Source organism: Leucobacter komagatae (assembly GCF_006716085.1).
Classification (GTDB): domain Bacteria; phylum Actinomycetota; class Actinomycetes; order Actinomycetales; family Microbacteriaceae; genus Leucobacter; species Leucobacter komagatae.
Genome location: NZ_VFON01000001.1, coordinates 2,527,635 through 2,989,007, shown reverse-complemented (window position 1 = coordinate 2,989,007; position 461,373 = coordinate 2,527,635). Strand labels below are relative to the sequence as shown.

The window sequence follows — 461,373 nt, the reverse complement described above, 5'->3', positions numbered from 1 at the left end:
GGCGAGCTAATCACAGCTTACTTTGTCAAATGTTCCACCCATGAGCGGGTACGCATCACACGATCGGTGATGAACGCCCCAATTCTGCAACCACACAGTGGTTGAGTGCTCCTTAGAAAGGAGGTGATCCAGCCGCACCTTCCGGTACGGCTACCTTGTTACGACTTAGTCCTAATCACCAGTCCCACCTTCGACGGCTCCCTCCACAAGGGTTAGGCCACCGGCTTCGGGTGTTACCGACTTTCATGACTTGACGGGCGGTGTGTACAAGGCCCGGGAACGTATTCACCGCAGCGTTGCTGATCTGCGATTACTAGCGACTCCGACTTCATGGGGTCGAGTTGCAGACCCCAATCCGAACTGAGACCGACTTTTTGGGATTCGCTCCACCTCGCGGTATCGCAGCCCTTTGTATCGGCCATTGTAGCATGCGTGAAGCCCAAGACATAAGGGGCATGATGATTTGACGTCATCCCCACCTTCCTCCGTGTTGACCACGGCAGTATCCCATGAGTTCCCACCATAACGTGCTGGCAACATAGGACGAGGGTTGCGCTCGTTGCCGGACTTAACCGAACATCTCACGACACGAGCTGACGACAACCATGCACCACCTGTATACGAGTGTCCAAAGAGTTGACGATCTCTCGCCCGTTCTCGTATATGTCAAGCCTTGGTAAGGTTCTTCGCGTTGCATCGAATTAATCCGCATGCTCCGCCGCTTGTGCGGGCCCCCGTCAATTCCTTTGAGTTTTAGCCTTGCGGCCGTACTCCCCAGGCGGGGAACTTAATGCGTTAGCTACGACACAGAACCCGTGGAACAGGCCCTACATCTAGTTCCCAACGTTTACGGCATGGACTACCAGGGTATCTAATCCTGTTCGCTCCCCATGCTTTCGCTCCTCAGCGTCAGTAGCGGCCCAGAGATCTGCCTTCGCCATCGGTGTTCCTCCTGATATCTGCGCATTCCACCGCTACACCAGGAATTCCAATCTCCCCTACCGCACTCTAGCCTGCCCGTACCCACTGCAGGCCCGGGGTTGAGCCCCGGGTTTTCACAGCAGACGCGACAAGCCGCCTACGAGCTCTTTACGCCCAATAATTCCGGACAACGCTTGCACCCTACGTATTACCGCGGCTGCTGGCACGTAGTTAGCCGGTGCTTTTTCTGCAGGTACCGTCACTTTCGCTTCTTCCCTACTAAAAGAGGTTTACAACCCGAAGGCCGTCATCCCTCACGCGGCGTTGCTGCATCAGGCTTGCGCCCATTGTGCAATATTCCCCACTGCTGCCTCCCGTAGGAGTCTGGGCCGTGTCTCAGTCCCAGTGTGGCCGGTCACCCTCTCAGGCCGGCTACCCGTCGTCGCCATGGTGAGCCATTACCTCACCATCTAGCTGATAGGCCGCGAGTCCATCCAGAACCGATAAATCTTTCCACCCACACACCATGCGGTGATAGGTCGTATCCAGTATTAGACACCGTTTCCAGTGCTTATCCCAGAGTTCAGGGCAGGTTACTCACGTGTTACTCACCCGTTCGCCACTCTTCCACCCAGCAAGCTGGGCTTCATCGTTCGACTTGCATGTGTTAAGCACGCCGCCAGCGTTCGTCCTGAGCCAGGATCAAACTCTCCGTAAAAAACGAATAGCAGCCAGCCACCGGAATAAGGTAGACCAGACTGCGAGTTCAACCTGGACAGAAACCATCATCTGACGATTTCGTTATCCATAAAAAAGGAATCTCCAACACCAAACCAAAAGGCTCGATGCCGGGGATAATAAATTGGCATTTGACAATTTAAGTGCACACTATTGAGTTCTCAAGATCCAGACACCCACCGTACTCACCCTGAGGCTTTCCGAAGAGCAACTTTTCTATCTTAGACCACCACGACGCTTTCACGCAAATCCAGGACCGGAAGCATTTCTGCCACCCACCCGAACCAGCCAGACACACCCTCTTGGAGCATGTCACCTCGCGGTGAAGATGAATCCCATTTTCCCTACCCGCTTTACAAACCAAACTGCGGTTCAAGTGGGGGTGTTGTGTGAGAGATTCTCGCGGCCTGCCCGTTTCCGTGCTGGCCAACAGATGAAAACATTACGCGGAAACACGGCACCACACAAATCGGCGCAGCACCGCATCGCGCGATCCCAATGGTGGTCGCGTTTTTGCTCGCCCGCCGGGCGTGTCCACAATGAGGTCGAGTTGCCACCCCTAGGCCGGCGACGCCCCCGCTCCCCGCACGGTGAGCCTGTCGCCCTCGCCGTATTGCTCCTTCAGCACCCGGAGGTTCGCCCAGCTCTCAACCGCGGTAATCGCGGGCTCGGCCCGCAGTCTGTCGGTCACCGCGATCAGCTCCTCCGCCGACTCCCGAGAGAACGTGGCGAGGAAGTTGTAGCTGCCGATCGCGACGGCGAGGAACTCGGGTTCGAGGCCGCGCAGCAGTTCGAGCGCTTCCGGTGTCGCGAGCCTGGTCCGGATCCCCATACCGATGGAGGGCGTCTCACGCTGATGGTCACGGACGGGCATCGCGACGACCTTGACGACCCCCGCACGCTTGAGCCGCTCGAAGCGGAGGCGCGCACCGCCCGCGGAGAGGCCCGCCGCTTCCCCGAGCTCGCGATAGCTCGCCCGGCCATCTCGCTGGAGGTGGGCAATGACCGCGCGATCCTGCTCGTCGACTTTGAAGTCGGTGTGTCCGGTGCGCAGGGGTGAGTAACGGTTGACCTCGATGCTCTCGTACAGGTGCGTGCGCAGGCTGCGCACGCCCGGAATCTGCTGGATGGCAGCGAGCAGCTCCCCCAGGTGTGGGTCGGCGCCAACCCGCACCTCAACATCGATGGGGAACACCCCGGCGACGTCGGCGACGAAGCTCGACTCTGGCAGGTCGATCAGCGCCCGCCTGACGGGCTCGACAGGCCCCTCAACCGCAACCTGCAGGTAAGCGAAACGCTCGAGGCCCAGCAGGTCGGGGCTGATCGACACCGTGAGTCGCAGCTCGTTGGACTCGACGGCCTGCTGCACGATCTGCGTCACGAGCCGACGGGGCACGCCAAGGTCAGCGGCGATGCGCGAGTAGCTCGCTCGGCCGTCTTCCTGCAGCGCGCGCAGTACTTCCCTGCGCACCTGCAGGGCAGGATCACCCATCGCGTTCACGCCCGAAGCACCCCATTTCAGTCAACCGTCGTCGTGCAAATACTTATCCAGACCAGCTCAGAACACATATTGAGTGAGATTTATGGCAAGGAATTCGACAAATAGTCACCAACAACTTTCCTATGCTGCATTTTCGTTCGCAACTCCACGCATCCCGACGTAGGCTACGAAGTCGTCCGCAGTCGCGGCAGCCAGAGAAGGGACCGTCATGGCGTTGGTGGCATGCAGCCAGTTCACCCCCGTACTCGGGGCAGTGAGCGAGAACGTTGATCGCTCGCTCGAACTGATCAGGGAGGCCGCGAGCCGCGGCGCCAAGGTTGTCGTGCTTCCCGAGCTCGCGAGTTCGGGCTACGCCTTCGCCAACTCCGCGGAGGCCGCGGCGGCGAGCGAGCCGGCAACCGGCAGCGCGGTCTCTAGGTGGAGCGAGGCGGCAAGCGAGCTTGGCATCGTCATCGTGGCCGGCTTCGCCGAGACCAACCCCGCGGGCGCCCCGTTCAACAGCGCGGCCCTGCTCGCGCCCGACGCCGAGCCCGTGATCTACCGCAAGGCGCACCTGTGGGACAGGGAGCGGCTGATGTTCACCCCGGGGAACGACCTCCCGCCAGTCGTCGAAACGCCTGTCGGGCGCATCGGCGTCATGATCTGCTACGACCTCGAATTCCCCGAGTGGGTGCGGATCGCGGCGCTTCAGGGGGCCGACCTCATCTGCGCGCCGGTGAACTGGCCCGTCGTGCAGCGCCCCGCCGGGGAACGGCCCGGCGAGGTCGTGCGAGTGCAGGCGGAGGCGTCGATGAACCGCGTCGCTATCGCCGCGTGCGACCGCGGCGGCAACGAGCGCGGCGTCGAGTGGTCGGGCGCCTCGGTGATCGTGGACGCTGACGGCTGGCCACTCGCGCTCACCGATCAGGCGGCGGATCGCCTGCGGCCGGAGCCCCCGACCGTTCCAGGCGCAAGCGGCGAAGCAGCAGCTGCGGGAACAGCATCGGATCGACTGGACCCGGCGACCACGATCATCGCCGAGATCGACCTTCAGGCAAGCCGCACGAAGCGGATCGCTGAGTACAGCGACGTGATGGCGGACCGCCGTGCGGACCTGTACGAACGCTTCACCGAGTAGCCACTCTTCACCGCCCCTGGCGTCACCACTCCCCAGGGGAATCACACACTTTCCGCAACGACCGCGGGAACCTGATAGTTAAGGATAATGATGTCTGCAGACACTTCATCGCCGCGCACCGGCGTGATCGAGACCCGCTCGATCGACGTCGTGCCCATGGCGGAGCGCCACGGAAAGGTGTGGCACCAGGGGCCGTTCTGGTTCACCGGAAACTTCGTGCTCACGACGATGGTCGTCGGGTTCACGGGACCGAGCCTCGGGCTGAGCGTCTGGTGGACGGTACTCGCTGTCGTGCTCGGCGCGGGCTTCGGCACGTTCTTCATGGCCTTCCACGCGAACCAGGGCCCGACTATGGGTCTCGCTCAGATGATTCAGTCGCGCGCACAGTTCGGTAGCCGCGGCGCCGTCGTGCCGTTCATCGCGACGGTCTTTGTCTACATCGGGTTCCTCGTGTTCGACACGATCCTCGTCACCCAGGGCATCGGCGTCTACTCCGAAGCGACGTGGTTCTGGTACCCGATCATCATCGCCGTCTCGATCGTGATTGCGGTCGTCGGCCACGACCTCCTGCACTTCATCCAGCGGTGGCTCACCTACGCGCTCGTCGCGGTCTTCGCGATCATCACCGTGTTCGCAATCGTCCACTTCACGCAGGCACCCATCGACCCGGCTGCCGCCGTCGCGACCGCGGGGTGGAGCACCTCCGCGTTCCTGATCCAGTTCTCGCTCTCCGCCGGGTACAACATCAGCTACTCCGTGTACGTGTCTGACTACACGCGCTACCTGCCAGTGACGTCGTCGGCGCCGAAGCTCATCTCGTCCGTCTACGCAGGCGCCGGGCTCTCCGCGATCTGGCTCATGTCGCTCGGCGCGGTGCTCGCGAGCTACATCCCCGGCGCAGATCCGATTGGCACTCTCCGAGAGGTCGGCGACATGATCGTGCCCGGCTTCGGCACCGTTGCGGTGCTCGTCTCAGTGCTCGCGCTCGTCTCGATCATGGGCGTGAACGCGTACGGCGCAATGCTCACCGGCGCGAGCGCGATCGACGGGTTCACCCCGGTGAAGCCCACCGTGAAGATGCGCGTGATCGCGCTCACGATCGTCGGCATCGTGACACTCGCCATCGCACTCGCGATTCCCGAGAACTACGTCGACAGCTTCAACAGCTTCGTCGGCCTCATGCTGTACTTCCTCGTGCCGTGGTCGGCCGTCAACCTTGTCGACTTCTACCTCGTCCGTAAGGGCCGCTACGCCCTCACCGACATCGTGAACCCGCGCGGCGGCGTGTACGGCAAGTGGGCTTGGCGCGGCATCGCGGCGTACGCGCTTGGCTTTGTCGCGATGATCCCGTTCTTCTCGCTGTCGTTCTACACCGGGCCAGTGGCCGAGGCGCTCGACGGTGCAGACTTCGCGTTCGCCGTGGGCCTCGTGGTCTCTGGAGTCTCGTACTACCTCTTCTCGCGGGGCCGCGATACCGCGGCCGAGGAACGGGCGATCGCTCGAAGCGAAGAGGTCTTCGGCACCTGGCACCGCTAGGCCGAGACCGAGGATTTCCCGAAGAGGGGCGCGCACGATTCCCGTGCGCGCCCCTCTTTCGTCGTGGTGGGAAGCGCCAGCCGGCGTCGGTATATTGGTGCGATGGCAACCGAAAGCGCCGCGCGCGCGAGTCTCTGGATCGCCTCGGGAACGCTGCTGTCGCGGGTGCTCGGCCTCGCCCGCAGCATGGTGCTCGTCGCCGCAATCGGCGCGACCGGGGTCGCCGCAAACGCGTTCAGCACCGCCAGCCAGGTGACCAATGTGGTGTACACGCTCGTCGCGACGGGGGTGCTCACCTCGGTGCTTGTGCCCCAGCTCACCCGTGCTCGGCTGCGGAAGGACGGCGGCGCCGACTACGTCAACAGGCTGATCACGCTCGCGCTCTGTGGCTCGCTCGCGGTCTGCGCCCTGGTCGCCGCGCTGCTCCCCGCGCTCATGGGAGTGCTCGGAGCGAACTGGCGCGATCCAGGCCAGCTCGCGCTCGCCACCGGCTTCGCGTTTTGGCTGCTCCCGCAGATCGTGTTCTTCACGCTGTACACAGTGCTCGGGGAAGTGCTGAACTCCCGAAGCCACTTCGGCCCGTACGCGTGGACGCCCGTGCTCAACAACGTCGTGTCGATCGCTGGCCTCGCGGTGTTCATCTGGCTACTCGGCGCCGATTCTGACGGCCAACGGATCGCGGCCGAATGGCCCGCCGGGGGCACGGCCCTCCTCGCGGGCACGACGACGCTTGGGGTCGCGATGCAGGCGTTGGCCCTCTTCCTATTCCTCCGCAGAGCCGGAGTCTCGTACCGCCCCGACTTCCGCTTCCGCGGCACGGGCCTCGGGGCCACTGCGAAGCTCGGCGGCTGGACGTTCCTCGGCGTGCTCGTCTCGCAGGTCGTCGCGCTGGCGCTCAACCAGGCGATGAACCGCGCAGCGGGCAACGAGGCGGGCATCGCGGCGTGGCAGCTCGCGTCGCTCGTCACCGTGCTGCCACACTCGATCATCGTGATGTCGCTCGTCGCCTCCCGCTTTACCCGCATGAGCGTTGCTGCCGAGCGCGGCGACACGGGAGCGATCAGGGCCGACCTGTCGCTTGTCTCGCGGCTCACCGTCGTCGCGATCACGCTCATCGCCGCCGTGATTGCGGTGCTCGCGGGGCCGATTACCCGGATCTTGATGGCGAACTCGAGCGTCGAGCAGCTCTACCCGGTGATGGCTGTGCTGCTCTGCCACGTTACCGGGGCGGTGGCATTCAGCGTGCTGTTCGTGCTGAACCGCGGCTTCTACGCGTACAGCGACACCCGCTCCCCGTTCATCATTCAGGCGGCTATCGCGGTGTGCTCGCTCGCCGCGATAGCCGCGAGCTTCGCCGTGCCGTCCGAGGCGGCGACCGCCTTCATCACGCTCGCCACGAACCTCTTGTTTTGGGTGCAGCTCGCGGTCACGTTCTTCGTGCTGCGGCGCCGACTCGGCGGCGTCGGCGGTAGGGCCATCGGGCGCGCCTGGTGGCAGAGCGCCGTCGCCGCTGCCGTAGCGATGGTGCCCGGCGTATGGGCGCTGGCCTCGTTCGGCGGGATCTTGCTCGAGAGCTGGGCGCTCAGCGGGGTGGGTGCGGCGGTGCTGACCTGTGTCGTGGTCGCCGCGCTCATGACCGTCGTCTACGCCGGAGGCCTGCTGCTCGTGCGGAACGCGGAGGTCAAGCAGGCCTGGGGTCTTGTCGCGGCGCGCCTCGGCCGCAGGTAGCCCGGCTCCGGGCTCCCTGCGGCCGGGCTCCCTGCGGCCGGGATTCCCGCGTCGGGGCTTTCCCCGCGTCGGGGCTATCCCTGCGACCGGGGATAGCCCCGGCCGGCTACTCCCCGGCGGGAAGCAGCGGCTCGGTGTCGCGGCCGGGCACCGCCGCCCGCGCAGCGGTTCCGGTACGCAGCCAGTCGAGCACGTTTCGCGCGGGGTCGAGCGTGTAGTGCTCGAGCGAGCCGTCTGAAAGAAACGCGACGTGCGGGGTCACGATCACGCGCGGATCGTTCCTGAGCGGGTGGTCGACGGCCGGGGGCTCGCCGTGCAGCACGTCGACCGCGGCGCCTCGCAGCTGCCCCGAGTTGAGCGCTGCGGTGAGCGCCTCGGGGTCGACGAGCTCGCCGCGGGACACGTTCACGAGGCTCGAGCCCGGCCGCATCGCCGCGAACGCGGCCCCGTCGATCGCGCCGTGGGTGTCGGCAGTGAGCGGCAGGTGCAGCGACAGTACGTCCGACTGAGCGATGAGCGCGTCGCGGTCAACGAGTTCGACGCCGTGCACGGGAGCCGTCACGAACGGGTCGTGCGCGATGACCCGGGCGAAGCTCGGGCCCGCCACCTCGGCGAACCGCTGCGCGATACGCCCGAACCCGAACAGGCCAAGCGTGAGCCCGCTGAGCCGGCGCGGCACCGCGGTCACGTCGTCGGTCCAGCCCCCGGCCGCCGTGACCGCGACGCTGCCGCGCAGGTCGCGTTCGAGCGCGAGCATGAGCGTGAGCGCGTGCGCGGCGACCTCTTCGGTCGCGGCGTCAGTGAGGTTCACGACCCAGATGCCGCGCGCCTCGGCCGCGGCGCGGTCGATCATGTCGAAGCCCGCGCTCATCGTCGCGATGAACCCGACGTTCGGCAGCCGCTCGAGCAGGGCCTCGTCGATCCTGGCGTAGCCGACCACAAGCGCGACTGCCCGCTCAGCGCCCGCGGGAAGCGCCTGCGGCTCACCCGCGCGCGACGGGAGCTCAGCGAGGAGGGTCTCACAGCCCGCGACCTCGAGCAGCTGGCGCCCGGGGGCCGGGTCGAGGTCAGTCTCGTCGGTGAAAAGGACAAGCGGCCGGGTCATGCTGCCGCTCCGTTCGCGCCGGGGAGCCGGTCGAGGTGTGTTGGGGCGAACAGCTCGAGCACTGCGGGCAGCACGACGACCCGAGGACCACCTGCGGCCAGGGCACGGGCGACGGTCGCGGGGGCGTCCGCGAGCGTCGTCTGCTCGGCGGGGATGCCGAACGACTCGGCGAGCGCGACGTAGTTCGGGCGGGTGAGCTCGGTCGCGGTGGCCGCGCCGAACGCGCCCTCCATGTACTCGCGCAGCACGCCGTAGCCGCCGTCGTCGACGATGAGCCACACGACCGGCAGGTCGTGCTGGGCCGCGACCGCGAGCTCGGCGATGCCGTAGAGCGCGCCGCCGTCGCCGGAGACCGCGAGCACGGATCCCGTCTCGCCCAGGATCCTGCGCCCGAACGCCGCGCCCAGCGCAGCGGGGAAGCCGTATCCGAGCCCGCCGGCGCCCTGCGCCGAGGCGAACTCGGCGCCGCGCGCATCCCACGCCGACCACGCCCAGTAGGCGAGGATCGTCATGTCCCAGTACACCTTCGTGTCGTCCGCGATCGCCTCCCGCAGCCCGCGGACGAGCGCGATCTCGGCCTCGCGGCCCTGGCCCTCGACGCGGTCGAGCACCGTGCCGAGGAGCGTTTCGATGCTCCCGGTCGCCGCCGCGCGGCGCTCGGGCGTCGAGGCACGACCGGCCGCGGTGACCGCGGCCTCAAGCTCCGCGAGCGCGATTTTCGCGTCGGCGTGGATCCCGATGCCCGGGTGGTTTGAGCCGAGCTTCCCGAGATCGGCCTCGATCTGGATCACGCGACCGTGCGGGCGGAACGTGTGGTAGTTGCTGGAGAGCTCACCGACACCGCTGCCGACGATGACGAGCACGTCGGCGTTCTCAAGGAACTCGGTCGTCGCGATGTCCTCGATCCACCCCTGCGCGGAGAGCGGGTGCCCCCAGGGCATTGCGGTCTTGCCGCTGAACGTCGTGACGACTGGCGCATCGAGGCGCTCAGCGAGCGCGGCGAGCTCGCGCTCGGCGCCGGCGCGCACGACCCCACCGCCGGCGAAGATCACCGGGCGCTCGGCCCCGGCGAGAGCGGCCGCGGCGTGTTGGACGGTCTCCGCGACGGGAGCGAGCGGCGCGGGCGTCTTCGCGAGGGTCGCGCCCGTGAGTACGGGGACGTCGTGCGCGGAGGCGAGCAGGATGTCCTGCGGCACCTCGACAAGCACGGGGCCCTGCGGCGCGGCCGCCGCGACGCGCCAGGCCTCAGCCATCGCGGTCGGGATCTGTGCCATCGTGCGCACGGTCACGACGTGCTTCACGACGCCGCGGAACGAGGCCGACTGGTCGGGCAGTTCGTGTAGGTAGCCGTGGCGGCCGCCGCCGAGCCCTGCGACGGGGATCTGCGCGCTGATCGCGAGGACAGGGATCGAGGAGGCCGCGGCCTCCTGCAGCGCGGCGAGCGAGGTGAGCGCTCCGGGGCCCGTCGACAGCAGCAGCGGCGCGACATCGCCGGTCACGCGGGCGAGACCGTCGGCCATGAACCCGGCGTTGTTCTCGACGCGAGCGCTGAGGTAGGCGAGGTCAGAGCGGCGCAGCGCGTCAAACAGGCCGAGCGCGTGCTGGCCGGGGAGCCCGACGACGCCGCGCGCGCCGAGCGCGAGCAGCGTCTCGAGCACGACGTCGCCGCCGATGCGCTGGCCGGTGTCTGGTGTCTGAGTGGTCATTGGTTCCTCCGTAAGAACTGGTTTCGTTCAGGCACTCAGGGGGAATGGGCCGGTCCCGCGGGCGTGCCCTCCGCGGGACCGGTGAGGTGGGTGGTGCTGTTAGCGCTCGATGTCGGTGTAGACGACGTCGTTGACCGCGGTGCGGTCATCGAGGCTGAGCCTGTGGGTCCACTCGTCGAGCACCTGCGGCGCGACGGGCTTCGTGCAGAGGCTCACGACGACGTAGGTGACGAGGCTCGCGAGCAGGCTGAAGTAGATCGGCTCGTTCGCGAGGATGCCCCAGATGAACATCGAGACGACGACGGTGACGGTGCCGACGAGCATGCTCGCGAGAGCCCCGGCACGGGTGCCGCGCTTCCAGAACAACCCGCCGACGATCGCGACGAGCAGGCCGCCGACCAGGATGTCGTATGCGATGGTGAGCGCCGCGACAACGTCGGTGACGAGCGTCGAGATGAACATCGTGATGCCTGCCAGCACGAAGATCGTGACCCGGTAGCTCACCAGGCTGTCGCCCGCAACGTGGCCGTCTTCGAGCTTCGCCTGCTTCGGCTTCATGCCGAGCACGCGCCGCATGGCCGGCATGAGGTCAGAGGTGAACACCGTCGCCGAGGCGATGAGCGCGCCGCTCGCGGTCGACATCATCGCCGAGAGTGCCGCGGCGAGAACGATACCGCGGACGCCGGGCGGCAGCATCTCCTGCGCCATGAACGCGAACGCGTCGTCGCGGTTCGGCATGTCGGGGAAGAGCACACGCGCCGCCATACCGATGAGGGCACCGGCGAACGCGTAGAGCAGGCAGTACACGCCCGAGGCAATGCCGCCCCACTTCGCGACGCGCGGGGTGCGGGCCGTGACGACGCGCTGCCAGATGTCTTGCCCGATGAGCAGGCCGAGGGTGTACACGATGACGTAGGTGACGATGGTCATGCCGCCGATCGACCACGGCGAGAAGAACGAGTCGCCGAGGCGCTCACGTATACCGGCCCAGCCGCCGGCCTCGTCCGAGGCGGTCATGAGGGCGATCGGAAGCAGCAGCAGGAACATGCCGACGGTCTTAATGACGAACTGCACGACGTCGGTCATGGTGATCGACCACATGCCGCCCATGATCGAGTAGACGGCGACGATCGAGCCACCGATGACGACGCCCCACACGTTCGAAATGCCGAACAGTACGTGGAAGATCGTCGCGTAGGCGAGCGTCGAGGTCACGGTGAGCATGAGCGTGTACAGGAACATCACGATGCCCGAGATGAGTCCGTTCGAGCCGCCGTACCGCAGGTCGAGCATCTCGGTGACGGTCGTGACCTTGAGCTTCACGATGCGCTTCGCGAGGAACGCGCTCAGCACGAGGATGCCGAGGCCGATGCAGGTGACGAGCCAGGCGCCCGAGATGCCGTACTCCCAGCCGAGGCCGATGCCACCAACGGTCGAAGCGCCGCCGAGCACGATGGCGCTCATCGCGCCCGAGTACATGAAGCCGCCGAGCCTGCGGCCTGCGACGAGGTAGTCGCTCTTCGACTTGGAGCGCTTCATGCCCCAGTAGCCGACGCCGAGGATGCCGACGAGATACGCGGCAATGATGATGTAGTCCAGGACCACAGTGTCCTCCTTGATCCGGTGGTGTGGATCGACACCGATCCGTGGTGTCGACGCCGACTGCGTGTTTCTTCTAGGGAAGGTACTCAGGATTCGCGAGGAATACGACGACGATTTATCCTAGATTGAATTCACAATGGGATGAATCATCTTTTGAGCGGAGGCGGCGTGCACGACGGACCCGAGTATCTTGACCGGGCGACGGTGCCGCTCGCGACGCTGCTCGACGAGCCATCACTGCAGGCTGAGCTTGCCTCGCCCTCCCCCGGAGTGCTCGCCGCCGACCCGGGCCTCGCCGCGCAAATCCGCAGCACCCCGGTCGCCGCGGCGATCGTGATCGAGCTCGAGGACCCGGGCCAGTACATGCTGCCCGGTGACCTCCTCATGGTGACCGGGCTCGCCTTCGCCGACGACGCCGAGCACGACCGCGACTACATCGCGCGGCTACGAGCGAGCGGGGTCTCGGCGCTCGTGTTCGGGCTCGAACCCGTGCACGCCGAAATCCCGGCGACGCTCCTCGCGGCCTGCCGCGAGGCAAACTTCCCGCTCATCGTGCTGCCGCCCCCGATCTACTTTGCGGCGGTCACGAGCATCGTCAACCGCGCCCTCGAGACCGAGCGCACCCGCGCGCTCGAGCACATGAACACGCTCGCCAGGCACCTCACCGAGGCCGTGCTGCAGCACCGGCCGGCGCAGCGACTCGTCGAGCGGCTCGCGACGGAGCGTGGCAGTTGGGCCGCGCTCCGCATCGGAGACGAGCTGTACCTCGGGGGCGACCTGCCGCAGGAGCTCGCTCTGACGGAGATGTTCGCCGAGTTTGACGAGCGCCTCCGCCGGCCCCGCGGAGCAAAGGGCGGGCCGTCCACGGCCTTCACGACCGTGCGCGCGGGAGGCGTCGACTACGAGGTCGCCGCGCACGAGGCGACGCCGCGCACCTCACGGAACCGGGGCGTCGACGGCAGCGCGATCCTTTCCATCGGACGCACCCCGCGCCTCACGCGCATCGACCTCACCGCGCTCCAGCTCGCGGCAAACCTCGTCGGGCTGCTGCTCCAGCTGCCCGCGGCGCAGTCAATGGCCGTCGACCAACTGCTCATGCAGTTGCTCATGGAGCGGCACGGCTCCCAGATCCTCGGCGCCGAGCGCGATCGGTTCGCGCGGCTCCTCGCCAATTCACTCGGCGGGGGCGCGCGGACGGCGCACGCGGTGATCGCGATGCGAGATCCTAATGTGGCGACCGCGGGTGACCCGGTTCCCGCCGGCGAAACCGTCGCCTCCGACACCAACTGGCTTCGCCAGCTGCTGCACACCCCGCTCGTCGAGCACCGCGCGAAGCAACTGCGCGCGTTCGTCGCGAGCGCGCCGACGCTCAGCGAGCTCGAACACGCGGGGCAGCTCGGGTGGCTCCTCGCCGTGAGCAGGCCGCACCCGCTGCTTGAGCTTCCGAGCGCGATGCAGGAGGCCGAGGAGCTCGCGCGGGCGGCGCTCCACATTGGCACCCACGTCGACGGTACGGCGCCTCCGTCCGAGGCGAGCTGGCCACTCGGGGCGGCAGCGGATCCGGCCGTCGCGCGCGCCGCCGCCGCGCAGTGGCTCGCGCCGATCCTCACCGCCGACACGGTGGAGCAGCGCGGGGCGCTCACGAGCTGGTTGCGTCAACACGGCTCGTGGGATCGCAGCGCTCGCGAACTCGGGCTACACCGAAACACCGTGAGGCGGCTCGTTGGCGAGGCCCAGGTGCGGCTCGGGCGCGACCTCGACGACCCGCTCGAGCGTGCTCGGGTGCTACTCGCGCTCACGGCGCTCGAGGCCGAACCGATCCCCGGGGTCGTTCCGGCGAAGCGCCCCGGGTAGCTCAGGCAGAGTCACCTGCGGGTACGCGTAGGGCGCCCGGGAAATCCCGGGCGCCCTGAGCTGTGTCGTGCGCTGCGGCGTGCGGACGCGATATTAGTCGCGCGCCGCCATTGCGCTCACGAGCTCGTAGACCACGTGGCTCGCCGCGACAGCGGTGATCTGCGCGTGGTCGTACGCGGGCGCAACCTCAACGACGTCGGCACCCACGATGTGCAGGTCTGCGAGGCCGCGGATGAGGCGAAGCATCTCGCGGCTCGTCAGGCCGCCAGCCTCGGGCGTGCCGGTGCCGGGAGCGTGCGACGGGTCGAGCACGTCGATGTCGATCGAGATGTACAGGGGCTTGTCACCGACGCGCCCCCGGATCTTCTCGAGGGCCGCGGGAATCCCGTGCTCTTCGATGAACTCGCTCGTCACGATCTGGAAGCCGAGCATTGCGTCGTCCTCGAGATCCTGCTTGCCGTAGAGCGGCCCGCGGGTGCCACCGTGCATCGACGCGGTCATGTCGATGAGGCCCTCCTCGGACGCGCGGCGGAACGGGGTGCCGTGTGTCGTGGGCGCGCCGAAGTAGGTGTCCCACGTGTCGAGGTGCGCGTCGAAGTGGAGCACGGCAACCGGGCCGTGCTTCTTGTTGATTGCGCGAAGGAGCGGGAGGGCGATCGTGTGGTCGCCGCCAATCGTGACGATCTTGTCGACCTTTTCGCCGAGCTCGGTCGCTGCGGCTTCGACCTGGTCGACGGCCTCGTCGAGGTTGAACGGGTTCGCGACGATGTCGCCTGCGTCAACAACCTGCTTGATGTAGAACGGCGAGACGTCCTGTGCGGGGTTGTACGGGCGCAGGAGGCGCGATGCCTCACGGACGTGGGCGGGGCCGAAGCGTGCGCCCGGGCGGAAGCTCACACCGGTGTCGAAGGGGACTCCGACGACGGCGATGTCGGCCGCGGGTACGTCTTCGATACGGGGCAGCTTGGCGAACGTGGCGATGCCGGCGTAGCGGGGGGTCAGACTTGCGTCGACCGGGCCCTGTGGGGTGTGTTCGGTCACAGGTTCTCTCTCCTAACGTGTTGCCTAACAGTAAACTCTTGAATACTATTAGTGAACTTGAGACCAGCATAGACTGAGAGCGCTGGAGCGTCAACGCGCTCACTTCTCCCCTGTCTCCCTGACGAAAGAGGCCACGCCGTGCGACCGATCCACCCCACCGCGGCCGAGACTCAGGTGCAGATCGGCGCAAAGCTCCGTAGCTCGCGCCAGGCCCAGGGGCTCACGCTCGAACAGCTCGCCGCGGCCTCGGATCTCACCAAGGGCTTCATCAGCCGCATCGAGCGCGACGAGACGATGCCGAGCGTGCCGACGCTGGTGCAGCTCTGCCAGGCGCTCTCGCTGCCGATCGGGTCGTTGTTCGAGGAGCCCAACGTGCAGCTTGTCGAACTCGCGGGTGCGCCCCGCATCAACATGGGCGGCATCGGGGCCGACGAACGCCTCGTCACGCCTCGGGCGGAAGAACGCGTCCAGGTGCTCCGCTCGAGTGTCGAGCCCGGCGGCTCGGGCGGCGACGAGCTCTACACCGTCAGCTGCGACGTGGAGTCGCTGCACGTCGTCGCCGGTGTGGTCGAGGTGCGGTTCTCGGACCGCGAGGTGACGCTCGCCCCGGGAGACACGCTCACGTTCCCCGGGCGCACGCCGCACACGTGGCGTGCGGGCGAGGCCGGGGCCGAGATCGTCTGGATCTTGGTGCCCGCCGCTTGGAGCGGCTCGCGCTAGGCGCGCGGCCGCCCCGGCCCCCGGCCACCAGCCACCAGCCACCGGCCACCGGCCACCGGCCACCGGCCACCGGCCACCGGCCCTCATTTTCGCGAAAACACCCCGAATTTCACAGGAATTTGGGGAGCTTTCGCGAAAGTGATGTGCGCGACCGGTCAACGGGTGTTGGCCCGAGCGAGTTTGCCCGGGCTCGCGAGATCGCAGGCTCCCGGGATCGCTGACGCCCGGGATCGCTGGCTGTCGCCCCTGACGCTAGTTAGCGGGCAGGGTCTCCGCGAGCACCCGAATCGTGTTGCCACCCATGATCGCGTGGATATCGTCTTCGTCGTACCCACGGTTCATGAGTTCCTGCGTGATGATCGCGAGGTGGCTCGTGTCCCAAGCGACCTCGGTCGATCCGTCGTAGTCGCTGCCGAGGGCCGCGGTCTCGATGCCTCCGACCTTCACAACGTGGTCGATCGCGTCAACAACCGCCTGTGGGGTGAGCTCGCAGACCGCGGCATCCCAGTACCCGATCCCGATCACACCGCGCGTCTCCGATACACCGCGGATCTCCTCGTCAGTGAGGTTGCGGTTCACGTCGCAGGTCGCCTGAACCCCGCCGTGGCTCGCGACGACGGGCTTCTGCGCCATCTCGAGCACCTCCGCGATGGTCTGGTGGCTCGCGTGAGCAATGTCCACGACGATACCGAGGTCTTCCATCTTCGAGATCGCCTCGCGCCCCATGTCCGTGAGACCGCCCTTGCCGACGCCGTGCATGGAGTCGGCGAGCTCGTTGTCGAAGAAGTGCGTGAGGCCAGCCATGCGCATCCCGTCAGCGAACAGCACGTCGAGGTTCGCGAGGTCACCCTCAAGGTTCTGCAGGCCTTCGACCGAGAACAGCGCTCCGATCACGGGGGCGCCCTCCGACCGGTCGACAAGCAGCTGTTCGAGCTCGGCCCGCGTCGTGATCACGCGCAGCGCGCCGCCCGAAGCCTCGGCGTCACGGGTGAGCTTCGCGGCGTGGTACCGCGACCGCTCAACCAATGAGAACCAGGTCTTCGGGGGTTGCAGCTGCGCGAACGAGAGCAGCGTGATGTTGTCAGTGTCTCCCGTGTTCGAGTCGTAGTTCTGCCCCTTCGGCGACTTCGACACCGACGAAAACACCTGCAGGGCGACATTGCCCTCCTCCAGCCTGGGCACGTCGACGTGGCCGCGGCCAGCACGGGTGTTCAGCGAACGATCCCACATCAGCGTGTCAGAGTGGAGGTCTGCGACCGCGAGTTTCGAGTGCAGCGCGGCGGCTTCGGCCGAGACCTCGGGAATCGGATCCCCGGTGACCTCGTTCATGCTCCGCTCTGCGATTCCCGGCGCGAGCGCAAAGAACGCGGTTGCGGCGAGCGCGAGGACGAGCACGGTTCCGATAATGGTTCGCCGGACCCAGCGACGACGGTGTCGAGTTGTCATAGCGAAAACGTAGCAGCGCCGAACGTGGCGTCCCGAACGCTTTGCGCAATCCTCACAATCAAAGGCCGGGGAGCATCACCGCTTCTGGTGATCCTCCCCGGCCTGATTCGGGGTTCGCGAGCGCTACGCGCGCACCGCCGCGAGCGTCTTCTTCCCGCGGCGCAGCACGGCGAACTTCCCGTGCAGCAGATCCGCCGTCGCAAGCTCTGCGTCTTCGGACTCGACCTTCGCGTTGTTGACGTACACGCCGCCCTGTGCGATCGCGCGGCGAGCCTCGCCGAGACTCTTCACGAGCCCAGCGTCGACGAGCAACTGCGCAACGCTCGCGCCTGCCGCGCCCGAGGCCGCGGGCAGCTCAGACACCGCGCCAGCGAGCGAGGCCTCGTCGAGGTCGGAGAGCTCGCCCTGTCCAAAAAGCGCCGCCGACGCGTCGATCGCGCCCTGAGTCGCCTTCGCGCCGTGCACGAGGGTCGTGACCTCGAGCGCGAGGCGCTTCTGAGCCGCACGCTTGAACGGCTCCTCCGCAACCCGCGTCGCGTAGTCCTCGATCTCGGCACGGGTGAGGAACGTGAACACCTTCAGGCGATCCACGACGTCAGCATCGGCCTGGTTCAGCCAGAACTGGTAAAACGCGTAGGGCGAGCACATCTCGGGGTTCAGCCAGATCGCGTTGCCCTCGCTCTTGCCGAACTTCGTACCGTCAGCGTTCGTGATGAGCGGGGTGCCGATCGCGTGCACGCTCGCGCCCTCGGCTTTACGAATGAGCTCGGTGCCGCTCGTGAGGTTGCCCCACTGATCAGAACCGCCCGACTGCAGCTTGCAGTCGTACTGCCGGTACAGCTCGAGGTAGTCGAGACCCTGCAGAATCTGGTAGCTGAACTCGGTGTAGCTGATGCCCTCATCAGAGTCGAGGCGCTTCGCGACGATGTCTTTCTTGATCATCGTGCCGACGCGGAAGTACTTGCCGATCTCGCGCAGGAAATCGATCGCTGACAGCGGCGCGGTCCAGTCGAGGTTGTTCACCAGGCGCGCAGCGTTGTCGCCCTCGAAGCTCAGGTACTTCGAGACCTGCTCGCCGAGCGAATCCACCCACTGCGCGACCGTCTCACGCGAGTTCAGGGTGCGCTCGCTCGTGGGGCGCGGGTCGCCGATGAGGCCGGTCGAGCCGCCGACGAGGCCGAGCGGGAGGTGGCCCTTCAGCTGCAGGCGGCGCATGAGCAGCAGCTGCACGAGGTGCCCGAGGTGCAGGCTCGACGCCGTCGGATCAAAGCCGCAATAGTACGCGAACGGTTCGCCCTCAAGCAGTTCAGACAGCGCTTCAGCGTCAGTCGATACGTGGATCAGCCCGCGCCACTCCAGCTCCTCCCACAGGGTGGGGAAGCTGTCGTCAATGCGCTGGTTGGCCATGAGCTCGGTGCGTTCGTTCATTTCAGACACGCCTCGCAGTTTACCCGGTTTGCCGGGGCCTCTGGGCGCTGAGGGTTGGGCACTCGGGCCTGGCCCTGGGGCGTGGGTGGGCACTCGCCCCAGGGCCCGGCCCCGGCCCCGGCCCCGGCCCCGGCGCCACACTACCGGTGTCCCGGGTACCCCGGTACTATTCCGGCGGCACCCGGGGCCGATCCACAAGCCCACGCGGCGCGGAAGCATGGGAACCATGACACACGTGATCCTCCAGGCGGACCGCCTCACGCAGCAGTACGGCAGTACCCGCGCCCTCGATTCCCTCTCTCTCGCGATCGCCGAGGGCACTTCAACGGCCATCATGGGCGCATCAGGCTCTGGCAAGACCACCCTGCTGCACATGCTGGCCGGCATCCTCACCCCTGACTCGGGTTCGGTGACGTATGCAGGGCAGGCGATCAGCGGGCTCGCCGACGCCGAACGCAGCAGGCTGCGGCGCGAGCAGTTCGGGTTCGTGTTTCAGCAGGGCCTCCTGATCCCAGAGCTCACCGCGGTCGAGAACGTCGCGCTCGCGCCGATGCTCAACGGCGCAAAGAAGAGCGAGGCGATCGGGCCAGCGGCGCAGTGGTTGCACGCGCTCGGACTCGCGGGAATGGAGGATCGCCGCATCGGGCAACTCTCCGGCGGACAGGCGCAGCGCGTTGCCATCGCCCGGGCCCAGGTCACTGGTGCCCGCGTGATCTTTGCTGACGAGCCGACGGGCGCGCTCGACTCGAACACTTCCCAGGACGTCATGAACGCGCTGCTCTCGAGCACCTCGGGCAACGGCCGTACGCTCGTGGTCGTGACCCACGACCCGAACGTGGCGGCCCGGTGCCAGCGAGTGGTGACCCTCTCGGACGGGCGCATCGTCGCCGACACCGCGCACGCCCCCGGCGCGAGCGGAGCCCAGTCATGATTTTGCGTGTTCTGCCGCTGCTATCGCGGCCCAGCCTCCAGGGTGCCGCCGGTCTCTTACTCCCGGGCATCGCTTTCGCGAGCGTCACCGCCCTCCTCGCCATCGTGCTCGGCGGCGCGCAGTCGTTTTGGGGTTTCGACGACGAGATGGCCTACTTCTACGGCTTCCTCGCTGGGCTCGCCCTCGCGCTGATGGTGCCACCTCTGCTCTCGCTCGGGTCGGCTGCGGCGAGGCTTTCGGCTCGACGCCGCGACGACCGGCTCGCGGTGCTCCGCCTGCTCGGGGCGACTGGCCGAAGCACTGCTGGGCTCGCAATCTTCGAGTCTGCGGCGGTCGCGTTCGTCGGCGCAGTCGCGGGCGTGCTCATCTCGTACGTCGTTTCTCCGTTGATCGGCATGATCCACTTCCGAGGTGCCGCGATCGGAGTGAGCCAGGCTGCGCTCCCGCTCGCTTGGGCTGGCCTGCTCATCGTCGGCGTCGTTGTCATCGCCGCGCTCAGCGCGACGGTTGGGCTACGAAAGGTCATCATCTCGCCGCTCGGGGTCGCAATGAAGCAATCAGCTCCAAAGATGCCCTGGGTCCAGGGTCTCGTCGCTGTCGCGGCAATCGTTGTCGCGAGCATGACGGTGTCTGGGCTGTCGCAGGCTGACGGCGATACGGGTCTTGCGGTGATGTTGATCGGGGTGCTCATCGCGTTTGCGGTCGCGCTGCTCGCAATCGACCTCATCGGCGCGTGGGTGCTCTCGCTGTTTGGAAGGGCGCGCTTGCGTCGAGCCCAGTCGCCGGTCGATCTCATCTCGGCGAGGCTCGTTCTTGAGTCGCCCCGGGCCGCCTGGCGTCAGGTCTCGGGAGTCGCGATGTCCAGTTTCATGGCGGTGTTTGCTGGTTCGGGGATCGCCCTGCTCGGGGAGGCTTCTGGGGCTGAGGGGGAGCTCACGGGCGCCGAGCAGTTCCTCATGGACGACATGCGCACGGGGCTCGCGATCGTCGTGATCGGCACCTTCATCATGGTCGCGTGCTCGGTCGGGGTGAACCAGGCGGCGCAGATTCTTGACCGTCGCGACGTACACCGGTCACTCGCGATCATGGGCACCCCCCTGTCGGTACAAGACGGCGCGCGGCGTAAGGCAGCAACGTTGCCGCTCGCCGTTGCTTCGGTCGGTTCTGCTGCAGTCGCGGCGATACTCTTGTTCCCGCTCTTGGGCGCCGCGCTGATCTTTGCTCCGTTGTCACTCATCACGATGCTCTCGATGATCGTGCTTGGCTACCTGATTGTCATCGGGACGCTTCTGGGTACGCGTCCGCTGTTGCGGGAGGCGGCGCGGGTCGAGGAACGGGCCGAGGTTGCGCCGGGCGGGCGGGGCTAGCCTCTGCGTTGACCTTTGCCCGCAGGCTCACAATCGGATGGTCCTGGGACTCGACTCGCACGTCTCCTCGTGGAGACGCGCGAGTCGAGTGCGGTTTGCCAAGTCGGCATCGGCGCTGATTTACCTAGGGTCGATCGCGCTTTCGAGGTCGTCAATCCGACTGCTGAGTGCGCCGGCAACCTCGGTGAGCCGAGCTGCGTCTTCAGCTCGGCCCTCGTTGATCTTGGATTCAAGCGCGGCTCTCCCCTCTTCGACGTTGGTAATGACCTCGCCACGCAACCGGTCGATGCTGTCGTGAAGCCCGTCACCACGAGCCGTCGCAGAGTCGAAGCGGATCTCGACCCGAGAGTGAAGCGCGTCGAACCGGTTGAGCACATCGGCGGCTCCGGCATCCAACTGGATTTTCAGCCTGTCGAGGCGTGCTTCTGTTCGCGCGTTGAAAGCATCCGCGCGATCCTCAAAACGGTCAAAACGCGACTCGAATCGAGCAAGTCGCCCCTCTGAACGCGCCTCGGCCTCGTGGAACCGGATATCCATGCCAGACTGCATCGAGTCGAACCGAGCATCCACACCATCAAACCTCGCGTCCATACCAGACTGCATCAACTCAAACCGAGCATCCACACCATCAAACCTCGCGTCCATACCAGACTGCATCAACTCAAACCGAGCATCCACACCATCAAACCTCGCGTCCATACCAGACTGCATCAACTCGAACCGGGCATCCATACCAGACTGCATCGAGTCGAACCGAGCATCCATCTTGTCAGAGCGCTCGTCCATCTTGTCGAACCGGCGGTCCATGCCGTCCATCCGCTCGCTGAGCGTTACCTTCACGTCCCGCGTGCTCCAGAGCACAACCGAGATGATCCCTGCGACGCTTGCAAGCACTGCGAGAAATTCCACGAGCCCCATACGCCACCTCCCTAATAGACGTCAGTCGTTGCGCAAGTGACTCCACACTACGTCGGTAATCGCTGGTTTGGACGAAATGAGGGATATCTGTGGACAAGTGGCACCAGGAAGTACAAAAGCCGGCCTGTGAGCGAAGCTCCACAGGCCGGCCGAGGCGGGTGCCGCCGGTCGGGCACCGCACGGCGGGACAGCCGTTGCAAGGCGGGCGCCGCCGGACGGACAAACACCGCAAGGCGGGCGGACAGACCCCGCCATACAGGCAGTCCGCTAGTTACGCGCCAAACTCCGTGAGGCGCTCGGCAAGCTTCGCGAGCTGCTCGGTGACGCGCACCTGCGCCGTCCCACCAGCGCCGACGCGCGAGTTCACAGACCCCTCGATGGTCAGCACATCCCGCACGCCGGGAAGCAGGTGCTCAGACACGCTGAGCAACTCTTCGTCGCTCGGCTCGTGCAGCTCAAGCCCCCGCTCCTCGCAGTACCGAACGAGTTCGCCTGAGATCTCGTGCGCATCGCGGAAGATCACGCCCTGCTTCACGAGCCACTCTGCGACGTCGGTTGCGAGCGAGAAGCCCTGCGGGGCAAGCTCGGCCATCCGGTCGGTGTCAAACCGCATCGTCGCGACCATGCCGGTGAACGCGGGCAGCAGTACCTCGAGCTGCTCGACCGAGTCGAAGACCGGCTCCTTGTCCTCCTGCAGGTCGCGGTTGTACGCGAGCGGCATCGCCTTGAGCGTCGCGAGCAAGCCCGTGAGGTTACCGATCAGCCGCCCGGACTTACCGCGCGCAAGCTCAGCGATGTCGGGGTTCTTCTTCTGCGGCATGATGCTCGACCCCGTCGAGTAACCGTCGTGCAGGCGAACGAAGCCGAACTCCTTGGTGTTCCAGAGGATGATCTCTTCGCTCAACCGCGACAGGTCGATCCCGATCTGCGCCGTGATGAACGCGAACTCAGCGACGACGTCGCGCGCCGCTGTGCCGTCGATCGAGTTCTCGAGCGGGTCGCCGAGACCGAGCTCGGTGGCGACGAGGCGCGGATCCAGACCGAGCGATGAGCCCGCAAGCGCGCCGCCGCCGTAGGGCGATGCGCTCGCGCGCCGCGCCCAGTCGCGCAGCCGCTCAAGATCGCGGACGATCGGCCACGCGTGCGCGGCGAGCTGGTGCGCGAGCAGCACCGGCTGCGCGTGCTGGAGGTGCGTGCGGCCGGGCAGGATCGCGCCCACGTGCGCAACAGCCTGCGCGTGAATGGCGCCCGCGAGCTCGACGAGCATCTCGCCGATGACGGCGGCGTGATCGAGCAGGTACATGCGCACCAGGGTCGCGATCTGGTCGTTGCGGCTGCGGCCCGCGCGAAGCTTGCCGCCGAGCTGTACTCCCGTGATCTCGATGAGACCGCGCTCAAGCGCCGAGTGCACGTCCTCGTCTGCCTCGGCGGCGACGAAGCGACCGTCAGCCACGCGGGCCGAGAGCTCGTCTAGGGCGGCGCGCATGTCGGCGAGCTCCGTCTCCGAGAGGTAACCGGCAGCGGCGAGCGCGCTCGCGTGCGCCTTCGATCCGCGGATGTCGTACTGCGCGAGTACCCAGTCGAACTGGGTCGACTTGCTGAGCTTCAGAAGCTCGGGCGAGGGGCCGCTCGCGAACCGGCCGCCCCAGAGGGCACCGTCTTCCGCCGCGCGGTTGCTGTTCTCGGCGCCGTTGCGCGTTTCCTCAGTCACTTGCTCTCCTTCAGCAGCCATGCCATCAGCGCCTTCTGCGCGTGCAATCTGTTTTCCGCCTCGTCCCAGACGACGCTCTGCGGTCCATCGATGACCTCGGGCGCGACCTCGTACTCGCGGTATGCGGGGAGGCAGTGCAGGAAGATAGCGTCGCCCTTCGCCCCAGCCATCAGCTCAGAGGTGACTCGGTACGCCCCGAAGGTGGCAATGCGCTCGGCCTTCTCGGCCTCCTGCCCCATCGAAACCCAGGTGTCGGTGATGACAGCGTCGGCTCCGGCCACTGCTTCAGCGGGGTCGGTCAGCACGGTCACGCTGCCGCCGGTCTCCGCCGCGATCTTCTCGGCGTCAGCGATGATGTCGGCGCGGGGGTGGAAGCCCTCGGGCCCAGCAACCCGAATGTGCATTCCAGCGGTCGCGAAGCCGAGCAGGTACGAGTGCCCCATGTTGTTCGCGGCATCGCCGAGATAGGTCGCGGTGAGGCCCTGCAGTTCGCCCTTCTGCTCACGGATCGTCTGCAGGTCGGCCAGGATCTGGCACGGATGGAAGTCATCCGACAGCGAGTTGATAACGGGAACGGTCGCGTTCTCGGCCATCTCTTCGAGCCCCGCGTGCGCGTGCGTGCGCCACACGATGAGCGACACCATGCGCGAGAGCACCTTCGCGGTGTCAGAGATCGACTCCTTCGCGCCGAGCTGGGCCTCGCCCGGGTTGACGATAATCGGGTTGCCGCCGAGATCGGCGACGCCCGCGGCAAAGCTGAACCGGGTACGCGTCGAGGTCTTGTCGAAGAAGATTGCGGCAGACTGCGGGCCCTCAAGGGGTCGCTCCGAGAATCGGTCCTGCTTCATTCGCGCGGCGAGGTCGAGCACCTCGCGCTGCTCGGATGGGCTCAGGTCGTCGTCTCTCAGAAAGTGCCTAGTCACCCGCCCAGCTTACTCGCCCGCCTCGCCCGCTAGAGAACCGGTCATCACTGCCGCGCCTGCCGTTTCCACGCCGCTGTGGGAGAATCGGGCTATGTCTGTCCCCCGCCTTGTCGCGTTCGATCTTGACGATACGCTTGCGCCTTCAAAGTCCCCCGTCCCACAGCGCATGCTTGACGTGTTCGCCCGACTGCTCGATCAGACCACCGTCGCGGTCATTTCTGGCGGCAACTTCGAGCAGTTCGAGTCGCAGCTCGTCTCGCAGCTCGACGGCGCCGACTCGGTGTCGGAGACCGCGCTCGAGCGCCTGCATCTGCTGCCCACATGCGGCACGCGCTACGAGCGGCGTGAGGCAAGGGCCTGGCACACCGTCTACCGCGAGCACCTCTCCGAGGAGGAACGCGACGGTGCCCTCACGGCGCTCCGTGAAGAGGCGCAGCGGCTTGGCCTGTGGGAGGCGGAGCCGTGGGGCGAGATCCTGGAAGACCGCGGGTCGCAGGTCACCTTTTCCGCGCTCGGTCAGCGCGCCCCCGTCGATGCGAAACACGCGTGGGATCCCACGGGAGAGAAGAAGAACACGCTGCGGGCGGCCGTGGCCGCGCGGCTCCCCGACCTCGAGGTGCGCAGCGGCGGGTCGACGTCCGTCGATATCACGCGGCGTGGGATCGACAAGGCCTACGGCATGCGCAAACTCGAGGAGCACACCGGGATCTCGCTCGACGAGATGCTCTTCATCGGCGACAGGCTGGACCCGGACGGGAATGATTACCCGGTCAAGGCCATGGGCGTGAAGTGCCACGCAGTCTCGGGCTGGGAAGACACTGCCGCCTACCTCGAGGAAATGCTCGGCGCGTAGTGCTGGGGTGGAGCCAGCGCGCTAGCGCGCCAGCACCCGCCCCACCAGCACCACCGTCTGGAATCTGCAGAAGATATTGCGGTTCGGCGGGGTTTTGGCATGCGAACGGCCGATCTCAGGCCCAAGCGTCGGGCCGGCGCCCGCCAGCCCAAGCCCAAGCCCAGGCCCAAGCCCAAGCCCAAGAATGCCCGTGACCCCACGAATGGGGCCACGGGCATTAGTACGGGCTCAGGACCCGTGAAAGCTAGGCTTCGACAGCCTCGGCAGGAGCGTCAACGCCGAGCTGCAGCACGCGGGTGGTGCGCTCGAGCGACGCCTTCGCGGCCTCCGGGCGGCCGTTGAGGCCCTGGCCGAGGGCAGGGACCTGCTCCTTGAAGACTTTCTCCCACTCCGACGTGTAGTCGTCGGGGAAGCAGGTCTTCAGCACGCCGAGCATCGCGTGGACGGCGGTGGAGGCTCCGGGAGAAGCGCCGAGCAGGCCGGCGATCGATCCCTCTGCGCCGGTGATGACCTCGGTACCGAACTGCAGGATGCCGCCGAGCTTCGGGTCCTTCTTCATGACCTGCACGCGCTGGCCCGCCGTGACCATCTCCCAATCTTCGGTGCGCGCGCTCGGCAGGTACTGGCGCAGGGTTTCCATCTGCTTCTCGCGGCTCGCGAGGAGCTCGGAGACGAGGTACTTCTCGAGCGAGAACTCGGTCAGGCCGACCTTGATCATCGGGCCGAGGTTGTGCGCGCGGATGGAACCGGGGAGGTCCCACCACGAGCCCTTCTTCAGGAAGTTCGGGCTGAAGCCCGCGTACGGCCCGAAGAGGATGCTCTTCTTGCCGTCGATGATGCGGGTGTCGAGGTGAGGCACCGACATCGGGGGCGCACCAACCGCCGCCTTGCCGTAAACCTTCGCGTTGTGCTGTTCGACGATCTCGGGGTTCGAAGTCTTCAGGAACTTACCGCTGATGGGGAAGCCGCCGAAGCCCTTGATCTCGGGGATGCCCGACGACTGCAGCAGCGGGAGCGCCCCGCCGCCCGCGCCAACGAACACGAACTTCGCGTTCGTCACGGTCGTGCCGTAGCCGTTGCGGCTGCGTACGTGCACGTTCCACGTGCCGTCGGCCTTGCGCTTGAGCTTCTGCACCTCGGTCTCGAGGTGCATCTTGGCGCCCTCGCGCTCGAGGTACGCGAACAGTTGGCGAGTGAGCGCGCCGAAGTCGACGTCGGTGCCCGACTCCGACCGCGTCGCGGCGACAACGTCGCTCTTCGCGCGGCGATCGATGACGAGCGGCACCCACTCGGCGATCTTCTCGGGGTCGTCGCTGAACTCCATGTCCGAGAACAGCGGCTCGGTCTTCAGCAGCTCGTACCGGCGACGCAGGTAGTCGACGTTGTCCTCGCCGCGCACGAAGGTCATGTGCGGGGTTGGGTTGATGAAGCTCGTCGGCTCCGACAGGATTCCGCGCTCAACGAGGGTGGACCACCACTCGCGCGAGAGCTGGAACTGCTCGTTGATGTTGATCGCCTTGTCGGCGGAGAGGCTGCCATCCTTGCCCTCGGGCATGTAGTTCAGCTCGCAGAGCGCGGCGTGGCCCGTGCCCGCGTTGTTCCACCCGTTGCTGCTTTCGGTCGCGACTTCGCTGCGGGACTCGAAAACCTCAATGGTCCAGTCCGGGCGCACCTGTTTGATCAGGGTTCCGAGCGTTGCGCTCATCACGCCGCCGCCGATTAGTACGACATCTACCGTGTTTGTGCTCACGATCTTGTAGTGTACCTCGGTTACCGGGGTGCCCGGGCCGAAGGCCGCTCAGGGCGGCCGGTTTATTCGATCGCCGTGCGCCTTGCCTCCGCGAGCGTTTCGGCCCTTGAGTCCACGACTCGCGTGTATCCGAGGCGTTCTGCCTCCGCCAGGCGTTGCGGCCCGGACGTGACAGCGCGAATCTCACCGGCCAGTGAAATTTCACCGAAGGCCGCGAATTCGAGGGCGAGCGGCTTGTCGGCGACCGCAGAAATCACGGCGAGCGCGATCGCGAGGTCTGCCGCCGGTTCGGTGAGCTTCACGCCGCCTACCGTCGACACGTACACGTCTTGGTCGTGGAGCCGAACGCGTGCGCGGCGTTCGAGCACCGCAAGGATCATTGCCACACGGGAAGGGTCGACGCCACTCGTCACCCGCCGCGGGTTTGGGGTCGCACTCGACGCAACAAGCGCTTGGATCTCCACTGGCAGCGCCCGGCGGCCCTCCATTGCAATCGTCGCGCACGTCCCGCTCACCGGCACGGTGCCCCGGCTCAGAAACAGCCCGCTCGGGTCACTCACCTCGGCGATGCCGCCGCCCGTCATCTCGAAGCAGCCAACCTCGTCGGTCGGGCCGAAGCGGTTCTTCAGCGTGCGCAGGAACCGCAGTGCCGTGTTGCGGTCACCCTCGAAGTGACAGACCACGTCGACGAGGTGCTCGAGCAGCCTGGGCCCGGCAACTGACCCGTCTTTCGTGACGTGGCCGACGAGGATGACGGGCGTCCCGCGATCCTTCGCGACCCTGATGAGCGCGGCGGCGACCTCCCGAACCTGCGATGGGCCGCCCGCGATGCCCTCGACCTGATCGCTCGCGAGCGTCTGCACGGAGTCGATGATGATGAGCCCCGGATCGACCATTTCAATGTGCCCGAGCACCGAGCTCAGGTCGGTCTCCGCGGCAAGATAGAGCGTGTCGACGAGCGCGTCGGTGCGCTCCGCCCGCATGCGGATCTGCCCCGTCGACTCCTCGCCGCTCACGTAGAGCACGCGCGCGCCGTGCCTGGCGATGCGCGAGGCGACGTCGAGCAGCAACGTCGACTTGCCGACGCCCGGTTCGCCAGAGAAGAGGATCGCGGCACCCGGCACAATGCCACCGCCGAGCACGCGATCAAGCTCGGTGATACCGGTCTGCCGGTGCTTGACCGAGACGCCCGAGAGTTCGGTGATCGGCCTGGCCTCGCGGCCGGCCTCGGGCGCTGTGGCCTTCGTGGTGCGCGCGAGCGACGCCTTCGCCGCGCCGCGCAACTCGACAGTGCCCCACTGCTGGCATTCGCCGCAGCGGCCAACCCATTTCGCGGCCTGCCAACCGCACTCGGTGCAGGCATACGCGCTACTCGTTTTCGCCATGTGTCGAGACTAGCGCCGGCCTCCGACACTCCGGCGCGCCCGCGAGTTTTACCCCGATTAGGTTCTGCAGACACTTTCCCGTAAGCTTTTCCGCGGTGACGTGTCCGAGCGGCCGAAGGTGCAACACTCGAAATGTTGTGTAGGCAACCCCTACCGCGGGTTCAAATCCCGCCGTCACCGCCACAAGAAAACCCCCGCTAGATCGAATGGAAGCATTCTGGTCGCGGGGGTTTTCTGCGTTTGCGCCCGGGCCCGGGCCCGCACGCCGGCCTATAGGACAAAAAGTGTGTAAACCGTTGGGCGTGTCAGGTCCGCCCTCCCCATCCTTTGCGTAGCCAGAGGCCTTCGCTGGCGTCAAGGCCGGTGCCGTAGAGCTCGGGGCTCGGGTCTGGTTCCGTGAACCGGGGGCGTGGGTTCACTGGCGGGTTGATCACTTCGTGCGTGATGAACGAGTGCGCGGTCTGGAGCAGTCCTGCTTGTTTTAGAGCGAACCATTCCGCGACGCGTTTCTGATGGACGGTGGGCATTCCGCGATGGAATCGGAGGAGTGTTTTCAGGACCGAGTTGAAGGCTCCCTCGAGGCCGCTCGTGGTTCTGGGGATATCGATCTGAACGAAAGTGAACAGGTGTCCGCGGCGTTGGATCTCGGTGAGGAGCCGGTACGCCTTCCGAAGCCGGTCGTGGGTGTACCACCACTGTTTCCCGGTGGGTGAGTCCCATGACCCGTCCTTGAGTCTGCGCCTCGCGTACGAGCGTTCACGAGTGAGGCGTCCGTAGATCGAATGCCAGGCGTTCAACCGCTTGAGCCAGCCGAGAGCGTCCTCTGGCGTTTGTACTTGTGAAAGCTGTTTTGTGAGCGCGAGGAGCGTCTGCCCAGCAACGGTGCGGGGTCTCCAGGTGAGATGGGTGCGTATGTTCATCAGGACGTGGAAGATGCAACGCTGCACGCGCGTATCCGGCCACACTGTTTTGAGTGCCGCGTTCAGGCCTGGCCCGCCATCACACACCACCACGAGTGGGGCAGGGATCTGCGCGAACAACGCACCCCACGCGGCCTGGGTTTCGGTCGAGCACCACTGGAACGCGAGCGGGGTGAGGTCCTCATCGAGCGCGACCAGGAGACACCATCCACCAACGTACGTTCCGTCCACGATCACGCACCTCGGCGGTATCGTCACGGTCGGGAGCGTTGGCCTGATTTGCCAGCACCATTCGATCTCCCGGCGGAAGGTTCGGTCTGAGACTCGTTCCGCGGCTTCGGCTTGTGAGTCCTTGCCCAGGAGCCAGGACAGGAACCGGTCGAGGGTGTGCCGGCGGGTGAGGTCTGCCCGTTTCCTGGTTGAGGAGCTGCCGCAGTTCAGGCATCTCCAGCGCCTGGTTCCCGCGCTCGTGAAACCGTTCTTCACGAGCGCGTTGCCGCATACCAGACAGGTGGACGAGTTGGTTGTTTTCGGCACGGTTAATGGTGCCGGGGTATAGCGAACCTCGTACTACGGCATGCTGGTGCGGGTAGATCGGGATTCGTTACACACTTTTTGTCCTATAGCCCCGCACGCCCCTTCGCGAGACAGACCTTTCCTGGCAGAACAGCCCCCTACAAACCGTTGGAGAGGTCCTCTCTTGCAGGAGACGTGCTCTCCGGCGAACCCGGCCACCCCGGATCGCCCCTCCAGACCTTTCCGCCGAGACAACACGCTGCTACTCTCGGCACCATGAGAGGCAAATCCATTGCGGCACTATTGCTGTCGCTGAGCGCTCTCACAGCATTCACGGGGTGCGCGCAGGTGCTTCCCCTTGCCCCTCCCTCACCCAAGCCAAGCACCGCGACGCCGACGACCCCACCGCCGTCACCGACCCCGACGCCCGAGCCCTCACCCGAGCCGTCGCCTGAGCAGCCCAAACTGCCCCCACCGCCCACGCCACCTGAGGGGTGGGAGCAGGGAAGCTTTGCGTTCGACCAAGCGACATTCTGGGCGCCTCCAGGTGCCGAGATCAACCGTTTCGACTTTGACTGGTCGGGCAGCGCCCCCAGGTGGGCTGGCGGCTCCGTCGGAATTTTCCCGTCCTCCAGGCTCCCCATGGGGTTCAGGTACCACCCGGAGGGCAGCGTTACCTGGATGAACGACATCATCTGCGGCGACACAGTTCTGGGCACCTTTGACGGCGCCCGCGCGATCTCGAGCACGAACAAGATCTGGTTCACCACTACCGTCGTCGGCGACTACCGGTACCTGCTCCTGCGCATGGCCGACACCGCACCGACTGGGGCCGATTGCGTCAACGCCTTCGACGTTCCGACAGGCGATGGCTGGGCGGTCTACGCCGACATGCAGCACACCCTCCCAGCGTCGTCCACGGAGGACGAAGCGCGCGCCTGGGTCGAGGGGCCCGAGGCCCAGACCGCGATCAGCGTGATGCAGAGCTTGTCCGTCGCGTAGCCTGCAGCTCCGCACGCTCGAGCACCTCGGCGACGAACGCCGTCACGCGCTCGGAAAGCTCGGCCCTGCGCTCAGCAACCATCACCCCGGCGGGCGGGTCGAGAGGCCCCATCGGCTTCAGCGCGTTCACCCGAGCGTTGCAGTCGAGGTCAATGCACAGGTACGTCCCGAACGTCGAACTGTCCTTCTGCTTCGGCGACGTCGGTGCCGTGAACAGCACGACCTGGTCAAACCGTCGCGGGATCCGGCAGAACTCGCACATCACGGCCCGCCGCACTGAGTTACGCGTGCGCGTTGTCGTGACCATCACCCCCTGCAGGCCCCGATCGCCCTCGATAAAGAGGTAGCCGCGCTGCGGGGCACTCGGGTCACGCCAGCCGAGGTAGTCGCGATCCTCCACCGCGGGGGTGAAGCCGTCGCGCGGCATCCTCGCGGTCTTCCGCGTTGACGCGTCGACGTTCCCCAGTGCGTTGCGCAGGGTTGTGAGCGCGTGGGGGCGCATGATGTCTCCTTTTCAAATCTTAAGTTCACATAACTTCGAATTTGTACACGTGTACAAATTACTCGGATAGACTACACGGAGTTCATGAGAAATGAGGATCGATGGCCTACCTGCCACGAGAAGCGCGCCGCGCGGCGATCATCGAGGCGACCGTCCGGGTCATGCTTGCGGGCGGTTTCGAAGGTGTCTCGGCGCGATCCGTCGCGGCGGCAGTCGAAGGATCGCCGGGCCTCATTCACCAGCACTTTGAGAGCGTCCCTGAGCTCATCGCAAGCGCCTGGCAGAGGTTCGTGGCCGACAGCCTGGCCGAGTTCGACGAGGCCGTGTTCGCGGACGGAGAGGACCCGATCCGCGAGTTCTTCGGCAACCACGTCGACCCGGAACGCGCGGCAGAGGTCGGCCTGTGGGTGAGCGCATGGGCCTACGCACTCCGCTCCCCCGAGTTCGGCCCCGTCTACGCAGAGACCCTCAGCCAGCTGACCGCGGCCCTGCGCGGTGCGTCGCCGGAGGTCACGGAGCTCGCAGCCGAACGCACCGTGCTGCTCGGCGTCGCGCTCGCGGGGATGCAGCGCATCGCGCCCGAGCGGTACGGCGCTGCCCACCTCGAAGACATCATCGCGGGCTGACCCGACGCCCCGCTGCGCACCTCCCACTCGGCCGAGGCCTCACGCACCGGTTGACGTCGTCGCGCCCCTGCTGTGGACTAGGAGTATGGTTCTCCTCGCATGGGCTGTCGCGATTGCAGGACTCGGTCTGCTCTTTACCTCCGTGAGGATCGCGCTGCGGGCCCGCCAGCACGAACATATCCCGCTCACCGGACGGCTCGATCCGATGCCGCCCCACGCAGAGTGGACCTACACCGCTGGTCTCCTCCTCACGATGTCAAGTGGGCTCCTCAATTCTCGCGACGTTGCCCCGTGGAACATCGTCCTCTTCTTTGCCGCCGTCATTGCCGCAGCCCTCGGCTTCTCACTGCACAATCGCAGGATCGACCGCCTCAATGCCACTGGGAGCGAAGGCGACGAACCTTAGACCACCACGCAGGCAGGCTTGGCTGGCCCGACTGGCCCGTGCCGGCTTCCCGCCCGATCGACGTCACACCACCCAGGAGGAACGCATGCCGCCCACAAGCCCCACAAACCTCACCAACCTCTCGAAGCAACACCCCGCCGTCTACGAGCAGCTGTCGGCGTTCAGCGCGGCAGCTGAGGAGGCCGCCGCTGACGCTGGGATCGGCGCGAAGCTCGTCGAGCTCATCAAGATCCGGGTCTCACAGCTCAACGGCTGCGCGTTCTGCACGAGGCTACACAGCCGCGACGCAGTGAAGCTCGGTGAGACAAACGACCGCCTCGCGGTGCTGCCCGCCTGGTGGGAGTCGCAGTACTTCTCGGACATCGAGGCGGCAGCGCTCGGCCTCGCAGAGGAGGTGACCAGGCTCTCGGTCCCGCAGCGCACCGAGTGGGATACGGGTGCGCTCAACCCCGCGCAGATCTCAGCGGTGAGCTGGCTCGCGCTCGTCATGGGGGCGTGGAACCGGGTCGCGATCAGAAGCGGTTACCGGGTCGCTCCGTAGCGACGGGCGCGGCGCGCGCGGTCAGGATCCCGGCCCCACCCGTCCCGCACCCCGACGCGCCCGAAAACTCAGACAGTGATACGGTTTTCTGTGACCCCGATTGACGGGGCGCGGTACGAACGGCACTGGCAGCCGGTGTACAGCGCGCACCGGCGGGGTCTTTTCTGTCGTTTTTGATTTCCCGCAGTGGTGCGCCCTCGCCAGCGCTGCGAGGGAACACTGCGCGCGGTATACCCCAGGGGAGAACCCGTGTCATCACCCACTACGCAGCCCGATAATACGGCGCCGGCGAGTCAGTCACAGCCGCAGAAGGGTGGCTTCTTCGGCCACCCCTGGGGGCTCGCGAACCTCGCGGGCGTCGAGATGTGGGAGCGGTTCAGCTTCTACGGCATGCAGGCGCTCCTCGCCTTCTACATCTACTACTCGGTCACCGACGGTGGCCTCGGAATGTCGCAGGCGGCCGCAACGTCAATCGTCGGCGCCTACGGTGGCCTCGTGTACCTCTCGGCGGTGCTCGGCGGGTGGGTCGCTGACCGCGTGCTCGGCGCCGAGCGCACACTGCTGACGGCCGCGTGCCTCATCATGGCCGGCCACCTCGCGCTCGCGCTTGTTCCGGGCATGCTCGGCCTCGCGATCGGCCTCGTCGGCGTCGCGCTCGGCTCGGGGTCTCTGAAGACCACCACGTCGACCGTGCTCGGCGACCTCTACGAGAAGGGTGACCAGCGCCGCGACGCCGCGTTCTCCATCTACTACATGGGCGTGAACATCGGCGGTTTCGCCGGGCCGCTGCTCACGAGCGCGCTCTGGGGCTGGAAGGGCTTCCACTGGGGCTTCGGCCTCGCCGCGATCGGCATGGCGGTAGGCCTCACTCAGTACCTCGCGATGCGAAAGCACACCGTGAGCGAGTCGAGCAGAAAGCCCGCGAACCCGCTGTCGACGAGCCAGAAGCGCATCTGGTCGGTCGTGTTCCTCGCCGCGATCACGGTCATCGCGCTCGCGCTCTCGTTCGGGATCATCACCGCCGAGAACCTGTCGACCGTCGTCGTGGTACTCATCGTGATCGCCGTGGTCGTGCTGTTCACCGTCATTCTCACGAGCCACCAGGTCTCGGCGCCCGAGCGCCGCCAGGTGTTCTCGTTCATCCCGCTGTTCCTCGCCTCGGCCGTGTTCTGGTCGCTGTCGCAGCAGCAGTTCACGGTGCTCGCGATCTACGCCGACCAGCGGCTGAACCGCAACATCTTCGGGTGGGAGATGCCCCCGAGCATGGTGCAGTCGATCAACCCGGTCTTCATTATCATCCTCGCCGGTGTCTTCGCCGCCATGTGGGTAAAGCTTGGCGACAGGCAGCCGAGCACGCCGGTGAAGTTCGCGATCGGCACGGCCCTCATGGGCGTTGCATTCCTGTGCTTCATCCCCTTTGCGGGCGGCGCGAACGGCACCGTGCCGTTCCTCGCCTACGTGGTCATTATTCTGCTGCTCACGCTCGCCGAGCTCAGCATCTCGCCCGTCGGGCAATCGCTCGCGACGAAGCTCGCACCTCGCGCGTTCCACTCGCAGATGGTTGCGCTGTTCTTCCTGTCGATCTCGCTCGGCTCGGCAGCCTCAGGTTCGCTCTCGCACTTCTACACCCCCGAGAATGAGGTCCCGTACTTCCTCGCGCTCGGCGGTGCGTCGATCGCGGTCGGCGCGATCCTGTTCCTCCTCCGCAAGCCGGTGCTGCGCCTCATGGGCGGCATCCGCTAGCTCGGCGGGCACGCGCACGATCGATCAGGGTCGGCACGCCGGAGGGGCCGGACACAGCTTCTGCTGATGTCCGGCCCTTCTTGCGTCGCAGCGGGTTACATGGGGCGCACGTCGAGAGGATTCAAGGGGGAAGCTTCGACGCCCCGCTGCGGGCCTGTGGATGCCTTAGTTCGTCACGCTCCGCTTCTTCCGCCAGAGGAGCAGTACGCCGCCGAGCAGGAGGAGGCCGCCCGCGACCCCGCCGATGCTCCCGAGCTGCGCGCCCGTGACCGGCAGGCCCCACAGCAGCACCGTGGCGCTGTCGGAGTCTCGGCCCGAGTCGTCTGGGTCTCCGAAGGTGTGGTAGTCCACGGTCGCGGTGTTCGTGACATCCGTCCGGCTAGATCCGGCGTTCACAGTCACGCCGAGGGTGATCTCGGGTGCCTCAGAGGCGCCCTCGGTCGATCCCTTCGGCTGCAGCGGCCCGAAGAGCTCGCAGCGGAGTGTTCCGCCGTAACCCCTCGAGTCCTTGCCCGTCACATCGCACTCACGCCAGTTCGGGAACGTGTTCGCGTCGCCCTGACCTGCCCAGGCCACCGAGTCGACCTTGAGGTCGGCAGGGATCTGGTCGGTGACAACGACGCCCTCGGCGGCACTGTCATCGCTCAGGTTCTTCACCGCGAGGGTGTAGTCGAACGTCTTGCCTGACTGGGTGCGGGTGACACTCGCGTCCTTCTCGATCTCGACCTGCGAGTGGCGCGCGACGCCACAGCCAGCGGTTGCCGGCGGGTAGCTCGCGTTGAACGTCAGCTCGGGGTTCACCGAGAACTGGATCGTCGTGTTGCCGCGCCACGAGAAGTCGAGCTCGCTCGGGTCAAGGATGAGCCCGTTGAACACGAACTCGGCCTGTTGCGCGGGCGTCATGACCGTCGAGGTACCCGGGAGCAGGTAGCCCCCACCAGCGGCCATGTCGGACGCCTTGAGTGCGCGCCAGCCCGGGTAGTCGATGCTGATACCCGATGGCGTGAACGCTGACCCTGGCCAGGCCTGCGTCGCAGTCCAGGCGCTCGAGCCACCCGGCTCTGTGAGTGTCACCTCTGCCGGTACGGTGCCCGAGGTCCCCTCGTCAGGAGTCCACCGGAAGTTCACCGGCTTGTCCTTGAGCAGCGCTGACTTCGACACCGACCACCCGAGCATGGGCGCGTCTGCCACACAGAGCGTGTAGACGGTTGCCGTAAGGTCGCGCACTGGCACCTCGGCCGCGTCGCAGTTGTTGTCGGCGTTCGAGTCGCCCGCCATCTCGACGCACGCCTTGTTGGTGAGTTCGTCGAGCGCTGCGGGCGCCGCTGGCGCCGGGGATCCCGAGAGGATCGGCTCGGCCTGCAGGTTCTGGGCGGGGAGGAACTCCACGCCGACCCGCACGTCGACGGACTCGCCGACGCCGATCTCGCCGATCGTCAGCTCGACCTTGTTGCCCACGTAGCCGGGGGCCTCGGTCCAGGCGACGTCTGGGTCGACAGTCAGGCCGGTGATCTTCAGCCGCTCATTGATGTCGGCGTCTGTCACCTTCACATCCTTCGCGGGGCCGGTGCCGTGGTTCGTTACGGTGAGCACGTACTCGAACGTGTCGCCCGGCTGCACCGAAGTGCCACCCTCTGCGAGCACCGCCTGCTTCTCGATGCCCACGTCGCTGAAGTTCACGGTGACGCAGCCGCTATCCTGTGCGGCGAAACCGCCCGAGGTGAGCCGCCCGAGGTTCGGCACGACGATGCCGGTCGCGTCAGTATCCTCGCAGACCGCAGGCTCCGGCGCCTTGGTCGGGTCGACCTTCACGGTCGCCTTCACGAGGTACTCGAAGTTAGGCACGGGAGTATCGCGATTCTCGGGAGTGTACTGGGCACCCTCGATGATCTGCCACTCGCCCGTTGCCGGGCGTCGGGGCTGCTGCGGCGCGGGGGTGTGACTGTTTGCTGCTTCCGCAGACCAGCCGCCGACCGTTTCGACCCCAGCTGGCAGCTGCGGGCTATCCGAAAGCGAGAAGCCAACACCCACCGGGTAGCGCGTCTCTGCGGCCGGGTACTTCACCGTAATGCGGTACTCGATGTCGAAGGTGCCGTCACCGTTGTCCACGGAGGAGGTGCCGGTCTTCTCGATGGTCGGGAAGACCGGTTCCGCGCAGGCCGTGACCCGGGTGGTGTCTCCACCCGAGTTGAGCTCAGCGGTGTTCAGGAACCCGCCGCCCTCACCCTCGGCCGCGCAAGCCGTCGAACCACCCTCGACTGCCGAGGCAGTCACGTCGGCAATCACCGAGACCCGGTACTCGTGCGTCGCGCCCGCTGCGATAGCGGCGCCCTTCACAATGTCCGCGCTCCACGTCGCCTCGGCGAAGTCACCCTTCGCGCCCGCCGGGCCCGTCCACGAGGCCGACTTCACGTCGATCCCGTCTCCGAACGCCAGCGCGTCGCTGAGGTCGTACTTCGAGGTCAGCCCGTCGGGGTTGCTCTCGCCCTTTGCGGAGAGCGCAACCACGAGGTTGTAGTCGATCTTCCACATGCCGTCAGCGTTCTGGACCGCCTTCTCCACGGTCTTCGTGACATGCGGGGCCACCCCTGCAGGCACGGGCACGCAAGCGGTGTCGTCACCGATGACGATGTCGCCCTGGCTGAGCGCCGCGGTGTTGAAGAACCCTGTTCCGGGGCCTTCGCAGACAGCCGCGGTGGGCTCCCCGACCCGGGCTTCCCAGGTGACCAGCCACGTGTGTGCGGCGTCGCCGGCCTTGATCTGCACCGGTTCCTCGCTGAACGCCTTGCCAGCCTCGATTCCGAACGCGGCCCCGGCGGGGTCGGTGTCGGTGCGCTGCGCGGTGCCGTCACCGAGCGTCACGCCAACGGAGAACTCCGGGGTGTCGCTCAGCGTGTACGACGAGTCGTAGCTGCTCGGGGTCACGGTGAGCTCGTAGCTCACGTGCCAGAGGTCAGGGTCGGTCGCGTCCTGCTCAGCCCCGATCGCGGTCTTCGTGATCGTCGGCAGGTCGGGCTCGGCGCACGCTTCGACCGGGGTGGTGACCCCGCCCGAGACGAGCTCCGCGGTGTTGAGGAAGCCGCCGGCGTCGCCGCCGGTGAGGCACTCGCCCGCGCCCTCCTCGAGGGCTCCGACTGGCACGTCGGCGGTAACGCTCACCCTGTAGGTGTGCGTGCTGCCCGCCTTGATGCCCTGGCCGGCCGCGATGTTCGCGTTCCAGCCGGTGGAATCGAAGTCACCCTCCGCACCTGCGGGCCCGGTCCACGAGGCTGACTGCACGGTGATGCCGCCACCGAACGCGAGCGCGTCGGTGAGGTCGTACTTCGCCGACAGGCCCTGCGGGTTCGCCTCGCCCTTTTCAGCGAGGGTCACGACGAGGTCGTAGTCGATCGTCCAGCTGCCGTCGGGCCGCTGCGCGGTCTGCGCCACGGTCTTCGTGACCTGCGGGTAGACCCGATCCTCCACGTGCGCGCACGCGGTGTCGTCGCTGACGACGGTATCGCCCTGCTTCAGTTCCGCGGTGTTGAAGAACCCGGTGCCGGGGCCTTCACACTCGTTCAGTTCGCCCGAAACGTCGTTCCCAACGCGTGCCTCCCACGTGACGAGCCACGTGTGGGGCGCGTCGTCGGCGCCGATCGCTACGGGGCCGCCGCTGAACGGCTGGCCCGACGAGATCGCGAATGCCTCGCCTGCCGGGTCAGTGTCGGTGCGCTGCGCGGTGCCGTCGCCGGGCTGAATGCCCTGCGCGAAGTCCGGCGTATCGGTCAGCGTGTACGAGGCGTCAAAGCCGCTCGGGGTCACGGTGAGCAGGTAGCTCACGCGCCAGACCTCGGGGTCGGCCTCGTCCTGCACCGCGCCGACCGCGGTCTTCGTGATCGTCGGCAGCTTGGGCTCGGCGCACGCTTCAACCGGGGTCGTCTGCCCGCCAGAGACAAGCTTCGCGGTATTGAGGAAGCCGCCGGCCTCGCCCTCGGTGCCGCACTCGGCCGTCCCGTTCTCGACTGCTTCGCCGGTCACGCGTGCGACCGCGGTCACCTTGTAGGTGAGGGTGTCGCCCGCGGCGATCGACGTGCCAGTAGCGAGGTTCGCCGACCAGGTCGCCGCGTCGAAGTCGCCCGAGGCGCCGGCAGGGCCGGTCCACGACGCCGACTGCACGGAGATTCCCGCGCCGTAGGCGAGCGTGTCGCTGAGGTCGTACTTCGCCGAGAGCCCGTTGGGGTTTGTCTCGCCCTTGGCGGGGAGCTTCACCGTGAGGTCGTAGACGACGTTCCAGTCACCGTTCGGCTGCTGGCTCGCGCCCGTGACAGTCTTCTCGACCGTCGGCTGCGCCGGCTGGGGAACGGGGATGCAGGCGTCGCTCTCGCCGACGACGTCGTCGCCCTGCACGAGCGCCGCTGAGTTAAAGAAGCCCGAGCCGGGTTCGCCGCACGCCGCGTCATCCGCGGCGGCGGCACCGAGGCGCGCCTCCCAGCTCACGAGCCACGTGTGCGGCTTGTCGCTGGCACCGATCGCGACGGGGTCGGCCGCAAACTTCGCGCCGCTCGTGATCGCGATCTCGTCGCCCACCGGCTCCGTGTCGGTTCGCTGCGCGCGTCCGTCACCGAGGGTCACTCCCCCGGCGAACGCCGGCGTATCGGTGAGCGAGTAGAAGGAGGCCGACGATCCCGGGGTGACTGTCAGCGTGTAGTTCACGTGCCAGAGCTCTGGGTCCGTCGCGTCCTGCTCCGCGCCGACCGGGGTCTTCGTGATCGTCGGCAGGTCGGGCTCGGCGCACGCGCTCGCGTCGGAGGTCGCCCCGGCGACGGCGATCGTCGCCGTGTTGAGGAACCCGCCGGCGCCGCCCTCTGCGTCACACTCGAGCGTCGACTGCTCGGCAGTCCAGGCCGCGGGGTCGATCGTTGCGAGCGCGGTCACCGTGAAGTTGTCGGTGGCGCCCGCCGCAAGGGTGCGGTTCGTCGCCAGCGTCGCCGTGCCGTTTGTGAAGGTTCCCGTCGTCGCCGCCGGGCCGGTCCACTGCGCCGAGGTCACCTCGACGTCGCCGCCGAAGTTCAGCGTGTCGGTCAGCGAGTAGATCGCCGCGATCGGGCCGAGCGGGTTCTTTGCGGTCACCGCATAGACGATCAGCCAGGTGCCGTCGGCGAGCTGAGTCTTGCTCGTCACCGTCTTCGTCACCTGAGCCGTCGCCGTCGGGATCTCAGCGCACGCGCTCGACTCGTCGGTTCCGACGCCGTTCGTCACAACTGCCGTGTTCCACAGTCCATCCTCGCCGCCGGTGTCGCACATGAGCGTCTCGGGGTCCACGGCCGTCGTCACGGTGAACACGCCCGTGATCGTGTACGTGCGAGTTTCGCTTGGGGCGAGCACGCTAGTGGTCACGACACCCTGGCCGTTGGCCAACCAGTCGCCCGACACGGTGCCGGTGCTCGGCGTGATCGAGGTCCAGGCAATCGACGTACCAGCGGGCGCTGCCTTCGGGATGTCGGAGAGCGTGAAGGCGAGCGGGATGCTCGATGGGTTCGTAACCTTCAGCTCGTAGCTGATGCCCCACGTTCCGTCGGTGTTCTGTGTCGGGGCGACCGCTGTCTTCACCACTGTCGGGCTCGCGGGCTCGCCGCAACCGGTGTCGGTCGCGGTGCCGCCCGGGAACGCCACGGTTGCGGAGTTGAAGAACGCGCCGCCCGTCTCCGGGTCGCACGTGAGCGACGGGGATTCTGTCGCCTCGTCGAAGCTCGCGATCACCCTGTAGATGTAGCTGTGCTCAGCGCCCGCGGCGATCGCGGTGTCTGCGGCGGGTGCGGGAATCTCGGTATCGGGATCCGCGGCGTCGCGCCACGACCCACCCTCGACGGCGAACCCTGCGCCGAGCGCCGGGGTGTCCGTGAGCGTGTAGCTGCTACCAACCTGACCGCTATTCTTCACGGCGATCGTGTAGTCGATCTGCCAGGTGCCGTCGGCGAGCTGGGCGACGTTTCCGTCGCTCTTCTCGATGGTGAGCGGCGACGGAAGCGCGGTATTCACGATCGTGCATACCGCGTTGTCGCCGGCGCCGAGCTGCAGCCTCTGGTTAGAGTCAACCGCGATGAGCTTCGGCTCGTCATCATTCACGACGCACGAGAAGGCTGTGCCATTCTCGAAGCCAGCTTTCGCCGCCGACTCAGTCAGCGAGTATTGGCCGGGCAGCACCTCGGTCGCTGCGACGCCGCCTGGCCCCGAGAGCGCCTCCTGGATGCCCGGGTACGGGGTAATCGCCGCGTCGTCGTTGCCGATCGCTACCGGCGCCGTCCAGCTCGCGCCGAGCGTCCAGCGATCGTCGCCGACCGGTACGGTTTCGAGCTCGTCATCGATCTGCACCTGCTTGACGAGTTGCAGCGTTGGCTTCTGTTCGTTGACCGCAGTGCACTTCAGCCATTCACCAGGGGCAACGGACACTCCGCCATCCTTACCGGCCTCGACTGAGTCACCCCAGGTTGGAACGCCATTGTCGACCGCCCGTGCGGCGACACACTGCCATGATCCCGTGGCACCAAGCTCGTGGTTCGCCGCCCAAGCCGCCTGTGAGGTCGGGTTCCAACGCTGCGTGTATCCGCCAGCAGCGGGCGAGAGCGCATGCTCAGCGAGCGCATAGTTGACGCTAGGCGTCACCTGCGCAGTTGCATGCTGGCTGCTGGTTTTGCCGTTCGGTCCCTCCGCGGCCCCGCTTGGAGCAATAGCGCGAAGATTCCAGTCAGTTGCGGGAGTGTCGCCACCGTCGACATACTTCTCAAGGGTGAGCTTGCTCTCACACTTCACAACGTTCGTGACGCGGACAATGTTTGTGCCGTCCTTGCTCGTTTTCGTGAGCTTCGTTGATCCGTCGACGAGCCCTGGCTCAAACGTTGCCGTGTTCGTACACAGCGGCGGCAGCCCCCGCACGGTCTCCGACACGCCGACCATCGAGTTCACCGCAAGGTTTGAGACCGTCTGTCCGAAGTTCAAGCCACCGGCCGGCAGCCCCGCGTTCCCGGTCAGCTGCAGCGTCGCGCTGAGGCCTGGGATTGCAGTCGGAGCTGTGTTTGGCTCGGTCGTTTCCTCAAACGCGCCGTCGCCATCAGCATCAATCTTCCATACCTTGTCAACCCGGAGCTTTGCAGAGAGGTCCCGAGCCTCGTTATACACCACGCATGACACAGTCGCCTTCTCTACCGGGTCGACGATGAAGCCCGGGTTCGATGCCGTGCCCGTGTTTGTTACCTCAACTCGGTCACCGGTCGTGGTGTTGGTACACACCGCGTTTTTGCCATTCTGCGGTGCAATCGAGAACTGGTTGGTGACAGATTCGGTGATGGTTAGCTTCCTGTCGGCTGGCGACGTCGCCTCAAACTTTGACCGGAAACCGAGCGCACCAGTCTGACCCGTAACAGCAGAGGCTGTCGTGCTGAAGCTGCTACCCGCGACATCGTTTCGGACCGTCGCGCCCTGCGCGGACGCCGTAAAGCCCCAGTTCGCGCGGGGCTCGGCATCAGCAACGGTGCCACCCACCGGAATAACCTGCTTCACAACGTTGACGGTGCCCTCGCAGTTCTTCGAGGCGAGCTTCTTCATTTGCGCGGCAAGATCCTTCCAGTCCGAGACCTGGAAGTAATCGCTGTTCTGAGCCGGCCCCGAGATCGCGCGCAGGTTTGGAGCGCCCCCGGAGATCCCGCTTCCCACGCCGACGGCAATGACCTTGACGTTGTGGCTCTTGATGGCGTTTGCCGAAGCCATGGCGTGTTCAACTCGCGCGAAGTTTGTTGTGTTGCCGCCATCGGTTCCATCGCCGAACGTTGTTGGCAGCCCGTCAGTGATCATGATGACCAGATCCAGCTGCCCACTGCTCGCAAGCGAATTGAGCGTCCAAAATCCACGATCCCAGTTTGTTGCCTGGTCGAGTGGCACAGCGAGCCCGGCGATCTTGTTAAGCACGGCGTTTGCGTCTGCCTGGGTTGCAACACTCGTCAACGGCATGAAGGCGTTGTTCGATCCGCTCGTATTCACTGCGGGGGAGTTCGTGCCAAACGTTTGGATCGCAACCTTTGAGGGCGTTCCCGTGAGGGCACTTACGACTGACCTCGACGCGTCTCGCAGCTGAATGGCCGCCGATGCGGTCACTGAACTAGAGAGGTCGTGTACCAGGGCGACGTTCACTCCGCACACGTCGTTCAGCTGCGGGTTGACCCGAGTGCTGAGGGCCTGACCCATACTGTTTCGGTAGTCCATCCCTCTGGTCCTGGGCACCGCAATCGTACGGTTGGCCTGGTTGTAGTTTGCGTCCGCAGGCCCCGTGTAAAAAGCGTAGTTCGCCGCGGAATTGCCGGTGATTGTGAGTGTGTCAGCCGACTGCCAGCCGGCGGGCACAGACTCTTGCTTGACCAGGTATCCGGGCGCCTCATCAAAGAACCAATCAGTCGGACGCGTGGGGGCCTTCATCCAGCACTTACCCGCGCTATCAGTCGTACACGTCGCGACGGGAGTGGAGCTCGTCTGGTTCGTGAAGCTGGTCGCCGGATAGGCGCTGAACGTCACACCGCCCAGCCCGGCGACAACGGAATCACTCGAGCGGTCGCCACCTGTTCTCACGTTGATGACGATTTCCCTCTTGGCAGGTTTGCCCCCCTCGCCTTCACCCCCGTTGAGCGCCGTGCCCGCGAGTGGAGCAGCGAGCGGCTGCGCCGCCTGGTCCGGAAGAGCCTCCTGTTCGGCAGGCTGATCGCCCGCGTCAGGTGCTTCCTCCGTGGGTTCGACAGGATCCACGATGGGACCCGCGGGCTCCTCCGTTGGAGCCTCGCTACCTGGCTGCGGCTCTTCCGTGCCGGGCTCCGTCACAGTGTTCGGATCAGCTCCCTCAATGGGCTCCGTAATTGACGGCGTAGGCTCGACAGCCGCGTACGCAGCCTTGGGTAAGCCGGCATAGACCACGGCCCCCGCAAGAATCATCGCGAGGAGGCGGCCGACGCCCCAGCGACCAGCGCTGTGCGTCGTGCCCCTCGTGAACCTACGTTGCTGCCCCCGTCGTGACATACGTTTCCCCATCCCCAGTGATGACGCCGTGATACTCGAACCCAAGGGAGTCCGAAGCGTACTCGACGACGATAAGCGCCATCCTTGAGGAAATCAAGTTGCTTCATAGGTTTTGTAAAGTGAACATCCATCGAACACTCTGCACAACATCCGTCGCAGTACACACTTTTACGCCAGATTCACAAACGCTACATACTTGACCAGATCAGGAGTTTTAACCACCATCAAGATAGTTTTACTGGGCGGAACTAAATATTCGCGTTCACTGGTTCCGCAGCATGGAACCACCTCGAAAAGTCTCTCCGCAATCGCATAGCGTGTCAAGATCGTTATCATTGGCGCGCTGGGGAGTTTCCCACCAAGCTCCGGCAGGATGGGAGCACTATGAGCCCGAGAAATCTGTTCCGCCTGTTCGCTACCGCGGAAGTCATCACCTGGGCGGGGCTCATTGCCGCGCTCATCCTCCGCGCAACAGGCGTAACCGCCGCCGCCGTGTCCATCGCGGGCGGCATCCACGGATTCGTGTTCCTCGCGTACTGCGTCACCACGGTCTTCGTATGGATCAACCAGCGGTGGAAGCCGGGCCTCGGTATCCTCGGCCTCGCGCTCGCCATCGTGCCGTTCGCCACTTACCCCTTTGAGCGCGCAGTCGACAAGCGAGGCCTACTCGAAGGGCCCTGGCGACTGGCACCCGGCGGAGACGCGCCGCGCGGCTTCGTCGAGCACGTCCAAGCCTGGATCCTGCGCCGTCCGTTCCTGTCGATCGCACTCATCGCTGTCCTTGTCGCGATCGTGTTCGTCGTGCTGCTCTGGTTGGGCCCGCCGGTGCCCAAGGGTTAGGATCTCCGAAAGGAGCAAATACCATGAGCAATCTTGAGTCACAGCCCGAAGAAACACTCTGCGCCGCCGGCCCGGGGAGGGCTGGGGAGGTCGAGATTCTTGAGCCGCGCGAGGTGCCGCTCGGCGGCCTTCGCGGGATGCCCGTGCGACGCACGCTCCCGCAGCGCGGCCGCAGCTTGATCGGCGCCTGGTGCTTCCTCGACCACTATGGCCCCGATGACGTCGCCGAGACCGGCGGCATGCAGGTGCGGGCCCATCCGCACACGGGACTGCAGACCGCGAGCTGGCTCTTCACGGGCACGATCGAGCACCGCGACAGCGCTGGCAATCACGCGATGGTGCGGCCCGGGGAGCTGAACCTCATGACCGCGGGCTCAGGCATCAGCCACTCAGAGCGCTCAACGCAAGACACCTCGGTGCTCCACGGCGCCCAGCTCTGGATCGCGCTGCCCAAGCGCGCCCGGGGCATCGCCAAACGCTTTGACCACTACGTGCCCCCGGTCGCCACCGGCGACGGGTACGCAGCCAGGGTGTTCCTCGGCTCACTGCTCGGTGAACACTCCCCCGTGGAGACGCACACGCCCCTTGTCGGGGCCGAGCTGACCCTCGAGCCGCACTCGGCACTCAGCCTCACGGTCGATCCGGCGCACGAACACGGTGTGCTCGTCGACACCGGCGCGGTCACCTTCGCCCCCGGCGGCTCCGCGGGAACCGAGCTTGTGGCTGAGGATCTCGGCTTCGCCGCGGCCGGGTGCTCCGAGTTCCTCCTCACGGCCGGCCCCGAGGGCGCCCGAGTCTTGCTCATCGGCGGGGAACCGTTCGAGGATGAGCTCGTCATGTGGTGGAACTTTATTGGGGGTTCTCACGAAGAGGTCGCAGCGGCGCGTGACGCCTGGCAAGCGACGATCGCATCCTCCGAATCGGGCACAGTCGCCGCCGATGACCGCTACGGGCTCCCCGATGATGAGCCCGAGCCGCCGCTGCCGGCGCCCGTGTTACCCACCGCTCGGCTCCTTCCCCGCAGCAAGCTCGGGCCGCTCCCAGCGACAACGGACACGCTCGCGACGACAGCAAGCGCCGGGCCCATAAGCCCTCGTTCATCAACCCCTTCATTTGAGGAGGCCACAGTGTCTGAAGCATCCGAACAGATCAGAGTTGTTCACGAGCCAGAGGCTCCGAGATACGCGATCTACGTTGGCGACACCCTCGCTGGATTCGCCGACTACCGGGTCACCGCTCGCGGCGATTCACGCGCGTTCGTGCACACCGAGGTCGATCCCGAGTTCGGCGGGCGCGGCCTCGCCGGTACGCTGGTGACCGAGGCCCTGGCCGACACGCGCGCCGCGGGAATGCGAATCGTGCCCTACTGCCCCTACGTGTCGGCGTGGCTGAAGAAGCACCCCGAATACGAGGAGATCGTCGATTGGCCCAACGTGTAGCCGACCCCATTCGCGTCAGCGCTGTCGTAGTACGCGACCCCGAGGGCCGGGTCCTCAACGTGAGAAAGCGCGGCACCCAGTCGCTCATGCTTCCGGGCGGCAAGCCCGAGCCCGGTGAGGATCCGCGGGACACCGCCATCCGCGAGTTCCGGGAAGAGCTCGGCATCGAGCTCGACCCGCTCCGCCTGCGGGGGCTCGGCGAGTTCCGAGCCCCCGCGGCGAACGAGCCTGAGCGCGACGTCATCGCGCAGGTCTTTGAGCACCCCTACGTCGCCGTGGATCGGCCGCTCGCAGAGATCGAGCACCTTGAGTGGGCCGATCCCGGCGCCGAGAACCCCGCGATGGCGCCCCTCAACACCGAGCAGGTGTTTCCGGCGCTGGCCACCGCCGCAAGGCCGCCGCAGCGCCTCGCCGTGTTCACGGGCTCTGCGTTTGGCAATTCGCCCTCGTTCGCCTCGGGCGCGCGGGCGTTCGGCAACGCGATGGGCGAGGCCGGTATTGACCTCGTGTACGGCGGCGGCAAGGTCGGGCTCATGGGCACCGTCGCGGACGCCGTGCTCGAGTCGGGTGGCAGCGCGTTCGGCGTCATCACCGAGGCCCTCCTTGACGGCGAGACCGGCCACACCGGGCTCACCCGCCTCGAAGTCGTCGCCACAATGCCTGAGCGCAAGCGCCGGATGGCAGAGCTCACCGACGCGTTCGTCGCGCTGCCCGGCGGCCCCGGCACGCTCGAGGAGATCTTCGAGGTCTGGACCTGGGTGACGCTCGGCATCCACACCAAGCCCGTCGCGCTGTACGACATCGACGGCTACTGGCAGCCACTCATCGGCGCGATCGATGCGATGGTCGACGCCGGATTCTCAAAGCCAGAGGCACGCGCCGCCCTCATCGTCGCGACGGAACCTGAGGAGCTCTTCACAAAAATCAGCGCTTGGGAGCCCCCGCGGCCCAAGTGGTCGTAGCGCCGCGTCGACTACGCTAGGCCCATGGAGAATGCCGAGTCACCGCCCACTGCTCGGAGCACGATGCCCCCCTCGCTCGTGGTGCTGCTCGGGCTCGCGGCGTCCGTCGTCGTACTCGCCGGCGTCTCCTTCGCACGAGAGGTGATCGGCCCGCTCGCACTCGCGGCGGTCATCGTGATCATCTGCAACCCGATCAGGCGCCCGCTCGATCGGCGGGGCTGGCCAAGCTGGATCTCGACGACGCTCGTCGTCGGGCTGTCGTGGGCGATCTTGCTCGTGCTCGCCGGCATGCTCGCCTTCGCCACGGCGGAGTTCACGCAGCTCGTCATCGCGTACAGCGCCGACCTGCGTCAGACTGCCGACAACCTGTTCGAGTTCTTCACGTCACTGGGGCTGAGCGACCAGTTCACCGACGCGATCACCTCGGTACTCACGCCGTCGACGATCGTGCAGTACGCGACCTCGCTCGGAAGCAGCATCCTTGGGATCGTCACGGCACTGTTCTTCATCTTCGCCTACGCCATCTTCATGGCGGCAGACGCGGGCAGGTTCGCGAAGGCGACGCGAGAGTTCGGGCCGTCCGCAGCTCCGCGGGTGCGGCGGTTCGCCGAGTTCAACAGCAACGTGCGCCGCTACTACGTCGTGAACGCCGCGTTCGGCCTCCTCGTCGCGGTCGTCGACGGCCTCGCGCTCTGGGCCCTCGGGGTCCCGGCGCCGCTCGTCTGGGCGATCCTGTCGTTCGTCACCAACTTCGTGCCGAACATTGGTTTCGTGCTCGGCCTCGTCCCGCCCGCGGTCCTCGCGCTCGTCGTCGGCGGCTGGCCGCTCATGCTCGCCGTGATCGCCGTCTACGCCGTCGCGAACGTGCTGCTGCAGGTGCTCATCCAACCCAAGTTCGTGAGTGACGCCGTCAGCCTGAGCCTCACGCTTAGCTTCGTCTCCGTGCTCTTCTGGACGTTCATCATTGGGCCGCTCGGCGCGATCCTCGCGATCCCGCTCACTCTCCTCGTGCGCGCGCTGATCCTCGAGCGAGACCCGGGCATGAGCTGGCTCCGGTGGCTTTCCGGCGACAACGCAGCGACCGACGGCGGCCGACCGGCTTCGTGGTAGCTTCCCGTCCGGCTCACGCCCGGGCGCGGTGGCGGCGCACCGCGGCACGGTTTGCGCACCGCACTGAGCAGAACCGCTGCCGCCCGTTCCTCGTCACGTCGACGACAACGTTTTCGCACGGCGCCGCCTCGCATCGGCCGAGCCGCGTGACGCCGCGGGTCGTCAGGTGCAGCGCGGTGCCGACAGGGATCACCGACCGGAGCACGCCCGGCAGCGACTCCCTGTCGTCGCGGTAGTGCAGGTGCCAGCCCTCGCCGTCGTGGTTGACGAGCTGCGGAAAGGCGGCGGCGTCGGCCATCTGGCGGTTGAGAATCTCGGCTCGCCGCTCGGGGTCGGCTGCGTCCACCACGCGCAGCCACTCGTCGATGACCGCGCGCACCCCGGCATGATCATCGTCGTGGCGGGCGAAGCGCATGGTCATGCCGAACTCGCGGGTGCGCTCCTCGATTCCGTCACGATCGTGGGGCCAGTCGTTGGCGAGCGATGCCGCAAGCTGCACCGCGTACGTTCCGTAAGGGTTGAGATGCATAAGGGCATTACATCACGCTTGTCTTATGAGCACCACAGCACTCGCCACCGCACCCCAGGCACCCATCGCATCCCGCCCACACACGCATGCGTGGCGCATCGATTCGAGCCACCCAACGTCCGAGGGCGTCGTCAGCTACGTCCGGTGCCGGAGGTGCGGCGCGCTCCAAGTGCAGCTCCGTCGGCTGGCCGCAGCCGCCACACCGGTCGCCGAGGCCCGGCAGGTGGCAAGGTCCGGCGAGGCCCGGAGAAGCCGCTAGTGACGGGTCGCTCTTGAGCGCTCGAACGGTTTAGCGCAGGCGGTCCTCCCAGAACGCGCGCAGCTGGCGGCTCTTCGCAAACACGATCTCATCCCACTCCGCGTCCGTGGTCGAGCTGTCGGCAAAGTCCGACGGCACCTTAAACACCTGCAGCGGCACGCCGAACCGCGCGCAGAGCGTCGCGTACGCGTAGCCCTCCATATCGACGAGCTGGGCCCCAAGGCCAGCGATGTGGGTGCGCTGCGCGTCGTCCTTCACGAACTGGTCACCGGTAGCCATCGTGGCCGTCTCCGCGAGCAGCACGTCACCCGAGGGCTCGACCGCCTCCGAGGGCAGCGAAAAGTCGTGCTGCACGAGCGCCGTCACCTGGTAGACGGTGTCGAGCGAGAGCCGATCCTCCCCCTCGCCAACGACGCCGGCGGTGCCAAGCACGATGACCCGCTCCACATCGCCCGCGCGCAGCGCCTCCGCGAGCGAGACCGCGGCGTTGATCTTGCCGACGCCCGTCACCAGGTGCGGCACGTCGGCGAACGCTGACGCCTCGTCGCCGTGCGCGAATACAAGCAGGGTGCGGCTCTCGGTCATGAAATCTCCTCAAAGTCTGGGTGACTGGGTGGCCGGGCGATAGTGCGGGTTGGCGCCGTTGGAGCCGTGATGCGGTGGGGCCATCCCGTTCGGCCGCGTGCGCGACTCTTGGGCGCACCGCCGCGACCTGTCACTGTCAAGGCTACCGTGCGGCAAGATTCGCGGCCCCACCCGCGCCCGACACGCACGTTCGAACCAACGCTGGTGTTTTTCGAAGACTTGTTCTATAATATTCAACAGAGCTTGCAAGCGACCGCGATTTCGTCCAGTGCAGGGCCAATCTTCATTCCAGCGAAGTGCGCAGCAGCTCACCTGATCCAGTTGGATCCACGCCTCATACGAGGCCAAGCACGCACGGTGTCTGCACTCAGCACAGCGAGCTCATTACCGCCGCACATCACGATGATGGTGCGGCTTCGAAAGGACCTATTCATATGCATACCCAGAACATCACCCCGATCCGGCCCGCTCCCCGCACCCCCTACCACTCGCTTGGTGAGGACGCGAAGATGCGGATTCCCGAGTGGGCACAGCACCGTTCGGTGTACCGCAGCGCGGGCCGCACGCTGTACGTCGTGGAGACCGACACTCTCGCTGACGCGCGACGCGACCTCGCCCGACTCGACAGCGCTGGCTGGAACGTGGCGGTACAGTCCGAGGGCGCGTCCGCGCGCATCGCACTGAGCCGCGCGGCCTAGCGTTCAGCTGAGCGGCCTAGCGTTCAGCTGAACGACCCCGCGCCGCGCCCCGCACCCGAGCCCCGTCGCCCATGTTTGGGCAGGCGGGGCTCTTCTGCGCCCACTCCCACTCCCCCTCCCACTCCCACTCCCACTCCCCCTCAAATTTTCCTCAACACCCCAAATGCCCGGGGTATTTGAAGTGGAATCGAGTATTTGGGGGCGGGCGGGGCGGATGGGCCGCAAGCCCCGGGCGTAGCGACGCGTCACATTCGGCCGCGAGCAGTGAACGCGCGGCTACACTGGCGGCATGAGTGACGTAGAGCTTGCCGCAGTTGAGAGTTTCGCCCTGGATCACACGAAGGTGCTCGCGCCATATGTCAGGCTCATTGGCGTTGAGCACGGCCCAAAGGGCGACGCGATCTCAAACTTTGATATCCGCCTCGTGCAGCCCAACGAGGGCGAGATTCCGACGGCGGGCCTCCACACGATCGAGCACACGATCGCGGCCCTGCTGCGCACGCGGTTCGATGGCCTCATCGACATCTCGCCGTTCGGGTGCCGCACTGGCTTCCACATGATCGTGTGGGGCGAGCCGACCTCGTCCGAGGTAGCGGAGGCCATCAAGTCCTCGCTCACCGACCTTGTCGAGCGGGTCGAGTGGGACGACGTCCCCGGTACGACGGCAGAGAGCTGCGGCAACTATCGCGACCACAGTCTGCACTCCGCCAAGGAGTGGTCGAAGCAGGTGCTCGCGCAGGGCATTAGCATCGACGCGTTCGACCGCAGCGTCATCGCGTAGCCGCCCGGCGCCGCACCGACAGAGCAATACGCCCGACCCGATCAAGCCGCCCAAGCCCACAACCTGAATCGGCCACCGCCCCGCCTAGGCGACGAGCCTGGCCCGCGCCTCGCGCGCCCGCGCCTTGACCGCGTCAGCGTCGAGCGTGAGGTGCTCACCGTCCGCGTAGACGTGCCTGCCGCCAATGAACACGTGGCGCACGTCGCGCCCGGTCGCGCCGTACACGAGGTGCGCGACGAGCGATTCGGGGGCGAGCGGAGCGGCGGCGGTGCCCCGGAGATCCACCGCGACGACGTCGGCGAACTTCCCGGCGGCGAGCGCACCGGACTCGGGGAACCCGATCGCGGCGGCCCCGCCGCGGGTCGCAATGTCGAGCACCTGGGGCCCGAGCACCGCCGCCGCATCCTGGCGGGCGCCGCGGTGCAGGATCGTGGCGTGCTTCAGCTCTTCGAACAGGTCGAGCGAGTTGTTGCTCGCGACCGAGTCGGTGCCGATCGCAAGCTCGAGGCCCGCGCCGATCATCTCGGGGAACGGCGCGATGCCGTTCCCGAGCTTGAGGTTCGAGACCGGGTTGTGGCTAATTGAGGTGCCGGTCTCGGCAAAGGTCGAGATCTCGCCGGCGGTGAGGTGCACGCAGTGCGCCGCGTGTACGTCGGCGTCGAAGAAGTCGAGCGACGCGAGGTGCTCCCCCGGCGTCTTCCCGTACTGCTCACGGATCTGCGCGACCTCCGCCGCCGACTCCGAGACGTGGGTGTGGATCGGGATGCCACCGGCGAGCGCGCGCGAACGCACCTCGCGCAGGAACTCGGGGGTGCAGGTGTACGGCGCGTGCGGCCCGAAGCCGACACGCACGAGCGGGTCTTCCCGGTAGTGCGCTGCGAGCCGCTCGACCTCGTCGAGCACCTCGGCGCCGGTCATCGGCGATACCGTCGGGTAGGCAACGTGGTCGGTCGCGCTGCAGGCGAGCGCCGCGAACACGCGCATCCCCGCAGAGCGCACCCGTTCGATGAGCGCCTCGTCCCAGTAGTACATGTCGGCAAACGCCACCGTGCCGGTCTCGATCATCTCGAGCAGTGCGAGCTCGAGACCCGCCACGAGGTCGTCGTGAGTGAGTCGCTGCTCGATGCCCTGCACCGTCGCGAGCCACTGCATGAAGCTCTCGTCGTCGGAGACGCCCCGCTGCAGGGTCATCGCCGAGTGAGTGTGGCCGTTCGTGAGGCCCGGCATGAGCGCGTGACCGGCGAGGTCGTGGGTCACGACGCTCTCAGGGCGCGGGGCCCCGGCGTAGGTGATGCGGCCAGTCTCGTCGAACGCGAGTTCAGCCGGCGCCACCGTTCCGGCCGGCGTGAGCATGGAGTCGGCGCGAAGCACTGTCTCAATCGTCATGCGCCCAGGTTACCGGGCAGTCGGCGAGAGCGGCAGCAGCTTAGCCCCCGAGCCGCCGCTGCCTTGACGAGTAGTCGCGGATCGCGCGGAGGAAGTCGACCTCGCGAAGATCGGGGTACAGCGCCTCAACGAAGTAGAACTCGGAGTGCGCGGACTGCCAGATCATGAAATCCGAGATGCGCTGCTCGCCAGACGTGCGAATGACGAGATCAGGATCAGCCTGCCCGCGCGTCCACAGATGCTCGCCGATCTTGTCGGGGGTGAGCGTCTCAGCGAGGTTTTCGAGCGTGCCGCCCGCTTCCTGGTGCGCCTCGATCACGCTGCGCACGGCCGCCGCGATCTCGCTGCGCCCGCCGTAGCCGACGGCGAGGTTGACGTGCAGGCCCGTGTTGCCTCGGGTGCGCTCCTCAGCGGCGGCGAGCGATTCGGCAAGCTCGGGGGCGAGGCCATCGCACGAGCCGACGTGCTGCACCCGCCACTCCGGGTTGCGGGCGAGCTCTGTCGCGAGCTCCCCAATGATGCCAAACAGGTCTTTGAGTTCGTCACTGCCGCGCGCGCCAAGGTTGTCGGCAGAAAGCAGGTACAGCGTCACGACCTTCACGCCCGCGTTCTCGCACCAGCCAAGAAACTCGGGAACCTTCCGCGCGCCGGCGCGGTGCCCGAATGAGGCCCGCTCCTGCAGCCGCTGCTTCGCCCACCGCCGGTTTCCGTCGACAATGACTGCCACGTGGTGCGGCACCCGAGCGTCCACGATCTCTCGGCGCAGCCGCTGCTGGTACAGGCGGTACAGCAGGCCTGTGCGCGGCGGTTTGGGCTGGGAACTCACCTGGGTAGTCTAGCGATTCGTGGCACGCTGCTCCCGGGTATTTACCCAGGCGCTCTCGCGGAAACCTGGGGAAGCTCTACACATATGCCCGGGCAGTTCTGTCGAGAACATACACTCGGGGCATGACCGGTTCCGATGCCAACCAGGCCGACAGCGACCGCTTCGCGCTCCCGCTGCTCGACGACGCGCTCGACCACAAAGCTGAGCACGGCGGCGAGCCCGAGGGCGAAAGCGCTCAGGCAGAGGTCAAGCCGCTCTGGCGAGGGTGGATCCACGCCGGCACCTTCCCGATCGCGGTCGCTGGCGGCATCGTGCTCATCGCCCTCGCGCACGGTGCGCTCGCGAAGTGGGCGTCCGCGGTCTTCATGCTCACAAGCATGCTGCTCTTCGGCGTCTCGGCGCTGTACCACCGCATCAATTGGAAGCCCGAGACGAAGCAGCTGTTCCGCAGGCTCGACCACGCGAACATCTTCCTCTTGATCGCGGGCACGTACACCCCGATCGCGCTGCTCGCGCTCCCGCCATCGAAGGGGATTCTGCTGCTCGTGCTCGTGTGGGCCGGCGCGCTACTCGGGATCGGGTTCAGGGTGTTCTGGATCGGCGCCCCGCGCTGGCTCTACGTACCGCTGTACGTGCTGCTCGGCTGGGCGGCGATGATGTACATCGTCGACATCGCGCACGCGAACCTCGCGGCGATGGTGCTCGTGATCGTCGGGGGTCTGCTCTACACGGCGGGCTCGGTCGTGTACGGCTTCAAGAAACCGAACCCCGTTCCCGGAGTGTTCGGGTTTCACGAGATCTTCCACTCGCTCACGGTGATCGCGTTCCTGTGCCACTGGACCGCGGCGCTGCTGCTCGCGCTCGACCCGGTCTATCTCCGGTAGGCGCCGCCGCAGCTTCCTCGGGAAACCACCGCCTACTCGGCGGCGAGCACCCTGAGCACGGCCTCGCCATAGCGCTCGAGCTTCACCTGGCCGATGCCCGAGATCGCGAGCAGCCCCTCGTCAGTCGTCGGCTGGTGCACCGCGAGCGCGGCGAGCGTCGCGTCGCCAAACACGACGTAGCCCGGCACGCCCTGCTCCTTCGCCTCCACGGCGCGCCACGCGCGCAGCCTGTCGAACACCTCGGCCTGCTCGGCGGAGAGGTCCGCCGCGGCGGCGGAGCGCTTCGACCCGCCGCCGGAGGATCGCGAAGACGTCGCCCGCGAGATCACCTCCTCGCGCATGAGCACCTGCTCCTCGCCGCGCAGCACCGGCTTCGCTGCCTCGCTCGGCCAGAGCACACCCCACTCGCCCCGCGCTTCGAGTAGCCCGACGGCGACAAGGTGGCGCACGACGCCGCGCCACTGCGCGACGCTCCAGTCGGTGCCAATGCCCCAGGTCGAGAGCTCGTCGAGCCGCATCTGCGACACACGGTCAGACCCCACCCCTCGCAGCACGTCGATGTGCTGGCCAGCGGCGTAGGTGCGGCCTCGCTCATTCTGCGTGCGGATGACGGTGGAGAGCAGCATCTGCGCCGGGATCGTCGCGTCCCACAGCCTCGGCGGGTCGAGGCAGACGTCACAGTTGCCGCAGTTCTCGGGGGCATCGAACTGGCCGAAGTAGTTCAGCAGGTAGCGGCGCCTGCAGGTGACGCTCTCGCACAGCGCGAGCATGTGGTCGAGGTGCCTGGTCTGGTTCGCTCGGGTCGCCTGGTCGCCGTCGCCCGAATCAATGAACTGGCGCTGCTGCACCACATCAGCGAGGCCGTAGGCGAGCCACGCCTCCGATGGTGCACCGTCGCGGCCGGCCCGGCCGGTCTCCTGGTAGTAGCCCTCGACCGATTTCGGCAGGTCGATGTGGGCGACGAACCGCACGTCGGGCTTGTCGATCCCCATCCCGAACGCGATCGTCGCGACGACGACAACGCCGTCCTCGCGCAGGAAGCGGGTTTGGGCATCGAGTCGCACGTCGGCGGGCAGGCCCGCGTGGTACGCGACCGCGTCGATCCCTGCGTCTCGCAGCGCCGCGGCCGTCTGCTCGACGCGCTTGCGACTCAGCGCGTAGACGATCCCTGCTTCGCCCTGGTGCTCGCCCCGAATGAACGCGAGCAGCTGCGCGCGCACGTTCTGCTTCGGCACGATCTGGTAGCGAATGTTCGCGCGGTCGAAGCTCGACACGAAGTGGCGGGCATTGCCGAGGAACAGCCGTTCCGTGATCTCGCGGTGCGTCTCGGGGGTCGCGGTCGCGGTGAGCGCGATCCGGGGCACGTCGGGCCACTCGGTCGCGAGGCCGCCGAGCCTCAGGTAGTCGGGGCGGAAGTCGTGGCCCCACTGCGACACACAGTGCGCCTCGTCGATCGCGAACAGCGCGACGCGGCCGCGCTTCAGAAACTCGACGGTGCCGGGAACGGCGAGCTGCTCGGGCGCGAGGTAGAGCACGTCGAGCTCGCCGTTCAGGTAGTCGGCCTCGACAGCTCGGCGCTCTTCCGGCGCGAGCGACGAGTTCAGGGCGGCAGCGCGCACGCCCGCGAGGCGCAGCGCCATAACCTGGTCGTGCATGAGCGCGACAAGCGGCGACAGCACGATGCCCGTGCCCTCGCGCGCGATCGCGGGGATCTGGTAGCAGAGCGACTTGCCGCCGCCCGTGGGCATGAGCACGACCGCGTCCCCGCCGGCGACGACGTGGCGGATGATCGCCTCCTGCTCGCCACGGAACTCGCTGTACCCGAAGACCTCAGAGAGGATCTCCTGGGGGTCGCGCTCTACGCCCGTCATGCAGTCAGGCTCCCGCGGGGCGGGATCCACCGTCCTCGGACGCCTCGTCCGTGGCAGCGAGCTCGGCCGCGATATCCTCACGGATCTCGTGGCGGTAGCTGTTGCGACGGATGCGCTTCACGAGCAGGAAGCCGAGCAGAATCACGGCGACGGCGAACACCGCCGTCGCGATGAACCCCTCGGGGCCCGGGGTGACCTTGTCGGCGTTGAACTCTTCGCCCTCGCGAGCGGCGATCGCGATCACCGTCTCAGCGATGACCGACTGGGCGGCGTTCGCCACGCTCATCACAACACTCATCGTGCGTTCTCCTCAATTCCCTCAAACAGGTCTGCTTCAAATTCGTTGGTCGCCACTCGCGTGCCCGCGAGCCGGTAGTCCTCGAACGGCCACGCCTGCAACTGGACCTCGTTCGGCCAGAAGAAGAACGAGCTGTCGGGCGAGACCTGGCTCGCGTGCGCGCGGAGCGCATCGTCGCGCTTGTCGAGGAACGGGCCGACGTCGACGCGGGCGGTGCCGTTGTAGCCGCGGCGCAGCAGCCACTCGCTCATCTCGTCGATGCGCGCGAGCACGGGCGACTCGGGGTCGTTCTCGACGAGCCAGGCCCGGATCGCCTTGACGCGCTCAGAGTTGAAGATGTCTTCGTAGTACATCTTCGCGATTTCCCACGGCTCCCCCGCCTCGGGGTAGGCGCTCGCGTCGCCCGACAGCTGCCACGCGATCATACTGATCTCGTGGGTACGGATGTGGTCGGGGTGCGGGTAGCCGCCCTGCTCGTTGTACGTGATCATGACGTGCGGCTTGAACTCGCGGATCACGCGCACGAGCGCCTCCGCGGAGACTTCCTTCGGCACGTCGGCGAAGGATCCCGAAGGGATTTCTTCCCCCTCGCCGGGAAGGCCTGAGTCTTCGTACCCGAGCCACGTGTGGTCGAAGCCGATGATCTCCTGCGCTCGCGCCATCTCGCTGCGGCGCAGGCCCGCGAGGTCGCGCCGGCTTCGCGGGTCGCGCGCGGCGAGCTCGTTCAGCACGTCCCCGCGCTCGCCACCCGTGCAGCTCACGATGAGCACCTCAACGCCCCGCTCAAGGTAGTGGGCGTAGGTGCCCGCGCCCTTGCTCGATTCGTCGTCGGGATGCGCGTGTACGGCGATCAGTCTGAGCGTCATGGGCGTCCTTTCACATGCAGCGATCATGCGATCCCGATACGCTGGCACGGGACTAGTCTAGCCAGCACACACCGGAGGTTCCCCGTGACCGAAACCGCCAGCGACGCCGTAGCCGACCGCTACGACGCGAGCCGCTCCAAGCGGTGGGATCGCCGCCTTGGGTGGACGCTCGCCTCGGTTGCGATCGCCGTCGGGCTGCTCGTGGTTGTCTTTGGCAACTGGAGGCAGAGCACGACCGAGTTCAAGAACATCGGCTTCACGCTGCAGAACGAGCCCTCCGAGGGCCACACCTACAGCGCGACGACAAAGTTCGAGGTCAACGCAGACCCCGGGGTGTCGGTCAGCTGCGCCGTCGAGGCGCTCAACACGTCAAAGGCGACCGTCGGCTGGAAGATTGTCGACCTGCCCGCGATCGACAGCCGCTCGCAGACGGTGAACGTCGAGATCGTCACGCTCGGCCCGGCGACCGCGGCGCACGCGAAGGGATGCTGGCCGGTCAATCCGTAGCCTGCTTAGACCACACTGCTACCCTGGAGACGACGCCCTGCCTGACGGGGCGTTCGTCTTAGATCAGCGGCTTTGCTCACCATCGGCGAGCACACCCGCCCCCAAGAAACGAGGACACCATGGCCGAGACCACGCAGACCTGGCTCACGCAGGAGGCATTCGACCGCCTGCAGTCTGAGCTCGACGCTCTCTCTGGCGCTGGCCGCAAGGACATCGCAGCGCGCATCGAGGCGGCTCGCGAGGAGGGTGATCTCAAGGAGAACGGCGGCTACCACGCCGCGAAAGACGAGCAGGGCAAGATGGAGGCGCGCATCCGCGACCTCACCGAGCTGCTGAAGCACTCCACCGTTGGCGAAGCGCCCGAGGCGAACGGCGTCGTCGTCGTCGGTACCGTCGTCACGGCAGAGGTTTTCGGCGATGAAGAGCGCTTCCTGCTCGGCAACCGCAACCTCGCTGACGGCTCAGACCTCGACGTGTACAGCGCCGAGAGCCCGCTCGGCGCCGCTATCCTCGGCCTGAAGGTCGGCGAAGAGGCGAGCTACACCGCGCCGAACGGCAAGGAGATTCCGGTGAAGGTGATCGCGGTCGACACCTACGCCTAACTCGCCGCAGGCGATTAACCAGCAGGGGCCCGCGAGCCGTTCAGTGTGAACGACTCCCGGGCCCCTCGCTTTCGGCCGCGCTAGTAGCGCTCGCCGACGCGCACCTCGTAGCCCTGGTCGCGGAGCGCCTGAGCGACGGCCTCGCCGTGCTCGGGGCCGCGGGTCTCGATGTGCAGCTCAAGCTCGACCTCGCTGACGGGCAGCTCGGTCGCGTGGCGCGTATGGATCACCTCGACCACGTTCGCGTTCTGCTCGGCGACGATCGTCGCGGTTCGCACGAGCTGGCCCGGCACGTCGGGCAGCAGGATGCGCAGCTTCGTGTAGCGCGCCGACGCCGCGAGGCCGTGGCCGATGACGCGCTGCAGAAGCAGCGGGTCGATGTTGCCGCCGGAGAGGATCACGGAGGTCGGGCCGGTGAGCTCGACTTTGCCCGCGATGATCGCCGCTACGCCCGAGGCGCCGGCCGGCTCAACAACAAGCTTTGCGCGCTCAAGCAGCAGCACGATCGCGCGGGCGATGTCGTCGTCGCTCACGGTGACGATCTCGTCGACGTACTCGCGCACCGCCTCAAAGTTTCGCGACCCCGGCCTGGCGACCGCGATACCGTCGGCGATCGTGGGCGACGTCTTCACCGTGACGGGCTCGCCAGCCTCGAGCGAGACGGGGAATGGCGCAGCGTTCTCGGCTTGCACGCCGATAATGCGCATCGGCTTGCCCTGCTTCGCGGCCCACTGCTTCGCGGCGGCGGCGACGCCCGAGATGAGGCCGCCGCCGCCGATCGGCACGATGATCGTCTCGACGTCGGGCGCGCTCTCGAGAATCTCGAGTGCGACAGTGCCCTGGCCCTCGATCACCGCGTGGTCGTCGAATGGCGCGATGAAGACTGCCCCGGTCTCGCGGACGAACTCCTGAGCGGCGACCGCCGTCTCGTCGAAGATGTCGCCCGCGAGCTGCACCTCAGCGCCGTAGTTGCGGGTCGCCTGTAGCTTCGGCAGGGCGACGCCCTTTGGCATGAAGATCGTTGCCTTGATCCCGAGCTCGCGCGCCGCGAAGGCGACGCCCTGCGCGTGGTTCCCAGCCGAGGCGGCGACGACGCCGCGCGCCCGTTCCTCCTCCGTGAGCTGGAGCAGCCGGTTGTACGCTCCGCGGAGCTTGTAGGCGCCGGTGCGCTGCAGGTTCTCGCACTTCAGGTAGACCTGCGGGGCGCCGCTAATGCCGGCGAGGAAACGTGAGGTCTCAAGCGGCGTGCGCTGCGTAATTCGGTGCACCCGCTCAAGGGCTCGCTCAAAGTCTTCAAGCGTTGGTGCCGTGTAGGCCTCGCTCATGCGATGTTTCCTTTCCGCGCGTGTTTCGCTACTTGTTTCGCGCGCGATTTCGCGACGCGATGGACCTGGTCTCTTCGATGAAAATCTGCCGCCGGGTCGAGGCCCGTCTCCCACTGCCGCTTCGCGAAGACGCCGACGATCGTGTTGGCGGCCGCCGCGATGGGCACCGCGAACAGGGCGCCCGGGATGCCAGCGAGCAGCGTGCCCGTCGTCACCGCGAGCACGACGCCGAGCGGGTGCACGCGAACGGCGTTGCCCATCACGAGCGGCTGCAGCACGTGGCCCTCGATCTGGTTCACGAGCACCACGACCCCGAGCATGATGAGCGCGGTCACCGGGCCGTTGTACACGAGCGCGATGAACGCCGCGAGGGCGCCCGTCACGATCGCGCCGAGGAACGGAATGAACGAGCCGAGGAAGACGAGGATCGCGACAGGGATCGCAAAGGGCACGCCGAGAATCGCCGCCCCGAGCCCGATACCCACAGCGTCAACGAAGGCGACGAAGATCTGCACGCGCACGTACTGCCCGACCGAGACCCACCCGGCCCGGCCCGCGGCGTCGAACGCGGCGTGGGCGCGCGCGGGCGTGAAGCCGACGACCCAGTACCAAATCCGCTTGCCGTCGATGAGCAGGAAGATGAGCGAGAAGATCGTGAGCAGCGCGCCGGTCGCGACCTGCGTGGCCGTGGTTGCGACGCCGAGCGCGCCGGTCCAGAGTGTGCCCTGGTTGTTCTCGAGCAGCTGCATCGCCTGGGTCATCAGGTCGTCGAGCTGGTCGACGGGGATGCCGAGCGTGTTGTGCTGCACCCAGTCGAGAATCTCGTTCCACACCTCGACCGAGCGCTTCGAGAAGTCACCGAAGCCGTCGCGCAGCTGCGTAACGATGAGCCAGATGAGCACCCAGAGGGCCGCCACCAACACGCCGAGGGCACCGACGACGCCCGACCAGCGCGGCAGCCCGCGGCGGATGAACCAGTCGACGACGGGGTTCAGCAGCGCCGTGAGCAGGATCGCGATGAGCAGCGGGATCACGATGATCCTCACCTGCACGATGCCCCAGATCAGGGCGCCGACCGCGATCGCGATGATGATGAGTCGCCAGGACCACGCCGCGGCAACGCGCATACCCAGGGGCAGCTCTTCCTCGGCGCGTTTTACGGGCGACACCCTGTCGGGGGTCTTGTTCGGCTCTTCCACGTGCACAGTCTACTGAGGGGCATATGCGGCTTCGTGGTAACGCAGCCAGGTTCGGGGGCTCGCGCCGCCGCCAGTGCGCCTACAGCAGCTTGCGCAGCCACTTCCTCGCGATGCCGTCCTTTGCGGCCGTGTAGGGCGGCATCACCGTTGCGGCGAGCGTGTCTGGGCGCAGTGGCTTCGCAAGCACGGCCTTCTCGTGGCTGAAGACTCGGAATGAGAGTTCGCCGTGGTACGCCCCCATCCCGCTCTCACCGACTCCGCCGAACGGCAGCTCGGGGGCGGTGAGGTGCATGACCGGCACGCCGAACGCGAGCGCACCCGAGCTCGTCTCGCGTTCCCAGCGCGCCCGCACGGCCGGGTCGTCACTGAAGACGTAAGCGGCGAGCGGCTTGTCGCGGCCCACGACAAAGCTCAGCGCGTCGTCGAGGTCGTCAACCTCGACGAGCGGGAGGATCGGGCCGAAGATCTCCTCCTGCATCACCCGTGCTTCACGTGAAACCCCCGCGAGCACCGTCGGGTCGATGTGCAGCGCGCTCTCGTCGAACCCGCCACCCACGACCGGATCGCCGTCGCCGAGGTAGCCGACGAGGCGGTCGAACTGTGCGCGGTTCACCACCCGGCCGTAGTCGGGGTTCTGCTGCGAGGCCGAACCGTACAGCTCGTGCACCGCATCGCCGAGCAGCGGCGCGAGCCTCGCCAGCACCGACCGAGTTCCGAGTACGTAGTCGGGGGCGACGCAGGTCTGGCCGGCGTTCATGAACTTGCCCCACACGAGGCGCTTTGCGGCCTCTTCAAGGGGCACCGTCTCGTCGACGTACGCGGGCGACTTGCCGCCGAGCTCAAGCGTGATCGGGGTGAGGTGCTCGGCAGCGGCGCGCGCGACGATGCGGCCCACCTTGCCGTTGCCGGTGTAGAAGATGTGGTCGAACCGCTCGGTGAGGAGCGCGGTCGTCTCGGGAACGGCCCCCTCGACGACGGCGATCGCGCGCCTGTCAAGCGTGTCGGGGACGAGCTTCGCGATGAGCGACGCGGTCGCTGGCGCGAGTTCGCTCGGCTTGATCACGACGGCGTTACCCGCCGCAATCGCACCGATCACGGGCGAGAGCGCGAGCATGAGCGGGTAGTTCCACGGCGCGATCACGAGCGCGACCCCGAGGGGCTCAGGCACAACCTTCCCCGAGGCCGGCTGCAACGCGAGCGGCAGGCCCACCCGCCTGGGGCGCATCCAGCCGCTGAGGCTCGCCAGCGCGTGGTCGATCTCGGCGACGAGGAACCCGATTTCGGTGAGCTGCGCCTCCGTTGGCGCCTTGCCAAGGTCGTCGCCGAGCGCGCGTTCGAACTCCGGGCCCCGGTCAAGCAGCAGGTCGCGCAGCCGCGTCAGCTGCTCGCGACGCCACGACTCAGGCCTCGTCACGCCCTGGTCGAACGAGTAGCGAAGCCCGGCGACGATCCCGGGGATGCGATCAATTGCGGTAAAGCCCATGCGCCCAGAATAGTCTGCGCCCCTGGGCCTGAACAGGCCCAGGGGCGCAGCCCGAGGTGTACGTGCGTGCCGTGCGGCACGACCATGGAGTCTTAGCCGTGCAGCGCGGGCACGATCAGGTAGATGCCGACGAGCACGGCGATCGCCGAGAGGCCGAAGCAGACGTTCGCCGCGATTGTCGCCCACAGCGGGCGCCCAGCCTCCTCGTCGATGTCGTCGTCCTCGTCATCGCGATCCGGGCCGACAGGCTCGATTGACCCATCGGGCCTTCGGGCCGGCCTGGGCGGGGTCGCAAGGAACCTGATCCCGAGCGAGTACAGCGCGACGACGAACACGGCGGAGAACAGTGCCGCGCCGAACACGGTCAGGAACGCCATCCAGTTGATCTCGCTCATGCGTTGCCTCCCTCGCGCTGCTTCGCGGCAGCCTGCTTCGCCGCGGCTTTCTTCGCTGCCTTCTGGGCGGCTTTCTCGGCCTCGCGGCGGGCCTTCTCAGCCTCTCGTCGAGCCTTCTCGGCCTCGCGCTTCGCCTTGTCAGACCGGACGGCCGACTGCGCGACCGGGGTGAGCGGCGGAACGGTGCCTGTCTTCGTCGGCACCTTCTTCACGCGGCCCTTGCCCATGCGCACGGCATAGCCAGACTCGGCGACGTCGGGCACGGCGATCGCATTACCGGCGTCGACCTTGTTGCGGCGCGAGCGCCAGAAGATGAAGAGGATGAAGAAGAGGCCGAGCACCGCGTCAACGATGATGCCCCACGTGCCGAGGTGGGCGATGAGTGCTGCGATCGCGCCAACGATGCCCGCTGCGGGCAGCGTGAACAGCCAGCCCGACGCGATGCGACCGACGGTGCGCCAGCGAACGGTGGAGCCCTTGCGGCCGAGGCCGGAGCCGATGACCGATCCCGACGCGACCTGCGTGGTCGAGAGGGCGAAGCCGAGGTGGCTCGAGGCAAGGATCGTTGCTGCTGTCGAGGTCTCAGCCGCGAAGCCCTGGGCTGGCTTGACGTCGGTGAGGCCCGCCCCGAGGGTGCGGATGATGCGCCAACCGCCCGAGTAGGTACCGAGCGCGATCGCGACGGCGCAGGCCGCGATAACCCAGAAGTGCGGGTTGGTGCCCGGCTCCTGCATGTCGGCGGCCACGAGCGTGAGCGTGATGACACCCATCGTCTTCTGCGCGTCGTTCGTGCCGTGCGCGAGCGCGATGAGCGATGACGAAGCGATCTGCGCGTAGCGGAAGCGGCCGCGGCCGTCCTTGCGACCGTCGTGGCGGCGCGTGATCGCGTAGGCGACGCGGGTCGCAGCGAACGCAACGAGGCCGGCCGTGAGCGGGGCCGCGAGCGCGGGGAGCAGGATCTTCGAGAGGAAGACGCCCCCGTCAATCGCGGAGAACCCGGCGCCAACAACGGCCGCGCCGATGAGACCGCCGAAGAGGGCGTGCGAGGAGCTCGAGGGAAGGCCGTAGAGCCAGGTCACGAGGTTCCAGACGATCGCGCCGATGAGGCCCGCAAAGACCATCTCGGGGCTGATGAGCACCCCGCCGTCGCCGCCCTCGCGGATCAACCCGCCAGAGATCGTCTTCGCGACCTCCGTGGACAGGAAAGCCCCGACGAGGTTCAGGATGGCCGCGAGCAGCACGGCGGTCTTCGGCTTGAGCGCGCCGGTGGCGATGGGCGTGGCCATCGCGTTGGCCGTGTCATGAAAGCCGTTCGTGAAGTCAAAGAAGAGTGCTAGCGCAATGACCAGCAGCACGATGAGGGTGAATTCCACCGTCGCCTTCCGTTCGGCGTAATAAATTGATGAGGTTCATCGCGTGCTCGCTCACACGGATGTACCACCCGTTCACGCGCGCGCTATCTAAATGTTTGCATCTCGCCATGCTTCGGTCAAGCTGCGGTCACCCCGTTCACCTCCCGTTCACTTTGCGTGTCCCGACCCCTGGAATACCCGCGGCACAGCGTATGTTGGGTGGGGTGAGCGAGGCCACTCGCGCACGGCATTCAGGAGGATGTAATGAGCACGGCACAGATTTCAGATTTCACCCCGGCCGCGGGCGCAATCACCATGTTTTCCACCGAGTGGTGCGGCTACTGCAAGCGCCTCAAGACGATGCTCAAGGCGACGGGCATCGACTTCACCGAGGTCGACATCGAGAATACCCCCGGTACGCCCGAGCTCGTGGAGCAGGTCAACGGCGGCAACCAGACCGTACCAACGGTCGTCTACCCCGACGGCACGACGGCGACGAACCCGTCGCTGAACGACGTGAAGGCGAAGCTCGGCCTCTAGCGGGGTTTGCTCGGGGCGGGGCCTGCTCGGCCCACAGGGAGCGCATGCCTGGGCTACCCGCTCCGCACCTGTGGATAGTCGCCGTTCGACAGCGGTAGCGCCCAGGCTCAGGCCATGACCTCAGCCTTCCCCGCCCACCCGGCAATCGGTGAACTCGTCGCCTCGTCCGGGCTGTACAGTTCAGGGCTCACCAGGCGTGAGCTCGCGGTCGCGGTGCGGGCTGGCGCGCTCGTTCGCGTCCGCTACGGCTGGTACGTCAGCCGCGAGGTCTGGGAGCAGCTGCCTGCCGCAGACCGTCACCTGCTCACTGTTCTCGCGGCGAACCGGAGCGCCCTCGAAGCCCCGACCTTCTCCCACCGAAGCGCGGCCACACTTCACGGGCTGCCGGTCTGGTCGCCGTGGCTCCACGCTGCGGGCAGTCACGGCGCCCGCAGTGCCGGGAGCGCCGGCTCTCGTCGGCAACGTGCTTCGGCCAGCGGGCCTGACCCGAGCATTGCCCACACCACCGTCTCACCCCCGGGCAGGGTCTCGTCGAGCCGCGCGCTCGTCCGGCACTCGTCAGCGCTCCCCGACGCCGATGTCGAGGCATGGGATGAGCTCGGCAGGCAAGAGTTGTCGCGCCCACTTCGGCTCACCACCGCAGACCGTACCCTCGCAGACCTCGCCGCGACCGCGCCCTTCACCGTCGCCCTCGCTTGCGCCGACCATTACCTTCGCGAGATCGCCCGGGTGGGGCGACAGATCGACGTCGCGACCGTCGCAGAGTGGCGGGATGCAATGCTGCACCGGAGCGCTTTGAAGCGAGGCCGCCCCGGCAGCCTCGCGTTGTTCGCGGTGGCGCTGCTCGCGGACCCGCGCGCCGACTCCCCACTCGAAACCCTGTCGCGGCTGCGCTTCGCACAGCTCGGGGTCGACGTTGAGCTGCAGGTGCCCGTCCACGGGCGCGACGGCCGAAGTTCGTTCTTCCTAGACTTCGAGCTCAGCGGGCGCGGTTTTTGGGGCGAGGCCGATGGCAAGCAGAAGTATGTTGGCGCTGAGACGCGTCGGGGTCGAAGCGCCGATGAGGTCGTCTACGCGGAGAAGCGCCGGGCCGAGTGGATCGCCGGGTCAACGGGCCTCAAGCCAATCAGGTGGGGCGCGTCCGAGGTCCTCACGCTTGCGGGGTTCTCCTCACACCTCGAAGCCCACGGCGTCCAGGTTCCCGGAACCCCGAGTTTGCGGTGGGGCCCGGGGGTCGCGGGGTTTCTGCGGGGCCTCCCTTAGGGCCCCGGGCGTCAGGGCCCTAAGGGAGGCCCGGCTCTTCCGGCCCCGGCCCTTCCAGCCCCGGCCCGCCGGGCCCCGCCTCCCGGCCCGCCGGGCCCCGCCTCCCGGCCCGTCCGCCCCGGCCACTTCACCCGCTCTGCACCGTTTCACCCGCAATTTACGTGTATTTTGCGGGTACATCGGTGCGAAGCGGGTGTATCGGCCGACGGCCTGCCGGGAATGGACGGCCGCAGCCCCATCGGCCGACGGCCTGCCGGGAAAGGACGGCCGACGGCCAGGGGCCGCAGCTACAGCGGTGACTCAGCCGAAGTTGAGGCGCACCTCCGCGTAGCGCTCCTCTGGGACGGTCTTCAACTTGCCGACCGCCTCAGCGAACGGCACCATCTCAATCCTGTCGCCGTGGAGGCCGGCCATGTTGCCCCACTCCCCCGACAGCACCGCGTCAGCCCCAGCAATGCCGGTGCGGGTCGCGAGTACGCGATCAAACGCCGTCGGCGACCCACCCCGCTGCACGTGCCCGAGCACCGTCGACCGGGTCTCGATACCCGTGCGCTCCTCGATCAGGGGGGCCAGCATGTCGGCAACACCCCCGAGGCGCGGGCGACCGAAGCCGTCGAGGCCCTCGCGGGTCACGGCGTCATCCGAGCCCTCAAGCTTGAAGCCCTCCGCGACGACGATGAGCGCCGAGCGCCCGCGGTCGCGCACGTTTGCGACCCACTCGCACACCTGCTCGATACTCTCGGGGAACTCGGGCAGCAGCATCGCCTGGGCGCCACCGGCCATTCCGGCGTGCAGCGCGATCCAGCCCGCGTCGCGGCCCATCACCTCGAGCACCATGCAGCGGCGATGGGAGTCGCCCGTCGTGCGGAGCCTGTCGATCGCCTCAGACGCGATCGAGACCGCGGTATCGAAGCCGAACGTGTAGTCGGTGCCGGCGAGATCATTGTCGATCGTCTTCGGGAGGCCGACGACGTTGATGCCCGCGTCCCACAGGATCGAGGAGACCGTCTGGGTTCCGTTGCCCCCGATGAGCATCAGCCCGTCGAGGCCATACGACGTCATCTTTGCGCGCAGCGCGTCAAGAGATTCGGGGGTGACTGGGGCTTCCCACGGCGGCACCCGGCTCGTGCCGATGAAGACACCGCCGAGCGGCGAGAGGCCGCGCACCGTCGGCCTGTCGAGCTCGATGAACTCGCCATCGTGGAAGCCTCGCCAGCCGTCGATGAAGCCGATCATCTCGAAGCCGTGGACGTCAACGCCACGCAGCACCGCGCCGCGGATAGCGGCATTCATGCCCGGGCTATCGCCGCCCGAGCAGAGAACTCCAATACGCATGAGCACAATGCTAGTGGTGGCGCGAATGCTACTGACACATCGAATCGCGCCATTTTGGCGCGCGGAACCGCCAGGCCCCGCGCACCCAGCAGGCTAGCGGCCGGATGCGTCGGCGACGGCGCGGGTCAGCACGCCAATCAGCGCGAGCAGCTGCACCGGATCGGCGTCCTCCTCGGCGGCGGGAGCCCCGTCGAGCGCGCGCGCCGCGAGGCCCGCCTTGCCGTCGATGAGCTCGGCGATGCGAGCGTCGATCGTCTGCGCCGCAATGATGCGCCACGCGGTCACGGGTTCTTCCTGACCGATGCGGTGTACGCGGTCGATCGCCTGCGTCTGCTCTGCGTCAGTCCAGCTGAGCTCGGCGAGCACGACGTTCGACGCGGCCTGCAGGTTCACGCCGACGCCCGCAGCGGTCAGCGAGCACACCGCGACCGAGACCTCGGGGTCGGTGTTGAACGCGTCAATCTGCGTCTGGCGGAACGTGGCGGTCTGCTCGCCCCTGATCGAGACCGTCTTGAGCCCGGCCTCGGCGAGCTGCGCCTCCGCACGGTCCATGACGTCGATGTGCTTCGCAAAGAACACGACCTTGCCGACCGAGCGCGCGAGCTGGGCGGTGTAGTCGACGGCGAGGCCGGCCTTGGCCACGCCAATTTCGCGCACCATCGTAAACACATTGAAGCCGTCGGCGGAGGCGTTCGACTCCTCGAGCTCCTGGGCGGCAACCATGCGGATGATCGCCTCGTCCGAGAGCTTCTCGCCGAGCTTGCCCGACTTGACCGCGGTGAAACGGTCGTAGAGCTTCTGCGCGAGCTTCGCCTCGGCGGCGCGGATACCGCGGCCGAGCTCGTCGTCAAGCTGCACGGGCAGGTCAACAACGCGCTTCGCGGGCAGGTCGGCGGCCACGTCGATCTTGCGGCGGCGCACGATGCCCATCTCGATGACGCTCTGGCGCGCCTCGGGGTAGAACGGCGGGTCTGCGGGCGTCCAACCGTTGTTCTCAAGCTTGGCCATGAGCTCGGGCCCGGGCTTGTCTGCGTCGGTCCAGCCGAGGAACCGCCAGATGGCGCGGAAGTCGTCAACCTCGTTGATGAGCGGCGTACCGGTCAGCGCGACGAGCAGCGGCTGCGAACCGCGGGTGCGCTCGCGAATGCTCTCGGCGATCGTGAGCACGTTGCGCGAGCGCTGCGACTGCGTGTTCTTGATCATGTGCGCCTCGTCGACGACCATGCTCTTGAACCCAAAGCGCGAGATCCAGCTCAGGTGCCTGTCGAGGATGTCGTAGTTCACGACGAACACGTCGGCAAACGCGTCCATAGACTCACCGTCACCGTGAATGACAGTAACGGTGCGCTGCGGCGTCCACCGCTCGACCTCGCGCGCCCAGTTCATCTTCACGACGTTGGGCACGACGACGAGCATCGGGTAGGCGTCAGCGACGGAGGCCGCGAGCACCGACTGCGCGGTCTTCCCGAGGCCCGGCTCGTCGGCGAGCAGGAAGCTGCGGTGCCCGTCGCGCACGCTCGCGAGGAAGCGGGCCTGGTGCGGCATGAGCTCGAGCCCGCGGGGCGCGAGCCTGTCGGGAACCGGCGCCTCTGGCAGGTCCATGCAGGCCGCCCCGCCACCGCCCTGCTCGAACGACTTCAAGAGCGGGTTGAGCAGCTCCCAGTTCGCGAGGCGAACGACGGGAGTCGGCTGCTTCGGAGTCTCGAGCGACGGCGCGAGGAAGGGGTTCGCGAGCATTCGCGAGTGGATCCGCGCGGGCTCGACCTGGCGCTCGGCGAGCTCCGGCGGCACGAGGGTCTTGGCGGGCTCGGCCTCGGCCGGGGCTTCCTCAGGAACGTCGATGCCAGCCTGCACGAGCATCTTCCGTTTGAGCTGCCTAGTCGCCTCGGTGATCGTCGCGCCCGGTTCGAGCAGCGTAATGAGGCTCGTGTCGCGCGCCGCGGTCTTCGCGAGGATCGCGGCGACACCGTCGAGGCGCTTCAGGGTCTCGGCACGTTCGCTGTCACTCACGCCCTCCTCGGTCTTCACGCGGGCGCGCTCCTCGCGCATGAGCAGCGCGATGACCTGGAATTTGGTGCGGTTCTGGGGGCTCGCCTTGCCGCGCTGGGCGGAGGCCTCAACCTCGCGAACGGCGCGAGCGAGCAGAGGGATGATGCCCTCGTTGTGCGCGTGTTTACGCGTTCCGCCCGAGCGCTGACGCTTCGCTGGCTGGCGGGTGGCAGTGCTGCTTGCCAATTGCTCTCCTGGAGGATCTTTGCGTGACACACCGAATTTGGGTGACACGTAGCATGCGCGCCCCTACCAAAATTCGGGGCGAAGCCGGTCGAGCGTCAAGAATCTGAGCCGCACGCTGTACGGGATTCGAGTTACACGTCTCTCGACTATGCGTCGATCTTACCACCCGATACTTGGGGGCGCGCCCGGGATGCGCGAACTTGGGCTCGAAGTCAGCCTTCACGCACCTCGGCGAGGATCGCGCGCGTCTCTGCAACGTCCTCGTGCATTCGCGCGATGAGCGCCTCAACCGAGCTGAAGGGCAGCATCTCGCGAATGCGCTTCGCGAAGCGCACCTCCATCTGCTTGCCGTACAGGTCGCCCGCGAAGTCGAGCACGAACGCCTCGACGCGGGGCTCCCCCTCGGGCTCGAAGGTGAGGTTCACACCGACCGAGATCGCGGCGTCGTGCTCAACACCGTCGATCACGACTGACCCGGCGTAGACGCCGTGAGCGGGCACGAGCCCCTCAACGGTGCCGCCGAGGTTCGCCGTCGGAAACCCGAGTTCGCGACCGCGCGCGTCGCCGTGCACGACCTCACCGCGCACCGAGTGGCACCTGCCGAGCATGGCCCGGGCAGTGACGAGGTCGCCGGCGAGCACCGCGTCACGGATCATCGTCGACGACACTGCCTCATCCTCGTCGTCGCCAACGCTCGCGACGACCTCGACGGTGAAGCCGAGCTTCGGCCCAAGCTCGCGAAGGAGCGCGGCGTCGCCGAGGCCGCGGTGGCCGAAGTGGAAGTCCTCGCCGAGCAGCACGTGGCGCACATTCAGGTTGCCTACGAGCACACGCTCGACGAACTCGGTCGCCGGGATCGCGGCGAACGCCTCATCGAACTGCACCATGACGCAGGTGTCGACGCCCGCGTTCTCGACCAGCTCAAGTCGCTGCGCACGGCTCGCGAGCGGCTGCGGGCAGAGCTCGGGGCGCAGCAGGCTGAGGGGGTTATTCGCGAACGTGAACACGACGGAGTGGAGGTTCTCAGCGCGCGCCTTCCGCAGCAGCGACGAAATGATGGCCTGGTGCCCCCGGTGCACGCCGTCGAACTTGCCAACGGCGACGACGGAGCCAGCATCGAAGCGGGCCGGGTCGAGCTCGTCGATCGCGGTAAAGAGTTGCATCAGACCGTCTTCTTTTCCTTGGAAAGCCAGATCAGGCCGAGAATCGGCAACACGAGCGGGATGTAGCCGTAGCCCTGGCCGAAGAACGACCACACCGACGGGTGCGCGAAGAGCTGCGGCATCGTGATACTGAGCGTACCGACGACGAGCACGCCGACGAGTTCGAACAGCAGTGCCGCCCACGCGATGGGGCGCCAGACGCCACGGCCGCGGCGGATCAGCGCGATCGTCGCGACGATGTACACGACACCCGACACCGCGGAGAGGATGTAGGCGAGCGGCGCCTCATCGAACTTCGTGAGGATCTGATAGACGGAGCGGAACGTCGCCGCCATCGCGAGGATGATGTAGACGGTGATCAGCACCCGCCCGAGCCCGCTCATCTTCTCGCTGCGCTGCTCTGTCTCTGTACCTGTTCCCACGTTGCTCACCCCCCGAGTCTACTCTTCCGCTAGCCCCAGATCACGAGCATGCGGTACGTCATGACCGCGACCGACAGCCCGACGACGGCGAGCACGAGGTTCGCGAAGCGGGTGCGGTCGATGAGCGCCCAGAAGCCCGCACCGATGGGCAGCGCGAGCGCGACGATGAGGTACATCCAGAACTCGAGCGCGTCGCCAACGGGCGCGTTCCCCGCGAGCGGCGCAATGATCGAGATCACGACCTGCACGACGAGCAGCACGGCGACGAGTGCCGTCGCGCCCATCGTGTAGTCGTTCGGGGCCTGCTTGCGAAGCCCCTGCACCGCGCACATCACAGCGGCGATCAGCGCGACCGCGATCGTGACGTAGCCGAACCATGCGATCATGCTGCCCCTCCGGGATCAAGTGACGGGAAATTTGCGAGGACGTGGGTGCGGCCGCTCTTGACGACGACCAACCCGACGAGCCTGTCAGCAGGCGAGCCCGGAAGCACCGCTGCGACGACCGGAGCCGGTGGCTGCCGTTCGGGGTCGATCGAGAGGCGCTTGCCGTCTGCGAGGTCTTTCGCCTCCGCCGCATCAAGTTCGAGGACGGGAAACAGCTCGCGCGCGATGGTGGCGGGCGGGTACAGCGTTCCCGGATCCCCCGCCGATGTGCCGTCACCCACGAGCTGGGCGTGCGGCGTCGCCGCGTCGACCGAGAACGGACCGACGGCGGTGCGTCGCAGCGCCGTGAGGTGGCCGCCGACGCCGAGGGCCTCGCCCAGGTCGCGTGCGAGCGCGCGAATGTACGTTCCGGTCGAGCAGCGCACGACAGCGTCGATGTCGATGACATCGACGGGCTCGCCGTCGGGCCCCGGGACGCTGAGGATCCGCGGCTCACCAATTTCAAACCCGTGGATCGTGACCGGACGCTTCTTCAGCACGACCTCCTCGCCGGCGCGCACGCGGTCGTAGGCCCGCTTGCCGTCGACCCTGATCGCACTCACCGCGCTCGGTGCCTGCTCAATCGGGCCGGTGAGGGCCGCGACGCCGGCCGCGATGCGATCCTGATTCGCGAACACCTCGGCGACGAGGCCAGCGGGCGCCGCCGCGGTGACGTCGCCCTCGCGGTCGTCAGTGACTGTCGCGAGCCCGAGCCGGATCGTCGTCGTGTACGTCTTGTCGAGACCGACGAGGTACGTGAGCAGCCGGGTCGCCGGGCCAGCCCCGAGCACGAGCAGCCCGGTCGCCATCGGATCGAGCGTGCCGGCGTGCCCGACCTTCTTCGTGCCGAGCGCGCGGCGTGACTTCGCGACGACGTCGTGACTCGTCCAGCCCTCAACCTTGTCGACAAGGAGGATCGCGCCCTGCGGCATATCTGCAAACTTCACCCCACAAGCCTAACGCTGAGAGACGTCGCGGGGTCGCGGCGGCTCGTAGACTCGTGGGGTGGCAGACGATCGGCAGGTAGGCTTCGACCCTTCGGCGATGAGCGGCGCGCTCATCGATTGGTTTCGGCACGCGGCGAGGGATCTGCCCTGGCGAGCACCGGAGACCACTGCCTGGGGCATCCTCGTTTCCGAGTTCATGTCGCAGCAGACGCAGGTCGAGCGCGTCATCCCCCACTGGCTCGAGTGGATGGCGCGCTGGCCCGTGCCGTCAGCGCTCGCAGCGGAGGAGCCCGGCGAGGCCGTCCGGGCGTGGAAGCGGCTCGGGTACCCGCGGCGGGCACTCTGGCTGCACCGGGCTGCCGTAGAGATCGCCGAGCGGCACGGCGACGAGGTGCCTGCCGACGTCGACGCGCTACTTGCGCTCACCGGGATTGGGCCCTACACGGCGCGGGCGGTCGCGGTATTTGCGTTCGGCGACACGCACCCGGTCGTCGACACCAACACGCGCCGCGTTATCGCGCGCGCCGTGCACGGCAGGGCGGCGGCGGGTATGCCCGCCCCGCGCGACCTCGACGACATGACCGCGCTGCTCCCCTCCGACCGCGAGGCGGCGGCTGTGTTCAACGCGGCGGCGATGGAGCTTGGCGCGACCGTGTGCACGGCCCGGGCGCCGAAGTGCGGCGACTGCCCCATCGCCGAGCTCTGCGAGTGGCGAGGCGCGGGGTACCCCGAGAACGCTCCCGAGAAGCGGCCGCGGCAGGCAGCGTTCGAGGGCAGCGACAGGCAGGCGCGCGGCAAGATCATGCAGTTGCTGCGAGCTGCCGCAGGGGCCGTCGACCCCGCGGAGGCGCTCGCGGCAGCGGCCGAGGGCCGGGCTGCTGGCCGGGCTGCGGCTCAGGCGCGCGACGCGTCCCAGCCGCAGCGTGCCCTCGACTCGCTCATTGCCGACGGGCTCATCGTCGAGTTCGAGGGGCGACTCAGGCTGCCATAGGCCGCGCCCGGCTGTCGCTGCTTGTGCCTGCCGGCGTTTCCTTACGCTTACCTGCGCCTCCTTGTGCTTGCCGGCGCGCGCCGCTCGCACGGGTGAACCGGGAGTGAAGCAGAATTCATGACACCGTCATGCGGCCGTCGAGTAGCGGCCACGCTGTATAGACAACTTGGATACCTGGGCGCCTCACGCGGCGCACGAAAGAGAGGAATCCATGTCAATCGGCAGAATTGCGGGAATAGCGCTCGCGGGCGTCGCGCTGCTTGGAGCGCAGGCCGCGCTTCCCCCGTCGACCGCCGCGGCGGCGGTCACCCAGAGCGAGGTCGCGGCGCCAGCGGCGAGCCTTGAGAGCGGGCGCTACGTCGGGCCGCAGACGATCACCTTCACGGCCCAGCCCGGCGCCGAGATCAGGTACACGCTCGACGGCACCCACCCCACCAGGCAGAGTCCACTCGCGAGCGGGCCGATTTCCGTCGAGCGCACCGCGAACGTCACCGCCGTCGCGTTCACTGACCGGAGCGAGAGCCTGCCGACGATCCGCGGCATCCTCGTAAAGACTGCCGAGGAGCCCCTCTCGCAGTTCGCCGTCATGAGCGACATCCACCTCTCGACGGGCACCGGCCCGGCGTGGGATAAGTGGGCGGGGTACTTCGACACACTGAAGCGCATTATGCCGAGCCCCGACGCGATCATCTCCAACGGCGACCAGATCAACGACAACAACTTCAACACCGCATCAGACCACCAGTACCCGCGCACGATGCTCGAGCAGAACCTCGCGCGCACCGGCATGACCGACACCAAGGTCATGATGTCGTTCGGCAACCACGACGACCGCGTGTACCGGATGGCTGAGCAGTACCCCGATGCTTGGTTCCCCGGCGAGACCGGATACTACGAGTCCGAGATCAACGGCTTCCCAGCGTTCGTCGTGAACACGGAAGCGTGGAACTCGACGCAGGCGAGCTGGCTGTACGGCAGGCTCGATGCGATCTCGAAGGACCCTGCGACGCAGGGCCAGCCGATCTTCGTGTTCGGCCACCGTCCCATCCCGGCCACCGTCTGGGACGGCGCGCAGGCGTCGAACTCAGGCCTCAAGCAGAACCTCAGCGCGTTCCCGCAGGTGGTGTATTTCTCGGGGCACTCCCACTTGAACATCACTGACGAACGCTCGATCCACCAGCAAGACTTCACGTCGGTGAACGAGGGCTCGATGTCGTACGGCGAGAACGACGGCAAGTTCCAGGCGTTCGGCGCGGGCCTGGCGCGCGACGCGACCATTCCGACGGCGCAGTCCGTCGTCGTTGACGTGTACGCGGATCGCATCGAGATCGACAGAATCAACTATGCTGCCGACCCGGGCCGCACCTACACGGACGAGGGCGTCTGGAGTTTCCAAGAGAAGCCGCCGTTCAACTCCTCGGGTTCGCTCGCCGGCCCGACCTGGACGGTTGCGCGCGGCGCCACCCCCGCTGAGACCAAGGCGAAGTTCGCCTACACCCAAGCGAACCGAAACGCGGTCGCGCCTTCGTGGGGCGAGGCGCAGCCGACGGTCAGGCAGACCGAAACCGGGCCCGTACTGCGGCTCCCCCAGGCCGGCGACGACCAGTTCACATCCGAATACACGCTCGTCGTGAAGGACGCTCAGACAGGGGCGACAACCACGCTCGTGCCAGCGAACGGCAGAATCTACTCCGACTACGTGGTCGCCCCGAAGCCGGCCGTACTCGATATCCCCCTCGCGGTGCGCGCCGGCGACAGGGTCGGCCAGCCCATCGACCGTGCTCTCGAGCTGGGTCGCAGCTATGAGGCGACGCTAACCGCGTACGACTCCTACGGCAACAAGAGCGCCCCGCATACCTTCACTTTCACCGCTGGCGACGTCGATCGCAGCGCCATCGATGAGGCCGAGACCGCCGCGACGCCGGTCCTTGACCGCGTCGAACGCGTGCTCGGGCTGCAGTCTCCGGCTGAACCGGAAGACTTCGGCTACGCGGTCGCAGACGTCGCCGCGGCGACGGCCGCTGCGGCCGAACTCCGGGAACTCTTTGAAGCGAAGCCCGCGACGCAGGACGCGGCAGACAGCACCGCCTGGGCAGCCACCGATGCCGCCGGCGCGCTCGATGCCATGCTTACACCGGTGAACCGCGCCGACCTGGCGGCCGCAATCACCGAGGCACGCACGGCGCTCGGCTTGCCTGCCAGCGCCGAGAGCGAGGCTCGCGACGCGGCTGCAGAAACGGCTGGCGCTGCAGAGAAGGCTGGCGCCGCGGCTGAGAAGGCGTTGCGCGCCGAACTCGGCGAGGCCGAGGAGCTGCAGCAGACGCTGAACGTGGCCCAGGGGGCGATTGATGCTGCTGCAGCTGAGCTTCGAGAGGCGCTCAGGGTGTGGAGGAACGCCGCGGAAGAGGGCGAGCCGGGCACCACAGAACCGGGGGCTTCCGGGCCGGGCGCTTCCGGACCGGGCACAGAGGGGTCAACGACCGCCCCGGGCAAGGGCTCGGGCAACGACCCGCTCGCGAACACCGGAGCGACGGTGTTCGCTGGCGTTGGCGCTCTCGCCGTCGTCGCGCTCGGCGCGGGTGGTGCCCTGCTGGCGGCGCGCCGCCTCCGCCGCGACTAGCCTCACCAAACGCAAGGGGCCCGGCCTGGGCGTGCTGATCGCACGCCCAGGCCGGGCCCTTTGAGGTCGAATCGAGCGCTACGCGCGCTCCTCGTCGTCCTCGAGCTCTTCCTCGTCGAGGCCGTCTTCGTCTTCCTCGTCAAAGTCGTCGTCGAGTTCTTCGTCGAGGTCGTCGTCGAGATCCTCTTCGTCAGCGTCGTCAGCGTCGTCCGACTCCTCGGCGCGTTCGTCGCGCGCCTTCGAGTACGGATCAGCGTCGCCGGCGTAGTTCGCGCCGGTCGCAAGCGCCCGAGCCTCTTCGTCGCGCCGCTTCGCTTCCGCGAGCAGCTCGTTCATGTGCTCGGCCGTCGACGGCAGCTCATCGTGGATGAACTCGAGCGTCGGCGTAAGCCTGGTGCCGAGCTGCTTGCCCACCTCGGTGCGCAGCATGCCCGTGGCGGCCTTCAGCGCGGCCGCGGTGTCTGCCTGCGAGACCTCGTCACCGTAGACGGTGTAGAAGATGCTCGCGCTCTGCAGATCGCCTGTGACGCGCACCTCGGTGATCGTCACGAAGCCCAGACGCGGGTCGCGAAGGCCCTTGTCGAGTCGGCGGGCAACAATCTGGTGGATGCGCTCGGCAACTTTTCCTGCACGTGGATTACTCATGACACCAGCCTACTCTCGGTGAGGCCCCCGTGGAACGCAGGAAGGCCGAGGGGGCGAACCCCCTCGGCCTTCCTGCTGATCACCTCGCGTTAGCCGCGGGGCTTCTCGACCATCTCGGTGGTCTCGATCTCGTCGCCGGGCTGAATGTCGTTGAACTTGCCGAGGCCGATACCAGCCTCGAAGTCCGTCTTGACCTCAGTGACGTCGTCCTTGAAACGACGCAGCGACTCGATGGCGAGGCCATCGGCGATGACGACGCCCTCGCGGATGACGCGTGCCTTCGCGTTTCGGGTAATGGTGCCCGAGCGCACGATAACACCGGCGATGTTGCCGAACTTCGAGGAGCGGAAGACCTCGCGGATCTCCGCGACGCCCGACTGGACCTCTTCGTATTCCGGCTTGAGCATGCCCGTGAGCGATGCCTCAATGTCATCAAGCGCGTTGTAGATGACGTTGTAGAAGCGGATGTCGATGCCCTCGCGGGCAGCGCGCTCGCGAGCCTTGACGTCGGGGCGCACGTTGAAGCCGATGACGATCGCGTTGTCGATCGTGGCAAGATCCACGTCCGACTCGGTGATCGCGCCGACGCCGCGGTGCAGGATGCGGAGCTGGACCGAATCGTCCACCTCGATCTTCATGAGCGATTCCTCGAGCGCCTCGACGGCACCCGACACGTCACCCTTGATGATGAGGTTGAGCGACTCAACCTTGCCATCCTCAAGCGCCTTCGTGAACTCTTCGAGGCTGATGCGCTTGCGAGCCTTCGCGAGCATCGCGTTGCGCTCCGCTGCCTCACGCTTCTCAGCGATCTGACGCGCGGTACGGTCCTCGGAGGTGACGAGGAAGGTATCGCCGGCGCGCGGCACGGACGAGAGGCCCTGCACCGAAACCGGGCGAGACGGGAGCGCTTCGAGCACGGGCTCGCCGTTCTCATCGTGCATCGCGCGGACGCGGCCGTACGCGGTGCCAGCGACGATCGCGTCGCCGACGCGGAGCGTACCGGACTGGATGAGCACGGTAGCAACCGAGCCGCGGCCCTTGTCGAGCTTCGCCTCAATCGCGACGCCGCGGGCTTCCTTGTTCGGGTTTGCACGGAGGTCGAGGCCTGCGTCTGCGGTGAGGAGCACTGCCTCAAGCAGATCGTCGATACCCATGTTGTTCTTCGCCGAGACGTTGACGAACATGACGTCGCCACCCCACTCCTCAGAGACGAGACCGAACTCGGTGAGCTGCTGGCGAACCTTATCGGGGTTCGCGCCCTCCTTATCGATCTTGTTCACCGCGACAACGATCGGCACGTTGGCCGACTGTGCGTGGTTCAGCGCCTCAATGGTCTGCGGCATGATGCCGTCGTCAGCCGCGACCACGAGGATCGCGATGTCGGTGACCTGCGCACCACGGGCACGCATGGCGGTGAACGCCTCGTGACCCGGGGTATCGATGAAGGTCAGCGCACGCTCGACGCCGTCGTGCTCGGTGTGCACCTGGTACGCACCGATGTGCTGCGTGATGCCGCCGGCCTCGCCAGCGCCGACGTCTGCCTTACGGACAGCGTCGAGCAGACTGGTCTTACCGTGGTCAACGTGACCCATGACGGTGACAACGGGCGGACGCGCCTCAAGCACGTCGTCGCCCTCTTCTTCAAGCTCAGCCTCGATGTCAATGTCGAAGGCCTCGAGGAGCTCGCGATCCTCGTCCTCGGGCGAGACGATCTGGATCTTGTAGCCCAGCTCTTCGCCGAGGATCTCGAAGGTCGCCTGGTCGAGCGACTCCGTCGCCGTCGCCATTTCACCGAGGTGGAACAGCACGGTCACGAGGTTCGATGCGCTCGTATCGATCTTGTCCGCGAAGTCAGACAGCGACGCGCCACGGCGCAGTCGGATCGGCGTCGAGCCGTTGCCGCGAGGTACGCTGACGCCGCCAAGCGACGGCGCCTCGCGCATCTCGAATTCTGCCCGCTTCGCCCGCTTCGACTTGCGTGCCTTGCTCTTGGAGCCGCCGCGACCGAACGCGCCAGCCGTACCAGCGCCGCGGCCACCACGGCCACGACCTGCGAAGCCGCCTGCGGGGCGCGGTGCGCCGAAGCCACCACCGGGGCCGCCTGCGCCGCCGGGGCGGTTAAAGCCGCCGCCACCGCCGGGACGCGGAGCGCCGCCGGGACGCGGAGCGCCACCCGGGCGCGGACCGCCTGGACGACCACCGGGCGCGCCGGGGCCACCCGGGCGCGGTGCCGCGGGGCGCGGGATGTTGCCGGGGTTCGGGCGGTTACGCCCCATGCCCTGGTTTGCAGCGAACGGGTTGTTGCCCGGACGCGGCGGGCGGGGAATGCCCATGCCCTGGCTTGAAGCAAACGGGTTGTTTCCGGGGCGCGGGCCATCGGCCTTCGGAGCGCCGGGCTTCGCAGCGCCGCCGGGCTTCGGTGCACCGGGCTTTGCGGCGCCGGGCTTCGCAGCGCCGGGCTTCGCCGGAGCGTCGGCCTTGGGCGCCTCAGCCGGGGCGGCCGGTGCTGCGGGAGCAGCGGGCGCCGGAGCAGCCTTCGGGGCTGCCGGAGTCGCGGGAGCGGCCGGAGCCTCTGCCGCGGGGGCAGCCGGAGCGGGTGCGCCGGGCTTCGGGCCGGGGCGACCCGGCTTCGGAGCGGCGCCTGGCTTCTTCGGAGTCGCAGCCTTCGCGGGGGCAGCCTCAGCGGCGCCCTCCTCAGCCTTGACGAGCTCCGGGTGGTCCTTGACGAACGCCTCGAGCTTGCGCACCGTTGGCGGCATGATCGTCGAGGACGGGGTCTTGACGAACTCGTTGAGTTCGTCGTTCAAAATTTCGACTGCCTTCTTGCTCTCGATACCGAGCTTCTTGGCAATCTCGCTTACGCGTGGGTTAGCCACTTTTCTCCTGTCTGGGTTCACGCCAGACAGGCGAGAACCAAAATTAACGGACGGGTCTCATCGTGAGCCGCTCATTACTTGTCCATCAGCGTTTTCAGCCTGTTCTCTAGTGATTGACCATCGAGTTTCCCCGACGCTCTGAGTGCCCGCGTGAAGGTCCCACGCTGCACTGCAAGATTCATACACTCTGCGGTCTCGTGCACCCAGGCACCTCGTCCTGGCAGCACCGCACGCTCATCAACAATCAGATGACCGTCACGCACCACCACTCGAAGGAGTTCCGCGCGCGCCGCCCGTGTCCTACAGGCAACGCAAGTCCGAATCGGATCCATCTTACCAGCTTCCCGCCGCACGTTTCCCCAGGAGGGCAGCTTTTCGGCCACCCACCTGGGGACACGCTGAGTTTTGTCGGCGCGGGGCCTAGTCGTTCATGATCGAGTCGGGCTGAATGTCGATCTTCGCGCCCGTCAGCTTCGCGGCGAGGCGCGCGTTCTGGCCCTCCTTGCCGATCGCGAGCGACAGCTGAAAGTCGGGCACGAGTGCGCGAACCTGCTTGAGTGACTCGTTGATCATGAACACGTCGGTCACCTTCGCGGGCGACAGCGCGTTCGCGACGAACTTCGGCAGCTCGGGCGAGTAGTCAACGATGTCGATCTTCTCTTCGCCGAGCTCGCTCATGACGGCGCGCACGCGGCTACCCATCTCACCGATGCAGGTGCCCTTCGCGTTAATCCCAGCTTGCTTCGCGCGCACGGCGACCTTTGAGCGGTGACCTGCCTCGCGGGCGAGCGAAACGATCTCGACGAGGCCCTCACCGAGCTCGGGAACCTCACGTTCGAACAGCTTCCGCACGAGGCCCGGGTGGGTGCGCGAGAGCACGATCTGCGGACCCTTCAGGCCCTTGGACACGCTCGTGACGTAGACCCTGACGCGGCTGCCGTGGGGGTATTCCTCGCCGGGAATCTGCTCCTCGGGCGGGATGATGCCCTCAACCTCACCGAGGTCAACGTGCACCATGCGGGGGTTCGGCCCCTGCTGGATGACGCCCGAGACAACCTGCCCCTCTTTGTCCTTAAACTGGCCGAGCACTGCGTCGTCCGATAGGTCGCGGAGACGCTGGTTGATGACCTGTTTTGCCGCGCTCGACGCGACGCGACCGAACTCGTCGGTTGTGACGTACGCCTCACCAATGGTGTTGCCCTCGTCGTCGTGCTCGGGCACGAGCACGGAGATCTCGCCGTTCTTTCGGTCGAGGGTGACGCGAACGTCTTCGGTTGCGGGTACCGGGAGCGCCTGGTTCTCGGCGTGCCGCACATACGCAGTCTGGATCGCCTGCTCGATGATCTCGGCGAGCTCCTCGAAGGGAATCTCCCTCTCGCGCTCGAGCCCTCGCAGCATGGCAAGATCGATCTTCACGGTGTCCTCCTGGGTATTGAGATGTCTATTCAGATGTTCCGGCGCCATAGGCGCTTCGGGAGTCTACAAGAATAGCCCACCGGGCCCGATACCACCTCCCGGTACGCTTACAGCATGATGAGCGTCGCGGAACACGAGCCGGTTTCGAGCCACCCGCACGAGCTGGCGAGGCTCGGCGTCGTGCTCGTCGCAGCGGGCAGGGGCGAACGCCTCGGGGCGGGCAAGCCGAAGGCCTTCGTCGAGCTCGCGGGCGAAACGCTGATTGAGCGCTGCGCGAGAACGATCACGTCGCTTCCGGGCGGCGGCCACCTCGTCGTCGTCGTGCCCGAGGAACTCGCGGGCGAGACGCTCGCGCTCCTCGCTCAGTTCACCGATGCGGGATCCTTGTGGGAGCTGTCGGTGACGCCCGGCGGCCGCGAGCGCCACGAATCCGTGCGATTCGGCGTCGACGCCCTCCCCGAGTACGCCGACGTCGTGCTCGTGCACGACGCGGCCCGCCCGCTCACCCCCGCGGCGCTCTTCGAGCGGGTCGCCACCGAGGTGCGGCGCACCGCCGCATCCGTGATCCCGGCGCTGCCCGTCGTCGACACGCTCAAGCGCGTCGACGCTAACGGCGTCGTCCACGAGACAGTGGATCGCGCGCCGCTTGTCGCCGTGCAGACACCGCAGGGCTTTCCGCGCGAGCTGCTCGCCGCAGCGCACGACAGATTAGGATCCGTGAGCGCACCCGTGGGGGCCGAGCAACCGACTGACGACGCCGAGGTCGTGCAGCGCGCCGGCGGCACCGTGCTCACTGTTCCGGGCGAGGCGCTCGCTCACAAACTCACCACGCCGGGCGACCTCACGCTCTTGCTAGCGCTGCTCAACGCACAGGGCCCAGGTACACAGAGCCCAGGCACACAGGATGGAGCTTCACGATGACCACACTCCCCGACATCCGCGTTGGCACGGGGTTTGACGTGCACGCCTACGATGAGACCGCTCCCCTGCAGCTCGCCGGCCTCCACTGGCCCGGAGAGCCAGGACTCTCCGGGCACAGCGACGGCGACGCGGTTTGTCACGCGGTGGTCGACGCGCTCTTGAGCGCCGCGGGCCTCGGTGACATCGGCGGCCTCGTCGGCGTTGACCAACCCGAGACCGAGGGAGCCGCGAGCACCGGGTTCGTGGTGCTCGCGCTCGCAAAGCTCGGAGCCGAGGGCTTCCGTCCGGTGAACGTCTCAGTTCAGATCGTTGGGAACCGGCCGAAGTTCGCCCCGCGCCGCGAAGAGGCCCAGCGGGTCATGACGGCGCTCGTGGGCGCGCCGGTGTCGCTCAGCGCGACGACGACAGACAGGCTCGGCTTCACGGGCCGCGGCGAGGGTATCGCCGCGATCGCGACTGCGCTCATCGCGCGTTAAAACTGCTGCCCCTCGGGCTGAGCCGGGGCCAGCGTGTATGCGCGGGTCGAAGCCTCATCAGCGTCGTCGTCGGCGTCTTCCTTGCTGAACCGCGCGAGGTCGCGCACGTTCTTCTGCACGGCAACCGAGGCGAACAGGCTCATCGCGAAGCCGAGCCCGTAGAAGCCCTTCTCGCTCGGGACGAGGCTGCCCGCGTTCCACAGGCCGATCGCGAGCAGCGCGAGCGCGAGGACGAGCGAGAACCAGGCGATGCCGTAGTAGATCGCCGTCGTCGGGATGCCCTCAGACCGGTCTCGCACGGTCTTCTGCAGCGACACCGCCGCGAAGAGACCGAACATGAGCACGGCGAAGTAGTAGCCCTTCTCGTTAAGCTCCATCGTCGAGTTGAACAGGCCAACCAGATAGGTGCCGAGCCCGATGAGCAGCGCGAGCCAGGAGGCCCCGATGAACGCGGGTGTGGGTTTCTGCGGTGCTTCAGTGCTGTCGGTCATGCGAGTTTCTCCTTCGTCGGCGTGAATTACACATGGCGGCGGCGGAATGTAGCTGCCTACGGACAACGTAGTTCGAACCGCATGCCGAATCTCGCACGTGACCCGGCAGCTTCCCCGGAAACGCAAAAGCTGGGCCCGGGCCGAAGCCCGAGCCCCGCTTGCAGCGGATGCGCTAGTTCTTGTAGCTGCCGACGAGGCGAACGGCGCCGCCGTCAACGCCCTTCGCGCCCTGCTCGAACCCGGTGAAGTCGCGCGCGGCCGTCGAGACGGTGCCGACGACCCACGGGTCGAGGCCCTCTGCGGTGAGCGCGGTTGCGACGAGCGGCGCCTTGTCAGCCGCGACGACAGCGAACATGCCGACGCCGAGGTTCCATGCGCCCTCAAGCGACTCGAGAGTGTGCCCTCCGAGGTCTGCGAGGTGGCGGAACACTGGAAGCGGCGACCAGCTCGCGCGGTCGACCTCGACCCACGAGCCGACGGGCAGCACGCGCGCGAGGTTCGCCGCGATGCCGCCACCGGTGACGTGGCTGAGCGAGTGGATCGCGCCTGCGGTCGCGGGGTCGTCGAGCACGCGCAACAGCGGCGCTGTGTACAGCGCGGTCGGCGTGAGGAGCGCCTCGCCGTAGGTAGCGCCAAGCTCTGCCGAGTGCTGCTCGTAGCCGATGCCCTTGTCGGTCAGAATGTGGCGCACGAGCGAGAAGCCGTTGGAGTGGAGGCCCGACGCCGCCATGGCGATGACCACGTCGCCGTCCTGGACGAGGCCGGGGTGCAGCATGCGGTCTGCCTCGACGACGCCGGTCGCGGCGCCCGCAACGTCGTAGTCGTCTGGGCCGAGCAGGCCGGGGTGCTCGGCGGTCTCGCCGCCGACAAGCGCGGTGCCGGTGGCCTCGCAGGCCTCGGCGATGCCGCGCACGATGTCTGCGATGCGCTCGGGGACAACCTTGCCGCAGGCGATGTAGTCGGTCATGAAGAGCGGCTTCGCTCCGACAACGACGATGTCGTCGACGACCATCGCGACGAGGTCTTGCCCGATCGTGTCGTGCTTGTCGATCGCCTGAGCGAGCGCGACCTTCGTGCCGACGCCATCGGTCGACGAGGCGAGCAGGGGCCGCTTGTAGCCGGTCAGCGCCGAGGCGTCGAACATGCCGGCGAAGCCACCGACCCCGCCAAGCACCTCCGGCCCGTGGGTGCGCTGAACGGCCGACTTCATGAGTTCGACGGCGAGGTCTCCGGCGGCAGTGTCAACACCGGACTGGGCATAGATCGACGAGTTTTCGCTCACGCTCTAAGGGTACCCTGCCGCGAGCACGCGTTTCGCCCCGGTACCGTTCACCCATCGTTTACAGGGCGCAAGGTGTGGGAAACTATTAGCTGCGTCGCTTGGCGCCAACCCCTACCCAGTGGAGCGAACTCGCAACATGTGCGGCATCGTCGGTATCGTCTCGTCCGAACCCGTCAACCAGCAAATCTATGACAGCCTGCTGCTGCTGCAGCACCGTGGTCAGGACTCGACAGGCATCGCCACCCTGGAAGGTGACTTCTTCCACATGGCGAAAATGAAGGGCCAGGTACGCGAGGGCTACCGCACCCGCGACATGCGCCAGCTCATGGGCAACGTCGGCCTCGGTCACGTCCGCTACGCGACGAAGGGTGACGCAGCCCGCGAAGAAGAGGCGCAGCCCTTCTACGTCGGGGCGCCCTACGGCATCATCCTCGTGCACAACGGCAACCTCACGAACACCCGCGAGCTCACCGCCGAGCTGTACAACGTGGATCGTCGCCACCTGAACACCCACTCCGACACCGAGCTGCTGCTCAACGTACTCGCCAACGAGCTGCAGACGAGCATCAAGGGGCTCTCGCTCGACGCCGAGCAGGTGTTCGAAGCCGTAACCAGGCTGCACGAGCGCGTTGATGGCTCGTACGCGGCCATCGCACTCATCGCCGGCTACGGGCTCATCGCGTTCCGCGACCCCAAGGGCATCCGCCCCCTCGTGCTCGGCCACCGGCTCTCCGAGGCCGGCACCGACGAGTGGGTCGTCGCATCCGAGTCGCTCGTGCTCGAGTCGGGCGGCTACGAAATCGTCCGCGACGTTGAACCGGGCGAAGCGATCCTCATCCGCGCTGACGGCACCATGGCCTCGCAGCAGTGCGCACCGAACACGAGCCTCGTGCCGTGCGCGTTCGAGTACATCTACCTCGCGCGCCCCGACTCCGTGCTCAGCGGTATCTCGGTGTACGACGCGCGGTTGCGCATGGGCGACGTGCTCGCTGAGCGGATCCGTGAGGAGCTGCCGGGCGTGAACATCGACGTCGTCATGCCGATCCCTGACTCGGGCCGCCCCGCTGCCATGCAGCTCGCGCGCAACCTCGGTATCGAGTACCGCGAGGGCTTCTTCAAGAACCGCTACGTCGGCCGCACCTTCATCATGCCCGGCCAGGCGGTGCGTAAGCGCAGCGTGCGCCAGAAGCTCAACGCGATGCACATCGAGTTCAAGGGCAAGGACGTGCTGCTCGTCGACGACTCGATCGTGCGCGGTACAACCTCGCGTGAGATCGTCGAGATGGCCCGCGCCGCCGGCGCCCGCTCCGTGATCTTCGCCTCGGCCGCGCCCCCCGTGCTCTTCCCGCACGTGTACGGCATCAACATGCCGTCGCGCGACGAGCTCATCGCCCACGGCCGCACTCCGGCCGAGATCGCGGCCGAGCTCGGCGCCGACCACCTCATCTACCAGACAGTCGAGGGCATGAACCGCGCTATCCTCGCGGGCCAGGACACCGTCACGAAGCTCGAGGAGAGCTGCTTCACTGGCGAGTACATCGCCGGCAACATCGACGAGGAGTACCTCGCTTGGGTTGAGGCGACGCAGACGAGCTAGCGCGACGCCAACACAGTGCGAAGGGGGTGCCGGGGCTAAAGCCCCGGCACCCCCTTCGCACTCGACACCTATGCCGCGCGCACGGTCATGCCGCCGTCGACTACCAGGTCGGCCCCCGTAACGAACTTTGCGCGCGGGCCAGCGAGGAAGAGCGCGGCCTCAGCAACGTCCCACGGTTCGCCCATATGACCGAGCGGAACCTGGCGGTCGCGCTCAGCCCACATCTTCTCGACACTGTCAGCGCCGTACGCATTCGCGAGGCCTGCGGTATTCGCGACCATCGGCGTCTTGATGAGGCCCGGGGAAACCGTGTTCACGCGGACCCCGGCCGCCGCGAACTCAAGCGCCGTTGTCCTGCTCAGGTGGGTGAGCGCGGCCTTCGAGGTGTAGTAAGTCGCATACGCGGTTCCACCCCACCGAAGCGCCGCGATCGAGGAGATGTTTACGATGGCCCCTGCCCCCTGCCGAACCATGTGCGGGATGACGTACTTCATCGCGTTGACCGCGGTTTTGAGATTCACCGCGAGCACACGATCCCAGTCTTCCGCGGAGGCCTCTGTGACCCCGCCGAGCAGGCTGATCCCGACGTTGTTGTCGAGCACATCGATGCGACCGTGGGCGCGAATCACCGAGCCCACGAGGCCCGCGACGGCCGCCTCGTCGGTCGCGTCGACCCCGAAGCTCTCCGCTGCCCCGCCCCCGTCGGCGATCATGTCAGCGGTGCGGCGCGCTGACCGCTCATCGCGGTCGACGCACACGACGTGCGCGCCGTGCCTCGCCATGAGGAGCGCGGTCGCGCGCCCGTTGCCAATCTCGTCGCCGATCGTTCCGGCGCCAACGACGAGCGCGATCTTGCCCTCAAGCTCTCGCATGTGCGTCTCCGTTCTGCCGCGCGCTGATGCCCTCAGCGTCAATGGAACTGGCCCTGAGGCCGGCTGCGGCGTCTGCGATCCATTCGCCCGCGCCGCGGAGTTCCTTCTTCAGCACCTTGCCGTTCGCGCTCCGTGGGAGCTCAGTGAAGTACACCCGCTTCGGCGTGCGCACCCCGCCGAGCTGCTCTCGGCAGTAGGCGCGCAGCTCGGCCTCGGACGCGTGCCCGCCGGGCTGTAGCTCGACGACGGCGGTCACCTGCTCGCCCCAGTCGGGGTGTGGCACCCCAATTACCGCGCAGTCGAGCACGGCCGGGTGGCCCCACAGCGCCTGCTCGACCTCGCTGGGATAGACGTTGAAGCCGCCGGAAATGATGAGGTCTTTCGACCTGTCGGTGATGAACAGGTAGCCCGCGGCGTCGAGATGGCCGAGGTCGCCCGTGCGAAGCCAACCGTCGACGATGGTCTCGGCGGTCTTCTCCGGCTCCTCGTAATAGCCCTTCATTACGAGGTCGCCGCGCACACAGATCTCGCCCGTTGCCCCCGCGGGCAGTTCTTCGAACGTGAGCGGGTCGCGGACGGTGACTTCGATTAGCGGGCCCGGGCGCCCGCACGAGGCGAGGTGCTCGGCGTCAGCGATCTCCCCGGTTGCCGTGAGGTGATCTTGTGGCAGCTTGAAGCTGATCGCCGCGACGGCCTCCATCTGCCCGTAGACCTCGAGGAACACCGGCCCGAGCAGCTCGAGGCCGCGCCGCAGCTTCTCGGTCGACATCGGGGCCGCGCCGTACAGCAGGTAGCGCAGGGACGAGAGATCACGCTGCTCGTCTTCAAGGCGGTCGAGCAGCCGGTAGATGACAGTCGGAGGGAGGAACAGCTCGGTGACGCCGTGAGTCTCGATCGCGTCGAGCACCGCGTCGGTCGATGCCCGCGGGATGATCACTGTCGTTCCGCCCCGCGCTGACGCCTGCAGGGAGGAGAACCCCGAGGAGTGCGTCATCGGCGCCGCAGCGAGATTTACCTGTCTGTCGTGCGGCCCGTACTGCATCGCGAGCATCTGGTGCGCGACCATCACCGACACGTTACGGTGGGTGTTCATCACGCCCTTTGGGAGCCCCGTCGTGCCGCCCGTCGGCGCGATCACGGCGACATCGTCGGCGCCCACTTCGTAGGCGGGGGCAGTATCGGGAAGGGTCGCGGCCCGGGCGGTCAGGTCGATGTCGCCGCCGTGTGCGTCGCCACGGACTGGCCCGAGCGACACCAGGTGCTTCACGCCCGGCGCCGCCCCGCGAATCTCGGCCACCTGCTCGCCGAGCTCCGGGTGGTAGATGAGCACGTCGACGCCGAAACGCGTGAGCAGCTGCGCGGTCTCGTCGCTTGGGTGGTCGGGGTTCAGCGGCACCCAAACGGCGCCGATGCGCCAGGCCGCGAGCACGCACAGCCATGCCAGGGGCGCGTTCGGGGAAAGCACCCCGACCTTTCCGCCCTGAGCGATGCCGAGCTCGGCAAGGCTGCGCGCGATCTGATTCGACGTGCGCCTCGCCTCGTCGAAGGTCCAGGATTCACCCGCCGACACGTAGGCGAGCTCGTCTGGGTTGATCCGCCAGCCGCGGTCAAAGAACGATACTGCGGTGACCATGGCTACTGCGCTCCCAACATGACGACCGAGGCAACTGCCTCTTCGCCGCGGTGGAACCCGCCACCGTTCTCGGCGAGCGCGACCCGTGCGCTCGAAACCTGGCGCGCTCCTGCGCGACCTCTGAGCTGCTCCGTGAGCTCGAAGATCTGCCCCAGCCCGGTCGCGGCGAGCGGGTGGCCCTTGGAGACGAGGCCGCCCGACGGGTTCACGGGAAGTGCACCGCCGATACTCGTCGCGCCGCGCTCACCCGCGGCCGCCGCCTCCCCCGGCCCGAACAGCCCGAGCACCTCGAGCTGCAGCAGCTCACCGAAGGCCGTCGCGTCGTGCACCTCGGCGACGTCGACGGCTTCAGGCCCGAGCCCTGCCTGCTCGTAGGCGCGGCGAGCGGCGACTCCGCTCACGTGACCCTCGAACGTCGTGAAGTCGCGGTCGCTGCCGGTCGCAAGCGCCGACGCGAGCACGCGCACACTGGCCGTGCTCCCCAGTCGGGCCAGGCCGCGCTCTGAGCAGACGAGCACGGCGGCGGCGCCGTCAGTGATGGGGGCGCACATCGGCACCGTAAGGGGGAAGGCGAGCGCACGCGCCGCCAGCACCTCGTCAGCGTTCATCGGCTTCCTGTAGTGCGCCCGGTGGTTGTCGACCGAGTGGCGGTGGTTCTTTTCGGCGATCACCGCGAGCTGCCGCTGGGTTGTGCCGTAGGTGTCCATGTGGTTTCGCGCCATTGCCGCGTAGATATCCATGAAGCTCGAGCTCGGCCCGGCCGGCCTGTCGGCCTCGCCTCCGAGGTGTCGAAGCACGCGCGCGAGCTCCTCTGGCGCGCTCACGTCGTAGGCGCCATCAAAGACCGACATCGCGAGCGCCCGGTCTTCCACGTTCATCTTCTCGGCCCCGACCGCGAGCACGACGTCTGCAGCCCCTGAGCGCACATACGCGACCGCGAGGTGGAACGCGGAGGCGCCACTGGCGCACGCGTTCTCAACGTTGACGACCGGGACACCCTGGATGCCCAGCTCGCGCACCGCGATCTGCCCCGGCACCATGTGCTGCCCCTCGAGCGGCGACTGGGTCGTGTTCGCGAAGAACACAGCTTCAACGTCCTTCGTCGTCGCCGAGGCGTCAGCGAGCGCCTCGCGCACAGCCTGAGCTGTGAGCTGTTTTACTGTCAGGTCGCGGTGGATGCCGAACGGGGTCATCCCCGCGCCGGCGATCCACACTGGGGCGAGCGCCATTAGTCGAGCTCCTTCTTGTGGGTTTCAGGGACAAAGCACATGATGATGAGCGAGACCAGGCTGATCCCGGCGACGTACCAGGCGAAGGCGCCGATGTTGCCCTGCGAGGCCATCCACGTCGCGACGTACGGCGCGGTGCCGCCGAAGAGCGCGACGGAGACCGCGTACGGAAACCCGATGCCCGCCGACCGCATCTTGCGCGGGAAAAGCTCGCTGAACACGGCCTGCACGATCGAGGTCGCGGCGGCGATGAACGTGAGCCCCAGCAGCTGCACGGCAAGGAAGCTCAAGAACGAGTCGTTGAGGGCGCCGAGCAGCGGCACCGTCGCGACGGTGAAGAACACGCCGAACGCGATGAGGAACGGCTTGCGGCCGAAGCGGTCAGACAGCGCGCCCATGACGGGCTGCAAGAGCAGGAACCAGGTGAGGGAGATGAGGCTCGCCGTGAGACCCTGCTTCACGTCGAACCCGACAGCGATGTTTGCGTAGGTCGGGAGGAAGCCCGTCCAAATGTAGAAGACGATCGCAGACGAGGCTGTCATCCCGAAGACGAAGAAGACGCTCTTCGGGTGGTGTCTGAGGAACGAGAAGAGCCGAATTCGCTCGGCGTCGCCGCGCGCGTGAGCCGCCGACGCGAGCTGGTCTTCGTGCAGCGTCTCCGCGGCGTGCGACCTCACCCAGAGCGCGATCAGAGCCGCGACCGCGCCGATAACGAACGGGACGCGCCATCCCCACGAGCGCATGTCGTCGGCGGGCAGCAGGTTCGTGAGGAGCGCCGCGATGCCGATCGCGAGCAGGTTCGCCGCGGTCGCGCTGATGTAGAAGAAGCTCGAATAGAACCCCCGCTTCCCGGTCGGGGCCGATTCGACGAGAAAGGCCGAGCTCGCGGCGTACTCGCCGCCGGCAGAAAGCCCCTGCAGTAGCCGCGCGATGACCAGGATGAGGGGCGCGAACACGCCGATTTGGGCGTAGGTCGGCGAGAACGCGATCATGAGCGAGCCAACGCCCATGCCGAGCACCGTGAGCACCAGGATCCGCTTGCGACCGAACCTGTCGGCGAGGTAGCCGATGAGTAGGCCGCCGAGCGGCCGCGCGAAGAACCCCACCGCGAAGACGGCCATGGTTCCGAGCAGTGGCACGAGGCTGCTATCGGCGTCGGCGGGGAAGAACTGTGTCGAGAAGTAGATCGCCAGGATCGAGTAGATATACCAGTCGAACCACTCGACGGCGTTTCCGACGGACGCAGCGAGCAGCTGCTTCGGGCCGTTGATCAGTCTCGGTTCAGCGGTCGTACCCTCGCTGGGCAGCAGTGAGTCTGTGTGTGCGGTCAACGCCAACCTCCTTGTTGTAGCCGAAGAGCACCTGCCGGGTGGCGGCCTGCTTGGCTATGCGCTTCACTCAGAAACGAGTCTGGCGTTGTCGAAAGTTCCAAGCAATGGCTAGAATTCCAAGAGATTTACAGAATGGCCATGCTTTTTTCCAACGAGAATCGAGGGTGCCGATGACGACACCAGACTCCCCGGAGGCTCCGTCCGCCCCGCCCGCCGGCGTAGCCGCGGCTTACGCCACGCGGTTCGACGCGATCCTCGACGAACTCTCGCGCGACGACTCCATCGCGGATGCCGTGATCGAGCGCGGCAGGGCCCAGTTTCCCGCCTACGCCAGCGTGCCTGCCGCAGACCTGATCGAGGCGGTCGGCCGCAACCGGGCGCTCGCGATCCAGACGCTCCGCTCGGGCGTCATCCCTCCGCCCGACCAGATTTGGGAGGCCGCGCTCTCGACACACGAGCGGCTCGCCCAGGGACTGTCCATCACCGACATCATGGGAGGGTTTCGCGAGTCACTCCGGGTGATCCAAAATCGCGTGATCGCGCTCACCAACGAGAGCGGGCTCGACCCGCTCGTCGCACTTCGCGCGTCGACACTGCTGTGGGACTTAGGCGACACCTTCTCGGCGCGGATCTCGCTCGCGTATCGCGAGATTCAGATCGCAGACGAGGTCGCGCGGAAACAGGCGCAAGAGCAGTGGATCCGGCGCCTGCTCGCAGGCGACCTCACCGAGGCAGAGCACGGGGCCGCGGGAGCGCGGCTCACCGGGGCGGGGCCCTTCCGCGCGATCGTCACGGAGCCGCTCCCGGTCCCCCTCCCCACCCCGCTTCCCGACACGCTCGTTATGGAGCAGGGCCGGGCGATCGGGTACCTCGCGGCCGACGAAATGCTACCCGCAACAGTGGGTTACTCCGAGGGATCGCTTGGCGAGTGGCACTCGCTGCCGGAGTCGTACCGACTCGCCCAGCAGCTGCAGGCGGCGGCCGAGCTGGTGGGCGAATCGGGCCGCATCACGCTCGCCGGGATGAGCTGGCGGATCGGCGTTCCCGCATCGCCCGCCCTCAACGAGTTTCTGCGGCGCAGCTACATCGACCCCGTGCTCGCGGAGGGCGAGTTTGGCGCGCTCATCCTCGACTCGATTCGAGCCTTCATTGGTCACGGCCTGCGCGTTGACGCCGCCGCGAAGAGCCTGCCGGTGCACCCGAACACGCTGCGGTATCGGATGCAGAAGTTCGAGGAGCTCACGGACTCCTCCCTGGGCGAGTTCGACACCCTCGTTGAGATCGCCTGGGCGCTGGCCGCCGCGGGCGGGCCGGGAGCCCAGCGATTGGACTGAGCAGAAACGACAAGGCCGCCGTGTTCACGGTGAACACGGCGGCCTCGAAAACTCTTGGGCGGGTACGCTATTCGCTCTTCTTCGGCGCTTCCGGGGCCTCGCCCTTGTCGGGGTCGTCGGTCTTGCTCGTCGTGTCGTCGTCCGAGCGAACTTCCTTCTTCAGGATCTTCATCGACTGGCCCAGGCTCTTCGCGAGCGCGGGCAGCTTCGGCGCACCGAACAAGAGCAGCACAATGAAGACAATGACGATGAGGGTGGGGCCACCCATGTTGCCGATCATGATTAACGCACTCCTCGCTGTTCAACGCTTGCATCAAAACTACCGCAGTTCGCGAAATGGCGCGCGGAGAAGCCTGAGAAGAACCGGGAGGCCTCTCAGGTGAGCTGCTGCGGGCGGAGGCTCAGCGCCTCACGCGCGGAGCACTAGTTCGTGCCCGCGGTACCGCTCGGCTTGGTGGGCTCGGACGCCGGCGCAGCGGCGTCGGTGTCGACCGGGTCATCGCTCGAGACCTCGCGCTTCAAGATCTTGGCCGACTGGCCCAGGCTCTTCGCGAGCGCGGGCAGCTTCGGCGCGCCAAACAGCAGCACGATGATGAAGACGATGACAATGAGGTGCGGTCCGCTCAGTCCCTGAATCATGACGAGCCCCTTTCAATAAGAACTGGCTGATTATTGCACAGCCTGCTGCGCTTCAGCCGCGTTCACTACTCAGCTTTTGTGGCGCCTGCGGCCTCGTCGGCTGCGGGCGCGGGCTGAGCCTCGGTCGCGGGCTGCGCCTCAGTCTCAGCCTCGGGCGCTGCCACTTCGACGCCTTCGCCGACGACGGTGGTGTGCTGCAGCACCCCGGTGCCGCGCTTACGCTTCGCGACGGCGTTCAGGATCAGCGCGAGCAGTCCACCAAGCGTGAGGCCGACGGCGCCGCCGATGAGCAGCATAAACCCGGCGATCTGCCCCACCGTGTACAGGGCCCCCTCAGGCACCTTGAACATCAGCGTGACGAGCGCACCGACGATTGCGCCCGCGATCGCACCGACGAGCAACAGCCGGCCAATACGCACCGATCGCTGAAGTTCGACAGACTGCTGAGTTTCGCTTGACATGAGGCTATTCTCTCAGGTTTCAAATGTGGGTGTCGCCTCAGCGCCTGCGAACGACAGGCAGCAGCCCGTCGAGGTTCGCACGCGACCCCGACGCGAGCACACGCGCGGAGGCGACCGCTTCGTCCCAGGCGAGCCGGCCGGTCGCGATCCCGATCCATGTTTCCGCGTCCGTCTCGATCACGTTCGGCGGCGTGCCACGCGTGTGGGTGAGGCCCCCCACGCACTGCACCGCCCCGTAGGGCGGCACGCGCACCTCGACGGATTTGCCCGGCGCGAGCTCCGCGAGTTCCTCGAGAAGGAACCGCACCGAGGTCGCGATGTCGGTTCGCTCAGTGCTTCCCGCTTCAACTGCGGCGAGCGCGGCGAGCCCGTCTGCCGCTTGGATCCTGCGTCTGGCCATCTGCCCAGACTATCCTTGAGGGGTGAAGATTCTCGTCCTGGGGCCGGGTGCCCGCGAACACGCCATCGTCCTGTCCCTGCTCTCCGAAGACGCTGAGCACAGCATCGTCTGCGCCCCCGGCAACGCCGGCATCGCGGCGAGCGGCGTCGAGACCGTCGACCTCGCCTTCACCGACCCCGACGCGGTCACGAAGTTCGTCTCAGATCGCGGCTTCGACCTCGTGATCGTCGGCCCCGAAGCGCCGCTCGTTGCTGGGGTTGCAGACCCGCTGCGCGCTGGCGGCGTTCCGGTCTTCGGGCCGAACGCTGACGCCGCACAGCTCGAGGGCTCGAAGGCGTTCGCGAAGCGCATTATGGACGAGGCTGGCGTACCCACGGGCCGCGCGGCGAAGGTCGCGAGCGCCGCAGAGGCCGGCGCGGTGCTCGACGAGTTCGGCGCGCCCTACGTTGTGAAGGCCGACGGCCTCGCCGCGGGCAAGGGGGTACTCGTCACTGAAGATCGTGACGCCGCAATCGATCACATCGCGACCTGGGCCCCGCACGGTGAGGTGCTCGTCGAGGAGTTCCTTGACGGCCAGGAGGTCTCACTGTTCTTCTTCGCCGACGGCCACGACGTCGTCGCGCTCACCCCCGCGCAAGACTACAAGCGCATCTTCGACGGCGACCAGGGCCCGAACACCGGTGGCATGGGCGCGTACTCGCCGCTGCCGTGGCTGCCGGGTGGCACCGAGGCGTTCATTGAGGAGATCAAGCGCGACGTTGCTATCCCGACCGTGCGCCAGCTCGAGTCCGAGGGCACCCCGTTCATCGGGCTGCTGTACTGCGGCCTCATCGTCACGTCCAAGGGCGTGAAGGTCATCGAGTTCAACGCCCGCTTCGGCGACCCCGAGACGCAGGTCGTGCTCGCCCGGCTCGAGTCGCCGCTCTCGGCGTACCTCCTCGCCTCGGCGAACGGCGAGCTCGCTTCGCTTCCCGCCCCCACGTTCTCGGACGAGCCCGCGGTGATCGTTGTGCTGGCGAGCGAGGGCTACCCGGGTGACGTCGCAACCGGCCGTGAGATCACCGGGCTTGAGGCCGCTGAGGCCGTCACCGGGGTGCACCTCGTGCACGCCGCCACCGCGCGTACGCAGACCGGCGGCTGGATCGCGACGGGCGGGCGCGTGCTCGGCGTCGTGTCGCGCGGGCAGAGCTTTGCCGAGGCGCGGGCCCGCGCGTACTCGGCCCTGAACGAGATTGATCTCGAGGGCGGCCAGTTCCGCACCGACATCGCGGAGCGCGTGGCGTAGTCGCCCTGGGGTGCTTGGGCTGAGCGCTACACCCGGCTCACTCCGGGCTCGCCCCGGGCTCGACTCACCCCGGGCCGGGCTCACCCCATCCACCTGCTTTCTGCGGTTCGTATGCCAGTTTCCTAGGATTTGGGCAGACGGACCGCAGTTTGCATATGTAGGGTCCGCGGTTCAGGGCTCGGCGACAGGTTTCGTGGCTCGGGCAGCCGTCTCTTGCCCCCGGAGCCTCAATCTACGACCGAGCTAGGCCTTATCCCCGACATCGCCTCGGATAAGGCTGTCGAAGTCTGGGGCCTCGTCTTCGGGCTCCTCGTCAGCTTGCTGAGCATCGACATTGGAGGGCTCGGGGGCATCCGTGTCGGGGGCCTCGTCTGCCTCGAATACCTCCTCGAGGTCGCTCAGCTCGTCGGATTCAACGTCGTCAGCGGGTTCGGACTCGACGGCTTCAGTGGCGTCAGCCTGGTCGTTCTCAGCGGCTTCGACTTCAACCGCTTCAGCGGCCTCAACCACCTCAGCAGCCTCAGTCTCAATACCCCCAGCGACCTCAGCCTCAACCGGCGCGGCTTCACGGAGGACGGCGACGTAATCGGTGAGCAGGTCGATCCAGCTCTGTTGCGCGTCGGCGGTGCGCTCGAACGCGTCGGGGAAGACCCCGAAGCCCGTCTCGGTGACCATGATGTCGGTCTCGTCGCCCTGCGAGCGGAAGGTGACGAGCACGGCGGTCTCGTGCTCGTCGCTCCCGTCGCGCCAGCGGAAGCCAAGGGCGTGCCCCTCGATGAGCACGTCGACGGCGCCGACCGCGTTCCGGCTCGCGGACTCGCCGTTCTCGGCCGTCCAGCGCTCCGCAACCGTGCCGCCGAACACCACGTCGAGTTCCGCGTCGGGCCACCACGAAGCCCGGAGGGCACCGTCAGCAAGATAGTTCCACGCGACCTCTCGGGGCGCCCTCGCTCGCATGCGCGCAATCACCGGTCCGACAACCGCCATGGCCCTCACCCTCCAGTTCTGTTCCCCTCATCATATTCGCGGTTCTGGCCTCTCACCCGGACAGGGGCGAGAGCGTGCGCGTTCAAGTGGGAGAATGGGAGGCGTGAACGCTCTTCCCACTCCTCTCGCGCTGCCCGGCTGGTCACACACCTACTCAGGGAAGGTGCGCGACCTGTATGTTCCGGAGGGCGCTGACGCCGCGACCTCACCGTACCTGCTCGTGGTCGCGAGCAACCGCGTGAGCGCGTTCGACTTTGTACTCGAGCCGCCGATTCCCGGGAAGGGCGCGCTGCTCACCGCGCTGTCGAACTGGTGGTTCTCACGGATCCCGCTTGCGAACCACCTCGCGATCGGCGAAGGATCCCCGGCCGTGCCCGAGGCCGTCGCCGACCGAGCGGTCGTGTCGCGCCGCCTCGACATGTATCCGGTCGAGTGCGTTGTGCGCGGAGCGCTCACCGGGTCGGGCTTCGTTGAGTACCAGCAGACCGGCGCGGTGTGCGGGATCGAGCTGCCCGCCGGGCTGAAAGACGGCGATCTGCTCGACGAGCCGATCTACACCCCAGCGTACAAGGCTCCCTTCGGCGAGCACGACGAGAACATCACGTTCGAGCGCTCTGCGGAGCTCGTGGGCCAAGACGTCGCCGAGGCGCTCCGGGACGCGTCGCTCAAGATCTTCACCGAGGCCCGCGAGCTCGCCGCCGAGCACGGCGTCGTGCTCGCGGACACGAAGTTCGAGTTCGGGAAGGATCCCGTGACCGGTGAACTAGTGCTCGCCGACGAAGTGCTCACGAGCGACTCGTCACGCTACTGGGACGCGTCAACGTACTTCGACGAGACCCTCTCGGGGCCCGAGCGCCTCGCCTCGTTCGACAAGCAGATCGTGCGCAACTGGCTCGCCGCGAACTGGGACAAGCAGGGTGTTCCGCCAGTGCTTCCCGAAGAGATCGTCGAGCAGACGTACGCGCGCTACCGCGACCTGTACGTACGCCTCACCGGGGAAGAGCCCCCGTTCGCCCGAGCGTAGTGGGCTAAAGCCCCGCGGTCAGCCGCGCGATCGTCTGCGCGACCGGCTCCGCCTTTGCGGCACGGTACCCCGTACCCGCCCACAGGTGCAGCCTGTCGGCGTCGCCCGCGGCGCCGGCCCGCGCACGCAGCTCGCGGGTGAGGTGGTGCACGGCGGGGTAGGCAGTGATCTCCTCGTGCGCATGCCGGTCGACGAACCCGTTGCGGAGTGCGCGGGCCGGGCGCCCCGTGAAAACGCGCGTCACCACGGTCTCGTCGAACTCGTCGGAGGCGAGGGCGCGCCTGTGCGTCTCCGATGTACCTGCCTCGTCCGTGCGAAGCAGCAGCGTTCCGACGGCCACCGCCTCTGCCCCGCCACTGAGGAGGCCGCGCACGGCGTCAGCACCGTCAACTCCGCCCGCGGCGATGAGTGGCAGCCGGGAGACAGCCGCCACCGCGGCAAGGGTGTCGGCGGTCGAGCCGTCGGTGATCCTTCGCTGCGCGTCCCAGGTCGCGGAGTGGCCTCCCGCTGCCGGGCCCTGCACGATGAGCGCGTCGACGCCGGCCTCGTCGGCGGCGCGAGCCTCGTCGGCGGTGGTCACGGTCGCGACGATGGCCGATCCCGCGCGTTTGAGGAGGGCGATATCGCTCGTCGGCGGCAGCCCGAATGTGAGCGAGACGACGGGCACTGGATCCTCGCGCAGCACCTGCAGCTTCGCGCCCCACGCGTCGTCGTCTTCCGCAGGAACCCGGCCAAGCTTCAGGCCGTACGCCCCGAGCTCGTCAGAGATCGCGGCCGCATACGCCGCGAACCCCACGACGTCGACTTCGCCTCTTCCCGGGACAAACAGGTTCACGCCAAAGTCGCCGGTGCGCCCGCGCAGCGCGGCGACCTCATCGCGGAGCGCCTCGGGAGCCTTGTACCCGGCTGCGAGGAACGGGAAGGCTCCGCCCTCAGCGGCTGCTGCTGCGAGGGCAACCGTTGTCGCACCTCCCGCCATCGGGGCGGCGACGATTGGGAGTCGGCTGGTCAGGAAAGTCTGAGTCACGTGGCCCCTCCAAGGGTTCGGCAACGGCGGCAGCGCCCGGCGAGCGCACCGTGTACAGCCAGGGTAGACTGATTCGGTACGCATCCCGTTTATTTCGCGAACCTGGAGGCACTCCTTGCCCACGATTGTTGTTGATGTCATGCCCAAGGCCGAACTCCTCGACCCCCAGGGTAAGGCGACGACGGGAGCGCTTGAGCGCCTCGGTCACGGCAAGTTTGAGAACGTCCGCATCGGAAAGCGCTTCGAGCTGACCGTGCAGGGCGAGGTCACCGAAGACGTGCTCGCAGAGGTTCGCCAGATGGCAGACGAGATCCTCTCGAACTCGGTCATCGAGGACGTTGTCGCGATCTCGGTTGACGGCGTCGCTGTCGAGGCGCGCTAATGGCGACCCGCATCGGTGTAGTCACCTTCCCCGGCTCGCTCGACGACCGCGACGCGCAGCGCGCTGTTCGCCTCATCGGCGCCGAGCCCGTCGCGCTCTGGCACGCTGACCACGACCTGCAGGATGTCGACGCGATCATCCTCCCCGGCGGGTTCAGCTACGGCGACTACCTGCGCCCCGGCGCGATCGCGGCGCTCGCCCCGATCATGACCGAGGTTATCGACGCCGCTGGCAAGGGTATGCCCGTGCTCGGCATCTGCAACGGCTTCCAGATGCTCGTCGAGGCGCACCTGCTGCCCGGCGGCCTGATCCGCAACGCGCACCAGCAGTTCATCCGCCGCGACCAGCGCCTCGTCGTTGAGAACGCGTCGACCGCTTGGACCAGCTCGTTCACGCAGGGCCAGGAGATCGTCATCCCGCTGAAGAACGGCGACGGCGGCTACATCGCGAGCGACGAGACCCTGAAGCAGCTCGAGGGCGACGGCCTCGTCGCGTTCCGTTACGCGGGCATCAACCCGAACGGTTCGCTGAACGATATTGCTGGCCTCACCAACGAGCGTGGCAACGTCGTCGGCCTCATGCCGCACCCCGAGCACGCGATCGAGGCTGGCTTCGGGCCCGACACCTCGGCAGCGATGCGCTCGGGCGTCGACGGCCTCGCGTTCTTCGAGAGCGCACTGAACGCGATCGCGGCGCGCGTCTAACGCGGCCCGATACGGGCTCACGCGGAGAGGGCGGGTGGAACTTCGGTTCCACCCGCCCTGTGCTGTTTCTGGCGCTCGTTCCGGTAGGCGAGCCCGCCAGCGAGGTAGTTCCTTGCAAGACCCTGCCTTACCTACCGCCGGGTACGGGGTGTCCCGCAGAGATGGGGCTCTCTGGCGGGCCGGGGGTGGCCGGGTGCGAGCCGGTGCGGGCCGGGGGTGGCCAGGCGAGGGCCCGGGCTGGCCAGGCTCACACCCGGGGCGGGTCAGTCCACCCGGTAGTAGATAGCCACCTTGTTGCCGGCGTGCTCGATGACCTCAACCTCGGTCCCGAAGACGCGTTCGAGCACCTCGGGCGTCATGATCTCGTCTGGCGTGCCCGACGCGACGAGCTCGCCGTCAGCAAGGGCGATGATCCGATCGGCGTACGCGGAGGCGAAGTTCACGTCGTGCACGACGAGCACGATCGTCTTCCCGAGGGCGTCGGCCGCGGCGCGCAGCTGCCGCATCATGCCCGCCGCGTGCCGCATGTCGAGGCCCGTGAGCGGTTCGTCGAGCAGCACGTAGTCGGTATCCTGCGCGAGCACCATCGCGACGAACGCGCGCTGGCGCTGGCCGCCAGAGAGCTCGTCGATGAAGCGATCTTCCATCCCCGCGAGGTCGAGGAACGCGATTGCCGCGTGGATCGCGCGCCGGTCGGCCTCGGTCGTGCGCCCGGCCGAGTGCGGGAACCGTCCGAAGGTCACGAGTTGGCGCACCGTGAGGCGGGCCATGAAGTGGTTCTCCTGGCGCAGGATCGACACGACCTTCGCCAGTTCTTTCGGCTTCGCCTGCGTCACGTCGAGGCCACCAACCGTTACGGTGCCCGCGTCGGCCCCGAGGAGCCTGCCGATGATCGTGAGCATCGTCGATTTACCGGCGCCGTTCGGCCCGATGAGCGCGGTGATGCCGCCCGGCTCGATGGTGAGGTCGATCGGGCCGAGCACGCGCTTGCCGGCGTAGTCTTTGCCGACGGAGGTGAGCTGGATCAACGCAGCCCCTTTCTGAGCAGGACGATGAGGAAGAGCAGGCCGCCAGCGAACTCGATGATCACGGTCACGAGGCCGCCCGCCGAGAAGATGTGTTTCAGTACGAACGTCGCCCCGAGCAGGGTGACGAGGCCGATGCCGATCGCGAGCGGAATGATCTCGGCGTGCGAGTCGTTTCGCGCAAACTGGTAGGCGAGCGTGGCGACGAGGAAGCCGTAGAAGGTCATCGGGCCGACCATCGTGACCGAGACGGAGACGAGTACGGCGACGAGCACGAGGATCGTCACCACCTCGCGCCTGTAGTTCACGCCGAGGCTCACCGCCGCGTCACGGCCGAGCGCGACGACGTCGTAGACCCTGCGGCGGCGCCACACGAACACGAGGATGCCGAGGGCGATGGTTGCCGCGAACGGAAGGTACTCGATGTTGCCGTTGCCGATGCTGCCGAACAATCGCGCGCTGAGCACGTCGAACTCGCTCGGCGTGAGCATCCGCTGCATGAACGTTGAGACGGAGCCAAAGCCGATGCCGAGCACGACGCCAACGAGCAGCAGCAGGTGCAGGTTCGCTCGCTTGCCCGAGAAGAGCCAGCCGTAGAGCGCCGTCGCGAAGATAACCATGAGCCCGCTCTGGGCGAGAATCTTCGGGATGCCCTCGAGCCCGGTCGCGGCCGTTCCAAACACGTACACGAGCGCCGTCTGGGTGAGCACGTAGAGCGCATCGAAGCCGAGGATCGACGGGGTCAGGATCCGGTTCGACGTCGCCGTGTGAAAGAGCACCGTCGCGACTGCCTGGCAGACCGCGACGAGCGCGATCGTGCCGAGCGAGGCCGCTCGCGACCGAACGATCACCCAGAAGCCAGCGCTGCCAGGCTGCGCCGGGTTCGCGTAGGTGAGGATCGCGATCGCGAACAGAATTGCGACCACGAAGACGATAGCGATCGGCAGGAGCTGACGCCAGCGCGGAAGCGCAGGCTCGGGTGGGATGGGGAGCTCGCCCTCGGGGCTGAGCTGGATGGGTTCACGCACGCGACCGCCCCCGCATCAGGATCGTGATGAAAACAACGGCGCCGACCATGCCGAGCACCATCGAGACAGGGATCTCAAACGGCATTCGAATCGTGCGCCCGATGATGTCGCAGACCGTGACGAGGGCGATGCCACCCAGGCACACCCACGGGAGGTTGCTGCGGACGTTGTCGCCGCGAAGCGTCGCGACGACGTTGGGAACGACAAGGCCTAGGAACGGGAGGAAACCGACGACGACCGTCGTGACACCGGCGGCAACGGCGACGAGCGCGGTACCGGCGATGAGGATCGTTTCGTACCGCATGCCGACGCTCGTTGCGACCTCACGCCCGAGGCCCGCGACAGTAATGCGATCGGCGAGGAGGAAGACGAGTAGCGTGACGATCGCGACGATCCAGAGCACCTCGTAGCGGCCGCGGACGACGCTCGTGAAGCTGCCCATGAACCAGGTGCCGACCATCTGCAGCAGGTTGAACTGCACTGCGAGGAACGTCGTGAGGGCGCTGATGACCGCGCCGAGCATGATGCCGATGAGCGGCACGACGAGCGTCGAGCGGATGACGATGCGGCGGAGGATGAGCATGAACGCCATCGCGCCGATAAATGCGAAGAGGCTCGACACGACCATGCGGCCGACGAGCCCGACGCTCGGGGCGACGATGGCGGTGAGGAGGAGGCCGAGCGACGCCCACTCGGTGGTGCCCGAAGTGGTCGCGTCGACGAAGCGGTTCTGCGTGAGCATCTGCATCACGAGGCCGCTCGCAGCCATCGCGGCGCCAGCGAGCATGAGGGCGACGGTGCGCGGGACGCGCGTGATCCACATCATTTCGGCGCCGAGGTCACCGTCGGTGATGTCGTAGACGCCGATGAACAGCGACGCCGCGAGCAGCCCGACGACGACGAGCGTCGCGAGTGCGAGCGGCCACACCCTGGCGCGCTTTTCCGGCGCGATCTCGTCGCCGGCGTCGGGCAGCGCTGAGTCGATGCTCGCCCGCGGTGTAACCGGGCGAACGCGGGGACGCCCGCTCTCTCGAGCGGGCGTCCCTTCACCGCCGTTGCCGGCGGACGTGCTGTTCACGTTCATGCTGCTGCGAATGCCGCCTGGATCTGCTCGAACAGCTCGGTGTACGCGTGGATGTCCTCGGTGAGGTAGAAGTTCGCGTCGAGGTAGATGATGTTGCCCTTGGTCACGGCGGGCACGTTCTTCAGCGCCTCCGAGCCGGCGATGAGCTCTGCCGCGGGTGCCGAGCCCTCTTCGCGCTCTTCGGGAGCGAACGAAGCGTCACGGTCGAGCGCGATGATCCACTCGGGGTTCGACGCGGCGATGGCCTCTACCGAGATGTCGTCGCCCTGGTGGTCGCTCGAAGCGCCCTCCACCTCGAGCGCGGGCACGAGGCCGAGCGCACCGAACACGGGGCCGACCGAGCGGCCAACTCCGGGAGCGAGGTAGCCGATCTTGCCACCCGAGGTGTTCACGGCCATGACGGTATCGGTGCCGTTGTAGGCCTTCTTCGCGCCGGCGATTGCATCGTCGAGCTTCTCGTTGGTCGCCTCTGCCTCGTCCTCGTGGTCGAAGATCTGGCCGAGGATCGTGTTGCCACGCTTGAGCTCGGTCATGAGGTCTTCACCCTCGCGCGGGGCGATATCGATGACGACCGAGTCGGGGTTCTGCTTCTTGATGTCCTCGTACGAGTCACCGAAGCGGTAGCCGGCGATGATGAGGTCGGGCTGTGCCGCGACGATCGCCTCGAGGTTCGGCTCGCGGTGCGAGCCGATGTCGACGACATCCTCGTTGTCGGTGTAGCCCGGCCAGACCGACCCCATGATGCCCTTCGGAGCGGCAGCAAGCTTGACGTCCCACTCGGTGAGCGTCTCGAAGACGTGGTTGTCGAGCGCGACAACGGTCTTGGGGTTCACGGGCACGTCGACGGTGCCGTAGTTGTCGGTGATCGAGACGGTCGAGCCTGCCTCGGGCTTCGCCTCGGCGTCTTCGGCGGGCGACGAGCTGCAGGCGGAGAGCACGAGGGCGGCGCTGGCGGCGATTGCCGCGAGGCCGAGCAGGCGCGGCTTGCGAGAGGTGCGGAGAGTCACGGTAATGAATTCCTTAGGACGGGGGTTCGGGTCTTGGCGCGCCGGCTTCCGGGCGGAAGCGAGAAGGGTTCCACGTTGCACCCCGTGCACGGGGATGTGCCCAACGTTGGAACCCACTTAGGTAACCCTAACCTCGAATTCATCTGATGTTCAAGCCTTGCGGCGTTTTATCACCCTGATCTGCGGTTTCTTGGACACTCTTGAGGACAGGTTAGGCGGTCTCCCCCGTCGCGTGCGCGTACGTGAGCAGCCGCAGTTCATCACCGCTCGCGAGTGTGATGGCGCGATCGCGCTCGGAAAGCCGCTCGAACCCGAGCCGCTCGTACAGCCGCCAGGCGGCCTCCATGAGCGGGCTCGTCTCGAGCACGAGCCTGTCGATGCCCCTGATCCTCGCGAGCCGCATGCTGTGCTTCGTCAGCAGCTCCCCGATGCCGCGGCCGCGTGCGCTCTGCGAGACTCCGAGCAGCCTGATGTCCATCTCCCCGGGCACTGACACCTCGGTGAGCAGCTCGCGATGTCGCGGCGTCGTGACGGTGCCAAGCAGCTCACCAGTCTTCACATCCTCGGCGACCCACACGAGGTGCGCCTCGGCCCGCGCCGCCACGTCCGCGATCTGGGCGAGATACCCGGGGTCGAGGTGCGCGTAGTCGTCGCGGTAGGCGGCGAGCACCAGCGCACTCACGGCCGGAACTTCCTCGGCCCGGATGAGGCGCACTCGCACGTCAGTGCGCTCTTGCAGGGCATAGCGGTAGGTGAGCGAATCGCCGTAGCCGGTGCTCGTGCGCTGCGCGTCGAGCTCGGCGGTGTGCTTGAACCCCAGGCGTGCGTAGAGGCGCTGCGCCGGGTTGCGTACCCCGGTATCGAGGCGGAGGGCAGACCGGCCCCACCCGAGCGCAACCTCGAGCCCCGCGCGCACGAGCGCTTCACCGATCCCTCGCCCCTGCGCGCCGGGGTCGACGGCGACGAGCCTGAGCTCTGCCTCCCCCTCGCCCGCGAGCTTCGCGTGCGAGGTGCCTGGCCGCAGCACCGAGGCCGCGCCGAGCAGCTTGCCGCTCTCCTCGATGACGATGACCTGGCCGTCTGCGTCGCGCCCCGCGGTGTCGTTCACCGAGCGCTCCCACTCGGGGTCGCCGTCGAGGTCGGCCGCATACGGGCCAGCGCTGTAGGCGGCGTTCAGCAGCGCGACCTCAGCGGGGTACTCAGCGGCCAGGATCGGGCGAATCAGTGGGTTGGAAGCAGCATTCACCCAGTCAGTCTAGGGCCGCCTCGGCCCGAAGAGCGCCGCTAGAACTGCGGGGGCAGCGGCGCTCCGGGAACCGAGAAATCTGGCTGGCCGTCAGGCCGGGCCGGGATCGGGCGGCCATCCGCGAACGTCGGCCACGGAAGCAGAATCTCGGTCGGCTGCTGAGGCTGCTGAGGCTGCTGAGCCTGCTGCGGCGCGACAGGCGATCCGGCCTCTGCGGGCGCGTGACCGGGCTCCGCCGCCGCACCGGCGAGAGGTGCTGCAACCGCAGCGGCCTCGCCTGCGGGAGCGTGCGCAGCGTCAACCGGGAGCGCCGGAGACGCCGGAGACAGCGGCGCGAAAGGCGTTCCGAGAGCGCCCGCCTCGCGAGCGGCCTTGTCTGCCGCGCGCTTCGCGGCGCGCTCGTCGGAGTTGTTCGCCCACCGCAGCAGCAGCGTCACCGAGAGGCCCAGCGCCGTGAGAATGAGCACGGCGGTCGCGATCTTCCAGTAGAGATCGGGGATGTGGAGGCGGAACGCCTCGATCCCGACGGGCGCGGTGAAGAGGATCCCGGAGAGCACAGCGAGCACGCTCGTAACAAAGGCGAACCGGTTGCCAGCCTCGTCGCCCTCGCGGCCGGTGCGCAAGAGCAGCTCACAGCAGAGGATCACGAGTCGCGTGACGAGGATCACGAGGAACGACTTCCAGAAGATCTGGAACATCAGCGAGAACGAGTCGTACGGCGTCATCCAGATCACAACGAGCAGCAACCCCAGGATGTACGTGTTCGCGATGAGAGCCACGGGAGCGTACCACTCGTTCGCGCGGTCGCGGCTCGTGTCGATCGCGGTGAGCACGACGAACACCGCGAACAGCGCGAACGTCGAGAAGATGCGCTCGAAGCGCCCCTCGAAGTCACCAATGAACAGCAGCGAGATCGATGCGAGGGTGAGGCCAATGAGCAGCACGATGCTCACCCGAAGGAACATCGACAGCTTCTTCGTGCCCGGCGCGGCGACCTGTGGCGCCGGGGCGCCCTGGCCTGCGTGGAGGTCGACACCCTGCGGAGTTTGCTGTGGGGCTTGCTGTTCGGTCATACCCCCAGTCTGACACCTGCGGCCCAAGAACACCCAGAGCGTTCCCTAAGAACCCGGAAATCGGCGCGCGCCGGGCGGCCGCGCACCCCTCGTTTCCCCACCCCCGGCGGGGCCGCCCTCGCGGGGGCAAAGCTGTGCCCGAAAGCCGCGTAGACTGAGGGGGTGACTGACTTCGCTGCCTCTACCATTCGCCCCGATACGGTCGCCGACGCGGCTGCCACCCCCGAGAAGGAACAGCCGTACGCGGCCCTCGGGCTCAAGCCAGACGAGTACGACAAGATCCGCGAGATTCTTGGCCGCCGCCCCACCTCGGGCGAGCTGGCGATGTACTCCGTCATGTGGTCCGAGCACTGCTCGTACAAGTCCTCGAAGATCTACCTGCGCCAGTTCGGCAAGAAGGTCAACGACAAGATGCGCGAGCGCCTGCTCGTCGGCATGGGCGAGAACGCAGGCGTCATCGACGTTGGCGAGGGTCTCGCCGTCACGTTCAAGGTGGAGAGCCACAACCACCCCTCATACATTGAGCCGTTCCAGGGCGCCGCGACCGGCGTCGGCGGCATCATCCGCGACATCATCTCGATGGGCGCCCGCCCCGTCGCGGTCATGGACCAGCTGCGGTTCGGCGCGATTGACGACCCCGACACCGCGCGCGTCGTGCACGGCGTCGTCTCGGGCATCTCGTCGTACGCGAACTGCCTCGGCCTTCCGAACCTCGGCGGCGAGACCGTGTTCGACGGCGTCTACCAACAGAACCCGCTCGTGAACGCACTCGGCGTCGGCGTGCTCCGCCACGAAGACCTCCACACCGCGAACGCCTCCGGCCTCGGCAACAAGGTTGTGCTCTTCGGCGCCCGCACCGGCGGCGACGGCATCGGCGGCGCGTCGATCCTCGCCTCCGATTCGTTCGATGAGGGCGGCCCCACGAAGCGCCCCGCCGTGCAGGTCGGCGATCCCTTCGCTGAGAAGGTACTCATCGAGTGCTGCCTCGAACTGTTCCAGGGCGAGCTCGTCGAGGGTATTCAGGATCTCGGCGCGGCCGGCATCTCGTGCGCGACAAGCGAGCTCGCGGCGAACGGTGACGGCGGCATGTTCATCGAGCTCGACAGCGTACTGCTGCGCGACCCGTCGCTCACGGCCGAGGAGATCCTCATGTCGGAGAGCCAGGAGCGCATGATGGCGATCGTCGCGCCCGAGAAGCTCGACGAGTTCCTCGCGGTGACCGCGAAGTGGGACGTTGAGACGAGCGTGCTCGGTGAGGTCACCGACACGAACCGCCTCGTCATCAACTGGCGCGGCGAGGAGATCGTGAACGTCGACCCCTCGACCGTCGCCGTTGACGGCCCCGTCTACGAGCGCCCCGTCGCCTACCCGACGTGGATCGACGCCCTTCAGGCAGACTCGGTCAACGCCGCGGGCCTCGCACGCGACGAAGACGGCGACGCGCTCCGCGCGCAGCTGCTCGCGGTCTCGTCGTCGCCGAACCAGGCTGACGTGTCGTGGGTCACGAACCAGTACGACTACTACGTCGGTGGCAACACCGCCCTGTCGTTCCCCGACGGCGCCGGCATGATTCGCGTGAACGAAGAGACCGGCCTCGGCGTCGCGATCTCGACCGACGCGAACGGCCGCTACTGCCAGCTCGACCCGTACGCTGGCGCGCAGCTCGCGCTCGGCGAGGCGTACCGCAACGTCGCCACCTCGGGCGCCGTGCCGACCGCAGTCACCGACTGCCTGAACTTCGGCAGCCCCGAGAACCCCGAGGTCATGTGGCAGTTCTCGCAGGCCGTTGAGGGCCTGTCTGACGCCTGCCTCGAGCTCGAGGTTCCCGTCACCGGCGGCAACGTGTCGTTCTACAACCAGACGGGCGATACCCCGATCCACCCGACTCCCGTTGTTGGCGTGCTCGGCATCATCGACGACGTCGCGCGCCGCATCCCCTCGGGCTGGCAGGATCAGGGCGAGAACCTCTACCTGCTCGGCGTGACCCGCGACGAGCTCGACGGCTCGGCCTGGGCTGAGGCCGTGCACTCGCACCTCGGCGGGCTTCCCCCGAAGGCTGACCTCGATGCTGAGCGCACGCTGGCCGAGCTGCTCCACGCGGCGAGTCAGGGCGGCCTGCTCTCGGCAGCGGTCGACCTGTCAGAGGGTGGCCTCGCGCAGGCCGTCGTCGACGGCGCACTCCGCTTCGGCATCGGCGCTCGCGTCTGGATCACCGAGATCATGGAGCGCGACGGCGTCGACGCTGTTGCCGCGCTCTTCTCGGAGTCGCAGGGCCGCGTGCTCGTCGCCGTTCCCCACGAGGAGGACGTGAAGTTCCGTGGCCTCTGCGAGGGGCGGAACTACCCCGTGCTCAAGGTCGGCGTCACCGACCTCGCGGGCGCGGACGCTGCGATCGAGGTTCAGGATCGCTTCACGCTCCCCCTCGCCGAGCTGCGTGCGTCGGTTGAGGCGACGCTGCCCGCGGCCTTCGGCCCGGTTATCGCGGAGTAATCCATTGCACTGAGCCCTAAGGCTCAGAACGGGGAGGGCCCATTCCGGTGGTGCCCTCCCCGTTTGTGTACTCGGGGCCTGTTCGTGCCCGCCCCGGCCCAGCCCAGCCAGCCCGACTCGACCAACCCGGCCCGGCCAGCCTTCCCAATGCTTTCTGCAGTTCACATGCCGAACCTTGTGCGCACGGGCAGATCTTCTGCATATCCCAGGCCGTGCGGCTGAGCGCCGGGACGACACCCGAGGCACACCCGCCTCACGCCCCGCTCAGACCAAACAGAGCCGATGCTTTCTGCACTTCACATGCCGAACCTCGTGCATAGTGGCAGATCTATCGCAGATCCCAGGGCGTGTGGCCGACCGTCCCAAACCGTGCAGCCGGCCACCAACCAGTAGAGCCCTATGCCGCAGCCGCAGCCCGAGCCGCAGCCGGCAGCGCCCCCGCGATCCTTCCGATGACCCTGTCGTCGTGCGCGGCGCTCACGAACCAAGCCTCGAAGGCGCTCGGCGGCAGGTTCACGCCGGCCTCGAGCATCGAGTGGAAGAACGCCCGGTGCTTCGCGGTGTCTTGCCCGAGCACGTCGTCGTAGGTGGCGGGGGCCACTGGGTAGTCGCCGAAGAGCACGCTGAGCAGCGTGCCCGCCCGCTGCACCCTGTGGGCGACACCGGCGGCAGTGAGCGCATCGTCGAGTTCGACTGCGAGCGCGTCTGCGGCGGCCGCAAGCCGCTCGTAGACCGCATCGTCTGCGTTCCGCAGCGTCGCGAGCCCTGCGGCAACGGCGAGCGGGTTCCCCGAGAGCGTGCCACCCTGGTAGACGGGCCCGAGAGGCGCGAGCTGCTCCATGAGGTCGCGCCTGCCGCCGAGCGCGGCGAGCGGCAGCCCGCCTCCGACGACCTTGCCGAAGGTGAAGAGGTCGGGCTGCAGGCCGTCGGGCATGCCCTCACGCTCGATGCCCCAGTAGCCGGAAGCGCTCGCGCGGAACCCGGTGAGTACCTCGTCGGTGATGACGAGCGCGCCGTGCGCGTGGGCGAGGCGGATGAGCCCCTCGGTGAAGCCGGGGTCGGGCGGCAGTATCCCCATGTTCGCCGCGGCGGACTCCGTGATGACGGCGGCGATCTCGCCGGGGTGCGTCTCGAACGCGTGCTCGAGCGCGGCGAGGTTGTTGTAGGGCAGCACGAGGGTCTGCCCAGCGGTCTCGGCCGTGACTCCGGCGGACCCAGGAAGCCCAAAGGTCGCGAGCCCCGAGCCCGCGGCCGCGAGCAGCCCGTCTGAGTGCCCGTGGTAGTGCCCCGCAAACTTAATGATGAGCGGACGCCCGGTCGCACCACGGGCGACGCGAATCGCGGTCATCGTCGCCTCCGTGCCAGTCGACACGAGACGCACGAGATCGACCTCGGGCATGCGCGCGATGATCTCTTCCGCGAGTTCGTACTCACCGGGCACGGACGCGCCGAACCCGAGGCCCCGAGCGGCCGCCTGCTGCACGGCCTCGACAACCGCGGGGTGGGCGTGGCCGAGGAGGGCGGGGCCCCAAGCACCGACGAGGTCGACGTACTCGCGGCCGTCGGCGTCGGTGACCGTCGCACCGCTCCCGCTGACGAAGAACCTGGGCGTGCCTCCGACCGAGCCAAACGCGCGCACCGGCGAGTTCACGCCGCCGGGGATGAGCCTTGCGGCCCGCGCAGCGAACTCGGCGTTCGCCCCGGCACCAGCGGCAGCCCCGGCACCAGCGCTCATCGGAGCCACCCCGCAAGCTCGGTCGCGAAGTAGCTCAGGATCGCATCAGCCCCTGCCCGCTTGATCCCAAGCACAGATTCCTCAATGGCCCGCCGCCTGTCGATCCAGCCGTTCTGGGCCGCAGCCTCGATCATCGCGGCCTCGCCCGACACCTGGTACGCCCAGACGGGCACGGGGCTCACCGCGGAGACGTCGGCGAGCACATCGAGGTAGCTCATCGCGGGCTTCACCATGACGATGTCGGCGCCCTCGATTACGTCGAGCTCGGCCTCGCGGAGCCCCTCGCGGCGGTTCGCCGGGTCCATCTGATAGCCCTTCCGGTCGCCGGTGAGCTGCGAGTCCACAGCCTCGCGGAACGGCCCGTAGAACGCCGACGCGTACTTCGCCGAGTAGGCGAGCAGCGCGGTATCCGGGTGCCCAGCGTCGTCGAGCGCCTCGCGCACGGCAGCGACCTGGCCGTCCATCATCCCTGACAGGCCGAGGAGCTCCGACCCGGCCTCCGCCTGGGCGACCGCCATCGCGCGGTACCGATCGAGCGTCGCATCGTTGTCGACGGCGGCGGCGTCGGCGGTGAGCACGCCGCAGTGCCCGTGGTCGGTGAACTCGTCGAGGCACAGGTCGGTCTGCACGACGAGCGCGTCGCCGGCCTCGGCGCGCACGGCGGCCGTCGCGACGTTGAGGATGCCAGCGGGGTCGTCCGCGGCGCTCCCTCGAGCGTCGCGCACGGCCGGGATCCCGAACAGCATGACGCCCCCAATCCCGGCAGCGGCCGCCTCCGCGACCGCCCCGCGGAGGGAGTCGAGGGTGTGCTGCACGACGCCGGGCATCGAGCCAATCGGAAGCGGCGCGTCGATCCCCTCGCGCACGAACATCGGGAGGATGAGGTCGCGCGGGTGCACGCGCGTCTCGGCGGCGAGGCCGCGCATCGCTGGCGTCGCGCGGAGCCGCCTGGGGCGAACGGTGGGGGTCATACTTCGGTTCCTTCTCGGTTGGGGGTTTCGGTGAAAGCAATGGGGCCGGAGCGCAGGCGTGCGCAGTGCTCGGCGAGCGCCCGTACGGTACCCGCCGCGGTGTGCTCGGCGGCGATGACCGCCGCGGGGATGCCGAGCCGAGCGAGTTCGCGGGCGGTCGGTTCGCCGATCGCGGCGACGAGCGCCCCGGGCGGGAGCGGGGCGAAGCGGCCAGCGAGCGCCCGCGCGCCTGACGAACTGAAGACGAGCACGGCACCGAGCCGCGGCCGGAGTTCGGCGTCGGCGCGCCCCGCCGCTGCGGCTACGGTCCGGTAGGCCGTGACGCGCTCGGGTTCGAAGCCCGCCGCGCGGAGCCCCCTCTCGACGGTCTCGTCGGCGAGGTCGGAGAGCGGGAGGAGCACGCGGCCTGAGAGATCAGGATCCCCCGCCGCGCCGCCCGCCCCGCCCTCGCGCTGGGCGGCCAGTCGCTCTGCCAGCCGCGCGCCCGTGAACTCGTCGGGGATGAGGTCGACGTCGAACCCGGCGGCCTCCAGGCGCTCCGCTGTCGCGGGCCCGACGGCCGCGATCCGGGCTCGACCAGGGAGCGCCTCGCCCGTGATGAGCGCGTCGGCGCCGTGCACGCTCGTGACGGCGACCCAGCCATACTGCCCGGCGTTCACGCGCGCGATCGCGGCGCGGAGGGCCGCTCCGTCGTGTGGGGGCAGCTGTTCGATGAGCGGGACGAGAACCGCCTCGCCGCCGAGGGCGCGCACGTCGTCGGCGGTCCGCTCTCCCCGTTCGCCCCCGCGCGGCACGAGCACGAGACGCCCGCCGAGTGACGGCGGGGCAGCCAGATTCGCGAGGGTCACCTCGTGCCGCCCAGTGGCGCGAGGTGCTCCGCCCCGCGGGCAAGCAGCTCCTCCGCCACGCGGCGCCCGAGTTCCGTCGGCGCGGCGGCATCCGGCATGGCGGGCTCCCAGGGCGCGCTCGCGGTCGCGGTGAGCTGCTCGCTGCCGTCGAGCCTGTAGACGGTTGCCGAGAGCGTCAGGGTGCCGCCCTCGACCGCCGCGGTCGCCCCGATCGGTGCGGCGCACCCGGCTTCGAGTGTGCCGAGCAGCGCGCGCTCCGCGATCGCCTCGGCCCGCGCCCACGGGTCGTTCAGCGCGGCGAGCGCCCGGCGCATCACCGGCAGTTCTACATCAGTCGAGCGCACCTCGATCGCGAGGGCGCCCTGGCCCGGCGCTGGCGGCGCGGCGTGAAAGGGAAAGCGTTCGGAGATCGCGTCGCCCCGGCCGATCCTGTCGAGGCCAGCCGCGGCGAGCACGACCGCGTCGAGGTCGTCGGAGATCCTGCCAAGCCGGGTGTCGACGTTGCCGCGGATGTCCGACACCTGCAGGTCCGGCCGACGGGCGAGCAACTGCGCGGCGCGCCTCGGCGACCCGGTGCCAACCTTCGCGCCCGCGGGAAGCGTCGCAAGCGTCATGCCGTCGCGCGCGCAGAGCGCGTCTCGCGGGTCGGCCCGCACGGGGACCGCGCCGAGGGTGATCCCTTCGCACGGGCCCGTGGGCAGGTCCTTCAACGAGTGCACCGCGAGGTCGCACTCCCCAGCCACGAGGGCCTCACGCAGCGCGCTCACGAAGACGCCGGTTCCTCCGAGCTGCGCGAGCGGGGCGCGCGACACGTCGCCGTGGGTGGTGATGATCACGAGCACAACATCGACTCCCGTCGCGCGCGCGATCGCCTCGGCGACCGTCGTCGTCTGCGAGACCGCGAGCGCGCTGCCGCGCGTGCCGATGCGAAGGAGCCCAGGTGCGGCCGCGACCGCACCGTCGGCGCGAGTTACGGAGCCGGGGGTGGCGGCGCCTGCGGGTACGGGCGATGCGGGTGCTGGAGTTTCGGTCATGCTGACGGTACCGAGCTTTCGTTCGTTGGAGTGAGGTGTTCAAGGAGGCGGGCCGCCGCCGCGCGGGCGCCGGGAACCACGGAGGCGAGCCCAGTGCCGCTCACCCAGTCCCCCGCGAGTTCGACGCCCGGGGGCGGCGCGAGCCGCGGTGCCGACCCGGGCGGGGCGCCAACCTTCCACGGCTGGCGCGTCCACTCGCGCACCGCGGCGGGGGCAATGGGCACTCCGAGAATCAGTGAGGCGTCGCGGCAGGCGAGGGCGAGGGCTTCGTCGTCGGAGAGCCCCGCCGTCTCTGGGGCGGCGCCCGCTCGGCCGTACGAGAGCCGGATCACGTGCGTGCCCGCGGGCACCGACGCAGCCCGGTCCGGCCATTTCGCCGTCGCGTGGGTGAGCGCCTTCGCAGCGATGCCCGCGCCCTCCGCGACGAGTGCCCCGGTGCCGCGCGGGGCGGCGTCGAGTCGGGGCTCTGCGACCGCGAGCGCGACAACCTCTATGTCGTGCTCGGGCGGCGGGGGCGTTCGCTCGGCGAGCAGCGCGGCCGCCACGCTCTCTGGCACGGCGAGCAGCACCGCATCGCATCGGAGGATCGTCTTGCCCGCGCCGTCGCGCAGCGTCCACTGGGCTCCGGAGGGCCGGCCAGGCGCCGCGGCGTGCTCCGAGACACCGCGCGTAATCTCGACCACCCGGGTGCCCGTGCGGATCGCGCTCCCCCGGTCTTCGGCGTCGGAAGCGAGCGCGTCGACGAGCGCCGTCATCCCGCCCGCGAGCGCGGCGACGGCGCCGCCCGCGGCCACACTCGCGTCGCGGAGCTGCCTCGCCGCCCGCACGAGCGAGCCGGTCCGGGCGTACGCATCGGCGAGGCCGGGCACCGCCTGGACCTCGAGTCGATCCGGAACCGTGGAGTACACGCCGAGCGCGATCGGCCGCACGAGCCTGTCAAGTGCGCGGTCCCCGAGACGGCGCCGGACGAGGGCGCCGAGCGTCTCTGCCGTTCCCCCCGCGGACGCCCCCGCGCCCGCGACGTCGCGGCGCAGCAACGGTTCGACAGCGACCCGCAGGGCACCGCGGAGCCCGAGGTGCGCCCGGACCGCTGCGGCGAGGGGCCTCGCGGGGATACCGACGGCGCCGCCCGGGGGCAGCGGGAGGGCACCGTTTGCCGTCACGACCCAGGACCCGAGCTGCGCCGGGTGCACGATGCGATCCGAGAGCCCGAGGTCGGCCATGAGCGCGGCGACGGCTCCCCCGCGGGTGGCGAACGCCTCGGCGCCGACGTCGAACGTCGCGCCTTCGAGCTTGGCCCCGCGCACCCTGCCCCCGAGCGTGGTGTCGCGCTCGACGAGCGTGACAGTCGCCCCGCCCCGCGCGAGCTCGCGGGCCGCGACGAGCCCGGAGACTCCGCCGCCGACGACGGCGACGTGCGGCCCGCCGCGGGTGCTAGCGTGCATGCGCGAGCTGCACGATGCGGGTGAGCACGTCGGGGTTTGTCTCTGGCGGCACGCCGTGGCCAAGGTTCAGGATGTGCGCGGGGGCACGCTCCCCGCGAGCGAGAACATCGGCGACGTGCGCTTCGAGCGCGGCCGCGGGGGCCCCGAGGAATGCGGGGTCAATGTTTCCCTGCAGCGGCATCCCCTGGCCCAGGCGGGCGCTCGCCTCGTCGAGCGGCGTGCGCCAGTCGACGCCGACCGCATCCGGGTCGAGTGCGGTGAGTTCCTCGAGCAGGTGCCCGGAGCCCACCGCGAAGTGGATCACCGGGACCCGTGCCCGGGCGCCCGCCTCCCACGGGTGCGGGTACGAGAGCTCCCGCGCGAGGCTGAGCGCCTGCCGTGACGCCGGGGCCACGTGCTCGCGGTAGTCGGCGGCGCTCAGCGAGCCCGCCCACGAGTCAAACAGCTGCACCGCGCTCGCCCCGGCCTCGATCTGCGCCTCAAGAAAGACGGCGCTGAGGTCGGCCGTCCACGCGAGCAGCTCGCGCCAGGTCTCGGGATCGGACTGCATGAGCGTCCGCGCGCGCAGGTGCTCGCGCGACGGCCGCCCCTCCACGAGGTAGGCAGCGAGCGTGAAGGGCGCGCCGGCGAAGCCGATGAGCGGCGTCTCCCCGAGCTCGGCGACTGTGAGCGCTACGGCCTCCCGGATCGGGCCGAGCGCCGCCCGCAGCCGCTCGGGAGTGTACTCCGCGCGGCACCGCGCGACGTCCTCGGCGGTGCGCACGGGCTCCGCGAAGACCGGCCCGACCCCGGCGACGAGGTCAACGTCGACGCCCGCGAGAAGCAGCGGAACCACGATGTCGCTAAAGAACACCGCGGCATCGACGCCGTGCCGGCGCACCGGCTGCAGCGTGATCTCGCTCGCGAGTTCAGGGTTGAGACAGGCGTCGAGCATACGATGCTCGGAGCGCAGGGCCCGATACTCGGGCAGCGAACGGCCCGCCTGCCGCATGAACCACACGGGTACGCGTTCGGGCCGCTCAGCCCTGAGGGCGCGAACGAGCGGGGAGTTGCTGGTGCGCCCAGTAACGAGCGGGTGGGTTTCGCTGAGAAGTTTCATCGCCGAGATAGTAACCCATAGATCTGATGTGATAAATCTGATGTGCTCAGGTTCGCGTGATTTGCTTGCTTTTCGTCAGCCAGATCACCCTCACGATCACAGAAACGCGCATGCTTCTTTCCCTTTCTTTCAGCCTCGAACGCGCGCCGTTCGAGCTCCTTGAGACCCTCTCGAAGCGGTCCGAGGACATCGCGGCGGGGCTCGACGACCCCACTCTCACCGTCGGCTCGGTGGTGCTTGCGACCTGCAATCGCTTCGAGGTCTACGCCGAGACGGGCCAGAGCCGGCCCGAGCCTGTGCTCGCGCGCGTGGCAGCGGTCGCTGGGATCGACGTGACCGAGCTCGAAGCTGCCGCGAGCAGCGCCACCGACCACGACACCGCGACGCACCTGTTCGCCGTCGCCGCCGGCCTGCAGTCGGCGGTCGTTGGGGAGAGCGAAATCGCCGGGCAGGTCAGGCGTGCCCACGACGACGCGCGGGCACGCGGCACGCTCACCCACGATCTCGAACACCTCTTCCGCACCGCGACGCGCACCTCGCGAGAGGTGGGGCACCGCACCGACATCCGCTCGGCCGGCCGATCGCTCGTGCGCCTCGCGCTGCGGATGGCCGAGGCCCGCGTGGCCGACTGGGGCACAGCAAACGTGCTGCTCATCGGCACGGGCGCCTACGCCGGTGCTACGGTGGCGGCGCTTCGGGCGCGCGGAGCCGAGACAGTCCGGGTGTACTCCCCCTCGGGCAGGGCCGAGACCTACGCCGCCGAGCACGACCTCGTCGTCGTGCCGCAGGGTGGGCTTGCGGAGGCGCTCAACGCCGCCGACGTCGTCATCGCCTGCACACGGGCGGAGGAGCCAGTGCTCACGGCTGAGCTGCTGCGGGCTGACGCACACGAGACGAACGAGCGCCTGCTCATCGACCTCGGGATGCCCAGGAACATCGAGCACGCGGTCTCCGAGCTTCCTGGGATCGAGCTCCTTGACCTTGAGACGGTCTCGAAGCACGCCCCGGTCGAGGAGCTCAGTGCCGCGGCCGAGGCTCATGAGATCGTGCGGGAGGCCGCCGACGAGTTCTCCGCGTCCAGGGCCGAGCGCGACGCGCTGCCCGCCCTGCTCGCGCTGCGGACGCACGTGATGGGCATCCTCGAAGACGAGCTCTGCCGGGCACGGGCCGCTTCTCAGTCGGCGGGCCCCGCCACCTCAAGCCCCGAATACACCGCCGTCTCGGCAGACTACGAAGCCGCCCTGCGGCGCTTCACGGGCAAGCTGCTGCACACGCCGATGACCCGCATCCGCACTCTGGGTCGCGAGGGCCGCGTGCCCGCCGCAGCTGAGGCGCTCGAGACGCTCTTCGGGATCGAGACACAGGCCGGCGGCCACACCCACTCCGAGTGAGCGCGGCGCCACCTCACCCGCCCCACCGCACAGCCCCTTCCCCGCCAAACCGCCCCTTCAATACCGCGATAACGGGGCTTTCTTATGGGGAAGCGGCTCGTGCGCGCTAGGTCGCGTCAGCGGGCGGCGAGGCGCTCGGCGACCCGGGCACGCACGATGGCGTGGATCTCCTCCGGGGTACCCGAGGCGTCGACGACAAGGAACCGCTCGGGCGATGCCACAGCGAGCCCGTGGTACGCGGCGCGAACAGCCTCGTGGAACTCCTGCCGCTCGGCCTCAAGCCTGTCGTCGTCACGCGACGAACGCCGGGCAGCGGCGATCTCGGGCGCGAGGTCGAACAGCACCGTGACGTCTGGCCACAGCCCCCCGACCGCCCACTCGCTGATGCGGCGGACCTCGTCAACGTCGAGGACCCGGCCGGCGCCCTGATAGGCGAGGGACGAGTCGATATACCGATCCTGCACGACGACCGCACCCCGCTCGATCGCGGGCCGAACGACCTTCGCGATGTGCTGCGCGCGGTCCGCCGCGTACAGCAGCGCCTCGGCGCGCGGGTCGACGGCCCCGATCTCGTCGCCGCCGTGCAGCAGCAGCCTGCGCACCTCGACGCCGAGCGGCGTGCCACCCGGCTCGCGGGTGCGCACGACCTCACGGCCCTCGCCTGTCAGCCATTCCTCGAGCATCCCCGCCTGCGTGGTCTTGCCGACGCTATCCCCGCCTTCGAGGGTGATGAACACGCGCGGCCTACTCTGCGGTCTCGGCCGCGGCAGCAGCCTCGGCGGCCTTCTTCGCAGCGTTGGCCTTGCGCGTCTCGGCGGCCTTCTTCGCGGCGGCCGACCGTGCCGGGTCGACCTCCTTCTTCGCTGCCGTGGACTTCTTGGCTGCCGGCTTCTTCGCTGCCGGCTTCTTGGCGGGAGCCTTTTTCTTCGCCGGCGCCTTCTTCTTGGCTGGGCCCTTCGCGCGCTTGATGGCGAGCAGGTCGATCGCGCGCTCGAACGTGATCTCCTCGACCGAGTCGCCGCGCGGGATCGTCGCGTTGGTCTCGCCGTCGGTGACGTACGGGCCGAAGCGGCCGTCCTTCACCTTCACGGGCTTACCGCTCACGGGGTCGGCGTCGAACTCCTTCAGCGCCGAGCTCGCCTTGCGGGCACCGTACTTCGGCTGCGCGAGCACCTCGAGCGCGCCAGGGAGGTCGATCGAGAAGATCGAGTCCTCGCTCGGCAGCGTGCGAGTCTCCGTACCCTTCTTGAGGTACGGGCCGTAGCGGCCGTTCTGCGCGGTGATCGGGTCGCCGGACTCGGGATCATTGCCAACGACACGGGGCAGGTCGAGGAGGGCCACGGCCGTATCAAGATCGACCGTCGCGGGGTCCATCGACTTGAAGAGCGACGCGGTGCGGGGCTTCTCGCCCTTCGGGAGTTCCTCGTCCTCGTTCGGCAGCTCCTGCACGTACGGACCGAAGCGACCGTTCTTTGCGATGACGCGCTTTCCGGTGACCGGGTGCAGGCCGACAACACGATCCTCTGCGGGCTCGGCGTCGGCGAGCTCGTGGGCGCGCTCGGGGGTGAGCTCGTCAGGAGCCATCCCGTCAGGGATGTTCACACTGCGCGGCTTGAGCTCGCCGTTCTCGTCGACCTCGCTCTTCTCGTCGAAGACCTCGAGGTAGGGGCCATACTTGCCGTTGCGGAGCGAAATCTGGTCATCGATCCGGATCGTGTTGATCGCGCGCGCATCGATCTCGCCGAGATTATCAACAACGCCGCGGAGACCGGGGTGGTTGTCGGTACCGAAGTAGAACTCCTTGAGCCACTCGGAGCGGTCGGTCTGGCCGGCCGCGATCTCATCGAGGTCGCTCTCCATTTCAGCCGTAAAGTCGTAGTCGACAAGCGCCGCAAAGTGCTCTTCGAGCAGGCGCACCACGGAGAACGCGATCCAGCTCGGCACGAGGGCCTGGCCCTGCTTCGAAACGTAACCGCGATCCATGATCGTGGAGATCGTGGACGAGTAGGTCGACGGGCGTCCGATCCCGAGCTCTTCGAAACGCTTCGTGAGGCTCGCCTCGGTGTAGCGCGGCGGCGGGCTCGTCTCGTGCTGCTTTGCGAGCGGCTCCGTGATCCCGAGCGCCTGGCCCTCCGTCAGCTGCGGGAGCGAGACGTTGTTCTTCTCGGCGTCGCCGCGCTTCTCGTCCTTGCCCTCTTCGTAGGCGAGGAGGAAGCCGGGGAAGGTGATGACCGTGCCACTCGCGGTGAACTCAGCATCGGTGGTTGCCGACCCCTCGGTGACCGTCACGCCGAGCGTGACCGTGGCGGTCGAGCCCTTCGCGTCCGCCATCTGGCTCGCGACGGTGCGCTTCCAAATCAGGTCGTACAACGAGAACTCACCCTGGGTGAGCTTTCCCTTCAGCTCGCTCGGGCGCACGAAGGTATCGCCTGCGGGGCGGATCGCCTCGTGCGCCTCCTGCGCACCCTTCGCCTTGCCGGTGTACACGCGCGGCTTGTCGGGCACGGTCTCGGCGCCGTAGAGCGAGGCCGCCTGGCTGCGCGCCGCCTCGAGCGCCTGCTTCGAGAGCGTCGGCGAGTCGGTACGCATATAGGTGATGTAGCCGTTCTCGTAGAGCGACTGCGCGAACGACATCGTCTGGCGCGAGCTGAAGCGGAGCTTTCGCGAGGCCTCCTGCTGCAGCGTCGACGTCGTGAACGGCGCTGCCGGGCGGCGCGTGTGCGGCTTCGTCTCGAGCGTGCGCACGAGCGCCGAAGGGCCCTCGCCGAGGGCGGCGGCGATCGCGTCCGCGCGGGTGCCGTCGAGCGCGATAACTCCGGCGCCGGTCGCCTTCGCGGTCAGCTTGCCGGTGTCGTCGAAGTCGCCGCCCGACGCGACGCGGTTCCCGTCGAGCCGCACGAGCTTGGCCTCGAACGGCACGCGGTCTGGCGCGTCCTCCGCCGGGTTGAAGCGCGCGGCGATGCTCCAGTACTCGGCGGCGCGGAACGCGAGGCGCTCGCGCTCGCGGTCGACGACGAGTCGGGTGGCTGCGGACTGCACGCGGCCGGCCGAGAGCTTGGGCGCGACCTTGCGCCAGAGCACCGGAGAAATATCGTAGCCGTAGAGCCTGTCGAGAATGCGCCGGGTCTCCTGCGCGTCGACGAGCGCGGTGTCGAGCTCGCGGGTGTTTCGCTGCGCCTCGGCGATCGCGTCCTTGGTGATCTCGTGGAACACCATGCGGTGTACTGGAACCTTCGGCTTCAGCACCTCAAGGAGGTGCCACGCGATGGCCTCACCCTCGCGGTCCTCATCAGTTGCGAGGAAGAGTTCGTCGGCGCCCTTGAGCGCTCGCTTCAGCTCGGCGACGGTCTTCTTCTTATTGTCGTTGACGACGTAGTAGGGGGCGAAGCCATTCTCGACGTCGACGCCGAACTTGCCGAACGGCCCCTTCTTCAGCTCGGCGGGGAGCTCCGACGGCTCGGCGAGGTCGCGGACGTGCCCGACCGAAGACAGCACCTCGTAGTCATCACCGAGGTAACCACCAATCGTGCGCGCCTTTGTCGGCGACTCCACGATGACCAGCTTTTTCCCCACGGCACTCCAATTCTCGCCTTTTATCCCGTACACGCGATTCGTCGCGCAGGGCTCCCTGCACCGCAACGATACACACAGTCACGTGAGAATCTGTCATTACTAGCGACTTCTGGTTGCCGCGCAGGTTTCGCTCCCCTCACGGGTTATCCTGATTCTCAATTCGTTCCCCTTACATAGAGGCACCACACGTGAGCGCTAGTTTCTTCGCCCTGCTTGATGACATCGCCGTGCTCGCCCGAGCCGCAGCCGCATCGATCGACGATGTCGTTGCCGGGGCCGCGAAGGCTTCCGCGAAGGCCGCGGGCGTCGTCATCGACGACGCGGCCGTCTCACCCCAGTACGTACAGGGCCTCACCCCGAGGCGTGAGCTGCCCGTGGTGTGGAAGATCACGCGCGGCTCGCTCATGAACAAGGCGATCATCATCGCGGGCATCATGGTGCTGAGCGCGTGGGCGCCGTGGATCTTCCCGTGGCTCCTCATCCTCGGTGGCACCTACCTCGCGTACGAAGGCGCTGAAAAAGTGTGGCACTGGATTCGTCCGAGCCACGCTGACCCCGCCGGTGTCGAGCAGGTCGTCGAGCGCACCGAGACCGACGAGAAGCAAATGGTGTCGAGTGCGGTGCGCACCGACCTCGTACTGAGCATCGAGATCATGCTCATCTCGCTCGCAAACATCGAAGCCTCGTCGTGGGGCATCCGGCTCGCGACGCTCGTCGTCGTCGGGCTGCTCATGACCGTGGCCGTCTACGGCACCGTCGCGCTGCTTATCAGGATGGACGACGTCGGGTTCTGGCTCATCAAGCGACCCGTCGCGTGGTTGCAGGCGGTCGGCCGCGGGCTCGTGAAGGCGATGCCGTGGGTGTTTCGCCTTCTCACCGTCGTTGGGGCGCTCGCGATGCTCTGGGTCGGCGGCCACATCCTCCTGGTCAACCTGGCCGAGGTGGGCTTGAGCGCCCCCTACGACCTCGTGAGCGGCATCGTCCACTCCGTCACGGTTCCAGGAATCATCACCTGGCTCATGGATTCCGGGCTCTCCGCGGTCTTCGGGTTCGCCTGGGGCGCGGTTGTCATGCTCGTGCTCGGCGTCATTGCCAGGCTCCGCTTCAAGAAGCCCGTATCGCACTGAACGGCGAGGTGAACTCATGAAGGCACAGGTACTCGTCATTCACGGCTGCCCGAGCGCCGGGCCGGCGACCGAAAACCTGCGCGCGGCCCTTGCCGTCGTCGGCACACCGGAAACCCCGATCGAGACGGTGACGATCTCGTCGAACGCCGACGCTGAGGGCGTCTCGTTTTCGGGTTCCCCAACGATCCTCATCGATGGCGAAGACCTCTTCGCAGGCGCGACCCGCACCCGCGAGCTCTCGTGCAGGGTCTACGCGACTGCGGGTGGGCTCTCGGGGTGGCCTTCCATCGAGGCGATCGCCGCCGCGCTCCGAGAGCGGCGGCCGCGCAAATAGGCGGCTTGGCGACGGGCCAGTGCGGGCCCGTCAGCGGGCCGGGCAAGGCGAAACCCTAGCAAAACGGTACGAAGTTTATGGGTTCTCACAGTCGGCACGCGATGCTCCCTCGATAAGGTTGAATGCATGGCTAGCAGCGAAAAGACCGCCGCGCAGCGTTCCCGACCCCGCGACCGCAAGCAGCAGATTGAGAAGGCGGCCGCCGAGGCCTTCGCGCGGAGCGGGTACCACCCCGTGAGCATGCAGGACATCGCCGACACCGTCGGCATCACCGCCACTGCGCTGTACCGGCACTTCCCGAACAAGTACGCGCTGTTCGCTCACACGGCTTTCGCGTTTGCGGACCGTCTGCTTTCCGCGACTGAGGAGGCTTCCTCGCGGGAGGTTCTGTCGCGGCAGGAGGCACGCCTCGTCATCGAAGAGTTGATCGACGCTGTCGCCGGTGAATTTGTCGCTGACCGTTCCATCAACGGCATCTACCGCTGGGAAGGGCGCCACCTCAAGGGCGACGACCGGGCTAAGCTCAATAGGAAGCTGGCTGTAGTGGGCTCACGGCTCACGATTCCATACGCCGTCTACCGACCAGACGTTCCCGAACACGAACGCACCATCATCCTCATCGCGGCTTTCAGCGTTCTTTCGAGTGTCACGATGCACACGACCCGCATCGCGAAGCCACGGCTGAGGGCACGTCTCAACGAGTTGGCTTGGAGACTTCTAGACATCGACGTGGGTGCCTACGCAGATGGAAGCGTTCGCAGAACACCCTTTCCTGATTGGGAAGCAGAAGAAGGGCCGAGTGCCCAGGGGTCCCCCCGTCGCGAGCAACTCCTTCAAGCGGGCATCAAGCTTTTCGCTGAACACGGGTACAACGACGCTACGATCGAGGACCTCGCGGCGGCGGTTTCGCTCACCCCCTCAGGCGTGTACAGGCACTTCGCTGGAAAGAGTGAACTCCTGACCGCCGCATACGATCGTGCCTCCGCCTGGCTCGACAAGGCCGGGGAGGCTGCCCGGGCCCAGTCACAGAGCCCTGCAGAAGAGCTGCGATTGCTTTGCGGCTATTACGTCGACCATTCGTTCCGCAGCGCCGACCTCATGCGCGTATATTTCTCCGAGCAAGGCAACCTTGACCCATCCGATCTCAAGCATTTCGTACAAATGCAGCGCGATCATGTTGCCCGCTGGACCGCGCTCTTTCATGAGGTCCACCCTGATCTGAGCGCCAGAGACGCACCCGTGCCGCTTTACGCCTTTTTCAGCATCATCGGGGACCAGATGACATTTCTGCCGGAGTACGATGACTTTGCGAGCTCCCGACTCCTCGCCTTCTCGGACGTCCTGCTCGACATGCCGGTCGACGACCCAGTATCTGCCCAGTGAGCTGCCACAGCTCGGCCGGTTCCCTCGCGAATGGCTCAGTCAGCTAGACCTGCCCGAGCTGACCGGGTGATGGCGACGAGCCCAGCCCACCGGCGCACGGTCACACGCACTTCGGCAATGCCCGGCCCAAGGTCGCAGGTCACGGTCGCCGCTCCGTTCGCGTCGGCGACGGCCTGAGCGACCACGCACGGCGCGGATTCGCCGTCGCCGAGGAGCCCGAGCTCGGCGTCGGCTGCGGCGAGCGCGGCCGCATCGGCTGCGTTCGTCGCCTCCGCACCGGCAACGATCACCTGCGAGGCGACCATGACCGGAAGCGCGAGTGCCACGGCACCACCGCTGATCGCGACGACGACGGGGACGCTCACGTCACCGGCCTGTCAGTGTCACCTGGGCCGTCTCGCGCGAACGCCCCTTCCGCGGTAATGGCAGCGCAGCCTCGACCGGTCACGCGGATGCCCGCGAGCAACCCCGCTCTCGGGGAGCTCGTCGCGGCAACGCACAGGATTCCACCAGCCGTGCTCCTAGAGAGCAAGGGACTTCCGGCGTGCTCGGAGATCCGTGCCGCCGCGAGACGATCGTCACCCCGCGCCTCAAGCCGTGCAACGTCACCGGCGAGGGCAGTGAGCGCGACACGCTGCGCTGAGAGCTGGACCGCGCCGATCGCAAGCCCGAGGACAATGAGCATCGCCGGAATCGCGACTGCGAACTCCGCCGTCACCGCCCCGCGCCTGTCAGCCCACAGGGCTCGCAGCGCAGCGAACATCGCGCCCATTCGACTAACCCGCGCTGCCGAGTGCGCCCTGCACGAGCGAGAGCAGCATCGCGCGCACCTCTTCCGAGCGCATAATCACAATGAGGAGGCCGGCGAACGCGACCGCCGCCATGATGACGAGCGCGTATTCTGCCGTGACCGCCCCACGCTCGTCTGCGCCAAGCCCGCCGCCTCTCGCTCGCGCGGAGCCGGCCGAGGGTGACCTGCGCACGGGTTCGTGTCCGTCGGCCTCTAAGTGACGGGTTCCGGTCACGCGAGGTGCTTCCGGCTCAGCTGGAAACCCCATGCCTTTGAGAACTTTCTTCTCTTCGCGCACTCGCCCGACGCGACCGCGCCGTTGCTGCTGCACGCTCTGTTGCTGCTGGGTCTGCTGCGTACTGTTCATCGTGTCCTCCCTATCATTGCGGGCCTCGGCGGAGTCTCACCGCTGCGGGCCCTGGTCGTGCTTCGATCCTCGCTGCGGCAAACAGATCATTGTGAGGTGCGCCGAGGATTGTGGAGGCAGCGCCGCGATCGCCCGCGGAACCGCGGTTGTGGACGAAGCCGCGTGGAGAGCTCATCGCGGCAGCACATCGCCGAGCAGCGTGAAGACGACGGGGAGCACCCCGACCGCGATGAACGCCGGCAGTTGGCAGGAGGCGAGGGGAAAGAGTATCCGGATCCCGAGCCGCTCGGCCTCGCGCTCGATCGCGGCCTGGCCCCGCGCACGGATTTGGGTCGCCTCGTCGAGCAGCATCGCTGACGCGGGAACGCCCGCCTCCGCCGAGACCTCGAGCACGCGCGAGAGCGGCCGCCCCGCACGCAAGCTGTCAAACGTGACCCACTCGGCCCGCGTCTCGGACACGGCATCTGCAACCCGCCTGAGGGCGAGGCCGGGCGGCGCTCCGCCCGCAAGCGCCACCCACATGAGCTCGCATTCGAGCCCCGCTACCCGGTCTTCTCGTTCGACGCGGCCGGTGAGGGCGGCGCTCCACCGGACCCCGATGAGCTGGAGGACCAGGCCAGTGACGAGCAGTAGCGCCCCGATGGGGGTGATGAACAGCGGGAACGGGTTGAAGCCGAGTAGAAAGCTCACTGCTATGGAGGCAAGCGGGAGCCAACCGACGAGGGTCGCCGTCATTTTCGGGCCAGCGAGCAACACGGACCTCCGCCGGTTCGCCTCAGAAATGCTGTTGAGCGCGGCGGCGATGCGATCCAGCGCCGGGGCGAGTGCGGCCCCGCTCTCCTCAGCGAGCAACCAGGCCGCCCCGAGCACCCGCCACTCGGGCCCGTCGAGCCGGGAGAGCGCGGCTCCGACGGAGGTTCCGCGATCCACCTCAGCGATGAGGTCGCGCGTCTCGGGGCGCTGGATCTCCTCGCCCACCGAGCGCACCGCCTGCGCGGAGGACATTCCGCCGCGCAGAAGCGCCGCGGACCGGGCGGCCACCGCCGCGGGCACCGATCCTAATTCCGCTTCGCTGTCCTCTCCTCGACGGGAGCTACGCGGCCGCGGCAAGGGCGCTCACCTCCAGCGTTCCGTTCTTCCCGATGCGCATCCGGCCGAGCTGCGCGATGCGGTGCCTGCCGTTCGCGCGGGTGACGTGGACGACGAGGTCGAGCACGGTGGCCTGCCGCGCGAGCGTTTGCGGGTCGAGCCCCGCGAGCATCCCGAGGGCTTCAAGCCGCGCCGGCACATCTGCGATCCGGTTCGCGTGCAGCGTGCCCGCACCGCCCTCGTGGCCCGTGTTCAGCGCTGAAAGCAGCGTCGCAATCTCGGCACCGCGGCACTCCCCGAGCACGATCCGGTCGGGCCGCATGCGCAGCGTCTCGCGCAGCAACCGGTCGAGCCCAATTTCGCCGACGCCCTCGATGTTCGCCTGCCGGGCCTCGAGCGCGATGTGGTGCGGGTGCTCCGGGCGCAGTTCGGCGACGTCCTCGATCGTCACGATCCGCTCGGTCGCGGGTACGAGCGCGAGCAGGGCGCTGAGCAGTGTCGTCTTGCCGCTCCCCGCGCCTCCCGTGATGAGCAGGTTGCGCCGCTTCGCGACGCTATCGGTCAAGAAAGCAGCGGCCTCGCGCGAGCAGAGCCCTCCGGCGACGAGACCCCCGAACGTCCTCGCGCGCGGCGCAGGAAGCCGGATCGACAGCGCCGCCCCCGCGACCGCGACGGGGTCGAGCAGGGCGTGCACCCGGATACCGTCTCCGATCCGCACGTCAGCGACGGGGTTCAACTCGTCGAGGTGCCTGCCGCCCGCCGCAATGAGCTGGATCGCGAGCTTGCGTACCTCCGCAGCGGGTGCGGCCCAGCCCGCAACCTGTTCAATGCCGCTCCCGCGGTCAACCCACAACCGCCCCGCGCCCCCACTGGCAGCGAGGAGGATGTCGCGCGCCGTGGGGTCATCAACCAGCGGCACGAGGCCGCCGAGCGCGCGCCGCACATCGCCGGTGAGGGCGTGAGACCGGCGCTGCTCCTGCTGAGACGCTCCCGAGATCATGCGCACCAGCACAGTCGCTTTGGGCCCTATCGGCAAGGCCCCGCCTGGGCCTGGGGAGAGCGAGCGGTCACCCCCTCTTTCGGGGGGCCTGGGGGCGAAGCTCTCGGGTCTAACATTGAGCGAGACAATGACGTTTTCAGATTGAAAGGGTAGCCATGAGCGACGATCACGGCACTATCGAAAGTCTTTCTTCCCTCGCGCACGACGACGGAGAGAGCTACCCCCCTTCCGCGGAGTTCCGCGAACAGGCGAACCAGCGCTCCCCCGAGGTGTACCTGCGCGCGGCGGCAGACCCCGAGGCCTACTGGGCAGAGCAGGCGCAGAATCGCCTGACGTGGAAGAAGCCGTTCACCGAGATCCTTGACTGGACGAACCCGCCGTTCGCGAAATGGTTCGCCGACGGCGAGCTAAACGTCGCGGAGAACTGCCTCGACCGGCACGTTGCGAACGGGCTTGGCGACCGAGTGGCGATCCACTTTGAGGGCGAGCCCGGCGACACCCGCACGCTCACCTACGCCGAGCTCACTCACGAGGTCAAGCGCGCCGCAAACATGCTCACCAGCCTTGGAGTCACCGCGGGTGACCGCGTCGCCATCTACATGCCGATGATCCCGGAGACCGTGATCTCGATGCTCGCCGTCGCGAGGCTTGGCGCCGCGCACTCCGTCGTGTTCGGCGGGTTCAGCGCCGAAAGCCTGCGCGCGCGCATCGACGACGTCGAGGCCGAGCTCGTCATCACCGCCGACGGCGGCTACCGCAAGGGGCGCGTTTCGCCCCTCAAGCCCGTCGTCGACCAGGCACTCGAGCTCGACGACGCCGACGGCAAACCGAGCACGGTGAAGCACGTGCTCGTGGTGAAGCGCGGCGGCAACGACATCGAAATGACCGAGGGCCGCGACCTGTGGTGGCATGAGGAGATCACGTCGTACGACGGCGAGCACACTCCGAAGGGCTTCCCCGCTGAGAACCCGCTCTTCATCCTCTACACGTCGGGCACGACGGGCAAGCCAAAGGGCATCCTGCACACCTCGGGCGGCTACCTCACCCAGGCGACGACAACCTTCAGCGACGTGTTCGACATCAAGCCCGAGAGCGACGTGTTCTGGTGCACGGCTGACGTCGGTTGGGTGACCGGGCACTCCTACATCGTCTACGGACCGCTCTCAAACGGCGCGACCCAGGTGATGTACGAGGGCACCCCGGATACGCCCGATTGGGGCCGCTGGTGGCAGATCATCGAGAAGTACAAGGTGTCGATCTTCTACACCGCGCCGACCGCCATTCGCTCGTGCATGAAGGTCGGCCGCCAGGTTCCCGAGCAGTACGACCTCTCGAGCCTGCGCCTCCTCGGCAGCGTCGGCGAGCCCATCAACCCCGAGGCGTGGCGCTGGTACCGCGACGTCATCGGAGCGGGCAAGACGCCGATCGTCGACACCTGGTGGCAGACCGAGACCGGCGCCATGATGGTCGCCCCGCTCCCGGGGCTCACCTCACTGAAGCCCGGCAGCTCACAGATCGCGCAGCCCGGCATCTCGATCGCCGTTGTCGACGACGACGGCAACCCCGTCGAGAACGGTCAGGGCGGGCTCCTCGTCGTTGAACGCCCGTGGCCCGCGATGGTGCGCAACGTGTGGGGAGACCCGCAGCGGTTCATCGACACCTACTGGGATAAGTTCGGTGACAAGTACTTCGCCGGCGACGGCGCCCGCCTCGACGAGGATGGCGACATCTGGTTCCTGGGCCGCGTCGACGACGTCATGAACGTCTCGGGGCACCGGCTGTCGACCACCGAGATCGAGTCGGCACTCGTCGGGCACCACGCGGTCGCCGAGGCAGCGGTCGTCGGAGCCGACGACGAGACCACGGGCCAGGCGGTTGTCGCCTTCGTCATTCTGAAGTCGCAGCAGCACCTCATCACCGAGGCTGAAGCGGAGCAGGAGCTCCGAGCGCACGTCGCGTCGCACATCGGCGCGATCGCCCGCCCCCGCAACGTCTACGTTGTGAACGAGCTGCCGAAGACGCGCTCCGGCAAGATCATGCGCCGCCTTTTGAAGGACGCGGCCGAGGGCCGCAAGATCGGCGACACGACGACGCTCGCAGACACGATGGTGATGCAGCTCATCTCCGATCGCGTCGTCGCGGAGCGCGGCGCCAAGTAGGGCGCGCACGCGAAAGGGGGCGGCGGATCCGGGTGTGGATCCGCCGCCCCCTTTGACGTGACGTGAGGTAAGCTCGCGAGCCGCGAGCGTTAGTCGCGGACGCGGAAGATGAACTCGACCTCGACCGGAGCGTCGAGCGGCAGCACCGCGACGCCGACCGCCGAGCGGGCGTGGATGCCCTGGTCTGCGAAGACCTTGCCGAGGAACACCGAGGCACCGTTGGCGACAACCGGCTGGCCGGTGAACTCGGGAGCGGAGGCGACGAAGGCGGTGACCTTTACGACCTGCTCGACTTTGTCGAGGGAACCGAGGACGCCGCGAACCGCAGCGAGCGCGTTCAGCGCGCACAGCTGCGCGAGATCCTGCGCCTGCTCGGGGCTCACGAGCCCCTCGCCCTCGCCGACCTTGCCCGTCGCGACGAGCGCGCCGTTCGCGATGGGCAGCTGGCCCGACGTGTAGACGTAGTCACCGTCGCGCACCGCGGGAACGTACGCCGCGACAGCGGGCACGATCTCGGGGATTTCGAATCCGAGCTCGCTGATGCGCTCTTCGATAACTGATGACATGTCAGGCCCTTCTCTTGAGATAAGCGACGTTTCCACCGGCGGGGCCCTCGATGATCTGCACGAGTTCCCAGCCCTGCGCTCCCCAGTTGTTGAGGATCTGAGCTTCATTGTGCAGCAGGAGCGGGGTCACAAAGTACTCCCACTTCGGTGCTTCTGGAGCATCACTCATGTGAGCCTCCTTCTTGAAAATAGCGGGTGAAAACGCCTGGATTTGGCGCGAGCGGCGCTGATTGCCAGCTTTTATCGCCTACCCTTGAGTCTATGACCCCAAAGGCCTCAAAGTCTTCGCGCGTGCCCACAGCCAAACCTCGTTCGGTTGGTGGCGTAGTCGGCGGCATCCTCGGTGCGGTAGCAATGAGCGCTATCGCAGGCATCCTCGTCACCGCGGCGGTGACCCCCGTCGTGGCCCTCTCGGGCGCAGCGGCGACGTCAGCCGTGAGCATCTTCGAGAACCTCCCCAGCAATCTCAAGCCCGGCCAGCTGGCCGAGCCGAGCACTATCTGGGCGAAGAACGGTGACGAGAACGTCAAGATTGCTGAGTTCTACGAGCAAGATCGTATTCCCGTCGGCTGGGACGACATCTCCCCGTACGTGAAGGACGCCCTGGTCTCCATTGAGGACCCGCGCTTCTACACTCACGGCGGCGTTGATGCTCTCGCGGCTGGCCGCGCCGTGCTGCAGAACGCCGGCGGCGACAGCGGTAAGTCTGGCGCCTCGACGATCACTATGCAGTACGTGCGCAACGTGCTCGTGCAGGAGTCGACGGCTGTGCCCGACCCCGAGGAGCAGAAGGCCGCCTACAAGGAGGCCATGCAGCAGACCATGGATCGCAAGCTTAAGGAGATGAAGCTTGCGATCGGTGTCGAGAAGAAGTTCACCAAGGACGAGATTCTCACCGGCTACCTGAACATCGCCCTGTTCGGCCGCCAGGTCTACGGCATCGAGTCGGCCGCGCACTACTACTACGGCAAGACCGCGAAGGACCTGACGCTGCCCGAGGCCGCAAGCCTCGTCGGCATCGTGAACCAGCCGGTCGCGTACCAGCTCGACATCGAGGAGAACATCCCGGCGAACAAGGAACGTCGCGACCTCATCCTCGGCCAGATGCTCAAGCACGGCAAGATCACCCAGCAGCAGCACGACGAGGCTGTCGCGACGCCCGTCGAGCCGAAGATCACCCCCCGCGTGCAGGGCTGCGCGGCCGCCGAGGCAACCTACGGCCTCGGCCACTTCTGCGACTTCGTCCAGAACCAGATGAAGAAGGATGAGTCGTTCGGCCCCGATGCTGAGACCCGCGACTTCAACATGCGCCGCGGCGGCTACGACATCTACACGACGATTGATCTCGACCTGCAGCGCGCCGCGACCGACGCGGTTCGCAACGAGGTGCCTCAGACTATGGAGGGCATCGACGTTGGCGGCGCAACCGTGAGCACCGAAGTCGGCACCGGCCGCGTGCTCGCAATGGCGCAGAACCGCCCCTACAGCAACGACGAGACGCTCTCGAGCCAGGGCTACACGGCGATCAACTACAGCACTGATCAGAGCGACGGCGGCTCTTCCGGCTTCCAGGTCGGCTCGACGTTCAAGGCGATCACGCTCGCCGAGTGGATCCGTTCGGGCCACTCCGTGCGCGACGTCGTCAATGTGAACGGCCGCACCGTGCAACTGCAGAGCTTCCGCGCGAGCTGCATGGACGGCGGCGTCTACGGATACGGCCCGTGGCAGTTCAACAACGACAACCTCGGCGTGCGCGGCAACCAGTCGGTACTCACCGCGGTAGCGCAGTCGCTCAACGGCGGCCTCGTGTCGATGCAGCAGCAGATGGATCTCTGCGATACCTTCGCGCTCGCGAAGAAGCTCGGCCTGCACCGCGCGTCGCCGGCGACCCACCCCGACTTCCCGAACAACGGGACCCTTGAGCTGACGATGAACCCGTCGAACACCTTCGGTGGTACCGACGAGATGTCGCCCCTCACCATGGCGACCGCGTTCGGCGCGTTCGCGGGCAAGGGCCAGGTCTGCACCCCGGTCGCGATCGACTCGATCGTCGGCCCGAACGGCGAGGCGGTGCCATTCAAGAAGAGCGAGTGTTCTGAGGCGCTCTCTCCAGAGGTCGCGGCGGGCGTCGCGTACGCGCTCGAGTACACGATCAACAACGGCATCGCGGGCCACGCCCGCTCGCAGTTCGGGGTGCCTCACCTCGCGAAGACCGGAACGACCGACGAGTACATCGATAACTGGACGGTTGGCGCCTCGAGCAAGGTCGCGACCGCGACCTGGGTCGGCAACGTCGGCCCGAACCCGCAGTGCCTCGGTCAGCCCGATTGTTCACGCGTCGACACCCGTAACTTCGGCGGCTACCAGGGCCTCACCGCCGCGGACAGCCGTATCTGGCCAGCAGTGATGTACGTCGCCGACGAGAAGTTCGGCGGCGAGGGCTTCGGCGACCCGGCAGCCACCGCGCTGCGTCAGACCATGGTCAACGTCCCCGACGTTCGCGGTAAGTCCTTCGACGAGGCAGCAGGCATCCTAGAGAACGCCCGCTTCGCCTACCGTGACGGTGGCGAGGTCGACTCCTCCGTCCCGAAGGGCATGGTCGCACGCACTGATCCTGAGGCAGGCGCTGCTTCAGGCCTCGGCACCGAGGTCACCATCTACCGCTCGCGCGGCAACGCCGGGAAGGTGCCCGATGGGCTCGACGGTAAGAGCGCGAAGGACGCCGAGAGCGCGCTGAAGTCCGCGGGCTTCACCTCGGTCAGCATGACGTGCTCCGGTGACGGCAAGGTCAACGCCGGCAAGGACAAGGTCACGTCCGTCTCGCCCGGCTCTGGCGAAGAGGTCGCGCTGAACACGCGCGTCACGCTGACCGTCGACTGCTCGGATTAGCCCTCGATGGCGCGAAACTCTCGCTGTTGCACCCCCGCTGCGGCCCTCGGATGGGCCGCAGCGGGCGTGCTGCTCTGGTCGACCGTCGTCGAACGTCGGCTGTTCACCATCCGCAGGCACGAACTCCCGATCCTCCCGTCGGAGGCGGCGCCCGTGCGCGTGCTACAGCTCTCGGACCTGCACCTTGCTCCCTGGCAGACGAACAAGATCAACTGGGTGCGCTCGCTCGCCGAGCTGAAGCCAGACCTCGTTGTTCTCACCGGCGACCTCATGGGTCATGTTGGGGCTCGGCCCGCCCTGCTCCACGCGCTCAGCGCGTTCGAGGGCGTTCCGACGGTCTTCGTGCACGGCTCGAACGACTACTACGGGCCGAAGTTCAAGAACCCGCTGAAGTACCTGCGCGAGCCCAGCCGCCTGAGCACGCGCGAGCAAGACATCGACAACGCGGCTCTCACCTCGGGGCTCACCGCGCTAGGGTTTACGGACCTCAACAACTCGGCGACCTCGATCACGCTCCGCGGTACGGAGATCGAGTTCTTCGGCCTGAACGACCCGCACATCAGGTTTGACGACCCCGATGAGATGCGGGCCTCGATGGGCGCTGCCGGCGTTGCACAGGCAAAGCCCGGGACCCCCCGCATTGGTGTCGTGCACGCCCCGTACCAGTCTGCGCTCGGCGCGCTGCTGGGCGAGGGGGCTGACGCTATTCTCGCGGGCCACACTCACGGCGGCCAGGTCCGCGTTCCGGGCATTGGCGCGCTGACGTCAAACAGCGACCTGCCGCCGAGCCAGGCCCGGGGCCTCAGCGTCTGGTACGACGCGCACCGTGCGGCGTACCTCAACGTGAGCGCGGGGCTCGGCAACTCGATCTACGCGCCCGTGCGGTTTGCGTGCCGCCCAGAGGCGAGCCTGCTCACGCTCACTCCCCCAACTGCTTAGGCCGTTCCTCTGCCTCTGTCGATTCCAAGATCTGGTTTCGGCGTTCGGTATCCCGCTCTGCCGGGGTTTCTTCATTCACTCTGCAGATCACATACGTTCGGCAGGCCGAGGCCAGCTAGGCCGCGCCGGGGCCAAGGCAGGCCGAGGCCAGCTAGACCGGGGCCAGCCAGGCCCAGGCCGGGTAGCGCCCCTCCCAGCCAAACAGCCCCGGGGCCTACACGAGTGTGGGTATGAGCCGCGCGAGGCGCTCAGCGGCCTCCTGCGTCGCCTCAGCGGTGTTGAAGGCGCTCAGTCTGAAGTGCCCCGCGCCCGTCGGGCCGAACCCGACCCCGGGGGTGCCAACGATCTGAGCCCGCTCAAGGAGTGCGTCGAAGAACGCCCACGAGTCCATGCCGCCCGGGCACCTGAACCACACGTACGGCGAGTGCTCCCCGCCAACCGCGTTGAGCCCGGCCGCCTCAAGCGTCGATCGGATGAGCCGCGCATTCGCGAGGTAGTAGTCGACGTCGGCCTGCACCTGCGCGCTACCCGCCGCGCTGTAGACGGCCTCGGCGGCTCGCTGCACAATGTACGGGGTGCCGTTGAACTTCGTCGACTGCCTACGCAGCCACATGGCGTTGAGCGAGGCTCCGTCGCGCCGCAGCTTCTTGGGCACGACCGTCCACGAGCACCGAAGCCCCGTAAACCCTGCTGTCTTCGAGAAGGAGCCGAGCTCGATCGCGACCTCGTCAGCACCGGGGATCTCGTAGATCGAGCGCGGCACCTCGTCGCCCGTGATGAACGCGCGGTAGGCGACATCGAAGAGGATCACCGCGCCCGTCTCGCGCGCGTACGCCACCCAGGTCTCGAGCTCTGTGCGCGACATGGTCGTGCCTGTCGGGTTGTTCGGCGAGCACAGATAGATAAGCTCGACAGGCGCTGCGGGCAGGGCCGGCCTGTAGCCGTTGCCGTCGTCGCAGGGAAGGTACGTGAGGCCGGTCCAGCGCTCGCCGTCGAACGTGCCGAGGCGCCCCGCCATCGCGTTCGAGTCAACGTAGACCGGGTAGACCGGGTCCGTGACGGCGACCTTGGCGCTCAGCGAGAAGAGCTCTTGAACGTTCGCGGAGTCAGACTTCGAGCCATCACCGATAAACACCTCATCGGCGGAAACGTCAACGCCGATCGAGCCGTACTCGCCCGCCGCGATCGCCTCGCGCAGGAAGGCATACCCGGCCTCGGGGCCGTAGCCCTGAAAGCTCGACGCCGTCGCCTGCTCGTCAACAGCGGCGTGTAGCGCGTCGATAATCGCGGGAGCGAGTGGCCTCGTCACGTCTCCGATCCCGAGCCGCAGCACCGCGGCGTCTGGGTGCTGCGCCTCGTAGCGGCGAACCCGCTCCGCGACCTCACTGAAAAGGTACGACTGGGGAATCTCCCCGAAGTGTGTGTTGATGATCATCGGGGAGATCCTGTTCGTTCCGTGTGTTAGGCGGTGAGCTTGGCCGCAACAACCTCGGCGAGCTGCACCGTGTTCAGTGCAGCGCCCTTGCGCAGGTTGTCGTTCGAGACGAAGAACACGAGACCGCGCCCCTCGGGTGCGGACTGGTCTTCGCGGATGCGGCCAACGTAGCTGGGGTCGTTGCCCGCAGCTTCGAGGGGCGTGGGGACGTCGCTCAGTGCGACGCCGGGAGCTGCGGCAAGCAGCTCGCGCGCGCGATCCGGCGTGATCGGGTTCGCGAACTCGGCGTGAATCGCGAGCGAGTGACCGGTAAAGACGGGAACGCGCACGCAGGTGCCGGCGACGAGCAGGTCGGGCAGGCCGAGAATCTTGCGGCTCTCGTTGCGCAGCTTCTTCTCTTCGTCGGTTTCGCCCTCGCCGTCTTCGACGATCGAGCCGGCGAGCGGGATCACGTCGAAGGCGATCGTCTTTGCGTAGACGGCAGGCTCGACGAACTCGACCGCCCGGCCGCTGTGCACGAGGCCCTCGATGTTTCCGGTCTCAACCGCGGCGGTCACCTGACCAGCGAGCTCGGCAACCCCGGCGAGGCCGGATCCGGACACCGCCTGGAAGGTCGTGACCTTCATGCGCTCGAGACCAGCCTCGGCGTCGAGCACCTTCATGACCGGCATCGCGGCCATAGTCGTGCAGTTCGGGTTCGCGACGATGCCCTTGCGCGCGGCGACCGTGCTGTCGAGTGCCTCCGGGTTCACCTCGCTCACAACGAGGGGAATCGCGGGGTCCATGCGCCAGGCGCTTGAGTTGTCGATGACGATCGCGCCAGCGTCCGCGAACTCGGGCGCGTACTGCTTCGAAGCAGCGCCGCCAGCGGAGAAGAGCACGATGTCGAGGCCGCTCTTATCGGCGGTCGCGACGTCTTCGACGGTGATGTCGGCGCCGCGGAACTTGAGCGTGCTGCCCGCGGAGCGCGCGCTCGAGAAGAGCCGCAGCGACGCGACCGGGAAGTCACGCTCGTCGAGAAGCGTGCGGATAACAGCGCCAACCTGTCCCGTGGCGCCGACGATGGCGACTGCGAAACCCTGCTGTTCGGTCATGAGAGTGGATCCTGTCCTTGTGCTTGAGCTGTGTGTTGCCCGCTCGCGCGGGGAGTGTGGGAGGCCTAGCGGCCCGTGCCCGCGTAGACCGTCGCGGTCTCTTCGGCGTCAAGGCCGAACGCGGTGTGCAGCACCCGCACTGCCTTCTCCATGAGGTCAGCGCGCGTGACGACCGAGATGCGAATTTCGGAGGTCGAGATCATCTCAATGTTGATGCCGGCCTCGTACAGGGCGCGGAACAGCTGCGCCGAAACCCCCGAGCTCGTGCGCATCCCCGCGCCTACAACGGCGATCTTGGCGATCTGGTCGTCGTACAGGAGGGTCTCGAAGCCGAGCTCTTCCCGGGCCGCTTCGAGGGCCTCGGTGACCTTGCGGCCCTCGCCCATCGGCACCGTGAAGGAAATGTCGGTGCGGTTGGTGTCGGCGGCCGAAATGTTCTGAACAATGATGTCGATGTTCGCGTTCGTCTTCGCGACGACCTCGAAGATCTGCGCGGCCTTGCCCGGAATGTCGGGGACGCCGCCGACAGTAATCTTCGCTTCGCTCGCCTCGGCTGCGACGCCAGTGATGACCGAGTCTTCCACAAGATCTCCCTTCGGGTGCCCTGTCTTGGGCGTGTACACAACAGTTCCTGGCTCGCCTGAGAACGACGAGCGCACGTGCAGCTCGACGCCGTGCCGACGGGCGTATTCGACAGCGCGCAGGTGCAAAACCTTGGCGCCGGAGGCCGCGAGCTCGAGCATCTCTTCCGAAGAGATCGCGTCGATCTTCTTCGCGAGGGGTGCGACCCGGGGGTCGGTCGTGAAGACCCCGTCGACGTCGGTGTAGATTTCGCAGCGGTCTGCGTCGAGGGCGGCAGCAAGGGCAACCGCGGTCGTGTCTGAGCCACCGCGCCCGAGGGTCGTGATGTCGCGCGAATCACGGCTGAAGCCTTGGAAGCCCGCGACGATCGCGACAGCGCCCTCATCGAGCGCCTCGCGGACGCGGCCCGGGGTCACGTCGACGATCTTCGCCGAGCCGTGGTCGGGCGTCGTGATCATGCCCGCCTGGCTGCCGGTGAACGAGAGGGCCTCAACGCCCATGCCTTTGATGGTCATGGCGAGCAGCGCCATCGAGATGCGCTCACCCGAAGTGAGGAGCATGTCGAGTTCGCGCGGCGCCGGGATGGGCGTGCAATCCGCGGCGAGGTCAAGGAGCTCGTCGGTCGTGTCACCCATCGCGCTGACGACGACAACGACGTCGTTTCCGGTGCGGCGGGTCTCAACGATACGCTTCGCGACGCGCTTAATGCTCTCCGCGTCTGCGACAGACGACCCCCCGAATTTCTGCACGATCAATGCCACGAGGGTCCTCCTTGGTTCTGGGCCAGCTTCCAGTCTAGCGCGCGGCACATACCCGAGCGTTTCTGGGGCCCAGCGTTACGCCGCGCTACTCGACGACCCTGCGACCCTCGAACGCGCGCCCGAGGGTGACCTCGTCGGCGAATTCGAGGTCGCCGCCGACCGGAAGGCCTGATGCGAGGCGAGAAACGGGCACGTCAATGCTCGTGAGCAGCCGAGACAGGTAGGCGGCGGTGGCCTCCCCCTCAAGGTTCGGGTCGGTCGCGATGATGACCTCCCTGATCCTGTCATCTCCGGTCGCTTCGCCGAGGCGCCGCATGAGCGCAGGGATGCTCAGATCGTCAGGGCCAATGCCGTCGATCGGGCTGATCGCGCCGCCGAGCACGTGATAGAGGCCACGGAACTGGCGGGTGCGCTCGATCGCGACGACGTCCTTCGGCTCCTCGACGACGCAGATGAGGGTGTGGTCACGACGCAGGTCGGAGCAGATGCTGCAGCGGGTCTGCTCGGTGATATTGCCGCAGACCTCGCAGAAGCGAACGCGCTCGCGCACCTCGGTGAGCAGCTCGGCAAGCTTCGACACGTCGAAGCTTTGGGTTTGCAGGATGTGGAACGCAATCCGCTGCGCAGACTTCGGCCCGATGCCGGGGAGCCGACCAAACTCGTCGATCAGGTCCTGCACGATTCCGTCGTACATCGACTACCTCCTGGGCTCGGGGAGCGGGCGCTCCTCAATGAATACGGCACCGAGCACCTCGCGGACTACCGCCTCGCCGTAGCGAGTGAACTTGGGGGCGGCCTTCGACTGCGGAGCTGCGCTCGCTGAGTCGGGCTCGGGGGCAGGGACGGGGGCAGGATCAACGCCGCCTACTGGAGCCGGTGTGGCGCCTGGCTGGCTCCCCGGCCGGGCAACGGCTTGAGCGTTCGCTGGCACCGCTGGGGCCGCTGATGTCACTGCCTGCGGTGCGCCCGGGGCGGGGGTGCTCGGCGCCGGAACGGATGGCGCCGGCGCGCTCGGTGCCGGCGTGCTTTGCGGCTGACCTGCTCGGGCATACGGGTCGCTGTCGGGGTAGCCGTAGTCGTCGTCGCTGTAGCTTGGGCCGTCGCCGTATGGCGAGTTCTCCCCGTACCCATCGTCGCTGTAGTCCGGGCGCCCAGTCTTCGCAACGGGTGCCGGGCGGGCGGGCTGCGCGGGGCCGGGCCCGGCAGGGGCGGCCGCTGGTGGGGCTGATGAAGCCGGAGGCGTCGCTGGGGTCGCCGGCGCTATTACTGCGGGCGCGGAGTTTGGCGTGGCTGCAGTCGGGGCAGCGTTCGCCGACGCAGGAGCAACCGGCGCGGGCGTCGCAGGTGCAGGCGTCGCAGGTGCAGGCGTTTCAGGTGTCTCAGTAGCCGATGCCTCAGTTGAGGTCTTCTCGGCAGGGGGTTGTGCGGGGGTCGCCGCTGGCGCGGGGGGCTGCTGATCAGGGATCGGGTCAGCCCAGGCGGGCGCCGCGAGCTTCGGGCCGAGCGAGCTCAGGCGCGCTGCCGCCCGCTCCGCGAGGTCGTCTACCGGGGGCGCCGGCTGCTTCGCAGGGCCTCGGTGAGGCTCCTCTGAGTCGGCGGTGCCGACGGGAGGCTGCGGTTGCTCCTGCGATTCGCGCGCGGTCGTCACCTGTCGCGGCGCATAGCGTACCCGGATACCGGTTGCCTCGAGGATGGTCTCGCGCAGCGGGCCGGCGCCGGCAGTCTTGAACGCTTCAAGGTCCGAGCGGTTGGCGACACCAACGAGCAGCAGGTCGCCCTCGAGGCCGAGCGGCTCGACCGCGCGTACGGCGTTCCAAGCGTCGCGATTCGACTCGAGCAGCTCCTCGAGCAGGTCAGGCCACATCTCCCGCAAGTCTTCGAAGCCTGCGGCCTCGGCGTCACTCTGCTCGGCGTCGGTGTTACCTTCGTCGGCCTGGCCGGCCCCTGCCGTACCCGTCGCAGCAGCGGCAACCTGCTGCGGCGCTGAGTCCGTAGTCGCTTCGACCGCAGGCTGCGCCTGAGCCGGGGCGACGGTCTCGGGGGCCTGCTGCACGGGCGCGGGCGTCGTGGGCTCGTTACCGATAGACGCGATCTGCGCTGCGCTCAATACGTCAGAGATCGGGCGGCCGAAGCCGGCTGCGCCCTCATTGGGGTGCGTCTCGCGCTCGGAACCGGCCGCGTCCTCGCCCCGTTCGGGCTGAGCCGCGGGGGCCTGCGCGGGCGCGGGCTGAGCAGGTGTCGGCTGCTGCTGCGCGGGTGCAGCCTGCTGTGCAGGCCCAGCTTGCTGAGCAGGCGCGGGCGCGGAAGGGGCCGCCGCACCAGCATCGTCGTTCCGCAGGAACTCGCGGATCGACGCCGCGGTTTCAGCTGCGTTCGCTACCCGCTCGGGCTGCGAGTCAGTCGGAGGTGCCGCGAGCGCGCCCGGGGCTGCCTGCGACGCGGGGCCTCCCTGGGGCTGGGGCCCCGAGGGGGCTGCGGCGGGCACAGGCTGTTGAGCGGGCGCAGTTGGCTGACCATGCGGCGACTGCTGAGCAGGCGCGGGAGTCGTCTGGGGGCGCTGCGCCGGCCGTTGCGCTTGGGCCGCCGCCGGCTGCTGGGCGCCACCAAAAGCGGGCGCGGCGGCGGCCTCTGCGCCGCCCGCGAGCTCAACGAGCGCGCGGGCAATCATGAGCTCGAGGTGAAGGCGCGGCGGAGTCGCACCCGTCATCTGGTCGAGCGCCTCACTGACAGTGTCGGCGGTGCGTGAGAGCTCACGCGCGCCAAACGCGCGGGCCTGCTCAAACATCCGGTCGAGCTGGTCTTGTGGGACACCGCGGAGCACAGCCGCGGCGCCGTCAATCGACGTCGCGTTCACGATAATGAGGTCGCGCAGCCGCTCAAGTAGGTCTTCGACAAACCTCCGCGGATCCTGCCCTGTCTGAATCACCCTGTCGGTCGCGGTGAACGCCGCCGCCGGGTCACCGGAGCCGAGCGCCGCCACAACATCGTCCAGTAGCTCCGTGTGGGTGAACCCGAGGAGGCCGGCGGCACGTTCAGCTGAGACGCTGTTGCCCTCGGAACCCGCGATGAGCTGGTCAAGGATCGAGAGCGTGTCACGCGCCGACCCGCCACCCGAGCGCACAACGAGCGGCAGTACGCCGGGCTCGACCGCGACGCCCTCGCTATCGCACAGCTGCTGCACGTAGTCGATGAGGGCGGCCGGCGGGATGAGCCGGAACGGGTAGTGGTGAGTGCGCGAACGGATCGTACCGATGACCTTTTCGGGCTCTGTCGTCGCGAAGATGAATTTCACGTGCGGCGGCGGCTCTTCCACGATCTTCAGCAGGGCATTGAAGCCGCCCGCCGTGACCATGTGGGCCTCATCGATGATGAAGATCTTGAAGCGGTCGCGTGCCGGCGCGAACACCGCGCGCTCGCGCAGGTCGCGCGCGTCGTCGACGCCACCGTGGCTCGCGGCATCGATCTCAACGACGTCGAGCGAACCGCCGCCGGTGCGGCTGAGCTCAACGCAGCTCGGGCACGTGCCGCAGGGAGTGTCGGTGGGGCCCTCGGCGCAGTTCAGGCAGCGCGCGAGAATTCGGGCGCTCGTCGTCTTGCCGCAGCCGCGGGGGCCGCTGAACAGGTAGGCGTGGCCAACTCGGCCCGTGCGCAGCGCCGTCATGAGTGGATCGGTCACCTGAGACTGCCCAATCATCTCCGAGAATGACTCTGGCCGATACCGCCGATACAGTGCTGCTACCACGACACCCATGCTACCCGCGAGCACCGACATTTACGTGGGCGTCGCCCAGACTGGGGATAACTCAGGCGAGTTCGTAGGCGAGCGCGATGCGCCGGTTCTCGAGCGCCGGCAGTACCCCACGCGCGCGGTCGACCACGGCCGGGTCCACATCGGCAAGCACGATGCCCTCGCCTCGCGGGCCGAGGCCCGCGACGACCTCACCGAGCGGGTCGACAATGCGGCTCAGCCCGGTCGTCGCCGCGTCACGCGAGCCGCCGCCAACGGCAGCGCTCGCAACAAGCCAGCTCACGCTCTCGAGCGCACGCGCGCGGGTGAGGATCGACCAGTGGTCTTCCTTCCCGGGGCCGGAGGCCCACGCCGCCACGACGGCCACTGCGTTCGCTCCGCGGTCCACCAGCGAGCGGAAGAGCTCGGGGAAGCGGATGTCGTAGCAGTTGGCGAGGCCAAACCGGAGCGCCTCACCGTCGACCTCGACGTCGAACACCGGCGGCAGTTCGTCGCCCGCACGGGTGTGCTCAAACTCGCTCTGCGCGAAGGCCTTGTAGAGGTGCAGCTTGCGATAGCGGGCAAGCTCCTCGCCGCCGGGCCCGACCGCAATGACGGTGTTGTACGGAAGCCCATCCGTCGACGGCTCGAAACCAGCCGAGATGACGACGGCGTCGTGCTGCACGGCGAGCTCGGCCGTCAGCGCGACGAACCGCTCCCACCACTCGGCGGCGATGCCGGTCAGCGCATCGACGGTCACAGACTGCAGCAGCACCATCGCCTGCTCGGGGAAGACGATCACCCGGGCGCCCTCGGCCGCAGCCTCGGCAGCGCGCAACCGCATCGCTTCGAAGTTCTCGCCCGGCTCGACTGACGGGGTCATCTGAATGGCTGCGATCTTCACGGTTCGTCTCCTGTCTGCGTCTGCGCCTTAAGCACTAGCTGGACGCTACCAGCGCGATCGACTGCTGCGCGATCTCCGCTTCCTCGTCGGCCGGTACGACGAGCACCGTAATCTCCGAGTCGTCGGCGCTAATGACTCGCGCTCCGCTCCCCGGGGCCTCGTTCTTCGCCTGGTCGAGGCGCAGCCCGCACCACTCGAAGCCGGCGCAGATGAGCGCGCGGAGGTCGGGCCCGTTCTCGCCGAGCCCCGCCGTGAACACGACGGTGTCTGCGCCGCCGAGCACCGCGAGGTAGGCCCCGAGGTAGTGGCGAGCCCGGTGCACGTACACGTCGATCGCGAGCGTCGCAGCCTCGTCGCCGGCGGCCGCCGCGGCGCGCACGTCACGGAAGTCGTTCGAACCCGTCATGCCGAGGAAGCCGGCACGCTTATTGAGCTCGCGGTCGACGTCGTCAATGCTCACCCCGCGGCGCAACAGGTGCAGGATCGCGCCGGCGTCGATGTTCCCGGAGCGCGTGCCCATCACGAGCCCCTCGAGCGGGGTCAGACCCATCGAGGTGTCGACCGAGCGGCCGCCGTCGATCGCACACACGGAGGCACCGTTGCCCAGGTGCAGCACGATCTGCCTGAGCGATTCGAGCGGCCTGTCAAGATGGGTCGCCGCACGGCGCGACACCACCTGGTGCGAGATCCCGTGGAAGCCGTAGCGCCGGATCCCGTGCTCAGCCGCCAAACCACGGTCAAGCGCGTAGGTATATGCGCTCTCGGGCATGGTCTGGTGGAAGGCGGTATCGAAGACCGCCACGTGCGGCAGATCAGGGAACACCGCGCGGGCGGCGACGATCGCCGCGTAGTGGCCGGGGTTGTGGAGGGGAGCGAGCTCCGCGAGATCGAGGATCCGCTGCGCGACCGCGTCGTCGATCATCGTTGGCGCGATAAAGTCGCTGCCACCGTGCACGACACGGTGGCCGACGGCGACGATACCGAGGCTGTCGATCGGTGTGCCAGCGGCCCTAAACTCCTCAACGATGGCCGCGAACCCCGCCGAATGGTCGGGAATGTCCTGCTCCGTGACGGCCTCGCCCGCTGCGCTGCGGTAGACGACGCGGCCGGCCCCACGCTCGCCGATGCGCTCGACGAGTCCCTGCGCCAACCGGTCGCCGCTTCGCTCGTCAATGACCTGGTACTTGATGGATGACGAACCGGAGTTCACCACGAGCACGGCGTTCATCGCTCACCCGCCTGAACCGCGGTGATCGCGACGGTGTTCAGGATGTCCTGCACCGTTGCCCCGCGCGAGAGATCGTTGACGGGCTTGTTGAGCCCCTGCAAGACGGGCCCAACGGCGACAGCGCCCGCCGACCGCTGCACGGCCTTGTAGGTGTTGTTTCCCGTATTCAAATCCGGGAATATGAAGACCGTTGCGTGACCCGCGACCTGCGAGCCCGGCAGTTTCGAGGCGCCTGTCTCGGGGTCGATCGCCGCGTCATACTGCAGCGGCCCCTCAACCAGCAGGTTGGGGTGAGCTGCGCGCACGAGCGCCGTCGCCTCGCGCACCTTGTCGACCTCCGCGCCCGATCCTGATTCCCCCGTCGAGTACGAAAGCATTGCGATCCTGGGGTCCACACCGAACTGCGCCGCCGTCTCCGCCGACGACGCGGCGATGTCGGCGAGCTGCGCGGCGTTCGGGTCGGGGTTGACCGCGCAGTCGCCGTAGACGAGCACGCGGTCTGCGAGCGCCATAAAGAACACGCTCGACACAACCGAGACGCCGGGCTTCGTCTTGATGAACTCAAGGCTCGGACGAATGGTGTGGGCCGTCGTGTTCGCGGCGCCCGACACCATGCCGTCGGCGAGGCCCAAGTGCACGAGCATCGTGCCGAAGTAGCTCACGTCGGTCATCCGATCCCTCGCGTCCTCGAGCGAGACCCCCTTGTGCGCGCGGAGCCTCGCGTACTCGGCGGCGAACTCCTCGCGGAGCGGCGAGGTCGCCGGGTCTATGACCGCGGCCCCCTCGATCGCGAGGCCGAGCTCGGCTCCGCGCTTGCGAATCGCGCTCTCCTCGCCGAGGAGCGTGAGCCGGGCGACACCGCGGGCAAGCAACGTGCTTGTCGCGCGCAGGATCCTGTCGTCATTCCCCTCCGGGAGCACGATGTGCGCGTTCGCCTGAGCGGCCCGAGCGAACAGGTCGTACGCAAACATCGCCGGCGTGCGCACGCTGCCGCGGTGCAGGCGCAGCCGTTCGCGCAGGTCTGCCTTGTCGACGTGCTCGTGGAAGAGCGCGAGGGCGGTATCGAACTTCACCGGCGATTCTTCGGTGAGCAACCCGCGCGCGTGCATGACGCGCTGCGCCGTCTCAAACGTGCCGTGCGACGTGCTGATGACCGGAAGCACCGCGCCGACGCCGTCGAGCAGGCGCTCAACATCGGCTGATACCTCGAAGTCACCGTTCAGCACGATCGCGCCGAGCGTCGGGAAGCCCTCAGCCTCGTGCGCAATCGAGACCGCGAGCAGCGTCTCGGCGCGGTCAGCGGCGATGATCACGACGGCGCCCTCAAGGAGGCGAGGCAGCACGTTCGTCATTGACATGCCCGCAACGACGATCTGGCTGACCTCGCGGCTCAACAGCTCCTCGCTGCCGCGAACGAGTCGGCCGTCGACTGCACGCATCACCTCGGCGACGGGCGGGGCGACGAGCATCGGCTCCTCTGGGATCGCCCAGACCGCGCTCCCTTCGGGCACGACGGCCGAGACCGCGGTGACGATCGCGTCGAGCGTGTCGGGGTCTGAGTCGGCCCGGTTCACGAGCGTTGCGAGCACGCTCGCGTGCTCCTCGTGCAGCTCTGCGAGGCTCAACTCCACGACCTTCGCGAGCTCCGCAGCCGAGCGCGCACTCGATTGCCCAAGCACCTCCTGCTCGGCCATGTCGCGCCCACCGACAACGAGCAGCACGGGCGAGTCAAGGTTCGCCGCGATGCGGGCGTTCGTTGCGAGCTCTGTCGGCGCCGCGATGTCGGTGTAGTCGGAGCCAACGACGACGATCGCGTCGCACTGCTCGCGGAGCGCTTGGTACGCGCTCACGATGCTCGCCATCGCTTCCTCGGCGTTCCGAGAGAGTTCCTCGTACGTCACGCCAATGCAGTCGTCGTACGTCGCCGGTGAGGTCGCTCGGCCACGGAGCAACTCGAGCACCCGATCTCGCTCATCGCGTGAGCGAATCACCGGGCGGAACACCCCGACGCGGGGCACGTCGGCCTTCAACGTGTCAAGCACTCCGAGCGCCACAGCACTCTTGCCTGAGCGACCTTCGGGGGACGTGAGGTAGATACTGGCTGCCACACCCTCAGTGTATTCCTCGGCCGCCCGGCCCGCGCTGGCCGAGGCGAGAATCCGTAGGAAGCTCTCGGGAATACGGCGGAGGGCCGGCCTCCCCTGCGGGGAAGCCGGCCCTTCGGTCATCTGAGTCGGCGATATCTGCGTGCGGGGGCTCAGGGGCCCGCCGACGCTCGGGCGCTCGCGGCTCGGACCGCGTTAGGCGCGAGAGCGCGCAGCAGCGAATCCCGCTGCAAAGCCACGTTCGAACCCACGTCCGCGATTGTGATTGTGATTGTGGCTGTGGCTGTGCCCCCAGTCTGGGCGCTGGCCCTCGAAGTGGCCCTGCCGGTCGCAACCGTGACCGTGACCGTGGCCGTGGCCGTGGCCGTGGCCGTGGCCGTGACGACGCTGCCAGCCCGCGCGAGATCCGCCCGGGCCACGTCGGCCGCGATGCAGCCGCATCTCCTCGGTCCAGCCGAGCTCTTCAGCGATGGTCTTGAGTGAATCGGCCGTGGTCGCAAATGCCTCCTCCGACACGGCCCCCTCGACCTGCTCGCGCACTGACTGCGCGATCTGCTGCAGCCGCTCGAGCGCAGCCTCGCCCGCCGTGGTCAGCTCCCAGCCGGCTTGCGCCAGCGGAGCCTGAGGCTCGTTGCGCTGCGTGGAACGCACGATCCACCCGCGGTCGGCAAGCGCCCAGAGGCGGTTGGCGTGCCGCTCCAAGCGGGCGCGCTTCTTCTCAGGAAGCTCGTCACCTGCTGCGAGCATCGTCAGCATCCGCAGGTCGCGCCGCGAGGCTCCGGCCTCGGCGAACCGAGCGTCAAGCTCGCGGGCAATCAGCGTGTCAACGGCGCGCAGCCAGTAGCGCATCGAGCGGAGCGAGTTGGCCCCCTGCTGGGGCGCATTCGGCGCCGCCTCGGTGGGCTCTCCCGTAACCGAGCTGTTGGAGTGTTCGTTGTTGAAGTCTTGAGTGTTACTCATGTTGAAGTCCTTTCGTGCGGGATGAGACCCGCTCCGCATGCCTCGTTCGTGAGCCGCAACTTTCCATGTCACCTTGCATGCATATGTATAGTGACATGCAATTGGATCCATGTCAAGAGACATGTAAACTTTTTTCATGAACATCTCCCCCAACCCCACGCAGGCCGCTCAGCCGCAGCCGCCGGCCTCACCGAGCACGGACGACGCCGACGCGCTGCTCGAGGCGCTCGCCCGCCTGCGCGGGAGGCGCGGGCGGCGCGGCCCCCATGGCCACGGCGACGAACACTTTGGCCGGGGTCGTGGCGACCACGGTCAGGGTCGTGGTGACCGCGGCTGGGGCCCGCACGGGGGCTGGGGCGACCGAGGCGGAGGGCCCGCGCAGGGCGAGCACCCCGGCTTCGGCGGACACGGCGGACCCGGTGGCCTAGGTGAGCGCGGTGGCCACGGCGGACCCGGAGGGCACGGCGGTCGCGGTTCCATAGGGGGCCCCGCCCTGATGCGCATGCTGGGCGTACTCGCCCGCTCCCCCGAACCGCTTTCGGTGAGCGAGCTCGCCGAGCACATCGGCGTCGACCAGCCCCGCGCTTCCAGGCTCGTCCAGCAGGCAGTCGCACTCGGGCACGCTGAGCGACAAGCTGATCCGGCAGATGCCCGACGCACGAGAGTGCGCCTCACAGAGTCAGGCGAGCAGCTCGTGCACGGCGTGCGCAACCGACAGCGCGACGAAGCCTCGACTGCCCTCGAAGCACTGGACTCAAACGAACGATCCGAGTTGCTGCGGTTGATCAGGAAGCTCGCGGACGCCTGGCCCACCGGCTCCTAGCGACATCCCCACGCTCGCCAGACAGTAACTTGCCCGCAAGAGCCCCCCTTCCCAACTGTAGTTAAGGGGCGGTTCTGCAGGGAAGGGTCTCATCGGCGAGGGCCAGGGGCAGGGCCAGGGCCAGGGCCAGGCGAGGCCGAAGGGCCGGGCCAGGGGCAAACCCAGAACCACGCCAGCGGCCCGGGAAACGAAAGCGCCCCCCACGCACCCGATAGAGCTCCGCTACCCTTGCTCCGTTTCCGGCCTGGGGGAGTTCACAAAGATATCGCCACGTGAGGGGCACCAACTAGTCTAGCGGATTACGAAGCACCCTTCGCGCCACCGTCAGCTGCCGCGTCACCATCCGCAGGCTCTCCGGGGGTCACGTCAGCCTCGGCCACACCCGCAACCGGGATAGCTCCCGTCGCCGCAACGGGTTCACCCGTGAGCAGCTCCTCGGCGTGTTCCTCATCCACCTCGCCAGCGAACTGGGCCTGGTAGAGGTCGTAGTACGCGCCGCGCCTCGCCAGCAGCTCCTCGTGCGAACCCTGCTCAACGATACGCCCCGCCTCCATCATGAGGATGGTGTCAGCGTCGCGGATCGTCGAGAGGCGGTGCGCGATCACGAACGAGGTGCGATCGCTGCGGAGCGCGCGCATCGCCTGCTGCACGAGCACCTCGGTGCGGGTATCCACAGACGAGGTGGCCTCGTCGAGGATCAGCAGCGACGGGTTCGCGATGAACGCTCGCGCGATCGTGAGCAGCTGCCGCTCACCGGCCGACAGCGACGACGCGTTCTCCGAGATCACGGTGTCGTAGCCCTCGGGGAGCTGCCTGACGAAGCGGTCGACCATCGTGGCCTTCGCCGCTTCGACGACTTCCTCGTCGGTCGCGTCGAGCCTGCCGTAGCGGATGTTCTCGCGGATGGTGCCGTCGAACAGCCACGCGTCCTGCAGCACCATGCCGACGTGAGAGCGGAGCTCCTCACGCGACAGCTTGGTGATGTCGGCGTCGTCGAGCAAGATCCGGCCACCGTCAAGCTCGTAGAACCGCATGATGAGGTTCACGAGCGTCGTCTTGCCCGCGCCCGTCGGGCCGACGATCGCGATCGTGTGGCCGGGCCGCGCCTCAAGCGAGAGGTCCTCGATGAGTGGCTTCTCGGCGTCGTAGCTGAACGAGACCTTGTCGAAGCGGACGTGGCCGTCGGTGCGGTCGGGCAAGTCGAGCTCTGCGTTCTCGGGCTCCTGCTCCTCAGCGTCCAGCAGCTCGAACGTGCGCTCTGCCGACGCGACGCCAGACTGCAGCATGTTCGCCATGCCAGCAATCTCGCCAACCGGCTGGGCGAACTCGCGCGAGTACTGGATGAACGCCGTCACGTCGCCGAGCGTCATCTGGCCGGCGGTCACTCGAAGCGCGCCGACAACAGCGATGAGCACGTAGATGAGCGACTGGACGAAGTTCATCGACGGCATGATCGCGCCCGACAGGGCCTGGGCCTTGAACGAGGCGCCAAAGAGGCCCTCGTTGCGGCGGTCAAACTCTTCGGTCATCTCGGCGTCGCGGTTGAAGATGCGCACTAGCTCGTGGCCCGTGAACGACTCCTCAATGTGGCCGTTGAGCTCGCCCGTGTGCTTCCACTGGGCCGCGAACAGCTTCTGCGCGCGCACGCCGACGATACCGACGACGATGCCCGAGAGCGGCAGGGTGATGAGCGCGATGAGCGCGAGCTGCCACGAAACCACGAACATCATGACCATCACGCCGACGATCATCAGGAACGACTGCACGAGCTGCGAGAAGGCCTGTTGCAGGGCCTGCTGAATGTTGTCAACGTCGTTCGTGACGCGCGAGAGCACATCACCGCGCTGCTTGCCGTCGAAGTACGACAGCGGCAGGCGGTTGATCTTCGCCTCGATGTCGGCGCGGAGCTTGTAGACGACGCGCATCACCATGCGGTTGAGGATGAAGCCCTCGAGCCACATGAGCAGCGACGAGCCAAGGTAGAGCCCGATCACCGCGAGGATGAGCAGGCCGAGCAGCCCGAAGTCGATGCCCTGACCCGGAACGATGTCCGCGCCCTGCAGCATGTCTGCGAACTGGGTGTTGCCCTCAGCACGCAGCTGGGCGATGATCTGGTCGAGCGGCACCCCGGCGGGAAGCTGCTTGCCGAGCACGCCGTTGAAGATCACGTCGGTCGCGCGACCGAGGACCTTGGGCGCAATCACCGCGAGCAGCACGGAGAAGATGACGAGCACGACGACGAACGCGAACTTGCCCTTCTCAGGCCCGAGCAGCCCAACGAGGCGCTTCGCCGACGGCCAGAACGCCTTCGCCTTGCGCGGCGGCGCGCCCTCGCCGAACATGTCGCCGCCATTTCCGGGCTCGAACTTGTCCCAGTCCTCCTCGATCTCTTCGACCGGGGTGTTCTTAGCCTTCACGGCTTTCTCTCGCTTTGCCATTAGGCTGCCTCCGCTTCCTCGAGCTGCGAGCGGACGATTTCTTGGTAGACCTCGTTCGTGGCGAGGAGCTCGTCGTGCGTTCCGCGGCCGACGATCTCACCGCCCTCCATGACGAGGATCTGGTCTGCCTCGGTGATCGTCGAGACGCGCTGCGCCACGATGATGGTGGTTGCGCCCTCGGTCGCGTCGGGCAGTGCGGCCCGCAGCCGAGCGTCGGTCGCGACGTCGAGTGCCGAGAACGAGTCGTCGAAGAGGTAGACGAGCGGCTTCGCGACGAGCGCCCGCGCAATCGACAGGCGCTGGCGCTGGCCGCCGGAGACGTTCGTGCCGCCCTGCGACACTGGCTCCTCGAGGCCGAGCTCCTTCTCACGCACGAAGTCCTCGCCCTGGGCGACGCGCAGCGCTTCCCACAGCTCAGCGTCGTTCGCGTCGGTGCGGCCGAATCGCAGGTTCGACGCGATCGTGCCGCCGAACAGGTACGGGCGCTGCGGCACAAGACTCACGGTCCGCGCGAGCTGCGCGCGGGTAAGCGCGTCAACGGGGGCGCCGTCGATCGTGATCGACCCCTCCTGCGGGTCGTAGAGCCGAAGCATGAGGTTCAGCAGCACGGTCTTGCCCGCGCCCGTCGACCCGATGATCGCGGTCGTCTTGCCCGGCTCGGCAACGAAGCTCGCGTCGGCGATCACCGGCTTCTCGGCACCGGGGAACCCGAAGGTGACGTTTTCGAACTTGATCTGGCCAGCGGCGGGCGATGCCACGGTCTCGCTGTCCGGGAAGGACTGCGATGACTCGGTATCGAGCAGCTCGCGGATGCGCTCGGCACAGACAACCGCGCGCGGAATCATCATCGTCATGAAAACGCCCATCATGACCGCCATCAGGATCTGCATGAGGTACTGCAGGAACGCCGTCAGCGAGCCGACCTGAATGTCGCCCGCCTCGACCCGGTAACCGCCGAACCAGAGCACGGCTGCCGTTGCGAGGTGCAGCACCATCATGATGATGGGGAACATCATCACGAAGATGTTGCCGACCTTCAGCGAGACGTCGGTGATCTCGCGGTTTGCGACGTCGTAGCGCTTCGTTTCGAACGGTTCGCGCACGAACGCGCGCACGACGCGGATGCCCATGATCTGCTCGCGCAGCACACCGTTGATCGCGTCGACCTTGTCTTGCATGACGCGGAAGAGCGGCAGCAGTCGCCACACGAGCAGGCTGACAATCACCGCGAGCACGGCAACCGACACCCAGACGAGCCACGACAGGCCCGCGTCTTCGCGGAGGGCCATCACGATGCCGCCGATCATCATGATCGGCGCAGACACCATGAAGTTCAGGGTCATGAGCACGAGCATCTGCACCTGCTGCACGTCGTTCGTGCCACGGGTGATGAGCGTGCCTGCGCCGAACTTGGTGGCTTCGAGGGTCGAGAGCGAGTCGACCTTGCGGTAGACCTCGCGGCGGAGGTCGCGGCCAACGCCCATTGCGGTGCGGGCGCCGAAGTACACGGCGCCGACGGCGACAATCAGCTGGCCGAACGCGGCGAGCAGCATGATGCCGCCCGTGCGCCAAATGAAGTCAGTGTCACCGACGGCGATGCCCTTGTCGATGATCTGCGCGTTCAGGCTGGGAAGCCAGAGCGTTGCGATCGTTGAGAGTAGTTGCAGCACGAGCACCGCGACGATAAATGTCCAGTACTTCTTCGCGTGTTTTAGGGTCAAAGAAATGAGGGCCATGGGCATCCTTCTTATGCGACGACGAGTGATCTGATGAGCGAGCCTGCATGCCCCCGACCACGCACAGCCAACCGGCTAATGGTACAAGACTACTCGGACATTTAAGCCACACCGTGGTTTGCAGGAGGTATCTCAGGGATGCAGTAGCCGCGAGACAGGATCGCGGTGAGAACCGGCCGGGCTAGAAGTTCTCGCCGAACTCATGTACTACTTGAAAGGTCAGGTAGTTCGCATGCGCCGGTCTGAACGGTCAGGTCAGAGTGCTGCGCAGCCAGACATTCGTTGTGCGCCGTCACGCTTCATGTTTCGGCGACCCCGCACCCGGGCAACACAGACGTTCCGCGGCCGCGGGGAGCACGAGTACTCGAAAGGACTGAGCCCTATCTCCACCCCGAAACGCTTTGGCGCAGCACAACCCCTCGCGCGCACGACTTCTTCCTCCCCCTTCCACCTCTTCCGCTTCCCCACCTAGCTGCTTTCTTCCGCATTCGGTCCACCGGCACCCGCCGATCCGCAATTTGAAAGGAAGCACCCATGCAAGACCAGCTCCAGCAGCTTTCGGGCCCCATCGTTGTCGCCCTTTTCCTCGCGTTCTTTGGAGCGAGTCTCATCATTTCCCTCCGTATCAGCCAGAAGCGTGAGAACGCCGACGGCTACATGACGGGAGGGGGCCGCGTCGGGTTCGGCATCTCCGCCGCGTCAATGACGGCCACCTGGATTTGGGCGGCGTCCATGTACGCCTCCGCCACCTCCGGGTACACCTACGGCCTCTCCGGCCCGATCCACTACGGGCTCTGGGGAGCCCTCATGATCTTGCTCATCTACCCGTTCGGGCGGAGGATCAGGCAGGTCGCGCCCCGCGCGCACACCATCGCCGAGGTCATGTTCGCGCGACACGGCCGTTCGAGCCAGCTCATGCTCGCCGGCTCGAACGTGCTCGGCTCAATCATCAGCCTGACCTCGAACCTCATCGCGGGCGGCGCCCTCATCTCGATGCTGTCGCCATTCACCTTCGGACAGGGCGTGCTCGCGATCGGCGCCGGCGTGCTGCTCTACACGCTCTGGTCGGGGTTCAGGGCATCGGTGCTCACCGATTTCATGCAGGTGCTCTTCATGCTCGGCGCGGTGATCATCATCATCCCGGTCGTGTTCTTCGCGGCCGGCGGCCCCGACCTGTTTGTGACGGGCGCACACAACCTCACGCCGCAGCAGTCGAACTTCTTCTCTTCCGACGCGTTCTTCAATCAGGGCGCGCCCTACATCGCAGCGGTGCTCGCCTACGCGATCGGCAACCAGACCATCGCGCAGCGCCTGTTCGCGGTGCGCGAGGACCTCATCAAGAAGACGTTCGTCACCGCCACCTTCGGGTACGGCGCGACGATCATCGGGATCGGCATGCTCGGCGTCATCGCCCTGTACGCCGGGATCGAGCCGATCGGCGGCGACGTGAACAACCTCATCCCGCAGATGGCGGCGACGTATCTGCCGCCGGCGCTGCTCGCGCTGTTCTTCATCATGATTATCGGCTCGCTGTCTTCAACGGCCGATGCCGACCTCACCGCGCTCTCCTCCATCGTGATGGCCGATATCTACGGCCAGAACATCGCGAAGGGGAAGCCGAACCCGCGCACGATGGTGCTCGTCGGGCGCATCACGATGATCGTCGCGATGACGGCGGGCATGTATTTCGCCGGCTCCCACCTGAACATCCTCGACCTGCTCGTCTTCGTCGGCGCGCTCTGGGGCGCCCTCGTGTTCCCAGTGATCGCGAGCTTCTACTGGAACCGGGTCACGAACGCGGCGTTCAGCGTCTCGGTCGTCGTCGCGCTCGCTGCCTTCCTCCCGGTGCGGTTCGAGTGGATCCCGATGACGGGCTGGGTGGCGATCGTGTTCGACGTGCTCGCAACGATCGGTATCGGCGTGGTGCTCGGGCTCATGGCGTTCGGTTTCTTCGGGAAGCGCGTCGCGTTCTGGGTTGGAGGTATCGCGACCGTCGCGGCGGCCCCCTTCGCGATCGGCTTTCTCCACACCTACCCCGTGCTCTCTGGCTCGCTCGTCGCGTACTCCGTCTCGACGATCCTGTGCACGCTTATCACGCTCGGTTCGAACAAGCGCTTCGACTTCGACCTCATCAAGCTGCGAACGGGCGACTTCGACCCGGTCGAGGAGATTGCGTCGCAGCACACTGAATCACCGCGCTCAGCAGTAAAGGAGTAATCATGAACTGGGAAGTTGTTCTGTTGACGGCGTACGTGCTCGTCTGGCCCGTCATCGTGACGGGGGCGCTGTTCGTCATCGTGCGCGCGTTCATCAAGGATTCGCGCGAGGCGAAGCGTGAGGGGCGCCAGATCATTTAGCGCCTGTGGTGCGGGCGCGGCCCGCTCGCATAGCATCCACGGGAGATACCCCTCGCGCGTGCACGCGCGTTGCACAACTGCATCATTCCCTTTTTCCGGTTCATCGGGCAAGGTAGGGGCTAAGGATCCCGCGGGAGTTTCCCTCCGGGGTTCTCCGAGGTGGGGCGCGAACCCGCAGCCCCGCGACAACGTTGAAGGGGGATCGCCCATGCACACCGATATTCCGCTCCGTTCAGAGATCGAACAGCTCGCCCACACCGAGCGCCCGAATCTCATCACCATCGTGCAGCGAACGTCGCCCGTGACTACCGACGCCGAGGCCAACCGAATAACCTTCGGCAACCTCGTGGGCGAAGCGGTCGCGGAGCACACGAAGCACGGTGGCGACGCTGCGGAAATCGCTGCAACCGAGGCGGGCCTGCGCGCACTCGTCGACGACACCCAGCTCTGGCGGTACCTGTCGCACAGCCTCGTGGTGTTCGCGGGCCCCGAGCGCACAGTCGCCTACCGCCTCCCGAACGAGCTCGAGACTGAGTGGTTCGCCGGCAACCACTTCCGCGTCGTACCGCTCCTGCGCACGATCACCTTCGCGCACGACGCGACGGTGCTCGCACTCAGCCAGAAGGGCGTCCGCCTCATCGTGATCGGGCCGGATCACCGGGGCTCCGAGCTCCCGGTACCCGAGCTCCCGAGCGACCTCCTCGACACGTTCAATGTTGAGGATCCCGGGGTCGATTCCCACAGGCGCCGCCTGCACGGGCCCGAGGGGCACGACGCGCGGCTCCTCGGCTACGCGCGCGCCGTTGACCGGGCGATCGCGCCCGTCCTGCGGAGCACCCGGGGGCCGCTGATTCTCGCGTCGGCGCAGCCCCTCGACTCGGTCTTCCGCTCCGTCACACGCAACGCGAAGCTTCTCGACGCCGGTATCTCGGGCAACCCCGATAACCTCAGCTCGACCGAGATCGACGCGGCAGCCCGCGAGATCCTCGACGCGTACTACGCCGATGAGCTCGCCGAGCGGCAGGAGGAGTTCGGTAACCTTCAGGCCGCGGGCCGCGCCGTGACCGATCTGTCCGATATCGCCCGCGCGGCGGTGGCCGGCGCGATCTCGACGCTCTACGTCGACCTGGACGCTCACCCAGAGGGCACGCTCGACGATCAGGCCGGCGGCCTGGTGGCGGAGAGCACACCGGGCTACAGCCTCGTCGACCAGCTCGCTTCGAAGGTGCTCGCCGGTGGCGGGCGCGTGCTCGCGCTCCGCGGGAGCGAGGTGCCTGGAGGCACGCAGCTCGCAGCCGAGGTGCGCTTCTCGGTCTAGCACCCCTGAAACGCAAAGGTGGGCCGCCCCTTTCGGGACGGCCCACCTTTCGTTCGCTAGAGCGAGAACTTACGCAAGCTTTACGCCAGCGCCAGCTTCCTCGAGCTTAGCCTTTGCCTCTTCAGCTGCGTCCTTCTTTGCAGCCTCGAGAACGGTCTTCGGTGCCTCTTCGACGAGAGCCTTAGCCTCGCCGAGGCCCAGGCCGGTGAGCTCGCGCACAACCTTGATGACCTGGATCTTCTTGTCGCCAGCCGACTCGAGGACGACGTCGAACTCGTCCTTCTCCTCGACAGCCTCAGCTGCGCCAGCAGCCGGAGCAGCAGCAACTGCAACCGGAGCAGCAGCCGAAACGTCGAACTCTTCCTCGAACGCCTTGACGAACTCCGAGAGCTCGATGAGGGTCAGGCCCTTGAACTGCTCAAGCAGCTCTTCAGTCGAAAGCTTAGCCATGATGATTCTCCTTGATGTTTGCCCTGCACATCGCGCAGGAACAGATTGTTTGCGGTCGGCGGGTGCCGATCCTTAAGCGTTCTGCTTCTCCTGCAGCGCACCGAAGCCGCGAGCGGCCTTGGCGGGCAGAGCGTTGAACAGCTGTGCAGCACCGATCAGCGAAGCCTTCATTGCGCCAGCAGCCTTAGCCAGCAGCACCTCACGGCTCTCGAGATCGGCAAGCTTGCCTACCTCAGCGGCGGTCAGAGGCTTGCCATCGAAGTAGCCAGCCTTGATCACCAAAAGAGGGTTTGCCTTGGCGAAGTCACGCAGTGCCTTGGCAACGGCGACAGTGTCACCGTGCACGAACGCGAGTGCAGACGGGCCAGCGAGCTCGTCGTCAAACGCGGTGATTCCGGCCTTGTTAGCCGCAATCTTGGTCAGCGTGTTCTTCGCCACAGCGTAAGTCGCGTGCTCGCGGATGCTGTTGCGGAGTTCCTGCAACTGAGCAACCGTGAGACCGCGGTACTCAGTCAGCAGAACGGCGCCCGAATCTTCAAACTGCTTCTGAAGATCGGCGACCGTAGCGTCCTTCGTAGCCATGGCGCTCCCTTGATTGTCGTAACCGTGTAGCGAATGCATCACGGGTGGCCGCGCCGCACGAAGCGGTTCCCAAAAATGGAAAAAGCTCCGGCGCGCACGCACGGAGCTTCAGATTCATGGAACGAATTCGCATGTCAAGGAGTTCTGTACCTGCGCTGGTCCTCACATTCACCATTACTGGATTCCGTGAGCGTTCTGAAGTTCTTGCGAACTTTACCGGCGGTCTTGGGCCAGATAGAAGAATAGCACACTCACCGAGCGCGAGAAAATTCGCACGCGAACCGTACTCCCAGGTTGTCGGGCGAGTGTGGAGGTGGCGCGCATGCCGGTGCGCCCTCCCCCGAAGCAAAGGAGCTTCCCCATGTCACCGCAGCCAGGCAGTCAGTCAGGTAGCGCCGTCATCGTGGACGTTGACGGCGCGGTCGCAACCCTCACCCTCAATCGCCCAGAGAGGCGCAACTCGTTCAGCGACGAGCTCGTCACCGACGCGCTCAGCGCCGTCGAGCGGCTCGTCGAAGCGCCCGAAGTCCGTGTGCTCGTGCTCACCGGCGCGGGCGACCACTTTAGCGTCGGCGGCGACCTCGACAGCTTCGCCGCTGGCGGGTTTCAGCAGGCAGACACCGCCGCCGAGACGAGGGCCCGCGAACTCGCCTCGGCGGGTCGACTATCGCTGCTGCTGCGCGAGAGCAGCCTCATCACGATCGCGGCGATCAGGGGTGCGTGCGCAGGCGCCGGGCTGTCGATCGCCGCGGCGTGCGACTTCCGGGTGGCGTCGGCTGGCGCCGTGTTCCGAACCGCATTTGTCGACGCCGGGCTCTCGGGCGACTTCGGCGGCACCTGGCTTCTCACGCGCCTTCTCGGTGAGGCGAAAGCCAAGGAGCTTTTCTTCATGAACGAGCGGGTCGACGCCGCGGAATCACTGCGGATCGGCCTCGTGACGCGCGTGTTCCCCGACGAGGAGACGCTCGCCGGTGCGCTCATTCTCGCGGAGCAGCTCGCGGCAAAGCCGCCTGTCGCGCTGCGTGCCCTCAAGGCAAACCTCACCGACACGACCACTGACCTTGCGCTCGCGCTCGTGGCCGAGGCGCGCAGAAACGTCGCGTGCGGCCGCACCGACGACGCGATCGAGGCCGCAACGGCGTTTCTCGAGAAGCGCCCGGCCGTGTTCGTCGGGCGCTAGAGCCCGTTCGGCTACTCCGCGGGCTTGAGCATGTAGCCGGCGCCGCGCACCGTGTGGATCATCGCGGGGCGGCCCGCGTCGATCTTGCGGCGCAGATACGAGATATACAACTCCACGACGGTCGGCTTGCCATCGAAGTCGTAGCTCCACACCCGGTCAAGGATCTGGGCCTTCGAGAGCACCCTGCCGGAATTGCGCATGAGGTAGCGCAGCAACTCGAACTCGGTGTTGGTGAGCTGAATCAGCTCGCCACCGCGAGACACCTCGTAGCTGTCTTCATTGAGTTCGAGGTCGCCCACACGCAGAATCGGGTTCGGCTGCGACGCGAGCCGCAGCTGCGATCGCCGCACAAGCCCGCGGAGCCTCGCCAGGAGTTCCTCCAAGCTGAACGGCTTCACAACGTAGTCGTCACCACCAGCGGTGAGGCCCGCCACACGTTCTTCAACGGAGTCGAGCGCCGTCAAGAACAGCACGGGGAAAATCTCGCCCTGCCCGCGCACACGGGAGAGGAGCTGCATTCCATCAAAGTCAGGCAGCATGATGTCAAACACCGCGACATCGGGCTGGAACTCAGCAATGACTTTGAGTGCTTCCTCGCCACTCGCGGCAGAGCGCACGTCCCACCCCTCATAACGGAGTGCCATTGCGATGAGTTGAGTGATCGACTCCTCGTCATCCACGACGAGTGCGCGCACCATAGTTCCATCTTGTCTCGTGAGCGTCTCGGCAGCCATACGTATATTTTGCCTGTTTCGTCTGGGCGAGCGCTGGGGGCATTCCCTGCCAAACAGGTGTATACTCTTACGCGGACATTCGATTGATCGTTGCTGGACGCGCGAAATTCGATTGCCAGACTCGCGCTCCGCCTGCGGCCACCTCCCCCGTTGCGTGGGAGAATAGTGCGGTGCTGACACCCGCTTCTCCGAATTCCTCGGCCCGCTCCGGAGCACACCTCTCGCGAATCGTCACGGACGGCTCCGACCACGGTGCATGGATGCGCGCCAGAGCTCGCGGCATCACCGCCACCGACGTGGCGAAGCTCTCAACGCCGAGGTCTATCGAGACCGCGGCGCGAGAGAAAATGTATGGCAGCAGCTTCACCGGCAACGCCTACACCGAGCACGGGAAGGCACGAGAGCCGAAGATCGCGGCGTGGGTGGAGCGCGAGCACGGCATCCAGCCGAGCGCTGCGCTCTTCCACTCGGCAACGGACCTGCGCCACCTCGCGACCCCCGACGGCCTCGTGGAGCGCGAGACAGGTGCGCTCGAGCTCGCCGAAATCAAGACGACGAACAAGGAGTGGCGGGTCATCCCGCGCAACTACCTCAGGCAGATCTGGTGGCAGCAGTACGTGCTCGGCGCCGAACGCACTCTCATGGTCTGGGAACGCCACGTCGACTTCGTGCCCGTCGGTGAGCCTGAGTGCCGCTGGATCGAGCGCGACGAGTCAGAGATCGAGCGCCTCGTGAACCTCGCCGGCGAACTCATCGACGTGCTCATCGCGCGCACGACGTAGAGCGTTCGCGGCTACAGGCCGAAGCCCGTCGCCCGTACCTGCTCGTCGTAGCTGCGCTCAGCGAGTTCTTGCAGCGCGACGTGAAGGAGCTTCACGCCGGGCGCGTCAGAGATCCGCGTTGCCTCCGCCCCAACGAGCAGATCGATGTCCCCGGAGCCCCACATGCGCTGAATGGGATTCTGCTTCGAACGCACCTCGCGCACGCGGGCGAGCGACACCTCAGTGCGGTGCCGCACGAAAAAGCCGTGGTGCAGGATCACGCGGCGCGTCGTCACCACCGCCCGGTGGGCGAGCCAACCGAGCAGCGGCCCGATAACGCCGAGAGCGAGCAGGAGCGCCGCGCCGGCAAGGGCGGCAAGGTTCATCCACGCCTCGGGCAGCGTGCCGATGAAGAAGCCACCGAACCCCGCGATGAGAAACAGTAGCAGCACGGGCAGGAACAGGTGCCTCCCGTGCCGGCGTACTCGCACGATAATTTCCTCGGGCTGCTGCGGAATCGCAGACCCGGTCATGCCAACGCCAACGCCAGCGGCTCCGGGAGCCTGAGGCGCCGCCCACCGCGGCTGCCCCGCACCCCCGAAGACGGGAGCTGCTGTGCCGCCCGCGAGGTCCGCACTGGCACCCTGTGAGGGGAGCACGGTGGTCTCCTGGGTGTTTCGAGTGCGACGCATGCCTCTATTCTGCCCTGCCCAGCTGCAGAACGTCACCGAACGCACTCGGCGGGCTGGGAAGCCACGAGGCTCCCAGCCCGCCGAGTGCGGTGCGGTTCGGGACTACGAGGCTGCGCCGGCCCCCGTCGCAGCGTCGTCACTGGCGCCGGGAACCGTGTCGGCCTCGGGAGCCTCCGCGGGAGCCGCGGGGCGCTCGTCGGTCTCGGCGGGGTTCGCGAGCTCAACAGCCGCGTCGCCCTGCGTCGAGGCGGCAGCGCGGCCGGCCGCAGCGCCGGCGGCGCTACCGGCCACGACCCCGTTGAGCATTCCGACGAGGTCGACGCCGACGGTCTCGCGCGCCATCTCGAGCAGCCCCTTGAGGTTGCCCATCGCGTCGCCCGCGACCCGCGAGGTGCCATCCGCCGAGACGACGGTCATGCTGTCGATGCCCGCGATCGCCTGCGCGTACTCGCCCGCGATCTCCGGGAGCCTGTGGATGAGCTCCTGCGCAAGCACCGCCTGCGACTGCGTCTCGAGCGCGCGTGCGCGAGCCTCGACCGCGATCGCCTCTGCCGTTCCCTTCGCCTGGATCGCCTCGGCCTCCGCGCGACCCTCGGCCGCGACGGCCTCAGACGCGGCGATACGCGCAGCGCGGGCCGCGAGGCCCTCGCGCTCGACCGCCTGCGCGCGACCGTCCGCCGCCGAAACGGCAGCCGCGGCCTCCGCCTTCGCGAGCGCCTCGACCTTGTACGCCTCAGCCTCGGCGACGGCGCGAACGTCGGCGTTGAGCTTCTCGGTACGCAGCGCGACCTCGCGCTGCGCGGTGATCTGCTGCTGCTCGACGATGGCCTGCTGCTGAATCGCCTGCTCGAGCGGGTCAGCGGCCTGCGCCTGCGCGTTCGCCTTGTCGGTCTCGGCCTGGATCTCGGCCTGGCGGAGCTTCAGCTCGCGATTGCGGTCAAGCAGCACCTTCTCGGCCGCGATCTTCGCCTCCTCCGAGGCCTGGTAGGCGTTGGTCTCGGCGATGTCAGCGGCCTGGCGCACCTTCGCGGCCTCGGGCCGGCCGATGTTCGCGATGTAGTCTGCGCCGTCCCGGATCTCCTGGATCTGCAGCGTGTCGACGACGAGGCCCTGCTTCGTGAGCGCCTCCTCCGCCGCCTCAAGCACGCTCTGCGCGACGACAGCGCGGTCGCGGATGATCTGCAGCACGGTGAGGCCGCCGATGATCGAACGGAGCGAGCCCGAGAGCACCTCCTGCGTCGACTCATCGATCTCGTCGGAGTTTGAGAGGAATCGCTGTGCCGCGGCGCGGATCATCTCCTGCGTGCCACCGACCTTCACGACGGCGACGGCCTGAGCCTGCATCGTGATGCCGTCGGTTGTCTGCGCCTCGGTCGTGATCGAGAGGCGGCGCGAGCGTAGCGAAATGGTGAACGACTTCTGCACGAACGGCAGTACAAAGACGCCGCCGCCCGTCACGACCTTCTGGCCTGACATGTCGCGGATGGTCGTGCCGTCCGCCGCCTTCACTTCCTTGCCCTTGCCACCCGTGACGATGATCGCTTCGTCAGGCTTCGCAATGCGGTACCGCTTGATGATGACGAGGGCGATGAGCACGAGCGCGACGACCGCTCCGAACACGCCGACGATGGCTGGGGTGATGAAGAACATGTTCCCTCCCGGGGAAGTTCAGTTGTGAGTGAAGCCGGCGCGAGCGCCAGCGCGGACGAGTTAGCTGGGCGACGCTGCGGGGTCGACGGGTGCGGGGTCGGCGCTCGCCGAGACGGGTTCGACACGCACCGAGGTAGCGGTGATGGTCTGCGCGATGCGCACCTGAGTACCGCGCGCGATCGCGGTGTCGGAGGTCGCCGAGAGCGAGACCCGCTCGCCGTGGCGCACGAGCGCGACCTCGCCGAGGCCACCCGCAGGGATCGCGAGCACGACACCGGCGACGGAGCCGACGAGCTCGTCGCCGCTCACAGCGGTCGACGACTCGGCGCTGCGGATCACCTTGCTCAGCCACCAGGCCGCGGCTCCGCCGAGCACGCCCGCGGCCGCGCCAAGCAGCCCCGCAAGCGGGGTGGGCAGCCCGGCGCCGACGAGCGCGAAGGCCGTGAAACCGAAGATCGCGGTGAACGCGGCGATGGTGGTGAGGCTGAGCGGGCCGTCACCGAAGTCGAACGCGTCGAAGATCCCGTCGAGCACGAGCGACAGCAGCAGCAGGATGCCGCCGACGACGCCGATGATGAGGAAGATGCCGCCCGCGATGAGCGACCCGTCGAGCAGGCCGTTCAGCCAGTCCATGATCGCTCCCATAGCGCACCTCGCTCCGTGTTGTGGCGCCCCTGTTCCAGAGGTCTCTCCCAGCGTAGCAAGCCGGTACGGCAGCTGGAAGATGCAGGGAACCCGCCTGGTTAGAGCAGGCGCGAGCGAATGAGGAAGCGCTGGCCCTCAGGCGCCTCGAGCGAGAAGCCCGACCCGCGCCCCGCGACCGCATCGACCGTGAGGTGCGTGTGAGCCCAGACCGCGAACTGCTCGCGCGACATCCAGAAACCGATCTCTCGCGGCTCACCCGCCCCAGCGCGGGCGGGCAGTTCGAGTGTGCCAAGCTTCACGTCTTGGCCGCCGATCTTGAACTCGCCCTCGGGATAACACATGGGCGCGCTGCCGTCGCAGCAGCCGCCCGACTGGTGGAACATGAGCGGGCCGTGCATCTCCCACAGCCGCTCGATGAGTTCGATCGCGGCGGGGGTGAAGGCAAGCCGGCTTTCGCGTTCGCCTGCGACCTCGGGTCGCGCCACGACAACTTCCTCGCGATCGCTGTTGGGGTTCATGGTCACTCCTTCTCACACGTGCGGTGGCCCCGGGGAGGCGAAACGCCGCCTCCCCGGGACACAGGGTCAGGCGTTCGCGAGCCTGAGCACGACGCGGCCGTCAATCTTGCCGGCGCGCATCTCGTCGAGCACCGCGTTCACGTCGTCGAGCGGGCGCTCCGAGACGGTGGGGTGGATGAGCCCGCGTGCGTAGAAGTCGAGCGCCTCGATCATGTCTTGCCGGGTGCCAACGATCGACCCCCTGATCGTCAGGCCCTTGAGCACGATATCGAAGATCGGCGCCGGGAAGTCCCCCGGGGGCAGCCCGTTGAAGACGATCGTGCCGCCGCGGCGCGTCATTCCGATCGCCTGGCCGAACGCCGACGGGTGCACCGCGGTCACAAGCACACCGTGCGCGCCACCGGTCTCGCGCTGGATGGCCTCCACCGGATCCTCTTCGAGCGCGTTCACGGTGACCTCGGCGCCGTGCTTTTTCGCGAGGGCGAGCTTGTCGTCAGCAATATCGACGGCGGCGACGCGCATTCCCATCGCGACGGCGTACTGCACCGCGATGTGACCGAGGCCGCCGATGCCAGAGATGACGACCCACTGGCCCGGCAGGACGCCCGTCACCTTGAGGCCCTTGTAGACGGTGACGCCGGCGCAGAGCACGGGCGCGACCTCGACGGGGTCAGAGCCGGCCGGCACGATCGCCGCGTAGGTCGCGTCGACGAGCATGTACTCGGCGAACGACCCGTCGACCGAGTAGCCGCCGTTCTGCTGCTGCTCGCACAGCGTCTCCCAACCCGTACGACAGAACTCGCAGTGGCCGCACGCCGACCACAGCCAGGCGTTGCCGACGAGGTCGCCAACAGCGACGTTCGTGACGCCCTCGCCGACGGCCTCGACGAGCCCGACACCCTCGTGCCCGGGGATGAACGGCGGGCTCGGCTTCACGGGCCAGTCGCCCTCGACCGCGTGCAGGTCGGTGTGGCAGACACCCGTGGTGAGTACTCTGACGAGCGCCTGGCCGGGGCCGGGCGTCGGCACGCTCTGGTCGCCGACGTCGAGGGGCTTTCCGAATGCGGGGACGGAGGCCGCGCGCATGGTGGTGTTGGTCATGATTGGTGTTCCTTTCTCAGCTGCGACGGTGCAGCGGTTTCGGTTTAGAAGAAGCCCTGGGCGTTCTGGCTGTAGCTCACGAGCAGGTTCTTCGTCTGCTGGTAGTGATCGAGCATCATGAGGTGGTTCTCGCGCCCGATGCCGCTCGACTTGTAGCCGCCGAACGCCGCGTGCGCCGGGTACGCGTGGTAGTTGTTCACCCAGACACGACCCGCCTCGATCGCCCGGCCCGCGCGGTACGCGGTGTTGCCATCGCGGCTCCAGACGCCGGCGCCGAGGCCGTAGAGCGTGTCGTTCGCGATGCGAATCGCGTCGTCGAAGTCGGTGAAGGTCGTCGCCGAGACAACGGGCCCGAAGATCTCCTCTTGGAAGATGCGCATCGAGTTGTCGCCGCGGAAGATCGTCGGCTGGATGTAGAAACCGCCGGCGAGGTCACCGCCGAGGTCATCGACGCCGCCACCCGTGAGCACCTTCGCGCCCTCCTGACGGCCGATGTCGAGGTACGACTTGATCTTCTCGAACTGGTCGTTCGAGGCCTGCGCACCCATCATGGTGTCGGTGTCGAGCGGGTTGCCGCGCTTGATGAGTTCGGTGCGGGCGACAACGGCGTCCAAGAAATCGTCGGCGAACGACTCCTGGATGAGCGCGCGCGACGGGCAGGTGCACACCTCGCCCTGGTTCAAGGCGAACATCGTGAACCCCTCTTTCGCCTTGTCGAAGTACGCGTCGTCTTTCGCGGCCACGTCGTCGAAGAAGATGTTCGGGCTCTTGCCGCCGAGCTCGAGCGTCACCGGGATGATGTTCTCGGAGGCGTACTGCATGATGAGGCGGCCCGTCGTCGTCTCACCGGTGAACGCGATCTTGCGGATCCGCTTGTTCGACGCGAGCGGTTTGCCCGCCTCGGCGCCGAAGCCGTTCACGATGTTCACGACGCCTGGCGGCAGCAGGTCGCCGATGAGCTCGAACAGCACGAGAATCGAGGCCGGGGTCTGCTCTGCGGGCTTCAGCACGATCGCGTTGCCTGCGGCGAGCGCCGGCGCGAGCTTCCACACCGCCATGAGAATCGGGAAGTTCCACGGGATGATCTGGCCGACAACGCCGAGCGGCTCGTGGAAGTGGTAGGCGACGGTGTCGTCGTCGATCTGCGAGAGACCGCCCTCCTGCGCGCGGATTGCGCCCGCGAAGTAGCGGAAGTGGTCGATCGCGAGCGGGATGTCGGCGTTCAGTGTCTCGCGTACGGCCTTGCCGTTGTCCCACGTCTCGGCGACAGCGATCATCTCAAGGTTCGCCTCCATGCGGTCGGCGATCTTGTTGAGGATCACGGCGCGCTCAGCCGGGCTCGTCTTTCCCCACGCGGGGGCGGCCTTGTGGGCCGCGTCGAGCGCGACCTCGATGTCTTCCGCGGTGCCGCGCGCGATCTCGCAGAACGCCTGGCCGGTGACCGGCGTGATGTTCTCGAAGTATTGGCCCTTCACCGGCGGTACCCACTCGCCACCGATGTAGTGCTCGTAGCGGCCCTTGAAGGTCACGAGCGAATCGGTCTGTCCTGGAAATGCGTAGACAGTCATGGTGCTACCTCTCTCTGACGTCGTTGTCGAAGTACCGAGGCGGGCGGTGCCCGCGCTTCGTGGTGTCAGAGTAGGCCTGCGGAGGTTGCATCTAGGTTGCGCGGCAGCCCCGGCCCGCGCAACAGGGGTGTTAGCGGTCGGCGGCGAGCGTCTCAAGCCGCGCGACGACGCGGGTGCGCTTCGGCGAGAGCGGCGGCAGCGCCTGCAGCAGCGCCTCCCACACCTGCACGTCGTCGACAGCCCAGTTCTGGGCGTACTCGAAGAGCAGCGGGGCGGCGGCGGTCTGCAGCATCGCCTCACGCAGGGTCGAGTCAACCTCGTGGCGCAACTGCTCGATGACGGGCGCCTCAGACGACGGGAGCACCGGGCCCTCGTAGGCGGCGAGCGCGAGCCTGTGCGCGCCCCGCTCGAGCGCTTCGAGCGTCTCGTGCGCGTCGAGCCGGAGCGGGCCGCTCAGCCGGTACGGCCGCGAGAGCAACTCGAGCCCGACGGCGTGCTGCGCGAGCCACTTCCGTAACCGCACGACCTCGGGCCTGAGGCTCTGCTCGGCCCCCGGTTCGCCGTAGACCTGTTCCGCGAGCGCCGCTGCCGACAGGCCGCCTGGCGCCTCCGCGAGGGCGACGAGCATCTCGGCGTGCCGCCTGCTCACGCTCGTGAAACCGCCCCCGTGTTCGAGCAGCGCCGGGTCTCGCCCGAGCAGCATGAGCCGCGGCGTCGCCTGCTTCACCGGCTGCCTGCGCAACCCGCGCGACCCGCGCGCGGTGCTCGCGATGCTGCGCGGGCCGGTGACCTCGTGGCCGCGTTCGAGGGCGGCACGCATCGCGACGAGCTTCAGCTCAGCCTCGACCGCGGCCCGTGTGGCCTCGACCAGCGGCAGGATGTGGGGCGAGGCCGCCACGTCGTTGCCGGTCACGTCGATCACACCGATGATCGCGCCGCTCTCGGGCTCGTGCACAGGAACGGCGGTGCAGCTCCACTGGTGCACCGCACGGTTGTAGTGCTCGGCGCCGAGCACCTGGATGGAGTCGCCGAGCAGCAGCGCCGAGCCCGGCGCCGACGTGCCCACGGCGTTCTCAGACCAGTCGGCGCCCGCCGCGAAGCCCATCTCCTCGGCCTCGGAGCGCAGCCGCCTGTCTCCATCAACCCACAGCAGCCTGCCGGCGGCATCACCGATCGCGACGACGAACCCCGCCTGCATCGCCTCGTCGAGCAGCAGCCGGTTCACGACGGGGAGCACCCTGGCGATGGGGTGCAGGCGCTGCAGCTCCTCAAGCTCGTCGGGCGAGAGCGGCCGAGCTCCCGGCGTGGCATTCGGGTCGATCGCGCGCCGCTTCGACCGCACCCAGGAGTCGAGCACGACCGAGCGGAGGTCGCTCTGGCTCGCAAACGTGCTGCGCGACTCGGCATCTTCGGCGAGCGAGTGGTCAGCCACGAAACGCTCGTGGGCGCGCTCAAGCAGCAGACGACGCTTGCGGACCGATTCGCCGCGCTGCAGTGCGTGTCGACTATTGCGCACCCGGCACCTCCTTTGGCTCAGGTGCTCCGAGGGTACAGGATCGGGCTACAAGGAGCCATCGAAGGCGCCGGCCGGCAGGTGTACGACCGCGTCGACGAGCTCGCGCGTGTAGGGCTCCCGCGGGCGCACGAGCGCGTCGGGCCCCTGCTCGACAACGGCGCCATCGCGCAGCACGACGACGTCGTCGCACAGCGCGCTCACGACGGCGAGGTCGTGAGAGATCACGATGAGGGCAAGGCCGCGCTCCCGGCGCAGCCGCGCGAGCAGGGAGAGGATCGCGGCCTGCACCGACACGTCGAGCGCGCTGGTGGCCTCGTCGGCAATCAGGATCCGGGGCTCAGCGGCGAGCGATCGCGCGATCGCGACGCGCTGCCGCTGCCCGCCCGAGAGTTCGTGGGGGTAGCGGCCCGCGTGCTCGGGCGCGAGACCGACCTCGGTGAGAAGCGCGATGACCTGCTCCATGCGCTGGCCTCCGCGCTTCCGCGCGCGCCGGTCGTGCGCGCGAATCACCTCAGCGAGCGTCGCGCCGACGGTGCGGCGGGGATTGAGCGACGACGTCGGATCCTGCGGGATGAGTTGAATCGCCGTCCGCTCCCCCGCAAACACCACCTCGCCCCCGGCCGGCGCAAGCTCGCCCGCGATAGTGCGCGCGATCGTCGTCTTCCCCGAGCCCGACTCGCCGATGAGACCGAGCGCGCCGCGCACCTCGAACGTGACCCCGCGCACCGCCTCACGCCCGCCGTACCTCACGCGCAGATCGCGCACCGCGAGCGCGGGGTCGGAGTCGGGATCGCCGTCCGTCGCCGCCTCGCCGAGCGCACCGTGGGTCGTGGCGCTCGCCGCAGGGTGCGGGGGGCGCGGGATCGCGGCGAGAAGCTCCCGGGTGTAGGGGTGCTCGGGCTGTGCAAGCACCGTTGCTGTGAGGCCCGACTCGACGATGCGGCCGGCGCGCATCACCGCGACCCGCTCGCACATCGCGGCGACAACGGCAACGTCGTGGCTCACGAACACGAGGCTGAGGCCGCGTTCCCGCCGGAGCCTGGCGAGGAGGGCGAGCACCTCGCGCTGCACGGTCGCGTCGAGCGCGGTGGTCGGCTCGTCGGCGAGCAGCACGGCGGGGCGGCCCGCAAGCGCCATCGCAATCACGATGCGCTGGCGTTGCCCACCGGAGAGCTCGTGCGGGTAGGCACGGGCGATGCGTTCGGGGTCACCGAGCCGCACCTCTTCGAGCAGTTCGCGCACGCGCGCAGCGGGGTCTCGCTCCCCCGCCGCGACGCACGCCTCGCGCAGCTGCGTGCCGACGCGGGTGAGCGGGTCGAGCGCGCTCAGCGGGTCCTGGAACACCATCCCTACGGCGCCACCGAACGCGACCTCGCCCGACGTCTGCGCGACTCCGTTCGGGAGGAGGCCTGCGATGGCGCGGAGGGTGAGGCTCTTGCCCGATCCTGATTCCCCGACGATGCCGAGCGCCTCGCCGGGGGCGATTTCGAAACTGACCCCCTCAGTGATGCTGCGATCGCCAGCGTCCGCGGGCGCGCCTACATGTGCGAGCGCGAGGCCTCCGACGGTGAGCGCCCCCGGTGCCATCCCCGGGTGCGCGGGGCGTAGCGCACGGGAGGCCCGGGCGGCGCGGGAGGTTCGGCGACCCGGCCTATCCGCCGTCACGCGGAGTGCGTCGCCGATGCCGTCACCGAGGAGCGACAGCGCGACGCCCGTCACCACGACGGCGAGGCCCGGCAGCGCAGAGAGCCACCAGTGGCTCGTCACGAACGCCTGACCGTCAGCGATCATGGTGCCCCAGTCAGGGGTCGGCGGCTGGATCCCGAGCCCGAGGAAGCCGAGCGTGACGATCGCGACCATGATGAGCACGATCTCGGTTGCGAGGAGCACGATGGCCTGCGGCAGCACGTTCGGCAGGAGGTGCCTGACGAGGATCCGAGCGTGCGAGAGGCCCGCGCCCCGCGCCGCGCGCACCCAGCCGAGGCCGCGCATCGACGCCGTGAGCGCTCGGATCACGCGGGCGTAGCCGACCCAACCGACGAGCGCGAAGGCGGCGACGATGCCGGGGGCGCCCGCCCCGACCGCGAAGACGATCGCGATGACGAGGACGTAGAACGGGAACGCGATCACGGTGTCGGTGACGCGCGAGATCACCCAGTCTGTGGCGCGCCCGAAGTAGCCAGAGACGAGGCCGAGCGTGACACCAACGATGAACGGGGCGACGGCCGCGAGGGCGGCGATTCCGAGGTCGGTGCGGGCGGCAAAGAGCACCCGCGAGAACACGTCGCGGCCAAGCTGGTCCGTACCGAACGGGTGCGCGGCCGACGGGGGCAGCAGCCCGGCCGACAGGTCCTGTGCCGTCGGTGAGTGCGGCGCGAGCGCGGGCGCGAACACGGCCACGAGCGCGATCGCGGCGAGGAGCAGCGCGCCCGCCACAAGCGTCGGCGACCCGAGCGCGCGCCGGGCGGCCCTCATCGCGCACCCCGCAGCCGCGGGTCGATGAGCGCCGACAGCACCCTCGCCGCGAGCGTCACGAGCACGACAAGGATCGCGCAGTACAGCGCGACGGCCTGCACGACCGGGAAGTCGCGGCTCGAGATCGACTGGAAGAGGAGCGTGCCAAGGCCATTGATGCCGAACACCTTCTCTACGACGAGCGTGCCGCCGATGAGGTAGGCGAGGTTCACGCTCAACAGGTTCAGGGTGGGGAGGGCTGCGCCGCGGAGCACGTGGCGCCACCGGATCTGGTGCTCAGGGATGCGCGCGGCACGCAGCGTCGTCACAAACTCGGCCTCGATCACCTCGAGCAGCTGCGCGCGGAGCGACCGGATGAGCGGCGGCGCCATACCGAGCGCGACCGCGAGGGCTGGGAGCACCAGCGAGCGCAGCGGCTCGAGCGGCGCCGACCCGGGCGAGCCGACGCCCCCGACGGGAAACCAGCCAAGGTTCACGGCAAACACGATGATGAGCAGCAGGCCGATCCAGAACAGCGGCATCCCGAGCGTGATGGTCGGCACGATGCGCACGAGCTGATCTGCCCAGCCGCCGGGCCGGTTCGCCGCCGCGAGCGCGAGCGGCACGGCAATCGCGAGCACCAGCACGAGCGCAAGCGCGACGATACCGAGGCTCACGGGCGCGCGCGACAGCACGAGCTCGGCGGTCGGCACCCCGGTCACGAGCGAGTCGCCCGTGTCGCCGCGCGTGAGCACCCCGCCAACGAAGTCGACGTACTGCCGCCAGAGCGGGGCGTCGAGCCCGAGCTCAGCGCGGAGCTCGGCGAGCGCCTGGGGCGTCGCGCGATCGCCGAGGATCATCACGGCCGGGTCGCCCGGCACCAGGCGCAGCAGGAAGAACACCGCCGTGACCACGCCGAGCATGACCGGCAGCACGGTTCCGGCCACCCGCAGGGCCGCGCCGAGCGCAGCGCGCGTGAGTGATCCAGGGGCCGCTGACACGCGATTACTCTACCGGCTGCTCCCCCGTTGCGTGGGGGCGCCCCTTACTTGGCTTCGACCCAGGCGTCCTGGAACCTGACGCTCCCGTTCGGCAGCGACTCGAGGCCGTGCACCTTCGCCGTCGTGCCGTGCAGGTTCGGCGAGTAGTAGACGGGGATGTAGGGCACGTCGCTCGCGAGAATGCGCTGGATGTCGGTGTAGATCTGCTCACGCTCGGGGCCGTCGGCCGTCGTGCGGCCCGCGTGCATGAGCTTCGTGACCTCGGGGTTCGTGTAGTGGGTCCAGAACGAGTTACTGAAGCCCTCGGGGTCAGCCTGGAAGGTCACGAGCCCGTTGGGGTCAGGCGCGTCAGACTGGCCCGAGTTGATCATGAAGTCGTAGTCGAACGCTTTGAAGCGCTCGCGGAAGGACGCGAGGTCGATCGACTCGATCTGCACGTCGATGCCGATCTTCGCGAGCGACTCCTGCACAACCTGCGCGATCTGTGCGCGGGCAGAGTTGCCGCTCGGGATGAGCATGGTCGCTTCGAAGCCGTCCTTGAAGGCCGACTTGGCGAGCTCCTGCTTGGCCGCGTCGACGTCGTGTGAGAGCACCGGCTCGGCGTCAAACGCGTCGGCCGCACTGTACTCGATCGCCGGCGGGATAAGCGATGACGCCGCGCGGGCAGTGCCAAACGTCGTCGCCTGCGTGATGCCGGGCAGGTCGAGCGCCTGTGCGACAGCGCGGCGCACGTGCACGTCCGCGAACTCGGGCTTCTGAGTGTTGAAGAAGATCTGCTCGATCGCCCACGAGTCGCTCTTCAGCAGCTGGGTCGCGTCGCCCTTCTCCACGGACTCGGCGTTCGCCGCCGGCACCTGCTCAATGGCGTCGATCTGGCCGGCGTTCAGGCGCTGCAGCAGCTGATTATCGTCAGCCACGAACACGTAGTCGAGCCCGTCAAGCAGCGGCTTGCCGTCTTGCCAGTAGTGCTCGTTCTTCACGAGATTCAGGTCGCCCGCCGGGTCCCACTCGCCGATCGCGAACGGGCCAGTGCCGACCGGGGCCTTGAAGAAGGCCTCCTCGGTCTTGCCGCCGAAGTCCTTGGGCACGACTCCCGCCGAAAAGCTCGTGAGCTCGGAGAGGAACGGCGTGTACGCCTCGCTGAGGGTGATCACGACGGTGCCTGCGGCGTCGTCCGTCGCGATCTCCGAGATCGGGGCGGTGAGGGCGAGCGGCCCCTCCTTCGCGAGGTTGCGGTCGAGCGAGAACTTCACGTCTGCAGCCTTCACGTCGGTGCCGTCCGAGTACTTGAGGCCGTCGCGCAGCGTAAACGTGTAGGTGAGGCCGTCGGCCGAGATCTCGTGGTTCTTCGCGAGCCAGTCGATGATCTTGCCGTGCTCGTCGAATGAGACGAGCGACTCGAAGATCTTGTCAATCGCGAAGGCGTTGTTCGCCGTGATCTGCGTGTGCAGGTCGAGGTCGTTCGCGCTTGCGAGCCTGCCGTAGGTGAGGGTGCCGCCCGCGGTCGGGGTGGGCTCGGCGCCGTCGCCCTGCGCGGCCGGGGCGCAGCCAGCGAGCCCAAGGGTTGCGGCGAGCGCGAGCGCGACGATTGCGCGCCGTGAAGTCGATGTCATTGGTTCCTCTCGGCAGCCGGGGCGGCGGCAGGCGCCACACACCACAAGCTGGTCTATGCCACCAGGCTACGATTCGCCCACTCGGTAGACCACATTGCCGCGGCTCGGGTGAACCACAGGCGCGGGGGCGGTGATGCTTTGCCGCGCGTCGCGTTGCGCCCTTCCGGCCGCGGGCTCGGCGAGCTGGCGGGCCGGGTAGACTTGACCGAGTGACTAGCCCTACTCCCACAACTTCGCAGGCCCGCTCTCAGATGATTCAGCAGGCGGTGCGCGGGCTCTTCCACCTCATCGCAATCATCGCGATCACGGTGTGGGGCTTCATGAGCTGGGAGATGCCGTTCCCCGGCATCTTCGCGGGGCTCGGGCTCCTTGCGCTCAGCCTGCTGCTCTGGGCACTATTCCTGTCGCCAAAGCCCGTGCTCGCGACCGACCGCTTCGGGCGCGCGCTCATCGAGCTGCTGCTGCTCGCCGCGGGCGTTGGCGCCCTGCTCGGCCTCGGCGTCAACTGGATCGTCGCGGTCGTCTTCGGCGTCGCTGGCGCGGCCCTCGGCTTCGTTACCTCGATCCGCAGCAAGTAGCGGGGGCCGCTTCCCCCTTCCCCCTTCCCCCTCACCCAGGGTGCGCTTTGGGGGCCTCACCCCTTCCGCTCACCCCGCCTTTCTGCCTCCCCCTCTTTCCTCCCCCTCACTCACAGGATCTGGGATCTGCATTCCTTATGCAGCCGAAAGTGCTGGCGGGGCAGACCTTGAGCAGATCGCATACGGTGCGGCCGAGGTGCGGCCGAGGTGCAGCCGAGGCCCCGCCACCGCCCCGGAATATCAGCCCCGATGCGGCTGTTGTATCGGGCATGACCACATCACAGCACAGCGAGGGCACAGCGGGCCACAAAGTCGCGCTGGGGCTCGACACGTTCGGCGACATCACTCAGCAGCCTGACGGCAGCCGCACCCACCCCGCACAGGTGCTGCGCGACGTCGTCGAGCAGGCGAAGCTCGCGGACTCCCTGGGCGTTGACGCGATCACGCTCGGGGAGCACCACCGCGACGACTTCGCAATTTCCTCCCCCGAAATCGTGCTCGGCGCGATCGCGGGCGCGACCGAGCGGATCCTGCTCGGCACAGGCGTGACCGTTCTTTCAAGCGACGACCCCGTTCGGGTCTACGAGCGCTTCGCGACGCTCGACGGCGTGAGTGGCGGTCGGGCCGAGGTGATTCTCGGCCGGGGCTCCTTCACCGAGTCATTCCCGCTCTTCGGCTACGACCTGAACGACTACGACACCCTCTTCGCCGAGAAGCTCGATCTCTTCGCGAAGCTTCGCAGCGAGGGCCCCGTCACCTGGGCGGGCAAGCACCGCACGCCGCTCGTGAACCAAGAGGTGCACCCGAAGACCGAGCACCCCGGCGGTGTACCCGCCTGGATTGGCGTCGGCGGCAGCCCGCAGTCGGTCGTGCGCACCGTGCAGGTCGGCATCCCGATGATGCTCGCGATCATCGGCGGTGACCCCGCACGGTTCCTCCCGTTCGCGGACCTGTACCGCAGCGCGCAGCAGGAGCTCGGGCGCGACCCGATGCCCCTCGGTGTGCACTCGCCCGGCCACGTCGCCGCGACCGACGAGCTCGCCCGCGAGGAACTCTGGGAGCACTTCGCGGCGAATCGCAACCGGATCGGCCGCGAGCGCGGCTGGCCCGAGGCGTCGCGCGCCGAGTTTGACGCCGAGGTCGAGTCGGGGTCCCTCTACGTCGGCTCTCCCGAGACCGTCGCGCGGAAGATCGCGAACACCGTGCGCACACTCGACGCCGACCGCTTCGACCTGAAGTACGCGAATGGCACGATGCCGCACGACCAGCTCATGACGAGCATCGAGCTCTACGGGCGCGACGTCATTCCGCGCGTGCGCGAGCTACTCGGCGAGTAGATTGCCTCGGGCTGGCCGCCGCAGCGCACTCAGGCGCTCGCGAGCGGCTAGCCCGCTATTTGTTCGCGAAGAACCTGTCCACGAGTTCGAGCGTTGTGCCGTCCGAGAGCGTGCCCTCGCACAGCTCTGGCTCGCTCACGAGGATGTCGCCAACGTTTACTGCCGAAGCGGCCTGCGCGATGCGCTTCGTGATGCGCAGCGACCTGAAGTCCTTCTCCCGAAGCTCGTTCACCTGGGCGACCGCTGCTTCCATGAGGTCAGCACACGGAGTAACAACGTTGACAAGCCCATGGCGCAGGGCGTCGCTCGCCGACATGTCGCGCGCGAACATCACGAATTCCTTCGCAGCGCTTGCGCCCATGACCGACACAAGCCGCGGCGTCGCGCCGTAGGTGAGGAACATGCCCAGGTTCGTCTCGGGCAGGTTCAGCACCGCATCGTCTGCCATGAGCCGGAAGTCGGCCGTCATGGCGATCGCGATGCCTGCACCGTAGGCCGACCCTTGGATGACGGCGAACGCGATCTGTTCGAGGCTCTCGAGCTTGAGCATCATCTCCTGCGCCAGCCGCTGCAGCGCGCGCATCGCGGCGCGCGCCTGCGCCGGGTCGGCAAGCGGTTCGCGCATCTCGCGTAGGTCTTGGCCCGCTGCGAAGATCGGGCCGTCACCCGTGAGGATCAGGAACCGCACGGCCTCATTGCCGTCGAGCCAGTCGGCAAGCTGAATGAGTTCCCGCAGCATCTGCCGACTCACGGCGTTCGCCCGGCTCGGCCGCGCGAGCGTCGCGGTGAGCAGGTCCGCGTCAAGCTCAAGGCGGATGGTCTCGAACACTGGCAGCTCAATCAATCGGTGTACCTCTTCTCAAATAACGCGGTCTTGGCGAGCGCTCGCGGCAGCCCACCCTGTTGCACCCACTCGATACGCGGGGTGATTCGAAGCTCTTCGTGCAGCGCGCGCTGCACTCGACGTTCCAGGCCCGAGAGCCCCTCCGTTCCCCGGCGCTCCCAGGCTTCGGCGTTGACCTCAAGCCTCAGGGTCAACGGCGGTTCAACAAGGGGTGGGGGCCGATCGAGGACGACACGCAACTCGCCGGTGAGCTCAAGGTCGAAGGCGCTCACCACCCGCTTGATCGCTGCCGGGTAGACGTTGACGCCCTTCACAATGAGCATGTCATCGGACCGCCCCACAACCGTCACCCGTGGCCCCGTGAACCCACACGCCCCGCACGGCGCCGTATTCACTCTGACAACGTCACCCGAGGCGTAACGCAGTATCGGCAGCGTCTTCCGCTGAAGCGATGTGTAGACGGCCTCGCCAATTGCCCCGTCGACAACGGGCACGTGCTCCCGAGTTTCAGGGTCGATCAGGTCCATCGGGTACAGGTCGGTATCCGGGGTGACAACGTGCATGCCGTGGTACTCGTCTGAATCACACGAGACTCCAAGCGCCTGCGCGAACGGCCCGATCCAGTCATACAGACGGCAGCCATAGGCCTCCTCGATGCGATGCTTCACTTCGGGTATACCTGCCCCAACCTCGCCGACGACGAACAGCGCCCGCAGGCCAAGGTCGCGCGGCGCGTGCCCAAGCACCTCGGGAATCCGGTCAATAAGGTGCAGCGCGAGCGAGGGCGTCATCATTGCCGCGGCGGGCCTCGTCATGGCCGCGAACCGCAGGATGGACTCGGCCCCGCCACGAACATCCACATCGATCGGCAAGACGCCCGCGGCCCGGAGCGGCGGGAGAAGCGTGGAGGTTGCATAGACGCCGAGCGCGTGAGCGAACAGCACACGGTCGCCCCGCCCGATGCCCGCCTGGCCCACCATGAGTGCCGCGGGCGCGTGTAGGCGAGTGAGATCGTCACTGCCAAGCGTATAACTGAAGGTGGGGAGGCCAGTAGTGCCGCTCGTCGTCGCGGTAATCGCGATGTCCTCGGGGCTACTGCACAGGTGGGCACCAAAGGCGTGCCCCTCCTCGCGCAGGGAGCGCGCCTGGCTCAGGCGCTCCTGCTCTTTATCCATCAGGATCGGCATACGGTAGAAGTCATCGAGAGAACGGATGTCGCCAGGCTCGACCCCGACCTCTGCGAACCGCTGTCGGTAGAAATCGGAGTTGTCGTAGCAATATCGGATTTGCCTGAGCAGCAGCCTCTGCTGCATCTCTCGGATCTCATCCGCCGACATCCGGTCGACAGCTTGGTTCGCGTAGCGCATCGTCGCCTCTCCGCACAGTCAGGCTCTCGCTTGAGCCGCCAGGAGTCTCCAGCGTACGCAACACCAACTCAAACATCAACAGGTTTTACGACGATTGATATTTAATCTGGTAACCGAGGTCAGGCGACCGCGCAGAACTCCGACTCAGGCGTCGCGCGTGCGCCAGAGCAGCCACACGAAGTACGGCGCCCCGAGCAGCGCGACCATGAGCCCCGCGGGTAGTTGGGCGGGTGCGATCACCGTGCGCCCGACCGCATCAGCGACACCGACGAGCACCGCGCCAAGCACCGCCGCCGTCGGCAGGAAGCGCGCCGTTCGAGCGCCGACAAGCGCGCGGGCCGCGTGCGGAGCGAGCAGCCCGACGAACCCAACGACGCCGACGGCCGTGACGCTCGCGGCGGCGAGCACGGCGGCGAGCGCGAGGAGGCCGAGCCGGGTGCGCTCGAGCCGCACGCCGAGCGCACGCGGGGTGTCTTCGTCGAGCGCAATGAGGTCGACCTCGCGGCGCGCGGCGAGCACGAGCGGCACCGCGACCGCGAGCACGATGAGCACCGGCAGCACCTGCGCGAAGCTGCGCCCGTACGTGGTGCCGGAGAGCCAGGTGTAGATCGCCGGAGTGTTCCACGGGTCCGCCCGCAGCAGGAAGAACGTCGTGAGCGCGGTCGCGCCCGCCGAGCCCCCGATGCCGATGAGCACGAGCCTGTCGGCGCTCAGGCCCCCGCGCCAGCTCAGGCCGTAGACGAGGGCGAACGCGAGGAGGGATCCCACCGTCGCCGCCACCGTGATCCCGACAGTGCCCGCGAGCCCTCCCGTGACCACGAGCACCGCGCCGAGGCCCGCGCCGCCGGTGATGCCCAGCAAGCCGGGGTCGGCGAGCGGGTTGCGACTGATCGACTGCGTGATGCCGCCGGCGAGCGCGAGCGCCGCGCCCGCGAGGATGGCCGCGAGCACGCGGGGCGCCCGCTCGTCGAGGGCGAGCGCGATCGGCGGCGGCGCGGTGCCCTGCAGCCAGAGCGCGAGGTCGCCGGTGCGCAGCATGGTGTTGCCCGCAAGCGCCCCGAGGATCACGACCGCGACAAGCGCGGCAGAAAGCACGGCGAGCGTGATCCAGAACCGCCGCGCACTCCGCGCGGCGGCCCGCACGCGAGCGGCCTGCGTCGATCCGCCGCGGAGGCCCCGCGCGAGGACGACGAGCACGATCGCGCCGGCGAGCGTCGTCGCCACCCCGGTCGGCACCGACACCGCGGCTGCCGCCCCGAGCACCGCGCGCAACACCGCGTCGGCGCCAAGCACGAGCACCGCGCCGATGAGCCCGGCCGCGGGCAGCCTGAACGCGTGGCGTTCGAGCGCCGGCACCCATCGGGCGAGGAGCCGCGCAAGCACCGGCGCGCAGAGGCCGACGAAGCCGATCGGGCCGGCGAGCGTGACGGCGGTCGCCGACAGCGCTACGGCGAGCAGGATCCCTGACACCCGCGTAGACCCGAGCGGAACGCCGAGACTCTTCGCGAGGTCGTCGCCCAGGCTGAACACGTCGAGGCGGTGCGACAGCAAGAGGGCCGCCGCAACGGCGACCGCGATGAGCGGCAGGGCGCGGAGCGCGGCGTCAAGGTTCAGCTGGGCGAGGCTCCCGCTGCCCCAGGCGAGGAGGCCCTTCGTCTCCTCTTGGAACAGGATGAGAAGCGCCGAGGTGAGGGCTTGGAACGCGAGGGCGAGCGCGGAGCCGGCGAGCACGAGCCGCGTGCTCGACGTGCCGGCTCCACCCGCGAGGCCGAGCACAATGCCGGCGGCGGCCAGGCCCCCGGCAAACGCCAGGAGCCCGGAGGCCCACAGGGGCACGGCGATCCCGAACGCGGCGACCGCGGTGACCGCGAGATACGACCCGGCGGTGACGCCGAGGGTGTCGGGTGACGCGAGCGGGTTCCGCGCGAGCGTCTGCATGAGCACGCCCGCGACGCCGAGCGCGACACCGACCGCGACACCGGCCGCGAGCCGGGGCAGCCGGGAGCCCCAGAGCACGTTGCGGGCGTCGTCGGTGCCGCCGCCCGTGAGCACCTGCAGCAGCTCGCCGGCGCCAACGCCCGACGTGCCCTGGGAGAGGTGCCAGGCCGCGACAAGTGCGAGCGCGACCGCCGTGAGCGCGATCGCGGCACCGCCCCCGAGCGCGCGGGAGCGGGAGCCAGCCTCGGCGACCGCGACGGCGGGCTCGGAGGCGGTGCGGGTCACTCGCCCGCGCCGGGCTCAGCGAGCACCGACACGTATGCGTCGATGATCTGCTGCGCGGAGCGGGGGCCGCCGAAGGTCCAGATACCCGTCGGGAACGCGTAGAGGCGGCCGTCGGCGACAGCGGGCAGCGCGGCCCACACCGGGTTCGTCTCAAGCGCCTTCGCGAACTCGTCTTCCGACTTCTCCTCGGTCGCGGTGTGCAGCAGTGTCGCGTCGCCGACGGCCTTCATGCCCTCGATGTCGGTCTGGCCGAGGCCGTAGGCGGGATCGACCTCGCCGGTCCACGCGTTCGTGAGGCCGAGCTCTTCGCCGATCTCGCCGATGAGCGACCCCTGGCCGAACGGGCGCAGCGCGACGTTGCCGCCGTCGATCCAGCCGTCAAAGTAGACGAAGTCGGTGGTTTTGAGGCCCGCGTCGGCGAGGCTCCCCTTCGCTTCGGCGAGGTGCGCATCGAACTCGTCGAGCACGACGGTGGCGCGCTCTTCACGGCCGGTTGCGTCGGCGATGAGCGAGAAGGTGTTCTTCATGTTCGCGATCGGGTCGGCGGCGTCGGCGCCCTTGGTGGCGAGCACCGGGACGCCGTATTTCTCGAGCTTGCCGATGATCTCGTCGTCAGCGGTGTAGGCCTCGACGATCACGAGGTCGGGGTTCGTGCCGAACAGCGCGTCGAGGTTCGGCTCTTGCCTGGAGCCGACGTCGGTCGCGCCCTCCGGCAGCTCGACCGCCGTGTCCCACGTTGAGAAGCCCTCGGCGTCTGCCACGGCGACCGGCGCCACGCACAGTGTGATCACGTCTTCGATCTGCTGCCACTCGAGCACGGCGACGCGCTTCGCGGGAGCTTCAAGGCTAACGGTGCGGCCGAACGAGTCGGTGAGTTCGACGGCGCCCGTGCTCGTCGCGGTCGCGTCGTTCTCGCAGCCGGCGATCGATGCGGCCGGGGCGACCTCCGTCTCGCCGGTCGGGGCGGTGGTGGTGCCGCACCCCGAAAGCGCGAGCGCGAGCGCGGCCGCCGGGGCGGCGATCAGCGCGAGGCGCGGGGAGCGACGGCGAGTGGTCGAGGGGGTGGTACTCATGCGGTGCAGACTTCCGGTTCAAGGCGGCGCGGGCGCTGCCGGTGGCGTGCGCGCGGGAACACCCGAACGCGTTTCGTTTCCTCGTCGACGGTGGTGTCGATGGGAAGTCCGTACACCGCGGAGAGGTGCTCGCCAGTGAGCACGTCTTCGGGGGCGCCAGCGGCGAGCACGTTGCCACCCGCGAGCAGCACGACCTCGTCAGCGACGCCGGCCGCCTGGTCGAGGTCGTGAAGCACGACGCCTATGGCCGTGCCGCGGGCGGCGAGGTCGCAGATGAGGTCGAGGGTGTCCATCTGGTGCTTGAGGTCAAGGTGGTTCGTCGGTTCGTCGAGCAGCAGCACCCCGGTATCTTGCGCGAGCGCGGTGCCGAGCCAGACCCGCTGCAGCTCGCCGCCGGAGAGCTGATCGGCCGAGCGGTCTGCCATCTGCGCGAGCCCGGTGAGTTCGAGGGCGGTGTCCACGGCCTCCCTGTCGCGGTCGCTCAGCCCCGAGAATCGCCCGCGGTGCGGGTGGCGGCCGTAGGTGACGATGTCGCGCACTGAGAGTCCTGACGGGTGGGGGCGCGACTGCGAGAGCATCGCGACCTCGCGGGCGAACTCCTTGGCGCTCAGCGTGCTCGCACGGCGTGGCTGGGCGTTCGACACGGCGCTCGGTTCGGTGCTCGACGCGGTGAGCGTTACGTCCCCGGAGTTCGTGTCGTGGAGCCTGGCGATCGCGCGGAGCAGCGTCGACTTTCCGCTGCCGTTGGGGCCGACGAGCGCCGTCACCCTGCCGGGCCGGAGCGTGAGGCTTGCGCCGTGCACGACCTCGGTGCCGCGGTAGCCGAGGCGCAGTTCTGAGCCGCAAAGAGTCGATGCTTTCACAGTTGAGTAAGCCTAGCCTAACTATGATCTGATGAATAGAGTAGGTGTGGATTCGTGCTGTTCTTTCAGCTCTCGCAAGCCACCACACCCCGGCCAGCCCGGCCAACCGACGCCTTCAAGGAGCCCACCCGCATGACCGACCGCCAGCCCTACGACGCCTTCCTCACCCGGGTGCTGCGCATCACGCAGCTCTCACCCCACTTCACGCGGATCACGTTCGGCGGCGACGACCTGCAGCACTTCGGCATCGACGGCCTCGACCAGCGCATCAAGCTGCTACTCCCCCGCCCAGACGGCACGTTCCCAGACCTCGGGCTGTTCGACGGCCCGAGCCAGGAGATGCTCGAGTGGTACCGCAAGTGGCGGGAGCTACCGGACGACGAGCGCAACCCTATCCGCACATACACGATCCGCGCGGTGCGCCCCGAGCTCGCCGAGATCGACATCGACTTCGTGCTGCACGGCACCGAGGGGCCCGCGTCTGCATGGGCCCAGGCCGCGGCACCCGGCGACGAGCTCATCATCGTCGGCCCGGACTCGCGGGCGAACGAGCCCGCCGGCGGGATCGAGTGGAACCCTGGCACGGCCCGCCGGATCCTGCTCGCCGGTGACGAGACCGCGGCTCCCGCGATCTGCGCGATCCTCGAATCGCTCCCCGACGATTTCACGGGCGAGGCGTTCATCGAGGTGCCCGAGGCTGGCGACGCGCTCACGCTCTCGCACCCGAGCGGAGTCACCGTGACCTGGCTTGGGCGCGACGGAGCCCCGCACGGCACGTTCCTCGAGCCGGCGATCGCCGAGTGGGGCGCGAGGCGACTTCCGGGCTCGGCGCCGGCTTCTGGTGAGTTCGACGCGGCGGAGACCGCCGACGCGGACGAGGCTACTGGCGCAGACGAGGTGCTGTGGGACGTGCCCGAGCACGTCGTCTCCGAGGACTACGCGTGGCTCGCGGGCGAGGCGGGCGTCGTCACCCGGATGCGCCGCCACCTCGTGCGCGACCTCGGGATCGACCGAAAGGCCGTCGCCTTTATGGGCTACTGGAAGATCGGGCGGGCAGAGGGCTAGCCGCCCACCGCACCGCCTTCGTACGCGGCGATGACGAGCTGCGCCCGGTCGCGGGCGTGCAGCTTCGACAGCAGGCTGCCGATGTGTGTCTTGACGGTCTTCACCGAGATTGTGAACTCCGCGGCAATCTCGTCGTTCGACAGCCCGCGCGCGACGAGCACGAGCACCTCGTGCTCCCGCGAGGTGAGTCGGTCGAGCGCGCCGCGGGCCGAGGCGCCCGCCCGCCCGTTTGCCCCGGCGGCTCCTGTGGCTCCGGCAGTGCCTGCGGCCCCGAGGAAGTGCGCGATGAGGCTGCCGAGGATAGTTGGGGCGAAGAGCGACTCGCCCTGGTGGGTGCGCCGGATCGCCTCGCGGAGCTCGTCAGGGTGCGCATCCTTCAGCAGGAACCCGCTCGCACCAGCGCGAAGCGCGCCATAGACGTACTCGTCGAGTTCAAACATCGAGAGCACGAGTACCCGCGTTGCGGCGAGCGCCTCGTCGGCGGCGATGGCTGCCGTCGCCTCGATCCCATCCCCGCCGGGCATGCGGATGTCCATGAGCACCACGTCGGGAGCGAGCTCACGAGCCTGGGCGATGGCCTCCGCTCCGGTACCGGCGAGGCCGACGACGTCGATATCGGGTGCGCCGCCGAGAATCAGCTCAAGGCTGCTGCGCAAGAGCGCCTGGTCGTCGGCGATGACGACCCGAATCGCTCGGGCATCGGTTCCGGTCATCCCTGCACCTCCGGGTCCGGGATTCGCGCGACGACGTGAAAGCCCGCGCCGCTCGGTCCGGCCTCGAGCGCTCCGCCAAGTGCGGCGACCCGCTCTCGCAACCCGTTCAGCCCGTGCCCTGCGCCCGGCGCTGCGCGCCACTCCCCCCGCGGCCCGTCATTGCACACGCGAACTTCGAGGGCATCGCGCTCACGACGAACGCTGACCGTCGCCGCGCACGGACCCGCGTGGCGCAGCGCGTTCGCGAGCGCTTCGCGCACGATCGCGCAGGCCGTGAGCTGTGCCCCCTGCGAGGCCTGAGCAACTGGGCCTCCCGCGACAGGGCCGCCCGCAACGGGATCCTGCCCGGGAGCCTCGAGCTCAATGGTCAGGCCAGCCGCCCGCGCCTCGGCGATGATCGCGGGAAGGTCGGCGAGCGTCTCGGCGGGGCGGAGCGGGGCGGTCCCTGGCTCGCGCAGCACCGCGAGCATGCGGCGCAGCTCGGTCGTGGTCTCACGGCTCACCTGCTCGATATCGCCCAGCGCTCGCTCGCGCTCGGCGAGCGCAGACTGGCCGGTGACGTCGACGCTCCGGGCCGCCGCCGCGCGGACCGTGATCGCGCCGAGCCCGTGCGACACGAGGTCGTGGAGGTCTGCGGCGATCCTGAGTCGCTCCGCCTGCGCCGCCCGTTCAGTTGCCCAGTCCGCGAGCTCCTGCTCGTAAGCGCGGCGCTGTCTGCGCACGCGAGCGATCGTCACCCAGAGGCCACCCACGATCACGGCGAGCGTCACATACCCGATGGCGGTTTTCACCGTCTCGTCCTCGGACGACAGGGTCGCGAGCAGGATCGCGATGAGCAGGAACACGACTCCCGCATCGAGCCACGCGCGCGTGCGCCACTTCGGCCGAGCTGTCTCCATGCGCCAAGTCTAGGTTCCGCTCGGGCACGGACGCATCAGACCGGGGTCGGAAGAGTCGGGGGCAGGGCTGCGGTCGCTCTGGGCCGCGGTCGGTCTGGACTGCGGTCGTTCTACGCCGCGGGGCGCAGGATCGACTTCGGCACGTGGTGGGTCGTGATCGATCCGGCCGCGAGCGGGGAGCCCGCAGGGACCTCGGCGGAGCCCGCTGGCCCGCCGAGCGCGGAGTTCACCATCGCGCTCATGACGGTGAACGCGTCACCGCGACTGAAGCCATGCTGGGTCGTCAGGAAGCGGAAGGCGCGCTGGTAGCCGTTCGCGAGCGACTCCTGGATGGTGTCGCCGAGGCCAACAAAGATGACTTCGGTCTCGGTCTCGATCGCGGGGCCGGAGACGGAAAAGTCCTTCGTGAGCGACACCGTGGCGGTGATGGTGCCGGCGGCCTCGATCGCGACATCGGATGCCTCGCCCTCAGCCATAACCGCGTGGATATCGCCGAGGCCGAGGTACGCGCCTGCGACTCTGACGGGGAGGTACAGCCGGCTGCCGATGCCCGCGTAGGTGAGGTCGAGGTTGCCGCCCTCGGAGTAGACGGGTGCCATCGACGAGTTGCGGCCCGTGGCGGGCGCCGTGCCGAAACAGCCGACCATCGGGCGGGCGGGCACCGAAATCGTGTCGGTGAGGTGCACCATGCCGTCAGAGATCGGCACCTGGCGCATGTACGGCTCGTCACCCATGACGCCGGCGAGGGCGCCCGCACCGTGGAAGTAGCCAGACCAGCCGAAGTCGCCAAGCGTGATGTCAACGATGTCGATGATGAGGGTGTCGCCGGGCTCCGCGCCGTTCACGTAGACGGGACCGGTAATCGGGTTCATGAGCGACGTCAGGTTATCGCTGCTGCCCTTCTCGGCGGTCTCGGCGTAGGAGCAGTCTGACGTCTCGAACTGGATGTGCTCACCGGTGCCGGGATCGACCCTCAGCGCGGGCTCATCCTCGGCCGAAAAACCCGAGTGTGCCTGATCCTTACCGATGAAAAAGCTCACCAGAAACTCCTTTGTGTGCGTTCTGACCGCGAGTGGCGTCGCGCCACCGTGGGGCGGGCGCCCCTGCGGGCTGCTCTGCCGTGGGCGCGGCCGTGTGGGGTTGCGGGATCCGGCGCTGCCGACCCGGGCCCCCGGGCCGCGCGTGCTCTCTCAACTATAGTGAGCGCGCGGTGCCTTCTCTGCGCCCTCTCTGTGCGCGTTCTGTGCGCGTTCTGTGCGCGAGGGGCTTGCGGCCGACCGTGCCGGCTGCTGCCCACACCGCTGCGCCTCAAATCTTCTAGTGCGCCCCAAATACCTCTAGAAATTGGGGGTGCGGGGAGTATTTGGGGAGGAGAGGATGATCGAGGAGGGGCGTTGGGCCCTAGGGGGGCAGCCCGCGCTCAGCGGCAAGCGCACGGCGGCAGTGCTTAGCGGCAATGCTCAGCGGCCACGCTCCCCCATGCGCGCGGCCAGGCCTGGCGGGGCAATTCGAGCGACTGCGACGATGAGCTTGTACTTCAGCGAGGGGACCGACACAGCTTTGCCGCGTTCGAGGTCCCTCAGCGACTCGGCCACAACCCTGGGCGCGTCGAGCCACATCCACCCCGGAATCCCTTCCTCGCCGGGAGGGAGGCCGAGCCGTTCGTGGAAGTTCGTGTGCGTGTAGCCGGGGCACACCGCCGTGACCGTGACCCCGCGCCCGCGGTAGCGCCCATTGGCCCAGCGCGAGAACGTGACGAGCCACTGCTTCACCGCCGAATACGTGCTGCGCGGGATGAATGCTGCGACTGAGGCGACGTTGAGAATCCGACCGCTCCCCCGTTCGAGCATGCCCCGCAGCGCGGCGTGCATGAGCCGCATCGGAACCTCGTTGTGAAGGCGCAGGTGACGGGCCTCGGCCTCGATGTCGTTCGATTCGAACTCGAGGGGCAGACCAAACCCCGCGTTGTTCACGAGGATGCTGACTGGGTTGGCTCGTGCCTCGAGCCTGGCGGTGACGCGGCTCACCCCATTCGGGTCGTGTAGGTCGACAGCGAGCACCTCGACCGCCACACCGTGCGTCGCCCGGAGGCGCGCGGCGAGTGCTTCAAGAGCATGGCCGTCTCGCGCAACGAGTACAAGGTTCTCGCCGCGGGCGGCGAGCTGAGCCGCGTATTCCTCCCCGAGGCCGGAACTTGCCCCGGTGATGAGGGCCGTTCGCCGGCTGGGTGGGTTAAATCCGATTGTCTCGGCTGAGTCTGCTGAGTCTGCTGCCTCGTCTGTCGTCGCTGACATGCCTTGATGGTAGCCCGGAACTCGGTGTGGCGGGCTGACTGGAATGTCGGCGGGCTTGGAGGCAGGGGCCTGGGGCCCGGGGAAGCTCTCGTTCCGCCCCAAATTCGCCCGTGGACCTCAGGTGGTTTCAGGTTGCTAGTGCAACACCCTGAACCTTGAACGGAACCAACATGGGTGTACGCCATCCCTGGGAAACCCGACTCGCGGTCTACGCGTTGATCACCCGCGGACACACGATGCAACACGCGGCCCAAACACTCGCTCTCAGCCGGGAAAATGTGAAGAGCTGGGCAAAAATTGCAGGCATGACTCTCACCCCAGGGCGTCCACGTATCCATCCCGAGCCTGACACCCTTGACCAGGACACCCGCACGCCCGGATCCTCCTACCATCGCCTCACGCTCCCGGATCGGGCCTTTATCCAGGCCGCGCGAAGCATGCAGCCGCCACTGTCACTGCGGAGCATCGCGAAAGAACTCGCGGTCGCTCCGTCGACTGTGTCTCGCGAGCTCCAGCGGGCATCGATCATGGACGGGCGGCACGGCAGACAATACAGCGCGGACGTCGCGCACTTCCACGCAAAAGCGAGAAGACCCCGTCCGAGACCACACAAGCTCGATCACACCCGCCTTCGCGCGGAAGTCGTGGCACGATTAAACGAGAAACACTCACCCCGGCAAGTCTCCAAGCGCTTGCTGGTTGACTTCCCGGACTGTCAGGAAATGCGTGTGTCCCACGAGACGATCTATCAGGCACTCTACGTGCAGGGCAAGGGAGCGCTCCGGCATGAGTTGACTGTTGAGAAAGCAGTCCGGTCTGGCAGGACGACCCGGAAGCCCAGGTCGAAGCTTCCGCCGCGTCCGCAACGCTCGTGGCTTGCAGGGGCGAGGCTGAGTGACCGGCCAGCAGCCGTTGAGGATCGGGCTGTGCCTGGGCATTGGGAAGGAGACCTGGTGGTGGGGCCGCACAACTCCGGGATCGTGACGCTCGTGGAGCGGAGCACCCGGTATGGGCTGGTGGGTCGGCTTCCGGGGCGGCGTGACTCTGAGACCGTGATCGAGGTGTTACAGGCCATGATCTCGGGGCTGCCGCAGGCGTTACGAGAGACGATCACGTGGGATCAGGGTGCGGAGATGGCGCAGCACGTGAAGTTCAGTGTCGCGACGGGGTGCCGAGTGTTTTTCTGTGACCCGCACTCGCCCTGGCAGCGTGGCAGTAACGAGAACTACAACGGGCTCGTGCGTGATTTCTATCCCAAGGGAACGAACTTCAACACGGTCACGGATGGGGAGTTGGCGGACATGCAGCGCATGTTGAATGATCGGCCACGGGAAACGTTGGGGTGGGCGACGCCTCGTGAGAAACTGAACGAACTATTGGCTGGTGTTGCACTAACTCCCTGAAACCGCCTCAAATACCCTGCGCAATTGGAGTGGTTTGGGGAATTTGGGGAGCGGTGGCGGCTGAGCCGGCGGGCCGGGGCTGGGGTGGCGGGACAGGCCTGGGTGGCGGGGCGGGCCAGGCCGGGAGCACAGCAAAGGGGGCCGGCGCCAAAGGCGCCGACCCCCTCAGCTCAGCGAGTGAGCTCGATCACTGCTTAGGCGAGACGCGCCTGCAGGTTCTCGTCGATCGACGCGAGGAACTCCTCGGTCGTCTGGTACCCCTGCTCGGGGCCGACGAGCAGCGCGAGGTCCTTGGTCATCTTGCCCGACTCAACGGTCTTGATGACGACGTCCTCGAGGGTGTGCGAGAAGTCGATGAGCTCCTGGTTGTTGTCGAGCTTGCCGCGGTGCGCGAGCCCACGGGTCCAGGCGAAGATCGACGCGATCGGGTTCGTCGAGGTCGGTTTGCCCTGCTGGTGCTGGCGGTAGTGGCGGGTCACGGTGCCGTGAGCTGCCTCTGCCTCAACGACCTTTCCGTCCGGCGTTGCGAGCACGGAGGTCATGAGGCCGAGCGAGCCGAAGCCCTGCGCGACGGTGTCGGACTGGACGTCGCCGTCGTAGTTCTTGCAGGCCCAGACGTAGCCGCCCTCCCACTTCATGGCCGAAGCGACCATGTCGTCGATGAGGCGGTGCTCGTAGGTGAGGCCGGCAGCCTCGAACTGCTCCTTGAACTCGGTGTCGAAGATCTCCTGGAAGATGTCCTTGAAGCGGCCGTCGTACGCCTTGAGGATGGTGTTCTTCGTCGAGAGGTAGACGGGGTAGTTGCGCGAGAGACCGTAGTTCAGCGAAGCGCGCGCGAAGTCGATGATCGACGCGTCGAGGTTGTACTGCACCTGTGCGATGCCGTCGCCCGGGGCCTGGTAGACCTCGAACTTCTGGGGCTCGCCGCCGTCCTTCGGCGCGAACTCGACGGTGAGGGTGCCCTCGCCGGCGAAGCGGAAGTCGGTTGCGCGGTACTGGTCGCCGAACGCGTGGCGGCCGATGATGATCGGCTTGTTCCAGCCCGGCACGAGGCGGGGGATGTTCGAGATGATGATCGGCTCGCGGAAGATGACGCCGCCGAGGATGTTACGAATCGTGCCGTTCGGGCTCTTCCACATCTTCTTCAGGCCGAACTCTTCGACGCGTGCCTCGTCGGGCGTGATCGTCGCGCACTTCACGCCAACGCCGTGCTTCTGGATAGCGTGCGCGGCGTCGATCGTCACCTGATCGTCGGTGGCGTCACGGTGCTCCATGCCGAGGTCGTAGTACTCGAGCGTGACGTCGAGGTACGGGTGGATCAGCCGATCCTTGATGAACTGCCAGATGATTCGTGTCATCTCGTCGCCGTCGAGCTCAACGACGGTGCCTTCAACCTTGATCTTCGCCAACGTAACTCCCTGTTTCAACGATCAAATTTCCGCGTTCCAGTCTAGCCGATGCCGCCTAGATTTATCTCGACGTCAAGATACTGGCCCGCGGGAACTCCGTTCAGGGGTGCCGCACAGGAATTCGAGGGTTAGGAGACGCCGCCGCCAGCGGCGCCGGAACCGTCCGCGCCACCCAGGTCGCCGCCACCAGTCTCGCCGGTGCCCGGGCCAGGATCTGGCGTCGGCGTCGTCACGGGCGGTGTCGTGACCGGCGGGTTCGGCTGAGTGCCCCCGGGCTGTGGCTGCTCGCCCGACCCCTGGTCGACCGCGCCGCCTTCGACTGCCGCTACCTCAGCCCGGGCAGCGGCCTCCGCAGCGGCGGCCTCGGCTGCCGCGCGCTCTGCCGCGGACTCCTCAGCCGCCTTCCGGTCAGCCTCGTAGGCGCTCACGAATTTCTGCAGCTTCGGCATGACGTAACGCATGCGCACGACCGGACCGCCGGGGATGCGCATGGCGCCCTCAGCTGGCTGCGCCCCTTCGGGGTAGCCGACGACCTTGCCCTCGGAATCGAGCACGAACAGCGTCGCCTTCGCACGGTCGCGCAGCTCGGTCGCGACAGCGAGCAGCTGCTTCGCCTCGTCGGTCCGCTCTGCCTCGGGATCGAGGCCCGCGGCCTCAGCCTCGGCGTCGCGCTTTGCGAGTTCGTCGATCGCCACCGTCGAGACCCTCAGCGCCTCGGCCGTCGCGAGCCCCTGGATCTTCGCGAGCGCGCCGAGGAGCGCATCGTTCTCCCCGGAGAACTCAGCGACGGACTCCGCATATTCTTCCGAGAGCTTCGCGTTTTCGGTGTGCAGGCGCTTCGTCTGCTGCACGCGCTCGAGGGTGACTGTACCCGAGGTATCGACGGTGTCGACGCCCTCCGGCGAGATGTCAGCGTAGAACGCGAGCAGCTCTGAGTCGACGTCGAACCAGGTCTGCGGGTCAGGCTCCTCAGCCTCACGCGCGGTGAGGGCTTTCTTGGCGGCATCGGCATGGCCCTTCGAGACCTCGTCGACGGCGATCGCAGACACGAGCTCGGCGTTTGCCGCGCCCATCGCACGCTTGAAGTCGGCGCTCAGCGGCCCGTCTGCCGGCTTCGTCAGCGCGGTGAGTTTCGCGGGCAGCCCGTGCACCTCAGCGGAGCGCAGTTCGAGCAGCAGCTCCTCAGAGCCCGCCTGCATCGCGAGCGCGGCGGCCTTCTCGGCCTCGGCGTTCACCTGGTCTGCGAGCTCGTGGAAGTTCGCGGCCTCCCGGGCGTAGAGCACCTGAGGCGCAGCGATCCCGCCCGTCGTGAGCAGCACGGCGACGACGGCGAGGGAGGTGGTGAGGGCATTCGAAGTGACCCGGCGGCGGCGCGCGAGAACCCTCGGCGACTGGGTACTTTCTCCGTCACTTGCGTGACCACGTGTGCTGCGTCGAAGCGCCAGCTTCCTCACCTCCAGAGCAGAATACCCCTTAACTTCCCCACGAGAACCAATGCGTTAACAAAAGGAAAAGCAACTTTACTATACCGACATCACTTCGATATGCTTATGAATCATCTATTACCGAACGATGACGGTGGCAGGGCTGGGGGGCCTCCCGTTATTCACCTTGGGGAGTTAATCGTTGACCGCGACCGCAGGCACCCGTTTGCGGTCGACGGTACCCTCGTGGGAGCTCCGGTACTCGCGAAAACTCGTCTGGACTGACGCCGCGGTCGTCACCGTCGCCGTCGCCACCGGAGCCAGCGTCGCGTCGCACATGTTCCGCCGCGCCCCAATCGGCACCCCGTTCACGGAGCAGAGCTACGCGCTCGGCAGCGCCGCGATCGCGCTCGCCTACTGGCTCATCTGGATCCTCGCCCTCGGCGTGCACGACTCCCGCCGCCCCGCTGTGTTCGGCACGGGGGCAGAGGAGTACAACCGGGTGCTCACCGCGAGCCTCTCGACGCTCGGACTCCTCACGCTCTTCCTGTATCTCGTCGACCTCGCACCCCAGCGCTCATTTCTGCTCGTCGCGGGCGGCTCGGGCATTGTGCTCTTGCTCCTCGGCCGCTGGGCCTGGCGGAAGCGCTTGCACCAGCAGCGCAGGCGCAAGCGCAACTCGTACCGCACGCTGCTCGTCGGCGAGCGGCGCAAGTCGAGCGACGTCGCACGACTGCTCCGGTCGAACACGCTTGCTGGCTTCGACATCGTCGGCGTCGTCACGACCGACCCGGAGGCGCCAGATCTCCTCCCCGGTGTGACCGTCGTCGACACGTACAAGAATCTGCTCGGCACCATCGAGCGATTCGAGACGGACACGCTCATCGTCACGAGCGCCGACGCGCTCACACCGCGCAGACTCAAGCGGCTCGGGTGGGAGCTCGAACCGATGGGCGTGAAGCTCATCGTCGCGACGGCGCTCATGGATGTCGCGGGCCCGCGCATCCACACCCGTCCCGTCGCCGGCCTCCCGCTGATCCACGTCGAATCGCCGCAATTTCAGGGCTGGCGCTACCTCGCGAAGCGCGCGCTCGACATCGTCGGTTCGATCGTCGGCATCATCATCACGAGCCCGATCCTCATCCTTATCCCGCTACTCATCCGCGTCGACAGCCCCGGCCCCGTGTTCTTCCCGCAGCAGCGCCTCGGCCTGCGCGGCAGCCCGTTCACGATGTACAAGTTCCGCTCGATGCACGTCGACGCTGAGCAGCAGCTCGTCGGACTCCTCGACCAGAGCGACGGCAACGGCGTGCTGTTCAAGATGCGCGAGGACCCGCGAGTGACGAAGTTCGGCAAGTTCATCAGGCGCCACAGTCTCGACGAGCTGCCCCAACTATTCAACGTGCTGAGGGGCGATATGTCGCTCGTTGGCCCCCGCCCACCCCTGCCGCAGGAAGCCGACGGCTACGAGGAGTGGATGCACCGGCGCATGTTCGTACGCCCCGGTGTGAGCGGGCTCTGGCAGGTGAGCGGTCGTTCGAACCTCGACTGGGATGAGAGCGTGCGCCTCGACCTCTACTACGTCGAGAATTGGTCGATGGTCGGTGACCTGCTCATCCTCTGGCGGACCATCCGGGCGGTCGCGAAGGGCGATGGTGCGTACTGATGACACAGCGACTTCTCTCCCCGCTCGGCGGCTTCGACGGCACCGCGACCAGCGGTAGCCGTTCAGGCGGCACCGCGACAGGCGCACCTGGCACGGCCAGCCCGCGCCTGCTGCTCGCCGCTTCAACCGGCGGCCATCTCACGCAGCTCAGCACCTTCGCCCGGGCCGCCGGTGTGGGCGACGAGGCAACGTGGGTCACGTTCGACTCGCCGCAGAGCCGCAGCATGCTCGCGGGCGAGCGCGTCGTCTGGGTCGACTACATCGCGCCCCGCGACGTTGCCGGCACGCTGCGGGCCCGCCGCGTGCTCGCAGACTCGCTCGATCCGGCCTCCTTTGACGGCGTCGTCTCGACCGGGGCCGCACTCGCCGCGTCGGCGTTCCTCTGGGCGAAGACCCACGGGATCCCTCGCCGCTACATCGAGAGCGTCTCGCGCACGAATGGACCCTCGCTCACCGGGCGACTCGTGCGCGGCCTGCGGCTCGCGGAGACCTACACGCAGCACGCGGGGTGGGCGTCGAAGGCCTGGCCGCAGACAGAATCGGTCATGCGCGGGTTCACGCGGGAGCTCGCGGACGAGGCGCTGCATGAGGATCGGCCGCTCCGCATCCTCGTCACGCTCGGCACGATCCGCCCGTACCGATTCGACAGGCTCGTTGACAGGATCCTTGAGATCACCGGCGAGGACGACACCATCACGTGGCAACTCGGCGAAACGGCCCGCGCGGGGCTTCCCGGGGATGCGCACGCGCTCATGGACACCGCCGACCTCCTCGCCGAGGCGCGCGCAGCCGACGTCGTGATCACGCACTCGGGCGTCGGCACGATCTTGCAACTGCTCGGCGAAGGGATCTCGCCCGTCGTCGTGCCGCGCCGCAAACAGCACGGGGAACACGTCGACGACCACCAGCTGCAGATCTGGCAGCTGCTCAGGGACTCACGGGTCGGGGACCCGCACGCAGTCGAGGAGCTCTCGCGCGAGCACCTGCTCGCCGCCGCCGCGCACCGCACGCAGCTCGCGGGGGCGATCGGGTGAGCGGCGTCTTCATCAGTTGGACGAGGCAGAACGGCCGCACCGCCGACCTCGCTCCGGCGCTCGGCCTCGAGCCGCGTTACATCTATCTGCCCTCGCGGCTCGGGCTACTCGGCAGGTACGTCAGGCAGGTGCGGGCGACCCGCAGGATCCTCCGCGAAGAGCGGCCCCCGAGCGTCGCGCTCATGCTGCCGCCCGCGCCCGCGCTGCTCGCGCTTGTCGGTGGGAGGAGGCGCCCCGAGCGCCTCGTCTTCGATCTGCACACGGGCTTCTTCCTCGACCCGAAGTGGGCGTGGGCGCTACGCCCGTCGCTGTGGTTCATGCGCAGGATCGGCGGCACCGCGATCGTCACGGGCGCGCACCTGCGAGAGGTGTGCGAGCGGGCCGGGGTGCCCGCGATCGTGCTGCACGATGTGGTTGAGGGGCCCGCGGTTGCTGCGGCGGAGGCTGGGGCTGCTGCTGCTGCGGCCTCCCCTGTTGCCAGCCCCAGCGCCTATGTGCTGTGCCCGCTGAGCTACGCGAATGACGAGCCTGTGGCAGCGATCCTCGCCGCGGCGGCGCTCACTCCCGAGACAGAGTGGAAGCTGACGGGCAGAGCGCCCGCGCACGTCGCTTCCGCGGCTCCCCCGAACGTCACGTTCACCGGGTTCGTGAGCGAGGCGGAGTACGCCGCGCTCGTGCGGGGCGCGCTCGGCGTCGTCGCGCTCACAACCCGCGCGCACACGATGCAGCGGGCAGGGTACGAGGCGTTCGGCGCCGGCGTCCCACAGCTCACGAGCGACTTCCCCGAGCTGCGCGGCTTCTACGGCGACAGCGCGCTCTACACGGAGCCCGAGGCCGAACAGATCGCGGCGGGGGTGCGCGAGCTCGCGGCGCGGCGGGAGGATCTCGTCGCATCGATGGGAACGGTGCGGTCGGATCGAGCGCGGGAGCAGCGTACGGGGCTCGCCGCTGCGCGGAAGGCGCTTGGGGCGGTCGGCGCCGATGCGTCCGACGTGTCCGACGTGTCCGACGCCGCTAGTGAGGTCGCCGCGCCCGGTGCAGCGGCGTTGTCGGACGGAGGCGCATCATGAGCGGTCCCACGACCCCGCTGAGTATCTCGGTGATCGGCTGCGGCTACCTCGGCACCGTGCACGCGGTGGCGATGGCCGCGCTCGGGCACGACGTCGTCGGCATCGACGTCTCTGACGAGCGCATCGCGCTGCTTGCCTCAGGCGAGGCACCGTTCTTTGAACCGGGGTTGCCCGAGCGGCTGACCGCGGGCCTCGCGTCGGGCCGCCTGCGGTTCTCGACGGACATCGCGGTGGCGGCCACTGCTGACCTGCATTTCGTGTGCGTTGGCACGCCCCAGTCTGAGGGCAGCGATGCGGCAGACCTTCGCGCGCTGTTCAGCGCGACCGAGGTGCTCATCCCCCACCTTCGGCCGGGGTCGGTCGTGGCCGGCAAGTCGACGGTTCCCGTGGGCACGGCAGCGCGGCTCTCGGGCCTCGTTGAGGGCGCGGGCGCGACGCTCGTGTGGAACCCCGAGTTCCTGCGGGAGGGGCGCGCGATCGCCGACAGCCTCTCGCCCGACCGCATCGTGGTCGGGGTGTCTGCAGTTGAGGAAAGCGGGCCGTCTGCATCCGCCGGCTCCTCTGGCGCCCTCAACATGCTCCGTCGGGCATACGCGACGATGCTCGAGCTTGGAACGCCCCTCGTCGTGACCGACCTGCCCACCGCAGAGCTCGTCAAGGGTGCCGCGAACGCGTACCTTGCCACCCGCATCTCGTTCATGAACGCGATGGCCGATGTCGCCGAGCGGGCCGGCGCAGACGTTGTTGGTCTCGCCGAGGCGCTCGGTCACGACGAGAGGATCGGCCCGCACTATCTCCGCGCCGGCATCGGATTCGGAGGCGGCTGCCTACCGAAGGACATCCGCGCGTTCGCGGCCCGCGCGACCGAGCTCGGCGCTGCCGCTCCGGCTGCGCTGCTCGCCCAGGTCGACGAGATCAACCTCGGGCAGCGCGCGCGCATCGTAGAGGCTGTCGCTGAGCACTTCGGTGGCAGCGTTGTGGGCCGCCGCGTCACCGTGCTCGGTGCCGCCTTTAAGCCTGAGTCTGACGACATTCGTGACTCTCCCGCGATCGATATCGCCCGCGCGCTGCACAGACTTGGTTCAATAGTGACCCTGACCGACCCGGCAGCGCTGCCGAACGTGGCCGGCCGGTATCCTGAGCTGAGCCTTGAGGCGAGCCTCGACCACGCGCTCCGCGACGCAGAGTGCCTTGTCCTCGCTACCGAGTGGGCCGAGTACCGACTGCTCGACCCCGTCCGCGCGGGAGCGCTTGTTGCGGGCCGCACCGTGTTTGACGGGCGTAACTGCCTTGACCGCGAAGCGTGGTCGGCCGCCGGATGGAAGTACCGTGGAATTGGGAGACGCTGAATGACGCTTGACGACACCCAGCCCGTGCGCGTGGTGCAGGGCGGTGAGCGGCGCGCTGCGTCGCGCCCGAAACTCTCCCCGCTCGACGACGCGCGCTATCGGGCACCGGGCGACAGCCGCTGGCTACTCGATACATTCCGTTATCCGCATCTACTGGCGATGCTGCTGAAGCGGGGCACCTCAACCAGGTACTACGGCTCGGTGATGGGCTGGGGCTGGTCGTACGTGAAGCCCGCGATCCAATTCTTCATGTATTTCTTCATGATCGGAATCGTCCTTGGAGTAGATCGCGGTATCGAGCTTTTCCCGCTGTATCTCTTCTCGGGAATCATTCTGCTCAACTTCTACGGCGAGGCTACTCGAGCTGCAACCAACTCGATCACCGCGAACTCCTCGCTCGTGAAAAAGATCTACTTGCCTCGCGAACTGTTTCCCGTTTCTGCAGTGGGTTCAGCTTTCATTCACTTCCTACCGCAACTCATACTGCTCATCATCGTGAGTGCAATCTATGGTGTGCGGGTCACAAGTTGGCTTACCCCTCTATACGTGCTCCTCGCTCTCTTAATCGTCCTCATGTTCACTCTCGGGCTTGGCCTCTTCTTTGGGGCCATCAACGTAGCGTTCAGAGACGCAAAGAACATCATCGACGTGCTGCTAATGTTCGCGATCTGGATGTCACCGGTTCTCTACTTGCATGAGCGCATGCGAGACGTCTTGCCGGCGTGGATCTATCAGCTCTACATGGTGAATCCAGTGTCGGTGTCTGTGGAGCTCTTCCACCTGTCGTTTTGGGCACCGGCTGTCCTCGAACCGAGCACACCAGACTTCCTACTGACCAACACAATCGGGGGCTTTGGTATCGCGCTCGGCACGCTGCTGCTCGGCCAGGTCGTATTCCGCAAACTGGAGGGTGATTTTGCCCAGAATCTCTGACGACCAAGACCCGATGATCGTCTTCGAAGACGTCTCGAAGCGGTTCAAGTTGCGTCACGCGCGCTCGCTCAAGCGGACGGTGATGGACGCCGTGCAGCGGCGCACGATCGCCGAGGAGTTCACCGCCGTCAACGGGCTGAGCTTCGAGGTACGGCCGGGTGAGGCCGTCGCGCTCATGGGCAAGAACGGCTCAGGCAAGTCGACGACGCTCAAGCTACTGTCGGGCGTGCTCCGCCCGAGCGACGGCTGGATCCGTGTGCGGGGGCGCATCGCGGGCCTGCTCGAGGTCGGGGCTGGCTTCCACCCCGAGCTCACGGGGCGCGAGAACATCTACATGAACGCATCGATTCTTGGCATGACGAAGAAGGAGACCGACGAGCGCTTCGACCAGATCGTCGAATTCTCGGAGCTCGCCGGCTTCATCGATACCGAGGTGAAGCGCTACTCCTCCGGCATGTATGCGCGGCTTGGCTTCTCAGTTGCTATTCACACGGAACTCGACGTTCTGCTTGTAGACGAGGTATTGTCGGTGGGCGACGCTGAGTTTCAGGCGAAATGCAACACCAAGCTCAAAGAGCTCAAAGAACAGGGCAAAACGATGTTCATCGTCAGCCATAGCGCTGCTCAGCTCAAAAAGCTTTGCGACCGCGGGATTGTGCTCGAGCGTGGGCGCAAGGTTCACGACGGCTCGCTCGACGAGGCGCTCAAGATCATCGCCCCAAAGAAGAAGTAACTCGCTATGCCCGAGACCCTCCTCGCCCGCCTGCGCCGCGGGCACCTAGTCTCCAGAGGATGGGGGCGAGCTGTTCGCGAGGCTCGCTCAATCATCACGACGGCGACGCTCTCCATGACTCGGCCGCAACCTCGTCATGCGGCGATCGTCACGCTCAACGCAGATGAAGAGAACGCCACAGTGCAGGCGGTGTTCCTCGGCGACAGTGGGGAGTTCGACCGCATCGTGCTCGTCACCCCGTCGCCCGAGATCTCTCGTATTGCCGTTGGCATGGCAGCGCGACGCCTCGAACTCGAGATGCCTCCGCAGCTGGAGTACCGGAAGCTCAGCTACCGGGCGCTGCTCGGCGCGTACCGTCGCAGCCGCGATACGTACTCCACGCACGTGCTGCTTCCCGGGCGAGACTTCTCGAAGAAGCGGCGCCACGTTCACCTCACGCACGGCAGCGGCCCCAAGCCAGACACGACCTTCCGCGCACCAACGAACGTGCTCGCCTCGATCACGCCACAGTGGGTCGAACAGCAGCTCAAGGAGTACAAACTACCGCCCGACACCGAGGTGATCGAGTATATGCCGCGCCTCGAGATTATGCGCAGGTCTGTCGGGGACACCTCGATACTTGAGAAGCTTGGGCTGGACCCGACGAAGCCGCTCGTCGTTTGGGCGCCGACGTATAGAGTGACTCGGCGCGGGCGCGAGGTTCGAGTGAGCGGCAGCCCGTTCGATTCGCACCGGCCCGCGATACCGGAGGCAATCTCCCAGCTTGCAACAGCTTTCGGTGCGCGCATCGTAGTCAAACCACACCCGAGAGACGAGACTTCTTTTGAGAACATCAACGCAATAGTTTTTACAAATGAGGCCCTGCGGTGCATTGGTTTGACTTCATATGAGATCTTTGGAGCAGCCACAGTCGTGGTGACCGACTACTCAAGCATCTCCTCGGAACGAAAATACATGGGGCTCGCGTACCGGCTTGTGTAACCAGATGCAAAGGCATTTCAAAGCAGCTACCGTGGATTAAGGTCTAACGCCGCAGACTCGTTTTGAGGCTGGCTGCACCTTCACCGAGCTCTATGCCGGTCACCCTGATATCTATCTGCGCTAGGCAAAGTCCAAACTACACACGACACAACCTACGCTGACGACGCAACGAACTGGAGACTCTCAGCTAATCCATAGGATAGAATCTAGTTCGGGAAGCGATGAAGATCGTCGATCATGCAACCAGAGGGAGAAGCACAGTGAAGCTGGAGACAGAAGGCCAGATTCCCTTGCATTGGTGGGACATCAAGCCGAATTTTGGCGATGCCTTATCCCCCTGGCTAGCCCAACACATCTCTGGAAAACCAGTTTCATTTGCAGCGAGGCACTCTCGCTCATATCTATCCATCGGATCGATCCTTAGTCACGCCGGAAACGAGAGCATCGTTTGGGGCACCGGTTCCTTTGGCACAGAGACGCCTTCCCAGCTTGCAACAAACGCTGAGTACAGGGCCGTCCGTGGACCTCTAACTCGGAACATTCTTGAGCGAAACAAGATTTCATGCCCTCGGGTGTATGGCGACCCAGCCCTACTCGTACCAGCGTTCTATTCACCTGACGTCGAGAAAACCCACGAGCTTGGTATCGTTCTACGCTGGTCCGAATCGAATCGGAACAAACATGCCATCCCTGGTGTAAAGCCAATTTTTCTTCGCAATGACAATATTGAAGAAGTTCTCGACAGTTTCCTTGCTTGCGAGAAAATCATTTCCACGTCGCTCCACGGCCTGATCATCGCGGACGCCTATGGAATCCCGAACGCCTGGCTCGACTCTCCCACTCCCAAGGGACTTGAGTTTAAGTACTGGGATTACTTGATCAGCGTTGGGAAAACTCGAGATCCGCAACCATATCGCCTTCATGCACCCGGGTTAACAGCGTCAACGCTGCTAAACGACATGAATTTTGACCGCCGCCCGGTCAACCTGGATCTGGGTCCCTTGCTCAGCGCTTGCCCTTTCAGAGATTAGTTCGGGGATTCGTGAAGAACTCCGGTGTTCTACGCAGCCAGAGACCCACCCGTCGTCCTTAGTTGCAGCTGAAGGGCTCAGCAGCGAAGTCGGGAAACATCCACTGAGGTTCAAACACTTTATGGTCGATGACGGTCCCGAGGTCAACAAGTGCTTGTAGGCTCAGCTGTAAGCGCGCGACCGTGCAAGTTTTGGCGTTTGCTTTAAGTAGCACGCAGGGCTCTCCTTGCGACAGTTCATCATAGAGTTGGAGACTAGCGATGGGGTGGGGACAGATAGAGAAGTCGTCCGAAAGACTGCTTGCGGTTCACATTCAACTCACAGACCTACTCTCCTCCCAAAGATGGTCCCGCTGTCAGATCTGGGGCGCGACACTCAGCACTCACGAATGGAGACCCAGGACCGGCCCGACGCTAGCATTTGATGTCGACCCGGATCCGATCGGCCATCCAGTAACACTTGTCACCCGCGACTCTGCCTGGTGCGACCGGATAGGCGACGCGCTCACAAGAGAAGGCATCGGGTTCACACGAGAGCAAGATCGGCCCGAACGGTTCCAGATCGACTCCGCGGCGGCGAGAAAGTCGACGACCCCTGCTTCACTTGCGAATGCGGCGTCGCAGATCATTCTCTCCACACGCGATGCGCTCACTAGGGCTCTGAGAACCGAGTTGTTCTGGGCAGACACAAGCACCGGCATCAGAATCCCGTTCTCGGTCAAACCAGAGCGGAAGGCGAACACTTCGATCATTTTCTTGTTCACTTCGATCCGCTCAAAACCTCATTGGGTTGACTTTGATGGAGCGCAGGGTGATGCGTTGAGCACCAACCGCGGAAGGATTGTTTTCCTCCACGATGAGTTTGCAACCAATTTCACCTATCATCTCGCACTGGAGGGCGACAGCCGTCTGCTCGCTGCAACGGCACGGTTCATCGAGGCCTACGTTGCCGAAGAAGGCTATGCCTGGGATCAAGTCATTCTTGCCGGCATGTCAAAGGGAGCGTCGAGTGCTCTGGCTGTGAGCGCCAGGATTCCGCAATGCGTTCTCATACTCGTCTCTCCTCAACTCGCGGTCGGAGCCTACTTGACCGAGAACAGACCGAATATACTGCGCACCATTGCAGGCACCGACGCCCCAGGAGCTTCATCCGCTGTCGATAGCATTTTTTGGGATTCATTTGCAGCTGTCCCAGCCCGCCATGGAATCACAAGATGCACTATCTTGACCTCACAAAATGACCCGCACTGTACTGAGGGGCTCAAGCAGCTTGCCGAGGCGCTAGACATTGGAGACAAACTCGAGATTCATGTCGACACGGGCGAGAACACCGGCAGCCATATCGACACAGTGCATTTTCACGCTTCGGCATTCGCGGCCCTGCTTTCGGCTAGCACTTCTCTTGCCCCCCTGAAGCTGATCAACGGATTTTGAGAACGGGTCACAGCGCTTGGCCTATGTGAGTTTCTGACGACGACTCCAGGAGAATGAGAACTAAGTGTAGTTCCTCGGGACGTTGTGAACACTCGAGATAGATGAAGACCTCCAACAAGACGTGTGCTACCACGCTCAATTCCCAGACCTGCGGTCTTCTTGCCCCGCGCCAGTACGTCCCTCACCTTAGCCGGACGGAATGCATTGCCGCGGGGGCCTTCACTCACGGAAGAGCTATCAGTCCTGCTGCGGACGGTTCCCCAGTCTCGACCGCGACAACCAAGAAATGACCCCACGGGTACTGGGCCAGTGGGGCACACGTCGCTCAAGTGATCTGGCTCGCAGCCCAACAACCCTTCCGGTAGTGAGGCGCGGGCGTGAAGACCCAGGCGACCCCGCACTTGTTGATGTCAAGAAGCTCGGCATCACTCCTGACGGGGGAACGGAAGAGTCCAAGGTCGCGGCTCGATGCCACACCGCCTGGCGAAGGCAGCCCAGACAGCGGCACTTAGGCGGGAGCGTCCCTGTCGCGGATACCGGATTTGCATCACGGCGTCGATGATCACTCCCGGCTCGGGTATTCCGAGATAGTGAGAGGGATGAACGATAGGAGACCGCCGCCCGATTCTGAGAACGAGCACGAATGCTCTTGAGAACGCAGGTATCGAGGAACGTGAAGCCTTGACCGGCAACGGATCGCCATGCAGCTCTGGCGCGTTTGATACTGCACTTGGTGATGAAGCGAGGCATTGCTACAGTTGCCCGTATTGTCCTCAAACCAGCGCGAGAAAGTAGAGCGGTTTGACCAGACCCTTGCGCACGAGTGGGCATACGCGACGACGTATGACAATAGCGAGGCCAGGGCCGCAAGATACGATGCCCGGCTTCATCCCTACAATCATCATCGACCCCATACCAGGATCGGTGGTCAGACACCCTCAGATCGTGTTCACAACCTCACCGGGACCTATGCCCCATCGCTCGATCAGGTTCGACCCGAATAGACCCCACAAGAACCGCTAAATCCGGACCACCCAAGTTGCCTAGCGCTAGTCATTGAGAGCCCAGCGCCATTCGTGAAAACGATCAGGAGTGCGCCAGGATTTCCCATATCTTTCTTCGAGGAACGCCGTTGCACCGTCAATTACAGGCAGACTCGCGCCTCCGAACGTTGCCAGAGAAGTCGAGGAAAACCAAGTAGATGGCATTTCTCTCCACTTCGCTCGCTCCATGTGTCCATGCGCTACATCGCCATTGACGTGGATCGCGAACACATCGAGCGAAATAGCTGATCCAGGCAGCTTAACGTGAAAGTTGAAGTAGGATCCGTTCGGCTCGACAATCCACCCAGCATTTTCCAGATGACGCATGTATTCTTCCCGCCGTTCAACGAAATCACGGTGGGTCTCTGCAGTGATCGTTGCAAAAAAATCAAAGTCGTCGTCATGGGGTATCGGCCCCCCTTCGCGGATAGCGCCTAAAAGGCTTCCGTACCCTAGCGAGACTTTACTTTCTACTTCGGCTGAATCCGCGATTAGCCGATTGGCGTGCTCATGCATTTCCTGGAGTTGTGCTTCCCCGAACGGCATAGGAGTAATCCCATGCTTTGCAATGTACATAGGTGAACTACCAAGGAGCGCAGTCACTGCCGAGAACTGCCGCTCCAATGAATCCAATCGGGTCCGCGAGTTGAGCAGCTCCGAGAACGCAAAGATCCCCGACCGCGAAGCATTGTTTGCGTGCACCTGCCCACACAACAGGTAAGCAAGAAGAAACCAGTCGTGCGAGCTCATTTCTGCCGAGGATCGCGCAGCTCGAGTAGTTGGCACTAGCGCGAACAAAGCGAGACACTCTTGCCTGCTAAGAGTAGGCGCTACCGAGCGTAAGAAACCAACGATGTCAGCGACGATCTGGCTGCGCCCTTGCTCTCCTCGCGTTGCGAGCTGCACTACTTCCGCGGAATCGCGCCCCGTGAGGGAGGCCAGCACTTCCAGCGTCTCTCCAAGAAAAGTGGAAGCTCCAGAGTCAAACAAGATGTGTGAGTCTCCATGTTCATCCCAGACTGTAACACGCATAGAACGGGCCCGCCTGCCGAGGTTATCCGGCCGGTTAAACACGCGGATACTTTCGAGCGCCTGCGGTACCATCCAGGTCAGTTTCCAGAATGGGCGAAGTTCCTTCAGCGTGTGAATTCCAGTCGGCTTGTGGGGTCCTTGAGGCTGGCGCTGACTAGCAAAGCGCTGCGAACTCTGTTCCACGCGATATCCCGCTTCACGGAACCCTCGCTGATTTACGCCTCGAATGCTCAGTCCCCTCAGGTTGAGGAACTCTTCCTTTCCCCCAGAGATACGAACCTCCAAGGAAGATACTTTGCCAGCAAATTCAAGAATCAAGCAGTCTGCCCAAGTGCCGCCAAAGAAACCTAGCGATGGCAGTGAGTTAGAGGCCTCCGAGCGAATCGCGATGCTCTCGTTCATGGTCTTGCGTACTCCTCCCGTTGGAAAACCTGCGGCATGTGTAACGTCACGGTTGGAGGAACTCGTCAACAAATCGCTCTGAACTCGCTCCGTCATCGTCTGGCGCAAATCTCTTCACAAACGTTTCATAACGTTCGGCATAGTTCCGCTCCACTACGTCAAACACCCGAAGCACCTCAACCACATCTTCAGCAGTTCTAGCAATCGGTCCAGGTACCGTCGTTTCAAAGTCTAGATAGAATCCACGAACTGAGTCTCGGTACTCCTCGAGGTCGGGAACAAGGAAGATTATCGGCTTCCCGGTATTCACAAAGTCAAACTGGATTGACGAATAATCTGTCACCAAAACGTCGGCGGCAAGCATCAAGTCGTTCACGTCTGGGTAACTTGACACGTCGATGCTGTTTGACCCATTTACGGTCTCAGCAGACCTCACCGTGTTCGAATGCCCCCGGATGAGCAGGACGCCGTCACGACCGAAAGCCTCCGATACATGCTTGGGAGTAAGCAGCACCGGATTCTTGTACTTACCGCTACCATCTCTGAGGTTATCCCGCCAAGTTGGCGCATAAAGCACTACTCGCTGATCGGGCCGCAGGCCCAGATACCTTCGCACTTTGAGTCTTCTTGTTTCTGCTTGCAGACCGAACAAACTGTCGTTCCGGGGGTAGCCCTCGACAAACATGTCGCCCTCGTAGCCAAATGCACGTGCAAGAGTGACGCCTGCCCACTGGCTCTGGGCTAGAAGCACGTCCCACTGTTCAACCTCTCGCTTCATGGTTTCCCGGTACAGGAGCGAGAGGTTCGCGGCAGGAACGTCATTTCCAATTCTCTTCATTGGGGTACCGTGCCAAGTTTGCACGTAGAACTGCTTTGGAGCCTTGATGAAGAAAGCCGGAAAATTATTATTGTTGACTAGGTACTGAGATGTTGCCAGAGCTTCGTACCATTGTTTCGAGTAGCGAATTACAGGCGTTGCTCCAGCAGGAACTGACACAGTGTGATCGCGCACGGTCCAAAGACGCTTAAGGTCAGGTCGCGCCTGTCTTAGCGCAGCGTCGATGCCCTTCGGTGAATCACCAACCGCACGTCCCCCGAACGTTTCAAACAATACCGAGGCCCGGAGAGCTTGTCCCGACGCGGCGACACTTCGGTAGGTCCGCGCGTGCTTTGTCTGCGCGTAGACCCCCCGCTCGTCCTCTTGGAACGGCGCAGCAAGGACGATCTCCAGACCTCCGTCTCGAGGGCGACGTTGGAGCGTAACCCTACTTTCATGGTCTCGAAGAACAAGAGGAAAGTCCTTCGACAACGCGGCACTTGGAAGCAGAGTAAACGTCGGTGCCAGTTCAGTTTTTTGAGCAAGTAGCATTCCGAAGAGGTAGGTTCCTGATAGGAAATGAACTTTCGTACTTTCAACGTCCTCGCTTCTCAGCGAGAAGTGTGACACGAAGGCTCCGGTGCTGGATTCATACTCAAGATAGGCCGGATAGAGCGTCTGTTCTTTGTGCCACAGCATCAGCGAGGGAGTCGCCTGGCGTACCTGGCTGCGGTCGAACCGCACTACACCCGAAACGTGAAGCATTCTCCCGTTGTCTGCGAGGCGAACATCACGGACCTCGCCAAACTGGACGTACCTTTCGACCTGCAGCTGCCCATCTCGATTTGAATGAACACCATACTGTTCTAGGCTCATTGTGCGCCCTGCAACAGCGTCAGTTTCTAGCGTGCCTAAAAAATTGCCGTCTAGGCAGAGTTCGATTGGATCGCCCCGGTAGTTCGACTTGATGCGCGAAAGGCTGACGGGCAGGTCAAAGTGGCCCTCCCATTCCTCACCATCTTTGGTTGACGCAGTTGCTACGAGCTCATCGGGTTGGCCGCGCCAAAGATACATCTCGAGCGTCTCTGGGCACTCAGCTCTTGCCGCATAAAACCGGAGCGACAGCTGACGTCCATTGAGTGCTAATTCACTCAAGAAAAACTCTGCTCGCGTGGCAGTAATTCGAAGTGCATTGTCCTTTCCATCAAACCGAAATCGCGCCCCCTTCCGAGTAAGGCGTCCTGCACCCAAACGAGCCAAGTCGCCAGAGTGCTGACGTTTGATCAACGTAGTGCGAAATACTTGGCCGAGGTAATTCGCTTCGACTGCGAGCACGCCAGAGTCTTCGTGGAAAAGCTGCCCGCTCTCAGAATTGAGCAATGCTTCCGGGAGAGTGAGCCGGAACCCACCAAAGCTATGGTCGTTGTAAGCGTCACGCACGAGCACATTCGCTACAGGCTGTCGCATCGGCTGGATCTCGACTTCGAGTCCAACGAGCTCCTCGCGACAAGACCCAAGATGTTCCTGCAAAATAGCGGCATTGAAAGTAACGGTCGCGTCCAGCTCAATATTGGGTACATGAATGAAGCCTTCGAACGTCACTGAGCCATCGTGGTGATACTCACCACGAAGCAAGGTCGCTTGGATCCCCTCGTCTGAGATGGGCGTCACTAGCAACTCATCTTCGATTTCAAAGGAAAGCTCTTCCATGGGCTTGACGAAAGCCGTGGGAAAACTGTGCTGAAGGAATCGTGTTCTCCAGCCTGAGCCATGTTCTTGATAATAGAACAGTACCCTCTCAAAGTCTTCCCTTTCCCCAAGGGCGATCGTGAGCATCTGCAGCCTTCGGTCAAACGGGATCGACACTACAGCGTCAGTCGTCGCGTCGGAGTAAAAGCTGCGAACCGCTCTTTGCAAGAGCGTCCAAAACTCTTCGGTCGCCCTCGGGACCTCTCTCATATACCAATAGAGGTCGTCCCCGAGCAGTTTGGCGTACCACATGTTGAGCAACGACGCCGTTGCTCCATGATGCATCACCCCTCGTACAGTCCGGGCGACAAGCAGACGGTCCTCGAGGTCTTCCGTGGAGTGCTTATTCTGAGTAATTGAGCTTCCGTCATCACGGAACCTCCATCTATATACCGTTTCAATGAGCGAATCAAAGGTGGCGCCCTCGACGTATAGCTTTGCCGTGCACTCTTGGTCTTCGTAGAGGACGCCCTCTGGGAAAAGACCAACACGAGAATCCCAGACGGTGCGGCGGAAAAGCTTGTTCCACACAAACACGTCCCACAGCACCGAGGGGTGATCCTCAGCTTTGATATGTAGCCGAGCTTCGTCGTGAACTTCAGACACCCATGCTGGTGTCCAAGTCCGTGTGGAGTTAAAGCGCTCGACCGCCCCAATTGCAAAGTCCGACCCTGTACGTTCCAATGACTTGAGCATCGTCTCGACTGCGCGAGGAGTGAGTTGATCATCGGAATCAACAAACGTCACATACTCACCAGTCGTCGCACGCAGGCCACTGTTGCGCGCCGCCCCGAGTCCGGCATTCTGCTTGTGAATGACTCTAACGCGTCGGTCCGAGCGGGCAATCCGATCGGCAATTTCACCGGTCTTATCTTTGGAACCGTCGTTTACAATTACGATCTCTATGTTTCTATAACTCTGTCGGAGCACCGTACCGACTGCGTCTTCGAGATACTCCGCAACGTTGTAGGCGGGGATGATGACGCTAACCTTGGCTCGAATTGGGGGCTCCGAATGGATTGGTAGTCCAAGGCTCGCACGCACTCTTGGCGAGTCAACAACCCGTCCAAAGCCAGCCCCACGAAGCTTTTCGGCCAAGCGACCATTCTGCTTGATTCGAATTATCTTCACGTCGTCTCTCCTACGATTGGTTCTGGCTTTGCCGGAGCTGGTTTACGCTTTTCCCTGGGAAGAACGTCAAGCAAGGCCTTGCGGAGCAACTCGGAGTTGCGGTAATTGGAAAACTCACTAGCTCTGCGTTTGTCGCATTCTTCTCCGGCGGTCGCTCTAGACACCAGCTCGACGACTTCCGACCCGCGACGCATCGTCCCACGGAAATCCGAATAGATTCCGCGATACTCCTCAAACTGAGCCAGGTCCGCCGCGAAGATGGCGGTCGGTAGCCCGAGCGCGTCAGCATCGAGCAGCACAGAGGAGTAGTCCGTGATGACAGCATCAGCCGCGAGAAGCAAGTCCTGAATCTCCTCGGTGGATGCATCGACGCATCTCGGGTGTGTGGTCGCCACGGAAGTCGCTAGGTATCCGTGGTCGTGGAACGCAACGACGAAATCTTCGCCCAGCTCATCTGCAAGCTTCGCCACATCTAGAACGTACTCATAGTCAAAGTCACCGTCCTGGCGGCCGTAGTTCACGTCCCGCCATGTGGGAACGTACAGCACCAATGACTTGTCTTCATGATCGTGACCGCACAGTTGCCGTCGCACACTGTCTCTGGGCTCTGTCTCGCTCCGCTGCTTCAGCAGGTACTCAACGCGCGGATAACCGCTGCGGATCATCTTCTCCGGGTCAAACAAGAACGCCGTCTCGAACTTCTCGGCGGCGGCCGGCGAATCGACGACGAGGTAGTCCCAGTTCAGAATGTCTCGATACTTGTTGATCTTGTGGTGCCGCTTGTTCCAGATAATCCGCGGCTCGTGGGAGTCGAACAGCATCCGCTTAAGGGGCGTCCCGTGCCACAGTTGGACCCAGGTCGAGTCGCGGTGTTTGCGCACTCTCGGCGGAATCCAAGACTCGGCTAATAAGAGCTTCGTCCGAGCGAGGTAGGTGTAGGTCTCCGGCGAGGCTGGGTCCAGGCGGTACTGCGGCGGCACTCTCTCGTCAGCGGTCACGAACCGAATCGTAAAATTGGCAAACCGTGGGTCTTCGAGAAGTTCTTCAAACAGGTATCGCGAGTTGCCCGTGTACTTGAAGTCCAACCCGAGGAAGGTGATCGTGCCAGGCATGATCGGCTCTGCGAGTGCGCGCTCGAGTGCCGACGACCACGCGCTGTCCTTCGAGTTGCGGTGCTTGATCCGCTTGGCCCAACGTTTGGCCCGCTTGTAGCGAGGCATGACGACGTTCTTACCGGCCACCATTGTTTCGAACAGCGTCGCACGATTGCGTTCAAACATCTTGAGCCGAACGGCGAGGCGGGTCGGAGCGTTTGTCGAGGTGCCGTCGGGGATCACAACATCGGCATCATGCAAGATCTGCACGAACTCTCGCACATAGGCACGTCTGAATCGTTTCGGAATGCGACGTTCGTAGTATGGCCCGATTTTTTTCACGTGGTACGCGGCAAGGTACGCAGCGGCTCGGGGGTTACGACGATCGAGAAGTTCGAAGGTCCGCCGGACAGCGTAGAGGTGATCACGCACGTGCTTGTCAGTATCGGTATGAGAACGGGTTGAGGACTCCGGGTGAGGGTCGATCGTGTAGAGCGGCGAGTGCACGAGCGAAGCTCTATCGGCGCGGTTCACCGCTTGCAGCACAAACGGGTTGTCTTCATAGATACGGCCTTCTTCGAACCGGATCTCGTGGTGGTCAAGGAACGAACGCCGATAGAGCTTCGTCACCGAGTAGAAGTTCTGCACGCGGAGGAGCTCATCGCACTCAATCCCAACAAGCACGCGCTTGTGCCAGAACGGATCGGCGTTGTAATAGTGCACGTCGCCGGGCCTGCCAACGCCAGGCGTGTAGAGCTTCCAGTCGAAGTGCACCAGATCAGACTCATCCGCAACCGCGCGCTCCGTCGTGACCTGCAGAGTCACCCGCTCGATGAAGTCATCAGCATCGACGAAAAGCACGAAGTCGCCCCGCGCCTGGCCGAGCGCCCGGTTGCGGGCGGCCCCCTGGCCAGCATTCGGCTGGTCAACAGCGGTAACCCTGGCGTCAGATGCCTCATACTCGGCGAGGATCTCCCGAGTACCGTCGGTCGAGCCGTCGTTCACGACGATCAGCTCGAGGTCTCCCATCGACTGCCCGAGCACGGAGTCAAGGCACCGTCGCAAAAACTGTTCTCCGTTGAAAACGGGAACAATAACGCTCACCAAAGGCGTAGCGGTGTGACTGCCGGGCATGCTCCGTAGCGCTCCCCAAATAGAGCCGAACTGAGGTCAGGTTGACTCTGCCCCCAGCACAGTCAACCTCAAAGGCGCCCCTGTCCGAACCTGACACCAGCCTCGAAGCACAGGGACAAAGGACAGCCTAACGAAACGCATAGCGTTCTTCCACCCGAAAGCATCTGGTTACCCACTTTTCAGGGGTAGGACGCCAATGTAAAGCCCGATTCACCTACCCGTGGCAAGCACAAGAGCACACGGAGCAGCCGCCGTGCAAGCCGTTGCGGCAGTCGAGCGTGCGGTACGCGGCATCGTCCGACCCGAGGTCAAGGAGGCGGTGCAGCAGCTTTCTCATGCCTCCATTACGTCAGAGTCAGGTTACGAGAACCCTACGGGCTGCTGAACGACTCCTGCGCACTGCCTGAGCGCAGTCGGCGCGGCCGCCGCGGCACGAGCACCGCGAGCGCAACGCCGATCCACCCGCCCAGCGTGTTCGCCACGATGTCGGAGACATCGGCGAAGCGCTCGGGCAGGAAGAGCAGCTGCACCAGCTCGATACCGGTGGAAAGCGCGAGCGGGAAGAGGATCGCGGCCCACAGCCACCGCCCAGTCCCGAGCAGCGCGAAGAAGAACCCGAGCGGCACGAACATGATGATGTTGGCGGTGAACTCGAGCTCGAGGTACCCAAACGACTCGGGCAGACCCATCCCGTGCAGCACGCTGAGAAACGCGCGAATGTCGTCGCCCCGCCCGCGGTCAACGGGCGTCGGGTTGAGCGTGATCGCGAGCGCGACGCAGAGCACAACCCCAAGGCCGATCACCCCGACCCACTGCCGCCGCGACAGGCGTCGGCGGAGCGCGGCGGGCCCAGGCTGCGGCTCAGTCACATCGGGCTCCCAACAATCACACGTGAAAACAAGCAACCCGCAGTTTATCCGGGCACCGGCTGGCAATCCTCTCGGTGATTGGCGATTGCTATGAGCCTCGGTTACCCTGAAAGCTGCCGAATCTGCGGTGCCTCTGCTGTGAGCCGAGCGCCGTCGCGCCACGCCTACACCGAGGGAGCCCTGTATGGGTGACAACCTGACCGAGTTCGAGAAGATGCTGTCTGAGGCGTCAGAAGACGCCAAGAACGCGCCCCCGAAGAAGCGTCACGGCCTGCGTAACACCCTCATCGTGATCGGCTCGATCCTCGCTCTCATCGGCATCGGTGCCGGTGTCGCCTACGCGATGCTCAACAGCGCGTACAACAAGATCGAGCGCGTTGAGACCGTCGACCCGAACCTCGAGCGGCCGGCCGCTGTTGAACCGCCCGCGGGGAAGAACGCGCCGATCAACGTGCTGCTCCTCGGTTCAGACTCCCGCGACACCACCGACCCGAACGCGAAGGCTGAAGACCTGAAGGGCTTCCGCAGCGACGCGATCATGGTCGCCCAGATCTCGCCGAACCGCGACCACGTCACCGTCATGTCGATCATGCGAGACAACTGGGTACAGATCCAGGGGCACGGCGAGGCAAAGATCAACGCCGCAGTTGCCTTCGGCGGCATCCCGCTCGCCGTGAACACCGTCGAGAACTTCATCGACGCCCGCATCGATCACGTCGCGCTCATCGATTTCGACTCCTTCAAGGGCCTCACCGACGCCGTCGGCGGCGTCACCGTCGACAACCCGATCGCGTTCACCTCGCACCACGGCAGCTTCGACTTCCCGCAGGGCAAAATCACCCTAAACGGCGAAGAGGCGCTCGGCTTCGTGCGCGAACGCTACGCCTTCACCGACGGCGACTACCAGCGCGCGCGCAACCAGCAGATCTACCTCAAGGGCCTGCTGTCGCAGATGCTCAGCAAGGAGACGCTCACAAACCCGGGCAAGATCTCGGGGACGTTTGACGCGCTGAGCCCGTACCTCATTGTTGACCAGGATCTCACGCTGACGACTGCGGCCGGCCTCGGCTACGACATGCGTAACATCCGCAAGGGCGACATCTCGTTCTTCACGAGCCCGACGCTTGGCACCGGCACCTCGGGTGACGGCCAGTCGATCGTGCTGCCCGACTGGACAGAGATTGAGGTGCTGCGCGCAGCGATGCGTGACGGCACGCTCGACCACTACGCGAGCACGCGCCAGGCAGGCTAGCCAGGTAGGCACGCGAGGCACGAAAGAGCGGTGGCCGCACGGGAGATTCCTCCCGTGCGGCCACCGCTCTTTTGTGCGCCCGGGCGCTCGTCAGCGCACCACCGCTTGCGCGCGCCGCCTGCGTGAGCAATACTGTCCCAGTCGAGCGATAATAGAACTAGGCGTTCTATTAAAGAACATGAGCAGCAATGCGGCGGCAACTCCGCGGTTCCGCCTCGCAACGACGACGCCCAACTGGCGGTGACGACGCTCACCAAGCACCTATGAAGGAGTAGAAACAATGGAGTTCCACTTTCGCGGCTACGAGACCGGCGACCCCCGAATCAGACCCGCCGAGGGCCTCGGCCTGACCCGCTCCCCCAACATTCCCGAGAAGCTTGACGCGCTCATCGTCGGCACCGGGCCGGCCGGCGCACTGCTCGGCGCACAGCTCTCCCACTTCCCCAGTCTCAACGTCCGCATCATCGAGAAGCGGGCCTCGAGGCTCGAAGTCGGTCAGGCCGATGGCATCCAGGCCCGCAGCGTAGAGACATTTGAGGCTTTCGGATTCGCCGACGAAATTATCAAAGAGGCGTACCAGATCACCGAAACGAGGTTCTGGAAACCAGACCCCCAGAACCCCACCGCAATTGTGCGCACTGCCACGACCGCCGATGACGGCGCCGACCTCAGCGAGTTCCCGCACATCGTCATCAACCAGGCACGGCTCATTGACTACCTCATCGAGGCCGGTGAGCGCGGCCCCGGGCGAATTGCGCCTGACTACGGCGTGGAGTTCGTCGGACTCACCCGCACCGACGACCCTGAGTATCCCGTCACGGTCACCCTGCGCCACACAGCGGGCGAGCCCGCCGGGCAGGAGTTCACGGTTCACGCGAAGTACGTCGTGGGCGCCGATGGCGCGCGAAGCAGCGTGCGCCGGGCGATCGGCCGAACGCTCAAGGGCGACACGTCAATGCACGCTTGGGGCGTGATGGACGTGCTCGCTGAGACCGACTTCCCCGACGCCAACATCAAGTGCGCGATCCAATCGCACGACGGCGGCAACATCCTCCTCATTCCGCGCGAGGGCGGCTACCTGTTCCGCGTGTACGTCGACCTCGGCGTGACCGCCGCAGACGACAACGGCAGGGTGCGCGAGACACCGCTCGACGAAATCATCCGCCGGGCCAACATGATCCTTAGCCCCTACTTCCTCGACGTCAAGTCCGTGGGTTGGTGGTCGGTCTACGAGGTGGCGCACCGACTCGCCGACGGGTTCGACGACGCCTCGCCGAGGGGCGACGGCAGGCCGGAGCAGCCGCGGGTGTTCCTCATGGGCGACGCTTGCCACACCCACTCGGCGAAGGCTGGCCAGGGTATGAACGTCTCAATGCAAGACGCCTTCAACCTCGGCTGGAAGCTGGGCAGCGTCCTCGAAGGAAGAGCGCCCACCCCCCTGCTCGACACCTACGCTGCGGAGCGGAGGGTCATCGCGCAGCACCTCATTGATTTTGATCGCGAGTGGTCGGGGCTCATGGCGACTCCCGCTGAGGATCTCGCGGACCCGGGAGCGCTCGAGCGCTTCTATGTCGAAGCCGGCGAATTCTCCAACGGGTTCAAGACGGAGTACCCAACGTCGCAGATCGTGCTCGGAACCGAGCACCAAGAACTCGCGACAGGGTTCCCCGTCGGGAAGCGGTTTCACTCCGCCAAAGTTGTGCGGCGAAGCGACTCAAACGTCGTGCACCTGGGGCACCTGCACACGGCCGACGGGCGCTGGCGCGTTTACGTCTTCGCTGACGCGCCAGCCCCTGGAGAACCTGACTCTGAGGCCGAGCGGCTCGCAGAGTGGCTGCTCAGTGCGCCGGGCTCCCCGATCGTCGCGCATACCCCGCCCGGGGCAGAGCAAGACGCAGTGTTTGACGTCAAGGTCATCTACCAGCAGCCCTTCACCGAGGTCGAGCACGCGCGCGTGCCCGAGGTCTTCCGCCCCAAGCGCCTGCCCCTCGGCCTCACCAATAACAACAAGGTATTCGCTGCCGGAACGGTCGACAAACAGTCGGTCGACATCTTCACGGAGCGCGGAGTTTCGCGCGCCGGTGCCGTCGTGATCGTTCGACCCGACATGTACGTTGCCGGCGTGCTCCCGCTCACCGCGCGACAGGAGCTCACGGCGTACTTTGCGGGCCACCTGGTGAGGCTTCCGTGAGAGCGGCACGGCACCGGTGAGGCAGCCGCGGCCCGGGAGCGGGTAGCCGTAGAGTATGTGTGGGATCGCTCGACGTAGTTGTCGCCGCGCGCCCACGCATACGACCCCCTGGCGCGCGCCGCGCCTCAGGGGACAGAGACGGAGGCTGACGGATGACAGGCGAGGCAGCTCGGGGTGGATCGCAGACCCTCGCGCGCGGGATCAGGATCTTGGAAGCCCTTGCCTCGTCTCACCGCAACCTCACCATCGAGGAGCTTGCGCGGTCGCTCGACGTGCACCGCTCAATCGCGTACAGGCTGCTGCGCACCCTTGAAGACCACGGTCTCGTCGTCAGGGACGATGCCGGCAAGGTGGGTCTCGGAGTTGGGCTGACCGCGCTCGCGTCGAACGTCTCACGCGACCTCCAGACCGCCGCGCTGCCGCACCTCGACACCGTCGCGAACGAACTGGGGGTCTCGTGCTTGCTCGTCGTCTACCTCAACAGCCAGGAGGCGATGACACTCACGAGCGCCGCGCCCCACCGCCACTCCGGCGTGGTCGTCTACGACCCGGGGTTCAGGCACCCGCTCACGCGCGGCGCTCCGGGGAAGGCGATCCTGTCAGCAATGCCGCGTTCCGCGTGGCCCGCTGAAGTCCCCGAGAGCCTGTGGGAAGAGCTCGAGGCGTCGCGCGTCGCTGGCTTCACTTCGAGCACTGACGAGGTCATCCCGTCGCTTCACTCAATCGCGGTGCCGCTCAGCGTTCCCGGCCAGCCGCAGGCCGCCGTCGCGGTTGTGCACATGTCGTTTGCGGAGCCCGACGAGCTCGTCGCAGCCCGATTGCGGCGCGCTGCTGATGGCATTCGCGCTGACCTCGGCTTGGGCCGCCGCTTCAGCTAGCTCCGCCGGCCACGGGTAGCGTTCCGTCGGCGTTCAGCCCTGCCCCCTCGGCTCGGCCTCGCTCACCCGCGTCCATCAGAATTCGATAATAGAACTGCTAGCTCTATTATCGGTTGCACATTCCGAAGAATGGTCTTACGCTTCCTGAGAAGGCTGGCACTCCCCGGCCGCGACGACACGGAATCCGACAACAACGAAGTTAGGTAGGCCATGACCGCTGCTCCGATCACAGACCACTCCAAGAGAGAGCGCAGACGGGTCACCGCTGCGACCCTCATCGGCACGACGATTGAGTGGTACGACTACTTTGTCTACGCCGCAATGGCCGGGCTGTTGTTTGGCGATCTCTTCTTCAAGGGTGCGGGCCCTGAGTTCAAGAGCGTCATCACCTTCGCCACGGTCGGAGTGAGCTTCCTATTCCGCCCCCTCGGGGCCATCATTGCCGGCCACATCGGCGACCGGTTCGGCCGCCGCGTGGCACTGATGATCACGCTGATCACGATGGGGGTGGCAACAGCCCTTATTGGCCTCCTGCCCACCTACGATGCGATCGGTATCGCTGCCCCGATCCTCCTGCTAACGTTGCGAGTGCTACAGGGGCTGTCTGCCGGTGGTGAGTGGGGCGGGGCCGCACTGCTCGCAGTTGAGCACGCCCCTGCGGGTCAGCGAGGGGTCTTCGGCGCGGCACCGCAGCTCGGAGTGCCCGCTGGCATGGTGCTCGCCTCAGGAATCATGGCACTCATGACCGGCGTCATCAGCCCGGGCGACGCCTTCCAAGAGTGGGGCTGGCGCGTCCCCTTCCTGCTCAGCGTCTTCCTCATCGTCGTCGGGTACCTCGTCAGGCGTTCGGTCGAGGAGAGCCCCGTGTTCACTGAGATCGCCGAGCGTAAGGCGCAGACGAAGGCGCCCCTCAAGGAGCTGTTCCGCAAGCACTGGCGCCTCGTGATTCTCGCCGCGCTCACGTTCATCGGTATGAACGCGACGGGCTACCTCACCACCGGCGGCTTCATTCAGAAGTACGCGACCGACGACCCACTCAACATGGACACCACGTTCGTGCTGCTCGCGGTGCTCGGCGCCGCTATCGCGCAGCTCCTCTTCACCTGGTGGGCCGGTGCGCTGTCTGACAAGATCGGCCGCCGCACGACCTACCTCATCGGCTGGGTCTTGCTTGCCGCGACGATGTTCATGCTGTTCCCGCTCGTGAATACGGGCAAGCCCGGAATGCTGCTGCTCGGCCTACTCATCATGACCCCGGGCCTCGGTATGACGTACGGGCCGCAGCCGGCTTGGTTTGCGGAGCTCTTCCCCGCGTCGGTGAGGTTCTCGGGTGTCTCCGTGACCTACGCGCTCGGCTCGATCCTTGGCGGCGCGTTCTCGCCGATGATCTCGCAGGTGCTGCTTGAACGCACGGGCAGTGCGAACGCAATCGCCTACTACCTCGTTGGCACTATGGTCATCGCGTTCATCGCAACCCTGCTTCTCAAGGATCGAAGCGGCATTGACCTCGGCATGGACAACGAGGAGGAGCAGCTCAGAAGCCCGATTTATAGTCTGCGGAAGCGGGCACAGGCCTAACCCAGCCCAGGCCAGAGCAGCAACAGCAACAGGGCCCGGTGCCTCCTTCCTGAGAGGAAGGAGGCACCGGGCCCTCTGCATCTCTGTAGTGGCTACACGCCCTCGCCGATTCCCCCGCCCAGCGCCGCCCCGCCAAAGAGCAGGTTTCTCGCAAGAACACCCGAAATCTACCGCTGGGAACGAGCCCTTTTGCAGGAACACTTCTCTTTCGCGGGGCCAAGCGACGGCCGGGGGCTGGCGGCGGCTGGGCGGATGAAAAGCGCGCCCCGCGCGCCGCCCCGCCCCGCCCCGACTAGATCCGGTTGCCGGTCGCGGTGTCGAACAGGTGCAGGTGCGCCGGGTTCGGCACGAGGGTGACGGTCTCGCCCGCCTTCGGGTGGTTACGGCCGTCGACGCGCGCCACGATCTGCGCGCTCTCGGCGTCAGCGGTGTGGCCGTAGAGGTAGCCGTCGGCCCCGAGCTCTTCGACGAGGTCGATCTGCACGGTGAGGCCCGCCTCGCCCGGTGCGGCGAGCACGAGGTCTTCGGGGCGGATGCCGACCGTGACAGCGTTCGAGGTCGCGCCGCCGGCGGGTACGGGGATGGTGAGCGAGCCGAACGCCGCGCCCTCGGGGGTGAGGGTCGTCTCGAACAGGTTCATCGCGGGTGAGCCGATGAAGCCCGCAACGAACACGTTGACGGGGGTTTCGTAGAGCTCGCTCGGGGTGCCGACCTGCTGCAGCAGGCCGTCCTTGAGCACGGCGATGCGGTCGCCCATCGTGAGCGCCTCGGTCTGGTCGTGCGTGACGTAGACGGTCGTGACGCCGAGGCGGCGCTGCAGCGACGCGATCTGGGTGCGGGTCTGCACGCGAAGCTTCGCGTCGAGGTTCGACAGCGGCTCGTCCATGAGGAACACGCGGGGCTGACGCACAATCGCGCGGCCCATCGCGACGCGCTGGCGCTGGCCGCCCGAGAGCGCCTTCGGCTTGCGGTCGAGGTAGTCCTCGAGGTCAAGCAGCTTCGCGGCTTCGAGCACCCGCTCGGCGCGCTCTTCCTTCGAGACACCGGCGATCTTCAGGGCGAAGCCCATGTTCTCGGCGACGGTCATGTGCGGGTAGAGCGCGTAGTTCTGGAACACCATCGCGATGTCGCGATCCTTCGGCGCGACGTCGGTGACGTCCGATTCGCCGATGAGAATGCGGCCCTCGTTGACCTCTTCAAGGCCTGCGAGCATGCGAAGGGTCGTCGATTTTCCGCAGCCTGACGGGCCGACGAGCACGAGAAACTCGCCGTCTTCGATGTCGAGGCTGAGCCCGTCCACCGAGGGGCGGTCAGTGCCCGGGTAGACGCGAGTGATACCTTCAAACGTGACTGATGCCATGATGTTCCTCCACCGGCAGGTACGTGCCGGACGATCCGTAGTGGAATGACGGCAGATTCCTCCGCCGCTGCCCGTCGTTGGGCACGCACAGGTTAACACAGGGAACGCCCGCCCCACCGGTGACCGGCGAGACGGGCGTTCAGGCTCGACATGCTGCCGAGCGCTTACCTGTCGGGCTACTCCGCGGTGTGCCCCGCGCGGCGCCTGGCTGCGACGAGCAGACCGCCGCCAATCGCGAGGAGCAGCACGGTCGCACCACCGATCCAGCCGAGCTCGGCACCGGTGACGGAGAGGCCCGCGCCGGGCTTGCCCGATCCGGATCCTGACCCGCCAGGGCCACCCGTTCCCGGGGTTTCTTCGCCGCCGGTGCCCGGGGTCTCTTCGCCGCCTGTGCCTGGCCCCTCGGTGTCGCCCGCGTCGACCGTGATCGGGAGCGAGACGCGGGTCTTCCCGTCGCTCGTCTCGATCAGGATCGCCTGCGCGCCCTTCAGCCCGGCCGGGATGGCGAACGCGAGCGTCGCACGCCCCGCCTCATCCCACGCGTCAGTGACCGCCGGGTCGACCGGTGCCGTCGCGACCTGCTTGCCGCCAATCGTCGCCGTGACGGACTCGGGCGCGGCCTCTCCCGCGGAGAACGCGAGTGAGCTGAGTGAGACCGTAACCGCATCACCCGGGCGGTATGCCCCCGCGGTGCCCGGGGCCGCCGCGCGTGAGGCCGCCTGCGCTGCCTGCGCTGCCGCGGACGCCGCCGGCGGGGCGCTGAGCTGCGCACCGACCGCGCGCTTGCCAAGGTCTGGCGTCGCCTCCTTGTTAATCGCGAACCACTCGACCATCGACTGCAGGTCGGCTCGACCCGTGTCCTTCACGTCGGTGCCCTTTCGGAACGACACGAAGTTGTCGCCGCCGCCCGCGAGGAACGCGTTCGCCGCGACGGTGTAGGTCGCGCCGAGGTCGAGCGGCTTACCGTCGAGCGTGATCGATGTCACGTGCGCGCCGCGCTCGCCCTCGGGGTCGTACGTGTAGCTGAGTCCCTTCGAGACGCCGAGCTTCAGGAACGGCCGAGCCGAGCCCTCGGGCTGCCACTGCTCCTCAAGCACGTCCTTGACCTGCTGGCCGGTGAGCTTGAGCGTGACGAGCGTGTTCGCGAACGGCTGCACTGTCGCCGCCTCGCGGTACGTGACGTTGCCGTCGGGGTCGTTCTCGCCCGTCGACGCGTACGTCAGGTTCGCGCGGATACCGCCCGGGTTCATGAGCGCGATGTCGGCGTCGGTCGACCACTGGTGCACGTCGGCGACGAAGTTGCCGATCGTCGACTCGCCGCCGCGGTTCTCGGTCTTGCCGTCACTCTGGCGGGCGCGGTTGAAGTCGGCGGTGATGCTGCCGACCGAAACACCGCCGAGCACGTCGGCCTCGGCCTTCGCCGCGTCGACAATCGCCTGCACATCCGGGTCGGCCGCGTACTGCGGCTTCCCGTCAACGACAAGCGGCTTGATCTCGTTCGTGATCGAGATAAGCTGCTTCGACTCGCGGTCGACCTTGAGGTTCATGAGCCCGAGGTTCTCGCCGTACTGGCCAGCCGATACGACCGGGCGGCCGTCAATGACGTGGTTGTAAGCAAGGTGGGTGTGCGCCGACACGATCGCGTCGACGTCGTCGCCAACGCCGTTCACGATCTTGCCGAGCTGCGACTCAGGCGTGATGCTCGCGATGTCTGACGTCGCCGCGCCCTCGTGCACGAGCAGAATCACGACGTCGGCCTCACCGTTTGCGGCGTCGCCGTCGCGCAGCGCGGCCGCCGCCTGGTTTACCGAGTCTGCGACGCTGCGCACCTCGAGGTCCTTAATACCCTCGGGCGAGACGAGGGTGTCGAGGTCCTCGGTGACGGCGCCGACGAAGCCGACCTTCACGCCGTCAACTTCCTTCACCCACGACGGTGCGAGCGCAGGCTCACCCGTCTCGGTGACGAACACGTTCGCGGAGATGTACTCCCAGTCCGCGCGATCCTGCACGCGGCCCTTGAGGTCGGCCCAGCCCTCGTCGAACTCGTGGTTGCCCGCGGCGCTCACGTCGAGGCCCGCGAGGTTGAGCGCGTCGATCGTCGGCTCGTCCTTCTGGATGAACGAGGTGAACGTCGAGGCACCGATGAGGTCGCCCGCGCCCGCGAAGATGAAGTTCGGGTTCTGGCGCTCGAACTCTTTGACTGCCCCCGCGATGACCGCGGCGCCGGCCGCCTTGCCGTCGGCCTCGATGCGGCCGTGGAAGTCGTTGATCGTCGCGATGTCGATGCTCACGGGCTGTGGCGTCGTGGTGACGCCGACGACGATCGGGTCGTGGTCGCTCGCGCGGTACGGCGTGCCAGCCTCGGCGGCGCCGAAGCCGTAGCCGCGGTCGCCCCACTCGGCCGAGTTCGCCGCCCAGATCGCTGCCCCGCCGAGCGAGGTCGCAAGCGACGGCGACGCCAAGACGTGGTCGAGCGAGCCGAGCTCGCCGTTGAACGAGTAGCTGTACTGGCCTGCGGCGAGCGCGGGCACGGTGTCGACCCAACCCTGCGAGGTGAACTCGAACACCGGGTCTTCCTGTCCGTAGGCGTTGAAGTCGCCGACGAGCAGCATGTCTGCGCTACCCGTCGACTCCTCGAGCTCCTTCGTGAACGCGAGGAGCGACTTCGCCTGCTTCACGCGGTCGGCGTTGAAGTGGCCCTGGCCATCCGCGGGCTCGGGCTGCTTGCCCGACTTCGACTTGAAGTGGTTCGAGACGACGGTGACGGTGCGGCCGTCGAAGTCGAAGGCCTGCGCGATGGGCTCGCGCGCGTTGCCCCAAACGCTCTCGTCGGTGATCGTCTTCGCGTCACCCTTCGGCGTGACGGCGTTCTTCTTGTAGATGATCGCGTTCGTGATGAAGTCGGTCGTCGCGGGGTTGTGCAGCGACTTCGGGGTCGGCACGTACTCCCACGTCTTCTCGCCGGTGGCGGCGTTCAGCCCGTCGACCAAGTCCTTGAGCGCGGTGTCGGCTGGCTTGCCGAACTTCACCGAGTTCTCGATCTCCATGAGGCCAACAACGTCGGCGTCGAGGCTGTTGATCGCCGAGACGATCTTCGACTTCTGCGTGTCGAACTGCTGTTTCGTCGTCGCGCCCCGCGCGTCTTTGTTCTCGCTCTTGAGCGTCGTGAAGTAGTTGTAGACGTTGAACGCGGCGACGCGTGCGTCGCCCTCGACCTTCGGCGCCTCGGGGCGCGCGTTCTTCGACGTGAAGCTCACCTTCTGCGCAGCGGGCGAGGTGCTGTCGAGCGGGGTGACCGGCTGCAGGCGCCACTCGTCGAAGCCGTACTGCAGCACGAAGCTCAGGTCACCGAACTCTACGGCGTCGCCGTTACGCACGACGGTGTCAGCGGTGAAGTACGGCTGCTCGCCCGGGTGGGCGTTGTTCGTGGTCTGGATCGAGTAGCCATCGTCGAGCAGGATCCGGCTCGCGCGATTTGCCGCGGCGATCGCGTCGGCCTCGGCGCCGGGGCGCGCGGTCTCCGTGCTCTTCACCTGCATCTCGCCGGGGTTCAGCCACAGCGCGCCGTAGTTGAAGAGCTGGTGGCTCGACGCGACGAAGTAGTCACCGGTGGGGCGCACGAGCATGTTCTCGTAGACCTCGCGGTCGGCGCCCACGACGGTTGCGGGCAGCGGGGTCGGCTCGGGGAGCCCCACGGCCTGCGTCACGAGCGCGACGCCCGCGACGTTCACCGGGGCGATCTGGGTCTGCCCGTAGTACTCGCTCACCGCGCCGGTGACCGAGACGAGGTCACCGATCTCGCCGGGCACGTCCTTGCCGTCCAGGTAGACGAAGATGCCGTCTGATGCGGTGCGCGGCTCGGTGGCCTCGCCGCCCGAGCCTGCCGTCTGGATGACGATGCCCTGGTAACCGCCGGTGCGGTGGTCTGCGGTGATGACGCCCTCGACGGTCACCGTCTGGCCCACGAGCGGCGAAGCGTCGCCCGTGCCCTGCACGTCAGCGATGGAGCGCGTGCCGGTTCCCGGGTCGGTGCCGGGGTCAGTGCCGGGGTCCGTGCCGGGCTCCGTGGCGCCCGCGGCGTTCGTCGGCGTGATGTCAGCCGAAAGCGTGAAGTCGGCGCCGTTGTTGTCGGTGTCGGCGGCAGCGGTTCGGTTGAAGGACTTCACATCGGTGTTCTTCGACGGCGCGGCAGCGACGGCACCCTCAAAGGTGTTCGAGCCGCCGTAGCCGAGCGCGTCAATCACGCCCGTCGCGCCCGCGAGGTCGCCGACAGGCAGCGTCACGGCGGCCGTGCCCTCGACGAGCGCGACCGTGCCGGTCGTGCCGCTCGGGTTGATGGGACCGGTGACGTCGGGCGCGGGCAGTTCCCCACCGTTCGCGCCATTCGAGCCGCCCGAGATAAGGAAGTGGCCGCCCGCCGGGATCGTGCCGGTCAGCGGTGTCACACCGGTGAAAGAGCCGTTGCCGCCCGCCGAACGGTACTGCAGCGAGGTGCCGTCGAGCACGATGGGCTGCGCGGTCGGGTTGAAGAGCTCGACGAACTTGTTCGTGTATTTCGCCCCGGCGCTGCCGCCCGACAGGTAGGCCTCGTTAATCACCACCCCTGAGCCGTCGGGTGCCGCGAATGCCGGCGCTGCTCCCGCAGCGCCGAGCCCCAGCGCGATGATGACGGTGACGGAGAGCGCCGTCGCGCGCTCCCGCCGACGGAAGAAAGCCTCTCCCGTGCTTCTGCCAGAGTCTGACTTCATGAGTGCTGCGCTCCTCGTTCGTTGTGGCGTCTCAGGCTGTGCAAACGCGCGCGGAGATTCGCCCCGGGTGCGTCCGCACGCAGCCTATTGACCCCTGCGCGAGCCTCGCCAGGGGTGTCACGCAACCGTCACCTGACCGTCACACGGCCGCGGGCGCCCCCGCGCGGCCGCTCTGACCGACGCCGCACGCCATAGGCCCGCGCCACCACGCGGCGCGCCGCACGGAAGTTGTCTATACCGGCCGGGCCGGCCGGCCGTGGCGTTACTTCCTGTTCACCCGAACAAAACGACCGGGTCTCGCGGCCGCCTCGATTGTGAGGGCGAAAAAAGTTTGCCGTTCGACTTGCGTTTATTTAGTTCATTAGCTTTACTAACCATTATGAAGCACGTAACGACGCGTCCCGCGGACGCTACCGCATGGGCAATCAACCCGCGCCGCGCCCGCGACCTGAGGGTCGCGGCGAAGGCAACGCCGGGCGATACCAAGCTCCACAACCGCACGCTCGTGCTTCAGACCATGTACATCTCGGGCCCGCTCAGCCGCGCCGACATCGCGCGCGCCACGCAGCTCACCAAGGTGACCGTCTCGGGCATCGTCGCCGAGCTCATCGGCGAGGGCATCATCGAAGAGCTCGGCCAGCGCGAGTCAAACCGCCCGGGCAAGCCCGCGATCCTCGTCGATCTCGCGCGCTCGGCCCACGCGATCGTCGCGCTTGACCTCTCCGACGAGAAGCTGCTCCGCGGCGCCGTCGTCGACCTTGCCGGCCGCACGCTCGCACGCGCCGAGGCGCCGCGCCTCGACGACGCAGGTAACGCCGTAACCGGTGACGCCGCGTGCGACCTCGTCTCAGAGCTCGCCGTCGCGCTCCGCGATGCGAGCGAGATCCCGCTCCTCGGCCTCGGCGTCGGCACCCCCGGTGTTGTCGACGACGAGGGTGTCGTGCGCGTCGCCCCGAACCTCGGCTGGGAAGGCCTCCCGCTGAAGCGCATTCTCACGGCGCGCACCGGCCTCCCGACCTCGATCGGGAACGACGCGAACGTCGCCGCCCTCGCCGAGTACAGCTTCGGCGACACGAGCGAGGACTTCGCGCTCGTGCGCATCGGCTACGGCGTCGGCGCGGGCATCATCCTCGGCGGTCGCAGCGTGCCCGGCAGCAAGTTCGCCTCCGGTGAGATCGGACAGGTCATGGTCGGCACCGACCTCGGCATCGACGCCCCCTACGCCCGCGAGCAGGTGCTTGAGCACTGGCTCTCCGTGCCCACGCTCACCCGCGCGCTCGACGAGGCGGGCCCCGCGGGCCGCGAGGCTGTGCTGCGCGAGGCGGGCAACCGACTCGGCATCACCCTCGCCCCGATCATCGGCATGCTCAACCTCGCCGAGATCGTCCTCGCCGGCCCGCCCGAACTCGTCGACGGCACACTCACCGAGGCCGCCTTCGAGATTCTCACCCGACGCACGATGCCCGATTCGCACGACACCCTCGTGTTCCGCCCGACGAGCCAGGGCGACGACCTGATCCTGCGCGGCGCGGCCGCCATCGTGCTCCGCGAGCGCCTCGGCGTGAGCTAACGAAGCGCGCTTCAGACCCACTCTTACATTTCTCAACACGTATCGAAGAAGACACGACCCCGCGCCTCGGCCTCCGCCGAGTCGCACACCGAAAGGAAGACAACCATGAAGAGAAAGCTCGTAGGCCTCGCAGCAGCGGCTGTGGCTTCGACTCTCGTCCTTGCCGGGTGCAGCCCGGCTGCGTCGGGTGGCGACAGCGGCAACAACAGCGACAAGACCCTCACCATGTGGGTTATTGGCGGCGACACCCCGCCCGAGCTTCGTGAGTACCTCGCGGCCGAGTTCACTGAGAAGACCGGCGCGAAGCTCAAGATCCAGGAGCAGGGCTGGGGCGACATCATCACGAACCTCACCACGAAGCTCCCCGATGCGAAGAACACCCCCGACGTGACCGAGATCGGCAACACCCAGTCGCCGGCGTTCACGAACGCGGGCGCGTTCCTCGACATCAGCGACATGTACGAAGAGCTCGGCGGCGACGACCTGCTCCCCTCGTTCGTCGAGGTCGGCGCGGTTGAGGGCAAGAACTACACCCTCCCGTACTACTTCGGGTCGCGCTACACGTTCCTGCGCAAGGACGTGTGGGAGGCCGCTGGCCAGAACCTGAACCCAGCCTCGCTCGACGAGTTCAACGAGTCGGTCAAGGCGATCACGAAGGCGAACCCGAAGGGCATCGACAAGTTCTCGGGCTTCTTCCTCGGCGGCCAGGACTGGCGCGACGGCATCTCGTGGATCTTCGCGAACGGCGGCGAAATCGCCGAGTACAAGGACGGCAAGTGGGTTGCGACCCTCGATTCGCCCGAGTCGCTCAAGGGCCTCGAGCAGCTGCAGGACCTGTACAAGAACGCATCGAACGCCCCGAACGATATGAAGGACGCGAACCAGTACCAGTACCTCAATGACTCCGACCAGGTGAAGGATGAAGACGGCAACGTGACCGAAGATCTCTCGCTCGCCGCCGCCACCATCATGGCGCCGGGCTGGGCGCACTGGTCGATCGGCGACCTCGTCACCAACGACGAGGGCGAGCCCGCACGCGAGTGGAACGACGACACCTTCGCGACGCTCGTACTCCCGGGCAACGACGGCAAGCCCGCTCCCGTCTTCGCTGGCGGCTCGAACATCGGCATTTCGGCGAAGACGCAGAACCCCGAGCTCGCCAAGGAGCTCATGCGCATCATCTACTCCGAGGAGTACCAGACGATGCTCGGCGAGAAGGGCCTCGGCCCGGCCAACTCGAAGTACGCGAACTCGCTCGGCGACGACCAGTTCGCGAAGGCACTCATTGAGTCGGCCTCGAACTCGAAGCTCACCCCTGCAGCGCCGGGCTGGGCGGCGATCGAGTCGAAGAACATTATGGAGGAGTTCTTCTCCAAGATCCGCGACGCGGCTGACCTGAAGCAGCTCGCGCAGGATACGAACGCGGAGCTCGACGCGCTTCTCAACCAGAAGTAGCGTCGGACTCGGGGGCCCGCACGCGCGAGCTGCGGGCCCCCTTTTCACACCCACAACGTTTCACACCCCACACCGTTTCAAGGAGAGTCGCGATGAGCGTCGACACAGCTCCGCCGGCAGGCACAGCGCCCCTCGGCGGCACGGCAGCGCCAGAGCGCGAGTCCACGGGCCGCAGGAAACCGCGCCGCCGCTTCGCGCCGTACATGCTGCTGCTGCCCGCGACGATCATCGTGCTCGTCGCGATGGCGTACCCGGTCATCTGGCAGCTCATCACCTCGATGCAGAAGTTCGGGCTCGCGCAGCAGTTCGGCGCCGCGCCCGAGTGGGTGTGGTTCGAGAACTACGTGACGCTCTTCAGCAACCCGACGACGTGGTTCGTCGTGCTGCGCTCGGTGCTCTTCTGCCTCGCGGCCGCTGCCGTCACAATGGTCGTCGGTATCGGCCTGGCGCTCCTCATGCAGGCGACGTCGAAGGGCGTTCGCCTCACCCTGCAGATCGCGCTCCTGCTCGCCTGGGCGACGCCCGTCGTCGCGGCGATGACGATCTGGAACTGGATCTTCGACTGGCGCCGCGGCCTCGTCAACTGGCTGCTCACGAACCTCGGTCTCCCCTTCAACGGCCACAACTGGCTGCAGGAGCCCCTGAGCTTCTTCGCCGTCGCCCTCATCATCGTCGTCTGGATGAGCGTGCCCTTCGTCGCGTTCTCCGTCTACGCCGGCCTCACGCAGGTACCGGGCGAGGTACTCGAGGCGGCGCAGATGGATGGCGCGAGCCCGTGGCAGCGCCTCCGCCTCATCATCGTGCCGATCATCAAGCCGATCCTCGGCATCGTCATGCTGCTGCAGATCATCTGGGACCTGCGCGTCTTCACACAGATCAAGCTGCTCCAGGATCGCGGCTCGATCGCGTCCAAGACCGACGTGCTCGGCACCTACATCTACCAGCTCGGCGTCGGGTCTTCAGACTTCGCGATGGCGAGCGCCATGTCCATCTTCGTGCTGCTGCTCACGATCGCGCTGAGCTGGGCCTACGTCCGCAATCTCATCAAGGAGGACGACGAGTCATGAGCCAGGCAAGCCTCGCGGGCGCATCGCACCGCACCACCACCATGACCGCGCCGGTCGACATCGTCACCGCTCGCGGCCGCCTGCGCACCGGGAAGCCGTGGCGCGTCGTGCTCAACGTCGTCGGTATCCTCCTCGCCGTGGTCTGGGCGTTCCCCGTGTACTGGATGGTGAACTCGGCGATGCTGCCGAACGTCGTCCTCGAGAAGACGACCCCGACGCTCTTGCCGTTTGGCGGCTCGTTCAAGAACTTCCAAGCTGTCATCGCCGACGGCTCCTTCTTCAAAGCGCTCGGCATCAGCCTCTCGATCGCGGCGATCGTCGTCGTCGTGTGCCTCGTCTTCGCGTTCCTCGCGGCGCTCGCGATCAGCCGCTTCCGGTTCAAAGGCCGCCGCAGCTTCGTGCTCGCGGTGCTCTTCATCCAGATGCTCCCCGCCGAGGGCATGTTCATCGCGCAGTACAAGCTCATGGCCGGCCTCGGGCTCTTGAACTCGATCGTTGGCGTGAGCATCATCTACATCGCGGCGGTCGTGCCGTTCACGATCTGGATGCTCCGCGGCTTCGTCGCCGGCATCCCCGCAGACCTCGAAGAGGCGGCGATGGTCGACGGCCTGAGCCGCACCCAGGCGTTCCTGCGCATCACGTTCCCGCTGCTCGCCCCGGGCCTCGTCGCGAGCGGTATCTACGCCTTCCTGCAGGCGTGGAACGAGTTCACCGTCGCCCTCGTGCTGCTCGACGCCGACAACAAGACGCTGCCGCTCTGGCTGCGCGGCTTCATACAGCAGTCGGCGAGCACCTCGATCGACTGGGGCCAGGTCATGGCCGCGTCGACACTCGTCGCCGTGCCCGTCATCATCTTCTTCATGTTCGTGCAGGGCCGCATGACGAGCGGTCTCGTGAGCGGGGCGGTGAAGGGATGAGCGCGCTCGAACGCGACATCCTCGCCACCCTCATGCCCGGCTTCGTCGGGTTCGAACCGCCGGCCTGGCTCTCCAAGGCATTCGCCGCTGGGCTCACCTCAGCCTGCGTCTACGGCAACAACGTGCGCGACCGCGAGCAGCTCCGCGCCCTCGGCCTCGCCCTTCGCGACCTCGCCCCGCACGCGCTCCTCGCGATCGATGAGGAGGGCGGCGAGGTCACCCGGCTGAGCTACCTCGACGGGTCGCCGTACCCCGGCGCCGCGGTGATGGGCCGCATCGACGACGAGGCGTACTCCGAGGAGATCGGCCGCCGCGTCGCGCGCGAGATCTTCAGCGCCGGCTTTAACCTCGCGCTCGGCCCGGTCGCCGACGTGAACAGCAACCCGCTGAACCCCGTCATCGGCACCCGCAGCTTCGGCCCCACCGCCGAGCTCGCCTCGCGGCACGTGGCCGCCTGGGTGCGCGGCCTCGAGGGTGAGGGCGCGATCGCCTGCCCGAAACACTTCCCGGGCCACGGCGACACGGGCCAGGATTCGCACCACGAGCTTCCGGCCGTCGCAGCCTCCCGCGAGCTGCTCACGAGCCGCGACCTCCCGCCGTTCGGCGCCGCCTTCGACGCCGGTGCCCGCTCGGTCATGACCTCGCACATTGTGCTCACCGCGCTCGACCCCGACGTTCCCGCGACGTTTAGCCCCCTGATCCTGCGCGACCTGCTGCGCGACCAGCTCGGCTTCGCGGGCGTCATCGTCTCGGACGCGCTCGACATGCAGGGCGCGAGCGGCGAGATCGGCATCCCCGAGGCCGCGGTGCGCGCCCTCGCCGCGGGCTGCGACCTGCTGTGCGTCGGCGTCGATACCACGCACGAACAGCTCATCGAGATCGTCTCGCACGTCGCGCGGGCGGTCGCCGACGGCAGGATCCCGGCCGAGCGCATCGCGGACGCCGCCGAGCGGGTGCGCGCGCTGAGCGCCGCGAGCGCTCAGGCCGCGGGCAGCGACAGTTCGCCCCGCGACGCTGTGACGCCCGCCGAAATCGCCCGCATCGCCGATTCGTTCGCGGGCACCGCGGACGCGCGAGCCTGGCTCGCCGCAAACCCCGGCGCCCACGTGTTGCGCGTGGACTCCGAGGCGAACATGGCCGTCGGCTTCGCCCCCTGGGGGCCATTCGCCGCAGCGCACCTCCCGTTCCCCGGGCAGGAGGCCCAGGCCGCCGCGTTCAGCGCGCGCGCCGAGTTCGACCCGAGCGCCGCCTACCCGACCTCCGGCGTCATCGTCATCGGCCGCGAGCTGCACCGGGCGCCTGCGGTGCTCGCCCGCATCGACGCCCTGCTCGCCGCGGGCACCCCCGTGCTCGCCGTCGAGATGGGCTGGCCCGTCGAGGCGCAGCCATCCGAGTTCACCACGACTCGCTACGCTTGTCTCTCCACATACGGCTCGTCGGCGCTTGTTGGCGCCGCGCTCCTTGACCTCCTCGAAAGTTCCGCTTCATGACCCCCTCTCCGCGCATCGGCCTCGACATTGGCGGCACCAAGATCGAGGGCATCGCGCTCGATCCGTCCGGCGAGATCGTCGCCCGCGCGCTCGTGCCAACCGTCCCGGGCCCCGAGGGGGTGCTCAGCGCGTCCGCCGAGCTCGTCACGCGCCTCGCACGCGAGTCGGGGCACGCGCTCGCCTCGTTTGCGGGCGTCGGAATCGGGATCCCGGGCCAGGTCGACCGCGCCACTGGCACGGTGCGGAACGCGTACAACATGGGCCTCTCCTCGCTCGCGCTCGGCCCCGAGCTCGCCGCGCTCGTCGGCGTGCCCGTTTCCGTCGACAACGACGTCACGGCTGCCGCGATCGGCGCGGCATCGATCATGCGACTCGAGGGCACCGTCGCGTACCTGAACCTCGGCACGGGCCTCGCCGCGGGCATCACCGTCGACGGCGTGCCCGTTCGCGGCGCCGACGGCTTCGCGGGCGAGATCGGGCACCTCGCGATCGACCCCCGCGGGCGCGCCTGCCCCTGCGGCCAGCGCGGCTGCCTCGAGACCGTCGCGAGCGGCTCGGCGCTCAAGACCTACTGGCCTGCGGGCGGCGAACACCCCGGCCGCACCCTCGTCGCCGCCGTCGCGGCCGGCGACGCGGAAGCCAAACAGGCCCTCGACTTTCTCATCGACGGGGCGGCGCAGACGATTCGCGTGCTCGGCCTGACGGTGAACCCGGGGGCTTTCGTGGTCGGTGGCGGCCTGCGCCTCCTCGGCGCGCCCCTGTTCGACGGGATTCGCGCGCAGCTTGCCGAGTGGTCTGAGGCCTCCGAATTTATTGCGGCGCTGCGGTTCCCCGAGCGCCTCCTCGTCTTGCCCGAGGGGTCGCCCGCGGCTGCAATCGGCGCAGCTGTTGCGGTAAATGAATAGTCACAGTTGCGCAGAACGGTTCGCAGGGTAGCCTGTTGGTATGAGTGAACTGCGACTAGAAGAACTCTCTGCAGCGACCATCGTTGCGGTGAACACCCTTGGCCTGAAGCCCGGCCAGGAACAGTTCATCACGCCCGTCTCCTACGCCGCAGCGGCCGCGGTTACCCCGGCCGACAGCGCGTGGCAGCGGGTCGTGCTGCTCGATGACAAGGTCGTCGGGTTCATTCACGGCAACTTCGACCCCGATGCGCCGCAGGAGGAGTTCCGTGCGGCCCTCTGGCGCATCAACGTCGAAGCAGACGTGCAGGGCAGCGGCGTTGGCACGTTCGCCGTCACCGCGCTCATCGACGAGGCGAAGCGCCGCGAGGTCGACCGCTTGACCGTGCTCTGGGAGCGCGGCGAAGAGGGCCCCGAAGAGTTCTTCCTGCACATTGGCTTCAAGCCCGTAGGCGAAACCCCTTACGGAGAAGTCATTGGGGCAATCGACCTCTGAGTCGATTTCTGGCGGGGCTTCCCCGGGCCGTTCTGCAACCGAGCGTGGGCTCATCGTCTCGGTCATATCCTCGCTGTGCTTTGCCGGAATCTACTTCATCACGCCCAAGCTCGCGCCGGCGTCGGCCGAGTCTCTGTGGGGTATCCGGAATCTCTTCACGCTCCCGCTAATCTTGCTCACCCTGGCGGTGTTCAGGCAGCGCCAGTTCGTCGCCGACATCTGGCACAGGATCAGGCGGAAGCCCCTGCTGCTGCTTCCGATCCTGTTCTGCGGCCTGCTCGTCGCGGCTCAGCTGTGGGTCTTCAGCTGGGCACCGCTCCACGGCCGCGGCCTGCAGGTCGCGCTCGGGTACTTCCTGCTCCCGCTCATCCTCGTGATTGTTGGCAAGTTCCTGTACCGCGACAGGCTGCTCTGGTGGCACTGGCTCGCGGCCGGTGTCGCGGCCGTCGGCGTCGTGTGGGAGATCTTCCGGGTCGGTTCGGTGTCTTGGGAGACGCTGCTCGTCGCGCTCGGCTACCCCGTCTACTTCGTGCTGCGCCGCGCGCTGAACATCAACCACCTGGGCGGCATGTTCTGGGAGTTTCTTGTACTCGCCCCCGTCGCGCTCTGGCTCGTCATCGCAGAGGCCACGAACGGGCGCACCCTCGTCGAGAACCCGACGCTCGTGTGGCTCGGCCCCGTGTTCGCACTCTGGAGCGGCTTCGCACTCATCTGCTACCTACTCGCTTCGCGCTTTCTGAGCATCAGCATCTTCGGGCTCATGAGCTACCTTGAGCCCGCTCTGCTCGTCGTCGCATCCCTCCTTATCGGCGAGCGCATCGCGAGCGGTGAATGGCCCATGTACATCGCCGTGTGGGGCGCGGTCGGCATCCTGGTCTTGGGCGGCACTGTGCAGCTCATCCGCTCCTCGCGGGGTGGGCGCCGCGGCGGGCCCGATCCGCAGCCGCCCGCCCCGCAGGCAGGGTAAAGTGCTCGGTATGGGTGAGCAGCAGGATCACGCGCCTGAGGGGCACGAGCACGGCTACATTGGGCACAAGGAAGACCTGCTCAAGCGGCTTCGGCGCGCCGAGGGCCAGGTGCGCGGCGTGCACCGCATGGTTGAGGAAGACAAGTACTGCATCGACATCCTCACGCAGGTCTCCGCCGCGACGAAGGCGCTCGAGCGCGTCGCGCTCTCGCTGCTCGACGACCACCTCCGGCACTGCGTCGCCTCTGCCGCCGAGGAGGGCGGAGAGGTCGCGCAAGAGAAACTTCGCGAGGCGACTCAGGCAATTTCGCGCTTCGTGGGATGATTTAAGCGCCAGGTCTCTCAGACAAGGAGCGCGATGAGCGAACAGCCCACCAATCCGACACAACCGTTCGAGATGGCCGCTTCCGGCCAGATCGACATCACTCCTGAGATCGACGAGCTCGGTGAGCTCCTCGGGTCAGACATCGACGACGACTCGCCCGATGCCCCGTGGCGCCAGGGCTACCCGTACGACGAGAAGCTCGGCCGCAAGGAGTACGAGAAGACGAAGCGCAAGCTGCAGATCGAGCTGCTCAAGCTGCAGGCGTGGGTGAAGGAGTCGGGCGAGAAGATCGTCATCGTCTTCGAGGGCCGCGACGCCGCGGGCAAGGGTGGCGCGATCAAGCGCTTCACCGAGCACATGAACCCGCGAGGTGCGCGCGTGGTCGCCCTCGAGATCCCGACCGACCGCGAGCAGACCCAGTGGTACTTCCAGCGCTACGTCGCGCACCTGCCCGCCGCGGGCGAGCTCGTGATGTTCGACCGCTCGTGGTACAACCGGGCGGGCGTTGAGCGGGTCATGGGATATTGCACCCCGCAGCAGTACCTCGAGTTCACGCGCTCGGCACCCGATTTTGAGGAGCTACTCGTGAACTCGGGCATCCACCTCATCAAGTTCTGGTTCTCCGTCGGCAAGGCCGAGCAGCGCGCCCGCTTCACCTCGCGGTCACAAGACAAGGTGAAGCAGTGGAAGCTGTCGCCGACCGACCTCGCGAGCCTCGACAAGTGGGACGACTACACGCGCGCGAAGGAGGCGATGTTCTTCTACACCGACACGCCCCACGCCCCGTGGACGGTCGTGAAGTCGAACGACAAGAAGCGCGCCCGCCTCGAGGCGATGCGCTGGGTGCTGTCGAAGTTCGACTACCCGGGCAAGGACCACGAGGTTGTCGGCACTCCCGACGGCAACGTGATCGGTTCACCGACCGACGTCTACGACGATGGTGAGGCGCCGACCGGTACGTTCCCGGTCGTCAACGGGAAGTAGGGGCTGGGCTGGGCCCAACCCTCGACCGCAAGCCATGTGATCTGCAGAACACATGCCCTCCTGCCCAGGATTCGGCATTCCCACTGCAGATCGCATGGCTGAGTGCTGCTGGCTGAGCAGCTGGGTCTAGGGCTGTGGCCGGGCGGCTGGGTCTACAGGCCCGAGTAGGCGTGCAGCCCCTTGAAGAACACGTTCACGATCGAGAAGTTAAAGATCACGGCGGCGTACGACACGATGTTCAGCCAGGCCGAACGGGTGCCACGCCAGCCGCGGGTCGCGCGCGCGTGGATGAAGCCCGCGTAAAGCACCCAGATGATGAATGTCCAGACTTCCTTGACGTCCCAGCCCCAGTAGCGGCTCCAGGCCGCCTCGGCCCAGATCGAGCCGGCGATGAGCGTGAATGTCCAGAACGCAAAGCCGATGATTGCGAGCCGGTACGCGAGGTCTTCGAGGCGAACCTGGTTCGGGAAGCCGCCCATGAAGGCGAGCGACTGCGTCTGCCCGGCCTTTAGGTGGGTCTGACGACGCACCTGCAGCAGTTGCAAGATCGAGAGCCCGAACGACAGCGTAAAGAACCCGACAGCGAGCACCGCCACGATGATGTGGATCACCAGCCAGTACGAATCGAGCGCGGGCACGAGCGGCACGATCGCAACGTAGTAGTTCACCTTCGCGACGCCGAGGAACACGAGGGTGAGCCCCGTCACGAGCGTTCCGAGGAACCTAAGGTCGACGAAGAACTGCACGATGAGGAAGATGCCGACGACGGCGACGGTCGCGGTGAGCGCGAACTCGTACATGTTTGCCCACGGCACGCGATGGGCGGCGATGCCGCGAAGCACCGTCGCGGTGAGGTGCAACGCGAAGCCGAGCACCGTGAGCGCGAACCCCGCGCGCAGCCAACGAGACCGAGGCGCCGCCGCCGCGCCCTTCTGACCTGCCTTCACGAGCGTGGCCGTGCCCCCGCCGCCAGCGGCCTTGGCGGCCGAAGCGGAGGAGGCAGAGCCCGCAGAAACCTCTGCGTCACCGCTTCGGTTCGCGAGGTCTACGACGTAGAAGACGAACGCAATCGCGTACACGATCATTGCCGAGTACAGCGCGATCGTGGAGAAGGTTTCTAGCTCGGTCAGCACAATTGCTCAGAATACCCCGTGTAGCGGTTTTATCGCTGAGAACCCGATGACAGCAGCTCGCTGTCGAGTCGGGTGTAGCTCGTCTCCATACCGTCGACCATGCCCGTCGAGAGGATCATCTCGCGGGTCTCGGTGTCGGGGTACGTGATGAGCAGCGACACGAGCGTGCCACCCTCGACCGGAATCAGGGTGAGCTCGTTGGTGGTGACGGGGCTCTGAGCCGCCTCTGGGTCCTCGGGAGTGAACATCGCCTCGGTCGTGACCGAGCGGCGAGGCGGCTCAATCTCGAGCACCGTTCCCGTGAAGCCGAACCGCTGCCCCCCGTCGTCCGAGGCCCACTCGGTGCGGTGGCGTTCGCCGACGGCTGTCGCGACCTCGCAGACGGGCATCGACCAGCCGTCGGGGCCGAGCTGCCAGCGGCGCAGCAGGTCAGGGTCGTGATGGGCACGCCATACCTGCTCGACGGTACCCCTGACGATGCGACTCGTGCGCGCCTGCGCGTCCCCAATGCGCTGCAGCTCGGTCCCGGCGCCGACCGCGAAGGCCGCGAGGTCCTCCACCACCGCGTCGATCTGGCCCATCGCGAGCCGCATGCCCTCTTCCATACCCATTGCGCGGAGCTGCTCGAGCTCGTCAAGCGAGTTGAAGTAGGTGGTCGTCGTGAGCCGCGAGCCGAGCGCGGTCTCTGCGAAGTCGAACGTCATGCGCATGTCTGGCATCTCAGCGTTCGGCGTCCCGTCTTCGCGCGCGAAGCCGTCGCGAACTTCGAACGAGCTGCCCTCGTCGACCGCGACCCACTTCCAGTAGCCGGCGCTCACCTCGCCCTCGGGCCCCGTCATCCGGTAGTTGCTGACGCCGCCCGGGAAGCCGTCGTGGCGAGTGAACGTTGCCGGGAAGGTCGGCGGGCCCCAGAAGCGCTCGATCTGTCGGGGGTCGAGGTACGCGTCCCAGAGTCGGCGCACGGAGACCGTAAAGTCGGCGACGACGGTGAGTGTGAGTGCCTCGGTGTCTTGGGTAACGGCGGTGATTGGCATGGTGTGGTCCTCTCAAACGAGATCGGAAAGGGGCTGTCCGTCGTCTTCGGCGAGCAGGGCATCGAGTCGGTCGATACGGCCGCGCCAGAGCATCTCGAAGTGCCCGAGCAGCTCCCCGGCGCGGCGAATGGTTTCGGGGTTCGCACTCACGATGCGCTCCCTCCCGCGCGGGATCTTCACGACGAGGTCGGCGGCCTCGAGCACCGCGACGTGCTTCTGCACGGCCGCGAATGACATCTCGTAGTCGCCAGCGAGGTCCGAGACCGACAGGTCGCTCGCCAGCGTGCGGCGCACGATATCGCGCCGCGTCGCATCGGCGAGGGCCCGGAAGACCCGGTCCACCGCTTCGTCTGAGAAATCCTTTACTACAACCATTTGGTTGCATATTACGCCGATTCTCGACGAGCGCAAGGGGCGCACATGATTTTCTCGGGGGCTACCCCCGGAGGCCGCAGGGCACCCAGCAACCCGACTCAGGGCCGGGTCACGGACTACGCCGCGTCGACCGTGTCGTCTGCGACCTCACCACGACGCTTGCGACGCCAGCTCGCGAACGCGCGCCATGCCTCGATAAGGATCGGGATGCCGGGGATCAGCACCAGCACGATGATGAAGACCTCGCTGTACTCACGCACGAACGAGATCTGGCCCAGGAAGTAGCCGAGCAGCGTCACGCCGACGGCCCAGAGCAGCGCCCCGATGGCGTTGTAGACCATGAAGTGCTTGCGGGTCATGTTGCCGACGCCGGCAGCCGCGGGCACGAAACCGCGGATGATCGGAAGGAACCGGGCGATGATGATCGCCTTCGGCCCGTGCTTCTCGAAGAACTCGTGCGTGCGCTGCACGTTCTCGGGGTTGAAGAAGCGGCTCTTGGGCCGGTTGAAAATCGCGGGCCCGAGCTTGCGCCCGAGCGTAAAACCGAGCTGGTCGCCAGCGAACGCAAACACGAACAGCAGGATGCAGGTGATCCAGATCGGCACGTCAATAATGCCCGTCGCGCTGAACAGGCCGACGGTGAAGAGCAGCGAGTCGCCGGGCAGGAAGGCGAGCACGAGCACGCCGGTCTCGAGGAAGACGAACGCGCAGGCGAGCACGAGGGCGATCCAGCCGCCGGCTTTGAGCAGGTATTCGGGGTCGAGCCATTCGATGCCGAAGAGCGCCGGGGTCAGGGCGAGGAGCGAATTCACGTCTTTAAGCTACCAGCCCTTGCCTGCCGTAAACTCGGAATCACATGGATTGTGGGCGCCCGCCCGCTCGTTTCTCTCGAAGTGAGGCCCGATGCCCGCCACCATCATTCACAGCGCGACCCTCGTCACCGATGGCGCAACCACAGCAGAGGGCTGGGTGCACTTCGAGGGCGGTGTCGTGCGGTCCGTGGGATCCGGCACGTCGTGGCGCGATGCGGCGGCGGCCCCAGACTGCGAGGTCGTCGACGCGTCGGGCGCGATCCTCTCCCCCGGATTCATCGACATCCACGTGCACGGTGGAGGCGGCGCCGCGAACGAGGATGGCGCCGAGGCGATCCACCGCGTGCTCGCCACGCACCGCGAGCACGGCACCACGCGCGCCGTACTCTCGCTCGTCACCGGGCGCCCCACTGACCAGCTCGGCCACCTGGCGACGATCGCCGAGCTCACCGCAACGACCCCCGGGGTGCTCGGCAGCCACCTTGAGGGCCCGTTCCTCGCCGACAGCCACCGCGGCGCGCACGACCCTGAGATGCTGCGCTCCCCTGAGCCAGCTGAGACCGCCGCGATGCTCGAGGCGGCCGCGGGTACGCTCCGCCAGATCACACTCGCACCCGAGCTGCCCGGCGCTGGCGCAGCGGTTCGCGCCTTCGTCGAGGCCGGCGTGGCCGTCGCCGTCGGACACACGAGCGCGACCTACGAGCAGGCGGCAGCCGCGTTCGACGCGGGCGCGAGCATCCTCACGCACACGTTCAACGCGATGCCGGGCCTGCACCACCGCGCCCCCGGCCCGATCGCGGCCGCGTTTGAGGCCCCGCACGTGACGCTCGAGGTCATCAACGACGGCGTGCACGTTCACCCGGCGCTCGTTGAACTCGTGTTCCGGCAGGCTCCCGGGCGCGTGGCGCTCATCACCGACGCGATGGTCGCCGCGTGCGCGCACGACGGCGACTACATGCTCGGCTCCCTCCCCGTGCGCGTCGACGCGGGCGTCGCGCGCCTCGTCGCCGATGGCGCCATCGCGGGTTCCACCCTGACGCTCGACGCCGCGCTCAGGCAGGCAGTGCACGCGTGCGGCGTGGAGCTCTCGGAGGCGCTTCGCGCGCTCACCGCGACCCCGGCTCGTGCGATCGGCAGGGGGCACGACCTCGGCTCGCTACGCCCCGGAGCCCTCGCCGACGCCGTACTGCTCGACGACGCGTTGCACGTGAAACGCGTGTGGGTCGAGGGCGTCACCGCGTAGCGTCGGCCTTCACCAGTCGCTTCCGACCTCGTCCACCCCGGCCATCCACTGTGGCGCGTCGGCGGGGCAGAGGTGCTTCGTGCCGATCGCCGTGAGAATCATGAATCCGGTGACCCCCTCCGCTGGGCGCTCGGCCGGGTCTTCGCCGAGTATCTCCGCGAGGAGCGGGCTCGTGGCGGCGTAGAACCGCACCGTGAAGTCATCGATGTCGTGCCCACTCAAGATTGAGGTCTCGCACGCGTTCAGGGCGAGAGCCATGACGAGGTGCTCCATATCCTGATCCCAGTTGTCTTCCCCGTGGCTCGCGAGCAGCGAACGCGCCTCCTCGACGAAGGCACGCTGGGCCGGCGTTACCGCCGGGATGTTCGGCGCGCTCAGGTCGACCTGCTGATCCCTGAAGAACGCCTCGCGCTCGTCGAACACGTTTGTCCAGTCAGGCCCGGCGCTGTCGTCAAGCTCATCGCCCCCGAAGTCCCCAAAGCACTCAGGCGCCTCAGGCACCTCGACCACCTCTGGCGCATGGGCCGGCCCGTCGAACGGAGCGCCCGCCGCGGTAAGCCCTCCAGCCACTCCCAGCAGCTGAACGCCCGGCAGCGCCGAGGCGACGCCGAACACGGTGAGCGCATTGATCGCGAGCGCCGCTACGACACCCCCGGTGATTGCAAGGGTCGCGGCGTTGGGCCCGCGGCGGGGCGGCGCTGCGTGCGCCGGGAGCCGGGGGACGCGCTCCAGGGGGAGTTGATGATCACTCATACCCACAGAGCGTAACTCACAACCAATATTTCGCCGACATATGAGCGGTAGTTACGGCGCTTTCGGTGCGCGTTTCTTTTTCGGCGGCGCAAACAGGAACCACGCGACCGCTCCCGAACCCCCGACGAACCAGGCGGCCCACCACGGGAACCCCAGCTGCACGCCGTCGCCGCCGAGTGTCTCGTTGCGGGGTGCTTCGGAGTCGGGCAGCCGCACCGCGTGCACCATGAAGCGGTGACTGTTCACGCCAATGGGCGTGCAGGTGAACAACGTCACCCAGTCTTCGCCCTCACGAATCTCAAGCGAGCCTGTCTCGTTTGGTAGTACAGTCTCGGTCTTCTCGACGCGATAGTGGTGGTCTTCGCCGAGCACACTGATCCGGAACGTGTCGCCGACCTTGGCCTGAGGCAACTTCGTGAAGAGCTTGGAGTGTGGCAGGCCAGAGTGCGCGGTGAGCACCGACCGGGTTGACGGGCCACCGATCGGCAGCGAGGTGCCGTACATGTGCCCGGCGCCCTTCGAAATCACGCTGTCAGAGGTGCCGTGGTAGGCGGGCAGAGCGATGTCGAGTCTCGGGTAGTTGATCGTGCCAATCGCGTCTGTGCCGCTCACCCGCAGCATCTCCTCGTATGCCACGTACAGGTCGCTGCGCATCGCCTCATCTTCGTTCACCGAAATATATGGGTCGGTGAGCGGGCCTGGCTCGAGCTTGTCGTTGTAGGCGTACGCCGCGTCGAGGATGCGCTGGCGCTCGGCGGGGTCCGTGCCCTCGACCTGCTTCACGTAGCCCGAGATCTCGGCGTTGTGCCCGATGCGGGCGACCCAGGAGGCGGCGTCGGGGTAGACGAGCAGGCCGATCGCCACCATCGCGACGGCCTGCAGCACGATGTTCAGGGTGAGCTGACCCCTCGTGCGGCGCTTCCGCCGGGGCGCGGTGGGCGCCGCGCCCTCCTCCGCAGCTGGCTCCACGGACACCGAAGCAGGATCGCTCATCGCTAGTTCTCCCGCGGCTCGCGGCGCCTGCGGGCGACCACGACTATGCCGACGGCGAGCAGCACGCCGCCGAGGAGCGCCGCCGCCGCAACCTTCCCGCCGGTCTCTGAGAGGCCGGGGACGGGCGGGATCACGGGCGAGGCCTTCCACACGACAGCGCGCAGCGTCTCGGGCTCAGTCGCAGACTCAACGGAGCCGCGCAGGATGACGTCTTCGCCAGTCCACCCCGCGGGGTACGAGACAGGCTTCGCGAAGTAGTCGCGGAAGAGCTTGCTGCCCGGCTCGCGGTCGAGACCGTTGGCGAAGCCCGAGTAGCGCAGGCACGGAACCGTGATGAGGCCATCTGCCGAGGTGCGGAGGTCGGCGCCACCCTCGATAGTGACCGGACGTTTCGAGGCGCGCGCGTCGGCCTCGCTCGTGTAGAGCCGGAAGTCGGCACCCTTGATGAGGTTGTTCGGGTGCCCCTTCTCGTGCACGAGGATGCGGAGCGGGCCAAACTTTGTTGTCGCGGTGTCGGTCACGACGCCCGCGTTCCCCGCGTAGAGCCGCACCTCGTTCGTGTACTCGCCCGGCGCGCTCACCGAGCTCGTGAACGAGATAAGCACGCCGGCTGAGGGGTTCACGAGGAGTTTCGCGATCCCAGCCTCGGTGAACGAGGTCTCGAGCGCCGTGCGCCCGTCGACTGTCGTTTCGGTGACCGTGTAGTCGTCGCCCGGGGTGAGGTCAGGCTGCCCGGAGATCTTCACGACGGTATCTTCCGGGGTGCCGCTGAGCTTCACGCCGTCGGCGAGCACATGCTGCACGCGGTAGCTCGCAAGACTCTTCACGGCGGGGATGGCGTTTACCGCCGCCCACACAACGGGGTCGCCGCACGTCACAGCGTCTGCGTCGCGCACGCCAAGCTTCGTCATTACCGACGCCGTCTTCGGGTACACGTGCACCGTCGAGAGCCACTCCCCCGACTTGGTCGGGTGCGGCAGCGGCAGCACGACGAGGAACGGGACGGAGCGGATCGAGCCCGCGGGCGCGGCCGTCTCGGTGACGAGGTAGAGCCCCGTCTTCAGCCCGCTGAATACCACGCTGTTATCGGCCGCGGCTACGCCCTCGGCAGCGACGGGCTCATTCGCAACAAGCGGCGCCGCGTCGGCGGGGGTCATGTCGACGGCGCGGTTCCAATCGACGGTGCGCTCGAGCTTCAGCCCGGGCACTCGCTTGACCTCAAAGGTGTGGCCGGCGACGCCGGTTTCCCCACCCGGCGCGGGCGGCAGGCCCGTCCCCGGCTGGTCTGAGGGTTCGGGTTCGACGCCCGGGTGCACCACGAGCGTCTTCGGGCCCTCCGGCAGCACAAGATCCACCGCGTGCGCGGGTGTCGCGATCCCAATTCCCAAAACGAGCGAGAGGGTCGCGAGCAGAGCGGCCGCGGCGCCGCCCCGGGGGGCGCGGCCAGCGCCATTCGTGCGCGTTGCCGTCATGACATCCTCTTCTCGTCGGTATCGGTGTTGATCGTAGCGCCAGATCGTGCTCCGGACGCCGCTCGGCGGCGGGGCGCGAAGAGCAGATAGGCGACAGCGCCCGATCCGCCCACAAACGCGAGCGCCCACCAGGGGAACCCGGCGGTGAGGCCGTCCCCCGCCACCGCCATGTCGCCCGCGCCCTCAGGAGCGGGAACGCGCACGCCGTGCACAAGGAAGCGGTGGCTGTTCACCCCGATTGGGGTGCAAGTAAAGAGCGTGACCCTGTCCTCGCCGGGAACGACGTCGAGGGAATCGGTCACGAAGGGTTCAACGGTCTCGAGACCGTCAACCTCGTAGTAGCGTGACTCGCCAAGCACGCGAATCTCGAAGACATCGCCGACCTTCGCCTGCGGCAACTTCGTGAAGAGGGCCGCGTGAACGAGCCCGGAGTGCGAGGTGAGCACGGAGTGCGTCGACTCGCCGCCGACGGGCAGCGAAGAGCCGTACAGGTGCCCGACGCCGCGAGAGATCGCCTCATCGCCGGCGCCGTGATAGAGCGGGAGCCCGATGTTCAGGCGGGGGTACACGACCTCGCCGATCACTCCGCTGTCGCTCGCGCGCAGCACGTTCTCGTACGCGCGGTACGCGGCCTCGTCGGCCGCCTCCGCGACGGGGTCGCCGTCGGCGGAATAGGGATCCACGAGGGCGCCATCGGGCAGGTTTGCGTTGTAGTCGCGCGCGGCGGCGAGGCCATCAGCGCGCTGCTCCTCGCTCAGTCCCTCGACGGTGCGCACATAGCCGGATCGCTCGGCGTTGTGCGAGAGCGTCGCGAACCAGTCGGCTGCGGCCGGGTACACCAGCGCGCCGATCCCGATCATCGCGACAACCTGGAGCACGACAGGCACTGCGAGCCCCCGGCGCCCCGGGCGCTGGCGGTTCCGTGGGGGCCGGGAGGTGCCCGGCGTATCAAGCACGAGTGCGTGAGCCATCGGACACCTCCTTTCCCATCTACCTATCGTCTTCCTGCGAGGGGAAGGGGTTACTCCGCAGCGTGCTGACGACGGCGTGCGACGATGAGCACGACGGCGAGCAGCGCGATGCCTGCAACGGTGAGCATGATCGTGCCGGTGCCACCGGTGAGGGGAAGCACGAAGCCACCGCGGTCGTACTGGTTCACGATCGTCTGGGTCGTCTGCGTTGCAGACTCCTTGGTGACCTCGAACTTCACGGGCTCAGCGAGCAGCTGGTGATCCTTCAGCGCCTTCGTCTCGACAAGCCAGTAGGCCTGGTAGCCAGCCTGGCCCTCAGCGACGGGCTTGCCGTTGGCGAAGTTGCTGTAGCGCAGGCCGGTGATGTCAACGCGGCCGTCGGCGTTGGTCGTCCACACGCCGTCCGTGTGGGAGCCTGCTGCCGGCTTCAGAGCCTTTGCAAGCGCGTCCTTATCGCCGTTTACTGCGGCGCGTGCATCGTCAGCCGACGCGAACACCATGAACTCAGCGCCAGCGAGGTTCGCCGTCTTATCCTTCGGCGCGCCCTCGCTCTTCTTGATGAGTGCGTAGTTGCCGTACTTGACCTCGGTGCCAGGGATCTCCTTGGGAGTGGTCTGAGCCTTCGAGGAGAAGAAGTGCGCGACGTTCTTGATCTCGCCGGGCTGCGTCACCACGGTGTCGAGGGTCAGTACAACGTCGGCCGTCTTCGCCGCAGCAACCTTCGCGAGGCCCTTTGCGGTGAAGTCGATCGTCACGGTGCTCTTGCCACCAGCCGCAGCAACGGTGACGGTGTAGTCCTCGCCAAATGCGAGCCCTGCGGGTGCGGTCGCCTTCACGCCTGAGCCGTCAGCTGCGGTCTTGAGGAACGCGTCGTCGAGCACGTCGATGATCTGCAGCTTGTCGGCAGCGGTGTACTCACCGGTCGCGTTGTCGCGCGGGCTCGGGTTGTCGACGGTGATCGTCCAGGTAACGGTGTCGCCGACCTTGAGGTCTGCGGCGTTCTCGACGGTCTTCGAGCCCGCGACGGTGTGGTTCTTCGGGTACACGTAGATCGTGTCGAGCCACTTGTTGAGGTCAGTCGGGTGAGTCAGCGGAGCGGCGACGAGGAAGTCACCCGCGGCGACAACGCCCGCGGGGGTGTTCGTCTCGCGAACGAGCCAAAGGCCCGCGTCAAGCGCCTGCGCGCCTTCCCAGCGAACGACGCCCGCAGCGTCAGTCACGCCGCTACGGTCTGCGGTCTTCGAGGCCACAGCGGTCTTCGCAGCCGCGAGGGTCGTGCCAGCGATCTCCTGCTGGCCCTCGTTGCTCATTGGGTTCTTTGTGAGCGGAACCTTGTACGCCTCGAACGTGACGCCCTCGATCGGCTTCGCGCTCAGGCCGGTCTGCTCGAGACCGGTCGCCGCGGCGCCGTTGTCGGCGGGCTGCTCGAGCTTTGTGATGACGAGGCCCGAGGTCTCGGGCATGGTGTCAACCGGCGCGGCCTGAGCGGCTGCGGCGCCGCCGAATGCGAGCGCGACAGCCGTCACGAGCGCACCGGCGCTTGCGAGGAGGCCTCGCTTCTTGGTGTTCAACATTGTTTCCCCTTCTCGAAAACGATGGTGTTGATAGTGCTGGGGGTGATTACTCCGCCCCCGAGTTCGGAGTGTCTGTGTGGGAGCGGTTAGGCTCCGTGCCGCCCGATGGGAGCGGAGGGGTTCGTGCCGCGGCGGCGCCACCAGAGGGCTCCGGCGAGTGCGACGATGAGCACCGCGGCTCCACCGCCCAGCACCATTGGCAGCCACTGCCCGCCGGTCAGCGGGAGCGGAACCGGTGCCGGGTCTTTCACGAGCATGAGGTAGCCGGTCGGGTTCACGCAGGCGGTGGGCCGCTCGGCAATCGTGCCGCCCGGCTCAAACTCGCCACCCGGCTTCTGCTGACCTGGGTTGCACCGGTCAAGGTACTTCCCGCTGCCATTGCCGACATCGAGCTGCCCGCGGCCCTGCATCGCGGGCCCGCCGAGCGAAGTTCCGTCTTCCTCAGGCCAGATCTTGAACGGCACCGGCTGCGCAAGCTTCTGCACGCCGGGAACGGGACGCGTCTTCTCTGCGGTCACGTCGGTCTGCGCGTTCGGCGCCTTCGTCTCGACGAGCCAGTAGTCGCCGGCGTTCAGGTTCTCAGAGCGCCACCGGCCCTTCTGCCCGCCGTCGGAGATTTCGTAGAGCGTGCCGCACACCGGCAGCTGATCGGCTTCGTCGGGGTGCGCGTTATTCCAGTCCAGAATCTTCTTCGCGGTTGCGGAGTTCTCGGTGCTGAAGTCCCAGCGGCTCTTGTCACCAGCATTTGCCGGCGAGATCCACTCGCCCCGCCACCCCTGCTCGGGGTCGTAGTCCGTGCGGCAGAGCTGCACCGACGGGTACGACGTCGCCTTGCCCGTCGCCTTGTCGTTGTCGCGCACCTCGAACTCGTGGCCGATCATGTTCCAGAGGCCCGTCGGATCCGGATCCCACGCCTTGTCGTCGGCGAGTGCCTGGACGCCGGCCCCGCCGGCATCCTTACGGATCGTGAAGTAGTTCTGGCTGAGCTCGTGCTGCACGCGGCACTGCTCAGGGAAGTTCACGTCGACTGGCTGCGCGCTATTCGGCGCGAACGCCGTGTTCGGCACGTTCTTGCCGGTCACACAGGCGTTCGGCGCGAAGTCCTTCGCTGTCGCGCCAGAGCCAGACTTCGCCATGCCGGTGGCGTAGTTCACGAACTTCCAGCCGGTGGTCGGAGTGTTCCCCTGGCCTTCCCAGGTGCTTGCAGCGGGAATGCCGACCGGGGATTCCGCGGCCTGCACCGCGAACCACATCTCGGCGCGCACTGCTTCCTTGGGCAGGTCAAGTGGCGCGCCCGAGGTCACGATCCACCGCATGTCTGCGGGTGCACCGCTCGGGGCAACGTTCACCTGTGTCGGCGCAGCCACGTCGCGAACGGCTCGGAGCACCTCCTTGCTGCCGGTGTTCGGCTGGCCGTTCAGATCGATCGTGCGGCCTTCGCTATTGAAGAGGTACACGCCCTTGGCCTGAGCGCCCCCCGGCACTGCAGCCTCGGGCGCCCAACCAGCGGACTTGAAGACGTGGGTAAGGTCGTCCTGCAGCACCAGGCCATTGAGCGCGGTCTCGGCATTCGTCTTCGTCGCGGTCACCTTGTAATGGACGTTGCCGCCCTTGTGCAGGCGCGCAGTGTCAGCGGGGAGCGAATCCTTCGCGACGGTCCAGGAGTCGATCGGATGCTCGACGCAGAGGCCTGGCGAACAGGTCTTCGGCGGCGCGTCCGAGGTACCGCGGGCAAGCTTGTTCCTCAGGAAGAAGCCCTCCGGGGCCATCTCGGTCTGGCGCTGATCTGCGTTGTCGCTGTTCTCGCGAACCTTCACCGCAACGGTGACAGTTCCCTTCCCGCCTGCAGCGATGGAGCCCCCGAGCGTCAACCACCGGTTCGTCGCGTCCCAGTCGACAGTGACCCCACCCTTGATCGTAAAAATAGGGGTCTTCGTCTCAGTACCGTCCGCCCGAACAAAATAGGCGTCATCGAGAACGTCGGCCATGAAGTCGCGGTAGCTCACGGCGACGGCAGACGCGCCCTGGCTATTGTCGAACGTCAGCGTGTACTGCACGATAGTGCCCGCGTCGACAGGCGTTCCCGACGCAACATTCGCGGTCTTGCTGACCTGCATCAGCGAGTTTCTGAACGTGCAGGTAATCTCTTTTCCTGCCGCATCGGCCGGCATCGTGAAGCTGCCGGTTGTAGATTTCGCGCTCCACAGCACCTTAGATCCGAGTGCGCACTCCCAACTAGAGGAGTAGTTCGCAAGCTTGGTGGAGCTGCTGCCGGGCTTCTCTTGAATGGTGAGAGTCGATCCAATGGCGACAGGAACAGGCTCGATCGCGTCTGCCTGCAACCCGTCGCTTGAGCCGGTGGTCGTCGCGCTGCCAAGCAGGCTGTTTCCGGTCTTCAATTCGAGCGTGAACTGATCTGACGCGAACGCACGACCGTCGGGCAGTTCCTTCTGCACCTTTACGGTCGGAGGGAAACTGCAAGACGCGAGGTCGGTAGTGCTCCAGGAGTCATTCCCCTGGGGAAAACGGAACTCACCTGGCGCTTCGCCCGTCAGGGGGAGGTCGAGATAGCCAAGCCCAGCCGAGCCTCCTACAAAGAGCCGACCGGCTGCGTCATAGGCAATGCCGTTCACTCCCGAGAACGGGCTGACAGTGTTCTGCGCGAAGACAGTTGAGGCCTTCACGAGCTCAGTGCCTCGCCCGTTGGCAAGGTCGGCGGCCTTCGCGCTGAACACAGCGAGGCCTCTACCGTTGCTCACTCCACGGATGAGGAAGAGGTTGCCCTCGTTATCGAAGGCGAAGTCTCCGTTGCCGTTGTCGATGTAGCTCCTCTCAAGCGCTCTGATGTTGAGCTGCCCGCGCAGCTCCATTTTGGTGCCATTTTTTGGGAGTGCCCAGAGTTGGAAGTTGCCTTTAGTGGAATTTCCTTCTTTGACAAATCCGCCGACCCAGTAGGTTCCCTCATTGTCGAGCGCACCGCCGATGAGCTGCAGGTTTTTCAGCACAGTCAGGTTCGAGAGCGAGATCTGGATCTTGCGATCGACCCAGTTCTGTTTGGCGGTGTCGTACTGATAGACGGACGCGGGCATGGTTTTGCGCTCGTACGCAAACACGGCTTCACCCTTGAGGCCGACCGCCAAGCCGTTGAACGACTGACCGTTCACCGTGAGTGCGGGGGATCCAATGTCCTTAACAACGGCCGTCTCGTTGTCGACATTGGCGTCGACCCGCTTCAGCTGGCCCTCCTGCGAGATCGAGTAGAACGTACCGGCGACGCACTCGAGCGCCGACTTCCCAAGCTTTAGGGAACCGAAATCGTACGAGTCAGATCCCCACGGATTCTGAGCGGGGACGTGCGGCCAGTTGAAGGTGCTGCTACCGGGAATCTCGATCCATTTGCTGCTGTCCCAGGAGGTTCCTGCCGGATGCTGGCTCGGCTGCACGCGGAAGCGCTGGTTGTAGATCGTACTCGTCAGCATGGTGGTACGGTTGCCGACCACAGTGCGGTCAACCGCGAAGTAGCCGGCTCGGGGGTCTTGGTCCATCGAGTTTGGCCCGCAGGTACCGACACAGTCAGCCACCTCGTATGAGGTCGGCCATGCTGCATCGTAGAAGCCACCCCGGGTTGCCGGCCCCTGCAGGGTTGCCGTCGCGCCCTTAACGGGCGCGCCATTGGCATCAGTAATCGACCACTTCAGGGTTGGGCCCGTCGGGGCAGCGAGCGGCGCCGCCTGCGCGCGCGGCTGAGCGGGCTGAGCGGGCTGAGCAGCCTCGGGCTCAGCAACGTTCGTGTCTTCGTCGGGCGTCGGCGTCGTCGCCCCGCCCTCCGTCTGTTCTGTCGTCTCATCCGGAGCGGCTGGCGCCGTCTCTTCCTGAGCGTCGCTCGGCTGCTCGGCAGCGTTCGTTTCCGGCGTCGCCAGAGTCCGCTCGACGGCCTGCGCCGAAGCGATTCCGGTATCCGCGAGCGGCATGACGATTCCGACGAGCGCGCTCAATAAGAGCGCGCCCGTCGCAATCCCCCTATTGCGAGGCTTCCCCAACCTTATTTCCCCCAATTTCTTTGCGCGCACGTGTGTGCGACGCCACCCTCGTGGTCTTCCCCAAGACCGACGTTGGTGAGAGATGGCTAACGCGAGGAGCGATCCTCAGCGTCAGCGCAGTGTTGGCGCACGATCCGGAACAAATTTGGTACAAAAAAACAGTTCCGTGGCACCGACCTTCAGCATAGGGTGGTCTAGGACTGTGCGCACTAGCTCGTGAGACACCTTCCCCCTGATCTTCCCCCTCCCGGATTCACCTACCCCGGCGCCTACCCCCAGCCGGTTGACCGACACGAAAGGCCATATGCTGCGCACACATGACGCCTCGGGTTCAGCCGCGCAGACGCCCAGGCCCATCGTCGATGGCGCCCGCATTGCGCTGCCGAGCCGGTGTCACCTTCTCCAGCGACTCGTCGAAGAGACCGCGGGCTCAACGGGCTCTCAGCGGCTCACGCTCGTGTGCGCCCCCACTGGCTACGGGAAGACCGCAACGATCGCCGATTGGATCGGGGACGAGACCGACGGCACTCACCCCGTGCGTTGGGTGCACTGCTCAAAGCGCGAGCCGGAGTCCATGTGGGAAGAACTCGCTGCCGCACTCGCCCAGTTCTCCGAGCACACCCCCCGAGAGGGGGCTGACACGGTCGCAACAGTGATGCGTCACGCCCGTGCGCTCACGGCCGCGGTTACCCTCGTCGTCGATGACTACCAACACTCCACCACGGCCGATACCGATATGGCGCTCGCCGAGTTGTCGGCAGAGTCCTCGCGCCTCACCCTCATCGTGATCGGTCGCAGTGTCACGCTGCTCGACGGCCCGCTCGTGAGCGCAACGACACGTGTCCGGCTCATCGGCGCCGCCGACCTCAGCCTGACGCCCATCGAGATCAGCGAGCTCACAGAGTCGCTGCGCATTCCCGCAAGCGCCAACCTCACCTCGGCGCTCGAGCGCACGGAGGGCTGGCCGCTCGCGATTCGCGCTGCCCTGAACCTCGGCGCTGACGGTTTCTACACCGATACCGACGATGGTCGTGTGTGGGCCGGCGGGCCCGCTTCGGCGACCTTCGACCCGCTCTCGAACCTCAACGCCTTCGCGATGGCCTCCCTCGAGATCATGACGGAGGAGGCGCGCCAGGTCGTCCTCGCCGCCGCGCAGATCGACTCGCTCAGCGCGACCCAGATTCGCTCGCTCGTTGGCGGCGAGAACTCTACGACAGTCGAGACGATCCGGTTTCTCACCGAACACGGCTTCATCGTCGAGGCCCCCGGTGCCGGCGTTCCTGAGTTCCGCTGCCACGGCGCCGTGCGCGCGGCATTCGCCGAGTACGCTGTCGGCGCGATCGACAGCGACCAGCGCAAGCGACTGTATTCCGATCGCGCGCGTGAGATCGCAGGGACCGCACCGTTCACCGCGTTCCGGCTCTTCTGCGCCGCCGAGGATTTCGCCGCCGCCGAGATTACGCTCGCGGGGAACTTTACGACGATCACTGACGAGGGTGACGGCGCGATGCGAGCGCTCCGGGCGCTCCCCGAGGACGTCCTGATCACCCATCCGACGCTCACGGCCGCGCTCCTGTTCCTCGAGAACCCGCGCACGGGGGTCGCGCCCTCGCGACTACGCTTCCTGCTGCGCGTGTGGCAGCTCGGCCTCCAGCGGCGGCTTCCCGCAGGAGCTTCGACACCGCCCGGCCCGATTCACCTGCAACTCCTCTGCGAAGCGATGGTGCTCAACCGTGTGCTCGGCAACCTCGAGGACGCCGAGGCATACATGCACCACATCGAGGGCAGGCTCGCACCCGACCACGTGCCCGCGCTCCCCATTCCGAGCGGATCCGACGAAGAGACCCGCGCGGTGCTCACGGGCAACGGATCCCTCTCCGTGTTCTATCGCGAGGTCGCGGCGACCGCGCTCTCCGTCGGCGATTTCGGGCGCGCGCGCCGCAACCTGAAGCGCCTGAGGCGCCGGTCTGAGCGCAAGATCGCGACGCCGTGGCACGGCTTTCCGCACGCGTCCACCCGCTCGGTCACGGATCAGGAGTCGGGCGCGAACTGGCGCCTCGCCGCGATCTCCGAGCTCGCGTTCACCGACACGATCGACGGTCACATCCGGCGGGCGGGCGAGCTCGTGCACGAGTTCGACGAGCTCGTGGCGACGACGACCGCCGCCGCGCCCGGGATTTCGTGGGTTGGGATCGAGATCGCGCGAGCCCACCTTGCCCAGGAGAACGGCGACCCCGCGGGCCTCAGGCTGGCGGTCGACAGGCTCGCGCCGATCGGGGATCGGCTGGAGCCCTGGCCGCTCCTCTTAATCGCTGAGGCCGCCGCGATGCGGGCCACCCGCGGCATCGAGCTCGCGCTCGCCCACCTCGTGGCGGGCCTCGGGGATTCGGAGGCACGTGCGCCGATCCCCCGGGCCTGGTGCAAGTATGTGGTCACGTTCGAGGCCATCCTCAACAGCTCGATCGGCAACCTTGCCCGCGCCGAACACCTGCTCTCGGACGAGCGGATGGGCGACGAGCCCGTGTTCAAGCTCGAACGGGCGCGGCTCGCGCTCTTCTCGGGCAACGACGTCGAGGCCCTGCTGCTCGCGCAGGCGGTCGGCGACCCCGGCGCGACGAAGCGGCAGCGTGTGGATCGCCGAGTGCTCACCGCGGTCGCGGCTTGGGGCTGCGGGCGGCCTACCGAGGCTGTCAACGCGCTGGGCTCTGCCGTCACGCTGATCGACAAGTACTTCTTGCCTGCGCTGCTCATGAGCGTGCCGTATGAGCAGCTCCGGGAAGTCGCCGTCGCCGCGCGCGAGGCCGGCGTCTGCGACATCGTCGATGCGCTCGACGCGATTCCTGAAAAGGCGCGCGCACACAGGTACGAGCAGCTCACGGAGATGGAGCTGCGAACGCTCGCAGCGATCAGCGAGCACCGCAACGCCAATCAGGCTGCCGCGAGCCTGTTTATCACTGCGGGCACCGTCAAGAAACACCTCGCATCGGTGTACCGCAAGCTCGGCGTCCGCGACCGCGACGCCGCGATCCTCCGCGCTGGCCGGATGGGCCTGCTCGACGGGGTCGACGAACAGGCCCACTAACTCCGGCCGACGGCGGGCCTAAGCCGACTGGCGCTCCGCCATCTCGACCACGTTCTTGAGCAGCAGGGCGCGGGTCATGGGCCCGACGCCACCGGGGTTCGGTGATACCCAGGCGGCGACCTCTGCGACAGCAGGATCCACATCGCCAACAACGCGGCTCTTGCCGGTCTCGGGATCGACCTTGCGCGAGACACCGACGTCGAGCACGATCGCGCCGGGCTTGACGTCTTCCGCACGCACGATACCCTCAACGCCCGCGGCCGCTACGATCACGTCGGCCTGGCGCAGCTCGGCGCCAAGATCCACCGTGCCCGTGTGCGTGAGCACGACGGTCGCGTTGTACTCACGACGAGTGAGCAGCGGGCCGATCGGGCGGCCGACGGTGACGCCGCGGCCGACAACGACGACACGCTTGCCAGCCCACGAGAGACCGTTGCGCTCGACGAGCTCGATCACGCCTCGCGGCGTGCACGGCAGCGGCGAGGAGATCTCGGTGTTCGCGTTCAAGACGAGCTTTCCGAGGTTCGTCGGGTGCAGGCCGTCTGCGTCTTTGTTCGGGTCGATGCGCTCAAGGATCCGGTCAGTATCGATGTGCTTCGGCAGTGGAAGCTGCACGATGTAGCCGGTGCAGCTGTCGTCGGAGTTGAGCTCGTCGAGCACCGCCTCGAGGTCCTCCTGCGACACGGTCTCGGGGAGCTCGCGCTTGATCGACGCGATCCCGACCTCGGCGCAGTCGCGGTGCTTGCCCGCGACGTACCACTGCGAACCGGGATCCTCGCCGACGAGGACGGTCGCGAGCCCCGGAACGACGCCGCGCGTCGCGAGAGCCGCGACCCGCTCGGTGAGCTCCTGCTTGATTGCGGCTGCTGCCGCGGTACCGTCAAGTTTCTGAGCGGACATGTGTTCTCCTCAAAGTTTGTGGGGCCCGGAAATTGGGCCACAATGCCGCCGGGGCGCGGAGGAAGTCCCCTCACGCGCCCCGGTCGGCATCAGTATTGGTGACTTACCAGTTCTCGAGGCCCGGGTAGAGCGGGAACGCGTCAGCGAGCTTGGTCACGCGCGCGCGGAGCTCATCGATGTCAGCCGACTGGGTCAGCGTCGCGGCGATGATGTCGGAAACCTCGGCGAACTCGGTGTCGCCGAAGCCGCGGGTTGCGAGCGCGGGGGTGCCAATGCGCAGGCCACTCGTGACCATCGGCGGGCGCGGGTCGAACGGAACCGAGTTGCGGTTCACGGTGATGCCGACCTCGTGCAGCGCGTCCTCAGCCTGCTGGCCGTCGAGCTTCGAGTTGCGCAGGTCAGCGAGCACGAGGTGCACGTCGGTGCCGCCCGTGAGCACGTCAACGCCGGCGGCCTTCGCCGCGTCGCTCGTGAGCGCCTCAGCGAGCAGCTTCGCGCCCGAGAGGGTGCGCACCTGGCGGTCCTTGAACTCATCGGTCGCGGCAAGCTTGAACGCGGTCGCCTTCGCCGCGATCACGTGCATGAGCGGGCCACCCTGCTGGCCGGGGAACACGTTCGAGTTCAGCTTCTTGTAGAGCTCAAGGTCGTTCGTGAGGATGAAGCCCGAGCGGGGGCCGCCGATGGTCTTGTGCACGGTCGACGACACAACGTGCGCGTGCGGAACCGGATTCGGGTAGAGGCCAGCTGCGACGAGGCCGGCGAAGTGCGCCATGTCGACCCAGAGCGTTGCGCCAACCTCGTCGGCGATCTCGCGGAATGCAGCGAAGTCGAGCGTGCGCGGGTACGCCGACCAGCCGGCGATGATGACCTTCGGCTTGTGCTCGAGCGCCTTCTCGCGAACAACGTCCATGTCGACAAGGAACGTCTCGGGGTTCACGCCGTACGAGACGACGTTGTAGAGTTTGCCCGAGAAGTTCAGCTTCATGCCGTGCGTGAGGTGGCCACCGTGCGCGAGCTCGAGACCGAGGATCGTGTCGCCCGGCTCAGCGATCGCCGAGAGCACGGCAGCGTTCGCCTGCGCGCCGGAGTGGGGCTGCACGTTTGCGTACGCAGCGCCGAACAGGCTCTTCGCGCGGTCACGCGCGAGGTTCTCGGCGACGTCAACAAACTCGCAGCCACCGTAGTAGCGGCGGCCGGGGTAGCCCTCGGCGTACTTGTTGGTGAGCACGGAACCCTGCGACTCGAGCACTGCGCGGGGAACGAAGTTCTCGCTCGCGATCATCTCGAGGGTCGAGCGCTGGCGACCGAGCTCGTTCTTCAGGACCTCTGCGATCTCGGGGTCAACGACCTCAAGTGGCTCGTTAAAGAAAGCTGACTGGTTGGACACGATGAGTCTCCCTTGTGTGATGTTTCCAGGATGTGTGGCCCAGGCGAGCGGCCGTTCAAAGGTGTCGCTCCCCGATGGTTTCCATCTGCACGCCAGTCACGACGCTGCAATCCTATCAGCGCGCGGGTGGCCAAAGTCGAGGCCGTTTCGGGCCGTCGCTGGCTGGCAGCCGGGCGCACGCACGGAGCTGACTAGAATAAGTCGGATGAACACAATCGTCGCCGATGCACAGAGCCAACAGTGGGTACTGACACTTTCATGCATTGACGGTCCGGGTATCGTGCACGCGATCAGCGGCGCCATCGTCGCCGCGGGCGGAAACATCGCTGAGAGCCAGCAGTTCGCCTCGGCCGACACCGGTCGATTCTTCATGCGTCTGCAAGTTGAGGCCGTCGCACAGCCCGAGACGTTCGGCGACCGGTTCAGGGCATCGCTCGCGCCCGTCACCGAGCGCTACAACATGCACTGGCGCCTCGACCAGGTCGGTCGCCCCGTTCGCACCCTGCTGCTCGGCTCGACCGCCACGCACTGCGTCAACGATCTGCTGTACCGCAAGCGCGCGGGCCAGCTGCCCATCGAGGTGCCGCTCGTTCTCTCCAATCACGAGACGATGCGCGACATCGCCGAGTTCTACGGCGTCAACTTCGAGTACCAGCCGGTCACCGGCGCAGAGGAGAAGGCCGCGTTCGAGGCTCGCGTGCTTGAGGCCGTCGAGCAGCACGACATCGAGCTCGTTGTGCTCGCCCGTTACATGCAGATCCTCTCCCCCGAGCTCTGCGAGGCGCTCGCGGGCCGCGCGATCAACATCCACCACTCCTTCCTCCCCGGGTTCAAGGGTGCAAACCCCTACAAGCAAGCTCACCAGCGCGGCGTGAAGCTCATCGGCGCGACCGCCCACTTCGTCACGACGGACCTCGACGAGGGCCCGATCATTGAACAAGACACGACCCGCGTCGACCACTCGTACTCGCCGCGCGAGCTCATGCAGCTCGGACAAGACATCGAGTCGCGCGTGCTGCGCCACGCCGTGGGCTGGTTCGCCGAGAACCGGGTGCTGCAGGACGGCGACCGCACGATCGTTTTCAGGTAGTCAGCACCCAATCCGCTTGCGGGCCGCTGCGTTCTCCACAAGGGATCGCAGCGGCCCGTTTTCGTGAGTTATCCACGGATTTGCCGGAATCCTGTTCTTCCCCGGCCCCTCAACGTATGGTTGCCATACATCAATCGAACGTTGCTCAGCAAAGGAGGTGCCCATGGATTCCATCGTCAGTGTCATCTCCATGCTCGCTGGGTTCATCACGATCGGCACCATGCTGCTGCTCGGCCATCGCAGTCTCGACCAGAGGTCCAGCGCGAGATTTGAACAGATCGATATTCGCCTCGATCGCATCGACACACGACTTGACGGGATCGACGCCCGGCTTGACGGAATCGACGCCCGGCTCGACGGGATCGACGCCCGGCTTGACGGAATCGACGCCCGGCTCGACGGGACAGACTCCACGAATGACGCCCGCTTCGCCAAGATCGACACACACTTCGCCCAGCTCGATGCCCGCTTCACCCAGTTCGAAACACACACCGACGCGCGCTTCACCCACCTCGATGCCCGCTTCACCTCACTCGAGGCGAGCATGGACTCACGCTTCACCCAGCTCACCGCCACCGTGCAGCACCTTGACGAGCGACTGACCATCGGGATTGACAGTCTCGACGCGCGCCTCGGTGAGCGGATCGACAGCCTGGACGTTCGGCTGAGTGAGCGGATCGAAAGCCTCGACATTCGCCTGAGCGACCGGGTCGAACGCCTCGACATTCGACTGAGCGAACGCATCGACAGCGTCAACCGGCAGATGTTCGCGCTCGCGACCGGCTTGAAGCCGCTGCTCGACGAAACGGCGGCCCGCCCGAATGGCGAGTCCGCTGCCTAACCCGCTGCGAGCGCCGCGTGCCTCGCGCGGAGCCCCACAAGAACCGCGCTGAGCCCCGCCTCAAACGCCACATCCGTGAGCCGCCTCGCAGCCGCGGCAGCAGCCGCGTGCCCGGCGTCGTAGACGGCGCGGAAGGTCGGCGAGTTGGGGTCGTCGCCCGGGTCGAGCATGTCGTCGGGCGCACTGTGGTCGAGCGCGGCCCCCAATATGAGGCACTCGACGCCAACGACCGTGCTCAGCACCTCTGACGCGGGCCACCCCGCCTCGATGAGCCCTGCGAACACGGCCTCATACATCTCGCTTGTGCGCGTCCCCGTCGCGATCGGCACGACCCCGAGCAGCGCAATCGTCGGCGGATGATCCGCAAACGCGTTGCGGTACGACCGCGCCCAGCGCTCCATCGCTTCGTCCCACGGCAGCACGCCAAACCCCGACACGTCGATCCGGTCGCTCACAAGCTCGCGGATGCCCGAGATCAGGTCATCCTGCCCCGAGATGTGGTTATACAGAGCCGACGGCCGCACCCCCAGCTCACGCGCGATGAGGCGCAGACTCGCCCCAGATTCCCCGCGCTCGTCAAGCAGCCTGAGCGCCGTCTCGAGGATGAGACTGCGCGTGAGCACCGGAGTCGTCGGCCTGCCAGATCGCCTCGCCTGGGGCTGTTCGCTCACCGCCATGGTGCACCACTTTCTCCCGGCACTGACGCGGCCGGATGCGTTCCCTTCATCGAGGGTATCGGAGCCGCACGAACTTTCGGGCTCGCGCTCTCGGCCATCGTGTGCGTACAATAACGAACACTGTTCATTAACTGAGCGGGCGAGACGAGCTGGCAGAGACGCCAGGGATGGAGCGAACGTGGCACTCACGGTATTCACTGGCGGAACGGTCATCGTCGCGGCGCATCGCGACGGTCGCGTCGAAACCGCAGCAGCAGTCGCCTTCGAGAACGATCGGGTTGTCGCCCTGAACGCCGAGGCCCTCGCCCTCGCCGAGAGCGGTAACGCCGAGCTCATCGACCTCGCGGGCGGGACGCTCGCGCCAGGCATTGGCGAAGGTCACGCCCACCCCGTGCTCGGCGGGCTGGAGGCCGCCGGCCCCAACGTTCGCGACGCCGCCGACCTCGCCGGGATTCTCGCGGCCGTGGCCGAGTGGAAGGAAGCACACCCGGAGGCCGAGTGGATCGTCGGCGCGAGCTACGACGCGACGTTCGCCCCGGGAGGCGTGTTCCTGGCCGAGTGGCTCGACGACGTCACCGGCGACACCCCAACGATTCTGCGCGCGTGGGATTACCACACGGCCTGGGTGAACTCGGCGGCGCTCCGCGCAGGTGGTATCACGGCTGACACCCCCGACCCCGAACTCGGGCGATACGTGCGCGACGCTGACGGCGCCCCGACGGGCACGCTCCAGGAGGCCGCCGCGAACGACTTCATCGCGAACGTCGTTCCCGCATTCGCGCTCGAGGATCGCGTCGCCGCGATCGAGGCCTCGACCCGCTCCTACGCTGAGCAGGGCACGACCTGGGTGCAAGACGCCTGGGTCGAACCGACCGACCTCCCCACCTACCTCGAAGCCGCACGCGCCGACCGGCTCCACACCCGCGTCAACCTCGCATTCCGCGCTGACCCGGCGACCTGGCGGGATCAGGTTGCAGCCTTTGACGCGCAGCGGGAGGCTGTCCGGTCGCTCGCACACGACCGCTTGAGCGCTGACACCGTGAAGTTCTTCGTCGACGGCGTCATCGAGAACCACACCGCCGTCCTCTCGGCGCCCTACGCCGACCGGCCCGACGAGCGGGGCCTGCCGAACTGGGCTGAGGACGACCTCATCGCCGCGGCGCGTGCGTTCGACCTCGCGGGGTTCCAGCTCCACATCCACGCGATCGGTGACGACGCAAACCGCATCGCCCTCGACACGATCGCCGCCGTGCAGGCGGAGAACCCAGCCCGCGAGCGCGCTCACGTCGTCGCGCACGTCGCAATGCTCGCAGAGCATCAGATCGCACGCTTCGCCGAGCTCGACGTTATCGCGAACTTTGAGCCCTACTGGGCGCAGTGCGATGCCGTGATGCGCGACCTCACGATCCCGCACATCGGTCACGACCGCGAGGGCTGGCAGTACCTCATCGGCTCCGTGCTTCGCGCGGGCGCAACGGTGTCGTTCGGCAGCGACTGGCCGGTCACCACGAAAGATTGGCGGCCGGCGTTCTCGACAGCGGTCACCCGCCACAGCCACCTCGAGCCCGACGCCGAGGCCTGGCTGCCCGATGAGTGCGTGAGCGCGGGTGCCGCCCTTGCGGCGTACACCGCCGGCACCGCGCGGCAGGCCCTCGCCGCCGACCGCGGCGCGCTCCGCGTTGGCATGGTCGCAGACGCTGTCTGGCTCTCCGCTGATCCCCTATCCGTTGACCCAAACACCGTCCCTGAGATCGACGTGCGCGGCACCTGGCTCGCGGGCGAACGCACGTACTAGCTCACCCCAACCGCTGATTCAAAGGAGAATCGTGTCCAACACCCCCACCCCAGCATCGACCGAGGCGCAACCGCACATGCGGCGAGCCCTCGGTCTTACCGGTCTCACGTTCTTCGGCGTGACTTACATGACCGTCATCACGGTATTTACGACGTACGGCATCGTGAATCAAGTGACCGGCGGCAAGCTCCCCGCGGCCTACATCGTTGCCGTCGTCACAATGCTCTTTACCGCGGCGAGCTACGCGGCGATGGTGCGGCGCTACCCGGTTGCCGGATCCGCATACACCTACGCGCAGCAATCGTTTGGCGGCGCGGCCGGGTTCCTCACGGGCTGGGTCATGCTGCTCGACTACCTCTTCATCCCGATGATCAACTTCATGCTCATCGGCATCTACCTGAACACGCAGTTCCCGGCCATTCCCGTGTGGGCGTTCACGCTTGCCGCGCTGCTGCTCGTGCTCGTCTTCAACGTGCTCGGCATCACGCTCGTGAACAAACTGAACATTGCAATCATCGCGCTCTCGGTCGTGCTCGTCATCGTGTTCATGGCGCTCGCGTTCAAGCAGTACCTCGGCGGCGACCAGGCCGTCGGCATCATCGAACCGTTCACCTTTGGTGAGGGCGGGATCGGCGCGATCGCGTCAGGCGCGGCAATCCTCGCGCTGTCGTTCCTCGGCTTCGACGCGGTGTCGACGCTCTCCGAGGAGGCGAAGAACCCGCGCCGCGACATTCCACGCGCGATCATACTGTCGACTCTCGTCGGCGGGTTCTTCTTCATCCTCGTAGCCTGGGCTGGCGCGCTCGCGTTCAACCCCGACTGGGCGTCGATGAACCAGGCACAGATCGACGCGGCCGGCACCACGGTCATGGACTCGTTCGGGGCGAGCTGGTTCACGTCGTTCTTCGTCGCGGTGTACGTCGCTGGCGCCTTCGGCTCGGGCATGACCGGCCAGGTCTCGGTCTCGCGCATCCTCTACGCGATGGGTCGCGACGGCATGCTCCCGAAGCCACTCTCCCGGCTGCACCGGCGGTTCGGCACACCCATCGTTGCCGCGGTCGTCGTGTCCACCTTTGCGCTCTCCGCACTGTTCGTGCCGTTCGACGTTGCGGCCTTCATGATCAGCTTCGGCGCCCTCGCTGCGTTCGCGATGGTGAACCTGTCGGTGATCCGCACGTACCTGTTCCCGAAGGGCGGGCGCACGCGTCCGGCGACGGCGTGGGAGATTCTGCGCTTCGGCGTGATTCCGCTCATCGGCTTTGCGCTGACGATCTGGCTGTGGACGTCGCTCCAGCCCGTCACCTGGATCGTCGGCGCCTGCTGGCTCGTCATCGGCGTCGGCGTCATCGTCATCGTGACCCGGGGCTTCCGGAAGCCAGTTCCGAAGATGGACTTCTCGGAGGGCGACCCGACGACCCAGCAGATCGACGCGCTCGGCGACGAGTTCCCGCTTGAGGGTGAGCGGGGCTAGCCACCCCAGCGCAGCAGCGCAACCCCGCAACCCCGCACTTGCGCACCAGCGCAACCCGCACCGGCGCAATCCAATGCTTTCTGCCCAAGATATGCCCAGACCCTCGAGTTGGAGCATATCTTGGGCAGTTTGCATTGGTACCGCAGGGCAAGGGCCCGCCAGCCCCAAGCAGGTGGGCCCAGCGCCTACCGCAGGTGCTGCACGTCCCCCGCGTTCACGCTGAGAGTGCCGCCCGTGGGCAGGTCAACAACGAGCGCGCCGTCGTCCGCGAGCTTCCGCGCCCGCCCGTCAACGATTTCGTCGCCCGGAAGGTGCACTCGCACCTCGGTGCCGAGGGTGAGGGAATGACGAGCCGCCCGGATCCTGATCGCCTCCGGCTCGCGCGCCGCGAGCTCAGTGAGCCGCGAGATCTCAGCCGTGACGGCGGTGACAACCCGGTCAGCAAGCTCTGCGCCGAGCGGGTCCCCGAAGGATTCGGCGCCGCCCACGTCGGCCCCCGCGGCGAGGAGCGACGTCGCCCGGTCGGTCGGAAGCTCCCATTCGGGGATGAGCAGGTTCATCCCCATCCCGATGATCGCGCTGCCGTCGGGGAGCAGCTCGCAAAGGATCCCGCAGAGCTTTTTCCCGGTGCGACCGGCCACCGCGTCCTCCTCGTCGCGCACGTGAATGTCGTTGGGCCACTTCATCCCGACGCGCATTGGCTCGGCCTCGTCGCGAGCGGCCGCGGCAGAAAACAGCGGCTGGAACGCCGCGTTCACGGCGGACCCCGCGATGAACGGCAGCCAGCCCGGCCCGAGCTCGCCCCATTCCGGGCCCGTGCCAGCACCATTAGCCGCGTCGCGCCCGTACCCGCGAACCAGCACCGACACCGCGAGCGCCTGCCCGGGCGGCGTCGCCCAGCCGCGGGTGAGTCTGCCGCGCCCCGCCGTCTGGTTGTCGGTGAGCAGCACGGTGCCGTGCGGCAGCGGCGAACCCGCGCGGTCAGCCTCCGCGGCGAGCTCGCGCAGCTCAGCGTTCGTCGAGGGTGATGCGTCGCGCCACTCGACGCGGGGTTGTTGGGCGCGGGTCCGGCTGAGTTCCATAGGTTCGAGCTTATGCCCCGCTCGCCGCGCCGCACCGCGCCGCCAGCTGAGGTTTTCAACGAAGGATCGGCGATTCAGTTGGAGGAGTTCTTGAACTTTGAGGCATGTACCCGCGCTAGGCTAATCTCGTGACCTCAGAGAACGACACCGCTCCCGAGTACCTCGCAACCACGGCCGGCCGCATCGCGGACCATCGCCGCAAGTACCAAGAGGCAGTCGGCGACCGCGACGCAGCAGCAGCAGCCAAGCAGCACCCGCGCGGCAAGATGACCGCGCGCGAGCGCATCGCGTCGTTGCTCGACCCCGGCTCCTTCGTCGAGTTCGACAAGTACGTGAAGCACCGCTCGACCGCGTTCGGCATGGACAAGAACACCCCGTTCGGTGACGCCGTCGTGACCGGCGCTGGCACCATCCACGGCCGCCAGGTCGTCGTCTACTCGCAGGACTTCACGACTTTCGGCGGCTCGCTCGGCGAGGCTGCGGGCGAGAAGATCGTGAAGGCGATGGACTTCGCGATGAAGACTGGCGCGCCGATCATCGGCATGCTCGATTCGGGCGGCGCGCGCATCCAGGAGGGCGTCTTCTCGCTCTCGCAGTACGCACGCATCTTCAAACGCAACACGCTCTCCTCGGGCGTCATCCCGCAGATCTCAATCGTGATGGGCCCGTCGGCCGGTGGCGCGGTGTACTCGCCCGCCCTCACCGACTTCGTCATCATGGTCGACAAGACGAGCAACATGTTCGTCACCGGCCCCGACGTCATCAAGACCGTGACGGGCGAGGAGGTCGGCTTCGAGGAGCTCGGCGGCGCGCTCACCCACAACAAGACGAGCGGCGTCTCGCACTACCTTGCGAGCGATGAGCTCGACGCGCTCGACTACGCGCGCACGCTCATCAGCTTCCTCCCCGACAACAACCTCGCCGAGGCCCCAATCTACGACAGCGACACCGCGTTCGAGATCACCGAGGCAGACCGCCGGCTGAACACGATCATCCCGGACAGCCAGAACCAGCCGTACGACATGAAGGTCGTCATCGAGGCGATCCTCGACGGCGGCGACTTCCTTGAGGTGCAGCCGCTGTTCGCCCCGAACATCCTCATCGGCTTCGGCCGCGTCGAGGGCCGCACCGTCGGCATCGTCGCAAACCAGCCGAACCAGATGGCGGGCACCCTGAACATCGACGCGAGCGAAAAGGCCGCGCGCTTCGTGCGGTTCTGCGACGCGTTCTCTATCCCGATCCTCACGCTCGTCGACGTTCCCGGCTACCTGCCCGGCACCGAGCAGGAGTACCAGGGCGTCATCCGCCGCGGCGCGAAGCTCCTCTTCGCCTACGCCGAGGCGACCGTGCCGCTCGTCACGATCATCACGCGTAAGGCCTACGGCGGCGCGTACATCGTGATGGGGTCGAAGGAGATGGGCGCGGACTTCAACATCGCGTGGCCCACCGCCGAGATCGCTGTTATGGGCGGCGCGGGCGCCGTCAACATCCTGTACCGCAAGGAGCTCGCGGCTGCTGAGGCGGCGGGCGAGGACGTCGAGGCGCTGCGTGCCAAACTCACGGCGAAGTACACGGCCGACGTCACGAGCCCGTTCCTCGCTGCCGAGCGCGGCGAGATCGACAACGTACTCGAGCCCGCGGGCACCCGCCTTGCGGTCATCAAGGCGCTCCGCGGCCTCCGCGGCAAGCGCGACGAGCTCCCCGCGAAGAAGCACGGCAACATCCCGCTATGAGCGCTGAGAGCACCAAGACGGTCGACCCGACGGCAGGCATCGACGAGGAGCTGGAGGCGCTCTCGGGCGACCTCCCGCCCGACGCCGCAGCCCGCGACGCCGCGAAGCGTGAGGACGCGGGTGAGGAAGACGACGCGATCCGCGGCGACGACATCACGTTCGTCACCCGCGGCGTGAGCGACGAGGAGCGCGCTGCGGTCATCGCCGTGCTCACCGCCGCCCGCGCTGAGGAGACGCGGCAGGTCAAGCGCGTCGCCCGCCGCGACCGCGAGCCGTGGGCGCGCTCGCAGCGCGTGCCCGACGGCTTCGCCGATCTCCTCATCGACGGCTAACTCCCGGCAGCCGGAAGAGCCTAAGCTGAGGGGTATGGCACGCACGAAGGCGGAAGCGCGGCAGCAGCTCAAGGACGCGGTGGATCGCGGATTCGGGATCGACTTCGACCCCCCGTTCCCGCAGACCGACGGTGACCTCAGGCGATCGGCGGTGCTGATCCTTTTCGGCGCGCTCGACCGCATTCCCGCCGACCCCGCGTCTGGCGAGCCGGTTCCCGCCGAGCTCGACGTGCTGCTCACCCGCCGCGCGACCCGAATGCGGCACCACGCCGGCCAGATCGCTTTCCCCGGTGGCGGCGTTGAACCTGAGGACGCCGATATTACGGTCACCGCGCTCCGTGAGGCGGCGGAGGAGACCGGGCTCGACCCCGCTGGCGTCGAGGTGCTCGGCACCCTGCCCGAGATTCACGTGCCCGTGAGCCGCAACCTCGTCACGCCCGTGATCGGCTGGTGGCGCCTGCCGAGCGACGTCACCGCCGACCACACGGAATCCGTCGAGGTCTACCGCGTTCCCGTCGCGGAACTGCTCGACCCCGCGGCGCGCGGCCACTCCGTGCTTCGCCGCGAGGGCGCGACTCACCGCGGCGCGGCATTCAAACTGCAGGATCGCTTCGGCGGCCACACGGTGTGGGGCTTCACCGGCATGCTGCTGTCGAGCGTCTTCGACGGCGTCGGCTGGACGCAGCCGTGGAAGCCGGGCACCGACTTCGAGGTGATGGGCTAGGCCCGGGTCAGCAGATCAAACGCCGCAACGGCCTGCTGGTCGGTGAACGACGACACGTAGTCGAGGATCGCGCGGGCGCGCCCGCGCCGGTGGATGCCCGTCCCGGTGATGTCGCCCTGGAGTAGCTCGGGCCGCTCTTTCGACAGGTCGAAGAGCTCCTCCGTTGCCTCGTCAACCCACTCGAGCAGCCGGCGCGGCGCGCGCCCCGCGTCTTCGGGGTCCGACAGCCAGGCGTCGAAGCCGAGCACGAGCTCTTCGACGACGCGGGCCTGGCCGCGCTGCGAGTGCGCGAGGTCGGGCGACTCGAGCACGAAGCTCGAGTGCACGAACTTCAGCACGGCGACCTCGTGCCACGCGCGCTGGTTCAGGCGCACGTGCCCACCTCGCATGTGCGGCTTCGCCTCGACGACAATCGCGGAGCGCAGCCGCTCGATCCAGCGGCGGGTAAAGCCCGACACAGCCCGCTCGCTCGCGATACCGCCGTCGTAGGGCGCTGCGAGCAGCTCGTCGGCGAGTTCGTCGCTCACGAGCTGCACGGCCGCCCTGAAGGCGTCGCGATCCGCGATCCACGCGTCCTTGCGGCTCATGCTGCGCCATTTGAGCTCGAGCGAGCGGCCGGGCCTGCGCCACTCGACCTGGATCTTCCCGAGCGGCTCCTCGGCAAGGGCAGCATCCTCCGCGAGCCAGGTCTGCAGCTCGGCTGCGACGGCGGCGTGCTGCAGCACGCCGGCCCGCGTGAAGTCGTCAAGGTCGTGCACGGCGTACGCGATGTCGTCGGCGACGTCCATCACTGCGCACTCGACGGTCTGCACGCCCTCACCGATCGCGGGGAAGGCCGCGAGCGCCTGCTCGAGCTCCGCGACCTCCAAGACGTAGGCCGAGAACTTCTCGGCACCGTTCACAGGGTCGTTGCCGACGCCGCGCGGGCGCTCGGCGATCGGCAGGTCTGCCGCGGTGACGCCGACCCAGCGCCCCCGCGTCCACGGGTACTTCAGCACCGACGCGCGCACGGCCGCCGTGAGGTTCAGCCCGGCGAAGTCGCGCCCGAGAGTATCGAGCGAGGTGAGGATGCGGAAGGTCTGCGCGTTCCCCTCGAACCCTTCGGCGAGGCCGAGGCGCTCGCGCGCGACGCGGTCGAGCACGCGCTCTCCCAGGTGCCCGAACGGCGGGTGGCCGAGGTCGTGGGCGTGCGCCGCGGCCTGCGCGACGATCGTGTCGCAGCCGCCGAGCCGGGTGATGATCGCGCCGGTCTCGCTGTCGGCCACGGCCTCCCCACGCGCGAACGCGCGGTGCTGCGCTGCGGCCCCGGCGAGGTTCGCCGCGACGACGCGCGCGACGGCGCTCACCTTCAGCGAGTGCGTGAGGCGATTGTGCATGACGGGCCCGACGCCCGACTGGGGCACGACCTGCGTCACATCAGAGAGGCGTGCGAAGTACGACGAAAAGCGGATCCGCTCGAGGTCGATACGAAACTCCTCGAGCGCGGCCCCATCGCCAAGCGCCCCGGATTCATCGGCTTCCCCCGGCACAACCGGCCCGGCCGCGTCGGCGCCACGCGCCGCGTGTTGCGATGACTCCTGCTCGGCGTACCGCCGGGATGCGCGGTTCACGGACCCACCTTGCGTTTCGATCATGCCCCTCATTCAATCATTCGCGCCCCCCTTGGCCGCGCATTGGAGCGCCGCGCTACCGCGCATACACTTGCCCTATGAGCGAGACAGGCGGCGCTGAGACCAACAGCACAGGCAACAACACCCGCGGCGAACGCGTCCCCGCGATCGAGCGGGCAACCGGCAGGGCGTGGGCTGACTGGGTCGCCGTCTTCGACGCGCACGGCGCCCGTTCGCTCGGCCACGCCGAGATCGCGAAGCTCGCGCTCGCGACGATGCCGCACGGCGTCGAGAGCGAGGAGTGGTGGGCGCAGGGCGTCGCAATCGCGTTCGAGCAGCACGCTGGCCTCAGGGTGCCCGGGCAGTCGTCGACGGGCACGTTCCGCGTCAGCGCCAGCCGCACGCTCCCGCTCGACCGCGACGCCGCGCTCGCGGCGTGGGTCGACCGGTTCGGTGAGGTGACCGAGCACCTGGGGCACGCGGTGTCGGGCAGCCGCTCGTCGCGCACGGAGAAGCGGTCGTTCTGGCGCTTCTCGCTCGACGGCGCTGGGAAGGTCGAGGTCGCCGCGGCGCTGAAGGACGCGGCGAAGGATCAGGCAAAGACCATCCTCGCCATTAGTCAGGAGGGCCTGGATTCCGGTGACCGCATTGAGGAGTGGCGTGCGTACTGGAAGGCGCAGCTCGCCCAGCTGTAGCTGGCACCCTGGAAATTTTCAGGCGCACACCAGCTGGCACGGGTGACGATAGTTTTACACGCGCTCGGCAGTCGGCCGGCGCCCCACGGCAGGGGGAACCGTGAGCTACACCGTTGGTATTGTCTGGAATCCGTCGAAGGTTGGGGAGGACGAGCTCCGCACAGCGGTCGGCGCCGCCCTCGCGGAGGCCCCCGACGGCGCCTCCCCCGAGGTCCTGTGGTTCGAGACGACGGTCGATGACCCCGGTCAGGGCGCGACGGCCGATGCGCTCGACGCGGGCTGCACGGTTGTCGTCGCGGCGGGTGGCGACGGGACCGTGCGCTCGGTCGCGGGTGCGCTCGGCGCGAGCGCTGAGGCCGAGAGGTCGGCTAGCGGCGCTCCAGCCGCCGAGCTCGGCATCATCCCGCTCGGCACGGGCAACCTTCTCGCACGCAATCTCGATGTCCCGCTCGGTGACCCGCGGGCGGCCTTCGCGCGGGTTCTCGCCGGTGAGGCCCGCCCGCTCGACCTCGGCGAGGTGACGATCTCGTTTGGCGACGGGGCCGAAGAGCGGCAGCCCTTCGTCGTGATGGTCGGCTTCGGCATCGACGCCCAGATGATCGTCGAGACCGACGACGAACTCAAAGCGCGGGCCGGTTGGCTCGCGTACGTCGAGTCGCTCGGCCGCGCGGCGAACGAGACGGAGGTCGTCGATTTCTCGCTCGCCCTCGATGGTGGGGAGGCGCACCCTGAGAGCGCACACACGCTCCTCGTGGCGAACTGCGGCACAATCCAGGGCGGAATCACGCTGCTGCCCGACGCCGCCCCTGATGACGGCGAGCTCGACCTGCTCGTGCTCCGCGCCGACGGCGTTGCGGCCTGGCTGGACACGATGCGGAACCTGGTGTGGGATAACGGGCTGAAGCGGCTGTTCACGGGCGCTGACCGCGCCGAGAGCTCGGAAAGCACGGCGCACCTGCGGGCCCGCGGCGCGCGCGTCGAGCTACCGAGCCCCCACGCGTTCGAGGTCGACGGTGATGACTTCGAGGGGGTCACCGCGTTCGAGGTGAGGATCCTGCCCGCCGCCCTGCGCGTCAGATAGCCGAGGCGCCGAGCGCCGCGAGCTGCACGCGCGAGCCCGCCCCGCTCTTCGCGTACAGCGACCCGACGTGGGTCTTCACTGTCGTGAGCCCGATGTGCAGTTCGTCAGCGATCTGCTGGTTCGACATGCCCGCGACGAGGAGTTCGAGCACCTGCCGCTCGCGCGGCGTGAGGTCGGCAAGCCCTGCAGGGCTGCCCGGGCCGCTCCCGGCACCGCCCGGGCCGCCGCTGCCGCCCGCCGAGCTGGCGCGCTGCGCCGCCGCGAACCCGGCGATCACCGAGCCTGCCACGGCGGGGTCGAGCACGTGGCGATCCGCGGCGACGTGGTGCACGGCGTCGATGAGGTCGCTGCCGCCCGTGCTCTTCAAGAGGTAGCCGTGCGCCCCTGCCGCGAGCGCGCTCGCGATGAGATCACCCGAGTCGTACGTGGTGAGCACGAGCACGCGCGTCGCCGTCTCGGCCGTGATCCGCTCGGTCGCCCAGACGCCGTCGGTGCCGGGCATGCGCAGGTCGATGAGGGCGACGTCGGGCCGCTCCCGGTGGCACGCCGCGAGCGCGTCGAAGCCGTTCTCGGCCTCGGCGACGACCTCGATGCCGTCGTCGGCCCCCAAGATCGCGGCGACGCCGCTCCGCACCGCCTCGTGGTCGTCGGCGATAATCACTCGCACTGGCTGCTCCATCAGTGTTCCCTCACGGTTCTTCTCGGATCCTCCGCGGCGCCCGGTGCGCTATTCGGGAGCGTGACGACGGCGAGCCACCCGCCCGCGGTCGGCCCCGATTGCAGCTCCCCGCCGATGCCGCGCAGCAGCGCCCGGGTGCCCTCGATCCCGAGCCCGGTGGCGGGCGCCGACCTGGCTGCTTGGTTACCGGCCGCGTTCTCGATGGCGATGGTGAGCGCGGCGCCCGAACTCGTGTTCTCGACCCGCACGTGCGCATCACCCGCGCCGTGTTTCGCGGCGTTCGCGGTGAGCTCCTGCAGCGCGCGCACGAGAATCCGGGCGCGCGGTCCCTGCCCCGCCGGGAGCGCGGCCCGCAGCGCGTCGACGGCGCCGTCGCCCCACCGCACCGCCCTGCCCGCGGGGAGCAGGTCGTCGAGCTCGGCGAGCTCGGCCGCCACATCGACGGGGGCGCCGCTTCCGGCCTCATCGACGAGCGTGAGCACGGAGATCAGCCCGCGGAGCTCGTGGTGTGCCCTGTCGGTGCCCTTCTTCGCGCGGTCGAGGCTCTGCGCGAGCGCCTCACTCTGCGCCTGCAGCTTCGCGGCCTGGAGCTTCGCCGCCTCAACGTGCAGGCCCGCGACCGCGATCTGGTTCGCCACGAGGTCGTGGAGGTCGTGCGCGATCCGGGTGCGCAGCTCCCGGGTCTCGCTCGTGTGGCGCGCGGCGAGCTCTGCGGCGGTCTGCTTGCGCTCCGCCCGCACGTTCCAGCCCCACAGCCCCGAGACCGTCACGATGAGCCCCCACTGCACGAGCGCGACGGCGACCTCGGGGTGCTCCGGCGCGAGCAGGAGGAGCGCTGCGGCGAGCGCGACTGCGGCGGCGGTTGCGACGCGAAGCAGGCTCCGCACCGCTCTCGCGCTCCCGTACTTCACGGCGGCGTAAATGAGGTCTGTGAGCACGAACACGACGGCGAGGCTCGCGCCCATGAGCGTGTCGGCAAGCGCGACTGCCGCGCCCAGCCCGAGGGCGAGCATCGGGCGCCGCGACCGCAGGAGCAGCGTCGCTGTCGCCCCTACGAGCGTGACGAGGAACACCCAGCGGGGCGGATCGACGACCGCGAGCTGCCGCCAGATGCCGGTGAGGTCCACTGCCCAGGCGACGCAGCCAACGACGAGCCAGGCCGCGGCGATCACCGCGTCGCGGCGAGCGGGGTGCGCGGGCAGCGTCTGCGCCCAGTTGGCTCTCATGGTTCTATCTTCGCCCACGCTGCTCGCGCCCGGCTCATTCGAACGAACGAGGGGAAGCGGCCGCGGGGAGGATCCGTCACCCCACCGTGCCCGTGAGGCTTGAGGCATGAACATCATTGTGATCGGGATCATCGCCTGCGAGATCGGGTTCTGGGCCGTACTCGGGGCCGGGCTCGGGGCGCGCTACCTGCTGCGGCTGCGGAAGCTCTCGTCGATCCTGCTGTTGTGCGTGCCGCTGCTCGACCTCCTGCTGCTCGGGCTCATCACCTGGGACCTCGTCGTGAACGGAGCGACCGCCGAGTTCGCGCACGGACTCGGCGCCGTGTATCTGGGCTTCACGGTCGCGTTCGGGCACCAGATCATCGGCCGCGCTGACGGTTGGTTCGCGCACAGGTTCGCGGGTGGGCCAGAACCGGTCAAGCCGCCGAAGTCAGGGCCGGCGCACATCCGATACGAGTGGAGCCAGTGGGCCCGCATGCTCGTGTGCGCGGTGATCGCGAGCGCCGTGATCGGACTCATCGTGCTGCTCGTCGGTGACGCGACGCGCACCGCCGAGCTCACCGGGTGGATCGGCAGGGTGTGGCTCGTGACGGGCATCTGGCTCGTCGGGTGGCCGGTGTGGGCGACGGTCTCGGGCGGCGGCAGGGACTCCGATGAGTCGGCGGCCCCGCCAAGCATTCAAGAAACGAGGTAGTCACCGCTTGCGGCAAGTTCCCCGTTGTTATTGAGGGCGACCACCTCGATCCCCGTCGCTGCAGTGCGCGATGCGATGGTGATCGGCCGGTCTACGAACAGCGGGCGGTAGGAGCGGAACCGAAAGACCGTTTCTCCTGCGCAATCCGCTGCCCCCGCGATCCTTCCCGCTCCCTCCATGCCATACCGGGCAAATGCCTCGTCGAGTAAGAGCATCCTAGTGAGGGGTCCGTGCACCAGCACATCGTCGAGCCGCTCTTCGCGCCGCGCCCAGTCCCTGTCGTAGTGCACCCGGTGCGTGTTGAAGGTGATCGCCGAGAACTGGAACAGCTGGCGGGTATCGAGCGTGAGTTCACGGTGTGACCACTCGGGCCCCATCTCGTATTGCTCGATGGTGGTCGCGGGCTTTGCTGCTTCAAGGAAGACGTCATGCCACACGCTCGTGACCGCGAGCTCGTCGCCGACGAAGTACTCCCGGATAATGTCAGCAAACACCAACCGCCCTGCCGAGCCGGCTTTCTCAGTAATTGTGCCCGCGCGCGCTTCTTGCCGCACACGCTCACCGAAGTGCAGGGACCGATGAAACGTGGTGTCCTCACCCGCGTACATTCGCCTCGGCATGCCGAACTCGGGCAGCACACCGTCGCGGGCAGGGGAACCGTCGGCACGCAGCGCCTCGAAGCCCACCGCGAACGGGAAGTAGAGCCCCTCCCACCCGAGCGGCAGGGGCAGCCCCTCACCAATGCTCGGGCCAGAGCCGTCAACGAAGGCGCTCGCGTAACGCGTTGCGGGCAACGAACTCAACTGGTCCAGATGTTCCACAGCTCCGCTAAGCACCCGCGATCACCCCGGCACTACGAAGCTCCTTGATTCGCTCATGTGAGTAACCGGCGAGCTCGCTGAGAACCGCCTCGTTGTGCTCGCCCACTTCGTTAGCCCGGCGGTCTGGCACCGCGGGCGTGTGACTTAGTTTGACTGGCTGGCCAAACATGCGCAACGAGCCAAGATCTCCGTAATCGGCATCGACCACCATCTCGCGGCGCTGTGTCTCAGGCTCGTCGACGACCTCGGCAATGGTCTTCACGGCCGTGAGCGGAATCCGATCTCCCGCGAGTTTCTCTAGCTCAGCTCGGCCCTTCCCCGCGAACCAGGAAACGATGAGGGGCTTCACGCGCCGCTCGTACGCTTCCTCGTCGAATCGCTTCTGCATGGTGTCGATCTCGGGGTCACTTGCTGCCTCTGGCGTACCGAACAGCTCACAGCTCTCGCGCCACAGCTTGTCGGTATACCCGCCAAAAAACACCTGGCCGTCGGCGCACGGAAACAGTTCGTATGGGCGCACCCAGGCGTGGGCGTTTCCCGCTGGTGCCGCGACCCTGCCCGCAACCGTATAGTCAACGACGGCGGTCTCGGTGAGCGCAATAACGCTGTCTACCTGTGCCACGTCGACGAACTGCCCCCGCCCCGTCTGCTCGGCGTGCCTGAGCGCCGTGAGCGTGCCGATCACACCGTACAGTGACGCAGACAGGTCGCCAATCGTCACGCCGACTCGGACGGGCTGCTCGCCAGAAACCCCGTTCATCGACCACAGCCCGCCGGCGGCCTGCGCCGTATTATCGAACGCCGGGCGCCTGCTGCGAGAGCCGGTGTGCCCGTAGCCAGAAATCGCCGTGTACACGAGGCGCGGATTGATCCCGGCGAGCACGTCGTACCCGAGGCCGAGCCGTTCCATCGTGCCCGGTCGAAAGTTCTCGATGAGCACGTCGGCGTTCACAACCAGGTCCTTGAGCGTCTGCTTCCCCTCGGCCGTCGCGAGGTCAAGCGCTAGGCCCCGCTTGCCGCGATTGTACTGGGCGTAGTACGCGCTGAACTCTCTGTCGCCCGCACGCAAATATGGCGGGAAACCACGTGCAACATCCGGGTCTCGCGGGTTCTCAATCTTCACAACTGTCGCCCCAAAATCGGCGAGGTGCTGAGCCGCGTAGGGGCCTGCGAGCACCCGCGAAAGGTCGAGCACGACGACTCCCGCGAGCGCTCCCTGAGTCGCTTGCATTGCTGTTGGCACGGTCACTGTGTCCTCTCAAGAAATTCGTTGTGAGTGGTGGCGGTGGAAGCTGCGCGCTGTCGCAAGACGGCGCGCGCGACGCGCGACGCGGGCGTGCTCCCCAGCGACTCAGCGAGCCAGGCGGTCGTGTCAATGACCGCGTCAAGGTTTACCCCGGTCTGAATTCCCAGACCGTTCAACAACCACACAAGATCTTCAGTTGCGAGGTTACCGGCAGCGCCAGGAGCGTAGGGGCACCGACCCAGTCCTCCCGCCGCCGAATCGAATTCGTGTACCCCGTTGCGCAGCCCTTCGACGACGTTCGCCGCCGCCAAAGCGTAAGTGTCGTGTAGGTGCAGCGCGAGAAAGCCGGGAGAAACACCTGCCGCATTCAGCCCCGCAACAACAGCAGCAATCGCGCCGGGCGTTGCAACACCTGTCGTATCCGAGAGCACGATTCGCTCACACCCGGCGGCGGCGAGCTCGGCACCCATCTCCGCCGCCGCTGTGGGCGGCACGGCGCCCTCCCACGGATCTCCGAAGCTCATCGAGACGTAGCCCCGGGTTTCGAGCCCCGCGCGCCCTGCCCGCGCGACGAGGGCGGTCGCGCGCGCAAGCGCCGTCTCGCGAGTTGCGTTCAGGTTCGCCGCCGCAAAGCTCTCGGTTGCACTCACAACGACCGAAATCGAGCGCACCCCGGCGCTCTGCGCGCGGTCAAGGCCCCGCTCATTCGTGACGAGCGCGTAGACAGGAGTGTCTATCGGAGTATCGAGCCCAGCCATCACGGCCTCAGCGTCTGTGAGCTGCGGGATCCACCCCGGCGGAACGAAGCTCGTGGCTTCGATCGCGGGTACGCCCGCAGCAATCAGTCGGCGGCAGAGCTCGAGCTTCACCGCGGTCGGCACCGTGCTCGATTCGCTCTGCAGACCGTCGCGGGGACCAACTTCGAACACGGTGACCGCCTCAGGAAGCCCCGGTAAGCGCGCTACCGCCGGCGCAGACGGTAGCACAGTCATTTGCCCGCTCGCAGCAGATCGAGCTCACGCCTAGCATCGTCAATGCGGATCCTCCCCGCAGCGACAATGCGGCGCGCGATCTCCGAGATCTCTGCGGCCTCCGCTCCAGCCGAAGCGGCTACGGTGCGCGCGTGCAGGGCCATGTGGCCGCGCTGGATCCCCTCGGCGGCAAGCGCACGACACGCGGCAAGGTTCTGCGCGAGGCCCACCGAAGCGATGACCGCAGCGAGGCGCTGCGCTGAGTCCGCGCCGATCAGCGCAATGCTCGCCTGCGCTGCCGGGTGCGCCTTCGTCGCACCTCCGACAAGACCGACTGCGAGAGGAAGCTCCATCGTGCCAACGAGGTTTCCCGCGTCGTCCTTCTCGTACGATGAGAGCGCACGGTAAGCGCCCTCGCGGGCTGCGAACGAGTGGCAACCAGCTTCGACAGCTCGGGTGTCGTTGCCCGTCGCGAGCACGACGGCGGTGACGCCGTTCATGATGCCCTTGTTGTGAGTCGCGGCCCGAAAAGGGTCCGCCGTAGCGAAGGCACTCGCGAGCAGAATATCGTCGACTACCGCGGGGCCGCCGAGCAAATCGCTGTCGAACGTCGCGCGTACCCGGGTCACTCGCAGGTCGGCCTTGTTGCTAAGTATCCGCAGAAGCGGGCGGGCGCCCGTCAAAGCTTGGAGCCGCGGGGCGAGCGCCTCCGCCATCGAGTTCACCGCGTTCGCACCCATAGCGTCCCGGACATCGGCGTGCAGGTGCACGATGACGTGCTCGCCGAGCGCGGTTGGCAAGATCCGCACCTCAAGTCCCACGGCGCCACCGCCAAGCTCCTGTAGCACCGGGTCTTCCTCGTTCGCAAGCTCCAGGAGTTCTCCCTCAGCCTCGTAGATCCGCAGCCGGGCGGCGCGCGGATCCGCGACGTCAACAAGTTGAATCTGTGCGATCATCACCGATCCGGTGTGTGATGTTATAAAGCCACCGTGCGGGCGCGCCATCCGTGCAGCGTTTGATGCCGCAGCGACGACGCTCGGCTCCTCTGTCGCCATCGGCACGAGACAGTCATCGCCGTCAACGATGAAGTTCGTCGCGACACCAAGAGGCACGGCGACCATGCCAACGACGTTCTCAACCATGTGGTTCGCGCGCTCCAGGTCGAGCCCCTGTCGCACGTCAAAGGCCGCGAGCCGATCAGCCGGGAGGCCCCGCTGCTGAGTCACTATCTGCAATCGTTCCTGCGGTGACGCATCGCGCAATCCTGAAATCCGGCTATTGACGCTCACATGTCCTCCTCGGCAGAGTCGGTCCAGCACCAGCGCTGTAAGAGAATCCGGCTCCGTACGATTCGAAGCTAGTCAGCGCAGACCGCCCAGAGTACGTGTGATGCACACATAATTTGTCCTGGTTTATAGGCACTTTACCCTGTGGGTACTCTCCCTGCGAGTCGCTCACGCATCTCATCGAGCCGAACCGCAAGCGACAGCCGAAACAGCGGCTCATCGTCACGCCACCCTTCCCCGAGGATACGATCGAGCCGTTCGAGCCGCTGAAGGATCGTGTTCGTGTGGAAGTTCAATGCTCTCCCGGTGCGGGTGGGGCTCGCGTTGTTGCGTACGAATGCCCGCAGCGTGCCAAGGAGATCGGTGCCACGCTCCGCGTCATAGCGCCTCACCGGGCCAATGCTGTGCTCGACAAACACCCGCAACGCCCCGGGGTCGTCGGCAATGGCCGCAGAGTAGGCGAAGAAGTCGGCGGCTGCGGCGGTCGCGTCACTGACCCCGAGTGCTCCGAGCAGCCGGACCGTGCCCCGCGCGTGCGCAAATCTGTCATGTAACCCGGAGCCCCAGTTCCCCACGACCGCCAAGACATGTTCGCCGGTCTCGTCGCGAACCCTTCCCTGAATATCTTCGGCCGCCCCAAGCTGTTCCGAGTACCCGATCACCACGATGACCCCCTGATACTCGCCGATCAACACACGATCCCCCAGCGCACGCCTGAGCGCACGAATGGCTGCGGGACGACTGTCTCCCGCTACGTGAAACACCAGCAGATCGTCAAGCTTCTGCCTAGCCAGACCGAGCCTTGAGATACGCCTGTCAAGCTCTTCTCGCCGCTCCGGCGCAGCGTCGATGAGATCTGCGACGAGTTCGCTGCGAAAGCGGTGCTCGGCATCCGTCACAGCAGATTGCTGCAGCGCGAGAAGAGCGCCGACCTGCGCAGCGCGCTCGACGGTCCGCATCTCGACCGGGTTGAGCTCCCCCTCGGCCGCGCCCAGTACTATCGTCCCAAACCGCTGCGGGCCCGCGACAAGCGCAGAAACGGCTGCGACCTCGCTGCTGCCTGTCACCACAGCACAGTGCCCGGAGACGCTACTCTCACGGAGCGCGAGCTGGACGTTCCCGACCATCCACGCCCGCTGGAGCGCCGCAGACGCCTCGCCTTCCGCTATTCCCCAGTCGCCGCCGACCGCTAGGCAGACCCCCTGCTGGTCGACGAGTGCGGTGGCACGCCCAAGCGCTCGGGCGAGCGTGCTGAGCAGGGGCTGATAGCCACCACCCGTGAGTACTGTCTGGATAAGCTCCTGGTGGACAACGTTCGCCCGGTTCCGTTCGTCAAGGTGCACCGTGAGCCGCTCCAGCGCCAGCGTCGCATCCTCCTCGGATCGCCTGAGCTCTTTCAGGGTACGAGCGGTCTGCAACACAACCGAGGCGTGATCTGCGAGGGCAGACAGGAGCGCGATCTGTTCGGGCGTGAAATGAATCTCTTCCCGGGTTGCGACAAACAGCACTCCAAGTACCTCGTCACCGCTCAGCATCGGCACCCCAAGCATCGAGACGATCCCCTCGCCAGCAACCGCGGCGTCGATCGAATCGACCCGCCTGCGCCGTTCAAAATCGTCGTAGCGCTGGGTCGCTTGCGGCGCTTTCGTCTCGACAATCGCGCTTGCAAGGCCCCTACCGGCGGGCACCCGTAGCCCACGAAACGCCGAGCTCACCGAGCCGACAGTTGTGCGCACCTGCAGTTCGCGAGAGTCGGGGTCGAATTCCGAGAGGTAGGTGATATCGGCGCCAATCATCGCGTGGGCACGCTCCACAAGCCGGTCGAGAATGAGGGCACTGTCACGGATCTCGACGAGCTCGCGGGCGCTTGAGAAGAGCGCTGACAGTTCATGTTCCCGCCGGCGCAGCCTGAGTTGCTCACCGCGAACGCTGCGGACTCGTTCATCGAGTACGCGGATATCTGCAGGCAGCAGGCCGATGTTCTCCAACACTTCATCGATCGAACGCTGCCCATCCCCCGCCCCCTCAGACACGATGGCGTCAATCAGCGAGTTCAACGATTGGAGCATGTCAGTCGAGGCAGCCGGATCAGTCATGGGCACAGCGTACATTTGATTGACGACCTAGTTGTACTGCCCGGGGAGGTTGCTCGATAGTCGTGTGACTGGCGGGAGCTGCCCGATGGCCGAGTGGGGCCTGTGCTGATTGTAGTAGTGCAGCCACGCGGGAAGTGCTTTCCGTCTCGCCTGCTCTGAAGAGTAGTGCCGACTGTACGCCCACCCGTCCGCGAGGGTGCGATGGAACCGCTCGATTTTCCCGTTGGTCTGCGGCCGGTACGGGCGTGTCCACTTCGGTGTGATTCCCAAGCCGCTGCAGGCATCACGCCAGGCGTGAGAGCGGTACGCGGATCCGTTGTCCGAGAGCACCCGCTCGACCCGCACCCCGCGATCTTGGAACCAGGACACGGCCCGCTGGAGTACTCCGATCGCGGTCTCGGCCCGCTCGTCATCGTGGATCTCGGCATACGCGACTCGGGAGTGGTCATCGATCACGGTGTGCACGTAGGCGTGCCGCATCAGCACGTCACGCCTACGGCTCCGTTCCTTCCCGGGAGTCGCAGCCCGGTTCTTCCCACCCTGGACTCGTCCGACCGTGCGCCAGCCTCCTCCGTCAGGAATGTTGCCGAGCTTCTTCACATCGACATGGATCAGGGAACCCGGATGCGGGTGTTCGTACCTGCGGGCTGGTTCCCCGGTCTTCCGGTCGATGTGGGAGAGCCGGTTCAACCGTTCCCGCACCAAGACTGCGTGAACCGTGGAGGGTGGAAGCTGCAGGAGACCGCCGATCTCGACCGGGCCGAGTCGGCGCGTGATCCGCAGGTGCTTGATCTTCCGCACGATCGGGCGCGGGGTCTGGTTCGGGTGGGCGTGCGGGCGAGAGGATCGGTCGGTCATGCCGGCGATCCCATGCTCGGCGTAGCGTCGAGCCCATTTCTGAGCGGTCGGCCAGGCGACGTGGAAATAGTCAGCGGCGTGCGCGACTGTCCATCCTTCATTGATGATGAGGCGGGCGATGCGGAGTCGTTGGCGTGGGGTCAGGGCTGCGTTAGCGTGGGACACGAGAACCTCCGGTGTAGAGCTGTAGTGGTAGCAGCTCCACTCTGCCCGGAGGTTCTCGTCTCTGTCACGGAGTCCAGATCAAACAACGACCCTGGACACTACACCTAGTGGAGCATTCGCACATGTCAGGGGTGGCGCTCGCCGACCTATCGTTGGGGCGGGCCCAGCGGGGTTCACCCAGTTCTTCACACACAAAGGAGTGTTATGACCATCCACAACGACATCGATCGAGCGGGTCTCGCTTCGCCGAAAGAGCGCCGCAGCGCAGTTATCGGCAGCTCAGTCGGAACCGTCATCGAATGGTTCGACTTTACGCTGTACAGCCTCGCGTCCGCGCTGGTCTTTGCGCCCCTGTTCTTCGGCGGCGATGGCCTCGCCGGTATGCTTGGAGCCTTCGCAACCTTCGCCGTAGGGTTCGGGGCACGCCCGATCGGTGGCCTCATCTTCGCCCACTTCGGCGACCGCATCGGGCGCAAGGCGACGTTGCTCGCAACACTGCTCATGATGGGCCTCGCGACCACACTCATCGGCCTGCTGCCAACAGCGGAGACCGTCGGCGTCTGGGCGCCGATCGCGCTCATCGTGCTGCGCATCTTCCAGGGCGCGGGCGCCGGAGCCGAGTTCGCCGGTGCTATGACCATGGCGAGCGAGTCGTCAGACACGCGAAACCGCGCCTTCATCGCCGGATTCCCCGGGGCAGCGGTGTACGTCGGTATGGCGCTCGCGACCGTCACCATCGCCGTCCTGACGGCCGTCCTCACCCCCGAACAGTTCCGCGAGTGGGGCTGGCGAATCCCGTTCGTTGCGAGCGTTCTCATCGTCGCGCTGGCCATGTACTTCAGGCTGCAGGTCAAGGAAACCGCGGCGTTCGAGGCCGCCGAACAGAAGGGCGTCGTACAGCGCGCACCGCTCGCGCAGGCGATCAAAAGCCACTGGCGCGTGCTTCTCCCTGGTATGGGCCTCTTCGTCTTCGCACTGCCGTGGGTGTACGTCGTGCAAACGTTCTCGATCTCTTACACGACGGGCACGCTCAACGTTGACCCGACATCCGCCCTCATCGGCCTCATCATCGCGGAGCTGCTCACGATCCCAGCAACCCTGCTTTTCGGTCGGCTCGCCGACCGCATCGGACGCAAGCCCGTGCTGCTCTTCGCAGCTGTCTTCGCGATCCTCTTCGCGTTCCCCATGTTCGTGCTCTACCAGACTGAGTCCGCGACACTCATCGGGATCGCTCTGGTGCTGGGGCTCGCGGTGATTCAGGGCGCGACGATCGGCGTATCCGCGGCGCTACTCGCCGAGGCGTTCCCGACCTCGATGCGGTGGAGCGGGATCGCAATCTCGCGAGAAATTCCCGCCGCGCTCGTCGGCGGCACTGCACCGCTCGTTGCGACCTGGCTCGTCGCAGTCGGCGGCGGTGCACCCTGGCTCGTCGCTGCTTACCTCGTCGGGCTCAGCGCGATCGGGCTCATCGCGATCGCGTTCCTCCCCGAAACGCTCGTGCGGGAGACAGCCCGGGTAGGCAGCCCAGCGATTCGGGAGACCTCAGACAGAGCGTAGCTGTGTATTTCCGACAGCGGCTAGCCGTCGACGAGGTCCTGTGCTTCGGGCGGGAGCTTCCGCACGCGAGCGCGGCGGCGCGGGCGCTCCGGAATCATCGAGCGCATCTCCTCGAGTTTGCCGAAGCAGAGCAGTCTGTCCTCGGGCTCGAGCACCACGTGCTTGCGCGGGTTCGGGATGACCTGCACCCCGCGGTGCAGGGTCAGCACGGTGATGTCGCGCTCCCAGAGCCCGAGGTCGCCGAGCGGTTTTCCGACGTGCTCAGCGCCCGCGTGCATCGCGAGCTCGGCCACACCATAGCCCGTGGACACGGAGAGCCGCTGGCGCACGTCAATCTCGGGGAAGTTCACCTGGTTCGCGATGTAGTCGATGATCGCGCCGGCGACGTCGAGGTCGGTCGCGGTCTCGATGCCCTGCAGGCCGGGTGACGAGTTGACCTCCACCACAAGCGGGCCGTCGTCGCCCTCGAGCATGTCGACACCCGCGACGCGGAGCCCCATAATCTGGGCGGCGCGCACGGCGGTCTGCTCGTACGCGGGGTCGAGCTGCACGGCCTCGACGGTGCCGCCGCGGTGCACGTTCGACCGGAACTCGTCGCCCGACGCGACGCGGCGCATCGCGGCGACGACGCGATCGCCCACAACGAGCGCGCGGATGTCGCGGCCGCGGCTCTCCGCAATGAACTTCTGAATGAGCACGTTCTGCTGCGTCGAGTGCAGCGTTTCGATGATCGCCTCGGCGACCTTCACCTGGGGCGCGAGGATCACGCCGATGCCCTGAGTGCCCTCAAGCAGCTTGATCACGACGGGCGCACCACCGACGGACTCGATCGCGGGCCGCACGTCGGCGCGGTTGCGCACGAACGCGGTCGGCGGCATGTCGATCGAGTGGCGCGAGAGGATCTGGATCGCGCGCAGCTTGTCGCGCGCGTTTGAGATGCCGTTCGCCGTGTTCGGCGTGTAGACGTCCATCTGCTCGAACTGGCGGACGACCGCGGTGCCGAAATAGGTGATCGAGTTGCCGATGCGGGGCAGGATCGCGTCGTAGTCGCTCAGGAGTTTGCCGCGGTAGCGCAGGTCAGGTTCATCAGTCGCAAGGTCGATCGCAAAGCGAAGGGTGTTCAGCACCTTCACGTTGTGACCGCGCTGCTCAGCGGCCGCGCGGAGGCGCTGCGTCGAATACGCCTGGGGGGCGCGCGAAAGAATCGCCAGTTTCAAGGTGATTTCCTGCCAAGATAGATGCCGTGGACGAATACTATTCAAGCACCCTGACGGGCTGGCGTGAATGGGTGAGCCTGCCCGGAATCGGAGTGCCGTGGATCAAGGCCAAAATCGACACCGGGGCGCAAACCTCGGCCTTGCACGCGGGCAACATTACTCCCTTCGAACGGGGCGGTGAGGCATGGGTGCGCTTCACGGTTCAGCCGTGGCAGGAGGGCACCCTCGACGAGGTCGAGATTGAGCTGCCTATTCACGACCGCAGGACGGTTCGGAGCTCTTCAGGGCACACCCAAGACCGTCTCGTCGTGGTGATGGACCTCGGCCTCGTCGGCAGGGTCGTCCCGGCCGAGGTGACGCTCACGGACCGCGAAGAAATGGTCTTTCGGATGCTCATTGGGCGCGAGGCTTTGAAACAGGGGTACGTGGTCGACTCGGGCGCGTCATTCCTCGGCGGGCGCCCGCCGTCGAAAATCCGCAAGCGCAACCGCGGCCTCGCCTAGCCCGACACGCGCCGCCACGACAAGTTCATAGATATTCCCCTAAGAATTCAGAGAATCCCTGGTCGAGAGCCGGGCCGCTGAGTATTCTGGGCACATGAGCACGAACAGCCTCGATCTGATCCCCGCCGGGACCGTATTCACTGCCGAACAGATCACCCACTACGCGAATTCCGACTCGCGCTCGCTCGATGAGGCCATCGCTGACGCCGACCTCCTCGTCGCCACGCCGCACTCTGGCGCGGCCATCCCGGAGGAGCTCGCCGAGTTCCTCTCCCCCGCACTCACGCGGCGCCTGCAGTACGACTTCAGCGACGTCGCGACGGCATCGATCGTGCGTCGCTGGGCCGAGATCGACCCCCGCATCGTGGCGGTCATCAACCCGCACCCCCGGCTCATCCGCGACCCGAACCGGAAGAAGCCCGACGATGTGCGTGCAGACCTCGCCGCGGCGATCGAGCGCGTCCGAGAAGCGGGCGCGTGGCAGAAGGTTGACCTCACGGGCGTCGACGCGATTCGCCCCGTCACGTTCTCGTTCTTCCCGATCCTTGAAATCCCCGAGACCGATGAGGGTCTGCAGCGCCTCGTCGACGCGTTTGCCGACACCGCCGAGCAGGGCCTCGGCGTGTACGAGCGCACCCGCGAGGAGCTCACCGACAGGTTTATCGCCCAGGGCCTCGAGCGCGGAGGCTCGTTCACGCGCCTCTCATTCCACGACACGATGAACACCACGACGACCCGCGAGGGCGCCGTGAACGTCGCCCGAGCTGAGGCAGACCGGCTCCCCGCCGTCGTTGCGCTCTCGAATCGCGGCGACCACGACGGCGAGGAGCGCGATCCCGAGGATCGCCCGACGATGGATCCCGCGGCGCTTCGCGCGCTCGCAGCGGCGCACCGCGAGGGCTTCGAGGTCGCCGATCCGGCGGCCGTGCTCCTCAACCAGCCGTACCTTGGCAGCGAGGAGATCCGCGCGGCGGGCGCGCGCTTTGGCGCGATGCGGGCCGAGGCCAAGGCGGCGAACTTCACGCCGGGGGCAGTCCAGGCAGAGTTCCTCCGCGAATTCCTGCTCGGCCCCGCGGCCGCTGCGGAACTGCAGGAGCCCGGCACGGACTGGATCGAAGAGGATCCCGCGCACATCGACGCGATCGCTCAGGCCTGCAAGCGGGCCTGGGACGCATTCCGCACGGCCTCCGCGTAGCGCCCGGTCGGCCGCGCGCGGCGATCCCGGTCGCGGACTAGTATCACCGTATGAGCAGTGGCACCGCACCCTTTACGGTTCGTCCCATGCGGGTGACAGATCTCGACGAGACCGCACGCATCCTCTGGGAAGGGTTCCGAGACGACCCCGTCTGGGGCCCGGCGTTCCCAGAGCACGCAGACCGGGCAGCGCACGCAATCGCGCACTGGCGGTTCATGGCCGACCAGGCGGTGAAGCGCGGCGAGCCGCTCGTCGCGGAGCTCCCCGACGGTTCGCTCGGCGCGGTCTCCACGTGGTTCCCGCCAGGCGAGGACGAGATCGCCGAGGAAGACCTCGGCGCGTACGAGCGGCTGCTCCGCGGCACGATCGGTGACGCGGCCGCTGAGGCGCTGCTTGGCGAAGGCGATCTGTTCGCCGAGGCGCGGCCAACCGCGCCTCACGCGTACCTCTCACTGCTCGCGGTCTCACCGGCCGCACGCGGGCTCGGCATCGGCATGCGACTCGTCGCGGCGGCGCTCGAACGCTACGACGCGACCGGCCTGCAGACGTACCTGGAATCGTCAAACCCAGCGAACGACGCGCGCTACGAGCGCCTCGGCTACGTCGCGGCGAAGCAGGTCCACATCCCCGGCTCGCCGACGGTGCAGACCTACCTCAGGCAGCCGGCGGCGGGCTGAGCGGCGGGGCCTCTCAGCCCCGTTCGCCGCTCAGCCCGTACGGCTATCCGCCCCAGAGCACTCCGAACAGCGAGCCGACGGCGATCGTCGCCACCGCGAGGATGAGTGTCGGCAGGAAGAATGAGTGGTCGACGAGCTTCGTTCCGAGCTTCGTGGAGCCCGATTCGTCGAAGTTCGCCGCCGCGATCTGCGAGCCGTTGGTGGGGAGCAGGTAGATGCCTGCGAACGCGCCGGCCCACATGCCGCTCATGAGACCAAGCGGGATGCCTGCCGCGAGGCCGATCGGCACGATCGAGTTCGTCGCCGTCGACTGGCTGGTCGTGAGCACACAGACGAGGAAGACGCCGAGCGCGAAGATCCAGGGGGCCGTATCGACGAGCCCGCCGATGCCCTCGGCAACGAGCTTCGAGTGCTCGCCGAGGAAGGTGTTCGTCAGCCACGCGAGGCCGAACAGCGCGATCGCCGAGACCATACCGGCCCGGAACACCGTCATCGTCGGAATCTCGGCGACCTTCGGCTTGGCAACGAGCATGATGAGCGTACCGGCGACGAACATGATGATCTCGATGATCGGGGTCATGCCGATCGGCTGCGGGTCATCGCCGGCGCCGAGCGGTCGCAGCCCGGAGAACAGGCCGAAGACAACAATTGCGAGAACGCCGAGCAGAAAGATGATTGCCGCCCAGCGGCCCTCCTTGGTCACCGTCACCTCGGCCTTCACCGCGGTCGCGGTCGCGCCGGGGGCCACGAGCTTGCCCGAGGCGATCTTCGCCTGGATCTCGGGGTCGTCCGCAATGTCCTTGCCGAGGCGGCGGACGAAGAGGCTCGCGAGGAAGATGCCGACGATTGCGGCGGGGAGCGTGACCTTGATGATGTCCATGAGCTCAAAGTTCCACGGCGCCGTGTCGGTCAGCGCGATCATCGCCGCCATCGCCGCGGAAACGGGGCTACAGGCGAGCGCGACGCCCGTAGCGACGACGGAGAGCGAGAGCGGGCGCGACGGGCGGATGCCGTTGCGGTACGACAGGTCGTAGATCACGGGTAGGAGCGGGTACAGGATGTTCGACGTACCGGCGCCGACGGAGAACAGGAAGGCCGTGAGCGGCGCGATGAGCGTGATCTGCTTCGGGTTCTTCGAGATCACCTTTGCCGCGATCGACACCATCCAGTCGATGCCGCCCGCGGCCTGCATCATCGATGATGCGAGTACGACGGAGAGCACGATAAGAAGAGCATCGACGGGCGGGGCGCCGGGGGCGAGCCCAAAGACAAAGACCAGGATCGCGACGCCGGTGCCGCCCCAGAGGCCGAGCCCAACACCGCTGGAGCGCGTACCCATGACGATACAGCCGAGCACGACGAGCAACTGCGTTATGAATAGGAAGATATCCACGGGTTCCCCTTTTGCTATTTTCTGGATCAGACTATCTGCGAGAGGGGCTCTAGCCCAGCTTTTCTTTTGAAATATCTATTAACAAAAGGATCACCGCACCGAAGTGAGGCATGATGGATAGACAAGGAGAAAGGCAACACGTGTCCTCAATTCTTGCGGGGCTTCGTTCCCTGCTTCCCACCCGAGCCGATTACCGGGGCCTGAAAGCGGGCTGGCGCGGTGACCTCGTCGCGGGTCTCACCGTCGGAATCGTCGCGCTTCCGCTCGCCCTCGCGTTCGGCGTGAGCTCGGGCGTTGGCGCGGAGGCCGGCCTCATCACCGCGATCGTCGCGGGCCTCGTCGCGGCGGTGTTCGGCGGCTCAAACGTGCAGGTGTCGGGCCCGACCGGCGCGATGGTCGTCGTGCTCGCGCCCATCGTCGTGCTTCACGGGGTCGGGGCGGTCGCCGTCGTCAGCCTCATGGCCGGCCTCATGGTTGTGCTCGCGGGAGTCTTTCGCCTTGGCCGCGCCGTGAGTTACATTCCGTGGCCCGTCATCGAGGGCTTCACCGCCGGCATCGGCATCATCATCTTCCTGCAGCAGGTCCCGGCCGCGCTCGGAGTCGAGAACGCCGGCCACTCATCCAACGCCGTCGTCGCCGCCTGGCAAACCGTCACCGAGGCGAGCTGGCCGGCCGCGCTGCTCCCGCTCGCGGCGGTCGCGGCGGTCGCGGCCATCATGCTGCTGCTCGAGCGCTTTGCGCCGGGCTTCCCGTCGTCGTTCGCCGCGATCCTCGTCGTCTCGGTCGTCGCGGTGCTCATGGGCTCGGCGCTCCCGAACATCGGCGAGCTGCCGAGCTCGCTGCCGGCGCCGACGCTCCCCGCCTTCGACGCCGCAATGCTCTCTTCGCTCGCGGGGCCCGCGGCAGCGGTCGCCGCGCTCGCGGCGATCGAGTCCCTCCTGTCGGCCCGCGTGGCCGCGACGATCGCCGATACGGGGCCCGTGAACGCCGACCGCGAGCTGTTCGGCCAGGGCCTCGCGTCGATCGCTTCGGGCCTGTTCGGCGGCATGCCCGCAACGGGCGCTATCGCGCGCACCGCGGTCAACGTTCGCTCGGGCGCCCGCACCCGGATGGCCGCGATCGTGCACGCGCTCGCGCTCCTGCTCGTGGTGCTCGTCGCGGCGCCGATCGTCGGCGCGATCCCGCTCGCCGCGCTCGCAGGGGTGCTCATGATGACCGCGGCCCGCATGGTCTCGTGGCAGACCGCGAAGCGCGTGTTCGGATCGGGGAAATCGAGCGCCGCCGTGTACTTCGTCACGCTGCTCGTGACCGTCAGCGTCGACCTCGTGGTGGCTGTCGGAATCGGCGTTGCCGTCGCGGCGTTCTTCGCGCTCCGCGCGCTCAGCAAAGCGAGCATCGCGTCGCGCGAGCCGCTCCCCGGCCCCGCGGCGCCCGGCGACGAGCGGATCGCGCTGTTCCGCGTCGAGGGTTCTCTGTTCTTCGGCGCGGCCGACCGCATCGTCGAGGCCATCGCCGACGAGCCCGACGTCGAGGTCGTCGTGCTGCGGCTCTCGGGCCTCCAGATCGTCGACGCGACCGGCGCGCACGCGCTCGCCGAGCTCATCACGACGCTCGAGCGCAGGGGTGCGACGGTGCTCTTGAAGGGCGTTCGCCTCGAGCACCGCACGCTCCTCAAGCGGCTTGGGGTGGACGCCTCGCTGCGGGACCCGAAGCACTCATTCGCCGAGCTCGAGCCGGCGGTCGCCCACGCGCGCGACCACATCGCGCGGGGTCGGGGAGCCTAACGGCACCCTGGTACCACCGCCGATCGTGCCACGGTGCGATGACATGGGCGGCGGGAAGGCACAGACTGGAACCATGAACACCTCCGCAGTACCCGCAATTGCCACCGGCTCAGAGCGGACGAAGGCTCGACCGAGCCGCGTCCGCTACGTTGGTGTCGACATCGCACGCCTCCTCGCGGTGGCCGGCATGATGGCAGCCCACCTCGTCGCGACAAATGCCATGAATCCGACAGTCTCGGCGTTCGAGCAGGGCGCCGGTGAGCTCGCGACGACGCTCACCGCTGGCATCGCGGCTCCCCTCTTCGCCGTACTCGGTGGGCTCAGCGCGGTCTTCGCGAGCCGCCGCGCGCTCGCCGCCGGGCGCACGGGCGCGGCCATCGGTGGCGTCGCGCTCCGCGGCGTGATCCTGATCCTCCTCGGCCTCGCCCTCGGCTACGTGGTGAGCCCGATCGTCGTCGTGCTCGTGTACTACGGCGTCGCGATGATTCTCGCTGCGCCGTTCGTCGCTGCCCGCTCGTGGCTCGTCGGCCTCGTCGCGCTCGTCGTCGGCGTCGCCGGAGGGCCCCTGAACGCGCTGCTGCGCCAGTCGCTCGGAGTCGTCGAAGAGGCCGGCTCTCCGTCGTACCTCTCCCTCGTCGAGCAGCCGGTCGAGACGCTCCGCGGTGTGCTGGTGACGGGCGCCTACCCCGCGATCACCTGGGTCGTGTACCTGCTCGTCGGCATGCTCGTCGCCCGCGCCCTGATCAGCGCAACGAGTAGGAAGCGCCTCGGCAAGGCGGCACTCTCGCTCGCGGGCGTCGGCGTAGCTGTCGCCGTCGCAGGCACGCTCGTGTCGAACTGGGCGCTCGCCAACCTCGCCACGCTTGGGGCGTCCGTTCCCGAGGGCCTCGACCCAGCCCAGTTCGCGACGTTCGTCTCAGGCCAGCAGTTCGGAGCGCCGAGCTCCCCCGACCTGTGGGCACTGCTCATCGCCGCGCCGCACTCGGGCACGCCCCTCGACATCGCGCGCACGGTCGGCATCGCGCTCGCGGTCATCGGCCTGCTCGTGTTCATGTTCGATGCAGCGGGAACGCGCACGAGCCGGGTCACTGAGGTGTTCCGCGCCGCGGGCGCGGCACCCCTCACGATCTACACGCTGCACATCGTCGTGACGGGCCTGCTCTACGCACCGCTCATGAACAACCCCGAAGCGGTTCTCGCGGCGGGTATGCCGTGGTGGGTATCGGGCGTCGCGGCCTGGGGCGTACAGTTCGCTGGCGTCATCGTGCTCGGCATCATCCTGTCAGCGACCGGGAAGCGCGGCCCGCTCGAGGCGCTCACCTCGGGCATCGTCCGCGGGCTGACCAGGGCGTAGTCGCGCCCCGCGATGCCTGCGCCCGACCCGGGAAGCTGCGCTGCATGACGCCGCGTTACCTCCGGGATCGCGGCGTCGCAGCTGCTGGGGCAGGATTGGGCCATGTCCGACTGTCCCAGCCCCGCACCTGAGCTCGACCCCAGCGGTGTGCCGTTCTCAGACCTCACACCCGGGCGGCTGCGCACCGAGCGCACGAGCCTCAAGTGGACCCGCTTCCCCGAAGACACGCTGCCGCTGTTCGTCGCGGAGATGGACTTCGCGGTCGCCCCCGAGATCCGTGAGGCGCTCATCGCCAGGGTCGCAGCGTCTGACCTCGGCTACCTTGACGGGCCGGGGCCGCTCGCCGGGGCCTTCGCTGGCTTCGCGCGCGATCGCTGGGGCTGGGAGGTACGGGAGGACAGCGTCCACCTCGCGACGGACGTCGCAACCGGCGTCGTCGAGGCGCTCCGCGTGCTCGCCCCGTGCGGCCAGCGGGTCGCCGTACCGACGCCCGTCTACCCGGGCTTCTTTGAGATGCTGGAAGAGCTGCCGTTCGAGGTCGTCGAGGTGCCGCTTACGGCCGCACCCGCGGGCAGGCTTGACCTCGCGCTGATCGAGCGAACCTTCGCGGGCGGCGTCGACGCGTTCCTGCTCTGCAACCCGCACAACCCTCACGGCACCGTCCACACCGCGGACGAGCTGCGGGGCCTCGCTGAGCTCGCCGCGCGGTACGGAGTCGCGGTCGTCTCCGACGAGATTCACGCGCCGCTCACCCACACAGGCGAGACGTTCGTACCGTTCGCCCCGATCGCCCAGGCGGCCGGCGCGCTCGCGGTCACCACGGTCTCGGCGAGCAAGGGCTGGAACATCGCGGGCACGAAGTGCGCGCTCATCGTCGCGGCCGACGACCGCGCGAACGCCGTGCTCGCGAGCCTCCCGCCCGAGACCACGACGCGGGCGAGCATCCTCGGGCTGCACGCCTCCGTCGCGGCCTTCACCCACGGCCGCGACTGGCTCGACAGGGCCATCACGCAGATCGAGGCGAACAGCAGGCTGCTCGCCGACCTCGTCGCAGAACACCTCCCGGGAGTCGGCCTCACCTCCCCGCGGGCGAGCTACCTCGCCTGGCTGGACCTGCGCGGGGCCGGCCTCGGCCCCGACCCCTATCGCGCGGTGCTCGAGCGCGCCCGCGTCGCCCTCAACGACGGCGCATTCTTCGGGGCTGGCGGCGCGGGGCACGTGCGGCTCAACCTCGCGTGCGCGCCCGACACCATCCGCGAGGCCGTGAGGCGCATCGCCAGCATCTTGCCCACCGCGACACCCACCACCGAGACACCGAAGGAGACCCGCTCATGACAACCGCACACGGCAACGACGTCGCCCAGCCCCGCACCGACTGGGCGGACTTCGACTTCGACACCCGCCAGGTTCATGCCGGCGAGTACCCCGACCTGAACACGGGCCTCAGGGTCCCGCCCATCGCGCTCTCCGCCGGCTACGTGTTCGACGACTTCGACGACCAGGTCGACAGGTTCGCCGGGCGCAGCATCGATCCGATCTACTCGCGCCAGGGCAACCCAACGAACGGCGTCGCCGAGGCACGGCTCGCCTCGCTCGAGGGCGGCGTCGCGGCGGTCGCCGTTTCGAGTGGGCAGGCGGCCATCTCGGCGGCCCTGTTCACGCTCGCCAAGGGCGGCGACCACATCGTCTCGACGGCGTCGATCTACGGCGGCACGCGCATTCTGTTCGGCCGCAGCTTCAACAGGTTCGGGATCGACGTCGACTACGTCTGGGACGCCGAAGACGACGCTGAGTGGGAGCGCGCGATTCGCCCGAACACGAAGGCGATCTACACGGAGACGATCCCGAACCCGCGCAACGACGTCACCGACCTCGCGCGGATCGCAGCGGTCGCGAGGCGCTTCAATCTGCCGCTCGTCGTCGACAACACGATCGGTAGCCCGGCGCTCATTCGTCCCATCGAGCACGGCGCAGATATCGTCGTGCACTCGACGACGAAGTTTCTCACGGGCCACGGCGCCGCCGTCGGGGGCGCGATCGTTGACGGCGGCACCTTTGATTGGGAGGCCGCCGAGAGCGCCGGGCGCGCGTACCCCCTCATCACCGACGTGAAGCCGGGGCTCGGTTCGATGGTGGATCGCTTCGGCCAGGGCGCCTACGCGCGAGCAGCGCGCGAGGCCGTCGTCAATGACATCGGCCCCTCCCTTTCGCCGTTCAACGGCTTTCTTCTCCATCAGGGGATGGAGACGCTGTCGCTGAGGATGGAGCGGCACGTCGCTTCCTCGCTCGAGATCGCGGCCTGGCTCGAGCAGCAGCCCGAGGTCGAGGCCGTGGACTACGCCGGGCTCCCCAGTTCGCCGCTCTACGAGCTCGCGAAGCGTGATTACGGTCTGACCGCTGCGGGCACTGGCGCGCGCACCGGCTCGGTGTTCGGGGTCAAGGTGCGCGGCGGTGTCGACGGCGCCCGCGCGTTCGTGAACGGCCTGCGGGTGTTTTCGCGCATGACCGGTATCGGCGATACTCGGTCAATGGTGATTCACCCGCTCACGTCAACGCACGCGACGTTCGCGCCCGAGGTGAACGAGCGGCTCGGGATCACGCCGGGGCTCCTGCGCCTGTCGGTCGGGTTGGAGTCGCCGCGCGACCTCATCGCCGACCTGCGCGCGGGGCTCGACCGGGTGTAGCGCTCCGGCCGGGCACGATCGGTCGGGATCCTGGTTCGCACGGTCGGGCGCAGTTCGCCGCGAGCTGGGAGCGTAGAAGCATGACCACCACCGCGCCCGTTCCCGTCGCAGCCCAGCGGCAAGAGGAGCACCCGCCCATGCCGTACGCCGCCCTCCTCACGCTCATGACGATGAGCTTCCTGCTCGTCACGAGCGAGTTTCTGCCCAACGGCGTGCTCACTGAGATGGCTGCGACCCTCGGCATCACGCCGGGGCAGGCGGGTCAGACCGTGAGCATGACCGCGTTCGCCGGCCTCATCACCGCGCTCCTCGTCGGCAGCGTCTTCCCGCGCATCGACCGCCGCGCTCTGCTCATCTGGATGGCGCTGCTGGGCGCCGCGTCAAACCTGCTCGTCGCGGTCGCACCGTCGTTCTGGCTGATTCTCATCGCCCGGTTCATGCTCGGCGCCGCGCTCTCGACGTTCTGGTCGATGTCGATCAGCGCCGCGTCGTCGCTCGTCGGGCCTACAAGGCTCGGCCGGGCGCTCATGTTTACGTCGGGGGGCGTCTCGCTCGCGACGGTCGCGGGCGTGCCCGTCGGCGTCATGCTGTCGAACGCGTTCGACTGGCGACTCGTGTTCGCGATCATCGGCGTCGCGATGCTGCTGCTCGCCGTCTCGCTGCGAGTGACGCTGCCCCGCATCCCCGCCACGAAGGCCGGCGGCTTCCGGGCGCTCGGCCGCGCGCTCAGGGAGCCCGGCGTCTCGCTCGGGCTCGGCGGCCACGTGCTCGTCGTGCTCGGCCACTTCGCCGCCTACACCTACATCAGGCTCGCCCTCGAGCGGGTCACTGATGCGACCGGCGCGCCGCTCACGCCGTCGACGGTCGTGCTGCTCCTCGCGCTGTTCGGTGCGGGCGGGTTCGTCGGAAACTTCGTCATCGGCCTCGTCGTGGACCGCGCGTTCAAGCTGTTCTCGATCGTCGCACCGCTCATCATCGCCGCAGCGGCGCTCACCGTGCTCGCCGCCCCGGGCGCGCTCTGGGCGGTCGGGATCGCGGTCACCGTGTGGGGCTTCTTCTTCGCCTCGTGGCTGCTCGTCGTGAACACCTGGGCGGGCCACAGGCTCCCCGACGCGCTCGAGGCGGGCGGCAGCCTCGTCGTCGTCGGGTTCCAGGCGGCGATCTTCCTCGCGGCGGCGGGCGGCGGGATCCTCAGTGACGCCGCTGGCATCACGACGGTCTACGCCACCGCGATCGCGATCCTCGTCTGCGGCTCGGTCATGTTCGGAGCGTCGCACCGCGGTCGCGCGTAGGCCGCGCCTAGTTCCCTCCGTTCCGCGCCCGCCGTCTGAGCACAAGTGCCACGCCAGCGAAGAGCAACACGGGGGCCAAGGCTGCCAGGGGCGCGAGGGAGCCACCCCCGGTCTCCGTGAGCCTCGCGGCCGTGGCCTCGGCGGTTCCGGGCTGTGGCGTTTCGCTCCCCGGGGCCTCAGGAGACGTCTTCTCCCCCCGAACCTCGATCGTCACCGACGCGGTCACGTCGCCCACCCGTGCGGTGATGACGTGCGGGCTCGCGGTCGGGAAGGTCACGGTCAAGCCGTCGACAACGTCGGTCGCGACGTCGCTCGTGATCGTCACGTCTGCCGGATCGATCTCGACTGGGTTGTTCGCGGCATCAACGCCAGCCACGCTGAACTCGAGCCTTCCCCCGCGGTCAACGGTGGTTGCCGATGGCGTCACCGTGAGCGCGGCAACAGCCCCCGCAACAACATCGACTTGAGCGCTGGCGCGCGCACCATCGAACTCTCCCGTGAATGTCCGTGGGCCCGCCACTGTCACTGCCACAGTGGAGCCCGCCACCACGTCCGTCGGCTCAGAGGACTCAAGCTCCACGTCGGCTGTGACGTCAACCGTTCCACCAAATGCCGCATTCGCGGTCGCCGTGATATCGACGGTGCTGCCCGACACGTGGGCCGAAGACGACGGGGTAATGGTCAGGGTGCGCCGCTCCCAGATCGCGTACAGTGTGACATTCGGCCCCGAAGCGACCGAGGCGAGCGGGGTGCTGGTAGTCACGAACGCGCCCGAACCATCCGCGCTCGTGTTCCACCCGCTGATCACCCAGCCCGCGGCTGACGGGTCGGGGAGGTCGGCGAGCCGGTCCGCGGCGACGACCTCGGACTCTGGTGCAGCTGCGTCCTTCCAGTTCTCGTCCCAGCTCACGAGGTACCGTGGCGCTACTGTCACGTCGGCTGTCGTTGGTGGCGCGCCTGCTCCCGCGACCCACGCAGTGATCTGGCGGGGGCCCGCCGTCGGGAACGACACCCGTAGACCGTCCACATCGTCGCCTTCGACGGAGCTGCTGAGCATCACGTCGGCCGCGGCGATGGGAACCGGGTTCCCCTCGACGTCAGCGCCCGTGACGGTGAAGTCGAGCGAGCCTCCCTGGTCAGTCGTTCCCTGAGCCGGCGTCAGCGTGAGCGTTCCCAGGGGCCCCGCAATGACGTCGAGCGTCGCCACCGCGGTCGCGCCGTCGAACACCCCTGTCAGCGTGCGCGGGCCCGCGGTCGTCACGCGCACCCGAGACTGCGCGGCCACGTCGCTGGGAACCGTTGACGAAATCTTGACCTCGTCGGAGACGTCAACGGTGCCGCCGAACGCCGCGTTCGCGGTCGCGGTCAGCGAGACGGTGTCACCCGCCGTCGCGGTCGACGAGACCGAGCTTCCTGGGTCAAAGGTCAGCGACAGCGTGCGTACATCCCAGATCGCGTACAGGGCCACCTCGGTCTCGGTTGCGACCTCCGACAGCACCGTGTCCGCGCGTACCGCCAGCCCCGTCCCGTCGGCCCGGGTGTTCCACTCACGGATCACCGCGCCATCTGCGACGGGCATCGGGAGTGCGCCAAGCGTCGCCCCCTCGATCAGCACGGTATCGGGCACGCCTGCACCGCCCCGGTTGGGGTTCCAGGTCACCGCGTAGGTGCTGATCTCCCACCCCGCGTGGAGCGTCAGATTCGACGTTACCGGCGCATCGAAGTCGTAGGGCATCGTGAACTCTGTGTCAGCAAACCAGCCCGTAAACACGTATCGCTCCCGCACAGGCGGCGACGGCGGCTCCGCCGGTGAGCCGTGCGTCACAGCTGCGGCAGACACTGCTGGCGTGCCGGGGCCCGCGTCAAACGTCACCGTGTGCTCCTGAAGCGCCCGTCCCCCGGCTCGAGCAGTCGAGGGCTCTGTGTCTGTGCGGTTGAGCGTCACGGTCACATCGGCCGCCTCGTCTGGAGCGAGCCCTGTCACCGCCACGACCCCCTCAACAACACTGACGGTGCCCGCGGTGGTCACGGCGGTGAACGTCGTGTCGTTCCCGGCAAGCGACGCATAGTCAGCGATGCGGGCCGTCCACCCATTCGCCGTTGGGGTCACGCCGGTGACGGAGAATTCGACCGAAGGTTTCTTCGCCGACCGTCCCGTGAAGCTTGACTCCGCTTCGCGTTGCCCCGGCCACTGCGAGAAGACCTGGATCGTTGCTTCTTGATTCGCTCCGAGCCCCGTCACCAGAATCCTGTCGCCGGCCCGGGTCGCGCTCACCCCGACAGGCGCTACTATCCGATACGTCTGCAGCGCGTTGTAGTTTGCGATGACGGCGGAAAACCCGTCAGGGTAAACCTGATCCCCCACCAAGGCTGGGACGCTACTTGGGGCAAGAAGCGCGTACTCGACTATCCACATACTGTGCGATTTCCAGCCGGAACGAGAAACGTCCACGCCGACATAAGCGATGGCGCCTGCTGAGAGACCCGAGACAATGATCGTGTCACCCTGCCGCACCACTTTGGCGGTGAGCTCGTCGGTAGTTTCGGGTCTGAGCAGCAGGTCGTAGGCGAAGAGAGGATCAAAGTCTAAGATCTTGACGGTGAAGCCATCCGCAGTGCGCACAGGTTGGTCGATCCGGAGAGTGGCATTCGGTAAGCCTGCCGTCCCGCGCGTCGTTGCTGAGCCGCTGAAGTAACCTGCTTTGGAGGCCTTGACGAAGATATCCGCGGTGCTGCCACCCGCAAGTCCACTGACTGTGATCGTGTCTCCGACGAGCTTCGCCGTTCCAAAGGTTGTCGTCACTTCATATTTGGCGTCGGGATCAAAGTTTGAAAGCTTGACGGTGAACCCGTTGGCTATAGAGGTCGGTGCCCCAAGCGCTGGTGTGACAGCAGAGACGGGTACCCGCTGAGTCAGAACCACCCGCGGGGAACTCAGCCAATCGCTGTCGCCAACAAGGTTCGTAGCGGTGACCCGCACGTAGGGAATGTGCCCCCGCACGTGCCGCAAATGAACAGACTCGAGATCGATGGACGCGGAGCTGTGAGCCCCGCTGACTGGGAAGCCGGCGGCAAAGGTATCAGGGGCGGTGCCGCCGACCCACACGTCGTAACGGATGACCGGCGCGTCGATCGGATCAGGTGATTTCGTCCACGACACCTCGATGTGACCTTCCACTATTTCGGCCGCAAGGCCAGTGGGGCCGTCTGGGGCCTTCCTAGGCTCGATCATTTCCCGCTTGGAGTGCTCCGAGATCGCGCCGTCCAACTGCACCCTCTGCACCGAAACCCAGTACTTTTGGTACAGCTTCAGGCCGTAGACTTCGCAGTAAGTCCCTGGCGCAGGCGCTGAGCAGGTTTTGACCGGCTCTCCACCAGTCTCAGCATTCCATACGGTCACAAGCACGCTGCCAGATGTTGCTGGATCGCCTGCCGCGTACGTCCAGTTGAAGTACGCGACAGTGTCGCGCGCGCCGATGGCAGTAAATGTCGGCGGCTCGGGCACTGATGTGTCTTCCGCGGCGAACCCGAGCGGCTCGGCGCGGTCCGCCTGCGCCTCCGCCAGAACCGCCTGCTCCTCGACGGGAGGTACCGGCTCCTCTTGCGACGGATCGTTCTCCGCCAGATCCTGCTGCGCGGGTTCTTCTGGCGTTGGCATCTGCTGGCCCGTTTCGCCCGCAACGGTGGCTGTGACCCCAGGAGGCACCTCGGCCTCATCATCGGCGATCGCCGGGGCGGTTCCGCCCAGCAGCGCAGTGACGACGAGCGCCATGCTCAGCGGCAACGTGTAGCTCCGTGACATCAGTACGATCCAATCGTCGAGCTTGATTCTGAACTCCCCGAACCGAGTGACGGGGGTGCGTTCGTGGCGGAAACCTTCACGATGACCTCTTCAAGACCGCGAAGCCCCGCGGACGCCTCGATCTCGGCGCCTATGCGCGAGCTCGCGGCACGATACCTGTCGTCGGCAAGCACCCGGAGGACGGCTTTTCTCACCTTCTCGGGCTTCGGTGCGGCCGTTGCGAGGTTGATCCCTGCCCCGCTCCACCCGACTCGGGCGGTCACCTCGGCCTTGTCCTCAGTCTTCCCCGCGACCACAAGGGGCACGCCGTGCTCAAGCGCGTAGTGGACCCCGCCGTATCCGCCATTGCTCACGAACACATCTGTGAGCGGGAGGAGTTTGTCGTGTGGGAGATACGGGGCGACGCGTACGTTTTCGGGAAGCGGCGACGGGAGCGTATCGACAGGGCGGCCTCCAGTCGATACCACGACAAGCACATCGTCTCCCGCGAGCCCTGCAACAGCGGGTTCGATGAGTTGCGAATAGTCGCGGTTGGCGACGGTACCTTGGCTCACGTGCACCACGGGCCTACTCCCGTCGAGTTCGCCCCACCATTCCGGGAGCACTCCTCCGGAGGGGACCGTGCGTGACAGTGGTCCAACAAAATGGACGTTCGCCGGAAGATCTGAGCGCGGGTATTCGAACCCGGGCACGGAGAACTGCACAATCGCGTCGGCACTCTCCTGCCCGTTCATGAAGAACCCCTCGAGGGGTTCACCGGTGGCACTCAGAATGAGTTGCTCAGCTTCCTTCTGCACCCCGCCGAAGATAGCCCGTTGAGCGAAGAAACGAAGCGCGGAGTTTCGAAGACGCCCGATTGGCCCGCGCATGGGCGTGACGCCGAGCCCGTAGGGGGCGGTGTCTGGGCTCGAAAGCCCGAGGGGAATGATCCCGAGCGAGATCACCGCCGGCCGCTCGCTCCGACGCTTCCGCACAAGCGCGAGCGTGCCCATGAACATCGGCTCCACCAGCACAGCGTCCGTGGTTTCCGCGGCGAGCGCGGCCTCGACCGCAGCGAGTTGGCTCAGCGCCGGGCGCAGAAAGATTGTGGAGATGTCGTAGCGGATACCCGCCGGCCCAGTGAGCCCCACCCGGCCAGGAAACGCGCCGTCCATATCGGCGTCGTCGTAGTCGGCGTCTGCGGGAAGCGCGAGAAACTCAGCACCGGTGGCCTCGATCGCTTCGCGATACTTTGAGCCGCTCAAAAACCGCACGCGGTGCCCGCTGTCGTGGAGGTGGCGCGCGACCGCGAGGAGCGGCGTCACGTGTCCGTGAACGGGAGTGCTGCAGAGAAGAACGGCGAACACCGGTGTCCTTTCAGGGAAGAGTGGAGGCGTCCCGACTATGCTGGAGCCCGTTAGGTATTTCATTAAACCATAGGGTCAGTCAATTGTCTGCATCTTCTCACTCCCAATCTGCCGCTCGAAAATACAGCTCGCCACTGCGTGACGAGCAGGCCGCCGAGACGCGACTACGGATCGTTCGGGCAGCTGCGAAACTCTTCGCTTCGGCCGGCTACGACGGCACGTCGCTCGCGGATCTCGCGCGCGAAGCGGGGGTCTCGCTGGGAACACTGAAGGCCAACGGCCCCAAGCGTGACCTGCTGTTCGCCGCGTTCGAACTGAGCTTCGCCGGGGCCGAGGGCGTAGACACGCTCGCCACCCACGAACCAATCGCCGAGATCACCGCTGACAGCGACAACGAACGCTACATTCTCGGCATCACTCACTTTGTCGCCGAGTCAAACCGGCGCAGCAATCAGTTGTGGGCCGCGCTGGTGTCTGCCGCCACGTCCGACGCCGCGGTGCACTCGACGCTCGGCGGGCTCCGCAGCCGCAGGCGGGAGGACATGCTCGTGCTCGTTGATGAGCTGCGCCGGAGGGGCATGGCTTCGGCCAAAGCACCCCGCGAGCGGCAAGCAGACGCGCTCTCGTTCGTCCTCTCACCGGAGGGCTACAGCCAACTTGTCACGGAAGCGGGCTGGAGCCACGCCGACTACGAGACCTGGCTCAGGCACACGGTGCTTCTGGCGAGCGCATCGGATCCCTTCGCCAAATAGCTGGCAGACCGATCGTCGCGCACCGGCCCGCGCCTACTCCCAGCGCGACGGGGCGACGCCCGTGTGGCGCCTGAACGCGCGGCTAAACCCCTCGTCTGAGGCATAGCCGAGCTCACGCGAGGTCTGGGTGACGGAGGCCCCGCGCGCGAGGCGACGCTTCGCGTCCTCCATTCGCACGCCGGTAATGTACTGGCCTGGCGAGGAGCCGACGAGTTCGCGGAAACGCCGCGAGAACGCCGAGCGCGACATCGCGCCCAGGCTCGCGAGCGCGTCGAGCGACCAGTCACGGCCCGGGTCGGAGTGAATCGCCGAGATCACGGGGTCGAGGTGTGGATCCGCGGCGCGGGCCGCCCAGCCGCTCGGTGCGCATCCCGCCGACACCCAAGCCCGGAGCACCCCAATGAGCAGGGTGCGGGCCATGAGGCGGCAGACGACTTCGCCCCCGCCAGCCGCGACGATGGGCGCGGGCGAAACGGCCTCGCCCATGTTGCTCGCGAGTGAGGCGAGCGCCGGGTCGATGCGGGAGAAATCGGTGATGGTGAGCGGGTCGGGCAGGATCCTGCGCAGGCGGTGCGCCGCCTCGTTGAGTTCGACGCCGACCCGCACGACCTCGGCGTCGTTCGCCGCGGTGAACTCGAGCGGCACCGCCCCCATGGTGAGGATCGCGGAGCCCGCCGGAAACTCCGAGACGTGTCCGCGCGCGACGACGCCCGCGTGGTTCGGGCCGGTCTCGCACGAGGTCGCCGAGTCTCCCCGCAGCCGCCCGCTCACCACGTAGAGCAGCGTGACGGCGCCAGCCGGAGTGACGACCCGGCGGCCTTGGGGCAGCGCGACGCGCGTCGTTGTCGTCACGACGACGTCGATGCTTTCGAGGAGCGTGCCAAGCGGCGCGGTTGCGGTGTTCTGCATGCGAGATGCAACCCGCGCGCGGCCCCCGCTATTCCGCGCCGCCCGGCGTTGCGGAAGCCTAGCCGTTGCGCTTCGCGTGCAGCTCGAAGTGCGCGTGGGCGGTGCGGAGCCAGCCGAGCAGGAACTCGGCTGTCGACTCGTTCGACACCTCGCCATCCTCCGAGATGAGCCCCTCGGTCATCTGCAGGTAGACCTCGGGCTGCTGCAGGTCGGGCGCATCGAGGAACGCGAGGATCGAGCGGAGGTGCTGCTGTGCGAGCGCCGTGCCGATCTGGCCGATCGACGCGCCGGCTACCGCGGTGGGCTTGCCCGCGAAGCTGTTCTGCCCCCAGGGGCGACTCGCGGTGTCGAGCGCGTTCTTCAGCACGCCGGGCACCGAGCGGTTGTACTCGGGGGTGACGATGATAATGCCGTCGGCGGCCTCAACGGCCTGCTTGAATTCTGCGGCGGCGGCCGGGATGCCACCGTCGTGGTCGGCGGAATAGAACGGCAGGTTCGCGATCGGGATCTCAGTGAGCGTGAGGTCGGCCTGCGGCGCGAGCTTCACGAGCGCGTTGGCGAGGCGGCGGTTGATCGAGGTCGAGGAGACGCTGCCGACGATGAAACCGATGTTGTACGTAGCCATAACTACAGTTCCTTTCTAGAACGCTGCGAGTTCTCAAGGGAGAACCTCGGCGCTCCCTCAAGCATTCCCACTCCGCCTGAGAGAACACCGTCTGTTCACGCGGGCGGAGTACAGTGCAGCCATGGCTACTCTGCGCGTGCTCCACCTCACCGACACCCACCTGTTTGGCGACGATTCGCGCCACTACGGCGTGGTCGACACCGCCGACCACCTCAGGCGAACACTCGCGCACGTCGCCGGGCGCGAATTCGACCTCGTCGTCTGCTCGGGCGATGTGAGCGAGGACGGTTCAGAGGCGTCGTACGAGCTCGCGCGCGAGCTACTCGAGCCGTGGGCTGCCGAAAGGGGCGCACGCGTCGTCTTCGCGATGGGCAACCATGACCGCCGGGAGAGCTTCCGCGCTGTCCTCGGTGAGGGCCAGCTGGGCGTCGCAGCGACGCCGCTGAACGGCGGCCTCGACCCCGCGCGGCCGATCGCGTCGGTCGCGACCGCCGGCGGCTGGCGCACGATCGTGCTCGACACCTCGGTTCCGGGCGCGGGCTACGGCGCGCTCGATCCCGCGCAGCTTGATGCGCTGGCTGTCGAACTCGCGACGCCCGCCGAGCACGGCACGATCCTCATCATGCACCACCCGCCCGTTCCCGCCCAGACCGACCTGCTCGGCGCGCTCGACCTCGGCGACGCAGACACGGCGGCGCTCTGGGAGCGGCTTGCCGGCAGTGACGTGCGCGCCGTGCTCGCCGGCCACTACCACCTGCCCGTCGTCGAATTCGTGCGCGGCATTCCCGTCGTCGTCGCCCCCGGCAGCGCGAACGTCGCCGCCGCGTTCGAGGACCCCGCCGTGGAGTCGGCGAGCGACGACTTCGGGGGCGCGACACTCGAGGTGAGCGCCGACCGCGTTCGCGTCGTGCCGTTCACCCGGCCGGTGACGGGCGGCGACGTGTTTCGCATGGACACGGAAACCGTCACCCGCATCATCGCGGCCGCGGGTCGCGGCTAGTCGGCGTTGTCGTAGCGGAGCACGAACCTGGCCTCGTCGCCGCGCAGCCTGCGCCGGACGTAGAACACCGGGGTCCCGTCGAGCGTCGCTGAGACGCCGTCTCGCACGAGCAACGCGGTTCCCGGTGGCACCTCAAGGCGCTCTGCGTCATCGAAGTCGGCGCCGACTGCACTGAACGCCCGCCACAGGTACCGCAGCTCGAGTCCCTGCCCGTTCGCGAGGGCGGCAACAACAGACTCGTGGCAGCTCAGCAGGTCAGGGATCGGAGCGAGACTCGGGCGATACCAGTAGCTATTCGCGATCCACCGTCTGCCATCCCGAAGCATCACGGTATCGAGTCTCCGCAGCTCGCCCTGCTCCACTCCGAGGTGCTCCGCGGCCGCCACCCCCTGTGCGTCGTTCGCCGGCCCCTCGGCGAGCACGACCTCGTCGACGCGGCGCACCGGTGCCGTCGAACGCTGCTGCGGCGGCCAGTCGAGTGCCTCCGCCATCGCGTCGGTCGACTGCCGCGCGAGCGGCACACTCGCGACGATCTCCACGAGGTCGGGTGGCGTCACGACGAAGGTACCGACGCCGCGCCGGATCTCGACGGCGCCAAGCCGCTGGAGCTCGGTGACGGCCTGCCGCAGGGTGAGCCGCGTGACCCCGAAGCGCTCGGCGAGCGCCGTTTCGTTCGGCAATTTCTGGCCGGCAGGAAGCTTCCCCGACTGCACGTCCGCCCACAGCTCCGTCGCGATCCGGCGATACATCGGCATGTTTCCCCCTGCCCCTTTGGCGTTCATTTGCTCAATGTTCACCACGCACTCCACTCCGTGTCATTTGACCACGCAAACATATAGACGTCTAGATCACTCTGGGGGCACTTCAAACAATCCTCAGCTTATAGAAAGGTGCGTCATGCGCAAACTGGCTGGTCCCGCAGCTCTCCTGCTCAGCGGTCTTCTCCTCGCGGGCTGCGCGTCAACGGGTTCGGGGGCGGGGCAGGAGCCCTCGGCAGCGACCGATCCGACGGCGATTGTCGACATCCAGGTTGGCCTTGAGCCGACGAGCCTCGACGTCCGCACTACCTCGGGCGCCGGGCTCGTGCAGCTCATGCGAGGCAACGTCTATGAGGGCCTCGTCGGGATGTCTGAGGACCTCGAAATCACCCCCGCCCTCGCGTCGAAGTGGGAGGTCTCCGAGGATGGCCTGGTCTACACCTTCACCGTGCGCGACGGCGTTTCGTTCCACGACGGCACCCCGATGACCGTCGAAGACGTCGTCGGCTCACTCACTGCGTCGAGCGCCGAAGGCTCGCTGAACCCCGACGCGAAGCGTATGACCGCGGTCGCGAGCATCGAGGCGACCGACGACAGCACCGTTGTCATCACCCTGTCACGCCGCGACATCAACTTCCTAGACACCCTCACGACCGCCGCGGGGTTCGTCACGCCTCAGACCGAGGGGCTCGACCTCGCGACGACCGCGAACGGCACCGGCCCCTACACGGTCGACCAGTGGAACAAGGGCGCAACGATCTCGCTCGTCCCCGCCGAAAACTACTGGGGCGACAAGCCGGCAAACGGCGGCGTCGTCTTCCACTACATCACCGACCCGACGACCGCGGCAACCGCTCTGCGCGGCGGCGAGATCGACATGATCGCCGGCACGACGCCCGAGACCGCAGCCCTGTTCGCCGACGACGAGGCCTTCACGGTCACAGAGGGCGCCTCGACGAGCTGGATGACGCTCGGGTTCAACAACGCGTTCGAGCCCCTCTCCGACGAGCGCGTTCGCAAGGCGATTCGCCAGGCGATCAACAAGGAGGAGCTCGTCGAGGTCATCGGCGGCGGCGCGATCACCGTGGGTTCGATGACCGTGCCGAGCGACCCCTGGTATGTCGACACCACCGGGAGCGCACCCTACGACCCCGAAGAGGCAAAGGCGTTGCTCAAGGAGGCGGGGCAGGAGAACCTCAGTCTCACGCTCACCGTGTCAAACACCTACGACACGATCATCACCGAGTTCATCGCGGCTGAGCTCGCGAAGGTCGGCGTCGAGGTGAAGATTGACCAGGTTGAGTTCGCGACCTGGCTCGACGAAGCGTTTACGAAGAAGAACTACGAACTGACGATGGTGCTTCACGTCGACCCCTCGACGCTCAGCTACTACGGCAACCCCGCGTACTACTGGAACTACGACAATGCCGAGGTGCAGCAGCTCGTCGCCGATGCGAACACCGCCGCCTCTGAAGCAGACCGAGACAAGAACCTCAGCGAGGTCGCGAAGATCGTCGCCGAAGACTCGGCGAGCGACTGGCTGTACTCGCCCCAGACGCTCATCGTGGCCGACAGCGCACTCGGCGGCTACCCGACGAGCCGCATCGCGAACAACCTTGCCCTCAGCGGCATCACGGTCGCGGAGTAACCGGAGCGCGATCGCATGGCTCTCACGACTGAGACACCTCGCGCGGGCGTCGCACCCCAGGCCTCCGGGCCCCGGGTGCGGCGCCCCGCCGCGGGCGCGTGGGCAACGGTGGGCACCGTGCTCGCCGAGCTCGCGACACTCGCGCTGTCGCTGCTTGCGGCGAGCGCCGTCATCTTCGGGCTTCTCGCCGTGCTCCCTGGCGACCAGGCCGCCGTACTCGGCGGTACCGACGCGACGCCCGAGCAGGTCGCCGCGCTCCGCGCCGAGCTGGGGCTCGACCGCCCCCTCGCCAAGCGCTACCTCGACTGGCTCGGCGGGATCATCACCGGCGACCTCGGCACGTCCGGGCTCGACGGCAGGCCGATCGCCGGCGAACTCTCTGAGAAGCTGCAGGTGACTGTTCCGCTCGGCCTCCTCGCGCTGCTTCTCAGCGTCCTCATCGCGGTCCCCATCGGAATGCTCGCAGCCGTTCACCGGGACCGCGGGTTCGGCCGGACGGTCGCTGCTTTGAGCCAGGTGACGGCGGCCGTACCCACCTTCGTCACCGGCCTCGTGCTCGTCGTCGTGATCGCGCTGCCCACGCGACTCTTCCCGGTACAGGGATTCCCGGCGAACCGGTGGGAGGATCCGCTCGCCGCGCTGCAGGCGCTGATGCTCCCCGCACTCGCGGTCGCGATCGGTCAGGCCGCCGTGCTCGTACGCTTTGTGCGCAGCGCGACGATCGACGTGCTCACCAAAGACTGGGTGCGCACGGGGCTCGCGCAGGGCTGGCCGCTGCGCACGATCCTGCTCCGCCAGGGCCTACGCAACGCATCGCTGCCGCTCATCGGCGTCATCGGCCTCGAGATCGCGGGCGTGCTGATGGGGTCCGTCATCGTCGAGAAGCTGTTCGGGCTGCCGGGCGTCGGCGGGATGCTCCTCGCGAGTGTCGGCAACCGTGACATCCCAACGATCCAGAGCACGCTGTTCGTACTCACCGCACTCGTGATGATCACGACGGTGCTTCTTACCGCACTGTCGCGCGTACTCGACCCGCGCATCAGGAGGACCGCATGATTCGCCGATTTTTCCGCAACCCGCTCGGCGCAACCGGGCTTGCGCTCGTCGCACTCCCCGTCCTCGCCGCGCTCGTCTCGCTCGTATGGACGCCGTACGATCCAACCGCGTTCTCACCTGTCGATCGCTGGCTGCCACCCTCCGGCGCGCACCCGCTCGGCACAGACGCGGGCGGGCGAGACCTGTTCAGCGTGCTGCTCGCCGGCGCGCAGTCAACGATGCTCGCCACGATCATCGCAACGACTGTGGCCGTCGCCCTCGGGCTCCCGCTCGCGCTCGCGACGGTGCTTCTCCCCAGGCGCCTTGGTGCGCTCCTTGAGCGCGGGGTCGACATCGCGATTGCGTTCCCGGTACTCGTCCTCGCAATCATCCTCGTCACGTCGTACGGCGCGAGCGTGTGGACGTCATCGCTCGCAATCGGTCTCGGCTCATCGGTTGTCGTCGCACGAACGCTCACCCCAGAACTGCGCGGTCTGCTCGTCTCGCCCTTCATCACCCTCGCGACAGCCGGCGGCGTCGGCACCCTCGGGGTGCTCCGTCGTCACGTGATGCCGAACATCGCACCGACGCTCCTCGTCCGTACGACGCAGTTGCTCGGCGTCTCGGCGCTCGCGGAGGCTGGCCTGTCGTACCTCGGCTTTGGCACCCCGCCCCCGACCCCGTCCTGGGGGCGCACGCTGTCCGACCTCCAGGCGCAGGTACTGACGCGCCCCGAGGTGCTCATCGCTCCGAGCGTCGCAATCATCATCCTCGTGCTCGGGTTCTCCCTGCTCGGCGACGCGCTCAGGGACGCGCTCGAGCCGTCACAGCACGGTGTTCCCGGCCGCGCCCGCCCCACGCCGGCGTCCCCGCGACTGCCTCTAGACCCGCCACTATCAGCACAGCCCTCACAGCCCGCGAGCGAACGAAAGGTCTCAGCATGACGCTCCTCGACATCAGCAACCTCAGCATCCGAATCGGTGATCGCATCATCGTCAACGACGTCTCTCTCGCGATCCGCCCGGGCGAGCGGGTGGGCCTCATCGGCGAATCCGGCTCGGGCAAATCGCTCACCTGCATGGCTGTTCTCGGTTTACTCCCCGCGGGGGCCACCGCGACGGGCAGCATCCGTGTGCGCGGCCGCGAAGTGCTCGGAGCTAGCCCGGCAGACTTGCGCCAACTGCGTGGCCGCAGCGTCGGGTGCGTCTTCCAGGAGCCGCAGAGCGCGCTGGATCCCCTCATGCCGATCCACCGGCACCTCGTCGCGGGCCTTCGCGCGCACCAGCCGCTCGGTAAGAAAGCCGCGATGGCGAAGGCGATCGAGCTCGCAGCAAGCGTCGGCCTCCCCGAGCCCGAGACGCTCGTGCGGCGCTACCCGCACGAACTCTCGGGCGGGCAGCGTCAGCGGGTCATGATTGCTATGGCGATGGCGACGAAGCCCGCGCTCCTTCTCGCCGATGAACCAACGACGGCGCTCGACGTAACCGTGCAGGCGCGCGTGCTCGAACTCATGGGCGAGCTCGTCACGGGCTCCGGCGCGGGAAGCCTGCTCGTCACACACGACATGGCCGTCGCCGCGAGCCAGTGCGACAGAGTCGCGGTCATGCAGTCGGGCCGAATCGTCGAGGAGGGTGCCCCAGGCGAGCTCATCGCAAGGCCCCGCGCGGAGTACACGGCCCGACTCATCGACGCCGCCTACGCAACGAGCTGGCAGCCAGCGCTCGAGGCGGTAGCGGCGTGACGGCCCCAATCCTCTCCGCTTCGGCCCTCGGGATGCATTATCCGGGGGCGCGGACTCCCGCGCTGACCGAGGTCGATCTTGCGATCCGCGCAGGCGGTCACCTTGGCATCATCGGCGAGTCGGGGTCGGGCAAATCGACGCTCGCACGACTGCTACTTGGCCTGCAGCGGCCGAGCTCCGGCAGCGTGCAGTTTCGCGGCGAACCCATCCCCACCGGCCGCGGCCGTTCGGCTCGGGAGTTTCGCCGCGCGGTGCAGGTCGTACTGCAAGACCCGGTTGCTTCGCTCAGCCCTCGCATGACCGTTGGGGGCATCATCGCGGAGCCGGTGCGGGCGCTGCGGCCCGAGTGGAACGAACGCGAGCGCGTCGCTGAGCTGCTCGCCGCGGTCGATCTCCCCGCCGACGTCGCGCAGCGACTTCCGCGCGAACTCTCGGGAGGCCAACGACAGCGAGTCGCGATCGCCCGGGCGCTGTCCGTGCGCCCGGAGGTAGTGATCGCCGACGAGCCGGTCAGCGCGCTCGACGTGTCGGTCCGCGCCCAGGTACTCCAATTGCTCCGCCGGCTCGCGGCCCACGAGGGGCTGACGGTCGTGGTCGTCTCGCACGACCTCGGCATCATCGACGGACTGTGCACGGAGGCCGCAGTCATGCAGCGTGGGCAGATCGTCGAGCACGGGCCCACCCGGCAGATCCTTGACGATCCCGTTCACCCCTACACGCGCGAACTCATCGCGAGCGTCCCGACGCTCCCCTACCGTTCGACCCACCCATAGGAGACCACCAATGACCGCACCAACCACAGCCGCACTCCCCGCGGCCCGGCTGCACAACCTCCGACCTGTCGGCGGAATGGAGACAGCACACGGCGCGCGCGTGCGCGATGACCTCGTCTGGCGTTCAGCGGCCCCGTTCGCGACTCGCGAGGCGAGCAGCGCGGCGGTCGCGGCGCTCGGCGTGCGCACGATCGTCGACCTCCGCGACGCGGGCGAGCGCGAGCGGACACCCCGCGCCTGGGCGCATCAGGATCTCATCGTCGAGGCGATCCCGGTCTTTGGAGACAGGCTTCACACGCTGCAGTTCGACGCGCTGGAGGAGCTCTACGGCATCATGATCGGCGGCCACGGCGGGGCACTCGCGCGCGCGTTTCAGACGATCGCGCACAATGCGGCTGACGGGGTGCTCTTCCACTGCACCGCGGGGAAGGATCGCACCGGCGTGCTTGGCGCGCTCGTGCTCGAAGTGCTCGAAGTCGAGCGGGAGCTGATCCTCGCCGACTTCGCGCTTTCCCAGCAACGGCTCGGAGCCGACTATCTGAGCGACCTGTTCGGCGACACCGACGCCGAGTCGCTCCCGGGCATTGCCGCGCACCGGGCGACGGCGTCGCCGCCCGAACTGCTCGCCGGTGCGCTTACCGCGATCGACAGCGAGTTCGGCGGCCCGAGGTCGTTCCTCCTCGCGCACGGGGCAACAACCTCTGACTTTGAACAGCTGCGCGCGACGATGCTCGTCGCTGAAGGCTAGATCTCGATGCCGTAGAGGTTCGGCTCTGGGACAAGCACCAGGCCGAACTCCTGCTGCACCCGCTGCACGATGAAGCGAGCGAGCTCGCCGACATCGGACGCGGAGGCGTTGCCCCGGTTCGTAATCGCGAGCGTGTGCTTTTTCGACACCGAAGCGCCCGACCCCGGGAGCCGGTAGCCCTTCGGAACGCCTGCGTGCTCGATGAGCCACGCCGCCGAGAGCTTGACGCGCCGCTCGGCCGGCACCGCGGGCACGCGCAGCGGCTGCCCGGCCGCGAGCTCCTCGAACGTCGTCACCGCGGCGGTCGGGGCGGGGTCGGCGACAGGGAACCGCGGCGCGTCGCCCGGCAGCCCGCGCGCGAACCGCTCGCTCACGATCGGGTTCGTGAAGAACGAGCCCGCGCTCCACGAGTCGTGATCGGCTTCGTCGAGCACCATGCCCTTCGCGGCGCGCAGCCGCAGCACCGTCTCGCGCACGGTCTTGAGCGGCACGCGCGCGCCGAGATCGACGCCGAGCGCCGTCGCGAGCTGACCGTAGCGAATCGGCTCGGAGAGTGGCTCTGGGCCGTGCTCGCCCACGCCAATACCCGCGTTTGTGAGCACGATATCGATCGCCAACACGACGCCCTCAAGGCCCTGCTTGATGACCGAGTCGCGGTAGCTCAGCTCGAGTTCTTCGGCGAGCATCTGCCGCGTCTCGTACGTGCGAGCGTCGAGGAAGAGCACCGAGTGCAGCACGTCCGAGAGCTCCTGGCCGTAAGCGCCGATGTTCTGCACGGGCGCGGCCCCGGCCATCCCGGGGATACCCGAGAGCGCCTCGATGCCCGCCCAGCCGCGCTCGACGCACTCGGCAACAAGTGCGTCCCAGTCGTGGCCAGCTTCGACACGGAGCCTGACGGCGCCCGGCGCGAGATCCGGGTCACTCACCTGGGCGACGCCGCTCGTGCGCACGAGCAGCACGGGCCCGGGGTAGCCCTCGTCGGCGACGACGGTGTTCGACCCTCCGCCGAGCAGTAGCCAATCGTCACCGCGCTCCCACAGCTCGATCGCCCGCTCGGTGAGTTCGTGGGCATCGCTCGCGGTGAGGATCTCCTCGGCGGGGCCACCGACCCGCATCGTGGTGAGTGCGGCGAGGGGCTTCAGCGTCACGCGAACGCCACCACCATCTGGGACTTGCCCAGCACTGTCGCGCCGTCGAAGGTCACTTTGAGATCGAGCCGCGCGGTGCGGGCCTCCTCGTCGAGCGCTCCGACGGTCGCCGAGACCGTGACGACAGCGCCGGTCTCGGCATCGACGGGCACGGGCCGGGTGAAGCGCGACTGGAAGTCAACGACGTGGCCGGCGGTGCCGAGCCAGTCGGTCGCGAGCGAGCCCGCGACACCCATCGTGAGCATGCCGTGCGCGAGCACGCCGGGGAGCCCGACGGACTGCGCGAAGTCGTCGCGGTAGTGGATCGGGTTGAAGTCGCCCGAGGCTCCCGCGTAGCGCACGAGGCTGTCACGGGTAAGCGTGTGCTCGCGCTCTGCGACAACGTCGCCCTTCGCGAGGCCCTCAAAGGTCACGACTGCTGCTTCGCTCATGCTTCTTCTCCTCGCACGACAAGGGTCGAAATCGCGGTAACGACGTGCTCGCCCGCAGCGTCAACGATGTCGCTCGATGCGGTGACCATCGAGTGACCGCCGAGCTGCTTTACTGCCGCGATTGTGAGCGTCGCGGTGAGCTCGTCGCCCGCAACGATGGGGCGGGTGTAGCTGAAGCGCTGGTCGCCGTGCACGACGCGTGAGAAGTCAACTCCCGCCTCCTCGTCAGCGAGCAGCTGCGCGAGCGTCGCTTCCTGCACCGTCACCGCGAAGGTCGGGGGCGCGACAACGTCGGCGAACCCCGCCGCGCGAGCGGCCTCTGGGTCGTGATGGAGCGGCGAGCTGCTGAGTACGGCGCGCGCGAACTCGCGCACCTTCTCACGCCCGACGAGGTACGGCTGGGTGGGCGGGTAGACCCGGCCCTGAACGTCTGGATTAACCACGGGATCAGTCTAGCCGGGGTACACGAAAGCCCGCGTTGGCCGTGAGGCCGACGCGGGCTTTCGCAAACTGCCGCTACTTGCCGAGCAGGCCCCCCAGGAGACCACCGAGGCCGCCGCCCTGCGACTTGCCGCCGCCGAGGAGCCCACCGAGCAGGTCGCCAATGCCGCCACCGGCGCTCTGCGCCTGGTTACCGCCGCCGAGGCCGCCGAGGAGCCCGCCGAGCAGGTCTCCAATGCCGCCACCGGTCTCCTCAGCCGCGGGAGCGGCCTTCGACTTGCCCGCGAGGAACTGCATCACGATCGGCGCGAGAAGCGGAAGGAGCATCGGGATGAGCTTCGCGATACCGTCGTTACCCGCCTGCTGACCGAGCGCGTTCGCGACTGCCTCTTCCTTATCGCCGAGCACGTGCTTGACGATCTTCTGGCCATCGGCCTCATCGATGGCGTCGAGCGAGATCTTGCCCTCGGCCGGGGTGTGCTTGCTTAGGGCACCCTCGAGCTTCTGCTTGCCCTCTTCGCTCGAGGCGTTCACTGCGAGGCCACCAAGCAGGCCGGGAAGTGCCTGCTTCACTGCGGAAAGCGCGGTGTCGTCGTCGACTCCAAGCTTCGCGGCGATTTCGCCAACCGGAACCTGCGAAAGCAGGGCATCAAGTGCGTTGTCATTTGCCATTTTGGTGTCCCCAATCGAGTGTCGCCGGGTGCGACTCACACAGCATTACATTACCGCCCGAATGCCGCGGAGGAATAGCGAAATACTTGCAGTGTTGACGCATGTTACGACCCCACTGCGATGTAGCCATCGGCAACGATCTGTCGAAAGGTTTGTGACGAATATCCAACTCAAGGCACCGTTACTCGAATAGGCTGTAATTTATGTCTCGCATTCGTAAAGTGCTCATCGCCAACCGGGGCGAGATCGCTGTTCGTATTATTCGCGCCGCTTCCGACAGCGGCATCGCCTCCGTCGCCGTCTACGCCGATCAGGATCGCGACGCCATGCACTCGCAGCTGGCAGACGAGTCGTACGCGCTCGGCGGCTCGACGAGCGCCGACAGCTATCTCGCAATCGACAAGATTCTGAGCGTTGCCCGCCGGTCCGGCGCTGACGCAGTGCACCCGGGCTACGGCTTCCTCGCCGAGAACGCCGACTTCGCGCGCGCCGTGATCGGCGCCGGCCTCATCTGGATCGGCCCGAGCCCCGAGGCGATTGAGCGCCTCGGCGACAAGGTCTCAGCCCGCCACGTCGCCGAGAAGGTCAATGCGCCGCTCGCGCCCGGCACGAGCGACCCCGTTCAGGGCGCCGACGAGGTGCTCGCGTTCGCCGACGAGGTTGGCCTTCCTGTCGCGATCAAGGCGGCGTTCGGCGGCGGTGGCCGCGGCCTGAAGGTCGCGTACAAGCGCGAGGAGGTCGCTGACCTCTTCGAGTCGGCAACGCGTGAGGCCGTCGCGGCGTTCGGCCGCGGCGAGTGCTTCGTCGAGAAGTACCTCGAGAAGCCCCGCCACGTTGAGACGCAGTGCCTCGCCGACAGCCACGGCAACGTCGTCGTCATCTCGACGCGTGACTGCTCGCTGCAGCGCCGTCACCAGAAGCTCGTCGAGGAGGCGCCCGCGCCGTTCCTCTCGGACGCGCAGAACGAGCAGCTCTACGCTGCGTCGAAGGCCATCCTCCGCGAGGTCGGCTACGTCGGCGCGGGCACCTGCGAGTTCCTCGTCGCGAAAGACGGCACAATCTCGTTCCTCGAGGTGAACACCCGCTTGCAGGTCGAGCACCCCGTCTCTGAAGAGGTCACGGGCATCGACCTCGTCCGCGAGCAGTTCCGCATCGCCGAGGGCGGCGTGCTCGACTACGAAGATCCGGTCGCGCACGGCCACTCGTTTGAGTTCCGCCTGAACGGCGAGGATCCGGGCAACGGCTTCCTTCCTGCGCCCGGCCCGGTCTCGCTCTTCAAGCCCGCGCTCGGCCCCGGCGTGCGCGTCGACACCGGCGTGCAGTCCGGCGACGTGATCTCGGGCGCATTCGACTCGATGCTCGGCAAGCTCATCGTCACGGGAGCGACCCGCGAGGAGGCGCTCGAGCGCTCGCGCCGCGCGCTCGACGAGCTCGAGGTCCAGGGCCTCCCGACCGTGCTGCCGTTCCACCGCAAGATCGTCCGCGACCCGGCGTTCACGGCAGAGAACGGCACCTTCGGCGTCTACACGCTGTGGATCGAGTCGGAGTTCGTGAACGACATCGAGCCGTGGGAGGGCGAGAACGCCGCCCCGTCGACACCGTCGACCCGCCAGGCCGTGGTCGTCGAGGTTGCTGGCCGCCGCGTCGAGGTCACGATGCCGACGACACTGCTGCCGATCGCAGATCAGGATGTCACGCGCGGCCCCGCCCCGAAGCGCGCGAAGGGTTCAGGCGTGGCAACGGCCACGGGCGACTCCGTCGCGGCCCCGATGCAGGCCACCGTGGTAAAGCTCGCGGTTGAGGATGGCCAGGAGGTCGCCGAGGGCGAACTCATCGTCGTGCTCGAAGCGATGAAGATGGAGCAGTCGATCTACGCGCATCGCTCAGGCATCGTCTGCAACATCGACGCGCCCCTCGGCCAGACCGTCCCGAGCGGTCACCCGCTGCTCTCGATCGTCGACGCGGTCTAAGTAGGCCGGGAAGCCGCAGGCGCTGCACATGCTCGCAGCAGGGAAGCGGACCGTACGTCTCCTCGTGACGTACGGTCCGCTTCTTGTTGCCTGCTACCTCGCGGGGATGCTCGTGCACCACCTGCTCATTCAGCTCGCCGGCTTCGTCGGCGCGTGGGCTGAAGAGCTCGGCACGCTGCTGCTGCCGCTCGCGGTGCTCGCCCGCCTCGTCGCGCTCGTCGCGATGCTCGTCGTGCTGCGCGACGGGCTCACCCACGTCGGCGCGCTCCCAGAGTCAGAGAAGCGGCCAGCCAGACGCTTCACCGACGCACTCCTTGCCGCGCTTCTGCCCTTCGTCGCGTTCTACGCGGCTCGGGGCTACCTCGCCGACGACGTCACGAGCTACCTGCACAGGCTGCTTGAGGTGCGCGCCGACATCATCTTCACGACAGACACCGACGCCACGGAGGCGGTGCCGGCCCCCGCCGTGCTCGGGGTCTCCGTCTCTGCCATCGCGCTCATCGTCGTGGCGTACGGGCTTCGCTGGCTGTGGGGGCGCTACCGCGAGCGCCTCCCGGGCGGCTTCGCGCTCGCGGCCGTCTACCTTGAGACGCTCTGGATCTACCTCTCCGCGACGATCATCTCGCGCGGCGTCGAGGCGTTCACCGCCTGGGTTGACTCGCGCCAGGCCATGGTGTGGCTCGCCGACCTGCGAGCGAACCTCACGGGCTGGCTCGCGCCGCTGGGTGCGGCATGGGATACCGTCGCGCTCATCATCGGTGAGGCCGCAAAGGTCACGATCGCGCCGCTCGCCTGGCTCGCGATCGTCGGCGTCATCTACGGGCGCTCGGTGCAGCTGTCGGCGCCCAGCCTCACCGTGCCGAAGCGCGCAGCCCGGGTCGAACAGCGTTTCCAGGTGCTCCCCCAGCAGCTCCGCTCGCGCCTCGGCGACCTCTGGCGCGACTTTGCTTCGCGCTTCACGCCGATCTGGAAGGCGATCCTCCACATGCGCACGGCGGGGCCAGCGTTCATCGGCGCGTACGTGCTCGCGTTCACCGCCGTCCTGTTCTTAGAGGGCGCCCTCCGTGTCGGAATCTTCAGGGCGCTCGGGCCGCACGATATCAACAGCTTCTGGCTGCTCGCAGACTCGTTGATCCTGCTCGCGATCCCGCTCATCATCGAGCCGATTCGCATGGCGCTCGTCGCCAGCAGCTACGACGAGATGATCGGGATCTCGGCGAACACCGGCAACTCCTCGGACGAGATGACGGCGAGCGACAGCTCTCGGGCGTCGTCTGGCACGACGTAGTCGAGTACGAGCTCGTAGGGCGACTCGTCGCCGGTGCACGCGGTGAGTCGCTCGAGCGGCTCGGCGCCAATCGTGTCGGAGCGCTCCGCCCAGCGCCGCTCGCCTCCGCGATCCCACAGCTCGGGGGCCTGGCAGGTCGCCCGCTGCCCCGAGGCCGGCTTCACGGGAAGCACGACCCTGATCAGCCGGGTGCCCGCGGGGAGACCGTACGCCTCGGCGTCGAGCTCGGTCGGCTGCGCTGGCCCGATAATCGCGCCCGCGTAGTTCACCGCGCCGCCGGCGATCGGAGCCCGCTCAGTCGGCTGGTTCGAGGCGTAGCCGCTCCAGGCGCTCCAGCTCATCACCCCCGCGGTGACGGGCAGCAACACGAGGAGCGCGATGAGCGCGACCCTGTTCGTTCGCAACCAGTTCATTCACTACCCCACCCTGTCTCGCGGACCTCGCGCTCGGGCACCCGCTGCAGCTCGTCGAGGTCGAGGGCGACGCTCACGAGCGAGTCGAGCCGGGTGTCGCCGTGCTGCGCAAACTCGATGGCCCCTTGGCCCGCCGCGCCCGCCGGGAGCTCGAACGCGATGCTCCCGGTTTGGGGCACTCCCGTCACCAGCGGCCCGTTGACGAGGGACAGGAACCGTTCGCTCGCGCGATACTCGCGGCGCCCGCTCTCAGCGCCCGGACCAACCCCCGCGCCCGTTCCGAGCACGAACGCGGCCCGCCCCAGGTAGCTCGTCGCGTCGCTCCCGGCCCCCTCAACCGAGAGATCAACAACCAGCCAGTTACCCGGCTGCTCCCAGTCGCCCGCGCGAAGCGTGTCTGCGAGCCCCGCATCGGTGACGGTGACGGTAAAGGTGCGGGCCGTCGCGGCCTCACCGACCGCGGCCGTGACCACGAAGGGCCGCTCGCTGTCGGCGTCCGAGGGAACGGCGCGCAACAGCAGGGAGGCGAGCACCAGCAGGAGCAGGCCGCCGCCCCAGGCCGCCACCGCGCGCGACCGGCGTCGCGCGGACGTCACTGCGAGCCCTCCGCTGCCGCGCCACGAACGACCGCGAGCTCGACCGCCGCGACGGGCTTCGGGTTCGACCAGCGCTCGTCGCTCGTCAGGCGCTGCCCGCGCTCGAGTGCCGCCTCGCGGATGACGACGCGCACGCCGTCGCCCTCGGCCACGCTGTCAGCTGGCACAACCCAGCTCACGACGAGGTCAGCGGGTACGCCTGGTTGCAGCCACGGGCCGAAGGTCGCGTCGTCGAGCCGTGCGATCGACGCGGGCTCTGCGCCCGCGATGTCGTCGCCGAGGCCCTCAACCCTGAGCGCCTGCTCGATCGCGCCGCGCGAGCTCAAGAGCGGCTCGTTCCAGCGGTTCTCGGCGTTCACGAGCAGCGCGAGCACAACCTCGCCCTCCCCGGCGTAGGCCCCGGCCTCGGGGAACCTCTCGAAGAGCACGGCGCGCTCGACCTCCAGGGCAAGCTGCGGGCCAACCTGCGCATCGCCCGGCTCGATCGCTGCAACGGCGGGAGGCACGACCTGCGCGAGGCCGCCAAACGCCGCGGTCACGGCGAGGAAGAGACCCGTGAGGATCCCGGCAAACCAGCCCGTCGGCACCCTGCGCGCCCACCCGGCGAGCCGCTGCCCCGCCCGCGGCGCGGTCGGCGCCTCCGGTGGCGCGGCCTGCTGCGCTGCGGGGTCGGTGGTTGGCACGCTCCCAGTCTAAAGCGAGCGGGGCGCCCTGGGCATACGCCCGGGACACCCCGCTCGATGGTTGCGCTTGCTCGCTACGCGTCCAGCCCCGGCAGCGTACCGAGGCCGTCGACCGCTGGGATCGCGGCGAGCAGGCGCTGCGTGTACGGCTCCTGCGGGTCGTTCCAGACTCGCTCGGCCGTGCCCCGCTCGACGATGACGCCGCGGTTCATGACGGCGACCTCATCGGCGATCGTGCGAACGACCGCGAGGTCGTGGCTGATGAACAGCAGCGAGGCGCCCGAGTCGAGCGCGAGTTTGCGCATCAGCACGGCAACGCGTGCCTGCAGACTCGCGTCGAGTGACGCGATCGGCTCATCACCGATGAGCAGCCGCGGGCCCGAAGCGATCGCGCGCGCGATCGCGATGCGCTGGCGCTGGCCGCCCGAGAACTGGTGCGGGAACCGGCCCCCGACGTCGGCCGGAAGCTCGACCTCGCGGAGCAGGTCGGCGACACTCCAGCTCACCGTCTCGGGGTTCGCCCGGAGGCCATCCTCGATCTGGCTGCCGACCGTGCGGCGCGGGTTGAGCGAGGCGTAAGGGTTCTGGAACACCATCTGGATGCCCATGAGTTCGGCGGGACGGCGCCCCATGCCGAGCTTCTTCACCTCGGCGCCCATGAATTCGATCCGGCCGCCCGCGATGGGCTCGAGCCCGCATACGGCGCGCGCCATCGTCGACTTGCCGCAACCAGACTCGCCGACGAGGCCGACGACGCTGCCCGGGGCAATGTCGAGCGAAACCTCGTTCACGGCGGTCAGCGTGCCGCCGCCTGGAAGCCGGTAGCGCACCGTGAGGGCGTCGACCTTGAGAAGTGGCTCGGTCATGCTGTCTCCTCCGTGCCGCGCGCTGCGGCGCCGTCTGTGCCCACTGCGGGCTCGTCGTCAAGGAACGGCTCGTGGTTCGGCAGCGCCGCGACGAGCGCGCGGGTGTACTCCTCGCGCGGCCGGCGAAGCACGTCAAACCGTGGCCCCTCCTCGATGATGACGCCCTCGCGCATGACCGAGATCCGGTCAGCGAGGCTCGACATCACGCCGAGGTCGTGCGTGATGAGCAGCACGGCGAGTCCGAGCTCGTCACACAGCGAGCGCAGCAGGCGGAGCACGCCCGCCTGCACGGTCACGTCAAGCGCAGTCGTCGGCTCGTCGGCGATCAAGATCTCGGGCTCGCAGATGATCGCCATCGCGATCGCGATGCGCTGCAGCTGACCGCCCGAGAACTGGTGCGGGTACTTCTTGATCGCGGTCTCGGGGTCTGGCACCCTGACGCGCTCAAGCGTTGCGATCGCCCGCGCGCGTGCCGCGCGCTTGTCGATCTTCTCGTGCACTCGCAGGTGGTCGGTCAGCTGGTGCCCGATCGAGAGCATCGGGTGGAGGCTCGCCGTCGGGTCTTGGAAGACCATCGCGACCCGCGTGCCGCGGGTGCGCTCAAGCTCGCGCTCACTCGCTTCGAGCAGGTTCTTGCCGTCGAAGTCGATCCGCCCGCCGGTGCGAGCGCCCGCTGGCAGCAGGCCGCACATCGCGAGGCCGGTCATCGATTTGCCCGAGCCTGACTCGCCGGCGAGGCCGGTGATCTGCCCCGGCACGAGGTCGATGTCGATGCCGCGCACGATCGGTACCGGCTTCGCCTCCGACCCGAACGAGACCGTGAGCCCGCGGATCTGCAGCCCGCCGCGGGCCGCTTCGGTTGCCTGTGCGGCGTTCACATTGCCCTCCCCTGCACTGCGTCCTGGGTGTGGGGGTCGAGCGAGTCACGCAGCGAGTCACCGAGGAAGTTGAAAGCGATGACGACGGTGAAGATCGCGAGGCCGGGGAAGGCCGAGATCCACCACGACGAGAACTGCTCGATGCCGCCAGCGACCATCGCGCCCCAATCGGGGGTTGGCGGCACTGCGCCGAGCCCCAGGAACGAGAGCCCAGAGAGCAGCAGCATCGCGGTGCCGACATCGAGGGTCGCGAGCACGAACACGGGCGCGAGCACGTTCGGCATCACGTCGCGGCGAAGCGTCGTGAAGGGGCCGGCGCCGAGCAGGCGGCCGGCGATGACGTACTCCTGGCTACGCGCGCTCACGACGAGCGACCGGGTCACACGCGCGTACGCCGGCCACGACACGATGAGCATCGCGATGACGGCGTTCGTGAGGCTCGGCCCGAGTGCCGCGGTGATGACCATCGCGAGGATGATCGTCGGGAACGCGAACACGAGGTCAGCGATACGCATGATGACCTCGTCGACGACCTTACCGAAGTAGCCGGCGATCGCTCCGAGGATGCCGCCCACGACCATCGCCGAGGCGACGAGGCCGAGCGAGAGCGGTAGCGAGATGCGCGACCCGTGGATCACGCGCGACAGCACGTCGCGCCCGACCTGGTCGGTGCCGAACCAGTGCTCCGGCCCGGGTGGGAGGAGGCGCGGGAAATCCTGCGCGAGCGGGTCGGCGGGCGCGATGAGCGGCGCGAACAGCGCGATCAAGAGCCAAGCGGCGATGATCACCACGCCGGCGATCGCGAGGGGCGTGCGGAACGCGGGCGGCAGGCTCAGCCGCCGCTTGCGGCGCGTACGCTCCGCCAGAATGTCGGCGCTCATGCGACTCTCACTCTCGGGTCAATGACGCCGTACAGCAGGTCGACGACGAAGTTTAGGCCGATGTACACGAACCCGACGACGAGGCCGACGCCCATGATGGCAGGCAGGTCGAGGCGGGTCGCCGCGGCGAAGGAGTACTGGCCGATACCGTGCCAGGAGAACACCTGCTCGACGAGCACGGTGCCCGACAGGAGCGAGCCGAAGGCGAGCCCAAGCACCGTCAAGATCGGCACAAAGGCGCCGCGCAGGATGTACCCGAAGATCACCTTTCGCCGCGGCAGGCCCTTCGCGCGGGCCGCCTTCACATAGTCCATGTCCATCACCTCGAGCACCGCCGAGCGCGAGAAGCGCGTGAGCAGGCCGATCGTGTAGAGCGCGAGCACGGAGGCGGGGAGAATCAGGTGTCGAAGCGCGTCCCAGAACGTCCAGAAGTCGCCGATGAGGAGCGCATCGATGGTGTACATGCCAGTGACGTGCGGCGGCGGGATGCTCGCCGGGTCGAGGCGGCCGGAGCCGGGCAGGATCCCGAGCAGGAAGAAGAACAGGTAGTAGGCGACGAGCGCGAGCCAAAACGTCGGCCACGAGAGGCCGATGAGGCTCACGACGCGGATCACCTGGTCGACGAACGTGCGGCGCTTCAGCGCCGCCCACAGGCCGAGCCCGATGCCGAGGATCGCCGACCACAGGATCGCCATGACGGCGAGCTCAATCGTCGCGGGGAACGCCGTTGCGAGCTCCTTCGCGACGGGCTGGTGCGTCTGCACCGAGGTGCCCAGGTTGCCCTGGAGCACGTTGCCGAGGTACGTGAAGTACTGCACGACGATCGGCTGATCCAGCCCCTGCTCGGCGCGGAACTTCGCGACGATCTCGGGGTTCGCGGCGGCCTGCTCGCCGAGCGCGGCCTGGACGGGGTCTGACGGGACGAGGTTGGTGAGCGTGAAGGTCACAACCGTCACGCCGAGCAGCAGAAGCACGGTCAGGCCCAGCCGAACGGCGACGTAGCGCGCGAAGGGGTGGAGGCCCTTTCGCGCGCTACGCTCGACGACGGCTAGTGCCTGAGTCGAATCACTTGATGAGGGCAAGGTCGACGGTCCAGACGGGGTTGGTCGTCACGGAGGTCACGCTCGGAGCGGTCACGACGTTCTGCGCCGGCTGCAGGAGCGGCACGAACGGGCCCGACGCGTTGAGCGCCTCCTGCCACGCGGTGTAGGCGGCGTCGCGGGCGTCACCGGTCGCGGTGCGAGCTGCGTCAGACGCGGCGGTCACCGCGGGGTCAGCGCCCTCGGCCCAGCCCGAGCGGAGACCGACGAGCTCGCCCGGCGAGAACACGAGGTAGTTCGAGGCGTCCGGGAAGTCCGGGCCCCAGTACCAGAGGCCAACGGTCTCCTTGCCGTTGCGGTAAGCGTCGAGCTCGGTTGCGACGGGAGCGGGAGCGAGCTCGAGCGCGATACCGACCTCGGAGAGCTGAGCCTGAACGCTCTCGGCGACGCTCTGCAGCGAGAGGCCCTGCACGGTGATGTCGTTCGGGAAGTTCAGGGTGATCTTTTCACCCGCGTAGCCCGACTTCGCGAGCGCTGCCTTGGCAGCCTCAACGTCGCGCTGGTTACCCTGCTCAGCGGTGAGTGCGCCCGAGAAGATCGAGGGCACGACCCCGCCGGGGCGTGCCGAGCCGTCGCCCGCGAGGTCAACGATCTTGTCGTAGTCGACGCCGAGCTTCACTGCCTTCACGAAGTCGGGGTTGCTCGTCATCGCGTTGACGGCGGGATCCTGGTTCAGGAGCAGGAAGATCATGTAGCGCGACGCGTTGTTCACGACCTTGACGTCCGAGCCCGAGAGCTCTGCCACCTGGTCGGGGTTCAGGTCGAGCGCAACCTGCGACTCGCCCTTCTCGACGTTGAGCTTCTGGGTCGGGCCTTCGACGTTGCGGAGCACGACGCGCTCGTAGGCCGGCTTGTCGCCCGTGTAGTTCGGGTTCGCCTTGAAAACGACCTGCTTGGCCGCGTCAAAGGACTCGAGCTCGTAGGGGCCCGAGCCTGCCGACTCGCCGTTGAGGAAGGTCTCGGCAGCGTCGGTGTCGTCAGCGGTGCCACCGTTCGCCTCGACAACCTCCTGGTTCACGACGGAGAGCGCCGGGTTCGGGAGGATGAAGGGGAGCGCCGGGTTCGGCTCTGCCGAGGTGAGGGTCAGCGTATCGTCGCCGGTCTTCTCGACGGTCACACCGTCGAGCAGGAACGAGGGGTTGCCCTTCACGCCCTGCACACGCTGCAGCGAGAACACTGCGTCGTCAACAGTCACGTCGCTGCCGTCCGAGAATTTCGCGCCCGACTTCATGGTGAGGGTCATCACCGTGTTGTCGTCGTTCATCTCGTAGCTCGCGAGGCCGTCAACGGGCTTCGTCACGTCCTCGCCATTGAACGTGAGGAGCTGTTCGTACAGCGCCTTCGCGACGATCGAGCCCGTCGTCTCGTACTGGCGGTTCGGGTCGGCGGTCTTCAGGTCGAACGAGGCGTCGACGACGAGCGACTTTGCGCCGCCGCCACCACCGCCCGCTGCAGGCCCGCCGGCGCAGCCGGTGAGCACCAGCGCCGCGGCAGCCACCGCCGCGACACCCGAGAGGGTGCGGGAAAGAGAAAGCTTCATCGGATCTCCTCAGAGTCGGAATACACGGGAAATGGATACCCGTATTGAAGTATGAGCGTTCTACGCCAATTCGTGCAAACCGAGATCCGGCTTGGCGGCAAATCTTCCGCTTGCCCGAATGAATTGTTACAATCTGTCCCATAAAATGTTACTGAAGCAACGGAGCTGAGGACGAAGTGAAACTCGATAGCGTACACCGGACAATGATCGAAGCGCTGCAGCGAGACGGCCGCATGTCGATCAACGCGCTCGCCGAACACCTGGGCATCTCGCGGTCAAACGCCTACCAGCGGTTCGAACGCCTCGTCTCCGAGGGCATCATCCGCGGGTTTTCGGCCCAAGTTTCTCCACCCGAGGTCGGCCTGCCCATCTCCGCGCTCGTGTTCGTGACCCTCGATCAGCGCCTCTGGCCCGAGTTTCGCGCCGGGCTCAGCTCGATCGCCGAACTCGAGTACTTCGCGGTGACGACGGGCGGGCACGACTGCATGCTGCTCATCCGCTCAGCGAGCGTCACCCGCATTCACACGCTCGTCTCCCTCGAGCTCGCGAGCTGGGAGTCGGTGAAGTCGACCGAGACCGTCTTTCTCATGGATGAGCAGTGGAGCTGGCCCGAGCTGCCCGACGCCGACGCGCCTGCCGCGGCCCAAGGCCCCGCCCTCGGACAGGAGACCGGTATGACCAGGTTCATTCGGCAGCGCCGCCCCGCGCCCGGGGAATAGCCCGCTCGCCGGGCTCGTTACACTCTGCATGGCCGCACCGAAGCTTTCGTTCCTTGATCTTGCAACCGTCGAGCGGGAAGGCAGCGTCGCCTCGGCGCTCGCGCACTCCGTGAAGCTCGCGCAGACAGCGGAATCGGGCGGCTATTCGCGAATCTGGTACGCCGAGCACCACAACATGCCGACGATCGCATCGAGCGCGCCTGCGGTGCTCATCGCGCACATCGCGTCGCAAACGGAGCGCATCGGCCTCGGTTCGGGCGGCGTCATGCTGCCAAACCACTCGCCCCTCGTCGTCGCCGAGCAGTTTGGCACGCTCGCCGAGCTGCACCCCGGCCGGATCCACCTCGGCCTCGGGCGGGCTCCCGGCACCGACGGCGCAACGTTCCAGGCCCTCCGCCGCACCGTGCAGGCGGCAGACGCGTTTCCGAACGACGTGCTCGAGCTGCAGGCTTACCTCGGCAGTGACCTGCCGCTGACCGGCGTGAACGCCTACCCGGGGCGCGGCACCAACGTGCCGATCACCATCCTCGGCTCCAGCCTCTTCGGCGCAAACCTCGCGGCCCAGCTCGGGCTGCCGTACTCGTTCGCGTCGCACTTCGCGCCGCAGGCGCTGAACGCGGCCGTGCAGCACTACCGTTCGAACTACCAGCCGAGCGCCAAGCACCCCGAGCCCTACGTGAGCGCCGGCGTCAACGTGATCGCCGCTGAGAACGACGAGGCCGCACGCCAGCTGTTCGCCCGGGCAGAGGTCGAGCGCATCCGGGCGTTCCTCTCGCGTGGGCGCGACGTGCCGCTCACGATCGAGCAGGCCGAGGCGATTCGAGACACCCCTGCCGCGACCGAGATTCGCTCGATGATGCGCTACACCGCGGTTGGCGGGCCCGAGCGGGTGCGCGAACAGCTCGCAGACTTCGCAAAGCTCGCGGACGCCGACGAGCTTGTGACGGTGCACCCCGCCCCCACCCGCGAGGAACAGCTCGAGTCGCTCCGGCTTGGGGCGCCCGCCTAGACCCCCAGCGCTCAGCGCAACCTCAGCCCACGGCAAGGAGTCTGCCTCCCAGTAGCGGCCCCTGCCAACGCCGGGCCCAACCCCCGCGCTGGGAATGCAATCTGCAACAGCAATGCCCGTTCCGGCTGGAACGGGCATTAGCACTGCAGATCACAGGGCTGGCGGCCGACGCCTCGGCTGCGGCAGCACGGCGGCCGCGCAGGGGGCGCTACTCGACCGTGATGAGGCCCGTCATCTCCGGATGGATGGAGCAGAGGTAGTCGAAGTCGCCCTTGTCGTTGAAGACGTGGGTGTAGCTACCCTCGCGCATGAGCTCGCTCACGAAGCTACCGTCTTTCGCGACGACGTCGTGCTCGTTCGACGGCCCCTCGAACACCCACCGAACTGCCTCGCCCTGCGAGATCGTGAACTCCTTGGGCTCGAACTTGTTATCGACAACCCGCACGGTCATGGTGACCTTCGCGTCGTCGTCAGACGGCACGAGCGGCGGCTTCGCGGGCGCGCAGGCGGCGAGCCCGATGGCGAGCGCGAACACGCCCACGCTCGCCATCAGGTGACTGCGCGCGCGGCGCTTCGAGACCCGGGTTTCCGGTTGCAGCTGCGTCACGTTGAGCCCTCTCCTAGTGCACGTGCATCGCGCGGGCGGCGTCGGTGATCGCGCCGGTGAGCGATGGGTAGACGGTGAACGCCGACGCAACCTGGTCGACGGTGAGGCGGTGCTCGACGGCGAGCGCGAGCGGGAAGATGAGCTCACTCGCCCGGTGCGCGACGATGACGCCGCCGATGACGGTTCCCGAGGCCTTCCACGCGAACAGCTTCACGAAGCCGTCGGTGAACCCGATCATCTTCGCGCGGGGGTTCGCGTTCAGCGGGATCGTGTGGGTGATGGCCGTCGCAACGTTCGTCGCGTCGGCGAGCGTCCGCTCGTTCCACCCGACGGTCGCGATCTCGGGGTACGTGAAGACGTTCGATGCGACGTTGCGCAGGTCGATCGGGCGCACGAAGTCGCCGAGCGCGTGCATGATGGCCGTGCGGCCCTGCATCGATGCGACCGAGGCGAGCGGGAAGAAGTCGGTGCAGTCGCCGGCTGCGTAGACCGACGGGGTCGAGGTGCGCGCGACCTTGTTCACCTTGATGTGGCCGCTCTCGTTGAGCTCAACGCCGGCCTCCTCGAGGCCCAGCCCCTGAGTGTTCGGGATCGAGCCAACAGCCATAAGACAGTGCGAACCCTCGACGACGCGGCCGTCCGCGAGCGTCACTCGAACGCCATCTTCGGTGCGCTCGACGGCGTCGGCGCGCGACTTCGACATCACGTTCATGCCGATGCGCTTGAACTCGTGCTCGATGACCGCCGCCGCATCCGGATCCTCGCCGGGGAGCACCTGCTCGCGGCTCGACACGAGCGTGACCTCGGCTCCGAGCGTCGCGTACGCGTTCGCAAACTCGGCGCCCGTGACGCCAGACCCGACAACGATGAGGTGCTCGGGCACGTCCTGGAGGTTGTAGAGCTGCTGCCAGGTGAGGATGCGCTCACCGTCGGGCTTCGCCGAGTCGAGTTCGCGCGGGCTCGCGCCGACCGAGACGACGATGGTGTCTGCCTCAATGCGGTCGAAGTCGGTGCCGCCCTCCTGCGAGGTCGACACCAGCACGGCGTTCGGGCCGTCGAGTCGGCCGGAGCCCTGCACGAGCCGCACGCCGCTCTCTTCGAGGCTCAGTCGCATGTCGGTCGACTGCGCGCCGGCCATCGCCAGGAGCCGCTTGTTCACGGCCGCGAGGTTCACGGCGATCTCGGGGCGCACGGGCTTGCCGTCGCCGCCGGGCAGGAAGGTCTGCACGCCGAGCTTGCCCGCGTCGCGCACGGACTGCACCGCGCCCGCCGTCGCGATCAGGCTCTTTGAGGGAACAACGTCGGTGAGCACGGCCGAACCGCCCACTCCCGCGCGCTCCACGAGCGTGACCTCTGCCCCAAGCTGCGCGCCCGCGAGCGCGGCCTCGTATCCGCCAGGTCCGCCGCCGAGAACAACGATCCTGTGCTTACGTTCTTTCGCCATACCTCAAGTCTAGGCGTGCTGCGGCATACTCAGCACCGTATGATCGGGGACTTAGGGCGCTGCGCACTTCTCTTCGACCGCGCAGGCCGTATACGCGACAGCGACGTTGGAGGCAATTGGTGTCAGAACCGCAGGCAGAACCGGTACTTGAACGCGACCCGGGCATGCCCTCAAGCACCTGGCGCATGCGAAGCGACGCGTGGGAATACCTGCGCTTCGCGGTGAAGCGACTCGCACTCGGGGACCGCTCGGAGGCGACGGAGGCACTCGCCGCCGACAGCGAGATTCACCGCTCGCTACGCGCGCTCGAGACCGTCGAAATGTACTGGGCCGGATTCGGGCAGCGCTACGTCACGACGATCGGCGAGATGCTCGCCGCGGGTGAGTACCAGGCGGCACTCGACCGGATCGGCAGGGTGGTCAACCGGCTGCGCGCGATCGGCACGTCGGAGGAGGCGACGGGCGAGTTCGATCCTGATTCCGATGATGAGTTCGCGGGCGACAACGATCCGCGGCCCCGCTTCGAGGTGCTCATCGTCGACGAGACGACGCCCGCAGATCGCGACACGATGCGCGCCGAGAGCCTCCGGATGCGCAGCGCGGCCGACGCGTTCGTCTACGAGTACGTCATCGTCCCCTCCGCAGATGACGCTGTGGCCGCGGTGCTCACGAACCCGAACATCCTCGCGTGCGTCGTGCGGCCGGGGTTCAGCGAGCGAACGAAGCAGACGTTGAGCCGCGACCTTCGCGAGACGATCGAGCTTGCCCACGCGCAGACGGCCGGCCCGCAGACGACCGCGCGCAACCAGCTCGCCTCGGTGCAGCGGGTGCTCGGCCTCGCCGACACCCTCGCGGCACTGCGCCCCGAACTCGACCTCTACCTCATGGCGGGCGCGCACATCGAGGATCTCGCGGGCGCGATGACGAAGCGCTTCCGCCGCGTCTTCCGCCGAGAGGATCACCTGGAGCTGCACCTCTCGCTCTTGCGCCGGGTCTCGCATCTCTACGACACCCCGTTCTTCTCCGCGATCCAAGATCACGCTCGCCGCCCCGTCGGCGTCTTCCACGCCCTCCCTGTCGCCCGCGGCGGCTCGGTGATGTCGTCGAAGTGGATCCGCGACCTCGCCGACTTCTACGGCCTGAACCTGCTGCTCGCCGAGACGAGCGCGACGTCGGGTGGGCTCGACTCGCTGCTCGCCCCCGTGCGCACGCTGAAGAAGGCACAGGAGCTCGCGGCTCGCGCCTACGGCGCGAAGCACACGTTCTTCGTAACGAACGGCACGTCGACGGCAAACAAGGTCGTGCATCAAGCGCTCGTGGCGCCGAACGACGTCGTGCTCGTCGATCGCAACTGCCATAAGTCGCACCACCACTCGATGATGCTCACCGGCGGCCGCCCCGCCTACCTCGACGCGTACCCGCTCAACGACTTCGCGTTCTACGGCGCCGTGCCGATCGACCGCATCAAGCAGCTGCTGCTCGACTACCGCGCGGCCGGTCGCCTCGACGAGGTGCGCATGGTGACGCTCACGAACACGACGTTCGACGGCATCGTCTACGACCCGTACCGCGTCATGAGCGAGTGCCTCGCGATCAAGCCCGACCTGGTCTTCCTGTGGGATGAGGCGTGGTTCGCGTTCGGCGCGTTCCACCCGGTCACCCGCCGCCGCACCGCGATGGCTTCCGCGAAGCTGCTCGAACAGCAGCTGGGGTCGGCCGCGCACGAGCGGGCCTACCGCGAGCAGCAGGAGCTCCTGTTCGCTGAGGACGGCACGCCGGCAGCCGACGAGGTCTGGCTGCGCGAGCGGCTCATCCCGTCGCCCGAGGCGCGCGTGCGCGTCTACGCGACGCAGTCGACGCACAAGACGCTCACCGCGCTCCGCCAGGGGTCGATGATTCACGTGTGGGATCAGGATTGGGTGCGCGACGCGCAGGATCCGTTCCACGAGGCCTACATGACGCACACGTCGACCTCGCCGAACTACCAGATCCTCTCCTCCCTCGACATCGGCCGCCGCCAGGTCGAGCTCGAGGGCTTTGAGCTCGTGCAGCGTCAGCTCGACCTTGCGACGAGCCTGTCGCAGGCGATCGCGCGGCACACGCTCCTGCGCCGCACGTTCCGCGTACTCACCGCGCACGACCTCATCCCCGAGCAGTACCGCGGAACCGGCAGGGCTATGCCGCTGCGCGACGGCCTGTCGAACATGTGGGAGGCGTGGGCGACCGACGAGTTCGTCGTCGACCCCTCGCGCATCACGATCGAGATCTCGCGCACGGGCGTTGACGGTGACACGTTCAAGCACGAGCACCTCATGGACCGCTACGGCATCCAGGTCAACAAGACGAGCCGCAACACCGTGCTCTTCATGACGAACATCGGCACCTCGCGCAGCTCCGTCGCCTACCTCATCGAGGTGCTCGTGAAGCTCGCGGAGCGATTCGAGGAGGAGCAGGCGCAGCGCGACACCGAGCAGCCGCTACCAGCCGAGATCCCGATGCCGCCGCTGCCCGACTTCTCGTCGTTCGCACCGCGCTACGCAACCGACGAGAAGCTGCCCGACGGCGACCTGCGCGCGGCGTTCTTCCGCGGTCAGCGACGCGGCAACATCGAGTACGTGCTCGGCGATGACCTCCGAGCCCGCGTCGACGCTGGCGAGAAGCCGATCTCGGCGGGCTTCGTGACACCGTACCCGCCTGGCTTCCCCGTGCTCGTGCCCGGCCAGGTGGTCTCGCCCGAGGTGCTCGCGTTCATGAAGGTGCTCGACACCCGCGAGATCCACGGCTACGACCCGCTGCGCGGCTACCGCATCATCAAGGAGTCCTAGCGGGCTCACTCACTACGCCGGGTGCGTTCCGAAGGGAGCGCACCCGGCGTAGTCTTATCCGCATGAGCAATTCTTCAGACCCGAAAGCCCTCGCAGCCGAGGCGGCTGCCGTCATCGCCGACCTCACGGGCGTCGCGCAGCACGACATCGCGCTCACGCTCGGCAGCGGCTGGGGCAAGGCCGCTGACGTCATCGGTGAGACCGTCGCCGTCCTCGAGGCCGACAGGGTCCCCGGCTTCCGCGCCTCGGCTGTGCCCGGGCACTCGGGCACGCTGCGCTCGATCCGTCTCGCGAACGGCAAGCACGCCCTCGTGATCGGCGCGCGCACCCACTTCTACGAGGATCACGGTGTGCGTTCGGTCGTCCACGGCGTGCGCACCGCCGCCGCGACGGGCGCGAAGATCATGGTGCTCACGAACGGTGCCGGCGGCGTGAACCCCGCGTACTCCCCCGGCCAGCCCGTGCTCATCTCAGACCACATCAACCTCACCGCGGCGTCGCCTCTCGAGGGTGCGACGTTCGTCGACCTCACCGACCTGTACTCGAAGCGGCTGCGCGACCTTGCTCGTGAGGTCGACTCGACGCTCGACGACGGCGTGTACGTGCAGTTCCGCGGGCCGCACTACGAGACCCCCGCTGAGGTGCGCTACGCCGGCATCATCGGCGGCGACATCGTCGGCATGTCGACTGCGCTCGAGGCAATTGCAGCCCGCGAGGCCGGCATGGAGATTCTCGGGTTCTCGCTCATCACGAACCTCGCGGCAGGGATCCAGGAGACCCCGCTCAGCCACGCGGAGGTCATCACCGCGGGTAAGGAGGCCGAGCCGCGGCTCGCTGCTCTCCTTACCGAGGTCGTCGCCCGCTTCTAGCGGGTGAGTGGAGCGGGGCGTTCTTCACGAAGCGCGCCCCGCTCCACTGACGGCAACGCGGTGAGCTCGGTGTCGCGCTCAAGCACGAGGTCCGTGATCGTCCGGGCCGAGAGGTTTGCCGTGGCGACGCCCGCCCTCGCCGCACCCGCCCAGGTGAACCCGGTGCGCCTGTCGATCCCGATCCTTGCCGCACCAGCGTGCTTCACGCGAGCGTTACCCGACCAGGCGTGCGCGATCTCCGCCTCGCGGGTACCGGGGAACACACGGTGCAGCACCGCGCGAAGCGCCGCAAACGTCGACCCGGCGATCTGCCCCGAGCGCCCGGCCGAAGCGCTGAGCTGGCAGGGCGAACGCCGCCCGCCGACGACGATTCTGCCGTCCGCCGTGCGCTGGGCGTAGGTACGCGGCGCGGCGAAGCTCGCGAGCAGCTCGTTGCCGCCCCACCCAATGTCAGCCCAGAGACGCTCGCTGAGCGGCTCGGTCGCGATCAGCGAAGCCAGCGCGGGCCGCTGCAGGCGCCGCCAGCCGCGCTCGCCTGCAAAGTGGTTCGTTCCGCCAACAATGATCTCGGCGGAGACCACGCCGTGGGTCGTGCGTAGCGAAAACGGGAGGGCCTCTTCGACGCGGGTGCGCTCGTAGATCGCAACTCCCATCCGCTCGACGACCCTCGCGAGACCGTGCGCGAGCTTCGCGGGCTGGAACCGCGCCGCGTGCGGGTGCCAGATCGCTGACCGCACTCCCGCGAGATTGATGAGCTCAGCGACCTCGGGGGCCTCAAGGAACCGCAGGTTGGTGTGGGGCGCGCGCTGCGCGAGCGCTGTCGCGGCCCGCAGCCGCCGATCCTGCATCGCCGTGTAGGCGGCGATTACTTCACCACCCCTCACGATGTCTGCCTGGATACGCTCGGCGGTGGTCACCTCGAGCACACTCTCGACGGCCTCGTTCATGATGCGCTGGTAGTGGTTGAGCGCGTCGCGCCCGTGGCGGCGGGCGTAGGGCTCGCGCCCGCCAGGCACCTCGCCGGTCATGCGACCAACGACGCTCCCCAGCGTGCCGTGGCCGACGTGGCTCTCCTCAAGCACGACAACCCGCAGGCGGGGCTTGGCCTTCTTGAGGTAGTACGCGGTCCAGAGGCCGAAGTGCCCGGCGCCGATAATGGCGACGTCGGCGGTGAGGTCACCAGGTAGCTCCGGTCGCGGAACAGACGGGCCCGCCTGCTCAGACCAGTGCGACTCTCGCTCGCTCATCATCCCCAGTTTTCTCGCGTTAATTTAATCCTCGTCAACGATAGCCCCAGAGCATGGCGATGTCACACCCCGGACGGGTATCGCTCGCAGCGTTCACCCACCGTTCCCTCAGCTTGCCGGGGTCCTTGCGACGCATTTCTCAGCCCGGGTGGTAGCTTGAACTGTCTACAGACAACCACGGTGAAGGGGGCGCAATGGCAACCGACGAGCTCGAAACGCTGCTTGAGCGCGCGCGCACTTGGGCTGCGCACGACATTGATCCGGTCACGCAGGCTGAGGCCGAGAGGCTCGCTCAGCAGGCCGAGGCCGGCGACGAGACCGCGCTTGCTGAGCTGCGCGAAACATTCGCCGGGCGCCTGTCGTTCGGCACCGCGGGGCTCCGCGGCAGGCTCGGTGCGGGCCCGGCCCGGATGAACCGTGTCGTCGTCTCGCAGACGAGCGCCGGGTTCGCGGCGTTTCTGCTTGAGCGCGCCGCGCGCGGTGAGACGAGTGGCCCGCCTTCGGTGGTGATCGGGTACGACGCCCGCGTGAACTCCGACGTCTTCGCGCGCGATGCGGCCGAGATCATGGCCGGCGCCGGCGTGCGGGTCACGCTGCTGCCGTCACACGGGCCGACGCCGCTCGTCGCGTTCGCCGTGCGCCACCTCGATGTCTCCGCGGGCGTCATGGTCACGGCGAGCCACAACCCGCCGCGCGACAACGGGTACAAGGTCTACCTCGGCGACGCCGATGAGGGGTCGCAGATTGTCGCCCCGTCCGATAGCGCGATCGCTGCACTCATCGAGACTGCGGCAGCGGGGCCAGTCGGCGACCTGCCGCGCAGCACCGACTACACCATCGCTGGCCCCGACGTCGCCGACACCTACGTGACGCGCACTGCGTCATCGCTGCTCGCGGGCTTCCCCCTCACTCACGATGGCCGCACGCTCAACGCGGAGGTGCCGCTGCGCATCGTCTACACCGCAATGCACGGCGTGGGCGCGGAGATCTCAGGTCGGGTGCTACTCGCAAGCGGCCTGCCGCTGCCGACCTCGGTGCCCGAGCAGGAGACCCCCGACGGCAACTTCCCAACCGTCGACTTCCCGAACCCTGAGGAGCCGGGCGCACTCGACCTCGCGTACCGCACCGCGCGCGAGGAGGGTGCAGAGCTCATCATCGCTCACGACCCCGACGCGGATCGTCTCGCGGTTGCGCTCCCCCACTTCGACGAGGAGTCGGGGTACCGCCGCCTCACCGGAAACGAGCTGGGGCTGCTCCTCGGCTGGCGCGCCGCAGAGCGGGCGATGCAGGATGCGGAGCAGCGGGGCATTCCGCTCACCGGCACGCTGGCCTGCACCATCGTCTCGTCGCCGGCGCTCCGCGCGGTTGCCGCAGACTACGGGCTCGACTACGCCGAAACCCTCTCGGGGTTCAAGTGGGTCTCACGTGTACCGAACCTCGTGTTCGGCTTCGAGGAGGCCCTCGGCTACCTCACGCAGCCGCAGGTCGTGCGCGACAAAGACGGCATCTCGGCCGGCGCCGACGCCGTCGCGATGGCGCGCTGGGCGAAGGGCCGCGGCACTGACATCTGGGGCCTTCTCGAAGAGGCGTCCGAGCGCTTCGGCCACTTCGCCAGCGGCCAGATCACGCTGCGACTCGAGTCGATGGCGGCTGCGACTGAGCTCGCGGCGAAGATCCGCACCGCTCCGCCAACCGCGTTTGGGGTGAGGGCCGTAACGGCCACGCAGGATCTGCTTGAGCCCGGGCTCGCCGCTGTACCGTCGAACGTGCTGCGCTACGACCTGGCCGACGGCTCGCGCGTGATGATCCGCCCGAGCGGTACGGAACCGAAGCTCAAGATCTACCTCGACACGTTCAACGAAAAGGGCAAGGCATCGAAGCGGCGGGCGGCCGCGGAGCGGGCACTCGCGGAGCTTGAGGCTGACGTGACGCAGTTCCTGGACGCGCTGCAGGCTTAGGGGCTGGGCGCGAGCCGAAGCCCCGGCCCAAGCCCAAGCCCAAGCCCAAGCCCAAGCCCCAGCCCCAGCCCCAGCCCCAGCCCAAGCAATGTAATCGACCCTTCCAATGCCGTACCCGCCGGGTTCAGGCATTGGAAGGGTCGATCACATACGTACGGCTTGTGGTGGATGGGCCGGTGGCCCCGGGCTGAGCGGCCGAGCGCCCTCCCTACAGCACCTCTCGGTGCGCCTCGCGCAGCTCCTCAACCGCCCGGTCGAGCGCCGGGTCGTCGCCGCGGGCAAGCCCTGCGTACTGCAGCACAACGCCATCCTTCGTCGGGATCGCCTTCACCCACACGCGGCGGCGCGGAACGAACAGCGACCACAGCAGCCCGCCGAGCGAGAGCAGGGCGGAGATCAGGATCCCGATCTGGAACGGGTTCTGCATGACATCGAACGACGCGTAGCGCGGCACGGCCTCGAGCGTCACGGTGCCGAGGCCTCGCGGCAGCTCAGCGGTCTCGCCGGGGCGCAGCTCGATCGAGGGCTTTTCAATGGCGCGGCCCGTGAGCTGCTCCATCTCGCCGGTCTCAAGCGAGTACACGGACTGCGGGATGCCGAACTCGTTGTCTACGCCAGTGTCTCCCATGAACGCGTCGAGCGTGAGCACGGGGTTCTCGAGGTCGGGGTAGTTCGACGTGTACGCGCCCGATTCGAGCTTTGTCTGCGTCGGGTAGAAGAAGCCTCGCAGGCCGAGCTCCGTCGACTCCCCCGCATCGTTTGTGATGCCATCGAGCACTTTGACGACGCCCAGCGAGGTGAGGTTCGGGTCGGCGCCCTGGGGAATGAACGGTACGGACTCGTTGAACACGATCTCGCCGTCAGCGTTGCGAACAACGATTGTGGGCGCGTAGCCGTTCGCGAGCAGGTAGATCGGCGAGCCGTGCACGCGCAGCGGGTGGTTCACCCGGATCTCCTCTGCGCTCTCATTGCCCTCCGGGTCCGTGAGCGTCATGCTCGCAATGAACTCGCGCACCTGGCCGATCGAGTTCGGGCTCGCATCTTCGTCGTCGGGCTGGATGTAGTTCACGTCGAGGTCGTCGAGGCGAAGGCTGAAAGGCTCAAGCGTGTCTGAGCGGAATGCGCGGCCCGAGTTCGCCGAATCGTAGTCAATGATCTGGTTGACGAAGCTCTCGCCCTCGTAGAGCACGCGCTGGCCGTTAAAGGTGAACGCGCCACCCAGTCCGACGCACACGAGTACGCCGACGAGGGCGATGTGGAAGAGCAGGTTGCCGGTCTCGCGGAGATACCCTCGCTCAGACGAGACGGAGACCTCGGAGACGCCGCGGTGCGTCGCCTGCTGCAGCTCGACACGGTAGCGCTGGCGGCTGAGGAGGTCGGCGGCGGATTCGACGGCGGCCTGCGCGAACGCGAGGCGCTCTTCTTCGCTGGCTTCGGCGTTGGTGACGCGCACCTCGGAGAACCCGGCCATGCGGTTGAGCCGCGCCGGGGTCTTCGGGGGCGTGCCGCGCCAGGCCTGCCAGTGGTGCTTCACGCGCGGCAGCACACACCCGATGAGCGAGATGAAGAGCAGCAGGTAGATCGCCGAGAACCAGACGGACCCGTAGACGTCGAACGCCTGGATCGGGAACGCGTCAAGGATCTTGAAGAGCGTCGGGTTGTCTTTCTCGTACTGAATGACACCGTTCGGGTCGGCACCGCGCTGCGGCACGAGCGAACCCGGGATCGCGGCCACCGCGAGCAGGAGCAAGAGGATCAGCGCGACGCGCATACTGGTGAGCTGGCGCCAGAACCACCGGAGCCAGCCAGTGAGGCCGAGCTCCGGGCTCGTTACGGGTGCCGGGGCGCCCGATCCGTCATCGTAATCAGAGGGGCGTGACATAGCCACCTATCCATGTCTGAAGTTCACTCATGATGAGGCCCCACAGGCCCGTCACCATGAGTACACCGAGGATGATAAGAATGACGCCGCCGACGATGTTCACCGTGCGGATGTGGCGCTTGAAGAAGATCATCGTCTGCGTCATCCAGCCGAAGCCGAACGCGGCGAGCACGAAGGGGATCCCGAGCCCGAGCGAGTAGAGCAGAGCAAGCAGCGCCGCGCGCCCGACCGAGCCCTGCTGCATCGCGAGGAGGCTCACGGTACCGATCGTCGGCCCGAGGCAGGGCGCCCAGCCAATCGCGAACACGATGCCGAGCAGCGGCGCGCCCGCGAGGCCGACCTTCGGGCTGATCTTGAGCCTGGTCGTGCGCTGGAATTTCGCGAAGGCACCCATGAACACGAGGCCCATGACGATCACCACAACTCCCATAACGCGCAGGATCACGTCCTGCCAATCGAGATACCAGGTGCTGGCGCCCACGGCACCGGAGAGCGTGAGCAGGATCACGAAGACAATCGCGAACCCGAGCACGAAGAGGATCGAGCCGAGCACCATCCGGTTGCGTTCCCGGCGGCCCGCCGCCTTCGGGTTCGCGGCGCTCGCGCTCGGAGTGCCGGCGACGCCGGAGACGTAGGCGAGGTAGCCGGGAATCAGCGGCAGCACGCATGGCGACAGGAACGAGACGAGCCCGGCCGCCAGTGCGATCGCGGACGCGACGAGCAGCTGCCCGTCGGCGATGATCTCCTGGATCCCCATCAGTTCTTGCTCGCGGTGGACTGCTCTTCGAGCGTCTCCGTGATGAGCGTGCGTAGCTGCGAGACACCCGCGAGCTGCCCGACGACGGTGTGCGCCACGCGCCCCTCCGCGTCAAGGATCAGCGTGGTCGGTACCGCGTTGAGCGGGATCTGGCCCGCGAACGCGCGCTGCACGGTGCGACCACCGGGATTGTCGAGAATGGACTCGTACTGGATACCGAACTCGACGCCAAACTGCTTAGCCTGCGCCGCCTGGTCGCGAGTATTCACGCCGACAAACTTCACGCCCTGCGGGGTGAACTCGTTGTACGCCTCGACGAGGTCGGGAGCCTCTGCGCGGCAGGGCGCACAGCCCGCGTACCAGAAGTTCACGACGGTAACGCTGCCAAGCGTGTCAGCCGAACTCAGCTCATTCTCGAACTCGGTCTCGCCTGCGAACTCCACCGGCTCACCGCGCTTGTCGGCAGGGAACGAGGCTGACGAGCCGTCCCCCGCGACGAAGCCCTTGTCCCCTCCCTGCTGCCATTGCGCAGCCAGGGAGTCACCCTCGGTTGTACTACAGCCGGCGAGGCCGACTGCGAGGGCCGCCGCGGTAGCGGCGATGGCGGCGAGGCGTCGTCGCGCGGTCATACTGCTCCTACATCGGTTGCGTCGTCCATCAGCGACTTCGCTGGGTTCCGGTAATCGACCTCGAACCAGCGGTTGCCGCGGCGCTCGAATGTCGTGATGCTCGAGAGGTCGCAGCGCCTGGTCGCCGGGTTGTGGAAGAGGGGCTTGCCCGCGATGTCTAGGTGAGCCATCCAGATCGGTGACTGGTGCGCGACCATCACGATGTCGCCGCCCTGTGCCTTATCCCACGCGTCGTTCATGGCCTCGCGCACGCGCGCCGCCACCTGCCGGTACGGCTCGCCCCAGCTCGGGCGGAACGGGTTCCAGAACTTGTACCAGTAGCGCGGCTTCTTGAACGCGGCCTCCGGCCCGGAGTTCACCTTGCCCTCAAAGAAGTTGGTCGGTTCGATGATGCGATCCTCAGTCTGGATTTCGAGGCCGAGCGCGCTCGCGATCGGGCGCGCCGACTGCTGCGCGCGCTCCAGCGGCGACGCGTAGAGCGCCGCGACTTTGCGGTCGCTGCCGGCAAGTTCGAGCGCGGCGGCCTCCGCCATCGCATGACCGCGCTCTGAGAGGCGGAAGCCGGGAATGCGGCCGTAGAGGACGAGGTCGGGGTTATGAACCTCCCCGTGGCGCACCAAGTGCAAGAGTTTATCGCTCACACACTCATTCTAGGCTTCAGGTGCCTGTGAGTTCGGTGGCTGAATCGCTACCGCTTCGTGACGGCGAGCACGGTGAAGGTTGCGTCGCGGGCGAGCTGCTCAGCGGGCCCGATGACCTGCTCGAGCAGGGGACGATACGCGAGGTGGGAGTTGAAGACGATTCGCAGTTCTCCTCCCGGCTTCAGCACTCGCGCGCAGTCCCGGATGAGGCGGTGGGCGACGCCCGCGTGCACGGTCGCCCCGGTGTGGAACGGCGGGTTGAGCAGCACGAGGTCCGCCCACCCGTCGGCGACGGCCTCAGCACCGTCAGCGCGATGCACCGCGACCCGCTCCCCGACACCCGCTGCCTCGGCGGTGAGAGCCGTCGAACGGACCGCGGCGTCGGACTGGTCGCTCGCGATGACCTCCGCTGACGGCAGAGCGAGCGCGGCCGAGACCGCCAGCACGCCGCTGCCGCACCCAAGGTCGAACACCCTGTCACGCTGAGTAGCGTGCCAGCCAGTGTTGCCCTCACCTGAAAGTGTGCCGAGCAGCAGCCTGCTGCCGTGATCGAGCTTCGTTCCGCCGAAGGTTGCGCCAAACGCGGCGAGCCCAAACGCGAGCTCCCTATCGTTGCCCCATCTTGGGAACGGCGCCTCCTGCTGCGGCAGGGCAAGACCCTTCGAGGCGGCCTGCAGCACGCGGGACTTGCGCCAGCCCAGCCCCGCGGAGACCTCGCCGAAGAACCTGGCGAAGACCTCGTTTTGGGCACGGGTCATGTGCTTCACGCGGCCACCGGCGAACACCCGCACGTCGGGGTGCGCGTAGCGCGCGATCTTCCACGCGATCTCTTCGAGCGCGTCGAGGCCGCGCGGCAGCTGCACGAGCACCGTCTTCGCGCCCGCGAGCAGCTCCTCGCCGAACGGGGCGTTCGCGTAGCTGTCGCCGAGACCGAGGCGCGACGCGTTCGCGGCGAGGGCACGCTCCGACAGGAGCGGATCCTGATACGCCCGCACATCGGCCGCACCCAGCACCGCCGTCGCACCCAGCGTGAGCGCACCGTGGCGATCGCCGATCGTGACGACGGTTCCCGGCTCTGCGTCGCCTAAGCGACCTGCCGCGGTGGTGAGAATGAGCAGGTCGGCCGTGTCATACGCCCGAAGCTCGGGCGCGTCAAAGTCGGGCTCACGCGACAGCGTGGAGCAGAACTCCTCGAGCCTCGCGGCTACGGCTTCCACACGACGACCTCGGCGTTGCGCCGGGTTCGGGTGCCGCGACGGAGTGTGACGACCTCGCCGCCGGCCCCGGCGGCGAAAACCCGCCGGTCGGGGCGCTTCAGCAGCTCGTCCGAGAGCGCGCGCTCGAGCTCGTGCACCTGGCCTTCGAGCTCGCGCACGCGGTCTTCAAGTTTGAGCACGCGGCGAATGCCCTCGAGGCTCAGCCCCTCGGCCGAAAGCCTCGCGACCTCACGCAGACGATGAACGTCATACAGCGAGTAGCGCCGCGTGTTTCCGCTTGTACGCTGCGGCACTACGAGCCCGATACGGTCGTACTGCCGCAGCGTCTGCGGATGCATTTCGGCCAGCTCGGAGGCGGCGGCAATCGCAAACACCGGTGTGAACCTGTCCATCTGCCTGTTCGCCATCGCTCCTCCTTCTCGCCGTTGTGCTGTGTGGTGTGTTCGTTGTTCGGGTGCCTGCAGCTAGGCGCGTGCCCGTGAGAACAGGTCGGCGCGCGGGTTCTCCTGCGGCTCAACCTGTTGGAACGCCTCGAGCGCTTCGCGCGCCTCGTCGCTCAGGTGGCTGGGCACCGCGACCTGAACCTCGGCGAGCAGGTCTCCCGTGCCCTTCGAGGTCTTCACGCCCCGGCCCTTCACGCGCAGCACGCGGCCGCTCGGCGTGCCGGGCTGCACCTTCAGGCGCACGGTGTCACCACCGAGCGTCGGCACCTCGACTGTCGCGCCGAGCGTCGCCTCCGTGAAGGTGACGGGCAGCTTCAGCTTGAGGTTTAGGCCGTCGCGCTCAAAAACGGGGTGCTTTCGCACGGTGACGGTGAGCAGCAGGTCGCCGGCAGGCGTGCCGGCCTGGCCGGGCTCGCCCTTGCCGCGCAGCCTGATCTTCTGGCCGTTCGACACCCCAGCGGGGATCTTCACTTTGACATTGCCGTTCGAGGTCTGGAGAGTGACCGTGTCACCGCTCACAGCGGTTTCGAAGTCGATCGTCGTCGTCGCGTTGACGTCGCGCCCCTTCTGAGGGCCGCGAGCGCCGCCACCGAACATGTTGAAGATGTCGTCGTAGCCGCCGCCCTGCTGGAACGTGTACTGCGTGTTCCTGCCGCCGTGGCCACCCTGGCCGCCGAACATCCCACCGAAGATATCCTCGAAGCCTTGGCCGCCCTGGCCGCCCGCCGTGAAGCGGGCGCCGCCGGCGCCCATCGCCCGAATCTGGTCGTACTCCGCGCGCTGTTCTTTGTCGGAGAGCACCGAGTACGCCTCGCTGATCTCCTTGAACTTCGCCTCGGCCGCCGCATCACCCGGGTTCGAATCCGGGTGGTACTTTCGCGCGAGCTTGCGGTAGACCTTCTTCAGCTCAGCCTCATCGGCGTCCTTCGAAACTCCGAGGGTGCTGTAGAAGTCTTTGTCCAACCAATCCTGACTAGCCATCAGCCCCCACCGCCACCGCTACCTTGGCGGGGCGCAGCTCAACATCACCGATGCGATAGCCCCGCTCGACTACGTCAAGCACCGTGTGCTGCTCAGTCCCGGGGACCGGAACCTGAGCGATTGCCTCGTGCACCTGCGGATCGAACGGCTCGCCCTTCTCGCCGAAGCTCTCGACGCCGAGCCGTTCCAGGCTGGCTCGCAGCTTCTGCGCGATCGTAGCGAATGCGCTGCCCTCTTCGAGGTCGCCGTGCTGTTCGGCACGGTCGAGGTCGTCGAGTACCGGCAGCAGCTGCACCACGACCGAAGCCTTCGCGCGCTGCTTGTCGAGCTCGACGTTTGCCTCGGTGCGCTTGCGGTAATTCGCGTACTCGGCGGTGAGACGACGCAGATCCTCAAGGTAGGGGTTCTCTGCGTCGTCGCCTGCAGCCTCGGCGTCCGCGCCAGCGGCCGCCTCGGTCTGCTCCGCGCCAAGAATGTCGTCGACGGTCAGGTCATCGACTTCCGGCCCGGAGGCGGAGGGAGCGCCCTCCGCCTCGGGTGCTGACGAGGCATCGGCCTGCGATGCCTCGTCACCCTGGCCCGCCGGAACATCGCCCAACGGCTGGTCGTCGCCCAGATGCTCCTCGTTCGCCATGATTACTTCTGCTCCTCGTCGTCCTCAACAACCTCTGCGTCGACAACATCCTCATCGCTCGACTCTGCGCCCTCGGCGGCAGCCTCGGGTGCCTCCTGCGACTGAGCGTAGATGGCCTCGCCGAGCTTCTGCTGGCTCGCGCTCAGCTTGTCGAACGCAGTCTTCACCGCTTCGTCGTCTTCGCCGGCAAGCGCTGCCTTGAGTGCGTCGAGGTCGCCCTGCACCTCGGTCTTGACGTCTTCGGGGAGCTTGTCCTCGTTCTCCGTGATGAGCTTCTCGACCGAGTAGGCAAGCTGCTCCGCATTGTTGCGCTGCTCGGCTGCCTCGCGACGCTTCTTGTCGTCGGCTGCGTGCTCCTCGGCCTCGCGAACCATCCGCTCGATGTCGTCCTTCGAGAGCGTCGAACCACCGGAGATGGTGATCGTCTGCTCCTTGCCGGTGCCCTTGTCCTTCGCCGACACCTGCACGATGCCGTTTGCGTCGATGTCGAAGGTCACCTCGACCTGGGGCACGCCGCGCGGAGCAGGCGCGATGCCGGTGAGCTCGAACGTTCCGAGGTTCTTGTTGTCGCGGGTGAACTCGCGCTCGCCCTGGAAGACCTGGATCGCGACGGAGGGCTGGTTGTCCTCTGCCGTGGTAAAGGTCTCAGAACGCTTCGTCGGGATGGCGGTGTTGCGCTCGATGAGCTTCGTCATGATGCCACCCTTGGTCTCGATACCGAGCGACAGCGGGGTGACGTCGATGAGCAGCACGTCCTTGCGCTCACCCTTGAGGACGCCTGCCTGCAGGGCGGCGCCGACTGCGACGACCTCGTCAGGGTTCACGCCCTTGTTGGGCTCGCGGCCGCCGGTGAGCTGCTTTACGAGCTCGGTGACTGCGGGCATGCGGGTCGAGCCGCCAACGAGCACGACGTGCGCGATGTCGCCGACCTTCACACCGGCTTCCTTGATGACGTCCTCGAACGGCTTGCGAGTGCGCTCGAGCAGGTCCTTCGTGAGCTCCTCGAACTTCGCGCGGGTGAGCGTCTCGTCGAGGTTCGCGGGGCCGTTCTCGGTGAGCGAGAGGTACGGCAGCTGGATCTGCGTGCTCGTCGAGTTCGACAGCTCCTTCTTCGCCTGCTCAGCGGCCTCCTTGAGGCGCTGGAGAGCGATCTTGTCACCCGAGACGTCGACACCGGTCGAGGCCTTGAACTGGGTTGCGAGCCAATCGACAACACGCTGATCCCAGTCATCGCCACCGAGGCGGTTGTCGCCAGCGGTCGCGCGAACCTGAATCGTCGAGAAGTCGTCGTCCTTACCAACCTCGAGGAGCGAGACGTCGAAGGTGCCGCCGCCGAGGTCGAAGACGAGGATGAGCTCGTCTTCCTTGCCCTTGTCGAGGCCGTACGCGAGCGCAGCGGCGGTCGGCTCGTTGATGATGCGAAGCACGTTGAGGCCAGCGATCTCGCCGGCTTCCTTCGTCGCCTGACGCTCGGCGTCGTTGAAGTAAGCGGGGACGGTGATGACAGCGTCGGTGACCTTGTCGCCGAGGTACGTCTCAGCGTCGCGCTTCAGCTTCATCAGCGTGCGAGCGCTGATCTCCTGCGCGGTGTACTTCTTGCCATCGATGTCGTCGCTCTTCCAGTCAGTGCCCATGTGGCGCTTGACCGAAGCAAGCGTGCGGTCGACGTTGGTGACAGCCTGGCGCTTCGCGGTCTCGCCAACGAGCACCTCGCCATCCTTCGTGAACGCGACGATCGAGGGGGTGGTGCGGAAGCCTTCAGCGTTCGCAATGACGGTGGGCTCGCCGCCCTCAAGAACGGCGACAACCGAGTTGGTGGTGCCGAGGTCAATACCTACTGCACGTGACATGTGTTCTCCTTGCGTTGTTTAAGGGACCGGCCTCCCGAGCCGGTGGTTCGTGAGCTTCACCTTGCCCGTTGGGGCAAGTTGAGCCTGATGCACTCAAGTTTAGCGAAGCCCGTTCGGGAGTCAAGCCGGGTTCGCCAAACTTGAGCCACATTCACTCAACTCTCAGGAATCGTTCACCCATCTGTCGCACGTTGGCAAGCCGTTTTCCCTCAGGAAACCCGAGGTACCCTAGCCGCATGCACACACCCGACGCGGTCGAGCTGCACGCACGCACCCCCAGAATGCACGCAGCAGACCTCGCCGTCGACCTCGGTTTCGGTGTCCTCCTCGTCGTCTGCGGGCTGCGCTACTTCACCTATCACGAGCTCGCAGGCACAGGCATCCTCGTGCTCGCCCTCGCACTCGCAGCTGGCGCAAGCTACGCCGTTGCCCTCGTTCGCGGCCCCGACAACAGGGGCTGGCAGCGCGCCTGGCTTCTTACGGCTACCGCAGTCTGGCTCCCTCTGGTTGCACTCGCCCCGTCGTTCGGGTGGAGCGCGTTCGCACTGTTCTTCGCCATCCACCGCGTGCTCTCAGGCGCCCGCGCGCTCGCACTCTCCGCCACGATCGTCGTCGCCGTGAGCGTCGGTCTGTACCTCATGTCGAATGGCACAGACCTCGGCCTCGTGCTCGGCCCGTTCTTCGGTGGGCTCGTGCTCGCCTACGCCTATTGGGAGCTCGACCGGTCGCTTGCCACGCAGAAGCGACTCAACCTCGAGCTCCTCGAGACGCGCGACAAACTTGCGCAGACGGAGCGCGTCGCTGGCGCAGCCGAGGAACGTCAGCGCGTGGCGAGCGAGCTGCACGATACGGTCGCACAGCGCACCGCCGAGGCGCTGCTTCGACTTGAGGCAGAGCGAACCGCACCGCAAACGTCGCAGGCATCGACAGAAGCACTCACCGCACTCAGGCAGGCCCTGTCCGAGACGCGATCCTTCATGCTGGGATTGGTTACGCCGAACACACAGCAGCCCGTAGGTCTTACCGAGGTACTGCGCAACCTTGCGGACGCTGCCGAGGCGACGTTCGAGCGCTTCGGCACTGAACGCCCCATTCCCGACGAGGCCTCGCACGCGTTGCAGCGCGTAACTCAGGAGGCCCTGGCGAACGCGCGCAAACACGCGCATGCTTCGCTCACAAAAGTGACGCTGACCTACTTCGCAGACTCGGTCGGAGTCGACATCGCAGACAACGGAGCAGGGTTTACAGTGCCCGAAGTGCCCGACACCACACCGGCACCAACACCCGCATCGCCCGACTCCGGGTTCGGCATCCGCGCAATGCACTGGCGAATGCGGAGCCTCGGCGGGTCACTCACCGTCGAATCAGCCCCCGGCGCCGGCACAACAATCGCCGCAGTCACACCGACCACGAAGGGCGAACAGTGATACGCATACTCCTCGTCGACGACCACCCGACGCTCCGCCACGGCCTGCGCGCACTGCTTGACACCCAGCCCGACTTCGAGGTCGTCGCGGAGGCGGGCAGTCTCGACGAGGCTGTGGCAGGATCGGGCGCAAACCCAGACGTGGCGCTCGTCGACCTCGATCTCGGGGCCGAACGTCCAGGCGGCATCGAAACCGTGCGCGCCCTCGTGCGCACCAACGAGCAGATTCGGGCGATTGTCTTCAGCGCGTACGACTCTGACGCCGACGTCGTACGCGCAATGGAAGCCGGCGCTGCAGGCTATCTCGTGAAGGACAGCGCGCCCGAACAGCTCTTCCGAGCTATCCGCGAGGCCGCCGCCGGCCAGCCCGCGCTCGGGGCGGCAATCGCCGAGCGCCTGCACGAGCGAAGCAGGTTCGACGACGAGACACTCACCACGCGCGAGCTCGAAGTACTGACGCTCGCGGCCACGGGTCTGTCGAACCGCGACCTGGCGAAAACGCTCCTCGTCAGCGAGGCCACCGTGAAGACGCACCTCCACCATGCCTTTACGAAGCTCGGCGCCAGCAACCGCCAGGCAGCGATCGCCACCGCATTGGGCAAGGGCCTCATCAGGCTGTAGAGCAGGATTCAACCGATCGGTTGATGCTGCGGCGCTCAAGCGTTCGTAGCGTTGGATTACGCGCTCGGGGCACCATTTCCCCCGCGCTTCCAACCTCAAACGAAAGCAGCGCACATGACACGCACTTCTCGCCGCCCGGCGCGGACGACGATCATCACTTCGACCCTGGTCGCCGCGGCAGTCTGCTTTGCCCCGGTCACGCCGGCGCTCGCAGCTGGCGCTGCGGAGACTGCCGCGTCAGCAGACCAGGCGGCAACCGACCCGGTGATCGACTACTCGGCGGCCCTCGCAGCAACCCCCTGGGAAACCACCGCAGCAACCGACCAAGACGGCAACCCCGTCGCACTCGACGACGCACGCGCAGCAAACTTCGTCGGCTGGGCCTACTTCAAGCAGGGCGGCACCTTCACGATGTACACCCTCGACGACAAGCCCAAAATGCAGGGCGACTGGACCGTCGCACCCGACGGCTCCTCACGCTGGATCGCCGCCAAAAACGACGCAGGCGACGTCCTCTTCGAACGCACCGTCCCCATCGTGACGCTCACCGCCAACGAATTCACCTACCGCGTCATCGACCAGGCCGACCCCACCCAGTGGGTCGACATCGTCCACACCCCCACCGACCACCAGGAGCCGGGAACCGACCCGGTGATCGACTACTCGGCGGCCCTCGCAGCAACCCCCTGGGAAACCACCGCAGCAACCGACCAAGACGGCAACCCCGTCGCACTCGACGACGCACGCGCAGCAAACTTCGTCGGCTGGGCCTACTTCAAGCAGGGCGGCACCTTCACGATGTACACCCTCGACGACAAGCCCAAAATGCAGGGCGACTGGACCGTCGCACCCGACGGCTCCTCACGCTGGATCGCCGCCAAAAACGACGCAGGCGACGTCCTCTTCGAACGCACCGTCCCCATCGTGACGCTCACCGCCAACGAATTCACCTACCGCGTCATCGACCAGGCCGACCCGACCCAGTGGGTCGACATCGTCCACACCCCCACCGACCACGCTGAGCCGACCGGCGACGACGGAAACGGCGGCGAGGACACTGGCGGCGACAACGGGAACGAGAACGAGAACGAGAACGAGAACGAGAACGAGAACGGGAACGGGAACGGGAACGGGAACGGGAACGGGAACGGGAACGGGAACGGGAACGGGAACGGGAACGAGAACGGCACCGGCACCACCGAACCAGGCACCAGCACAGACGAGCCGGTTTCCGCAGGAGGTACCGCAGCTGACGGTCAGAAGGGTCACAGCGCAAGCTCCCTCGCGAACACAGGCGGTTCTGGCCTGGCCGCCACCGCAGCAGCCTCGGCTGTGGCTGTTCTCGGCGGAGCGCTCCTGCTCGCGCGCCGGGCACTCGCCCGCGCGCGCGGTTAGCCCCCACCGCAACATCTTGGCCCGCCAAAGCAACCCGCATTGGCGGGCCAAGATGTTGCGGGGCACCAGGCTCGGGTAGAAAGCCTCCCCTGGTGTTCACTCCCCGGTAACCCACCCAATCCATGACCGAACGCCGCACACGCAGTAGCCTGGGGCTGTGAGCGAGACAACACCCGCCCAGACCCCGCAGCCCGCGACGAAGCGGACCGTCGCCTCCTGGGCGCTCTGGGACTGGGCCACGCAGCCCTTCAACTCCGTGATCCTCACCTTCGTGTGGGTGTCGCTGTACCTCGTCTCCGACGCGTTTCTGCCCGACGACGTCGCCGCACAGAACGCCGACGGCAGCCTCGTCTGCTCGCAGACCGCTGACGCTGGCACCGCCTATTGCACGGGCCTCGCAGAGCTCTCCGCAAACTACGGCTGGGTGACCTTCGCGACCGGCATCATCATCCTGCTCCTCGCGCCCGTGCTCGGGCAGCAGGCGGATGCCCGCGGCAACAAGAAGCGCTGGGTCGTCATCGGCACCGCGGTGCTCGCCCTATTCCAGTTCGCAATGTTCTTCGTCTACTCCGACCCGCAGTTCTTCTGGTTTGGCGCGGCTGCGGTCGCCTTCGGATCGGTCGCGAGCGAGATCGCGGGCGTGAGCTACAACGCGATGCTGTTCGACGTCTCGACAAAGAAGACCGTCGGGCGCGTGAGCGGGCTCGGCTGGGGGCTCGGATACATCGGCGGCATCGTCGCGCTACTCATCGTCGTCGCCCTCACCGAGCTCAACTGGTTCGGGATGGACGTCTCCGACGGCCTCGCCTACCGCTACATCGCCGTCGGCGCGGCAGTCTGGACGATCGTGTTCTCGATCCCGTTCGTGCTGTGGGTGCCTGAGCCCGCGGCCCGCGCGGATCGTCCCCGCGTCGGGTTCTTCCGCAGCTACGCGGTGCTCGCGCGCGACCTCGGCTCACTGTTCCGCGACCACAGGCAGACCTTCTGGTTCCTCATCTCAAGCGCCGTCTACCGCGACGGGCTCGCGGGTATCTTCGCGTTCGGCGGGATCCTGGCCGCCGTCTCGTTCGGTTTCTCCGCGACCGAGGTAATGATCTTCGGCGTCGCGCTCAACCTCGTCGCCGGGGTGTCGACGATCATCGCAGGCAGGCTTGACGACCGCTTCGGACCGCGCGCGATCATTGTGGCCGCGCTCGCGCTCCTCGTCGCGAGCGGCCTGTTCATCTTCTTCTTCCGCGAAGAGGGGAAGGCCATCTTCTGGATCGGCGGGCTCATCCTCTCCGCCGCGGTCGGCCCGGCCCAGGCGTCGAGCCGCTCGCTCCTCACCCACATGACGCCCGCAAGCATGCAGGGCGAGGTTTTCGGCCTCTACGCGACGACGGGCCGCGTCATGAGCTTCCTCTCGCCGTGGCTGTGGGCGGCGTTCATCGGCTGGTTCGGCGCGACGCACTTCGGCATTCTCGGCCTCATCATCGTCGTCGCGCTCGGACTGCTGCTCACGCTCGTGTTCGTGCGCAAGCCGGTGCTCACCGAGGCTGACTAGGCGATCGGGATCCCCGCCGTGTCAACGCTGCGTCCGCCGTCTCGGCGCTGCACCGCGAGGCTCACGAGCAGCAGCACGAAGCCCGCTGCGGCGAGCACCGCGCCCAGCCACCCCGGCGCGAGGTAGCCGAAGCCCCCGGCAATCACGAGCCCGCCGAGCCAGGCCCCGAGGCTGTTCGCGACGTTGCCCGCGGCGTGATTGAGCGCGGCTCCAAGCAACTTGGCCTCGCTCGACATGCGGATGAGCCGCGCCTGGAGCCCCGGCAGCAGGATCGACGAGGCGAGACTCACGAGGAACGCGAAGACGAAGAGGCCGAGCGGGTAACCGGCAAACAGCGCGTACAGCACGAACGCGGCGATGAAGAGCACGAAGCCCCACACTGCGGTGCCGATGGGGCTGCGGTCGGTGAGGATCCCGCCCAGGATGTTTCCGAGCACCATGCCGATGCCCATCGTCGCGATCACCCAAGGCACCGCCCCCGCACCAAGCCCGGCCTCGCGGGTCGTCACCTCCGCGATGTAGGAGTAGACGGCGAAGAAGCCACCGAACCCGATGGAGAGCACGGCGACCATGATCCAAACCCGCGCGCTGCCAAGCGCGGTGAGCTCGCGTAGGGGGCTCCGTTCTGGGCTTCCGGGGAACCGCGGCACGTACAACGCGACGAGCAACAGCGTCGCCGCGAACAGCACGGCGACGAGGCCGTAGACCCAGCGCCAACCGAGTTGCTGCCCGAGCACGGTCGAGAGGGGAACGCCGATGACGTTCGCGACCGTCAGGCCGCTCATCGCGAGGGCAATACCCTTGCCCATGTTGCCGGGGCCCATGAGGCGCGCGGCGAGCAGCGACGCGACGCCGAAGTAGGCGCCGTGCGGCAGCCCCGCGATGAACCGGAAGACCGAGACGGCCCCGAACCCGGGCACGAGGGCCGAGCCGACCGTGCCCGCGAAGAGCAGCACGAGCAACCAGATCGCGAGTTTGGTCTGCGACATGCGCGCCCCGAGCACGGCGAAGACCGGTGCGCCAATGACGACGCCGAGCGCGTACAGCGTGATAATGTTGCCCGCCTGCGCGATGATCCGCTGCGGGTCTGCGTCATAGCCGGGCAGCAGGTCGCGCGCGATCTCGGGGAGCACGCCCATCGTCGCGAACTCGGTCGTTCCAATGGCGAAGCCGCCAATCGCGAGCGCGAAGAGCGCGAGGTTTCGCCGAAAAGTGGTGAGTGGGGGCACGAAGCTTGTCGCCTTCCGTGGCAATTGTCTGGTTCGGCATCGGGAGCACGCGCGAACGCGCCGCACTAGTATCCCATTGCGGGGTAGCCTATTTGGGTGTCGCGCCCCGAACTCAGCCCCCAGCAGCTCAACGTCTACGAGCGCATCGAGCACACCCGCGAGCACATCTTTGTGACCGGTCGCGCGGGCACGGGCAAGTCGACGATTCTGAACCACCTGTCGTGGAACACGTCGAAGATCATCGCGGTGTGCGCGCCGACGGGCGTCGCGGCGTTGAACGTCGGCGGCCAGACGATTCACTCGCTGCTGCGCCTCCCGACCGGCGTGATCGCCGACCACGAGCTCGACCAGCCCGCAGAGCTGAAGAAGATGCTCGCCTCGATCGACACCCTCATCATCGACGAGATCTCGATGGTGTCGGCAGACCTCATGGACGCGATCGACCGCTCGCTCAGGCAGGCCCGCGGCAAGCGGCACGACCCATTCGGTGGCGCCCAGATCATCATGTTCGGCGACCCGTTCCAGCTGCCGCCCGTACCGCCGCGCGACCCGCACGAACGCGCGTACTTCGACGACACCTACCGCTCGCTCTGGTTCTTCGACTCGAAAGTGTGGCAGGAGACCCCGCTCGACGTGATCGAGCTCACCGAGGTGCATCGGCAGAGCGACGACAGGTTCAAGCAGATCCTCGGGGCCGTGCGCTACGGCGTCGTCGACGAGACGCAGGCGAACGAGCTGAACACCGCCGGCGCTCGCAAGCCGCCGCGCGACGTCATCACGCTCGCGACGACGAACGCGACGGTGAACAGGATCAACGCCGAGCGGCTCGCAGAGATCAAGGGGTCGGGATTGAAAGCCGCCGCCGAGATCACCGGCGAGTTCCGTGAGAACACGTACCCGGCCGATGAGGTGCTCGAGCTGAAGAAGGGCGCGCAGGTCATGTTTCTGCGCAACGACCCCGACGGCCGCTGGGTGAACGGCACGATCGGTACGGTGTCGAAGATCGAGGGCACCGTGTGGGTGATCGTTGGCGACGAGGAGTACGAGGTCCAGCCCGCAACGTGGGAGCGGTTCCGGTACCGGTACGACGCCGACACGAAGAAGCTCGAGAAGGAGGTCGTCGCGGAGTTCGAGCAGTTCCCGCTGCGCCTCGCCTGGGCAGTGACAATCCACAAGTCCCAGGGCCACACCTATGACGCCGCGGCCATCGACCTCGGGCCGCGTGCCTTCAGCGCCGGCCAAACCTACGTCGCGCTCAGCCGGGTGAGGTCGCTCGACGGCCTCTACCTCGCACGGCCGCTGCAGCCGCGGGACGTGATCGTTGACCCGAACGTCGTGCGTTTCTTCTCCGACAGGCAGCCGAAGCAGGCGGCGGCGTCCGCGAGCTCCTCGCAGGCGTAGCGGGGTTTCTCCCTGGCGCGGGGCTCCGCCCTGCTCGCGGGCCCCTCCAGGCCCGCGGGCCCCTCCAGGCCCGCCAGACAGTAGGTTCCTCGCAAAAGGGCCGCTTACCAACCGTTGGCAACGGGTGGTTTGGGCGGGATGGGGCTCTCCTGCCGGGAGGGAGCCGCAGGGAGTAGTTCGACGAGCGCGCCGCTCTCCGACCGGAGCGTCAAGGCGAACCCCGGAGACCCCGAAACCCGCACGCCGACCGCACCGTCGCCGACGGCCGCGAGCTCCCGGCGCAAGCTCTCGGCCCGCTCGACGCTCGACTCGAGCCGCACAAAGCCCACGAGCTCGAGCGACGGCCCGACGGTCTCCCCGGGGTGGGGCGTCTTGCCCCAGTCGATGAGAAACGGCAGGTCGTAGCGCTCAGGATCCGCCTCAGAGCGCGTGAGGCGCCACTCGAGAAGGTCACCCGCGGGTGTGCGCCGCGACAGGTCGCCGACCGGCCCCGTCTCCCACCCGACTTCACGCGCGCTCACGACAGCCTCGTCAATGTCTGGCACGCGAATCGCGTACGTCTGCACTGTTGGGCCGGTGAGCTCCGATATCCCGAACTTCGTCGGCAGGGGCGCGTCGGCCGCGTCGTCGTAGGGCCCGATGAGCTCGATGTACTGCGGCCCGCGGCGCCCGTCGACAGTAAGCGCGACGAGCGCGTTCTGGGTGCCGATCGGATGGCGCCCACCGGGCTCGGCCGTCACGCCCGTGAGCTCCGCGAACCAGGCGACGAGCGTCCCGAGGTCGGGGCCAGCGATGACGATGTGGTCGAGCGCAGCCGCACTCACAGCATTCACAGCGCTCACTGCTCAACACGCTTCGCGGGCAGCTCGGGCTCACCGAGCGACAGCATGAGTCTGTTTGCCCAGTTGAAGAACGCCGCCCCGTTCACGACGTCGATGATTTCGGCGTCGCCGAGCCCTGCGTCGCGGAGGCCGCGCACGTCGGTCTCACCGAATGAGAGGGGCGTGTTCGTGAGGGCGACGGAGGCGCTGACGATCGCGTTCCATGAGTCGCTGCCGAGGTCGGCACCAACGCCCTCGTCGAGCAGCCGCTGCACGTCGTCGCGCCTGCCCGACTCGCGGGTCGCCGCGGCCGAGTGCACGGACGCGCAGAACACGCACCCGTTGTGCCGCGAGGCCGCCGTCGCCGCGAGTTCGCGCTCGGCACGGCCCACGCCGCCCGTGACGTTGAAGAAGATGTCGAGGTCGGTGAGCGTGCGGGCGCGGAGCGCCGCCGGGTCGCGCGCGAGCAGGCGGAAGTACGGCATCTTCGCGCGGGCCGGGTCGACGAGCGCATCGAGCTGGTCGGCCGCAAGGTCGGCCTCCGCGACCGGGGCGAGCCAGGGCACCCAGCCCAGCCCCTGCTGAGTGAACGCCTCCGGGCGGCTGAGGTCGGGGTACTCGGTGATGAGCGCGGAGGCCGCCACCGACACCTGCCCAGCCGAGGATTCGCCAGAGGCAACAACAGGAAGCGCAGGATCCGCCGGCGCCGCAGCGCCGCCGGGTGCACTGCCTGCGACCGCGCGCAGCCCCCACGCTGCGCGGAGCTGGAAGGTGAGGAACGCGATGAGCTGCGAGAGCGACACGATGTCGTCGGCTGACCAGCCAGCGTCGACGAGCGCCCCGAGGGCCGCGGGCGACGCCTCGCGGGGCCGGATCACGAGCAGGTGGGCGTGAGCGAGCGCGGCCGCGAGCCGTTCCCCGAGCGCGGCCGTGTCGGCCTCGTCGGGGGTCCAGGCCCGGGCGGCGGTGCTCTCTTCGTGCAGGCCGGGCTCGCGGTAGCTGCCCGAGGGGCCACTCGCTGCTGCGTGCGCGGCGAGCCCGTCTGGGCCGGTCAGCAGATCGACGAGCGCGGGCGCCTCGTCACCAAGCACGTCGGCGTAAAACGCCTCGGCGTCTGCGAAGCCGTGGAGTTGGGCGACGAACAGCGCGACCGCGTAGCGCTCGGCGAGCGAGAACTGGCCGGGGTTCTCGGGTTCGAGGAGCGCGACGAAGCTCAACTGCGCGTTCTCGCGCGCCTGCGCTCGCAGGTCGCGCAGCCGTGCGAGCTCGTCGCCCGGGGTAAGCCCCGACAGCAGGTCAATGATGTCGGCGGTGAGTGCTGTGGTCATGATGTCCTTCGCTGGGGTAAGAGGGTGGGAGAGCGGCGCGAAGCCGCGGTGCAGGGGGAACCGCCGAGTTCAGCGGGCCGCCCCAACAAGCAGGCGCTCGGAGGCGGACGACCCGTCGCCCGCGAGACCGGGTGCACCGGCGGCACCGGCGACACCGGCGACACCCGAGGCACCCGAAGCGAGCAGCCCGCCACCAGGGATCGCGTCGAGCAGCGCCCGGGTGTACTCGTGCTGCGGGTTGACGAACACACGCTCGGCGTCGCCGTACTCGACCTGGCGGCCGCGCTGCAACACCGAAACGGTGTCGACGATCTGCCGGACGACGGCGAGATCGTGCGAGATAAACACGTAGGTGAGCCCAAGCTCGCTCTGCAGGTCGGCGAGCAGTCGAAGGATCTGAGCCTGCACGGTTACATCGAGCGCCGAGACGGCCTCGTCGAGCACCACAAGCTCGGGCTCAACGATGAGGGCCCGAGCGATGGCGACCCGCTGGCGCTGCCCGCCCGAAAGCTCGCCCGGCTTCCGCCCCGCGATCTCCGGCGAGAGCGCGACAAGGTCGAGTGCGTGCGCGATCCTGTAGGCCCGGTCGGCGCGCGTGCCGATCCTAAAGTTTCTCAGGGGCTCACCGAGCGTGGCACCGATGCTCTGCCGCGGGTCGAGCGAGCCGTAGGGGTTCTGGTACACGAGCTGCGTGTGCCTGCGGAAGTCGCGGCCGGGGCGCCGACCGACGAGCTCGGTGCCCGCGACGGTGATCTGACCCGAGGTCGGCCGCTGGAAGCCAGCAATCGCGCGGCCCGTCGTCGTCTTCCCCGAACCCGACTCGCCGACGAGCGCGTGGGTGGTGCCGCGCGCCACGTCGAACGAAACGCCGTCAACGGCGACGAAGGGGTCACGGCGGCCAGGGGTCGCGAACTCCTGCCTGAGGTCAGCGACCCGCACGAGCGGCTCACCCACCCCAGCAAGAGCACTCGCCCCAGCACCAGCAGGCGCCGCCGCCGCCGCGGGCCGATCCCGCACGACGACGCGGGTGAGCGAGGGCGCATCCGCGAGGAGCTTCCTCGTGTACTCCGACGCCGGGTTCGCGAGCACCTCGTCCGACGGCCCGGCCTCCTGCACCTCGCCGCCCTGCATGACGACGATCGAGTCAGAGCGGTCAGCCGCGACGGCGAGGTCGTGGGTGATGAACAGCACGCCCATGCCCGTCTCGCTCCGCAGCCTGTCGAGCAGGTCGAGCACGGTGCGCTGGATGGTCACGTCGAGGGCGCTCGTCGGCTCGTCCGCGATCACGAGCTCTGGTTCGAGCGCGAGGGCCGCGGCGATGAGCACGCGCTGTCGCATGCCCCCCGAGAGTTCGTGGGGGAACTGGCGCGCGCGGCGCTCAGGGTCGTCGATGCCGACGCGGTCGAGCAGGTCAAGCACGCGGGCATCGACGGCCCGCCTGTCGCGCACACCGTGAATGCGGAGTGCCTCTCCGACGCTCGCCCCGATGCGGAGGACAGGGTTGAGTGAGTTGCCCGGATCCTGCGGGATGAGCCCGATCCTGCGCCCGCGGATGCTTCGCCACGCGCGCTCGGAGCGGCCGGCGAGCTCTTCCGTGCCGTGCGCGGCGCTCGTGAGCGTGATGTCGCCGCCGGTGACGCGGCCGTTGCCCGCAAGCAGGCCGATGACCGACTGCGCCACGCTGGTCTTCCCCGAGCCCGACTCGCCGACGAGGGCGGTGACCTTGCCCGGCGCGACGTCGAGTGAGACCCCGCGGACCGCGTGTACCTCCCCGGCGGGGGTGTCGTAGGCAACGCGCAGGTCGCGCACCCTCAGAAGTTGCTTGTCGCTCATGCTGGTTCTCTTCCTCGGATTGCGTGGCTCAGTCGGTTGGTTGCGAGCACAATTGCGACGACGACGAGGCCGGGCAGCACCGTGAGCCACCACGCCGTCGCGACGTAGTTTCGGCCCTCGGCGATGAGCAGGCCCCACTCGGGCGTCGGGGGCGGGGCACCGTAGCCGAGGAAGCCGAGCGTCGAGATCTGCAAGATCGCGGAGCCGAGCTGGAGCGCGGCGAGCGCCACGACCGGGGTGAGCGAGTTCGGCAGGATGTGGCGCCACAGCACCGTCCAGAACGTGCCGCCGGAGCCGTAGGCCGCCTCAACGTACTCGCTCACGCGCACACTCACGACCTGCGAACGCGCGAGCCGGGCGAACACCGCGATCGACGTCACACCCACAGCGATCGCCGCGTTCGTGGTGCCGAACCCGAGCAAGATCACGACGCTGAGCGAGAGCAGCAGCGCCGGGATCGCGAGCAGCACGTCGACGACCCGCATGAGCGCCTCGTCGAGGAGGCCACCGACCGCGCCAGCGAGCACCCCGATGGTCGTGCCGACCACAAAGCCGACGAGCACCGCGACGAGCGCCCCGACGATCGACTCTGAGGCGCCGTAAATGACGCGCGTGTACAGGTCACGCCCCGTCGCGTCAGTGCCGAACCAGAACTGGGCGCTCGGGCTCTGCAGCGCCGCGCCAACAGTCTCTGTCGGGCTGCCGTGCGCGAAGAGGCCCGGCGCGATCGCCCACGCGAGCCCGAGCAGGATCACGAGCGCCGGCACGGCGAACCCAGCCACGCGACGCCACGCTTCCGTCTTCCGTGGGCCGCGGGCGTTCTCAGGTGGGGAGCCGGCTGGCTGGGCTGTGGTCTGAGCCTCGGGCTGGGCTGCAGGCTGGGTGGCCCGCACGGGTGGGGTGAGGATGCTCATCGGAGGGCTCCCTGGAGTTTCGCTGTCTGCCGCGCGGTCGCACGCGTCCGCAGCCGCGGGTCGAGCACGGGGTACAGGAGGTCGACGACGAGGTTGATGATGACGAACGTCGCCGCCGCGAGCACGACGATCGCGAGCAGCACGGGGGTATCGCGAGTTGCGACGGACTGGGCGGTGAGCTGCCCGATCCCGGCTCGCGCGAACACGGTCTCAGAGACGACGGCGCCGCCGACGAGCTCGCCGAACAGTACACCGGCCATCGTGAGCGTCGGCAGCAGCGCGTTGCGCGCGACGTTTCGCCAGAGCAGCCACGATGTGCTCGCGCCGCGGGCTCGCACGACGGTCACGAACGGCTGCGTGCGTACCTCGTCGATCGATCGCAGCAGCACCTGCGCGAGCGGGGCGGCGATCGGGATCGCGATGGTGAGCATGGGCAGCACGAGCCCCTGGAACCCGGTCGCCCCGATCGCCGGCACGAGCCCGAGCTTGAACGAGAAGAACTGGATGAGCATGATGCCGACCCAGAACACGGGAAGCGATATGAACAGCGGCGGCAGCCCCCGGAAGAGGCGGCGCAGCCAGCCCCAGCCGCCGTAGCTCGCGGTGAACGCGATCGTCACGGCGAGCACGACGGCGACGACAAGGCTCGACAGCGCGAGCGTGAGGCTCGACGGCAGCGCCGCGGCGAGCAGGGTCGAGACCGCGGCGCCGCTGTTCACCGAGTACCCGAAGTCGCCGCGCACAAACGACAGGATCGAGTCGAAGAAGCGCTCGAGGGGTGGCCGATCCGCGCCGTAGCTCTCACGAATCTCGTCGAGCTGCTCGGGCGAGAGCCCGAGCTCGGGGCTGCCGTAGCGCGCGAGCACCGCGTCGCCGGGCAGCGCCGCGAGCAGCACGTACGCGACCGTGTAGGCGAGCGCAAGCACGAGGAGCGCTTGCAGGAGACGCCTTGCGAGGTATGGCATTGGGATCGGGCCCTTCGGGTGCTAGCGGTTCAGCCAGGTGCTGTAGAAGTTCGGGCGGCCCACCGACTCCGTCGCGAAGCCCTGCACCGCGTCGGTGAGGCCGTAGACCTGGGGCTCTTCGAAGAGCGGCAGGATGTAGGCCTGCTCAGCGAGGTAGCGCTGCGCGGCGGCCGACGCCTCGGCCCGCGCCTCGGGGGTCGGCGACGACGCGACCGCGGCGAGCAGGTCGTCGAGCTGCTGGTCGGCATTCTTCTGGGTCGCCGTGTCGTAGTTCAGGAGGGTGTTGCGGTTCGTCGAGAAGAACTGCGACTTCAGCACGTCGTAGTCGGCGCGGCCGACCATCGAGTGGTAGACCTGAATCGTGTCGGCGTCGAGGCTCGCCGCGGTCTGCGCCGCGTAGTCGCCCGAGAACAGGTTGACCTCGATGCCGAGCTCGCCCAGCTGCTCCTGGATGAGCGTGACAACTTCCTTGGAGCGCGGCTGAGGCTGGGCCTCGTTGAACGTGATGCTCAGGCGCTTGCCGGCCTGCTCGAGCACACCGTCGCTGCCTGCCTTCCAGCCCGCCTCTGCGAGCAGCTTCGCAGCCTGCTTGGGGTCGTAGGTGTAGTTCTCGGAGGTGTCGAGGTAGCCGAGTGCGGTCTTCGCGAGCGCACCCGTCGCGAGCGGGTAGCTGTCGGTGAAGAGCGTCTTCACGATGGCCTCACGGTCGATGCCAGCGATGATCGCCTGCCGCACGCGAATGTCGCTGAGCAGCGGGTTCGTGAAGCGGAAGTTCAGGCTGTTCGTCACGCCGTTCGTTGACGCAGCCTGGATGGCGAGGCCGGGTGCCGCGAATTGCGGCTCGTCGGGGGCCGGGATCTGCCGGGCGATATCGGCCTGCTTCGCGACGACGGTGCCGACGCGCACGCTGTTCTCGCCCGCGACGGTGTAGGTGATGCCGTCGAGGTAGGCTCGGCCGTCGTGCGCCGCAGCCTCGGGCGCCCAGTCGTAGTCCTCGCGCACCGTGAGCTGCGTCTCAGTGCCGATCTTCTCGTCAGAAACGACGAAGGGGCCGCTGCCGATGACCTCGGTCGCGCTGCCGGGGCCGAACCCCTCGCTATCGAGGTCGAGCGTCGCGTCAGAAACGAGCCCCGAGTTGATCGTTGACACGGCCTGCGCGAAGCCCGGAGACGGCGCCGAGAAGAAGAACTTCACGGTCGTCGCGTCGATGACCTCGCCGTGGTCGTAGTTGTTGATCGCCTCCGACGGGGTGAGCGCGCGGTCTGCGTCGCCCTTACCGTAGAGGTCGATGTTCTTCACGACGTTCTCCGCGGTGAGCGGCGTGCCGTCAGAGTAGGTGACGTCGTCGCGGATCGTGAACGTGTACTCCGTCGCGTCGGCGTTCACCTCGGGCAGCTCGGTCGCGATCCACGGCCCGAGTTCGAGCGTCTCCGGGTCCTGGTACAGCAGCCTGTCGGTGATGTTGTTCACGATGCCGCCGTTCGGGTAGAACCCGCCTGCCGGCGGGTACAGCGTTGTCCAGGCCTGCGGCTCAAGGTAGCTCAGCGTTCCGCCAGTGGCGGGGTCGCCCGCTGGTTTCTCACCGGCGGTCGCGCCGCTTGCGCAGCCCGCGAGCAGCGCGGTCGTTGCGGCGAGGGACAGCGCGGCGAGGGCCGTGCGGCGTGTGCGTGACATGAATTCGGTCTCCGTGGTCGGGGCGTGAACGCAAGAAACATATGGTTTGCTTCTGCGTGGCATTACGAGACGTTATCCTTGCATGGCGAGTGCACCCCGCGCAACGCGCCACACGCGACACCCGTCACACTGCGTAACCCAACGAACTTCGAGTCGTGGCCTCAAATCAACCCAAGCTAGGGTTATAAGAGCCATAATCCCAGCGAACATATTTGGATCAGCCACATGCCCTCCCCCGCAGCACCCGACGTGCACGACACGCTTCCGAGCATTGCCATCGTGGGCCTCGGCCCGCGCGGCGCTTCCCTCATCGAGCGCCTCGGCGTCCACCTCTCCGCGGATTCAACGCAGGTTGAGTTCGAGCTCCACCTCATTGACGACGGGCAACCCGGCCCCGGGCGCATCTGGCGCACCGACCAGACCCGCGAGCTCTGCATGAACACGCTCGCCGACGCGGTCACACTTTTCACCGAGCCCGGCAGCTCGGTTTCTGGCGATGTCGTCGAGGGCCCAACGCTCTACGAGTGGTGCGTGCTCGCCCGCGAGGCCGCGCTCGGCTCCGAAGCACCACAGCGGGGCGCCGACGAGGAGATCCCGCACTCGCGAGCTGCGACCTTCGCCGCCTACCCCGCGCGCGCCGGCCTCGCAGCCGAGTACCGGGAAGAGCTCGCCGCGCTTCGCCCAGAGTCGCACCCGAGCCGCGCCCTCTACGGCGAGTACCTCTCGTGGTTCTTCCGCCGCGCGATCACCGAGCTCCCTGAGCGGGTGACCGTGATCCACCACCGCGCCCGCGCAATCGCCGTCGAGCGGAAAGGTGGCCGCGAGCGTCTCACACTCAGCCGAGACGGGCTTGCCACTGGCAGCACCGTGACGGCTGATGCGGTGATCGCGGCGACAGGCTGGCTGCCGCGCACCCAGAGCCCGGCGGACGCGGCACTCGCCGCCCGCGTTTCGGCGCGGCCCGATCTCACTTGGGTGCGCCAGGGCAGCCCCGTCGAGCAAGACCTCGCCGCGATCCTCCCCGGCGAAGCTGTCATCGTGCGCGGTCTCGGCATGGGCTTCTTCGACACCGTCACGCTCCTCACTCAGGGCCGCGGCGGCAGCTTCGTCCCCGCTCCTGGCGAGCCCGGCGGCCTGCGCTACGTCGCGTCCGGCCGAGAGTCGGTCGTGCACGTCACGTCGCGGCGCGGCGTTCCGTTTCGCGCCAAGTCGCGTTACGGCTCGCTCCCGCCGCGTGCCGACCAGCGCCTGTTGCGCGAGGTCGACTGGCAGCGGGTGCCGCGGCCCATCAACTTCGACGCGGCGCTCTGGCCCCGCATCGTCGGCGACGCGTTCCTCGCGCACGCCGAGACCCTCGGCAGGGTGCGGCCCGACGCGCTTGGTTCGGTCGAAGACGGCGGACGCCAGGATCCTCAGACCGCGTTGGCCGGTATCGAGGCCGCGATCCGCACGGTGATCGCTCCCGCGGCCTCCGGCACGTCTTCCCCCGACCTCGGTGACGTCGCCCGCGAGGTCGCCCGAGCCGTTGCCCCGTTCATTCCAGACCCCGCTGACCGCCTCGATCTCGCCGGTGAGATCGCCCCCGTGCGCGGCGAGTTCCCATCGCCCGAGGCGTTCAGCGATTGGGTGGTCGAGCGGGTCGCCGCCGACCTCCGCGAGGTCGACCTCGGCGCCGACAGCCCCGTCAAGGCCGGCCTGTGGTCGGTGAGTTCTGCGCGGGGCTTCGCAGCCCAGGTCGGAACCCTCGGCGGCTTCGACGCGGAGTCGCGCGCGAGCGGGCTCGCGCTCCTCACCGCCCTCGGGGGCATGGTCGGGTCGGGGCCGCCCGCGTTCCGCAACAACGAACTGCTCGCGCTCGCGGCGGCGGGCCTCGTCCGGTTCATCGGGCCCGAAGCCACGGTGGGTGTCGACGAGCGCGGCTTCGTCGCGTCGTCGCCGGCCGTCCGCGGCTCGGAGGTCACGTCGCGCGCCCTCGTCGACGCGTGGATGGAGTTCCACGACGTGCGCACGACGCGCGACCCGTTCACGACATCGCTACTCGACGCCGGCCGCGCACGAGCCTTCGCGATCTCCTCGCGCACCGGGGCCACCGCCGCAACGGGCGGCATCGACATCGACGAGGCGACGGGCCGCCTCATCGGCGCCAACGGCACCATTGACGAGAGCGTACACTTCGCGGGTATCCCAGTCGATGACACACTCCACGGCACCATCATCAGCCCGATGCCTGGAACAGACCCCCCGATGCTGCGCGAGACCGACCGCGTTGCGGCGAGCGCCCTCACCGTCGCGCTCACAGCCGCGGCGACACCAACCCTTGAAGGAGCCCTCAGTGCCTAACCCCCACACCGATTTCGAGCTCGCACGCCACTCTGCCCGCCCCGTCGCACTCGTCACGGGGGCGACTGGCGGCATGGGCTCGGCAATCGTCAGGGAGCTCGCTACGACGCACCGGGTCATCGCCGTCGGACGCGGGCGCGAGGAACTTGCGGAGCTCGCCGACGAGACCGGGGCCGTTCCCTGGGCCGTTGACCTCACCGACGGGGCGGCGCTCGCCGAGCACGCCGAAGGCCTCGACAGGCTCGACGTGCTCGTGCACGCCGCGGCGCGGGGTGGCTCGCTCTCGGTGACTGACGCGCGCGCCGAAGACTGGGCCGAGCACTTCGCGGTAAACGTGACCGCGCCGGCCGAGCTCACCCGTCTCACCCTGCCGCTCTTGCGGGCATCTCAGGGCACCGTCGTCTTCATCGGCTCCGGCGCTGGCACCCGTCCCGTTCCCGGCAGCGCGGTCTACACGGCGACGAAGCACGCGCTTCGGGGAGTCGCTGACGTACTGCGCATCGATGAGGAGCCCTTTAGGGTGCGGGTGGTGACGCTCGCTCCCGGCCAGACCGACACCGCGATGCTGCGGGCGAACATTCCAAGCGCCGACTACCGGCCCGAGCGCTACATCAGGCCTGAGTCGGTCGCCGAGACCGTGCGCTTTGTCGTCGATGCGCCAGCCGACGTGCAACTCACCGACATCGCGGTGCGCCCGCGCCAGGAGATCGCTCGACTGTAAGAACGCTTCACCGCCGGTATTCGGGCAGCCGGGTGCGTGGCCCGCGCGAAGGGATCGCCCTCTGAGTTCGCCGAACTCTGTGTTGTTCCCGGGATCGATGGCGTATGGTGCTGGTGGGGGCCCTTCGTCGGCCCCCTTTTTCGTATACGGACAACCACAACGATGTGACGGCAGGAGGGCAACGTGAAGCTGATTAAGTTTGACCTCGAAGCAGCGGGCGCGCTCAAGACCGCACTGTCTGAGGCCGAGCGGGCCCTGGATCGCCACCTCGGTTGGCGCGGAGACGGAGCACACCGCGCGGCGAACGGGTTCTCCGGCTCGTACTCAACGCTCTTCGCAGCCGCGAACGTGATCGAAGCGGAGGATCGCGGTCGGCTCGGTCGTGTGCTTGCCGAGACCGACGAGGGAATCTCAATCGTGAGCCGCCAAGCTGAACAAGAGGAAGAACGCCTCACCAAGCTCGCGGAGTGGCGCGTGCGAGAACTCGCACGCGAGCAGGAACGTGCGGGAGGCGACCTTTTCCAACCACTCCAGCTCACGGCCATGCTTGACCCGAAACCTTCAGAAGAGCGAATCCATCCGACACCCATCTCGGCAGCATTTCGGGCCCGTGAGCGGGCGCGCTCCGCCAGCGGCGGCTCTGGGAAACGCAGCTCCGCCGACCCTGAGCTGCTGCGCACGTTTGCGGGGCAGACGCGTGGCGTCGATTCTGGAATCGAGCAGTACCTCATCCGCCTCAAGGAGTCGTGGGTGAAGTTTCTGGAGTCATGCAGCTGGGCGCAGATCGATTCAGCGACCTTCGTTTCTGGGTTCGAACGCTACCTTTCCGAGAACCGAGAGGACGCCGATTGGCTTGACCGGATCGCCGACGCGTTTGAGCAGGCGGGAGGCTCGGTATCGGACGCTGTGCTCGATACCATCGCGATGTCTAGGCTGTCACCCGACCTCACGTCGCTGCTCCAACCCGGCCTCACTTCAGAGGAGGTCGCGAAGCTGTTCCTGGCGCTCGGTCTCACCGCTGCCGACATCGAGGCCCTCGTACCCCGGCCAGGTGAGCAACCGACCGCGGCGACCCTGGCCGCGCTCATGGCACTCGGAAACCTCAACGGCCTCTCGGCTGAGGTGCGAGACATCGCTTCTCGAGCGGTGCTCCGCGCGGCAAGCGATTACCCCGAACTGGTGTACCAGGTGATGGGTTTCAAAGACGCTGGCGGCATGAGCATCGAGGCGTTCACGGAGCAGGTCGCGGGACTACAGGATGCGCTTGACAAAGCTGACAGCGCAGCGAGGGCCCTTCCCGGCGCTGCGGGAAGCATCGCGCAGCTCGTCGGTTTCGGCGTGCACGAGGGCGCCGTCGTCGGCGCGATCTCGCTTGGTGATCTCGACGCAGCCGCAAACGTCACCGTGAACACGCCAGGCGCGATCTCGAGCCCAAAGAACACGGCAGACACGATGGTCAGGGCGGCGGGTGACCTGCTGAAGCAGACGACTTGGTTCGAGCCGGGCACATCGTTCGCCGTGGTGTCGTGGATCGGATACCACGCCCCACAGACATTTCCGCCCGAAGTGGCCTCCTCCGAGCGGGAGCTCGCGGGCGGTGCGAGGCTCGCGAATTTTCTCGACGGCATCGTCGACAGCCGCGGCGGCAGACCCCTACCGAGTGTCACAGTACTCGCCCACTCATACGGCTCACCGACCGCAGCCATCGCGCTCACGCGCACCCGCCACCAGGTGACCTCGTTCGTCTCCTACGGCTCGGTCGGCTTCAGCGGCGGCATCGAAAGGAACGACCTCAACGCGAAGGGCGTGTTCGCCGCCGAGAGCACGAGTGACGCGAAGCTCACGGGCACTGCTCGCGTGGGTAACGCTCTCGCTGGCGGCCACCGAGAGAACCCTGTCGGAATGGAGGAGGTCGCCGTGATTCCCACGGGCGCTAACTCCGCAGCGGGCACGGTCGCCGTCGACGGGCACGCGATGTCGCCCGACCCTGCGGTGAGCGGCGAGGTCGGGTACCTCAGCGCAAACTCGACCTCGCTCGCGGAGATCGCGTGGGTCGTGGCGACGGGGAAGGCCGACTAGTGCGGGCCGGGCGCGGAGCCTCAGCTGCGGCACTAATGGCAGTAATACTTACGCTGACGGGGTGTGGAGGAATGGTAGAAGCAACAGATAACGCGGGAATGACCCGGGCAGAGGTCGCGGAGCTGACCCTGCAAGAAGAATACGAACTGTACGGTGAACGCTACGACCGGGCACACGAGCTGCTCGCCGACGCTCAACTCCAGATCAGCGAAGGCCCCTGGATTTGGGGCGAAACTGGGCTGCTACCGCACAGCGGCTACGCGGGAGGCGTCCGCGGAACCACGCTCCCCGGCTCGGACGGCGACACCAGCTACGACGTCACAGACAGCCGCGTCATCGACCCCAAAGATACCAACGGCGCCGCGCAACTCGAAACCATGCGCCGCTACTACAAGGCAAACGGCTGGCCCGTCGAGGAACAGGTCGGAAGCGACTGGATAACAGTGTGGGGCCGCACCGACGACGGCTACTGGCTTGGCTACACCGTCAGAGAACCCGGCACCCGCTACCTCGTCGTCCGGAGCGAACTCTACTGGACCAACGACCAACCCGCACTAGAGTCCGTAATCTCAGATTTGACTCCCGGCAGCTTTGCCGACGGCACCTACCCCCGAGAATCCCTGCCCGGCGACTACATCCCCTTCCCAAACTGGCCTGATGCCGTCACCAAATAACCACCGCCGGGTACGTTGGCAGACGCCCGCAGCGACGATACTCCTGCTTGCTGGACCGTCGCTAGCAGGGTGTGGAGGAATGATGGAGGCAACGGATAACGCAGGAATGGCCCGGGCAGAGGTCGCGGAGCTGACCCTGCAAGAGGAATACGAACTGTACGGTGAACGCTACGAACGTGCACACGAGCTGCTCGCCGACGCTCAGCTCCAAATCAGCGAAGGCCCTTGGATTTGGACAGGAACCGTACTGTTACCGCACAGTGGCTACGCTGGGGGCGTCCGCGGAACCACGCTCCCCGGCTCAGACGGCGACACCAGCTACGACGTGATAGACAGCCGCGTCATACAGCCGCCAGGCGCCACCGGTTCAGCGGCCGATCTAGAGCCAATGCGTCGGTACTACCAAGGCAAAGGTTGGCGCGTCGAAGAGCAAGCTTCTGGAGGGTGGAAGACCGTGTGGGGCCGCACCGACGACGGCTATTGGCTGGAATACACCGTCCACTCAAACGGCAGTTACAGCCTCGCTGTCCGCAGCGAGCTCTACTGGACCAACGACGAACCCGCACTTGAAGCGGCGGTAGTGGACCGGGTGCCCGGGAGCTACGCCGACAACACACTCCCGCGAGAATCCCTGCCCGGCGACTACATCCCCTTCCCTGACTGGTCTGATGCCATCCCCAAATAGCAACCGCACGCACTGACCATGACTGGCCAAACGGCCTCATCAGGCGTTAGGCGGTGAGCGCGGCCTCGATCGCCGCTCGGATCGCCGGGTCGTTCGGCTCGGTGGCCGAGCGGAAACGCGTGACCGTCGGGGCGCCGCCGCCCGCGGGGTCACGACTCACGATGAACTTCTCAAAGTTCCAGCGGACGAGGCCGCCCGTGCCCGCGGCATCCTTGCCTTTGCGGAGCTCCTTGAACAGCGGCTCGGTGCCCCGGCCGTTGACCTTTCCCTTCGCGAGCAGCGGGAAGGTGACGCCGTAGTTCAGCGTGCAGAATTCGGCGATCTCTTCGTCGGTACCCGGCTCTTGCATCAGGAACTGGTTGCACGGCATGCCAATGACGGCGAGGCCCCTCTCGCGGAATTCTTGGTAGAGCTCTTCGAGGCCCGCGTACTGCGGCGTGAACCCGCACTTCGAGGCGACGTTGACGACGAGGGCCGCGCCGGGCGCGAGCTCCCCAAACTTCCGGCTCTCGCCGTTTGCAAGCTTCACTTCGATTTCACGCATGCTGTCTCCTGCCCCATGAGGTTCTCCCCCAAACCTACTCCGCTCGGGGCGCAGCTCCCAGGCCCATTCGGCTGTTACACCTGCAAACCGCGCATCGTATGCCAGATTCCCAGATTCGGGCATACGATGCGCAGGTTACATTCGGTGGGGCTGAACGAGCCGACCCCGCTACAGCCGCGGGTCGACCGGGTCAGACTCGAGGGCGAGCACCGCGGCCACAGCCTCGTGCACCCGCCAGAGCGGCTCACCCGCGACGAACCGGTCGAGGGCCTCCGCGCCCAGCGCGAACTCGCGGCCGGCAAGGGAGCGCTTGCGCCCGAGGTCGCGGTCTCGCAGCCGCGTGAGGTTCACGGGTTCCAGGTATTCGGGGCCGTAGATGATCCGCAGGTACTCGCGTCCGCGCACCTTGAGCCCCGGGGGCACGAGCCCCTTCTTGCCGAGCACAACCGACTGCTCAGGCTTCACGACCATGCCCTCGCCGCCCGCTTCGGTGAGCTCCTCCCACCAGCGAACGCCGACCTCGACGCTCTCGGCGTTCGCGGGCTCGACCGTGAGCGAGCGGGTGCGCCGCACGAGCTCGGGAGCCGCGTCGGCGAGCCTGTTCGCAATGTCGAGGTGCCAGGGGTGAGGATCGCCGTAGCGTGCCCGCCCCTCGGTCGCGAGCACTTGGAACGGCGCGAAGCTCACGCCTTTGAGCCCCGAGGTCGGCCAGACGTAGCGCCGATAGGCGCGGGTGAACGCCTCGGCGTCGGCGAGGCGTTCACCCGCGCGGGCCTCGAGCTTCGCGGCCTCAACGCCGCGCGCTGAGGCCGCGGCGAAGGCCTCGACCGCCGCGCCGAGCCCGGCACGCGCGGCGGCTCCCGCAGGGGCATACACGCCGGTGAGCAGGTCTCCAGCCTTCAGCGACCAGGGCAGCATCTCGCCGTCGAACAGGATCCAGTCAGTCTCAAGCTCGTCCCAGAGCCCCGCGGCGTCAACCGCCCCTCGCAGCCCGGCAAGGAACTCCTCCATGAGCTCACGCTCGAAGAGCGCCCGCCCGGTGCGGGTGGTGACCATGCCGGTCTCACCCGGCTGACCCCCGAAACGCTTCGCGGCGGTCGCCTCGTCGCGGCACAGCAGCACGACCGCGCGCGAGCCCATGTGCTTCTCCTCGCACACGACGCGCTCGACGCCCGCGGTAGCGAACACCTTGAAGGCCTCGCGCGGGTGTTCAAGGTACCCGGGCTCGGAGCTCGTCGGAGACGGCGCCATCGTCGGTGGGAGGTACGGGAGCCACGAGGGCGCGACCGCGAACCTGCTCAGCGTTTCGAACCCGCCGGCGGCGTGCTCGGCCCTGATGCCGACCCGGCCGTGCAGCTTCGTCTCGATGACGCGCTTACCGAGCACGTCGGCTGCGCGGAGCTCGCCCGCAGCGCGGGGCATGGCTGGCGCGGCGGCACCCGGGCCAGCACCCGGCTGCCCGGCGGCGGGCGCGGCAGGCCGCTGGCGATCCTGATCGCCCCCGTCACGCGCGACGGTTCCCCGCGGCGGAGCGAGCGGCCTGACCGGGTCGGCGTAGCGCTCGCGGGCGGGCACCTCGACGAGCTCGCGTTCGGGGTAGCGCAGCGCCGAGAGCTTCCCGCCGAACACGCAGCCGGTGTCGAGGCACATCACGTTGTTGAACCACTCGGCCTGCTCGACCGGGGTGTGGCCGTGCAGCACTGTGGCCTTCCCGCGGTAGTCGGCGGCCCAGTCGAGCCGCACCGGCAGACCGAACTCGTCGACCCCGCCCGTCGTGTCGCCGTAGAGCGCGAACGCGCGCACCCGGCCAGAGCTGCGGCCGTGGTACGCCTCTTTCAGGCCCGCGTGGGCGACGACGAGGCTGCCGTCATCGAGCACGAGGTGCGAGACGAGACCGTGCGCCCAATCGCGCACCTCGCGCCTGAACTCGTCGGACTCGCCCGCGAGCTGCAGCATCGTCTCGGCAAGGCCGTGCGCCATCGACTTCCGCTTGCCGTCGAGCGCGGCCACGAGCTTCTCCTCGTGGTTGCCTGGTACGGCGAGCGCGTGGCCCGCTTTGTGCATGCCCATCGCGAGGCGCAGCACGCCAACCGAGTCGGGCCCGCGGTCGACAAGGTCGCCAAGGAAGAGCGCGCGGCGCCCCTCGGGGTGCCTCGCGTCGATCGCCCGCCCCGCGTCGTCACGCACGATCACGTAGCCGAGCGCGCCGAGCAGTTCCTCCAGCTCGGGCAGGCAGCCGTGCACGTCGCCGATCACGTCGAACGGGCCGTGGTCGTCGCGGAAGTCGGTGAGGAGCTTCCGTCGCACGATCGTCGCGGCCGCGACCTCGTCGGTCGTGCTGAGCACGTGCACGCCGCGCAGGCCCTCGCGCCTGAGGCCGCGCATCGAGCGGCGCAGCTGGCCCTGCTGGCGGCGAATCACCTTCTCGCCGCGCGGGGTGTCGTCGCGGCCGCGGTCGTGCTCGAACAGCACTGAGTCGGCGAGGTCAAACACGATCGCGACGGGCAGCACATCGTGGTCGCGCGCGAGCTTGATGAGCGAAGCGCGCGACTCGGGCTGCACGTTCGTCGCGTCGATCACCGTCAGCAGCCCGGCCTTAAGGCGCGCCGCAGCGATCGTGTGGAGCAGCTCGAACGCGGGTTTCGTCGCCGCCTGGTTGTTCGGGTCGTTCGAGACGATGCCGCGGCACTCGTCGCTCGACACGGTCTCGTAGGGGCCGAAGTGCTCGCGGGCGAATCGGCTCTTGCCCGATCCTGATGCGCCGACGAGCAGCACGAGCGCGACCTCTGGGATCGAGATCTCGGTCATTTGGTTCCTCCCCGCGTGAACGTCGCCATCTGCGTTGCCGAGCCGAGCCCATCGGCCGTCGGCCCGATGCCCGCCAGCACCACCGTGTAGCCGTGCGCGAGCGCGACCCGCTCGGCCCAGGCCGCGAACTCCGCGCGGGTCCACTCGAAACGGTGATCGTGGTTGCGCAGCTCACCGGGCGCGAGGCCCGGGTAGGCGGCGTTGTATTCGACGTTCGGGGTCGTGACGATCACGTGGCCGGGGCGCGCGTCGGCGAACACCGTCTGCTCGAGCACCGGCACGCGCTCGAGGTCGAGGTGCTCGATGACCTCCATGAGCACCACCGCGTCAAAGCCGCGCAGCCTATCGTCGCGGTACGTGAGCGAGGACTGGATGAGCCCGACCTTCGCGCGGATCGAGTCTGAGGAGCGGTCGGCGGCGCCGCCTGGGGCGTCGTCGAGCCCGAGCCTGCGGGCGGCCTGCGCGAGAGCACGCGCCGAAACGTCGGCCCCCACCAGGCGCGTGATGCGCGGGTCACGCGCGAGCGGCGCGAGCAGCGCGCCCTGGCCGCAGCCCATGTCGAGCACGGTCGCCGCGCCGAGCCGCGTGAGCTCGGCGTGCACGGCCTCGCGGCGCTCACGGGCGAGCGACGGCTGGCGGGTGCCGGTCGCCGCCGATCCCCGTTCAGGATCGCCAGCGCTTGGCACACCCGCACCCGTTCCTGCGGTGGCTGCGGTGTCTGCAGTGCTGGCCGCGTCTGCCGCGTCTGCCGTCGCTGCGACGTCTGTTGCGTCTGCCGCGGCGATGAGGTCACGCTGGTGCCTGAGGAAGCGGCGCAGGATGAGCTCGCGCTCCGGGTGAGTGGCGAGCCACTCACCCCCGTGCCTGAGCAGCTTGTCGTTCTCTGACTGGTCAACCCAGTAGTGCTTCGCGTCGTCGAGCACGGGCAGCAGGATGGTGAGGTGCTGCAGCGCGTGCTGCAGCACCTCCGTGCCCGAGAGCCTGACGTCGAAGATTTCGGAGTCGCCCCACTCGGGAACCTCGGGGTCGAGCGGCAGCGCGCTCGCCGACACCGCCCACCCGAGCGGCTCGAACAGCCTACGGATGAGCTGCGCGCCATCAGCGCAGGCGACCGTCGGGAGGTGCACCTCGAGTTCGAGCGGCGCCGCAACCCGCTCGGGCCGCGCCTCGCAGTTGCCCGCGAGGGCCGTGCCATACACCCCGCGGATCGCGCCGGTGAGCAGCGAAGAAGCCACGTACGGCCTGTCGTTCACGTACTGGCCGAGCGTGAAGCTCTCCATCGCGGCGCCCTGGCCGCGCAGCAGCCCGATCGGGTCGACCTCAAGCGCGAGCGCGACAGTGCAGCGCTCGTCGGTGAGCTCCGTGCAGACGACGCTCACCGCGCCGACCGAGAGCTTCCGCGTGTGCGCGCGACCCGGATGCTTATGCAGCAGAAACGTCAGATCCTCGACGGGTGCGGTTGTGGTGCTCAGCGAAACGTACACCGGCCCATTGTTGCACGGGGGCCGGGCGTGTCGCCCGACCCCCGTGTGTTCGGCTACCGAACCGAGGCGCGGCGCATCGACAGCCAGGTGCCGAAGATCGCGAGCGCGGCGATCCCTACCCCAACGCCGGCGAGCAGCGGGCGGGTGATGGCCGCGATGATCTCCCCGAGCTGCGGCACGAAGATGAGCAGCAGTACGACGAGCACAAGCGCGAGGCCGAGGGCCGCGACGGTCGGCCCCTTCGAACCGAAGCGCACCCAGACCGCGCCGAAGAAGCCGCCGACGCTCGTCGCCACGAACGTGATGAGGAACATCGTGATAAACAGCACAAGGGGGTTGCCCGAACCAAGCAGGTACACGTCGAGCGCGTACAGGTGGATGAACCAGTGGCCGGTGGCGAGTTCAAGCCCGAGCAGCACGACCATGACCGCCGCGATGAAGAGCGACAGCACGATATTCGCGAGCGCGGTTCCGAGCACGTGCGCGCGGCGGGTCGCCCCGAGCGCGAGCGAGAACGGGTACGTCGTCGCAATCGCCTGGACGCCGTAGTAGACGAGGAAGCCGGGGAGCGACCAGATCATGCCCTGGTTCCAGCGGGCACCCTCGACGTACTCGGCTGACGCCGGGTCAAGGCCGCCCCGCTGCAGCATGAGCGAGATGAGCGCCGAGACGACGAGCACCACAAGCACGATCTGCAGGGGAACGCCGAACATCGCGCCCGGCTTGTTCATGTGCAGCCGGGTCACCTTCAGCACGCGGTTCATGAGCGCACCTCCTTCTCACTCGCGGGGCTGTCCCCGCCGTCGAAGCCGTAGGCGGCGACGAGTTCTTGCAATGACACCGAGCTCAGTTCGACGTCGCCGGCGGCGGCTGCCCGGTCAGGCCGCCCCTCAATGACCACGGTCGCGAGGCCGCCAAGCCGGTGTCGACTGAGCACCGTGCGGCCCTCGGCGTACGCGGCGACAGCGTCAGCGGAACCCGCGGCCTGGTGTGCTGCGCCGCGCAGCTCGTCGACGTCGGCGTCTTGCACCACGCGGCCGCGGTCGAGGATCACGACGCGCTCCAGCAGCCTGTCCATCTCATCGATGAGGTGCGTTGAGAGGAGGATCGTGCGGGGGTACCTCTGGTAATCCCGCAGCAAGACGTCGTAGAAGTAGCTGCGGGCGGTCGCGTCGAGCCCGAGGTAGGGCTCGTCGAAGAAGGTGACCGGGGCTCGTGAGGCGAGGCCGAGCACGATCCCGAGCGCCGAGGTCTGGCCGCGCGAGAACTTCTTCACCACGGTCTTCGCCGGGATGCGGAAGAGCTCAACGAGTTCGTCGGCGAGCGCCTGATCCCAGTTCGGGTAGAAGATGCGCGCCGCGCGGAGCGCGTGGACGAGCTTGTAGTCGTCGGGGTAGCGCTGGTTATCGCGGATGAAGCAGAGCTGTTCGAGCACCTTGGCGTGTTCGAAGGGCTCCGAGCCGAGCACGCTGACGGTGCCGGAGGTCGGGCGATCCTGCGCCGTTGCGAGCGACATGAACGTCGTCTTGCCGGCGCCGTTGCGGCCGAGCAAGCCGGTGATCGTGTTCTCGTGAACGTTCAGGGTGACGTCGTCGAGGGCGCGGGTTGCACCGTGGACGCGTGTGAGGCCGCGGGCCTTGATCGCGTAGGTCATATCCGTTCTCATTCTGTTTCGGGGGTGCGGGAGTCGTCGATGAGACGATTGAGCGCCGCCCTATCGAGCCCGATGGTGCGCGCCTCGGCGAGCATCGGCTGGACGAAGTCCTGAACAAACCGGTCGCGCCGCTCAGCCGCGATCCGCTCGGTCGCGCCCTCGGCAACAAACATGCCGATGCCGCGGCGCTTCACGAGGATGCCCCGGTCGACCAGCAGGCCGAGGCCCTTACCGGCCGTCGCGGGGTTGATGCGGAGATAGCTCGCGAGCTCGTTGGTCGAGGGCACCTGCCCGCCCTCCTCGTAGCGGCCGCGCAGAATGTCGTCGACAATCCGTTCGGCAAGCTGCTGGAAGATTGGCCTTGAATCCTCAAACACGTGTCACCTCGTCACCTCGGGCCCGGTACCCGTGATCGCATCCTATCCACCCCATCGGTTCATTACTTCACTAATGAACCTACGAGGGTGGCGCGCTGTTGTCAAGAAATTCATTGTTCTGCCTGGGCACCCCAGGCCGCGCACCGGCCGCGCACGGACCACGCACCCCAAAGATCTGGGATCTGCGAAACCAATGACCACTCGAGCCCGATCGGGCATATTGAACGCCGATCGCATTGGAATGGGCCGGGCTGGGCCGGGCTGGGCTGGGCTGGTACCCGCTGGGCCGGGAGGGGCCGGTACCCGCTGAGCCGGGAGGCCCACTCTCCCGTCAGCGAACAGCAACCCGGCGCACAGCCTCGCTGCGTAGCATGATGCTATGAACCAGCCCCGCTACCGCTACGAGCCTCGGCCCGATGAGCCCATCATCGTCGTCGAAGCCGCGCCGCACGCCTCGGCGGGCACGGGCCCAGGTGCCGGGAGCGCGAGCCACCACCAGCAACACCCCGCGGTCGCAAAAGCCCTCGACGGCGTACTCACGGTGCAGCGCCCGATCGTGCTCGCCCACCTCAAGCGCATCCGCTCCCGCCACCCGGGCGCGACGCCGCAGCAGCTCATCGAGATGCTTGAGCGGCACTACCTGATGACGGTAATGACGGGCGGGGCCGGCGTCGGCGCTGCCGCGGCCATCCCCGCCGTCGGCACCGCTGCGGCCCTTGCGCTCGCCGGCGCGGAAACACTCGGCTTCATCGAGGCGACCGCACTGTTCGCGCACGCGGTCGCCGAGGTGCACGGGATTGTGCTCACTGACCGCGACCGAACCCACGCCCTGATCCTCGCCCTCATGCTTGGCGAAGAGGGCGCGACCCTGCTGCGCCAGGTCACCGGCCAGGTCGCGGGCGGCATGGCCCGAAACGCGTTCTGGAGTGAGATCGTCACCACGGCAATGCCGAGGAACCTCGTCGGGCCGGCGCTCGATCAGCTTCGCTCGATGTTCCTGAAGAAGCTCGCGAAGACGGGTACCGCGTCGGTGATCGGCAAGGCCATCCCGTACGGCGTCGGAGCCGTCATCGGCGGCACCGGCAACCGGTTGCTCGGCAAGAAGGTTGTGCGGTCCGCCCGCGCCGCGTTCGGCCCCGCGCCCTTCGTATACCCAGAGAACCTCGCCGCGATCCCGCCCAGGCAGCCGCGCGAGGTGCGCAGGGCCGAGCGGAAACAGCTTGCCGCGGGGCGGAAGCAGCAGAGTATTGAGCGGAAGCGGAGCGCGGCCGAGCGGAAGCAGCTTGAGCGCTTCGGCGCAGACCCCGACGCGCTCGACTCCCCGTAGCCGCTGCTCCCCACAAGCCCCGACGTCCACAAGCCTTTGCCGCCCGGCAACCCCTGACGCCCGTACTGTCTAGCTCGCCCGCTGCAGGGCGGAGTCCGCGTCAGCCGCGGGGGCACCCCCGGCCTCCGGCTCCCGCGCGAACAGCACCGCGAGGGCCGTCGTCACCGGCATCGACAGCACGAGCCCGGCCGCGCCAATGAGCGTCCGCACGATCTCCTGCCCGATCTGCTCGGACGTTATGAGGTCGATGAGGTCGCGCGGGTACGTGTAGATGAGCAGCAGCACGCCCAGCATCGCGCCCGCGTACGCGAACACCAGCGTGTAGATGCTCGACGCGATGTGGTCGCGGCCGATGCGCATCGCCGCCTGATACAGCCTCCGCTTCGAGGCCTGGGGGTTGAGCTCGCGCATCTCCCACACCGCCGACGCTTGGGCAACCGTGATGTCGTTCAAAACGCCGAGCCCAGCGATCACGATCGTCGCGGTGAGCAGGTCGTTCATGTTGAGCCCGGGCACCGACATCAACAGGCTCGCGTCCTCGGTCGAGGCGATGCCGCTGAACCGGAGCCACCGAGTGACCCCGAAGCCCGCAACTGCGGTGAACACGATCCCGAACATCGCACCGAAGAGCGCGGCCGTGGTGCGGTGCGAGATGCCGTGCGCAAGGTATAGCACGACCGTCATGATTCCCACGGACGCCGTCACGGCGACAAGGATCGGGGGCTTGCCCGCGAGTACAGCCGGCAGCACAAACAGCACCAAAACGGCGACGGCAGTCGCGACCCCAACGAGCGACAGAGCACCTCGCCACCGGCCAACGAAGATGACGATGAGCGCGAACACCACCGCGATCGTCAGCATCTTTCCGCTGCGCGGGTAGTCGTAGAAGTAGTAGTTCGCGCTGCCCGACTCCGCCGAGCTGCTCGTAATGACCCTCACCTGGTCGCCCTCGCGCGGGGTGACGGGGTGGGAGTTCGTGTGGTCGAGCGTGAAGGTCACCGGCTTGCCCACCGGGAGCGACGCGCGCACCCTGAGGCAGCCGCCCTCCGCCGCCGGGTCGGTGGGCGCGGCCTGGGTCTCGGCCGCTTCAGGGGCGCCCTGCGAGCACGCAATCGGCGTGACGTCCGTGACTCGGACGGTGAGGATCTCGCTCCCGGCCGGGTCGACCCGGTCTCGCACCTGGACCTGCTCAGAGTCAGGCCAGAGCGCCGCGGCCGCGAGCGACGTGCCGAGCAGCAGGGTCGCGATGATCGCGACGAGCACGACGTTCATACGGGAGCGCGATGATGGCAAGAGGCGACGTCTCATGCGCTTAATGATATTGGTTTTCATTCCACGTGGGGGCGCGGCGCACAGGTTCGCGCCCCCACGTGGCTACCGCGGGGCTACCAGATGCTCACGCGCTCCTCCGGCGCGAGATAGAGCTTGTCGCCAGGCTTCGTGCCGTACGCCTCGTGGTACGCGTCGAGGTTCTTCAGGATCTGGTTGCACCGGAACTCGTTCGGCGAGTGCGGGTCGATCGTCAGGAGCCGCACGACCTCGGCCGGGCGCGACTTCTGCTGCCACGCCTGCGCCCAGGCCAGGAAGAAGCGCTCGGCCCCCGTGAGCCCATCAATCACCGGCGACTCGGCGCCCGCGAGCGAGCGCAGGTACGCTTTCCACGCGATCTCGAGGCCCGAGAGGTCGCCGATGTTCTCGCCGATCGTCAGCTCACCATTCACGGTCTGGCCGTCAGCGCCCTCGGGCGAGAGCTCGTTGTACTGGCCGATGAGCGCTCCCGTAAGCTTCTCGAACGCCTCGCGATCCTGCTCCGTCCACCAGTCGGTGAGCTTGCCGTCGCCGTCGTAGCGCGAGCCCTGATCGTCGAAACCGTGGCCGATCTCGTGGCCGATGACCGCGCCGATCGCACCGAAGTTCGTCGCCGCGTCCCACGTCACATTGAAGAAAGGGGGCTGCAGGATGGCGGCGGGGAACACGATCTCGTTCATGCCCGGGTTGTAGTACGCGTTCACCGTCTGCGGGGTCATGAACCACTCGGTTGCGTCGATCGGCTTGCCGATCTTGCCGAACTCGCGCTGGAACTCGTACTCGGCCACGCGCTGCGAGTTACCGACGAGGTCGCTCGCGTCTGCGGCGAGCGCCGAGTAGTCGCGCCACTTCTCGGGGTAGCCGATCTTCGGCGTGAACTTGCCGAGCTTCTCAAGCGCGCGCTCGCGGGTGCCCTCGCCCATCCACGACAGTTCCTCGATGGAATCGCGGTAGGCGCCGATGAGGTGGCCGACGAGCTCGTCCATCGCTGCCTTCGAGTTCTCGTCGAAGTGGCGCTCGACGTAGATGCGGCCGACGGCCTCGCCCATCGCGCCCTCGACGAACGAGACGCCGCGCCGCCAGCGCTCGCGCTGCTCAGTCGCGCCGGTGAGCGCGGTGCCGTAGAAGTCGAAGTCCGCGCGCGACATCTCCTGCGTGAGGAGCGCCGCCGACGAGCGGACGATCGACCACGCGAGCCATGCCTGCCACGCCTCGAGCTCGTCCTCGACGAGCAGCGCCGCGAGGCCCGCGAGCGCGTCGGGCTGGGCCGCGACGACCTCGGAGAAGGCCGCTTCGGGTGCGCCCATTGCCGCGATGTAGGCCTGCCAATCGAGCTGCGGCGTGATCTCCTGGAGCCCGGCGAAGTCGCGCAGGTTATAGAGCTTCTGGATGTCGCGGCTCGCGACGGTGTCCCAGTGGCTCGCAGCGATGCGCGTCTCGAGGTCAAAGGCGCGCTCGGCGAGGCGCTCAGGATCGCCGGCGGTCTTCGAACCGATGCCGGCGAGGGTGAGCATGCGGGCGATGTGCGCGCGGTACTGCTCGCGCACCTCGGCGAACTGCTCTTCGCGGTAGTACGACTCGTCGGGCAGCCCGATCCCGCCCTGCATCACGAAGAGGATGTAGCGCGCGGGGTCACCCGGGTCGTTGTCGATGAACATGCCGTAGAAGCCGCCGAGGCCCTTGCGCTCGAGCTCAGCGGTCACGCGCACGAGTTCGGGGATCGACGGAAGGGAAAGCGCGCGCTCGAGGTCGGCGCGGATCGGCTCGGCACCCAACGCGTCGATGCGTTCCGTGTCCATGAAGCTCGCATACAGCGCGGCGACCTTGTCGGCCTCCGCGTCTGCGCCACCCTCGACGAGGCCGGCCGCGGGCGCCTCGGTGCCGGTGATGATGTCGCGCACCGCCTCCTCCGCGTTCTCGGCGAGCACGGCGAAGGAGCCGTAGCGGGCCTTGTCGGCGGGGATCTCGGTGCGGTCGATCCACTTGCCGTTCATGTGGCGGAAGAGGTCATCCTGCGGGCGCACCGCCGGATCGAGTTCGGAGAGGTCGATGCCGGACTTGCCGGGCGCTGCATTGCTCATGCCATCAGCCTAGCCGGGGCACCCGAGCGCGCCATCGGCGTTCACTCTCAGCGTGCGAGCCAGCGTCGGTGGCACGCGGTAGCGTGTTCTTCATGTCTGAGGCTGCGAGCGACACCGGGGGTGCGGTGAACCGCCGCTCAATCGACCGCAGGATCGCGGCGCTCGCCTTCCCCGCCCTCGGCGCGCTGATCGTCGAGCCGATGCTGCTCACCCTCGATGCGATCTTCATCGGCCACCTTGGCGCCGCGCCGCTCGCGGGCCTCGCGATCGCGAGCGCGATCCTGCAGACCGCGGTCGGCCTCATGATCTTCCTCGCCTACTCGACGACGCCGATGGTCTCGCGGCGCCGCGGCGCGGGGAACATCCGGGGCGCGGTGCAGGCTGGCATCGACGGGTTGTGGCTCGCGCTCGGGATCGGGATCGCGGTTGGCTGCGCCCTCTGGCTCTTGAGTGCGCCGCTGGTCAGCGCGTTTGGCGCGGACGCTGCGGCGAGCGAGCAGGCGCTTGCCTACCTCACGGTCTCATGCCTGGGCGTCCCGGCGATGCTGCTCGTGTTCGCCGCGACGGGCCTGCTCCGCGGGCTGCAAGACACTCGGACCCCGCTCTACGTCGCGACAATCGGCTTCTCAGCGAACGCGCTGCTCAACTGGTGGTTCATCTACGGGCTCGGCTGGGGCATCGCGGGGAGCGCATGGGGCACGGTCATCGCGCAGTGGGGCATGGTCGTCGTCTACATCGCCGTCGTCGCACGCCACGCGCGCCGGGCAGGCGCGGGCTGGCTGCCGCACCGCGACGGGCTGTCGCAGGCGGGCCGCTCGGGCGGCTGGCTGTTCGTGCGCACGCTCGGGCTTCGGGCCGCGTTTCTCGCGACCGTGTTCGCGGCAACGAGCCACGGCACCGAGGCGACCGCCGCGTACCAGGTCGTGTTCACGATCTCCTCGACGGCTGCGTTCGCGCTCGATGCCCTCGCGATCGCAGCGCAGGCGCTCATCGGCGATGCGCTTGGCTCACGCAACGCGGCGCTCGCACGCCAGGTCGTGCGGCGCACGATCCTCTGGGGCCTCGTCGCGGGCGCCGCGATCGGCGCCGTGCTCGCCCTCGGCAGCCCGGTCATCGGGCGCGCGTTCACGAGCGACGCCGGCGTGCTCGAGCTGCTCCCGCCCGCGCTCATCGTGCTCGGCGCCTCGCTGCCCCTCGGCGGGTTCGTCTTCGTGCTCGACGGGGTGCTGATGGGCGCGGGCGACGCCCGCTACCTCGCGTGGACGAGCCTCGTGAACCTCGCCGTCTACCTGCCGGTGCTCTGGCTCGCAACGGCGCTCGTGCCGAGCGGCACCGCGGCGCTCGTCGCGATCACCGCGAGCTTCATGATCGCATTCATGCTCGCCCGCGCGACCACGCTCGGTCTGCGCGCGAAGAGCGGGCGATGGATCGTGCTCGGCGCGTAGAATAGTGGGGTTCAGCCGCCGCGCGGTCACCCTTGTCGTCAGGAGCACTGTGGCTGCCAAAGACTCCCCCATTTCACCGTCGCGGTGGACCTTCGGTGTGCTCGTCGTGTTCACGATGTTCGGGTTTGGGTTCGGTAACTGGCTCGCCCGCATCCCGGCCGTGCGCGACAGGCTCGGGGCGAGCACGTTCGAGATGAGCGTCATCGGCCTCACGCTCGCCGCGGGCTCGCTCATCGGGCTCGTGTTGGCGGGCCGCACCGTGACCTGGCTCGGGCCGCGGCGGGCAATCTTCTACGGCGCGCTCGGCCAGGCGCTCTTCATGCCGCTCGGAGCGACGCTGCTCTGGTTCGGCATGCCTATCCCGGGGATGCTCGCGCTCGCCTGCTACGGCTTCTTCTTCAGCACGAGCGACGTCGCGATGAACGTCAGCGGGGCCGCAGCCGAGCGCGCACTCGGCAAATCACGCATGCCGATCCTGCACGGCGGCTACAGCTTTGGCGGCGTGAGCGCGATGGGCGTCGGGGCGCTCGCCGAGATGTTCAAGGTCCCCGTTCCGGTCCATCTGAGTATCGTGTTCGCGCTCGTCGTCGTGGGCATCCTGTTCGCGATCCGGCGCATTCCGCGGGTCGAGCCGGGGGTGAGCCCCGCCGAGCCGCTGCCCGTCAGCACGAGCACGGGCCCGATCCAGCTCCTCGCGAACCCGGCGGCCGAGACCTCCCCCGAGCGGCCGTCGAGCTACAACCCGTGGCGCGACCCGCGCATCATCGTGATCGGCTTCGTTGCGATGAGCCTGAGCCTCACCGAGGGCACAGCGACCGACTGGCTGCCGCTTGCGCTCGCCGACCACCGCGGCTTCACGAACTCGGCGGCGGCCCTCGCGCTCGGCGTCTTCTTCGTCGCGATGCTGTCGACCCGCGCCGCGGGCTCCCTGCTGCTCGAGCGATTCGGCCGCGTGGCGATCCTCCGCGCGAGCGCGATCACGGCCGGCACGAGCATCGTGCTGCTCAATGTGCTGCCGTTCAGTTGGGCCGCGTACGTCTGCGCGGGGCTCTGGGGCGTCGGCAGCGCCCTCGGGTTCCCCATCGGCATCTCTGCGGCTGCCGACGACCCCGAAAAGGCCGTCCGAGGCGTCGCGACGGTCTCGGCGATCGCGTACGCCGCGTTCCTCGTCGGCCCGATGGCGATCGGCCTGCTCGGTGAGCACCTCGGGCTCTTGAACGCGTTCCTACCCCTCGTCGCGTTCCTCATCTTCGTGATCTTCGCGGCGGGCGCGGCCCGCGAGCCCGGCAGACAGACACCCAGCAAGACAACCGGCTAAACTGTCACGGTGCGAATCGTGGTTGCTGACTGTTCCGTTGACTATGCGGGTCGGCTGTCGGCCCACCTGCCGCGCGCGAAGCGTGTGCTGATGCTGAAGGGCGACGGCTCGATCCTCGTCCACTCAGACGGTGGCTCGTACAAGCCGCTGAACTGGATGAGCCCGCCGTGCTCGCTTGAGCCGCTCGAACTCGACGACGACGTGCGTGAGGCCGGCATCGTCGAGCAGTGGCAGGTCACGCACAAGAAGACCGCAGACAAGCTCGTGGTCTCGCTGTTCGAGATCATCCACGACTCGTCGTACGACCTCGGTGTCGACCCCGGGCTCATCAAGGACGGCGTCGAGGCGCACCTGCAAGAGCTGCTCGCCGACCAGATTAACCTGCTCGGCGACGGGCACTCGCTCGTGCGCCGCGAGTACATGACGGCGATCGGCCCCGTCGACATCCTTGCCCGTGACTCGGAGGGCGTCTCGGTCGCCGTCGAGATCAAGCGCCGCGGTGAGATCGACGGCGTTGAGCAGCTCACCCGCTACCTCGAGCTCATGAACCGCGACCCGCTGCTCGCCCCCGTGTCGGGTGTCTTCGCGGCGCAGGAGATCAAGCCGCAGGCGCGCACGCTCGCGGAGGATCGCGGAATCCGCTGCCTCGTGCTCGACTACGACGCGATGCGCGGCATGGAAGACAAGAACACCCTGTTCTAGGCCGCGCCCGCACGCTCCCCTAGCGCAGGAGCGCGGGGAGCGCCCTCTTGAGCACGGTGTTGTCGGCCGAGAACCTGTCGCCGCCAGTGAAGGCGAGCGCGAGCGCACCGGCCCCAAGCAGCGCCACGAACTCGACGCCGCCTGCATCGACCCAGAACCCGGCGGGCGCGTGCACGAGCGCGATCGCGCCGGCCATGTCGGCCGCGAGCAAGACGCCGACGACTCTGGTGAAAGCGCCGAGCACGAGCAGGATCCCGCCGCCGAACTCAAGTGCCGCGATCGCGGGTGCGACGACGGCCGCACCGGGGACTCCCATGTCGGTGAATGCACCAGTTGTTCCGGCGACGCCGTACTCAAAGAGCTTCTGCGCGCCGTGGGCGGCGAAGATCGCACCCACGGCGATGCGCAGCACCAGGATTCCAGCGGCGGTTCGAGCGTTCGAAGTCATGTCGTTTCTCCTCAGTGTGACGTGCCTCCGATCGGAGGTGGTCACCAGCCTAGAAAGGCTGCGCCCTGCCGCTCTGGCAATCCCCGGACTCCCAGCGCCCTCCTGGAATAGATGCGCCGCACCCTGTCAGCTTTGAGCGGCACTCGGTACTATCGGGGCATGAGCAATGTGCCTCCCCCGCGGGTTGTCTACCAGCAGCCGTTCCAGCAACCCGTGCCGCCCCCGGTGAACGGCATGGCTGTCACGTCGCTCGTGCTCGGCATCATCGGCGGGCTCATCGGCATCTGGTCGCCCTTCCCGATCTTCGGGATCATCGCGGGCGCGGTCGCCTTCATCCCCGCGCTTCTCGCGATCATCTTTGGGCACACCGGCTTGCGCACGTCGAAGCGCACGGGCGCGGGCCGCGGGCCCGCGATTACCGGGCTCGTTTTCGGCTACGCGACGATCGCAATCATCGTGGCTTCGGTGCTGTTCTGGGGCTCGGTCCTCGCCTTCGGCTCTGACTCGGGCATGAGCTCGTCGTTCTGAACACCCGCTAGTCCTTCTGTTCGGGCGACATGCCCATGAGGAAGCCGACGACAGCGCCGATGCCGATGCCGCCGCCCGCGCCCCAACCGACCCAGCCGAGCTGGGCGCCAAGGAAGCCGCCGATCGTGCCGAGCACGACGACACTCCCCACCATCCAGAGAACGGCTCGGCGCTTCGCGGGGTCCTTGGGTTCGTTGCTTTCCATACCTCAACGGTAACGCGCGCCACCCTCGAACGCCGACAGCGAGGCCTTCGCGGCCCGCAGCCGCCCGCCCAGCACAGCGCAAACGCCCCGCCAATTTCTTGGCGGGGCGTTTGATTCGCCCGGTCAGTGCGCGGGGCTCAGCGGCCTACTTGTCGCGGAGCTCATCCTTCACGTCGTTGCGCGCCTTCACGGCGTCTCGCTCGGCCTCAGCGCGCTTCACGTCGGCCTCGGCGCGCACCTCGTCGGCCTTGTCCTTCAGCTTGTCGACGCCCTCCTCGACGGCCTCGCCGACCTGCTTCGCGGCCTTGGCAACGTTGTCCTTTGCATCTTCAAGAAAACCCATCGTGTTCCCCCTTCGTTTGCTGCGGTGGGTCACCAGTCTTTCGCGGCAGCCTGAAAGCAAGAACCCAAATTCGCCGGAAGTCTCAGACCGTTTTCAGACGGGCCGAAGTATTTTCTAGCCGGCCGCGAGCCCGGCGAGGATGATGTCGAGGCCCCGGGCAAACGACGCGTCAAGGTCTGGTGCCGCGGCCACACCGCCGTTTGGGCCTGAGGCGGTGTCGAGCAGCGCCCCGAACTCCGCCGCCTGGCGGTGCGTCTGGGTCGACTGCGCGTGACCGAAGGTGTAGAGCAAGAGCGTTCGGGCGCCGTCGACACCAACGAGCTCGGCAAGCCGCTGCTCGACGGCCGACGACCCGAGCTGAAACGCCTCGGCCGTCGCGACGACGTCAGCCCCGTCGCGCACCGAGAGCATGGCGTCGCGAAGCGCGACGCACAGCGCGCGGGCATCGCCCTGGCCGAGCGGCACCGCGCGCACGATCTCGTCGGCCATGAGCGCGAGCAGGCTCTGCTTGTTCGGGACGTGGTGGTAGAGCGCGCTCGGCTGCACGTCGAGCTCTGCCGCCACCCTGCGCATGGAGCAGGATTCGAGGCCCTGCGCGTCGAGCACCCGCAGCGCCGCGGTGACGACGTCGGCTCTCGTGTTGCGCATTCCGCCATTCTATCGGTAACCTGAACACCGTTCACCAGAACACTGTTCAGGTTAGATTTTTGGGAGTCCACATGACCGCCGCCCCCGCAGCCATCCCCGCGCGCAAGCGCCGCAGCACCGCGACCGACCTCGCCCTCATCGCGAGCTTCGCCGCGCTCATCGGCGCGTGCTCGTTCCTTCCCGCGATCCCGATCGGCGTCGTCCCCATCACCCTGCAGACCTTCGCCGTGATCCTCGCGGGCGCGGTGCTCGGCTCCACGCGCGGCGCGCTCGCCGTGCTGCTCTGGATGGCCGTCGGCATCATCGGCCTCCCCGTCTTTACGGCGGGCGGTGCAGGGCTCGCCCCGTTCGCGGGCCCCTCGGTCGGCTACCTCGTGTCGTTCCCGATCGCGGCCTTCTTCACCGGCTTCGTCGTCGAGCGTCTGCCGCGAAAGCGCATCGCGACGAGCATCCCGCTGATCCTGCTCGCCGGCGCCGCCGCCTCGATCCTCATCACCTACCCGCTCGGTGCGCTCGGAATGGCGTGGCGCGCAGACCTCACGCTCGGCCAGGCGTTCGCGTTCGGCCTCTCTTTCATTCCCGGCGACATCCTCAAGAACGTGCTCATGGCGATCGTCGCAACGTCGGTTCACCGCGCCTTCCCCGGCCTGCTTCCCGCGCGAGGCCGCGCCGCTACCGCGTAGGATCGCGGGGTGATCTCGTTCAACCAGGCCAGCGTCGTCTCGCACGACGGCGCCACGATCCTGCACCCGTTCTCGCTCGAGCTCGCCGAGCAGCGAATCGCGGTCATCGGCGCGAACGGATCTGGGAAATCGACGCTCGCGAGGCTCATCAACGGCCTCGTCGAGCCAAGCTCGGGGACAGTCACGATCGGCGCCGCCGACACGTCCACCCCCGCACTCGACACGGTCGCTGACGGCTCCGCCGTGCGCCGGGCCGTCGGGTTCGTGTTCACCGACCCCGCCGCGCAGCTCATCATGCCGACGGTGATCGAGGACGTCGAGCTGTCACTGCGCAGGGAGCACCGGCGGGCGGAGGATCGCAGGCAGGCCGCGCTCGCGGCGCTCGCAAGGTTCGGCCTCGACGGCTTCGCGGAGCGCAGCGTCCACGGGCTCTCGGGCGGCCAGCAGCAGCTCCTCGCGATCGCGACCGTGCTCGCGACAGGCCCGCGGATCCTCGTCACCGACGAGCCGACGACGCTCCTCGACCTGCGAAACACCCGCATCATCGGCGACCTACTCACCTCGCTCACGCAGCAGGTCGTGATCGTCACCCACAACCTCGAGCTCGCGGCGCGAACCGACAGGGCGCTGGTGGTGGATCAGGGGCGCATCGTCTTCGATGGTGCCCCGGCCGCGGCGATCGCCCACTACCGCGACAGCGTGGCGGCGTGAGCATCGCGTCGCCGCTCGGGGCATACATCCCGCGACGGGGGCCGCTCCACGCGCTCAGGCCGGGCGCGAAGCTCCTCGGACTGTTCGCCTTCGCGATCGCCATCATCGTCGCGCCCGGGTGGATCAGCTCGCTCTGCGCGCTCGCGATCGGCGCTACCCTGGCTGTTCTCGCTGGGCTGCGCGGGCGCGACTTCTGGCGGGTTGCGCGCGCGTTCGCGCTCGTCGGAGTGCCCCTCTTTGCGTTCCAGACATGGAGCTCGGGGTGGGAACGCGGCCTCGAGGTCATCGCAGACATCCTCGCGCTGATCCTGGCCGCGAGCGCAGTGACCGCGAGCACGCGGGCGAGCGACATGCTCGACACGATCTCGTGGGCGCTCACGCCTCTCGAACGGTTCGGTGTTGACACCGAGCGCGTATCCCTCACCTTCTCGCTCGCGATCCGCATGATTCCTGCGGTGCAGGAGCTCGCCCGCGACGCTGAGCAGGCCGCACGCGCCCGCGGGCTCGACCGCAACCTTCGCGCCCGCACCGTGCCGCTCGTGCTGCGCACCGTGTCACAGGCGCAGCTCACCGGGCAGGCGCTGGCCGCACGGGGCATCGGTGACGAAGAGGCACCGTAGGCTAGGTGCATGGCTGAATCGCACGAGATCCCTGAGGGCGTCGACGAGAATTACGAGAACGAGGCGGCGCGGGCCGCGCTCCTCGCGTTCAAGGAGACCCCGGACTATGAGCACCTCGCGGCCTTCCTGAACTCGCTGCGCGAGGGCTACCTCGTGGTCGACGTGACCGGCACGTCCACGAAGAAGAAGGGGCCGCGGGTTCGCACCATCCGGTCCACGAAGGGCCAGCTCGTGTTGCCCATTTTCACGTCGATGGCAGAGCTGCGCGCGCTGGCACCAACGGCCGGGGGTGGCGAGCTCAAGGGCGCGATCATGCCCGCGCACTCGGCGCTCTCCCTCATCACGGCCGACCGCTTCGTTGCGGCCGAGTTCGACAAGGCGTCGGCCGCGCTCGTCTGCCTCCGCAAATTCATCATGCTCGTGCTCGGTGACGACGAGATTACCGCGGAGTCGCTGCAGGCGTAACCGCCAGACCTACGCAAAACGCCCCCTCAAAGCGAGGGGGCGTTTTGCGTGTGCGGGCAGCGCCCGCGGGGCGTCGCTACTTGCCGACCTTGAACGCGCGCACGACCTGCACGAAGCCGAGGACGACCATCGAGATGCCGAGCAGCCACCAGAGCGTCATTGCGCCCATCATGGGCGAGAGCAGCAGCGTGATACCCGCGATGACCGAGATGATGCCGTAGATGATGGTCCAGGCCTTGTTGTCGGTCTTCGACGCGGTCGCGAAGGCGAGCACGCCCTCAAACAGCCAGAGGATACCGACCATGATCGAGAACATGAGCGCGGTGACGACGCCAGCGGTCATCAGGTTCGACATGATGATCACGCCGCCGATGACGTAGAGGATGCCGAGGAGAATGTGGCCGACGCGCGACCAGCCTCCGAGGCTGCGTGAGAAGATCGCGGTGCCGAAGTAAACGATGCCGGTGACGATCGCGTAGGCGCCGATGAGGGCGGCGACGAACGTCAGGGTGACGCCGGCGGTGGTCTTCGGAGCGAAGATCACGAAGAGGCCGAGGACGATGGCGATGAGGCCGCCAACGCCGAAGAGAACCCGGGCGCCGTCGGTTGCGGCCTCCTTGATGGTGCCCTCGGTGGTTTCAGTTGCAGACATGTCAACGCTCCTATCAGGATTTCGCGGCCCCTTTTCTTCGGGGCTATACCCTCAGCTTCTCACTTTTTTGCACCGAAGTGGAACATTTCAACGAGCAGAAACGCACGCGCGGCCTGTAGGTTTCCGCTCAATCGGCTATGCCTGGGCTGATCGCAGCGCCTCCGTCGCTGGCCCCTCGCCGGGCGCTAGGCTTGGTTGCGCACGGCCACAGGGCCCGCAGACGGTCAAGGAGGCCACGATGAGTACCGGATCACACGGCGATGTGCAGCTTGAGAACGAACACTTCCGCGTGACGCAGTGGACGATCGAGCCCGGCGGCGTGATTCCGATGCACAGGCACGACTTTGAGTACGTCGTGATCCCGCTCGTCACCGACATCATGCACGTGCGCAACGCCGACGGCACCGAGATCGAGGCCGCGCTTCAGACCGGCGTGAGCTACACCCGCCCCGCCGGCTCCGAGCACGAGGTTTCGAACCCGCACTCCTCGGCCAACATCGTCTTCGTAGAAGTGGAGAAGCTCGCGTGACCGAACTCATCATTCGCCCCGTCGCCGATACTGATCGCGACGCCTGGCAGGCAACCTACCGCGGCTACCGCGACTTCTACGAGAAAGAGCACGACCCGGCGGTCTTCGAGACGGTCTGGGGTTGGCTGCACGACCCCACCCACGAGACACGCGGGCTCGTCGCTGAACTCGACGGCGAGATCGTCGGCCTTGCGCACTTCCGGCGCTTTGCCCGGCCGCTCGCCGGGTCGACGGGCATCTACCTTGACGACCTGTTCACGACGCCCGCGGCGCGCGGGCATGGCGCAGGCTCCGCGCTCATCGCCCGCCTCGAAGAGATTGCGCGCGAAGAGGGAGCGACGCTCGTGCGGTGGATCACCGCCGACTCAAACGCGACCGCCCGCAGCCTGTACGACAAGCTCGCGACGCAGACGCCCTGGGTCACCTACGACATCGCCCTCTAGCCGATACTGCCGCTACCGCCGCGTTACGCGGCCTCACCGCTGACGCGCAGGCGCTCGGTGCCCGTGGTTGGTTCCGTGAAGCCGTGAGGCCTCGGGTGCCCCGCCTCGTCGACGGCAACGAACACGATGCTGTCGAGGCGCAGAATCTCTTGAGCCGTCACGACGTTGTCGACCCGGCAACTCAGCGTGACCGACGTGCGGCCGAACGACTCGACGCGGTACTCGAGCTCGAGCAGGTCGCCGCGGTTTGCCCGGCCAACGAAGTCGATTGCCGACATGTGACGGGTCACAACGTCGGTCGAGCCGAGCTGCACGACAGCGACGATCGCGGCCTCTTCGTCAACCCACTCAAGCAGCCGCCCACCGAAGAGGGCGTCGTGCTGGTTGAGGTCCTCGGGCTTCACCCATTTGCGGACGATGTACCTGTAGGCGCTCATAGGTTAAGCCTAGGCGACTCATCCCGAAGCGCCCAGACGTAGACTGGGCACCATGGTCGTCTTTGCAGGAACCCTGTTGCTCTTGAACGCCGCGTACAACGTCTTGGTGTGGCCGCGTTTCTGGACCCGAGTCGCAGCGGACCCACGCGCGCGCGACGAGCAGGGTCGCCCCACCAAGTTCCTCACGGTCCACGCCGTGCTCATTTCGGTAGCCCTGCTCATCGCCGCGGTCTCGGCGGTCGCGGGCGTACTCGTACTCACCGCGGGCTAAGCCCGCGGCGGCGTTCGCCTACTCGGCGTCGCCGCTTTCATCGCTCTCGTCGCTGAGCGCCTCATCGAGGTCCTCGCCGCCCGAGGCGATGTGCGTCGCCGGCCCAAGGTGCGATGCGCCACCCTCGCCGACCCAGCCGTCACCCGGGGTCCGAGCGGGGTCGGAGTCGTGGTCCGGCAGCGCCTTCTTCGTGTTTTCAGCCATTGTCGCTCCCCTTTCAGCGGTGAAACGTGTGTCACAGAGTCTACGCAGGAATGAGCTTTGCAACCAGGGTTATTCACTGTGACCTGCGCAAACCTCGGCGCCTGCTAATAGGATGGCGGGATGAAGCGGATCCTGACCTACGGCACCTTTGACCTGCTCCACTGGGGCCACATTCGGCTCCTCAAGCGCGCTCGCAGCCTCGGCGACTACCTCGTCGTCGCCGCGTCGACCGAAGAGTTCAACGCGGGCAAGGGCAAGAAGACCTACCACGACTTCGAGACGCGCAAGAACATGCTCGAGGCCGTGCGCTACGTCGACCTCGTGATCCCTGAAGACTCGTGGGATCAGAAGATTGAGGACGTGCGCAAGTACGAGATCGACACGGTCGTGATGGGCGGCGACTGGGAGGGTGACGAACGCTTCGAGATCCTCACCCCCTACTGCAACGTCGTCTACCTCGACCGCACCGAGGGCGTCTCGACGACGAAGATCAAACGCGACCTGGGCGTGAACTCCTAGCCACCGTCGCGCACGCAAACGGCCGGCGATCCTTTCGAGCAGGATCGCCGGCCGTTTCGCTGTCTTCGCCCCAGTCTGCGCGGGAGACTAGAGCACCTTGGAGAGGAACGCCTTCGTGCGCTCGCGCTGCGGGTTCGTGAGCACCTCGACGGGGTCCCCAGATTCGACGACCACGCCGCCGTCCATGAACACGAGCTTGTCAGCGACCTGCTTCGCGAAGCCCATCTCGTGCGTCACCACGATCATCGTCATCCCGCTCTCGGCAAGCCCCTTCATTACGTCAAGGACCTCGCCCACGAGCTCCGGGTCGAGCGCGCTCGTCGGCTCATCGAACAGCATGAGCTTCGGATCCATCGCGAGCGCGCGTGCGATCGCGACGCGCTGCTGCTGCCCGCCCGACAGGTGCGCCGGGTAGTAGTCGTGGCGGTCGGCAAGCCCCACCCGCGCGAGCAACTCCATGGCGCGCGACTGCAGCGCGGCCTTCGAGCCCTTCTTCAGGAGCGTCGGCGCCATCATGACGTTCTCAAGCGCCGTCTTATGCGGGAAGAGGTTGAAGCGTTGGAACACCATGCCGATGTCGCGCCGCTGCTTCGCGGCCTCTTTCGGGTGCATCTCGTAGATCTTGTCGCCGTGCTGCCGGTACCCGACGAGCTCACCATCAACCGAGAGCCTGCCGGCGTTGATCGTTTCGAGGTGGTTGATGCAGCGCAGAAACGTTGACTTTCCCGACCCGGAGGGGCCAACGAGGCAGAGGACCTCGCCGCGGGCGACCTCGAGCGAGATCGACTTCAACACCTCGTTCGAGCCGTACGACTTAGAGACCGCCTCAGCTTTCACCATCGGCGTGGTTGTGAGTGTTTCGGTCATCGTCCGCCTCCCCCTGTGCCCGAATGCGGGGGCACGATGCTCGTTCGCCCGTCGGCCTCGGTGTATGTCGGGTACTCCGTGTCGAGCTCGCCGACAACGGTGATTGTCTCGGTTGCGACGCTCGGCCGCTGCACGTCTGGCCGCTGCCCGATGCCCTTCGCGAAGTGCTTCTCAAGGTAGTACTGACCGACCATCAGAATCGACGTAATGACGAGGTACCAGACCGACGCAACAATGAGCATCGGGACGGGCTGGTAGGTGACGGCCGCAATGTCGCGCTGCCGCGTGAAGAGCTCGCCGATGAACGGCACCGCCGCGACCAGCGACGTCGTCTTCAGCATCGAGATCACCTCATTGCCCGTCGGCGGGATGATCACGCGCATCGCCTGCGGGAGCACGACACGGGTCATCGTGTGCCACCAGCCAAGGCCGAGTGCCGTTGCGGCCTCGTCTTGCCCCTTATCCACCGCGAGCAGACCAGCACGCACAATCTCGGCCATATAGGCCGCCTCGTTCAGCGCGAGGCCGATAATCGCGAGCGTGTAGTACGACAGCAGATCCTTCGTAGTGAACGTCACCACCGCCTCGGTAAACGGGATCCCGAGCGAGACGGTCTTGTAAATCACCGGCACGAGCCCCCAGAACGTGAGCTGCACGTACACGGGCGTCCCGCGGAAGATCCACAGGTACACCCACGACACGGCCTTCACCACCGGGTTGGGCGACTGCCGCATCACCGCGAGCAACACACCGAGCACAATCGCGATGACCATCGAGTACACAGTCAGCTGCAGCGTGTACCCGATCGCCCCGATGATTCGGGTGTCGAACAGGTATTTGCCGACCTCGGGCCATGCAAACACCGGCCGGTTAAACGCCGCGTCGTAGATAAAGACGCCTGCGATCAGTACGAGCAGAACTGCGAAGATGACCCGCCAGGGGTGCTTTCGCCTGATCGCTCGGATCGCTTCGGGTTCAGCGTGCCGTTCTTCGGCATCACTTACGGGGTGGGACATACAGGTACTTCCTCGTGCCTGGGGGTGGGGCGCGCAGTGCTTGCGCACCCCACCTCAATCGAACTGTTTAGTTCTCGCCTGCGTTAATCGTCGCCTTGTCGAGCGCACCCGACTCGATGCCCGCGCCCTTGAGGATCTCGAGGTAGGTGCCATCGTCCATGAGCGACTGCAGCGCGGCCTGCACGGCCTTCGTCACGTCGCTGCCCTTCTCAGTCGCGAAGCCGTAGGGCGCCGCGTCGAAGACCTCGCCGATCGCTTCGAGCTGACCGCCGGTCTTTGCGACGGCGTCACCCGAGACGGGCAGGTCTGCGGAGAAAGCGTCAGCCATGCCGTTGACGACCGCGTTAGTCACCTCGGGCTGGCCGTCGAATGGCAAGATCTCGATGCCGGGCTTGCCCGCGGCCTTGCACTCTGCGTCGCGGCGGGGCAACTCGTCGGTGTGCTGCACCGTCGTTGCCTGCACCGCGATCGTGAGGCCGCATGCGTCGTCGGGGTTCACGTCAGACCCGGTGGGGGCGACCCACAGGCTGCCCGCGTTCAGGAAGTTCACGAAGTCGACCGACTTCTGGCGCTCGATGGTGTCCGTGAACGACGAGGAGCCGAGGTTCACGACGCCCTCCTGGATGCGCGGGATGATGCTGTCAAAGCCGAGGATCTCCCACTCAGGGGTGAGCCCGAGCTTCGCGGCGACCGCGTTGGCGAGGTCGACGCCCCAACCAATCGGTTCGCCCTTGTCGTTCTTGTACTCGTTCGGCGGGTACTCGGCGTCGGTGCCGATCACGATCTTGCCCGAATCACGGAGCTCCTTGGGCAGGAGCGCCGCCGCAGCGTCATCGACTTTGATCGTCGACGTGGCTTCGGGGGCTTCCCCTCCACCCTCCTCAGCGGCGTTGTTCGTGCAGCCCGTGAGCACGAGCGCCGCAGCTGCGGCAAGGGCTGGGAGTGCGTAGCGAATCTTCATCGATTCCTCCTTATAGGAAGGGTGGGGTATCTGATCTTTGAAACCTCGAAGCCGAGTGTAGCGAGCTACGCGACTCCGGATGTAGTCAGAGTATCTATCCGGCTCCATAGCCGGACTGGATCGCGCTAATTTGTTGTCGAACTGTGTCTGGGAACCCCGTGTTCGCGATGCTTAGACTGTCAGAAATCTACGACTCAGATAAGGCCCCGCGATGTCGCGCTCCGCAGCGCTTCTTCCCTCGACGACGCTCCGAGCTTTCGGTAGACCGATCGCAGCTGACTCTTGAGCGTGTTCAGCGTCACGAAAAGCGTGTCGCTGATCTCCTGGCGCGACAGGCCACGCGCGAGCAACCGCAGCACTTCGAGCTCCCGCCCCGTGAGTAGCTCTCCCTGGTTCGGGAGCCGGTCCATGTACGTTGCCGCCACGTCCGCGAGCACCGGCCACCCGGGAACGTGCTGTTCGCCGAGGGCCCTCAGCTCGGCCGAGAAGTACGCTGCCTCGTGCTCATCGATTGGCCGCCCGAGCTGGCCGACCTCTTGAAGCGCGTTCACAGCGCGCGCTTCGTCGCCCTGCGCGAGGTAGGCGCCGGAAAGGATCGACACTCGCCAGATCTCCATCCGGCGCAGGTGCACCGTGTGCTGCCTGATCTCCCTGGCAAGCGCGATGGCCTTCTGCGCAGTGCCGGTCTGGGCTTCGAGCAGCGCGCTCATTACCCGCGTCAGCACGACGCTCTGATCGGCCCGCGCCAACGGGACTTTGGCCTGGCGCAACGCGCCGGTGACGATGCGGCGGGACGCTTCGGCGAGGCTCAGCACGCTCCCCGAGTAGCCCTGCCCGTCCGTTCGCGCGAACGGCAGCTGCGCGAGCTCCTCAAGCCTGCGTGCGACACGTGAGTGCGCGCCTGCCGCCTCAAGAACGCGGTACTCGGCGTGGATAAAGAACGGCCACATCTCCCCGATGCGTGACTGGTCGAGCTCGGCGAGCATACGGATGCCAACGACCGGATCCTCTTCTATCATGACCGTGACGAGCGCGACCGTCGCGTCGAGCGAGGCCTCCGCCCAGCTCGCGGTGCGCGGGATCGAGGCGGCGCGACCTACCAGGCTGGCCGCCATACCGGGATCGCCAAACGTCGCGTGGATCAGTGCCGCTCTGACGAGTGCCTCGCGGTGCAGAAACTCGAGCCCGGGCATGGTCGCTCGCATCTGGGCTTCCTGAAAGCTCGTGAGTGCGGCCGTGAAGTCGCCCGCGAGCATCGCGGTGACCCCTTGCTGAACGGCGATGAACTGCGGCCATCCGTCGCACACGTCGCGCAACGGATGGATAATCGCGGCCCCCTCGCGAAGCCCCCGGCTGTATTGCAGGGCCTCCTTGGGGCGCCCCTTCAGCCGGAGGTCAAGCATGTACATGAGGTACGCCTTGGCCGACAGCGCGGCAGACGCGCGCTCGCCGACGCCGTCGGCTACCGGGGCCAGGCGCAGCCGCTGCGTCTTGGGCGGCGAAAGGAAGAGCTGCAGCACCTGCGCGGTGTCGCTGTGCGCCGGGTCGGCCGCGACGGCCGCGTCCAGCGCCCGCAGCAGGCGAGCGGGGTCGACGTAGAAACACAGCACAAGCCCGTGGTCTTCCACGAGAGCGCGCACCGTTCGGTGATCCCCGTTATCTGCGGCGGCGAGAAAGCGCTGTACGACCCGTGCCGTGTCCGTAGAGACCCCCGCGCAGGTACAGCCTCTCCCCATCATCGCTCCTCGTCGCCCCAAGTCGCGCTTCCGGCCCGCATTCGATCCCTGGCCCGCGGCGCGCTACCCCTCCCGCGTGTTGAGGCGAGCATACTCCGTCTCGGTGTCTTCCCAGCGCGCGGGAGGCCGCCCGCGGGAGCACCCCACCGCCGTCCCGTTCCCGCTCCCTAGCAATCACGCGGGCTGCCGAATATTTGGCGGGATTACGCCAGCGATCGGCTGATTGCGCCATCACAACTGGCGCCGGGTGATCCGAGGGGTGAAACCCTCGCGAATGTGACACGGCCGGGCGGGTGCGCGTGCGAGAGTGATGACCGCACTGAGGGGGAGTGCGCACTTGCCAGCCGGCAGAGAGCATCTCGCGGAGCCCGCAACACCGCTTGCGGGCTTCACTCGCGCGCGCCGAAATCGCCCCCACAGGCTCTCTTGCCACTGGAAGTTAAGGAAGTATGTTGAGAATCACAAAGGTACCGCTCAGGGACAGGTTAGGGGCTCCCGGAGTCCTCGGCCTGCTGCTCGTCGCGCTGCTGACCCTCGGCTCCGTTTTCACGGCGCCCGCAGCCAACGCAGCCACAACCAACGTGTCGATTACCAACGCACAGCTCGATAAGAGCTCGGCGGGCAGCGGCGAAAAGATCCGCATGTCATTCAACTGGGCGGTGCCGAACGGGGCGCAGCCAGGCGACACCTTCACCATCGTGCTTCCCTCCGAGGTTCGCCCCGCGAGCACCGCAAAGTTCGACCTTGAGCGGAGCCCGGGCGAGGTCGTCGCTGAGGGTAGGTGGAGTGGCAATACCGCTACCTTCACCCTCGCCGAGTTTGTGCGCGGCAAGCAGGACATTCAGGGAAGTGCCTACTTCTCCCTCTCGTGGAACCGCGACAACGTGAACACCGTCGACGGCGCCGACTACAACCTCCACTTCACCGGCACGAGCTCGTGGACGCTTCCGCTCACGCTGCTTCCCGACGGCCCCGCCGGCACCGGCCAGAGCAACTCGAAGGTCGGCTGGTGGCTGAGCGACGATCAGGGGTCTGTTACTCCGAAGGGCCAGCTCGGCTGGGTCGTCTACCTCAACTCGGGCACCGCGACTCCAGTCGATCCGACGATGACCATCACGGATACGCCCGGCGCGGGCTCGCACATTGACCTCGACTCGGTTGAGGGCTACCGCGACGGCCAGCCCCTTCGGAAGGAGCGCTACTCGGTCTCGCGCCTCGGCGAGCACGGCATCTCGATCACCCTTGTCGGCAACTACCCGGGCGAGCCGGCCATCTACAACGGCGAGAACATCTACTTCCGTTACGCGAGCGACCTGCTGCCAGGCGAGAACGGCATCTTCACGAACTCCGCCACCATCACTGGCAACAGCGACGCCCCGCAACAGGTATCTTCCGAGGTTCGCCGCGACGGTGCCGGCGGCGACGGTAACGGCAACCAGCCTCCGGAGGAGAAGGCCGCCCCGGTCGCTCCGACCGTAGCCCAGGCCGCCTGCACTGAGGCCGGGTCAGCTACCGTCCCAACTGTCACTCCGGCAGACACCACAGGCATCACCTACTCGGTTGGTGGCGATGTGACGGCCGGTTCAACCGTGACCGTCACCGCCACGGCGAACAAGGGCTACGCCCTCACCGCTGCCGAAGGCTGGACCATCTCGGACGACAAGAGGACCGCAACCTACACCGTGGAGCTCAAGGACGTCGCCTGCGACCAGCCCGTGACTCCCGTCGCACCGACCGTCACCCAGGCAGTCTGCACCGAAGACGGATCAGCGACCGCGCCGACCGTCACCGTCGCAGAAACCGCAGGTGTCACGTACTCGGTTGCTGGCGATGTGAAGGCCGGCTCGACCGCCACCATCACCGCAACCGCCGAAGAGGGGTCGTCCCTGAAGCCTGCCGAAGGCTGGACCGTCTCAGAGGACAAGAAGACCGCAACCTTCGTTGTGGAGCTCAAGGACGTCGCCTGCGACCAGCCCGTCGCTCCCGTCGCACCGACCGTCACCCAGGCAGTCTGCACCGAGGACGGGTCAGCGACCGCGCCGACCGTCACCGTCGCAGAAACCGCAGGTGTTACCTACAGGATTGATGGCGATGTGAAGGCCGGCTCGACCGCCACCATCACCGCAACCACCGAAGAGGGGTCGTTCCTGAAGCCCGCCGAAGGCTGGACCGTCTCAGAGGACAAGAAGACCGCAACCTTCGTTGTGGAGCTCAAGGACGTCGCCTGCGACCAGCCCGTCACCCCGGTCGCACCGACCGTCACTCAGGCTCTCTGCACCGAAGACGGGTCGGCAACCGCGCCGAACGTCACCGCCGCAGAAACCGCAGGCATCACCTACACCGTTGCTGGCGACATGAAGGCCGGCTCGACCGTCACTATCACCGCAACGGCAGAACAGGGGTCCTTCCTGAAGCCCGCCGAGGGCTGGACCCTCGCGACCGACGGACGCACCGCGACCATCAAGATCGCACTCGATGCCCCAAAGTGCACCACCAAGACCCCCACAACCACCCCACCAACGAACAAGCCGAATGCTGAACAGCACACTCCCCCCGCAGCAAACTCCCCCATTGCTGCAACCGGCTTGGCGAGCGCACCTGTCTTCCTCGGCAGCGCTGCACTTCTCGTACTCGTTGGCCTGATGGTTGTGGGCGCGCGCCGGAAGGCGTAGTCACGACCGGCTCTCACGGCCCCGCGGTCTGGCCGCGAACGTGTGAGACGTAACGGCACCAGGTGGGTTCCGCACTCTTCGGAGGGCGGAACCCACCTGTGTTTCTGCGGCGGCACGGGAAGCGCCGTCACGAAATGCGAAACGCCCCTCACGTTCGTGAGGGGCGTTTCTCGTGGCGGAGGATAGGGGATTTGAACCCCTGAGGGCGTGAACCCAACACGCGTTCCAGGCGTGCGCCATAGGCCGCTAGGCGAATCCTCCTTATCGGCACGGCGAACCGAACCAACGACGTCAAGTCTAGCGTGTTCGCGGCGCAACTCGCGCCACGCGGCCCAGCCGCGACCTGCGACTCAAATTCACTTGGAGTAAATTGCCAGGAGAGCGTGCAAAATCGTTGAAATCACGCCGAACTCCATCCCCAGATCGCCGCAAAACGACCCCAATTCGGCACGAAAAGCCCCTCCGAAGCTTGAATGTAACGGAACAGTAACGCATACTGGAAAGGTTGCAGGCCCACCGGTCTCGCAATCATCAACGTTTTGGAGTCTCTGAGTGCCATCACCCGCCAAACCCTTTGTGGTCACGCTCGTCGCAGCTGTGACCTTCGCATTGGGAGCAGCCCCAGCCGGCGCAATCGAGACTGAAGATTTCACGGCGGCAGCTGCCGCACCGACAATCTCTCTCACGACGCAGGCCCTCAGCACCGACACTGATACCGCGCCGCTCGCGCCCATCAGCTCTGTTCTTGCTGAGTCCGAGACCACGCACAGTTCCGCAGCCCACGGGTTCGACGTCACGGCCGCGATCGCGGCGGCGACGGCCGAGATCGGCACGAGTCGCGCAACCGGCTGGGGAGCCCCCGGCGAGTGCATCGTTTCCGCACAGCGCTGGATCCGCGCAGGTGGCGGCGCCTGGACCGGCGGCGGCGACCCCGTCTCGAACTACGCCGGCGCACTCCGCCTGTCGCCGACTGAGGCGCAGCCCGGCGACGTCATCCAGTACGAGCACCTCCAGTTCCCCACCTCGTGGGTGTCGGGCGTGCACACCGTGCTCGTGACGGGCGTGAATGACGATGGCACCTACAAAATCATCGAGTCGAACAACCCGACGGGTTCGGGCTACGTCCAGGCAGATGACTCTTGGGTACCGAAGCCGCCCGCCGGCTTCCAGGCCGTCGCCTGGCGCTTCTAACGCCCGAGTACGCGCTCGTAGAGCGCGATCATCCCGGCCGTCTTGGTCGACTGCAGCAACCGCTCGCCCTCTGACGGAGACACCCGGAGCTGACCGGCGCGCTCCGCGAGTTCGCCCACCGCGACCCTGAGCGTCTCAGCGAGCGCATCCACGCTCGCGTCGGGAGCCAGCCACGATGGGGTGACCGCCAGATCCTCAGCGATGTTCGCATCGCAGAACACCGTCGGCGTTCCTAGAGCGGCCGCCTCGTACGGCGTGAGCCCCTGGGTCTCAAACCCGATCGACGTCTGCACGAGGGCGTCGGCGTCGCGCATCGCAGCGAGTGCTTTTTCGTAGGGCACAGGCCCCGCGACCCGCACTCGGTCGCCCAGGCCGAGCGCCTCGATCCGCCGCTCGACGCGAGCGAGCAAGAGACCGGCGCCGTGCAGCGCGACGTCGGCATTCACACCCGAGCGCCCGAGGGCCTCGACGAACTCGAGCACCCGCTTCTCCCCGCTCATGCGGCCGAGCCAGACGAGTTTGGGCCGCTCTCGGCTGGCGCGCGGCACGGCCCGCACCTCAGCGATGAGCTCGTCGTCGACGCCGCCCTGCGTCACCCCTACGAGCGGGCTAACGCCGTGCCGTTCAAGCTCCGCCGCAAAGTGCCCAGAGGGCGCTGTGACGAGCGCGGCACCCGCGGTGAGCTCGGCCAGGTAGCGCCAGGCGCCCGTGTCGCTCGCGGAGACCCGCTCGCGCTCGGCGCGCGGCACCCGCCCAACGCTGACCAGCCGCCACGCTCGCAGGCCCGCAAACGCGAGCGGGGCAAGCGGCGTGACCGCGCGCGTCCCCTCGTCGACGTTGTTGTGCATCGTGAACACGACGGGAAGCGCGTGCCGCTTGGCCGCCCGGAGCCCGATCATCGCGCCCCAGAAGTCGCCCTGGATGTGGACGAGGTCCACCGGGGGCTCGCCGGCCGCCTCGCGCGCGGCGAGCGCGCGATCGAGCGCACGGTCACTGCGCCTCCCAGGCCAGGTGAGGCCGTATTCCCGATCCTGTGTGATCGGCATCGAAGGGAGGTTGATGTGGGATCCGCGATCCTGCTCCGCCTGCTCGTAGCCGCGCCGGTGCAGCGCTGGCGCGGCGATACTCACGGTGTGGCCTGCGCGCTCCAGAAAGCGCCGCTGGAGGCGCAGCGCGACCTGCACCCCGCCGAGCGAGTCGGGGTGCTGATCAGTGACGATGAGGATGTGCATAGCGCGCGCTATGCGACTGGGGTGCCCCGGTACAGGGACTCGAAGGTATCGAGCGTGCGGTCGATGTCGTGGGCCTGGACAGCGGTGAGCGATTCGTGCTGCATCCGCTCGTACTCTGCCGGGTCGGCCGTGAGCACCTTCGTGAGCGCGTCCGCGAGCTCGCGATCGTTGCCCGCCTGGAACAGGTAGCCGTTCTCGCCGTGGTGCACGAGGTGCGGCAGCGCCATCGCGTCCGCCGCGACGATGGGTAGCCCGGAGGCCATCGCCTCCATCGTCGCGATCGACTGGAGTTCGGCGATCGAGGCGATCACGAACACCGCGGCATCCGTGAGGTGCCCGCGCAGCTCCTCGTCGCTCACGCGGCCGGTGAAGTGCACGCGCGAAGTCAGCCCAAGCTCGGCAACGAGCTTCTCCAGTGCCTTGCGCTGGTCACCGTCGCCGACGATCGTCAGTGTCGCGTTCAAGTCCGCGTCGAGGCGGGCGAGCGCCCTGATGATGACGTCGATCTCCTTCTCGAGCGTGACGCGACCAACGAAGACGAGCTTGTTGTGCTCGCGCGGGCCGACGATCGCCGTGTAATCGCTCGCCCTGAGGCCGCAGCTCACCGGCAGCACGCTGCGGCGGTAGGTGTTGCGCTCGAGGAAGTCGGCTGCGCGACGCGTCGGCGTCGTGATCGCTGCTGCGCGGCGCAGCACGCGATCAGCGTCGTACCAGCCCCAGCGCACGAAGAGGCGCTTGGCACGCTCTGGCAGCAGCGTGAAGTCGAGCACGTTCTCGGGCATGACGTGGTTCGTCGCCACGATCCTGATTCCGCGTTTCGCCCCCTCGTGAGCGAGCGCCCGCCCGATCACGATGTGCGACTGGATGTGAATCACGTCGGGCTTCACCTGGTCAAGGATCTGCTTCACGTAGTGACGCGCGCGCCAGGGCAGCACGAACCGCAGCCAGTCGTGCGGGTACCAGCGCCAGCTGGCGATACGGTGCACGGTCATCTGCTCGCCCTCGATCGTCTCGCGGAACGCGCCGACGGTCTTGTGCTTCTTCGAGGGGGCCGCAACGTGCACGTCGTGGCCGCGGCGCACGAGTCCCGCCGCGAGGCGCTCCGCAAAGCGCGCCGCCCCATTCACGTCCGGCGAGAAGGTGTCACAGCCGATCAGAATACGGATCGGCGTGCTTTCGGGAGTGCTGGTCACGATGAGCTGTCGTCCTTCAATAGGTAGGGAGCGGCGAAGTATCACTCAAGTGTATTCTGCGCTTCCCGTGCACACCCCGAGGATCGCCGGGCGGAAACTGCACCCGCTCCCACGCGCACTCGCGGGCGCCCGGGTACCAAATGTGTACTTTTGTACCGGGTTCTTCTATGCCTGCGCTTTTGAGTTCTGGTGTTTTCTACACGGTCCGGGAAACCTAGTGTGGTGCCCCGTCTCCACTCACCCGCCGCCAAGACCATTGGACTGCGCATTCGCGAGGCCAGGCAAGCGCTCGGCATCTCAATGGAAGACCTGAGCCACCTCTCAGAGCTCAGCCTCACGAGCGTTGGCAAGATCGAGCGCGGGACGCAGAGCCCCTCGGCCGAAACGCTTGTTCGGATCGCTAGCGTGCTCGAGATTGACCCGGGGTCGCTCATCAGCGGGCTGACGTCACGCGACTTCGGTCAGCGCTCACGGCAGTACACGGCACGGGAGTTCCTCCGCGAACAGCGCGCACGCGAGGGCGCTGGAGAAGACGGTGCCGCAGAAAATGGCACGCCGTATCGAGCCGAACCCGACGCTAGTTAGAGCCGCTTTCGCCGTCGAGCACAGCGTCTTCAGCCACGTCGTCAGCGGTACGCTCGCGGTTGCGCCACGCGTAAATACTCTCGGACGCCTCCTCGCGGGGCTTCGACAGGAGCAAGATCGACAGCGAGACGCCGATGAGCATCGCGAGAACCGCCGCGACAATGCCCGACGCGGTCATGGTGAGGCCGAGCGCGAGACCCAGCGCGTACAGCCCGGCAAAGGGCACCGCGAAAAACAGCAGGCGCAACACAATGTAGGTGGTCCAGGCTTTGCGTTGTTCACTCACAGCGCCGAGTCTACCCGCGCAGGCTGTGCACTCTCACTCCATTCGCTGAGGCTCGGCGGGTAGCATAAGGGCATGGTCAGGTTCATCATTATCGGTGCCGTCATCGCCGTCGCGTTCACCCTGTATTCACTGGTGGACGCCGCGATGACCGACCACTCACGCGCCCGCGGAGTGAGCAAGCCGGTATGGATCGTCATCATCGTGCTGCTGCCGGTCATCGGCGCGGTGCTCTGGCTGATGATCGGCAAGGGCAGCCCGACCTCAGGGCCCGGCGCCCAGCAGCGCCTCGCCCCCGACGACGACCCGCGGTTCACCGGCAGGCAGCTCTCTGACGCCGAGCGCGACTCACTGCGCGACCTCGAGGCCCGGTTGAAGGAGCTCGACAACGAGACGTTCCCCGGCGAGAAGCCTGGTGACTCGCAGACGAGCGAGGACACAGATCAGGGCCAGGACAAGTCACGCTGATGACGGGGCCCGCTCCCGCATCAATCTTTGCCGTTGAGCTCCTCGCCGGGCTCATCCGCCGCGGTGTCGCTGACGTCGTTGTCTGCCCAGGATCCCGATCCCAGGCCCTCGCCCTCGCCGCCGCAGCCGCCGAGTCGGCGGGCGCGATCCGCCTCCACGTTCGCGTCGACGAGCGCTCCGCCGCGTTCTTCGCGCTCGGAATCGCCCGCGAGACCGGCTACCCCGCGCCCGTCATCGTGACGAGCGGCACGGCGGTCGCGAACCTCGTGCCGGCGGCCTACGAAGCGCACGAGGGCAGGGTCCCGTTCATCGCGCTCACCGCTGACCGGCCCGCGTCACTCCGCGGCACTCGCAGCAACCAGACGACCTCGCAGTTCGACGTGTTCGGCCGCGCGGCGCGGCTGTCGCTCGACGTCGATCCGCCCGCGGCTGGCGGCGCGCCCGCCCCCGATCAGGATCCGGATACGCTCGCCGCCCGCGCCTTGAACGCCGCACTCGGGCGCCCAGGGGGTCAGCCCGCTGGGCCCGTGCAGCTCAACCTGCAGTTTGTTGAGCCGCTCTCGGGGACCGCGGGCTTCGAGCGAATGATCGCCGAGGGGTTCGCCGCCGCCGCGGAGGAGGGCGTCGCCGCCCGCGATGAGCGCACGCGATCGGCGCTGGAGGCCGCTGAGCTTTCGGCCCCGGAGCTTTCGGCCACTGAGCCTGCGGCGGGCTACGTCCACGGCGACGACGCGCTCACGGTTGTCGTCGCCGGCGCCGGTGCGGGCGACGAGGCCGAGGCGTTCGCGCGCGACGCGGGCCTCCCCCTCCTCGCCGAGGTTGTGAGCGGCTCTCGCTACGGTCGCGAGGCGATCGCCTCCTACGCGACGCTCATTGACGATGCCGAGGTCGGCGGGCTCGTGGAACGCGCCGTCGTGTTCGGCCACCCCACGCTCACCCGCCAGATCCCGGCGCTACTGAAGCGCGAGGACGTCGAGGTTATCGTTGTGGATCCTCACGCAGGCGACCACTACGACCCCACCGCGAGCGCGCGCGTTGTGCGCGCTGCGACCGTTGGCCCGGGCCACGACCCGCGCGCGCACCGGCGGTGGCTCGGAGCCTGGGTGACCGCGGATCGGGCCCTGCAGCAGGCCCGAAGCACGGTGCACGAGCCCGACCTCGAGGCCGCCCGCGAGACGGGCTACAAGGAGCGCAACGCGTACGCGCGCGCCGAGGTCGCGGTGAAGAAGGAAAACGTCACCCGAGAGCTACTCGTGGAGAGCGTGTGGCGGGCGACGTGGCCGCACGACCGCCTCGTCATTGCCGCCTCCCGGCTCGTGCGCGTACTCGACGGGCTCGCCCCTGCGCGGAAGCTCGCCGTGCACGCGAACCGGGGGCTCGCGGGGATCGATGGCACGGTCGCGACCGCGCACGGCATCGCGGCGGCGAGCCAGACCGACCCTGACCCTGCGCGGGCCGCGGGCACGACCCGCGTCATCATTGGCGACCTCGCGCTGTTGCACGACGCCGGATCCCTCCTCTTACCGGAGGTGCCCGAGCTCCGCCCGCGTCTGCAGCTCATCGTCGGCAACGACGGCGGTGGCACGATCTTCGACGGCCTTGAGGTCGCGGGAACGACCGCTGCGGCCGACTTCGAGCGCGTGATGCGCACCCCGCGAAAGGCCGACCTGCGCGCGCTCGCGGGCGCCTACGGCTGGGAGTACCAGCTGGTGGAAACGCGCGGCGACCTCGAGCGGCTCCTCACGACGCCGGTGACGGGCCCAACGCTCGTCGAGGTGCCGCTCACATAGGTCGCGCCCGTGCCCTACAGTTGCGGTAACAACGGCGACTGCGGTCGCAGCGCCGCGCAGAGGCAACGGGGGTTCACATGACTGAGCGATTCTGGAACGCGAGCGTCACGGACCTTCTTCGCGTGCGCGACGGCTTCGACCTGCGCGCGGTGGACCCGTCGTCGACGCCCGGAACGACCGCCGGCAAGAAGGGCGGCCAGGCCGAGCTCGCGGCTTCGGCCCAAGAGCTGCGCGAGCTGCAGGAGCGCCTCTTCGCCCAGAGCCGCGCCGGCGAGCCCGAGCGCGTGCTCGTTGTGCTGCAGGCGATGGACGCGGCGGGCAAGGGCGGCATCGTCAACCACGTCTTCGCGCAGCTCGAGCCGCACGGCCTGCAGCTCACGGCCTTCAAATCCCCGACCGAGGAGGAGCGGTCGCACGACTTCCTCTGGCGCATCGCACCCCGCGTCCCGGGGCCGGGTGTCATCGGTCTGTTCGACAGGTCCCACTACGAGGACGTGCTCATCCAGCGGGTCCGCGAGTTCGCGACCGCCGACGAGATCGAGCGGCGCTACGGCGCAATCACCGAGTTCGAGCGCGGGCTCGTCGCCGACGGGGTGCGCGTTGTGAAGATCATGTTGCACGTCTCGCCGGAGGAGCAGGCCGAGCGGCTGAGCGACAGGCTCGCCGACCCCGCGAAGCACTGGAAGTACAACCCCGGCGATGTCGACGAGCGCCAGCTTTGGCCCGCATACATGAGCGCGTTCCAGATCGCGATCGAGCGCACGAACACCCCTGACGCACCGTGGTTCGTCGTCCCCGCGAACTCGAAGTGGTACGCGCGTGTTGCGGTGCAGCGCATTGTCATCGAGGCGCTGCAGGGCATCGACCCGCAGTGGCCCGCCGCCGACTTCGACGTGGCCGCCGAGCAGAGTCGGCTTGCTGCGACCCTCGAGTTGCGCTGGCCCTGAGCGCTGTCTCCCCTCGGCTCACCCCGGCCTCGGTTCACCCCGGCCCTGCCGCACCGGCTCATCGCGGCCCTGCATCACCGGCTCACCCTCAAATTATCGAGTGCACCGCAAATACCGCAGAGATTTGAGGGGTCTCGGAGAATTTGAGGGGGTGGGGCGCGGTGTTCGACTCAACCCGCCCCCGGCACCAACGCCAGCCCCCAGCGCCAACTGCTCTTACTTGGCGAAAGCCTCGGTAATTGGGCGGAACTTCGAGACCGTCTCACCGAGTTCGTGCTGCGGGTCAGAGCCCTCCACGATGCCCCCGCCGGCCGTCGCCACGATCACGCGACCCGGCCCAAGGCCTCCGTCAGATGCCTCAGAGGGGGGCGCCAACTGCGCGCAGCGCAGCGCGATCACCCACTCGCCGTCACCGTCGGCGTCAATCCAGCCGACAGCGCCCGAGTAGCGGCCGCGGTCAAACGGCTCAAGCTCTGCGATCATCGCGACAGCGTCGGCGGTAGGTGTACCGGCAACGGCGGCAGTCGGGTGAAGCGCGTCGACGAGTTCAAGCGCCGTCGCCTCCGCGCCGAGCGCAGCCCCGAGGTCGGTCGCCAGGTGCCAAACGTTCGGCAGCTGCAGCGCAAACGGCGCATCGCTGGTTCGTAGCTCGCTCACGTGCGGCGAGAGCGCCGAGACTACGCTCTGCACGGCGAAGTCATGCTCGTGCTGTTCCTTTGCGGAGCGCAGCAGTTCGTCGCGGGCCGCGCGGTCACGCGCGGGATCCTCAGGGTGTCGCCCCCGCGTACCCGCGAGCACCCGAGCCGACACCGCCCCGTTCGTCGAGCGCACGAGGGTTTCGGGGCTCGCCCCAATGAGGTTGTCTACGGCGAACGTCCAGCAGTCGAGGTACCGCTCGCTGAGTCGCAGGAGCGGCACGCGCAGATCCTGCCCAGCCCGAACCTCGCCCGCGACCTGGCGCGACAGCACGACCTTCTCGAGCTCGCCGGCGACGACGCGAGCGGTCGCCTCGCTGACCCCGTCAAGGTAGGCGCCAATCTCGCTTCCGGCGAGGGATCCCTCACCGTTCTCTCGCTCAGGGGCCGGGAAGAACTCGACACCGTTCCACGCGGCAGGGTCGACGGGTCGCCCGACGGGGAGCGAGCCCTCGCCTAGGCCCGAGCCCACGCCCTCGCCCAATGCCTCCCCCGAAGGGGCCCGAGCAAGCGTCACCTCGGTGACCCAAGCCGTCCCGCGATGGCGATGGATCAGCATTCGAGGAACTATGAGCACACTCTCAGCCGGGCTTTCGTCAGCAAAGGCGAACGCGCCAAACGCGACGAGCCCGGAGCCCGGCATGCCCACGGGGTCGTGAACAGTCGCCGCGGCCGCGATCTCGCGCCAGGCGCGGGACGCCGCAACAAACCGGTCGGCCCCGGTGAAACTCAGCCGCAGCACCTCGCCAACGCCTACGCAGCCGCGGTCGCCACGGTTCCAATAGAGCGGCGAATCCGGGTCCGCGAACGCGAGCAAATCTGGCATTTCGCTCAGCCCTCGCGTCACCGCGGAGAGCCTCGGAACTTCCCCCGCCGGGCTGCCAGTCACTTCGGTCATCACCATGCCAATCTACTCGCCAGCTTCTGCAAGCATCCACAGAGGCACAACCGGCTACGATGGAACGGTGACTCGACCAGACACCACAACCAAGCATGCGACGGACGTTTCCGCCATGTTCGACGAGGTCTCGCCCAAGTACGACCTCCTCAACGATGTGCTCTCAGCTGGCAATTCGCGGCTCTGGCGCATCGCCACGACGCGCGCGATCGCGCCGCGCAAAGGCATGAGGATCCTGGATCTCGCAGCTGGTACTGGCACCTCCTCGGCTGCGCTCGCAGCGCACGGCGCACACGTCACCGCTGCAGACTTCTCGGAGGGCATGCTCGCCGAGGGCCGACGCCGCAACGCGGGCAACGACCTCATCGAGTTCGTCTGGGCAGACGCGACGCAGCTGCCGTTCGAAGACAACAGCTTCGACGCCGCCACAATCTCGTACGGCCTGCGGAACGTCTCTGAGCCCAAGCAGGCACTCACGGAGATGGCTCGCGTCGTGAAGCCCGGCGGCCGCGTCGTGATCGCCGAGTTCTCGCGCCCCAGCTCTGAGGCCGTGAACTGGGCCTACACGAAGTACAACCGGCACGTGCTGCCGCGCGTCGCGGGCATCATCAATCGCGACGCCGCGGAGGCTTACAAGTACCTCAACGAGTCGATCGAAGAGTGGCCGGCGCAGGAGGAGCTCGCGCGCTGGCTCCGCGAGGCTGGCCTCGAGCGCGTCGCGTACCGCAACCTCACGCTCGGTATCGTCGCGCTGCACCGCGGCTTCGTGCCGCGCGAGAAGCCGGTCGCTGAGCCGGAGAAGGCGCCGCCCGCGCCCGCGCCCGCAGCGAAGGATCCCGACGCGGGTAAGCCCGCGGCCGAAAAGAAGCCCGCCGCGGAAAAGAAACCAGCGGCCAAGAAGAAACCAGCGGCCAAGAAGACCACAGCCGCCAAGAAGACCACGGCTGCAAAGAAGCCTGCCGCCGCCAAGCCCGCGGCCGAAACGGCAGAAAAGGCCGAGAAGCCCGCTGCGGCAAGCAAGCCCAAGGCTGCGCCGAAGGCCAAGCCCGCATCCACGTCCGACTCGAACAAGCGAGGCTCCGAGTGATCCGCCAGAGCACGGCTGACACCACCACGCAGGCGCTGCCGATGCGCCTCTTCCGAAGCGCTGACGATCGCCGTCAGGCAAAAGAGCTGCAGCGTGAGCTCGACCTCATTGAGGCGCTGCTCATTGAGAACCTCGGGTTCGCCTCGGCTGTTGCCGATGCCCCCGCCCGCTACCTCGCTGAGGCCGGCGGTAAGCGCATCCGCCCGATGCTCACCGTGCTCACGAGCCAGCTCGGCGACGGCCCAAACGAGCTCGTTCGCCGCGCGGCCGTCGCGGTCGAGATGACCCACCTCGCATCGCTCTACCACGACGACGTCATGGACGACGCGACGCTCAGGCGCGGGGTTCCCGCGTCGCAGGTCGTGTGGTCGAACTCTGTCGCGATCCTCGCCGGCGATCTGCTCTTCGCGCGCGCCTCGTCGCTCGTCGCGGGAATGGGCGAAGACGCGATCCTGCTCCAGGCCCGCACGTTCGAGCGCCTGTGCCTCGGCCAGCTGCACGAGACCGTCGGCCCTCAGCCTGAGGACGAGCACATCGCCCACTACATCCAGGTGCTCGCCGACAAGACCGGCGCCCTGATCTCGACGGCAGCTCGCATGGGCGTGATGTTCGGCGGCGGCTCGGCCGAGCACGCCGACGCGGTCACCGAGTACGGCGAGCGCATCGGCGTCGCCTTCCAGCTCATTGACGACGTCATCGATCTGTCCCCGAAGAAGGATCGCACAGGAAAGCGCGCCGGCACCGACCTGCGCGCAGGCGTCGCGACCCTTCCACTCCTCCTCCTTCGAAACCGAGCCGCAGCAGGCGACTCCGAGGCGCAGGCACTGCTCACCCGCATCGACGCGGGCGTGAAGGCCATCGCCGAGGGCGCCGACCTGTCGGTCATGGATCCCGAGGTCGACGCGCTGTACAACCACGCCGTGACGCGCGAGACCGAGGCAACCGCGAAGCGCTGGGCCGACGATGCTGTCGCCGCGCTTGACGTGCTGCCGAAATCGTCAGTGAAGCGCGGCCTTGAGCGCATGGCTGAATCCATTGTTTCGAGGGAAGGGTAGTTCCGAAGGTATGAGCAAGATGCGCCTGGCAATTGTGGGGGCCGGCCCGGCCGGTATTTATGCTGCGGACCTGCTGCTGAAAGCGGAACGCGACTTCGAGGTCGAGATCGACCTGTTTGAGCAGCTCCCCGCCCCCTACGGGCTCGTGCGCTACGGCGTCTCGCCCGACCACCCGCGCATCAAGGGCATCATCACCGCGCTGCGCGACGTGCTCGACAGCGGCGAGATCCGCTTCTTCGGCAACGTGCGCTACGGCCAGGACCTCACGCTTGACGACCTCAAGCAGCACTACAACGCGGTGATCTTCTCGACTGGCGCGATCCGCGACGCCATGCTCGGCGTCCCCGGCATCGACGCTGAAGGATCCTACGGCGCAGCCGACTTCGTGAGCTGGTTCGATGGCCACCCCGACGTGCCCCGCACCTGGCCCCTCGAGGCCGCCTCGGTCGGCGTCGTCGGCAACGGCAACGTCGCGCTCGATATCTCCCGGATGCTCATCAAGCACGCGGACGACCTGCTGCCGACCGAGATTCCCGACAACGTTTACCAGGGACTCAAGGCGAACCCGATCGAGGAGCTGCACCTCTTCGGTCGCCGCGGCCCGAAGTACGTGAAGTTCACGCCGCTCGAGCTGCGCGAGCTTGGAGAGGTGCGCGACGTCGATATGGTCATCGACGAGCGCGATTTCGAGCACGCCGACCCGTACGCCGACGAGGTGCTCGCGAAGAACAAGCAGGTCACCGTCATGACCCGCATCATGGACAAGTGGCGCGACGAGCAGCGCGCACGCGAGGCGGGCGAGGTCGAACCGTCGTCGCGTCGCCTGCACATGCATTTCTGGTCGAAGCCCGTCGAGGTGGTCGTCGAAGACGGCCGCGTGGCGGGCCTGAAGATCGAGCGCACCAGGCCTGACGGCGAGGGCGGCGTCATTGACACTGGCGAGTTCGAGATCATCCCGATGCAGTCGCTGTACCGCGCGATCGGGTACTTCGGGTCGCCGCTCGACGAGATCCCGTTTGACGAGGCTCGCGGCGTGATCCCGAACGAGCAGGGACGCGTGATCGACCTTGAAGGAAACCGAGTCCCCGGCGTCTACGCGACCGGCTGGATCAAGCGCGGGCCCGTCGGCCTCATTGGGCACACAAAGTCCGATGCGATGGAAACGCTCGAGTGCCTCATGGCCGACGCAGATTCGTGGTGGCAGCCCGAGCATGCCGACGCGGCCACCATTCCTGAGCTACTCTCGGAACGGGGGGTGCCGTTCACGAACCTCGATGGCTGGCACCGCCTCGACGAACACGAACTGTCGCTCGGCGATGCCGCCGGGCGCACGCGTATCAAGGTTGTCTCGCGTGATGAGATGACCCGTATTTCGCGTGGCGAGTGATCGGATCCTGAATACACAACACTGACCAGGTGCGCGCCCACAACGCGCGCACCTGACCGGGCAACCCACCGCCCAAGGGAGGAACTCAAAGACGATGTTCGAGAAGATTCTGGTTGCAAATCGTGGAGAGATCGCGATCCGCGCGTTCCGCGCAGCGAATGAGTTGGGGGCGCGCACGGTTGCGGTCTACCCATACGAGGATCGCAATTCCCTGCACCGGCTGAAGGCCGACGAGGCCTACCTGATCGGCACCGAGGGCGGCCCCGTCCGCGCGTACCTCGACATCGCCGAGATCGTGCGGGTCGCCCAGGAGTGCGGCGCTGACGCGATCTACCCCGGCTACGGTTTCCTCTCCGAGAACCCCGAGCTGGCGGCGGCGGCAGCAGCAGTTGGAATCACCTTCATCGGCCCCGGGCGCAAGGCCCTCGAGATGGCGGGCAACAAGGTTGCGGCCAAGGAGCACGCGATCGCGGCCGGAGTGCCCGTGCTGCGCTCCACTCCCCCGTCACAGGACATCGACGCGCTCATCAAGGGCGCCGAGGAGATCGGCTTCCCCGTGTTCGCGAAGGCGGTCGCCGGTGGCGGCGGGCGCGGCATGCGTCGCGTCGAGCGCGCCGAGGATCTGCGGGAGGCCCTCGAGGCCGCGATGCGCGAGGCCGAGAGCGCCTTCGGCGACGCGACGATGTTCATCGAGCAGGCCGTGCTTCGCCCGCGCCACATCGAGGTGCAGGTGCTCGCAGACGGCACGGGAGAGGCCGTCCACCTGTTCGAGCGCGACTGCTCGGTGCAGCGCCGCCATCAGAAGGTCGTCGAGATCGCGCCCGCGCCGAACCTCACACAGGAGCAGCGCGACGCGATGACCCGCGACGCACTCGCGTTCGCGAAGTCCATCGGGTACGCGAACGCCGGCACCGTCGAGTTCCTGCTCGACACCGAGGGCGACCGCGCCGGCGAGCATGTGTTCATCGAGATGAACCCGCGCATCCAGGTCGAGCACACGGTCACCGAGGAGGTCACCGACGTCGACCTCGTGCAGTCGCAGATGAGGATCGCGGCTGGCGAGACCCTCGCCGACCTCGGCTTGACGCAAGACAAGATCAAGCTGCACGGTGCAGCGCTTCAGTGCCGCATCACGACTGAGGACCCCGCGAACGACTTCCGCCCCGACCTCGGCCGCATCAGCGCCTACCGCTCGCCCGGCGGCGGCGGCGTGCGCCTCGACGGCGGCACCATCAACCCTGGCTCCTACATCAGCCCGCACTTCGACTCGATGCTCGCGAAGCTCACCTGCCGCGGCCGCACCTTTGAGGACGCGGTCGTGCGCGCCCGCCGCGCGCTCGCCGAATTCCGCATCCGCGGCGTCGCCACGAACATCCCGTTCCTGCAGGCCGTGCTCGATGACGCGTCGTTCCAGGCGGGCGACGTCTCGACCTCGTTCATCGAGGAGCGCCCCGAACTGCTCACGCTGAACAAGCCGCAGGACCGCGCGACCCGCCTGCTTCAGCACCTCGCGAACGTGACCGTGAACCAGCCGCACGGCGCGCGCCCGCAGACAATCGAACCGCAGGTGAAGCTGCCCGCGCTCGACCTCGACGCTCCCGCGCCGGACGGCGGTCGCCAGCGACTGCTCGAGCTGGGCCCGGAGGGCTTCGCGAAGGCCCTCCGTTCGCAGACCGCGCTTGCAGTCACCGACACCACCTTCCGCGACGCGCACCAGTCGCTGCTCGCGACCCGGGTGCGCACACGCGACCTCGTCGCCGTCGCGCCGCATGTGGCGCGGATGACGCCGCAGCTCTTCTCCGTTGAGGCCTGGGGCGGCGCGACCTACGACGTCGCGCTCCGCTTCCTCGGCGAGGATCCCTGGGAGCGCCTCTCTGCGATGCGCGAGGCTCTGCCGAACGTGCCGATCCAGATGCTGCTGCGCGGCCAGAACACGGTCGGCTACACGCCCTACCCGCCGAAGGTTGCACAGTCGTTCGTGCAGGAGGCCGCGGCGACAGGCGTCGACATCTTCCGCATCTTCGACGCGCTCAATGATGTGAATCAGATGCGGGTCGCGATCGATGCCGTGCGTGAAACCGGCACCGCTGTCGCCGAGGTCGCGTTCTGCTACACGGGTGACCTGCTGTCGCCGAACGAAGACAAGTTCACCCTCGACTACTACCTCGCGCTTGCCGAGCGCATTGTCGAGGCCGGCGCCCACGTGCTCGCGATCAAGGACATGGCGGGCCTGCTCCGCCCGGCCGCTGCCGCGAAGCTCGTGACCGCGCTCCGCGAGCGGTTCGACCTGCCGGTGCACCTGCACACGCACGATACCCCGGGTGGCCAGCTCGCGACGCTGCTCGCGGCCTCGGCTGCCGGCGTCGACGCCGTTGACGCAGCGTCGGCCCCGATGTCGGGCACCACGAGCCAGCCGTCGCTCTCGGGCCTCGTCGCATCGCTCGCGCACACCGACCGCGACACCGGCATCGACCCCGAGGCCGTCTACGCGCTCGAACCCTACTGGGATGCCGTGCGCACGCTCTACAAGCCGTTCGAGTCGGGCCTCGCGGCTCCGACCGGGCGCGTCTACACGCACGAGATCCCAGGCGGGCAGCTGTCGAACCTGCGCCAGCAGGCGATCGCGCTCGGCCTCTCCGAGAACTTCGAGAAGATCGAAGACATGTACGCGGCGGCTGACCGCATCCTCGGACGCATCCCGAAGGTGACCCCATCGTCCAAGGTCGTCGGCGACCTCGCGCTGCACCTCGCGGCCGTCGACGCCGACCCCGCCGACTTCGAGGCGAACCCCGAACGCTACGACGTGCCCGACTCGGTCGTCGGCTTCCTCGCTGGCGAACTCGGTGAGATTCCCGGCGGCTGGCCCGAGCCCTTCCGCTCGAAGGTGCTCTCGGGGCGCAATGTTTCGATCGAGGTCGCCCCGGTCTCGGCCGAGGACGAGGCCAAGCTCGACGGCGACAGCGCTTCGCGCCGCGCCACCCTCAACCGCTTGCTCTTCCCCGCGCCGACGGCGCAGTTCGAGGACGCGCGTGAGCAGTACGGTGACCTCTCGGTCGTCGACACGGGCGACTACCTGTACGGCCTTGACGCGAACGCCGAGCACGCGATCGACCTGAGCCGGGGCGTGCGCCTCTACGTCGGGCTCGAGGCGATCGGTGCACCGGACGAGAAGGGCGTACGCACCGTTATGGTGCGCGTGAACGGCCAGCTCCGCCCAGTGTTCGTGAAGGACGAGCGCATCGCGGTCACCGCCGAGACCGCCGAGAAGGCCGACCGCACCGTCGCCGGCCAGATCGCCGCACCGTTCTCCGGCACCGTCACCGTGAAGGTCGCCGAGGGCGAGTCGGTCGCGGCGGGCCAGGCGATCGGCACGATCGAGGCCATGAAGATGGAAGCCGCGATCACCTCGCCCGTCGCGGGCGTCGTGAAGCGCCTCGCGTTCGAGGGCACGCGCGGCGTCGAAGCTGGCGACCTCGTCATCGTGGTCGAGTAACCCTCCGCGCAAGCTGAGACGAGGGGCCGGGTCCGCTGTTGCGGGCTCGGCCCCTCGTTGTTGCGGGCTCGGCCTGTGGCCGGCGGTGCCCGCCAGCGTCTCAGTCCACCACCCGTTCACACCGGCCAATGCACCCGGAAGTCACCGATGTACCCACTTTTCACGGGGATTTTCCGGGTGCTTCGGTCACTTCCGGGTGAATCGGCCTTCACTTACCCCGGGCTACGCCGGGTTCGGCCCAGCCGCGACCCGAGCAAGTGGGCCACCCGGGCCGCGGGCGTTCCCCACCGCAAAGTTCGCCTTGGTCGGCAGGTAGCGGTTGTCGACAACATCCACGACGTCGCCGTGCTCGTCAAAACTCGAACGCCGCACCCGCAGCAACGGAGCACCGGGCGCGACGCCCATCCACTTCGCCTCTTGCTCGGTCGCTGCCACGGCATCGATGATGTTCTTGGCCGAGATCGGGTACACGTCGTTCTCGCGAAGGATCTGGTAGATGCTGCTCGTATCGAGATCCGCCGCAAGCAGATGCCGACCGCTCTCTATCGGGTACGTGCCGCGCTCCAGCATGACCGGCTCGTCATCGAACATTCGCACGCGAAGCACGAACACGACGGGCTCGCCCGGGGCGATCTGCAGCTCGGCAGCGATGGCCTCGTCCGCCAACATCCGCTTCACCTCGATGGTCTTCTGGCGGGGTTCAAAGCCCAGCTCTTCGGCCCACTCAGTGAACGAGACATAGGTGTCAAACGACTGCGCGGGCACCGCTTTTTGGACGCGCGGCGAGACCCCCCTGCCGCCGACGATGAGACCCTCGGAACGCAGGCGCGCAAGCGCCTGCCTGACGGGGCCGCGTGAGACTCCAAACTCCTCCGTGAGACTGTTCTCACTCGGAACCTGTTCCCCCTGTTTCCACTCCCCCGAGTGGATCCGCGCGGCGAGCTCTTCGTAGAGCTTGAAGTGGAGCGGAGATTTGGACGCCATGAGACCACACTAACCGGCGCGGGTTATCCGCGGTCGCCCGCAAAGTAGCGCAGCACCTCGCGGTGTAGCTCTGGGGTCGCGGCTGCCACGCAGGCCGCCGGATCCTCGATCGTAATCGGTTCTCCGTAGCCGTCGGTGATGACTCCGCCTGCGCCCTCGATGATCGGGACGAGCGCGCACACATCGTAGGCTCCGAAACTGCCGCTGTACCCTGCGATGTCGATCGCCCCGGCGGCGAGCCTGCCAAACCCGTAGGATCCTGCCCCGAATACCTGCCAGGCGACCGCGTCGCCGAGCTCACCCACGCCCGCGGCGTGCTCCGCGCGCACCCGGTCGGGTTGGCTCCACGACATCGTCGCGCCCGGAACGGCGACCCGACCGCTCGTCGAAATCGGGTTTCCGTTCAGCGTGCTCTGGCGGCCTTCGACGCCAAGCCAGCGATCCTGCGACACCGATGCGTCGATGACGCCGACGACCGGCCGCCCGTTGCGGCACAGTGCAATGAGCGTTGTGAACACCGGGATACCGGAGACGAACTGCTTCGTCCCGTCGATCGGGTCGGCGATCCACACGAACTCGGCGTCGGCGCGGTCGGGGGCGAATTCCTCACCGATGAAGCCGTGCTCGGGGAACCGCTCGGCGACGAGCTCGCGCAGCACCGTCTCAACGCCACGGTCGAACTCGGTCACTGGGCTCGCGTCGGCCTTCGTCTCAAACCGGCTGCCTTCGTGGCGCTCAGAGAGAAGCGTGCGCGCGGCGTCTGCAAGCTCGTGGATGAACGTCACGTACTCGTCGACCTGCGGGTGCTCGCTGATTGTCATGGCTTCCTTTCGGGTGGTGCGAAGGCGGTGCAAAGGGGCGCCCCAGAAGCGGGACGCCCCCGGCTACTACAGCGACTTCCAGTACTCGGTGAAGTCGGCACGGCCCTGCGTATCGTCGTCACCGTGGATGTCGACGACATTGAGATCGTCGAGCGCCTTGAAATCGACGATCGAGGCGACATCGATGTCGGTGCGCACGGGGCGCCTGAACGACTGCGCGAGGTTCTCCTCCTGCGCCTTCTTCGACAGGATGACGTCGATGAGCGCCTTGCCGCCGTCGGCGTTCGGGCCGCCCTTCACGAGCAAGACGGAGTCGTGTTCGACGAAGGTTCCGTCTTCGGGGTAGACCATTTCGATGCCGGCCTGCTCGCCCGCGATGTAGGGGTAGATGTTGGATTCGTAGCCGATGGAAACCGCGTACTCCCCCTGCGCGACGGCCGGGTAGACGTTGCTCGTGCTTTCCGTGAGCTCGAGGTTCGCGACAAGCTTCTCAAAGTCCTCCTTGCCCAGCACCTTGTAGGCGCCATACAGGGCGGTGAACCCCGTCGTGGACTGCTCGGGATTCGGCGCGATGACCTTGCCCTTCCACTCGGGCTTCGTAAGCTCGGCCCAACTCTTCGGGGCCTTACCCCCGTCGATTTGGTTGGTGTTGACCATGAACGCCACGACGTGCGCGTTCGCGGCCGTCCACCGGTGGTCGGGGTCGATGAGCTCCTCAGGGATCGCAGCGGCTTCTGGCGAGAGATAGGGCTCAACATAGTCAGCGAAGGCTTCGAACGTCGCGGCGGGTGCGCTGTAGAACACGTCCGCTGCGGGCGCGCCTGACTCGGAGGCGATGCGCTCGAGCAGCGGACCCGAGCTGCCCGTGACGGCCTCGACCTTGACCGCGGGGTCGTGAGCAGCCGCAGCGTCAGTGACGACACCGATGACGGTCTCGTTGTTTGAGCTGTACATCACGGCGCTGAGCTTGTCGCCAGTAGCGCCGCCTGCGTCGCCTGCGTCGCTCGCACAGCCCGTCAATGCGAGCGCGAGGGCCGCGGCGGCGGCACCAATCGTTGTGAGGGCTCTCGATTTCATGGTGGTTCCTTTCGGTTCGGTGGGTGAGGGGGTGCCGCCGACGCTGGCGACGCACCGCTCAGGTGAAGAGGCGGATCTTGAACACTCGCGTCGTGATCACGATCGGCACGATCGCGAGCAGCACGAGGATGAGCCCGTAGGCCGCGGCTTGTCCGTTGAGGCCCGTATTCATGAGCTGGAAGACCTTGATGGTGATGGTCTCCTTTCCTGCGGAATAGACGACGAGGGAGGCGGAGAGCTCGGCGATGATGGTTGTCCACGTGAGCACCGCAGCGGCGGCAATTCCGGGCACCATGAGCGGCAACACAACCTTCAGGAACGACCGGAACGGCGGCACCCCAAGGCTCACCGAGGCGTCCTCAAGCGAGTCAGGGATCGCGTGAAGCGTGGCCGAGGCGTTTCGAATGCCGTGCGGGAGGCGCCGAATCACAAACACCAGGATGATGATCGCGCTCGTCCCGGAGAGGGCGATCAAACTGTTCGACCCAAACGTCGTCATCATGCCGATGCCGAGCACCGTGCCCGAGAGCGCCATCGGCAACATCACCAGGTAGTCGAGCGCGGGGGTGAGGAAGTTCTTTTTCTTCACGATGAGCACGCTCACGATGATGCTCACGATGACGCCGATGGCGCAGGCGATCGCGCCGAACGTGATCGTGTTCAAGATCGGCTGCGGCTCTCGCGCAAGCACCGTCGTGAGGTTCGCAAGCGAGAACTCGCCCCACCTCAGTACTGGCCCACTCGAGGCCGTGAACGCGATCGCGATCACCATGACAAGCGGCAGCGTCGACGCGATGAGTAGCACGGCGGCGATGAGCGAGATCACGATGCCACCCGGCCCGCGAAGCTTCACTGGCGTCCACGAGCGGCCCTGGACCATCTCGTACTGCTTCTTGCCAACGGTGAGGCGTTGGACAAAGAGCACAAGGGCGATGATGCCGATCGCGACCGTGGCGAGTGTCGACTGCATCATCGGGTTTCCCCCGGTCTCTGCGAGAAACACGCGGTAGGTGAGCGGTGCGAGCAGCGGAACCTTCCCACCAATAATCGTCGAGGTCGCGAAGTTGCCGATCGACAGCGTGAACACGAGCAGCGAGGTCGCCGCTACTGCGGGGAAGATCGCGGGGATCATCACCTGCATCCGGGCTTTGAAGGGCGATGCGCCAAGGCTCATCGCCGCCTCCTCAAGCTGCGAGTCGAAGCCCTTGAGCGCCGCGAGCGTACCGAGATAGACGTAGGTGTAGTAGAGCAGCGGCAGGATGAGGATCAACCCGGGCCAGCCATACAGCGAGGGCATCGTGACGCCGAGGGTGTCTCGCATGAAGCGAGTGAGAAAGCCGTTGTTGCCGAGAAACATGAGCCACGCCTGCGTCACGATCACCTCAGGGACAAGGATCGCGGTGATCGGGAGCACGGCGATAAGCGCCTTCGCCCAGAACGTGAACCGCGCCGTGAAGTAGGCGAGAAACACCCCGATTGCGGTCGCGAGCACCGTGACAATGCTTGCAAGCAGCAGTGTGTTGCCAACGGCTTGCAGGTACTTCGGGTCAGCAAAGAACTCAGCCCATCCGCTGAACGGGTTGCCCTCGGTGCTGCGGAACGAACTCAGCAGAATGTTGCCGATGGGCCACGCGACGAACACGAGCGCAAGGACCGTGGCGCCAATCGCGAGCACCAGCCACGGCGAGAAGCGGAACCGCCTGTTCGCCTGCGGGATCCGGTATGCCTGGGTTTCCGTCGAGACGCTCATGATGCGAGTACCAGCGTCTCGGCTACTGGAAACAGCACGTTGACCTTAGAGCCCTGGGCGAACCCGACGGCGTTCGCCGGCTCACTCGTCTCGACGATCACCCCGCCTGCGAGCTGCACGGTGTGCTGCTGAACCCGGCCAAGGTACTGCCGACGCACGACCTCACCGGGAATCAAGGTTCCTTGCTGCCGGGCGGCAGAGCTGCCCGATGCTGCCCCGGTCGAGCCCGCGCCGTCAAGGGCGACGAGGCTGAGGTGCTCGGGCCGCGCGATCGCGAACGCCGTGGAGCCCGAGAGCTCCGCGCGCCGCTGGCCGCGCAACGCGTGGTCACCAAGTCGAACGGTGATCTCTTCGGCCGAGTTCGCCTCGGGTGCGCCCGAAAGCTCGACCGGGATGACGTTAGCGGTGCCAATGAAGTCCGCTGCGTAGCTCGTACGCGGGTGGCGGTAGATCTCGGTCGGCGACCCGAGCTGTTCGATGTTGCCGGAACGGAACAGCGCGATCCTGTCTGACATCGCCAGCGCCTCTTCTTGGTCGTGGGTGACGAACACCGTCGTGATCCCGACCTCGCGCTGGAGATCACTGATCGACTCCCTAATCTGGAGCCGAAGCTTGGCGTCGAGGTTCGAGAGGGGTTCGTCCATAAGCAACACGCTCGGGCGAATCACGAGCGCGCGGGCAAGCGCAACTCGCTGTCGCTGGCCGCCCGAGATCGCCGACGGTAGTCGGTCGCCGAACCCTCCCATGCCGACGCGCTCAAGCGCTTCGGCAACGCGACCGGGGATGTCGGCCCGGTTCACCCCGCGAGCTTTCAGACCGTATGCGACGTTGGTGTTGACTGTCTTGTCGGGGAAGAGCGCGTAGTCCTGGAACACCATGCCGATGTTGCGCTTATGGGTTGGGAAGTCGGTGACGTTCTTGCCGCCGAACGAGATGCTGCCCGAGGCCGGGGTAATGAAGCCCGCGATGGTGCGCAGTAGCGTCGTCTTGCCGCACCCGGAAGGCCCGAGCAGTGTGAAGAACTCGCCGTCTTCGATCCGCAGGCTGAGGTCTGAAATGACGGTGTTGTCGCCGTACGTGATCCGCAGACGTTCGATGTCGATGGCTGTCATGGAGGGCTCCTAGCTACATTGCTCGGTGTGTTGGGAGTCACGCTATCACTAAAATTGCACACTTGTAAATACAAGTGCCTCGCGAAAAATGGCGCAACTATGCGCACCTTTGCCCAATGGCACGCTCGACGGGGTAAACCACACCGAAGAAGTAGCTACTAGTTACGCAACAAAGAGGCCCTACGCCAATGCACCCGGAGGGCACCGATGCACCCACTTTTAGCGCCGCCAAACCGGGCACATCGGTCAACAGCGGGTGAATCGGCCACGCTCGCAGGCGCGCACGCAGCTGAACCGCGTTTGGCCCCTACGCGCCGAGCGCGTCAGCGAGCGCCGTCAGGGTCTCGGTCGTGCCACCGTCGATCCGCACGGCGAGAGATGGGCGCGCGTCGATCGCCGTCGGCCCACGGTTAATGACCGCGAGCGGGTTGCCCAAGCGCTCGGTCTTGTGCACGAGACGCATCCCCGTGTTCACCGCGAGCGAGGAGCCCACGACGAGCAGCGCGGTCGAGCGCGAGACCAGTTCCGCGGCGGCATCGAACACCGCGACGGGCACCGTCTCGCCAAAGTACACGACGTCGGGGCGCAAGGTTCCCCCGCACCCTGGGCAGAGCGGCACCCGAACGGAATCGACTTCCGTGACGAGGGCGTCGCCGTCTGGCGCGACCTCGGCGCCAGCGTTCCGCTCCGCGTAGCCGGGGTTGAGGGTGTCGAACCAGCCGAGCACCTCGCTCCGCGTCCACCGCTCCCCGCACTGGATGCAGCGCATCACCCCACCGCCGCCATGCAGCTCAACCACGGTGCGTGACCCGCCCCGCCGGTGCAGGCCGTCAACGTTCTGCGTGATCACGCCCTCGATGCGCCCAGCGGCCTCGAGCCGTGCGAGCGCGCGGTGCCCATCGTTCGGCTCGACGGTGTTCATGCGGTTCTGACCGATGCGCGCGCCGGCCCAGAACCTGCGCCGGTAGTGCGGATCCTCCGTGAACTGCGCAATGTTCATCGGGTTGCGCGGCGGCGAGCCAGCGCCGCGGTAGTCGGGAATACCCGAGTCCGTGCTCATGCCTGCCCCGGTGAGCACGGCGATCGGGCCGCGCTCAAACAGCGAGACGAGCTGAGCGAGCTTGGCGAGCTGAGCTTCCGAGGTTCCTGCGTTCACGCTCTCGAGCATAGAACCCGACTCCGCCGGAGTCACTGTGCTCTCGCTGCGGGCGTAACCGCACCCGAACACTAGAATCGAAGCATGACCACCGCGCGCGACCAGCTCATCGAACTCATCAAGTCGGAGGCCGTGTTCCACGGCGACTTCACGCTCACGAGCGGCAAGAAGGCCACCTACTACATCGACCTCCGCAAGCTGTCGCTCGACCACCGCGCGGCCCCGCTCATCGGCCAGGTCATGCTCGACCTCATCGCCGACATTGATGGCATCGTCGCGGTCGGCGGGCTCACCATGGGCGCGGACCCGATCGCCTCCGCGATCATGCATCAGGGCGTTGCTCGCGGCGAGGTCTACGACTCGTTCGTCGTGCGCAAGGAGCCGAAGGATCACGGCCGCGGCCGCCAGGTCGAGGGCCCGGACCTCGAGGGCAAGCGCGTCATCGTCGTCGAGGATACGTCGACGACGGGCGGTTCGCCACTGAAGGCCATCGAGGCGCTCGAGAAGGTCGGCGCCGAGGTTGTCGCGGTCGCCGTCGTTGTGGATCGCCAGGCCCCCGCAAAGGCCCGCATCGAAGAGGCGGGCTACGAGTACCGCTTCGCGATCGGCCTCGAAGACCTGGGCCTCGCCCCGCAGTAGCGGCCTGAGGCTCGGGGTTTCCCGGGCTTAATCTCCGGCGACCACCGGGCCCACCGCCGGGACCACTACCAACAAGCAAAGCAGCTCAGACAATGAACGACGCGTCCGTGCGCCCAAGCGCACTCCCCCTCATCGCCATCGGCATCCTGGGAGGGCTGCTCTCGGGCCTCTTCGGTATCGGCGGCGGCACGATCATCGTGCCCGCGCTCGCGCTCTGGCTGAGCATGCCGCAGAAACTGTCGGCGGGCACCTCGGTCGCGGCGATCCTGCCGACGGCGATCGTCGGCGCGACGACCTACGCGCTCCAGGGCAACGTCGACTGGCTCGCCGCAGCGCTGCTCGCCGCCGGCATCGTCGTCGGCGCCCAGGTGGGCAGCCACCTGCTGTCGAAGCTGCCGGTCGGCGCGATCCAGTGGGGCTTCATCGCGTTCCTCGCGGTCGTGATCGTTAGCCTCTGGTTCGTTGTGCCGCAGCGCGACGACCAGATCACGATGACCGCGCTCCTGGGCGCCTTGCTCGTCGTGACGGGCTTCGTCACGGGAATTCTGTCGGGCCTGCTTGGAGTGGGCGGCGGGGTCGTCGTCGTGCCGATCCTGATGTTTTTCTTCGGCGCGAGCGATCTCATCGCGAAGGGCACCTCGCTGCTCATGATGATTCCCGGCTCGCTCTCGGGCACGATCGGCAACTTCAAGCGCGGCAATGTCGACCTGCGGGCCGCCGCCTACATCGGCATCGCCGCGTCGGTCTGCGTGCCGTTCGGGTCGATGTTCGCCGGGTGGATCGACCCGCTCTGGGGCAACATCGCGTTCTCCGCGTACCTCGCGTTCATCGCGACGCAGATGCTCGTACGCAAGCTCAGGAGCAAGGCCGGCAAGTAGCCGCCGAGTAACCGGCAGCGCCGAGGCTAGTCGAGCAGCTCCGCGACCGAGCCGAGCACCTCGTTCGGGCGGAACGGGAACTTCTCGATCTCCGCCTTGTCAGAGATGCCCGTCATCACGAGCACCGTGTGCAGGCCAGCCTCGATGCCAGCGACGATGTCGGTGTCCATCCGGTCGCCGATCATGCCGGTGTTGTGCGAGTGGGCGCCGATCTTGTTCATCGCCGAGCGGAACATCATCGGGTTCGGCTTGCCGACGACGTACGGCTCCATGCCGGTCGCCTTCGTGATGAGCGCGTTGATCGCGCCCGTCGCGGGCAGCACGCCGTCGGGGCTTGGGCCCGTCGCGTCGGGGTTCGTCGAGATGAACCGAGCGCCCTTGTTGATGAGACGGATCGCCTTCGTGATCGCATCGAACGAGTAGTTGCGCGTCTCGCCAACGACCACGAAGTCGGGGTTCGTTTCGGTCATCACGTAGCCGGCGTCGTGCAGCGCGGTCAGGATCCCTGCCTCACCCAGCACAAACGCCGAGCCACCGGGCTTCTGCTGCTTCAGGAACGCGGCGGTCGCGAGCGCGCTCGTCCAGATCCGCTCCTCAGGAACCTTGATGCCGCTCGCCGCGAGCCGGGCAGAAAGGTCGCGGGCCGTGAAGATCGAGTTGTTCGTGAGCACGAGGTACGGCTGCTCGTTCGCCGTCCACTGCGCGATGAGCTCGGCGGCGCCCGGGATGGCCCGGTTCTCGTGCACGAGCACGCCGTCCATATCTGTCAGCCAGCACTCGATGGACGGACGGTCTTGCTGCATCTCGCTCATGCTTCACAGACTACTCCGTGAAGGTGAACGCGACGTAGCTTCGCGGGCCTGGCACACTAGGGGTATGGATGTTCGAGCTGGTTTGCTTCCGCGCCCCGAAGACCTCGTCGATATCGATGCGCTCGTGCGCGCGTACTCGGAGGTCGTGCCCGACCCCGAGGTGCCGGCGCAGCGTGTGGTGTTTGGCACCTCCGGCCACCGCGGTTCCTCACTGACGGGTTCGTTCAACGAGGCCCACATCGCCGCGATCGCCGCCGCGATCGCCGAGTACCGCGAAGCCCAGGGCATCCGCGGGCCACTGTTCATCGGGGCTGACACCCACGCGCTCTCGGCACCGGCGGAGCACACCGCGGTTGCCGTGCTCACAACGCTCGGCGTGCACGTGCTCACGAACGCGGGCCAGGGCGACGAGGCCTTCGTGCCGACCCCGGCGCTGAGCCACGCGATCCTCACCCACAACCGCGGCCGCGACGAGAACGACCCCGAGCGGGCCGACGGCGTCATCATCACCCCGAGCCACAACCCGCCCGGCGACGGCGGCATCAAGTACAACCCGCCGCACGGCGGGCCGGCAGACACCGACGCCACCGGGTGGATCGCCCAGCGCGCCAACGCCCTGCTCGAGAGTGGCGAGTGGTGGGCGCTCGCGGCGCCGCAGCCTCCGAGCACCCCGATCGTGCCCGGCGCATACGACTTCCTCGGCGCCTACGTCGAGGGGCTCGCGAACGCGATCGATATGAAGGCGATCAGGGAGTCAGGTATTCGCGTTGCCGCCCACCCCCTCGGCGGGGCGAGCGTCGCCTACTGGTCGGCGATCCGCGACCGCTATGAGATTGACCTGACCGTGCTCGGGGCCGGCGTGGACCCGCAGTTCGCGTTCCTGCACCTCGACTGGGATGGCAAGATCCGTATGGATCCCTCGTCCGCGCAGGTGATGTCGACCGTCGCGCCGTACCGTGACGAGTTCGCAATCGTCACCGGAAACGACGCTGACGCCGATAGGCACGGGATCCTCACCCGCGATGGCGGGCTCATGAACCCGAACCACTTCCTCGCGGTCGCGATCGACTACCTCCTCGAGCACCGCCCTGATTGGCCCGCGACGGCGGGCATCGGGAAGACGCTCGTCTCTTCGGCAATGATCGACCGCGTCGTCGCCGCGCACGGGCGCCGGCTCGATGAGGTGCCCGTCGGGTTCAAGTGGTTCGTGCCGGGGCTCTCCGACGGCAGCGTCGTGTTTGGCGGTGAGGAGAGCGCCGGCGCGTCCTTCCAGCGGTTCGATGGGACGCCGTGGAGCACTGACAAGGACGGGATCTTGCTCTGCCTGCTCGCCGCCGAGATCCAGGCGGTCACCGGGCGGTCGCCCTCCGAGCGCTACGCGCAGCTCGTCGAGCGGTTCGGTGAGCCCGCCTACGCGCGCATCGACGCCCCCGCGACCGCCGAGCAGAAGGCACGGCTTTCGGCGCTCGCGGCGTCGGACGTTACGGACTCAGAGCTCGCAGGTGACCCGATCACGTCGATCGCGACGGAGGCCTCGAACGGCGCCGCAATCGGTGGGCTGAAGGTCTCGACCGAGCGCGCCTGGTTCGCGGCCCGCCCGTCGGGCACCGAAGACGTCATGAAGATCTACGCAGAGTCGTTCGCTGGGCCGAACCACCTCATCGAGGTGCAGGCAGCGGCGCAGGCGCTCGTCGCGCGGGTGCTCGGCTAGGTTCGCGCGGGCGGGCTAGGCCGCTTGGGCGGGCTGGGTCGCTTGCCCGCACGCGCGCGGTACGCTTGGGAACATGTCGAACGCCTCGGAACCCACGCGCAGTTACTCCTACCTGGGGCCCGCGGGGACGTTTACCGAGGCGGCCCTCAAGCAGGTCGAAGCGGCTCAGGGCCAGACCTGGCGGCCCGTGTCGAACCTTGGCGAGGCGCTTAACGACGTCGTGACCGGTGTGAGCGACGCCGCGATGATCGCCATCGAGAACTCGATTGACGGCGGCGTGACTGTCGCGCAAGACGCGCTCGCGACTATCCCCGGCCTGCGCATCGTCGGCGAGTACCTCGTGCCGGTGCGGTTCGTGCTCGTCGCGCGGCCCGGCGTGAAGCTCGAAGACGTGACCGTGGTCGCGGGCCACCCCGTCGCCTACGGCCAGTGCCGCGCCTGGCTCGACGAGGCCCGGCCCCAGCACCGTCACCTCCCCGCGACCTCGAACGTGCAGGCGGCTGCCGACCTATTCGACGAGGCAAAGCAGGTGGACGCGGCGATCGCGCCCCCCGGTATCGAAGATCACTACGACGTCGAGGTGCTCGCGGAGGGCATCGCTGAGAACCCCGACGCGGTCACCCGCTTCGTGCTCGTCAGCAGGGTTGGCCCCGTCAGCGAGCCGACCGGGGCCGACAAGACGTCGCTCATCGCGGAGCTTCCGGAGGATCGCTCAGGCGCGCTCCTCGACCTGCTCGAGCAGTTCGCGACGCGCGGCGTGAACCTGACGCTGCTCGCGTCGCGCCCCATTGGGGATCGGATGGGCCGGTACCGGTTCGTCATTGACGCCGAGGGGCACATCAAGGATGAGCGCGTTGCCGATGCCTTGCTCGGGGTGAAGCGGTCGAGCCCGAACGTCGTGTTCCTCGGGTCGTACCCGCGGGCCGACAGAGTCTCGGCAGAGATTCGGCCGGTGCACGACGACAACCGCTTCCGCGATGCGCGTGACTGGCTGCGCGAGGTCATCGAGGGCGTGGACCCGGCCTGACGCGCAGCGCGGTGGGAGCCAGCTAAGCCGCCATCGAGGCGTTTCCCCGCAAGGTACCCCCTTGCCAACGGTTGTTAAGGGGGTCTCCTGCGGGGAAGGAGCTCTGCGGGACTTGCGCTGTCGAGGTTCGGCTCTCGCACGAGCACGAGCACGAGCACGAGCACGAGCACGAGCACATGATTCTCTCGGAAGCACATCTTAAGCCTGCCCCATAAGGTGTGCGCTCACTAGAACGATGTGCTGGGGCGGTGTGGTGGGGCCGAGAGCACATAGTGTTCTTGACACCGCACTATTGCGTAATGCACACTAGTGCGTACTGGCGAACAACAAAGGGGGTTCCGGGTGGACGGAACACAGCTACTGAAAGGCGTGCTCGACGCCGCCGTTCTCGCTGTCGTGGAGCGCGAGGACGGCTACGGCTACGACGTCGTCAGGCGTCTCCGCGATGCGGGGCTCGACGAGGTCGGCGACGCCTCGGTCTACGGCACGCTACGCCGGCTCTACGCCGCCGGCGCACTCTCAACCTACGTCGTCCCCTCCGACGGCGGGCCCCACCGCAAGTACTACAGCATCACGCCGAGCGGGCGAGAGCTCCTCGACGAGCAGCGCGGCAGCTGGCGCCAGTTCTCCGAAACCCTCAGTGCGCTGATCTCACCAACGCAGCCACAGTCCCCACAGCCCCCGCAGCCCCCAACACCCTCGACGAGCCCAGAAGGAGCCCCAGCATGAACGTCAGCGCCGCACTCACCAACGCCGAGCGGGCCGAAGCGTTCACCGCCGAGGTTCGCTCCCACCTGAGCGATCTGCCAACGGAAGAGGTCGACGAGCTGCTCGACGGCCTGGGGGCAGACATCACCGAGCGCCTCAGCGAGGGCGACTCCTTGGATTCACTCGGCGACGCCGCTCACTACGCGGAAGAGCTTCGACAGGCCGCAGGCCTCCCCGCCCGTGCCACCACGAAGCCCACGAAGCCGACAGCCGCCGAGCGAGCAGAACGCCTGAAGCAGCGGGGCGCCGAGTGGCTAGACGCGACCCCAGGCAGGCAGGGGTTCCGTGACCTGATGGTCTCCCTGAGGCCCGCCTGGTGGGTGCTGCGTGGCGTCGTCGGCGCGTGGGCGGCGCTGCTCTTGCTCCGCCACCCACTCATCAACGGCGTTCCGGTATCGCTCGGTGCCGCGGCGCTCACGCTCGCGTTCATCGCCGTGAGCGTGCAGTGGGGCCGGGGCCGGTGGCTGCCGCGGCAGTGGCTCGCCCGCGTACGCGACGTCGCGAACGTCGTCGCCGTGATCCTCACCCTCCCATTCCTTGTCACGACCTGGGTGAACGCCAGCACGCCGAACGTCGAGTACGTCGTCGATGACCTGAGCTATCAAGGGCTCGCCTTCAACGGAGGCGAGGTCACCAACATCTACGCGTACGACTGCGCAGGCAACCTGCTCGACGCGGTGCGGCTCTACGACCAAAACGGCAAGCCCATCACCACCATGGGCGAGGACCAGCCGACTCCGCCCGACAGTTGGGTGCAGGGTGAGGATCGCAACTACGCGCACTCCTTCAACCCGATTGCGCGCGACGCCGAGGCGTGGAACGTGTTCCCGCTCGGCAGCGCGCGATACTCCGACGTGACGGGAGAGGCGGGCACTCCCGCCGCCGCAAAGCCCGAAAAGACCGAGCTCCCGCCTCTCTCACGCGACTGCGTCGACCCGGCGGCGAGCGCGGACGAAGCTAGCGGCGGGGCCAGCGGCGAAAAGCCCGGAGACGACGGCGCCGCGGGCGACGAACCCGCGACAGATGGCAACGCCGACGCGACACCCGGAGGCGCCAGCGTGAGCACCACCCCTGCAACCCCAGCGAACCAGCTGGCGGCGAGGTAGTGCGGTGCTATTCAGGCAGCTGCCAGTCGGGAAGCACGCGGACGATGAGGGCACCCGGATCCACCTGGCCGCGGATCTTGACCGCAAGGCCGAAATCATCGCCGTCGAGCTGAACCGGCTCCGGGCCCTCAACGGCAAGCGCGTACTCGCGAGCGCGGACATAGGTCACGTTCTTCGTGTCATTGACGAGGTCGATGATCCGGCGCCCCGTCTTCGTCTTCCGAAGCACGCCGTTCTCCCAGCCGATCTTGTTCCAGATGCGGAGCCACGAGAACGGCCCGAGCGGCCGCAGGGCAACAACGTCGAGTAGCCCGTCGTCGATGCTCGCGTCAGGAATAAGCAGCACCCCGCCGGGCAGGAGCCCGCAGTTGCCAATCATGACGGTGTAGACCGTGAGCCGCTTCATCTCAGAGCCGTCCATCGAGTAGTGAATCTCGAGGGGCTTGTCTTTCACCATGGTGCGCACGCCGGCGTCGACATAGGCGAGCCAGCCGACCCGCTTCTTGAGCTTGGACCTGGTCGCCCGGATCGCGCGCGCATCAAGCCCCATCCCAGCGAGAACGAGGAAGGCGTGCTCTTCCTCCGCCGAAACGCCGTGTTCGTCCTTCGGTCGCACAATCGTCATGCTGCCGAGGTCGATCGTGCGACCGGAACCGAAGAATGCGGCCTGCACCGCCTCCGGGATATCGCCGAGCGGCATCCCGATGTTGCGGGCGAGCAGGTTCCCCGTGCCCTGCGGCACGATCGCGAGCGGCACCCCGGTGTTCCGCAGAGCCTCGGCGATCGCGCGAATCGTGCCGTCACCGCCCGCTCCGAGCACCACGCCCGCCCCCTCGGCGATCGCGCGCTGAGTAGCCCCGACGCCCGCGTCTTCCGCTTCGGTCTCGTACCAGCGAGTGAGCGCCCACCCCGCGTTCGCCTCCGCCGCCGCCACCGCGCTCCGCAGGCCCGCGATGTCAGTTTTCAGCGGGTGGTACACGACTGCTGCGTGCGGCTGCATGCGGCTGGGGACCATAGTCATGGATCAATCGTAGCCGCGACCCCGGGGCGGTAGGCTAGGTGACGTGATCGATCCAGTACTTCTTCGCAACGATCCCGACATCGTGAAGCGCTCGCAGCGCGCTCGTGGCAACGACGAGTCGGTTGTAGACGAGGCGCTCGCTGCTGACGCCGCGCGCCGTGAGGCCCGGGGCGAGTTCGAGCGACTGCGCTCGGAGCAGAAGTCGGTCGGCGAAACCGTCAAGACCGCCGCCAAGGAAGACAAGCCTGCCCTCATCGCGAAGGCACAGGAGTTTGCCGCGCAGGTCAAGGCAGCCGAGGCTAAGGCGAAGGAAGCGGATCAGAGCTTCGAGCGCGTGGCATCGCGCATCGAGAACATCGTCATCGACGGCGTCCCCGAGGGCGGCGAAGACAACTTCGTCACGCTCCGCACCGTCGGCGAGATCCCCGAGTTCGATTTTGAGCCGCGCGACCACCTCGCCCTCGGTGAGCTGCTCGGCGCGATCGACATGGAGCGCGGCGCGAAGGTCTCCGGCGCACGGTTCTACTTCCTCCGCGGCGTCGGCGCCCGCCTCGAGATCGCGCTCATGAACATGGCGCTCGACCTCGCGATGCGCAATGATTTCACGCCGCTCATCACGCCGACGCTCGTGAAGCCAGAGATCATGGGCGGCACCGGCTTCCTCGGCGAGCACGCCGACGAGGTCTACCACCTGAAGGATCAGGATCTATACCTCACCGGCACGAGCGAGGTTGCGCTCGCCGGCTACCACTCCGACGAGATCCTCGACATCTCAGGCGGCCCGGTCCGCTACGCCGGCTGGTCGACCTGCTATCGCAGCGAGGCCGGCTCGCACGGGAAGGATACGCGCGGGATCCTGCGCGTGCACCAGTTCAACAAGCTCGAAATGTTCGTGTACACTGACCCCGCGAACGCGGAGGCGGAGCACGACCGCCTTGTCGCGTGGCAGGAAGAGATGCTCCAGGCTCTCGGCCTGAGCTACCGCGTCATCGACGTCGCCGCGGGTGACCTCGGCTCGAGCGCAGCGCGCAAGTTCGACATTGAGGCGTGGGTGCCGACGCAGGGCACCTACCGCGAGCTCACCTCGACCTCAAACTGCACGACCTTCCAGTCGCGCAGGCTCCAGACCCGTTTCCGCACGGAGAGCGGCAAGACCGCCCCCGTTGCAACGCTCAATGGCACGCTCGCCACGACGCGGTGGATCGTCGCGATCCTCGAAACGCACCAGAACGCTGACGGCAGCGTCACCGTACCCGAGGCGCTGCGCCCGTACCTCGGTGGACTTGAAGTACTCAGCCCGGTAGAAGGAACGTAATCAATGCAGGATCGCCACATCATCGCCCTCGACCTCGACGGAACCGTGCTGCGTCACGGGTTTGAAGGCGCGGGTGACCATGCCGCTGGCGGGATCATTGATCCCGAGCTCGCAGAGGCGATCCGCACGCTGCACGAATCTGGCCAGGAGGTCATTGTCTCGACGGGCCGGTCGGTCGACGCGACCCTGCCGATCGTTGAGCGCCTCGGCATCCGCCCCGACTGGGTGGTGACTGCGAATGGCGCCGTCACGCTGAAGCGTGACCCGTTCGGCACCCGCGGCTACCGTCGCGAGTACGTCGAGGCGTTCAACCCGACCGACGCGCTCCAGAAGATTCGCCCGCAGCTCACGACCGCGCACTTCGCCGTCGAGCTCGCCGACGGCACGTTCCTCTACACGAAGGAGATCCCTTCGGGGACGCTGCCGTCGAACCAGCGCCGCGTGGCCTTTGAGGATCTGCTCGGCGTACAGGCCGCCCGCGTCATCGTGTTTTCCCCCGACTACCGCGTCGAGGAGTTTATGAGCGCCATCGAGTCGCTCGGGCTCACCCACGTTTCGTACGCGGTCGGCACGAGCTCATGGCTCGACATCGCGCCCGACGGCGTGACGAAGGCGAGCGCGCTCGAGGTGCTCAGGGAGAAGCTCGAAATCAACCCGGCGAACGTGTTCGCCGCGGGCGATGGCCGCAACGACATCGAGATGCTCGAGTGGGCCGGCCGCCTCGGTGTCTCTGTCGCGATGGGCCAGGCCGTCGACGCGGTGAAGGCAGCCGCAACGCAGGTAACCGCCACGGCAGAGGACGGCGGGCTCCTCCTCGCCCTCCGTGAGCGCTTCCCCTCGCTGCTCGCCGCGTAAGCAATTTCGCCCGGTGGATCGATTCGTGCCGAAGGTTTGCTAGGCTTTTCGGCGGAGGGTTGTCCGAGCGGCCGAAGGAACTTGTCTTGAAAACAAGCAGGCGGTAACCCCGTCTCAGGAGTTCAAATCTCCTACCCTCCGCCAGGTGAAAGCCCCCGATCAGGTACTTCGGTACCGGGGTCGGGGGCTTTCTCGTGTTTCCGACCTTGGCCCATGAAAGCAAAATTTTGGGCAAATTTTGTTTTCTTTGCTAGCCTCCAAAGGGTGACGGTCAAGCACTCGGCCCCGACCTCCCAAGAGGTCCAGAAACGAATCCGCCTGGCGGACGAGTCACGCCTGCTCGAAGTTCTTCTGGGCCCGCGCATCGACGACACGCACTACCACCACTGGGAACAGCTGCAGCATCGACGGCCGCCCGCTGGCATGAATCACGACGAGTGGTGGATGTCCCTCAAGCTCCAGCGGCTCAATGTGAGGCGCGACCTGCCATTCGCAGACAAGAGCGGGCAGCCGTTCTGGTTTGCTTACAACGATGAAGTGTTGCGGTTGTCCGAGGAGATTGCGCGGCGCACTGGTGGGCTCACTTCCTCCGGCACCGGGCAGTCAGACCGGAGCAATCGCCGGTACTTGCTGCAGTCGCTCCTCGAGGAGGCGATCACCTCAAGTCAGCTCGAAGGCGCGTCAACCAGCAGAAAACACGCGAAGCGCATGATTGAGGCGGGAGTGCGACCTGCCACCATCTCGGACCAAATGATCGTCAACAACTTCCTCGCGATGCAGGATGTCAAAGCGAACGCGGCCAACCCGCTGACGGCGGCTTTCGTGCTGGAGCTGCATGCGACGCTGACCGCCAATACCCTGGCGGACTCCCATGAAGTGGGTCGCCTGCAGTCACCGAGCGACGAACGCGTGAGCGTCGTGGACCAGCAGGAGCGGGTTACCCACGCGCCGCCTCCGGCCGAGACTCTGCCAGACCGCCTTGCGCTGACCTGCGACTTCGCGAACGGCACGGTCGACGAGGTTCCGTACCTCTCGCCGGTCATCAGGGCGATCGTGACGCACTTCATGTTTGGGTACGATCACTACTTCTCGGATGGGAACGGCCGCACCGCGCGGGCAGCCTTCTACTGGGCGATGCTGCACAACGGCTACCATCTCGCCGAGCACGTCGCGATCTCCCGGGTGCTCCGCGAGGCACCAGCGCAGTACGCGATGGCCTACGAATACAGCGAGGACGACGAAGGGGACATCACCTATTTCATCCTCCACCAGCTGCGCGCCTTCAAGCGGGCGCTCGAAGATTTTGAGGAGTACGTGCGATCCAAGGTCGACCAAGGTCTGCAGATGCGGGAGACGCTGCGCGCGTCTGCGGGTCTGCTGAACGAGCGGCAGGTCGCGCTCCTCGAGTGGATAGCCCGGGAAGAGATTCCCAGGCTCGTCGCGAAAGAGGTCGCGCACCGGTTCAACGTCACAGAGCAGACCGCGAGAAATGACCTCAAAGGCCTCAACAAGCTTGGCCTCGTGCAGCCCTCATCGGGCCGCAGGCCCACAGTGTGGGCCGTTCCGAAAGACCTGAGTGCCAGGCTCGATGCATTAGGAGACTAGACGCAGGCCGCCACCGGTATGGGGCATCCGCGAGGGCGCTCCAGCGTCCGCCCAGGGGAATCGGGTAAATTAGGGAGATCTTGCGGGTATTTCGAGCCGCATTGACGAACAGGGGATCACCGAATGGCGAGAAGGACGCAGGTTGAACAACCGCGCCGGTCGGTTGTACGACACGGCAACCTCCCCCGATCCTCTTCTGTAAAGAACTTCAGCCGGTTCCTCCTCACGACGCTGCTCGTCGTCGCCTTCTCTGGCGTCGCGACCGCCGCCTACGCCGTCTGGGGCTTCTGGAACAACGCCAAGACCGTCGACCTCGGGGGGCCGAGCGCCGCGATCGGCGCGGGCACTCAGTCGATCGACGGCGAGCTCACGATCTTGCTTGCGGGCTCCGATACTCGTATGGGCCAGGGCTACGACGACGGCGAAGAGGGCGAGCTCAACGACGTCAACCTCCTGCTGCACGTCTCGGCCGACCACAAGAACGCCACCGTCGTGAGCTTCCCGCGTGACCTCATGGTGCCGATCCCGAGCTGCCCGAGCGAAGACGGCCAGGAAGACTTCTACCCGGCGATGAGTGAGCAGCAGCTCAACACCGCGCTCGGGTACGGCGGGCTGCCGTGCGTCGCCCGCACGATCTCCGAGCTCACCGGCATGGAGATCCCCTACGCGGCGATGATCACGTTCGACGGCGTCGTCGGGGTCTCCGAAGCCATTGGCGGCGTCGACGTCTGCCTGACCGAACCGCTCGTCGACCCGAAGACCGACCTCGACCTGCCCGCGGGCATGAACACGCTCGAGGGCTGGGACGCCCTCCAGTTCCTCCGCACCCGCTACGGCGTCGGCGACGGCAGCGACATCTCGCGCATCAACAACCAGCAGGTCTTCATGTCGTCGCTCATGCGCAAGCTGAAGAGCGCGGAGACCCTCTCGGACCCGATTAAGGTCTGGGGCCTCGCGAAGGCCGCCACCGACAACATGCTGCTCTCGGAGAGCATGAAGAGCATGCAGTTCATGCAGGCCGCCGCCGGCACGGTGCGCGACATCGATCTCGGGAACATCAACTTCGTGCAGTACCCGACGGTCGATCACCCGTACCAGTCGGGTCGCCTCCTGCCGAACTCAGAGCTCGCCCAGGTGCTCATCGACACGCTCAAGAGCGGTGAGGCCTTCGACGTCACCGGCACCGGTGGCGCGGTGGCACCGCCCGCTGACACCGGCACCGAGGCTCCCGCCGAGCCCGCTGACCCTGCGACCGAGACTCCCGAGGGTGAGGCCCCGGCAACGGAGGGTGGCACGCCAGCCGAGGGTGGTGACCGGGTGCAGCTGCCCCCGGAGATCACCGGCCTGAAGCCCGACGTCGAATCTTGTTCGGCCGGGCGCGTGAACTACTAGTCCAAGGATTTCCTGGCTCAGGATTTTCCCGTTAGACTAAGTGGCGTTGCCTGCTCATGGAGACGTGCCGGAGCGGCCGAACGGACTTCACTGCTAATGAAGGGTCGGGGTTAAACTCGACCGGGGGTTCAAATCCCCCCGTCTCCGCCATAGACAGGTAACACACGAAGGCCCCGCTCCGAGGAGTGGGGCCTTCGTGTTTGTGCCGCGGCCTCTCCAGCCTTCGATATGGTTTTCCTATGACACAGCCGGACATCCAAATCTTTGCAATCTGGGCGATCTATTTGGGATTCTTCCTTCTCGGCCTCTTGATTCTGTGGCTGATCATTCGTGGCGCCGTCCTCTCTGCACTCCGCAAGCACTCTGACGAGCAGGCAGCCCCGCGGAGAGAGCGCTACCAGGGGTAGATCTTGCGTAGCCACACCCACGCACGCCGCACCCGGCAACATCCCAGCACACTCCTTTGAAACTCATAGGTCCCGTCCGCTAGCGTTGAAAACCCGACGGCCTTGGAGGTCCCCGCATGAAGAACCGACTGATCGCCAGCGCTGCAGCACTCTTCGCGGCCTCACTCCTAGCGGGTTGCGCAGGGGCCGGAGAGCCCCCGGCACCCAAGGACTTCAGCCCGTCAACCGCCGAGGTCGAGAAGCTTGTCGCCGAAGGCACGTTCCCCAAGGGATTCCCCAAAGACGCAGAGGGCGTCCGCGTGATCCAGCAGGGCGATCAGGTCGCGGCCTCGTGGAAGGGCAGCCCGATCAAGGCCGACTGCGTACCGAGCGCCGACGGGCCCGGCTCGTACGCGAGCCTGCTACTGCTCATGGACGTCGGCATTCAAGAGACAGAGAAGTGCGGCGATGTGTGGCAGGCGGTTCAGGCCGACGGCTCGCGTATCTTCTGGAACTCCAGCCGAGACTAGCTCACCGCGCGCTCAGCCAGTACTGTGCCGGCCCCAGCTTGGCGTCCTACCGTGGGAAACCAAGGCACAACCCAGGAGGGCACAGATGAATGCAAAGCACGCTCACGACGCCGACGAGGCCGCACCGGAGACGATCGACGAGCCCGTGCTCGACGGCGCGACCGAACCTGACGACCCCGACGTCGATCCTCGTAAGGGCATGACAGACCCGCAGCTCATCCGCGACACCGAGGCCGAGCGCCCCACGGTTCACCCGTATCTGTAGGCCGCACCGCCGCACGCGGGCCCACCGCCGCGCCCGAGCGCACATCGCACCCGGGCCCACATCGCACGCGGTACCGACGCCCCGCACGCCCCGCGCGCTCAGCACCCCAGCGCTGGTCAGCGAATCGCAGAGCGGTGCGGGTAGGTGCCGCCCGTGAAGCGGTGCCAGGCAAGCGCCACCGCGACGATCGCGAGCGAGCTCAGCAGCACGGGGGCGAACAGATAGCCCCAGCCCGCGCCCGTCACGCACACGACGACCGCGTTTGCCACCGCCGGCGGGTGCAGCACCCTGAGCAGAAGCATCGCGACGACCGAGAGGCCCGCCGCGAGCGCCCCGGCAAGCGCCGACGCGAGCTCACCGTTCCACCAGCCCGAGTGCGGGATAGCCCCGACCCCGAGCCCAACGGCAGCGGACACCATGTGCCCACCAACGACCGCGATGGGTTGCGAGACGGGGGCCTCGGGCAGCGCGAACACGAGCAGGCAGCTCGGCGCGAAGCCGAGAAACAGCAGCGTGAGATCCATCGAGGTGCCGAGCGCCCCGAGGATCGCGACCGCGACCGCCGTGCCGAGGGAGGCGAGCGCGATCCGGCGCCACGGGAGGCGGGGCTGCGTGCTCGTTACGAGCGCACGCAACGCTCCGCCCCACCGTTTTTGCACGGTTCTACCTTACGCGAGCGAGTCTTCCCAGGCCGCATGGAGCCCGGCGAAGCGGCCACCGGACGCGATGAGCTCGGCCGGAGTGCCGTCCTCGACAACGCGCCCGTGCTCCATGACAAGCACGCGGTCGGCGATCGCGACCGTCGACAACCTGTGCGCGATGATGATCGCGGTGCGGTCGGCGAGGAGGCGCTGCAGCGCGTCTTGCACGAGCCGCTCGCTCGGCAGGTCGAGTGAGGCTGTCGCCTCGTCGAGGATGAGCACCGCGGGGTCTGCGAGGAAGGCTCGCGCGAACGAGACAAGCTGCCGCTGCCCCGCCGAGACGCGGCCGCCGCGCTTGTTCACGTCAGTGTCATAGCCGTCGGGGAGGCTGCGAATGAACTCGTCCGCCCCCACCGCGACCGCCGCCGCGCGAATCTCCTCGCGCGAAGCGGAGGGCTTGCCGAGCGCGATGTTCTCCGCGATCGTGCCGCTGAAGAGGTAGGCCTCTTGTGTGACCATGACGATCGCGCGCCTCATGTCGGCGGGGTCGAGCTCACGGAGGTCGATCCCGTCGAGCGTGAGCCGGCCCTCGGTCGGGTCGTAGAACCTGGCGACGAGCTTCGCAAGCGTCGACTTCCCGGCGCCCGTCGTGCCGACGAGCGCGATCGTCTGCCCGGCCGGGATCTCGAGGTTGCAGTCGGCGAGCACGACCCGCGGGTCGTCGGCCCCGCCGTAGCGGAAGCTCACGCCGTCGAACTTCAGCTCGCCAGTAGCCTTCGCAAGCGCCACCGGCGACTCGGGGTCCTTCACGGTCGGCTCCTCTTCAAGCACGCCCGACACCTTCTCGAGCGCGGCGACGGCCGACTGGTACGAGTTCAAGAACATCGCGACGTCCTCAAGCGGGCCGAAGAAGTTGCGCACGTGCAGCACCGCAGCAAGGAGCACACCGACAGCGAGCGCATTGCCGGTCACGCGGAACGCGCCCCAGGCAAGCACGACGGCGATCGTGATGTTGCCGAGCAGCACGAGCCCGGGGTCAAGCACGCCGAAGAGGTTCACCACGCGGAGGTTCGCGCGCCGGTAGTCGTCAGACACCTTCGCGAACGCCTTGTCGTTACGCTTCTCGCGGCGGAACGCCTGCACCGCGCGGATACCCGTCATCGTCTCGACGAACTGCACGATGAGCCTCGCGCTCACCGTGCGGGTCGCGCGGAAGCCCTTCTGCGACTCGATGACGAACCACCACATGAGCAGGCCGAGCGGCAGCCCCATGCACACGAGCAGCACACCCGATCGCCAGTCGAGCAGGAACAGCGCGATGAGCGTGAACGAGCCGAGCAGCACGGCGTCGATGAGCTCCGAGAGACTGCCGTCGAGCAGCTCTTGGATCGACTCGAGGTCGCTCGTCTGGCGCGAAATGATGCGGCCCGACGTGTAGCCCTCGTGGAACTCGAGGCTCAGCCGCTGCGTATGCCTGAAGATGCGCGTGCGCAGCTCGATCATCACGGCCTGCGTGAGTTTCGCGATGAGCACGACGTACCAACCGACGAGCGCAGCGCCCCCGCCACCGATCACAAGGTAGGCGAGCGAGATGCCGATGGCTGGGCCCCAGTCACCGTCCTGGACGGCGCGGGGCAGCGCCTCGTCGATCCCGAACGCGATGAGCGACGGGCCGATCGCGCGGAACACGGCCGACGCGATCACGACCGTCGCCGTCAGAATGATGAGGCGACGGAAGGGCCCAAGCAGAGAGCCGAGCAGGCGCAGCGAGCGCTGCCGGATAGCCCGGCTCTCCTCGCGGGTGTAGCTTGTGCGGTCTTCACCGCGCGTACCGCGTACGCTTTCGGGGCTCATCGTGCCACCTCCTCGGTGCCGGTGGTGTCGGTCGGATAAGTCGTGTCGGTCGGGTCAGTCGGGTCAGTCGTGCTCGGCGGCGGTTCAACGCCCGCTTCAAGCGAGGTGATGAGGTGCCGGTAGTGGTCGCTTGAGCGCAGCAGCTCGCTGTGCGTTCCGACCGCGATCACGCGGCCGTGCTGCATCACCGCGACCCTGTCGGCCATCGACACCGTCGAGGGCCGGTGGGCGACGATGAGCGCGGTGGTGCTCGCGAGCACGCGACGCAGCGCCGCCTCCACGAGCGCCTCGGTGTCGACGTCGAGCGCCGACAGCGGGTCATCGAGCACGAGCACATCGGGCCCGGCCGCGACGACGCGGGCGAGTGCGAGCCGCTGCCGCTGCCCGCCAGACAGGCTCATGCCCTCCTCGCCAACCTCGGTGTCGAGGCCGTCGGGCAGGTCATACGCGAAGCCTGCCTGCGCGACGTCGAGGGCTTCGCGCAGCACGCGATCCGCCTCCGCGCTCTGCGGGTCGAGGTCCTCGCGGCCGAGCAGCACGTTCTCGCGCACGCTTGCCGAGAAGAGGATCGGATCCTCAAACGCGATCCCGATACGCTGGCGCAGCTCCTCGAGCCTGAGGTCACGGACGTCGACGCCGTCAAGTTCGACGGCTCCCGCCGTGACGTCGTAGAGCCTGGTCGGCAGCGCCGTCAGCGTGGTCTTGCCTGAGCCCGTCGCGCCCACAAGCGCCATCGTTTCGCCGGGCCGCAGCACGAGGTCGAGGCCGTCAACGAGGTCTCGCTCGCTCTCGCGGGCGTCAGGGAACCGGAAGTGCACGCCGCGGAACGCGAGTTCACCGCGCGGGTTCTCGATGGTGCGGGGGTGCTCGAGGTCAGTGATCGTGATCTCGGCGTCGAACACCTCGAAGACGCGGTCGGTCGCGGTACGGGCGTCGATGAGGAAGGAGAACAGGAACCCGAGTGAGTTCATCGGCCACCGCACCGCGGCGGCGAGCGCAAAGAAGCCAAAGAGCTCGCCGACGGTGAGCTGGCCGAGGCTCGCGAGCACGATGCCCGTGAAGAGGCACGCGCCGAGCGCGAGGAACGGCACGAGGTCGTACCAGAACCAGATGAGCCCGACCTCGCGGGCCTTGCGCAGCTCGGTGCCGCGCAGCGACTCGGCCTGCTCACGGAACTGGGCGAGCGAGTGCCCACCTCGCCCGAACGCCTTGAGTACGCGAATGCCGTGCACGCTCTCTTCGACGGCCGTCGCGAGGTCGCCAGACTGATCCTGGCTCTTGCGCGAGAGCGCGCCGTACTTCTGCTCGAAGCTGTAGCCGACGATCCAGATCGGCAGCGAGCAGATGAAGAAAACGGTGCCGAGCACCCAGTGCCACCGGAACAGCAGCGCGATGCCGATGAGCATTGTGAGCACATTCACGAGAAGCATGATCATGCCGAAGGTGAGCCAGCGCCTGATCAGGCCGATGTCCTGCATCATGCGGCTGAGCAGCTGGCCCGACTGCCAGCGGTCATGGAACGCGACGGGCAGGCGCTGGAGCCGCTCGTAGAAGGTCTGGCGAATCGTGAATTCGACCTCGGTCATCGGGCGCAGCACGAACCGGCGGCGCAAGAAGATGAACAGGGCCTCGGCGACGCCGAGCGCGAGCACGGCGACGACTCCCCAGAGAATCGCGGCGCGGTCGCCGGTGAGCAGCGGGCCGTCAACGACCTCCTGCAGCACGATCGGGATCGCGAGACTCGCGACCGACCCGGCGAGTGCCGCGAGGATACCCGCGAGGATCCACCACTTCGCGGGCTTGGCGAAGGGGATCAGCCGGGCGAGCGCCTTGGGCAGAGACAGAGATGGTGAAGCAGATGAAGAAGACATGGTCCCTAAAAACGAGAGAGGTGCGCGAGGGGCGCGAAATGCTGAGGAGTGAGAGCGGGCCGTAAGCGGCCGAGGTCTAGTGTCCGGTCAGCGGGTTGCCCGGACGGAGAGACGGCGTGAACGTGATGATTTCAAACATGGTCTTCTCCTTTCCGGGTCGTAGGGATTCCAAGAAGTCACCCTATCCACACTTCTCGGGGCGCCGCAAGCATTAATTTGCGCCACGCCGTGCGCGGCCCTCGATCGGCGGGCTCGCGCCCTTCCTTCCGCCCGCTGCCACAGCCCCGCCAACGCGCCCTTTCCCTGCGGCACACCCCCTCCAACTGGCCCAGCCCCTCCAACTGGCCCCTTCCCTGCAGGACACCCCCTTGCCAACGGTTGATGAGGGGGCGTGCTGCAGGGAAGGGGCTCTTTCGCGCGAGGGTGGGCCGGGCCGGGGTGGGCCGTGGCCAGAGCCCAGGGTTTCCCCCTAGTCCCCAGGTAGGGGCACCGATTCGCTCCCGCAGGTGACGCGGCACCCCACACCGCGGCGGGACGCTGGGGTTCTTCCCGAAAGGACTCCCATGTCGCTCATCAGCATTCCCCCGGCCCCGGCCGCCCCGTCCCCAGGCCCAGGCCCAGGCCCGGGCCCGGGCCCCAGAAGCTCAGGCTCGACCCCCACGCGCGACGCCGCTGTCGACCTGGTGAGGGCAGCGTGCCTGATCGCCGTCGTGGCGGTGCACGCCCTCATGGTCGGCGTGAGCGTGCAGGGCGGGGAAGCCGTGCTCGAGAACGCGCTTGAGTCGTGGGGTGGTTTCACGGTCTTTTCGTGGTTCGCGCAGATGATGCCCCTGTTCTTCATCGCCGGCGGCTTCGCATCGGCTACGCACTGCCGAGGGCTCCGCTCCCGCGGGGTCACCCCTGCGGGCTACGTTGCCGCGCGCCTCGGCAGACTGCTGCCAGTGCCCCTGCTCGCCGCGGCCGCAACGACCCTCACGCTCGCCGCGCTCACCGTCTCGGGCGTCGACCCCGAGACCGTCGCGACGGCCGGGTGGCGCATCAGCCAGCCCCTCTGGTTTCTGGGGGTCTACGTGCTGTGCTCGGCGCTCGTCCCGGCGATGCTGAAGCTCCACGAGCGCGCACCGCGGCTCGCGCTCGCGCTGCTGGGCGCCGCAATCGTGATTATCGACGTCGCCCGCGCTTCCACGGGCATTGAGGCCGTCGGCTTCGCGAATCTCGTGTTCGTCTGGCTGTTCGTGCAGCAGCTCGGGTTCTTCCTCGCCGACGGCGTCGTGGTCGGGCCGCGAGCTGCCGTCGCCGCAGCCGCGGGCGGCGTCGCCTGGGTCGCGCTCGGCTTCTCGCCCGCTAACCTGTTCGCCGCACTGAACCCGCCGACCGCGGCGCTCGCGCTGCTCGGGGTCGTGCACGCCGCGATCTTCGTCGCGCTCCGACCCAAACTCGACCGCATCGCGGCGCTGCCCAGCGTGCAGCAGGCGACGAAGGCGATCAACGCGCGCTCAATGACGATCTATTCGTGGCACATGCCGGCCACCGTGCTGCTCGCGGGTGCGCTGCTTCTCGCTTCACAGGCCGCCGGTGCCGGGCAGGGCCTCCCGCTACCCCTCACGGGCGAGTGGTGGCTCTCACGCCCCGCCTGGCTCGCCGCCGTCGCCCTCGTCGTCGGCGTCACCGTGGCGGTCGCGGCCCGGCTCGAAGCCAGGGTGCTCCCTCGGCTGCGTCTCGCCGCGGCGCCCAGCCCGGCCCGCACCTCGCTCGCGGCCACCGGAGGGGCAGGCGGGGTGCTCGTGATTCTCGCCGCGACGGGGGCTCCGCTCGCCTGGCTCGCGGGGAGCGCCCTCATCGCCGCGGCGATCGGGCTCTGCCTCGAACCGCGTCAGAAGGCGAAGGCCGCGCCGAGCAGAAGGCCGTAGGCGAGCGCCCCGAAGCTCGTGAGCTGCAGCACGATGATGAGCTCGCGGGCAGTGCGAGCGGTGAGGGTGATGATGATTGCGGGGATGACGGCGGCGAGTACGAACCAGACGAGCAGCATTCCCGAGTAGGCCCAGCCGTAGAGTAGCGGCACCCCGAACGGCAGCAGCATGCAGACGACGTAGAGCACGCGGGTCCAGCGCTCACCGATGCGCACGGCCAGCGTGCGCTTGCCCGCGGCGCGGTCGGTCGGGATGTCGCGGAGGTTGTTCACGACGAGCACGGCGACGGCGAAGAAGCCGACGCCAGCGCCGCCCACCCACATCTCCTGGTTCGAGATGTCGGTCTGCAGCCACACGGTGCCGACGGTCGCGACGATACCGAAGAACACGAACACGACGAGCTCACCGAGGCCCGCGTAACCGTAGGGGCGCTTGCCGCCCGTGTAGAACCAGGCCGCAATGATCGCGACAACGCCGACGGCGAGGAACCACCACCGGCCGCTAATGACGACGGCTGCAAGCCCGGCGAGGGCAGCGAGCCCGAAGAACACGAGCGCGAGAGTGAGCACCCGTTTCGGATTCACCCGGCCCGAGCCGGTGAGCCGCGCGGGGCCAACCCGGAACGCGTCGGTGCCGCGAATGCCGTCGGAGTAGTCGTTCGCGTAGTTCACACCGACCTGCAGGAGCAGCGCGACGGCGAGCGCGAGCAGACTGAGCGTCAGCGAGAACGCCTGCAGCATGTGGGCGATGCCGGCGCCGACAGCGACGGGTGCGACGGCGAGCGGCAGGGTGCGCAGGCGGGCGCCCGAGACCCAGTCGCGCCAGGTGACATGCGATGTCTCGCCGGCCGCGATGAGCTCGTCGGCGACGGCGCGCAGCGCCGGGTTCCCTGAACGCTTCGGGTTCTTCGTGCTCACTGAGTTTCCCCTTCGTCGGCCCCGCGGGGCGCCTCTCCCCGACCATCGCGCAACTGCGCAAAGCTCTCTCGCAGCGACAGCAACCAGGCCTCGATCGCGGGGACATCGGGCTTGCCGCCCGGAAGTCTCGGCATGCGCTCGGTCTCGTTCGCCCACTCGGGTGTCGCGGCGGCCCCGAGCTGAGCCCTGATTCCGTCGCGCACCTCGTCGAACGGCACGGCGGCTGGGTCGACCTCGACGACGAGGCTCGGCCGCGCGCCCCACTCGGGGTGTTCGGTGGCGACGGCAACGGCGCTCGCCCACCCCGGGTACTCGCGCGCGACCCGCTCGATCTCGTCGAGCGAGACGTTGACGCCGCCCGAGACAATCACGCGGTCAAGCCTGCCGGTGACGGTGAGCATTCCGCCGAGCAGCTCGCCCGCGTCGCCGGTGCGGTACCAGCGCACGGGCTCGCCCTCGCGATTTGGTTCGGTCACGAAGCGATCCTTCGTTTGCGCGTCATCGCCGAGGTATCCGAGCGCGAGCGTCGGCCCCGCAAGCTGCACCTCGCCGCCGCGGATGCGCACGAGCGTGTCACCAATCTCGACGCCGTCGTACACGCAGCCGCCCGCCGTTTCGGTCATGCCGTAGGAACGGCGGAGGCTGACGCCAAGGGCGTGGGCGCGGCGGCGCAGGTCGAGCGACACCGCCTGGCCACCGACGAGCACGGCATCGAACCGCTGCAGCGCCTCGGCCGCGTCGGCGTCTGCCTCGGCGAGGTCGAGCAGGCGGGCGAGCTGCACTGGCACGAGCGAAACGTACCGCCGCTCGTGGTCGAGCTGCTCGGCGGCCTCCAAGAGCTGGCGGGCGTCGGCGCCCTCGGGTGCGAACACGGGCTCGGTCCCAGCGACCGAACTGCGCACGAGCATCTGCAGGCCCGAGATGAGCTGCGTCGGGAGCGCGACGAGCCACTGCCCGGGCCCGCCAAGCGCCTCGTGGGTCGCCTCCGCGCTTTCGGCGAGCGCCGCACGCGACAGCGCAACTGCCTTCGGCACGCCGCTCGACCCCGAGGTGCGGATCACGACGGCGGTGCCGTCCGGGAGCGGGAGCGCGCGCGTCGCTTGAACCGCGGGGTCCCCCGGGTCCTGCCCCGGCGCGAGCGGCAAGATCGGAGCACCGCCAGCGAGTGCGTCATCGAGCGCGGCGATGAGCCAGGCCCGATCCTCAACGGGAATCGCGCGAAGAACGAGGGGGGCGGTCACCCATCTAGGGTACCGCGCTTCGGTGAGAGGCGGGCGCGGCGGAATACGCCGGGCGCCCGCCCCGCGGGCCGGCGAAGCGGCTAGAAGTGGTACGGGAACGGCGACCAATCAGGATCGCGCTTCTCAAGGAACGAATCGCGCCCCTCGACGGCCTCGTCGGTGCCGTACGCGAGGCGGGTCGTCTCGCCCGCGAAGAGCTGCTGGCCGACGATCCCGTCGTCGACGGCGTTCATCGCGTACTTGAGCATGCGAATCGCGGTTGGCGACTTCCCGAGGATTGTGCGGGCCCACTCGATGCCCGTCGTCTCGAGCTCGGCGTGCGGCACAACCTCGTTCACCGCCCCGATCTCGCGGGCGCGCTCGGCGTCGTATTCGCGCGCGAGGAAGAAGATCTCGCGGGCGTTCTTCTGGCCGACCTGCTTCGCGAAGTAGGCGCTACCGTACCCGGCGTCGAACGAGCCGACATCGGCGTCGGTCTGCTTGAACTTCGCGTGCTCGCGGCTCGCGATCGTGAGGTCGCAAACGACGTTGAGCGAGTGCCCGCCGCCGGCCGCCCACCCGGGGACGAGCGCGATGACGACCTTCGGCATGAAGCGGATGAGGCGCTGCACCTCGAGGATGTGCAGGCGGCCGGCGCGGGCGAGCGCCTCGGGGCCGACCGCGGTCTCGGAGTCCGAGTACTTGTAGCCGTCGCGGCCGCGGATGCGCTGGTCGCCGCCCGAGCAGAACGCCCAGCCCCCGTCTTTCGGGCTCGGCCCGTTGCCGGTGAGGAGCACGACGCCGACCTTCGGGTTGACGCGCACCCGGTCGAGAGCGTCGAACAGCTCGTCGACCGTGTGCGGGCGGAAGGCGTTGCGCACCTCCGGCCTGTCGAACGCGATGCGGGCGATGCGCCCGTCGAGGCTGAGATGCGCGGTGATGTCGGTGTAGCCCTCAGCGCCGGGGGCAACTTCCCAGACGCTCGGGTCGAAGATGTCAGAAACCTGTGTGGTCATGCCCCCAGCCTATTCGGCTGGGGGCACTTCCGTGCTGCGGCGCCTAGCCGACGGCGACCCCGAAGATGAGGCCGATGAGGTAGGTCGCGATCATCGTCGCCCCGCCCATGAGCACGTTGCGCATGATCGCGCGGGCACGCGGCGCCTCCCCGAGGGCCGCCGAGATCCACCCGGTCAGCACGAGCCCGATGAGCACGGCTGCGCCGGCCGCCGGGATCCGGCCCTCGCCGAGCGGCAGCAGGATCATGAGCAGCGGCAGCACGCCGCCGATCGTGAACGCGATGAACGAGGAGATTGCCGCGGCCCAGGGGCTCGTGTATTCCTCGGGGTCGATGCCGAGCTCGACCTCGGCGTGTGCGGCGAGCGCATCGTGCGCGCTGAGCTCGCGCGCAACCTCGGTCGCGAGTGCGGCCGAGACGCCGCGGCGACGGTAGAAGCCAGCGAGACCGCGGAGCTCCTCGGCCGGACGCTCGGCGAGCGAGCGGCGCTTCTGATCGATGAGCGCCTTCTCGGTGTCGCGCTGGGTACTCACTGAAACGTACTCGCCGCCTGCCATGGAGAACGCGCCCGCAACGAGCGCGGCGACGCCCGCCGTCGCGACCGCCATCGTGTTCCCCGGCGTTGCCGCCGCGACGCCGATGACAACGCCCGCGACCGAGACGATGCCGTCATTTGCGCCGAGCACGCCTGCGCGCAACCAGTTGAGCTTCTGCCCGATGCGGGCCGAGCGTGGCTCGCCGTCCGAGGGCCCCGCGGGCGCAGCGGTGTCGATGTCGTCGTGGCGAGTTGCTTCGAGTGTCATGAGTTTCCCTCCCCCGTTATTCGGGTTGTTCTGCACCCCAGTGTGCTCCCCTTTCAGGCGCCCCGCAAGCAAGGGAAGGCTAGCCTTTCCCCAGGTCAGCGCGGGTTTCTTAGGCTTACCTTCGTCCGACGATTGGCCCTTCGAGGGGCCCGCGTGAGCGCGGGTGAGACAATCGAGGCATGGCAATCGATTCGCTGCACGGGGCCCCACTTCCGCCGCTCGACGAGCTCATGGGCGCCGCCCGCGTCGTCTCGATTCCGACCCGCACGCGGTTTCGCGGCATCAGCGTTCGCGAGGCCGTCATCTTTGACGCGCCTCACGGGCCTGCGGAGTTCTCGCCGTTCACGGAGTACGCCTTTGGCGAGAGCTCGCGCTGGCTCGCGGCCGCGATCGAGTTTGGCTGGGGCGAGACGCCCGCAGCGAGGCGCGACACGGTCGACGTGAACGCGACGGTGCCGGCTGTGTCCGCGGGCAGCGTCGCCGACGTGCTCGCGCGCTTTCCCGGTTGCCGCACCGCGAAGGTGAAGGTGGCCGAGCGTGGCCAATCGCTCGCCGATGATGTGGCCCGCGTGCGCTCCGTTCGCGCGGCCATGGGCGCCGATGCACGCGTCAGGGTCGACGCGAACGGTGGCTGGTCGGTCGACGAGGCCTTCAGCGCACTCACCGCGCTCGCCGAGTTCGACCTCGACTACGCCGAGCAGCCGTGCGCGACGGTGCCTGAGCTCGCTGACCTGCGCGCGCGGCTCGCCCGCGCAGGGATCCCGATGCGCATCGCCGCGGACGAGAGCGTGCGGAAAGCGGAGGATCCCCTCGCGGTCGCGCGCGCCGGGGCCGCGGACCTCATCGTCGTGAAGGCGCAGCCGCTCGGCGGCATCGCACCGGCGCTCGCGATCATCGAGGAGGCGCAGCTGCCCGTCATCGTGTCGAGCGCGCTCGACACCTCGGTCGGCATCTCGATGGGGCTCCACCTCGCGGCCGCGCTCCCCGACGGGGCGCTCGCGGGGGCGTGCGGACTCGGCACCGTCGCGCTGCTTGATGGCGACGTCGTGGCGGATCGCCTACTCCCCGAGGGCGGTGCCCTACGCGTGCGGCGCCCCGCGCTCGATGCGGGCGCCCTCGAGCGCTACCGCCCGACACCCGACCGCGAGCGCTGGTGGCAGGAGAGGGTCTCCCGCTGCCACGCGGCGCTCACCGAGGCTGGCTAGGCGTCCTTCAGGCCGGGGAAGTCCTCTTCGCGCCACTCAGACTCAATGCGCTCGCCCGCAGCGTGCGCGGCCTCCTCACGCTGCCTGAGCTCAACGCGTCGAATCTTGCCCGACGTCGTCTTCGGCAGGTCAAAGAACTCGACCCGGCGCACCCGCATGTAGGCGGGCAGCGCCCGGCGAGCGTGCAGCAGGATCTCTTTCGCCGTCTCCTCGGTGGCCTCGGCCCCAGGGGTGAGCGCGACGTACGCCTTCGTGACGTTCAGCCGGGTTTCATCGGGCGCGCCGACCACCGCCGCCTCGCCGACGAGGTCGTGCTCGAGCATGGCGCTCTCAACCTCAAACGGCGAGACCTTGAAGTCGCTCGACTTGAAGATGTCATCGGTGCGACCCACGAACGTGAGCGAGCCGTTCTCGTCGCGGGTCGCGACGTCGCACGTGTGGTAAAAACCGCCCGCCAGCGCCTCAGCGGTCGCCTCGGGGTTGCCGAAGTACTCGTTCATGAGGTTCACGGGGCGCGCAACACCCTCTCCGCCGTCTTCCGGGCCGAGCCGCAGGCAGACCTCGCCCTCGTCACCCTCTTCGCCGGTCATCGGGTCGACGAGCACGATGTCGACGCCGGGAAGCGGCCTGCCCATTGCGCCCGGCACGATGTCTTCGCCGGGCATGTTCGCGATCGTCGCGGTCGTCTCGGTCTGGCCGTAACCGTCGCGCAGCACGAGACCCCAGCTCTCCTCGATGCGCGAGATCACCTCGGGGTTGAGCGGTTCGCCCGCTGATACGACCTCGCGCAGCGCCGACGGCTTCGCGCCCAAGTCGCTCTGAATGAGCATGCGCCACACCGTCGGCGGCGCGCAGAAGCTCGTGACGCCGACGCGGTCGAGCTCGGCGATGATGCGCTCGGCCTTGAACTTCGCGTAGTTCGCGACGTACACCGTCGCGCCCGCGTTCCACGGGCCGAAGAAACTCGACCAGGCGTGCTTCGCCCAGCCCGGCGCGCTGATGACCGAGTGGGTGTCGCCGGGGCGAACGCCGAGCCACGCCATCGTCGTGAAGTGCCCGAGGGGGTAGCTCGTATGCGAGTGCACCGCGATCTTCGGCAGCTTCGTGGTGCCAGACGTGAAGTAGAGGAGGGCGGGGTCGCCGCTCTTCGTCTGCTTCACGATCGGCGCGAGCGATGCGGAGCGCGACTCCTCGAACCGCGCCCAATCATAGAGCGCCGCCCGCTGGTCCATCGTGCCGGTGTCGAGGCGCACCCCCACACCGCGGAAGCCGCCGGGGATACCCGCGAACTTCACCGCGTCCTCGGGGCCAGCAAACACCCAGCTCACCTTGCCGCGCGCCACGCGGTCCACGAGCTCCTGCGAACCGAGCACTACCGAGGTGGGCAGGATGACGACGCCGAGCTTCATCGCCGCGAGCATGAGCTCCCACAGCTCGACGTGGTTGCCGAGCATCAGCATCGCGATGTCGCCGCGCTTCGCGCCGAGCCCGCGCAGCCAGTTCGCGACCTGGTCTGAGCGCTGCTTCAGTTCGCGGAAGCTGCGCTTGACCTCCGTGCCGTCTTCCTCCGCGATCCACAGCGCCGTCGTATCGTTGTCGACGGCGATGCTGTCGAACACGTCGTGCGCCCAGTTGAACTCGTCACCGACCTCGGGCCACCGAAATTCTGCGCGGGCCCGCGCAGGGTCTCCCTGCAGTTCGAGGAGCTGGTCTCTTGCGGCGAAAAATGCGTCGTTCACCCTCTCAAGGGTACGCAATCGGCGCGCGATTTCCTCAGAGAGTGACGAACGATAGTCAATCGTGACGCAGGTGACGCGCTTACTCGGTGGCGCTCGATCCGGCTCGCGCGACCGCAACCCACTGCGCCACGATCGCCGCCCACATCACGATCGAGCCCACGACAAGCGCGGGCGGGGCGGCGGAGTCGCCCGGCATCGGGCCGGTGACCCACCAGAACACCACCGACTGCGCGACGCCCCCAAGCGTCACCGCGACGAACGAGACGAGGGCGACAGATGGCCCGATGCTGCGGCCGCCTCGCATCGCGTATACGAACACACCGACAGCCGCCGCGAACACCGCCGCAAGCATGCCGACGAGCAGCGCGAGGGGTGCGCCGCGCTCGACGCCATAGCGCTGGGCCGAGCCCTCTTCGACGTTCGAGAACGTACCGGCGGGGAAGTTGAGCACGGCTCCCAGGTCACCCGTAAGCCCGAGCTCGTGCTGCCCGAGGGCCGCGTTGAGCGTGGGGTTCACGGCGTGTGGGCCGATGTCGTGCTCGTCGGCGTCGCCGGGTAGGGGCGCGCGGCGGGACTCGACAGCGTCGGCATCGAGCAGCGCGACGAGGGACCCGTCGGCCTCGACTCGCTCTGACCCGACGATGAGCTGGATCCGGCCCGACTCGTCGTACATGTCGCGCTCGGCGGCCCACGGCTGGAACCCCTGCCCGCTCTCGCCGGGCACGCGCTCGGCGTCGCCGTGACCGATCCAGCCGCCCGAGCGCAGCTCGCCGGCGAGATCGGGGGCGACAGTGAGTTGGACGCGGATCGGCCGAACGGGCTCGGAACCGTCGTAGGGGTTCGCCTGGTTCGAGTAGAACGTGTCATCCCAGAACCAGTGCATCGCAGTCCACCGCACCTGCTGCGCGGCGTCGCCGCCGTCACGCACCTCGGTCGCGGGGCTCGCGAGCGAGTACCGCACCTCGACCGGCAGGTCTCCGCTCAGCACCTCACCGAGCCGCGTCGTGACCTTCGAGGTGAGGCTGCCCGCCGTCTGCGTGAACGGGACGGACGCGCCGTCAACGAGCACCTCCTCGACAGAAAGGCCGAGATCCTGCCCCAAGCGTTCGCGCGGCCACTCGCGCTCGAACTGCGGCACGGACGCGCCGCCCGGTTCGAACCCGACGGTGAGGCGCTCGGTCACGTCGAGCCGGGCCCCGCCCTGGTCGTCGCGCGTGAGCTCGGCCTCGATATCGAAGCCCTCGGTCTGGCTCCAGATCGACCCTGTCGCGTCTGACGACGGCCAGGTCAGATACTCGACCTCTCCGTATGGCGGAGGTTGCGTGCTCACGAGGGCGATCGAGCCAGCGGCGATCACTCCCGCGAGGAGCGTTGCGAGCAGCGCGGGTACCGAGAGGAAGTGCTCGCCGCGCCAGCCGTATTGAACGCGGCGGTCGCCGGTCTCGCGAGCCGCGTGCTCCGTGACAACGTTCCCCGCGCGGCGCGGCGCTTCGAACAGCACGGCATACGGCAAGAGCGGGTCCGTGACCGGGCCGCGCTCGAGCAGCCGGGTGCCACGCGCGAACACGTCGATGCCGCGCAGCTGCTGCTTCGCGAGCGCCCCCGCTCTCGTGAGGGGCCGCGGGCGCGCAACCGCCCAGAGCGCGATGCCCGCGATCGCCGTCGAGCCGAGCACAAAGGCGACTGGCCACCACACCACCGAGAGGATCGTCTGGTGCGAGAGCTGCCGCAGCAGTCCCCACTGCACGAGCGTGACCGCGACGGGGGCGAGCAGAAAGGTGTCGCGCAGATAGCTGTCTGGCACCCAGCGGAGCTTCGCGGTGACGGCTTCACCTGCGGCAGCCCAGCGGGAGCGCCAGCGGAGAACCGTGGGGAGATTTCCAACCCTGCCCGCGCGCCGGCCGGCGCGAGCGATGGATCGCAGCCAGCGCTCGCTCGAGTCAGGCGTCGCGCGCTCGGGCGCCGCGGCGAGCGCGCTGACGAGCTCGGCGTGCCGCGGCCTGCCGAGCATGTCCGCGGCGAGCAGCGGAGTGAGCCCCTCCGGGGGCAAGTCGCGCGCAATGAACCAGGGATCCCCCGCGGCATCAGCCCAGACCACCCAGCGGGCGGCGAGCGCGAACAGCATGAGCACCGTGAGTACCGTGAGTGGCAGCAGCGGCCCCCACGTCTGCACCCAGAACAGCGCGGTTTTCGGCGGCTCAGCGAAGGTGCCGTCGGCGAATGTGAACTCCACCCAGACATCTGAGTTCGGCGGCAGCGAGTCATCGTTGTCGAACGAGTACGTGACCCTGCCCGCCGTGGCCTCGTCGGGCGTGAGCCACACGTTCCCCTGAACGAGCAGCCACCCCACCGACGCGTGCGGCTGACGCACAAGCGCCTCGCCAAGCTCTTCGGGGAGCGTGACAGACACCGCGAGCCCCTTCGTCGCCTGCGGCCAGCTCGGCGCAAACAGCGGCCAGTCCCAGGCCTCGACGGTGTTCCCGGTCGCCTTGTCGGGTTGCGAACGCGTCAGGTGGTGCAGTTCGTAGCTCAGCGTGATCTCGCGTTCGCCCTCGAACGCCTCGCCCGCTGGCGTGCGGAGCGTGATGTCAGTCGTCGTCGGGTGCCGCTTGACAGCTGCCTGGGCCGGCGCGCCGTCGACGGTCGCGGCAAGCAGCTTGAAGTCGGTGTCTTTCCCGTCGACCTCGGTGACCAGCGTGCGCAGCACACGCTGCTCGGGGCCGTTGACGAAGTTTGCCATGAAGCGCTCGTTCACAACGGTCGCAAACGTGCCGTCTGGCCTTCGCTGGACCTCGTAGTCGATCGTGGCGTCGCGCGCGATCCAGTCGACGTCTTCAACCTTCGCCGACGCGAGTACCTCGTCGAAATCCATCGGCTTGTTGATGACGGGGCCGACGAGCAACACGATCCCGGCGACCGCGAGGAGGCCCCAGAAGACGCGGATAGCGTTACGCAGGGGCTTCCCGCCCCGGGCGCGCAGAAACTCCTCAAGCACTCCGAGCACGCGCGCCAGCCACCGAAACAGCGGGGTGTGCTCCGGCTGCGGGTCAGGGATCCTGCCCGAGCGCAGCACGGCCGGGTCGGTGCCGTCGAGGTCAAAGACCTCCGCGGCGACGTTTCGCTTCTTCGCTTTCCGGTCCACGCGCTGCGGCGGCTTCCTGGGTTACGCGTCGCTCGTGAAGACGGTGTGCAGGTTCGGGTCGGCCACGGCCGCGCGGCCCCCGAGGCCGTCGATCTCGAACAGCACCGCGGTGCCGGCGACGGTGTACCCGAGCAGCTCGAGGAGCTCGCGTGCGGCCTCGAGCGTTCCGCCCGTTGCAAGGACGTCGTCGATGAGCAAGACGCGGGTGCCCTTCGGCAGGTCGCTGTGAGCCTCGACCTCGGCGACACCGTATTCGAGCTCGTACCCGACGGAGGCAGCCGGGCGGGGCAGCTTGCCCGCCTTGCGAATGGGCAGCAGGCCCGTGCCCGTCGCGTACGCGGCGGCGCTCGCGAGGAGGAAGCCGCGGGCCTCGAGGCCAGCGATGACGTCGAACGTGCCGAGGAACGGCGCGATCAGCGCGTCGACGGTCGCCTTGAGCGCCGGGCCATCGGCGAGCAGCGGCATGATGTCGCGGAAGATGATGCCGGGAGCCGGGTAGTCCGGGATCCCGAGGATGAGCTGCTCGGCTCGCGCGAGCTCGGCGCTCGGCTCGGGGAAATGCGGCATCGCAAGCTCATCACTATTACTGTTCGTAGGCACGTACTTCATCGTACCTCCCGAGGAGGGTGGTGGCCCCCAGCCCGCGTTGCTATCGTTGCCAGCACCCGGGCGAACGGGACAACTGCTTTACGACGAAGTGAGGTATGACATTGCTGTTCAACGAGAGCCTCTCGGCCACCGTCTCCGCGGCGCGCGCCGACACCATTGGGGAGCACCTTCGCCGAACCGCGGCGAGGCGGCCCAATAAGGCCGCGCTCATCGACGGCGACACGACGCTGACGTTCGCGGAGTTCGACAGGCTTGCGAACCGCTTCGCGAACGCGCTCTCGGAGTGCGGTGTGAAGCCGGGCGACCGGATAGCGCTGCTCAGCCGAAACTGCTGGCAGTTCGCCGTCACGGCGTACGGGGCTGCGAGGGCTGGCGCGATCCTCGTCCCGCTGAATTTCGTGCTCACGGCCGGTGAGATCGGGCCGCTCCTCGATGTCGCGGCGCCGACGGTGCTCGTCGCTCAGACGGCGCTCGTGCCGACGGCCGAGCGCGCAATCGCGGAGTCGGGCGTGCGCGTCGGTACGCTCTTGGAGGTCATCGACGACGCGGCGACCGCGCCGCTGCCCGGCTGGATCCCGTTCGGTGAGGTGCTCGCGACGTCCCACGACACCGAGCCGGCCCCCGTGCTCGGCCCGGACGACCCACTGCGCATCATGTTCACGAGCGGCACCGAATCGCGACCCAAGGGTGCGGTCCACTCGAGCCGGTCGCTCGGGTCTGAGTACCTGAGCTCCGTCGTCGAGGGCGGCATGGACGGCGACGATGTCGAGCTCCACGCGCTGCCGCTCTACCACTGCGCGCAGCTCGACTGCTTCCTCGGCCCCGACATCATGCTCGGCGCGACGAGCATCCTGCTGCCCGCCCCTGACCCCGCGACCGTGCTGCGCAAGATCGCGGAGCACCGCGTCACGAAGTTCTTCGCGCCGCCGACGGTGTGGATCTCACTGCTGCGCTCCCCCGACTTCGACGGCGCCGACCTGTCGAGCCTCAAGAAGGGCTATTACGGCGCCGCGGCGATGCCCGTCGAGGTGCTCCTTGAGCTGCAGAAGCGGCTGCCGAACCTCAAGCTGTGGAACTTCTACGGCCAGACCGAACTCGCACCGGTCGCAACGATCCTCCCGCCACACGAGCAGCTGAGCCACGCGGGCTCAGCTGGCCGCCCGGTGCTGCACGTCGAGACCCGCGTCGTCGACGAGAGCGGCGAGCCGGTGCCCGTCGGCGAGGTCGGCGAGATCGTGCACCGCAGCCCCCAGCTCACCCTCGGCTACTGGAACGCCCCCGAGCAGACCGCTGAGGCGTTCCGCGGCGGCTGGTTCCACTCTGGCGACCTCGGAGTCTTTGACGTGGATGGCCGACTGCGCATCGTCGACCGCAGCAAAGACATGATCAACACGGGCGGCGAAAACGTCGCGAGTCGCGAGGTCGAGGAGGCCCTCTACGAGCACGCGGCGATCGCCGAGTGCGCGGTGTTCGCGACGCCGCACCCGAAGTGGGTCGAGACCGTCACCGCCGCCGTCGTACTCACCGCGGGCGCGACCGCGACGGAAGAGGAGCTGCGGGCGCACACGCGCGAGCGCCTCGCCGCGTTCAAGGTACCGACCGTGGTACACGTCGTCGCGACGCTCCCGAAAAACCCGAGCGGCAAAATCCTGAAACGTGAGCTGAGACAACGATTTGGGGAGCCTGCGCCGGTCTCGTTTTGAATTACTCGGAAAGTTCGTGTAACGTATTCCAAGTTGAGAGATCAACACTGCGCCCCTAGCTCAGCTGGATAGAGCATCTGACTACGGATCAGAAGGTCAGGGGTTCGAATCCCTTGGGGCGCACAGCATCACCCGAAACCCCCGTCGCGGAAGCGGCGGGGGTTTTGTTGTACGCAGGTGAAACTGACTCGATCGGCAGCCGGCCTATAGGACAAAAGTGGGCTATCGGCCAAAACGTGTGGATAGTGTTGGGCGTGTCTCACGCCCTCCCTGCCAACCGCTGCGGATCCAAAGCCCTTCACCCGCGTCAAGACCAACGTCATACGACACCGGCCCCGGATCAGGGTCCGTGAACCGTGGACGTAGGACCGTCTTCGACTCGAGCTGGTAGTCACGAAGGACTCTTCCCACGTCCGGGGCCTCGGAACGTAGATACAACCACCACTCGATCGCACGCGTTTGATGCGCTTCAGTCATCCCGCGATGGTGGAGCAACAACAGCCGCTTGGGGAATAGATGACCCCCTCGATCTCGTTCGTCGTTGATGGCACCTGCAGGCCTTGATGCGTGTACCACCACGTTTGTCCGGGCTTTGCCCATGACGGCACCTCGGTTGCGTGCTTACGGTAGGTGCGTTCTTTCGTGAGGCGTAGATACGCTTCTTCCCAGGCCAGGAGCAGCCCGCCCCACGCGTCGGCGTCCACGCGATCACGCACCCGAGTCAGTCTCAAAGCGAGCCCCCACAGCGCCTTCCCTGCGGCCGTTTTCGAGCGCGTGGTGACGTATTTGCGGACGTTGCGTTGAAGATGCACCAGGCAGCGCTGCACATTGGCGCTGTCCCAGTGCGCGCGGAGCGCTGCGTGCATGCCAGGGCCGCCGTCACACACCACGGCCTGAGGAGCTGGGAGGCGTGTGAGCAGCGCACTCCACGCGGCTTCTGACTCGCGGGAGCACCACTGATACCCGATCACTTGACCGCGAGCAGCGGCTACGAGGACACACCACCCGGTTCGGAGGTTGAAGCCATCGATCTGGACGACATCGTGGACGACACCCGTGCCCGGAATGCGAGGGATGAGGTCCCAGCACCACGCGGTCTCGCGGCGGAACGAGCGGCCAGCGTGGGTGCCGTTTATCTCGGCTTGTGAGCGTTTGCCCTGGAGGCAGGCGAGGAACCTGTCGGGTTCTTTTTGGCGGGTCACGTCGGGGCGTTTACGCGAGCTTGAAGCGCCACAGGTTTGGCATTTCCAGCGTTGGGTTCCGGTTGCGGTTTTCCCGTTCTTGACGAGCTTGGTGCTGCATAGCACGCAGCGGGTCGTGTTCAGAGAATTTGCCACTCTTAAGGGTGGCGAGGCATAACACTCCCTGTTGTAGCGCGTGATCATGCGGCTAGATCAAGATTCCATCCACACGTTTTCGCCGATATCCCGGATTTTTAGTGGCCGGCTGGCCGGAAAGAAAGAACGGGGTGGCCGGGGAAGCTAGTGCTTCCCCGGCCACCCCGTTCCCACTCAGTTAGTGCGCTGACTCCTTTCGCATTCTCCGACGAAGCAGTACGAGCGCGATTCCCACGAATAGGGTGAGAACGCCTGCCGTGATGAGACCGATCGGAAGTGTACCTCCGGTGCTCGAGATCTCACTTGGTTGCTCTGGCTTCGCAGGCGGCGTGATGACCACCTGATCGTCTTCAAGTACTGTCACCTTGGCAACAGCGCGATCATGACCATTCCAGTTCACCGCGGCGAGGGTGTGGTCACCCTTCGCTGCGCCAGCGGGCAGGGTAAACGTCACGGTCGCAAGACCATCCGCATCCGCCACAAACTCCGCTACAGTGACCGGCTCTGAACGGAACTCCAGCGTGTAATGCTTGCCAGGCACCAGGTTCGCGAGCTCAGTAGTGAACTCGGTCTCTCCGGCGTAACCCTCGGTATTGTCGACGCTCATCTCGACCGCATGGATACCTATGCCCACAGTGATCTCGAGCTCGTTGCCAAACTCGTCGACCACCGAGACGAGGAAGGATTGCCCGCCGAACCAATCAGTCTGATCGGCGAAGAATGCAATATCTCCTCCGTCGGTCATCTCGAGGCTACCGTGGAACCCATTGTCGGCCGTGGCCCTCGCGAGCGCTGGTTGTTCGCCAGTCACCAGTGCGAGCACATCCGCTGCTGCGATGGTGAGTGCGCCGTCAACGGTTGTCTCATACCAGAGATTTGACGCTTCTGGGTCGACTAGGGCTAGCTTCGCGCGCACGTCAAAGGTGATCGTCCAGACACTTTGCTGTCCGAGATCATCGGTGACGGTAACTTGCACGGTTTCGATGCCCACGAACCCCTCAGCCGGGCTATAGACGACCTTGCCATCCTCCATCTTGGCTTGTCCGCCACCGGAGACAGCTAGGTCTCCGTTGGCAAGACTCTCGAGCGTACCTTCGCTGGAGAGGTGCTTGGCTGGATCGATAGTGTGAGTGGTATCCTCACTGATCTTACGGGTGAGATCATTCACTCCGGGCGGCGCCTGGATAGTGATTGTGCCCACAGCCGACTCTGAAGCGTTCGGGCTCTGGGCCCGATCTGTGACGCTGAGAGAGACCTCATATGTGCCCGCAGTTGTCCAATCGATGCTGCCGTCGACGGTCCAAGAGTCCGCGTCCACACCCGTCCCCTTTCCGTCGTTCGCCTTCGCGCCAAAGAATTCCGCGAAGTCTGCTGCAGACCAGACAGGGTCAGGTTGGCTCGCCGCGTGTTTCCGCGCAGGCTTGTCGAGCTTCACGGTCGGCGGGGTTGTGTCGCGCACCGTGAACGTACCGGTCGCAGTAGCCTTACTGCCAAAGCTGTCGGTCACGGTAAATACGACGGGGTATGACCCTTCCGCAGTGAAATCAACAGCTTCGGCGTTGGCCTTCTCTGACGTAATAGTTGCCCCCTCGCCAGCTGTCGAGGTCAGGCTGAAGGTCTTCTTCCACTCGCCGTCACCGGAGATCTTGTTGTCCCCGAGCTCGTGGAAGACCTCAGGTTCGAGCTTGACGGTTGGGTCTCCAGCGTAGGCGACTGTGTACGAGACGCTCTTTGTTGAGGAGTTTCCCGCGTTATCTTTAGCCGTAAACGTGACGGGATACGTACCCGCCTTGTTGTAGTTCACCTTGGTGAAGTCGACCGACAGGCCCCTCAGTCCTGAGCCGGAGTCACTCGCCGCAGCCGTGTAGGCCGCGATCCACTCCTGCTCGGTGCCAAGCTGTGCCTCACTACTACTCCAGGAGAGCGAGTCAGTCGCAGTCGTTATTTGTGGCGCGATGGTGTCGACGACGTGGAGCGTCGCGGTGACAGGCTCCGAGGTGTGCCCCTCGGAGTCGGCTACTGTGAACGTGACGAGGTAGTCACCGAGCGTTCCCCAGTCGATTCCGCTGATGTCTGCCGAGACAGGGCTCGCGGTCGAGCCGTCTGCAACAGAGGCAGTTGCGCCGAACTTCTCGACTGCAGATTCCGCAGACAACGGTTCGGTGCCCATCTCCCACGTGAGGTCCTGAGTCGTTAGCGTTACTACCGGATCGGTCACGTACTTCACCACGTACTTCGAGGTGAACGATGTCGCACCATTTCCGAGTTCGTCAGACACCGAGAACGTTACGTCGTACGTGCCGATCTTAGAAGTGTCAATCTTCGAGGTGTCGACCGAGACGGCCTTCGCGCCAATGCCTTGCCCGTCGTCTGCCTTTGCGGCGAACAGCTCTACCCACTTTGCAGCGGTAGTTGGGTGGGCAGGGGAGCCCTTGTCATACACGACCTCGGCACTCGCGGTGAGCGTCGGTGCAGTCTTGTCGACCTTAAACTCAGTTTTCGCGGGGGTAGACAGGTTGCCCGCGAAATCGCGTGCCTGAACAGTGAAGACATAGTCGCCGTCTTCTGGGGTGGCCGGCAACTTGATACTGTCTGCTCGTGCAGCCGTACCCGAGCGAGTAGTGTCCCCTGGACCGGTGACAGCCCAAACGTAGTGCGTGACCTTTGTCTCGCCGTCTGTCGAAGCGAGGGACACCGACGTCGGGTTCCACGTCGAGTTTGCTGTGGGGCCATCAATGATCTTTGGGGCGACAGGGTCGGTCACGCGCACGTGCACACCAATGATTCCGGTGCCCGGTACGAGGTTCTCCTGGGTGTAGATTCCGGTGACCGGGTCAAACTCTTCAGGCTGGCCCGCGGGCGCGAAGTCAAACTTCGTGCCGTCTGGCCGAACAATCTTGAGCGTATGTTTCCCGGCAAATAGTTCTTGACCAATGAATTCGAACGCACCGCCCTTTTCAGCGGTCGTCTTAACGGACTTGACGAGTTTGTCTTGCTTATCTCGTAGTTCGACAGTCCAGCCATCGAGGTATGTCGCTGCGCCGTCGAGCGCTACTCCATCCTTGTCAACGAAGATCAAGTCGCCAGTAATGTCGGTCGATACCTTCATTGCGAAATTCACGTCGAGCAGCCACTGGCTTACGGCCCCGCTCGCGTCACTGAGTTCAAACGCACTCTTCCCGTTGAACGCACTAACATCGACGTCACGGTTCGCCTTGTCAGACGCCGCCCCACGGTAGTCGTACTTTAGGAATCCGTTTTCAAGCAGTGCCGGGTCAATTTCGTAGTTGTCGTTTGTGACGACGGGTTTTACGAGGTAGGTCTCGTTCGGGTCGAGGCCAACAAAGCCCCAGTATCCGTTGCCGCTTGAAGTGGGGCCTGGCTGGGATACCATCCCGTTGTGCGGCTTGGGTACGCCCGATTCGTCAAGCTTGTAGAGGTGCAGCTCGACATCACCGTTCAAGCCGACACCAGACGTATCTGTCATCTGGCCACCCAGCTCAAAGTCGCCGGTCACCGCCGGCACCTGTACGCTGCCAGCAGACGTTTCAAGGCCAGCGGCGAAGCCCGGACGGTGAAGCTTGTAGGCAACCGAGTTGTTTGCAAGCACCCCGCCGCGCTTAGCGTCAACGGGAACCTGTGCTACGTAATCAAGCGAGAGTGTATCGCCGGGGCGAAAAACCACTCCGGATGCAAGGGTCACTCGCAGCGACTTTGCGTCCGCAACGCCGCCCGCGGAGTCGCGCCACACGCTTCCGTCAGGGCTGGCCACAGCGTTGCCCTGGGCGTCGAACCTCGGTGGTGTTGTCGAATCCGACACCTGAATGAGCGCATCAACGGGCCTGCCATTGAGCTTCAGTACGGGCCGCTGTACGATCTTCAGATCATAGGCCGAACCGCGCGGCGTGCCGGGACTCAAGGTATATGTATCGTCCTCGAACGGGAATACATCGATGAACTGAAAACCCTCGTAGGAGAAAGTGCCCTGATTTGTTACGTTGATCTGGTAATCGACGAGAGAGCCAATCTTTGACGTCGCCACCCCGTTACCCGTGATCGGTTCGCTGTCTTCCGACCCCTGAATCGCTGATGAAACCGATATCTCGTCCTTGCCAGGAACACTGAAATTCTTGGTCTGGAACAGCGCGTTGTTTGTCGAAATACCGATTCCTCGCAGCACTTCTAGCGCCTCCGCTGACTGGTCAGCATAGGCCCCGAATGACGCAGGATCATCTAGCCGGGCCTCTGAAAAGGCATTGTGTCGTTTGGCAATCTCGAATGTGTCATCCGTCGACGATCCCGATCCGACGATGACCTGATGGTTACCGGAAACGACGGAATTCAACTTGAATTTCAGGTCGGTCAGCAAGAGTTCACCACCACCTAGGGTAGCTTCAGAGCCGCTACCCACAAGCTTGACGCCCGTAGCTTTCCAGTAGTAGAGCGTCGATCCATCGGTGAGTGTATGTGAACCGATCGAGTCTGCTTGTGTTGGCACCTGAGCACCCGAGTAGAACGGCACTGTGTAACGCCCGCTGAGGTGCGAGCTCGCCCCTATCGTCGAAGCGATCACGCCCTCCCAGCTGCCATCACCAAGCGGGCTCGTTGCGGAGGTGTAGCTCTCAACGCTCATGCCCTTGGGCACCACCACAAACTGGTATGGATCCTGCAACGCTACGCTTCCGTAGGAGGCCAGCCGCAGATCTTGTCGAATTTCTGATCCGTTGTAGTAAGGCGCGTCGAACCCATTCGTTCGTCCATTTTGCAACACCGTTTGTGCCGCAATCTGGGGTACTCCCATGTGCTCTGCAACGGCAACGGTTTTCACCGTCGTTGAGTCTTTCGGAGCTGCCGAGACAATCTCGCCTTCAGCTGGGTCGAAGAATGTCACAGAGTCAACCCACATTGTGAGCTCGGTGCCGGGAGCCACGTCCTCTTTGACCCGTAGGTTAAGGCTGTGTTGGCCCTCGAAAAAAGTCTGGCTTCGGTCGGTCTGAGTGACTCGCACCCACCGAATCGATTCCCGATCGGCAACATCCGCAAATGACCACGCCGCGGGGTTTGTCGGTTGCAATACTGTCCAAGTCGTGCCGTCCGCTGAATACTCCACTTTTGCTGCGAGCATCAGGTTCGCGGCACGGGCAGAGTTAAACGACTCAACCGTTGTGCCCTCGGGGACAGGCACTGTGACCGCGAAATCCTTGAGCTCGTCTGCAATCTTGTATTGCGTGGCGAAACGATGGCTCACCGCTTCCCCCGGGACGACCTCGTGGCGTGAAGCTTTGCTCAAGTAGTCGACCGTCGCTGCAGTCTTTGGCGTCAACGTCAGCTCAAGCGTACTTTTTGCGACCGACACCTCTGTGCCGTCAGCTCGCACGTCGTAGAGTTCAATCGGTGCAGTGTAGACGCCAGGCTCCTGCCCCGGAATGTTCGCTCGGAAGCCCCACACATACTGCAGGCTTGGAATGTCTTTCATGGTCATCGAGCCGTGGCTCACAACGATGCCGTCTGCGTCCCGCTGCAGCACTGTTCGCAGGTCATTGTCACGCAAGTAGGGGTTACTGATCCAGTCAACCGAAGGAATTGTTGCACTTGGATCAGTGAGGTCAATGCGGAAACGAAGATCCGCAAACGACCCATCGCCCATGCCCACTACCTTCGTCATCGTCGATGCCGTCGCGTTGCCGGTTTGTCCGACTTGACCTGACCAGGCGTTCTTATTCGGGAGCTTCCAGCCACCAGGCTGCACGAGCTCGGCATCCCAATCGCCGAGCGCCACAATCGACTCGCTCACTGAACTGAGTTCAAACGGCTCACCTGCTCCAGTTTCACCGACGAGGGTCGCGGTGATCTGGAACGTTGAGTCGGCCTTCGTGAGCGCCGAGGGAGTCCCAACAAACGGGAACGACTGCAGGGCTCCCGCCTGCAGCTCCTTCCATGTAATCGTGAAGGTCCGCTTCGCCATGTCAATCTGTGGAGCCCTAACCATTGCGGCAGTAGCTGTCTTGTCGTACGCCTTAAGCTGCACTTCTTCGGGGAAGGTAATGGTGAGCACCGAGCCAGGCTTGACTGAACTTCCGCCCGGCACGCTAATCTGGGCCTGGTACTGAATCTCGTCCCCGAAGCTAACCTCGGTACGGTTGTCGTTGGAAGTGGCGAGGTTCGGTTCACTCTCTGCTGCCTGTGCTACGGCTGGAAGGGCGCCAATTGCGAGGACACCCGCGAGGACACCCCCGAGCACCCGCCAGAGGGTCTTGCGACCACCCCACGGGGATTGTTTGAGCTGTGGTTGGTCAACCATGTGCTGTGCTGTATCCCTTCGTAATCTACTGCCCCGCGACAACGAAACCTGTTCCGCCCGGAGGATAGAACCGTGCCGTGGCATAGGCGAACGCAGTGAGTGCGTTTAGTCTTGCGCGGAAATGACGAGAAGCCTGTGCGGCTTCGGCGTAGGCCCCCGGCGCGTCCCGTTGAATGGTGAGGTCGCGCACGCCACCTAGCCCTTCAAACGTACGCTTCGATTACGACCGATTAAGTGGCAGAGTGCAAACGCACTGACAAGTGAGTAGATTTTCCTCGAAGTTGAGTGGGTTGACTGGGGCGCGCTACCTACATGCGCGATGCACAAGGCAGGAAGCGGCGCGCGTGGCGGCTACTTCTACCAGTGCAGCTGGGTCTGTTACTCAGCAGACATCCAAGCCCGAATCGCTTCTAGGGTCTCTTGGCGGGTCTTCGCGCCCAACTTTCGCATCACGTGAGCACGGTGGTTCTCGACTGTGCGAATGCTCAAGACGAGCTCTTTCTGGATCTGGCGGTTGGTCAGTCCAGCTGCGATGAGCCGCGCGACCTCAGCTTCTCGTGGGGTTAGCAGTTCCATTGTCGTACCGGGGCGTAGGAGGTCCCGTCCACCGTGCTCAAGCGAAGCGAGGAACTGAGACTCGTCTGTCTGTGCTCGAGCGCTCAGTGTTGCATCTGCTCGAGTTTCAGGGAACGCATGTAGCTGACGGTACCCCTCGACAGCACTCTGGATTTGCCCGCTTGCGACAAGTCGAGGGAGAACTTCGAACATCGCCCTCGCGTCCTCACCGTCAGCCGCGATGACCGCTGCGAGCGCAGCATCGAGCACCTCACTATCAATGTCACTTAGCCATGATGCGACTGCCGCTGCGCGGTCCTTACGGAACTCATGCTTGAGTGATTGCACTCCGACGAACGCGGCTGCTAGTCGTCCTCCTCGTGCCAGCAGCCTGAGTGCGTCGTCCCAGCAGAGGTCTGCGGCTTGTTCAGTTGCTCCAGCAGCCGCGACCAGTCGAGCTTTTGCCCATGCCCGAGACGTTCCAGGCATAGTGGACTCACGCGTGTTCAGCTGCTCAAGTTCCGACTCGAGGTGCGTCAGTTCCGCCCGTGTGCCCTTACCGATGATGATGCTGCAAACGTAGATACCTAGGTAGGAAACTTGCGGGAACAACGGCTTCTCGCCAAGGCCTGTTAGCGTTTCGCGGATGCGGGCTACATCGACTCCCTGCCCGCGGAGGGCAACTATGAGGCTAATCACGAAAATGTAGAACCTGATCATCTCGGGATCAAGGTCATCTGCAGCGCGTTCGAGCCCGGACAAGGCGAGTCGGGATGCACGCTTGTAGTCCCCTTGAAAGAGAGCGATGAGCGAGCTGAACGCCTGGACTCTCACTGAGAAGACATTAGGGTCTGAACTCGATATCAGCGCGAGTGTTTGTTCTGCGCGCGTCAGATGCCCTTTGGCTATGAGTAACGCGACGAGTGCCCACTGCATCTCGTGTTGCACCGTAAGCGGAAGCCGGTTAGCCCCTCCCAGCAATTGCTCCGCGTCTGGCGGGATCACCCCGAGATCGCACTGCATTCGAATCCGCGCGGCATCCACAAGTCCGTGAAATTCGCCGAGGTCGTCAACTGCTGTCAGAAGCTCGATGCCCCGTTCGAGGTCACCCATGCCGTACGCCCGGACGCGTGCCTCCCAGACTCGAATCCACGCTCGATGCTCTCTAGATTTGATGAGATCTGAGGCCTGATCAATGAAGGTAAGCACCTTCTCCGGAGAGGCGCCCTCGTTAACCAGAACTGAGATATAAGCGAGAGCAGTTGCTCCTGACGGCTCGGCATCCCAGGCCGCTTGTGTCTCGCCAAGAACCTTCAGACGCCGTTCGGTAAGGCCTCTCAACAGTTGTGGAGTGAACGGGCCAATACGCAGTTCCCTTTGTGGACGCAGGCCAGTTGCCGCACCGGGAAGCCCAGAGAGCGCTCTCACGCTGCTCTTGGAAGTCATTGCGGGAATGACCGACTGGCGACTGAGCATTTCGGCTAGGAGCGGTGGCGTAACTGTTACCCAGTGGTTTGCCCCTGACGGCTCGATTGCGACGACCCCCCTAGAGACAAGCCGCCTCAGCGTATCTTGACCAATAAGATCGATTGCGTTTTCGGCAGAGGTCAGTCCAGCCAAGGCAAGTTCTTCAAGGGCCGTTGAATCTGTATCGTCCAGCGACAAGCCCTTGCTTCGGATCATCGGAGCGAGGCCCGGGCTCCAGAGCTCATCAACAGCTACCCAGCTGCCATCCAAAAGCTTCAAGCGTCCCTCGATGGTAGCGACTTCAGCCATTGCGCATGCGATCTTTACGAGACCACCAGATTTCGCATAGATGCGGCGGAGAGTTGTGGAATCGACGGGTGCATCAATTAGAAGCTCAAGGGCATCGCCGATCTCATCAACTTTGAGGAGCGGTAGGTTCACGGTTACTGCCCGTGACGCTCGTTCGACAAGTGAGGTTTCGCTTTCTGTGAGCACGACAAGCTGCAGAGATGACTTCCGGCGATAGTGTGCGATCGCAGCTTGGAGCAAAGGGGTAACTGCCTGAGCGCCGTCGGAAACGAGCACGAGAGGGCGCCCGCCAAACCCGCGACTCATATGTACAGCCAACTCAAGTGATGTCACTGAGTCGGCGACGATTGGTTGGTCTCGCTCCGCGAGCAGCGAGACCAACGTTCCCGGGAGGGGTTCTGTCTCAACGATGTCAGGGAGGAAACAGGTGAGCTGGTTCGAAGAACGCAACTCAGTGAGGAGCTCGTTGAGAAACGAAGTGCCGCCGTTAGCTCGTGGCGATAGCAACTCGACGTCGTACCCAGCACGCAAGTAGCGTCGGATTGTATTCACAACTTGTGGACGAGGAATGTGTGGGACCTGGCGCATCGCAACCTCCTGGCTCTGGGTGCTACATGGGGGCTTCGACCCTGAGTAGCTGCCGCTGCTCTAGAGAAGCTTTCGGTGTGACTCTACTTCAACGTTTCAAAGGCCCTCGCGAAAGCACTGCTTGCCGAGTATATTCTTTTCGCGGCCCTGGGCAGGCCCGATTTCTAGAGGGCGGGAAGTCACTCGGGCAGCTTGGCCTGGACCCGCCGTCGCGATATCCAAGCCAGGTTGGTATCCGAGGCAACTAAATGGGGTTGGAAACCGTGAGTTCGCTCTATTCGCTTGTGTTGCAAGAGGGGAGTCTCTCGAAGGCGCTCTCTACGGACACGGGCCGTCCACCGTCAGGGTCTGCAAGGTTTAGTTCCTGTTGCGAACCGTCGTTGAGAGTCACGTGCAATGGAGTGGACTGGCTGCGTCCTTCAGTTATGACACGGACGGCAATTGCCTCGCCGACGCCAAGCGTCGCCGGCACGTCCTGAAACGTTTCCTGCCCAGAGAACGAGGTCCAGGAGAACGAAGTCTGCAAGTGGTGTTCCTTTGCCACTTTGTCGTAGACGTCCACAATGGTTATTGGCAACCGTCCATTGTTTGTGATCACTGTGTTTTGAACCGTTGATGCGCTTATTGAATGATCCTTAAAGAAAAATCTTCGAGGGAGACACACGCTGTAACCGTGGTAGGGAAAGCCGATGTGATCTCGTGCTCACGGGCGCTATCCTCCGCCACCAAGTAACTCATGGTCGCGAGGACGAGTGCCGCAACGCTAATCGATCCGGGACCGATCACCGAGAAGACATTGAAGCGGCGAGACCTCTCGCTCTGTGCGTGCTCGGCCCAGGAGTTCAGCGTTGACAGGTCGCTTGTCTCTAGACCTGTCGCTGAACGACGCCTGACCATCTCTGTGAGGGTTCGCTGCTCAGCGAGAACTTCAGCAATTGTTTGTTGAAGTTTTCGGAATGCGGCCGCTATCTGCTTGTTTACATCTTTCGGCACCCGAACACCCTTCTCTGGCTCTACGCCTCCCAACCTCGGGCTACTTGGAACAGCCAGCGCAGAATGCTGTGCTGTCGGCAAGCCGGGATTCTCTCCGCCTGGGGGCTCACTGCGGACACCTACCCGATCGCGACCGATCTCAGCAGCGGAAGCGGCTCGCGTGTGAATTCCTGGGGCCAGAGAGTCCGTCGACAAGCAGAATCAATAGCCGCGAATAGGGCACTCTTGAGGCCACTTGCGCATTGGGTCGGCATGGTCTGAGGGTCAGGTCATCCTCGTTTGAAGTCAGCCTAGCTACGACGGCTTAGCAGTGGTCATAAGATTGCGGCTAAGTGTAACGATTAGCTGCGATGCCTGGGCGCTACTGACGTTCTCCAACGTCAATCGAGACAAAGCGCGATTCCATCTCTCGGATTGCTGTGTCCCTGGCTACATCGTAGGAACGAACGGCTACAGACTCGACGATTTCCCGCTGAGCGCGCAGGTCCGCTTGCACACAGATACGGGTGGTCTGAATCGACGCATGGCCAAGCATCTCTTGAACCGAGACAAGAGCCTTGGACACGTTGAAGCTTCGGGTCGCAAACATGTGCCTGAGCCTGTGAGTATTGCAAGGTGGAGGCAGGCTCATTTGCGGGAGTTCAGATACTCGCCTAGGAGACATCGGCATCTGCCAGACCGGGTGTTTTGGTTTCTACGGGTCGCGGCGGAACGCGCGTGGGCTGGGCCGGGTCTCGCGCACCAGAACAGCGCGCACCACTTACCCGCGGTCGCGCGCCACTCATCTCTCGCGCCTCAGCGCTTGACTCTCGTTTTGGGTCAGAAAACAGTGTCAGCCTTGCCTGAGGCGGCACCCGCTGCCGCCGAGGAGAGGAGTCGCCGTGCTCGCACACCCAAATCGCGAGCTGGGCCTTCCGCCGGAGCCGCGGCTGCCCGCCGACCCGGCGCTCTCGCAGTGGGGCGACAGCAGCCTTGCTGCGGACATTCACGGGGTACTGAGCGGAGCAGGCGAGGTCACGTCATTGCTCACAGCCGCTATCGATCGCGAGCCCGACCCCGTCCGAGCAGCGAGGGCGGTTCTCGCCCGGACCGCGTGTGCCGACCTCTGTCGAAGGCTTAAGGAGGCCGCCGCGGCGCAAAGCCCAGAGACGCTCGGTGCACTGCTTATCGAGATGGACAACCTGTGCACCGAGGTCTCAGAGCTTGAGCTGCTCGTGGAGGATCACTAGCAACTCGGCAAACACATAGGCATCTCTTGTCTTTTGCCCAGTTTCGCGTAGCGTGGAGGGGAACGCAGTGGAGGCAAAGGGGTACCTGTGGTGGGACAGCGGAAATGGAAAACACTCTCAGCGATCGCTCTTGCGGTAGCTTTTCTTGTGTCTGGCACGGGGCCCGTGCTCGCGAACACCGCGCTTGCAGCAAGCCACGGTGACACTCCGCCACTACCGGCTTCCGACCCCTTCGTCGCCCCCGCGTGTGAGGGCTCATCCCCCTCCGACTCCGATCTAGCCGTCACCGGCCAACAGCTCGAGAACTACAACCGCGGTGGCATCGCCGTGCTGTACGGCTCCTCTGGCAAGCGTTCTGACCGCGCCGCCCAGGCGCCGGGCTGCGGCACCCGCTACGTCGCTTCCGAGGGCGGGCCCGTATCGGAGTGGATGTACTGCACTGACATGGCGAAAGACACCTGCCTCAACGTGCGCCCAGACGGGAGTCTTGAGACAAAGGACGGCTCCGAGAAAGTCACACCATTGGAATGGCTTGACGGCAACGACAAGCTCACTCCCGCTCAAACCAGGGTCATCGCCTACATTCTGCAGAACGACCTCACTATCACCCGCCCGCCCGCTGCGGATGTGACGAGGGCGTCCAACCTGAATGTTCACGAACGGTATGCCCGGCAGATGCTGGTCTGGTGCGTGTCTGACGGCGACCTGTTCGGGGCAGGCGGAGAGAACAACCGCTGGTGTAACGCGAACATGAGCGCCGAACGCCAGGCTGAGATCTTGACCTCGATTCCCGAAACGCCCCTCCTCGAACTTTCGTTGTCTGGTGGCTATCCAGAGCTCCCTGTCGGAGTCACTGCGAGGCTCCGAGTCTCGACGAACTTGTTCAACCAACCCATCGAGCTCACGACCATCGGTGAGGACGTCGCCGTGTGCGACGGCGATGCCACGCTGCAGGATGGTCGACTCACGGTACGCGGCAGCGACCCGAATGTTGCGGAGGTCGTGGAGCTCTGTGTCACCGGCAACACCCCCGGGGTCACAACCGTCGAGCTCGGCATCACCCCGCAGTCATCGAAGTACCTCAGCTGGGCGCAGTCAAACCACTTCACCAACTCAGAAACGTGTCAGGTGTTCGCGGCGTTCGAGCGCAGTCGCCCGGCGAAAGTTGGAGCCCTGACCCGCCTGAACTTTGTCGAGGATGCGGGCACGTTTTCGTTGCGGAAAGAGCTCTCAGGCATCCCATCGAGCGCCTTCCCCAAGGGAACAACCTTCCCCGTCCACGCCACCTGGGAAGGCGGAGCCAAAACAATTGAACTCCCAGCAGACGGCACCCCAGTGCCCTCCGGCGTCACACTCCCCGAGGGAACCGTCGTCACGCTCACAGAAGGCGACCTCCCCGAGACCCCGGAGGGATACACGTTCACCTCGAACGCGCTCTCTGCCGAAACCATCACCATCCTCGCGGACGATAACCCCGACATCGCCTGGTCCGTCACCAACACGTACAAGCGCGAACTCAACGGGTTCAACCTCCGAAAGACACTTAGCGGAGTGAGCGCGAAGGACTTCCCTGCCGGAACACACTTCACAATCACCGCGTCCTGGACCGTCGACGGCAAGGAAACCAGCCGCGAATTCTCCCTCCCCGCAGACGGCTCAATCGTTACCGGCCCGACAAACCTCCCCGTTGGCACCTCGGTCACACTCAAAGAAATCAAGATCCCGAAACTCGAGGGCTACACCTTCACCGGCGTGACGTTCACCCCTGACACCTTCAAGATCGCCACGGGACAGCCCCTGCAGATCACCGCAGAAAACACCTACCACAACACACCCCTCGCTTCCGAGGGCACGTTTTCGTTGCGGAAAGAGCTCTCAGGCATCCCATCGAGCGCCTTCCCCAAGGGAACAACCTTCCCCGTCCACGCCACCTGGGAAGGCGGAGCCAAAACAATTGAACTCCCAGCAGACGGCACCCCAGTGCCCTCCGGCGTCACACTCCCCGAGGGAACCGTCGTCACGCTCACAGAAGGCGACCTCCCCGAGGCCCCGGAGGGGTACACGTTCACCTCGAACGCGCTCTCTGCCGAAACCATCACCATCCTCGCGGACGATAACCCCGACATCGCCTGGTCCGTCACCAACACGTACAAGCGCGAACTCAACGGGTTCAACCTCCGAAAGACACTTAGCGGAGTGAGCGCGAAGGACTTCCCTGCCGGAACACACTTCACAATCACCGCGTCCTGGACCGTCGACGGCAAGGAAACCAGCCGCGAATTCTCCCTCCCCGCAGACGGCTCAATCGTTACCGGCCCGACAAACCTCCCCGTTGGCACCTCGGTCACACTCAAAGAAATCAAGATCCCGAAGCTCGAGGGCTACACCTTCACCGGCGTGACGTTCACCCCTGACACCTTCAAGATCGCCACGGGACAGCCCCTGCAGATCACCGCAGAAAACACCTACCGCAACACACCCCTCGTCACGACTGGCAACGAAGGGTTCCTTGCGCTGGCGACGCTCGGTGGGGTACTGACGGTTGGTGGCTTCACGCTGGCACTGCTCGCGAGGAAACGGAGCGAGGTGTAGAGCCGCCCCGGACACCCCAAACTTCGATCACGACAACGAGCGCGGCCATGACGCCCGCGGCGACCAGCGCCGCTACTGGCGGAGTGACCCCCGCGAACGCGAGTAGCGGGCACAACGCGACGAGCGCGGCCCCGAGCACGAAGCATGCGCTCTGCGCGCTTGTGAGGTGTCGCCGCAGAATCAGCGCCCACACACCCAAAATGAAGACCGCAACCGGCACCGCAAGCAAGAGCATTGCCTCGGCCGCGGTCACCGCCGCGCGCCCTGCCTCGTAGTCCAAAAGAACCTTGATTCCGGTCGAGAACGCACCCGCTGCAGCAAACACGAGGTAGTGCCCGATGCCGAACGGCAGCCCATTACGTCGGTTCTGCAGCCACTCACCCGCGTCCGTCGAGAAGTAGATCCACCACATGCCGGCGGCGAGCGCGAACCCGCTGAATCCGATCAACACGAAGTCCGTGAGGTGAGTTGCTTCTTCAATGGCGTTCGCGGCCGCGGTGGTCGCCGCGAGCACCGACTCAGCGAGCACGATCAGCGTGAACGAGCCGAACCTGTCGACAATATGGCCCGGGTGCCAGGGGGTTTGGCCGGCGCTCTCGGCGAATGCAGGAACGGCGAGCTCTGCGATGACAAGCACGCAGAATAGCGGCTTGGACCAGTGATCGGGCACGAACGCGAACAACACCCAGAACACCTGGACGGCGCTGACACCAATTGCGAATCGTAGAGCAGTGCGCCGGAATTCCGGCTGGCCACAAGCGACTCTGACCCACTGCGCAACGAGCGCAAGCCGCATCACGACATAGCCGCCGATAATGAGCCCGAAGTCACCGGAGACCATCGCTGGGGTCGCCCCCACTGCGAGCACAATCGCCCCGGCCATCTGGCTGAGCGTAAGCACACGATAGAGCCAGTCGTCGGAGTCAAATGCGCTCGCAAACCACGTGAAGTTCATCCACGCCCACCACACGGCGAAGAAGACCATGAGGTAGGCCACGACGCCCTCACCGATGTGCGCACTGGTTTCGGCTCGGAAGAGTTGCGCAGACGAGAGCGATACCGCAATCGCGAAGACTAGGTCGAGGAATAGCTCCAGCGGGCTCGACGATCGGAACACTTCGAGCGGATCTCGCGCCCTCGTCTTTGGAATACCCAGACGGCGGGGGTGTTCAGCAGCGCCCATGTGCGACTCCTCAGGTTGTCTCTGAGAATCCTATTCAAGAGCGGAGCATTGCTGTGGCTCAGCGGAGTGAGGCTCCGGAGCGGTTCCCGCTACGGCCGCTCCTTCTCCTGCTCCACGTGCCCCGCTACCCCGGCAGTCCAATACCCGACGGCGCGGTGCCGCGCTCTCGGCTGCGCATGCACCCGTCGCAGGATGCTTCTAATCCGGCGCGACGCTGCTGCCTCGCAGGCGACCCAGGCGTACCCCGGGCCTTCAGGCAGGCTGATCTCTTCAACGGCCTCCGGCAGGACGCTCTGCGCACCGCCCTCACCCACGATCCAGGTCCAGGTCACCTGGCCGCGGGTGTCAATGTGCTGACGGTCACTCTCGCTCGGCACCTCGACTACGGCTTGGACGCGCGCGCCTGCGGGCAGCTCCTCGACGATGCGAGCAAGCCCGGGTAAGCCCGTGGCGTCGGCGACGAGCAACTGCCATTCACTGTCTTCTGGCGGCATGTGGTAAGCGCGGGACTGTGCTGCGCCACGGAAGACCCCAAGAACGTGGCCTGGTTCGGCGGCCTTCGCCCATGCGGAGGCAACCCCACCGTCGTGCTCCACAAAATCGACGTCAAATTCAGTACCCCCGTTAAACACTGCGCGCGCGGTGTAGTGGCGCCACGGCGGCGACTGGTCCTCCCGCACAATGCCCGCGTGCTCGTCATTAAAGTACGAGATGTCTGCGACGGTCTCTCCCGGGTGCGGAAACGCGAGGTCGATGCGCTCGTCACCGCGCCCGTCGTCAAACCACCGCCATTGGCCCTGTGCCCGCAAGCGGACGCGGATCATCGACGGGGTGAGCCGGGCAACGGACACGACCTCGGCTGGTTCACAAAATGCCATCTGTTATTCCTTCGTATGGGGTGTACTCGTGCCGCGCGAGGGGCGCGCGAGCACGGCTTTCGGGATGACCATCGGAGCGCCCGTCTCAGGATCGACCAGAATTCGGCAGGGCAGGTCGTAGACCTCATCAATGAGTTCTGCGGTAAGAATCTCGGCGGGCGGGCCGGCCGTGACCACACCGCCGCTCTTCATTACGATGAGGTGCGATGCATAGCGTGCGGCCTGGTTCAGGTCATGCAACACGGTGACGATCGTGCGATCGAGGTCTCGCCGGAGCGTCTCGAAGAGCTCCAGCAGTCCGTACTGGTGGGTGATGTCGAGGAACGTGGTTGGCTCATCGAGCAACAGCACTGGTGTCTGCTGGGCGAGCACCATCGCGACCCAGACTCGTTGACGTTGCCCGCCCGAGAGCTCATCGACGAGCCTCCCCGAGAGCTCGCTGACGCCCGTCGCTTCCATTGCCTCCACCACGATTTGCTCGTCTGCCTCCGACCAGCGATCGAACATTGACTGGTGTGGGTAGCGGCCGCGGGCGACGAGATCTGCGACCCGGATTCCGTCTGGCGACAGCGATGACTGCGGCAACAATCCCAGCCTCGTGGCGAGCTGTTTCGTCGGGATCTTGGAGATCTCGCGCCCCTCCAGTGTGATGTTCCCTGCCGCATACGGCAGGATGCGGGCGACAGCGCGTAGCAGGGTTGACTTGCCGCACGCGTTCGGCCCGATGATCGCGGTGAAGCCGCCGGCGGGCACGGAAAAGCTCACGTCTTCACAGACAATTCGGTGCTCATACCCGACTCGCGCGCCGGTGATTTCGATTGCGGCCGCGGCGGGCGAGACTCCTCCGTCTCGCGGCCGTGGTGGGAAAGTTGTCGTCATGCTTTTCTCCGGTATTCGCTGGCCAGAAGCCAGATCAGGTAGGTGCCTCCAACGATGACCGTCACCACGCCGACGGGATACCCGAGCAGTTGGGCGAGGACATCTGAGGCGAGAAGAACACCAGCGCCGACGAAGGCCGACGGTACAAGCACGAGGCCAGTGCCGCCCACTAGGCGTCTGGCGATCTGTGGGCTCGCGAGCGCGATGAACGCGATCGGCCCGGCCGCCGCGGTGACGAGCGCGGTGAGTGCGACGCCCACGATCACGGCTGCGGCGCGCACCCTATTGGCGTGGATGCCGAGCGCGCGGGCAGCGTCATCGCCGAGTTCGAGCTGGCGCACTCGCGGCGCAAGGCTGGCGACGAACCCGGTGAGCACCACCAGCATCGCTGCCATCGGCCAGAGCTGTTCGTGGCCGAGCCCGTTGAGCGATCCCGCTGCCCACACGGCTGCAAGCATTGCCGAATCGACATCGGCAGAGAGCAGCAGCATCGAGTTGAGCGCCCCCAACAGCGCCGCGACGCCGATGCCCATAATGATCAGCCGGAACGTTCCGACCGTGCCTCGACGGAGCGCGAGCAGGTACACAATCGCTGCGGTGACCGCGCCGCCGATGAGCGCCCCGGCAGCGACCTCAAGGTAGCGGGCTGATCCCAAGAGGAGCATCACCACGATCGCGCCGGTGTAGGAACCGGTTGAAAAGCCGATGATGTCGGGTGAGCCGAGCGGGTTGCGTGTGAGCGATTGGAAGATTGCACCAGAGAGCGCAAGCGAGACGCCGCACAGAATGGCAAACAGCAGTCTCGGCAGCCGCCACTCGAAGACGACGAGTCGGGCCCGCGGGTCAGCATCGAGGTAGATCAGCGCTTCGAACACTTGCCCGGGTGACAGCTTGTACTCGCCGAGGCCGAGCGACACTATGCCGAGGGCGAGTGTGACCGTGGCGAGGGCGGCGCAGACGACGATGCTCCGCACGCTGAATAGGTCAGACACGCGACCGGCCCGAAAGCTGACAGCCCGGTAGCCGTGATCGATCGATGCGGGGGTCGTTCGTGCGCGGCCAGTTGAGGGATCGCGCAGGAGGCCACTCATAGCTCGCTCACCGACTTCCGTCGCGCGAGCAAGATCAGTACTGGTGCGCCGATGAGCGCTGTCACGAGGCCGACGCGAAGCTCCCCATTTGGGAGGAGCACCCGCCCAACAATGTCTGCGCTGAGCACCAGGATCGGTGAGACGATGATGCTGAAGGCGAAGATCCACCGCTGGTCGGGCCCAACGAACCAGCGCACCACGTGCGGAACCATGAGCCCAACGAACGCGATCGGCCCGGTGAGCGCGGTCGCTGTCCCGGCGAGCAGCGTGACCGCGACGATCACGGCGACCCGCAGGT

386 protein-coding genes, 5 tRNA genes, 1 rRNA gene, 1 other RNA gene, 1 pseudogene and 1 riboswitch (1 of these 395 cut by a window edge) are annotated in these 461,373 nt (G+C 67.1%); of the genes and pseudogenes, 167 read left to right on the top strand and 227 right to left on the bottom strand.

Going from position 1 to position 461,373, the window contains the following annotated elements:
- Nucleotides 1-116: 116 nt before the first annotated feature.
- A 16S ribosomal RNA gene (locus FB468_RS13510) occupies nt 117-1,639 on the bottom strand.
- Nucleotides 1,640-2,218: 579 nt separating this feature from the next.
- Nucleotides 2,219-3,151 carry an Lrp/AsnC family transcriptional regulator gene (locus FB468_RS13505; protein ID WP_246055979.1) on the bottom strand — a complete coding sequence of 311 codons (933 nt, stop codon included), beginning with the start codon at nt 3,149-3,151 and terminating at the stop codon, nt 2,219-2,221.
- A gap of 217 nt (nt 3,152-3,368) precedes the next feature.
- On the opposite strand from FB468_RS13505, the gene FB468_RS13500 reads away from it, so the two are divergent.
- The 3 genes from FB468_RS13500 to murJ all read left to right on the top strand — a co-directional run bounded on the left by FB468_RS13500 (nt 3,369) and on the right by murJ (nt 7,541).
- Nucleotides 3,369-4,277: a nitrilase-related carbon-nitrogen hydrolase gene (locus FB468_RS13500; RefSeq protein WP_141887812.1), complete on the top strand. Its 909-nt coding sequence runs from the start codon at nt 3,369-3,371 to the stop codon at nt 4,275-4,277.
- A gap of 90 nt (nt 4,278-4,367) precedes the next feature.
- Nucleotides 4,368-5,813 carry a purine-cytosine permease family protein gene (locus FB468_RS13495; RefSeq protein ID WP_141887811.1) on the top strand — a complete coding sequence of 482 codons (1,446 nt, stop codon included), beginning with the start codon at nt 4,368-4,370 and terminating at the stop codon, nt 5,811-5,813.
- A gap of 102 nt (nt 5,814-5,915) precedes the next feature.
- Entirely contained in the window at nt 5,916-7,541 is a 1,626-nt protein-coding gene (gene murJ, locus FB468_RS13490) for a murein biosynthesis integral membrane protein MurJ (protein ID WP_141887810.1), read from the top strand.
- 106 nt (nt 7,542-7,647) lie between these two features.
- Here murJ and FB468_RS13485 read toward each other — a convergent pair whose 3' ends face one another.
- The 3 genes from FB468_RS13485 to FB468_RS13475 form a co-directional block, all read right to left on the bottom strand.
- On the bottom strand, nt 7,648-8,646 hold the full coding sequence (locus FB468_RS13485) for a C-terminal binding protein (RefSeq protein WP_141887809.1): 999 nt from the start codon (nt 8,644-8,646) through the stop codon (nt 7,648-7,650).
- A complete protein-coding gene (locus FB468_RS13480) occupies nt 8,643-10,352 on the bottom strand; it encodes a thiamine pyrophosphate-binding protein (RefSeq protein ID WP_141887808.1) in 1,710 nt (569 codons plus the stop codon). The genes FB468_RS13485 and FB468_RS13480 overlap by 4 nt, the downstream gene beginning before the upstream one ends.
- Nucleotides 10,353-10,451: 99 nt before the next feature.
- The gene (locus FB468_RS13475; protein WP_141887807.1) at nt 10,452-11,957 is read right to left on the bottom strand and encodes a sodium:solute symporter family protein; all 1,506 of its coding nucleotides are present in this window, start codon (nt 11,955-11,957) and stop codon (nt 10,452-10,454) included.
- Nucleotides 11,958-12,122: 165 nt separating this feature from the next.
- On the opposite strand from FB468_RS13475, the gene FB468_RS13470 reads away from it, so the two are divergent.
- Nucleotides 12,123-13,808, top strand: a complete 1,686-nt coding sequence (locus FB468_RS13470) for a PucR family transcriptional regulator (protein WP_170219735.1) — start codon at nt 12,123-12,125, stop codon at nt 13,806-13,808.
- Between the two features lie 93 nt (nt 13,809-13,901).
- On the opposite strand, the gene speB is transcribed toward FB468_RS13470, so the two are convergent.
- Entirely contained in the window at nt 13,902-14,849 is a 948-nt protein-coding gene (gene speB, locus FB468_RS13465) for an agmatinase (RefSeq protein ID WP_141887805.1), read from the bottom strand.
- A 138-nt stretch (nt 14,850-14,987) separates the two neighbouring features.
- Here speB and FB468_RS13460 point away from each other — a divergent pair, with 138 nt between their 5' ends.
- Nucleotides 14,988-15,569 (top strand): helix-turn-helix domain-containing protein, encoded by a 582-nt coding sequence (locus FB468_RS13460; protein ID WP_141887804.1) that lies wholly within the window; start codon nt 14,988-14,990, stop codon nt 15,567-15,569.
- A 252-nt stretch (nt 15,570-15,821) separates the two neighbouring features.
- Here the strand turns inward: FB468_RS13460 and FB468_RS13455 are convergent, their stop codons facing one another.
- Both FB468_RS13455 and tyrS read right to left on the bottom strand, forming a co-directional pair.
- Entirely contained in the window at nt 15,822-17,015 is a 1,194-nt protein-coding gene (locus FB468_RS13455) for a dipeptidase (protein ID WP_141887803.1), read from the bottom strand.
- A 123-nt stretch (nt 17,016-17,138) separates the two neighbouring features.
- Entirely contained in the window at nt 17,139-18,443 is a 1,305-nt protein-coding gene (gene tyrS, locus FB468_RS13450; protein WP_246055978.1) for a tyrosine--tRNA ligase, read from the bottom strand.
- A 226-nt stretch (nt 18,444-18,669) separates the two neighbouring features.
- Here tyrS and FB468_RS13445 point away from each other — a divergent pair, with 226 nt between their 5' ends.
- Both FB468_RS13445 and FB468_RS13440 read left to right on the top strand, forming a co-directional pair.
- Nucleotides 18,670-19,374, top strand: coding sequence for an ABC transporter ATP-binding protein (locus FB468_RS13445; RefSeq protein WP_141887802.1), 705 nt, complete (start codon nt 18,670-18,672; stop codon nt 19,372-19,374).
- On the top strand, nt 19,371-20,741 hold the full coding sequence (locus FB468_RS13440) for an FtsX-like permease family protein (RefSeq protein ID WP_141887801.1): 1,371 nt from the start codon (nt 19,371-19,373) through the stop codon (nt 20,739-20,741). The genes FB468_RS13445 and FB468_RS13440 overlap by 4 nt, the downstream gene beginning before the upstream one ends.
- 120 nt (nt 20,742-20,861) lie before the next feature.
- Here FB468_RS13440 and FB468_RS13435 read toward each other — a convergent pair whose 3' ends face one another.
- From FB468_RS13435 to argF, 3 genes are all read right to left on the bottom strand, one after another.
- Nucleotides 20,862-21,650, bottom strand: coding sequence for a hypothetical protein (locus tag FB468_RS13435; protein WP_141887800.1), 789 nt, complete (start codon nt 21,648-21,650; stop codon nt 20,862-20,864).
- Nucleotides 21,651-21,930: 280 nt separating this feature from the next.
- Entirely contained in the window at nt 21,931-23,391 is a 1,461-nt protein-coding gene (argH, locus tag FB468_RS13430; protein ID WP_141887799.1) for an argininosuccinate lyase, read from the bottom strand.
- A complete protein-coding gene (argF, locus tag FB468_RS13425) occupies nt 23,367-24,293 on the bottom strand; it encodes an ornithine carbamoyltransferase (RefSeq protein WP_141887798.1) in 927 nt (308 codons plus the stop codon). The genes argH and argF overlap by 25 nt, the downstream gene beginning before the upstream one ends.
- 91 nt (nt 24,294-24,384) lie before the next feature.
- Between argF and FB468_RS13420 the strand changes: the two genes are divergently transcribed.
- Entirely contained in the window at nt 24,385-25,146 is a 762-nt protein-coding gene (locus FB468_RS13420) for an HAD-IIB family hydrolase (protein ID WP_141887797.1), read from the top strand.
- A gap of 244 nt (nt 25,147-25,390) precedes the next feature.
- Here the strand turns inward: FB468_RS13420 and FB468_RS13415 are convergent, their stop codons facing one another.
- Both FB468_RS13415 and radA read right to left on the bottom strand, forming a co-directional pair.
- A complete protein-coding gene (locus tag FB468_RS13415) occupies nt 25,391-26,896 on the bottom strand; it encodes a malate:quinone oxidoreductase (RefSeq protein ID WP_141887796.1) in 1,506 nt (501 codons plus the stop codon).
- Between the two features lie 62 nt (nt 26,897-26,958).
- The gene (gene radA / locus FB468_RS13410) at nt 26,959-28,281 is read right to left on the bottom strand and encodes a DNA repair protein RadA (protein ID WP_141887795.1); all 1,323 of its coding nucleotides are present in this window, start codon (nt 28,279-28,281) and stop codon (nt 26,959-26,961) included.
- Between the two features lie 94 nt (nt 28,282-28,375).
- Between radA and FB468_RS13405 the strand changes: the two genes are divergently transcribed.
- Nucleotides 28,376-28,464: transfer RNA gene (locus FB468_RS13405), tRNA-Ser, on the top strand.
- A 122-nt stretch (nt 28,465-28,586) separates the two neighbouring features.
- Here FB468_RS13405 and FB468_RS13400 read toward each other — a convergent pair.
- A complete protein-coding gene (locus FB468_RS13400; RefSeq protein ID WP_141885937.1) occupies nt 28,587-29,738 on the bottom strand; it encodes an IS1249 family transposase in 1,152 nt (383 codons plus the stop codon).
- Nucleotides 29,739-29,993: 255 nt separating this feature from the next.
- On the opposite strand from FB468_RS13400, the gene FB468_RS13395 reads away from it, so the two are divergent.
- The gene (locus tag FB468_RS13395; protein WP_141887794.1) at nt 29,994-30,719 is read left to right on the top strand and encodes a hypothetical protein; all 726 of its coding nucleotides are present in this window, start codon (nt 29,994-29,996) and stop codon (nt 30,717-30,719) included.
- On the opposite strand, the gene FB468_RS13390 is transcribed toward FB468_RS13395, so the two are convergent.
- The gene (locus FB468_RS13390; protein ID WP_141887793.1) at nt 30,688-31,221 is read right to left on the bottom strand and encodes an FBP domain-containing protein; all 534 of its coding nucleotides are present in this window, start codon (nt 31,219-31,221) and stop codon (nt 30,688-30,690) included. The two genes, FB468_RS13395 and FB468_RS13390, sit on opposite strands and share 32 nt — an antisense overlap.
- Nucleotides 31,222-31,322: 101 nt before the next feature.
- On the opposite strand from FB468_RS13390, the gene FB468_RS13385 reads away from it, so the two are divergent.
- The 4 genes from FB468_RS13385 (at nt 31,323) to FB468_RS13370 (ending at nt 34,537) form a co-directional block, all read left to right on the top strand.
- On the top strand, nt 31,323-31,847 hold the full coding sequence (locus FB468_RS13385; protein WP_141887792.1) for a TetR/AcrR family transcriptional regulator: 525 nt from the start codon (nt 31,323-31,325) through the stop codon (nt 31,845-31,847).
- Nucleotides 31,848-31,932: 85 nt separating this feature from the next.
- A complete protein-coding gene (locus tag FB468_RS13380) occupies nt 31,933-32,253 on the top strand; it encodes a hypothetical protein (protein WP_141887791.1) in 321 nt (106 codons plus the stop codon).
- Nucleotides 32,254-32,338: 85 nt separating this feature from the next.
- The gene (locus FB468_RS13375) at nt 32,339-32,794 is read left to right on the top strand and encodes a carboxymuconolactone decarboxylase family protein (RefSeq protein ID WP_141887790.1); all 456 of its coding nucleotides are present in this window, start codon (nt 32,339-32,341) and stop codon (nt 32,792-32,794) included.
- Between the two features lie 249 nt (nt 32,795-33,043).
- A complete protein-coding gene (locus FB468_RS13370) occupies nt 33,044-34,537 on the top strand; it encodes a peptide MFS transporter (RefSeq protein WP_141887789.1) in 1,494 nt (497 codons plus the stop codon).
- Between the two features lie 165 nt (nt 34,538-34,702).
- Here the strand turns inward: FB468_RS13370 and FB468_RS13365 are convergent, their stop codons facing one another.
- Nucleotides 34,703-43,573 (bottom strand): VWA domain-containing protein, encoded by an 8,871-nt coding sequence (locus FB468_RS13365; RefSeq protein ID WP_170219734.1) that lies wholly within the window; start codon nt 43,571-43,573, stop codon nt 34,703-34,705.
- 384 nt (nt 43,574-43,957) lie between these two features.
- Between FB468_RS13365 and FB468_RS13360 the strand changes: the two genes are divergently transcribed.
- The 4 genes from FB468_RS13360 to FB468_RS13345 are packed head-to-tail and all read left to right on the top strand — an operon-like array spanning nt 43,958 to nt 47,924.
- A complete protein-coding gene (locus FB468_RS13360; RefSeq protein ID WP_141887787.1) occupies nt 43,958-44,413 on the top strand; it encodes a DUF3817 domain-containing protein in 456 nt (151 codons plus the stop codon).
- A 23-nt stretch (nt 44,414-44,436) separates the two neighbouring features.
- Nucleotides 44,437-45,852 (top strand): bifunctional pirin family protein/GNAT family N-acetyltransferase, encoded by a 1,416-nt coding sequence (locus FB468_RS13355; protein WP_141887786.1) that lies wholly within the window; start codon nt 44,437-44,439, stop codon nt 45,850-45,852.
- Nucleotides 45,837-46,814 carry a TIGR00730 family Rossman fold protein gene (locus FB468_RS17445; RefSeq protein ID WP_246055889.1) on the top strand — a complete coding sequence of 326 codons (978 nt, stop codon included), beginning with the start codon at nt 45,837-45,839 and terminating at the stop codon, nt 46,812-46,814. The genes FB468_RS13355 and FB468_RS17445 overlap by 16 nt, the downstream gene beginning before the upstream one ends.
- Before the next feature lie 24 nt (nt 46,815-46,838).
- The gene (locus tag FB468_RS13345; protein ID WP_141887785.1) at nt 46,839-47,924 is read left to right on the top strand and encodes an AI-2E family transporter; all 1,086 of its coding nucleotides are present in this window, start codon (nt 46,839-46,841) and stop codon (nt 47,922-47,924) included.
- A gap of 13 nt (nt 47,925-47,937) precedes the next feature.
- Here the strand turns inward: FB468_RS13345 and FB468_RS13340 are convergent, their stop codons facing one another.
- The gene (locus FB468_RS13340; RefSeq protein WP_141887784.1) at nt 47,938-48,453 is read right to left on the bottom strand and encodes a CGNR zinc finger domain-containing protein; all 516 of its coding nucleotides are present in this window, start codon (nt 48,451-48,453) and stop codon (nt 47,938-47,940) included.
- A 289-nt stretch (nt 48,454-48,742) separates the two neighbouring features.
- A complete protein-coding gene (locus FB468_RS13330) occupies nt 48,743-49,297 on the bottom strand; it encodes a phosphorylase family protein (RefSeq protein ID WP_141887782.1) in 555 nt (184 codons plus the stop codon).
- 434 nt (nt 49,298-49,731) lie between these two features.
- Between FB468_RS13330 and FB468_RS13325 the strand changes: the two genes are divergently transcribed.
- Complete coding sequence (locus FB468_RS13325; RefSeq protein ID WP_141887781.1) at nt 49,732-49,995, top strand: hypothetical protein; 264 nt, start codon at nt 49,732-49,734, stop codon at nt 49,993-49,995.
- A gap of 289 nt (nt 49,996-50,284) precedes the next feature.
- Nucleotides 50,285-50,776, top strand: a complete 492-nt coding sequence (locus FB468_RS13320; protein WP_141887780.1) for an S-ribosylhomocysteine lyase — start codon at nt 50,285-50,287, stop codon at nt 50,774-50,776.
- An 84-nt stretch (nt 50,777-50,860) separates the two neighbouring features.
- On the opposite strand, the gene FB468_RS13315 is transcribed toward FB468_RS13320, so the two are convergent.
- Together FB468_RS13315 and FB468_RS13310 are read right to left on the bottom strand one after the other, a co-directional pair.
- The gene (locus FB468_RS13315) at nt 50,861-52,162 is read right to left on the bottom strand and encodes an amidohydrolase family protein (RefSeq protein ID WP_141887779.1); all 1,302 of its coding nucleotides are present in this window, start codon (nt 52,160-52,162) and stop codon (nt 50,861-50,863) included.
- Between the two features lie 40 nt (nt 52,163-52,202).
- The gene (locus FB468_RS13310; protein WP_141887778.1) at nt 52,203-52,988 is read right to left on the bottom strand and encodes an isoprenyl transferase; all 786 of its coding nucleotides are present in this window, start codon (nt 52,986-52,988) and stop codon (nt 52,203-52,205) included.
- Nucleotides 52,989-53,110: 122 nt separating this feature from the next.
- Here FB468_RS13310 and trhA point away from each other — a divergent pair, with 122 nt between their 5' ends.
- Nucleotides 53,111-53,872 (top strand): PAQR family membrane homeostasis protein TrhA, encoded by a 762-nt coding sequence (gene trhA / locus FB468_RS13305; protein ID WP_141887777.1) that lies wholly within the window; start codon nt 53,111-53,113, stop codon nt 53,870-53,872.
- A 32-nt stretch (nt 53,873-53,904) separates the two neighbouring features.
- On the opposite strand, the gene recQ is transcribed toward trhA, so the two are convergent.
- From recQ to mca, 3 genes are read right to left on the bottom strand one after another with little or no spacing between them, the layout of a single operon-like run.
- Nucleotides 53,905-55,743: a DNA helicase RecQ gene (gene recQ, locus FB468_RS13300; protein WP_246055888.1), complete on the bottom strand. Its 1,839-nt coding sequence runs from the start codon at nt 55,741-55,743 to the stop codon at nt 53,905-53,907.
- 4 nt (nt 55,744-55,747) lie between these two features.
- Nucleotides 55,748-56,041 (bottom strand): hypothetical protein, encoded by a 294-nt coding sequence (locus FB468_RS13295; protein WP_141887775.1) that lies wholly within the window; start codon nt 56,039-56,041, stop codon nt 55,748-55,750.
- Entirely contained in the window at nt 56,038-56,907 is an 870-nt protein-coding gene (gene mca, locus FB468_RS13290; protein ID WP_211359136.1) for a mycothiol conjugate amidase Mca, read from the bottom strand. The genes FB468_RS13295 and mca overlap by 4 nt, the downstream gene beginning before the upstream one ends.
- 84 nt (nt 56,908-56,991) lie before the next feature.
- Between mca and FB468_RS13285 the strand changes: the two genes are divergently transcribed.
- Together FB468_RS13285 and greA are read left to right on the top strand one after the other, a co-directional pair.
- Entirely contained in the window at nt 56,992-57,414 is a 423-nt protein-coding gene (locus tag FB468_RS13285) for a DUF4307 domain-containing protein (RefSeq protein ID WP_170219733.1), read from the top strand.
- Nucleotides 57,415-57,533: 119 nt separating this feature from the next.
- Nucleotides 57,534-58,016 (top strand): transcription elongation factor GreA, encoded by a 483-nt coding sequence (greA, locus tag FB468_RS13280; RefSeq protein ID WP_141887773.1) that lies wholly within the window; start codon nt 57,534-57,536, stop codon nt 58,014-58,016.
- Between the two features lie 80 nt (nt 58,017-58,096).
- Here greA and ilvA read toward each other — a convergent pair whose 3' ends face one another.
- The 5 genes from ilvA to FB468_RS13255 form a co-directional block, all read right to left on the bottom strand.
- A complete protein-coding gene (ilvA, locus tag FB468_RS13275) occupies nt 58,097-59,341 on the bottom strand; it encodes a threonine ammonia-lyase (RefSeq protein WP_141887772.1) in 1,245 nt (414 codons plus the stop codon).
- Entirely contained in the window at nt 59,338-60,540 is a 1,203-nt protein-coding gene (locus FB468_RS13270) for an AI-2E family transporter (RefSeq protein WP_246055887.1), read from the bottom strand. The genes ilvA and FB468_RS13270 overlap by 4 nt, the downstream gene beginning before the upstream one ends.
- Before the next feature lie 79 nt (nt 60,541-60,619).
- Complete coding sequence (locus FB468_RS13265; protein ID WP_141887771.1) at nt 60,620-62,023, bottom strand: aldehyde dehydrogenase family protein; 1,404 nt, start codon at nt 62,021-62,023, stop codon at nt 60,620-60,622.
- 92 nt (nt 62,024-62,115) lie between these two features.
- A complete protein-coding gene (locus FB468_RS13260; RefSeq protein ID WP_141887770.1) occupies nt 62,116-62,418 on the bottom strand; it encodes a hypothetical protein in 303 nt (100 codons plus the stop codon).
- On the bottom strand, nt 62,415-63,791 hold the full coding sequence (locus FB468_RS13255) for an inorganic phosphate transporter (RefSeq protein ID WP_141887769.1): 1,377 nt from the start codon (nt 63,789-63,791) through the stop codon (nt 62,415-62,417). The genes FB468_RS13260 and FB468_RS13255 overlap by 4 nt, the downstream gene beginning before the upstream one ends.
- A gap of 243 nt (nt 63,792-64,034) precedes the next feature.
- Between FB468_RS13255 and FB468_RS13250 the strand changes: the two genes are divergently transcribed.
- Entirely contained in the window at nt 64,035-64,310 is a 276-nt protein-coding gene (locus FB468_RS13250) for a mycoredoxin (RefSeq protein WP_141887768.1), read from the top strand.
- Between the two features lie 114 nt (nt 64,311-64,424).
- Nucleotides 64,425-65,573, top strand: a complete 1,149-nt coding sequence (locus FB468_RS13245) for a hypothetical protein (RefSeq protein WP_141887767.1) — start codon at nt 64,425-64,427, stop codon at nt 65,571-65,573.
- 300 nt (nt 65,574-65,873) lie between these two features.
- Here FB468_RS13245 and FB468_RS13240 read toward each other — a convergent pair whose 3' ends face one another.
- The 6 genes from FB468_RS13240 to truB form a co-directional block, all read right to left on the bottom strand.
- Nucleotides 65,874-66,908, bottom strand: coding sequence for a 6-phosphofructokinase (locus tag FB468_RS13240; RefSeq protein ID WP_211359135.1), 1,035 nt, complete (start codon nt 66,906-66,908; stop codon nt 65,874-65,876).
- Nucleotides 66,909-67,001: 93 nt separating this feature from the next.
- Nucleotides 67,002-69,143, bottom strand: coding sequence for a DEAD/DEAH box helicase (locus FB468_RS13235; RefSeq protein WP_141887765.1), 2,142 nt, complete (start codon nt 69,141-69,143; stop codon nt 67,002-67,004).
- A gap of 212 nt (nt 69,144-69,355) precedes the next feature.
- The gene (locus FB468_RS13230; protein WP_141887764.1) at nt 69,356-70,306 is read right to left on the bottom strand and encodes a bifunctional riboflavin kinase/FAD synthetase; all 951 of its coding nucleotides are present in this window, start codon (nt 70,304-70,306) and stop codon (nt 69,356-69,358) included.
- Nucleotides 70,306-70,689 (bottom strand): hypothetical protein, encoded by a 384-nt coding sequence (locus FB468_RS13225; RefSeq protein ID WP_141888353.1) that lies wholly within the window; start codon nt 70,687-70,689, stop codon nt 70,306-70,308. The genes FB468_RS13230 and FB468_RS13225 overlap by 1 nt, the downstream gene beginning before the upstream one ends.
- 68 nt (nt 70,690-70,757) lie before the next feature.
- Nucleotides 70,758-71,114 (bottom strand): hypothetical protein, encoded by a 357-nt coding sequence (locus tag FB468_RS13220; RefSeq protein ID WP_141887763.1) that lies wholly within the window; start codon nt 71,112-71,114, stop codon nt 70,758-70,760.
- Nucleotides 71,111-72,085: a tRNA pseudouridine(55) synthase TruB gene (gene truB / locus FB468_RS13215; RefSeq protein ID WP_141888351.1), complete on the bottom strand. Its 975-nt coding sequence runs from the start codon at nt 72,083-72,085 to the stop codon at nt 71,111-71,113. The genes FB468_RS13220 and truB overlap by 4 nt, the downstream gene beginning before the upstream one ends.
- Nucleotides 72,086-72,197: 112 nt before the next feature.
- On the opposite strand from truB, the gene FB468_RS13210 reads away from it, so the two are divergent.
- On the top strand, nt 72,198-73,091 hold the full coding sequence (locus FB468_RS13210; RefSeq protein WP_141888349.1) for an HhH-GPD family protein: 894 nt from the start codon (nt 72,198-72,200) through the stop codon (nt 73,089-73,091).
- Between the two features lie 211 nt (nt 73,092-73,302).
- A complete protein-coding gene (locus FB468_RS13205; RefSeq protein WP_141887762.1) occupies nt 73,303-75,711 on the top strand; it encodes a chitobiase/beta-hexosaminidase C-terminal domain-containing protein in 2,409 nt (802 codons plus the stop codon).
- 78 nt (nt 75,712-75,789) lie between these two features.
- On the opposite strand, the gene rbfA is transcribed toward FB468_RS13205, so the two are convergent.
- The 4 genes from rbfA to nusA form a co-directional block, all read right to left on the bottom strand.
- Entirely contained in the window at nt 75,790-76,356 is a 567-nt protein-coding gene (gene rbfA / locus FB468_RS13200; protein ID WP_141887761.1) for a 30S ribosome-binding factor RbfA, read from the bottom strand.
- Between the two features lie 89 nt (nt 76,357-76,445).
- A complete protein-coding gene (gene infB, locus FB468_RS13195) occupies nt 76,446-79,232 on the bottom strand; it encodes a translation initiation factor IF-2 (protein ID WP_141887760.1) in 2,787 nt (928 codons plus the stop codon).
- 74 nt (nt 79,233-79,306) lie between these two features.
- Nucleotides 79,307-79,564: a YlxR family protein gene (locus FB468_RS13190; RefSeq protein WP_141887759.1), complete on the bottom strand. Its 258-nt coding sequence runs from the start codon at nt 79,562-79,564 to the stop codon at nt 79,307-79,309.
- An 88-nt stretch (nt 79,565-79,652) separates the two neighbouring features.
- Nucleotides 79,653-80,648, bottom strand: a complete 996-nt coding sequence (gene nusA / locus FB468_RS13185) for a transcription termination factor NusA (protein ID WP_141887758.1) — start codon at nt 80,646-80,648, stop codon at nt 79,653-79,655.
- Nucleotides 80,649-80,762: 114 nt separating this feature from the next.
- On the opposite strand from nusA, the gene ispD reads away from it, so the two are divergent.
- Both ispD and ispF read left to right on the top strand, forming a co-directional pair.
- The gene (gene ispD, locus FB468_RS17160) at nt 80,763-81,569 is read left to right on the top strand and encodes a 2-C-methyl-D-erythritol 4-phosphate cytidylyltransferase (protein ID WP_246055886.1); all 807 of its coding nucleotides are present in this window, start codon (nt 80,763-80,765) and stop codon (nt 81,567-81,569) included.
- Nucleotides 81,566-82,045, top strand: coding sequence for a 2-C-methyl-D-erythritol 2,4-cyclodiphosphate synthase (gene ispF, locus FB468_RS17155; protein ID WP_170219732.1), 480 nt, complete (start codon nt 81,566-81,568; stop codon nt 82,043-82,045). Before ispD ends, ispF begins: the two co-directional genes overlap by 4 nt.
- On the opposite strand, the gene yiaA is transcribed toward ispF, so the two are convergent.
- Both yiaA and purM read right to left on the bottom strand, forming a co-directional pair.
- The gene (yiaA, locus tag FB468_RS13175; protein WP_141887757.1) at nt 82,042-82,536 is read right to left on the bottom strand and encodes an inner membrane protein YiaA; all 495 of its coding nucleotides are present in this window, start codon (nt 82,534-82,536) and stop codon (nt 82,042-82,044) included. The two genes, ispF and yiaA, sit on opposite strands and share 4 nt — an antisense overlap.
- Before the next feature lie 172 nt (nt 82,537-82,708).
- Entirely contained in the window at nt 82,709-83,818 is a 1,110-nt protein-coding gene (purM, locus tag FB468_RS13170) for a phosphoribosylformylglycinamidine cyclo-ligase (RefSeq protein ID WP_141887756.1), read from the bottom strand.
- 136 nt (nt 83,819-83,954) lie between these two features.
- Between purM and purF the strand changes: the two genes are divergently transcribed.
- The gene (purF, locus tag FB468_RS13165; protein ID WP_141888347.1) at nt 83,955-85,415 is read left to right on the top strand and encodes an amidophosphoribosyltransferase; all 1,461 of its coding nucleotides are present in this window, start codon (nt 83,955-83,957) and stop codon (nt 85,413-85,415) included.
- 68 nt (nt 85,416-85,483) lie between these two features.
- Here purF and FB468_RS13160 read toward each other — a convergent pair whose 3' ends face one another.
- From FB468_RS13160 to FB468_RS13145, 4 genes are read right to left on the bottom strand one after another with little or no spacing between them, the layout of a single operon-like run.
- Nucleotides 85,484-86,287 carry an SDR family NAD(P)-dependent oxidoreductase gene (locus FB468_RS13160; RefSeq protein ID WP_141887755.1) on the bottom strand — a complete coding sequence of 268 codons (804 nt, stop codon included), beginning with the start codon at nt 86,285-86,287 and terminating at the stop codon, nt 85,484-85,486.
- The gene (locus FB468_RS13155; protein ID WP_141887754.1) at nt 86,274-87,920 is read right to left on the bottom strand and encodes a class I adenylate-forming enzyme family protein; all 1,647 of its coding nucleotides are present in this window, start codon (nt 87,918-87,920) and stop codon (nt 86,274-86,276) included. Before FB468_RS13155 ends, FB468_RS13160 begins: the two co-directional genes overlap by 14 nt.
- Nucleotides 87,921-87,922: 2 nt before the next feature.
- Nucleotides 87,923-89,149, bottom strand: coding sequence for a thiolase family protein (locus FB468_RS13150; protein ID WP_141887753.1), 1,227 nt, complete (start codon nt 89,147-89,149; stop codon nt 87,923-87,925).
- Nucleotides 89,149-90,480, bottom strand: a complete 1,332-nt coding sequence (locus FB468_RS13145) for an MFS transporter (protein WP_246055885.1) — start codon at nt 90,478-90,480, stop codon at nt 89,149-89,151. Before FB468_RS13145 ends, FB468_RS13150 begins: the two co-directional genes overlap by 1 nt.
- A 170-nt stretch (nt 90,481-90,650) precedes the next feature.
- On the opposite strand from FB468_RS13145, the gene FB468_RS13140 reads away from it, so the two are divergent.
- Nucleotides 90,651-91,814, top strand: a complete 1,164-nt coding sequence (locus FB468_RS13140; RefSeq protein ID WP_170219731.1) for a PucR family transcriptional regulator — start codon at nt 90,651-90,653, stop codon at nt 91,812-91,814.
- A gap of 67 nt (nt 91,815-91,881) precedes the next feature.
- Here the strand turns inward: FB468_RS13140 and tatA (FB468_RS13135) are convergent, their stop codons facing one another.
- The 4 genes from tatA (FB468_RS13135) to FB468_RS13120 form a co-directional block, all read right to left on the bottom strand.
- Nucleotides 91,882-92,094 (bottom strand): twin-arginine translocase TatA/TatE family subunit, encoded by a 213-nt coding sequence (gene tatA, locus FB468_RS13135; protein WP_141887751.1) that lies wholly within the window; start codon nt 92,092-92,094, stop codon nt 91,882-91,884.
- 143 nt (nt 92,095-92,237) lie between these two features.
- A complete protein-coding gene (gene tatA, locus FB468_RS17585) occupies nt 92,238-92,453 on the bottom strand; it encodes a twin-arginine translocase TatA/TatE family subunit (protein ID WP_141887750.1) in 216 nt (71 codons plus the stop codon).
- 65 nt (nt 92,454-92,518) lie between these two features.
- Entirely contained in the window at nt 92,519-92,914 is a 396-nt protein-coding gene (locus FB468_RS13125) for a hypothetical protein (RefSeq protein ID WP_141887749.1), read from the bottom strand.
- 37 nt (nt 92,915-92,951) lie between these two features.
- A complete protein-coding gene (locus tag FB468_RS13120; protein ID WP_141887748.1) occupies nt 92,952-93,314 on the bottom strand; it encodes a sterol carrier family protein in 363 nt (120 codons plus the stop codon).
- Nucleotides 93,315-93,336: 22 nt separating this feature from the next.
- On the opposite strand from FB468_RS13120, the gene purD reads away from it, so the two are divergent.
- Nucleotides 93,337-94,599 carry a phosphoribosylamine--glycine ligase gene (gene purD / locus FB468_RS13115; protein ID WP_141887747.1) on the top strand — a complete coding sequence of 421 codons (1,263 nt, stop codon included), beginning with the start codon at nt 93,337-93,339 and terminating at the stop codon, nt 94,597-94,599.
- Nucleotides 94,600-94,842: 243 nt separating this feature from the next.
- Here purD and FB468_RS13110 read toward each other — a convergent pair whose 3' ends face one another.
- Nucleotides 94,843-95,586: an SRPBCC family protein gene (locus tag FB468_RS13110; protein WP_141887746.1), complete on the bottom strand. Its 744-nt coding sequence runs from the start codon at nt 95,584-95,586 to the stop codon at nt 94,843-94,845.
- Nucleotides 95,587-95,680: 94 nt separating this feature from the next.
- On the opposite strand from FB468_RS13110, the gene FB468_RS13105 reads away from it, so the two are divergent.
- Nucleotides 95,681-96,610, top strand: coding sequence for a phosphoribosylaminoimidazolesuccinocarboxamide synthase (locus FB468_RS13105; RefSeq protein ID WP_141887745.1), 930 nt, complete (start codon nt 95,681-95,683; stop codon nt 96,608-96,610).
- Between the two features lie 4 nt (nt 96,611-96,614).
- Here the strand turns inward: FB468_RS13105 and FB468_RS13100 are convergent, their stop codons facing one another.
- A complete protein-coding gene (locus tag FB468_RS13100) occupies nt 96,615-97,637 on the bottom strand; it encodes a nitronate monooxygenase (protein WP_246055884.1) in 1,023 nt (340 codons plus the stop codon).
- Nucleotides 97,638-97,752: 115 nt separating this feature from the next.
- On the opposite strand from FB468_RS13100, the gene purS reads away from it, so the two are divergent.
- Nucleotides 97,753-98,019 carry a phosphoribosylformylglycinamidine synthase subunit PurS gene (purS, locus tag FB468_RS13095; RefSeq protein ID WP_121073857.1) on the top strand — a complete coding sequence of 89 codons (267 nt, stop codon included), beginning with the start codon at nt 97,753-97,755 and terminating at the stop codon, nt 98,017-98,019.
- Nucleotides 98,019-98,723, top strand: a complete 705-nt coding sequence (gene purQ, locus FB468_RS13090) for a phosphoribosylformylglycinamidine synthase subunit PurQ (RefSeq protein WP_141887743.1) — start codon at nt 98,019-98,021, stop codon at nt 98,721-98,723. Before purS ends, purQ begins: the two co-directional genes overlap by 1 nt.
- Nucleotides 98,724-98,986: 263 nt before the next feature.
- Here purQ and FB468_RS13085 read toward each other — a convergent pair whose 3' ends face one another.
- The 6 genes from FB468_RS13085 to FB468_RS13060 form a co-directional block, all read right to left on the bottom strand.
- Nucleotides 98,987-99,751 carry an iron ABC transporter ATP-binding protein gene (locus FB468_RS13085; RefSeq protein WP_141887742.1) on the bottom strand — a complete coding sequence of 255 codons (765 nt, stop codon included), beginning with the start codon at nt 99,749-99,751 and terminating at the stop codon, nt 98,987-98,989.
- Nucleotides 99,748-100,776 carry an iron chelate uptake ABC transporter family permease subunit gene (locus FB468_RS13080; RefSeq protein WP_141887741.1) on the bottom strand — a complete coding sequence of 343 codons (1,029 nt, stop codon included), beginning with the start codon at nt 100,774-100,776 and terminating at the stop codon, nt 99,748-99,750. The genes FB468_RS13085 and FB468_RS13080 overlap by 4 nt, the downstream gene beginning before the upstream one ends.
- Nucleotides 100,769-101,860, bottom strand: a complete 1,092-nt coding sequence (locus FB468_RS13075) for an ABC transporter permease (RefSeq protein WP_141887740.1) — start codon at nt 101,858-101,860, stop codon at nt 100,769-100,771. The genes FB468_RS13080 and FB468_RS13075 overlap by 8 nt, the downstream gene beginning before the upstream one ends.
- The gene (locus tag FB468_RS13070) at nt 101,857-102,867 is read right to left on the bottom strand and encodes a siderophore ABC transporter substrate-binding protein (protein WP_246055883.1); all 1,011 of its coding nucleotides are present in this window, start codon (nt 102,865-102,867) and stop codon (nt 101,857-101,859) included. Before FB468_RS13070 ends, FB468_RS13075 begins: the two co-directional genes overlap by 4 nt.
- A 211-nt stretch (nt 102,868-103,078) precedes the next feature.
- The gene (locus tag FB468_RS13065) at nt 103,079-104,113 is read right to left on the bottom strand and encodes a GNAT family N-acetyltransferase (RefSeq protein WP_141887739.1); all 1,035 of its coding nucleotides are present in this window, start codon (nt 104,111-104,113) and stop codon (nt 103,079-103,081) included.
- A gap of 38 nt (nt 104,114-104,151) precedes the next feature.
- Nucleotides 104,152-105,186 carry a hypothetical protein gene (locus FB468_RS13060; protein ID WP_141887738.1) on the bottom strand — a complete coding sequence of 345 codons (1,035 nt, stop codon included), beginning with the start codon at nt 105,184-105,186 and terminating at the stop codon, nt 104,152-104,154.
- A 162-nt stretch (nt 105,187-105,348) separates the two neighbouring features.
- Here FB468_RS13060 and purL point away from each other — a divergent pair, with 162 nt between their 5' ends.
- A complete protein-coding gene (purL, locus tag FB468_RS13055; RefSeq protein ID WP_141887737.1) occupies nt 105,349-107,676 on the top strand; it encodes a phosphoribosylformylglycinamidine synthase subunit PurL in 2,328 nt (775 codons plus the stop codon).
- A gap of 397 nt (nt 107,677-108,073) precedes the next feature.
- On the opposite strand, the gene hemL is transcribed toward purL, so the two are convergent.
- From hemL to hemE, 6 genes are read right to left on the bottom strand one after another with little or no spacing between them, the layout of a single operon-like run.
- Nucleotides 108,074-109,411 (bottom strand): glutamate-1-semialdehyde 2,1-aminomutase, encoded by a 1,338-nt coding sequence (hemL, locus tag FB468_RS13050; RefSeq protein WP_141887736.1) that lies wholly within the window; start codon nt 109,409-109,411, stop codon nt 108,074-108,076.
- Nucleotides 109,408-110,382, bottom strand: a complete 975-nt coding sequence (gene hemB, locus FB468_RS13045; protein ID WP_141887735.1) for a porphobilinogen synthase — start codon at nt 110,380-110,382, stop codon at nt 109,408-109,410. The genes hemL and hemB overlap by 4 nt, the downstream gene beginning before the upstream one ends.
- Nucleotides 110,379-111,230, bottom strand: coding sequence for a uroporphyrinogen-III synthase (locus tag FB468_RS13040; RefSeq protein WP_170219730.1), 852 nt, complete (start codon nt 111,228-111,230; stop codon nt 110,379-110,381). Before FB468_RS13040 ends, hemB begins: the two co-directional genes overlap by 4 nt.
- On the bottom strand, nt 111,227-112,264 hold the full coding sequence (gene hemC / locus FB468_RS13035; RefSeq protein WP_141887733.1) for a hydroxymethylbilane synthase: 1,038 nt from the start codon (nt 112,262-112,264) through the stop codon (nt 111,227-111,229). Before hemC ends, FB468_RS13040 begins: the two co-directional genes overlap by 4 nt.
- Nucleotides 112,261-113,709: a protoporphyrinogen/coproporphyrinogen oxidase gene (locus FB468_RS13030; protein WP_141887732.1), complete on the bottom strand. Its 1,449-nt coding sequence runs from the start codon at nt 113,707-113,709 to the stop codon at nt 112,261-112,263. Before FB468_RS13030 ends, hemC begins: the two co-directional genes overlap by 4 nt.
- Nucleotides 113,699-114,808 (bottom strand): uroporphyrinogen decarboxylase, encoded by a 1,110-nt coding sequence (hemE, locus tag FB468_RS13025; RefSeq protein WP_141887731.1) that lies wholly within the window; start codon nt 114,806-114,808, stop codon nt 113,699-113,701. The genes FB468_RS13030 and hemE overlap by 11 nt, the downstream gene beginning before the upstream one ends.
- Before the next feature lie 110 nt (nt 114,809-114,918).
- On the opposite strand from hemE, the gene FB468_RS13020 reads away from it, so the two are divergent.
- Nucleotides 114,919-116,199 carry a glutamyl-tRNA reductase gene (locus FB468_RS13020; protein WP_141887730.1) on the top strand — a complete coding sequence of 427 codons (1,281 nt, stop codon included), beginning with the start codon at nt 114,919-114,921 and terminating at the stop codon, nt 116,197-116,199.
- Nucleotides 116,200-116,315: 116 nt separating this feature from the next.
- On the opposite strand, the gene tmk is transcribed toward FB468_RS13020, so the two are convergent.
- Complete coding sequence (gene tmk, locus FB468_RS13015) at nt 116,316-116,936, bottom strand: dTMP kinase (protein WP_141887729.1); 621 nt, start codon at nt 116,934-116,936, stop codon at nt 116,316-116,318.
- A 7-nt stretch (nt 116,937-116,943) separates the two neighbouring features.
- A complete protein-coding gene (gene topA, locus FB468_RS13010) occupies nt 116,944-119,772 on the bottom strand; it encodes a type I DNA topoisomerase (RefSeq protein ID WP_141887728.1) in 2,829 nt (942 codons plus the stop codon).
- Nucleotides 119,773-119,960: 188 nt separating this feature from the next.
- On the opposite strand from topA, the gene FB468_RS13005 reads away from it, so the two are divergent.
- From FB468_RS13005 to FB468_RS12995, 3 genes are all read left to right on the top strand, one after another.
- Entirely contained in the window at nt 119,961-120,899 is a 939-nt protein-coding gene (locus FB468_RS13005; RefSeq protein ID WP_141887727.1) for a DUF808 domain-containing protein, read from the top strand.
- Between the two features lie 16 nt (nt 120,900-120,915).
- Nucleotides 120,916-121,233: a hypothetical protein gene (locus FB468_RS13000; protein WP_141887726.1), complete on the top strand. Its 318-nt coding sequence runs from the start codon at nt 120,916-120,918 to the stop codon at nt 121,231-121,233.
- 126 nt (nt 121,234-121,359) lie between these two features.
- The gene (locus tag FB468_RS12995) at nt 121,360-122,616 is read left to right on the top strand and encodes a TetR/AcrR family transcriptional regulator (protein ID WP_141887725.1); all 1,257 of its coding nucleotides are present in this window, start codon (nt 121,360-121,362) and stop codon (nt 122,614-122,616) included.
- 35 nt (nt 122,617-122,651) lie between these two features.
- On the opposite strand, the gene FB468_RS12990 is transcribed toward FB468_RS12995, so the two are convergent.
- From FB468_RS12990 to FB468_RS12970, 5 genes are all read right to left on the bottom strand, one after another.
- A complete protein-coding gene (locus FB468_RS12990) occupies nt 122,652-122,981 on the bottom strand; it encodes a helicase (protein ID WP_141887724.1) in 330 nt (109 codons plus the stop codon).
- The gene (locus FB468_RS12985) at nt 122,978-123,379 is read right to left on the bottom strand and encodes a TadE/TadG family type IV pilus assembly protein (RefSeq protein WP_141887723.1); all 402 of its coding nucleotides are present in this window, start codon (nt 123,377-123,379) and stop codon (nt 122,978-122,980) included. Before FB468_RS12985 ends, FB468_RS12990 begins: the two co-directional genes overlap by 4 nt.
- 13 nt (nt 123,380-123,392) lie before the next feature.
- Nucleotides 123,393-123,773 (bottom strand): DUF4244 domain-containing protein, encoded by a 381-nt coding sequence (locus tag FB468_RS12980; RefSeq protein WP_246055882.1) that lies wholly within the window; start codon nt 123,771-123,773, stop codon nt 123,393-123,395.
- Between the two features lie 171 nt (nt 123,774-123,944).
- Complete coding sequence (locus tag FB468_RS12975) at nt 123,945-124,814, bottom strand: type II secretion system F family protein (RefSeq protein ID WP_141887722.1); 870 nt, start codon at nt 124,812-124,814, stop codon at nt 123,945-123,947.
- A gap of 52 nt (nt 124,815-124,866) precedes the next feature.
- Nucleotides 124,867-125,862 (bottom strand): TadA family conjugal transfer-associated ATPase, encoded by a 996-nt coding sequence (locus FB468_RS12970; protein ID WP_141887721.1) that lies wholly within the window; start codon nt 125,860-125,862, stop codon nt 124,867-124,869.
- Nucleotides 125,863-126,017: 155 nt separating this feature from the next.
- On the opposite strand from FB468_RS12970, the gene acs reads away from it, so the two are divergent.
- Nucleotides 126,018-128,021: an acetate--CoA ligase gene (gene acs / locus FB468_RS12965; protein ID WP_141887720.1), complete on the top strand. Its 2,004-nt coding sequence runs from the start codon at nt 126,018-126,020 to the stop codon at nt 128,019-128,021.
- Between the two features lie 89 nt (nt 128,022-128,110).
- On the opposite strand, the gene FB468_RS12960 is transcribed toward acs, so the two are convergent.
- On the bottom strand, nt 128,111-128,587 hold the full coding sequence (locus FB468_RS12960) for a RidA family protein (RefSeq protein ID WP_141887719.1): 477 nt from the start codon (nt 128,585-128,587) through the stop codon (nt 128,111-128,113).
- A 1-nt stretch (nt 128,588) separates the two neighbouring features.
- Nucleotides 128,589-128,756: a Sp36 family protein gene (gene sp36, locus FB468_RS12955; protein WP_141887718.1), complete on the bottom strand. Its 168-nt coding sequence runs from the start codon at nt 128,754-128,756 to the stop codon at nt 128,589-128,591.
- 185 nt (nt 128,757-128,941) lie between these two features.
- Between sp36 and FB468_RS12950 the strand changes: the two genes are divergently transcribed.
- Both FB468_RS12950 and FB468_RS12945 read left to right on the top strand, forming a co-directional pair.
- Nucleotides 128,942-131,476: a transglycosylase domain-containing protein gene (locus FB468_RS12950; protein ID WP_246055881.1), complete on the top strand. Its 2,535-nt coding sequence runs from the start codon at nt 128,942-128,944 to the stop codon at nt 131,474-131,476.
- 6 nt (nt 131,477-131,482) lie between these two features.
- Nucleotides 131,483-132,415, top strand: coding sequence for a metallophosphoesterase (locus FB468_RS12945; protein WP_141887717.1), 933 nt, complete (start codon nt 131,483-131,485; stop codon nt 132,413-132,415).
- A gap of 214 nt (nt 132,416-132,629) precedes the next feature.
- On the opposite strand, the gene FB468_RS12940 is transcribed toward FB468_RS12945, so the two are convergent.
- The 9 genes from FB468_RS12940 to FB468_RS12900 all read right to left on the bottom strand — a co-directional run bounded on the left by FB468_RS12940 (nt 132,630) and on the right by FB468_RS12900 (nt 145,211).
- Nucleotides 132,630-133,850 (bottom strand): LL-diaminopimelate aminotransferase, encoded by a 1,221-nt coding sequence (locus FB468_RS12940; RefSeq protein ID WP_141887716.1) that lies wholly within the window; start codon nt 133,848-133,850, stop codon nt 132,630-132,632.
- Between the two features lie 26 nt (nt 133,851-133,876).
- Nucleotides 133,877-134,944 (bottom strand): aspartate-semialdehyde dehydrogenase, encoded by a 1,068-nt coding sequence (locus FB468_RS12935; protein ID WP_141887715.1) that lies wholly within the window; start codon nt 134,942-134,944, stop codon nt 133,877-133,879.
- 65 nt (nt 134,945-135,009) lie between these two features.
- The gene (locus FB468_RS12930; protein WP_141887714.1) at nt 135,010-136,287 is read right to left on the bottom strand and encodes an aspartate kinase; all 1,278 of its coding nucleotides are present in this window, start codon (nt 136,285-136,287) and stop codon (nt 135,010-135,012) included.
- 85 nt (nt 136,288-136,372) lie between these two features.
- The gene (recR, locus tag FB468_RS12925; RefSeq protein WP_141887713.1) at nt 136,373-136,981 is read right to left on the bottom strand and encodes a recombination mediator RecR; all 609 of its coding nucleotides are present in this window, start codon (nt 136,979-136,981) and stop codon (nt 136,373-136,375) included.
- Between the two features lie 3 nt (nt 136,982-136,984).
- Nucleotides 136,985-140,038: a DNA polymerase III subunit gamma and tau gene (locus FB468_RS12920; RefSeq protein ID WP_141887712.1), complete on the bottom strand. Its 3,054-nt coding sequence runs from the start codon at nt 140,036-140,038 to the stop codon at nt 136,985-136,987.
- A 52-nt stretch (nt 140,039-140,090) separates the two neighbouring features.
- Nucleotides 140,091-140,918 carry a nitrilase-related carbon-nitrogen hydrolase gene (locus FB468_RS12915; protein ID WP_141887711.1) on the bottom strand — a complete coding sequence of 276 codons (828 nt, stop codon included), beginning with the start codon at nt 140,916-140,918 and terminating at the stop codon, nt 140,091-140,093.
- Nucleotides 140,919-140,952: 34 nt separating this feature from the next.
- Nucleotides 140,953-142,146, bottom strand: coding sequence for an acetate/propionate family kinase (locus FB468_RS12910; protein ID WP_141887710.1), 1,194 nt, complete (start codon nt 142,144-142,146; stop codon nt 140,953-140,955).
- Nucleotides 142,143-144,254: a phosphate acetyltransferase gene (gene pta, locus FB468_RS12905; RefSeq protein ID WP_141887709.1), complete on the bottom strand. Its 2,112-nt coding sequence runs from the start codon at nt 144,252-144,254 to the stop codon at nt 142,143-142,145. Before pta ends, FB468_RS12910 begins: the two co-directional genes overlap by 4 nt.
- Nucleotides 144,255-144,446: 192 nt before the next feature.
- Nucleotides 144,447-145,211 (bottom strand): hypothetical protein, encoded by a 765-nt coding sequence (locus FB468_RS12900; RefSeq protein WP_141887708.1) that lies wholly within the window; start codon nt 145,209-145,211, stop codon nt 144,447-144,449.
- A 136-nt stretch (nt 145,212-145,347) separates the two neighbouring features.
- Here FB468_RS12900 and FB468_RS17435 point away from each other — a divergent pair, with 136 nt between their 5' ends.
- Nucleotides 145,348-146,034, top strand: coding sequence for a MarR family winged helix-turn-helix transcriptional regulator (locus tag FB468_RS17435; RefSeq protein ID WP_246055879.1), 687 nt, complete (start codon nt 145,348-145,350; stop codon nt 146,032-146,034).
- A gap of 188 nt (nt 146,035-146,222) precedes the next feature.
- On the opposite strand, the gene ffs is transcribed toward FB468_RS17435, so the two are convergent.
- The 3 genes from ffs to FB468_RS12880 all read right to left on the bottom strand — a co-directional run bounded on the left by ffs (nt 146,223) and on the right by FB468_RS12880 (nt 150,208).
- Nucleotides 146,223-146,319: signal recognition particle sRNA small type (ffs, locus tag FB468_RS12890), an RNA gene on the bottom strand.
- Nucleotides 146,320-146,333: 14 nt separating this feature from the next.
- Nucleotides 146,334-148,472 (bottom strand): ABC transporter ATP-binding protein, encoded by a 2,139-nt coding sequence (locus FB468_RS12885; RefSeq protein WP_141887706.1) that lies wholly within the window; start codon nt 148,470-148,472, stop codon nt 146,334-146,336.
- Nucleotides 148,472-150,208, bottom strand: a complete 1,737-nt coding sequence (locus tag FB468_RS12880) for an ABC transporter ATP-binding protein (RefSeq protein ID WP_141887705.1) — start codon at nt 150,206-150,208, stop codon at nt 148,472-148,474. Before FB468_RS12880 ends, FB468_RS12885 begins: the two co-directional genes overlap by 1 nt.
- 534 nt (nt 150,209-150,742) lie before the next feature.
- Here FB468_RS12880 and FB468_RS12875 point away from each other — a divergent pair.
- The 3 genes from FB468_RS12875 to FB468_RS12870 all read left to right on the top strand — a co-directional run bounded on the left by FB468_RS12875 (nt 150,743) and on the right by FB468_RS12870 (nt 153,883).
- Complete coding sequence (locus tag FB468_RS12875; protein WP_141887704.1) at nt 150,743-152,425, top strand: sodium:solute symporter family protein; 1,683 nt, start codon at nt 150,743-150,745, stop codon at nt 152,423-152,425.
- 2 nt (nt 152,426-152,427) lie between these two features.
- Complete coding sequence (locus tag FB468_RS17150; RefSeq protein ID WP_170219728.1) at nt 152,428-152,565, top strand: putative transporter small subunit; 138 nt, start codon at nt 152,428-152,430, stop codon at nt 152,563-152,565.
- A gap of 208 nt (nt 152,566-152,773) precedes the next feature.
- Nucleotides 152,774-153,883 carry a baeRF11 domain-containing protein gene (locus tag FB468_RS12870; protein ID WP_141887703.1) on the top strand — a complete coding sequence of 370 codons (1,110 nt, stop codon included), beginning with the start codon at nt 152,774-152,776 and terminating at the stop codon, nt 153,881-153,883.
- 69 nt (nt 153,884-153,952) lie between these two features.
- Here FB468_RS12870 and rplL read toward each other — a convergent pair whose 3' ends face one another.
- Together rplL and rplJ are read right to left on the bottom strand one after the other, a co-directional pair.
- Nucleotides 153,953-154,333 carry a 50S ribosomal protein L7/L12 gene (gene rplL, locus FB468_RS12865; RefSeq protein ID WP_119281629.1) on the bottom strand — a complete coding sequence of 127 codons (381 nt, stop codon included), beginning with the start codon at nt 154,331-154,333 and terminating at the stop codon, nt 153,953-153,955.
- A 72-nt stretch (nt 154,334-154,405) separates the two neighbouring features.
- Nucleotides 154,406-154,915 carry a 50S ribosomal protein L10 gene (gene rplJ / locus FB468_RS12860; protein ID WP_141887702.1) on the bottom strand — a complete coding sequence of 170 codons (510 nt, stop codon included), beginning with the start codon at nt 154,913-154,915 and terminating at the stop codon, nt 154,406-154,408.
- 361 nt (nt 154,916-155,276) lie between these two features.
- Here rplJ and FB468_RS12855 point away from each other — a divergent pair, with 361 nt between their 5' ends.
- A complete protein-coding gene (locus tag FB468_RS12855) occupies nt 155,277-156,095 on the top strand; it encodes an enoyl-CoA hydratase/isomerase family protein (RefSeq protein WP_141887701.1) in 819 nt (272 codons plus the stop codon).
- Nucleotides 156,096-156,106: 11 nt separating this feature from the next.
- On the opposite strand, the gene FB468_RS12850 is transcribed toward FB468_RS12855, so the two are convergent.
- Nucleotides 156,107-156,829: a response regulator transcription factor gene (locus FB468_RS12850; protein ID WP_141887700.1), complete on the bottom strand. Its 723-nt coding sequence runs from the start codon at nt 156,827-156,829 to the stop codon at nt 156,107-156,109.
- 260 nt (nt 156,830-157,089) lie between these two features.
- On the opposite strand from FB468_RS12850, the gene FB468_RS12845 reads away from it, so the two are divergent.
- Complete coding sequence (locus FB468_RS12845) at nt 157,090-157,611, top strand: YqaJ viral recombinase family protein (protein WP_141887699.1); 522 nt, start codon at nt 157,090-157,092, stop codon at nt 157,609-157,611.
- A gap of 11 nt (nt 157,612-157,622) precedes the next feature.
- Here FB468_RS12845 and FB468_RS12840 read toward each other — a convergent pair whose 3' ends face one another.
- From FB468_RS12840 to FB468_RS12795, 10 genes are all read right to left on the bottom strand, one after another.
- Nucleotides 157,623-158,282, bottom strand: coding sequence for a PH domain-containing protein (locus tag FB468_RS12840; protein WP_141887698.1), 660 nt, complete (start codon nt 158,280-158,282; stop codon nt 157,623-157,625).
- 102 nt (nt 158,283-158,384) lie between these two features.
- Entirely contained in the window at nt 158,385-159,932 is a 1,548-nt protein-coding gene (locus FB468_RS12835) for a flotillin family protein (protein WP_141887697.1), read from the bottom strand.
- A gap of 60 nt (nt 159,933-159,992) precedes the next feature.
- Nucleotides 159,993-160,565 carry a hypothetical protein gene (locus FB468_RS12830; RefSeq protein WP_246055878.1) on the bottom strand — a complete coding sequence of 191 codons (573 nt, stop codon included), beginning with the start codon at nt 160,563-160,565 and terminating at the stop codon, nt 159,993-159,995.
- Nucleotides 160,566-160,675: 110 nt separating this feature from the next.
- Nucleotides 160,676-161,095: a DUF779 domain-containing protein gene (locus tag FB468_RS12825; protein WP_141887695.1), complete on the bottom strand. Its 420-nt coding sequence runs from the start codon at nt 161,093-161,095 to the stop codon at nt 160,676-160,678.
- A gap of 66 nt (nt 161,096-161,161) precedes the next feature.
- Nucleotides 161,162-162,181 (bottom strand): alcohol dehydrogenase AdhP, encoded by a 1,020-nt coding sequence (adhP, locus tag FB468_RS12820; protein ID WP_141888336.1) that lies wholly within the window; start codon nt 162,179-162,181, stop codon nt 161,162-161,164.
- 59 nt (nt 162,182-162,240) lie between these two features.
- The gene (gene adh, locus FB468_RS12815) at nt 162,241-163,764 is read right to left on the bottom strand and encodes an aldehyde dehydrogenase (protein ID WP_141887694.1); all 1,524 of its coding nucleotides are present in this window, start codon (nt 163,762-163,764) and stop codon (nt 162,241-162,243) included.
- Nucleotides 163,765-163,894: 130 nt separating this feature from the next.
- Complete coding sequence (locus tag FB468_RS12810) at nt 163,895-165,280, bottom strand: sigma-54-dependent transcriptional regulator family protein (RefSeq protein ID WP_141887693.1); 1,386 nt, start codon at nt 165,278-165,280, stop codon at nt 163,895-163,897.
- A gap of 45 nt (nt 165,281-165,325) precedes the next feature.
- Entirely contained in the window at nt 165,326-167,755 is a 2,430-nt protein-coding gene (locus FB468_RS12805; protein ID WP_141887692.1) for an ABC transporter ATP-binding protein/permease, read from the bottom strand.
- On the bottom strand, nt 167,752-168,735 hold the full coding sequence (locus FB468_RS12800) for an ABC transporter permease (RefSeq protein WP_246055877.1): 984 nt from the start codon (nt 168,733-168,735) through the stop codon (nt 167,752-167,754). The genes FB468_RS12805 and FB468_RS12800 overlap by 4 nt, the downstream gene beginning before the upstream one ends.
- A gap of 44 nt (nt 168,736-168,779) precedes the next feature.
- Nucleotides 168,780-170,348, bottom strand: a complete 1,569-nt coding sequence (locus FB468_RS12795) for an ABC transporter substrate-binding protein (RefSeq protein ID WP_141887691.1) — start codon at nt 170,346-170,348, stop codon at nt 168,780-168,782.
- 209 nt (nt 170,349-170,557) lie between these two features.
- Here FB468_RS12795 and FB468_RS12790 point away from each other — a divergent pair, with 209 nt between their 5' ends.
- Together FB468_RS12790 and FB468_RS12785 are read left to right on the top strand one after the other, a co-directional pair.
- Nucleotides 170,558-170,926, top strand: coding sequence for a DUF2568 domain-containing protein (locus tag FB468_RS12790; RefSeq protein WP_141887690.1), 369 nt, complete (start codon nt 170,558-170,560; stop codon nt 170,924-170,926).
- A 269-nt stretch (nt 170,927-171,195) separates the two neighbouring features.
- Complete coding sequence (locus FB468_RS12785) at nt 171,196-172,263, top strand: LLM class flavin-dependent oxidoreductase (protein WP_141887689.1); 1,068 nt, start codon at nt 171,196-171,198, stop codon at nt 172,261-172,263.
- Between the two features lie 55 nt (nt 172,264-172,318).
- On the opposite strand, the gene FB468_RS12780 is transcribed toward FB468_RS12785, so the two are convergent.
- From FB468_RS12780 to FB468_RS12760, 5 genes are all read right to left on the bottom strand, one after another.
- Nucleotides 172,319-173,107, bottom strand: coding sequence for an enoyl-CoA hydratase/isomerase family protein (locus tag FB468_RS12780; protein WP_141887688.1), 789 nt, complete (start codon nt 173,105-173,107; stop codon nt 172,319-172,321).
- Nucleotides 173,104-174,474 carry a phenylacetate--CoA ligase family protein gene (locus FB468_RS12775; RefSeq protein ID WP_141887687.1) on the bottom strand — a complete coding sequence of 457 codons (1,371 nt, stop codon included), beginning with the start codon at nt 174,472-174,474 and terminating at the stop codon, nt 173,104-173,106. Before FB468_RS12775 ends, FB468_RS12780 begins: the two co-directional genes overlap by 4 nt.
- Before the next feature lie 144 nt (nt 174,475-174,618).
- Entirely contained in the window at nt 174,619-176,697 is a 2,079-nt protein-coding gene (locus tag FB468_RS12770; RefSeq protein ID WP_141887686.1) for an iron ABC transporter permease, read from the bottom strand.
- Nucleotides 176,694-177,770: an iron-siderophore ABC transporter substrate-binding protein gene (locus FB468_RS12765; RefSeq protein ID WP_141887685.1), complete on the bottom strand. Its 1,077-nt coding sequence runs from the start codon at nt 177,768-177,770 to the stop codon at nt 176,694-176,696. Before FB468_RS12765 ends, FB468_RS12770 begins: the two co-directional genes overlap by 4 nt.
- Nucleotides 177,767-178,633, bottom strand: a complete 867-nt coding sequence (locus FB468_RS12760; RefSeq protein WP_141887684.1) for an ABC transporter ATP-binding protein — start codon at nt 178,631-178,633, stop codon at nt 177,767-177,769. The genes FB468_RS12765 and FB468_RS12760 overlap by 4 nt, the downstream gene beginning before the upstream one ends.
- Before the next feature lie 132 nt (nt 178,634-178,765).
- Between FB468_RS12760 and FB468_RS12755 the strand changes: the two genes are divergently transcribed.
- Nucleotides 178,766-179,698, top strand: coding sequence for a siderophore-interacting protein (locus tag FB468_RS12755; protein WP_141887683.1), 933 nt, complete (start codon nt 178,766-178,768; stop codon nt 179,696-179,698).
- Here FB468_RS12755 and FB468_RS12750 read toward each other — a convergent pair.
- The 4 genes from FB468_RS12750 to FB468_RS12735 form a co-directional block, all read right to left on the bottom strand.
- Complete coding sequence (locus FB468_RS12750; RefSeq protein WP_141887682.1) at nt 179,695-180,411, bottom strand: response regulator transcription factor; 717 nt, start codon at nt 180,409-180,411, stop codon at nt 179,695-179,697. The two genes, FB468_RS12755 and FB468_RS12750, sit on opposite strands and share 4 nt — an antisense overlap.
- A complete protein-coding gene (locus FB468_RS12745) occupies nt 180,408-181,310 on the bottom strand; it encodes a sensor histidine kinase (RefSeq protein WP_141887681.1) in 903 nt (300 codons plus the stop codon). The genes FB468_RS12750 and FB468_RS12745 overlap by 4 nt, the downstream gene beginning before the upstream one ends.
- Nucleotides 181,311-181,420: 110 nt before the next feature.
- Nucleotides 181,421-182,350 (bottom strand): acetamidase/formamidase family protein, encoded by a 930-nt coding sequence (locus FB468_RS12740; protein ID WP_141887680.1) that lies wholly within the window; start codon nt 182,348-182,350, stop codon nt 181,421-181,423.
- 420 nt (nt 182,351-182,770) lie between these two features.
- Entirely contained in the window at nt 182,771-183,604 is an 834-nt protein-coding gene (locus FB468_RS12735) for an SDR family NAD(P)-dependent oxidoreductase (RefSeq protein WP_141887679.1), read from the bottom strand.
- A gap of 170 nt (nt 183,605-183,774) precedes the next feature.
- Here FB468_RS12735 and FB468_RS12730 point away from each other — a divergent pair, with 170 nt between their 5' ends.
- On the top strand, nt 183,775-185,007 hold the full coding sequence (locus tag FB468_RS12730; RefSeq protein ID WP_342777261.1) for an IS30 family transposase: 1,233 nt from the start codon (nt 183,775-183,777) through the stop codon (nt 185,005-185,007).
- A gap of 194 nt (nt 185,008-185,201) precedes the next feature.
- Here the strand turns inward: FB468_RS12730 and FB468_RS12725 are convergent, their stop codons facing one another.
- Both FB468_RS12725 and FB468_RS12720 read right to left on the bottom strand, forming a co-directional pair.
- Nucleotides 185,202-186,416, bottom strand: a complete 1,215-nt coding sequence (locus tag FB468_RS12725; RefSeq protein WP_141887677.1) for an NADP-dependent isocitrate dehydrogenase — start codon at nt 186,414-186,416, stop codon at nt 185,202-185,204.
- A gap of 128 nt (nt 186,417-186,544) precedes the next feature.
- Nucleotides 186,545-187,870, bottom strand: a complete 1,326-nt coding sequence (locus tag FB468_RS12720; protein WP_141887676.1) for a hypothetical protein — start codon at nt 187,868-187,870, stop codon at nt 186,545-186,547.
- A 172-nt stretch (nt 187,871-188,042) separates the two neighbouring features.
- Between FB468_RS12720 and FB468_RS12715 the strand changes: the two genes are divergently transcribed.
- From FB468_RS12715 to FB468_RS12670, 10 genes are all read left to right on the top strand, one after another.
- Nucleotides 188,043-189,506, top strand: a complete 1,464-nt coding sequence (locus FB468_RS12715) for a sugar transferase (protein WP_141887675.1) — start codon at nt 188,043-188,045, stop codon at nt 189,504-189,506.
- Nucleotides 189,506-190,540 carry a glycosyltransferase gene (locus FB468_RS12710; RefSeq protein ID WP_141887674.1) on the top strand — a complete coding sequence of 345 codons (1,035 nt, stop codon included), beginning with the start codon at nt 189,506-189,508 and terminating at the stop codon, nt 190,538-190,540. The genes FB468_RS12715 and FB468_RS12710 overlap by 1 nt, the downstream gene beginning before the upstream one ends.
- Entirely contained in the window at nt 190,537-191,610 is a 1,074-nt protein-coding gene (locus FB468_RS12705; protein WP_141887673.1) for a glycosyltransferase family protein, read from the top strand. The genes FB468_RS12710 and FB468_RS12705 overlap by 4 nt, the downstream gene beginning before the upstream one ends.
- Nucleotides 191,607-192,959, top strand: coding sequence for a UDP-glucose dehydrogenase family protein (locus FB468_RS12700; RefSeq protein ID WP_246055876.1), 1,353 nt, complete (start codon nt 191,607-191,609; stop codon nt 192,957-192,959). The genes FB468_RS12705 and FB468_RS12700 overlap by 4 nt, the downstream gene beginning before the upstream one ends.
- Entirely contained in the window at nt 192,960-193,892 is a 933-nt protein-coding gene (locus FB468_RS12695) for an ABC transporter permease (protein ID WP_141887672.1), read from the top strand. It abuts the gene before it with no gap.
- Nucleotides 193,893-193,905: 13 nt separating this feature from the next.
- The gene (locus FB468_RS12690; RefSeq protein ID WP_141887671.1) at nt 193,906-194,625 is read left to right on the top strand and encodes an ABC transporter ATP-binding protein; all 720 of its coding nucleotides are present in this window, start codon (nt 193,906-193,908) and stop codon (nt 194,623-194,625) included.
- A gap of 6 nt (nt 194,626-194,631) precedes the next feature.
- Entirely contained in the window at nt 194,632-195,606 is a 975-nt protein-coding gene (locus FB468_RS12685) for a CDP-glycerol glycerophosphotransferase family protein (RefSeq protein ID WP_141887670.1), read from the top strand.
- A 221-nt stretch (nt 195,607-195,827) separates the two neighbouring features.
- Nucleotides 195,828-196,637, top strand: a complete 810-nt coding sequence (locus FB468_RS12680; protein ID WP_141887669.1) for a polysaccharide pyruvyl transferase family protein — start codon at nt 195,828-195,830, stop codon at nt 196,635-196,637.
- A gap of 671 nt (nt 196,638-197,308) precedes the next feature.
- On the top strand, nt 197,309-198,070 hold the full coding sequence (locus FB468_RS12675) for a hypothetical protein (RefSeq protein ID WP_141887668.1): 762 nt from the start codon (nt 197,309-197,311) through the stop codon (nt 198,068-198,070).
- A 749-nt stretch (nt 198,071-198,819) separates the two neighbouring features.
- Nucleotides 198,820-199,074 (top strand): integrase core domain-containing protein, encoded by a 255-nt coding sequence (locus FB468_RS12670; protein WP_141887667.1) that lies wholly within the window; start codon nt 198,820-198,822, stop codon nt 199,072-199,074.
- A gap of 45 nt (nt 199,075-199,119) precedes the next feature.
- Here FB468_RS12670 and FB468_RS12665 read toward each other — a convergent pair whose 3' ends face one another.
- From FB468_RS12665 to FB468_RS12650, 4 genes are all read right to left on the bottom strand, one after another.
- Nucleotides 199,120-200,547, bottom strand: coding sequence for a LicD family protein (locus FB468_RS12665; protein WP_170219725.1), 1,428 nt, complete (start codon nt 200,545-200,547; stop codon nt 199,120-199,122).
- A 46-nt stretch (nt 200,548-200,593) separates the two neighbouring features.
- Nucleotides 200,594-204,244, bottom strand: a complete 3,651-nt coding sequence (locus FB468_RS12660; RefSeq protein WP_141887665.1) for a bifunctional glycosyltransferase/CDP-glycerol:glycerophosphate glycerophosphotransferase — start codon at nt 204,242-204,244, stop codon at nt 200,594-200,596.
- Nucleotides 204,241-206,472, bottom strand: coding sequence for a CDP-glycerol glycerophosphotransferase family protein (locus tag FB468_RS12655; protein ID WP_141887664.1), 2,232 nt, complete (start codon nt 206,470-206,472; stop codon nt 204,241-204,243). Before FB468_RS12655 ends, FB468_RS12660 begins: the two co-directional genes overlap by 4 nt.
- Nucleotides 206,473-206,843: 371 nt before the next feature.
- On the bottom strand, nt 206,844-207,341 hold the full coding sequence (locus FB468_RS12650; protein WP_141887663.1) for a VanZ family protein: 498 nt from the start codon (nt 207,339-207,341) through the stop codon (nt 206,844-206,846).
- Between the two features lie 184 nt (nt 207,342-207,525).
- Between FB468_RS12650 and FB468_RS12645 the strand changes: the two genes are divergently transcribed.
- The 4 genes from FB468_RS12645 to FB468_RS12630 all read left to right on the top strand — a co-directional run bounded on the left by FB468_RS12645 (nt 207,526) and on the right by FB468_RS12630 (nt 213,240).
- Nucleotides 207,526-208,593 (top strand): LCP family protein, encoded by a 1,068-nt coding sequence (locus FB468_RS12645; protein WP_246055875.1) that lies wholly within the window; start codon nt 207,526-207,528, stop codon nt 208,591-208,593.
- A 280-nt stretch (nt 208,594-208,873) separates the two neighbouring features.
- Nucleotides 208,874-210,784 carry an FAD-dependent monooxygenase gene (locus FB468_RS12640; RefSeq protein WP_141887662.1) on the top strand — a complete coding sequence of 637 codons (1,911 nt, stop codon included), beginning with the start codon at nt 208,874-208,876 and terminating at the stop codon, nt 210,782-210,784.
- Nucleotides 210,785-210,936: 152 nt separating this feature from the next.
- Nucleotides 210,937-211,662, top strand: coding sequence for an IclR family transcriptional regulator (locus FB468_RS12635; protein WP_141887661.1), 726 nt, complete (start codon nt 210,937-210,939; stop codon nt 211,660-211,662).
- Between the two features lie 210 nt (nt 211,663-211,872).
- A complete protein-coding gene (locus FB468_RS12630) occupies nt 211,873-213,240 on the top strand; it encodes an MFS transporter (protein ID WP_141887660.1) in 1,368 nt (455 codons plus the stop codon).
- A 292-nt stretch (nt 213,241-213,532) separates the two neighbouring features.
- Here the strand turns inward: FB468_RS12630 and FB468_RS12625 are convergent, their stop codons facing one another.
- The gene (locus tag FB468_RS12625) at nt 213,533-214,600 is read right to left on the bottom strand and encodes an ABC transporter ATP-binding protein (RefSeq protein WP_141887659.1); all 1,068 of its coding nucleotides are present in this window, start codon (nt 214,598-214,600) and stop codon (nt 213,533-213,535) included.
- 176 nt (nt 214,601-214,776) lie between these two features.
- The gene (locus FB468_RS12620) at nt 214,777-219,348 is read right to left on the bottom strand and encodes an ExeM/NucH family extracellular endonuclease (protein ID WP_141887658.1); all 4,572 of its coding nucleotides are present in this window, start codon (nt 219,346-219,348) and stop codon (nt 214,777-214,779) included.
- A 379-nt stretch (nt 219,349-219,727) separates the two neighbouring features.
- Here FB468_RS12620 and FB468_RS12615 point away from each other — a divergent pair, with 379 nt between their 5' ends.
- The 10 genes from FB468_RS12615 to ppk2 all read left to right on the top strand — a co-directional run bounded on the left by FB468_RS12615 (nt 219,728) and on the right by ppk2 (nt 229,521).
- Nucleotides 219,728-220,918, top strand: coding sequence for an ROK family transcriptional regulator (locus FB468_RS12615; protein ID WP_141887657.1), 1,191 nt, complete (start codon nt 219,728-219,730; stop codon nt 220,916-220,918).
- Nucleotides 220,919-221,023: 105 nt separating this feature from the next.
- Nucleotides 221,024-222,373 carry an extracellular solute-binding protein gene (locus tag FB468_RS12610; RefSeq protein ID WP_141887656.1) on the top strand — a complete coding sequence of 450 codons (1,350 nt, stop codon included), beginning with the start codon at nt 221,024-221,026 and terminating at the stop codon, nt 222,371-222,373.
- A gap of 92 nt (nt 222,374-222,465) precedes the next feature.
- On the top strand, nt 222,466-223,440 hold the full coding sequence (locus tag FB468_RS12605; RefSeq protein ID WP_141887655.1) for a carbohydrate ABC transporter permease: 975 nt from the start codon (nt 222,466-222,468) through the stop codon (nt 223,438-223,440).
- A 41-nt stretch (nt 223,441-223,481) separates the two neighbouring features.
- Nucleotides 223,482-224,357, top strand: coding sequence for a carbohydrate ABC transporter permease (locus tag FB468_RS12600; RefSeq protein WP_141888328.1), 876 nt, complete (start codon nt 223,482-223,484; stop codon nt 224,355-224,357).
- On the top strand, nt 224,354-225,847 hold the full coding sequence (locus FB468_RS12595; protein ID WP_141887654.1) for a glycoside hydrolase family 3 protein: 1,494 nt from the start codon (nt 224,354-224,356) through the stop codon (nt 225,845-225,847). Before FB468_RS12600 ends, FB468_RS12595 begins: the two co-directional genes overlap by 4 nt.
- Entirely contained in the window at nt 225,844-226,752 is a 909-nt protein-coding gene (locus FB468_RS12590; RefSeq protein WP_141887653.1) for an ROK family protein, read from the top strand. The genes FB468_RS12595 and FB468_RS12590 overlap by 4 nt, the downstream gene beginning before the upstream one ends.
- 40 nt (nt 226,753-226,792) lie before the next feature.
- Nucleotides 226,793-227,245, top strand: a complete 453-nt coding sequence (locus tag FB468_RS12585; RefSeq protein ID WP_141887652.1) for a GNAT family N-acetyltransferase — start codon at nt 226,793-226,795, stop codon at nt 227,243-227,245.
- Nucleotides 227,226-228,212, top strand: coding sequence for an EamA family transporter RarD (gene rarD, locus FB468_RS12580; protein WP_246055874.1), 987 nt, complete (start codon nt 227,226-227,228; stop codon nt 228,210-228,212). Before FB468_RS12585 ends, rarD begins: the two co-directional genes overlap by 20 nt.
- A gap of 10 nt (nt 228,213-228,222) precedes the next feature.
- Nucleotides 228,223-228,537 carry a metal-sensitive transcriptional regulator gene (locus FB468_RS12575; RefSeq protein WP_141887651.1) on the top strand — a complete coding sequence of 105 codons (315 nt, stop codon included), beginning with the start codon at nt 228,223-228,225 and terminating at the stop codon, nt 228,535-228,537.
- Nucleotides 228,538-228,570: 33 nt separating this feature from the next.
- Nucleotides 228,571-229,521, top strand: coding sequence for a polyphosphate kinase 2 (gene ppk2 / locus FB468_RS12570; protein WP_141887650.1), 951 nt, complete (start codon nt 228,571-228,573; stop codon nt 229,519-229,521).
- A gap of 152 nt (nt 229,522-229,673) precedes the next feature.
- On the opposite strand, the gene ccsB is transcribed toward ppk2, so the two are convergent.
- The 4 genes from ccsB to FB468_RS12550 form a co-directional block, all read right to left on the bottom strand.
- On the bottom strand, nt 229,674-230,606 hold the full coding sequence (gene ccsB / locus FB468_RS12565) for a c-type cytochrome biogenesis protein CcsB (RefSeq protein ID WP_141888323.1): 933 nt from the start codon (nt 230,604-230,606) through the stop codon (nt 229,674-229,676).
- Nucleotides 230,607-230,683: 77 nt separating this feature from the next.
- A complete protein-coding gene (locus tag FB468_RS12560) occupies nt 230,684-231,688 on the bottom strand; it encodes an SRPBCC family protein (RefSeq protein WP_141887649.1) in 1,005 nt (334 codons plus the stop codon).
- Nucleotides 231,689-231,700: 12 nt separating this feature from the next.
- Nucleotides 231,701-232,063, bottom strand: a complete 363-nt coding sequence (locus FB468_RS12555; protein WP_141887648.1) for an ArsR/SmtB family transcription factor — start codon at nt 232,061-232,063, stop codon at nt 231,701-231,703.
- Between the two features lie 116 nt (nt 232,064-232,179).
- A complete protein-coding gene (locus tag FB468_RS12550; protein ID WP_141887647.1) occupies nt 232,180-232,875 on the bottom strand; it encodes a VTT domain-containing protein in 696 nt (231 codons plus the stop codon).
- A gap of 91 nt (nt 232,876-232,966) precedes the next feature.
- Between FB468_RS12550 and nagA the strand changes: the two genes are divergently transcribed.
- On the top strand, nt 232,967-234,118 hold the full coding sequence (nagA, locus tag FB468_RS12545) for an N-acetylglucosamine-6-phosphate deacetylase (RefSeq protein WP_141887646.1): 1,152 nt from the start codon (nt 232,967-232,969) through the stop codon (nt 234,116-234,118).
- Nucleotides 234,119-234,127: 9 nt separating this feature from the next.
- Here nagA and FB468_RS12540 read toward each other — a convergent pair whose 3' ends face one another.
- The 6 genes from FB468_RS12540 to FB468_RS12515 form a co-directional block, all read right to left on the bottom strand.
- Complete coding sequence (locus tag FB468_RS12540; RefSeq protein ID WP_141887645.1) at nt 234,128-234,871, bottom strand: hypothetical protein; 744 nt, start codon at nt 234,869-234,871, stop codon at nt 234,128-234,130.
- A gap of 51 nt (nt 234,872-234,922) precedes the next feature.
- The gene (locus tag FB468_RS12535; RefSeq protein WP_246055873.1) at nt 234,923-235,864 is read right to left on the bottom strand and encodes a class C sortase; all 942 of its coding nucleotides are present in this window, start codon (nt 235,862-235,864) and stop codon (nt 234,923-234,925) included.
- Nucleotides 235,865-235,866: 2 nt separating this feature from the next.
- Complete coding sequence (locus tag FB468_RS12530) at nt 235,867-237,336, bottom strand: SpaH/EbpB family LPXTG-anchored major pilin (protein WP_141887644.1); 1,470 nt, start codon at nt 237,334-237,336, stop codon at nt 235,867-235,869.
- Nucleotides 237,333-238,307 carry a class C sortase gene (locus tag FB468_RS12525; RefSeq protein WP_246055872.1) on the bottom strand — a complete coding sequence of 325 codons (975 nt, stop codon included), beginning with the start codon at nt 238,305-238,307 and terminating at the stop codon, nt 237,333-237,335. The genes FB468_RS12530 and FB468_RS12525 overlap by 4 nt, the downstream gene beginning before the upstream one ends.
- 50 nt (nt 238,308-238,357) lie before the next feature.
- A complete protein-coding gene (locus tag FB468_RS12520) occupies nt 238,358-239,881 on the bottom strand; it encodes a SpaH/EbpB family LPXTG-anchored major pilin (protein WP_141887643.1) in 1,524 nt (507 codons plus the stop codon).
- Between the two features lie 86 nt (nt 239,882-239,967).
- Nucleotides 239,968-243,876, bottom strand: coding sequence for an isopeptide-forming domain-containing fimbrial protein (locus FB468_RS12515; protein WP_170219724.1), 3,909 nt, complete (start codon nt 243,874-243,876; stop codon nt 239,968-239,970).
- A 349-nt stretch (nt 243,877-244,225) separates the two neighbouring features.
- On the opposite strand from FB468_RS12515, the gene FB468_RS12510 reads away from it, so the two are divergent.
- On the top strand, nt 244,226-247,003 hold the full coding sequence (locus tag FB468_RS12510) for a helix-turn-helix transcriptional regulator (RefSeq protein WP_141887641.1): 2,778 nt from the start codon (nt 244,226-244,228) through the stop codon (nt 247,001-247,003).
- Between the two features lie 18 nt (nt 247,004-247,021).
- On the opposite strand, the gene FB468_RS12505 is transcribed toward FB468_RS12510, so the two are convergent.
- Together FB468_RS12505 and glyA are read right to left on the bottom strand one after the other, a co-directional pair.
- The gene (locus FB468_RS12505; RefSeq protein ID WP_141887640.1) at nt 247,022-247,903 is read right to left on the bottom strand and encodes a bifunctional methylenetetrahydrofolate dehydrogenase/methenyltetrahydrofolate cyclohydrolase; all 882 of its coding nucleotides are present in this window, start codon (nt 247,901-247,903) and stop codon (nt 247,022-247,024) included.
- A gap of 103 nt (nt 247,904-248,006) precedes the next feature.
- On the bottom strand, nt 248,007-249,290 hold the full coding sequence (gene glyA / locus FB468_RS12500) for a serine hydroxymethyltransferase (RefSeq protein ID WP_141887639.1): 1,284 nt from the start codon (nt 249,288-249,290) through the stop codon (nt 248,007-248,009).
- A gap of 30 nt (nt 249,291-249,320) precedes the next feature.
- Nucleotides 249,321-249,400, bottom strand: a riboswitch (ZMP/ZTP riboswitch).
- Between the two features lie 95 nt (nt 249,401-249,495).
- Between glyA and purU the strand changes: the two genes are divergently transcribed.
- Together purU and FB468_RS12490 are read left to right on the top strand one after the other, a co-directional pair.
- Nucleotides 249,496-250,380 (top strand): formyltetrahydrofolate deformylase, encoded by an 885-nt coding sequence (gene purU / locus FB468_RS12495; RefSeq protein ID WP_141887638.1) that lies wholly within the window; start codon nt 249,496-249,498, stop codon nt 250,378-250,380.
- Between the two features lie 163 nt (nt 250,381-250,543).
- Complete coding sequence (locus FB468_RS12490) at nt 250,544-251,221, top strand: hypothetical protein (protein ID WP_141887637.1); 678 nt, start codon at nt 250,544-250,546, stop codon at nt 251,219-251,221.
- Here the strand turns inward: FB468_RS12490 and FB468_RS12485 are convergent.
- Nucleotides 251,218-251,898 carry a TetR/AcrR family transcriptional regulator gene (locus FB468_RS12485; protein WP_141887636.1) on the bottom strand — a complete coding sequence of 227 codons (681 nt, stop codon included), beginning with the start codon at nt 251,896-251,898 and terminating at the stop codon, nt 251,218-251,220. The two genes, FB468_RS12490 and FB468_RS12485, sit on opposite strands and share 4 nt — an antisense overlap.
- A gap of 178 nt (nt 251,899-252,076) precedes the next feature.
- On the opposite strand from FB468_RS12485, the gene FB468_RS12480 reads away from it, so the two are divergent.
- Nucleotides 252,077-253,693 (top strand): amidohydrolase, encoded by a 1,617-nt coding sequence (locus FB468_RS12480; protein ID WP_141887635.1) that lies wholly within the window; start codon nt 252,077-252,079, stop codon nt 253,691-253,693.
- 76 nt (nt 253,694-253,769) lie between these two features.
- Entirely contained in the window at nt 253,770-255,164 is a 1,395-nt protein-coding gene (locus tag FB468_RS12475) for an APC family permease (RefSeq protein WP_141888318.1), read from the top strand.
- A 185-nt stretch (nt 255,165-255,349) separates the two neighbouring features.
- Here FB468_RS12475 and FB468_RS12470 read toward each other — a convergent pair whose 3' ends face one another.
- The gene (locus FB468_RS12470) at nt 255,350-256,246 is read right to left on the bottom strand and encodes a biotin--[acetyl-CoA-carboxylase] ligase (protein WP_141887634.1); all 897 of its coding nucleotides are present in this window, start codon (nt 256,244-256,246) and stop codon (nt 255,350-255,352) included.
- A gap of 128 nt (nt 256,247-256,374) precedes the next feature.
- On the opposite strand from FB468_RS12470, the gene FB468_RS12465 reads away from it, so the two are divergent.
- The 3 genes from FB468_RS12465 to FB468_RS12455 are packed head-to-tail and all read left to right on the top strand — an operon-like array spanning nt 256,375 to nt 259,035.
- Nucleotides 256,375-257,979 carry an acyl-CoA carboxylase subunit beta gene (locus tag FB468_RS12465; protein ID WP_141887633.1) on the top strand — a complete coding sequence of 535 codons (1,605 nt, stop codon included), beginning with the start codon at nt 256,375-256,377 and terminating at the stop codon, nt 257,977-257,979.
- Complete coding sequence (locus FB468_RS12460; RefSeq protein WP_246055871.1) at nt 257,976-258,311, top strand: hypothetical protein; 336 nt, start codon at nt 257,976-257,978, stop codon at nt 258,309-258,311. Before FB468_RS12465 ends, FB468_RS12460 begins: the two co-directional genes overlap by 4 nt.
- A 34-nt stretch (nt 258,312-258,345) precedes the next feature.
- The gene (locus FB468_RS12455; RefSeq protein WP_141887632.1) at nt 258,346-259,035 is read left to right on the top strand and encodes an NUDIX hydrolase; all 690 of its coding nucleotides are present in this window, start codon (nt 258,346-258,348) and stop codon (nt 259,033-259,035) included.
- On the opposite strand, the gene FB468_RS12450 is transcribed toward FB468_RS12455, so the two are convergent.
- Nucleotides 259,032-260,669 (bottom strand): deoxyguanosinetriphosphate triphosphohydrolase family protein, encoded by a 1,638-nt coding sequence (locus FB468_RS12450; protein ID WP_141887631.1) that lies wholly within the window; start codon nt 260,667-260,669, stop codon nt 259,032-259,034. The genes FB468_RS12455 and FB468_RS12450 overlap by 4 nt on opposite strands.
- Before the next feature lie 74 nt (nt 260,670-260,743).
- On the opposite strand from FB468_RS12450, the gene FB468_RS12445 reads away from it, so the two are divergent.
- Together FB468_RS12445 and FB468_RS12440 are read left to right on the top strand one after the other, a co-directional pair.
- Nucleotides 260,744-261,340, top strand: coding sequence for a hypothetical protein (locus FB468_RS12445; RefSeq protein WP_141887630.1), 597 nt, complete (start codon nt 260,744-260,746; stop codon nt 261,338-261,340).
- A 100-nt stretch (nt 261,341-261,440) separates the two neighbouring features.
- Nucleotides 261,441-262,421 carry a diacylglycerol/lipid kinase family protein gene (locus tag FB468_RS12440; protein ID WP_141887629.1) on the top strand — a complete coding sequence of 327 codons (981 nt, stop codon included), beginning with the start codon at nt 261,441-261,443 and terminating at the stop codon, nt 262,419-262,421.
- Here the strand turns inward: FB468_RS12440 and FB468_RS12435 are convergent.
- Both FB468_RS12435 and FB468_RS12430 read right to left on the bottom strand, forming a co-directional pair.
- Entirely contained in the window at nt 262,414-263,100 is a 687-nt protein-coding gene (locus FB468_RS12435; RefSeq protein ID WP_141887628.1) for a response regulator, read from the bottom strand. The genes FB468_RS12440 and FB468_RS12435 overlap by 8 nt on opposite strands.
- Entirely contained in the window at nt 263,100-264,326 is a 1,227-nt protein-coding gene (locus tag FB468_RS12430) for a sensor histidine kinase (RefSeq protein WP_170219723.1), read from the bottom strand. The genes FB468_RS12435 and FB468_RS12430 overlap by 1 nt, the downstream gene beginning before the upstream one ends.
- Nucleotides 264,327-264,432: 106 nt before the next feature.
- Here FB468_RS12430 and FB468_RS12425 point away from each other — a divergent pair, with 106 nt between their 5' ends.
- Entirely contained in the window at nt 264,433-265,020 is a 588-nt protein-coding gene (locus FB468_RS12425) for a hypothetical protein (RefSeq protein WP_211359134.1), read from the top strand.
- Here FB468_RS12425 and FB468_RS12420 read toward each other — a convergent pair.
- The 6 genes from FB468_RS12420 to FB468_RS12395 all read right to left on the bottom strand — a co-directional run bounded on the left by FB468_RS12420 (nt 265,005) and on the right by FB468_RS12395 (nt 272,463).
- Entirely contained in the window at nt 265,005-265,814 is an 810-nt protein-coding gene (locus tag FB468_RS12420; RefSeq protein ID WP_141887626.1) for an HTD2 family dehydratase, read from the bottom strand. The two genes, FB468_RS12425 and FB468_RS12420, sit on opposite strands and share 16 nt — an antisense overlap.
- A 34-nt stretch (nt 265,815-265,848) precedes the next feature.
- On the bottom strand, nt 265,849-267,084 hold the full coding sequence (locus FB468_RS12415; protein WP_211359133.1) for a CaiB/BaiF CoA transferase family protein: 1,236 nt from the start codon (nt 267,082-267,084) through the stop codon (nt 265,849-265,851).
- Between the two features lie 2 nt (nt 267,085-267,086).
- Nucleotides 267,087-268,079 carry a hydroxymethylglutaryl-CoA lyase gene (locus FB468_RS12410; RefSeq protein WP_141887625.1) on the bottom strand — a complete coding sequence of 331 codons (993 nt, stop codon included), beginning with the start codon at nt 268,077-268,079 and terminating at the stop codon, nt 267,087-267,089.
- Complete coding sequence (locus FB468_RS12405) at nt 268,076-269,347, bottom strand: hydroxymethylglutaryl-CoA reductase, degradative (RefSeq protein ID WP_141887624.1); 1,272 nt, start codon at nt 269,345-269,347, stop codon at nt 268,076-268,078. The genes FB468_RS12410 and FB468_RS12405 overlap by 4 nt, the downstream gene beginning before the upstream one ends.
- 134 nt (nt 269,348-269,481) lie before the next feature.
- Nucleotides 269,482-271,440, bottom strand: a complete 1,959-nt coding sequence (locus tag FB468_RS12400; protein ID WP_170219722.1) for a helix-turn-helix domain-containing protein — start codon at nt 271,438-271,440, stop codon at nt 269,482-269,484.
- A 27-nt stretch (nt 271,441-271,467) separates the two neighbouring features.
- Nucleotides 271,468-272,463, bottom strand: a complete 996-nt coding sequence (locus FB468_RS12395; protein WP_141887622.1) for an IS481 family transposase — start codon at nt 272,461-272,463, stop codon at nt 271,468-271,470.
- 204 nt (nt 272,464-272,667) lie between these two features.
- Between FB468_RS12395 and FB468_RS12390 the strand changes: the two genes are divergently transcribed.
- Complete coding sequence (locus FB468_RS12390; protein ID WP_141887621.1) at nt 272,668-274,020, top strand: MFS transporter; 1,353 nt, start codon at nt 272,668-272,670, stop codon at nt 274,018-274,020.
- Between the two features lie 20 nt (nt 274,021-274,040).
- Here the strand turns inward: FB468_RS12390 and FB468_RS12385 are convergent, their stop codons facing one another.
- The gene (locus FB468_RS12385) at nt 274,041-275,237 is read right to left on the bottom strand and encodes a RimK family alpha-L-glutamate ligase (RefSeq protein WP_141887620.1); all 1,197 of its coding nucleotides are present in this window, start codon (nt 275,235-275,237) and stop codon (nt 274,041-274,043) included.
- A gap of 26 nt (nt 275,238-275,263) precedes the next feature.
- Here FB468_RS12385 and FB468_RS12380 point away from each other — a divergent pair, with 26 nt between their 5' ends.
- The 3 genes from FB468_RS12380 (at nt 275,264) to FB468_RS12370 (ending at nt 277,612) form a co-directional block, all read left to right on the top strand.
- Entirely contained in the window at nt 275,264-275,740 is a 477-nt protein-coding gene (locus FB468_RS12380; RefSeq protein ID WP_141887619.1) for an ATP-dependent zinc protease family protein, read from the top strand.
- 94 nt (nt 275,741-275,834) lie between these two features.
- On the top strand, nt 275,835-276,935 hold the full coding sequence (locus FB468_RS12375) for an N-formylglutamate amidohydrolase (RefSeq protein WP_141887618.1): 1,101 nt from the start codon (nt 275,835-275,837) through the stop codon (nt 276,933-276,935).
- 86 nt (nt 276,936-277,021) lie between these two features.
- Nucleotides 277,022-277,612, top strand: a complete 591-nt coding sequence (locus FB468_RS12370; protein WP_170219721.1) for a GNAT family N-acetyltransferase — start codon at nt 277,022-277,024, stop codon at nt 277,610-277,612.
- A gap of 43 nt (nt 277,613-277,655) precedes the next feature.
- Here FB468_RS12370 and FB468_RS12365 read toward each other — a convergent pair whose 3' ends face one another.
- The gene (locus FB468_RS12365; protein ID WP_141887616.1) at nt 277,656-279,005 is read right to left on the bottom strand and encodes an anaerobic C4-dicarboxylate transporter; all 1,350 of its coding nucleotides are present in this window, start codon (nt 279,003-279,005) and stop codon (nt 277,656-277,658) included.
- 140 nt (nt 279,006-279,145) lie between these two features.
- Between FB468_RS12365 and FB468_RS12360 the strand changes: the two genes are divergently transcribed.
- The 5 genes from FB468_RS12360 (at nt 279,146) to FB468_RS12340 (ending at nt 286,119) form a co-directional block, all read left to right on the top strand.
- Complete coding sequence (locus tag FB468_RS12360) at nt 279,146-280,789, top strand: SulP family inorganic anion transporter (RefSeq protein ID WP_246055868.1); 1,644 nt, start codon at nt 279,146-279,148, stop codon at nt 280,787-280,789.
- A gap of 73 nt (nt 280,790-280,862) precedes the next feature.
- Nucleotides 280,863-282,143 (top strand): heparan-alpha-glucosaminide N-acetyltransferase domain-containing protein, encoded by a 1,281-nt coding sequence (locus FB468_RS12355; RefSeq protein WP_170219719.1) that lies wholly within the window; start codon nt 280,863-280,865, stop codon nt 282,141-282,143.
- Between the two features lie 102 nt (nt 282,144-282,245).
- A complete protein-coding gene (locus FB468_RS12350) occupies nt 282,246-283,478 on the top strand; it encodes a MalY/PatB family protein (protein ID WP_141887613.1) in 1,233 nt (410 codons plus the stop codon).
- Nucleotides 283,475-284,827, top strand: coding sequence for an O-acetylhomoserine aminocarboxypropyltransferase/cysteine synthase family protein (locus FB468_RS12345; RefSeq protein WP_141887612.1), 1,353 nt, complete (start codon nt 283,475-283,477; stop codon nt 284,825-284,827). Before FB468_RS12350 ends, FB468_RS12345 begins: the two co-directional genes overlap by 4 nt.
- Nucleotides 284,828-284,907: 80 nt before the next feature.
- Nucleotides 284,908-286,119, top strand: a complete 1,212-nt coding sequence (locus tag FB468_RS12340) for an MFS transporter (protein ID WP_141887611.1) — start codon at nt 284,908-284,910, stop codon at nt 286,117-286,119.
- Nucleotides 286,120-286,126: 7 nt separating this feature from the next.
- Here the strand turns inward: FB468_RS12340 and FB468_RS12335 are convergent, their stop codons facing one another.
- The gene (locus FB468_RS12335) at nt 286,127-289,921 is read right to left on the bottom strand and encodes an InlB B-repeat-containing protein (protein WP_141887610.1); all 3,795 of its coding nucleotides are present in this window, start codon (nt 289,919-289,921) and stop codon (nt 286,127-286,129) included.
- Nucleotides 289,921-291,267, bottom strand: coding sequence for a glycosyltransferase (locus FB468_RS12330; RefSeq protein ID WP_141887609.1), 1,347 nt, complete (start codon nt 291,265-291,267; stop codon nt 289,921-289,923). Before FB468_RS12330 ends, FB468_RS12335 begins: the two co-directional genes overlap by 1 nt.
- A gap of 83 nt (nt 291,268-291,350) precedes the next feature.
- Here FB468_RS12330 and FB468_RS12325 point away from each other — a divergent pair, with 83 nt between their 5' ends.
- Nucleotides 291,351-292,019 carry a TetR/AcrR family transcriptional regulator gene (locus tag FB468_RS12325; RefSeq protein ID WP_170219718.1) on the top strand — a complete coding sequence of 223 codons (669 nt, stop codon included), beginning with the start codon at nt 291,351-291,353 and terminating at the stop codon, nt 292,017-292,019.
- Between the two features lie 33 nt (nt 292,020-292,052).
- Here FB468_RS12325 and FB468_RS12320 read toward each other — a convergent pair whose 3' ends face one another.
- Both FB468_RS12320 and FB468_RS12315 read right to left on the bottom strand, forming a co-directional pair.
- Nucleotides 292,053-292,928 (bottom strand): helix-turn-helix transcriptional regulator, encoded by an 876-nt coding sequence (locus FB468_RS12320; RefSeq protein WP_170219717.1) that lies wholly within the window; start codon nt 292,926-292,928, stop codon nt 292,053-292,055.
- Nucleotides 292,929-292,986: 58 nt separating this feature from the next.
- Complete coding sequence (locus FB468_RS12315) at nt 292,987-293,553, bottom strand: NADPH-dependent FMN reductase (protein ID WP_141887606.1); 567 nt, start codon at nt 293,551-293,553, stop codon at nt 292,987-292,989.
- A 121-nt stretch (nt 293,554-293,674) separates the two neighbouring features.
- On the opposite strand from FB468_RS12315, the gene FB468_RS12310 reads away from it, so the two are divergent.
- Complete coding sequence (locus tag FB468_RS12310) at nt 293,675-294,553, top strand: metallophosphoesterase (RefSeq protein ID WP_246055867.1); 879 nt, start codon at nt 293,675-293,677, stop codon at nt 294,551-294,553.
- Here the strand turns inward: FB468_RS12310 and FB468_RS12305 are convergent.
- The gene (locus tag FB468_RS12305) at nt 294,550-295,335 is read right to left on the bottom strand and encodes a GntR family transcriptional regulator (RefSeq protein WP_141887605.1); all 786 of its coding nucleotides are present in this window, start codon (nt 295,333-295,335) and stop codon (nt 294,550-294,552) included. The genes FB468_RS12310 and FB468_RS12305 overlap by 4 nt on opposite strands.
- Before the next feature lie 115 nt (nt 295,336-295,450).
- Between FB468_RS12305 and FB468_RS12300 the strand changes: the two genes are divergently transcribed.
- From FB468_RS12300 to FB468_RS12275, 6 genes are read left to right on the top strand one after another with little or no spacing between them, the layout of a single operon-like run.
- Nucleotides 295,451-296,959: an ABC transporter substrate-binding protein gene (locus FB468_RS12300; RefSeq protein WP_170219716.1), complete on the top strand. Its 1,509-nt coding sequence runs from the start codon at nt 295,451-295,453 to the stop codon at nt 296,957-296,959.
- Between the two features lie 15 nt (nt 296,960-296,974).
- Entirely contained in the window at nt 296,975-298,015 is a 1,041-nt protein-coding gene (locus FB468_RS12295) for an ABC transporter permease (RefSeq protein ID WP_141887603.1), read from the top strand.
- Nucleotides 298,012-298,938, top strand: a complete 927-nt coding sequence (locus tag FB468_RS12290) for an ABC transporter permease (protein ID WP_141887602.1) — start codon at nt 298,012-298,014, stop codon at nt 298,936-298,938. Before FB468_RS12295 ends, FB468_RS12290 begins: the two co-directional genes overlap by 4 nt.
- A complete protein-coding gene (locus FB468_RS12285; RefSeq protein WP_141887601.1) occupies nt 298,935-299,735 on the top strand; it encodes an ATP-binding cassette domain-containing protein in 801 nt (266 codons plus the stop codon). Before FB468_RS12290 ends, FB468_RS12285 begins: the two co-directional genes overlap by 4 nt.
- Nucleotides 299,732-300,508, top strand: coding sequence for an ABC transporter ATP-binding protein (locus FB468_RS12280; RefSeq protein WP_246055866.1), 777 nt, complete (start codon nt 299,732-299,734; stop codon nt 300,506-300,508). The genes FB468_RS12285 and FB468_RS12280 overlap by 4 nt, the downstream gene beginning before the upstream one ends.
- Before the next feature lie 10 nt (nt 300,509-300,518).
- Nucleotides 300,519-301,256: a tyrosine-protein phosphatase gene (locus FB468_RS12275; protein WP_141887600.1), complete on the top strand. Its 738-nt coding sequence runs from the start codon at nt 300,519-300,521 to the stop codon at nt 301,254-301,256.
- Here the strand turns inward: FB468_RS12275 and FB468_RS12270 are convergent.
- From FB468_RS12270 to FB468_RS12255, 4 genes are all read right to left on the bottom strand, one after another.
- Entirely contained in the window at nt 301,253-302,404 is a 1,152-nt protein-coding gene (locus tag FB468_RS12270; RefSeq protein ID WP_141887599.1) for a UDP-N-acetylmuramate dehydrogenase, read from the bottom strand. The two genes, FB468_RS12275 and FB468_RS12270, sit on opposite strands and share 4 nt — an antisense overlap.
- The gene (locus FB468_RS12265; RefSeq protein WP_141887598.1) at nt 302,401-302,835 is read right to left on the bottom strand and encodes a MaoC family dehydratase; all 435 of its coding nucleotides are present in this window, start codon (nt 302,833-302,835) and stop codon (nt 302,401-302,403) included. Before FB468_RS12265 ends, FB468_RS12270 begins: the two co-directional genes overlap by 4 nt.
- Nucleotides 302,832-303,278, bottom strand: a complete 447-nt coding sequence (locus FB468_RS12260) for an FAS1-like dehydratase domain-containing protein (RefSeq protein WP_141887597.1) — start codon at nt 303,276-303,278, stop codon at nt 302,832-302,834. The genes FB468_RS12265 and FB468_RS12260 overlap by 4 nt, the downstream gene beginning before the upstream one ends.
- Nucleotides 303,279-303,351: 73 nt before the next feature.
- A complete protein-coding gene (locus tag FB468_RS12255; RefSeq protein WP_141887596.1) occupies nt 303,352-303,948 on the bottom strand; it encodes a DUF937 domain-containing protein in 597 nt (198 codons plus the stop codon).
- Between the two features lie 203 nt (nt 303,949-304,151).
- Between FB468_RS12255 and FB468_RS12250 the strand changes: the two genes are divergently transcribed.
- Nucleotides 304,152-305,918: an acetyl/propionyl/methylcrotonyl-CoA carboxylase subunit alpha gene (locus FB468_RS12250; protein ID WP_141887595.1), complete on the top strand. Its 1,767-nt coding sequence runs from the start codon at nt 304,152-304,154 to the stop codon at nt 305,916-305,918.
- 28 nt (nt 305,919-305,946) lie between these two features.
- Complete coding sequence (locus FB468_RS12245) at nt 305,947-307,206, top strand: hypothetical protein (RefSeq protein ID WP_141887594.1); 1,260 nt, start codon at nt 305,947-305,949, stop codon at nt 307,204-307,206.
- Here FB468_RS12245 and FB468_RS12240 read toward each other — a convergent pair.
- From FB468_RS12240 to FB468_RS12205, 8 genes are all read right to left on the bottom strand, one after another.
- Nucleotides 307,110-307,619, bottom strand: a complete 510-nt coding sequence (locus tag FB468_RS12240; protein WP_141887593.1) for a hypothetical protein — start codon at nt 307,617-307,619, stop codon at nt 307,110-307,112. The two genes, FB468_RS12245 and FB468_RS12240, sit on opposite strands and share 97 nt — an antisense overlap.
- Entirely contained in the window at nt 307,616-308,215 is a 600-nt protein-coding gene (locus tag FB468_RS12235) for a DUF4352 domain-containing protein (protein WP_141887592.1), read from the bottom strand. Before FB468_RS12235 ends, FB468_RS12240 begins: the two co-directional genes overlap by 4 nt.
- Nucleotides 308,212-308,898 (bottom strand): hypothetical protein, encoded by a 687-nt coding sequence (locus FB468_RS12230; RefSeq protein ID WP_141887591.1) that lies wholly within the window; start codon nt 308,896-308,898, stop codon nt 308,212-308,214. Before FB468_RS12230 ends, FB468_RS12235 begins: the two co-directional genes overlap by 4 nt.
- Before the next feature lie 74 nt (nt 308,899-308,972).
- Nucleotides 308,973-309,764, bottom strand: coding sequence for an ABC transporter ATP-binding protein (locus FB468_RS12225; protein ID WP_141887590.1), 792 nt, complete (start codon nt 309,762-309,764; stop codon nt 308,973-308,975).
- Complete coding sequence (locus FB468_RS12220) at nt 309,761-310,642, bottom strand: ABC transporter ATP-binding protein (protein WP_246055865.1); 882 nt, start codon at nt 310,640-310,642, stop codon at nt 309,761-309,763. The genes FB468_RS12225 and FB468_RS12220 overlap by 4 nt, the downstream gene beginning before the upstream one ends.
- On the bottom strand, nt 310,639-311,523 hold the full coding sequence (locus tag FB468_RS12215; RefSeq protein WP_141887589.1) for an ABC transporter permease: 885 nt from the start codon (nt 311,521-311,523) through the stop codon (nt 310,639-310,641). Before FB468_RS12215 ends, FB468_RS12220 begins: the two co-directional genes overlap by 4 nt.
- Nucleotides 311,520-312,605 carry an ABC transporter permease gene (locus FB468_RS12210; RefSeq protein WP_141887588.1) on the bottom strand — a complete coding sequence of 362 codons (1,086 nt, stop codon included), beginning with the start codon at nt 312,603-312,605 and terminating at the stop codon, nt 311,520-311,522. The genes FB468_RS12215 and FB468_RS12210 overlap by 4 nt, the downstream gene beginning before the upstream one ends.
- Nucleotides 312,589-314,163 (bottom strand): ABC transporter substrate-binding protein, encoded by a 1,575-nt coding sequence (locus tag FB468_RS12205; RefSeq protein ID WP_141887587.1) that lies wholly within the window; start codon nt 314,161-314,163, stop codon nt 312,589-312,591. The genes FB468_RS12210 and FB468_RS12205 overlap by 17 nt, the downstream gene beginning before the upstream one ends.
- 176 nt (nt 314,164-314,339) lie before the next feature.
- Between FB468_RS12205 and FB468_RS12200 the strand changes: the two genes are divergently transcribed.
- Nucleotides 314,340-314,882, top strand: a complete 543-nt coding sequence (locus FB468_RS12200; protein ID WP_281290281.1) for an Lrp/AsnC family transcriptional regulator — start codon at nt 314,340-314,342, stop codon at nt 314,880-314,882.
- 28 nt (nt 314,883-314,910) lie between these two features.
- Nucleotides 314,911-315,891 (top strand): LLM class flavin-dependent oxidoreductase, encoded by a 981-nt coding sequence (locus FB468_RS12195; protein WP_141887585.1) that lies wholly within the window; start codon nt 314,911-314,913, stop codon nt 315,889-315,891.
- 208 nt (nt 315,892-316,099) lie between these two features.
- On the opposite strand, the gene FB468_RS12190 is transcribed toward FB468_RS12195, so the two are convergent.
- Both FB468_RS12190 and FB468_RS12185 read right to left on the bottom strand, forming a co-directional pair.
- On the bottom strand, nt 316,100-316,498 hold the full coding sequence (locus FB468_RS12190; RefSeq protein WP_246055864.1) for a cupredoxin domain-containing protein: 399 nt from the start codon (nt 316,496-316,498) through the stop codon (nt 316,100-316,102).
- Nucleotides 316,499-316,511: 13 nt separating this feature from the next.
- Nucleotides 316,512-317,942 carry an NAD(P)H-quinone dehydrogenase gene (locus tag FB468_RS12185; RefSeq protein WP_141887584.1) on the bottom strand — a complete coding sequence of 477 codons (1,431 nt, stop codon included), beginning with the start codon at nt 317,940-317,942 and terminating at the stop codon, nt 316,512-316,514.
- A 164-nt stretch (nt 317,943-318,106) separates the two neighbouring features.
- Here FB468_RS12185 and FB468_RS12180 point away from each other — a divergent pair, with 164 nt between their 5' ends.
- Both FB468_RS12180 and FB468_RS12175 read left to right on the top strand, forming a co-directional pair.
- Nucleotides 318,107-320,767 carry an aminotransferase class I/II-fold pyridoxal phosphate-dependent enzyme gene (locus FB468_RS12180; RefSeq protein ID WP_141888304.1) on the top strand — a complete coding sequence of 887 codons (2,661 nt, stop codon included), beginning with the start codon at nt 318,107-318,109 and terminating at the stop codon, nt 320,765-320,767.
- 62 nt (nt 320,768-320,829) lie between these two features.
- Entirely contained in the window at nt 320,830-321,636 is an 807-nt protein-coding gene (locus tag FB468_RS12175; protein ID WP_141887583.1) for a purine-nucleoside phosphorylase, read from the top strand.
- Here FB468_RS12175 and FB468_RS12170 read toward each other — a convergent pair.
- Nucleotides 321,633-322,883, bottom strand: coding sequence for an NAD(P)/FAD-dependent oxidoreductase (locus tag FB468_RS12170; protein WP_170219715.1), 1,251 nt, complete (start codon nt 322,881-322,883; stop codon nt 321,633-321,635). The two genes, FB468_RS12175 and FB468_RS12170, sit on opposite strands and share 4 nt — an antisense overlap.
- A gap of 194 nt (nt 322,884-323,077) precedes the next feature.
- On the opposite strand from FB468_RS12170, the gene FB468_RS12165 reads away from it, so the two are divergent.
- Entirely contained in the window at nt 323,078-324,841 is a 1,764-nt protein-coding gene (locus FB468_RS12165) for a phospho-sugar mutase (protein ID WP_141887581.1), read from the top strand.
- Nucleotides 324,842-325,049: 208 nt separating this feature from the next.
- Here the strand turns inward: FB468_RS12165 and resB are convergent, their stop codons facing one another.
- Genes resB through dnaK form a run of 9 tightly spaced genes read right to left on the bottom strand, consistent with a single transcriptional unit; the run spans nt 325,050 to nt 333,875 of the window.
- On the bottom strand, nt 325,050-326,723 hold the full coding sequence (gene resB / locus FB468_RS12160) for a cytochrome c biogenesis protein ResB (RefSeq protein WP_141887580.1): 1,674 nt from the start codon (nt 326,721-326,723) through the stop codon (nt 325,050-325,052).
- Nucleotides 326,707-327,480, bottom strand: coding sequence for a cytochrome c biogenesis CcdA family protein (locus tag FB468_RS12155; protein ID WP_141887579.1), 774 nt, complete (start codon nt 327,478-327,480; stop codon nt 326,707-326,709). Before FB468_RS12155 ends, resB begins: the two co-directional genes overlap by 17 nt.
- A complete protein-coding gene (locus tag FB468_RS12150) occupies nt 327,480-328,109 on the bottom strand; it encodes a TlpA family protein disulfide reductase (RefSeq protein ID WP_141887578.1) in 630 nt (209 codons plus the stop codon). Before FB468_RS12150 ends, FB468_RS12155 begins: the two co-directional genes overlap by 1 nt.
- Nucleotides 328,106-328,750, bottom strand: a complete 645-nt coding sequence (locus FB468_RS12145) for a histidine phosphatase family protein (protein WP_141887577.1) — start codon at nt 328,748-328,750, stop codon at nt 328,106-328,108. Before FB468_RS12145 ends, FB468_RS12150 begins: the two co-directional genes overlap by 4 nt.
- Nucleotides 328,751-328,797: 47 nt before the next feature.
- Nucleotides 328,798-329,967: a class I SAM-dependent methyltransferase gene (locus FB468_RS12140; protein ID WP_141887576.1), complete on the bottom strand. Its 1,170-nt coding sequence runs from the start codon at nt 329,965-329,967 to the stop codon at nt 328,798-328,800.
- Complete coding sequence (locus tag FB468_RS12135; protein WP_246055863.1) at nt 329,955-330,374, bottom strand: heat shock protein transcriptional repressor HspR; 420 nt, start codon at nt 330,372-330,374, stop codon at nt 329,955-329,957. Before FB468_RS12135 ends, FB468_RS12140 begins: the two co-directional genes overlap by 13 nt.
- A 57-nt stretch (nt 330,375-330,431) precedes the next feature.
- Nucleotides 330,432-331,391: a DnaJ C-terminal domain-containing protein gene (locus FB468_RS12130; RefSeq protein WP_141887575.1), complete on the bottom strand. Its 960-nt coding sequence runs from the start codon at nt 331,389-331,391 to the stop codon at nt 330,432-330,434.
- On the bottom strand, nt 331,384-332,025 hold the full coding sequence (locus tag FB468_RS12125; RefSeq protein WP_141887574.1) for a nucleotide exchange factor GrpE: 642 nt from the start codon (nt 332,023-332,025) through the stop codon (nt 331,384-331,386). The genes FB468_RS12130 and FB468_RS12125 overlap by 8 nt, the downstream gene beginning before the upstream one ends.
- Nucleotides 332,026-332,027: 2 nt before the next feature.
- Nucleotides 332,028-333,875 (bottom strand): molecular chaperone DnaK, encoded by a 1,848-nt coding sequence (gene dnaK, locus FB468_RS12120; RefSeq protein WP_141887573.1) that lies wholly within the window; start codon nt 333,873-333,875, stop codon nt 332,028-332,030.
- 236 nt (nt 333,876-334,111) lie between these two features.
- Between dnaK and FB468_RS12115 the strand changes: the two genes are divergently transcribed.
- The 4 genes from FB468_RS12115 (at nt 334,112) to FB468_RS12100 (ending at nt 338,860) form a co-directional block, all read left to right on the top strand.
- The gene (locus FB468_RS12115) at nt 334,112-335,302 is read left to right on the top strand and encodes a sensor histidine kinase (RefSeq protein WP_141887572.1); all 1,191 of its coding nucleotides are present in this window, start codon (nt 334,112-334,114) and stop codon (nt 335,300-335,302) included.
- Nucleotides 335,299-335,922 (top strand): response regulator, encoded by a 624-nt coding sequence (locus FB468_RS12110; protein ID WP_141887571.1) that lies wholly within the window; start codon nt 335,299-335,301, stop codon nt 335,920-335,922. Before FB468_RS12115 ends, FB468_RS12110 begins: the two co-directional genes overlap by 4 nt.
- Nucleotides 335,923-336,036: 114 nt before the next feature.
- Nucleotides 336,037-337,317, top strand: a complete 1,281-nt coding sequence (locus FB468_RS17280; protein WP_211359132.1) for a DUF4822 domain-containing protein — start codon at nt 336,037-336,039, stop codon at nt 337,315-337,317.
- Between the two features lie 157 nt (nt 337,318-337,474).
- Nucleotides 337,475-338,860 (top strand): MFS transporter, encoded by a 1,386-nt coding sequence (locus FB468_RS12100; RefSeq protein ID WP_141887570.1) that lies wholly within the window; start codon nt 337,475-337,477, stop codon nt 338,858-338,860.
- Here the strand turns inward: FB468_RS12100 and FB468_RS12095 are convergent.
- A complete protein-coding gene (locus FB468_RS12095; RefSeq protein WP_141887569.1) occupies nt 338,857-340,089 on the bottom strand; it encodes an MFS transporter in 1,233 nt (410 codons plus the stop codon). The two genes, FB468_RS12100 and FB468_RS12095, sit on opposite strands and share 4 nt — an antisense overlap.
- Nucleotides 340,090-340,185: 96 nt before the next feature.
- Between FB468_RS12095 and FB468_RS12090 the strand changes: the two genes are divergently transcribed.
- Nucleotides 340,186-341,490, top strand: a complete 1,305-nt coding sequence (locus FB468_RS12090) for an ATP-dependent DNA helicase (protein ID WP_141887568.1) — start codon at nt 340,186-340,188, stop codon at nt 341,488-341,490.
- A 104-nt stretch (nt 341,491-341,594) separates the two neighbouring features.
- Here FB468_RS12090 and FB468_RS12085 read toward each other — a convergent pair whose 3' ends face one another.
- The 6 genes from FB468_RS12085 to FB468_RS12060 form a co-directional block, all read right to left on the bottom strand.
- Nucleotides 341,595-342,323 carry a VOC family protein gene (locus tag FB468_RS12085; RefSeq protein ID WP_246055862.1) on the bottom strand — a complete coding sequence of 243 codons (729 nt, stop codon included), beginning with the start codon at nt 342,321-342,323 and terminating at the stop codon, nt 341,595-341,597.
- A gap of 5 nt (nt 342,324-342,328) precedes the next feature.
- On the bottom strand, nt 342,329-343,639 hold the full coding sequence (locus FB468_RS12080) for an alkylhydroperoxidase domain protein (protein WP_141887567.1): 1,311 nt from the start codon (nt 343,637-343,639) through the stop codon (nt 342,329-342,331).
- Between the two features lie 69 nt (nt 343,640-343,708).
- The gene (locus FB468_RS12075; protein ID WP_141887566.1) at nt 343,709-345,472 is read right to left on the bottom strand and encodes a dipeptide ABC transporter ATP-binding protein; all 1,764 of its coding nucleotides are present in this window, start codon (nt 345,470-345,472) and stop codon (nt 343,709-343,711) included.
- Nucleotides 345,469-346,386, bottom strand: a complete 918-nt coding sequence (locus tag FB468_RS12070; protein WP_141887565.1) for an ABC transporter permease — start codon at nt 346,384-346,386, stop codon at nt 345,469-345,471. Before FB468_RS12070 ends, FB468_RS12075 begins: the two co-directional genes overlap by 4 nt.
- Nucleotides 346,383-347,351, bottom strand: coding sequence for an ABC transporter permease (locus tag FB468_RS12065; protein WP_141887564.1), 969 nt, complete (start codon nt 347,349-347,351; stop codon nt 346,383-346,385). Before FB468_RS12065 ends, FB468_RS12070 begins: the two co-directional genes overlap by 4 nt.
- Before the next feature lie 21 nt (nt 347,352-347,372).
- A complete protein-coding gene (locus FB468_RS12060; RefSeq protein WP_141887563.1) occupies nt 347,373-349,025 on the bottom strand; it encodes a TIGR04028 family ABC transporter substrate-binding protein in 1,653 nt (550 codons plus the stop codon).
- A gap of 225 nt (nt 349,026-349,250) precedes the next feature.
- On the opposite strand from FB468_RS12060, the gene FB468_RS12055 reads away from it, so the two are divergent.
- From FB468_RS12055 to FB468_RS12035, 5 genes are all read left to right on the top strand, one after another.
- Nucleotides 349,251-351,365, top strand: a complete 2,115-nt coding sequence (locus tag FB468_RS12055; RefSeq protein WP_141887562.1) for an FAD/NAD(P)-binding protein — start codon at nt 349,251-349,253, stop codon at nt 351,363-351,365.
- Nucleotides 351,358-352,086 carry an SDR family oxidoreductase gene (locus tag FB468_RS12050; protein WP_170219582.1) on the top strand — a complete coding sequence of 243 codons (729 nt, stop codon included), beginning with the start codon at nt 351,358-351,360 and terminating at the stop codon, nt 352,084-352,086. The genes FB468_RS12055 and FB468_RS12050 overlap by 8 nt, the downstream gene beginning before the upstream one ends.
- A gap of 183 nt (nt 352,087-352,269) precedes the next feature.
- Nucleotides 352,270-354,165: an alpha/beta hydrolase gene (locus FB468_RS12045; protein ID WP_141887560.1), complete on the top strand. Its 1,896-nt coding sequence runs from the start codon at nt 352,270-352,272 to the stop codon at nt 354,163-354,165.
- A gap of 71 nt (nt 354,166-354,236) precedes the next feature.
- Nucleotides 354,237-354,839 (top strand): hypothetical protein, encoded by a 603-nt coding sequence (locus FB468_RS12040; RefSeq protein WP_141887559.1) that lies wholly within the window; start codon nt 354,237-354,239, stop codon nt 354,837-354,839.
- A 79-nt stretch (nt 354,840-354,918) separates the two neighbouring features.
- Nucleotides 354,919-355,524 (top strand): hypothetical protein, encoded by a 606-nt coding sequence (locus FB468_RS12035; protein WP_141887558.1) that lies wholly within the window; start codon nt 354,919-354,921, stop codon nt 355,522-355,524.
- 46 nt (nt 355,525-355,570) lie between these two features.
- On the opposite strand, the gene FB468_RS12030 is transcribed toward FB468_RS12035, so the two are convergent.
- The 6 genes from FB468_RS12030 to FB468_RS12005 all read right to left on the bottom strand — a co-directional run bounded on the left by FB468_RS12030 (nt 355,571) and on the right by FB468_RS12005 (nt 362,391).
- Entirely contained in the window at nt 355,571-356,068 is a 498-nt protein-coding gene (locus tag FB468_RS12030) for a glutathione peroxidase (protein WP_141887557.1), read from the bottom strand.
- Nucleotides 356,069-356,236: 168 nt separating this feature from the next.
- On the bottom strand, nt 356,237-358,876 hold the full coding sequence (locus FB468_RS12025) for an AAA family ATPase (RefSeq protein ID WP_141887556.1): 2,640 nt from the start codon (nt 358,874-358,876) through the stop codon (nt 356,237-356,239).
- A complete protein-coding gene (locus FB468_RS12020; RefSeq protein WP_141887555.1) occupies nt 358,873-360,360 on the bottom strand; it encodes a 3' terminal RNA ribose 2'-O-methyltransferase Hen1 in 1,488 nt (495 codons plus the stop codon). Before FB468_RS12020 ends, FB468_RS12025 begins: the two co-directional genes overlap by 4 nt.
- Nucleotides 360,361-360,413: 53 nt before the next feature.
- Nucleotides 360,414-361,124 carry a hypothetical protein gene (locus FB468_RS12015; protein ID WP_141887554.1) on the bottom strand — a complete coding sequence of 237 codons (711 nt, stop codon included), beginning with the start codon at nt 361,122-361,124 and terminating at the stop codon, nt 360,414-360,416.
- On the bottom strand, nt 361,121-362,014 hold the full coding sequence (locus tag FB468_RS12010) for an ABC transporter ATP-binding protein (RefSeq protein WP_141887553.1): 894 nt from the start codon (nt 362,012-362,014) through the stop codon (nt 361,121-361,123). The genes FB468_RS12015 and FB468_RS12010 overlap by 4 nt, the downstream gene beginning before the upstream one ends.
- An 8-nt stretch (nt 362,015-362,022) precedes the next feature.
- A complete protein-coding gene (locus tag FB468_RS12005) occupies nt 362,023-362,391 on the bottom strand; it encodes a GntR family transcriptional regulator (protein WP_141887552.1) in 369 nt (122 codons plus the stop codon).
- 379 nt (nt 362,392-362,770) lie between these two features.
- Between FB468_RS12005 and FB468_RS12000 the strand changes: the two genes are divergently transcribed.
- Nucleotides 362,771-363,718 carry a hypothetical protein gene (locus tag FB468_RS12000; protein WP_211359131.1) on the top strand — a complete coding sequence of 316 codons (948 nt, stop codon included), beginning with the start codon at nt 362,771-362,773 and terminating at the stop codon, nt 363,716-363,718.
- 69 nt (nt 363,719-363,787) lie between these two features.
- Here FB468_RS12000 and FB468_RS11995 read toward each other — a convergent pair whose 3' ends face one another.
- Nucleotides 363,788-365,026: a YibE/F family protein gene (locus tag FB468_RS11995; RefSeq protein ID WP_170219714.1), complete on the bottom strand. Its 1,239-nt coding sequence runs from the start codon at nt 365,024-365,026 to the stop codon at nt 363,788-363,790.
- A gap of 77 nt (nt 365,027-365,103) precedes the next feature.
- Nucleotides 365,104-367,107 carry a M13 family metallopeptidase gene (locus tag FB468_RS11990; RefSeq protein WP_141887550.1) on the bottom strand — a complete coding sequence of 668 codons (2,004 nt, stop codon included), beginning with the start codon at nt 367,105-367,107 and terminating at the stop codon, nt 365,104-365,106.
- Between the two features lie 92 nt (nt 367,108-367,199).
- Here FB468_RS11990 and FB468_RS11985 point away from each other — a divergent pair, with 92 nt between their 5' ends.
- The 3 genes from FB468_RS11985 to nucS are packed head-to-tail and all read left to right on the top strand — an operon-like array spanning nt 367,200 to nt 370,572.
- Complete coding sequence (locus tag FB468_RS11985; protein ID WP_211359130.1) at nt 367,200-368,552, top strand: MATE family efflux transporter; 1,353 nt, start codon at nt 367,200-367,202, stop codon at nt 368,550-368,552.
- A gap of 49 nt (nt 368,553-368,601) precedes the next feature.
- A complete protein-coding gene (locus FB468_RS11980; protein ID WP_246055861.1) occupies nt 368,602-369,870 on the top strand; it encodes an MFS transporter in 1,269 nt (422 codons plus the stop codon).
- A 9-nt stretch (nt 369,871-369,879) separates the two neighbouring features.
- Nucleotides 369,880-370,572 (top strand): endonuclease NucS, encoded by a 693-nt coding sequence (gene nucS, locus FB468_RS11975; protein ID WP_141887549.1) that lies wholly within the window; start codon nt 369,880-369,882, stop codon nt 370,570-370,572.
- A gap of 19 nt (nt 370,573-370,591) precedes the next feature.
- Here the strand turns inward: nucS and FB468_RS11970 are convergent, their stop codons facing one another.
- The gene (locus FB468_RS11970) at nt 370,592-371,020 is read right to left on the bottom strand and encodes a DoxX family protein (RefSeq protein WP_141887548.1); all 429 of its coding nucleotides are present in this window, start codon (nt 371,018-371,020) and stop codon (nt 370,592-370,594) included.
- Nucleotides 371,021-371,179: 159 nt separating this feature from the next.
- Between FB468_RS11970 and FB468_RS17275 the strand changes: the two genes are divergently transcribed.
- Nucleotides 371,180-371,548, top strand: a complete 369-nt coding sequence (locus FB468_RS17275) for a DUF4190 domain-containing protein (RefSeq protein ID WP_211359129.1) — start codon at nt 371,180-371,182, stop codon at nt 371,546-371,548.
- A 7-nt stretch (nt 371,549-371,555) separates the two neighbouring features.
- Here the strand turns inward: FB468_RS17275 and FB468_RS11960 are convergent, their stop codons facing one another.
- The 3 genes from FB468_RS11960 to FB468_RS11950 form a co-directional block, all read right to left on the bottom strand.
- Entirely contained in the window at nt 371,556-371,753 is a 198-nt protein-coding gene (locus tag FB468_RS11960; protein WP_141887547.1) for a hypothetical protein, read from the bottom strand.
- A 145-nt stretch (nt 371,754-371,898) separates the two neighbouring features.
- The gene (locus FB468_RS11955; protein ID WP_141887546.1) at nt 371,899-372,096 is read right to left on the bottom strand and encodes a hypothetical protein; all 198 of its coding nucleotides are present in this window, start codon (nt 372,094-372,096) and stop codon (nt 371,899-371,901) included.
- 114 nt (nt 372,097-372,210) lie between these two features.
- Nucleotides 372,211-372,744 carry a TetR family transcriptional regulator gene (locus tag FB468_RS11950; protein ID WP_141887545.1) on the bottom strand — a complete coding sequence of 178 codons (534 nt, stop codon included), beginning with the start codon at nt 372,742-372,744 and terminating at the stop codon, nt 372,211-372,213.
- 71 nt (nt 372,745-372,815) lie between these two features.
- On the opposite strand from FB468_RS11950, the gene FB468_RS11945 reads away from it, so the two are divergent.
- From FB468_RS11945 to FB468_RS11930, 4 genes are read left to right on the top strand one after another with little or no spacing between them, the layout of a single operon-like run.
- Complete coding sequence (locus FB468_RS11945) at nt 372,816-373,427, top strand: biotin transporter BioY (protein WP_141887544.1); 612 nt, start codon at nt 372,816-372,818, stop codon at nt 373,425-373,427.
- Nucleotides 373,428-373,436: 9 nt separating this feature from the next.
- A complete protein-coding gene (locus FB468_RS11940) occupies nt 373,437-374,138 on the top strand; it encodes an energy-coupling factor ABC transporter ATP-binding protein (protein ID WP_141887543.1) in 702 nt (233 codons plus the stop codon).
- Nucleotides 374,135-374,758, top strand: a complete 624-nt coding sequence (locus FB468_RS11935) for an energy-coupling factor transporter transmembrane component T family protein (RefSeq protein WP_141887542.1) — start codon at nt 374,135-374,137, stop codon at nt 374,756-374,758. Before FB468_RS11940 ends, FB468_RS11935 begins: the two co-directional genes overlap by 4 nt.
- 9 nt (nt 374,759-374,767) lie before the next feature.
- Entirely contained in the window at nt 374,768-375,223 is a 456-nt protein-coding gene (locus tag FB468_RS11930) for an SseB family protein (protein ID WP_141887541.1), read from the top strand.
- A gap of 76 nt (nt 375,224-375,299) precedes the next feature.
- On the opposite strand, the gene FB468_RS11925 is transcribed toward FB468_RS11930, so the two are convergent.
- Entirely contained in the window at nt 375,300-375,875 is a 576-nt protein-coding gene (locus FB468_RS11925; RefSeq protein WP_141887540.1) for an HdeD family acid-resistance protein, read from the bottom strand.
- 238 nt (nt 375,876-376,113) lie between these two features.
- Between FB468_RS11925 and FB468_RS11920 the strand changes: the two genes are divergently transcribed.
- The gene (locus FB468_RS11920; RefSeq protein WP_141887539.1) at nt 376,114-376,404 is read left to right on the top strand and encodes a cupin domain-containing protein; all 291 of its coding nucleotides are present in this window, start codon (nt 376,114-376,116) and stop codon (nt 376,402-376,404) included.
- Nucleotides 376,401-376,847 (top strand): GNAT family N-acetyltransferase, encoded by a 447-nt coding sequence (locus FB468_RS11915; RefSeq protein WP_141887538.1) that lies wholly within the window; start codon nt 376,401-376,403, stop codon nt 376,845-376,847. Before FB468_RS11920 ends, FB468_RS11915 begins: the two co-directional genes overlap by 4 nt.
- A gap of 23 nt (nt 376,848-376,870) precedes the next feature.
- Here the strand turns inward: FB468_RS11915 and FB468_RS11910 are convergent, their stop codons facing one another.
- Nucleotides 376,871-377,284, bottom strand: a complete 414-nt coding sequence (locus FB468_RS11910) for an acyl-CoA thioesterase (RefSeq protein ID WP_141887537.1) — start codon at nt 377,282-377,284, stop codon at nt 376,871-376,873.
- A gap of 52 nt (nt 377,285-377,336) precedes the next feature.
- Here FB468_RS11910 and FB468_RS11905 point away from each other — a divergent pair, with 52 nt between their 5' ends.
- Nucleotides 377,337-377,555 carry an SCO4848 family membrane protein gene (locus tag FB468_RS11905; RefSeq protein WP_141887536.1) on the top strand — a complete coding sequence of 73 codons (219 nt, stop codon included), beginning with the start codon at nt 377,337-377,339 and terminating at the stop codon, nt 377,553-377,555.
- 18 nt (nt 377,556-377,573) lie between these two features.
- On the opposite strand, the gene FB468_RS11900 is transcribed toward FB468_RS11905, so the two are convergent.
- A complete protein-coding gene (locus FB468_RS11900) occupies nt 377,574-377,759 on the bottom strand; it encodes a hypothetical protein (protein ID WP_141887535.1) in 186 nt (61 codons plus the stop codon).
- Nucleotides 377,760-377,879: 120 nt separating this feature from the next.
- Here FB468_RS11900 and tagD point away from each other — a divergent pair, with 120 nt between their 5' ends.
- Nucleotides 377,880-378,278 (top strand): glycerol-3-phosphate cytidylyltransferase, encoded by a 399-nt coding sequence (gene tagD / locus FB468_RS11895; RefSeq protein WP_119281790.1) that lies wholly within the window; start codon nt 377,880-377,882, stop codon nt 378,276-378,278.
- Between the two features lie 87 nt (nt 378,279-378,365).
- On the opposite strand, the gene FB468_RS11890 is transcribed toward tagD, so the two are convergent.
- The 4 genes from FB468_RS11890 to FB468_RS11875 all read right to left on the bottom strand — a co-directional run bounded on the left by FB468_RS11890 (nt 378,366) and on the right by FB468_RS11875 (nt 382,762).
- Nucleotides 378,366-379,145, bottom strand: coding sequence for an amino acid ABC transporter ATP-binding protein (locus FB468_RS11890; protein WP_141887534.1), 780 nt, complete (start codon nt 379,143-379,145; stop codon nt 378,366-378,368).
- Nucleotides 379,142-380,161, bottom strand: coding sequence for an amino acid ABC transporter permease (locus FB468_RS11885; RefSeq protein WP_141887533.1), 1,020 nt, complete (start codon nt 380,159-380,161; stop codon nt 379,142-379,144). The genes FB468_RS11890 and FB468_RS11885 overlap by 4 nt, the downstream gene beginning before the upstream one ends.
- 67 nt (nt 380,162-380,228) lie before the next feature.
- Nucleotides 380,229-381,122 (bottom strand): ABC transporter substrate-binding protein, encoded by an 894-nt coding sequence (locus FB468_RS11880; RefSeq protein WP_141887532.1) that lies wholly within the window; start codon nt 381,120-381,122, stop codon nt 380,229-380,231.
- Nucleotides 381,123-381,316: 194 nt separating this feature from the next.
- The gene (locus FB468_RS11875; protein WP_170219713.1) at nt 381,317-382,762 is read right to left on the bottom strand and encodes a LuxR C-terminal-related transcriptional regulator; all 1,446 of its coding nucleotides are present in this window, start codon (nt 382,760-382,762) and stop codon (nt 381,317-381,319) included.
- 545 nt (nt 382,763-383,307) lie between these two features.
- On the opposite strand from FB468_RS11875, the gene FB468_RS11870 reads away from it, so the two are divergent.
- Nucleotides 383,308-385,530 carry an Ig-like domain-containing protein gene (locus FB468_RS11870; RefSeq protein WP_141887530.1) on the top strand — a complete coding sequence of 741 codons (2,223 nt, stop codon included), beginning with the start codon at nt 383,308-383,310 and terminating at the stop codon, nt 385,528-385,530.
- A 173-nt stretch (nt 385,531-385,703) separates the two neighbouring features.
- Here FB468_RS11870 and FB468_RS11865 read toward each other — a convergent pair.
- Nucleotides 385,704-385,791: transfer RNA gene (locus tag FB468_RS11865), tRNA-Ser, on the bottom strand.
- Nucleotides 385,792-386,082: 291 nt separating this feature from the next.
- Between FB468_RS11865 and FB468_RS11860 the strand changes: the two genes are divergently transcribed.
- Nucleotides 386,083-386,721 carry a lipase gene (locus FB468_RS11860; protein WP_141887529.1) on the top strand — a complete coding sequence of 213 codons (639 nt, stop codon included), beginning with the start codon at nt 386,083-386,085 and terminating at the stop codon, nt 386,719-386,721.
- On the opposite strand, the gene FB468_RS11855 is transcribed toward FB468_RS11860, so the two are convergent.
- On the bottom strand, nt 386,718-387,953 hold the full coding sequence (locus FB468_RS11855) for a glycosyltransferase (protein ID WP_141887528.1): 1,236 nt from the start codon (nt 387,951-387,953) through the stop codon (nt 386,718-386,720). The genes FB468_RS11860 and FB468_RS11855 overlap by 4 nt on opposite strands.
- A gap of 8 nt (nt 387,954-387,961) precedes the next feature.
- Nucleotides 387,962-389,146, bottom strand: coding sequence for a glycosyltransferase (locus FB468_RS11850; protein ID WP_141887527.1), 1,185 nt, complete (start codon nt 389,144-389,146; stop codon nt 387,962-387,964).
- Between the two features lie 222 nt (nt 389,147-389,368).
- Between FB468_RS11850 and FB468_RS11845 the strand changes: the two genes are divergently transcribed.
- Nucleotides 389,369-389,731, top strand: a complete 363-nt coding sequence (locus FB468_RS11845) for a helix-turn-helix domain-containing protein (RefSeq protein WP_141887526.1) — start codon at nt 389,369-389,371, stop codon at nt 389,729-389,731.
- Here the strand turns inward: FB468_RS11845 and FB468_RS11840 are convergent.
- Nucleotides 389,724-390,017, bottom strand: a complete 294-nt coding sequence (locus FB468_RS11840) for a DUF4229 domain-containing protein (RefSeq protein ID WP_141887525.1) — start codon at nt 390,015-390,017, stop codon at nt 389,724-389,726. The genes FB468_RS11845 and FB468_RS11840 overlap by 8 nt on opposite strands.
- Before the next feature lie 72 nt (nt 390,018-390,089).
- Between FB468_RS11840 and FB468_RS11835 the strand changes: the two genes are divergently transcribed.
- The 3 genes from FB468_RS11835 (at nt 390,090) to FB468_RS11825 (ending at nt 393,219) form a co-directional block, all read left to right on the top strand.
- The gene (locus FB468_RS11835; protein ID WP_141887524.1) at nt 390,090-390,482 is read left to right on the top strand and encodes a PLD nuclease N-terminal domain-containing protein; all 393 of its coding nucleotides are present in this window, start codon (nt 390,090-390,092) and stop codon (nt 390,480-390,482) included.
- A complete protein-coding gene (gene menD, locus FB468_RS11830) occupies nt 390,482-392,272 on the top strand; it encodes a 2-succinyl-5-enolpyruvyl-6-hydroxy-3-cyclohexene-1-carboxylic-acid synthase (protein ID WP_141887523.1) in 1,791 nt (596 codons plus the stop codon). The genes FB468_RS11835 and menD overlap by 1 nt, the downstream gene beginning before the upstream one ends.
- A 77-nt stretch (nt 392,273-392,349) precedes the next feature.
- Complete coding sequence (locus FB468_RS11825; protein WP_141887522.1) at nt 392,350-393,219, top strand: PPK2 family polyphosphate kinase; 870 nt, start codon at nt 392,350-392,352, stop codon at nt 393,217-393,219.
- A gap of 216 nt (nt 393,220-393,435) precedes the next feature.
- Here FB468_RS11825 and FB468_RS11820 read toward each other — a convergent pair whose 3' ends face one another.
- Nucleotides 393,436-394,812 carry an isochorismate synthase gene (locus FB468_RS11820; protein WP_141887521.1) on the bottom strand — a complete coding sequence of 459 codons (1,377 nt, stop codon included), beginning with the start codon at nt 394,810-394,812 and terminating at the stop codon, nt 393,436-393,438.
- A 67-nt stretch (nt 394,813-394,879) separates the two neighbouring features.
- Between FB468_RS11820 and ubiE the strand changes: the two genes are divergently transcribed.
- From ubiE to FB468_RS11800, 4 genes are all read left to right on the top strand, one after another.
- Nucleotides 394,880-395,899 carry a bifunctional demethylmenaquinone methyltransferase/2-methoxy-6-polyprenyl-1,4-benzoquinol methylase UbiE gene (gene ubiE / locus FB468_RS11815; RefSeq protein WP_246055860.1) on the top strand — a complete coding sequence of 340 codons (1,020 nt, stop codon included), beginning with the start codon at nt 394,880-394,882 and terminating at the stop codon, nt 395,897-395,899.
- Nucleotides 395,900-395,940: 41 nt separating this feature from the next.
- On the top strand, nt 395,941-396,954 hold the full coding sequence (locus FB468_RS11810) for a polyprenyl synthetase family protein (RefSeq protein ID WP_141888292.1): 1,014 nt from the start codon (nt 395,941-395,943) through the stop codon (nt 396,952-396,954).
- A gap of 10 nt (nt 396,955-396,964) precedes the next feature.
- The gene (locus tag FB468_RS11805; RefSeq protein ID WP_141887519.1) at nt 396,965-398,341 is read left to right on the top strand and encodes an FAD-dependent oxidoreductase; all 1,377 of its coding nucleotides are present in this window, start codon (nt 396,965-396,967) and stop codon (nt 398,339-398,341) included.
- Nucleotides 398,342-398,435: 94 nt separating this feature from the next.
- A complete protein-coding gene (locus FB468_RS11800) occupies nt 398,436-401,834 on the top strand; it encodes a pyruvate carboxylase (RefSeq protein ID WP_141887518.1) in 3,399 nt (1,132 codons plus the stop codon).
- A gap of 222 nt (nt 401,835-402,056) precedes the next feature.
- On the opposite strand, the gene FB468_RS11795 is transcribed toward FB468_RS11800, so the two are convergent.
- The 6 genes from FB468_RS11795 to FB468_RS11770 form a co-directional block, all read right to left on the bottom strand.
- Nucleotides 402,057-402,818, bottom strand: a complete 762-nt coding sequence (locus FB468_RS11795) for a GntR family transcriptional regulator (protein WP_141887517.1) — start codon at nt 402,816-402,818, stop codon at nt 402,057-402,059.
- A gap of 23 nt (nt 402,819-402,841) precedes the next feature.
- Nucleotides 402,842-403,639 (bottom strand): inositol monophosphatase family protein, encoded by a 798-nt coding sequence (locus FB468_RS11790; RefSeq protein WP_141887516.1) that lies wholly within the window; start codon nt 403,637-403,639, stop codon nt 402,842-402,844.
- A gap of 66 nt (nt 403,640-403,705) precedes the next feature.
- On the bottom strand, nt 403,706-404,716 hold the full coding sequence (locus FB468_RS11785) for an extracellular solute-binding protein (RefSeq protein WP_141887515.1): 1,011 nt from the start codon (nt 404,714-404,716) through the stop codon (nt 403,706-403,708).
- A gap of 58 nt (nt 404,717-404,774) precedes the next feature.
- Nucleotides 404,775-406,466, bottom strand: coding sequence for an ABC transporter permease (locus FB468_RS11780; RefSeq protein ID WP_141887514.1), 1,692 nt, complete (start codon nt 406,464-406,466; stop codon nt 404,775-404,777).
- Nucleotides 406,463-407,578 (bottom strand): ABC transporter ATP-binding protein, encoded by a 1,116-nt coding sequence (locus FB468_RS11775; protein WP_141887513.1) that lies wholly within the window; start codon nt 407,576-407,578, stop codon nt 406,463-406,465. The genes FB468_RS11780 and FB468_RS11775 overlap by 4 nt, the downstream gene beginning before the upstream one ends.
- A 307-nt stretch (nt 407,579-407,885) precedes the next feature.
- Nucleotides 407,886-408,734, bottom strand: a complete 849-nt coding sequence (locus FB468_RS11770) for a Sir2 family NAD-dependent protein deacetylase (protein WP_141887512.1) — start codon at nt 408,732-408,734, stop codon at nt 407,886-407,888.
- Nucleotides 408,735-408,818: 84 nt separating this feature from the next.
- Here FB468_RS11770 and pyrE point away from each other — a divergent pair, with 84 nt between their 5' ends.
- Nucleotides 408,819-409,373: an orotate phosphoribosyltransferase gene (pyrE, locus tag FB468_RS11765; RefSeq protein ID WP_141887511.1), complete on the top strand. Its 555-nt coding sequence runs from the start codon at nt 408,819-408,821 to the stop codon at nt 409,371-409,373.
- Between the two features lie 92 nt (nt 409,374-409,465).
- Nucleotides 409,466-410,251: a sulfite exporter TauE/SafE family protein gene (locus FB468_RS11760; protein WP_141887510.1), complete on the top strand. Its 786-nt coding sequence runs from the start codon at nt 409,466-409,468 to the stop codon at nt 410,249-410,251.
- A 26-nt stretch (nt 410,252-410,277) separates the two neighbouring features.
- Here FB468_RS11760 and FB468_RS11755 read toward each other — a convergent pair whose 3' ends face one another.
- Nucleotides 410,278-411,063 carry an HAD-IIA family hydrolase gene (locus FB468_RS11755; RefSeq protein ID WP_246055859.1) on the bottom strand — a complete coding sequence of 262 codons (786 nt, stop codon included), beginning with the start codon at nt 411,061-411,063 and terminating at the stop codon, nt 410,278-410,280.
- A gap of 64 nt (nt 411,064-411,127) precedes the next feature.
- Between FB468_RS11755 and FB468_RS11750 the strand changes: the two genes are divergently transcribed.
- Nucleotides 411,128-412,774, top strand: coding sequence for a phosphohexomutase domain-containing protein (locus FB468_RS11750; RefSeq protein WP_141887509.1), 1,647 nt, complete (start codon nt 411,128-411,130; stop codon nt 412,772-412,774).
- A gap of 73 nt (nt 412,775-412,847) precedes the next feature.
- Nucleotides 412,848-413,801: a prephenate dehydratase gene (gene pheA / locus FB468_RS11745; protein ID WP_141887508.1), complete on the top strand. Its 954-nt coding sequence runs from the start codon at nt 412,848-412,850 to the stop codon at nt 413,799-413,801.
- A 74-nt stretch (nt 413,802-413,875) separates the two neighbouring features.
- Here the strand turns inward: pheA and FB468_RS17580 are convergent, their stop codons facing one another.
- The gene (locus tag FB468_RS17580) at nt 413,876-413,998 is read right to left on the bottom strand and encodes a hypothetical protein (protein ID WP_281290280.1); all 123 of its coding nucleotides are present in this window, start codon (nt 413,996-413,998) and stop codon (nt 413,876-413,878) included.
- A 145-nt stretch (nt 413,999-414,143) separates the two neighbouring features.
- On the opposite strand from FB468_RS17580, the gene FB468_RS11740 reads away from it, so the two are divergent.
- On the top strand, nt 414,144-414,530 hold the full coding sequence (locus FB468_RS11740) for a PadR family transcriptional regulator (RefSeq protein WP_141887507.1): 387 nt from the start codon (nt 414,144-414,146) through the stop codon (nt 414,528-414,530).
- Complete coding sequence (locus tag FB468_RS11735; RefSeq protein WP_141887506.1) at nt 414,527-415,675, top strand: hypothetical protein; 1,149 nt, start codon at nt 414,527-414,529, stop codon at nt 415,673-415,675. The genes FB468_RS11740 and FB468_RS11735 overlap by 4 nt, the downstream gene beginning before the upstream one ends.
- Nucleotides 415,676-415,682: 7 nt before the next feature.
- On the opposite strand, the gene FB468_RS11730 is transcribed toward FB468_RS11735, so the two are convergent.
- A complete protein-coding gene (locus FB468_RS11730) occupies nt 415,683-416,696 on the bottom strand; it encodes a diacylglycerol/lipid kinase family protein (RefSeq protein WP_141887505.1) in 1,014 nt (337 codons plus the stop codon).
- 43 nt (nt 416,697-416,739) lie between these two features.
- Here FB468_RS11730 and serS point away from each other — a divergent pair, with 43 nt between their 5' ends.
- From serS to FB468_RS11690, 9 genes are all read left to right on the top strand, one after another.
- Entirely contained in the window at nt 416,740-418,011 is a 1,272-nt protein-coding gene (gene serS, locus FB468_RS11725) for a serine--tRNA ligase (protein WP_141887504.1), read from the top strand.
- Nucleotides 418,012-418,014: 3 nt separating this feature from the next.
- The gene (locus FB468_RS11720; RefSeq protein WP_141887503.1) at nt 418,015-418,866 is read left to right on the top strand and encodes an HAD family hydrolase; all 852 of its coding nucleotides are present in this window, start codon (nt 418,015-418,017) and stop codon (nt 418,864-418,866) included.
- 53 nt (nt 418,867-418,919) lie between these two features.
- A tRNA-Ser gene (locus FB468_RS11715) sits at nt 418,920-419,010 on the top strand.
- A gap of 120 nt (nt 419,011-419,130) precedes the next feature.
- On the top strand, nt 419,131-420,471 hold the full coding sequence (locus tag FB468_RS11710; protein ID WP_170219712.1) for a Fic family protein: 1,341 nt from the start codon (nt 419,131-419,133) through the stop codon (nt 420,469-420,471).
- Between the two features lie 123 nt (nt 420,472-420,594).
- Nucleotides 420,595-421,863, top strand: coding sequence for an LCP family protein (locus tag FB468_RS11705; RefSeq protein WP_141887501.1), 1,269 nt, complete (start codon nt 420,595-420,597; stop codon nt 421,861-421,863).
- Nucleotides 421,864-421,921: 58 nt separating this feature from the next.
- Nucleotides 421,922-422,013: transfer RNA gene (locus tag FB468_RS11700), tRNA-Ser, on the top strand.
- An 89-nt stretch (nt 422,014-422,102) separates the two neighbouring features.
- A complete protein-coding gene (locus FB468_RS17145; RefSeq protein ID WP_170219711.1) occupies nt 422,103-422,270 on the top strand; it encodes a hypothetical protein in 168 nt (55 codons plus the stop codon).
- Between the two features lie 116 nt (nt 422,271-422,386).
- On the top strand, nt 422,387-422,779 hold the full coding sequence (locus FB468_RS11695; protein WP_141887500.1) for a hypothetical protein: 393 nt from the start codon (nt 422,387-422,389) through the stop codon (nt 422,777-422,779).
- Between the two features lie 85 nt (nt 422,780-422,864).
- Nucleotides 422,865-423,044 (top strand): hypothetical protein, encoded by a 180-nt coding sequence (locus FB468_RS11690; protein ID WP_141887499.1) that lies wholly within the window; start codon nt 422,865-422,867, stop codon nt 423,042-423,044.
- 116 nt (nt 423,045-423,160) lie between these two features.
- Here FB468_RS11690 and FB468_RS11685 read toward each other — a convergent pair whose 3' ends face one another.
- Genes FB468_RS11685 through FB468_RS11675 form a run of 3 tightly spaced genes read right to left on the bottom strand, consistent with a single transcriptional unit; the run spans nt 423,161 to nt 427,410 of the window.
- The gene (locus tag FB468_RS11685) at nt 423,161-423,703 is read right to left on the bottom strand and encodes an HPP family protein (RefSeq protein ID WP_141887498.1); all 543 of its coding nucleotides are present in this window, start codon (nt 423,701-423,703) and stop codon (nt 423,161-423,163) included.
- Nucleotides 423,704-423,712: 9 nt separating this feature from the next.
- Nucleotides 423,713-425,539 carry an ABC transporter ATP-binding protein gene (locus FB468_RS11680; RefSeq protein WP_141887497.1) on the bottom strand — a complete coding sequence of 609 codons (1,827 nt, stop codon included), beginning with the start codon at nt 425,537-425,539 and terminating at the stop codon, nt 423,713-423,715.
- Nucleotides 425,536-427,410, bottom strand: coding sequence for an ABC transporter ATP-binding protein (locus FB468_RS11675; RefSeq protein WP_141887496.1), 1,875 nt, complete (start codon nt 427,408-427,410; stop codon nt 425,536-425,538). Before FB468_RS11675 ends, FB468_RS11680 begins: the two co-directional genes overlap by 4 nt.
- 563 nt (nt 427,411-427,973) lie before the next feature.
- On the opposite strand from FB468_RS11675, the gene FB468_RS11670 reads away from it, so the two are divergent.
- On the top strand, nt 427,974-429,320 hold the full coding sequence (locus tag FB468_RS11670; RefSeq protein WP_141887495.1) for an acyltransferase family protein: 1,347 nt from the start codon (nt 427,974-427,976) through the stop codon (nt 429,318-429,320).
- On the opposite strand, the gene FB468_RS11665 is transcribed toward FB468_RS11670, so the two are convergent.
- From FB468_RS11665 to FB468_RS11650, 4 genes are all read right to left on the bottom strand, one after another.
- Nucleotides 429,284-430,237 (bottom strand): 1,4-dihydroxy-2-naphthoate polyprenyltransferase, encoded by a 954-nt coding sequence (locus FB468_RS11665; RefSeq protein ID WP_141887494.1) that lies wholly within the window; start codon nt 430,235-430,237, stop codon nt 429,284-429,286. The two genes, FB468_RS11670 and FB468_RS11665, sit on opposite strands and share 37 nt — an antisense overlap.
- Nucleotides 430,234-431,478 (bottom strand): AMP-binding protein, encoded by a 1,245-nt coding sequence (locus FB468_RS11660; RefSeq protein ID WP_246055858.1) that lies wholly within the window; start codon nt 431,476-431,478, stop codon nt 430,234-430,236. The genes FB468_RS11665 and FB468_RS11660 overlap by 4 nt, the downstream gene beginning before the upstream one ends.
- An 80-nt stretch (nt 431,479-431,558) precedes the next feature.
- Complete coding sequence (locus FB468_RS11655; RefSeq protein ID WP_141887493.1) at nt 431,559-432,473, bottom strand: 1,4-dihydroxy-2-naphthoyl-CoA synthase; 915 nt, start codon at nt 432,471-432,473, stop codon at nt 431,559-431,561.
- A gap of 43 nt (nt 432,474-432,516) precedes the next feature.
- Entirely contained in the window at nt 432,517-433,275 is a 759-nt protein-coding gene (locus tag FB468_RS11650) for a VIT1/CCC1 transporter family protein (RefSeq protein WP_141887492.1), read from the bottom strand.
- Nucleotides 433,276-433,454: 179 nt separating this feature from the next.
- On the opposite strand from FB468_RS11650, the gene FB468_RS11645 reads away from it, so the two are divergent.
- Entirely contained in the window at nt 433,455-434,480 is a 1,026-nt protein-coding gene (locus FB468_RS11645) for an o-succinylbenzoate synthase (protein WP_141887491.1), read from the top strand.
- On the opposite strand, the gene FB468_RS11640 is transcribed toward FB468_RS11645, so the two are convergent.
- The 3 genes from FB468_RS11640 to FB468_RS11630 all read right to left on the bottom strand — a co-directional run bounded on the left by FB468_RS11640 (nt 434,477) and on the right by FB468_RS11630 (nt 439,928).
- On the bottom strand, nt 434,477-436,219 hold the full coding sequence (locus tag FB468_RS11640; RefSeq protein WP_211359127.1) for an AMP-binding protein: 1,743 nt from the start codon (nt 436,217-436,219) through the stop codon (nt 434,477-434,479). The genes FB468_RS11645 and FB468_RS11640 overlap by 4 nt on opposite strands.
- 79 nt (nt 436,220-436,298) lie before the next feature.
- Nucleotides 436,299-439,361 carry a DUF2207 domain-containing protein gene (locus FB468_RS11635; RefSeq protein WP_141887489.1) on the bottom strand — a complete coding sequence of 1,021 codons (3,063 nt, stop codon included), beginning with the start codon at nt 439,359-439,361 and terminating at the stop codon, nt 436,299-436,301.
- A 21-nt stretch (nt 439,362-439,382) separates the two neighbouring features.
- Entirely contained in the window at nt 439,383-439,928 is a 546-nt protein-coding gene (locus FB468_RS11630) for an adenine phosphoribosyltransferase (protein WP_141888288.1), read from the bottom strand.
- A 137-nt stretch (nt 439,929-440,065) separates the two neighbouring features.
- Here FB468_RS11630 and FB468_RS11625 point away from each other — a divergent pair, with 137 nt between their 5' ends.
- Both FB468_RS11625 and FB468_RS11620 read left to right on the top strand, forming a co-directional pair.
- Nucleotides 440,066-441,673, top strand: a complete 1,608-nt coding sequence (locus tag FB468_RS11625; RefSeq protein WP_141887488.1) for a fatty acyl-CoA synthetase — start codon at nt 440,066-440,068, stop codon at nt 441,671-441,673.
- A 49-nt stretch (nt 441,674-441,722) separates the two neighbouring features.
- Nucleotides 441,723-441,796 (top strand) — tRNA-Arg (locus tag FB468_RS11620).
- 350 nt (nt 441,797-442,146) lie between these two features.
- On the opposite strand, the gene FB468_RS11615 is transcribed toward FB468_RS11620, so the two are convergent.
- The 5 genes and pseudogenes from FB468_RS11615 to FB468_RS17695 all read right to left on the bottom strand — a co-directional run bounded on the left by FB468_RS11615 (nt 442,147) and on the right by FB468_RS17695 (nt 453,854).
- The gene (locus FB468_RS11615) at nt 442,147-442,875 is read right to left on the bottom strand and encodes a transposase (RefSeq protein WP_170219710.1); all 729 of its coding nucleotides are present in this window, start codon (nt 442,873-442,875) and stop codon (nt 442,147-442,149) included.
- A gap of 30 nt (nt 442,876-442,905) precedes the next feature.
- Nucleotides 442,906-443,058 (bottom strand): annotated as a pseudogene (locus tag FB468_RS17700) (transposase-like zinc-binding domain-containing protein); the annotation flags it as partial.
- A gap of 130 nt (nt 443,059-443,188) precedes the next feature.
- Nucleotides 443,189-449,311, bottom strand: coding sequence for a LapB repeat-containing protein (locus tag FB468_RS11610; RefSeq protein ID WP_141887486.1), 6,123 nt, complete (start codon nt 449,309-449,311; stop codon nt 443,189-443,191).
- 378 nt (nt 449,312-449,689) lie between these two features.
- A complete protein-coding gene (locus FB468_RS11605) occupies nt 449,690-451,774 on the bottom strand; it encodes a helix-turn-helix transcriptional regulator (RefSeq protein WP_170219709.1) in 2,085 nt (694 codons plus the stop codon).
- Nucleotides 451,775-453,584: 1,810 nt separating this feature from the next.
- Nucleotides 453,585-453,854, bottom strand: a complete 270-nt coding sequence (locus tag FB468_RS17695) for a tyrosine-type recombinase/integrase (protein ID WP_425460812.1) — start codon at nt 453,852-453,854, stop codon at nt 453,585-453,587.
- Nucleotides 453,855-454,104: 250 nt separating this feature from the next.
- Here FB468_RS17695 and FB468_RS11595 point away from each other — a divergent pair, with 250 nt between their 5' ends.
- Nucleotides 454,105-454,452 carry a hypothetical protein gene (locus FB468_RS11595; RefSeq protein ID WP_141887483.1) on the top strand — a complete coding sequence of 116 codons (348 nt, stop codon included), beginning with the start codon at nt 454,105-454,107 and terminating at the stop codon, nt 454,450-454,452.
- A gap of 90 nt (nt 454,453-454,542) precedes the next feature.
- On the top strand, nt 454,543-457,044 hold the full coding sequence (locus FB468_RS11590) for a DUF5979 domain-containing protein (protein ID WP_141887482.1): 2,502 nt from the start codon (nt 454,543-454,545) through the stop codon (nt 457,042-457,044).
- Here the strand turns inward: FB468_RS11590 and FB468_RS11585 are convergent.
- The 5 genes from FB468_RS11585 to FB468_RS11565 form a co-directional block, all read right to left on the bottom strand.
- A complete protein-coding gene (locus FB468_RS11585) occupies nt 457,004-458,227 on the bottom strand; it encodes a low temperature requirement protein A (RefSeq protein WP_141887481.1) in 1,224 nt (407 codons plus the stop codon). The genes FB468_RS11590 and FB468_RS11585 overlap by 41 nt on opposite strands.
- A gap of 89 nt (nt 458,228-458,316) precedes the next feature.
- The gene (locus tag FB468_RS11580; protein ID WP_141887480.1) at nt 458,317-459,105 is read right to left on the bottom strand and encodes a siderophore-interacting protein; all 789 of its coding nucleotides are present in this window, start codon (nt 459,103-459,105) and stop codon (nt 458,317-458,319) included.
- Nucleotides 459,106-459,108: 3 nt separating this feature from the next.
- Entirely contained in the window at nt 459,109-459,984 is an 876-nt protein-coding gene (locus tag FB468_RS11575) for an ABC transporter ATP-binding protein (protein WP_141887479.1), read from the bottom strand.
- Nucleotides 459,981-461,075, bottom strand: a complete 1,095-nt coding sequence (locus tag FB468_RS11570; RefSeq protein WP_141887478.1) for a FecCD family ABC transporter permease — start codon at nt 461,073-461,075, stop codon at nt 459,981-459,983. The genes FB468_RS11575 and FB468_RS11570 overlap by 4 nt, the downstream gene beginning before the upstream one ends.
- Nucleotides 461,072-461,373, bottom strand: the 3' end of a protein-coding gene (locus tag FB468_RS11565) for a FecCD family ABC transporter permease (RefSeq protein ID WP_211359125.1). 775 nt of this gene lie beyond the right edge of the window; the window shows 302 of its 1,077 coding nt (coding positions 776-1,077); its start codon lies off the right edge, out of view; the stop codon is at nt 461,072-461,074. Before FB468_RS11565 ends, FB468_RS11570 begins: the two co-directional genes overlap by 4 nt.

Coding starts and splice junctions, on each gene's coding strand:
- FB468_RS13505 (WP_246055979.1), bottom strand. CDS start 3,151: ATGGGTGATCCTGCCCTGCAGGTGCGCAGGGAAGTACTGCGCGCGCTG.
- FB468_RS13500 (WP_141887812.1), top strand. CDS start 3,369: ATGGCGTTGGTGGCATGCAGCCAGTTCACCCCCGTACTCGGGGCAGTG.
- FB468_RS13495 (WP_141887811.1), top strand. CDS start 4,368: ATGTCTGCAGACACTTCATCGCCGCGCACCGGCGTGATCGAGACCCGC.
- murJ (WP_141887810.1), top strand. CDS start 5,916: ATGGCAACCGAAAGCGCCGCGCGCGCGAGTCTCTGGATCGCCTCGGGA.
- FB468_RS13485 (WP_141887809.1), bottom strand. CDS start 8,646: ATGACCCGGCCGCTTGTCCTTTTCACCGACGAGACTGACCTCGACCCG.
- FB468_RS13480 (WP_141887808.1), bottom strand. CDS start 10,352: ATGACCACTCAGACACCAGACACCGGCCAGCGCATCGGCGGCGACGTC.
- FB468_RS13455 (WP_141887803.1), bottom strand. CDS start 17,015: ATGACAACTCGACACCGTCGTCGCTGGGTCCGGCGAACCATTATCGGA.
- tyrS (WP_246055978.1), bottom strand. CDS start 18,443: ATGAACGAACGCACCGAGCTCATGGCCAACCAGCGCATTGACGACAGC.
- FB468_RS13445 (WP_141887802.1), top strand. CDS start 18,670: ATGACACACGTGATCCTCCAGGCGGACCGCCTCACGCAGCAGTACGGC.
- FB468_RS13440 (WP_141887801.1), top strand. CDS start 19,371: ATGATTTTGCGTGTTCTGCCGCTGCTATCGCGGCCCAGCCTCCAGGGT.
- argH (WP_141887799.1), bottom strand. CDS start 23,391: ATGGCTGCTGAAGGAGAGCAAGTGACTGAGGAAACGCGCAACGGCGCC.
- FB468_RS13420 (WP_141887797.1), top strand. CDS start 24,385: ATGTCTGTCCCCCGCCTTGTCGCGTTCGATCTTGACGATACGCTTGCG.
- radA (WP_141887795.1), bottom strand. CDS start 28,281: ATGGCGAAAACGAGTAGCGCGTATGCCTGCACCGAGTGCGGTTGGCAG.
- FB468_RS13395 (WP_141887794.1), top strand. CDS start 29,994: ATGAGAGGCAAATCCATTGCGGCACTATTGCTGTCGCTGAGCGCTCTC.
- FB468_RS13390 (WP_141887793.1), bottom strand. CDS start 31,221: ATGCGCCCCCACGCGCTCACAACCCTGCGCAACGCACTGGGGAACGTC.
- FB468_RS13385 (WP_141887792.1), top strand. CDS start 31,323: ATGGCCTACCTGCCACGAGAAGCGCGCCGCGCGGCGATCATCGAGGCG.
- FB468_RS13380 (WP_141887791.1), top strand. CDS start 31,933: ATGGTTCTCCTCGCATGGGCTGTCGCGATTGCAGGACTCGGTCTGCTC.
- FB468_RS13375 (WP_141887790.1), top strand. CDS start 32,339: ATGCCGCCCACAAGCCCCACAAACCTCACCAACCTCTCGAAGCAACAC.
- FB468_RS13365 (WP_170219734.1), bottom strand. CDS start 43,573: ATGTCACGACGGGGGCAGCAACGTAGGTTCACGAGGGGCACGACGCAC.
- FB468_RS13360 (WP_141887787.1), top strand. CDS start 43,958: ATGAGCCCGAGAAATCTGTTCCGCCTGTTCGCTACCGCGGAAGTCATC.
- FB468_RS13355 (WP_141887786.1), top strand. CDS start 44,437: ATGAGCAATCTTGAGTCACAGCCCGAAGAAACACTCTGCGCCGCCGGC.
- FB468_RS13345 (WP_141887785.1), top strand. CDS start 46,839: ATGGAGAATGCCGAGTCACCGCCCACTGCTCGGAGCACGATGCCCCCC.
- FB468_RS13340 (WP_141887784.1), bottom strand. CDS start 48,453: ATGCATCTCAACCCTTACGGAACGTACGCGGTGCAGCTTGCGGCATCG.
- FB468_RS13330 (WP_141887782.1), bottom strand. CDS start 49,297: ATGACCGAGAGCCGCACCCTGCTTGTATTCGCGCACGGCGACGAGGCG.
- FB468_RS13325 (WP_141887781.1), top strand. CDS start 49,732: ATGCATACCCAGAACATCACCCCGATCCGGCCCGCTCCCCGCACCCCC.
- FB468_RS13320 (WP_141887780.1), top strand. CDS start 50,285: ATGAGTGACGTAGAGCTTGCCGCAGTTGAGAGTTTCGCCCTGGATCAC.
- FB468_RS13315 (WP_141887779.1), bottom strand. CDS start 52,162: ATGACGATTGAGACAGTGCTTCGCGCCGACTCCATGCTCACGCCGGCC.
- trhA (WP_141887777.1), top strand. CDS start 53,111: ATGACCGGTTCCGATGCCAACCAGGCCGACAGCGACCGCTTCGCGCTC.
- recQ (WP_246055888.1), bottom strand. CDS start 55,743: ATGACGGGCGTAGAGCGCGACCCCCAGGAGATCCTCTCTGAGGTCTTC.
- FB468_RS13295 (WP_141887775.1), bottom strand. CDS start 56,041: ATGAGTGTTGTGATGAGCGTGGCGAACGCCGCCCAGTCGGTCATCGCT.
- mca (WP_211359136.1), bottom strand. CDS start 56,907: ATGACGCTCAGACTGATCGCCGTACACGCGCATCCCGACGACGAATCG.
- greA (WP_141887773.1), top strand. CDS start 57,534: ATGGCCGAGACCACGCAGACCTGGCTCACGCAGGAGGCATTCGACCGC.
- ilvA (WP_141887772.1), bottom strand. CDS start 59,341: ATGAGCGAGGCCTACACGGCACCAACGCTTGAAGACTTTGAGCGAGCC.
- FB468_RS13265 (WP_141887771.1), bottom strand. CDS start 62,023: ATGGGCTTTACCGCAATTGATCGCATCCCCGGGATCGTCGCCGGGCTT.
- FB468_RS13260 (WP_141887770.1), bottom strand. CDS start 62,418: ATGAGCGAGATCAACTGGATGGCGTTCCTGACCGTGTTCGGCGCGGCA.
- FB468_RS13250 (WP_141887768.1), top strand. CDS start 64,035: ATGAGCACGGCACAGATTTCAGATTTCACCCCGGCCGCGGGCGCAATC.
- FB468_RS13245 (WP_141887767.1), top strand. CDS start 64,425: ATGACCTCAGCCTTCCCCGCCCACCCGGCAATCGGTGAACTCGTCGCC.
- FB468_RS13240 (WP_211359135.1), bottom strand. CDS start 66,908: ATGCGTATTGGAGTTCTCTGCTCGGGCGGCGATAGCCCGGGCATGAAT.
- FB468_RS13230 (WP_141887764.1), bottom strand. CDS start 70,306: ATGCAACTCTTTACCGCGATCGACGAGCTCGACCCGGCCCGCTTCGAT.
- FB468_RS13225 (WP_141888353.1), bottom strand. CDS start 70,689: ATGAGCGGGCTCGGGCGGGTGCTGATCACCGTCTACATCATCCTCGCG.
- FB468_RS13220 (WP_141887763.1), bottom strand. CDS start 71,114: ATGATCGCATGGTTCGGCTACGTCACGATCGCGGTCGCGCTGATCGCC.
- truB (WP_141888351.1), bottom strand. CDS start 72,085: ATGCCGCAGGGCGCGATCCTCCTTGTCGACAAGGTTGAGGGCTGGACG.
- FB468_RS13210 (WP_141888349.1), top strand. CDS start 72,198: ATGAGCGGCGCGCTCATCGATTGGTTTCGGCACGCGGCGAGGGATCTG.
- FB468_RS13205 (WP_141887762.1), top strand. CDS start 73,303: ATGTCAATCGGCAGAATTGCGGGAATAGCGCTCGCGGGCGTCGCGCTG.
- rbfA (WP_141887761.1), bottom strand. CDS start 76,356: ATGAGTAATCCACGTGCAGGAAAAGTTGCCGAGCGCATCCACCAGATT.
- FB468_RS13190 (WP_141887759.1), bottom strand. CDS start 79,564: ATGGATCCGATTCGGACTTGCGTTGCCTGTAGGACACGGGCGGCGCGC.
- ispD (WP_246055886.1), top strand. CDS start 80,763: ATGATGAGCGTCGCGGAACACGAGCCGGTTTCGAGCCACCCGCACGAG.
- ispF (WP_170219732.1), top strand. CDS start 81,566: ATGACCACACTCCCCGACATCCGCGTTGGCACGGGGTTTGACGTGCAC.
- yiaA (WP_141887757.1), bottom strand. CDS start 82,536: ATGACCGACAGCACTGAAGCACCGCAGAAACCCACACCCGCGTTCATC.
- purF (WP_141888347.1), top strand. CDS start 83,955: ATGTGCGGCATCGTCGGTATCGTCTCGTCCGAACCCGTCAACCAGCAA.
- FB468_RS13160 (WP_141887755.1), bottom strand. CDS start 86,287: ATGCGAGAGCTTGAGGGCAAGATCGCGCTCGTCGTTGGCGCCGGAACG.
- FB468_RS13155 (WP_141887754.1), bottom strand. CDS start 87,920: ATGGTCACCGCAGTATCGTTCTTTGACCGCGGCTGGCGGATCAACCCA.
- FB468_RS13150 (WP_141887753.1), bottom strand. CDS start 89,149: ATGGCGCTCGCCCCAGTGTGGATCGCCGGCGCGGGGATGACCCCGTTC.
- FB468_RS13140 (WP_170219731.1), top strand. CDS start 90,651: ATGACGACACCAGACTCCCCGGAGGCTCCGTCCGCCCCGCCCGCCGGC.
- tatA (WP_141887751.1), bottom strand. CDS start 92,094: ATGATCGGCAACATGGGTGGCCCCACCCTCATCGTCATTGTCTTCATT.
- tatA (WP_141887750.1), bottom strand. CDS start 92,453: ATGATTCAGGGACTGAGCGGACCGCACCTCATTGTCATCGTCTTCATC.
- FB468_RS13125 (WP_141887749.1), bottom strand. CDS start 92,914: ATGTCAAGCGAAACTCAGCAGTCTGTCGAACTTCAGCGATCGGTGCGT.
- FB468_RS13120 (WP_141887748.1), bottom strand. CDS start 93,314: ATGGCCAGACGCAGGATCCAAGCGGCAGACGGGCTCGCCGCGCTCGCC.
- FB468_RS13110 (WP_141887746.1), bottom strand. CDS start 95,586: ATGGCGGTTGTCGGACCGGTGATTGCGCGCATGCGAGCGAGGGCGCCC.
- FB468_RS13105 (WP_141887745.1), top strand. CDS start 95,681: ATGGGAGGCGTGAACGCTCTTCCCACTCCTCTCGCGCTGCCCGGCTGG.
- purQ (WP_141887743.1), top strand. CDS start 98,019: ATGGCGACCCGCATCGGTGTAGTCACCTTCCCCGGCTCGCTCGACGAC.
- FB468_RS13075 (WP_141887740.1), bottom strand. CDS start 101,860: ATGAACGTGAACAGCACGTCCGCCGGCAACGGCGGTGAAGGGACGCCC.
- FB468_RS13060 (WP_141887738.1), bottom strand. CDS start 105,186: ATGACCGAACAGCAAGCCCCACAGCAAACTCCGCAGGGTGTCGACCTC.
- hemL (WP_141887736.1), bottom strand. CDS start 109,411: ATGAGCGCTGGTGCCGGGGCTGCCGCTGGTGCCGGGGCGAACGCCGAG.
- hemB (WP_141887735.1), bottom strand. CDS start 110,382: ATGACCCCCACCGTTCGCCCCAGGCGGCTCCGCGCGACGCCAGCGATG.
- hemC (WP_141887733.1), bottom strand. CDS start 112,264: ATGACCGAAACTCCAGCACCCGCATCGCCCGTACCCGCAGGCGCCGCC.
- FB468_RS13030 (WP_141887732.1), bottom strand. CDS start 113,709: ATGCACGCTAGCACCCGCGGCGGGCCGCACGTCGCCGTCGTCGGCGGC.
- hemE (WP_141887731.1), bottom strand. CDS start 114,808: ATGAAACTTCTCAGCGAAACCCACCCGCTCGTTACTGGGCGCACCAGC.
- FB468_RS13020 (WP_141887730.1), top strand. CDS start 114,919: ATGCTTCTTTCCCTTTCTTTCAGCCTCGAACGCGCGCCGTTCGAGCTC.
- FB468_RS13000 (WP_141887726.1), top strand. CDS start 120,916: ATGAAGGCACAGGTACTCGTCATTCACGGCTGCCCGAGCGCCGGGCCG.
- FB468_RS12995 (WP_141887725.1), top strand. CDS start 121,360: ATGGCTAGCAGCGAAAAGACCGCCGCGCAGCGTTCCCGACCCCGCGAC.
- FB468_RS12985 (WP_141887723.1), bottom strand. CDS start 123,379: ATGTTCGCTGCGCTGCGAGCCCTGTGGGCTGACAGGCGCGGGGCGGTG.
- FB468_RS12980 (WP_246055882.1), bottom strand. CDS start 123,773: ATGAACAGTACGCAGCAGACCCAGCAGCAACAGAGCGTGCAGCAGCAA.
- FB468_RS12970 (WP_141887721.1), bottom strand. CDS start 125,862: ATGATCTCGGGAGCGTCTCAGCAGGAGCAGCGCCGGTCTCACGCCCTC.
- acs (WP_141887720.1), top strand. CDS start 126,018: ATGAGCGACGATCACGGCACTATCGAAAGTCTTTCTTCCCTCGCGCAC.
- FB468_RS12960 (WP_141887719.1), bottom strand. CDS start 128,587: ATGTCATCAGTTATCGAAGAGCGCATCAGCGAGCTCGGATTCGAAATC.
- sp36 (WP_141887718.1), bottom strand. CDS start 128,756: ATGAGTGATGCTCCAGAAGCACCGAAGTGGGAGTACTTTGTGACCCCG.
- FB468_RS12950 (WP_246055881.1), top strand. CDS start 128,942: ATGAGCGCTATCGCAGGCATCCTCGTCACCGCGGCGGTGACCCCCGTC.
- FB468_RS12945 (WP_141887717.1), top strand. CDS start 131,483: ATGGCGCGAAACTCTCGCTGTTGCACCCCCGCTGCGGCCCTCGGATGG.
- FB468_RS12940 (WP_141887716.1), bottom strand. CDS start 133,850: ATGATCATCAACACACACTTCGGGGAGATTCCCCAGTCGTACCTTTTC.
- FB468_RS12935 (WP_141887715.1), bottom strand. CDS start 134,944: ATGACCGAACAGCAGGGTTTCGCAGTCGCCATCGTCGGCGCCACGGGA.
- recR (WP_141887713.1), bottom strand. CDS start 136,981: ATGTACGACGGAATCGTGCAGGACCTGATCGACGAGTTTGGTCGGCTC.
- FB468_RS12920 (WP_141887712.1), bottom strand. CDS start 140,038: ATGGGTGTCGTGGTAGCAGCACTGTATCGGCGGTATCGGCCAGAGTCA.
- FB468_RS12910 (WP_141887710.1), bottom strand. CDS start 142,146: ATGAACGCCGTGCTCGTGGTGAACTCCGGTTCGTCATCCATCAAGTAC.
- FB468_RS12900 (WP_141887708.1), bottom strand. CDS start 145,211: ATGAGTAACACTCAAGACTTCAACAACGAACACTCCAACAGCTCGGTT.
- FB468_RS17435 (WP_246055879.1), top strand. CDS start 145,348: ATGAACATCTCCCCCAACCCCACGCAGGCCGCTCAGCCGCAGCCGCCG.
- FB468_RS12885 (WP_141887706.1), bottom strand. CDS start 148,472: ATGGCAAAGCGAGAGAAAGCCGTGAAGGCTAAGAACACCCCGGTCGAA.
- FB468_RS12880 (WP_141887705.1), bottom strand. CDS start 150,208: ATGGCCCTCATTTCTTTGACCCTAAAACACGCGAAGAAGTACTGGACA.
- FB468_RS12875 (WP_141887704.1), top strand. CDS start 150,743: ATGCAAGACCAGCTCCAGCAGCTTTCGGGCCCCATCGTTGTCGCCCTT.
- FB468_RS17150 (WP_170219728.1), top strand. CDS start 152,428: ATGAACTGGGAAGTTGTTCTGTTGACGGCGTACGTGCTCGTCTGGCCC.
- FB468_RS12870 (WP_141887703.1), top strand. CDS start 152,774: ATGCACACCGATATTCCGCTCCGTTCAGAGATCGAACAGCTCGCCCAC.
- rplL (WP_119281629.1), bottom strand. CDS start 154,333: ATGGCTAAGCTTTCGACTGAAGAGCTGCTTGAGCAGTTCAAGGGCCTG.
- rplJ (WP_141887702.1), bottom strand. CDS start 154,915: ATGGCTACGAAGGACGCTACGGTCGCCGATCTTCAGAAGCAGTTTGAA.
- FB468_RS12855 (WP_141887701.1), top strand. CDS start 155,277: ATGTCACCGCAGCCAGGCAGTCAGTCAGGTAGCGCCGTCATCGTGGAC.
- FB468_RS12850 (WP_141887700.1), bottom strand. CDS start 156,829: ATGGCTGCCGAGACGCTCACGAGACAAGATGGAACTATGGTGCGCGCA.
- FB468_RS12845 (WP_141887699.1), top strand. CDS start 157,090: ATGCGCGCCAGAGCTCGCGGCATCACCGCCACCGACGTGGCGAAGCTC.
- FB468_RS12840 (WP_141887698.1), bottom strand. CDS start 158,282: ATGCGTCGCACTCGAAACACCCAGGAGACCACCGTGCTCCCCTCACAG.
- FB468_RS12835 (WP_141887697.1), bottom strand. CDS start 159,932: ATGTTCTTCATCACCCCAGCCATCGTCGGCGTGTTCGGAGCGGTCGTC.
- FB468_RS12830 (WP_246055878.1), bottom strand. CDS start 160,565: ATGGACTGGCTGAACGGCCTGCTCGACGGGTCGCTCATCGCGGGCGGC.
- FB468_RS12825 (WP_141887695.1), bottom strand. CDS start 161,095: ATGAACCCCAACAGCGATCGCGAGGAAGTTGTCGTGGCGCGACCCGAG.
- adhP (WP_141888336.1), bottom strand. CDS start 162,181: ATGCGCGCGGCCTCCGTCCCCGCATTCGGAAAGCCCCTCGACGTCGGC.
- adh (WP_141887694.1), bottom strand. CDS start 163,764: ATGACTGTCTACGCATTTCCAGGACAGACCGATTCGCTCGTGACCTTC.
- FB468_RS12805 (WP_141887692.1), bottom strand. CDS start 167,755: ATGAGGGCCGCCCGGCGCGCGCTCGGGTCGCCGACGCTTGTGGCGGGC.
- FB468_RS12795 (WP_141887691.1), bottom strand. CDS start 170,348: ATGACATCGACTTCACGGCGCGCAATCGTCGCGCTCGCGCTCGCCGCA.
- FB468_RS12785 (WP_141887689.1), top strand. CDS start 171,196: ATGACCACATCACAGCACAGCGAGGGCACAGCGGGCCACAAAGTCGCG.
- FB468_RS12775 (WP_141887687.1), bottom strand. CDS start 174,474: ATGCGCTACGCGAACCAAGCTGTCGACCGGATGTCGGCGGATGAGATC.
- FB468_RS12765 (WP_141887685.1), bottom strand. CDS start 177,770: ATGAGTACCACCCCCTCGACCACTCGCCGTCGCTCCCCGCGCCTCGCG.
- FB468_RS12755 (WP_141887683.1), top strand. CDS start 178,766: ATGACCGACCGCCAGCCCTACGACGCCTTCCTCACCCGGGTGCTGCGC.
- FB468_RS12750 (WP_141887682.1), bottom strand. CDS start 180,411: ATGACCGGAACCGATGCCCGAGCGATTCGGGTCGTCATCGCCGACGAC.
- FB468_RS12745 (WP_141887681.1), bottom strand. CDS start 181,310: ATGGAGACAGCTCGGCCGAAGTGGCGCACGCGCGCGTGGCTCGATGCG.
- FB468_RS12735 (WP_141887679.1), bottom strand. CDS start 183,604: ATGTCAGCGACGACAGACGAGGCAGCAGACTCAGCAGACTCAGCCGAG.
- FB468_RS12730 (WP_342777261.1), top strand. CDS start 183,775: ATGGGTGTACGCCATCCCTGGGAAACCCGACTCGCGGTCTACGCGTTG.
- FB468_RS12710 (WP_141887674.1), top strand. CDS start 189,506: ATGACACAGCGACTTCTCTCCCCGCTCGGCGGCTTCGACGGCACCGCG.
- FB468_RS12700 (WP_246055876.1), top strand. CDS start 191,607: ATGAGCGGTCCCACGACCCCGCTGAGTATCTCGGTGATCGGCTGCGGC.
- FB468_RS12695 (WP_141887672.1), top strand. CDS start 192,960: ATGACGCTTGACGACACCCAGCCCGTGCGCGTGGTGCAGGGCGGTGAG.
- FB468_RS12690 (WP_141887671.1), top strand. CDS start 193,906: ATGATCGTCTTCGAAGACGTCTCGAAGCGGTTCAAGTTGCGTCACGCG.
- FB468_RS12685 (WP_141887670.1), top strand. CDS start 194,632: ATGCCCGAGACCCTCCTCGCCCGCCTGCGCCGCGGGCACCTAGTCTCC.
- FB468_RS12680 (WP_141887669.1), top strand. CDS start 195,828: ATGAAGATCGTCGATCATGCAACCAGAGGGAGAAGCACAGTGAAGCTG.
- FB468_RS12665 (WP_170219725.1), bottom strand. CDS start 200,547: ATGAACGAGAGCATCGCGATTCGCTCGGAGGCCTCTAACTCACTGCCA.
- FB468_RS12655 (WP_141887664.1), bottom strand. CDS start 206,472: ATGCCCGGCAGTCACACCGCTACGCCTTTGGTGAGCGTTATTGTTCCC.
- FB468_RS12645 (WP_246055875.1), top strand. CDS start 207,526: ATGGGTGACAACCTGACCGAGTTCGAGAAGATGCTGTCTGAGGCGTCA.
- FB468_RS12640 (WP_141887662.1), top strand. CDS start 208,874: ATGGAGTTCCACTTTCGCGGCTACGAGACCGGCGACCCCCGAATCAGA.
- FB468_RS12635 (WP_141887661.1), top strand. CDS start 210,937: ATGACAGGCGAGGCAGCTCGGGGTGGATCGCAGACCCTCGCGCGCGGG.
- FB468_RS12630 (WP_141887660.1), top strand. CDS start 211,873: ATGACCGCTGCTCCGATCACAGACCACTCCAAGAGAGAGCGCAGACGG.
- FB468_RS12625 (WP_141887659.1), bottom strand. CDS start 214,600: ATGGCATCAGTCACGTTTGAAGGTATCACTCGCGTCTACCCGGGCACT.
- FB468_RS12620 (WP_141887658.1), bottom strand. CDS start 219,348: ATGAAGTCAGACTCTGGCAGAAGCACGGGAGAGGCTTTCTTCCGTCGG.
- FB468_RS12615 (WP_141887657.1), top strand. CDS start 219,728: ATGAAGCACGTAACGACGCGTCCCGCGGACGCTACCGCATGGGCAATC.
- FB468_RS12610 (WP_141887656.1), top strand. CDS start 221,024: ATGAAGAGAAAGCTCGTAGGCCTCGCAGCAGCGGCTGTGGCTTCGACT.
- FB468_RS12605 (WP_141887655.1), top strand. CDS start 222,466: ATGAGCGTCGACACAGCTCCGCCGGCAGGCACAGCGCCCCTCGGCGGC.
- FB468_RS12600 (WP_141888328.1), top strand. CDS start 223,482: ATGACCGCGCCGGTCGACATCGTCACCGCTCGCGGCCGCCTGCGCACC.
- FB468_RS12595 (WP_141887654.1), top strand. CDS start 224,354: ATGAGCGCGCTCGAACGCGACATCCTCGCCACCCTCATGCCCGGCTTC.
- FB468_RS12590 (WP_141887653.1), top strand. CDS start 225,844: ATGACCCCCTCTCCGCGCATCGGCCTCGACATTGGCGGCACCAAGATC.
- FB468_RS12585 (WP_141887652.1), top strand. CDS start 226,793: ATGAGTGAACTGCGACTAGAAGAACTCTCTGCAGCGACCATCGTTGCG.
- FB468_RS12575 (WP_141887651.1), top strand. CDS start 228,223: ATGGGTGAGCAGCAGGATCACGCGCCTGAGGGGCACGAGCACGGCTAC.
- ppk2 (WP_141887650.1), top strand. CDS start 228,571: ATGAGCGAACAGCCCACCAATCCGACACAACCGTTCGAGATGGCCGCT.
- ccsB (WP_141888323.1), bottom strand. CDS start 230,606: ATGATCGTGTACGCGATTGCGTTCGTCTTCTACGTCGTAGACCTCGCG.
- FB468_RS12560 (WP_141887649.1), bottom strand. CDS start 231,688: ATGCCAATCACCGCCGTTACCCAAGACACCGAGGCACTCACACTCACC.
- FB468_RS12555 (WP_141887648.1), bottom strand. CDS start 232,063: ATGGTTGTAGTAAAGGATTTCTCAGACGAAGCGGTGGACCGGGTCTTC.
- nagA (WP_141887646.1), top strand. CDS start 232,967: ATGCCCGCCACCATCATTCACAGCGCGACCCTCGTCACCGATGGCGCA.
- FB468_RS12540 (WP_141887645.1), bottom strand. CDS start 234,871: ATGAGTGATCATCAACTCCCCCTGGAGCGCGTCCCCCGGCTCCCGGCG.
- FB468_RS12535 (WP_246055873.1), bottom strand. CDS start 235,864: ATGAGCGATCCTGCTTCGGTGTCCGTGGAGCCAGCTGCGGAGGAGGGC.
- FB468_RS12530 (WP_141887644.1), bottom strand. CDS start 237,336: ATGACGGCAACGCGCACGAATGGCGCTGGCCGCGCCCCCCGGGGCGGC.
- FB468_RS12525 (WP_246055872.1), bottom strand. CDS start 238,307: ATGGCTCACGCACTCGTGCTTGATACGCCGGGCACCTCCCGGCCCCCA.
- FB468_RS12520 (WP_141887643.1), bottom strand. CDS start 239,881: ATGTTGAACACCAAGAAGCGAGGCCTCCTCGCAAGCGCCGGTGCGCTC.
- FB468_RS12510 (WP_141887641.1), top strand. CDS start 244,226: ATGCTGCGCACACATGACGCCTCGGGTTCAGCCGCGCAGACGCCCAGG.
- FB468_RS12505 (WP_141887640.1), bottom strand. CDS start 247,903: ATGTCCGCTCAGAAACTTGACGGTACCGCGGCAGCAGCCGCAATCAAG.
- purU (WP_141887638.1), top strand. CDS start 249,496: ATGAACACAATCGTCGCCGATGCACAGAGCCAACAGTGGGTACTGACA.
- FB468_RS12490 (WP_141887637.1), top strand. CDS start 250,544: ATGGATTCCATCGTCAGTGTCATCTCCATGCTCGCTGGGTTCATCACG.
- FB468_RS12485 (WP_141887636.1), bottom strand. CDS start 251,898: ATGGCGGTGAGCGAACAGCCCCAGGCGAGGCGATCTGGCAGGCCGACG.
- FB468_RS12475 (WP_141888318.1), top strand. CDS start 253,770: ATGCGGCGAGCCCTCGGTCTTACCGGTCTCACGTTCTTCGGCGTGACT.
- FB468_RS12470 (WP_141887634.1), bottom strand. CDS start 256,246: ATGGAACTCAGCCGGACCCGCGCCCAACAACCCCGCGTCGAGTGGCGC.
- FB468_RS12460 (WP_246055871.1), top strand. CDS start 257,976: ATGAGCGCTGAGAGCACCAAGACGGTCGACCCGACGGCAGGCATCGAC.
- FB468_RS12455 (WP_141887632.1), top strand. CDS start 258,346: ATGGCACGCACGAAGGCGGAAGCGCGGCAGCAGCTCAAGGACGCGGTG.
- FB468_RS12450 (WP_141887631.1), bottom strand. CDS start 260,669: ATGATCGAAACGCAAGGTGGGTCCGTGAACCGCGCATCCCGGCGGTAC.
- FB468_RS12445 (WP_141887630.1), top strand. CDS start 260,744: ATGAGCGAGACAGGCGGCGCTGAGACCAACAGCACAGGCAACAACACC.
- FB468_RS12435 (WP_141887628.1), bottom strand. CDS start 263,100: ATGGAGCAGCCAGTGCGAGTGATTATCGCCGACGACCACGAGGCGGTG.
- FB468_RS12430 (WP_170219723.1), bottom strand. CDS start 264,326: ATGAGAGCCAACTGGGCGCAGACGCTGCCCGCGCACCCCGCTCGCCGC.
- FB468_RS12425 (WP_211359134.1), top strand. CDS start 264,433: ATGAACATCATTGTGATCGGGATCATCGCCTGCGAGATCGGGTTCTGG.
- FB468_RS12410 (WP_141887625.1), bottom strand. CDS start 268,079: ATGACTGTGCTACCGTCTGCGCCGGCGGTAGCGCGCTTACCGGGGCTT.
- FB468_RS12400 (WP_170219722.1), bottom strand. CDS start 271,440: ATGACTGATCCGGCTGCCTCGACTGACATGCTCCAATCGTTGAACTCG.
- FB468_RS12390 (WP_141887621.1), top strand. CDS start 272,668: ATGACCATCCACAACGACATCGATCGAGCGGGTCTCGCTTCGCCGAAA.
- FB468_RS12375 (WP_141887618.1), top strand. CDS start 275,835: ATGAGCACGAACAGCCTCGATCTGATCCCCGCCGGGACCGTATTCACT.
- FB468_RS12370 (WP_170219721.1), top strand. CDS start 277,022: ATGCGGGTGACAGATCTCGACGAGACCGCACGCATCCTCTGGGAAGGG.
- FB468_RS12355 (WP_170219719.1), top strand. CDS start 280,863: ATGAACACCTCCGCAGTACCCGCAATTGCCACCGGCTCAGAGCGGACG.
- FB468_RS12350 (WP_141887613.1), top strand. CDS start 282,246: ATGTCCGACTGTCCCAGCCCCGCACCTGAGCTCGACCCCAGCGGTGTG.
- FB468_RS12345 (WP_141887612.1), top strand. CDS start 283,475: ATGACAACCGCACACGGCAACGACGTCGCCCAGCCCCGCACCGACTGG.
- FB468_RS12340 (WP_141887611.1), top strand. CDS start 284,908: ATGACCACCACCGCGCCCGTTCCCGTCGCAGCCCAGCGGCAAGAGGAG.
- FB468_RS12335 (WP_141887610.1), bottom strand. CDS start 289,921: ATGTCACGGAGCTACACGTTGCCGCTGAGCATGGCGCTCGTCGTCACT.
- FB468_RS12320 (WP_170219717.1), bottom strand. CDS start 292,928: ATGCAGAACACCGCAACCGCGCCGCTTGGCACGCTCCTCGAAAGCATC.
- FB468_RS12315 (WP_141887606.1), bottom strand. CDS start 293,553: ATGGCTACGTACAACATCGGTTTCATCGTCGGCAGCGTCTCCTCGACC.
- FB468_RS12310 (WP_246055867.1), top strand. CDS start 293,675: ATGGCTACTCTGCGCGTGCTCCACCTCACCGACACCCACCTGTTTGGC.
- FB468_RS12305 (WP_141887605.1), bottom strand. CDS start 295,335: ATGAACGCCAAAGGGGCAGGGGGAAACATGCCGATGTATCGCCGGATC.
- FB468_RS12300 (WP_170219716.1), top strand. CDS start 295,451: ATGCGCAAACTGGCTGGTCCCGCAGCTCTCCTGCTCAGCGGTCTTCTC.
- FB468_RS12295 (WP_141887603.1), top strand. CDS start 296,975: ATGGCTCTCACGACTGAGACACCTCGCGCGGGCGTCGCACCCCAGGCC.
- FB468_RS12290 (WP_141887602.1), top strand. CDS start 298,012: ATGATTCGCCGATTTTTCCGCAACCCGCTCGGCGCAACCGGGCTTGCG.
- FB468_RS12285 (WP_141887601.1), top strand. CDS start 298,935: ATGACGCTCCTCGACATCAGCAACCTCAGCATCCGAATCGGTGATCGC.
- FB468_RS12275 (WP_141887600.1), top strand. CDS start 300,519: ATGACCGCACCAACCACAGCCGCACTCCCCGCGGCCCGGCTGCACAAC.
- FB468_RS12265 (WP_141887598.1), bottom strand. CDS start 302,835: ATGAGCGAAGCAGCAGTCGTGACCTTTGAGGGCCTCGCGAAGGGCGAC.
- FB468_RS12255 (WP_141887596.1), bottom strand. CDS start 303,948: ATGGCAAATGACAACGCACTTGATGCCCTGCTTTCGCAGGTTCCGGTT.
- FB468_RS12250 (WP_141887595.1), top strand. CDS start 304,152: ATGTCTCGCATTCGTAAAGTGCTCATCGCCAACCGGGGCGAGATCGCT.
- FB468_RS12245 (WP_141887594.1), top strand. CDS start 305,947: ATGCTCGCAGCAGGGAAGCGGACCGTACGTCTCCTCGTGACGTACGGT.
- FB468_RS12240 (WP_141887593.1), bottom strand. CDS start 307,619: ATGAACTGGTTGCGAACGAACAGGGTCGCGCTCATCGCGCTCCTCGTG.
- FB468_RS12225 (WP_141887590.1), bottom strand. CDS start 309,764: ATGACCGAGCCACTTCTCAAGGTCGACGCCCTCACGGTGCGCTACCGG.
- FB468_RS12215 (WP_141887589.1), bottom strand. CDS start 311,523: ATGAGCGCCGACATTCTGGCGGAGCGTACGCGCCGCAAGCGGCGGCTG.
- FB468_RS12205 (WP_141887587.1), bottom strand. CDS start 314,163: ATGAAGCTTTCTCTTTCCCGCACCCTCTCGGGTGTCGCGGCGGTGGCT.
- FB468_RS12195 (WP_141887585.1), top strand. CDS start 314,911: ATGGCCGCACCGAAGCTTTCGTTCCTTGATCTTGCAACCGTCGAGCGG.
- FB468_RS12185 (WP_141887584.1), bottom strand. CDS start 317,942: ATGGCGAAAGAACGTAAGCACAGGATCGTTGTTCTCGGCGGCGGACCT.
- FB468_RS12180 (WP_141888304.1), top strand. CDS start 318,107: ATGCCCTCAAGCACCTGGCGCATGCGAAGCGACGCGTGGGAATACCTG.
- FB468_RS12175 (WP_141887583.1), top strand. CDS start 320,830: ATGAGCAATTCTTCAGACCCGAAAGCCCTCGCAGCCGAGGCGGCTGCC.
- FB468_RS12170 (WP_170219715.1), bottom strand. CDS start 322,883: ATGAGCGAGCGAGAGTCGCACTGGTCTGAGCAGGCGGGCCCGTCTGTT.
- FB468_RS12165 (WP_141887581.1), top strand. CDS start 323,078: ATGGCAACCGACGAGCTCGAAACGCTGCTTGAGCGCGCGCGCACTTGG.
- resB (WP_141887580.1), bottom strand. CDS start 326,723: ATGTCACGCCCCTCTGATTACGATGACGGATCGGGCGCCCCGGCACCC.
- FB468_RS12155 (WP_141887579.1), bottom strand. CDS start 327,480: ATGGGGATCCAGGAGATCATCGCCGACGGGCAGCTGCTCGTCGCGTCC.
- FB468_RS12150 (WP_141887578.1), bottom strand. CDS start 328,109: ATGACCGCGCGACGACGCCTCGCCGCCATCGCCGCTACCGCGGCGGCC.
- FB468_RS12135 (WP_246055863.1), bottom strand. CDS start 330,374: ATGGCGAACAGGCAGATGGACAGGTTCACACCGGTGTTTGCGATTGCC.
- FB468_RS12130 (WP_141887575.1), bottom strand. CDS start 331,391: ATGGCTAGTCAGGATTGGTTGGACAAAGACTTCTACAGCACCCTCGGA.
- FB468_RS12125 (WP_141887574.1), bottom strand. CDS start 332,025: ATGGCGAACGAGGAGCATCTGGGCGACGACCAGCCGTTGGGCGATGTT.
- dnaK (WP_141887573.1), bottom strand. CDS start 333,875: ATGTCACGTGCAGTAGGTATTGACCTCGGCACCACCAACTCGGTTGTC.
- FB468_RS12115 (WP_141887572.1), top strand. CDS start 334,112: ATGCACACACCCGACGCGGTCGAGCTGCACGCACGCACCCCCAGAATG.
- FB468_RS17280 (WP_211359132.1), top strand. CDS start 336,037: ATGACACGCACTTCTCGCCGCCCGGCGCGGACGACGATCATCACTTCG.
- FB468_RS12080 (WP_141887567.1), bottom strand. CDS start 343,639: ATGACCACAGCACTCACCGCCGACATCATTGACCTGCTGTCGGGGCTT.
- FB468_RS12075 (WP_141887566.1), bottom strand. CDS start 345,472: ATGAGCGACAAGCAACTTCTGAGGGTGCGCGACCTGCGCGTTGCCTAC.
- FB468_RS12070 (WP_141887565.1), bottom strand. CDS start 346,386: ATGAGCATCCTCACCCCACCCGTGCGGGCCACCCAGCCTGCAGCCCAG.
- FB468_RS12065 (WP_141887564.1), bottom strand. CDS start 347,351: ATGCCATACCTCGCAAGGCGTCTCCTGCAAGCGCTCCTCGTGCTTGCG.
- FB468_RS12060 (WP_141887563.1), bottom strand. CDS start 349,025: ATGTCACGCACACGCCGCACGGCCCTCGCCGCGCTGTCCCTCGCCGCA.
- FB468_RS12055 (WP_141887562.1), top strand. CDS start 349,251: ATGCCCTCCCCCGCAGCACCCGACGTGCACGACACGCTTCCGAGCATT.
- FB468_RS12040 (WP_141887559.1), top strand. CDS start 354,237: ATGGTAGAAGCAACAGATAACGCGGGAATGACCCGGGCAGAGGTCGCG.
- FB468_RS12035 (WP_141887558.1), top strand. CDS start 354,919: ATGATGGAGGCAACGGATAACGCAGGAATGGCCCGGGCAGAGGTCGCG.
- FB468_RS12030 (WP_141887557.1), bottom strand. CDS start 356,068: ATGCGTGAAATCGAAGTGAAGCTTGCAAACGGCGAGAGCCGGAAGTTT.
- FB468_RS12025 (WP_141887556.1), bottom strand. CDS start 358,876: ATGACCGAGATCTCGATCCCAGAGGTCGCGCTCGTGCTGCTCGTCGGC.
- FB468_RS12015 (WP_141887554.1), bottom strand. CDS start 361,124: ATGAACCGCGTGCTGAAGGTGACCCGGCTGCACATGAACAAGCCGGGC.
- FB468_RS12010 (WP_141887553.1), bottom strand. CDS start 362,014: ATGACCTACGCGATCAAGGCCCGCGGCCTCACACGCGTCCACGGTGCA.
- FB468_RS12000 (WP_211359131.1), top strand. CDS start 362,771: ATGAACCAGCCCCGCTACCGCTACGAGCCTCGGCCCGATGAGCCCATC.
- FB468_RS11995 (WP_170219714.1), bottom strand. CDS start 365,026: ATGAGACGTCGCCTCTTGCCATCATCGCGCTCCCGTATGAACGTCGTG.
- FB468_RS11990 (WP_141887550.1), bottom strand. CDS start 367,107: ATGAGCAATGCAGCGCCCGGCAAGTCCGGCATCGACCTCTCCGAACTC.
- FB468_RS11985 (WP_211359130.1), top strand. CDS start 367,200: ATGTCTGAGGCTGCGAGCGACACCGGGGGTGCGGTGAACCGCCGCTCA.
- FB468_RS11970 (WP_141887548.1), bottom strand. CDS start 371,020: ATGACTTCGAACGCTCGAACCGCCGCTGGAATCCTGGTGCTGCGCATC.
- FB468_RS17275 (WP_211359129.1), top strand. CDS start 371,180: ATGAGCAATGTGCCTCCCCCGCGGGTTGTCTACCAGCAGCCGTTCCAG.
- FB468_RS11960 (WP_141887547.1), bottom strand. CDS start 371,753: ATGGAAAGCAACGAACCCAAGGACCCCGCGAAGCGCCGAGCCGTTCTC.
- FB468_RS11955 (WP_141887546.1), bottom strand. CDS start 372,096: ATGGGTTTTCTTGAAGATGCAAAGGACAACGTTGCCAAGGCCGCGAAG.
- FB468_RS11950 (WP_141887545.1), bottom strand. CDS start 372,744: ATGCGCAACACGAGAGCCGACGTCGTCACCGCGGCGCTGCGGGTGCTC.
- FB468_RS11945 (WP_141887544.1), top strand. CDS start 372,816: ATGACCGCCGCCCCCGCAGCCATCCCCGCGCGCAAGCGCCGCAGCACC.
- FB468_RS11930 (WP_141887541.1), top strand. CDS start 374,768: ATGGCTGAATCGCACGAGATCCCTGAGGGCGTCGACGAGAATTACGAG.
- FB468_RS11925 (WP_141887540.1), bottom strand. CDS start 375,875: ATGTCTGCAACTGAAACCACCGAGGGCACCATCAAGGAGGCCGCAACC.
- FB468_RS11920 (WP_141887539.1), top strand. CDS start 376,114: ATGAGTACCGGATCACACGGCGATGTGCAGCTTGAGAACGAACACTTC.
- FB468_RS11910 (WP_141887537.1), bottom strand. CDS start 377,284: ATGAGCGCCTACAGGTACATCGTCCGCAAATGGGTGAAGCCCGAGGAC.
- FB468_RS11905 (WP_141887536.1), top strand. CDS start 377,337: ATGGTCGTCTTTGCAGGAACCCTGTTGCTCTTGAACGCCGCGTACAAC.
- FB468_RS11900 (WP_141887535.1), bottom strand. CDS start 377,759: ATGGCTGAAAACACGAAGAAGGCGCTGCCGGACCACGACTCCGACCCC.
- tagD (WP_119281790.1), top strand. CDS start 377,880: ATGAAGCGGATCCTGACCTACGGCACCTTTGACCTGCTCCACTGGGGC.
- FB468_RS11890 (WP_141887534.1), bottom strand. CDS start 379,145: ATGACCGAAACACTCACAACCACGCCGATGGTGAAAGCTGAGGCGGTC.
- FB468_RS11885 (WP_141887533.1), bottom strand. CDS start 380,161: ATGTCCCACCCCGTAAGTGATGCCGAAGAACGGCACGCTGAACCCGAA.
- FB468_RS11880 (WP_141887532.1), bottom strand. CDS start 381,122: ATGAAGATTCGCTACGCACTCCCAGCCCTTGCCGCAGCTGCGGCGCTC.
- FB468_RS11870 (WP_141887530.1), top strand. CDS start 383,308: ATGTTGAGAATCACAAAGGTACCGCTCAGGGACAGGTTAGGGGCTCCC.
- FB468_RS11855 (WP_141887528.1), bottom strand. CDS start 387,953: ATGCACATCCTCATCGTCACTGATCAGCACCCCGACTCGCTCGGCGGG.
- FB468_RS11835 (WP_141887524.1), top strand. CDS start 390,090: ATGGTCAGGTTCATCATTATCGGTGCCGTCATCGCCGTCGCGTTCACC.
- menD (WP_141887523.1), top strand. CDS start 390,482: ATGACGGGGCCCGCTCCCGCATCAATCTTTGCCGTTGAGCTCCTCGCC.
- FB468_RS11825 (WP_141887522.1), top strand. CDS start 392,350: ATGACTGAGCGATTCTGGAACGCGAGCGTCACGGACCTTCTTCGCGTG.
- FB468_RS11820 (WP_141887521.1), bottom strand. CDS start 394,812: ATGACCGAAGTGACTGGCAGCCCGGCGGGGGAAGTTCCGAGGCTCTCC.
- FB468_RS11810 (WP_141888292.1), top strand. CDS start 395,941: ATGCGCCTCTTCCGAAGCGCTGACGATCGCCGTCAGGCAAAAGAGCTG.
- FB468_RS11805 (WP_141887519.1), top strand. CDS start 396,965: ATGAGCAAGATGCGCCTGGCAATTGTGGGGGCCGGCCCGGCCGGTATT.
- FB468_RS11800 (WP_141887518.1), top strand. CDS start 398,436: ATGTTCGAGAAGATTCTGGTTGCAAATCGTGGAGAGATCGCGATCCGC.
- FB468_RS11795 (WP_141887517.1), bottom strand. CDS start 402,818: ATGGCGTCCAAATCTCCGCTCCACTTCAAGCTCTACGAAGAGCTCGCC.
- FB468_RS11790 (WP_141887516.1), bottom strand. CDS start 403,639: ATGACAATCAGCGAGCACCCGCAGGTCGACGAGTACGTGACGTTCATC.
- FB468_RS11785 (WP_141887515.1), bottom strand. CDS start 404,716: ATGAAATCGAGAGCCCTCACAACGATTGGTGCCGCCGCCGCGGCCCTC.
- FB468_RS11780 (WP_141887514.1), bottom strand. CDS start 406,466: ATGAGCGTCTCGACGGAAACCCAGGCATACCGGATCCCGCAGGCGAAC.
- FB468_RS11775 (WP_141887513.1), bottom strand. CDS start 407,578: ATGACAGCCATCGACATCGAACGTCTGCGGATCACGTACGGCGACAAC.
- pyrE (WP_141887511.1), top strand. CDS start 408,819: ATGACCACCGCGCGCGACCAGCTCATCGAACTCATCAAGTCGGAGGCC.
- FB468_RS11760 (WP_141887510.1), top strand. CDS start 409,466: ATGAACGACGCGTCCGTGCGCCCAAGCGCACTCCCCCTCATCGCCATC.
- FB468_RS11755 (WP_246055859.1), bottom strand. CDS start 411,063: ATGAGCGAGATGCAGCAAGACCGTCCGTCCATCGAGTGCTGGCTGACA.
- FB468_RS11750 (WP_141887509.1), top strand. CDS start 411,128: ATGGATGTTCGAGCTGGTTTGCTTCCGCGCCCCGAAGACCTCGTCGAT.
- pheA (WP_141887508.1), top strand. CDS start 412,848: ATGTCGAACGCCTCGGAACCCACGCGCAGTTACTCCTACCTGGGGCCC.
- FB468_RS17580 (WP_281290280.1), bottom strand. CDS start 413,998: ATGTGCTTCCGAGAGAATCATGTGCTCGTGCTCGTGCTCGTGCTCGTG.
- FB468_RS11735 (WP_141887506.1), top strand. CDS start 414,527: ATGAACGTCAGCGCCGCACTCACCAACGCCGAGCGGGCCGAAGCGTTC.
- FB468_RS11730 (WP_141887505.1), bottom strand. CDS start 416,696: ATGACTATGGTCCCCAGCCGCATGCAGCCGCACGCAGCAGTCGTGTAC.
- FB468_RS11720 (WP_141887503.1), top strand. CDS start 418,015: ATGCAGGATCGCCACATCATCGCCCTCGACCTCGACGGAACCGTGCTG.
- FB468_RS11705 (WP_141887501.1), top strand. CDS start 420,595: ATGGCGAGAAGGACGCAGGTTGAACAACCGCGCCGGTCGGTTGTACGA.
- FB468_RS17145 (WP_170219711.1), top strand. CDS start 422,103: ATGACACAGCCGGACATCCAAATCTTTGCAATCTGGGCGATCTATTTG.
- FB468_RS11695 (WP_141887500.1), top strand. CDS start 422,387: ATGAAGAACCGACTGATCGCCAGCGCTGCAGCACTCTTCGCGGCCTCA.
- FB468_RS11690 (WP_141887499.1), top strand. CDS start 422,865: ATGAATGCAAAGCACGCTCACGACGCCGACGAGGCCGCACCGGAGACG.
- FB468_RS11680 (WP_141887497.1), bottom strand. CDS start 425,539: ATGAGCCCCGAAAGCGTACGCGGTACGCGCGGTGAAGACCGCACAAGC.
- FB468_RS11675 (WP_141887496.1), bottom strand. CDS start 427,410: ATGTCTTCTTCATCTGCTTCACCATCTCTGTCTCTGCCCAAGGCGCTC.
- FB468_RS11670 (WP_141887495.1), top strand. CDS start 427,974: ATGTCGCTCATCAGCATTCCCCCGGCCCCGGCCGCCCCGTCCCCAGGC.
- FB468_RS11655 (WP_141887493.1), bottom strand. CDS start 432,473: ATGACCACACAGGTTTCTGACATCTTCGACCCGAGCGTCTGGGAAGTT.
- FB468_RS11650 (WP_141887492.1), bottom strand. CDS start 433,275: ATGACACTCGAAGCAACTCGCCACGACGACATCGACACCGCTGCGCCC.
- FB468_RS11645 (WP_141887491.1), top strand. CDS start 433,455: ATGGCAATCGATTCGCTGCACGGGGCCCCACTTCCGCCGCTCGACGAG.
- FB468_RS11630 (WP_141888288.1), bottom strand. CDS start 439,928: ATGCCGCATTTCCCCGAGCCGAGCGCCGAGCTCGCGCGAGCCGAGCAG.
- FB468_RS11625 (WP_141887488.1), top strand. CDS start 440,066: ATGACATTGCTGTTCAACGAGAGCCTCTCGGCCACCGTCTCCGCGGCG.
- FB468_RS11610 (WP_141887486.1), bottom strand. CDS start 449,311: ATGGTTGACCAACCACAGCTCAAACAATCCCCGTGGGGTGGTCGCAAG.
- FB468_RS17695 (WP_425460812.1), bottom strand. CDS start 453,854: ATGAGCCTGCCTCCACCTTGCAATACTCACAGGCTCAGGCACATGTTT.
- FB468_RS11585 (WP_141887481.1), bottom strand. CDS start 458,227: ATGGGCGCTGCTGAACACCCCCGCCGTCTGGGTATTCCAAAGACGAGG.
- FB468_RS11580 (WP_141887480.1), bottom strand. CDS start 459,105: ATGGCATTTTGTGAACCAGCCGAGGTCGTGTCCGTTGCCCGGCTCACC.
- FB468_RS11575 (WP_141887479.1), bottom strand. CDS start 459,984: ATGACGACAACTTTCCCACCACGGCCGCGAGACGGAGGAGTCTCGCCC.
- FB468_RS11570 (WP_141887478.1), bottom strand. CDS start 461,075: ATGAGTGGCCTCCTGCGCGATCCCTCAACTGGCCGCGCACGAACGACC.